Origin of the sequence: Pseudomonas sp. MWU16-30316 (genome assembly GCF_020515645.1) — a bacterium.
GTDB lineage: Bacteria > Pseudomonadota > Gammaproteobacteria > Pseudomonadales > Pseudomonadaceae > Aquipseudomonas > Aquipseudomonas cerasi.
Genome location: NZ_JAIZAZ010000003.1, coordinates 173,015 through 634,387, shown reverse-complemented (window position 1 = coordinate 634,387; position 461,373 = coordinate 173,015). Strand labels below are relative to the sequence as shown.

416 protein-coding genes, 3 tRNA genes and 5 pseudogenes (2 of these 424 only partly in view) are annotated in these 461,373 nt (G+C 59.1%); 194 read left to right on the top strand and 230 right to left on the bottom strand.

Features of this window, described 5'->3' with window-relative positions; genetic code table 11:
- Together LCH65_RS13945 and LCH65_RS13940 are read right to left on the bottom strand one after the other, a co-directional pair.
- Positions 1-705, bottom strand: the start of a protein-coding gene (locus tag LCH65_RS13945; RefSeq protein ID WP_003369431.1) for an autotransporter assembly complex family protein. Its footprint begins 1,020 nt before the window's first position; 705 of the gene's 1,725 nt are visible here — the first part of the coding sequence; its start codon is at positions 703-705; the stop codon falls past the left edge of the window.
- A 59-nt stretch (positions 706-764) separates the two neighbouring features.
- The gene (locus LCH65_RS13940; RefSeq protein ID WP_003345438.1) at positions 765-1,436 is read right to left on the bottom strand and encodes a GNAT family N-acetyltransferase; all 672 of its coding nucleotides are present in this window, start codon (positions 1,434-1,436) and stop codon (positions 765-767) included.
- Between the two features lie 190 nt (positions 1,437-1,626).
- Between LCH65_RS13940 and xthA the strand changes: the two genes are divergently transcribed.
- Together xthA and LCH65_RS13930 are read left to right on the top strand one after the other, a co-directional pair.
- Positions 1,627-2,439, top strand: coding sequence for an exodeoxyribonuclease III (gene xthA / locus LCH65_RS13935; RefSeq protein WP_003369429.1), 813 nt, complete (start codon positions 1,627-1,629; stop codon positions 2,437-2,439).
- 154 nt (positions 2,440-2,593) lie between these two features.
- Complete coding sequence (locus LCH65_RS13930) at positions 2,594-3,937, top strand: phosphate ABC transporter substrate-binding/OmpA family protein (protein WP_226439553.1); 1,344 nt, start codon at positions 2,594-2,596, stop codon at positions 3,935-3,937.
- Positions 3,938-3,948: 11 nt separating this feature from the next.
- On the opposite strand, the gene LCH65_RS13925 is transcribed toward LCH65_RS13930, so the two are convergent.
- Positions 3,949-5,178 carry an acyl-CoA dehydrogenase gene (locus LCH65_RS13925; RefSeq protein ID WP_058396970.1) on the bottom strand — a complete coding sequence of 410 codons (1,230 nt, stop codon included), beginning with the start codon at positions 5,176-5,178 and terminating at the stop codon, positions 3,949-3,951.
- Positions 5,179-5,362: 184 nt separating this feature from the next.
- On the opposite strand from LCH65_RS13925, the gene LCH65_RS13920 reads away from it, so the two are divergent.
- The 3 genes from LCH65_RS13920 to LCH65_RS13910 all read left to right on the top strand — a co-directional run bounded on the left by LCH65_RS13920 (position 5,363) and on the right by LCH65_RS13910 (position 7,778).
- The gene (locus tag LCH65_RS13920) at positions 5,363-6,292 is read left to right on the top strand and encodes a LysR family transcriptional regulator (protein ID WP_099266675.1); all 930 of its coding nucleotides are present in this window, start codon (positions 5,363-5,365) and stop codon (positions 6,290-6,292) included.
- Positions 6,293-6,456: 164 nt separating this feature from the next.
- Positions 6,457-6,849, top strand: coding sequence for a MerR family DNA-binding transcriptional regulator (locus LCH65_RS13915; protein WP_042930746.1), 393 nt, complete (start codon positions 6,457-6,459; stop codon positions 6,847-6,849).
- Positions 6,850-6,878: 29 nt separating this feature from the next.
- Positions 6,879-7,778 carry a hydroxymethylglutaryl-CoA lyase gene (locus LCH65_RS13910; protein ID WP_003369418.1) on the top strand — a complete coding sequence of 300 codons (900 nt, stop codon included), beginning with the start codon at positions 6,879-6,881 and terminating at the stop codon, positions 7,776-7,778.
- A gap of 285 nt (positions 7,779-8,063) precedes the next feature.
- On the opposite strand, the gene LCH65_RS13905 is transcribed toward LCH65_RS13910, so the two are convergent.
- Positions 8,064-8,321, bottom strand: coding sequence for a hypothetical protein (locus tag LCH65_RS13905; protein ID WP_003434120.1), 258 nt, complete (start codon positions 8,319-8,321; stop codon positions 8,064-8,066).
- A 216-nt stretch (positions 8,322-8,537) separates the two neighbouring features.
- Here LCH65_RS13905 and LCH65_RS13900 point away from each other — a divergent pair, with 216 nt between their 5' ends.
- From LCH65_RS13900 to LCH65_RS13885, 4 genes are read left to right on the top strand one after another with little or no spacing between them, the layout of a single operon-like run.
- On the top strand, positions 8,538-9,701 hold the full coding sequence (locus LCH65_RS13900) for an isovaleryl-CoA dehydrogenase (protein WP_003434122.1): 1,164 nt from the start codon (positions 8,538-8,540) through the stop codon (positions 9,699-9,701).
- Between the two features lie 13 nt (positions 9,702-9,714).
- Positions 9,715-11,322: a carboxyl transferase domain-containing protein gene (locus LCH65_RS13895; protein ID WP_003434124.1), complete on the top strand. Its 1,608-nt coding sequence runs from the start codon at positions 9,715-9,717 to the stop codon at positions 11,320-11,322.
- Positions 11,323-11,336: 14 nt separating this feature from the next.
- On the top strand, positions 11,337-12,212 hold the full coding sequence (locus LCH65_RS13890) for a gamma-carboxygeranoyl-CoA hydratase (RefSeq protein ID WP_003369405.1): 876 nt from the start codon (positions 11,337-11,339) through the stop codon (positions 12,210-12,212).
- Entirely contained in the window at positions 12,209-14,158 is a 1,950-nt protein-coding gene (locus LCH65_RS13885) for an acetyl/propionyl/methylcrotonyl-CoA carboxylase subunit alpha (protein ID WP_226439552.1), read from the top strand. Before LCH65_RS13890 ends, LCH65_RS13885 begins: the two co-directional genes overlap by 4 nt.
- A gap of 82 nt (positions 14,159-14,240) precedes the next feature.
- Here LCH65_RS13885 and nfuA read toward each other — a convergent pair whose 3' ends face one another.
- The 3 genes from nfuA to LCH65_RS13870 all read right to left on the bottom strand — a co-directional run bounded on the left by nfuA (position 14,241) and on the right by LCH65_RS13870 (position 18,420).
- Complete coding sequence (nfuA, locus tag LCH65_RS13880) at positions 14,241-14,834, bottom strand: Fe-S biogenesis protein NfuA (RefSeq protein WP_002553665.1); 594 nt, start codon at positions 14,832-14,834, stop codon at positions 14,241-14,243.
- Positions 14,835-14,904: 70 nt separating this feature from the next.
- Positions 14,905-15,927, bottom strand: a complete 1,023-nt coding sequence (locus LCH65_RS13875) for an acyltransferase (protein WP_003369396.1) — start codon at positions 15,925-15,927, stop codon at positions 14,905-14,907.
- Positions 15,928-16,107: 180 nt separating this feature from the next.
- Positions 16,108-18,420, bottom strand: coding sequence for a fatty acid cis/trans isomerase (locus LCH65_RS13870; protein ID WP_065349905.1), 2,313 nt, complete (start codon positions 18,418-18,420; stop codon positions 16,108-16,110).
- A 157-nt stretch (positions 18,421-18,577) separates the two neighbouring features.
- On the opposite strand from LCH65_RS13870, the gene metH reads away from it, so the two are divergent.
- Positions 18,578-22,297 (top strand): methionine synthase, encoded by a 3,720-nt coding sequence (gene metH, locus LCH65_RS13865; protein WP_058396974.1) that lies wholly within the window; start codon positions 18,578-18,580, stop codon positions 22,295-22,297.
- 11 nt (positions 22,298-22,308) lie between these two features.
- Here the strand turns inward: metH and LCH65_RS13860 are convergent, their stop codons facing one another.
- Entirely contained in the window at positions 22,309-23,409 is a 1,101-nt protein-coding gene (locus tag LCH65_RS13860) for an ABC transporter substrate-binding protein (RefSeq protein WP_003369392.1), read from the bottom strand.
- 553 nt (positions 23,410-23,962) lie between these two features.
- On the opposite strand from LCH65_RS13860, the gene LCH65_RS13855 reads away from it, so the two are divergent.
- Together LCH65_RS13855 and LCH65_RS13850 are read left to right on the top strand one after the other, a co-directional pair.
- Complete coding sequence (locus tag LCH65_RS13855; RefSeq protein WP_226439551.1) at positions 23,963-25,621, top strand: nitrite/sulfite reductase; 1,659 nt, start codon at positions 23,963-23,965, stop codon at positions 25,619-25,621.
- A complete protein-coding gene (locus tag LCH65_RS13850) occupies positions 25,605-26,099 on the top strand; it encodes a DUF934 domain-containing protein (protein WP_003369387.1) in 495 nt (164 codons plus the stop codon). Before LCH65_RS13855 ends, LCH65_RS13850 begins: the two co-directional genes overlap by 17 nt.
- A gap of 463 nt (positions 26,100-26,562) precedes the next feature.
- Here LCH65_RS13850 and sohB read toward each other — a convergent pair whose 3' ends face one another.
- Positions 26,563-27,585, bottom strand: coding sequence for a protease SohB (gene sohB, locus LCH65_RS13845; RefSeq protein ID WP_003369385.1), 1,023 nt, complete (start codon positions 27,583-27,585; stop codon positions 26,563-26,565).
- A 205-nt stretch (positions 27,586-27,790) separates the two neighbouring features.
- On the opposite strand from sohB, the gene LCH65_RS13840 reads away from it, so the two are divergent.
- The 6 genes from LCH65_RS13840 to LCH65_RS13815 all read left to right on the top strand — a co-directional run bounded on the left by LCH65_RS13840 (position 27,791) and on the right by LCH65_RS13815 (position 33,078).
- Positions 27,791-28,501: a histidine phosphatase family protein gene (locus LCH65_RS13840; protein ID WP_003369383.1), complete on the top strand. Its 711-nt coding sequence runs from the start codon at positions 27,791-27,793 to the stop codon at positions 28,499-28,501.
- Positions 28,502-28,556: 55 nt separating this feature from the next.
- Positions 28,557-28,874 (top strand): SCP2 sterol-binding domain-containing protein, encoded by a 318-nt coding sequence (locus tag LCH65_RS13835; RefSeq protein ID WP_003369381.1) that lies wholly within the window; start codon positions 28,557-28,559, stop codon positions 28,872-28,874.
- A 214-nt stretch (positions 28,875-29,088) separates the two neighbouring features.
- On the top strand, positions 29,089-30,156 hold the full coding sequence (locus LCH65_RS13830) for a phosphotransferase family protein (protein ID WP_044308207.1): 1,068 nt from the start codon (positions 29,089-29,091) through the stop codon (positions 30,154-30,156).
- Positions 30,157-30,183: 27 nt separating this feature from the next.
- Entirely contained in the window at positions 30,184-30,951 is a 768-nt protein-coding gene (locus LCH65_RS13825; RefSeq protein ID WP_003434139.1) for an SDR family oxidoreductase, read from the top strand.
- Between the two features lie 103 nt (positions 30,952-31,054).
- Positions 31,055-32,206 (top strand): Gfo/Idh/MocA family oxidoreductase, encoded by a 1,152-nt coding sequence (locus tag LCH65_RS13820; RefSeq protein WP_099266680.1) that lies wholly within the window; start codon positions 31,055-31,057, stop codon positions 32,204-32,206.
- A gap of 92 nt (positions 32,207-32,298) precedes the next feature.
- Positions 32,299-33,078 (top strand): TSUP family transporter, encoded by a 780-nt coding sequence (locus LCH65_RS13815; protein WP_054081479.1) that lies wholly within the window; start codon positions 32,299-32,301, stop codon positions 33,076-33,078.
- Here LCH65_RS13815 and nudC read toward each other — a convergent pair.
- Together nudC and LCH65_RS13805 are read right to left on the bottom strand one after the other, a co-directional pair.
- The gene (gene nudC / locus LCH65_RS13810) at positions 33,046-33,882 is read right to left on the bottom strand and encodes an NAD(+) diphosphatase (protein ID WP_003369368.1); all 837 of its coding nucleotides are present in this window, start codon (positions 33,880-33,882) and stop codon (positions 33,046-33,048) included. The two genes, LCH65_RS13815 and nudC, sit on opposite strands and share 33 nt — an antisense overlap.
- A 38-nt stretch (positions 33,883-33,920) precedes the next feature.
- The gene (locus LCH65_RS13805; RefSeq protein WP_003369367.1) at positions 33,921-34,733 is read right to left on the bottom strand and encodes a crotonase/enoyl-CoA hydratase family protein; all 813 of its coding nucleotides are present in this window, start codon (positions 34,731-34,733) and stop codon (positions 33,921-33,923) included.
- A gap of 220 nt (positions 34,734-34,953) precedes the next feature.
- Here LCH65_RS13805 and LCH65_RS13800 point away from each other — a divergent pair, with 220 nt between their 5' ends.
- The gene (locus LCH65_RS13800) at positions 34,954-36,438 is read left to right on the top strand and encodes an ATPase domain-containing protein (RefSeq protein ID WP_032609592.1); all 1,485 of its coding nucleotides are present in this window, start codon (positions 34,954-34,956) and stop codon (positions 36,436-36,438) included.
- On the top strand, positions 36,435-38,459 hold the full coding sequence (locus LCH65_RS13795) for a response regulator (protein ID WP_003369363.1): 2,025 nt from the start codon (positions 36,435-36,437) through the stop codon (positions 38,457-38,459). Before LCH65_RS13800 ends, LCH65_RS13795 begins: the two co-directional genes overlap by 4 nt.
- A 69-nt stretch (positions 38,460-38,528) precedes the next feature.
- Here the strand turns inward: LCH65_RS13795 and LCH65_RS13790 are convergent, their stop codons facing one another.
- The 5 genes from LCH65_RS13790 to LCH65_RS13770 all read right to left on the bottom strand — a co-directional run bounded on the left by LCH65_RS13790 (position 38,529) and on the right by LCH65_RS13770 (position 45,183).
- Positions 38,529-38,906, bottom strand: a complete 378-nt coding sequence (locus LCH65_RS13790) for a response regulator (RefSeq protein WP_003318062.1) — start codon at positions 38,904-38,906, stop codon at positions 38,529-38,531.
- A 101-nt stretch (positions 38,907-39,007) separates the two neighbouring features.
- A complete protein-coding gene (locus tag LCH65_RS13785; protein WP_003434146.1) occupies positions 39,008-40,189 on the bottom strand; it encodes a hybrid sensor histidine kinase/response regulator in 1,182 nt (393 codons plus the stop codon).
- Positions 40,183-40,797, bottom strand: a complete 615-nt coding sequence (locus LCH65_RS13780; RefSeq protein WP_003369357.1) for a chemotaxis protein CheB — start codon at positions 40,795-40,797, stop codon at positions 40,183-40,185. Before LCH65_RS13780 ends, LCH65_RS13785 begins: the two co-directional genes overlap by 7 nt.
- Positions 40,794-41,615 (bottom strand): CheR family methyltransferase, encoded by an 822-nt coding sequence (locus tag LCH65_RS13775; RefSeq protein WP_180336191.1) that lies wholly within the window; start codon positions 41,613-41,615, stop codon positions 40,794-40,796. Before LCH65_RS13775 ends, LCH65_RS13780 begins: the two co-directional genes overlap by 4 nt.
- Before the next feature lie 49 nt (positions 41,616-41,664).
- Positions 41,665-45,183 carry a response regulator gene (locus LCH65_RS13770; RefSeq protein ID WP_096128049.1) on the bottom strand — a complete coding sequence of 1,173 codons (3,519 nt, stop codon included), beginning with the start codon at positions 45,181-45,183 and terminating at the stop codon, positions 41,665-41,667.
- A 332-nt stretch (positions 45,184-45,515) separates the two neighbouring features.
- Here LCH65_RS13770 and LCH65_RS13765 point away from each other — a divergent pair, with 332 nt between their 5' ends.
- Positions 45,516-45,887: a response regulator gene (locus LCH65_RS13765; RefSeq protein WP_003369350.1), complete on the top strand. Its 372-nt coding sequence runs from the start codon at positions 45,516-45,518 to the stop codon at positions 45,885-45,887.
- A complete protein-coding gene (locus LCH65_RS13760) occupies positions 45,880-47,214 on the top strand; it encodes a glycosyltransferase family 4 protein (protein ID WP_003369348.1) in 1,335 nt (444 codons plus the stop codon). The genes LCH65_RS13765 and LCH65_RS13760 overlap by 8 nt, the downstream gene beginning before the upstream one ends.
- Here LCH65_RS13760 and cobF read toward each other — a convergent pair.
- On the bottom strand, positions 47,211-47,969 hold the full coding sequence (cobF, locus tag LCH65_RS13755; protein WP_151342292.1) for a precorrin-6A synthase (deacetylating): 759 nt from the start codon (positions 47,967-47,969) through the stop codon (positions 47,211-47,213). The two genes, LCH65_RS13760 and cobF, sit on opposite strands and share 4 nt — an antisense overlap.
- A 119-nt stretch (positions 47,970-48,088) precedes the next feature.
- Between cobF and LCH65_RS13750 the strand changes: the two genes are divergently transcribed.
- From LCH65_RS13750 to LCH65_RS13715, 8 genes are all read left to right on the top strand, one after another.
- The gene (locus tag LCH65_RS13750; protein ID WP_003434154.1) at positions 48,089-48,994 is read left to right on the top strand and encodes an AraC family transcriptional regulator; all 906 of its coding nucleotides are present in this window, start codon (positions 48,089-48,091) and stop codon (positions 48,992-48,994) included.
- Between the two features lie 240 nt (positions 48,995-49,234).
- Entirely contained in the window at positions 49,235-50,557 is a 1,323-nt protein-coding gene (locus LCH65_RS13745; protein WP_003369339.1) for a sugar ABC transporter substrate-binding protein, read from the top strand.
- Between the two features lie 87 nt (positions 50,558-50,644).
- Positions 50,645-51,577, top strand: a complete 933-nt coding sequence (locus LCH65_RS13740; RefSeq protein ID WP_003369337.1) for a sugar ABC transporter permease — start codon at positions 50,645-50,647, stop codon at positions 51,575-51,577.
- Between the two features lie 10 nt (positions 51,578-51,587).
- A complete protein-coding gene (locus LCH65_RS13735; protein WP_003369336.1) occupies positions 51,588-52,421 on the top strand; it encodes a carbohydrate ABC transporter permease in 834 nt (277 codons plus the stop codon).
- Between the two features lie 30 nt (positions 52,422-52,451).
- Complete coding sequence (ugpC, locus tag LCH65_RS13730; protein WP_003434157.1) at positions 52,452-53,558, top strand: sn-glycerol-3-phosphate ABC transporter ATP-binding protein UgpC; 1,107 nt, start codon at positions 52,452-52,454, stop codon at positions 53,556-53,558.
- Positions 53,559-53,575: 17 nt separating this feature from the next.
- Positions 53,576-55,057, top strand: a complete 1,482-nt coding sequence (locus LCH65_RS13725; RefSeq protein WP_044308216.1) for a mannitol dehydrogenase family protein — start codon at positions 53,576-53,578, stop codon at positions 55,055-55,057.
- A 10-nt stretch (positions 55,058-55,067) separates the two neighbouring features.
- Positions 55,068-56,549, top strand: a complete 1,482-nt coding sequence (gene xylB, locus LCH65_RS13720) for a xylulokinase (protein ID WP_226439550.1) — start codon at positions 55,068-55,070, stop codon at positions 56,547-56,549.
- A gap of 22 nt (positions 56,550-56,571) precedes the next feature.
- On the top strand, positions 56,572-57,510 hold the full coding sequence (locus tag LCH65_RS13715; RefSeq protein WP_003369326.1) for a carbohydrate kinase: 939 nt from the start codon (positions 56,572-56,574) through the stop codon (positions 57,508-57,510).
- 226 nt (positions 57,511-57,736) lie between these two features.
- Here the strand turns inward: LCH65_RS13715 and LCH65_RS13710 are convergent, their stop codons facing one another.
- Positions 57,737-58,291 (bottom strand): hypothetical protein, encoded by a 555-nt coding sequence (locus LCH65_RS13710; protein WP_003369324.1) that lies wholly within the window; start codon positions 58,289-58,291, stop codon positions 57,737-57,739.
- 167 nt (positions 58,292-58,458) lie between these two features.
- Positions 58,459-61,368 carry an EAL domain-containing protein gene (locus tag LCH65_RS13705; RefSeq protein ID WP_226439549.1) on the bottom strand — a complete coding sequence of 970 codons (2,910 nt, stop codon included), beginning with the start codon at positions 61,366-61,368 and terminating at the stop codon, positions 58,459-58,461.
- 272 nt (positions 61,369-61,640) lie between these two features.
- Here LCH65_RS13705 and LCH65_RS13700 point away from each other — a divergent pair, with 272 nt between their 5' ends.
- The 3 genes from LCH65_RS13700 to LCH65_RS13690 all read left to right on the top strand — a co-directional run bounded on the left by LCH65_RS13700 (position 61,641) and on the right by LCH65_RS13690 (position 64,529).
- The gene (locus LCH65_RS13700) at positions 61,641-62,675 is read left to right on the top strand and encodes an NAD(P)-dependent alcohol dehydrogenase (protein WP_226439581.1); all 1,035 of its coding nucleotides are present in this window, start codon (positions 61,641-61,643) and stop codon (positions 62,673-62,675) included.
- A gap of 304 nt (positions 62,676-62,979) precedes the next feature.
- Positions 62,980-63,378, top strand: coding sequence for an NUDIX hydrolase (locus LCH65_RS13695; RefSeq protein ID WP_003369317.1), 399 nt, complete (start codon positions 62,980-62,982; stop codon positions 63,376-63,378).
- Between the two features lie 89 nt (positions 63,379-63,467).
- A complete protein-coding gene (locus LCH65_RS13690) occupies positions 63,468-64,529 on the top strand; it encodes an SDR family oxidoreductase (protein WP_003434169.1) in 1,062 nt (353 codons plus the stop codon).
- A gap of 135 nt (positions 64,530-64,664) precedes the next feature.
- Here LCH65_RS13690 and LCH65_RS13685 read toward each other — a convergent pair.
- Positions 64,665-64,741 (bottom strand) — tRNA-Val (locus LCH65_RS13685).
- 660 nt (positions 64,742-65,401) lie between these two features.
- Positions 65,402-65,478: transfer RNA gene (locus LCH65_RS13680), tRNA-Val, on the bottom strand.
- 182 nt (positions 65,479-65,660) lie between these two features.
- On the opposite strand from LCH65_RS13680, the gene LCH65_RS13675 reads away from it, so the two are divergent.
- Entirely contained in the window at positions 65,661-66,944 is a 1,284-nt protein-coding gene (locus LCH65_RS13675) for an FAD-binding oxidoreductase (protein ID WP_003369311.1), read from the top strand.
- 59 nt (positions 66,945-67,003) lie between these two features.
- On the opposite strand, the gene LCH65_RS13670 is transcribed toward LCH65_RS13675, so the two are convergent.
- Entirely contained in the window at positions 67,004-67,699 is a 696-nt protein-coding gene (locus tag LCH65_RS13670; RefSeq protein WP_003434171.1) for a hypothetical protein, read from the bottom strand.
- 220 nt (positions 67,700-67,919) lie between these two features.
- Here LCH65_RS13670 and LCH65_RS13665 point away from each other — a divergent pair, with 220 nt between their 5' ends.
- A complete protein-coding gene (locus tag LCH65_RS13665) occupies positions 67,920-68,102 on the top strand; it encodes a hypothetical protein (RefSeq protein WP_044309624.1) in 183 nt (60 codons plus the stop codon).
- A 120-nt stretch (positions 68,103-68,222) separates the two neighbouring features.
- On the opposite strand, the gene LCH65_RS13660 is transcribed toward LCH65_RS13665, so the two are convergent.
- A complete protein-coding gene (locus LCH65_RS13660; RefSeq protein ID WP_003369306.1) occupies positions 68,223-68,981 on the bottom strand; it encodes a TerC family protein in 759 nt (252 codons plus the stop codon).
- Positions 68,982-69,015: 34 nt separating this feature from the next.
- Entirely contained in the window at positions 69,016-69,258 is a 243-nt protein-coding gene (locus LCH65_RS13655; RefSeq protein ID WP_003369303.1) for a hypothetical protein, read from the bottom strand.
- Positions 69,259-69,389: 131 nt separating this feature from the next.
- Here LCH65_RS13655 and nhaR point away from each other — a divergent pair, with 131 nt between their 5' ends.
- Complete coding sequence (gene nhaR / locus LCH65_RS13650) at positions 69,390-70,292, top strand: transcriptional activator NhaR (protein ID WP_003369301.1); 903 nt, start codon at positions 69,390-69,392, stop codon at positions 70,290-70,292.
- On the opposite strand, the gene LCH65_RS13645 is transcribed toward nhaR, so the two are convergent.
- Positions 70,289-71,443, bottom strand: a complete 1,155-nt coding sequence (locus LCH65_RS13645) for an MFS transporter (protein WP_003434173.1) — start codon at positions 71,441-71,443, stop codon at positions 70,289-70,291. The genes nhaR and LCH65_RS13645 overlap by 4 nt on opposite strands.
- A 431-nt stretch (positions 71,444-71,874) precedes the next feature.
- Positions 71,875-72,384, bottom strand: coding sequence for a DUF1993 domain-containing protein (locus tag LCH65_RS13640; RefSeq protein ID WP_003369297.1), 510 nt, complete (start codon positions 72,382-72,384; stop codon positions 71,875-71,877).
- Positions 72,385-72,538: 154 nt separating this feature from the next.
- Here LCH65_RS13640 and LCH65_RS13635 point away from each other — a divergent pair, with 154 nt between their 5' ends.
- A complete protein-coding gene (locus tag LCH65_RS13635; RefSeq protein ID WP_054081493.1) occupies positions 72,539-73,213 on the top strand; it encodes a DUF480 domain-containing protein in 675 nt (224 codons plus the stop codon).
- 22 nt (positions 73,214-73,235) lie between these two features.
- On the opposite strand, the gene LCH65_RS13630 is transcribed toward LCH65_RS13635, so the two are convergent.
- Positions 73,236-74,051: a shikimate 5-dehydrogenase gene (locus LCH65_RS13630; RefSeq protein WP_054081494.1), complete on the bottom strand. Its 816-nt coding sequence runs from the start codon at positions 74,049-74,051 to the stop codon at positions 73,236-73,238.
- 211 nt (positions 74,052-74,262) lie between these two features.
- Between LCH65_RS13630 and LCH65_RS13625 the strand changes: the two genes are divergently transcribed.
- Both LCH65_RS13625 and LCH65_RS13620 read left to right on the top strand, forming a co-directional pair.
- Positions 74,263-74,619: a hypothetical protein gene (locus LCH65_RS13625; RefSeq protein ID WP_003410180.1), complete on the top strand. Its 357-nt coding sequence runs from the start codon at positions 74,263-74,265 to the stop codon at positions 74,617-74,619.
- A 172-nt stretch (positions 74,620-74,791) separates the two neighbouring features.
- Positions 74,792-74,974, top strand: a complete 183-nt coding sequence (locus tag LCH65_RS13620; protein WP_003434175.1) for a hypothetical protein — start codon at positions 74,792-74,794, stop codon at positions 74,972-74,974.
- A gap of 96 nt (positions 74,975-75,070) precedes the next feature.
- On the opposite strand, the gene LCH65_RS13615 is transcribed toward LCH65_RS13620, so the two are convergent.
- A complete protein-coding gene (locus LCH65_RS13615) occupies positions 75,071-75,631 on the bottom strand; it encodes a hypothetical protein (protein WP_003369287.1) in 561 nt (186 codons plus the stop codon).
- 262 nt (positions 75,632-75,893) lie between these two features.
- On the opposite strand from LCH65_RS13615, the gene pbpG reads away from it, so the two are divergent.
- Positions 75,894-76,835 (top strand): D-alanyl-D-alanine endopeptidase, encoded by a 942-nt coding sequence (pbpG, locus tag LCH65_RS13610; RefSeq protein ID WP_072366525.1) that lies wholly within the window; start codon positions 75,894-75,896, stop codon positions 76,833-76,835.
- A gap of 71 nt (positions 76,836-76,906) precedes the next feature.
- On the opposite strand, the gene LCH65_RS13605 is transcribed toward pbpG, so the two are convergent.
- Positions 76,907-78,337: an NAD-dependent succinate-semialdehyde dehydrogenase gene (locus tag LCH65_RS13605; protein WP_054081495.1), complete on the bottom strand. Its 1,431-nt coding sequence runs from the start codon at positions 78,335-78,337 to the stop codon at positions 76,907-76,909.
- A gap of 250 nt (positions 78,338-78,587) precedes the next feature.
- Between LCH65_RS13605 and LCH65_RS13600 the strand changes: the two genes are divergently transcribed.
- Entirely contained in the window at positions 78,588-81,359 is a 2,772-nt protein-coding gene (locus LCH65_RS13600; protein WP_103736333.1) for an RHS repeat-associated core domain-containing protein, read from the top strand.
- A 107-nt stretch (positions 81,360-81,466) separates the two neighbouring features.
- Here LCH65_RS13600 and LCH65_RS13595 read toward each other — a convergent pair whose 3' ends face one another.
- Positions 81,467-82,327 (bottom strand): glucose 1-dehydrogenase, encoded by an 861-nt coding sequence (locus LCH65_RS13595; RefSeq protein WP_003369279.1) that lies wholly within the window; start codon positions 82,325-82,327, stop codon positions 81,467-81,469.
- A gap of 112 nt (positions 82,328-82,439) precedes the next feature.
- Positions 82,440-83,579: a glutathione-independent formaldehyde dehydrogenase gene (locus LCH65_RS13590; protein ID WP_003318011.1), complete on the bottom strand. Its 1,140-nt coding sequence runs from the start codon at positions 83,577-83,579 to the stop codon at positions 82,440-82,442.
- A gap of 271 nt (positions 83,580-83,850) precedes the next feature.
- Between LCH65_RS13590 and LCH65_RS13585 the strand changes: the two genes are divergently transcribed.
- The 6 genes from LCH65_RS13585 to LCH65_RS13560 all read left to right on the top strand — a co-directional run bounded on the left by LCH65_RS13585 (position 83,851) and on the right by LCH65_RS13560 (position 88,813).
- The gene (locus LCH65_RS13585) at positions 83,851-84,441 is read left to right on the top strand and encodes an amino acid synthesis family protein (RefSeq protein ID WP_005757904.1); all 591 of its coding nucleotides are present in this window, start codon (positions 83,851-83,853) and stop codon (positions 84,439-84,441) included.
- Positions 84,442-84,494: 53 nt separating this feature from the next.
- Positions 84,495-85,343 carry an alpha/beta fold hydrolase gene (locus LCH65_RS13580; protein WP_044309619.1) on the top strand — a complete coding sequence of 283 codons (849 nt, stop codon included), beginning with the start codon at positions 84,495-84,497 and terminating at the stop codon, positions 85,341-85,343.
- Positions 85,340-86,821 carry an aldehyde dehydrogenase gene (locus LCH65_RS13575; RefSeq protein WP_003369271.1) on the top strand — a complete coding sequence of 494 codons (1,482 nt, stop codon included), beginning with the start codon at positions 85,340-85,342 and terminating at the stop codon, positions 86,819-86,821. Before LCH65_RS13580 ends, LCH65_RS13575 begins: the two co-directional genes overlap by 4 nt.
- A gap of 13 nt (positions 86,822-86,834) precedes the next feature.
- The gene (locus LCH65_RS13570; RefSeq protein WP_003434184.1) at positions 86,835-87,320 is read left to right on the top strand and encodes a flavin reductase family protein; all 486 of its coding nucleotides are present in this window, start codon (positions 86,835-86,837) and stop codon (positions 87,318-87,320) included.
- A gap of 175 nt (positions 87,321-87,495) precedes the next feature.
- The gene (locus tag LCH65_RS13565) at positions 87,496-88,248 is read left to right on the top strand and encodes a GntR family transcriptional regulator (protein WP_003369267.1); all 753 of its coding nucleotides are present in this window, start codon (positions 87,496-87,498) and stop codon (positions 88,246-88,248) included.
- A 1-nt stretch (position 88,249) separates the two neighbouring features.
- Positions 88,250-88,813 (top strand): NUDIX hydrolase, encoded by a 564-nt coding sequence (locus tag LCH65_RS13560; protein ID WP_003369265.1) that lies wholly within the window; start codon positions 88,250-88,252, stop codon positions 88,811-88,813.
- A gap of 32 nt (positions 88,814-88,845) precedes the next feature.
- Here LCH65_RS13560 and LCH65_RS13555 read toward each other — a convergent pair whose 3' ends face one another.
- Complete coding sequence (locus tag LCH65_RS13555; RefSeq protein ID WP_003434186.1) at positions 88,846-89,136, bottom strand: DUF1330 domain-containing protein; 291 nt, start codon at positions 89,134-89,136, stop codon at positions 88,846-88,848.
- A 94-nt stretch (positions 89,137-89,230) separates the two neighbouring features.
- Between LCH65_RS13555 and ribBA the strand changes: the two genes are divergently transcribed.
- From ribBA to LCH65_RS13530, 5 genes are all read left to right on the top strand, one after another.
- The gene (ribBA, locus tag LCH65_RS13550; protein ID WP_058416163.1) at positions 89,231-90,340 is read left to right on the top strand and encodes a bifunctional 3,4-dihydroxy-2-butanone-4-phosphate synthase/GTP cyclohydrolase II; all 1,110 of its coding nucleotides are present in this window, start codon (positions 89,231-89,233) and stop codon (positions 90,338-90,340) included.
- Between the two features lie 290 nt (positions 90,341-90,630).
- Positions 90,631-91,656 carry an ABC transporter substrate-binding protein gene (locus LCH65_RS13545; protein WP_003369260.1) on the top strand — a complete coding sequence of 342 codons (1,026 nt, stop codon included), beginning with the start codon at positions 90,631-90,633 and terminating at the stop codon, positions 91,654-91,656.
- Positions 91,641-92,597: an ABC transporter permease gene (locus LCH65_RS13540; protein WP_226439548.1), complete on the top strand. Its 957-nt coding sequence runs from the start codon at positions 91,641-91,643 to the stop codon at positions 92,595-92,597. Before LCH65_RS13545 ends, LCH65_RS13540 begins: the two co-directional genes overlap by 16 nt.
- A 6-nt stretch (positions 92,598-92,603) precedes the next feature.
- Positions 92,604-93,419, top strand: a complete 816-nt coding sequence (locus LCH65_RS13535) for an ABC transporter permease (RefSeq protein ID WP_003410149.1) — start codon at positions 92,604-92,606, stop codon at positions 93,417-93,419.
- The gene (locus LCH65_RS13530; protein ID WP_226439547.1) at positions 93,416-94,570 is read left to right on the top strand and encodes an ABC transporter ATP-binding protein; all 1,155 of its coding nucleotides are present in this window, start codon (positions 93,416-93,418) and stop codon (positions 94,568-94,570) included. Before LCH65_RS13535 ends, LCH65_RS13530 begins: the two co-directional genes overlap by 4 nt.
- Before the next feature lie 16 nt (positions 94,571-94,586).
- Here the strand turns inward: LCH65_RS13530 and LCH65_RS13525 are convergent, their stop codons facing one another.
- On the bottom strand, positions 94,587-95,501 hold the full coding sequence (locus LCH65_RS13525; RefSeq protein WP_226439546.1) for a LysR substrate-binding domain-containing protein: 915 nt from the start codon (positions 95,499-95,501) through the stop codon (positions 94,587-94,589).
- A gap of 124 nt (positions 95,502-95,625) precedes the next feature.
- On the opposite strand from LCH65_RS13525, the gene LCH65_RS13520 reads away from it, so the two are divergent.
- Entirely contained in the window at positions 95,626-96,720 is a 1,095-nt protein-coding gene (locus LCH65_RS13520) for a tartrate dehydrogenase (protein WP_003434192.1), read from the top strand.
- Here the strand turns inward: LCH65_RS13520 and LCH65_RS13515 are convergent.
- Positions 96,717-97,592: a LysR family transcriptional regulator gene (locus tag LCH65_RS13515; RefSeq protein WP_058416160.1), complete on the bottom strand. Its 876-nt coding sequence runs from the start codon at positions 97,590-97,592 to the stop codon at positions 96,717-96,719. The two genes, LCH65_RS13520 and LCH65_RS13515, sit on opposite strands and share 4 nt — an antisense overlap.
- A 101-nt stretch (positions 97,593-97,693) precedes the next feature.
- Between LCH65_RS13515 and LCH65_RS13510 the strand changes: the two genes are divergently transcribed.
- Positions 97,694-99,085 carry an aldehyde dehydrogenase family protein gene (locus LCH65_RS13510; RefSeq protein WP_226439545.1) on the top strand — a complete coding sequence of 464 codons (1,392 nt, stop codon included), beginning with the start codon at positions 97,694-97,696 and terminating at the stop codon, positions 99,083-99,085.
- 303 nt (positions 99,086-99,388) lie between these two features.
- Here the strand turns inward: LCH65_RS13510 and LCH65_RS13505 are convergent.
- Positions 99,389-99,973: pseudogene (locus LCH65_RS13505) on the bottom strand (flavin reductase family protein).
- A gap of 140 nt (positions 99,974-100,113) precedes the next feature.
- On the opposite strand from LCH65_RS13505, the gene LCH65_RS13500 reads away from it, so the two are divergent.
- Positions 100,114-100,737, top strand: coding sequence for a nucleotidyltransferase family protein (locus tag LCH65_RS13500; RefSeq protein WP_072366511.1), 624 nt, complete (start codon positions 100,114-100,116; stop codon positions 100,735-100,737).
- Here LCH65_RS13500 and LCH65_RS13495 read toward each other — a convergent pair.
- Genes LCH65_RS13495 through LCH65_RS13480 form a run of 4 tightly spaced genes read right to left on the bottom strand, consistent with a single transcriptional unit; the run spans position 100,718 to position 105,578 of the window.
- Entirely contained in the window at positions 100,718-101,686 is a 969-nt protein-coding gene (locus LCH65_RS13495; protein ID WP_003434200.1) for an XdhC family protein, read from the bottom strand. The genes LCH65_RS13500 and LCH65_RS13495 overlap by 20 nt on opposite strands.
- Positions 101,687-101,688: 2 nt before the next feature.
- Positions 101,689-103,905: a xanthine dehydrogenase family protein molybdopterin-binding subunit gene (locus LCH65_RS13490; RefSeq protein WP_226439544.1), complete on the bottom strand. Its 2,217-nt coding sequence runs from the start codon at positions 103,903-103,905 to the stop codon at positions 101,689-101,691.
- A gap of 9 nt (positions 103,906-103,914) precedes the next feature.
- Positions 103,915-104,898: a xanthine dehydrogenase family protein subunit M gene (locus tag LCH65_RS13485; protein WP_003369235.1), complete on the bottom strand. Its 984-nt coding sequence runs from the start codon at positions 104,896-104,898 to the stop codon at positions 103,915-103,917.
- Entirely contained in the window at positions 104,898-105,578 is a 681-nt protein-coding gene (locus LCH65_RS13480) for a (2Fe-2S)-binding protein (protein WP_003369233.1), read from the bottom strand. Before LCH65_RS13480 ends, LCH65_RS13485 begins: the two co-directional genes overlap by 1 nt.
- An 888-nt stretch (positions 105,579-106,466) precedes the next feature.
- Between LCH65_RS13480 and mqo the strand changes: the two genes are divergently transcribed.
- The 3 genes from mqo to LCH65_RS13465 all read left to right on the top strand — a co-directional run bounded on the left by mqo (position 106,467) and on the right by LCH65_RS13465 (position 109,417).
- Positions 106,467-108,110, top strand: a complete 1,644-nt coding sequence (mqo, locus tag LCH65_RS13475; RefSeq protein WP_226439543.1) for a malate dehydrogenase (quinone) — start codon at positions 106,467-106,469, stop codon at positions 108,108-108,110.
- A 156-nt stretch (positions 108,111-108,266) separates the two neighbouring features.
- Positions 108,267-108,503 (top strand): hypothetical protein, encoded by a 237-nt coding sequence (locus LCH65_RS13470; RefSeq protein ID WP_226439542.1) that lies wholly within the window; start codon positions 108,267-108,269, stop codon positions 108,501-108,503.
- Between the two features lie 536 nt (positions 108,504-109,039).
- Positions 109,040-109,417 (top strand): response regulator, encoded by a 378-nt coding sequence (locus tag LCH65_RS13465; RefSeq protein ID WP_003434210.1) that lies wholly within the window; start codon positions 109,040-109,042, stop codon positions 109,415-109,417.
- Between the two features lie 59 nt (positions 109,418-109,476).
- On the opposite strand, the gene LCH65_RS13460 is transcribed toward LCH65_RS13465, so the two are convergent.
- From LCH65_RS13460 to LCH65_RS13450, 3 genes are all read right to left on the bottom strand, one after another.
- Entirely contained in the window at positions 109,477-112,797 is a 3,321-nt protein-coding gene (locus tag LCH65_RS13460; RefSeq protein ID WP_226439541.1) for a type III effector HrpK domain-containing protein, read from the bottom strand.
- A gap of 248 nt (positions 112,798-113,045) precedes the next feature.
- Positions 113,046-113,780: a DUF72 domain-containing protein gene (locus LCH65_RS13455; protein WP_058416156.1), complete on the bottom strand. Its 735-nt coding sequence runs from the start codon at positions 113,778-113,780 to the stop codon at positions 113,046-113,048.
- Complete coding sequence (locus LCH65_RS13450; RefSeq protein WP_003369221.1) at positions 113,777-114,208, bottom strand: hypothetical protein; 432 nt, start codon at positions 114,206-114,208, stop codon at positions 113,777-113,779. Before LCH65_RS13450 ends, LCH65_RS13455 begins: the two co-directional genes overlap by 4 nt.
- Before the next feature lie 419 nt (positions 114,209-114,627).
- Between LCH65_RS13450 and LCH65_RS13445 the strand changes: the two genes are divergently transcribed.
- Positions 114,628-117,447 (top strand): winged helix-turn-helix domain-containing protein, encoded by a 2,820-nt coding sequence (locus LCH65_RS13445; RefSeq protein WP_226439540.1) that lies wholly within the window; start codon positions 114,628-114,630, stop codon positions 117,445-117,447.
- 142 nt (positions 117,448-117,589) lie between these two features.
- Here the strand turns inward: LCH65_RS13445 and LCH65_RS13440 are convergent, their stop codons facing one another.
- From LCH65_RS13440 to LCH65_RS13380, 13 genes are all read right to left on the bottom strand, one after another.
- On the bottom strand, positions 117,590-118,636 hold the full coding sequence (locus LCH65_RS13440; protein ID WP_003434215.1) for an EscU/YscU/HrcU family type III secretion system export apparatus switch protein: 1,047 nt from the start codon (positions 118,634-118,636) through the stop codon (positions 117,590-117,592).
- Positions 118,636-119,451 (bottom strand): type III secretion system export apparatus subunit SctT, encoded by an 816-nt coding sequence (gene sctT / locus LCH65_RS13435; RefSeq protein WP_003369214.1) that lies wholly within the window; start codon positions 119,449-119,451, stop codon positions 118,636-118,638. The genes LCH65_RS13440 and sctT overlap by 1 nt, the downstream gene beginning before the upstream one ends.
- A gap of 6 nt (positions 119,452-119,457) precedes the next feature.
- Positions 119,458-119,727, bottom strand: a complete 270-nt coding sequence (locus LCH65_RS13430; RefSeq protein WP_003369212.1) for a flagellar biosynthetic protein FliQ — start codon at positions 119,725-119,727, stop codon at positions 119,458-119,460.
- Between the two features lie 4 nt (positions 119,728-119,731).
- On the bottom strand, positions 119,732-120,388 hold the full coding sequence (gene sctR / locus LCH65_RS13425) for a type III secretion system export apparatus subunit SctR (RefSeq protein ID WP_003369210.1): 657 nt from the start codon (positions 120,386-120,388) through the stop codon (positions 119,732-119,734).
- Positions 120,385-121,443, bottom strand: coding sequence for a type III secretion system cytoplasmic ring protein SctQ (gene sctQ, locus LCH65_RS13420; protein WP_060707695.1), 1,059 nt, complete (start codon positions 121,441-121,443; stop codon positions 120,385-120,387). The genes sctR and sctQ overlap by 4 nt, the downstream gene beginning before the upstream one ends.
- Positions 121,440-121,949, bottom strand: coding sequence for a hypothetical protein (locus tag LCH65_RS13415; protein ID WP_226439539.1), 510 nt, complete (start codon positions 121,947-121,949; stop codon positions 121,440-121,442). The genes sctQ and LCH65_RS13415 overlap by 4 nt, the downstream gene beginning before the upstream one ends.
- A gap of 102 nt (positions 121,950-122,051) precedes the next feature.
- Positions 122,052-123,380 carry a FliI/YscN family ATPase gene (locus LCH65_RS13410; protein ID WP_044309599.1) on the bottom strand — a complete coding sequence of 443 codons (1,329 nt, stop codon included), beginning with the start codon at positions 123,378-123,380 and terminating at the stop codon, positions 122,052-122,054.
- Positions 123,377-123,973, bottom strand: coding sequence for a FliH/SctL family protein (locus tag LCH65_RS13405; protein ID WP_003369199.1), 597 nt, complete (start codon positions 123,971-123,973; stop codon positions 123,377-123,379). Before LCH65_RS13405 ends, LCH65_RS13410 begins: the two co-directional genes overlap by 4 nt.
- Entirely contained in the window at positions 123,966-124,589 is a 624-nt protein-coding gene (locus LCH65_RS13400) for a hypothetical protein (RefSeq protein WP_003369197.1), read from the bottom strand. Before LCH65_RS13400 ends, LCH65_RS13405 begins: the two co-directional genes overlap by 8 nt.
- Positions 124,586-125,365 carry a type III secretion inner membrane ring lipoprotein SctJ gene (sctJ, locus tag LCH65_RS13395; RefSeq protein WP_003434222.1) on the bottom strand — a complete coding sequence of 260 codons (780 nt, stop codon included), beginning with the start codon at positions 125,363-125,365 and terminating at the stop codon, positions 124,586-124,588. Before sctJ ends, LCH65_RS13400 begins: the two co-directional genes overlap by 4 nt.
- A gap of 3 nt (positions 125,366-125,368) precedes the next feature.
- Positions 125,369-125,800, bottom strand: coding sequence for a hypothetical protein (locus LCH65_RS13390; RefSeq protein ID WP_032609606.1), 432 nt, complete (start codon positions 125,798-125,800; stop codon positions 125,369-125,371).
- 9 nt (positions 125,801-125,809) lie between these two features.
- Entirely contained in the window at positions 125,810-126,028 is a 219-nt protein-coding gene (locus LCH65_RS13385) for a hypothetical protein (RefSeq protein ID WP_003369190.1), read from the bottom strand.
- A gap of 20 nt (positions 126,029-126,048) precedes the next feature.
- The gene (locus tag LCH65_RS13380; protein WP_096104874.1) at positions 126,049-126,660 is read right to left on the bottom strand and encodes a type III secretion protein; all 612 of its coding nucleotides are present in this window, start codon (positions 126,658-126,660) and stop codon (positions 126,049-126,051) included.
- A gap of 175 nt (positions 126,661-126,835) precedes the next feature.
- Between LCH65_RS13380 and LCH65_RS13375 the strand changes: the two genes are divergently transcribed.
- Positions 126,836-127,618, top strand: a complete 783-nt coding sequence (locus LCH65_RS13375; protein WP_096106819.1) for a tetratricopeptide repeat protein — start codon at positions 126,836-126,838, stop codon at positions 127,616-127,618.
- A 2-nt stretch (positions 127,619-127,620) separates the two neighbouring features.
- On the opposite strand, the gene LCH65_RS13370 is transcribed toward LCH65_RS13375, so the two are convergent.
- From LCH65_RS13370 to LCH65_RS13340, 7 genes are all read right to left on the bottom strand, one after another.
- On the bottom strand, positions 127,621-128,037 hold the full coding sequence (locus tag LCH65_RS13370) for a hypothetical protein (RefSeq protein ID WP_054081509.1): 417 nt from the start codon (positions 128,035-128,037) through the stop codon (positions 127,621-127,623).
- Between the two features lie 12 nt (positions 128,038-128,049).
- A complete protein-coding gene (locus LCH65_RS13365) occupies positions 128,050-129,366 on the bottom strand; it encodes a type II and III secretion system protein family protein (protein WP_003369185.1) in 1,317 nt (438 codons plus the stop codon).
- Positions 129,363-131,510 carry a type III secretion system export apparatus subunit SctV gene (gene sctV, locus LCH65_RS13360; protein ID WP_226439538.1) on the bottom strand — a complete coding sequence of 716 codons (2,148 nt, stop codon included), beginning with the start codon at positions 131,508-131,510 and terminating at the stop codon, positions 129,363-129,365. The genes LCH65_RS13365 and sctV overlap by 4 nt, the downstream gene beginning before the upstream one ends.
- Positions 131,507-131,845 carry a tetratricopeptide repeat protein gene (locus tag LCH65_RS13355; protein ID WP_003369180.1) on the bottom strand — a complete coding sequence of 113 codons (339 nt, stop codon included), beginning with the start codon at positions 131,843-131,845 and terminating at the stop codon, positions 131,507-131,509. The genes sctV and LCH65_RS13355 overlap by 4 nt, the downstream gene beginning before the upstream one ends.
- Positions 131,842-132,201 (bottom strand): hypothetical protein, encoded by a 360-nt coding sequence (locus tag LCH65_RS13350; protein ID WP_003434228.1) that lies wholly within the window; start codon positions 132,199-132,201, stop codon positions 131,842-131,844. The genes LCH65_RS13355 and LCH65_RS13350 overlap by 4 nt, the downstream gene beginning before the upstream one ends.
- Positions 132,198-133,133 carry an FHA domain-containing protein gene (locus tag LCH65_RS13345; protein ID WP_226439537.1) on the bottom strand — a complete coding sequence of 312 codons (936 nt, stop codon included), beginning with the start codon at positions 133,131-133,133 and terminating at the stop codon, positions 132,198-132,200. Before LCH65_RS13345 ends, LCH65_RS13350 begins: the two co-directional genes overlap by 4 nt.
- 131 nt (positions 133,134-133,264) lie before the next feature.
- Positions 133,265-133,426 (bottom strand): hypothetical protein, encoded by a 162-nt coding sequence (locus LCH65_RS13340; RefSeq protein ID WP_003369172.1) that lies wholly within the window; start codon positions 133,424-133,426, stop codon positions 133,265-133,267.
- 656 nt (positions 133,427-134,082) lie between these two features.
- Between LCH65_RS13340 and LCH65_RS13335 the strand changes: the two genes are divergently transcribed.
- On the top strand, positions 134,083-137,553 hold the full coding sequence (locus LCH65_RS13335; protein WP_058416147.1) for a hypothetical protein: 3,471 nt from the start codon (positions 134,083-134,085) through the stop codon (positions 137,551-137,553).
- A gap of 69 nt (positions 137,554-137,622) precedes the next feature.
- Here the strand turns inward: LCH65_RS13335 and LCH65_RS13330 are convergent, their stop codons facing one another.
- On the bottom strand, positions 137,623-137,865 hold the full coding sequence (locus LCH65_RS13330) for a hypothetical protein (RefSeq protein ID WP_226439536.1): 243 nt from the start codon (positions 137,863-137,865) through the stop codon (positions 137,623-137,625).
- Between the two features lie 324 nt (positions 137,866-138,189).
- On the opposite strand from LCH65_RS13330, the gene LCH65_RS13325 reads away from it, so the two are divergent.
- The gene (locus LCH65_RS13325; protein WP_003369165.1) at positions 138,190-139,503 is read left to right on the top strand and encodes an APC family permease; all 1,314 of its coding nucleotides are present in this window, start codon (positions 138,190-138,192) and stop codon (positions 139,501-139,503) included.
- 153 nt (positions 139,504-139,656) lie between these two features.
- On the opposite strand, the gene araH is transcribed toward LCH65_RS13325, so the two are convergent.
- The 4 genes from araH to LCH65_RS13305 form a co-directional block, all read right to left on the bottom strand.
- Positions 139,657-140,622, bottom strand: coding sequence for an L-arabinose ABC transporter permease AraH (araH, locus tag LCH65_RS13320; RefSeq protein ID WP_003369163.1), 966 nt, complete (start codon positions 140,620-140,622; stop codon positions 139,657-139,659).
- A 40-nt stretch (positions 140,623-140,662) separates the two neighbouring features.
- Positions 140,663-142,186 carry an L-arabinose ABC transporter ATP-binding protein AraG gene (gene araG / locus LCH65_RS13315; protein ID WP_099266584.1) on the bottom strand — a complete coding sequence of 508 codons (1,524 nt, stop codon included), beginning with the start codon at positions 142,184-142,186 and terminating at the stop codon, positions 140,663-140,665.
- Positions 142,187-142,240: 54 nt separating this feature from the next.
- Positions 142,241-143,254, bottom strand: coding sequence for a substrate-binding domain-containing protein (locus tag LCH65_RS13310; RefSeq protein ID WP_226439535.1), 1,014 nt, complete (start codon positions 143,252-143,254; stop codon positions 142,241-142,243).
- A gap of 183 nt (positions 143,255-143,437) precedes the next feature.
- A complete protein-coding gene (locus LCH65_RS13305) occupies positions 143,438-144,310 on the bottom strand; it encodes an SMP-30/gluconolactonase/LRE family protein (protein ID WP_003434238.1) in 873 nt (290 codons plus the stop codon).
- Positions 144,311-144,591: 281 nt separating this feature from the next.
- On the opposite strand from LCH65_RS13305, the gene LCH65_RS13300 reads away from it, so the two are divergent.
- The gene (locus LCH65_RS13300; protein ID WP_072366494.1) at positions 144,592-145,740 is read left to right on the top strand and encodes an aldose epimerase family protein; all 1,149 of its coding nucleotides are present in this window, start codon (positions 144,592-144,594) and stop codon (positions 145,738-145,740) included.
- Between the two features lie 49 nt (positions 145,741-145,789).
- Here LCH65_RS13300 and LCH65_RS13295 read toward each other — a convergent pair whose 3' ends face one another.
- From LCH65_RS13295 to aztA, 3 genes are read right to left on the bottom strand one after another with little or no spacing between them, the layout of a single operon-like run.
- Entirely contained in the window at positions 145,790-146,686 is an 897-nt protein-coding gene (locus LCH65_RS13295) for a metal ABC transporter substrate-binding protein (protein WP_054081516.1), read from the bottom strand.
- Between the two features lie 12 nt (positions 146,687-146,698).
- On the bottom strand, positions 146,699-147,568 hold the full coding sequence (locus tag LCH65_RS13290) for a metal ABC transporter permease (RefSeq protein WP_003410031.1): 870 nt from the start codon (positions 147,566-147,568) through the stop codon (positions 146,699-146,701).
- The gene (aztA, locus tag LCH65_RS13285) at positions 147,565-148,314 is read right to left on the bottom strand and encodes a zinc ABC transporter ATP-binding protein AztA (protein ID WP_003369147.1); all 750 of its coding nucleotides are present in this window, start codon (positions 148,312-148,314) and stop codon (positions 147,565-147,567) included. Before aztA ends, LCH65_RS13290 begins: the two co-directional genes overlap by 4 nt.
- A 356-nt stretch (positions 148,315-148,670) precedes the next feature.
- Between aztA and LCH65_RS13280 the strand changes: the two genes are divergently transcribed.
- The 3 genes from LCH65_RS13280 to LCH65_RS13270 all read left to right on the top strand — a co-directional run bounded on the left by LCH65_RS13280 (position 148,671) and on the right by LCH65_RS13270 (position 151,797).
- Positions 148,671-149,891, top strand: a complete 1,221-nt coding sequence (locus LCH65_RS13280; protein ID WP_003434243.1) for a putative DNA modification/repair radical SAM protein — start codon at positions 148,671-148,673, stop codon at positions 149,889-149,891.
- Positions 149,888-150,727, top strand: a complete 840-nt coding sequence (locus LCH65_RS13275) for a TIGR03915 family putative DNA repair protein (protein WP_003369140.1) — start codon at positions 149,888-149,890, stop codon at positions 150,725-150,727. The genes LCH65_RS13280 and LCH65_RS13275 overlap by 4 nt, the downstream gene beginning before the upstream one ends.
- Positions 150,728-150,951: 224 nt before the next feature.
- Complete coding sequence (locus tag LCH65_RS13270; RefSeq protein ID WP_003434245.1) at positions 150,952-151,797, top strand: NAD-dependent protein deacetylase; 846 nt, start codon at positions 150,952-150,954, stop codon at positions 151,795-151,797.
- Here LCH65_RS13270 and LCH65_RS13265 read toward each other — a convergent pair.
- A complete protein-coding gene (locus LCH65_RS13265; RefSeq protein WP_226439534.1) occupies positions 151,794-154,157 on the bottom strand; it encodes a DNA polymerase II in 2,364 nt (787 codons plus the stop codon). The genes LCH65_RS13270 and LCH65_RS13265 overlap by 4 nt on opposite strands.
- A 223-nt stretch (positions 154,158-154,380) precedes the next feature.
- On the opposite strand from LCH65_RS13265, the gene LCH65_RS13260 reads away from it, so the two are divergent.
- Positions 154,381-154,821: a CBS domain-containing protein gene (locus LCH65_RS13260; protein WP_003434249.1), complete on the top strand. Its 441-nt coding sequence runs from the start codon at positions 154,381-154,383 to the stop codon at positions 154,819-154,821.
- A 53-nt stretch (positions 154,822-154,874) separates the two neighbouring features.
- Here LCH65_RS13260 and LCH65_RS13255 read toward each other — a convergent pair whose 3' ends face one another.
- Both LCH65_RS13255 and LCH65_RS13250 read right to left on the bottom strand, forming a co-directional pair.
- Positions 154,875-155,420: a DUF4174 domain-containing protein gene (locus LCH65_RS13255; RefSeq protein WP_003434251.1), complete on the bottom strand. Its 546-nt coding sequence runs from the start codon at positions 155,418-155,420 to the stop codon at positions 154,875-154,877.
- Positions 155,421-155,544: 124 nt separating this feature from the next.
- Positions 155,545-156,747: an aspartate aminotransferase family protein gene (locus LCH65_RS13250; protein ID WP_096104881.1), complete on the bottom strand. Its 1,203-nt coding sequence runs from the start codon at positions 156,745-156,747 to the stop codon at positions 155,545-155,547.
- 103 nt (positions 156,748-156,850) lie between these two features.
- On the opposite strand from LCH65_RS13250, the gene LCH65_RS13245 reads away from it, so the two are divergent.
- Positions 156,851-157,756, top strand: a complete 906-nt coding sequence (locus tag LCH65_RS13245; RefSeq protein ID WP_003369133.1) for a LysR family transcriptional regulator — start codon at positions 156,851-156,853, stop codon at positions 157,754-157,756.
- An 81-nt stretch (positions 157,757-157,837) separates the two neighbouring features.
- Here the strand turns inward: LCH65_RS13245 and LCH65_RS13240 are convergent, their stop codons facing one another.
- The gene (locus LCH65_RS13240; RefSeq protein ID WP_044309585.1) at positions 157,838-159,739 is read right to left on the bottom strand and encodes a methyl-accepting chemotaxis protein; all 1,902 of its coding nucleotides are present in this window, start codon (positions 159,737-159,739) and stop codon (positions 157,838-157,840) included.
- Positions 159,740-159,963: 224 nt separating this feature from the next.
- On the opposite strand from LCH65_RS13240, the gene LCH65_RS13235 reads away from it, so the two are divergent.
- Entirely contained in the window at positions 159,964-160,470 is a 507-nt protein-coding gene (locus tag LCH65_RS13235) for a GAF domain-containing protein (RefSeq protein ID WP_003434258.1), read from the top strand.
- 33 nt (positions 160,471-160,503) lie between these two features.
- Here LCH65_RS13235 and LCH65_RS13230 read toward each other — a convergent pair whose 3' ends face one another.
- The 4 genes from LCH65_RS13230 to LCH65_RS13215 all read right to left on the bottom strand — a co-directional run bounded on the left by LCH65_RS13230 (position 160,504) and on the right by LCH65_RS13215 (position 162,254).
- Positions 160,504-160,755: a hypothetical protein gene (locus LCH65_RS13230; protein WP_003434260.1), complete on the bottom strand. Its 252-nt coding sequence runs from the start codon at positions 160,753-160,755 to the stop codon at positions 160,504-160,506.
- A 93-nt stretch (positions 160,756-160,848) separates the two neighbouring features.
- Positions 160,849-161,688: a TauD/TfdA family dioxygenase gene (locus LCH65_RS13225; protein ID WP_054081535.1), complete on the bottom strand. Its 840-nt coding sequence runs from the start codon at positions 161,686-161,688 to the stop codon at positions 160,849-160,851.
- Positions 161,682-161,963, bottom strand: coding sequence for a hypothetical protein (locus LCH65_RS13220; protein ID WP_226439533.1), 282 nt, complete (start codon positions 161,961-161,963; stop codon positions 161,682-161,684). The genes LCH65_RS13225 and LCH65_RS13220 overlap by 7 nt, the downstream gene beginning before the upstream one ends.
- On the bottom strand, positions 161,964-162,254 hold the full coding sequence (locus tag LCH65_RS13215) for a hypothetical protein (RefSeq protein ID WP_226439532.1): 291 nt from the start codon (positions 162,252-162,254) through the stop codon (positions 161,964-161,966).
- Between LCH65_RS13215 and LCH65_RS13210 the strand changes: the two genes are divergently transcribed.
- From LCH65_RS13210 to LCH65_RS13200, 3 genes are all read left to right on the top strand, one after another.
- Positions 162,249-162,752, top strand: a complete 504-nt coding sequence (locus tag LCH65_RS13210; protein WP_025990900.1) for a GNAT family N-acetyltransferase — start codon at positions 162,249-162,251, stop codon at positions 162,750-162,752. The two genes, LCH65_RS13215 and LCH65_RS13210, sit on opposite strands and share 6 nt — an antisense overlap.
- 289 nt (positions 162,753-163,041) lie before the next feature.
- Entirely contained in the window at positions 163,042-163,623 is a 582-nt protein-coding gene (locus LCH65_RS13205; RefSeq protein WP_042930697.1) for an ATP phosphoribosyltransferase regulatory subunit, read from the top strand.
- A 78-nt stretch (positions 163,624-163,701) separates the two neighbouring features.
- Positions 163,702-164,160, top strand: coding sequence for a metallophosphoesterase family protein (locus LCH65_RS13200; RefSeq protein WP_003434265.1), 459 nt, complete (start codon positions 163,702-163,704; stop codon positions 164,158-164,160).
- A gap of 172 nt (positions 164,161-164,332) precedes the next feature.
- Here the strand turns inward: LCH65_RS13200 and LCH65_RS13195 are convergent, their stop codons facing one another.
- From LCH65_RS13195 to tssA, 14 genes are all read right to left on the bottom strand, one after another.
- The gene (locus LCH65_RS13195; protein WP_122241048.1) at positions 164,333-164,791 is read right to left on the bottom strand and encodes a GNAT family N-acetyltransferase; all 459 of its coding nucleotides are present in this window, start codon (positions 164,789-164,791) and stop codon (positions 164,333-164,335) included.
- 45 nt (positions 164,792-164,836) lie between these two features.
- Entirely contained in the window at positions 164,837-168,340 is a 3,504-nt protein-coding gene (gene tssM / locus LCH65_RS13190; protein WP_226439531.1) for a type VI secretion system membrane subunit TssM, read from the bottom strand.
- Between the two features lie 13 nt (positions 168,341-168,353).
- The gene (gene icmH, locus LCH65_RS13185) at positions 168,354-169,208 is read right to left on the bottom strand and encodes a type IVB secretion system protein IcmH/DotU (RefSeq protein ID WP_003434267.1); all 855 of its coding nucleotides are present in this window, start codon (positions 169,206-169,208) and stop codon (positions 168,354-168,356) included.
- Positions 169,209-169,222: 14 nt separating this feature from the next.
- Complete coding sequence (gene tssK / locus LCH65_RS13180; RefSeq protein WP_058416138.1) at positions 169,223-170,554, bottom strand: type VI secretion system baseplate subunit TssK; 1,332 nt, start codon at positions 170,552-170,554, stop codon at positions 169,223-169,225.
- Positions 170,551-171,060 (bottom strand): type VI secretion system lipoprotein TssJ, encoded by a 510-nt coding sequence (tssJ, locus tag LCH65_RS13175; RefSeq protein ID WP_054081526.1) that lies wholly within the window; start codon positions 171,058-171,060, stop codon positions 170,551-170,553. The genes tssK and tssJ overlap by 4 nt, the downstream gene beginning before the upstream one ends.
- Positions 171,057-171,284, bottom strand: coding sequence for a hypothetical protein (locus LCH65_RS13170; protein WP_003434268.1), 228 nt, complete (start codon positions 171,282-171,284; stop codon positions 171,057-171,059). The genes tssJ and LCH65_RS13170 overlap by 4 nt, the downstream gene beginning before the upstream one ends.
- Before the next feature lie 47 nt (positions 171,285-171,331).
- Positions 171,332-172,876: a sigma 54-interacting transcriptional regulator gene (locus LCH65_RS13165; RefSeq protein ID WP_128775281.1), complete on the bottom strand. Its 1,545-nt coding sequence runs from the start codon at positions 172,874-172,876 to the stop codon at positions 171,332-171,334.
- Entirely contained in the window at positions 172,863-175,454 is a 2,592-nt protein-coding gene (gene tssH, locus LCH65_RS13160) for a type VI secretion system ATPase TssH (protein ID WP_103736352.1), read from the bottom strand. Before tssH ends, LCH65_RS13165 begins: the two co-directional genes overlap by 14 nt.
- A 9-nt stretch (positions 175,455-175,463) precedes the next feature.
- Entirely contained in the window at positions 175,464-176,471 is a 1,008-nt protein-coding gene (gene tssG / locus LCH65_RS13155; protein ID WP_054081530.1) for a type VI secretion system baseplate subunit TssG, read from the bottom strand.
- Positions 176,435-178,222: a type VI secretion system baseplate subunit TssF gene (tssF, locus tag LCH65_RS13150; RefSeq protein ID WP_054081536.1), complete on the bottom strand. Its 1,788-nt coding sequence runs from the start codon at positions 178,220-178,222 to the stop codon at positions 176,435-176,437. Before tssF ends, tssG begins: the two co-directional genes overlap by 37 nt.
- A 98-nt stretch (positions 178,223-178,320) precedes the next feature.
- Complete coding sequence (gene tssE, locus LCH65_RS13145) at positions 178,321-178,731, bottom strand: type VI secretion system baseplate subunit TssE (RefSeq protein WP_080377370.1); 411 nt, start codon at positions 178,729-178,731, stop codon at positions 178,321-178,323.
- An 11-nt stretch (positions 178,732-178,742) separates the two neighbouring features.
- Positions 178,743-180,218, bottom strand: coding sequence for a type VI secretion system contractile sheath large subunit (gene tssC / locus LCH65_RS13140; RefSeq protein WP_003434275.1), 1,476 nt, complete (start codon positions 180,216-180,218; stop codon positions 178,743-178,745).
- A gap of 28 nt (positions 180,219-180,246) precedes the next feature.
- Positions 180,247-180,747 carry a type VI secretion system contractile sheath small subunit gene (gene tssB / locus LCH65_RS13135; RefSeq protein WP_003434277.1) on the bottom strand — a complete coding sequence of 167 codons (501 nt, stop codon included), beginning with the start codon at positions 180,745-180,747 and terminating at the stop codon, positions 180,247-180,249.
- A 31-nt stretch (positions 180,748-180,778) separates the two neighbouring features.
- A complete protein-coding gene (tssA, locus tag LCH65_RS13130) occupies positions 180,779-182,329 on the bottom strand; it encodes a type VI secretion system protein TssA (RefSeq protein ID WP_054081538.1) in 1,551 nt (516 codons plus the stop codon).
- A gap of 600 nt (positions 182,330-182,929) precedes the next feature.
- On the opposite strand from tssA, the gene LCH65_RS13125 reads away from it, so the two are divergent.
- The 6 genes from LCH65_RS13125 (at position 182,930) to LCH65_RS13100 (ending at position 191,185) form a co-directional block, all read left to right on the top strand.
- Positions 182,930-183,448 carry an Hcp family type VI secretion system effector gene (locus LCH65_RS13125; protein WP_003434281.1) on the top strand — a complete coding sequence of 173 codons (519 nt, stop codon included), beginning with the start codon at positions 182,930-182,932 and terminating at the stop codon, positions 183,446-183,448.
- 68 nt (positions 183,449-183,516) lie between these two features.
- Entirely contained in the window at positions 183,517-185,550 is a 2,034-nt protein-coding gene (gene tssI / locus LCH65_RS13120; protein ID WP_003369085.1) for a type VI secretion system tip protein TssI/VgrG, read from the top strand.
- Positions 185,547-186,428 (top strand): DUF4123 domain-containing protein, encoded by an 882-nt coding sequence (locus LCH65_RS13115; RefSeq protein ID WP_058397030.1) that lies wholly within the window; start codon positions 185,547-185,549, stop codon positions 186,426-186,428. The genes tssI and LCH65_RS13115 overlap by 4 nt, the downstream gene beginning before the upstream one ends.
- Positions 186,418-189,804: a toxin VasX gene (locus LCH65_RS13110; RefSeq protein WP_226439530.1), complete on the top strand. Its 3,387-nt coding sequence runs from the start codon at positions 186,418-186,420 to the stop codon at positions 189,802-189,804. The genes LCH65_RS13115 and LCH65_RS13110 overlap by 11 nt, the downstream gene beginning before the upstream one ends.
- A 4-nt stretch (positions 189,805-189,808) precedes the next feature.
- Complete coding sequence (locus LCH65_RS13105; protein WP_080376664.1) at positions 189,809-190,552, top strand: permease; 744 nt, start codon at positions 189,809-189,811, stop codon at positions 190,550-190,552.
- Between the two features lie 57 nt (positions 190,553-190,609).
- A complete protein-coding gene (locus LCH65_RS13100) occupies positions 190,610-191,185 on the top strand; it encodes an N-acetyltransferase (protein ID WP_003367325.1) in 576 nt (191 codons plus the stop codon).
- A 70-nt stretch (positions 191,186-191,255) separates the two neighbouring features.
- Here LCH65_RS13100 and LCH65_RS13095 read toward each other — a convergent pair whose 3' ends face one another.
- Positions 191,256-192,824, bottom strand: a complete 1,569-nt coding sequence (locus tag LCH65_RS13095; RefSeq protein ID WP_003367323.1) for a TerC family protein — start codon at positions 192,822-192,824, stop codon at positions 191,256-191,258.
- Positions 192,825-193,472: 648 nt separating this feature from the next.
- Here LCH65_RS13095 and LCH65_RS13090 point away from each other — a divergent pair.
- From LCH65_RS13090 to LCH65_RS13070, 5 genes are all read left to right on the top strand, one after another.
- On the top strand, positions 193,473-193,754 hold the full coding sequence (locus LCH65_RS13090; RefSeq protein WP_002553776.1) for a hypothetical protein: 282 nt from the start codon (positions 193,473-193,475) through the stop codon (positions 193,752-193,754).
- A gap of 137 nt (positions 193,755-193,891) precedes the next feature.
- Positions 193,892-194,233: an FKBP-type peptidyl-prolyl cis-trans isomerase gene (locus LCH65_RS13085; RefSeq protein ID WP_003367319.1), complete on the top strand. Its 342-nt coding sequence runs from the start codon at positions 193,892-193,894 to the stop codon at positions 194,231-194,233.
- A 128-nt stretch (positions 194,234-194,361) separates the two neighbouring features.
- Positions 194,362-194,589, top strand: a complete 228-nt coding sequence (locus tag LCH65_RS13080; protein ID WP_003317903.1) for a hypothetical protein — start codon at positions 194,362-194,364, stop codon at positions 194,587-194,589.
- Between the two features lie 50 nt (positions 194,590-194,639).
- On the top strand, positions 194,640-195,344 hold the full coding sequence (locus LCH65_RS13075; RefSeq protein ID WP_032609373.1) for a YoaK family protein: 705 nt from the start codon (positions 194,640-194,642) through the stop codon (positions 195,342-195,344).
- A 65-nt stretch (positions 195,345-195,409) separates the two neighbouring features.
- Positions 195,410-196,372 (top strand): class I SAM-dependent methyltransferase, encoded by a 963-nt coding sequence (locus LCH65_RS13070; protein ID WP_226439529.1) that lies wholly within the window; start codon positions 195,410-195,412, stop codon positions 196,370-196,372.
- 45 nt (positions 196,373-196,417) lie between these two features.
- Here LCH65_RS13070 and LCH65_RS13065 read toward each other — a convergent pair whose 3' ends face one another.
- On the bottom strand, positions 196,418-197,257 hold the full coding sequence (locus tag LCH65_RS13065; RefSeq protein ID WP_060707679.1) for an IclR family transcriptional regulator: 840 nt from the start codon (positions 197,255-197,257) through the stop codon (positions 196,418-196,420).
- Positions 197,258-197,498: 241 nt separating this feature from the next.
- On the opposite strand from LCH65_RS13065, the gene LCH65_RS13060 reads away from it, so the two are divergent.
- The 9 genes from LCH65_RS13060 to moaA all read left to right on the top strand — a co-directional run bounded on the left by LCH65_RS13060 (position 197,499) and on the right by moaA (position 206,880).
- Positions 197,499-198,527, top strand: a complete 1,029-nt coding sequence (locus LCH65_RS13060; protein ID WP_226439528.1) for an ABC transporter ATP-binding protein — start codon at positions 197,499-197,501, stop codon at positions 198,525-198,527.
- Positions 198,524-199,396 carry an ABC transporter permease gene (locus LCH65_RS13055; RefSeq protein WP_058416663.1) on the top strand — a complete coding sequence of 291 codons (873 nt, stop codon included), beginning with the start codon at positions 198,524-198,526 and terminating at the stop codon, positions 199,394-199,396. Before LCH65_RS13060 ends, LCH65_RS13055 begins: the two co-directional genes overlap by 4 nt.
- A gap of 3 nt (positions 199,397-199,399) precedes the next feature.
- A complete protein-coding gene (locus tag LCH65_RS13050) occupies positions 199,400-200,194 on the top strand; it encodes an ABC transporter permease (RefSeq protein WP_058416662.1) in 795 nt (264 codons plus the stop codon).
- 17 nt (positions 200,195-200,211) lie between these two features.
- Positions 200,212-200,502, top strand: coding sequence for a (2Fe-2S)-binding protein (locus LCH65_RS13045; RefSeq protein ID WP_226439527.1), 291 nt, complete (start codon positions 200,212-200,214; stop codon positions 200,500-200,502).
- On the top strand, positions 200,499-201,890 hold the full coding sequence (locus tag LCH65_RS13040) for an FAD/NAD(P)-binding oxidoreductase (protein ID WP_058416660.1): 1,392 nt from the start codon (positions 200,499-200,501) through the stop codon (positions 201,888-201,890). Before LCH65_RS13045 ends, LCH65_RS13040 begins: the two co-directional genes overlap by 4 nt.
- On the top strand, positions 201,887-203,071 hold the full coding sequence (locus LCH65_RS13035; RefSeq protein WP_058416659.1) for an FAD-dependent oxidoreductase: 1,185 nt from the start codon (positions 201,887-201,889) through the stop codon (positions 203,069-203,071). Before LCH65_RS13040 ends, LCH65_RS13035 begins: the two co-directional genes overlap by 4 nt.
- Complete coding sequence (locus tag LCH65_RS13030) at positions 203,068-204,120, top strand: ABC transporter substrate-binding protein (protein WP_003367301.1); 1,053 nt, start codon at positions 203,068-203,070, stop codon at positions 204,118-204,120. Before LCH65_RS13035 ends, LCH65_RS13030 begins: the two co-directional genes overlap by 4 nt.
- A gap of 149 nt (positions 204,121-204,269) precedes the next feature.
- Positions 204,270-205,616: a sodium:proton antiporter gene (locus LCH65_RS13025; RefSeq protein ID WP_122266701.1), complete on the top strand. Its 1,347-nt coding sequence runs from the start codon at positions 204,270-204,272 to the stop codon at positions 205,614-205,616.
- 265 nt (positions 205,617-205,881) lie between these two features.
- On the top strand, positions 205,882-206,880 hold the full coding sequence (moaA, locus tag LCH65_RS13020) for a GTP 3',8-cyclase MoaA (protein WP_226439526.1): 999 nt from the start codon (positions 205,882-205,884) through the stop codon (positions 206,878-206,880).
- A gap of 39 nt (positions 206,881-206,919) precedes the next feature.
- Here moaA and LCH65_RS13015 read toward each other — a convergent pair whose 3' ends face one another.
- From LCH65_RS13015 to LCH65_RS12985, 7 genes are all read right to left on the bottom strand, one after another.
- On the bottom strand, positions 206,920-207,453 hold the full coding sequence (locus LCH65_RS13015) for a DUF3833 domain-containing protein (RefSeq protein ID WP_003367296.1): 534 nt from the start codon (positions 207,451-207,453) through the stop codon (positions 206,920-206,922).
- 17 nt (positions 207,454-207,470) lie between these two features.
- Positions 207,471-207,989 carry a chalcone isomerase family protein gene (locus tag LCH65_RS13010; protein WP_226439525.1) on the bottom strand — a complete coding sequence of 173 codons (519 nt, stop codon included), beginning with the start codon at positions 207,987-207,989 and terminating at the stop codon, positions 207,471-207,473.
- Positions 207,990-208,203: 214 nt separating this feature from the next.
- Positions 208,204-208,521: a hypothetical protein gene (locus tag LCH65_RS13005; protein WP_003367294.1), complete on the bottom strand. Its 318-nt coding sequence runs from the start codon at positions 208,519-208,521 to the stop codon at positions 208,204-208,206.
- 618 nt (positions 208,522-209,139) lie between these two features.
- Positions 209,140-211,101: a methyl-accepting chemotaxis protein gene (locus LCH65_RS13000; RefSeq protein WP_054081799.1), complete on the bottom strand. Its 1,962-nt coding sequence runs from the start codon at positions 211,099-211,101 to the stop codon at positions 209,140-209,142.
- A gap of 372 nt (positions 211,102-211,473) precedes the next feature.
- Positions 211,474-213,192, bottom strand: coding sequence for a ubiquinone-dependent pyruvate dehydrogenase (poxB, locus tag LCH65_RS12995; protein WP_054081800.1), 1,719 nt, complete (start codon positions 213,190-213,192; stop codon positions 211,474-211,476).
- Between the two features lie 156 nt (positions 213,193-213,348).
- The gene (mrdA, locus tag LCH65_RS12990) at positions 213,349-215,238 is read right to left on the bottom strand and encodes a penicillin-binding protein 2 (RefSeq protein WP_044308376.1); all 1,890 of its coding nucleotides are present in this window, start codon (positions 215,236-215,238) and stop codon (positions 213,349-213,351) included.
- Between the two features lie 138 nt (positions 215,239-215,376).
- Entirely contained in the window at positions 215,377-215,796 is a 420-nt protein-coding gene (locus LCH65_RS12985) for a helix-turn-helix domain-containing protein (RefSeq protein WP_054081801.1), read from the bottom strand.
- Between the two features lie 133 nt (positions 215,797-215,929).
- On the opposite strand from LCH65_RS12985, the gene LCH65_RS12980 reads away from it, so the two are divergent.
- The 3 genes from LCH65_RS12980 to LCH65_RS12970 all read left to right on the top strand — a co-directional run bounded on the left by LCH65_RS12980 (position 215,930) and on the right by LCH65_RS12970 (position 218,195).
- Entirely contained in the window at positions 215,930-216,787 is an 858-nt protein-coding gene (locus LCH65_RS12980; protein ID WP_054081802.1) for an SDR family oxidoreductase, read from the top strand.
- A gap of 97 nt (positions 216,788-216,884) precedes the next feature.
- Entirely contained in the window at positions 216,885-217,193 is a 309-nt protein-coding gene (locus LCH65_RS12975; RefSeq protein WP_003367279.1) for an RcnB family protein, read from the top strand.
- A gap of 168 nt (positions 217,194-217,361) precedes the next feature.
- The gene (locus LCH65_RS12970) at positions 217,362-218,195 is read left to right on the top strand and encodes an AraC family transcriptional regulator (protein WP_003367277.1); all 834 of its coding nucleotides are present in this window, start codon (positions 217,362-217,364) and stop codon (positions 218,193-218,195) included.
- A 9-nt stretch (positions 218,196-218,204) separates the two neighbouring features.
- On the opposite strand, the gene LCH65_RS12965 is transcribed toward LCH65_RS12970, so the two are convergent.
- Complete coding sequence (locus LCH65_RS12965) at positions 218,205-218,789, bottom strand: LysE family translocator (RefSeq protein ID WP_226439524.1); 585 nt, start codon at positions 218,787-218,789, stop codon at positions 218,205-218,207.
- 210 nt (positions 218,790-218,999) lie between these two features.
- Between LCH65_RS12965 and LCH65_RS12960 the strand changes: the two genes are divergently transcribed.
- The 3 genes from LCH65_RS12960 to LCH65_RS12950 all read left to right on the top strand — a co-directional run bounded on the left by LCH65_RS12960 (position 219,000) and on the right by LCH65_RS12950 (position 220,107).
- A complete protein-coding gene (locus tag LCH65_RS12960) occupies positions 219,000-219,488 on the top strand; it encodes a DUF3828 domain-containing protein (protein WP_003317876.1) in 489 nt (162 codons plus the stop codon).
- Positions 219,489-219,551: 63 nt separating this feature from the next.
- Complete coding sequence (locus LCH65_RS12955) at positions 219,552-219,755, top strand: hypothetical protein (RefSeq protein WP_003367271.1); 204 nt, start codon at positions 219,552-219,554, stop codon at positions 219,753-219,755.
- Between the two features lie 154 nt (positions 219,756-219,909).
- Positions 219,910-220,107: a hypothetical protein gene (locus tag LCH65_RS12950; RefSeq protein WP_003367267.1), complete on the top strand. Its 198-nt coding sequence runs from the start codon at positions 219,910-219,912 to the stop codon at positions 220,105-220,107.
- A gap of 6 nt (positions 220,108-220,113) precedes the next feature.
- Here the strand turns inward: LCH65_RS12950 and LCH65_RS12945 are convergent, their stop codons facing one another.
- Both LCH65_RS12945 and LCH65_RS12940 read right to left on the bottom strand, forming a co-directional pair.
- Positions 220,114-221,565 (bottom strand): MFS transporter, encoded by a 1,452-nt coding sequence (locus LCH65_RS12945; protein WP_103735531.1) that lies wholly within the window; start codon positions 221,563-221,565, stop codon positions 220,114-220,116.
- A gap of 61 nt (positions 221,566-221,626) precedes the next feature.
- Positions 221,627-222,934, bottom strand: coding sequence for an Nramp family divalent metal transporter (locus tag LCH65_RS12940; protein WP_161429332.1), 1,308 nt, complete (start codon positions 222,932-222,934; stop codon positions 221,627-221,629).
- A 315-nt stretch (positions 222,935-223,249) separates the two neighbouring features.
- Here LCH65_RS12940 and LCH65_RS12935 point away from each other — a divergent pair, with 315 nt between their 5' ends.
- Complete coding sequence (locus tag LCH65_RS12935; RefSeq protein ID WP_044308370.1) at positions 223,250-224,668, top strand: MFS transporter; 1,419 nt, start codon at positions 223,250-223,252, stop codon at positions 224,666-224,668.
- Between the two features lie 22 nt (positions 224,669-224,690).
- Here LCH65_RS12935 and LCH65_RS12930 read toward each other — a convergent pair whose 3' ends face one another.
- The 5 genes from LCH65_RS12930 to LCH65_RS12910 form a co-directional block, all read right to left on the bottom strand.
- Complete coding sequence (locus tag LCH65_RS12930; RefSeq protein ID WP_054081804.1) at positions 224,691-224,915, bottom strand: DUF6555 family protein; 225 nt, start codon at positions 224,913-224,915, stop codon at positions 224,691-224,693.
- A gap of 737 nt (positions 224,916-225,652) precedes the next feature.
- Positions 225,653-227,479, bottom strand: coding sequence for a glycoside hydrolase family 15 protein (locus tag LCH65_RS12925; RefSeq protein ID WP_226439523.1), 1,827 nt, complete (start codon positions 227,477-227,479; stop codon positions 225,653-225,655).
- On the bottom strand, positions 227,472-228,272 hold the full coding sequence (locus tag LCH65_RS12920) for an SDR family oxidoreductase (protein WP_058397301.1): 801 nt from the start codon (positions 228,270-228,272) through the stop codon (positions 227,472-227,474). The genes LCH65_RS12925 and LCH65_RS12920 overlap by 8 nt, the downstream gene beginning before the upstream one ends.
- A 66-nt stretch (positions 228,273-228,338) precedes the next feature.
- Entirely contained in the window at positions 228,339-229,376 is a 1,038-nt protein-coding gene (locus tag LCH65_RS12915) for an NADP(H)-dependent aldo-keto reductase (protein ID WP_003367259.1), read from the bottom strand.
- A 97-nt stretch (positions 229,377-229,473) separates the two neighbouring features.
- Positions 229,474-231,285, bottom strand: a complete 1,812-nt coding sequence (locus tag LCH65_RS12910; RefSeq protein ID WP_003367258.1) for an ABC transporter ATP-binding protein — start codon at positions 231,283-231,285, stop codon at positions 229,474-229,476.
- Positions 231,286-231,373: 88 nt separating this feature from the next.
- Between LCH65_RS12910 and LCH65_RS12905 the strand changes: the two genes are divergently transcribed.
- Complete coding sequence (locus LCH65_RS12905; RefSeq protein WP_060707668.1) at positions 231,374-231,799, top strand: DUF1810 domain-containing protein; 426 nt, start codon at positions 231,374-231,376, stop codon at positions 231,797-231,799.
- Between the two features lie 7 nt (positions 231,800-231,806).
- Here the strand turns inward: LCH65_RS12905 and LCH65_RS12900 are convergent, their stop codons facing one another.
- The 9 genes from LCH65_RS12900 to LCH65_RS12860 all read right to left on the bottom strand — a co-directional run bounded on the left by LCH65_RS12900 (position 231,807) and on the right by LCH65_RS12860 (position 241,619).
- The gene (locus LCH65_RS12900; protein ID WP_032609421.1) at positions 231,807-232,877 is read right to left on the bottom strand and encodes a DUF1615 domain-containing protein; all 1,071 of its coding nucleotides are present in this window, start codon (positions 232,875-232,877) and stop codon (positions 231,807-231,809) included.
- 87 nt (positions 232,878-232,964) lie between these two features.
- A complete protein-coding gene (gene glsB / locus LCH65_RS12895; RefSeq protein WP_003367254.1) occupies positions 232,965-233,873 on the bottom strand; it encodes a glutaminase B in 909 nt (302 codons plus the stop codon).
- A gap of 70 nt (positions 233,874-233,943) precedes the next feature.
- On the bottom strand, positions 233,944-234,759 hold the full coding sequence (locus LCH65_RS12890) for a class II aldolase/adducin family protein (RefSeq protein ID WP_024662723.1): 816 nt from the start codon (positions 234,757-234,759) through the stop codon (positions 233,944-233,946).
- A gap of 593 nt (positions 234,760-235,352) precedes the next feature.
- Complete coding sequence (locus tag LCH65_RS12885) at positions 235,353-237,755, bottom strand: TonB-dependent receptor (RefSeq protein ID WP_187809694.1); 2,403 nt, start codon at positions 237,753-237,755, stop codon at positions 235,353-235,355.
- Between the two features lie 281 nt (positions 237,756-238,036).
- Positions 238,037-238,438 (bottom strand): biopolymer transporter ExbD, encoded by a 402-nt coding sequence (locus tag LCH65_RS12880; RefSeq protein ID WP_044308364.1) that lies wholly within the window; start codon positions 238,436-238,438, stop codon positions 238,037-238,039.
- 1 nt (position 238,439) lies between these two features.
- Entirely contained in the window at positions 238,440-239,168 is a 729-nt protein-coding gene (locus LCH65_RS12875; protein ID WP_054081809.1) for a MotA/TolQ/ExbB proton channel family protein, read from the bottom strand.
- 130 nt (positions 239,169-239,298) lie between these two features.
- Positions 239,299-240,132, bottom strand: coding sequence for an energy transducer TonB (locus LCH65_RS12870; protein ID WP_226439522.1), 834 nt, complete (start codon positions 240,130-240,132; stop codon positions 239,299-239,301).
- A gap of 393 nt (positions 240,133-240,525) precedes the next feature.
- On the bottom strand, positions 240,526-241,020 hold the full coding sequence (locus LCH65_RS12865; RefSeq protein WP_074808144.1) for a copper chaperone PCu(A)C: 495 nt from the start codon (positions 241,018-241,020) through the stop codon (positions 240,526-240,528).
- Positions 241,014-241,619 carry an SCO family protein gene (locus LCH65_RS12860; RefSeq protein WP_003367246.1) on the bottom strand — a complete coding sequence of 202 codons (606 nt, stop codon included), beginning with the start codon at positions 241,617-241,619 and terminating at the stop codon, positions 241,014-241,016. The genes LCH65_RS12865 and LCH65_RS12860 overlap by 7 nt, the downstream gene beginning before the upstream one ends.
- A gap of 390 nt (positions 241,620-242,009) precedes the next feature.
- Here LCH65_RS12860 and LCH65_RS12855 point away from each other — a divergent pair, with 390 nt between their 5' ends.
- Positions 242,010-244,508, top strand: a complete 2,499-nt coding sequence (locus LCH65_RS12855) for a TonB-dependent receptor (protein ID WP_187809693.1) — start codon at positions 242,010-242,012, stop codon at positions 244,506-244,508.
- A gap of 17 nt (positions 244,509-244,525) precedes the next feature.
- Here the strand turns inward: LCH65_RS12855 and LCH65_RS12850 are convergent, their stop codons facing one another.
- Positions 244,526-245,080 (bottom strand): LacI family DNA-binding transcriptional regulator, encoded by a 555-nt coding sequence (locus LCH65_RS12850; protein ID WP_003367243.1) that lies wholly within the window; start codon positions 245,078-245,080, stop codon positions 244,526-244,528.
- Between the two features lie 179 nt (positions 245,081-245,259).
- Between LCH65_RS12850 and LCH65_RS12845 the strand changes: the two genes are divergently transcribed.
- Both LCH65_RS12845 and LCH65_RS12840 read left to right on the top strand, forming a co-directional pair.
- Positions 245,260-246,420 carry an efflux RND transporter periplasmic adaptor subunit gene (locus tag LCH65_RS12845; protein ID WP_003367240.1) on the top strand — a complete coding sequence of 387 codons (1,161 nt, stop codon included), beginning with the start codon at positions 245,260-245,262 and terminating at the stop codon, positions 246,418-246,420.
- Positions 246,421-246,453: 33 nt separating this feature from the next.
- Complete coding sequence (locus tag LCH65_RS12840) at positions 246,454-249,597, top strand: efflux RND transporter permease subunit (RefSeq protein WP_058397308.1); 3,144 nt, start codon at positions 246,454-246,456, stop codon at positions 249,595-249,597.
- Positions 249,598-249,618: 21 nt separating this feature from the next.
- Here LCH65_RS12840 and LCH65_RS12835 read toward each other — a convergent pair whose 3' ends face one another.
- Together LCH65_RS12835 and sfnG are read right to left on the bottom strand one after the other, a co-directional pair.
- Entirely contained in the window at positions 249,619-251,211 is a 1,593-nt protein-coding gene (locus LCH65_RS12835; protein ID WP_003367236.1) for a sensor domain-containing diguanylate cyclase, read from the bottom strand.
- Between the two features lie 321 nt (positions 251,212-251,532).
- On the bottom strand, positions 251,533-252,633 hold the full coding sequence (sfnG, locus tag LCH65_RS12830; RefSeq protein ID WP_003432900.1) for a dimethylsulfone monooxygenase SfnG: 1,101 nt from the start codon (positions 252,631-252,633) through the stop codon (positions 251,533-251,535).
- Positions 252,634-252,956: 323 nt separating this feature from the next.
- Here sfnG and LCH65_RS12825 point away from each other — a divergent pair, with 323 nt between their 5' ends.
- Both LCH65_RS12825 and LCH65_RS12820 read left to right on the top strand, forming a co-directional pair.
- Entirely contained in the window at positions 252,957-253,292 is a 336-nt protein-coding gene (locus LCH65_RS12825) for a hypothetical protein (protein WP_003432901.1), read from the top strand.
- Between the two features lie 207 nt (positions 253,293-253,499).
- Positions 253,500-254,537 (top strand): LLM class flavin-dependent oxidoreductase, encoded by a 1,038-nt coding sequence (locus LCH65_RS12820; protein WP_072364772.1) that lies wholly within the window; start codon positions 253,500-253,502, stop codon positions 254,535-254,537.
- A gap of 291 nt (positions 254,538-254,828) precedes the next feature.
- Here the strand turns inward: LCH65_RS12820 and LCH65_RS12815 are convergent, their stop codons facing one another.
- The 5 genes from LCH65_RS12815 to glnT all read right to left on the bottom strand — a co-directional run bounded on the left by LCH65_RS12815 (position 254,829) and on the right by glnT (position 261,264).
- A complete protein-coding gene (locus LCH65_RS12815) occupies positions 254,829-256,154 on the bottom strand; it encodes an ammonium transporter (RefSeq protein WP_003432903.1) in 1,326 nt (441 codons plus the stop codon).
- A 701-nt stretch (positions 256,155-256,855) separates the two neighbouring features.
- A complete protein-coding gene (locus tag LCH65_RS12810) occupies positions 256,856-258,196 on the bottom strand; it encodes an FMN-binding glutamate synthase family protein (protein ID WP_003367224.1) in 1,341 nt (446 codons plus the stop codon).
- Between the two features lie 15 nt (positions 258,197-258,211).
- Positions 258,212-258,895, bottom strand: coding sequence for a protein glxC (locus LCH65_RS12805; protein WP_003367221.1), 684 nt, complete (start codon positions 258,893-258,895; stop codon positions 258,212-258,214).
- Complete coding sequence (locus LCH65_RS12800; RefSeq protein WP_226439521.1) at positions 258,892-259,812, bottom strand: glutamine amidotransferase family protein; 921 nt, start codon at positions 259,810-259,812, stop codon at positions 258,892-258,894. The genes LCH65_RS12805 and LCH65_RS12800 overlap by 4 nt, the downstream gene beginning before the upstream one ends.
- Positions 259,813-259,929: 117 nt before the next feature.
- Entirely contained in the window at positions 259,930-261,264 is a 1,335-nt protein-coding gene (gene glnT, locus LCH65_RS12795; protein WP_003367219.1) for a type III glutamate--ammonia ligase, read from the bottom strand.
- A gap of 289 nt (positions 261,265-261,553) precedes the next feature.
- Here glnT and LCH65_RS12790 point away from each other — a divergent pair, with 289 nt between their 5' ends.
- Positions 261,554-262,159 (top strand): helix-turn-helix domain-containing protein, encoded by a 606-nt coding sequence (locus LCH65_RS12790; protein WP_003423969.1) that lies wholly within the window; start codon positions 261,554-261,556, stop codon positions 262,157-262,159.
- A 48-nt stretch (positions 262,160-262,207) separates the two neighbouring features.
- Here the strand turns inward: LCH65_RS12790 and LCH65_RS12785 are convergent, their stop codons facing one another.
- The 4 genes from LCH65_RS12785 to LCH65_RS12770 all read right to left on the bottom strand — a co-directional run bounded on the left by LCH65_RS12785 (position 262,208) and on the right by LCH65_RS12770 (position 265,986).
- Positions 262,208-263,374 carry a DUF1624 domain-containing protein gene (locus LCH65_RS12785; RefSeq protein WP_003432906.1) on the bottom strand — a complete coding sequence of 389 codons (1,167 nt, stop codon included), beginning with the start codon at positions 263,372-263,374 and terminating at the stop codon, positions 262,208-262,210.
- A 51-nt stretch (positions 263,375-263,425) separates the two neighbouring features.
- Complete coding sequence (locus tag LCH65_RS12780) at positions 263,426-263,986, bottom strand: carbonate dehydratase (RefSeq protein ID WP_003367212.1); 561 nt, start codon at positions 263,984-263,986, stop codon at positions 263,426-263,428.
- An 11-nt stretch (positions 263,987-263,997) separates the two neighbouring features.
- Positions 263,998-264,903, bottom strand: a complete 906-nt coding sequence (folE2, locus tag LCH65_RS12775; protein ID WP_054081820.1) for a GTP cyclohydrolase FolE2 — start codon at positions 264,901-264,903, stop codon at positions 263,998-264,000.
- Positions 264,904-265,077: 174 nt separating this feature from the next.
- Positions 265,078-265,986 (bottom strand): LysR substrate-binding domain-containing protein, encoded by a 909-nt coding sequence (locus LCH65_RS12770; RefSeq protein WP_226439520.1) that lies wholly within the window; start codon positions 265,984-265,986, stop codon positions 265,078-265,080.
- A 209-nt stretch (positions 265,987-266,195) separates the two neighbouring features.
- Here LCH65_RS12770 and LCH65_RS12765 point away from each other — a divergent pair, with 209 nt between their 5' ends.
- From LCH65_RS12765 to LCH65_RS12730, 8 genes are all read left to right on the top strand, one after another.
- The gene (locus LCH65_RS12765; protein WP_003367204.1) at positions 266,196-267,716 is read left to right on the top strand and encodes an ABC transporter substrate-binding protein; all 1,521 of its coding nucleotides are present in this window, start codon (positions 266,196-266,198) and stop codon (positions 267,714-267,716) included.
- Positions 267,717-267,818: 102 nt separating this feature from the next.
- Positions 267,819-268,736: an ABC transporter permease gene (locus LCH65_RS12760; RefSeq protein WP_002553855.1), complete on the top strand. Its 918-nt coding sequence runs from the start codon at positions 267,819-267,821 to the stop codon at positions 268,734-268,736.
- Positions 268,737-268,744: 8 nt separating this feature from the next.
- Positions 268,745-269,653, top strand: coding sequence for an ABC transporter permease (locus tag LCH65_RS12755; protein WP_003367201.1), 909 nt, complete (start codon positions 268,745-268,747; stop codon positions 269,651-269,653).
- Between the two features lie 16 nt (positions 269,654-269,669).
- Positions 269,670-270,671 carry an ABC transporter ATP-binding protein gene (locus tag LCH65_RS12750; RefSeq protein ID WP_004418028.1) on the top strand — a complete coding sequence of 334 codons (1,002 nt, stop codon included), beginning with the start codon at positions 269,670-269,672 and terminating at the stop codon, positions 270,669-270,671.
- Positions 270,668-271,690: an oligopeptide/dipeptide ABC transporter ATP-binding protein gene (locus LCH65_RS12745; protein ID WP_003432910.1), complete on the top strand. Its 1,023-nt coding sequence runs from the start codon at positions 270,668-270,670 to the stop codon at positions 271,688-271,690. The genes LCH65_RS12750 and LCH65_RS12745 overlap by 4 nt, the downstream gene beginning before the upstream one ends.
- Positions 271,687-273,114, top strand: a complete 1,428-nt coding sequence (locus tag LCH65_RS12740) for a M20 family metallopeptidase (protein ID WP_003367195.1) — start codon at positions 271,687-271,689, stop codon at positions 273,112-273,114. The genes LCH65_RS12745 and LCH65_RS12740 overlap by 4 nt, the downstream gene beginning before the upstream one ends.
- Positions 273,111-274,262, top strand: a complete 1,152-nt coding sequence (locus tag LCH65_RS12735) for a M20 family metallopeptidase (RefSeq protein ID WP_226439519.1) — start codon at positions 273,111-273,113, stop codon at positions 274,260-274,262. The genes LCH65_RS12740 and LCH65_RS12735 overlap by 4 nt, the downstream gene beginning before the upstream one ends.
- A 122-nt stretch (positions 274,263-274,384) precedes the next feature.
- Positions 274,385-275,908, top strand: a complete 1,524-nt coding sequence (locus LCH65_RS12730) for an amidase (protein ID WP_054081824.1) — start codon at positions 274,385-274,387, stop codon at positions 275,906-275,908.
- 62 nt (positions 275,909-275,970) lie between these two features.
- Here LCH65_RS12730 and LCH65_RS12725 read toward each other — a convergent pair whose 3' ends face one another.
- From LCH65_RS12725 to LCH65_RS12655, 15 genes are all read right to left on the bottom strand, one after another.
- Positions 275,971-278,352 carry a glucose/quinate/shikimate family membrane-bound PQQ-dependent dehydrogenase gene (locus LCH65_RS12725; protein ID WP_060707657.1) on the bottom strand — a complete coding sequence of 794 codons (2,382 nt, stop codon included), beginning with the start codon at positions 278,350-278,352 and terminating at the stop codon, positions 275,971-275,973.
- 207 nt (positions 278,353-278,559) lie between these two features.
- Positions 278,560-279,309: a phosphonate metabolism protein PhnP gene (phnP, locus tag LCH65_RS12720; RefSeq protein ID WP_226439518.1), complete on the bottom strand. Its 750-nt coding sequence runs from the start codon at positions 279,307-279,309 to the stop codon at positions 278,560-278,562.
- Positions 279,300-279,866 carry a phosphonate metabolism protein/1,5-bisphosphokinase (PRPP-forming) PhnN gene (gene phnN, locus LCH65_RS12715; protein ID WP_024663751.1) on the bottom strand — a complete coding sequence of 189 codons (567 nt, stop codon included), beginning with the start codon at positions 279,864-279,866 and terminating at the stop codon, positions 279,300-279,302. Before phnN ends, phnP begins: the two co-directional genes overlap by 10 nt.
- Positions 279,866-281,011, bottom strand: a complete 1,146-nt coding sequence (locus LCH65_RS12710; protein WP_003432916.1) for an alpha-D-ribose 1-methylphosphonate 5-triphosphate diphosphatase — start codon at positions 281,009-281,011, stop codon at positions 279,866-279,868. Before LCH65_RS12710 ends, phnN begins: the two co-directional genes overlap by 1 nt.
- Positions 281,005-281,721 carry a phosphonate C-P lyase system protein PhnL gene (gene phnL / locus LCH65_RS12705; RefSeq protein WP_003367180.1) on the bottom strand — a complete coding sequence of 239 codons (717 nt, stop codon included), beginning with the start codon at positions 281,719-281,721 and terminating at the stop codon, positions 281,005-281,007. Before phnL ends, LCH65_RS12710 begins: the two co-directional genes overlap by 7 nt.
- 41 nt (positions 281,722-281,762) lie before the next feature.
- The gene (gene phnK, locus LCH65_RS12700; RefSeq protein ID WP_122266691.1) at positions 281,763-282,584 is read right to left on the bottom strand and encodes a phosphonate C-P lyase system protein PhnK; all 822 of its coding nucleotides are present in this window, start codon (positions 282,582-282,584) and stop codon (positions 281,763-281,765) included.
- Positions 282,581-283,468, bottom strand: a complete 888-nt coding sequence (locus LCH65_RS12695; protein WP_003367174.1) for an alpha-D-ribose 1-methylphosphonate 5-phosphate C-P-lyase PhnJ — start codon at positions 283,466-283,468, stop codon at positions 282,581-282,583. Before LCH65_RS12695 ends, phnK begins: the two co-directional genes overlap by 4 nt.
- Positions 283,465-284,544 carry a carbon-phosphorus lyase complex subunit PhnI gene (locus LCH65_RS12690; protein WP_003432923.1) on the bottom strand — a complete coding sequence of 360 codons (1,080 nt, stop codon included), beginning with the start codon at positions 284,542-284,544 and terminating at the stop codon, positions 283,465-283,467. Before LCH65_RS12690 ends, LCH65_RS12695 begins: the two co-directional genes overlap by 4 nt.
- Positions 284,544-285,140: a phosphonate C-P lyase system protein PhnH gene (gene phnH, locus LCH65_RS12685; protein ID WP_060707655.1), complete on the bottom strand. Its 597-nt coding sequence runs from the start codon at positions 285,138-285,140 to the stop codon at positions 284,544-284,546. Before phnH ends, LCH65_RS12690 begins: the two co-directional genes overlap by 1 nt.
- Positions 285,140-285,604, bottom strand: a complete 465-nt coding sequence (phnG, locus tag LCH65_RS12680; RefSeq protein ID WP_003367168.1) for a phosphonate C-P lyase system protein PhnG — start codon at positions 285,602-285,604, stop codon at positions 285,140-285,142. The genes phnH and phnG overlap by 1 nt, the downstream gene beginning before the upstream one ends.
- A gap of 14 nt (positions 285,605-285,618) precedes the next feature.
- Positions 285,619-286,368, bottom strand: a complete 750-nt coding sequence (phnF, locus tag LCH65_RS12675) for a phosphonate metabolism transcriptional regulator PhnF (RefSeq protein ID WP_042930461.1) — start codon at positions 286,366-286,368, stop codon at positions 285,619-285,621.
- Between the two features lie 36 nt (positions 286,369-286,404).
- Positions 286,405-287,193, bottom strand: a complete 789-nt coding sequence (gene phnE / locus LCH65_RS12670) for a phosphonate ABC transporter, permease protein PhnE (RefSeq protein ID WP_226439517.1) — start codon at positions 287,191-287,193, stop codon at positions 286,405-286,407.
- A gap of 28 nt (positions 287,194-287,221) precedes the next feature.
- Positions 287,222-288,232: a phosphonate ABC transporter substrate-binding protein gene (gene phnD, locus LCH65_RS12665; protein WP_226439516.1), complete on the bottom strand. Its 1,011-nt coding sequence runs from the start codon at positions 288,230-288,232 to the stop codon at positions 287,222-287,224.
- A 44-nt stretch (positions 288,233-288,276) separates the two neighbouring features.
- A complete protein-coding gene (phnC, locus tag LCH65_RS12660; protein WP_054081829.1) occupies positions 288,277-289,110 on the bottom strand; it encodes a phosphonate ABC transporter ATP-binding protein in 834 nt (277 codons plus the stop codon).
- 241 nt (positions 289,111-289,351) lie between these two features.
- On the bottom strand, positions 289,352-291,241 hold the full coding sequence (locus tag LCH65_RS12655) for a methyl-accepting chemotaxis protein (RefSeq protein WP_003432931.1): 1,890 nt from the start codon (positions 291,239-291,241) through the stop codon (positions 289,352-289,354).
- A gap of 333 nt (positions 291,242-291,574) precedes the next feature.
- On the opposite strand from LCH65_RS12655, the gene LCH65_RS12650 reads away from it, so the two are divergent.
- The 3 genes from LCH65_RS12650 to LCH65_RS12640 all read left to right on the top strand — a co-directional run bounded on the left by LCH65_RS12650 (position 291,575) and on the right by LCH65_RS12640 (position 295,014).
- Positions 291,575-292,402: an HDOD domain-containing protein gene (locus tag LCH65_RS12650; protein WP_032609424.1), complete on the top strand. Its 828-nt coding sequence runs from the start codon at positions 291,575-291,577 to the stop codon at positions 292,400-292,402.
- A 170-nt stretch (positions 292,403-292,572) separates the two neighbouring features.
- Positions 292,573-294,549, top strand: coding sequence for a DNA topoisomerase III (locus tag LCH65_RS12645; RefSeq protein ID WP_054081830.1), 1,977 nt, complete (start codon positions 292,573-292,575; stop codon positions 294,547-294,549).
- Between the two features lie 63 nt (positions 294,550-294,612).
- Positions 294,613-295,014: a RidA family protein gene (locus LCH65_RS12640; protein WP_099266427.1), complete on the top strand. Its 402-nt coding sequence runs from the start codon at positions 294,613-294,615 to the stop codon at positions 295,012-295,014.
- A 6-nt stretch (positions 295,015-295,020) separates the two neighbouring features.
- Here the strand turns inward: LCH65_RS12640 and LCH65_RS12635 are convergent, their stop codons facing one another.
- A complete protein-coding gene (locus LCH65_RS12635; RefSeq protein WP_032609388.1) occupies positions 295,021-295,332 on the bottom strand; it encodes a DUF6482 family protein in 312 nt (103 codons plus the stop codon).
- 205 nt (positions 295,333-295,537) lie between these two features.
- Between LCH65_RS12635 and LCH65_RS12630 the strand changes: the two genes are divergently transcribed.
- Positions 295,538-295,909: a PH domain-containing protein gene (locus LCH65_RS12630; RefSeq protein WP_003367147.1), complete on the top strand. Its 372-nt coding sequence runs from the start codon at positions 295,538-295,540 to the stop codon at positions 295,907-295,909.
- Positions 295,910-295,954: 45 nt separating this feature from the next.
- Here the strand turns inward: LCH65_RS12630 and LCH65_RS12625 are convergent, their stop codons facing one another.
- Both LCH65_RS12625 and LCH65_RS12620 read right to left on the bottom strand, forming a co-directional pair.
- Positions 295,955-297,751: a methyl-accepting chemotaxis protein gene (locus tag LCH65_RS12625; protein ID WP_003432933.1), complete on the bottom strand. Its 1,797-nt coding sequence runs from the start codon at positions 297,749-297,751 to the stop codon at positions 295,955-295,957.
- A 162-nt stretch (positions 297,752-297,913) separates the two neighbouring features.
- Positions 297,914-299,527 carry a HAMP domain-containing methyl-accepting chemotaxis protein gene (locus LCH65_RS12620; RefSeq protein ID WP_058416758.1) on the bottom strand — a complete coding sequence of 538 codons (1,614 nt, stop codon included), beginning with the start codon at positions 299,525-299,527 and terminating at the stop codon, positions 297,914-297,916.
- A gap of 208 nt (positions 299,528-299,735) precedes the next feature.
- Between LCH65_RS12620 and LCH65_RS12615 the strand changes: the two genes are divergently transcribed.
- Positions 299,736-300,680, top strand: a complete 945-nt coding sequence (locus LCH65_RS12615; RefSeq protein ID WP_003432935.1) for a DNA/RNA non-specific endonuclease — start codon at positions 299,736-299,738, stop codon at positions 300,678-300,680.
- A gap of 124 nt (positions 300,681-300,804) precedes the next feature.
- Here LCH65_RS12615 and LCH65_RS12610 read toward each other — a convergent pair whose 3' ends face one another.
- The 5 genes from LCH65_RS12610 to LCH65_RS12590 form a co-directional block, all read right to left on the bottom strand.
- The gene (locus LCH65_RS12610) at positions 300,805-301,641 is read right to left on the bottom strand and encodes a DUF1206 domain-containing protein (protein ID WP_096106952.1); all 837 of its coding nucleotides are present in this window, start codon (positions 301,639-301,641) and stop codon (positions 300,805-300,807) included.
- 108 nt (positions 301,642-301,749) lie between these two features.
- The gene (locus LCH65_RS12605) at positions 301,750-302,841 is read right to left on the bottom strand and encodes an SMP-30/gluconolactonase/LRE family protein (protein WP_003367125.1); all 1,092 of its coding nucleotides are present in this window, start codon (positions 302,839-302,841) and stop codon (positions 301,750-301,752) included.
- A 115-nt stretch (positions 302,842-302,956) separates the two neighbouring features.
- Complete coding sequence (locus tag LCH65_RS12600; RefSeq protein WP_096106950.1) at positions 302,957-303,268, bottom strand: hypothetical protein; 312 nt, start codon at positions 303,266-303,268, stop codon at positions 302,957-302,959.
- Complete coding sequence (locus LCH65_RS12595) at positions 303,265-303,795, bottom strand: DUF2778 domain-containing protein (RefSeq protein ID WP_080266443.1); 531 nt, start codon at positions 303,793-303,795, stop codon at positions 303,265-303,267. Before LCH65_RS12595 ends, LCH65_RS12600 begins: the two co-directional genes overlap by 4 nt.
- Before the next feature lie 22 nt (positions 303,796-303,817).
- Positions 303,818-304,318 (bottom strand): type VI secretion system tube protein Hcp, encoded by a 501-nt coding sequence (locus tag LCH65_RS12590; protein ID WP_003432945.1) that lies wholly within the window; start codon positions 304,316-304,318, stop codon positions 303,818-303,820.
- Positions 304,319-304,820: 502 nt separating this feature from the next.
- Here LCH65_RS12590 and LCH65_RS12585 point away from each other — a divergent pair.
- From LCH65_RS12585 to LCH65_RS12575, 3 genes are all read left to right on the top strand, one after another.
- Positions 304,821-305,192 carry a hypothetical protein gene (locus LCH65_RS12585; RefSeq protein WP_096106949.1) on the top strand — a complete coding sequence of 124 codons (372 nt, stop codon included), beginning with the start codon at positions 304,821-304,823 and terminating at the stop codon, positions 305,190-305,192.
- A gap of 2 nt (positions 305,193-305,194) precedes the next feature.
- The gene (locus LCH65_RS12580) at positions 305,195-305,377 is read left to right on the top strand and encodes a DUF1289 domain-containing protein (RefSeq protein ID WP_003315517.1); all 183 of its coding nucleotides are present in this window, start codon (positions 305,195-305,197) and stop codon (positions 305,375-305,377) included.
- A gap of 105 nt (positions 305,378-305,482) precedes the next feature.
- Complete coding sequence (locus tag LCH65_RS12575; RefSeq protein ID WP_003432948.1) at positions 305,483-306,736, top strand: MFS transporter; 1,254 nt, start codon at positions 305,483-305,485, stop codon at positions 306,734-306,736.
- 6 nt (positions 306,737-306,742) lie between these two features.
- Here LCH65_RS12575 and LCH65_RS12570 read toward each other — a convergent pair whose 3' ends face one another.
- Positions 306,743-307,492: a carbon-nitrogen hydrolase family protein gene (locus LCH65_RS12570; RefSeq protein ID WP_122266688.1), complete on the bottom strand. Its 750-nt coding sequence runs from the start codon at positions 307,490-307,492 to the stop codon at positions 306,743-306,745.
- A 239-nt stretch (positions 307,493-307,731) separates the two neighbouring features.
- Between LCH65_RS12570 and LCH65_RS12565 the strand changes: the two genes are divergently transcribed.
- From LCH65_RS12565 to LCH65_RS12520, 10 genes are all read left to right on the top strand, one after another.
- Entirely contained in the window at positions 307,732-309,843 is a 2,112-nt protein-coding gene (locus tag LCH65_RS12565; RefSeq protein WP_226439515.1) for a TonB-dependent siderophore receptor, read from the top strand.
- Between the two features lie 53 nt (positions 309,844-309,896).
- The gene (locus tag LCH65_RS12560) at positions 309,897-310,625 is read left to right on the top strand and encodes a DUF4198 domain-containing protein (protein ID WP_003367111.1); all 729 of its coding nucleotides are present in this window, start codon (positions 309,897-309,899) and stop codon (positions 310,623-310,625) included.
- A gap of 361 nt (positions 310,626-310,986) precedes the next feature.
- A complete protein-coding gene (locus LCH65_RS12555) occupies positions 310,987-311,442 on the top strand; it encodes a hypothetical protein (protein WP_024663487.1) in 456 nt (151 codons plus the stop codon).
- A 294-nt stretch (positions 311,443-311,736) separates the two neighbouring features.
- Positions 311,737-312,603, top strand: coding sequence for a formyltetrahydrofolate deformylase (purU, locus tag LCH65_RS12550; RefSeq protein ID WP_003346974.1), 867 nt, complete (start codon positions 311,737-311,739; stop codon positions 312,601-312,603).
- Entirely contained in the window at positions 312,600-313,502 is a 903-nt protein-coding gene (gene folD / locus LCH65_RS12545) for a bifunctional methylenetetrahydrofolate dehydrogenase/methenyltetrahydrofolate cyclohydrolase FolD (protein ID WP_058396788.1), read from the top strand. Before purU ends, folD begins: the two co-directional genes overlap by 4 nt.
- Positions 313,484-314,725, top strand: a complete 1,242-nt coding sequence (locus LCH65_RS12540) for an FAD-dependent oxidoreductase (protein ID WP_054081840.1) — start codon at positions 313,484-313,486, stop codon at positions 314,723-314,725. Before folD ends, LCH65_RS12540 begins: the two co-directional genes overlap by 19 nt.
- A gap of 13 nt (positions 314,726-314,738) precedes the next feature.
- On the top strand, positions 314,739-315,044 hold the full coding sequence (locus tag LCH65_RS12535; protein WP_003367099.1) for a sarcosine oxidase subunit delta: 306 nt from the start codon (positions 314,739-314,741) through the stop codon (positions 315,042-315,044).
- The gene (locus LCH65_RS12530; RefSeq protein WP_226439514.1) at positions 315,041-317,947 is read left to right on the top strand and encodes a 2Fe-2S iron-sulfur cluster-binding protein; all 2,907 of its coding nucleotides are present in this window, start codon (positions 315,041-315,043) and stop codon (positions 317,945-317,947) included. The genes LCH65_RS12535 and LCH65_RS12530 overlap by 4 nt, the downstream gene beginning before the upstream one ends.
- 3 nt (positions 317,948-317,950) lie before the next feature.
- Complete coding sequence (locus LCH65_RS12525) at positions 317,951-318,523, top strand: sarcosine oxidase (protein WP_058416754.1); 573 nt, start codon at positions 317,951-317,953, stop codon at positions 318,521-318,523.
- 214 nt (positions 318,524-318,737) lie between these two features.
- Positions 318,738-320,678 carry a methyl-accepting chemotaxis protein gene (locus LCH65_RS12520; protein WP_046719555.1) on the top strand — a complete coding sequence of 647 codons (1,941 nt, stop codon included), beginning with the start codon at positions 318,738-318,740 and terminating at the stop codon, positions 320,676-320,678.
- A 104-nt stretch (positions 320,679-320,782) separates the two neighbouring features.
- On the opposite strand, the gene LCH65_RS12515 is transcribed toward LCH65_RS12520, so the two are convergent.
- Positions 320,783-321,673 (bottom strand): LysR family transcriptional regulator, encoded by an 891-nt coding sequence (locus LCH65_RS12515; protein WP_241689259.1) that lies wholly within the window; start codon positions 321,671-321,673, stop codon positions 320,783-320,785.
- A gap of 108 nt (positions 321,674-321,781) precedes the next feature.
- Between LCH65_RS12515 and LCH65_RS12510 the strand changes: the two genes are divergently transcribed.
- The 3 genes from LCH65_RS12510 to LCH65_RS12500 all read left to right on the top strand — a co-directional run bounded on the left by LCH65_RS12510 (position 321,782) and on the right by LCH65_RS12500 (position 323,724).
- Positions 321,782-322,657, top strand: a complete 876-nt coding sequence (locus LCH65_RS12510; protein ID WP_074808233.1) for an MBL fold metallo-hydrolase — start codon at positions 321,782-321,784, stop codon at positions 322,655-322,657.
- Between the two features lie 121 nt (positions 322,658-322,778).
- Positions 322,779-323,177, top strand: a complete 399-nt coding sequence (locus LCH65_RS12505) for a hypothetical protein (RefSeq protein ID WP_003367095.1) — start codon at positions 322,779-322,781, stop codon at positions 323,175-323,177.
- A 61-nt stretch (positions 323,178-323,238) separates the two neighbouring features.
- On the top strand, positions 323,239-323,724 hold the full coding sequence (locus tag LCH65_RS12500; protein ID WP_003367094.1) for a GNAT family N-acetyltransferase: 486 nt from the start codon (positions 323,239-323,241) through the stop codon (positions 323,722-323,724).
- A 71-nt stretch (positions 323,725-323,795) separates the two neighbouring features.
- Here the strand turns inward: LCH65_RS12500 and LCH65_RS26250 are convergent, their stop codons facing one another.
- From LCH65_RS26250 to LCH65_RS12490, 3 genes are read right to left on the bottom strand one after another with little or no spacing between them, the layout of a single operon-like run.
- Positions 323,796-323,921 (bottom strand): hypothetical protein, encoded by a 126-nt coding sequence (locus LCH65_RS26250; protein WP_003315538.1) that lies wholly within the window; start codon positions 323,919-323,921, stop codon positions 323,796-323,798.
- A gap of 55 nt (positions 323,922-323,976) precedes the next feature.
- Positions 323,977-325,464 (bottom strand): chemotaxis protein CheW, encoded by a 1,488-nt coding sequence (locus LCH65_RS12495; protein ID WP_054081842.1) that lies wholly within the window; start codon positions 325,462-325,464, stop codon positions 323,977-323,979.
- Positions 325,461-327,593, bottom strand: coding sequence for a PAS domain S-box protein (locus LCH65_RS12490; protein WP_099266432.1), 2,133 nt, complete (start codon positions 327,591-327,593; stop codon positions 325,461-325,463). The genes LCH65_RS12495 and LCH65_RS12490 overlap by 4 nt, the downstream gene beginning before the upstream one ends.
- 632 nt (positions 327,594-328,225) lie before the next feature.
- Here LCH65_RS12490 and LCH65_RS12485 point away from each other — a divergent pair.
- The 6 genes from LCH65_RS12485 to rmuC all read left to right on the top strand — a co-directional run bounded on the left by LCH65_RS12485 (position 328,226) and on the right by rmuC (position 335,593).
- Positions 328,226-329,155, top strand: a complete 930-nt coding sequence (locus LCH65_RS12485; RefSeq protein ID WP_003432964.1) for a helix-turn-helix domain-containing protein — start codon at positions 328,226-328,228, stop codon at positions 329,153-329,155.
- 109 nt (positions 329,156-329,264) lie between these two features.
- Positions 329,265-330,167: an arginase family protein gene (locus LCH65_RS12480; RefSeq protein ID WP_003367089.1), complete on the top strand. Its 903-nt coding sequence runs from the start codon at positions 329,265-329,267 to the stop codon at positions 330,165-330,167.
- A 180-nt stretch (positions 330,168-330,347) separates the two neighbouring features.
- A complete protein-coding gene (locus LCH65_RS12475) occupies positions 330,348-331,694 on the top strand; it encodes an LLM class flavin-dependent oxidoreductase (protein ID WP_042930459.1) in 1,347 nt (448 codons plus the stop codon).
- Positions 331,691-332,650 carry a D-isomer specific 2-hydroxyacid dehydrogenase family protein gene (locus LCH65_RS12470; RefSeq protein ID WP_003367086.1) on the top strand — a complete coding sequence of 320 codons (960 nt, stop codon included), beginning with the start codon at positions 331,691-331,693 and terminating at the stop codon, positions 332,648-332,650. Before LCH65_RS12475 ends, LCH65_RS12470 begins: the two co-directional genes overlap by 4 nt.
- Positions 332,651-332,683: 33 nt before the next feature.
- Positions 332,684-333,658 carry an aliphatic sulfonate ABC transporter substrate-binding protein gene (locus tag LCH65_RS12465; protein WP_003367084.1) on the top strand — a complete coding sequence of 325 codons (975 nt, stop codon included), beginning with the start codon at positions 332,684-332,686 and terminating at the stop codon, positions 333,656-333,658.
- Between the two features lie 42 nt (positions 333,659-333,700).
- Positions 333,701-335,593, top strand: a complete 1,893-nt coding sequence (gene rmuC / locus LCH65_RS12460; RefSeq protein ID WP_226439513.1) for a DNA recombination protein RmuC — start codon at positions 333,701-333,703, stop codon at positions 335,591-335,593.
- Between the two features lie 93 nt (positions 335,594-335,686).
- On the opposite strand, the gene LCH65_RS12455 is transcribed toward rmuC, so the two are convergent.
- From LCH65_RS12455 to LCH65_RS12445, 3 genes are all read right to left on the bottom strand, one after another.
- Complete coding sequence (locus LCH65_RS12455) at positions 335,687-337,222, bottom strand: amidase (RefSeq protein ID WP_003367078.1); 1,536 nt, start codon at positions 337,220-337,222, stop codon at positions 335,687-335,689.
- Between the two features lie 222 nt (positions 337,223-337,444).
- Positions 337,445-338,077, bottom strand: a complete 633-nt coding sequence (locus LCH65_RS12450; protein WP_003367076.1) for an ANTAR domain-containing protein — start codon at positions 338,075-338,077, stop codon at positions 337,445-337,447.
- Positions 338,074-339,222: a transporter substrate-binding domain-containing protein gene (locus tag LCH65_RS12445; protein WP_074808250.1), complete on the bottom strand. Its 1,149-nt coding sequence runs from the start codon at positions 339,220-339,222 to the stop codon at positions 338,074-338,076. The genes LCH65_RS12450 and LCH65_RS12445 overlap by 4 nt, the downstream gene beginning before the upstream one ends.
- 728 nt (positions 339,223-339,950) lie before the next feature.
- Here LCH65_RS12445 and urtA point away from each other — a divergent pair.
- From urtA to LCH65_RS12390, 11 genes are all read left to right on the top strand, one after another.
- Positions 339,951-341,132: an urea ABC transporter substrate-binding protein gene (gene urtA, locus LCH65_RS12440; protein WP_016567925.1), complete on the top strand. Its 1,182-nt coding sequence runs from the start codon at positions 339,951-339,953 to the stop codon at positions 341,130-341,132.
- Positions 341,133-341,198: 66 nt separating this feature from the next.
- Entirely contained in the window at positions 341,199-342,101 is a 903-nt protein-coding gene (gene urtB / locus LCH65_RS12435; RefSeq protein ID WP_003432973.1) for an urea ABC transporter permease subunit UrtB, read from the top strand.
- Between the two features lies 1 nt (position 342,102).
- Positions 342,103-343,245: an urea ABC transporter permease subunit UrtC gene (gene urtC / locus LCH65_RS12430; protein ID WP_058416625.1), complete on the top strand. Its 1,143-nt coding sequence runs from the start codon at positions 342,103-342,105 to the stop codon at positions 343,243-343,245.
- Positions 343,242-343,979, top strand: coding sequence for an urea ABC transporter ATP-binding protein UrtD (gene urtD, locus LCH65_RS12425; RefSeq protein WP_003367067.1), 738 nt, complete (start codon positions 343,242-343,244; stop codon positions 343,977-343,979). Before urtC ends, urtD begins: the two co-directional genes overlap by 4 nt.
- Before the next feature lie 2 nt (positions 343,980-343,981).
- A complete protein-coding gene (urtE, locus tag LCH65_RS12420) occupies positions 343,982-344,671 on the top strand; it encodes an urea ABC transporter ATP-binding subunit UrtE (protein WP_122240697.1) in 690 nt (229 codons plus the stop codon).
- A gap of 22 nt (positions 344,672-344,693) precedes the next feature.
- Entirely contained in the window at positions 344,694-345,134 is a 441-nt protein-coding gene (ureE, locus tag LCH65_RS12415) for an urease accessory protein UreE (protein WP_003432977.1), read from the top strand.
- Positions 345,131-345,862: an urease accessory UreF family protein gene (locus tag LCH65_RS12410; protein WP_003367062.1), complete on the top strand. Its 732-nt coding sequence runs from the start codon at positions 345,131-345,133 to the stop codon at positions 345,860-345,862. The genes ureE and LCH65_RS12410 overlap by 4 nt, the downstream gene beginning before the upstream one ends.
- Before the next feature lie 27 nt (positions 345,863-345,889).
- Entirely contained in the window at positions 345,890-346,585 is a 696-nt protein-coding gene (locus LCH65_RS12405) for an urease subunit beta (protein WP_058416623.1), read from the top strand.
- Between the two features lie 3 nt (positions 346,586-346,588).
- A complete protein-coding gene (ureC, locus tag LCH65_RS12400; RefSeq protein ID WP_003367057.1) occupies positions 346,589-348,301 on the top strand; it encodes an urease subunit alpha in 1,713 nt (570 codons plus the stop codon).
- A 25-nt stretch (positions 348,302-348,326) separates the two neighbouring features.
- Positions 348,327-348,989: an urease accessory protein UreG gene (ureG, locus tag LCH65_RS12395; RefSeq protein WP_003367054.1), complete on the top strand. Its 663-nt coding sequence runs from the start codon at positions 348,327-348,329 to the stop codon at positions 348,987-348,989.
- Entirely contained in the window at positions 348,986-349,843 is an 858-nt protein-coding gene (locus LCH65_RS12390) for an urease accessory protein UreD (protein ID WP_003432985.1), read from the top strand. Before ureG ends, LCH65_RS12390 begins: the two co-directional genes overlap by 4 nt.
- A 41-nt stretch (positions 349,844-349,884) precedes the next feature.
- Here LCH65_RS12390 and fabF read toward each other — a convergent pair whose 3' ends face one another.
- The 4 genes from fabF to LCH65_RS12370 all read right to left on the bottom strand — a co-directional run bounded on the left by fabF (position 349,885) and on the right by LCH65_RS12370 (position 356,088).
- Positions 349,885-351,174, bottom strand: a complete 1,290-nt coding sequence (gene fabF / locus LCH65_RS12385; RefSeq protein ID WP_122266681.1) for a beta-ketoacyl-ACP synthase II — start codon at positions 351,172-351,174, stop codon at positions 349,885-349,887.
- A gap of 2 nt (positions 351,175-351,176) precedes the next feature.
- Entirely contained in the window at positions 351,177-354,296 is a 3,120-nt protein-coding gene (locus LCH65_RS12380; RefSeq protein WP_226439512.1) for an efflux RND transporter permease subunit, read from the bottom strand.
- On the bottom strand, positions 354,293-355,396 hold the full coding sequence (locus tag LCH65_RS12375; protein WP_003432989.1) for an efflux RND transporter periplasmic adaptor subunit: 1,104 nt from the start codon (positions 355,394-355,396) through the stop codon (positions 354,293-354,295). The genes LCH65_RS12380 and LCH65_RS12375 overlap by 4 nt, the downstream gene beginning before the upstream one ends.
- A 77-nt stretch (positions 355,397-355,473) precedes the next feature.
- On the bottom strand, positions 355,474-356,088 hold the full coding sequence (locus LCH65_RS12370) for a TetR/AcrR family transcriptional regulator (protein WP_032609397.1): 615 nt from the start codon (positions 356,086-356,088) through the stop codon (positions 355,474-355,476).
- An 87-nt stretch (positions 356,089-356,175) separates the two neighbouring features.
- On the opposite strand from LCH65_RS12370, the gene LCH65_RS12365 reads away from it, so the two are divergent.
- The gene (locus tag LCH65_RS12365) at positions 356,176-357,648 is read left to right on the top strand and encodes a TolC family protein (RefSeq protein WP_226439511.1); all 1,473 of its coding nucleotides are present in this window, start codon (positions 356,176-356,178) and stop codon (positions 357,646-357,648) included.
- 38 nt (positions 357,649-357,686) lie between these two features.
- Here the strand turns inward: LCH65_RS12365 and LCH65_RS12360 are convergent, their stop codons facing one another.
- Positions 357,687-358,778, bottom strand: a complete 1,092-nt coding sequence (locus tag LCH65_RS12360) for an NADH:flavin oxidoreductase/NADH oxidase (protein WP_003367039.1) — start codon at positions 358,776-358,778, stop codon at positions 357,687-357,689.
- Positions 358,779-358,837: 59 nt separating this feature from the next.
- On the opposite strand from LCH65_RS12360, the gene LCH65_RS12355 reads away from it, so the two are divergent.
- A complete protein-coding gene (locus LCH65_RS12355; RefSeq protein WP_003367037.1) occupies positions 358,838-359,173 on the top strand; it encodes a helix-turn-helix domain-containing protein in 336 nt (111 codons plus the stop codon).
- Positions 359,174-359,185: 12 nt separating this feature from the next.
- On the opposite strand, the gene LCH65_RS26245 is transcribed toward LCH65_RS12355, so the two are convergent.
- The 18 genes and pseudogenes from LCH65_RS26245 to thrS all read right to left on the bottom strand — a co-directional run bounded on the left by LCH65_RS26245 (position 359,186) and on the right by thrS (position 375,270).
- The gene (locus LCH65_RS26245; protein WP_260523839.1) at positions 359,186-359,314 is read right to left on the bottom strand and encodes a hypothetical protein; all 129 of its coding nucleotides are present in this window, start codon (positions 359,312-359,314) and stop codon (positions 359,186-359,188) included.
- A 56-nt stretch (positions 359,315-359,370) separates the two neighbouring features.
- Complete coding sequence (locus LCH65_RS12350) at positions 359,371-360,993, bottom strand: methyl-accepting chemotaxis protein (RefSeq protein WP_032609426.1); 1,623 nt, start codon at positions 360,991-360,993, stop codon at positions 359,371-359,373.
- Between the two features lie 580 nt (positions 360,994-361,573).
- Entirely contained in the window at positions 361,574-362,896 is a 1,323-nt protein-coding gene (locus LCH65_RS12345; RefSeq protein ID WP_096120996.1) for an MFS transporter, read from the bottom strand.
- An 83-nt stretch (positions 362,897-362,979) separates the two neighbouring features.
- On the bottom strand, positions 362,980-363,858 hold the full coding sequence (locus tag LCH65_RS12340; RefSeq protein WP_003367029.1) for an SMP-30/gluconolactonase/LRE family protein: 879 nt from the start codon (positions 363,856-363,858) through the stop codon (positions 362,980-362,982).
- Between the two features lie 47 nt (positions 363,859-363,905).
- Positions 363,906-364,838, bottom strand: coding sequence for a 3-keto-5-aminohexanoate cleavage protein (locus LCH65_RS12335; RefSeq protein ID WP_003432995.1), 933 nt, complete (start codon positions 364,836-364,838; stop codon positions 363,906-363,908).
- A gap of 90 nt (positions 364,839-364,928) precedes the next feature.
- A complete protein-coding gene (locus LCH65_RS12330) occupies positions 364,929-365,717 on the bottom strand; it encodes an SDR family oxidoreductase (RefSeq protein WP_058416615.1) in 789 nt (262 codons plus the stop codon).
- Complete coding sequence (locus LCH65_RS12325; protein ID WP_058416614.1) at positions 365,714-366,436, bottom strand: GntR family transcriptional regulator; 723 nt, start codon at positions 366,434-366,436, stop codon at positions 365,714-365,716. Before LCH65_RS12325 ends, LCH65_RS12330 begins: the two co-directional genes overlap by 4 nt.
- Before the next feature lie 309 nt (positions 366,437-366,745).
- Positions 366,746-367,024 carry a hypothetical protein gene (locus tag LCH65_RS12320; protein WP_046265756.1) on the bottom strand — a complete coding sequence of 93 codons (279 nt, stop codon included), beginning with the start codon at positions 367,022-367,024 and terminating at the stop codon, positions 366,746-366,748.
- Positions 367,025-367,337: 313 nt separating this feature from the next.
- Positions 367,338-367,673, bottom strand: a pseudogene (locus tag LCH65_RS12315) (type I restriction enzyme HsdR N-terminal domain-containing protein); the annotation flags it as partial.
- 147 nt (positions 367,674-367,820) lie between these two features.
- Positions 367,821-367,897 (bottom strand) — tRNA-Pro (locus tag LCH65_RS12310).
- Between the two features lie 88 nt (positions 367,898-367,985).
- Complete coding sequence (locus LCH65_RS12305; protein WP_003315559.1) at positions 367,986-368,342, bottom strand: MerR family transcriptional regulator; 357 nt, start codon at positions 368,340-368,342, stop codon at positions 367,986-367,988.
- Entirely contained in the window at positions 368,323-368,625 is a 303-nt protein-coding gene (gene ihfA / locus LCH65_RS12300) for an integration host factor subunit alpha (RefSeq protein WP_002553164.1), read from the bottom strand. Before ihfA ends, LCH65_RS12305 begins: the two co-directional genes overlap by 20 nt.
- Before the next feature lie 3 nt (positions 368,626-368,628).
- A complete protein-coding gene (gene pheT / locus LCH65_RS12295) occupies positions 368,629-371,007 on the bottom strand; it encodes a phenylalanine--tRNA ligase subunit beta (protein ID WP_058416613.1) in 2,379 nt (792 codons plus the stop codon).
- Between the two features lie 27 nt (positions 371,008-371,034).
- The gene (pheS, locus tag LCH65_RS12290; protein WP_003367019.1) at positions 371,035-372,051 is read right to left on the bottom strand and encodes a phenylalanine--tRNA ligase subunit alpha; all 1,017 of its coding nucleotides are present in this window, start codon (positions 372,049-372,051) and stop codon (positions 371,035-371,037) included.
- A gap of 104 nt (positions 372,052-372,155) precedes the next feature.
- Entirely contained in the window at positions 372,156-372,512 is a 357-nt protein-coding gene (gene rplT, locus LCH65_RS12285) for a 50S ribosomal protein L20 (RefSeq protein WP_002553161.1), read from the bottom strand.
- A 29-nt stretch (positions 372,513-372,541) separates the two neighbouring features.
- A complete protein-coding gene (gene rpmI / locus LCH65_RS12280) occupies positions 372,542-372,736 on the bottom strand; it encodes a 50S ribosomal protein L35 (RefSeq protein WP_002553160.1) in 195 nt (64 codons plus the stop codon).
- Positions 372,737-372,796: 60 nt separating this feature from the next.
- Positions 372,797-373,348, bottom strand: coding sequence for a translation initiation factor IF-3 (gene infC, locus LCH65_RS12275; RefSeq protein ID WP_170846037.1), 552 nt, complete (start codon positions 373,346-373,348; stop codon positions 372,797-372,799).
- Positions 373,348-375,270 carry a threonine--tRNA ligase gene (gene thrS / locus LCH65_RS12270; protein ID WP_003315564.1) on the bottom strand — a complete coding sequence of 641 codons (1,923 nt, stop codon included), beginning with the start codon at positions 375,268-375,270 and terminating at the stop codon, positions 373,348-373,350. Before thrS ends, infC begins: the two co-directional genes overlap by 1 nt.
- A 349-nt stretch (positions 375,271-375,619) precedes the next feature.
- Between thrS and LCH65_RS12265 the strand changes: the two genes are divergently transcribed.
- Both LCH65_RS12265 and LCH65_RS12260 read left to right on the top strand, forming a co-directional pair.
- A complete protein-coding gene (locus LCH65_RS12265; protein WP_003367013.1) occupies positions 375,620-375,925 on the top strand; it encodes a hypothetical protein in 306 nt (101 codons plus the stop codon).
- 295 nt (positions 375,926-376,220) lie between these two features.
- Positions 376,221-376,433, top strand: a complete 213-nt coding sequence (locus LCH65_RS12260) for a cold-shock protein (protein WP_003315566.1) — start codon at positions 376,221-376,223, stop codon at positions 376,431-376,433.
- 65 nt (positions 376,434-376,498) lie between these two features.
- On the opposite strand, the gene LCH65_RS12255 is transcribed toward LCH65_RS12260, so the two are convergent.
- Entirely contained in the window at positions 376,499-376,840 is a 342-nt protein-coding gene (locus LCH65_RS12255; RefSeq protein WP_003367010.1) for an I78 family peptidase inhibitor, read from the bottom strand.
- Between the two features lie 309 nt (positions 376,841-377,149).
- On the opposite strand from LCH65_RS12255, the gene LCH65_RS12250 reads away from it, so the two are divergent.
- Positions 377,150-377,344: a hypothetical protein gene (locus LCH65_RS12250; RefSeq protein ID WP_003367008.1), complete on the top strand. Its 195-nt coding sequence runs from the start codon at positions 377,150-377,152 to the stop codon at positions 377,342-377,344.
- A gap of 22 nt (positions 377,345-377,366) precedes the next feature.
- Here LCH65_RS12250 and LCH65_RS12245 read toward each other — a convergent pair whose 3' ends face one another.
- The 8 genes from LCH65_RS12245 to LCH65_RS12210 form a co-directional block, all read right to left on the bottom strand.
- Entirely contained in the window at positions 377,367-378,392 is a 1,026-nt protein-coding gene (locus tag LCH65_RS12245; protein WP_003319093.1) for a nucleoside hydrolase, read from the bottom strand.
- Positions 378,393-378,558: 166 nt separating this feature from the next.
- Complete coding sequence (gene rbsD / locus LCH65_RS12240) at positions 378,559-378,963, bottom strand: D-ribose pyranase (RefSeq protein WP_003350274.1); 405 nt, start codon at positions 378,961-378,963, stop codon at positions 378,559-378,561.
- Positions 378,960-379,880 carry a ribokinase gene (rbsK, locus tag LCH65_RS12235; protein WP_058416612.1) on the bottom strand — a complete coding sequence of 307 codons (921 nt, stop codon included), beginning with the start codon at positions 379,878-379,880 and terminating at the stop codon, positions 378,960-378,962. The genes rbsD and rbsK overlap by 4 nt, the downstream gene beginning before the upstream one ends.
- A gap of 30 nt (positions 379,881-379,910) precedes the next feature.
- Positions 379,911-380,927 carry a substrate-binding domain-containing protein gene (locus LCH65_RS12230; protein ID WP_003367000.1) on the bottom strand — a complete coding sequence of 339 codons (1,017 nt, stop codon included), beginning with the start codon at positions 380,925-380,927 and terminating at the stop codon, positions 379,911-379,913.
- A gap of 1 nt (position 380,928) precedes the next feature.
- A complete protein-coding gene (locus LCH65_RS12225; protein WP_003366998.1) occupies positions 380,929-381,921 on the bottom strand; it encodes an ABC transporter permease in 993 nt (330 codons plus the stop codon).
- Complete coding sequence (locus LCH65_RS12220) at positions 381,918-383,471, bottom strand: sugar ABC transporter ATP-binding protein (protein WP_003366996.1); 1,554 nt, start codon at positions 383,469-383,471, stop codon at positions 381,918-381,920. Before LCH65_RS12220 ends, LCH65_RS12225 begins: the two co-directional genes overlap by 4 nt.
- A gap of 53 nt (positions 383,472-383,524) precedes the next feature.
- Positions 383,525-384,484, bottom strand: coding sequence for a sugar ABC transporter substrate-binding protein (locus LCH65_RS12215; protein WP_003366993.1), 960 nt, complete (start codon positions 384,482-384,484; stop codon positions 383,525-383,527).
- 193 nt (positions 384,485-384,677) lie between these two features.
- Positions 384,678-384,902, bottom strand: a complete 225-nt coding sequence (locus LCH65_RS12210) for a YgdI/YgdR family lipoprotein (RefSeq protein ID WP_003433005.1) — start codon at positions 384,900-384,902, stop codon at positions 384,678-384,680.
- 139 nt (positions 384,903-385,041) lie between these two features.
- On the opposite strand from LCH65_RS12210, the gene LCH65_RS12205 reads away from it, so the two are divergent.
- The 3 genes from LCH65_RS12205 (at position 385,042) to LCH65_RS12195 (ending at position 386,458) form a co-directional block, all read left to right on the top strand.
- On the top strand, positions 385,042-385,293 hold the full coding sequence (locus LCH65_RS12205) for a DUF1654 domain-containing protein (protein WP_003366989.1): 252 nt from the start codon (positions 385,042-385,044) through the stop codon (positions 385,291-385,293).
- Between the two features lie 4 nt (positions 385,294-385,297).
- Positions 385,298-385,999: an endonuclease I family protein gene (locus LCH65_RS12200; RefSeq protein ID WP_054081857.1), complete on the top strand. Its 702-nt coding sequence runs from the start codon at positions 385,298-385,300 to the stop codon at positions 385,997-385,999.
- A gap of 222 nt (positions 386,000-386,221) precedes the next feature.
- Positions 386,222-386,458: a DUF6555 family protein gene (locus LCH65_RS12195; protein WP_003366986.1), complete on the top strand. Its 237-nt coding sequence runs from the start codon at positions 386,222-386,224 to the stop codon at positions 386,456-386,458.
- A 74-nt stretch (positions 386,459-386,532) separates the two neighbouring features.
- Here the strand turns inward: LCH65_RS12195 and map are convergent, their stop codons facing one another.
- The 4 genes from map to LCH65_RS12175 form a co-directional block, all read right to left on the bottom strand.
- On the bottom strand, positions 386,533-387,324 hold the full coding sequence (map, locus tag LCH65_RS12190) for a type I methionyl aminopeptidase (RefSeq protein ID WP_003433008.1): 792 nt from the start codon (positions 387,322-387,324) through the stop codon (positions 386,533-386,535).
- On the bottom strand, positions 387,321-387,578 hold the full coding sequence (locus tag LCH65_RS12185) for a ParD-like family protein (protein ID WP_003366981.1): 258 nt from the start codon (positions 387,576-387,578) through the stop codon (positions 387,321-387,323). The genes map and LCH65_RS12185 overlap by 4 nt, the downstream gene beginning before the upstream one ends.
- Positions 387,579-387,665: 87 nt before the next feature.
- Positions 387,666-387,863 (bottom strand): hypothetical protein, encoded by a 198-nt coding sequence (locus LCH65_RS12180; RefSeq protein ID WP_003366979.1) that lies wholly within the window; start codon positions 387,861-387,863, stop codon positions 387,666-387,668.
- Positions 387,864-387,965: 102 nt separating this feature from the next.
- Positions 387,966-388,997: an Ldh family oxidoreductase gene (locus tag LCH65_RS12175; RefSeq protein WP_226439510.1), complete on the bottom strand. Its 1,032-nt coding sequence runs from the start codon at positions 388,995-388,997 to the stop codon at positions 387,966-387,968.
- Between the two features lie 270 nt (positions 388,998-389,267).
- Here LCH65_RS12175 and LCH65_RS12170 point away from each other — a divergent pair, with 270 nt between their 5' ends.
- Positions 389,268-390,296 (top strand): FecR family protein, encoded by a 1,029-nt coding sequence (locus LCH65_RS12170; RefSeq protein ID WP_003366973.1) that lies wholly within the window; start codon positions 389,268-389,270, stop codon positions 390,294-390,296.
- A 227-nt stretch (positions 390,297-390,523) separates the two neighbouring features.
- Positions 390,524-390,916 (top strand): Fe2+/Zn2+ uptake regulation protein, encoded by a 393-nt coding sequence (locus LCH65_RS12165; RefSeq protein ID WP_024663342.1) that lies wholly within the window; start codon positions 390,524-390,526, stop codon positions 390,914-390,916.
- Between the two features lie 33 nt (positions 390,917-390,949).
- Here the strand turns inward: LCH65_RS12165 and LCH65_RS12160 are convergent, their stop codons facing one another.
- Entirely contained in the window at positions 390,950-391,138 is a 189-nt protein-coding gene (locus LCH65_RS12160; RefSeq protein WP_003366968.1) for a hypothetical protein, read from the bottom strand.
- A 249-nt stretch (positions 391,139-391,387) separates the two neighbouring features.
- Between LCH65_RS12160 and LCH65_RS12155 the strand changes: the two genes are divergently transcribed.
- On the top strand, positions 391,388-393,196 hold the full coding sequence (locus LCH65_RS12155; protein ID WP_226439509.1) for a monovalent cation:proton antiporter-2 (CPA2) family protein: 1,809 nt from the start codon (positions 391,388-391,390) through the stop codon (positions 393,194-393,196).
- A gap of 37 nt (positions 393,197-393,233) precedes the next feature.
- On the opposite strand, the gene LCH65_RS12150 is transcribed toward LCH65_RS12155, so the two are convergent.
- The 3 genes from LCH65_RS12150 to moaB all read right to left on the bottom strand — a co-directional run bounded on the left by LCH65_RS12150 (position 393,234) and on the right by moaB (position 396,007).
- A complete protein-coding gene (locus LCH65_RS12150) occupies positions 393,234-394,160 on the bottom strand; it encodes a glycosyltransferase (RefSeq protein ID WP_044308295.1) in 927 nt (308 codons plus the stop codon).
- Positions 394,161-394,249: 89 nt separating this feature from the next.
- Positions 394,250-395,461 (bottom strand): gephyrin-like molybdotransferase Glp, encoded by a 1,212-nt coding sequence (gene glp / locus LCH65_RS12145; protein ID WP_054081861.1) that lies wholly within the window; start codon positions 395,459-395,461, stop codon positions 394,250-394,252.
- A gap of 6 nt (positions 395,462-395,467) precedes the next feature.
- On the bottom strand, positions 395,468-396,007 hold the full coding sequence (moaB, locus tag LCH65_RS12140; RefSeq protein WP_002553131.1) for a molybdenum cofactor biosynthesis protein B: 540 nt from the start codon (positions 396,005-396,007) through the stop codon (positions 395,468-395,470).
- 75 nt (positions 396,008-396,082) lie between these two features.
- Here moaB and mobA point away from each other — a divergent pair, with 75 nt between their 5' ends.
- Both mobA and LCH65_RS12130 read left to right on the top strand, forming a co-directional pair.
- Entirely contained in the window at positions 396,083-396,688 is a 606-nt protein-coding gene (gene mobA, locus LCH65_RS12135) for a molybdenum cofactor guanylyltransferase MobA (protein WP_024663339.1), read from the top strand.
- Between the two features lie 96 nt (positions 396,689-396,784).
- Positions 396,785-397,009, top strand: coding sequence for a YgdI/YgdR family lipoprotein (locus tag LCH65_RS12130; protein WP_002553129.1), 225 nt, complete (start codon positions 396,785-396,787; stop codon positions 397,007-397,009).
- A 77-nt stretch (positions 397,010-397,086) separates the two neighbouring features.
- Here the strand turns inward: LCH65_RS12130 and LCH65_RS12125 are convergent, their stop codons facing one another.
- Positions 397,087-397,977 (bottom strand): pseudouridine synthase, encoded by an 891-nt coding sequence (locus LCH65_RS12125; RefSeq protein ID WP_054081862.1) that lies wholly within the window; start codon positions 397,975-397,977, stop codon positions 397,087-397,089.
- 185 nt (positions 397,978-398,162) lie between these two features.
- On the opposite strand from LCH65_RS12125, the gene LCH65_RS12120 reads away from it, so the two are divergent.
- A complete protein-coding gene (locus LCH65_RS12120) occupies positions 398,163-399,017 on the top strand; it encodes a shikimate dehydrogenase (RefSeq protein ID WP_226439508.1) in 855 nt (284 codons plus the stop codon).
- Between the two features lie 3 nt (positions 399,018-399,020).
- On the opposite strand, the gene LCH65_RS12115 is transcribed toward LCH65_RS12120, so the two are convergent.
- Both LCH65_RS12115 and quiC read right to left on the bottom strand, forming a co-directional pair.
- Positions 399,021-399,677: a TetR/AcrR family transcriptional regulator gene (locus LCH65_RS12115; protein WP_003416207.1), complete on the bottom strand. Its 657-nt coding sequence runs from the start codon at positions 399,675-399,677 to the stop codon at positions 399,021-399,023.
- A gap of 107 nt (positions 399,678-399,784) precedes the next feature.
- The gene (quiC, locus tag LCH65_RS12110; protein ID WP_003433018.1) at positions 399,785-401,692 is read right to left on the bottom strand and encodes a 3-dehydroshikimate dehydratase QuiC; all 1,908 of its coding nucleotides are present in this window, start codon (positions 401,690-401,692) and stop codon (positions 399,785-399,787) included.
- Positions 401,693-402,309: 617 nt separating this feature from the next.
- Here quiC and LCH65_RS12105 point away from each other — a divergent pair.
- A complete protein-coding gene (locus tag LCH65_RS12105) occupies positions 402,310-403,638 on the top strand; it encodes an MFS transporter (protein ID WP_003366954.1) in 1,329 nt (442 codons plus the stop codon).
- 493 nt (positions 403,639-404,131) lie between these two features.
- Here LCH65_RS12105 and LCH65_RS12100 read toward each other — a convergent pair whose 3' ends face one another.
- Positions 404,132-405,019: a DMT family transporter gene (locus LCH65_RS12100; RefSeq protein ID WP_054081863.1), complete on the bottom strand. Its 888-nt coding sequence runs from the start codon at positions 405,017-405,019 to the stop codon at positions 404,132-404,134.
- A 246-nt stretch (positions 405,020-405,265) separates the two neighbouring features.
- Here LCH65_RS12100 and LCH65_RS12095 point away from each other — a divergent pair, with 246 nt between their 5' ends.
- Complete coding sequence (locus LCH65_RS12095) at positions 405,266-406,522, top strand: OprD family porin (RefSeq protein ID WP_003433021.1); 1,257 nt, start codon at positions 405,266-405,268, stop codon at positions 406,520-406,522.
- Positions 406,523-406,576: 54 nt separating this feature from the next.
- On the opposite strand, the gene pcaC is transcribed toward LCH65_RS12095, so the two are convergent.
- From pcaC to LCH65_RS12055, 8 genes are all read right to left on the bottom strand, one after another.
- Positions 406,577-406,975, bottom strand: coding sequence for a 4-carboxymuconolactone decarboxylase (pcaC, locus tag LCH65_RS12090; protein WP_003366946.1), 399 nt, complete (start codon positions 406,973-406,975; stop codon positions 406,577-406,579).
- Positions 406,972-408,333: a 3-carboxy-cis,cis-muconate cycloisomerase gene (locus LCH65_RS12085; protein ID WP_226439507.1), complete on the bottom strand. Its 1,362-nt coding sequence runs from the start codon at positions 408,331-408,333 to the stop codon at positions 406,972-406,974. Before LCH65_RS12085 ends, pcaC begins: the two co-directional genes overlap by 4 nt.
- Before the next feature lie 24 nt (positions 408,334-408,357).
- On the bottom strand, positions 408,358-409,707 hold the full coding sequence (locus tag LCH65_RS12080) for an MFS transporter (RefSeq protein ID WP_044308284.1): 1,350 nt from the start codon (positions 409,705-409,707) through the stop codon (positions 408,358-408,360).
- Positions 409,708-409,794: 87 nt separating this feature from the next.
- Positions 409,795-410,397 carry a protocatechuate 3,4-dioxygenase subunit alpha gene (pcaG, locus tag LCH65_RS12075; protein ID WP_003366941.1) on the bottom strand — a complete coding sequence of 201 codons (603 nt, stop codon included), beginning with the start codon at positions 410,395-410,397 and terminating at the stop codon, positions 409,795-409,797.
- Positions 410,398-410,408: 11 nt separating this feature from the next.
- A complete protein-coding gene (gene pcaH, locus LCH65_RS12070) occupies positions 410,409-411,128 on the bottom strand; it encodes a protocatechuate 3,4-dioxygenase subunit beta (protein ID WP_003366939.1) in 720 nt (239 codons plus the stop codon).
- Between the two features lie 137 nt (positions 411,129-411,265).
- Positions 411,266-412,186, bottom strand: coding sequence for a pca operon transcription factor PcaQ (gene pcaQ, locus LCH65_RS12065; protein ID WP_003366937.1), 921 nt, complete (start codon positions 412,184-412,186; stop codon positions 411,266-411,268).
- 52 nt (positions 412,187-412,238) lie between these two features.
- Positions 412,239-412,481, bottom strand: a complete 243-nt coding sequence (locus LCH65_RS12060; protein ID WP_003433025.1) for a glutaredoxin family protein — start codon at positions 412,479-412,481, stop codon at positions 412,239-412,241.
- A 57-nt stretch (positions 412,482-412,538) separates the two neighbouring features.
- Positions 412,539-413,609, bottom strand: coding sequence for an acyltransferase (locus LCH65_RS12055; RefSeq protein WP_044308281.1), 1,071 nt, complete (start codon positions 413,607-413,609; stop codon positions 412,539-412,541).
- Between the two features lie 247 nt (positions 413,610-413,856).
- Here LCH65_RS12055 and LCH65_RS12050 point away from each other — a divergent pair, with 247 nt between their 5' ends.
- From LCH65_RS12050 to LCH65_RS11990, 13 genes and pseudogenes are all read left to right on the top strand, one after another.
- Positions 413,857-414,171: a YqjD family protein gene (locus LCH65_RS12050; RefSeq protein WP_002553118.1), complete on the top strand. Its 315-nt coding sequence runs from the start codon at positions 413,857-413,859 to the stop codon at positions 414,169-414,171.
- Positions 414,172-414,175: 4 nt separating this feature from the next.
- The gene (locus LCH65_RS12045; protein WP_002553117.1) at positions 414,176-414,568 is read left to right on the top strand and encodes a phage holin family protein; all 393 of its coding nucleotides are present in this window, start codon (positions 414,176-414,178) and stop codon (positions 414,566-414,568) included.
- Positions 414,565-414,921, top strand: a complete 357-nt coding sequence (locus LCH65_RS12040) for a hypothetical protein (RefSeq protein WP_003366928.1) — start codon at positions 414,565-414,567, stop codon at positions 414,919-414,921. The genes LCH65_RS12045 and LCH65_RS12040 overlap by 4 nt, the downstream gene beginning before the upstream one ends.
- Positions 414,922-415,099: 178 nt before the next feature.
- Complete coding sequence (locus LCH65_RS12035) at positions 415,100-416,431, top strand: deoxyguanosinetriphosphate triphosphohydrolase (RefSeq protein ID WP_003433027.1); 1,332 nt, start codon at positions 415,100-415,102, stop codon at positions 416,429-416,431.
- Between the two features lie 249 nt (positions 416,432-416,680).
- Complete coding sequence (locus LCH65_RS12030) at positions 416,681-417,073, top strand: response regulator (protein WP_003366924.1); 393 nt, start codon at positions 416,681-416,683, stop codon at positions 417,071-417,073.
- 358 nt (positions 417,074-417,431) lie between these two features.
- A complete protein-coding gene (locus tag LCH65_RS12025; RefSeq protein ID WP_003366922.1) occupies positions 417,432-418,058 on the top strand; it encodes a response regulator transcription factor in 627 nt (208 codons plus the stop codon).
- Between the two features lie 8 nt (positions 418,059-418,066).
- Positions 418,067-420,265 (top strand): annotated as a pseudogene (locus tag LCH65_RS12020) (transporter substrate-binding domain-containing protein); the annotation flags it as partial.
- A 51-nt stretch (positions 420,266-420,316) separates the two neighbouring features.
- Complete coding sequence (locus tag LCH65_RS12015) at positions 420,317-421,960, top strand: recombinase family protein (RefSeq protein WP_226439506.1); 1,644 nt, start codon at positions 420,317-420,319, stop codon at positions 421,958-421,960.
- A gap of 514 nt (positions 421,961-422,474) precedes the next feature.
- Positions 422,475-422,831, top strand: coding sequence for a hypothetical protein (locus LCH65_RS12010; protein ID WP_226439505.1), 357 nt, complete (start codon positions 422,475-422,477; stop codon positions 422,829-422,831).
- Positions 422,828-423,346: a hypothetical protein gene (locus LCH65_RS12005; RefSeq protein ID WP_226439504.1), complete on the top strand. Its 519-nt coding sequence runs from the start codon at positions 422,828-422,830 to the stop codon at positions 423,344-423,346. Before LCH65_RS12010 ends, LCH65_RS12005 begins: the two co-directional genes overlap by 4 nt.
- Entirely contained in the window at positions 423,343-423,726 is a 384-nt protein-coding gene (locus LCH65_RS12000; protein ID WP_226439503.1) for a hypothetical protein, read from the top strand. The genes LCH65_RS12005 and LCH65_RS12000 overlap by 4 nt, the downstream gene beginning before the upstream one ends.
- On the top strand, positions 423,726-423,989 hold the full coding sequence (locus LCH65_RS11995) for a hypothetical protein (RefSeq protein WP_226439502.1): 264 nt from the start codon (positions 423,726-423,728) through the stop codon (positions 423,987-423,989). Before LCH65_RS12000 ends, LCH65_RS11995 begins: the two co-directional genes overlap by 1 nt.
- A gap of 485 nt (positions 423,990-424,474) precedes the next feature.
- Positions 424,475-425,659, top strand: a complete 1,185-nt coding sequence (locus tag LCH65_RS11990; RefSeq protein ID WP_226439501.1) for a hypothetical protein — start codon at positions 424,475-424,477, stop codon at positions 425,657-425,659.
- A gap of 8 nt (positions 425,660-425,667) precedes the next feature.
- Here LCH65_RS11990 and LCH65_RS11985 read toward each other — a convergent pair whose 3' ends face one another.
- On the bottom strand, positions 425,668-426,060 hold the full coding sequence (locus LCH65_RS11985) for a hypothetical protein (protein ID WP_226439500.1): 393 nt from the start codon (positions 426,058-426,060) through the stop codon (positions 425,668-425,670).
- 169 nt (positions 426,061-426,229) lie between these two features.
- Here LCH65_RS11985 and LCH65_RS11980 point away from each other — a divergent pair, with 169 nt between their 5' ends.
- Positions 426,230-427,051, top strand: coding sequence for a hypothetical protein (locus LCH65_RS11980; protein ID WP_226439499.1), 822 nt, complete (start codon positions 426,230-426,232; stop codon positions 427,049-427,051).
- A gap of 300 nt (positions 427,052-427,351) precedes the next feature.
- Here LCH65_RS11980 and LCH65_RS11975 read toward each other — a convergent pair whose 3' ends face one another.
- Positions 427,352-428,320: a hypothetical protein gene (locus LCH65_RS11975; RefSeq protein WP_226439498.1), complete on the bottom strand. Its 969-nt coding sequence runs from the start codon at positions 428,318-428,320 to the stop codon at positions 427,352-427,354.
- 159 nt (positions 428,321-428,479) lie between these two features.
- Between LCH65_RS11975 and LCH65_RS11970 the strand changes: the two genes are divergently transcribed.
- Positions 428,480-428,671 (top strand): hypothetical protein, encoded by a 192-nt coding sequence (locus LCH65_RS11970; RefSeq protein ID WP_080272483.1) that lies wholly within the window; start codon positions 428,480-428,482, stop codon positions 428,669-428,671.
- A gap of 141 nt (positions 428,672-428,812) precedes the next feature.
- A complete protein-coding gene (locus LCH65_RS11965; RefSeq protein ID WP_226439497.1) occupies positions 428,813-429,574 on the top strand; it encodes a recombinase family protein in 762 nt (253 codons plus the stop codon).
- 312 nt (positions 429,575-429,886) lie between these two features.
- On the opposite strand, the gene LCH65_RS11960 is transcribed toward LCH65_RS11965, so the two are convergent.
- Together LCH65_RS11960 and LCH65_RS11955 are read right to left on the bottom strand one after the other, a co-directional pair.
- Positions 429,887-430,438: a hypothetical protein gene (locus LCH65_RS11960; protein WP_226439496.1), complete on the bottom strand. Its 552-nt coding sequence runs from the start codon at positions 430,436-430,438 to the stop codon at positions 429,887-429,889.
- A gap of 86 nt (positions 430,439-430,524) precedes the next feature.
- Positions 430,525-430,803, bottom strand: a complete 279-nt coding sequence (locus tag LCH65_RS11955; protein WP_024663898.1) for a hypothetical protein — start codon at positions 430,801-430,803, stop codon at positions 430,525-430,527.
- Positions 430,804-431,453: 650 nt separating this feature from the next.
- On the opposite strand from LCH65_RS11955, the pseudogene LCH65_RS11950 reads away from it, so the two are divergent.
- A pseudogene (locus LCH65_RS11950) lies at positions 431,454-432,881 on the top strand (ATP-binding protein); the annotation flags it as partial.
- A 91-nt stretch (positions 432,882-432,972) separates the two neighbouring features.
- Here the strand turns inward: LCH65_RS11950 and LCH65_RS11945 are convergent.
- A complete protein-coding gene (locus LCH65_RS11945) occupies positions 432,973-433,317 on the bottom strand; it encodes a 50S ribosome-binding protein YggL (protein WP_003346101.1) in 345 nt (114 codons plus the stop codon).
- Positions 433,318-433,655: 338 nt separating this feature from the next.
- On the opposite strand from LCH65_RS11945, the gene dacB reads away from it, so the two are divergent.
- Positions 433,656-435,122 (top strand): D-alanyl-D-alanine carboxypeptidase/D-alanyl-D-alanine-endopeptidase, encoded by a 1,467-nt coding sequence (gene dacB, locus LCH65_RS11940; RefSeq protein ID WP_003366890.1) that lies wholly within the window; start codon positions 433,656-433,658, stop codon positions 435,120-435,122.
- Positions 435,123-435,177: 55 nt separating this feature from the next.
- Here dacB and LCH65_RS11935 read toward each other — a convergent pair whose 3' ends face one another.
- The gene (locus LCH65_RS11935; protein ID WP_054081867.1) at positions 435,178-437,568 is read right to left on the bottom strand and encodes a GGDEF domain-containing protein; all 2,391 of its coding nucleotides are present in this window, start codon (positions 437,566-437,568) and stop codon (positions 435,178-435,180) included.
- A 202-nt stretch (positions 437,569-437,770) separates the two neighbouring features.
- Positions 437,771-440,023 (bottom strand): bifunctional 23S rRNA (guanine(2069)-N(7))-methyltransferase RlmK/23S rRNA (guanine(2445)-N(2))-methyltransferase RlmL, encoded by a 2,253-nt coding sequence (gene rlmKL, locus LCH65_RS11930; RefSeq protein ID WP_004410502.1) that lies wholly within the window; start codon positions 440,021-440,023, stop codon positions 437,771-437,773.
- Positions 440,024-440,611: 588 nt separating this feature from the next.
- Here rlmKL and LCH65_RS11925 point away from each other — a divergent pair.
- Entirely contained in the window at positions 440,612-440,827 is a 216-nt protein-coding gene (locus LCH65_RS11925; protein ID WP_002553055.1) for a ribosome modulation factor, read from the top strand.
- 142 nt (positions 440,828-440,969) lie between these two features.
- Here LCH65_RS11925 and LCH65_RS11920 read toward each other — a convergent pair whose 3' ends face one another.
- Positions 440,970-442,001, bottom strand: coding sequence for a quinone-dependent dihydroorotate dehydrogenase (locus LCH65_RS11920; protein WP_003346110.1), 1,032 nt, complete (start codon positions 441,999-442,001; stop codon positions 440,970-440,972).
- 251 nt (positions 442,002-442,252) lie between these two features.
- Between LCH65_RS11920 and LCH65_RS11915 the strand changes: the two genes are divergently transcribed.
- The gene (locus LCH65_RS11915) at positions 442,253-443,464 is read left to right on the top strand and encodes a CmpA/NrtA family ABC transporter substrate-binding protein (protein ID WP_226439494.1); all 1,212 of its coding nucleotides are present in this window, start codon (positions 442,253-442,255) and stop codon (positions 443,462-443,464) included.
- A gap of 14 nt (positions 443,465-443,478) precedes the next feature.
- A complete protein-coding gene (locus LCH65_RS11910; RefSeq protein ID WP_003366877.1) occupies positions 443,479-444,054 on the top strand; it encodes an ANTAR domain-containing protein in 576 nt (191 codons plus the stop codon).
- Positions 444,055-444,113: 59 nt separating this feature from the next.
- Here LCH65_RS11910 and LCH65_RS11905 read toward each other — a convergent pair whose 3' ends face one another.
- Positions 444,114-445,361: a glycoside hydrolase family 68 protein gene (locus tag LCH65_RS11905; protein ID WP_003433034.1), complete on the bottom strand. Its 1,248-nt coding sequence runs from the start codon at positions 445,359-445,361 to the stop codon at positions 444,114-444,116.
- A gap of 902 nt (positions 445,362-446,263) precedes the next feature.
- On the opposite strand from LCH65_RS11905, the gene LCH65_RS11900 reads away from it, so the two are divergent.
- The 5 genes and pseudogenes from LCH65_RS11900 (at position 446,264) to cobA (ending at position 454,139) form a co-directional block, all read left to right on the top strand.
- Positions 446,264-447,475 (top strand): nitrate/nitrite transporter, encoded by a 1,212-nt coding sequence (locus tag LCH65_RS11900; protein ID WP_003433035.1) that lies wholly within the window; start codon positions 446,264-446,266, stop codon positions 447,473-447,475.
- A 7-nt stretch (positions 447,476-447,482) separates the two neighbouring features.
- On the top strand, positions 447,483-449,144 hold the full coding sequence (locus LCH65_RS11895; protein ID WP_226439493.1) for a bifunctional protein-serine/threonine kinase/phosphatase: 1,662 nt from the start codon (positions 447,483-447,485) through the stop codon (positions 449,142-449,144).
- Positions 449,145-449,420: 276 nt separating this feature from the next.
- A pseudogene (locus LCH65_RS11890) lies at positions 449,421-450,620 on the top strand (FAD-dependent oxidoreductase); the annotation flags it as partial.
- A gap of 26 nt (positions 450,621-450,646) precedes the next feature.
- Positions 450,647-453,367 carry a nitrate reductase gene (locus tag LCH65_RS11885; protein WP_226439492.1) on the top strand — a complete coding sequence of 907 codons (2,721 nt, stop codon included), beginning with the start codon at positions 450,647-450,649 and terminating at the stop codon, positions 453,365-453,367.
- A gap of 10 nt (positions 453,368-453,377) precedes the next feature.
- Positions 453,378-454,139, top strand: a complete 762-nt coding sequence (gene cobA / locus LCH65_RS11880) for a uroporphyrinogen-III C-methyltransferase (RefSeq protein WP_060707578.1) — start codon at positions 453,378-453,380, stop codon at positions 454,137-454,139.
- An 87-nt stretch (positions 454,140-454,226) separates the two neighbouring features.
- On the opposite strand, the gene LCH65_RS11875 is transcribed toward cobA, so the two are convergent.
- From LCH65_RS11875 to ppsA, 8 genes are all read right to left on the bottom strand, one after another.
- Entirely contained in the window at positions 454,227-455,261 is a 1,035-nt protein-coding gene (locus LCH65_RS11875) for an OmpA family protein (protein ID WP_003366856.1), read from the bottom strand.
- A gap of 105 nt (positions 455,262-455,366) precedes the next feature.
- Positions 455,367-455,957, bottom strand: coding sequence for an RNA polymerase sigma factor SigX (gene sigX, locus LCH65_RS11870; protein ID WP_003315686.1), 591 nt, complete (start codon positions 455,955-455,957; stop codon positions 455,367-455,369).
- An 82-nt stretch (positions 455,958-456,039) separates the two neighbouring features.
- Positions 456,040-456,864 carry a mechanosensitive ion channel domain-containing protein gene (locus LCH65_RS11865; RefSeq protein WP_003315687.1) on the bottom strand — a complete coding sequence of 275 codons (825 nt, stop codon included), beginning with the start codon at positions 456,862-456,864 and terminating at the stop codon, positions 456,040-456,042.
- Between the two features lie 2 nt (positions 456,865-456,866).
- Positions 456,867-457,115, bottom strand: a complete 249-nt coding sequence (locus tag LCH65_RS11860; RefSeq protein WP_003433041.1) for a hypothetical protein — start codon at positions 457,113-457,115, stop codon at positions 456,867-456,869.
- Positions 457,116-457,201: 86 nt separating this feature from the next.
- A complete protein-coding gene (locus LCH65_RS11855) occupies positions 457,202-458,197 on the bottom strand; it encodes a zinc transporter ZntB (protein ID WP_003366851.1) in 996 nt (331 codons plus the stop codon).
- A gap of 11 nt (positions 458,198-458,208) precedes the next feature.
- Positions 458,209-458,697: a ribonuclease E activity regulator RraA gene (gene rraA / locus LCH65_RS11850; RefSeq protein ID WP_092194434.1), complete on the bottom strand. Its 489-nt coding sequence runs from the start codon at positions 458,695-458,697 to the stop codon at positions 458,209-458,211.
- A gap of 98 nt (positions 458,698-458,795) precedes the next feature.
- Positions 458,796-459,785: an alpha/beta fold hydrolase gene (locus tag LCH65_RS11845; protein WP_003433044.1), complete on the bottom strand. Its 990-nt coding sequence runs from the start codon at positions 459,783-459,785 to the stop codon at positions 458,796-458,798.
- A 189-nt stretch (positions 459,786-459,974) separates the two neighbouring features.
- Positions 459,975-461,373: the 3' portion of a phosphoenolpyruvate synthase gene (gene ppsA, locus LCH65_RS11840; RefSeq protein ID WP_054081871.1), read on the bottom strand. The gene runs 977 nt beyond the window's last position; 1,399 of the gene's 2,376 nt are visible here — the last part of the coding sequence; its start codon lies beyond the right edge, outside the window; the stop codon is at positions 459,975-459,977.

The window sequence follows — 461,373 nt, the reverse complement described above, 5'->3', positions numbered from 1 at the left end:
GAAATAGCCGCTGCCCTGCATCGCCTGGGTCAGTTCGGCAATCAGTTGGGAGTCGTAGGGCGTGTTCTCCTTGAACGGCACCATGCGCTTGAGCAGATCGTCATCAAATGGCGCGTCGCCGCTGAACATGACCTTGCCGAGCGTGTAGCGCGGTCCGCTTTCATAAACCAGTTCGATATCGGCCACACCGGCCCGCGGATCGATGGCCAGACGCTGACTGGTGAAATGGCCACTGAAAAATCCGTAGCGCGAGGCCTGATTCTGGATCAGGCGCTTGGCGTCTTCATAGTTGCCGTGGTTCAACACCGCGCCGCTTTTCAGCGCGTCGCTGCTCGGCACACGAAAGGCCTTCATTGCTGCCGCCGGCCCTTCGACCCGGATCACCACGTTACGCAGGTGAATGGGCTCGCCCGGCTGGATGTTGATCACCAGGCTGGGTTGATCTCCGTCCTTGATCTCACTGTCGATCTGCGCCTGGTAATAACCCAGCGCCTGAGCGGCTTTTTCCGCCTGTTGCTCAGCGCCGAGGCTGAAATTACGCAGCGCCTGGACGTCACGCTCGCCCAAATCACCGACATACCCTTCGACGTTGGCCTTGAGTTGCGGATTGGCAGGCTTGATCCTGACGTCGAGGCGGGCCTGGGCAAGCGCTGCCGCACTCATGGTCATCAGGAACACGCTGCTGAATAGTCTGAAAAGCTTCATGGGCGTAGATGCTACCACGATCGACAGGCTGCACTGGAAGCCCACGAATTGTCGGATATTCAGGCCATTACGTCAGGGACCGGCAGTGAAACCTGAGGGTTCGGATGAAAAAACACATGCTCTCGGACAGGGCCTACAGCAATTTCACCGATCTCTTCGTAGCCCTGTCGCTTATAGAATTCCAGATAACGCGGATTGCCGGTATCGACCACGATGCCCTGAGAATGCTCATCCACTGCGCACCAGTCATGCAACGCTGCCAGCAGTTGCTCGCTCAGGTCCTGGCCGAGCTTCTGCCCCTGGAACTCCGGATCAAGGCCTATCAACGGCAGCACATGCACGGTTTCCGAAGGCACACAGGCGAGCACAGCGTTGTAATAGGCCAGATAGCGTTGAGTGCAGCCCAGACCGGTGTCCATCACCATGCGCAGACGCCAAGCCCAGCTTTCGGTGACACCCAGACGACGCTGCGGCGGTGCGATCAGCGCTACGCCGACCAAACGGTCCTGCAGGAACAAGCCCAGCGCAGGCTGGTTTTGTAGAAAGTGTTGTTTGACCAGCTGGCGAATGGTCGCCAACACACGTTGCTCATATCCCTCACGCTCGGCGTTGAACAGATAGGCAAATGTCGGATCGTGCCGGTAGGCCCTGAACAGCAAGGAGCGGGTTTCACGGGAATAACCACTGTCGAGTTGGCGAATTTCACCCGTGATGGCAGCAGGTAGGGACATAAAGGGCCTCGTGTTAACGGAACTGCGTCTGGCGCAGCGGTTTTGGCAAGCAGGCTTTCGAGTGATGGCCATTGATAACAGTTCCAACGAATTATCCAGCCCCCCTGGCCTGCGCTTCCGACACGGCACTGGTCCTGAAACCACAGGTCGGCTAGCATCGCTGTTTGTTTTTGCTCAGGACCGCTGCTTTATGAAAATCGTCTCGTTCAACATCAATGGTCTGCGCGCTCGACCGCATCAGCTGGCGGCGCTGATCGACAAACATCAACCTGACGTGATCGGTCTTCAGGAAACCAAGGTTTCGGACGAGCAATTCCCCCAGGCGGAAGTCGAAGCGCTGGGCTATCACGTTCACTTCCACGGCCAGAAAGGCCATTACGGTGTCGCTCTGCTGTCTCGCAACGCACCACTGGCCCTGCACAAGGGTTTCGAAGGCGACGACGAGGAATCCCAGAAGCGTTTCATCTGGGGGACTTACGCCGACAGCAACGGCCAGCCGGTAACCATCATGAATGGCTACTTTCCACAGGGCGAGAGCCGCGACCACCCGACCAAATTCCCCGCCAAACAGCGCTTTTACGAGAACCTGCAAACACTGCTCGAGGGCCACTTCAGTAACGATCAGCCGCTGATCGTCATGGGCGACGTGAATATCTCTCCGCAGGACTGCGATATCGGCATTGGCGCCGACAACGCCAAACGCTGGCTGAAAACCGGCAAGTGCAGCTTTCTACCTGAAGAGCGGGAATGGATGGAGCGCCTGAAAAACTGGGGGTTGGTGGACAGCTTTCGGCACCTGTATCCGGAAGTCGTCGACCGCTTCAGCTGGTTCGACTATCGCAGCCGTGGCTTTGAAGACGAGCCCAAACGCGGCCTGCGCATCGATCTGATCATGACCTCTACCGGTCTGCAGCCACGCATCAAGGAAGCGGGTGTGGATTACGATTTGCGCGGAATGGAAAAACCGTCCGATCACGCGCCCATCTGGCTGGAACTCAGCTGACTGATCCCCTCCCGGGCTCCTCCTGCGCGATCCTTCCTTATAAGGGGTGGGTCGCGCTGAAAGCTGAAACACGCACAGACCCTGAAATTGTCATATTCCGGCAATCTCTCTGACTTATTCTCCCGGCACCCTCCCGTGATTCATGGTGACGCCGATGCTGCGCGCTTTGCTTACGGCGCTCATTCTGTCGAGCGCCACCCTGCCCGCTTTCGCGCAAGCCGCACTGCCGCTGCCTGCTGGCGATATACCGGCGTTGCGCATTCAAGGCTCCAACACCATCAATGCCCAACTCGGACCTGCGCTGGTCGAAGGATTGATGCGCCAGCAAGGTCTGCAATCGGTACAGACCCTTCCCGGCAACACCCTCAATGAACAGCGCGTCATCGGAACCACGGCCGCCGGTCAACCCGTCAGTGTCGAAGTCGCCGCCCATGGCTCAGGCACCGGTTTCACTGCGCTGAAAGCCGGCAGTGCGGATGTCGCGGCCTCCTCTCGACCGATCAAGGATCAGGAGGCCAAAGATCTGGCCAGCCTCGGTGACCTGAAAAGCGCAGCCAGCGAGCAAACCATTGCCATCGACGGCGTTGCAGTGATCCTGCATCCCGCCAATCCGCTGAGACAACTGGATACCCTTCAACTGGCGCGCATTTTCAGTGGCGAAGTCAGAAACTGGAGTGAAATCGGTGGCAATCCAGGCGCCATCCATCTCTATGTTCGCGATGAAAAGTCCGGCACCTACGAGACGTTCAAGGACCTTGTACTGAGCAAATACGGTAAGACCCTGCTCGGCAGCGCCGCGCGATTCGAATCCAGCGAACAGCTCTCCAACGAAGTCAGCAAGGACATCAATGGCATCGGCTTCATCGGCCTGCCTTCCATCCGCCGCGCCAAGGCGGTGGCCATAGCCGACGGCGATTCCAGGCCCATGCTGCCGACCGTCAGCCTGATTGCCACCGAAGACTATCCGTTGTCGCGACGACTGTACTTTTATGTGCCCACCTCGGCCCATCAGCGCTGGGCGCAGGCGCTGGTCCGTTTCGCGCAGAGCGCCGAAGGCCAGGCCATCGTCGCGCAGAGCGGTTTTGTCGCGCAGACCGTGCAGGTGCTCAAGGTGCAGCCTACCGCGCAGATGCCCGCCGATTACCAAGCGCTGGCACGCAAGGCCGAACGCCTGTCCGTCAACTTCCGCTTTGCCCAAGGCAGCGCACGCCTGGACAACAAGGCGCAGCAGGACCTCAAGCGGGTCGCGGATTACCTGAAATCCAGCGACAAACTGGACCGGCATGTGACGCTGGTCGGCTTCGGCGACGCCAAGAGCGACCCGGAGCGTGCCGCCCTGCTTTCCAGGCTGCGTGCCATGGCCGTGCGCCGGGAACTGCTGAAAAGTGGCGTGACGTTCCGCGATATAGTTGGCCTGGGTGACGAGATGCCGGTGGCCACCAATGATATCGACGACGGCCGGATCAAGAACCGTCGCGTCGAAGTCTGGGTGCAGTAATTGGCTGACAGCTAGAGTCGGCTGCGCGCCAGATCTGCCGGCATATATTTGCCCAGTTCATACTTGCCGACGGCAGCGCGATGCACTTCATCCGGGCCGTCAGCCAGACGCAGGGTACGCTGCATGGCGTACATGTAGGCCAGCGGGAAATCATTGGAAACCCCGGCGCCACCGTGCATCTGAATCGCTCGGTCTATGACCTTCAGCGCCACGTTGGGGGCAACCACCTTGATCTGCGCGATTTCGCTTCTGGCAACCTTGTTGCCGACGGTGTCCATCATGTACGCCGCTTTCAGGGTCAGCAGGCGTGCCATGTCAATCTCCATGCGCGAGTCGGCGATCAGGTCGATATTGCCGCCCAGCCTGGCCAACGGTTTGCCGAACGCAACGCGGTCAATGGAACGCCTGCACATCAGCTCCAGCGCCCGCTCCGCCATGCCGATCGAGCGCATGCAGTGGTGAATGCGCCCTGGTCCTAGCCTTCCCTGAGCGATTTCAAACCCTCGCCCTTCACCAAGCAGCACGTTTTCGAACGGGACCTTGACGTTTTCGAACAGCACTTCGGCATGGCCATGGGGCGCATCGTCATAGCCGAACACCGGCAGTGGCCTCACGATCTTTACGCCGGGCGTATCGACCGGCACCAGAATCATCGAATGCTGCTGATGGCGCGGCCCCTCAGGAGTGCTCAGGCCCATGAATATCAGGATTTTGCAGCGCGGGTCGCAGGCACCGGAGGTCCACCACTTGCGTCCGTTGATGACCCATTGGTCACCGTCACGCTCAGCGCGCGCGGCCATATTGGTGGCGTCCGATGAGGCCACGTCGGGCTCGGTCATGGCAAAGGCAGAGCGAATTTCACCGCGCAGCAGCGGTTCGAGCCAGCGGGTTTTCTGGTCCTCACTGGCATAGCGGACCAGTACCTCCATGTTGCCGGTGTCGGGCGCCGAGCAATTGAAGGGCTCGGGACCGAGCAGTGAGCGACCCATGATTTCCGCCAGCGGCGCGTACTCCAGATTACTCAGGCCGGCGCCAAACCCGGAGTCTGGCAGGAACAGATTCCATAAGCCTTCCGACTTGGCACGGGCCTTGAGCTCTTCCATGATTGCCGTGGGCTGCCAGCGATCCCCTTCGGCCACTTGCCGCTCGAAAACCGGCTCGGCCGGATAGACGTATGCATCCATGAACGCCGTGACGCGCTCACGCAGGGCCTGCACCTTCGGGGAATACGCAAAATCCATGGGGTCGCCACCGTGTCGATCGGGTTGTCGAAGTCATGAACGCGATGCTAGAGAACCGCTGCACATTTATCTAATCTATTCTCAGCGTGTATAAACATTCATAACCGATATATGATCCATCACCATTGCGGCATTACGCCCCTCTAAACAGTCAATCACAATAACGGCACGAGGCGCCCCATCAATGAACCTGAACAAGGTCGATCTCAACCTCTTCATTGTCTTCGACGCCATTTATACCGAAGCCAATCTGACCCGCGCCGGACAGATTGTCGGCATCACCCAGCCTGCGGTCTCCAACGCACTGGCGCGGTTGCGCGAGACCTTCAATGACCCGCTGTTCGTGCGCACGGCACAAGGCATGGTGCCGACACCGATGGCGCAGAACATCATTGGCCCGGTGCGCAATGCGCTTTCGTTGCTCAGGGTATCGGTGCAGGAAAGCCGCATCTTCAACCCGTTACAGGCCAACAAGAACTACCGCATCAGCATGACCGACCTGACCGAAGCGGTGATCCTGCCCGCGCTGTTCCAGCGCCTGCGACGCCTGGCACCTGCGGTGACCATCGAAAGCTTTCTGTCCAAGCGCCGGGAAACCACCAAGGAGCTGGCTGCCGGGCGCCTCGACTTCGCCGTGGACGCGCCGCTCAACACTGACCCGCAAGTGCGGCATGTGAAGCTGATGGAGGACCGTTATGTGTGTGGCATGCGCAAGGGCCATCCATTGGCGAACAAGGCCATTCTGACCCTCGACGATTACCTGAGCCAGGCGCATATCCATATTTCCAGCCGCCGCAGCGGGCTGGGTCATGTGGATCTGGCGCTCGGCAAGATGGGCATCCAGCGCAGGATCGCTTTGCGCTCGCAGCATTACATGATGGCAACTCAGGTGCTGCAGCAGACCGACATGGTCATGACCGTACCCGAGCGCTTCGCCCGTCGTAACGACTTGCACTATGTCTACTTGCCAGTCGCCGATGTTCCCTCGGTCGAAACCCACCTGTACTGGCATGAAAGCACCGATCAGGACCCGGCCAATCGCTGGATGCGAGAACAGATCATCGAGCTTTCGCAGCGGGTCGTGGCGCGGGAGCAGAGCCTCGAAAACACATGAAATAGAAAATACAAGCCAATGATTTATAAGCATTTAAATCGATTATTTAATGTGATTTCTAAGTGCCGGAGTGTGACCTCTCGACCTTTGGCACCGCCACACAGCTTGACGTATACGTAAAGCAACCCTTAGCTTTGCGGCTGTATACCTTTCCGAGCCACGCCATGAGCAGTCAGACCTACAGTATTTCCGAGCTCGCCCGCGAGCTGGACATCACCACCCGCGCCATACGCTTTTACGAAGAGCAAGGCATGCTCAGCCCTGAACGCAAGGGCCTGGAGCGTATCTATACGGCGCGTGACAAGGTCACCCTGAAACTGATCCTGCGTGGCAAACGCATCGGTTTTTCCCTGGCCGAGTGCAAGGAACTGATCTCGTTATACGACCCTGCCGGCGGTAACCAGAAGCAGTTGCAGACCATGCTGGACAAGATCGCCGAACGCCGTGATCAGCTGGAACAGCAGTTGCTGGACATCCACCAGATGCAGCTGGAGCTGGACACCGCCGAAGAGCGCTGCCGAGCCGCACTCGATAAAACCGCTGCCGCCCCACTCTGACCATTCGCACTGACTACAAAGGCGCTGCCATGTCCCTTCCGCAAAAGGTGAATCTCGTTGAAGTCGGCCCGCGTGACGGCCTGCAGAATGAAGCACAACCCATCAGTGTCGACGACAAGGTGCGCCTGGTGGATGACCTGACGGCAGCCGGGCTGGGCCATATCGAGGTCGGCAGTTTTGTCTCGGCCAAATGGGTCCCGCAGATGGCGGGCTCTGCACAGGTGTTCGAACGCATCCAGCGTCGTGAGGGCGTCATCTACTCGGCGCTGGCGCCAAATCTGCGTGGCTTTGAAGATGCCTTGGCGGCCGGCGTCAGGGAGGTCGCGGTGTTCGCGGCGGCGACCGAAGGGTTCTCGCAACGCAACCTCAACTGCTCGATCAGCGAAAGCCTGGAGCGCTTCGCGCCTGTCATGGAAGCAGCACGCATGCATGGTGTGCAGGTTCGAGGGTATGTGTCATGCGTGCTGGGCTGCCCTTACGAGGGCAGTGTTTCGCCCGAACAGGTCGCGACGGTCGCCAACGAACTGCACGCGATGGGCTGCTATGAAATTTCCTTGGGCGACACCATCGGAACCGGCACGCCGGGCGCTACACGGGCATTGTTCAACGCCGTGGCTGCGCAGATACCGCGCGGCAAGCTGGCTGGCCACTTCCATGACACCTATGGCCAGGCATTGGTGAATATCTACGCAAGCCTGGAGGAAGGCATCCAGGTGTTCGACAGCTCCGTGGCCGGCCTCGGTGGCTGCCCTTACGCCAAGGGCGCCAGCGGCAATGTGGCCACTGAAGACGTGCTGTATATGTTGCAGGGGCTGGGTATCGAAACCGGCGTCGATCTGGACCAGGTCATCGCGGCGGGCCAGCGCATCTGCGACGTGCTGCACCGTAGCAATGGCTCTCGTGTAGCAAAGGCCAGATTGTCTGCGTAACGCTGTCGTCGTCTGTCGGTAACAGGGTGCGACAACTTGCCACAGAGTGTTACTCTGCCCCGCGTCGAGTCGAGACAAACGGGTAACACGGAAACACTCGGCCGCAGAATCAAACGGTCCGATGCCGGAAAAACAAGGTCATCCCCCGGTATTACAGGGGTTTTGAAAAACTGGCACGGGTCCTGCTATATCCTTCGTACAACAAAAATAAAAACACGCAGTAACCCAATAAAAACAACACGTACCGGCTCTGACATAACAAGAACAACACGGACAGAGACGTAGCTAACAGATTTTTTTGAAGTGGATAGCTTTTCTGAACCGCTTGCCTCGCAAGTCGTTCGCAGCCAGACAGAGAACAATAAAACTGCCCCAAGGCAGCTGCCGAACTGGTTGGATCACTACGATGAAAGTGTCATCAGCGCTCAAAAAAATACGTTTGCTCTTGGTCCCGCATGCGGATCGCTCAAAAAAGATGTGAAGGGCCAGGTCGCCAAAAACAACAACAGGCCTCCCGAAAAACAAAAAAGAGCATAGCAACATACCTTGAAGGGGAGCCCAGGCTCCCCTTCGTGCTTTCCGGCGTTCCGCCCTCTTCTCTCATGATTGAACACTACAGTCCGATCACGCTTTGTTCACATCGGCATCGGCGTTGACAGCACAATCCTACAGGTTTACGTTAACGTAAAGGTCATAGCTGGCACACGCCACAACCGACCCACGAACAAAGCGTCATTCAAGAACAAAAAGGAACGCCCCATGAGTTACCCCAGCCTGAATTTCGCCCTGGGCGAAACCATCGACATGCTGCGTGATCAGCTGCAGTCTTTCGTCGCCGCAGAGCTTGCCCCGCGCGCCGCGCAGATCGACAAGGACAACCTGTTCCCCGCCGACATGTGGCGCAAGTTCGGTGAAATGGGCGTACTGGGGATTACTGTCAGTGAAGAATATGGTGGCGCGGGCCTGGGTTATCTGGCGCACGTCGTGGCGATGGAAGAAATAAGCCGTGGCTCGGCATCCGTGGCGCTGTCCTATGGCGCCCATTCCAACCTGTGCGTTAACCAGATCAATCGCAATGGCAGCCCAGCGCAAAAGGCCCGTTACCTGCCCAAGCTGATCAGCGGCGAACACGTTGGCGCACTGGCCATGAGCGAACCCAATGCCGGCTCGGACGTGGTGTCGATGAAACTGCGCGCCGACAAGCGCGGTGATCGCTATGTGCTCAACGGCAGCAAGACCTGGATCACCAACGGGCCGGATGCCAACACCTACGTGATCTACGCCAAGACCGACCTGGAAAAGGCAGCCCATGGCATCAGTGCGTTTATCGTCGAACGCGACTGGAAAGGCTTCTCGCGCGGCAGCAAGTTCGACAAGCTGGGCATGCGCGGCTCCAACACCTGCGAACTGTTTTTCGATGATGTCGAGGTGCCCGAAGAGAACCTGCTGGGCGTGCTTGATGGTGGCGTCAGGGTGCTGATGAGCGGCCTCGATTATGAGCGCGTCGTGCTCTCCGGCGGTCCCACCGGGATCATGCAGGCGTGCATGGACGTGGTGGTGCCCTACATTCACGACCGCAAGCAGTTCGGCCAGAGTATCGGCGAGTTTCAGCTGATTCAGGGCAAGGTCGCAGACATGTACACCCAGCTCAATGCCAGCCGGGCCTACCTGTACGCGGTGGCCCAGGCCTGCGACCGCGGCGAGACCACTCGCAAGGACGCTGCCGGGGTGATCCTGTACAGCGCCGAGCGCGCCACGCAGATGGCGCTGGAAGCCATCCAGATTCTGGGCGGCAATGGCTACATCAACGAGTTCCCGGCGGGCCGACTGTTGCGCGACGCCAAACTCTACGAGATCGGCGCAGGCACCAGTGAAATCCGGCGCATGCTCATCGGTCGCGAACTGTTCAACGAAACCCGTTGATTGCGGAGCCACCATGACCATCCTGCAGACCCGAATCAACACCCGCTCGCCGGAATTCATCCTCAATCGCGACGCCCTGCTCAAGCAGGTCGAAGCACTGCGCTCGCTGTTGAGCAACGTCCAGCAAGGGGGCGGCCGTAAAGCCCAGGAGCGTCACACTTCACGCGGCAAGTTGCTGCCGCGCGAGCGTATCAACCGCTTGCTGGACATCGGCTCGCCGTTTCTGGAAATCGGCCAACTGGCTGCGCATGAGGTGTACGGCGAAGAGGTGCCGGCCGCTGGCGTGATCGCCGGAATCGGCCGGGTCGAGGGCGTCGAATGTATGATCATCGCCAACGATGCCACGGTCAAAGGCGGCTCCTATTACCCGCTGACCGTCAAAAAGCATTTGCGCGCGCAAACGATCGCCCAGCAGAACCGCCTGCCATGCATCTATCTGGTGGACTCAGGCGGCGCCAACCTGCCACGTCAGGATGAGGTGTTTCCGGATCGCGAACATTTCGGACGGATATTCTTCAATCAAGCCAACATGAGTGCACAAGGAATTGCCCAGATCGCGGTGGTCATGGGCTCCTGCACCGCCGGTGGCGCATACGTACCGGCTATGGCCGACGAGGCGATCATGGTCCGCCAGCAGGCCACGATCTTCCTGGCCGGCCCGCCACTGGTCAAGGCAGCGACCGGCGAAGTGGTGAGCGCCGAAGAGCTGGGTGGTGCCGATGTGCACTGCCGCACGTCCGGTGTGGCCGACCACTACGCGGACAACGACGATCACGCACTTGCATTGGCGCGACGCAGCATCGCCAATCTGAACTGGCGCAAGCAGGGTCAACTGAACACGGTCGCGCCCATTGCACCGCTGTACCCCGGCAATGACCTGTACGGCATCATCCCCGTCGACACAAAACAGCCCTTCGATGTACGGGAAGTCATCGCACGCTTGGTGGACGGCTCGGTACTCGACGAATTCAAGGCCCTGTTCGGCACCACGCTGGTGTGTGGCTTCGCGCGTCTGCACGGCTACCCGATCGCGATTCTCGCCAACAATGGCATCCTGTTCGCAGAAGCAGCCCAGAAAGGCGCGCACTTCATCGAGCTCGCTTGCCAGAGAGGCATCCCCCTGCTGTTCCTGCAGAACATCACCGGCTTCATGGTCGGCCAGAAGTATGAAGCCGGCGGCATCGCCAAGCATGGCGCCAAGCTGGTGACCGCCGTGGCCTGCGCCAGGGTGCCGAAATTCACAGTGATCATTGGCGGCAGTTTCGGCGCAGGAAACTACGGCATGTGTGGCCGCGCTTACGACCCGCGCTTTCTATGGATGTGGCCCAACGCGCGGATCGGCGTGATGGGCGGCGAACAGGCTGCCGGCGTGCTGGTGCAGGTCAAGTGCGAACAGGCCGAACGGGCTGGCCAGGCGTTCAGCGCCGAACAGCAGGCCGAACTGAAGCAGCCGATTCTCGATCAGTACGAACATCAGGGTCATCCTTACCATTCCAGCGCCCGTCTGTGGGACGACGGGGTCATCGACCCGGCACAAACCCGCGACATTCTCGCGCTTGCCCTTTCCGCCTCGCTCAACGCGCCCATCGAACCTACCACTTTCGGCCTGTTCCGAATGTGAGCCGGGAAATGACCATGACTTCGACCTCCTTCGCAACCATAGAGCTGATCAACGACCCACGTGGCTTCGCCACGCTGTGGCTGAATCGACCAGACAAGAACAACGCCTTCAACGCGCAGATGATCCGCGAGCTGATTATCGCGCTGGAGCAGGTGCAAGGCGATGCCAGCCTGCGTTTCCTGCTGTTGCGCGGCCGTGGCCGGCATTTCAGTGCCGGTGCCGACCTGGCGTGGATGCAGCAGGCAGCAGACCTGGACTACAACACCAACCTGGATGACGCCCGCGAACTGGCAGAGCTGATGTACGGCCTCGCCAAGCTGAAAATCCCGACGCTCGCCGTGGTACAGGGCGCAGCATTCGGCGGTGCGCTGGGCCTGATCGGTTGCTGTGACATGGCCATTGCAGCGGTGGATGCGCAGTTCTGCCTGTCCGAAGTGCGCATCGGCCTGGCGCCAGCGGTCATCAGTCCTTTCGTGGTACAGGCCATCGGCGAACGCGCCACGCGACGCTACACCCTCACGGCCGAGCGCTTCGACGGCCAGCGGGCGCAGCAGATCGGCCTGGTCGCCGAGTGCTACCCGGCTGCAGAGCTGCAAGACCAAACGCAGCAATGGGTCGACAATCTGTTGCTCAACAGCCCGCAGGCCATGCGCGTCAGCAAGGAGCTGCTGCGCGAAGTCGGCAACGGTGAGCTGACCCCCGCGCTGCGTCGCTACTGTGAAAGCGCCATCGCGCGCATCCGTACCAGTGCCGAAGGACAGGAAGGTCTGCGCGCCTTCCTGCAAAAACGTACGCCCGGCTGGCAGCCAGTCAACCATCAGCCACCTGGCGATCCCGTTGCCGTAGCCTCGGCAGCCCGGCACGATCCACACAAGGACTCGCAGTCATGAGCACGCCCGAGCTGACCACGCTGCTGATTGCCAACCGCGGCGAGATTGCCTGCCGCATCATGCGCACGGCGAAAAACATGGGCCTCACCACGGTCGCCGTGCACAGCGCCATTGACCGTAACGCACGGCATAGCCGCGAGTCCGATATCTGCGTGGACCTTGGCGGCAGCAAGGCCGCAGAGAGTTATCTGGCGATAGACAAGCTTGTCGAAGCCGCCAGGGCGAGTGGCGCGCACGCGATCCATCCCGGCTACGGTTTTCTGTCTGAAAATGCCGATTTTGCGCGCGCCATCGAAAACGCCGGGCTGATTTTCCTCGGTCCACCCGCCTCGGCCATCGATGCCATGGGCAGCAAATCCGCCGCCAAGGCATTGATGGAACAGGCAGGCGTGCCTCTGGTGCCTGGCTACCACGGTGAAGCACAGGACATCGAAACATTCCGCGCTGCGGCCGAGCGCATCGGCTATCCGGTGCTGTTGAAAGCCACCGCAGGTGGCGGCGGCAAAGGCATGAAAGTGGTCGAGCACATTGGCGAACTGGCCGAAGCGCTGGCTTCCGCGCAACGCGAGGCGCTGTCCTCGTTCGGTGACGCGAGAATGCTGGTGGAGAAATACGTGCTCACCCCGCGCCACGTCGAGATACAGGTATTTGCCGACCGGCATGGCCACTGCCTGTACCTCAATGAGCGCGATTGCTCCATTCAACGCCGACACCAGAAGGTCGTCGAGGAAGCACCAGCGCCCGGCCTGACAGCTACATTGCGCAAAGCCATGGGCGAAGCCGCAGTGAAAGCCGCGCAAGCCATCGGCTACGTGGGTGCAGGTACAGTCGAGTTCCTTCTGGACGCACGCGGCGAGTTTTTCTTCATGGAAATGAATACCCGCCTGCAGGTGGAACACCCGGTCACCGAGTACATCACGGGGCTGGACCTGGTGGAATGGCAGATCCGCGTCGCCAGAGGCGAATCGCTGCCCATCACCCAGGAGCAGGTGCCCCTGACCGGCCACGCCATCGAAGTCCGTCTATACGCCGAAGACCCGGCCAACGACTTTCTCCCGGCAACCGGCACCCTGGAGCTCTACAGAGAGCCTGCCCCCGGCCCCGGCAGGCGGGTGGACAGCGGCGTTGCCGAGGGCGACAACATTTCGCCCTTCTACGACCCGATGCTCGGCAAGCTGATTGCCTGGGGTGAAGACCGCGAGCAAGCCCGTCTGCGCCTGCTGGCCATGCTCGATGAGTTTGCCGTGGGCGGAGTTCGGACCAACCTGGCGTTTCTGCGCAGAATCATCGCGCATCCAGCGTTCGCCGCCGCGCAGCTTGATACCGGCTTTATTCCCCGCTATCAGACGCAACTGCTGCCGCAAATCGATGAGCCGGACGAGACATTCTGGCAGGCCGCCGCCGAGGCCTTCAGCCAGAGCGAACCGGCACGCATCGATCGAGCCGATCCGTATTCGCCCTGGGCAGTCGGCAGCGGCTTTCGCGCCGGCCTGCCCGCGCAGACGGATCTGCGACTGAGCTGCAACGGTCAGACCCGCAACACCAGCCTGCACAACAGCAGTCCGTCGTTATTCACTCTGAGTGGCGAGCATCTGCAGGTCGAGCACAACGGTATGCGCCAACGACACCTGGCGATACGGCGCGGCAATACGCTGTACCTCGAATGGCAAGACGAGCTGCACAGCGTCATCCGGCTGGACGCCATCGCTCAGGCAGACGTCGGTGACGGTCAGCATGCAGGCCTGACGGCACCGATGAATGGCAGCATCGTGCGGGTATTGGTTGAAGTGGGTCAGGCTGTCGAATCTGGTGCGCAACTGGTGGTGCTGGAAGCCATGAAGATGGAACACAGCATCCGCGCCGCCAGCGCCGGGGTGATTACCGCGCTTTACTGTCATGAGGGCGAGATGGTCAACGAAGGCGCGATACTGGTGGAGCTGGACTGACGCTCGTCAACCGCCGCACATGAAAACGCCCTGAACAGTCAGGGCGTTTTCGTGCAGCAACTTCCTTGCCAAAAAGAGCCGCTTAGTAGTAGGCGTTTTCTTTCTGCGTATGGTCGGTAACATCGCGAACGCCCGACAGCTCGGGAATACGCTCAAGCAGTGTGCGCTCGATACCTTCCTTCAGCGTGACATCGGCCTGACCACAGCCCTGGCAACCGCCACCGAACTGCAGCACGGCGATATTCTTCGCCTCTTCCTCGACCACGTCGATCAGCGTGACCTGACCGCCATGGCTGGCGAGGCCCGGATTGATCTCGGTTTGCAGGTAGTAATTGATACGCTCGTTGATCGGGCTGTCGGCATTGACCATCGGCACTTTGGCGTTCGGCGCCTTGATGGTCAGCTGGCCGCCCATCCGGTCGGTGGCGTAGTCGACCACTGCATCGTCCAGAAAGGCCTCGCTGAAGCCGTCGATCCAGGCCGTGAAGCTCTTCAGGCCGATGGCCTTGTCTTCCGGTTTTTCTTCACCCGGCTTGCAGTAGGCAATGCAGGTTTCGGCGTACTGAGTGCCGGGCTGGGTGATAAATACGCGGATGCCAATGCCCGGGGTATTCTGCTTTTCCAGCAGATCGGCCAGATAATCGTGGGCGGCATCGGTAATAGTGATAGCGGTCATGAAAATTCCTCGCAGACGTGCGTGCAGTTTACGCCAATCGGCCGCTTCACACAAAGTCCTAGTATTTTTGTCAGGTTAATGCCTGCGCCTGACCGAGCGCCCGGCGTCCATCCAGCCAGGCTTTCATCCGGCGGTAGAGGCCCTTCTCGATCCACTCATAACTGACCCAGGCACCGATGGCGATGATCGGCACGCAGAACGCGAAAACCACATAGGGGCTGAGGCCAAAGCGCTGCGCCATCAGCAAGCCGCCGTACAGCACCAGAACGTGCAGCAGGTACACCGAATACGAGCAGTCACCCAGCACCTTGAGCAGGCGATTGCCCTGGAAATACGGTTCCAGCGAGATGCACGACAGCACGATCAAGGCACTCGGCAGGCCCCAATTGAGCAGGCGCTGCTCGTTGGTCAGGTTATTGATCGCATACAGCCCGACCGCAATGCCTGCCATCGGCAGCCACAGCGCCGGTTTGATCCAGCCACGGCGATAGAGGATGCCGATGCCGATACCCAGCAGGAATTCGTAAATGATGTCGTTGCCGTAGAAGCGGCTGATCAGCCCGGCGCGAGCCAGAACCTCACTGACCGCAAACAGCGCTGCGGCAATGATCAGCGGCCGGTGACGCTGTTGGAAGAGGAACACCATCGAGAACAGCAGGTAGAAAAACATCTCATAGTTGAGCGTCCAGCCAACGTTGAGCGTCGGGTAGAGACCGTAACCACCGGGGTTTTCGGAAGGAATGAAGACCAGTGACAAGAGGAAGTTCTGCCACCCGATGACCTGATGCGGGAGCATCGGCGCTGCAATCAGCAGCAGCAACGCCATGGCGGCGGTGTACAGCCAATAGGCCGGAACGATGCGAATCAGACGATGCAGAATAAAGCGCCGTGCTGGCATGTCGCTGTTCTGCGTCGACAAGAAGATGACCAGACCACTGATGACGAAGAAGATATCGACGCCGACCGCACCCTTTGACACAAAGAACTGCCCTACCGGACCACTGGCCTTGAAATCGAAAAAAATCTGCATGAAGTGATGACACACCACGACCCACGCTGCGAACGCCCGTAGGGCCTGAACTGAAATCAACATCACTAAAAACCTCTACTTCCTGACTTTCAATCATGAGCCGCTGAATAAACCGGCCTATGACGCGCACCATTTCGGACCACCTTTTTGAAAAAAAGGTCGCGCAAGATACATTTCGTTCAGGAAGTAAAGATGGCCGCAGGCCATGTTGCACAAGGGCCTGCGGCGTGAAGCCACGGTTTTTCAGAGGTTCTCGTAGCGATTCATGTCCAGCACGCCCGCTTCGCGTGGTTCAGTTTCCTGAACGTAGCGATTCAGATCGTGGAAGTAACTCCAGAACAGTGGATGAGTACGACGGATGCCCCAACGCTGGACGATTTGTTCGAAACTCGCCTGATCCTTGCTCTGCTGCATGGCATCGACAAAGGCCGGCACCTGTGCGACCGGAATATTGAAGATGAAATTCGGATAACTGCTGAGCACGCCCGGGTAGACAGTCAGTGTGTCCAGGCCCGGAATATAGCGGTACGACTCGCCCAGCAGAAACGCGACATTACTGTGCGCGCGGTTGCGCAACATACTGTAGATCACGCGCTTGCCATTGCCGCCCTCGATGCGCAGCATGCTCGCTTCCGGCAACTGATCGATGACCTTCAGACCCGCAGCAGGACGCGACGTCAATCGGCTCAGCGCCTGTTCTGCCTGGGCAAAGCTGCTGTCGAGGCCAGGCCGCGAGCAATACGCCCCGATGCAGCGGTTGATCGGGTCAGGTGCGGCATTCAAAGTGCCGAAGCGCTCGATCAGCCTGGACGCAAAGTCACGCTTTGCGGCCTTTTCATCGAGCTTGATGCCAGTCGGCGTATCGTCGTCGATCTTCTGGTAATCCAGCCACATCTTGATTTTGCCGCCCTCCTGATAAAGATCACTGAGCATGTCTTCACGCAGGTCGGCAGGCATCAGGCGCAGGAAATTGATCTCGGCACCGTTGCGGATCAAATCGAAATACAGCCGCGTCTGGGCTTGATGTGAAACATTGCCATAGACATCGAAGTTCACCGCCAACTGATAATAGGTGCGCTCCAGCAGCGGGTAGTCGAACAGCCACATGGAGTGCGGCACGTCGCCAATCAGCCCTTTATTGACCGACGCACTGTCGAAATGGCGGAAAACGGTCAGCAAGGCATTGTCATTGCCTGCCCACAGCGTGCTCCAGCCCGGCGCTGGCATTTTCGCGTAACTGTCGCGGCGCAGGTTTTCATACTCATTGCGCCGGTCGCGGTAGGACAGCCACAGGCTCAGCACGCTGCCCACGTCATCGTTCTGCCCCGGCATGGCCAGCAATGGCGTGGCCTCCCCGCGATACGTCGCATCGGTGATGTAGCGATCGTGCGACGGGTCCTGGAACAGCACCCAGAACTGATCGCGAATCACGTCTGTGGCGATCTGCCCGCGACAGACCGGCCCGCGAATGAACGTGCGAACGAAATACTCGGCGTTGTCGAGCATGAACTGATAACGCGCCACCGCAGGGATGGCTTCGAAGGTCAGAAACGGATTGGCACGATGGCCAGGGCCGTAACCCGGCAATGCGCTGACTTTCCAGTCGGCCCCATAGAACAACTGCCTGACCCGCGCCAGTTTCTGCGGGCTCATGGCGTAGGTAATGTGGGTCTTGTGAACGATCACACCTTGCACGGGGATCAACCGGTAATAGAAGTCGCTGCCCGGATCGTCGTCGGGACGACGGGTAGCGATCAGGTCCACAGGTTTGCCGCTCGGAGTTCGCGAGCGCACCCACTGGAAGAAGTGCCCCGCCTCACCGCCTTCGAAATAGATGTGCGCCAGGAACAGATGCTCGAACAGCCAGCGACCGACCAGCGCCTGATTCGCGCCAGGTTCGTTGAGCTGCGCCTCCCAGGCATTGATCTGCGCGGCCTCGGTGACACTCGGGGTAATGGTCTGCTGCTCGACCGGCGCACCGGCGGCCAGCCAGCGCTGCAGGGTCTGGTATTCGGCATCGGTCAGTCCGGCGACCGCCAGCGGCATGCCCTGTTGCGCGTGGGCAGCCGCATAGGCATTGAATTCGCCGGGCAGCGGGCAGACGTTTTCCCGATTGATCCCCAGGGCGATGTCATCCGGAATCCTGCTGTTGGCTGGCAAAGGTGCGCTGCGGCCCAGATCAAGCATGCGCGTCATCAATGCCGCCTGACTGCCCTGGGCTTCCAGTACTGAATAGAAGCCCTTGCCGCGCCACGCGTCGGTATCACGTGCATCATAAAAGAGACGCGTCGGCGCAACCGCCTCGCTGCGTTCGCCCTGATAGACAGGGACTTTGCTGGCGCCACGGCTCACACCTTCGCCACTGCCCAGATTCAACTGGCAGGGAGCGTCATTGCAGGCGTGGCAGGCCACGCACTTCTCGGTGAGGATCGGCTGGATGTCCTTCACATAGGAAATCGCCGGGGATGCCGGTATGACGGGGGGTGCAGGAGTCTGAGCCTTGGCAGCACAGCAGATAAAAAGCAAGGCGACGCTTGCCAACAAACGGTGCGGCATATCCCGTGGGCTCTGATATTAAAATGGCATAATTCTACAAGGGCATCACTCGCTCCAACATGAATGATTTTCATGCAAAAGGCGCAACAACACCAAAACCGTTCCGGTTTGCTATCATCCCGTTCTTTAAAGAATCGACCTTCTCAAGGTAGCCCCCATGTCTGACCGCAGCGCCCGCCATCAAGCCTTTCTCACTGCTCTGAAACAGCGGATCCTGATCCTCGATGGCGGCATGGGCACCATGATCCAGAGCTACAGGCTCGAAGAACAGGATTACCGCGGCAAGCGTTTCGCCGACTGGCCCAGCGATGTCAAAGGCAACAACGACCTGTTGATCCTGACCCGCCCTGACGTGATCGGCGCCATTGAGAAGGCTTATCTGGATGCCGGTGCCGACATCCTCGAAACCAACACATTCAACGCCACCCAGGTGTCTCAGGCCGATTACGGCATGGAATCGATCGTCTACGAGCTGAACGTCGAAGGCGCACGCCTGGCGCGCAAGGTCGCAGACGCCAAGACACTGGAAACCCCGGACAAGCCGCGTTTCGTGGCGGGCGTGCTGGGCCCTACCAGCCGCACCTGTTCGCTGTCGCCGGACGTCAACAACCCCGGCTATCGCAATGTGACCTTCGACGAACTGGTCGAGAACTACACCGAAGCGACCAAGGGGCTGATCGAGGGCGGTGCCGACCTGATCCTGATCGAGACCATTTTCGACACACTCAACGCCAAGGCGGCGATCTTTGCCGTACAGGGTGTATTCGAAGAAGTGGGCTTTGAACTGCCAATCATGATCTCCGGAACCATCACCGATGCCTCGGGGCGCACCCTGTCCGGCCAGACCACCGAAGCGTTCTGGAACTCGATCAGTCATGCCAAACCGATCTCGGTCGGCCTGAACTGCGCACTGGGTGCGAGCGAACTGCGCCCCTACCTGCAAGAGCTGGCCAATAAAGCCAACACCCATGTGTCCGCGCACCCCAACGCCGGCTTGCCGAATGCATTTGGCGAATACGACGAACTGCCGAGCCAGACGGCGAAGATCATCGAAGAGTTCGCCCAGAGCGGCTTCCTGAACATCGTCGGCGGCTGCTGCGGTACCACCCCGGCGCACATCAAGGCGATTGCCGAGGCGGTTTCGGGTTACTCGCCGCGGGAAATTCCGGACATCCCCAAGGCCTGCCGCCTGTCGGGCCTCGAACCGTTCACCATCGATCGCCAGTCGCTGTTCGTCAACGTCGGCGAGCGTACCAACATCACCGGCTCTGCCCGCTTCGCCCGCCTGATCCGTGAAGACAACTACACCGAAGCCCTGGAAGTCGCCCTGCAGCAGGTCGAAGCCGGCGCCCAGGTGATCGATATCAACATGGACGAAGGGATGCTCGACTCGAAGAAGGCCATGGTGACCTTCCTCAACCTCATCGCAGGTGAGCCGGACATCTCCCGCGTACCGATCATGATCGACTCCTCGAAGTGGGAAGTGATCGAGGCCGGCCTCAAGTGCATCCAGGGCAAGGGCATCGTCAACTCCATCAGCATGAAGGAAGGCGTCGAGCAGTTCATTCATCACGCGCGGCTGTGCAAGCGATACGGCGCGGCCGTGGTGGTCATGGCCTTCGACGAACAGGGTCAGGCCGATACCGAGGCGCGCAAGAAGGAAATCTGCAAACGCTCCTACGACATTCTGGTCAACGAAGTGGGTTTCCCGCCGGAAGACATCATCTTCGACCCGAACATCTTCGCCATCGCCACCGGTATCGAAGAACACAACAACTACGCCGTGGACTTCATCAACGCCTGCGCCTACATCCGTGACGAGTTGCCGTATGCGCTGACCTCGGGTGGCGTGTCCAACGTATCGTTCTCGTTCCGTGGCAACAATCCGGTGCGTGAAGCGATCCACTCGGTGTTCCTGCTGCATGCAATCCGCAATGGCCTGAGCATGGGCATCGTCAACGCCGGGCAGCTGGAAATCTACGACCAGATTCCCGCTGAACTGCGTGACTGCGTCGAAGACGTAGTGCTCAACCGCAATCCCGAGGGCACGGATGCGTTGCTGGCAATTGCCGACAAGTTCAAGGGTGATGGCAGCGCCAAGGAGGCCGAAACCGAGGAATGGCGCAGCTGGCCGGTCAATCAGCGTCTGGAACACGCGCTGGTCAAGGGCATCACCACGCACATCGTCCAGGACACCGAAGAGTCGCGCCTGGCATTCACCCGCCCTATCGAAGTGATCGAGGGCCCGCTGATGGCGGGCATGAACGTGGTCGGTGACCTGTTTGGCGCAGGCAAGATGTTCCTGCCTCAGGTGGTCAAGTCAGCGCGCGTGATGAAGCAGGCAGTGGCGCACCTGATTCCGTTCATCGAGCTGGAAAAGGGCGACAAGCCCGAAGCCAAGGGCAAAATCCTGATGGCCACCGTCAAGGGCGACGTACATGACATCGGCAAGAACATCGTCGGCGTAGTACTGGGCTGTAACGGCTACGACATTGTCGACCTGGGCGTGATGGTGCCTGCAGAGAAAATCCTGCAAGTGGCCCGCGACGAGAAATGCGACATTATCGGCCTGTCCGGCCTGATCACGCCGTCACTGGACGAAATGGTCCATGTCGCCAGAGAGATGCAGCGCCAGGACTTCCACCTGCCATTGATGATCGGCGGCGCGACCACGTCCAAGGCGCACACGGCGGTGAAGATCGAGCCTAAATACAGCAATGACGCAGTAATCTACGTCACCGATGCTTCCCGAGCGGTCGGCGTCGCGACCCAGTTGCTGTCGAAAGAGCTGAAGCCGGCCTTTATTGAAAAGACCCGACTCGAATACGTCGAAGTGCGTGAGCGCACCTCGGCACGCAGCGCGCGCACCGAACGCCTGAGCTACGGTGCTGCGGTGGCCAAAAAGCCGCAGTTCGACTGGGAAAACTACACCCCTGCCCAACCGACGTTCACCGGCACCCGGGTGCTGCAGGATATCGATCTGAACGTGCTGGCCGAGTACATCGACTGGACGCCGTTCTTCATTTCCTGGGATCTGGCTGGCAAGTTCCCGCGCATCCTCACCGACGAAGTGGTCGGTGAAGCGGCCACTGCGCTGTATGCTGACGCCACGCAGATGCTGCGCAAGCTGATCGACGAGAATCTGATCAGCGCCCGCGCGGTATTCGGCTTCTGGCCAGCCAATCAGGTCAATGACGATGATCTGGAAGTCTATGGCGACGACGGCAAGCCGCTGGCCAGGCTGCATCACCTGCGCCAGCAGACCATCAAGCCCGACGGCAAGCCGAACTTCTCGCTGGCCGACTTCGTTGCACCAAAGGACAGCGGCCTGACCGACTACATCGGCGGGTTCATCGCCACTGCCGGCATCGGCGCCGAGGAAGTCGCCAAGGCTTATCAGGACAAGGGCGACGATTACAACTCGATCATGGTCAAGGCGCTTGCCGATCGTCTCGCCGAAGCCTGCGCCGAGTGGCTGCACCAGCAGGTGCGTAAGGAATACTGGGGTTATGCGCAGGACGAAGCGCTGGACAACGAAGCGCTGATCAAGGAGCAATACATGGGCATCCGCCCGGCGCCGGGCTACCCGGCCTGCCCCGATCACACGGAAAAGGGCACCCTGTTCGCCCTGCTCGATCCACTGCCGGAAGGCAGCGCCGAACATACCGCAGGCAAGAGCGGCGTGTTCCTGACCGAGCACTATGCGATGTTCCCGGCTGCAGCGGTCAGCGGCTGGTATTTCGCCCACCCCCAGGCGCAGTATTTTGCAGTGGGCAAGGTCGACAAGGATCAGGTCGAAAGCTACACCGCCCGCAAGGGTCAGGACCTGAGTGTCACCGAACGCTGGCTGGCACCCAACTTGGGCTACGACGAGTAACGCCTGACCGGTTATCTGCCGCCTGAGTGGTCAGGCGGCAACATGCCTTTCAGCGAAAATGGCGACGCTTCGCCAGAAGCTTCCATATTGAATGCCTGGATATCGAGCCGGTAATGCTCGTCCCGGGCGGCATCCAGAAAGCGCTGCGCATCCTGTGGCTCGACCACGTGAATCACATCAATGATTCGTGTACCGATCTGTTGCCGGGCCTGCCATTGAGCAGTGTCATAGTGGTGCAAGAGAATGATGGCCCACCCGCCCAGGGTGAAATGCCCTGAAGCCACGACACTCAGGCTGCCATTGAGCTGAGCCCGCAGTGAAAGCGACGTGCCGTTGATCGCACTGAACAGCACGTCCTGCCCCGGCTTGCCGCCGCTCTCGCGCAATGCATCCATCGCACCGAACGCCATTTGCTCGTTGGCAGCCCACACCAGGCGTGTCTGCGGATAGCGCTTGAACAGCACGCGCGCCTGCTCGAGCGCGCGATCACGGCGCCAGCCACCCAGCGCAATCTGCCGTAGATGCACCTCTGGGTGCTCTGACAAGGCACGCAGCATGCCTTTTTCACGCAGCAGGGAAACGGGCGTGGTGTTGGTCCCGGAAAACGCGAGCATGTCGATGACCTGACCGTCTGCGCCAGGCGCCGCGAGACTGATAAGCCGCTTTGCCGTCAGATAGCCGCCCTGTTCATCGTTGCCCACCAGGCTGCCGATGAAGTCCGGATAACGCGATGGCAGATCACCGAGAATCCGAATCTGGTCCTCGGTCAGCGTATTGTTGACGGCAAACAGCTTGACCCCGCTGCCCACGGACATACGCAGGACTTCAGGGGCGATATTCAACTCATTGGAAAACAACAGGTAATCCGGGCGCTCATCCCCTTGCAGCGCCGCTCGCGCCAGATCGAGCAACTTGCGGGTGTCGCGCTCGGTATAGAGTATTTTCAGTGACATGCCGGTGGTGTCGGCAGCCGTCTGCATGACCCGGGAGTAACTCTGCCAATAACCATCGGATGGTGCGCCGGGGTTCAGAAATACCACCGAGGCGGCATGTGTCGCCCCGCCCCAGAGACAACTGCACAGTAACAGCCAGCCAGCATGTAACGCCTTCATATCAACGAACCTTGAAGCAGCAGGGATTTAGCACTACGAGCGTGTTATCGGCTGCGGCAGCAAGGTTCTGGAGACTCCGGCAGATTCTTTATCAGCCCTTCACTGGCTGCTGGCCCAGAACATCGCTGCGCCTACCGCCAGAATGACAATGAATAAAATGGCCCAGGTGTCCACGGATCTGCCTGGCTTGGCTACTTTCGGGTGCTTGCTCATCGCATCGCCTCTTGTCGGTCTTGTGGGTGATTGCACATGAATAGGAGTGTTCCGACACCTGCTCGGCATCGGTCAACGTTCAGTTAAGTCGAGTCTTGCCCACACGGCAAGCAGGGATATGCAAGGACGCGGTTTTGCTTATCGCTTTTAGTGATTTGCATATATATAAACATCACTTTTATCGATAACTGCAAACTGCTATCGTCGCCTTCGCTCCCCAGGGAGTGCGCGGCCGTGCGCGCAGAATTGACCAGATGAAGCAGGAAACAACGAGCAGCGGGCTTTTTCCAGACTGACGCCACTGCCCTGCTTCATGACGAAGCCTGAGAACAGGACCTATATGTACGTATACGACGATTACGATCAGAAGATCATCGAGGACCGCGTCAAGCAGTTCCGGGATCAGACCCGACGCTACCTGGCCGGGGAACTGAGCGAAGAAGAGTTTCGACCGTTGCGCCTGCAAAACGGTCTTTATGTTCAGCGCTTCGCGCCCATGTTGCGCGTGGCCGTTCCATACGGTCAGCTGACCTCGCGCCAGGCGCGCATGATGGCGAAAATCGCGCGCGACTATGATAAAGGCTACGCGCACATCAGTACCCGCCAGAACGTACAGTTCAACTGGCCTGCGCTTGAAGATGTTCCCGATATTCTCGCTGAACTGGCGACCGTGCAGATGCACGCTATCCAGACCAGTGGCAACTGCCTGCGCAACGTCACCACCGACCAGTTTGCCGGTGTGGCGGCAGACGAACTGGTAGACCCGCGCCCATGGTGCGAGATCGTCCGTCAGTGGACCACTTTCCACCCCGAATTCGCTTACCTGCCGCGCAAGTTCAAGATCGCGATCAACGGCTCGACCAGTGACCGTGCAGCCATCGAAGTGCATGACATAGGCCTCGAGCCATTGCGCAACAAAGCGGGCGAACTGGGCTTCCGTGTTCTGGTGGGTGGCGGCCTTGGCCGTACTCCTGTCGTCGGTGCCTTCATCAATGAGTTCCTGCCGTGGCAGGACCTGCTGAGCTACCTCGACGCCATCCTGCGGGTTTACAACCGCTATGGCCGTCGCGACAACAAGTACAAGGCGCGAATCAAGATTCTGGTCAAGGCGCTGACCCCTGAAGTGTTCGCCGCCAAGGTCGACGCTGAAATGGCGCACCTGCGTGGCGGTCAGACCACCCTGACCGAAGCCGAAGTGCAGCGCGTTTCCCGCCACTTCGTCGACCCGCAATACAAGACCCTCAGCGATCAGCACGCCGAACTGGCAGCGCTGGACGCTCAGCACCCCGGCTTCGCTCGCTGGCGTCAACGCAATGTGCTGGCGCACAAGAAGCCCGGCTACATTGCCGTGACCCTGTCGCTCAAGCCAACCGGCGTCGCCCCGGGCGATGTGACCGACAAGCAACTGGACGCCATTGCCGACCTGGCCGATCGCTACAGCTTCGGTCAACTGCGCACTTCTCACGAGCAGAACATCATTCTTGCCGATGTCGAGCAGAGTGAGCTGTTCACGCTGTGGAACGAGCTGCGCGACAATGGTTTCGCCACGCCGAACATTGGCCTTCTGACCGACATCATCTGCTGCCCGGGCGGTGATTTCTGCTCGCTGGCCAATGCCAAGTCGATCCCGATCGCCGAATCCATCCAGCGTCGTTTCGACGATCTGGACTACCTGTTCGATATCGGCGAGCTGGACCTGAATATCTCCGGCTGCATGAACGCCTGCGGCCACCACCATGTCGGCCATATCGGCGTGCTGGGCGTGGATAAGAAAGGTGAAGAGTTTTATCAGGTCTCGCTCGGCGGCAGTGCCAGCCGTGATGCGAGCCTGGGCAAGATTCTCGGCCCTTCCTTTGCCCAGGAGGCGATGCCGGACGTGATCGAGAAGCTGATCGACGTCTACGTTGAAAAACGGACTGAAGACGAGCGTTTCATCGACACCTACCAACGTATTGGCATTGACCCTTTCAAGGAGCGCGTCTATGCAGCGAATCATTAAGAACAACGAAGTCATCGATGAAACCTGGCATCTGCTGCCCAAGGATACTGCCTTTGACAGCCTGTCGAACTGCGACGACCTGATCGTGCCGCTGGCGCTGTGGCGCGAACACGCGCATTCGCTGAAGGCACGTGACGGCGGTCTGGGTGTGTGGCTGGACAGCGATGAGGAAGCCGAGGAGATCGGCGAGGACGTCGACCAGTTTCAGGTCATCGCCTTGAATTTCCCGGCGTTCACTGACGGCCGCAGCTTTTCGAATGCGCGCCTGCTGCGTGATCGTTTTGGCTACAAGGGTGAATTGCGCGCCATCGGCGACGTGTTGCGTGATCAGTTGTTTTACATGCGCCGCTGTGGCTTCGATGCGTTTGCGGTGCGTGCCGACAAGGATCCATACGAGGCGCTGGAAGGCCTGAAGGACTTCTCGGTCACCTATCAGGCCGCGACCGACGAGCCGCTGCCGCTGTTCCGCCGCCGCTGATTCAGGCGACGTTGAGTCATCGCCCCGGTGCTCACCTAAGATGACTATCGTTCCCACGCTCCAGCGTGGGAGCGCAGTTCTGGACGCTTTGCATCCTCGTTTGTGGCGCTGCGCGTCACAAAAGGGTTCTTCGATGCCAGGTAGATTCAGATAAGACTCAAGCCCCCTTTTCGCCTCTCGGCGCCCTACTTTGAGGGACCAAAGCAGGCAAAGTCCTCGCTCCTGTTTCCGGCCCGACTTCGTCGGGTTCCTTCGCCCCGTCACTAACGTCGCACTCTGCGTCGTCAGTGCCATCGTGGTTGAAAAGCACTTTAAAGCAAGTGGCTAAAGCACGGCTTAGATACTAATGACGATCGTGCCGACGCTCCGCGTCGGCATGCAGTTCGTGACGCTCTGCGTCACACAGCGGCTCTGTGATATCGGGTAACTTGAGGCTCGACTCAGGCCACCTTGCCATCCACACCTACCAGAACCGCTGCTGAGTCAAACGTCCCCACCACTTGGTAGCCAGTTGATCCGCTGAGGTGGCTGCCGCCATCCCCATGCGCTCTTGCAGGCTCTTGCGTTGCACGTAGTGCAGGTGGAACACGTCGGCATCCTTGGCGCGCTCGGCCAGGTACTCGTCGCTGGTCTTGAGTTCATCGACCAGCAGCTTGTCGACCGCCGCCATGCCCAGCCATACCTCGCCAGTCGCCACTTCGTCGATGGACAGTTGCGGGCGGTAGCTGGCAACGAAGTTCTTGAACAGGTCGTGGGTGATGTCCAGGTCCTGCTGGAATTTCTCGCGGCCCTTCTCGGTGTTTTCGCCAAACACGGTCAGGGTGCGCTTGTATTCACCCGCGGTCAGCACTTCGAAATCGATGTCGTGCTTCTTCAACAGGCGATTGACGTTGGGCAGTTGTGCCACCACACCAATGGACCCGAGGATGGCGAACGGTGCGCTGATGATCTTGTTGCCTATGCACGCCATCATGTAGCCGCCGCTGGCCGCGACCTTGTCGATGCACACGGTCAGCGGGATGCCCGCCTGACGAATGCGTGCCAGTTGCGAGGACGCCAGGCCGTAGCTGTGGACCATGCCGCCGCCGCTTTCCAGGCGCAGGACCACTTCATCCTTGTCGGTGGCCAGGGTCAGCAACGCGGTGATTTCATGACGCATGCTTTCAGTGGCCGATGCCTTGATGTCACCGTCGAAATCCAGCACGTAGACGCGGGCCTTGGGCTCGGCCTGCTTTTTCTCTTTCTTCAGCGCCTTGCCCTGTTCCTTGCGCAGCGTCTTGAGGCGCTCCTTGTCGAGCAATGATTGCTCAAGCCGTTCGCGCAGGCCCTTGTAGAAATCATTGAGCCGGGTGACCTGCAATTGACCGGAAGACTTGCGACGGCCTTTGCCACGCATGGACGCAATGGCAACCAGTACCACAACGATGGCGATCACCAGCGTCACGGTCTTGGCCAGAAAACTTGCGTAATCGACAACGAAATCCACGAATATCCCTCATTAGTGTCAGGCCCTTACCAACCAAGGGCTGTGATGAATGCAGCATACCGACGCCCTGTGCAGTGCACCAGCCAATGACCCGTTACAAACCATTAAAACGATGATTTCAAACGAGCGTATGTTTTTTCATTGACAGTCCCCCGGCATCCCTCATAACCTCGGCGAACCTTCAACGTACCGAGAAGAAACGGACGTGGGCAGCATCTACCTGATACGACATGGCCAGGCCTCATTTGGTGCAGACAATTACGACGTGCTGTCGCCCGTGGGTATTCGTCAGTCTCAGGTATTGGGTGCCTACCTTGCCGAGCAGGGCCTGAGCTTCGATCGCTGCGTGTCCGGTGAACTCATGCGCCAGAAAGACACCGCCCAGCATGTGCTGGGCCAATACACCGAAGCAGGCCTCGATACGCCTGCCGTGCAGCTGGACAGCGCGTTCGATGAATTCGATGCCGAAGGCGTGATCAAGGCGTTGATACCGGCGATGCTCGAAGACGAACCACAGGCGCTGGATATTCTGCGCGACGTTGCCGCAAACCCTGCAGGGTTCCAGCGCCTGTTCAACCTGATTACCGGGCGCTGGCTGAGTGGCAATCACGACACACCGGGCCTGCAAAGCTGGCAGGCGTTCGTGGCCCGCGTCGAAGCAGGCCTGAAGCGGATTCTCCAGGCTGCCGGCCCGCATGAGCGTATCGCGGTATTCACCTCCGGAGGCACCATTACTGCCCTGCTGCATCTTATTACCGGAATGCCTGCATTGAAGGCACTGGAGCTTCACTGGCACATCGTCAATACGTCGTTGCATCAGCTTAAATTCAAAGGCAACGACGTGACCCTGGCTTCCTTCAACGGTTACACACATTTGCAACTGCTGAAGGCGCCGGAGCTCATCACCTATCGCTGAGCCCGGCCAATCGCGTCCTGTCGGACGCTGGCACTCACTCTAAAAGGATCACCTCATGACCTCAGTAGCAGACGCCGTACAGACAATGAAAGACAAGTTCAACCCAGCTGCTGCTGCCGGTCTGGACCTGGTCTTCGGCTTCAACATCACCGACGAAGATAAACACTACGCGCTGATCGTCAAGGACAGCACCTGCCAACTGGAGGAAGGCGAAAACCCTGACGCCAACGTGACCCTGGTCATGGACAGCCAGACCCTCAAGGGCATCGTCAGCGGCGAGACCGATGGCATGCAGGCGTTCATGGGTGGCAAGCTGCGTGCCGAAGGCGACATGATGCTGGCCATGAAGCTCAGCGAACTGTTCCCGGTATAAACCTGCCGCACACGGCAGACTGGACTACCTGAGACCGAAGCCCCGCCGGCTTCGGTTTTTTTATGCACGCACCTTTCTGTAAAACAGCGATCAGAGCTACTGATTGCCCGGCAACACGCTAGCCTATAAAGCGCCCATGCGCTTGATCGCGGATTGGACGATCATTAGATTAGTCAATAGTTTGCGCTGACCATAATAAACACAAGGGATACGTATGGCACTGACTGACCAGTCCACCGAGGTTCGCAGCGGCGAAGAACTGGACGCCTTCCGAATCGACGCGTATTTGAAGGCGCACATGGCGGATCTTCACGGCACGCCGGCGATCAGTCAGTTTCCGGGCGGTGCATCGAACCTGACCTATCTGCTTCAGTACCCTGAGCGGGAACTGGTACTGCGTCGTCCACCCTTCGGACACAAGGCGCGTTCGGCCCATGACATGGGCCGCGAGTACCGTATTCTCAATCAGCTCAAGGAAGCCTTTCCCTACTGTCCCGAGGCTTATCTGCACTGTACGGACGAGTCACTGATCGGCTCGGAGTTCTACGTCATGCAGCGCGTCAAAGGGGTTATCCTGCGCTCCGACCTGCCGCCGGAACTGGCGCTGGATGCCCGACAGACCGAACAGCTGTGCAAAAACTTCATCGACAAACTGGTAGACCTGCATCGCGTCGATTATCAGGCCTGTGGCCTGGGTGACCTCGGCAAGCCGCAAGGCTATGTGCAACGGCAGATTTCTGGCTGGTGCGAGCGCTATGAGAAAGCACTGACCCCGGACGCTCCGGCGTGGGAGCAGGTCAAACGCTGGCTGGTCGCCAAAATGCCTGCCGACTCCCCCACCTCAAGCATCGTGCACAACGACTACCGTTTCGACAATGTGATCCTCGACCCCGCCAACCCGATGCACATCATCGGCGTGCTGGACTGGGAGCTGACCACGCTCGGCGATCCGCTCATGGACCTGGGCAACACCCTCGCCTACTGGATACAGGCTGACGATCCGGCTCCGGTGCAACTGATGCGCCGCCAGCCGAGCAATGCGCCGGGGATGCTGACCCGCCAGGCTTTTGTCGACTATTACGCCGAGCGCGCCGGCGTGCGCATCGACAATTTCGATTTCTACTACACCTACGGCCTGTTCCGTCTGGCCGGTATCGTGCAACAGATCTATTACCGCTTTTTCCATGGCCAGACCCAGGACAAGCGCTTTGCCCAATTCATTCACATGAACAGGCTGCTGGAGCAGATGAGCCTGAGCGTAATCGAAAAATCCAGCCTCTGACCGCCAGCGCCAAGATAAGGAAATGACATGTCCAGAACCCAGCTCTTCGACCTTGATGGCAAGGTTGCCTTCGTTTCAGGTGCCAGCCGAGGAATCGGTGAAGCCATTGCCCGGCTACTGGCCCAGCAAGGCGCGCACGTTATCGTCTCGAGTCGCCGACTCGAGGGTTGCCAGGCGGTAGCGGACGCCATCGTCAGCGAGGGTGGCAAGGCAACAGCCATTGCCTGCCACATCGGTGAGCTGGAACAGATAACCCATGCATTTACGCAGATTCGTCAGCAGTTCGGGCGCTTGGATGTATTGGTCAACAACGCCGCCACCAATCCGCAGTTTTGCAACGTGCTGGATACGGATCCCGGGGCCTTCCAGAAGACCGTCGACGTCAATATTCGCGGTTACTTTTTCATGTCCGTGGAAGCTGGCAAGCTGATGCGCGAAAACGGCGGCGGCAGCATCATCAACGTGGCGTCCATCAACGCGGTATCGCCGGGCGCCTATCAAGGCGTCTATTCGATGACCAAGGCAGCCGTGGTCAACATGACCAAGGTGTTTGCCAAGGAGTGCGCTGAGTTCGGCATCCGTTGCAACGCCCTGCTTCCCGGTTTGACCGACACCAAGTTCGCATCGGCACTGGTCAAGAATGACGCGATCCTCAACATGGCGCTGTCGCAGATCCCGCTGAAACGCGTTGCCGCTCCCAGCGAGATGGCCGGCGCGGTGCTTTACCTTGCCAGCGAGGCCTCCAGCTATACCACTGGCGTCGCACTGAACGTCGACGGCGGCTTTTTATCCTGAAGCCCACTTGGCCCGCAGAAAAAAAGAAAATGAATTAATTTTCCAAAATTAAAATAATTGGAATATATTTTCCGCATAACAACAATCCTTTTTGGAGAATGTCATGCGGGAATCCCTTTCCACATCGCCTGCGCAACTGGGTATCGGACTGATCGGCACCGGCTTCATGGGCCGCGCTCATGCGCTGGCGTTTGGCAACGCCAACGCTGCGCTTGACCTGCCTGCACGTATACGACTCTCCGCGCTGGCGGACGCCGACAGTGCACGCGCCGAGCGATGCGCAAGCGCCTGGGGCTTCGACCGCAGCCACGCTGACTGGCAGCAATTGATCAATGATCCGCACGTACAGATCGTGGCGATTACTACCCCCAATCACCTGCACTTCCCCATGGCCATGGCCGCCATCGCCGCAGGCAAGGCGGTGTATTGCGAAAAACCGCTGGCCGTGAATCTCGCCCAGGCCGATGAAATGCGCCGCAGTGCCAAGGCTGCGGGTGTCGTCACCCAGGTTGGCTACAACTACCAGCACAACCCGATGATCGGACTCGCCAGGGAAATGATCGAAGCCGGCGAACTGGGCGAGATCGTCAGCTTTCAGGGTGAGTTCAGTGAGGATTTCATGGGCGATCCGGCGTCCCCCTGGTCGTGGCGCTGTGAAGCGGCGCACGCGGGCGGTGCGCTGGCAGATCTGGGCAGCCACTTGCTGGCGATGGCGCGTCATTTGCTGGGCGACGTCGAATCAGTCTGCGCCGACTCCAGCACCGTGCACCGTGAACGCCCGGCGAACAGCGGCAGCCAACAGATGCGCGCCATTGCAGTGGACGATCAGACCCACGCGCTACTGCGCTTTGCCAGTGGTGCGCGCGGGACGTTCAGCAGCAGCTGGCTCAAACACGGCTACAAAAACCGCCTGAGTTTCGAGATCAGCGGCACCAAGGGCACGCTGGCGTTCGATCAAGAGCGGCTCAACGAGCTGCACCTCTACCGCACAGGCACAGCCGCCGGACGCGATGGTTTTCAGCGACTGCTGGCCGGCCCTGCACAACCGGGTTACGCCGCGTTCTGCCCGGCCCCTGGTCACCAGTTGGGTTACAACGAGCTCAAGGCGCTCGAAGTACAAGCGCTCATCCAGGCCGTATGCGGTCAGCGCAGGCGTGGCCCGGACTTCGAGGAAGCGTGGCAGATCGAGCGCCTGGCGACGGCCATTCGCGTGGCCGCTGCCGAGCAGCGCTGGGTCGCGCTCGCCGACATCTGACTTCCTGCAAGCGTTGCACAAGGGGTAGAATGCGCCACGTTCGGGCAGCCATTCTGCCCCCTTGCCGTCCTCGCCATAAGCCCCCTGCCACCATGTCCTTTGAACTCAGCGTCGACCTGACCACCCTCGCCATTCTTGCCGTGGTTGCTTTCATAGCGGGATTCATAGACGCCATCGCCGGTGGCGGCGGACTACTGACCACCCCGGCGCTGATGACCGCCGGCCTGCCGCCGCATCTGGTGCTGGGCACCAACAAGCTCAGTTCGACCTTTGGTTCAGCGACGGCCAGCTTCACCTTCTACCGTCGCAAACTGTTCGATCCGCGCCAATGGCTGCATGCCGTGGTCGGCACTGCGATCGGTGCCGCGCTAGGCGCTGTGATTGCCCATTACCTGCCAGCCGAATGGCTGAACCAGATGTTGCCGGTGATCGTGTTCGGTTGCGGACTGTATTTGTTGTTTGGCGGCACGCCCAAGGCCCCTCTGGACAGCAACGCACCGATCAAAAGGAAATGGCAGCTTCCCCAGGGAGTGAGCCTGGGTTTCTACGACGGTGTTGCCGGACCGGGTACCGGCGCGTTCTGGACAGTCAGCACCCTGCTGCTCTACCCGGTTGATCTGGTCAAGGCCAGCGGCGTGGCGCGCAGCATGAACTTCGTCAGCAATGCCGTGGCGCTCTCGGTATTCATGTTTTCCGGCCAGGTGGATTACATCATCGGCCTGAGCATGGGCCTTGCGGTGATGCTCGGTGCCTACTTCGGTGCAGGCACCGCGATCAAGGGCGGTGCCAAATTCATCCGCCCGGTGTTCATCACCGTGGTTCTGGGCCTGACCGTGCGCCTAGCCTGGCAACACTGGTTCGGGGGCGCCTGAGCGCTCGGCCAGATACGCCTCGATCAGGTAGCGGGCAATCGACCGATTGGCCGGCAACGGCGGCAGGTCATCGACATGAAACCAGCGTGCGTCTTCAATCTCTTCTGCCTGGGGCACGATTTCACCGCTTTCGTATTCGGCATGGAACCCGAGCATCATCGAGTGCGGGAACGGCCAGCACTGGCTGCCGCGGTACTTCAGGTTCTTGATACGCACCTGCACCTCTTCCATCACCTCGCGATGCACGCAGTCTTCGGCAGATTCACCCGGCTCCACGAACCCGGCCAGTGCGCTGTACATACCGGTGACGAACCGCGGTGAGCGCGCCAGCAGGATTTCATCGCCACGGGTGACCAGCACAATCATGCTGGGCGAAATACGCGGGTACAGCCGCAGGTTGTCATGCTCGCAGAACATCGCACGTTCGCCGCGAATCTGCACCGTCGCACGACCGCAGGCACCGCAGAAACGGTGTTCCCTGGCCCATGTGCTGACTTGCGCGGCGTAGCCGAGCATCTGGAAAACAGCGAAGTCGCCTTCCAGCATGAATTGACGCAAGCCTTGCCAGGCGCAGCCCTCGACGGCAACCGAGCGTTCGAGCACCAGAAGGTAGACAGGCTCACCCTCGAAATAGCCTATGCCGTGCTCGCTCTGCACCGGCAGGTCCAGCCCGTTCAGCCAGCCTCTGGGGAACATCACCCCATTGGCATCCAGCAAAAAACCCTGATCACCCTGAACCACAGCCAAACCGCCAGGGGCCTCGACATCCAGAACTGCAGTTGTCCAACGCTCCGGGCGCGACATTAGAAACTCCTTCGCTCAGACTCGAGCCTTGTCATGTATCAATTATCGAAGACCGGCTTCTGCTTGCTCATCTGCGCAGCCATCGCCAGCTTCAGGTCAGGTGATTGCAGCATGGCTGCGTTCCAGATGGCAACGTGTTCGAGGCCGTCTTCCACTCTGTGATCGCGCATGTAGCTGATCATTTGCTTGGTGCCTTCGATAGCGATGGGCGATTTGCCGGCTATTTCCCGAGCCACCGCCAGAACACCCTGCAACAGACCTTCAGTGTCCTCGAAGGTGCGATTGACCAACCCGATCCGTTGCGCCTCTTCAGCGCCGACGCTACGCCCGGTGTAGGCCAGTTCGCGCAGCACACCATCACCGATGATCCTCGGCAGGCGTTGCAGCGTGCCGACATCGGCGGCCATGCCCATGTCGATCTCGCGAATGGCGAACTGCGCGTCAGCCGCCGCATATCGCATGTCACACGCAGAAATCAGGTCGATGGCACCGCCCAGGCAGTAGCCTTGAATGGCGGCAAGAACCGGTTTGCGGCAATTGTCCACGGCCGTGAACGAGGCTTGCATGTCGCGGATCTTGCGCCGCAACAGACGTGCATTGCGCCCTGCGTCCTTACCCAACTGGCTGGCGACCGAAGCCAGCAATGCCAGATCGATGCCGGACGAAAAGTGCTTGCCTGCACCGCTGAGCACCACAACGCGCACCTCGTCGGTACGCTCTATCCAGTCGAAGATGTCGATTATCTCCGTCCAGAACGACTCGTTCATCGCGTTGAGTTTTTCAGGCCGGTTGATTTGTACGTGAGCAACGCTGTCGCCCAGCTCGACCCGGAAACTTTGATAATCGGTCACGACGTGATCCCTCAAGCAGGTGGGTGTTCAGGCGCAGGACTATAACAACTGCAACAGACACATCGTAACCGGACTGAAGTGACATTTGCAGGACCCGAAAACTACCCGCCCGGCTATATTGGATATGGATGTTCCCCTCAAATAGGGGGAACGGTCGCAGTACCTGACGGTCCAGTAATGAGGCATTAACAAAACCTGTACGGTTATCAGAGGGCGATACTTGAATACGTCAAAAGCGGCAACCGGCATTGAAGGCCTGGATGACATCCTTGCAGGAGGTCTTTCACGCAGTCATGTGTTTCTTCTTGAGGGAGAACCCGGAACCGGCAAGACAACCGTGGCGCTGCATTTTCTGCAGGCCGGGGCGGCAGCGGGCGAAATCTCGTTGTATATCACTCTGTCCGAGACTGAAAGCGAGTTGCGCTCGGGTGCAGCCTCGCACGGATGGCAGCTCGACGAACATATCAATATCTTTGAACTGACACCGCCTGAAAGCCTGCTCGATGCGGATCATCATCAAAGCCTGCTCTACTCCTCTGACCTGGAGCTGGGTGAGGCGACGCGGCAGATATTCGAGGTGGTCGAGCGTGTCAAACCTACTCGCGTCGTCATCGACAGCCTCTCGGAAATCCGTCTTCTGGCGCAGAGTTCGTTGCGCTACAGGCGCCAGATTCTGGCCATCAAGCATTATTTCACCCGCTACAACGCGACAGTGCTGCTGCTCGATGACCTGACCACCGAGGCACTCGACAAGACCGTGCACAGCGTTGCCCACGGGGTGATTCGCCTTGAGGCACTGACACCTACTTACGGTGCCGAGCGCAGGCGTCTCAAAATCGTCAAGTACCGCGGTCAGAAGTATCGCGGTGGTTTTCACGACTTCACCATTGCCGAGAATGGCATACACGTCTTTCCTCGCCTGGTAGCCGCCGAACACCGTTCCAACTACTCGCGCACTCAATTGAGCAGCGGAATCCAGGAGCTGGATAACCTGCTCGGAGGCGGCATCGAAGGTGGCTCCAGCACCCTGATTCTTGGCCCGGCCGGGACCGGGAAATCGCTCATCTCGCTGGTTTTCGCCGTGCAGGCGGTCGCACGCGGCGAGCGCGTCGGTCTGTTCATATTCGATGAGGAAATGGGCCTGCTGTTCGAGCGCATGCTCAAGCTGGGGATCGACCTGCGTGCACTGCAGGAAACCGGCAATCTGGTGGTCGAGCAGATCGACGCCGCAGAGCTGTCCCCTGGCGAGTTCGCACACCGTGTGCGGCGTGCAGTCGATAAAAAGCAGATAAAGACCGTTGTCATCGACAGTATCAACGGTTACCAGGCTGCAATGCCTGAAGAAAGCGCGCTGGTTCTGCACATGCACGAGCTGCTGCTCTACCTCAATCGCCAGGGCGCCTCGACCTTCATGACCGTTGCGCAGCACGGACTGGTCGGCGATATGCGCTCGCCAGTAGACATCACCTACCTTGCCGACAGTGTGATTCTGTTGCGTTACTTTGAAGCATTGGGTCAGGTACGCCGTGCGATATCGGTCATCAAGAAACGCACCGGCACTCACGAATCCACAATCCGTGAGTACCGCATCAGTTCCAGCGGATTGAAAATAGGCGAACCGCTGGAGGCCTTTCAGGGTGTACTGCGCGGTGTGCCGTCGTACATGGGCGACAAGAAACCGCTGCTTGAGGATGACGACCTGTGAGTACCCCAGGTCTGTTATCAGAGCGCGCGATCATTCTCGCCCCACGCGGGCGGGACAGTCAGATCGCCATGCGTATTCTCGACGAAGCAGGTTACCCCGCGACGGTCGCCCGTGACGTGCCCGAACTGGTCAGAGAGCTGGGGGCCGGTGCCGGTCTGGCGATCATCGCCGACGAGGCACTGCGCAACACTGATATGACCCCATTGCTGGAGCTGCTTGGCCGTCAGCCGCCCTGGTCGGACTTGCCTATCGTCTTGCTGACCCACGGACCTGATCACAACCCCTCTGCGCGCATGGGTAATCTATTGGGCAACGTGACCTTTCTCGAGCGCCCTTTCCATCCGGTGACGTTGGTGAGTCTGGTGATGACAGCGGTGCGCGGCCGTAGACGCCAGTATGAAGCTCGCGCGCGCATGGAGGATCTGCACGAAAGTGAAGGCCGCCTGCAGAATGCCCTGAAGGCCGGCAGGCTGGGCTCATGGGTTCTGGAGGCCGAATATCTCAAACTGACCTGTTCGGACATCACCAAAAGTCACTACGGCCGCGACGAGCAGAACACCTTCGGTTACGACGACTGGCTGGCCGCCGTTTATTTCGAAGACCAGCCCCGAATGCAATCGGCGTTGCAGCGCAGCCTGGACACCGGTGTCGATCTGATCATCGAATACCGGAATATCTGGCCGGACGGCTCACTCAACTGGGTGGATGTGCGCGCCCGTGCCACGCGCGGCAAGAACGGCCTGGTCGGCTCACTGGCGGGGGTGACATCCGACATCACCGAGCGCAAGCAGGCCGAGTCGCAGTTGCGCCGCCTCAATGAAACGCTCGAGCAACAGGTTGAAGAGCGAACCTCGCAGCTACGTCACAAAGAGGAAATTCTGCGCCAGTCACAGAAAATGGAGGCAGTCGGCCAGTTGACCGGCGGGATTGCCCATGACTTCAACAACATGCTGACAGGGATCATCGGCAGCCTCGAGTTGATAAGACGCCGGCTGGCGCGCGGGCGTGTCGAGGACCTGAACGGCCTGATCGATCTGGGGGTCACCTCAGCAAACCGCGCCGCCGCCCTGACCCATCGTCTGCTGGCCTTCTCACGGCGTCAGTCGCTGGACTCCAAGCCGGTCGAAATGAATCATCTGGTCAACGCCATGGATGAACTGCTACAGCGCAGCGTTAACGAGAGCATTCATTTGCAGCTGCGCCTGGCACACGATCTGTGGACCGCAGAAGCCGACCCCAATCAGTTGGAGAGCGCCCTGCTCAATCTGGTACTCAACGCCCGCGACGCCATGCCTGACGGCGGCACGCTGGTGGTCGAGACCTTCAACCAGCAACTGGACAGATCCTTCACCAATGCCCATGAGAACCTGCTGCCGGGTGACTATGTCGTACTGAGCGTCAGCGACAATGGCTGTGGCATGCCTGAAACCGTCATCAGTCGAGCGTTCGACCCGTTCTTCACCACCAAACCCATCGGCCAGGGCACGGGTCTGGGTCTTTCGATGATCTACGGCTTCAGCAAGCAATCGCATGGCCACGTCCTGATCAAGAGCGAAGTCGGCGTCGGCACTACCGTACAACTGTTTCTGCCGCGCTTTCAGGGGCTGGCGGATGAGGCAGAGCAAAGCTTCCAGAGCAATGCCGTTTACGCCGAGAACGGCGAGACGGTACTGATCGTTGAGGACGACCCTGCCGTGCGCGCGCTGGTCAGTGAAGTGCTTGGCGAGCTGGGCTACACCTTTATCGAGGCTGGCGAGGCAGCGGACGCAGTACCCATACTGGAATCCGGACGGCGTATCGATCTATTGATCAGCGATGTAGGCCTGCCAGGCATGAACGGCAGGCAACTGGCGGACATCGCGAGGCAACTGCGACCGGAACTCAAGGTGTTGTTCATCACCGGTTATGCAGAACATGCGGCGGTGCGCGGGGGCTTTCTGGACACAGGAATGCAATTGATCACCAAACCCTTTGCGTTCGATCACCTGACGTCAAAAGTACGGGAAATGATAGAAGCCTGAGCAAGACTCAGGCTTCAGGCAGCGCAGATTTATCAGATTGCCCGCTCACTCGTCGGGCAGGCAGGCCGCTCAAGCCAGTAGTTTCTGGATCTGGGTGTGCAGGGTGTCCATGGTGAAGGGCTTGGCGAGAATAGGCGCCTTCAGCGCGATGGGGCTGCCCGAATCGAGTATCTCTGCCGGGTAGCCGCTGATGAAAATCACCTTCAACTCGGGCCGCAGCATGATCGCGGGCTCGGCAATCTGTACGCCCGAGACGCCGCCCGGCAGCCGATAATCGGTGATCATCAGGTCGAGATGGGGTTTGGTCGCCAGAATCTCGAAAGCCTGCTCGCCGTTCTCGGCTTTCAGGACACGATAACCCTCACCCGACAGATAATCGGCCAGAAGCATCAGGATCAGGGGCTCGTCTTCGACGATTAGTACGACGTTTTCTGCATCAGCGCTCATTGAACTGCCTTTGATCTTATAAATAGCTGCCATTACGACCACGGCACGCGTGGGAGGTTGCGCCAACGTGTGATTAAACTTGATCGCCGGAGGCGGCGACCTTACAGAGGCAGACAGATACGAAACACCGAACCCTTGCCCTCTTCACTCTCCACTTCGATGCGACCGCCGTGAGCCATGACGATCTGATCGGAAATGAACAGCCCAAGACCCAGCCCGGCAACAGCGTGATTAGTCGACACCCGCTCGAACTGCTGAAAGATGCGCTTCTGGTTTTCGGCCGTAATGCCAATACCTTGATCCCTCACTTCAATGAAGGCCTCGCTGTCCTTGCTGTACACATGCACTTCAATCGGCTTTCGCGCGCCGTAGCGCAGTGCGTTGGTCAACAGGTTGGCAACCACCTGCTCAATGCGGAACTCATCCCAGACGCCTATTACCGGCTGCTCGGCGAACCGGGTGATCGTGGAATTGGCGGCGGCGATCTGCGCGGCAAAACTTTCCAGCAGTTGAGTGACCAGCTCGCTCAGGTCGAACGGACTCGGCCTGATCGACAGCTTGCCGGTACGAATCCTCGATACATCGAGCATGTCTTCGATCAGGCGGATAAGGCTCTGAATCTGCCGCTCATCGCGATCGACCATGGCACGTAACTTTTCCATGGTAAACGCCGCTGCGTTGTCCTTGGCCAGGTGCAGCTTGCGCAGCTGGGTCTCCAGAATCAGGCCGTTGAGCGGCGTGCGTACCTCGTGAGAGACGATGGACATGAAGTCATCACGCATACGAATCGCATGCTCCAGCTCGCTCTGGGTCGACTGCAGACGCTTGAGCAAGGCCTCCTGCTCCTGGCGACTGCGCTCAAGTTCCTCGACTTGTATCTTCATGGCCTTGCGCTGCCGGTAAAGATCGACGAACACATTGACCTTGCTCTTCACCGCGTGAATATCCAGCGGCTTGTGCAGGAAGTCCACGGCACCGCTTTCATAACCCTTGAAGGCGTAATTCAGCTCACGTCCGGCGGCACTGACGAAGACGATTGGAATGCTTTTGGTCTTTTCCGTGCTGCGCATCATCTCGGCCAGCTCGAAGCCGTTCATCCCGGGCATCTGCACGTCGAGGATGGCCATGGCGAATTCGTGCTGCAGCAGCAGTGACAGCGCCTCATCGGCAGACAGCGCCTTGTAGACGATTCGATCACCGCGCTTGATCAACGCTTCGAGCGCCAGCAGGTTTTCCGGCAAATCATCGACGATAAGCAGTTTTGCCTGAATTTCACTTAACATGCGGTTCGTTCCAGCTCGACCAGCAAGCGGCCAATATCGTTCAGGGAAAGGAGGTAATCGGGCGAGTGCAGCGCCAGGCCAGCTTCAGGCATGGTAGAAGCCTGGGCCTGCGAGGGGTCCTGAATCACCGTGAAACCACCGTACGTCTTGATCTGCAGCAACCCGTTCGCACCGTCATTATTGGCACCGGTCAACAGCACCCCGGCCAGTCGCGACCCATAGGCATCAGCAGCCGAACCGAACAGAATGTCGATACTGGGCCTTGAATAAAACACTTTGTCCTCCTGACTCAACGACAGGGAAAAGTCGGACTCCACCGAGACGTGATAGCCCGCTGGCGCAACATACAAAGTGCCGGGCACTATGCTCTCCTTGTCGTCGGCTTCCTTGACCGGAATCGCCAGACGGTTCTGAAACACATTGGCCAACTGGCTATGCCGGTCATCAGGCAAATGCAGAACCATCAGGATAGGCAACGCAAAACCCTTGCGCAGGCCGCTGAATATTTTCAGCAAGGCTTCCACGCCGCCGGCCGATGCGCCGACCACAATGGCATCGACCACGGGCAACGAGTGACTCAAGGCGTCATCGCCAAACGTGGTTTTCATGATTTCCGGTAAATCCGCTCGGGTTTCACCAGCGCCTCGAAAGCGCCCCCGTACGCTGAGAATTCCAGCGTCTCCTTGCTGCCCAACGCCAGAAAACCACGATGACACAGCGAGTCATGAAACAGCCCGAACGCTCGATCCTGGAGCTTTTTGTTGAAATAAATCAGTACGTTACGACACGAAATAAATTGCGTTTCGGAGAATACACTATCTGTGGCCAGACTGTGATCGGCAAACGTGACGTTCTCGCACAGCGTCTTGTCGAAGATCGCGTAGTCATAGGCGGACGTGTAGTACTCGGCAAAATCGCGCTGCCCTCCCGCCTTTCGATAGTTCTCGGCGTAGGCCCGCACACTGTCCATGGAAAAGATGCCCTGCTTGGCCTTCTCCAGCGAGCTGGGATTGATATCGGTCGCGTAAATGATGGTTCGCTCCAGCAGCCCCTCTTCACGCAACAGAATAGCCGTGGAATAGACCTCCTCGCCCGTGCTGCAGCCGGCAATCCATACCTTGATTGACGGGTAGGTACGTAGCACCGGTACTACCTCATTACGGATTGCCAGGAAGTGCGAGGGATCACGGAACATCTCACTGACCGGGATAGTGAGAATCTGCAGCAATTGCATGAACGCCGCAGGGTCGTGGATCACACGTTCCTGCAGCGCGGAGATGGTTGCACAATCGAACTGGCGCAACGCATGGATCACGCGGCGCTTGACCGAAGCGCCGGAGTAGTCACGAAAGTCGTAGCTGTACTGAAGGTAAATCGCCTCGATCAGCAGGCGCAACTCGATGTCCATGCTTCGATCAAGCTGCATGGTGCCGCCCGGGCTTGCCATTGCAGACGCCCCTCCACTGAAGCCTCATTCAGATACGCTCCATCTTCGGCAGCCAGACGCGAATCAGCGAAAACAGACGATCCAGATCAATGGGTTTGGCCAGGTAATCGTTGGAACCCGCCTGCAGACAACGCTCCTGATCATCCTTCATGGCCTTGGCCGTGACGGCGATGATCGGCAGCTTGCGCCAGCGCGGGTCCTTGCGGATCTCGATGGTCGCTTCAAAACCATCCATTTCAGGCATCATCACGTCCATCAGGACCAGATCGATGTCTTCCACCTCATTGAGCCTGGCAATTGCCTCCAGACCATTGCGGGCGATTTCCACGACCGCACCCTTATGTTCAAGGGCGCTGGTCAGCGCAAAGATATTGCGCACATCGTCGTCGACCACGAGGATCTTGCGCGCCTCGAAGACCTTGTCACGGCTACGTGCGGTCTTGAGCATCTTTTGCCGTTCGTTGGACAGTTGCGACTCGACCTTGTGCAGGAACAGCGTGACCTCATCGAGCAGCCTTTCAGGCGAGCGCGCACCCTTGATAATGATCGAGCGCGAATACTTCATCAGCTCGGCTTCTTCATCGCGGGTCATGTTGCGGCCGGTATACACAATCACCGGCGGGAAGGCGCAGATGTCCTCCATCGACATGCGCTTGAGCAATTCATTGCCGAGCATGTCCGGAAGCTTGAGATCGATGATCATGCAGTCATAGACATGATCGCGCAACAGGTCCAGCGCCTCCTGGGCAAAGCCTACCGCAGTGATTTCAATATCGTCATCACCGATCAGGCGCGCGATGCTGTCACGCTGCAACGCATCGTCTTCGACCAGAAGGATACGTTTGACCTTCTGCGTCAGCTTGGCTTCCAGCTTGGCGAACACGTCCTTGAGCTCTTCACGCGTGGTCGGCTTGACCGCGTAGCCAATCGCGCCCATGTGCAAGGCGGCTTCCTGGCGATCCTCGACCGAGATCACGTGTACGGGAATGTGCCGGGTGGGCGCCAGCTCCTTGAGACGCTGCAGCACGGTCAGGCCCGAATGATCCGGCAGGCGCATGTCCAGCAGAATGGCATCGGGCGTGTAGCGGGACGCCAGGTTGAAGCCATCGTCAGCAGCATGCGCGACCAGACAGTCGTAGCCCAGCTCGTGGGCCAGGTCGTAGAGAATCTGGGCGAATCGCACTTCGTCTTCGATCACCAGGATGCAACGACGCTCGAAGGGCGCCTTGTCCCGGTCGTCGGCAAATACCGGCACCGGCGTATCCATCGGCACGGGTGCCGGTACCGGCTGCGGGATGACCGGAAGCGCAGCCACAGACAGCGGCAGCGCAGCAGGCGCTGGTGAGATGAGCAGATCGCTGTCCGGCTCGCGGCCGTCCTGTTCGACGTATTGCTCCGGCAGCACGAGGCTGAAAATACTGCCCTGCCCCGGTGCGCTGGTCACACTGATCGATCCGCCCAGCAATGCCGCCAGATCACGCGAAATCGACAAACCCAATCCGGTGCCACCATAACGCCGGTTGGTGGTGCCGTCTGCCTGACGGAACGCTTCAAAAATGCCCTGCTGGTGCTCCTCGGCGATGCCGATGCCCGAATCACGCACGATGAACGCGATACCCGCGCCCGGATGACGCGAAACCACCATGCTGACCGAGCCTGCTTCAGTGAACTTGATCGCGTTGGACAGCAGGTTCTTGAGGATCTGCTCAAGACGCTGGCGATCCGTGAACAGCATGGTAGGCGCACCGGCCTGGATGTCGACGGTAAACGCGAGCTTCTTCTCGGCGGCCAGCGGCTGGAAGAGCGTCCGCAGACCTTCGACCAGTCGGGGAACGCTGCTGTTTTCCGGGCGCACTTCCAGCTTGCCGGCCTCGACCTTGGAAATATCCAGAATGTCGTTGATCAGATTCAGCAGGTCATTGCCCGCCGAATAGATCGACTCGGCAAACTTGACCTGTTCGGCGGTCAGGTTCTCGCCCGGGTTCTCGGCCAGCAGTTTGGCGAGGATCAGTGAGCTGTTGAGCGGCGTGCGCAGCTCGTGGGACATATTGGCGAGGAACTCGGACTTGTACTTGCTGGCGCGCTGCAGTTCGTCTGCCCGCGCCTGCAACTCGGCCTGAGCAATATTCAGTTCTTCATTGTTGCGATCCAGCGCATCGCGCTGCTCGGCCAGTGCCTGACTCTGGTCGGCGAGTTGCTCGTTGGTCTGCTCCAGCTCAGCCTGCTGGGTCTCCAGATGGACCTGGGACTCCTTGAGGATGCGCGATTGCTCCTCCAGCTCTTCGTTGGCCGTACGCAGTTCTTCCTGCTGCACCTGCAGTTCTTCGTTGAGCTGCTGGGTCTCGGCCAGCACCTCCTGCAGACGCTGGCGATAACGGGCGGCTTCGATGGACGTACCGATGTTGTCCGCCACCAGCTCAAGAAACTCGATATCGCGCTCGGTCAGGGTGCGCAGAAAGCCCAGTTCGATCACGCCGTTGACCTGATCGTCATTGCTGGTCGGCACCACCACCACGCTGCGCGGCGAGCCATCGCCCAGGCCGGAGGCGACCTTGAAGTAGTTATCCGGCAGTTCATCCAGCGTAATGATGCGGTCCTGCTGGGCTGCCTGCCCCACAATGCCTTCGTCACTGTGAATGGTCTGATCCTGCTGCTCCTGTTCGCGGGAGAAACCATACGAGGCAACTCGCGTGAGGCCGCCGTGGTCCTGGCGGATGTAGACAGCGGCCACCGACGCGCCCAGGTATTGGGTCAGAAACTGGAGGATATTCCGGCCCAGCATGTTCAGCGTCAATTGCCCCAGGACCTGCTCGGCCAGCTCGCTCTGACCATTGCGCAGCCAGGCCACCTTCTGCAGTCGCTCGGCATTGACTTCCTGCAGTCTGAGGTTTTCGCTGTAAGTGTTCGACAGCGAGATCAGATCCCGGCGACCGATATAGGCCAGAATTGCGCTGACAATCACCACGAATATCAGATAAAGGGTGACGGAAAGAATGGTACTGCGCGTGACTTCCGCATTGCGGGTCAGGCGCAGTTGCTGCTCCATTTCCACGGCCTGATCGTATTCGGTGCGGATCTGATCGGTAATTCGCTTGCCACGTCCGGCCAGCACCGGCGTCTGATAATCGGCGTTGGTGCGCCGCAACGTAATCATCTCCTGGGCGAACGCATTCCACTCCTGTTGCAGCGTGGCCAGACGCCTGAACCGATCCAGTTGCGTGGGGTTGTCTTCTACCAGTTCCTCCAGCCCCTGCAACTCGGCGAGCAACAGCGGCTTGGCGACTTCATAGGGATCGAGAAAATGCTGATCACCGGTGAGCAGGAAACCGCGCATGCCGGTTTCCATGTCTATCGACAGTTTCATTGAGCGGTTGGTGTTGTTGATCACCCGGTCAGTGTGCTCGACCCACTGTATTGCAGTGAGCAGATAACTGATCAGCAGAATGAAGAAAACTGCGCTCAATACACCGACGCCCAGGGGCAAGCCAACGTTACGCCCCAGCAATTTTCGAAAGCGTTGTTCATCGACAACAGACGTCCGATTCATGAAATATCCCTGACGAGTGGATCAAAACCGTAGAGTTTGCCGTAAACCTACGAAAAACACTCTTATTTCTGACATAGAGGATTGAAATTTCACACATAAATGCGCGATAAGCTCACGCCTGTATTCATTAATGACGCCAACCCGTGAGCCGCCCTGTCGATTTACGGTATTTGTGCCTCGATTGAACTTCCACCCGGTTTTTATTTACTGATACAGGGACTGTATCAACCGCGGACAGGCCCTCGCTCGGTTACCCTGAGTTGACGGGAAAGGATGCGTAAAATTCCACACTGTCTGCACCATCGCCATTATTCAGGTTTAAGGAGTCAACCATGCCCGACACAGCCCGCACCATTCTCGTGGTCGAAGACGACGCCATTGTGCGCATGCTGATTGTCGACGTGCTCGAGGAGCTGGAATACAAGGTACTGGAAGCCGAGGACGCTACGTCGGCACTGACCTTTGTTGCAGACGATTCCAATCACATCGACTTGTTGATGACTGACCAGGGGCTGCCTGACATGAAGGGCACCGCACTGGCCAAAAAGGTCATCGAACTTCGCCCGCAATTGCCGGTGCTGTTCGCCAGCGGTTACTCCGAAAATATCGACGTGCCGCCAGGCATGCACTCGATCGGCAAGCCGTTCTCCATCGACCAGTTGCGTGACAAGGTAAAAAGCATTCTCGGGAACAGCCTTGACTGACATCGACGCAGTCTTCAACCGTACCGACAAGCCTGTCAGCACCCGCCTATTGATCATCGGCTACGTGTGGCCAGAACCGCGCTCCTCGGCCGCGAGCGGGCACATGATGCAATTGATTCAATGCTTTCTGGAGCAGGATTGGCAGATCACCTTTGCCAGCCCTGCCACTGAAGGCGAGCACCGCGCCGATCTGCTCGGCCTGGGCATCCACGAAGTGCACATTGCGCTCAACGACAGCAGTTTTGACGTGTTTGTCAGCGAATTGCAGCCTGACGTGGTGCTCTTCGATCAGTTCATGATCGAAGAGCAGTTCGGCTGGCGTGTCGAGCAGCAGTGTCCTGACGCGCTGCGAATTCTGGAGACCTCGGATTTCCAGAGCCTGCGCCACGCCCGCCATCAGTTGTTGAAGGACGCGCTGAACAGCGATTGCCCCGAGGCTGCGCCGGGCAGTGTGGACATTTCAGCGCCGCAGCTTTTCCGGCAGATAGCGTCCAGTGATCTGGCGCAACGCGAAATCGCTTCGTTGTATCGCTGCGATCTCAACCTGATGACGTCCGATGTCGAAATTGCACTGCTGAGCGGCCCTTTCGGCCTGCCCGAGACGCTGCTGCACTGGTGTCCGCTGATGATCGACGGGGCGCCCGACAGCTTCCGGCCTTTTGCACAGCGTGCACACTTCCTCAGTATCGGCAACTTCCGTCATGCGCCCAACTGGGATGCGGTGCTGTGGATGAAAACCACTATCTGGCCGCTGATCCGTCAACAACTGCCCGAAGCCCAGTTGCACATCTACGGTGCCTATACGCCACCCAAGGCCGCGGCGCTGCACAACGCCGCTCAGGGCTTTCATGTGAAGCACTGGGCCGAGGATGCGCTGGAGGTCATGTCCAATGCGCGAGTGTGCCTCGCGCCATTGCGTTTCGGGGCTGGCATCAAAGGCAAGCTGATGGACGCGATGCTCTGCGGAACGCCATCAGTCACCACCCCGATGGGTGCGGAAGCCATGAGCGGCGGGCTGCCGTGGCCCGGCATCATTGCCGATAAGCCAGCCGACATCGCTGACGCTGCGGTCAGGCTGTATCAGGAGCAGAACCTCTGGCTTGAAGCGCAACATGCGGGTCAGGCGTTACTGCAAGCGCGCTTCCAGCATCGGCAACACTGTGCGACCCTGATCGAGCGCATCGAGACCCTTCGCAACGGACTCGCGGAGCATCGCCTGGCGAACTTCACCGGCGCCATGCTGCGGCATCACCACCACAAGAGCACCAAATACATGGCGCAGTGGATCGAAGCGAAGAATCGCAACAAGGATGAAAAACCGGCTTAGGCCGGTTTGCGTAGCAAATAGGTATCCATGATCCACCCCTTGCGCTCGCGTGCCTCGCTGCGCAGCCGCCTGATTTGCTCGCAGACCTCATCGAGCCGGCCCGACACCAGTATCTCGTCCGGCGTGCCCAGATACGCGCCCCAATAGATGTCCAGCCCCTGCCCCACATAACGCTCGAATGTGCAGTGCGCGTCGAGCATCACCACGACGTTGCCGAGGTGCTCCAGCGGAGCTGTCGCCAGGCGTCGGCCGGTGGTGATAAGAATCGACTCGCCGATGCGATTGAGCGGGATCCGGTGCCGCGCGACCAGGCTCTGGACGCTGGTGATACCGGGAATCACCTGATACTCGAATACCCCGTTGCGCCGCGCCAGGACCTGATCAAGGATGCGCATTGTGCTGTCGTAGAGCGACGGGTCGCCCCAGACCAGAAAAGCGCCGACCTGATCCACACCAAGCTCATCGGCCAACAACCGCTCGAAGAGTATTGCGCGCTGTTCGTGCCACCCCTCGATGCCGCGCTCGTAGGCCTGCGGATCATCTTCACGTCGAGGATCCTGAACTTGCACCAGACGGTAGCGTTCATGAGTGATGTAGCGCTGACAGAGCTCTTTGCGCAGCCTCAGCAACTGATCGTCGACGTACCCCTTGTCGAGGATAAAGATCACCTCTGCACGGTTCAGTGCCGCGACAGCCTGCAGGGTGATCTGCTCGGGATCACCGGCCCCCATACCGATCAGCAGGATCTGTTTCATCGGGCAACGCCTCCACTGTGCAGGGGCCTGATCGTAGGTGATTTTTGCCAACGACCGGGCATTGAACTGAAAAATCAGGCACATTACTCTTTTGGCAACGGATGAACATGACATCGCCAATGAATAAAACAACAAGAATCGCCGACCCTTCCTACGAATTGATGGACGACCACAACGGTCTGTCGATCATCTACCGCGAGCATGGTTTCCCCTGCCCGCTGGTGCGCTGGCACTTCCACAAGGAATATGAGCTGCACCTGATTGTCGCCAGCTCTGGAAAGGTGTTTGTCGGCGACTACATCGGCAATTTCAATCCTGCCAGCCTGTTTCTCACCGGCCCCAACCTGCCGCATAACTGGATCAGCCAGATCGACGATGGCGAGGTGGTGCCCAAGCGCGACATGCTGGTCAACTTTACCGACGAGCTGCTGGAAAGCGGCAATCAGGTGTTTGCCGAACTCAAGACCCTGACGCCCTTACTGGAGCGCGCCCGCTACGGCATCGAATTTCGCTGCAAACGCACGATTCGTCAGGCCATGAAGCAAATGCAGAAGATCGCCGACTCACGAGGCATCACTCGCCTGGGCCACTTCTTCATCCTGCTCGAGCTGCTGGCCGCCAGCGACGACTACCAGCTGCTGTCAGGCACGGCGGTGGCCCACACGGCGGACGAGCACAGTGTGGATCGCACCAACCGGGCGGTGGATTATATCTTCACCCACTATGGCCGCGAGCTGCCGCTGGAGGAAGTCGCCGAGTATCTGGGCATGAAGCCGACCTATTTTTCCCGGGTGTTCAAACAGGCTACCGGGCGCTGCTTCGTGGAGTTCGTCAATCGGCTGCGCATCAGCAAATCGTGTGAACTGCTTGCCGACGGCGACAAACCGGTCACCGATGTGTGCTTCGAGTCCGGATTCAACAATATTTCCAATTTCAATCGGCGCTTTCAGCAACTCAAGGGCATGACCCCGTCGCACTACCGCCGCCTCGCCGTTCAGCGTCTGACCGAACAAAACCTGTACTGATTCGCCCCGCTCTCGCCCTCATCGTCTACGCTGAAGATGCGTCGAAGCCGTCCTATGGGCGATTCGGCGCTGTTGGCTTTTCGCACCCGAGTGCAAAAAAGTATCAGTCAGAGTGCGGCGCAGGATTTGTCTTTCAGACCGAACGCCGGTGTAATCAGTGCACATCTTCCTCACCTCCGGAAGAGAAAAAAACAATAACCATCCTTCTACAGTCCTTTGGGCGTGGAAGAGGAGTGATCAATGAAGAACTCAGCAAAACTTCTGCTCGCCAGTTCCGTCCTCAGTACCTGTTTCGTGTTCAGTGGCAGTGCCACAGCGGGGACCGTGACCATCGCCACGGTCAACAACAGTGACATGATTCGCATGCAGCGCCTCTCCAAGACCTTCGAAGAACAGCACCCCGACATCAAGCTCAACTGGGTCGTGCTGGAAGAGAACGTCCTGCGCCAGCGACTGACCACCGACATCGCCACCAAGGGCGGCCAGTTCGACGTGCTGACCATCGGCATGTACGAAGCCTCACTCTGGGGTCAGAAAGGCTGGTTGCAGGAAATGAAAGACCTGCCTGCCAGTTACGAGCTGGACGATGTGTTCCCTTCCGTGCGTGACGGCCTGTCGGTGGACGGCAAACTGTTCGCCCTGCCGTTCTATGCTGAAGCTTCGATCACTTACTACCGCACCGACCTGTTCAAGGCGGCCGGCCTGACCATGCCAGAGCGCCCTACCTGGACGCAGATCGCCGAGTTCGCCGGCAAACTGACCGACAAATCCAAGGAACAGTACGGTCTCTGCCTGCGCGGCAAGGCTGGCTGGGGCGAGAACATGGCGCTGATCACCACGCTGGCCAACGCCTTTGGCGGACGCTGGTTCGATGAGAAGTGGACGCCACAGTTCGATCAGCCAGAGTGGAAGAATGCGCTGAACTTCTACGTCAACACCATGAAGCAGTCCGGGCCGCCGGGCGCCTCCAGCAACGGTTTCAACGAGAACCTTGCGCTGTTCAACAGCGGCAAGTGCGCCATCTGGGTCGACGCCAGCGTTGCCGGTTCATTCGTGACCGACAAGAAGCAGAGCAAAGTGGCCGACAGCGTCGGCTTCACCTACGCCCCGCATGAGGTGACCGACAAGGGCTCGTCGTGGCTGTACTCGTGGTCGCTGGCGATCCCGACCAGCGCCAAGAACACCAAGGACGCTGCCGAGTTCACCCAGTGGGCCACCTCGAAAGAGTACGCCAAACTGGTTGCCGATACCGACGGCGTGTCCAACGTACCGCCGGGCACCCGCGCCTCGACCTACACCGACGAGTACAAAAAGGCAGCACCGTTTGCCAACATCACGCTTGAGTCGTTGAAGAAGGTCGATCCCAAGTCGCCAACCCTCAAGCCCGTGCCTTACGTCGGCATTCAACTGGTCACCATTCCCGAGTTCCAGGCCATCGGCACCAGCGTCGGTCAGCAGTTCTCCGCAGCACTCATAGGTCAGTCCACTGTGGATCAAGCCTTGCAGAATGCGCAAACCGCTACCGCGCGCGACATGAAACGAGCGGGTTACCCGAAAAAGTAACCGTCACGCACCAGGGCGAAAGCCGATGCTTTCGCCCTGCCGCTCAACTGCGCAACAACTCTGGTGCAATCCGGTTCGGAGCTCCCCATGAATACCTCAGCCTCCCCTGAACGCACGGACTTGTCCGGCGAACAGCAACCGCTCAAAAGCCGTCGATTCAAGCCGGGCTGGTTTCTGGTCAGTCCTTCGGTGGCGCTTCTGTTGGTGTGGATGATCGTGCCGCTGGGCATGACCATTTATTTCTCGCTGATCCGCTACAACCTGCTCTCCCCTGGCGAAAACGAATTCGTCGGCCTGGAAAACTTCCAGTACTTCGTGACCGACAGCGGCTTTTTGCCGGGTGCCGGCAATACCTTACTGCTGGTCGGCAGTGTGCTGGCGATCAGCGTGATCTTCGGCGTGCTGATTTCGGCGCTGCTGGAAGCCAGTGAGTTTTTCGGTCGTGGCATCGTCCGTGTGCTGTTGATCTCGCCGTTCTTCATCATGCCCACGGTCAGTGCGCTGATCTGGAAAAACCTGATTTTCCACCCGGTGTCCGGCGTACTCGCGGCGGTCTGGAAGTTCTTCGGCGCGCAACCCATCGACTGGTTCGCCCATTACCCGATGCTGTCGATCATTATCATCGTCTCCTGGCAATGGCTGCCGTTCGCGATCCTGATCCTGATGACCGCCATGCAGTCGCTCGATCAAGAGCAGAAAGAAGCGGCGCGGCTGGACGGCGCAGGTCCCCTGGCAATCTTCTGGCACCTGACCCTGCCGCACCTGGCACGTCCGATTGCCGTGGTGGTAATGATAGAAACGATCTTCCTGCTTTCGGTATTCGCTGAAATCTTCACCACGACCAATGGCGGGCCGGGCTTTGCCTCGACCAACCTGGCTTACCTGATCTACATCCAGGCGCTGCTGCAGTTCGACGTCGGCATGGCCTCGGCGGGCGGCCTGATTGCAGTGGTCATAGCCAACATCGCGGCGATCATCCTGATCCGGATGATCGGCAAAAACCTCACCGACAAGTCATGAGGACCTTGCCATGATGACCCTCAAACAATCACGCCGTCTGCAAAGCCTGCTGCTCGGGGCCCTGTCCTGGATCATCGCTGCGCTGGTGTTCTTTCCGATCTTCTGGATGGTCCTGACCAGCTTCAAGACCGAGATCGATGCGTTCGCGACACCGCCACAGCTGTTCTTCACCCCGACGCTGGAAAACTACCTGCATATTCAGGAGCGCAGCGATTACTTCCATTTTGCCTGGAACTCGGTGCTGATTTCCTTCAGCGCGACGGTACTGGCGATGCTGATCGCGATTCCTGCGGCATATTCCATGGCGTTTTTCGAGACCAAGCGCACCAAAGGCACGCTACTGTGGATGCTGTCTACCAAGATGCTGCCGCCGGTGGGCGTGCTGATGCCGATCTATCTGCTGGCCAAGACCTTTGGCCTGCTGGATTCGCGTCTGGCACTGATCATCATCTATACGCTGATCAACCTGCCGATCGTGGTCTGGATGATTTACACCTACTTCAAGGATATCCCCGGCGAGATCCTCGAGGCCTCGCGGCTGGACGGGGCCAGCACCCGCCAGGAAATCTTTCGCGTGCTGATGCCGATCTGCAAGGGCGGCCTGGCGTCCACCGCGTTGCTGTCGCTGATCCTGTGCTGGAACGAAGCGTTCTGGTCGCTGAACCTCACCTCGTCCGCCGCGGCCCCGTTGACTGCCTTGATCGCTTCCTACTCCAGCCCCGAAGGGTTGTTCTGGGCCAAGCTGTCAGCGGTCTCGACCCTGGCCTGTGCGCCCATTCTGATTTTCGGCTGGATCAGTCAAAAACAACTGGTTCGCGGCCTGTCGTTCGGCGCTGTCAAATAGCCCGGCCCAAAGAACAAGAAGGAGTCCAACATGGCTAATCTGAGCATCCGCAATCTGCAAAAAGGCTTTGACGGTCACCAGATCATCAAGGGCATCGACCTGGACGTGAAAGACCGCGAGTTCGTGGTCTTCGTCGGGCCTTCGGGCTGCGGCAAATCCACCCTGCTGCGGCTGATCGCCGGGCTTGAGGAAGTGACATCGGGAACCATCGAGCTCGATGGCAGGGACATCACTCAGGTGACCCCGGCCAAGCGTGACCTGGCCATGGTGTTCCAGACCTATGCGCTGTATCCGCACATGACCGTCGGCAAGAACCTGTCGTTTGCGCTGGACCTGGCGGGCGGTGACAAGGCCGAGATCAAGAAGAAGGTCGATGAAGCCGCACGTATTCTGGAGCTCGGACCACTGCTGGAGCGCAAGCCCAAGCAGTTGTCCGGCGGACAACGTCAGCGTGTCGCGATTGGCCGGGCCATTGTGCGCAACCCGAAGATTTTCCTGTTCGACGAGCCGCTGTCCAACCTCGACGCCGCGCTGCGCGTGCAGACCCGCCTGGAGTTGTCGCGCCTGCATAAAGAGTTGCAGGCCACCATGATCTACGTGACGCATGATCAGGTGGAAGCCATGACCCTGGCCGACAAGGTTGTCGTCCTCAATGGCGGCAAGGTCGAGCAGGTCGGCTCGCCGCTCGAGTTGTATCACCACCCGGCCAACCTGTTCGTTGCCGGCTTCCTCGGCACGCCGAAAATGGGCTTCCTCAAGGGCAGGATCAGCCGGGCGGACAGCAGCAGTTGCGAAGTCGAGCTGGATGCCGGAACGCGTATCAGCCTGCCGGTCAATGGCGCAGGACAAAGCGTTGGCGCCGCTGTGACGCTGGGCATCCGCCCGGAACACCTGAACCTTGCCCAGAGTGAGGATTGCCAGTTGCAGGTGATTGCCGATGTCAGCGAACGTCTTGGCAGCGACACGTACTGTCACGTGCGCACCCGTTCGGGCGAGGCGCTGACCATGCGTATTCGTGGTGATCTGGCCAGCCAGTACGGCGAAACGCTGAACCTGCATCTCGACAGTGCCCACTGCCACCTGTTCGACGCTCAAGGTCTGGTGATTGCCAAAGCCTTGCAGACTGCCGCCGCCTGAGTTCCGGAGAGCCCTTCATGAAACTGAACAAAAACAATCTGTCCCGACTGGACGCCGACATTGCCCTGCCCGCCTACACCGTCGACAGCACTCGCCAGGGCATTGCCCATATCGGCGTCGGCGGCTTCCATCGTGCGCATCAGGCGTTTTACACCGATGCGCTGATGAACAGCGGCGAAGGCTTCGAGTGGAGCATCTGCGGCGTGGGCCTGCGTCCTGAAGACAAGGCCGTGCGCGACGCTCTGGCACAACAGGACTACCTGTACACGCTCTATGAACTGGGTGACACACCCGATACCCAAACCCGCATCATTGCCTCGATCAGCGGCATGCTGCTGGCCGATGACAGTCCGCAGGCGCTGATCGACAAGCTTGCCAGCCCGGACATCCGCATTGTCTCGCTGACCATCACCGAAGGCGGTTACTGCATCGACGACAGCAACGGTCAGTTCATGGCCCATCTGCCGCAGATCCAGCACGACCTGGCGAATCCGGATCAGCCAAAGACGGTATTCGGCTTCCTCTGCGCCGCGCTGGCGCGGCGCCGGGCGCAAGGCACGCCGGCCTTTACCCTGATGTCCTGCGATAACCTGCCACACAACGGCGCAGTGACACGCAAGGCATTGCTGGCATTTGCCACGTTGCGCGATGCAGAGCTGCACGACTGGATCAAGGCAAACGTCAGCTTTCCCAACGCGATGGTCGACCGTATCACACCGATGACCAGCGCAGCCCACCGTCTGCAACTGGCAGACGATAAACACATCGACGACGCCTGGCCGGTGGTCTGCGAACCGTTCGTGCAGTGGGTGCTGGAAGACAAGTTCGTCAATGGTCGCCCGGCATGGGAGAAAGTCGGCGTGCAATTCACCGATGACGTGACGCCCTATGAAGAGATGAAAATCAAACTGCTCAACGGCAGTCATCTGGCACTGACCTACCTGGGCTTCCTCAAAGGTTATCGTTTTGTACACGAAACCATGAATGACCCGCTGTTCGTGAGCTATATCCGCGCCTACATGGACCTTGACGTCACCCCGCAACTGGCGTCGGTGCCAGGCATCGACCTGGAAGGTTACAAAGACACCCTGATCGAGCGCTTTTCCAACCAGGCGATTGCCGACCAGCTGGAACGGGTCTGCTCGGACGGTTCGTCGAAATTTCCCAAGTTCACCATTCCGACGATCAATCGTCTGATCGTCGATCAGGGCAATCTCGAACGTGCCTCACTGGTAGTCGCCGCATGGGCGCTGTACCTGAAGGGTGTTGACGAGAACGGCACGACCTACAGGATTCCTGACCCGCGTGCCGAGTTCTGCCAGGCGCTGGTGGCTGATGACGCGCTCATTGCCGAGCGCTTGTTGGCGGTGGAAGAAATATTTGGCTCGGCCATTCCGAAATCCGCAGCCTTCGTGGCGGCTTTCGAGCAGAACCTCAACGATCTGCGCACGCTGGGTGTGAGTGGCACACTGGAAAAACTTTTGACCGCCAGGGCCTGAGGGACTTCCCATGTTTCTTGGAATCGATTGCGGGACCCAGGGCACCAAGGTGTTGGTGCTCGATACCGAAAGCGGCAACGTGCTGGGTGAAGGCTCGGCGCCGCACAGCCTGATCAGCGACCATAACGGCCGCCGTGAACAGGACGTGCAGCAATGGCTGGACGCACTGCAACAGGCGACCCGCGAGGCATTGGCAGCGTCGGGCGTTTCCGGACAGCAGATCCAGGGCATCGGTGTGTCAGGCCAGCAACACGGCCTGGTGCTGCTCGATGCCCACGGCGAGGTACTGCGCCCGGCCAAGCTGTGGTGTGACACCGAGTCGGCACCGGAAAACCAGCGCCTGCTGGACGATCTGGGAGGCGCGCAGGGGTCGCTGCAACGCCTTGGCCTGGTCATCGCCCCAGGCTATACCGTGTCCAAACTGTTGTGGACCAAGGAGCAGTTCCCGCAGCTGTTCGAGCGGATCGACAAAGTGTTGCTGCCCCACGACTACCTCAACTATTGGCTGACCGGTCGCTACTGCACCGAATTTGGCGACGCGTCGGGCACCGGCTACTTCAACGTGCGCACTCGCGAGTGGGACCTGCCGTTGCTTGCGCACATCGACCCGAGCGGCCGGTTGGGCAAGGCACTTCCGCAGCTGTTGCAAGCCCACGAACCGGTCGGCGTGCTGCGTCCTGAAGTTGCCCGATTGCTGAGCCTGAACCCTGACGCTCTGGTGTCCAGTGGTGGCGGCGACAACATGATGGGCGCGATTGGCACGGGCAATATCCAGCCGGGGCTGATCACCATGAGCCTCGGCTCTTCCGGTACGGTGTATGCCTATGCCGATGAGGCACGGGTCAGCGAGCATGAATCGGTCGCGACCTTCTGCTCATCCTCCGGCGGCTGGTTGCCGCTGATCTGCACGATGAACCTGACCAACGCGACGACCGCCATTCGCGAGCTGTTCGCCCTCGACATCGCCGGCTTCAACCAAGCGGTCGCCCAGGCGCCGATCGGTGCCGAAGGCGTACTGATGCTGCCCTTTCTGAATGGCGAACGCGTGCCCGCCCTGCCCGACGCTACCGGCAGCATCGTCGGGCTGGACAGCACCAATCTGAACCAGGCCAACCTGTCCCGCGCGGTGGTCGAAGGCGCCACCTTCGGCCTTCGCTACGGTCTTGATCTGCTGCGCGACAGCGGTATCAAAAGCGAGAAGATCCGCCTGATCGGCGGAGGCTCGAAAAGTGCCGTGTGGCGGCAGATCGTAGCCGACATCATGAACACCCCGGTGATCTGCACCGACCACTCGGAAGCCGCTGCGCTGGGCGCTGCCATTCAGGCGGCCTGGTGCTGGTCGCACGCCAACGGCAAGGTTCAGGACCTGCAGCAACTGTGCGAACGCTGCGTAAGTCTCGATCAAAGCAGTGAGACGCACCCCGTGGTGCATAATGTGGCCGCCTATCAGCAGGTCTATCAGCGTTATCAGGCGCAACTGCGCAAGGTTTGAACCGTTTTTTCATGGAGCACTTATGTTTCTGGTTTGTGGCGAAGCACTGTTCGACATTTTCACCCGCGCTGATGACAGCGGTTCCCTGAACAGATTGGGGTTTGATGCGATTGCCGGTGGCTCTCCGTTCAACGTTGCGATCGGCCTGCGCCGCCTGGGTGTGGAAGCGAGCTTCCTGGCCGGGCTGTCCACCGATTACCTGGGCCGTCGGCTGCGTGCCGTGCTGGAAAAGGAAACCGTGAATACCGATCACCTGATCGAATTCGACGCACCCACTACACTGGCCATGGTCGCCGTGGGCAGCGATGGATCGCCAACTTACAGCTTTCGAGGCGATGGCTGCGCGGACCGCCAGTTGCGCCTGGAACACCTGCCGCAACTCGACGGGCAGGTACGCGGCATTCACGTCGGCTCGTTTTCACTGGTGGTGCAGCCGATTGCCGACACGCTGCTGGCGCTGGTAGCCCGTGAAAGCAGCACCCGCCTGATCTCGCTGGACCCCAATGTGCGCCTCAACCCGGCACCGGACATTCAGCGCTGGCGCAGCCAGGTCGCAGCATTCGCCGAGCATGCGCACCTGATCAAGGTCAGCGACGAAGACCTGCACCTGTTGTACCCGGACAGCGACCCACAAAAGATTGCCGAAGGCTGGCTCGGCAAGCGTACACAACTGGTCATCGTCACCCGCGGCACGCAAGGCGCCAGCGTCTTCACCCGTCAGCACGGCACCTGGTCGGTGCCGGCAAAAACCGTGGCCACCGCCGATACCGTCGGGGCCGGGGATACTTTTCAGGCCGCGCTGCTGACCTTCCTCAGTGAACGCCAGCTCGATACGCCGCAAGGCTTGTCAACGCTGTCACGGGAAACACTGGACGAGATGCTGAATTTTGCCGTCGGCGCGGCCGCGCTGACCTGCACAAAGGTCGGGCCGGATTTGCCGTACAGGCATCAATTGGGGTGAGAGGGCTTGAATACTACCTCCATACACCCGCATCAACTGCGGTGTATGGACGGTAGTCTTCGTGAGCAAGCGAAGCGTCGCCCGGCTCACTCCCACCCATTAAATGCATGTCTGAAGGGAGAAAGTATCGATACTTAACTCCATCGGAAAGCATTCCCTAGGTGAGAGTGAGCCGGGCGACGCTTCGCTTGTTCACGAAAAGGTCATCAAAGTCGCCGAACAAACATCAGGCCACCATACCGGCCTTGATACCTCTGATGCGGGTGTTGATGTCATCCGCAACGTCGTTCTGCTTGTCCTTGAGCGCGTCCTGAACCTTCTGGTCAATGGCCAGTTGGTCCTGAGGTGCCATGGCGTCATAGTCTTTCTGGGTGATGCCCGTCAGCTTTTCGCGCACTTTCTCTTCGGCTGTCTGCTTCAGAGAGTCCATGAATTTCTGTTGTACCGAATCCGTCGATGCCGTGTCAGTGGTGCTGGTGGTACCAGCCACTGAACCGATGACACCATTGTCACGGTCAGCCGTCTTTTCCGACAGTGACGTATCACCGGCGGATTTCAGGTTGATCATCATCCGTGCAAAGGATTCGTTGTAACCACTGTTGTCCTGCTTGCTGTCCTGCGATGTCGAACTGCTGGTCTGCGCGGTAACCGGTGCCGAACCTGATGTCAGGCCAGCGGCAGCGACCGAGCTGAAGGCGTCCTGGGACACCTCGTCTACGGTCTTGCGCCCGACGACAGCTCGGGAAACAAGCTGCTCAAGCGCACTCGTGCCAATAATCATCTCTCACCTCCTGATGAACCTGTTGCGCAGGTTCAACAGCAAGTCCAGTGCCAACTGCCCTACAAATAATTAACCTGTTGATTTTAAAGATTAAATAAAAACAGGGCATACAGATCGCGTCAAAAAACGGATGCATCCGGCCGCCTGCGGCAAGCATTGGCCGAGCTTCAGCCTGCCGCACGGCCGGTGTTGATATTCAATAGCTCAATCGGCAGCGGCTCGGAAAAGTAGTAGCCCTGCGCCTGTGTGGCGCCAATCTCACGCAGCAGCTCAAGGGTTTCACGGTCCTCGACCCCTTCGGCAACCACGGTCAGATCAAGGGATTCGGCCATGCGCACGATGGCACGCACAATCGCGCGGCTGCGTACACTGGAAGCCAGGCCGAAGATAAACGACTTGTCGATTTTCAATCCGCTGAAATGGTACTGGTGCACGTAGCTGAGCGAAGAGAAGCCCGCGCCGAAATCGTCGAGCATGACCGACATGCCGTGCTCGGCCAGAAGCTTCATTGACAGGCGTGCCTGCTCGGGATCGGCCACCAGTGCGCCTTCGGTGAGCTCCAGGCACAGACGCTCGGGCGCAACATTGTGTTCGGCAAGCATCGCCAGCACTTCCGCCGCGAATGCCGGACGGGTGATGCTGTAACTCGAACAGTTCACATGCACGGGTGGCCAATGACCGTTTTCGGGTTGCGCCAGAATGGCAACCACACGCTTGAGCATGTAAAAGTCCAGACGGCCAATCAGACGCAGCCCCTCTAGCGCAGGTAGAAAGCTCTCTGGCCCGACGACTCGCCCATCCGGCATGCACCAGCGGATCAGCGCCTCGAACGCCAGCAACTTTCCGCTATTGACGCAAATCACCGGCTGAAAATAGGGAATCAACTGATCCGTACGTTTCAGCGCCGTGCGCAAGGCGCCCTCCTGCTCGACCTGATCCGATACCTCGCGACGCAACGCCTGATTGAACACCGCGAAGCTGTCCCGGCCGCCATTCTTGACCCGGTACATGGCGGTATCGGCATCGCGCAGCAGGTCAGCCGGCTCCTGATGGAAGCGGCTGTCGGCGCCCACCACACCGATACTGCAGGAAGAAAAAACCGTGTGATCATCGATCACGAACGGCTGCTCGAACGCCGTCAGTATTCGCTGGGCAATCTCCGTGCCGGTCTGCAACGGCGTGTCGATGCTCAACACGGCGAACTCGTCACCGCCCAGCCGCGCCAACAGGTCCTTTTCGCGCATGCAACTGCGCAAACGCTCGGCGGCCTGCACCAGAAGGATGTCGCCGCAGTGATGGCCAAGGCTGTCATTGATCATCTTGAAGCGATCCAGATCGATGAACATGACGATCAGTTGCTGGCCATCGCGGCAGAAGTCCTGCCAGGCATGCCTCAGGCGATATTGCAAATGGCTGCGATTGGGCAGCCCGGTCAGCGAGTCGTGGGAGTTTTCGTGCTGCAGTCTGGCGTTGGCCCGATCCAGCTCACGGGTCCTGTCTCGAACCCTGGCTTCAAGCAAAACATTGGCGGTATGGATCGCGTCTGCCGCGCTGCGCCGGGACAGTGCCGTATCGATGTGACGAGAAACAAAGGTGAGCAGTTCCTGATCGCGCAAGGTATAGCTGACGTCCTTGGAATAACTCTGCACCACCAGCACGCCGCGAACCTGTCCGCCGTCGAACAGCGGAATGCCCAGCCATGAAGAACAACGACCGGATTGTCGCTGGACCTCGATCTCGCCAAGGCTTTCCAGCCTGCGGGCTTCATCGTAATCGATCAGGCACGGTCGCCGCTGGCCTATCACATACTCGGTAAACCCTCGCTGCCCGCGTCGTGAACGCGGCGGCGTGGGCTTGAACTCGTCAATGTAATACGGAAAGGTCACTTCGCCCGTCGTGCTGTCGTAAAGCGCGATATAGAAATTGAGCGCCACCAGCAGCTCGCCGACGATCATGTGCAGGCTGCGGAAAAGCTCGTTCATGTCGCCGGGCTGACTGGAAAGCTCAGCAATCTGGAACAGGGCACTCTGCAGATGCTCGGCACGCTCGCGATCCCTGACTTCCTGACGCAACGCGTCATTGGCTGCAGAAAGTTGTTGCGTGCGCAGGGCTACCACCTGTTCCAGGTCAGTTCGGCGCAACTGCCGGTCCAGTGCCATCGCCACATGGCGCGACACGACGGCGAACAATGCACGATCCTGGGCACTGTAGACACGAGACACATCGTAAACCTGCATCGCGACCATGCCGAACACTTCATCCGATGCATTTTTCAAGGGCGCGCCCATCCAGAACTCGGGCAGACGTCCGACGCAGTAAAAGCGGTTTTCGGCTTTGGCCAGTTCGATGCAGGCGGCATCGAGAAACAAAGGCTGCCCGCTGCTCAAGACATACCCGGTCAGCGACATCCGGTCAGCGTCGATAAACTCGAACGTCTCGTGAGCCATCGCTTCGTCATCGAAACGGTCAATGTAATAAGGGTAAGTGATCTTGCCGCTTTGCCGGTCATACAGCGCAACGTAGAAGTTCTCGGCATCGATCAGCGCCCCCAATTGCTCATGAATGCCTTGCAGAAAAGCGCCGCGGTCCAGCGTGGAGCTCGCCAGCAGGCTGATTTCATACAGAACCCGCTGAGTGTTCTGCGCGCGGATCAACGCGGCGGTCTGCAACAGCGAGCCCAGTCTGGCGGCCAGATCCACCAGCAGGGGGTGGTCTTTGTCGGCCATCGGTGCCAACACCCAGCCCAGCACGCCTTCGCCCTGCCCTGCGACCCGGCAATGCAGCTGCAATTGAGCGCAATACGCTTCGAAGTCTTCAGCCGCGATGTGTGCTGGCCAGACAACGGTGTTGTCGCCCTGTCCGAGCAGGCATTTCAGTTCGCCAGCGGCGTAGGCAGCCCAGGCAATATCCGCTATCTGCTCGCGTGCGGCGCTGATGAGTGCTTCGATAGACGCGTGACAGGAGAATCGGTCGCGGTTGGCTGCCAAGGCGCTGCCGGGAGTACGTGAGGTGCACGCTACGCTTGGGCAAAGGCCCGTGGCCAGAAGTGAGACTGTCATGGAAACACCCAGATGCATGAGCCGACGGCGGTCATCCTTAAAATAATGACCAGAGATTACAAGCGTGTCAGGCATTGTTGCAAAGTTCATACCTTTTTGGCAGACCCTTGTATTCCCCTATGACGCTTGTGTGACGCAGGGCACTACACGGCTCCCTCATGTGTCAGATTCAGGTGCATTGCCGCGCAGCGAGGCTCGGCTATGCTGTCGTACGGCGTTACATTTATTCAATTGAACAGGTGACAGTAATGGTCAAGACGTACAGCTAAGCAGCGCAATCTGCCCAAGACATACTCAAACCCCATCAATTCGAACGTCGCTCGCCCGGCGCTGACGATGTTCAGATCGACATCCTTTACTGCGGCGTGTGCCACTCGGACCTGCACACTGCGCGCAATGAGTGGCACAACACACTCTATCCTTCTGTTCCGGGTCACGAAATCGTCGGCCGGGTCACGGCGGTCGGCTCCGACGTCAAGCAATTCAAGGTCGGCGACCTGGCTGGCGTCGGCTGCATGGTCGACAGCTGCCAGCAATGTACATCGTGCGCCGAGGGTGACGAGCAATATTGCGAGAGCGGCTTCACCGGCACCTACAATGGCCCGGTATTTGGCGGCGAGAACACATTCGGCGGCTACTCCGACAAGATCGTGGTCAAGGAAAAGTTCGTCTTGCGCATCTCTCATGATGCCAACCTGGCCGCCGTAGCGCCGCTGTTGTGCGCGGGTATCACCACCTATTCCCCCTTGCGCCACTGGAAGGTCGGCCCGGGCAAGAAAGTCGGCATTGTCGGGCTTGGCGGTCTCGGCCACATGGGCGTCAAGATTGCCCACGCCATGGGCGCACATGTTGTGCTGTTCACGACCTCCCCCAACAAGCGAGAAGATGGCTTGCGCCTGGGCGCCGACGAAGTAGTCGTATCCAAAGACGCGGCACAGATGGCCGCTCAGGCCAACAGCCTGGACTTTATCCTCAACACGGTCGCAGCGCCGCATGATCTGGACGCCTTTCTGTCTCTTCTCAAGCGCGACGGCACCATGACACTGGTCGGCGCGCCGGCAGAACCGCATCCCTCACCAGCGGTGTTCAACCTGATCTTCAAACGTCGCAGCCTGGCTGGCTCGTTGATCGGAGGCATTCAGGAAACCCAGGAAATGCTGGATTTCTGCGCCGAGCACGGCATCGTTTCCGACATCGAAATGATCAACATGCAGGACATCAACGAGGCTTATGAGCGGATGCTCAAGGGCGACGTCAAGTATCGCTTTGTCATCGACATGGACAGCCTCAAGCAGGAAGCGGCTGCCGACTCGAACGCTGCCTGACGTGCAGCCAACAGCCAGGGAAGGCTGAGCGCACGGACATGCCGTACGTCGCCCCCGGTGAACCGAACGCGGCTAACCGCCCACTGATGTCCATACTCTAATGCAGCAAACGGGTTGCAGACCTCGGCAACCCGCCTGCTGTGCGTCTCGCTCTGGCTGTTTCACGCTAAGACCTGAGCGGCGCACCCGCCAAAATGAACTATTTATTACATTTTGGTGACTACCACTGACTGTCTTTGAGTCTCAAGTTCACGCAGTCCTTGCAGATACTCATGTCAACGGACGTTTAACAGGTGAACGGATTATGAAACAACGCGCGACAGTCATCTGCAAACGTGACGGCCAGGTCCTTTACGTGCGCAAACCGAAATCCCGCTGGGCATTGCCCGGCGGCAGGATTGAAGCGGGTGAAACGCCCTTCCAGGCCGCAGTGCGTGAACTGTGCGAGGAAACCGGGCTTGCCGACCTTGATCTTCTGTACCTCGATGTGTACGAGAAGGATCAAGTGGCCCACTACGTTTTTACCGCTCAGGTTCCAGCCTCCAGCGAGCCATCGCCGCAGAACGAAATTGCCGCCTGCAAATGGCTTGCGCCGCAGAAACTTGACGACCTGAAAGCCAGCAGTGCGACCAAAACCATCGTCAAGTCATATGCCAACGAGTCCGAAGACGTTTCCGGTGCACGGAGCCACGTGACGGGGTAATCGGGACAATCGGGTTGAACGGTATGGCCTGATTCTGTTCTGAGACAGCAGACGGTTCATTACTTTCTTCCCCGTCTCAGGAGACCCCTATGACTCAGACCGCCCTGGTTGTTGGCGCAAGTGGCATTGTCGGCAGCGCAATCACGCAGTTGTTACTGGAAAACGATTGGCAGGTTGCCGCCCTCTCCCGTAGCCCGTCAGCGCGGCCCGGCGTGATCCCGGTTGCTGCAGACCTGCAGAACCCGGAGTCCGTACGTGTGGCTCTGGCTGATTTAAAGCCCACCCACGTTTTCATCACGACATGGTCGCGTCAGGCCACTGAAGCAGAAAACATCCGAGTCAATGCCGCGATGGTGCGTAACGTGCTGGACGCTGTGCGGCCCGCAGGCAGTGTCAAGCATGTCGCGCTGGTGACCGGCCTCAAGCATTACCTCGGCCCGTTTGAAGCGTATGGCAAAGGCACCCTGCCGCAAACGCCGTTCAGGGAATCGCAGGCGCGCCTCGATATCGAGAACTTTTACTACGCTCAGGAAGACGAAGTCTTCGCTGCCGCAGAGAAGGATGGCTTTACCTGGAGCGTCCATCGTCCGCACACCGTGACCGGTGTCGCCGTCGGCAACGCGATGAACATGGCGACGACTCTGGCCGTTTACGCCTCGATCTGTAAAGCCACGGGCCGACCTTTCGTGTTCCCGGGCTCCCGTGTGCAGTGGGACAGCCTGACCGACATGACCGATGCGCGGCAGCTGGCCCGCCAGCAACTGTGGGCCGCGACCACACCTGCAGCGGCCAATCAGGCGTTCAACATCACCAACGGCGATGTGTTCCGCTGGAGCTGGATGTGGGGACAGATCGCCGAATACTTCGGCTTGCAGCCAGCCGATTTCCCGAGCGAGCCAGCCCCGCTGGAAACGCAGATGGCCAACGATCAAGCAATCTGGGATGACATTGTTCGCGAGCATCAGCTCAAGGAAAGTGACATCAACCGCCTGATTTCGCCATGGCACAGCGATGCCGATCTCGGCCGTCCGATTGAAGTAGTCACTGACATGTCGAAGAGCCGCAAACTGGGCTTCACGGCATTTCAGGCCAGTGACGATGCGTTCTTCGACGTGTTTGAAAAGCTGCGTCGTGACCGCCTGATTCCCTGAAGCTGCTCACGCTCTCGTGCCAATGCTCGCATTGGCACGAGAGCTGGCACTTTCTACGGGTAACGCAAGCACAACAAAAAAGGGCCAACCTTTCGGTTGACCCTTTTTTTACCGCCCAGCAGAGCGGATTTTGTTTGGTAGGCGCGATTGGACTCGAACCAACGACCCCCACCATGTCAAGGTGGTGCTCTAACCAACTGAGCTACGTGCCTGCTGTGGGTCGGCATTCTACGGATATTCGATTGCCTGTCAAACGCTTTTTTGCAGTAACTCTCTGAATACGTGAATTTTTTAAGGCTCCTGCCAGTGATCACGCGACATCGGATTCCTTTCGCCTTACCGGCACGCTGATCGTGCGGCCTTCTTGTGTTCACCCACCTTTTGAAACCTTACCTAGCATATTTACCAGTATCACTCATCATCCAGCCCCAATAACGCTTGCTAGTGTCATAGGCGTCGACCTATGCATCACTCAGGAGAAAAAATCATGGACGATGACGTGGCCGCACTGGTGGTTGATAACGGATCAGGCCCGGTTCAGAGCGACAATGAAAGCAACGCTGCCTCCGAAGACGGGCCCGCTATCACGAATCGCTATGCAAGGCTGAGAAGTGACGGGATCGTCATTATGATTCAAGACATCCTGGGCCCGCCCCCGACGCCGGACTGGAAACTATGCAAGGTAGATACAAAGCCAGCCAGAGACTCGCCGAGCGGGTCGGATTTGAGTACGAAGGCACGCTTAGACAGGATCGCATGAGCATTCAGGGAGGACTGCGCAACACGCGCGTTTACTCGATCATTGGCAACACAAAAAAGGGCCAGCCTCTCGGCTGACCCTTTTGACACCGCCCAGCAGAGCGGATTTTGTCTGGTAGGCGCGATTGGACTCGAACCAACGACCCCCACCATGTCAAGGTGGTGCTCTAACCAACTGAGCTACGTGCCTGCTGTGGGTCGGCATTCTACGGATATGCGAATACCTGTCAATCTGTTTTTTTGCTAACCCTATGAAATACAGCGTTTTTTGCCAAACTACAGGCAACGACTCTTTTCGCCTGCTGCTGGCAGAGCTTTTATATCTCGGGTACGATTGCCGCCATCGTCAAGAATATTAAACGGAGTCTCAGGATGGCAAACACGCCCTACCCGCAGTCCTTCTATGCGGCTTCAGCCAATGCTGCCCCGGAACGTCCCGCGCTGCAGGGCGAAGTCGAAACTGACGTGTGTGTCATCGGAGCCGGTTACACAGGCTTGTCCAGCGCGCTGTTCCTGCTGGAAAACGGATTTCGGGTCACGGTGCTGGAAGCGGCCAAGGTCGGCTTCGGCGCATCAGGGCGTAATGGCGGGCAGATCGTCAACAGCTACAGCCGCGACATCGATGTCATCGAGCGAACCGTGGGGCCACGCCAGGCGCAGTTGCTCGGGCAGATGGCCTTCGAAGGCGCATCCATCATTCGCGATAGGGTTTCCCGTTACGGCATTCAGTGCGACCTGAAAGATGGTGGTGTATTCGCAGCGCTGACCAGCAAGCAACTGGCGCATCTCGAAGCCCAGCAGCGGCTCTGGGAGCGGTATGGGCACACCGGCCTCGAGTTGATGGACAAGCGCCGGATCAATGAAGTCGTGGCTTGTGATCAGTACATCGGCGGGTTGCTGGATATGACCGGTGGACATATTCATCCCCTCAACCTGGCGCTGGGTGAAGCGGCGGCCGTTGAAACACTGGGTGGCACGATCTACGAGCAATCAGCGGCCATTCGTATCGAGCGCGGGGCAAACCCTGTGGTGCATACGGCGCAAGGCAGGGTCCGGGCCAAGTTCATTATCGTGGCCGGCAATGCCTACCTGGGCAATCTGGTCCCGGAGCTGGCGGCCAAGTCGATGCCGTGCGGCACTCAGGTCATCACCACCGAGCCGTTGAGCGATGAACTGGCCAAGACACTTCTGCCGCAGGATTACTGCGTCGAAGACTGTAATTACCTGCTGGATTACTACCGCCTCAGCGCCGACAAGCGCCTGATCTTTGGCGGCGGCGTGGTGTACGGTGCCAGAGATCCTGCCAATATCGAAGCCATCATCCGGCCGAAAATGCTCAAGGCGTTCCCGCAGCTCAAGAACGTGAAGATCGACTACGCGTGGACCGGCAACTTCCTGCTGACCCTGTCTCGTCTGCCCCAGGTCGGACGACTGGGCGACAACATCTATTACTCGCAGGGCTGCAGCGGACACGGTGTGACCTACACCCACCTGGCCGGCAAGGTACTGGCCGAGGCGCTACGCGGTCAGGCAGAGCGCTTCGATGCGTTCGCCGACCTGCCCCACTACCCGTTCCCCGGCGGACAGCTGCTGCGCACCCCGCTGACCGCGCTGGGCGCATGGTATTACAGCCTGCGTGACCGACTCGGTTTCTAGATTTGCTGAACGTAAAACGGCACCTTCTCGGTGCCGTTTTTGTTCCTGCCGCGTTGATTTCATTTAACGCCGCGTGCCAGCGTTCTTTTCGCCTCGCCCGCCGCCTGCTCCTGTCCTGATGTCGATAACGCTTCGGCCGCCTGCAGCCAGCGCTGCGCATCGACATTGGCCGGCAACTGCCGGGGCGACTGAATCAGTACCGCCCAACTGCCCGCGTCCTTCCAGGCCGACGCGAAGCTGCTGAAACTCATTGAATAGCGACGATCCATGCCTGCGTTGAGCAGCACGGTCTCCTTGATGCGGTTATAGCCGATCAACACCGCATAACGCGGCCCTTTCCACAGCGCAGAGCCCTGGGCAAAACGCAGCATGACCGGATAACCCGCCGAGACCTGAGTCAGCAGGTCCTGTAATTGGCCATCAAGCGGGTAAACCATGAACCCGTATTCACGCGCGACTTTCTGCATGTTCTGTTCGAGCCGGTCCTCGGCACCCGGCAGTTGCAGCGGCTTGTCGAGCAAACCGGGCGTTGTCTGCACCTGCTGGTTGGCCAGCATGCTAGCCAGCACCATCGGGCCGCTTTGATAGGCATTACCCCGAAAGAACGGAATCGACGTCAGCTCGACCCGGTCCGGAAGGCGTTTCATCTCCGGCGTAACCATCGACGAACAACCAGCAAGGCCCGTCAGCAAGGCCGCAATCAACCATGAACGCAGTGCACCGGCAGTACCGGTATTGAAAGAAACCGACAGCATGTTCACCCACTTCAACTGTTATCGGGCAACCCGCGACCCGACCTGAGCACCGATGATAGAGCCGACCGGGTTCCGGGTATAGCCGCGCGCAGCACCCCGGTCAGCGGAATGGCGAAAATAATTCATAGCCCGATGCCACTGGTCAATTAACCGAAACATGCCCCGTACTAGACTGTCAGTTATCAAGACCGCAACAAAAAGCAGGAATGTGGAGGCACTTATGAGCCTGGAATTGACAATCGTGATGCTGATCGCCTCGTGGCTTGCCGTTGCCAGTGCGATGCTGTGGGGGGTGATGCGCGTATCCCGTCGCCATCACCAGCCACGCAGCGTCGAGTCGCGCGTGGCAAAGCGGCCAGTCCTTGCAAAACATCTCAAGGCTCCCGCTGTAGCAGCCAACTGACTTACAAGGGCGTGAGCAGCGTTTAGCTGATCTGCCCTCATCAGCGTATTTGCCAGCACCTTGAACGCGAAAGGTCGACCCTGTTACCAGGGCCGACCTTTTTTACAGTTTCGCCAGCTATCAGTGCGTGGACACCTGAGTAGCGGCTTTCTTGCGTCTTGCCCTGCGTACCAGCATGTTCAAGGCTTCAACGGCTGCCGAGAAGGCCATGGCCGCATAGATATAACCCTTGGGCACATGGGCGCCGAAACCTTCGGCGATCAGCGTCATACCGATCATGATCAGGAAGCCCAGGGCCAGCATGACCACCGTCGGGTTGTCGTTGATGAACTTGGCCAGCGGGTTGGCGGCGACAAGCATCACCACGACAGCAGAGATGACCGCGATGACCATGATCGGCAGGTGCTCGGTCATACCCACGGCAGTGATGATACTGTCGATGGAGAACACCAGGTCCAGCATCAGGATCTGCACGATAGCCGCGCTCATGCTCAGCGCCACCACCGAACCCAGGGCTTTCTCTTCCTCGGTCTTGACGTCCATGCTGTGGTGAATTTCCGTCGTTGCCTTCCAGACCAGGAACAGGCCACCGGCAATCAGGATCATGTCTTTCCATGAGAACGCCTGACCAAATACCTCGAAGACCGGCTCTGTCAGCTGCACGATGTACGCAACGGTACTGAGCAGGCCCAGACGCATCACCAGCGCCATGCCGATACCCAGCTTGCGAGCCTTCTCGCGCTGATGTTCAGGCAGCTTGTTGGTGAGAATCGAGATGAAAATCAGGTTATCGATGCCCAGTACAACTTCCATCACCACCAGTGTCGCCAGCGCGATCCAGGCTGCCGGACTTGTTGCGAGTTCCAATAGGTATTCCATAGATCACTGCCCTGCCTGCGCCAATAGTTATAAGTCAGATTTCTTTATCAGACGTGTTTTCGGTTTCAGCCGAGTTTGGTGGTGGCTCCTGCAACGAAAGTTCCTGCCTGGCCTCGTCCAGTGCCTGGGTCGCGGCTTTATGGGTGTCATCGACCACCTGTTTTGCACTGTCGGCGGCGGCGTTCACCACCTGCTTGGTGGAAGACTCTAGCTGATCGCATCCCGCCACTACCAGCAGCGAACCGCTCAGTAATACAGCGTAAAGGGCTTTGTTCATGGGCTCCTCGGTCGGTGAAGCCGGGCGGCCTGTTCAGCCCGGCATTGGAGCGAATTCTAGACATCTTGAAACATAAGGAAAATTCGATTTTATAAGGCATATACTTCGGTTTTACCGAATCGGCAGAAAATATGCTCAATTACCGCCAGCTTCACTACTTCTGGGTCGTGGCCAAGACCGGCAGCATCGTGCGCGCCTGTGAACAGTTGAATCTGACCGCGCAGACCGTCAGCGGGCAGATCAGTCTGCTGGAGGCGTCACTGGGGGTCGATCTGTTTCAGCGCGTCGGTCGGCAACTGGAAATGACCGAAGCAGGTCGCCTCGCCCTGCCCTACGCCGAACAAATGTTTCAGTTGGGCAATGACCTGGAAAACCTGCTGCGTTCGCAACCGGATGAACAGCAATTGCTGTTGCGCATTGGGGTGGCCGACGTCGTGCCCAAGTCCATTGTCTACCGCCTGATCGCACCGACCATGACGCTGGAAGAGTCAATCCGCATCACCTGTCGCGAGGACAAGCTGGAACGACTGCTGGCAGACCTGGCCATTCAGCGTCTCGACCTGGTGATTTCCGATAGCCCCATGCCGCCGCATCTGGACATCAAGGGGTATAGCCAGAAGCTGGGCGAATGCGGGGTCAGTTTTTTCGCCACGCGTGAAATGGCGGAGCGTATCGGGACGGATTTTCCACAGTGCATGCATGGCGCACCGCTGCTGATTCCAGGCCAGGAAACCGTGGTTCGAGGCCGACTGATGCGCTGGTTTGCCGAACAGAGCATTCAGCCGCGCATCATTGGCGAATTCGATGACAGCGCGCTGATGAAGGCGTTCGGCAAATCCGGCAGCGGCGTGTTCGTGGCGCCCAGCGTGATCGCCGACGAAGTGCAGAACCAGTATGGCGTACAAGTGGTTGGCCACACTGACGCGGTGACCGAATCGTTCTACGCCATTACCGTGGAGCGCAAGGTCAGGCACCCCGGCGTTGTCGCCATCGCCGAAAGTGCTCGGAACCAGCTGTTTACCGATGCAGGCTAAGCCGGGAGCGGCCCTGGATCACGCTTGATCAACAACAGCGCCAGCACAATCGCCAGCACAATGATGCCCGCAGCGGCAAAACCGACGTTGCCCAGCCCCAGGTGATCAATGACCCTGCCGCCGATCAACGCGCCGATACCAATGCCAAGGTTGGCGCCGGCGATGTTCAGTGATGCCGCGAATGCAGGTGCTTGTGGCGCGGCCTTGATCAGCCGCACATGACTGACCAGAAACAAGGCCGCCTGGGTAATGCCCCAAACGGCAAGCGCGAGTGGCAAGGCCACCACCGAATGAATGCTCGGCACCACCGCGACCATGCCGACGACCATGAAAGCGCAGAACACCAGGCTGGCAATCAACGGATGGCGGTCGACCATGCGCCCGCCCAGCGAGTTGCCCAGCAAGCCGACAGCACCAAAGCCCATCAGACACCAGCCCACCAGAGCGCCGTCGAAACCGGCAAGACGCTCGAGCATGTCCGCCAGGTAGGTATAGGCCGTGAACATGCCGCTGAACACCAGCACCGAGAGCAGCACGTGCCCCTGCATCATCCGGCTGCGCAAGATGCCGAACTGTTCAAGGATCGAGACCGGGTTCGGCCGGGCAACCGTTTTCGGCAGATAGACCGTCAACAACAGTGCCTTGGCGAACGCCAGACCGGCCAGCACCAGAAAGGCCGTGCGCCAGCCGAACGCGTCGGAGATCAGGGTACCGATGGGGATGCCGAACACCGTGGCGCAAACGATGCCGAAACCGATCCTGGCAATCGCCCGCCCAGCAAACTGCGGACCGACAATGTCCACGGCGGTCTCGCTGGCCAGCGCCCAGAACACCGGCAAGCCCAACGCGGGAATCAGCCGGGCGATACCCATCACGGCGATATTGGGCGCCAGCGCCGCCAGCACATTTGCAAAGCCGAACAGTACCAGGATGCTGACAAACAGGCGCTTGCGCTCGAAGCGCGAAAAGTAGGCGGTCAGAAAGGGACCAAAGGCGGCGACGGTGAACGCGAACAACGTCACCAGCAGCCCGGCCTGCGAGACCGTGACATTCAGGTCGCGGGCAACGGCTGGCAAAAGGCCAACGATAACGAATTCTGTAGTCAGCACGGTGAACCCGGCGGCTGACAACAGAAGGATGGGCAACAACATGAATACTCCAGAACAACATCAATACAGCCCGCTGCAACAGAGCGGCCTGCGGGAGGACAATTAAAGCGGCTTGAAGATGAGTGTCACGCCAATGCTGCGCATTGGCGTGCATTTCGTGAGGCTCTGCGTCGAAACTTCTCAATCCGGCAAGGCAGTGACTAAACAGTGCATCCTGTAAGAGCCGAAGCTCACGCCAAAGCTCCGTGAAAGCGTAACGAACTGCACCCATACGCTGAGCACGCGTCGGTGTAAACCAGCCCGTTTTTGATTCTGGCCGAGGGCCGTGGGAGCGGGCCTGCTCGCGAAGAGGCCGGTACAGCCCTCAGGAAAGAGGGCGCTCGATGCATCGACTTCGTGAGCAATACGGACGCCGCCCCGGTCACTCCCACACCCTTCGGGCAGAAGCCTGTAAGCCCTTTATTTCGGGCGTTTTAGAACTTGCCCATGAAATCACGCTTGCCGATTTCAACGCCGTTGTGGCGCAGCAGATCGTAGGCAGTCGTGACGTGAAAGAAAAACTGCGGCAAGGCGTAGCTGAGCAGATAGGCCTGACCGTTCAGGCGCTTTTCCTTTTCAGTGCCGGGACGCAGGACGATTTCGATGCCTTCCTTGCCGTCGACCTGATCAGGGGTGATGCTGCCGATGAACGCGAGTGTCTTGGCAAGCAGAGCCTGCAACTCGGCAAAGGTGGTTTCGGTGTCATCGTATTGCGGGATCTCGACGCCTGCCAGGCGCGCGGAAGCACCCTTGGCAAAATCGACGGCGATCTGCACCTGACGGGTGAACGGCAGCATATCCGGGAACAGACGTGCCTGTAGCAGGGCTGGCGGCTGAATTTTCTTCTCGGTCGCGTAGGCTTCAGCTTTGGTCAGAACGTCGCTCAGCGCGTTGAGCATTTGCTGAAAGACAGGAATGGAAGCGGCGTACAGGGAAATAGACATGACATATCCTGATTGAGAAAGGCGCAATTATAGACCCACATGACGCCAAACGCCGTGACACTTTTCAGCGCCCCTGCAGATCCGTGCAGCAGACACTGGCAATAATGTCCGCCACGCCCTACGCTGATCCACCGCCATCACTCAGGGAAGCGCCATGTCCATCGAATCGTCCTCCACCGAATCCTCCCCGAATGCCGAGGCGTTACAACTCAACGGCGTTGAAGTGCGCATTCTGGGCTGCCTGATCGAGAAACAGGCGACCAACCCGGAAACCTATCCGCTGACCCTCAATGCACTGGTGATTGCCTGCAACCAGAAGACCAGTCGTGACCCGGTCATGAACCTCACCCAGGGTCAGGTCGGCCAGAGCCTGCGAGCCCTGGAAGGCCGCGGTCTGACGCGGCTGGTCATGGGCAGTCGCGCCGATCGCTGGGAACACAGGGTCGACAAGGGGCTCGAGCTGGTCCCGGCGCAGGTGATACTCACTGGCCTGTTGCTGCTGCGCGGGCCACAGACCGTCAACGAGCTGCTGACCCGCAGTAACCGCATGCACGACTTCGAGGACAGCGAGCAGGTCGTGCACCAGCTGGAACGTCTGATCGCCAGAGGTCTGGCGATGCTCGTGCCGCGCCAGTCGGGCCAGCGCGAAGACCGTTACATGCACCTGCTGGGCGACCCGGAATCCCTGCAGGAGCTGCTTGCCGCCCGCCAGCACACACCGGAGCGACCTTCGGCAAGTCCGGCGGCCAACTCGCGTATCGATGAGCTGGAGGCACGGGTCGCGGCCCTTGAAGAACGACTGGCCAGACTGGAGCACGCCGAGGAGTAACGCGCCCCGCCCGACCTGCCGGCTAGCCGGCTCTGGCGAAGGCTGCCGCCTGCTGATACTGCTCGTCGGTCGGGCGCACCCCGGTATAGAGCACAAACTGCTCCAGTGCCTGGATAGCCGCCACTTCATCACCACTCACCACACGCTTGCCCAAGCGACGTGCAGCCTGGATAAGCGGCGTGTCGGCCGGGGTAGCCACCACATCGAAAACCGTTTCAGCGGCGTCGATGGCTTGCAGGTCAAACGACAGCTCGTCAGCTTGCGCGCCCTGCATCCCTAATGGAGTGACATTGACCAGCAAGGGTGGCCGCGCGCTACCCAGCTCCGCTTGCCAGCGAAAGCCGCACGCCTCTGCGAGACGCCGGCCGGCCTGCTCGTTACGGGCCACGATCAGCCCCTCGGTGAAACCCGCATCACGCAGCGCGAACGCGACTGCCTTGGCCATTCCCCCGCTTCCACGCAGGGCAAACGCGCTGCGCGGCACCGCATGGCTCTCCATCAGTTGAGCGACAGCGATGTAATCGGTGTTGAACGCCTTCAGATGCCCGTCGGTGTTGACGATGGTATTGATCGACTGGATAGCGGCAGCCGAGGCGTCCAGTTCGTCAACCAGCTCGATGCAGGCCTCCTTGAAGGGCATCGAAACTGCGCTGCCACGAATCCCCAGCGAGCGTATGCCGGCCACGGCGGCGGCGAGGTCTTTGGGGGCGAAAGTCTTGTAATAGAAGTTCAAGCCCAACTGCTGATAAAGATGATTATGGAAACGCACACCAAAGTTGCCGGGGCGGGCGGCCATGGACATGCACAATAATGTCTCCCTGTTAGCAGTGACGGACATCGGGTGTTTCCTCCAGACGGTAATGGCTTGAATCTTCGATAGAAGCGTATGCTACGCACCAGCGAGCGCGAGGACATACGCGGCACACCTTACATAAAATTTACTCAGCACTTTCGCAGATTCTTACAATTTCGGTGTCATAGTGTTATCCCGTGGCAGTGCTTGAGAGTGATGCAGGCGCGCGACAACGGGTTGAGAGCGAGGAACAGTCATGATTCGTCAAATCCCCAAGATCGCCTTGTTTGTAGGTGCCTTGGCCCTTGCTGGCCAGGCGAATGCTGACCGTGGCTGGGGTGGCCCTGCCGTGGTAGGTGCTATCGTTGGCGCTGCCGTTGTCGGGGCGGCGGTATCTTCAGGTCGCGACAGAACGGTGTACGTCGAGCGCGAGCCGGTATACGTGCAACAGCAGCCGGTCTACTACGCGCCGCCACCGGTCTATTACCAGCCGGCCCCGGTCTATCAGGTTGTGGAGCGCTACCCACCGCCTCCACCGCCAGGCTACTACCACCGTTACGGGCCACCGCCAGGCCCCGGCTATTACTACGGTCCGCCACGCGGCCGTTGGTAACAGAACAAAAAACCCGCCTTTTAAGGCGGGTTTTTCGTTGCTGTGCTCACATAATTGGCTGCCAATGCAATGCGCCAAACCCTCGTTGTTATCAATGACCACTATTGAGAGCGTCGATTTCTGACTTGCCCGCCTGCCCTCTACAGTAGCGCCATGGATTGAGGAGGCACTTATGGCCAAGGTACACATCATGTCCGTCGTCGGTAGCGCAGTTCCAGCCCCGCTCAGAGAGCGCGGCCTGTTGGCCTGCTGGTACCTGATTCAGGATGGCGAACCCGTCAGCGGCCCGCTCGCGTCATTGCCTGTTGCAGAGGCCCTGTCGCGGCAACTGCAGTGTCAACCCCTCAACAGCTGACTTCTTCTGCAAACCTCGTGCGTTGCTCCGCACATCCCTTGCCCGCCTCTTCGATGGCGGGCTTTTTTTTGCCATGGAAAAAGCCGGTGACCAGACTCAGCCGCGCTCGGCCATGGCCGCGTTGACCTGACAGCGATGGGCCAGTTTCTGCAGGCGTTTCTCCAGCGCCATGAACACCACACGATCGGTACGGCCACTGTCGAGCTCATCGATCAGGTCATTGGCGACCTGACGCAATTCGTAAGCCAGCACCACGCGGTCATCGTTGAGGTCCTGTTTATGCGACTCGAACAGGCGATGCAGGTAATCCTGCAAGGTGTATTTCAGGCTATGCCGGTCACTGGCGCGCAGATGGGTCAGGTTGAGGCTGATACGGCCCTGCAGTTCGCTCAGCTCGCCGCACAGGTACTGCATGCGCCGCGCGTAACCCACTTCCCGGTCACGTATCTGCCTGTGCGCCAGTTCCGCTTCCTGCTTGCGCTGGATGGCCGGTACTGCCACAGCGGCCATCAGCCCGACGATCAGACCGATCGCCTGCATCCAGCCGGCCCAGTCACTCGGACGTGAGGTAAAGCCGACACCCAGCAGCAGAATGACGATCAATGAAGCGATGATCACCAGTACTGCGTAATCCTTGCTGACAAACCCCTTGAGCATTGCATGACTCCTGAATCGGTGACCTGAATGGCATGGAATGCTAATCGGTGCGGGCCTTGCGCACCACGAATATTCAATTCAGATGTGGTTTTTGGCAGGTTCCAGAGCAGAAAGCGACTTAACAGCAACTTAATGAATGACCGATTGCGTCATTTATTGCGCAAACGCCCACCCCAGCCCATCGACATACAGCAAAGTCTGCTCATAAAATGCAGCGTTTTGACGCGATCCCTTCCATTTACCACCTTTTATCGAGTGAGCCTTGCTCTTGAAAATCCGTCTGTCTTTTTTGGGCCTATTATTTGTACTTACCGGCCCGGTGCTTTCTACCCCTACGCTGGCAAATGAACCCGCTGTTCTGAACCGTGATCCTTCCAACCTGCACCTTGCCTCGGGCAGCGCAATGGTCATCGACCTGCAGACCGACAAGGTGCTGTATTCCAGCAACCCGGATGTGATCGTGCCGATTGCCTCGGTCACCAAGCTGATGACCGCGATGGTCGTGCTGGATGCCAAGCAGCCGATGGACGAAGTCATTCCGGTGAACATTTCCCAGACACCGGAAATGAAAGGCGTCTTCTCCCGAGTCAAGCTCGGCAGTGAAATGAACCGTCGGGACATGTTGCTGATCACCCTGATGTCCTCGGAAAACCGCGCGGCGGCCAGCCTGGCGCACAGCTATCCGGGCGGCTATCCGGCGTTCATTCTGGCGATGAACGCCAAGGCCAAGGCGCTGGGCATGAAGCACACGGCCTACGTCGAACCCACCGGCCTGTCGGTGTACAACGTGTCGACCGCGCGCGACCTCACCAAGCTGGTGATGGCGGCGCGCAAATACCCGCTGCTCAGTGAACTGAGCACCACCGAGCAGAAGACCGTGACCTTCCGCAAACCGACCTACACCCTCGGTTTCAGCAACACAGATCATCTGGTGCGCAAGGATAACTGGGACATCAAGCTGACCAAGACCGGCTTTACCAACCAGGCCGGTCACTGCCTGGTGCTGCTGACCAGCATGGCCAACCGCCCGGTTTCAGTGGTGATTCTCGATGCGTTCGGCAAGTACACGCACTTTGCCGACGCCAGCCGCATACGCAAGTGGATGGAGACCGGTCAGAGCGGCCCAGCGCCCGAAGTGGCCCTGCAGTACAAGAAGGAAAAGAATCTGGTCATGAGACAGACCGGTATTCAAGCCAGAGACTGAGTCACGCTGGCAACGAAAAACGGTCGCGATGCTTGCACATCGCGACCGTTTTTTATTTCCCCGAGCGACACTCAGTTGTATTGAGTGACCAGCTTGGTATTCAGGTAGGCCTCAATGGCCTCGGTGCCGCCTTCGGAACCGTAACCGGAATCCTTGATCCCGCCGAACGGTACTTCCGGCAAGCCGATGCCCTGATGATTGATCGACAGCATCCCCGCTTCGATAAAGGTACTCAGCGCTTGCGCAGTCTTCATCGACGTGGTGAAGGCATAGGATGCCAGCCCGAACGGCACGCGGTTTGACTCGGCAATCGCCTCCTCTAGCGTGTCGAAAGGCACCAGCAACGCGACAGGGCCGAAAGGCTCCTCATTCATGATGCGCATCTGCGGCTTCAGGCCACTCAACACGGTCGGCTCGAAGAAATAGCCCGCCCCCTCGACAGCCTTGCCACCGGCAGACAGCGTCGCGCCACCACGCACCGCGTCATCGATCAGATCGACCAGCGCAGGAATACGTCGATCATTGGCCACAGGGCCCATGGTGGTGCCCGCTTCCAGACCGTTACCCACCTTGATTTCGCGAGTCAGGCCAACGAATTTCTCGGTGAACGCGTCGAGTACCTTGCGCTGCACCAGAATCCTGGTCGGCGACACGCAGACCTGCCCGGCGTTACGGAACTTGGCGGTGGCCAGCACGCGAGCGGCGAGGTCGATATCCGCATCATCGAACACCAGCGCCGGTGCATGACCACCCAGTTCCATGGTTGCCCGCTTCATGTGCTTGCCAGCCAATGCGGCCAGTTGCTTGCCGACCGGCGTAGAGCCAGTGAACGTGACCTTGCGAATGACCGGATGCGGGATCAGGTAGCCGGAAATTTCTGCCGGATCACCGTAGACCAGACCGATGACGCCAGCCGGCACACCGGCATCGGCGAAAGCGCGAATCAGCTCGGCAGGCGACGCTGGCGTTTCTTCCGGGGCCTTGACGATGATCGAGCAGCCCGCAGCCAGTGCCGAGGACAACTTGCGCACCACCTGGTTGATCGGGAAATTCCAGGGAGTGAACGCAGCGACCGGGCCGACCGGCTCCTTGATGACTTTCTGTTCGATGGACACGCCCCGCGACGGCACGAGACGACCGTAACTGCGACGCCCTTCTTCGGCCAGCCAGTCGATGATGTCAGCCGCCGACAGGGTTTCCATGCGCGCTTCGGCCAAGGGCTTGCCCTGCTCCTGCGTCATGATTCGGGCGATGCTGTCTGCACGCTCGCGAATCAGGTTCGCCGCTTTCTGCATCAGCTTGTAGCGATCATAAGCCGAGGTGGCACGCCAGGTGGCAAAGCCACGCTCGGCCGCCGCCAGAGCTTCGTCAAGGTCGGCGATACCGGCATGCGCCACAGTGCCCAGCGCCTCGCCCGTCGCCGGGTTGATGACTGACAACGTGCGATTGTCGCGGCTTGCGCGCCATTGACCATCGATATAAAGCTGTACGTCTGGATACATGAACAATTTCTCCATAAGTCGCTGAAAGGAACGGTGTGACCGACGGATCAGACTCGCTGATCGGCACCGGCCATCGGCAAAAATGCCAAGCGCTACGGCTCGTCGATTTTGCGACGCGTCATGACGCGCGTCGACAGGCTCACAACACGTTTGAAGCCGGTGGTCTCATAGGCCTGCGCTATGCTGCACTTACGACGATACTTTACTTACATAGCCTGGACTCAAGTCACCAGTCAGGGATGACGTGATCATGAACGTACAGTCTGCCGCATTGCATCATCATACGCCCCGCCTGAGTGTCATTGAGCCACGCGGCCTGGAGATTCGCGCGATTGATTTTTGGCGCAACCAGGCCACGGACACGCCGGCAGTTCTTATAAACCGCGTGGCTCATGATGCTGCCGGGCATCCGGTCAACTGCTGGGATGCAAGGCTCTGGGAAAGCCAGGCTGCCGTCAATCTTGCCACTGTGTTTTCCCTGAGTGGTCAGGCGCTTCTCAGCGACAGTGTCGATGCCGGTTGGCGGCTGATGTTGGCCGGTGACAGCGGCGCGGTCGTGGCTGGATGGGATGGCCGTGGGACTGAGCGGAGCGTGCAGTATGACGCCCTACTCAGACCCGTTGCCATCATTGAAAACGGACGCTGCGTCGAGCGGCGGCAATACGGCGGGCCGGATACCAAGGGCCATAATCAGTGCGGCCAATGTATACGCCATGATGACCCGGCTGGTTCGCGAATGGATAACGAGTTCGCCTTGGCGGGTGGCGTGCTTGAACAGACGCGGCATTTTCTCTTCAATCCCGAAAATGTCGACTGGCCAGAACCGCTGGCAGAACGTGACGCCCTGCTCGAATCTGGTCCAGGCGCGACTACGCGCTGGGCACACAGTCCACTTGGCGATGTCATCTCGCAAACGGACGCCCAGCGTAACGTCCAGACCTTTGCTCATACTGTGGCAGGTCATATTGAGGCCATTTCACTTAGCCTCCCCGGACAGACAGAGCGAGTTCTGGTTCACAGTATCGATTACGACGCTCAAGGCCACGTAACCTCGGAAACGGCTGGCAACGGCGTTGTGACCAAGGCGGTGCACGACGCCGCAGATGGCCGTCTGATTGAACTCAAAGGCACACGGGCAGATGGTCAACTGCTGCAACATCTGCTCTATGACTACGACCCGATGGGCAATGTCCTGCGTATCGAGGATCGCACCCAGCCGACACGGTGTTATGCCGGTCAGCGCATCGAGCCGGTGTCGACGTATCAATACGACACGCTGTATCAGTTGATCCAGGCTACGGGCACGGAGTCTACGAAACTCAATCAAGGCCCTGTTTTTCCATCCTTCCAGTGTCCGCTCGACCTGACGCAGCTGGCCAATTACACGCAAACCTACCGCTATGATGCGAGCGGCAATCTGTTGCAACTGACCCACACGGGCACCCAGTCCCACTCGCGCACCCTGATCACTTCGCAAACCAGCAATCGCAGCCTGCCGGTTATCAACGATCGACCGCCGGATGAAGCGGCCATCGCTGCCGCGTTCGACGCCAATGGCAATCTGAATGAGTTGCAAGCCGGGCAAGCGATGAGCTGGGACTGGCGTAATCAGTTGCAGCAAGTGCGGCCGGTGGTTCGGGCAGCGGGTGACGACGACAAAGAGCGCTACATCTACGACGCCAGTGGGCAACGCCTGCGCAAAATCCATACGACCAAGGCGAAAGCCGTTGTCCACAGTGCCGAAGTGCGCTACTTACCAGGCCTGGAGGTGCACAGCAACAGCGCCACAGCCGAGACTTTGCACGTTATCGTCACCCAGGCCGGGCGCAACGAGGCTCGGGTATTGCACTGGCAGGCGGGTCAACCCGAAGGACTTGAAAACGATCAGGTTCGCTACAGCTTCGCCGATCATCTGGGGTCCGGCACCCTGGAGCTGGATAACAACGCGCGCATCATCAGCCAGGAAAGTTACTACCCGTTTGGTGGTACCTCGTGGTGGGCAGGGCGCAGTACGGTTGAAGCCAGCTATAAAACCATTCGTTATTCCGGCAAGGAACGCGACGCGACGGGGCTGTACTACTACGGCCTGCGCTATTACGCGCCATGGTTGCAGCGATGGATCAATCCGGACCCGGCGGGCACAGTGGACGGGATGAATCTGTATCGTTTTGTCAGGAATTCGCCTTTGCGGTTTGCTGATCAACAGGGGGCTGCTCCCTACGACGTGCCCATTACCGTTGTCGTTGCAAAGGACCTTTCCGAGTTCGCGCCTGAGCAGCTATCCAAAATGTATGACGTTAGGGATGTTGCCGTTTCGTTATTGGAGTTCACGCGTTCCGAGCTGCTAAAAGCATCACCGAGGCGAGACGTAAACAAGGCTTTCGACGCAACCTTTGGCGCGCTGGATCCGAGCGCTCGCGCCGCTACGAGCATCGACGTGGAAGATTCGTTACGGCAGATGCAGGAGCTCATTGAGTCCATCGGCAGTCCAGACTCTGATCTAACGCTGTTTCTTTTTAACGGACCCGAGGACATTCTCGCATCGACTGATTTTCAAGGCGAGTTTCAGGAATCGGTCGAACGGATTGGGGTGTCAACCTCTCTTCTTGCCAACTACGATGTGCTGGAAGTTGCACGATCCCTTATTCACGAGACCTCCCATGTCCGCCTGAATACAGTGGATGCGTTTTATTATCTGACGGATGCCAGTAAGCGCCTTGTTAATGGAGCGGATGCCACACAGGTTAAGACGTGGTCAGGCGAGTTCCGAAAGTCGTTAAGAAAAATCTCGACGCATGGCCCCAGGGAAAACCGATTCGATCCAGCCAACTATATATTCGCCATGCAGGCGTTGACCGAGAATGCGCACACCCGAGCAGAGCGAAAACAAGAATTCTTGAGCAACACAACGACCCGAACTTCATTATTGCTGATGAATGCCGACACGCTTTCGTCGCTTGTCATGGCGACCGGACAGCCTGCCCGATATGCGCAGACACGGATGAATCAGTCTGGAAATTAGACAATCAATGGCAGTACCCGCTTGAGCAAATACAGAGTGTCATTGACGCCTGAAAAAACGGTGCCTGTTTGAGCACCGTTTCAACAAAAAAGGCGTTGTCGGGGTAATTACAGAACCGGCTTGCCGCCCGTCACTGCATAGCGCGAGCCGGAAATGTAACTGGCTTCGTCAGAGGCCAGCAGCACATAGATCGGCGAAACTTCCACCGGCTGCCCCGGGCGCCCCAGCGGTGTCTCGCTACCGAAGCTTTTCACATCTTCGTCGGTCATGGTCGCCGGGATCAACGGGGTCCAGATCGGACCTGGAGCAACGCTGTTCACGCGGATGCCCTTCTCGCCCAGCAACTGCGCCAGACCACCGGTGAAGTTGGCGATTGCGCCCTTGGTGGTTGCGTAGGCCAGCAACGTCGGCTTGGGCATGTCCGAATTGACCGAACTGGTATTGATGATCGAACCACCCCGCGGCATATGCGGAACCGCAGCCTTGCAGATGCGAAACATCGCCGTGATGTTGATATCGAAGGTTTTGACCCATTCTTCGTCGGAGATTTCGTCCAGCGTTTCATGCGTCATCTGGAACGCAGCGTTGTTGACCAGCACATCGATGCGACCAAACTCTGCAACGGTCTTGCTCACGATGTCTTCGCATTGCTGCTTCTGTGCCAGGTCGCCCGGCAACACCAGGCATTTACGGCCCGCCTCTTCGACCCAGCGCTTGGTTTCTTGCGCGTCTTCATGCTCGTTCAAGTAGGAGATCGCGACCTGTGCGCCTTCACGTGCGAAGGCGATCGCGACTGCGCGGCCGATGCCGCTGTCAGCGCCGGTGATCAGCGCGATCTTGCCCTGCAGACGTCCGGAGCCCTTGTAGCTTTTTTCACCGCAATCGGGATAGGGGTCCATCTTGCCCTGCATGCCTGGAACATCTTGTGGCTGGCTGGCAAATGGCGGCTTTGGGTATTCTTCGTTCATCTGAATAAATCTCGTTGAATAAAATGTTCTGACTGAAGTGCTGACGCCCTTGTCGATCGCCTGTGGCAGATACGACAAGGGCTCTCAGGCAAGGCCTGGTCAACTGCGCTTATCACGCACCTGGCTTGAGCACGACCTTGGTCCAGCCTTCATCACGCGCATCGAAGTGCTTGTAGGCGTCAGGGCCTTCTTCAAGTTTCAGGCGATGGGAAATGATCTGCGACGGCTTGGCGCGACCGTGGTGTATCAGCTCGGCAAGGCGACGGTTATAAGCCTTGACGTTGGCCTGGCCGGTGCGGATCTGCTGGCCCTTGAACCAGAACGAACCGAAGTCGAAGGCCATCTTGCCTTCCTTCGCGAGGTCGCTTTTGGCGCCCGGATCCTGCGGCACGAAAACGCCCACGACACCGATTCCACCTGTCGCCTTGGTCGAGGCAACGAGATTGTTCATGGTGACGTGGTTGGCCTCGTGACCATGACGGTCGCAGCACTGATAACCGACGCACTCACAGCCACGGTCGGTGCCTTTGCCATCGGTCAGATTGAGGATCTGATCCACTGCGCCCTGCTCCAGCGAGTTGATCGGCGTCGCGCCCATCTTCGCCGCGAGTGCCAGACGATCTGGATGGTTGTCGACCACGAACACCTGCGACGCGCCCTTGATCATCGCCGAGTGGGCAGCCATCAGGCCGACCGGACCGGCACCATAGATGGCAACGCTTTCGCCAGGCAGCAGCCCGGCCAGTTCGGTGGCATGCCAACCGGTAGGAAAGATGTCCGAGAGCATAACGTAATCCTCTTCACGCTCGGCGGCATCTTCGGGCAACAGCAGGCAGTTGAAGTCGGCATACGGCACACGCAACAGCTCGGCCTGGCCACCTTCATGATCGCCCATGTCGGCAAAGCCGTAAGCCGCACCCGCGCTGCCCGGGTTGGCGGTCAGGCAATAACCGGTCAGGCCCTTCTCACAGTTTTCGCAAAAGCCGCAGCCGATATTGAACGGCAGGCACACCCAGTCGCCCACTTTGATGCGGTCGACGCCGGCGCCGACTTCGATCACCTGGCCGAGGTTCTCATGGCCGAAAATGCGCCCGGTCTCGAAAGACGTGCGGCCTTCGTACATGTGCAGGTCCGAGCCACAGATATTGGTGGAGGTCACTCGGACAAGAGCATCTGTTGGCTTCTGGATCTTCGCATCCGGTACGTTTTTGACACTGACGTCACGCGGACCGCCATAGACGATAGCTTTCATGTTCTGAGTCTCCTTGGGTGAAAAATTCGACAGGGCCTTTTATGGCTCACCGAATATCTGTCACGACCAGAAGACGCCTGTTCAAAGCGATTGCCTTCGTACCTGACGAATGGTCATTGATGAACGCGTGCCAGCGCTGCGCGCTCGCAGTGATTCGGGCAAATGAGGCGAGTCCCGACCCCTGTATTCACTGCAAAGAAAGCATTTGCACGCACGATCTTATGGTATACCATCAGACGAAATACAAAAGCACTCGCTCCGGGAGTCGTTCATGAGTTTTGAAATTCGCAAGATCGTCACGTACACCGAAGAAACCTTTATCGAGGGCGGCAAGGCCGCCGACAAGCCGGTCACCATGATCGGGCTGGCGGCCGTGATCAAGAACCCTTGGCTGGGCCGTGGTTTCGTCGAAGACCTGAAACCGGAGATTCGCGCCAACTGCTCCGCACTGGGCGAGTTGATGGTCAAGCGCCTCACCGATGCGATTGGCGGCGCACAGAACATCGAGGCCTACGGCAAGGCTGCAGTGGTCGGGGCGGAAGGCGAAATCGAACACGCTTCGGCCGTGATCCATACCCTGCGCTTTGGCAATCATTACCGTGAGGCCGTCAAGGCCAAGAGCTACCTGAGCTTCACCAACAAACGCGGCGGCCCAGGTACGTCGATCCAGATTCCGATGATGCACAAGGACGATGAAGGGCTGCGCTCGCACTACATCACCCTGGAAATGCACATCGAAGATTCGCCGCGTGCCGACGAAATCATCGTAGTCCTTGGTGCCGCCAACGGTGGACGCCTGCACCCACGAATCGGCAATCGCTATATAGACCTGGAAGAGCTGGCGGCCGAAAAAGCCCAGTAACTCATGAAGGGCTCGTCGCCCGATCACCTTTGTCATCTGCGCAGGAGCGATCCATGATTCAGCTCACCGCTGAACACACCCCGGCGGGTACCAGCTATCTGGCTACCGGCCAAGGTCACCCCGTGGTGTTGATTCACGGGGTGGGCCTTAACAAGGAAATGTGGGGCGGCCAGATCGTCGGGCTGGCCACGCAATATCAGGTCATCGCCTACGACATGCTGGGCCACGGTGCCAGCCCTCGCCCCCACCCGGATACGGGTCTGCCAGGCTATGCCGAACAACTGCACGAGCTGCTGACGCACTTGCAACTGCCGCAGGCGGCGGTCGTCGGTTTCTCGATGGGCGGACTGGTGGCGCGTGCGTTTGCGCTGGAGTTTCCCCAGCACCTGTCGGGGCTGGTGGTGCTCAACAGCGTCTTCAATCGCAGCGCGGAACAGCGTGCCAGCGTCATTGCGCGCACCAGTCAGGCTGCCGAGCATGGCCCGGACGCCAATGCGGGCGAAGCGCTGTCACGCTGGTTCAGCCGCGAGTATCAGGCGGCCAGCCCGGCCCAGATTGCGGCCATTCGGCACAACCTGGCCAGCAACGATCCGCAGGGTTACCTGACCACGTACAAGCTGTTCGCCACTCAGGATATGTACCGCGCCGAGGATCTGGGCGATATTCGCGCACCGACGTTGATCGCCACGGGCGAACTTGACCCGGGATCGACGCCCGAAATGGCCCGCGAACTGGCCGCGCGTATCCCTGGTGCCGATGTCGCGATATTGCCCGATCAGCGTCATATGATGCCGGTTGAATCGCCACGCCTGGTCAACCAGGTATTGCTCGGTTTCTTCGAAAAGATCGGCCTCGACAAACCGGCGTCCGCTCACCATTCGATCAAGGGGATTGTTGCATGAGCCTTACCCGCTTTCAGATGTGCATCGACGGTCAATGGGTCGATGCGTTGTCCGGCAAGACCTTCGACAGCCTCGATCCGGCGCGGGCCGAACCCTGGGCGCAACTGCCGGATGCTGACGAAGCTGACGTCGAGCGGGCCGTTCAGGCCGCCCAGAAAGCCTTCGAGAGTCAGGCCTGGCGCGGCCTGACGGCCACGGCACGCGGCAAGCTGCTGCGTAAGCTGGGCGACCTGATTGCCGAAAACAAGGAGCAACTGGCACAGCTGGAAAGCCGCGACAACGGCAAACTGATTCGCGAAACCCGCGGGCAGGTCGGCTATCTGCCCGAATTCTTTCATTACACCGCAGGGCTGGCTGACAAACTCGAAGGCGGCACTTTGCCCCTCGACAAGCCCGACCTGTTCGCCTACACCGTGCACGAACCGATGGGCGTAGTGGCCGGGATCATACCTTGGAACAGCCCGCTGTACCTGACCGCCATCAAGCTGGCCCCGGCACTGGCGGCAGGCAACACCATTGTCCTCAAACCCTCGGAACACGCCTCGGCCACCGTGCTCGAGCTGGCGCGTCTGGCACTTGAAGCCGGCATTCCACCGGGCGTGGTCAACGTCATCACCGGTTACGGCCCGACCACTGGCGCGGCCCTCACCCGGCACCCGCTGGTGCGCAAGATAGCCTTCACCGGTGGCGCGGCTACGGCGCGTCATGTGGTGCGCAGCAGCGCGGAGAACTTCGCCAAACTGTCGCTGGAACTGGGCGGAAAATCACCCAACATCATCTTCGCCGACGCCGATCTGGACAGCGCCATCAATGGCGCCGTCGCCGGCATCTATGCGGCGTCCGGGCAAAGCTGTGTTTCCGGCTCGCGATTGCTGGTGCAGGACGAAATCTACGACGAGTTCGTCGAACGCCTGGCAGAGCGCGCCAGTCGTATCCGCATCGGCAATCCGCAGGATGAAGGCACCGAAATGGGTCCGATGGCCACCGCTCAGCAACTGGCCGTGGTAGAAGGCCTGGTGGCCGACGCGCTGGCCGAAGGTGCACGCCTGCGTCTGGGCGGCAAGCGACCGACGCTGGACAGCAAAGGCTGGTTCTATGAACCTACGCTGTTCGAGTGCGATCACAATTCGATGAAGATCATGCAGGAAGAAGTATTCGGCCCGGTGGCATCGGTGATTCGTTTCAAGGACGAAGCCGAAGCGCTGGCCATCGCCAACGACTCCCAGTTTGGTCTCGCCGCCGGAATATGGACCCGCGACCTTGGCCGGGCACACCGTCTGGCGCGGGATATTCGCTCAGGTATCATCTGGGTCAATACGTATCGAGCCGTGTCGGCCATGGCGCCCATCGGCGGTTTCAAAAATAGCGGCTACGGTCGTGAGAGCGGGATAGACTCCGTGCTGGCCTACACCGAACTGAAAACGGTGTGGATCAACCTTTCGCAGGCGCCCATGCCTGATCCATTTGTCATGCGTTAACGAGGCCGCTGCGATGATAGAACCCGGTATTTACAAAGAAGTCATGGCGTCATTCCCTTCGGGCGTGACCATCGTCACCACCCTCGACCCTGAGGGCAACCTGTTCGGTATTACTGCCAGCGCATTCAGTGCGCTGTCCATCGACCCGGCCCTGGTGCTGTTCTGCCCTAACTATGAGTCGGACACTTACCCGGTGTTGCGTGACAGCAAAAAATTCGCGATTCACCTGCTGTCTGCCGACCAGCAGATAGAAGCCTATGCCTTCGCCAGTAAGGGCAAGGACAAGACCAAGGGCATCGAGTGGCAGTTGAGCGAGCTGGGCAATCCGCTGCTGAGCAAGGCCACGGCGATCATCGAGTGTGAGCTGTGGCGGGAATACGACGGCGGCGATCACGCGATCATTGTCGGCGAGGTGAAAAACCTGATCCTGCCCGCGACACCGGTCACACCGATGGTCTATCACCGGGGCAAGATGGGTGCACTGCCAGCCATCGTCTGAGGTAGCTCAGGGCAGTCTTGGTGGTTGCAGGCACGGGCGTGATAAACTCGGCCGCGACCCGGGTTCATCCATCCGGGCCATGCAGCAGCCCGCGCGGTTTGCGGGTTGCCGACATGAGCGAGACGTTATTTCCAGTCACGTTTTTACTTTGACAGCCCCATTCCGAGCACACCCGATGAAACGCCTGCCTCTCGACGACACCTTCAAGGTCAACCGCAACCCCGTCACACTGCGCGAGATCGTGCTGGACAAGCTGCGCAGCGCAATCATGAACTTTCAACTGCTGCCGGGCGATCGTCTGGTCGAGCGTGATCTGTGTGACCGCCTCGGGGTAAGCCGCACGTCGGTTCGCGAAGCACTGCGCCACCTGGAATCCGAAGGCCTGGTGGAGTTCGCCGATGCCAAGGGCCCGCGTGTTGCAATCATCACGCTGGCTGATGCCTGCGATATCTACGAACTACGCTGCGTGCTGGAAGGCCTGATCGTTCAGCTGTTTACCCTGCGGGCCAAGCCCAAGGACATTCGCGCTCTGGAAAAAGCCCTGGAGGAAAATCGTCAGGCGCTCAAGGAAGGCGAACTGCAGCAGGTGATCGACTCGGTCCAGGGTTTCTACGATGTATTGCTGGAAGGCTCGGGCAACCATGTCGCCGCGACCCAGCTACGCCAGTTGCAGGCGCGCATCAGCTACCTGCGCGCCACCTCGGTATCCCAGGAAAATCGCCGCGGTGCCAGCAACAAGGAAATGGAGCTCATGGTCGAAGCGATCAAGAGCGGCGACCCGCTGGCCGCGCACCAGGCGTCGGTCGATCACGTACGCAACGCCGCACGTGTGGCGCTGGAATACCTCAAATCCAAGCAGGACGAAGACAGCAAAGTCCGTGACATCATCGCCCCCGTTGCGCTGAAAGAACCTCGCATAGGTCGCTGAAATGGCCACACCGCGCTTCTGTCCTCAATGCGGTAGCGCTGATCTGGCTCAGCGTGTCCCGTCTGGCGATACGCACGTGCGGCTGGTCTGTGGCGGCTGTCAGTATATTCACTACATCAACCCGAAGATCATCGCGGGTTGCATCATCGAGCAGGAAGGCAAGTACCTGCTTTGCCAGCGCGCCATCCCGCCGCGCCCGGGCACCTGGACACTGCCTGCCGGTTTCATGGAAAGCGGCGAAACCACCGAGCAGGCGGCGCTGCGTGAAGTCTGGGAAGAAACCGGTGTGCGCGCCGAGATCCTTTCGCCCTACTCTATCTTCAGCGTGCCGCGCATCAGCGAAGTCTACATTGTGTTCCGCGCCATCGCGCTGGAGGTGACCGGCCAGTTCGGCCCGGAAACCCTGGATTACAGATTCTTCGCCCCCGAAGACATCCCATGGGACAGCATCTATTACCCCGCCATCCGCCAGATACTGGAACGCTATATCGAAGAACGTCAGGCGGGTGTCTACGGTATTTATATCGGTAACGACGACACCGGCAAGGTGCACTTTATCCGGTGAATGCCTGAAGCTTTCAGCTCGCAACTGAACGCTTAAAACTGCCCCTCGACGATCACGATCTCGGCCTTCGAAGCACCCTGCCTGTGGCTCATCGCATGCTGGTACTCGGGCGACCGATAACAGGCCAGCGCCTTCTCGTAGGATTCAAATTCGATAATCACCGTGCGCTGCGGCGTATCACGCCCTTCGAGCGCCTCGGAACGTCCGCCGCGCGCGAGGAACCTGCCACCAAACAGCTCGAAAGCCGCGGGGGCGCGCTGGGTGTATTCGCTGTACTGCTGAGGGTCGGTCACATCAACGTGTGCAATCCAATAGGCTTTCATCGCGGTCTCACTGTTTCATTGATAGGCAATCTGTGAAATATTCTGTCTTATGGTATACCACGATTCATCCACCCATAAAACCGGGAAACTGACTATGGCGTTCGATCGCATCGAAGACATCATCGAAGACTACCGCCAAGGCAAGATGGTGTTGCTGGTCGACGACGAAGACCGGGAAAACGAAGGCGATCTGCTATTGGCTGCCGATTGCTGTTCGCCACAGGCCATCAGCTTCATGGCCCGCGAAGCGCGCGGTCTGATCTGCCTGACGCTGACCGACGAACACTGCCAGCGTCTGGGCCTGGAACAGATGGTACCCAGCAACGGCAGCGTATTCGCCACCGCGTTCACGGTGTCCATCGAAGCGACCACAGGTGTGACCACCGGCATCAGCGCGGCAGATCGTGCGCGTACCGTTCAGGCTGCCGTCAACCCGCACGCAGTACCGGAAGACCTGGTGCAGCCGGGCCATATCTTTCCATTGCGCGCGCGTGACGGCGGCGTCCTGACCCGTGCCGGGCATACCGAAGCGGGCTGCGACCTGGCCCGGCTGGCCGGTTTCACGCCAGCGTCGGTCATCGTTGAAGTCATGAATGATGACGGCAGCATGGCCAGAAGACCTGACCTGGAAGTGTTTGCCAAAAAGCACGGCATCCGCATCGGCACCATCGCCGACCTGATCCATTACCGCCTGAGCACCGAACACACCATCGTCAGGATTGGCGAGCGCGAACTGCCGACCGTGCACGGCACCTTCCGTCTGTTCAGCTACGAAGACCGCATCGAAGGTGGCGTGCACATGGCCATGGTGATGGGCGACATCCGCCGTGACGCCGCTACGCTGGTGCGCGTGCATGTTGTCGACCCGCTGCGCGACCTGGTCGGTGCCGAATACAACGGCCCCGCCAACTGGACGCTTTGGGCCGCCCTGCAACGTATCGCTGAAGAAGGTCACGGCGTGGTGGTGGTGCTCGCCAACCACGAATCTTCCCAAGCGCTGCTGGAGCGCATTCCACAGCTCACCCAGCCGCCACGCCAATACACGCGTTCGCAATCACGTATTTATTCCGAGGTCGGTACGGGCGCACAGATCTTGCAGGATCTGGGCGTCGGCAAGCTGCGCCACCTCGGGCCGCCACTGAAATACGCAGGGTTGACTGGCTACGATCTGGAAGTGATTGAAAATATTCCGTTTCCCGGCTGACCAGGCAAACGCTTGGCGCGCGAGCCTGATAATCCACTGCCTTTAACCGAAGGCGCTGACCAAAAAAGCCACCGTGAAGGCGTTTTGACAGGGCAAAACGCTTGCAGAAAGTTTGGAATACCATAATATGACATTCCATAAATACAAGATCTGGTCAGACGCGCCCGGCGAGGGACAGCACTAATAACAGCACCTGACCTGTACAAGGTTTCAAGGCCCATTGGACCTACTGCTCCCGATTACGCGGGCAAGAAAAGCCCGCTCAAAACACAACAAATGAGGGCGTAAAAATGGTGTTGAACAAACGTGCAACAGCAGTCCTGGCCGCAGGCGTGCTGGCTTTCTCGAGTGTCGCCGCTATTGCCGCCGAGAGCGTCAACTTCGTGAGTTGGGGCGGCTCCACGCAGGACTTTCAGAAGGAGGCCTGGGCGGCGCCGTTCAGCAAGGCCAGCGGCATCACCGTCGTGCAGGACGGTCCTACCGACTACGGCAAACTCAAGGCCATGGTCGAAAGCGGTAACGTGCAGTGGGACGTTGTCGATGTCGAAGCCGACTTCGCCCTGCGCGCCGCCAGTGAAGGCCTGCTGGAGCCTCTGGACTTCACCGCCATCAAACGCGACGAGATCGACAAACGCTTCGTGACTGACCACGGCGCCGGTTCGTTCTTCTTCTCCTTCGTGCTCGGCTACAACGAAAGCAAAGTCGGCGGTAAGGCACCGGGTGACTGGGCCGCGATGTTCGACACCAAGACCTACCCTGGCAAGCGCGCGCTGTACAAGTGGCCAAGCCCCGGCGTGCTGGAACTGGCTCTGCTGGCCGATGGTGTAGCGCCTGACAAGCTTTACCCGCTGGACCTCGACCGCGCCTTCAAGAAACTCGACACCATCAAGAAGGACATCGTCTGGTGGGGCGGCGGTGCGCAGTCCCAGCAACTGCTGGCTTCCGGCGAAGTGTCGATGGGGCAGATGTGGAACGGCCGGGTCTACGCCCTGCAGCAGGATGGCGCGCCGGTGGGTGTGAGCTGGAAACAGAATCTGGTCATGGCTGACTTTCTGGTCGTACCCAAGGGTGCAAAGAACAAGGACGCTGCGATGAAATTCATCGCCAATGCAACCAGTGCCAAAGGCCAGGCGGACTTCTCCAATCTCAGTGCCTATGCCCCGGTCAATACCCAGAGCGTTGCGCGCCTGGACTCTACGCTGGCACCTAACCTGCCGACCGCGCACGTTGCCGATCAAATCACTCTCGACTTCGCATACTGGGCCAAGAACGGCGCTGATATTGCGACACGGTGGAACGAATGGCTGGTCAAGTAAAAATGACAGCGGTTGCTCCTCGTCAATCCATGCCGGCCGGGGGTGCTTCCAGCACCGCTGGCACGGCCAGCCAGAAGGCGCCGGGCATGCAGGCATCCACTTCCCTCGCACAGCGCTGGCGTGGCAGCCGCAATCTGCTTCCGGCGCTGATCTTCCTCGGACTGTTTTTCTTCGCGCCGCTGATTGCCCTGCTGCTGCGGGGCGTGCTGGAACCGGTGCCGGGCCTTGGCAACTATGAGCAACTGTTTGCCAACTCGGCCTACTCGCGGGTGCTGCTCAATACCTTTTCCGTAGCCGGTCTGGTGACGCTGTTCAGCCTGCTGCTGGGCTTCCCGCTCGCCTGGGTGATCACCCTGGTGCCGCGCGGCTGGGGACGCTGGATTCTGAATATCGTGCTGTTGTCGATGTGGACCAGCCTGCTGGCCCGTACCTATTCGTGGCTGGTGCTGTTGCAGGCCTCAGGGGTCGTCAACAAGGCCTTGATGGCCATGGGCATCATCGATCAACCGCTGGAAATGGTGCACAACCTGACCGGTGTGGTGATCGGCATGAGCTACATCATGATTCCGTTCATCGTCCTGCCGCTGCAGGCGACCATGCAAGCCATCGATCCCATGGTGCTGCAGGCGGGTTCGATCTGCGGCGCCAGCCCGTGGAGCAATTTCTTCAGAGTGTTCCTGCCACTGTGCCGTCCGGGGCTGTTTTCCGGAGGCCTGATGGTGTTTGTCATGTCGCTCGGTTATTACGTCACCCCGGCGCTGCTCGGCGGCGCGCAGAACATGATGCTGCCCGAATTCATCGTCCAGCAGGTGCAGTCGTTCCTCAACTGGGGGCTGGCCAGTGCCGCCGCTGCGTTGCTGGTGCTGATCACGCTGGTGCTGTTCTACTTCTACCTGAAGCTCCAGCCGGAATCACCGGTCGGCGCCAGCAATGCGAGGTAAACCGCCATGCTCCTGACACCCAATGCCATGAGCCCCGGCTTGCGTACGGGCCTGTACCTGACCACCGCCCTGATCGCGCTGTTCCTGTTGCTGCCGATCCTGTTCATCGTCCTGCTGTCGTTCGGTTCGTCGCAGTGGCTGGTGTTTCCGCCGCCCGGCTGGACGCTGAAGTGGTATCAGCAGTTTTTTTCCAACCCGGACTGGATGGCCGCGGCCATGTCCAGCTTCAAGGTCGCGATCCTGACCACCCTCGCCTCGGTGGCACTGGGCCTGCCCACCGCATTCGCACTGGTGCGTGGCCGGTTTCCGGGGCGTGACCTGCTGTACGGCGTCTTCACACTGCCGATGATCGTGCCGCTGGTGATCATCGCCGTCGCGGTCTACGCGCTGTTTCTCAAGCTCGGCTACACCGGCACGCTGTTTTCCTTCGTCGTCAGCCATGTGATCGTTGCCTTGCCGTTCACCATCATCTCGATCATCAATTCGTTGAAGCTGTTCGACCAGTCCATCGAGGATGCCGCAGTCATCTGCGGTGCCTCACGCTTGCAGGCCATCTACAAGGTGACCTTTCCCGGCATCCGGCCGGGCATGATGGCCGGTGCGCTGTTCGCGTTCCTGGTGTCGTGGGACGAGGTGGTCTTGAGCGTGATGATGGCCAGCCCTACCCTGCAAACCCTTCCCGTAAAAATGTGGACCACCCTGCGTCAGGACCTGACGCCAGTCATCGCCGTCGCCTCAACGCTGCTGATCGCCCTGTCGGTGCTGATCATGTTCATCGCCGCGACCCTGCGTCGCCGCAACGAAGCCAGGAGTACTTCATGAGTGCCTTGATCAAAGACCCCGCCCATCAGCGACAGAACACACTCGTCAGCCTGTGTAATCTGAACAAGCACTACGGAAGTTTCGCCGCCGTCGACGACATTTCCCTGGACATCCAGGACGGCGAATTCCTGACCTTCCTGGGCTCCAGCGGCTCGGGAAAAAGCACCACGCTGTCGATGCTCGCCGGCTTCGAAACGCCCAGCTCGGGCGAGATTCTGGTGGGCGGCAAATCGCTGGTGAATGTGCCGCCGCACAAGCGTGACATCGGCATGGTGTTCCAGCGCTACTCGCTGTTCCCGCACCTGTCGGTCCGCGACAACATTGCCTTCCCGCTGGCGATCCGCAAGATGCCTGCGGCCGAACGCGAGAAGAAAGTCGATGCGATGCTCAAGCTGGTTCAGCTGGAAGCCTTCGCTCATCGTCGCCCGTCGCAACTGTCAGGCGGCCAGCAGCAACGGGTCGCCATCGCCAGGGCGCTGGTTTACGAGCCGCGCATCCTGCTGATGGACGAGCCTCTGGGCGCACTGGACAAGAAGCTGCGTGAAGACTTGCAGGACGAACTGCGTCAGTTGCATCGCCGGCTGGGCATCACCATCGTTTACGTGACCCATGACCAGGAAGAAGCCATGCGCCTGTCACAGCGCATCGCCATTTTCAGCCATGGCAAGATCGTCGGTCTGGGCTCGGGCTATGACCTGTACCAGGATCCACCGAATGCCTTCGTCGCCTCGTTTCTCGGCAACTCGAACTTCCTCAGGCTCAAGGCTCAGGGCAATGCCGTGGCGACGTTCGAGGGCAGCACACTGGCGATTCGCCTCACCGCAGGGCTGAAGACCGATCAGGACGTGCTGCTGATGGTGCGCCCGGAGAAAGCCCAGGCGCTGAGCGTGTCCCAGGCTGCGGCCATGCCACTCGAAGCAGGCTGGAACGAGGTGAGCGCCACGGTCCATGAAGTGCTGTTCCTTGGCGAGAGCCAGACGTGCTCGGTAGTCACTGCCGGAGGCACTGCCATGACGGTCAAGGTGCTTTCCGCGAACGGCATGCCGCTCAAGGCCGGCGACCCGGTGCGCGTGCGCTGGGCCGCCGCAGACGCATGCATCTACACCGAATGGACAGACAGCGACCTGAACAAGGCGGCCGGCACCCACTGACAGTGTGTGCTGTGCCTCAGTGGTTGACCGGCGAAGGATGCAGGGCAAGGTAGTCGCGCAGAAACTCCACCGCGACGCGGACCTTGGCCGAACTCATCAGCGGCGAGGTATGCACCGCCCAGATGTCTGCATCCTGACGGTAATCCGGCAACACCTGAACCAGCCGGCCCTCGGCCAGATCAGTGCGCACATCCCACAGCGAACGCAGCAATACCCCGCGTCCGTCCAGGCACCACTGGCGGGCGATTTCGCCGTGGTTGGTGGACAGGCTGCCGGTCACCTTGACGGTTTCGGCACCCTGCGGCCCGTTGAGGTGCCAGATGCCGAACGGCCGGTCACGCTCCTTGATCACCAGGCAATCGTGATTGGCCAGTTCGCCAAGATTGAGCGGCGTGCCATGAAGGTTGAGGTAGCCGGGGCTCGCGCACAGAACCCGCCAGTTGCTGGCCAGATGCCTGGCGCGCAAGTGCGGAGCGATTTCGTTGCCGACGCGGATATCCAGATCGACGCCCTCCTCGATCAGATCGACCAGCCGGTCCTGAATGTCCAGACGGATATCCAGCTTCGGATAACGCGCGGCCAGTTCCGACAACGCCGGCGCGACGAAACGACGGCCAAAGCCCTGGCTGCTGACCACGCGCAACAAGCCACTCGGTTCGCCATGCAGTGCCGCCACTTGGTCGCCCATCTGCTGCACTGAGTCGAGCATACCCCTGGCCCACTCGTAGACGCGCTCGCCATCTTCGGTAATCGACACCTGCCGGGTCGAGCGGTGCAGCAACACCACGCCCATGCCCTGCTCCAGCAAACGAATGCGCTTGCTGACGTAGGCAGCGGACATGCCCAGCTCATCCGCAGCCCCGACGAAGCTTGAGCGCCGGGCCACATGAACGAACACATTCAAATCATCGAGACTGGGGTATTTATTCACGATTCGTGTTTTCTCAGTCCATTAATCGGCTGATTATCTTTGTATCGTGCGCTTATAGCATGAATGGCCTGTGCAACTCATTCATCGCACACCCGTAATGGATCGATTCAGAGAGAGCGCCACCATGAACAACAAGAAACTGCGTATCGCTGCCCTCGCCGGTGACGGCATCGGCCTGGAAGTGCTGCCCGAAGGAGTACGTGTGGTGCAGGCCGCTGCCGCACGGCACGGGCTGGACCTGGAGTTCGAATACTTCGAATGGGCCAGCTGCGATTACTACCTGAAGCACGGCAAGATGATGCCGGACGACTGGTTCGAACAGCTCAAAGGCTTTGACTCGATCTTCTTCGGCGCCGTCGGCTGGCCGGAAAAGGTGCCGGATCACATCTCACTGTGGGGCTCGCTGCTCAAGTTTCGTCGCGAATTCGATCAGTACGCGAATATCCGTCCGGTGCGGCTGTTTCCCGGCGTCCCCTGCCCGCTGGCCCATCGTAAACCGGGCGACATCGACTTTGTCGTGGTCCGGGAAAACACCGAAGGTGAATACTCGTCGCTGGGCGGGATCATGTTCGAAAATACCGACAACGAATTCGTGTTGCAGGAATCGGTGTTCACCCGTCGCGGCGTCGACCGCATTCTCAAATTCGCCTTCGAGATGGCCAGCAAACGCGAGCGCAAGCACGTTACCTCGGCGACCAAATCCAACGGCATGGCCATCAGCATGCCGTATTGGGACAAGCGCACCGAAACGATGGCCAGCCAGTACCCCGGCATCAGTTGGGACAAGCAACACATCGACATTCTCTGCGCACGTTTCGTGCTGCAACCCGAGCGCTTCGACGTGGTAGTGGCGTCCAATCTGTTCGGCGACATCCTCAGCGACCTCGGCCCGGCCTGCGCAGGCACCATCGGCATCGCGCCTTCAGCCAATCTCAACCCCGAGCGTCACTTCCCGTCGCTGTTCGAACCGGTTCACGGCTCGGCCCCGGATATCTTCGGCCAGAACATCGCCAACCCGATCGCCATGATCTGGTCGGGTGCGCTCATGCTCGAATTCCTCGGCCAGGGCGATCAGCGCTTCACCGCGGCCCATGACGAAATCATCACCGCCATCGAGCAAGTGATCGCCAACGGCGACGTCACGCCGGATCTGGGCGGCACGCTTTCGACTCAACAAGTCGGTGCGGCGATTGCCGAGCGGGTTTGTGCAGGCCGTTAAACGCTCGCTGGCTCGTTGCGCTGTTCCAGTAACTCGACGAAGCGAGTCAGGCTGCGTGACACCGTGCCGCGGCGCCAGATCAGCCAGGTCTGCAGGTAGCGAAACTTCTCGGACAGCGGCCAGATACTGACCGTGGCGCAGCCGGGCATGCTTTCCAGCATGCTGCGCGGCATCAGCGCCAGCCCGGCACCGGCGCTGACGCAGGCGAGCATGCCGTGGTAGGACTCCATTTCATGGATCTTGCCCGGCACTGCCGCGTCATCGGTAAACCAGCGTTCAAAGTGATGGCGGTACGAGCAGTTGGCACGAAACGCATAGATACTCTCTCCGCTGACATCCCGCCCGCGCTTGACCGGCGCATGATTGAGCGGCGCAATGATGACCATTTCCTCTTCGAAGACCGGCACGCCGTCAAGCGATGGATGCTGCACTGGCCCGTCAACGAACGCAGCGACCAGTCGACCGGCCAGCACGCCGTCGATCATGGTTCCGGACGGGCCTGTGGACAGGTCCAGCTCGACCTTGGCGTTCTGCTGGTTGTAGGCGGCCAGCAGCGCAGGAATCCTGACCGCAGCCGTGCTTTCCAGCGAGCCCAGTGCAAAAGGCCCCTGTGGCTCCTCACCGGAAACGGCGGAACGCGCTTCCTGCACCAGATCCAGGATGCGTCGCGTGTAGTCGAGAAAATTCCAGCCTGCGGGAGACAGGCGCAAGCGGTGCTTCTCGCGAATGAACAGGTCGACGCCCAGATCCTGCTCCAGTTGCTTGATGCGCGTGGTCAGGTTCGAGGGCACCCGGTGGATGTGCTGCGCGGCGGCGCTGATGCTGCCGTGTTCAGCCACCGCCTTGAAGATCTCCAGCTGAACCAGATCCATATCATTCTCCAAAAATGAACGTTAAGCTCATTATTATTCAGTTTTAGAAAGCATTGCACACCTATATTCTGGTCCCACTTCCACCTCAACAGGATGGCGCAATGACTACTGTCACCAGCAACACCCATGCAATCTCGATCAACCCTGCCACCGGCGAGCAGATCGGCCACTATGCCTTCGAATCCGCCGCTGCGCTGGATCAAAGCCTGTCGCGCGCGGCGGCCGGTTTTGCCGGCTGGAAGCGCACGCCGGTTCAGCAACGTGCGCAACTGATCATCGCCATGGGTCAGGCCCTGCGTGATGACGTCGACAACATTGCACGCATGATCAGTCAGGAAATGGGCAAGCCCGTCGCTCAGGCCCGAGGCGAGGTCGAAAAATGCGCGCAGCTGTGCGACTGGTACGCGGCACAAGGCCCGGCGATGCTGGTGGCCGAAGCAACTCAGGTCGAGAATGACAAGGCGCGGATCGAGTACCGTCCGCTGGGCCCGATTCTCGCAGTGATGCCATGGAATTTCCCGATCTGGCAAGTGCTGCGCGGCGCGATTCCGACCCTGCTGGCCGGTAATACTTACGTGCTCAAGCACGCGCCCAACGTAATGGGCTGCGCTTACCTGATGCTCGACGCGTTCAAGCGTGCCGGTTTTCCGGAGGGTGTGTTCGAGGTCATCAACGTGACCCCGGAAGGCGTTTCAAGCGCCATTGCCGACTCGCGCATCGCAGCCGTCACCCTGACCGGCAGCGTGCGTGCTGGCCAGGCCATCGGTGCCCAGGCCGGTGCGGCACTGAAGAAGTGCGTGCTGGAACTGGGCGGTTCCGACCCGTTCATCGTGCTCAATGACGCGGACCTGGATCAGGCTGTGAAGGCCGCGGTGATTGGCCGCTTCCAGAATACCGGGCAGGTCTGTGCAGCGGCCAAGCGCCTGATCATCGAGCAAGGCGTGGTCGAGGAGTTCACCCGCAGATTCGTCGAGCAAACGCGTCAACTGGTGACAGGCGATCCTCTTTCCAGCGAAACCTACATTGGCCCCATGGCGCGCTTCGATCTGCGCGACGAGCTGGATGCCCAGGTGCAGGACACGCTCGCCGAAGGCGCCACGCTGTTGCTGGGCGGCAAAAAGGCTGAAGGCCAGGGCAATTATTATCAGCCGACCGTGCTCGGTAACGTCACCGATAAGATGACTTCGTTCCGGCAGGAGCTGTTCGGCCCGGTAGCGTCGATCATCACCGCCAGAGACGCGCAGCACGCCCTGGAGCTGGCCAATGACAGCGACTTCGGCCTGACCGCGACGGTTTATACCCGCGACCTGCAGCTGGCCGAGCGCATGACCGAGGAACTGGAAACCGGCGGTGTGTTCATCAACGGCTACAGCGCTTCAGACCCGCGCGTGACCTTCGGCGGCGTGAAGAAAAGCGGTTTTGGCCGTGAGCTGTCGCACTTCGGTGTACGCGAATTCTGCAATGCGCAGACCGTGTGGCGGGATCGTCACTGAGGGTTCAGCAGGTACACAGCTGTTACCGGAGTGACCGGGGCGGCGATCCGCGTTGCTCGCGAAGGCCGCTGAATGTCTGCTGATCAGTCAGTCCGCCTTCGCGAGCAAGCTCGCTCCCACGGAGGCAGTGTGTGCTTGCTCATGAAAAGGCTGGTGCAGCCGCTGACTACTTGCGGAGCAGTCAGTCCGCTTTCGCGAGCAAGCTTGCTCCCACGGGAACGATAAGTGTGATTGTGTGGGAGTGAGCTTGCTCACGAAGAGGCCTTTACGGCCAGTGGAGATCGTCAGGGCCAGACATCGCGATCATTCCTCGCCCGTTTCCACCACCGCAGGCTCACCAATCGTATAGAAATGCCCGCCCGCGACGTAATGCAGGCTGCGCCATTTCGGATCGGCCTTTTCGAATTCCCAGTGTCCGTCGTTGAACACACGGGTATCGGCTCAGGCACCCACCACTTCACCAATGAACAGGTCATAGGTCTGCTGATTGTGCGGCTCGGGAATGACCTTGCAGATCAGCCACGCCGAGCAGCCTGCGACCAGCGGCGAGTCGTGGCCGTCGATGCGGAACAGGTCCACATTGGCCTTGTCCAGCTTGTCCGGGGTAAAGACCTTGCTCTGGGTGCCGACGTCGAAGGTCATCTGCAATTGATCCAGATTGGGCACCTGCAGGGCAAAGTAGCCACTCTTCTCAACCAGCTCGCGGGTCTTGGTCATCTTGTCGATGACCAGCGTCACTTTCGGCGGCGAAAAGTCCAGTGCACAGGCCCAGGCCGCAGCCATGACGTTATGCGTGCCCTCGTGGCTGGATGAGACCAGCACGGTCGGGCCGTGGTTGAGCAAACGGTAGGCTTTTTCCAGATCGACAGGACGAATATGATTGTCCACTTGAAACCCTCGAAAACATGATTCGTGCCGCTACCGGCAAGGCAGCGAAATAAGGCATTGTGCGTGCATCAGCAGAACTGCAGGGTGCGACGGGCAAGCCGCGTGCGCCCTCTCCTTTCACCCACTCATAAGGTTTCGGATTGAGCAGCATAGACAGCCAGATCCCAGAAGTGTTCGCCCTGGTCCTAGCAGCGGGGCGCAGCAGACGCTTTGCCGGTGACAAACGGCAGGCGCTTCTACCTTGCGGGCGGACCCTACTCACGGCAAGCCTGGAAAACGCGCAAAACGCATTCGGCAAAACGGCGGTGGTAGTGCGCCCTGATGACCAGGCGGATGCGCTGGGGATTGCCTCGAACGTCACGATCATCCGCAGCGAACAGGCCGAACTGGGGATGGGCCACAGCCTGGCGAGCGCCGTTGCGGCAGTGATGGACTCCTTTGCCGATGCGGTTGCCATTGTTCTCGCGGACATGCCCTGGGTACAGCCGCAGACCCTGCATGACCTGGCCAGAATGGCCGATTCCCAGCGCATCGTCCTGCCCATGCACAAGGGCCAGCGCGGCCACCCGGTGATTATTGGCCGCCGGTTCTGGCCAGCGCTGCTCAAGCTGGAAGGCGATCAGGGCGCGAAAGCACTGATCATCGATAACCCCGAGGCATGTGACGTACTGCACTGCGATGACCCTGGCATCCTGCATGACGCCGACACCCCGTCAGCGCTGGCAGAAGCCTGCCGGCAACACCTTACACCTCGGCACGACTGACACCGTTGGCCACCCGCAGGATATCGGCCATTACCGCAATGGCGATCTCGGAAGGGGTCTTGCTGCCCAGGTTCAGGCCGATGGGCGCGTGAATCCGGTCCAGGACCTGAGCGTCCAGCCCGCCAATCCGCCCCAGACGCTCCAGACGTTTGCTGCTGGTGCGCATCGAACCCATCGCGCCTATGTAAAACGCCTCGGTACGGACCGCCTCGAGCATGCTCAGATCGTCCAGCTTCGGATCATGCGTCAGAGCAAGAACGGCCGTCGAACTGTGGCAGCCGCCCTCGGCAATGAACACCGCAGGCAGCACGCCACGCACCTCGACACCCGGCATCGAGAACCCGGAAGTGACCTCGACACGAGGGTCACAAACGATCACCTCATACCCCATCGCAACGGCAAAACTGGCGCAGAACTCGGCCACCGGCGACAGTCCGGCGAGCAGCACGCGGTACACCGCACCCATGCGGATGCTGATCCGCTCACCGTCGACCTGTACGCGTGACTCGCCCATCGTCGCAGGCCCGATCTCCCTCTGCACGCCGCCCAGTTGCACCTGCCTGCTGACCAGCTCGCGACCGGCCAGCGCCTGCTCGATGGCCGCCAGATGAGCATCGGCTTCAGGGCCTGGGGCAATGAACTCGATCAACACATCCAGCACACCACCGCACGGCAAGGCCCGCGTCGGCGCGAAGCCGCCGTCGCCGTAACGAACCACCTGATTGACCGGCTCGAACTGGCTGGCAGCAACGCGCTCGAGAAAATCCTCTTCCACGCAGCCACCTGACAGAGAGCCGCGATGCTCGCCGCTGCCCAGCGCCACCAGCATCGCCCCCGGCCCGCGCGGGGCCGAGCCGAATGTGGAAAGAACCGTACACAGCCAGACGGCCTTGCCGCCGGCCAGCCAGTCACGCGCCTGTTGTACAACCTGCAAATCAAGCTGTTTCATGACTACAACCCTGCCATCAGTTTTTCCTTGCTGATCGGCAGGCTGCGTACCCGTTTGCCCGTCGCGTGATACACCGCATTGGCCACTGCCGCCGCCAGCCCGGTCACACCAATCTCGCCGATACCACGTGCGCCGAATTCACCCAGGTTGTAATCCGGATAATCGAGCAGCAGGACGTCGATGTCCGGCTGATCCGCATGCACCGGCACCACGTACTCGGCATAGTTGTTATTGACCGGCATGCCGCTACGCGGATCGTATTCACCGGCCTCGAACAAGGCCATACCGATGCCCATCACAATTGCGCCTTCCACCTGATTGCGTGCTGCCAGCGGGTTGACCACTTTGCCCACGTCAATGGCACTGACCACCCGCGAGACGCGCAGGCTGGAAATGCCCGGATCCCAGCGCACCTCGACAAAATGCACACCGAACGAGCGGAACGAGTACTTGCCCGCTTCAGGCATGCCGCTCTGGAAGGTGCCCTCGGCACGCGACAGGCGCTGACCGTTCAGCACATCGACGAAGCTCGCACGCTGCTCACCCATGACCAGTTGACCGTTCTCGACCTTGATCGATTCGGCGTCCTGTCCGGCGAACACTGCATCCTTGCTGACGGCGTACTGGCGCAGCTTCTGCAACGCTTCGCGGGTGGCACCGGCGATCGCCGGCATGACGCTGGCGGTGACCCAAGAGCCGCCGGATACCGGGCCTGCCGGGAACGACGAGCTGCCCAGTTCCACCTCGACGCGCTCCATGGGAATGCCGGTCAACTGGCTGACGGTCTGCGCGACGATGGTGTAAGTGCCGGTACCGATGTCCTGCAAGCCGCACTGAGCCAGGGCCGTGCCATCGGAACGCAGAATGACCCGCGCATCGGTAGGCACCTGATAGGCTTCCCAATTGCAGGCGCCCATGCCGTAACCAATGATTTCATCGCCTTCGCGCATCGAACCGACTTCAGCCTTGCGCGCGTGCCAGCCAAACCGTTCGGCGGCCTTGTCAATGGCTTCAGGCAAGTGATTACTGGACCACGGCAGGCCCGCGCTCTGATCCTTGTCAGAGAGGTTCAGCTTGCGGAATGCCAGAGGGTCCATGCCACTGGCCAGGGCCATTTCATCAATGGCCGACTCCAGTGCAAACAGGCCCGGGGCCGCGCCCGGCGCGCGCATGGAGGTAGGCGTGCCGCGGTTGATGGGGCTGATCTTGTGGCTGACCAGCACGTTATCGCAGGCATACAGGCTTTTGGTCACGCCACCGCAGTTTTCGGTGTAGTCATCGAGCATCGAGGTGTTGTTGAACGACTCGTGACGAATCGATACCAGCTTGCCGCTCGCATCGGTGGCCAGACGCAGGCGCTGGCGAGTTTCCGGACGGTGCCCCACCGTGGTGAACATCTGCGCACGCGGCAGCACTAGCTGCACCGGTCGCCCGGTGACTTTCGCAGCGGCGCACGCTGCGACCGAATGCGGCCACGGCCACAGCTTGCCGCCAAAGCCCGAGCCTATGAAGGGCGCGCGTACTTCCACCCGGTCGGGGGAAAGGTCAAAGACGTTGGCCAGCAGGTTGCGGTGGTTGACCACGCCCTGGGTGCTTTCATAGACAAACAGCTTGCCGTCCTGCCACCACGCGGTGCTGCCGTGCATTTCCATCGGGTTGTGCACTTCGACCGGCGTGGTGTAGGTCTGATCGACTTTCACTTTTGCACCGTCGAAGGCGCTGTCCGGGTTGCCCCGATTGTGCCCTGCGCCACCATCGCGGGCGCCGTTGACGCGCATACCTTCGTCAAGGTCCTTGACCGCTGGACGCTCGTCATAATCAACCGTCACGCGATAGGCCGCCGCCCTCGCCTGCTCGAAGCTTTCGGCCACCACCAGAGCGACAAACTGGCCAGGGTAATAGACCCGGTCATCCTCGAACGGCAGGCGATGCTCGTCGGCCTTGCTGGCCGAAAGCATCTTGGCGAAGCTCAGCTTGGTGTTCGGAGTACGGTGCAACGAGGGGAAGTTGTCGTGGTGAAAGATATCGACCACGCCAGGCATCGCCTTGGCCTGCTGATCCTTTATCGCCACCACGCGCCCGTTGGCGATGGTGCTGTAGACGCCATAGGCGTAAAGCATCTTGCCCATCGGATGGTCCGCGGCATAGCGCGCCTGACCACTGACTTTCTTGCCGCCGTCGATACGACGCTGCGGCACACCAATGATGTTTTCACTCATGAGAAATTCCTAGGCCGTGAGGTCACGAAGGTTGCGGACGATGACCTGCTGTCCCAGCGGGATCTTGAAGGCGTTGTGTTCATAGCCCCGCGAGCCCTTCATCGCTACCGCTGCGACCTGCGCAAAGGTATCCAGGTCGGCACGCTGACCGATCAGCGCACGTTCGGCGTCCAGGGCACGCCACGGCTTGGTGCCCACGCCGCCCAGTGCAATGCGCGCATCGGTAATGCGCTTGCCGTCCATCACTAGAATCACGGCGCTGGACGCCAGGGCGAACTGGTACGAAGTACGGTCGCGCAGCTTCAGATAAGACGAGCGGCTGCCTGACAGCGGGGCGTCGAGGGTCACATGGGTGATGAGCTCATGGGGCGCCAGCGCGTGTTCGCGCTCTGGCGTATCACCAGGCAGCAAATGAAAGTCAGCGAACGGGATATCCCGCGAGCCATTGGCGCCCTGAACGGTAATCTGCCCGCCGATGGCCGCCATGCCGACACACATGTCTGACGGATGCGTGGCAATGCAGTGCTCGCTGGTGCCCAGCACTGCGTGCACACTTCGGTTCATCCCGCCGATGGCTGCACACCCGGAGCCCGGCTGGCGCTTGTTACAGGCTGAAATACCATCGCGAAAATACGGGCAGCGCACACGCTGCATGAGATTGCCGGCGGTGGTCGCCTTGTTGCGCAATTGAGTCGACGCACCGGCAAGGATCGCTTCGGACAGAACCGGGTAGCGCTGCTGCACCAGCGGGTGGCTCGCCAGGTCGGTATTGCTGACCAGCGCACCGATGCGCAGACGGCCATCCGGCAGCGACTCGACCTGCTTCAACGCCAGATGATTGATGTCCACCAGCTGCTGCGGTTGCATCACGTCGAGCTTGACCAGATCCAGCAGCGTGGTGCCACCAGCCAGATAGAAGCGTTGCCCCTCACCGGACGCTGTGCTGAAAGCCTGCGCGGGCGAAGCGGCACGAGCGTAGTCGAAAGTTCGCATCAGGCAGCACCTCCCATTTTCGAGCGCGCAGATTGCACGGCAGACAGAATGTTCTTGTAGGCACCGCAACGGCAGATATTGCCGCTCATGGCTTCTCTGACGCTGGCGTCGTCGGACGGAATGTTCGGGTCCTTGAGAATCGCGACCGCGCTCATGATCTGTCCGGAGGTGCAATAACCACACTGGTAGGCGTCGTGTTCCCAGAACGCTTCCTGTACCGGGTGCAGCTTGCCGTCCTCTGCCAGCCCTTCGATGGTGGTAATGCTGTCGCCCTGATGCTGAACGGCGATGGACAGACAGGAGTTGATCGCCAGCCCGTTGACCAGCAGCGTGCAGGCGCCGCACTGGCCGTGGTCACAGCCCTTCTTGGTGCCGGTCAGTTGCAGGCGGTCACGCAGCACATCGAGCAGAACGGCATTGGCCGGCACGTTCAGGGTATGAACCTGGCCATTGACCTTCAACTGGATGCGCTGCTCACCCGCTGCGGGCGCGTCACTGTCTTCGACCACGGGGGCCGCAGGTGCCAAAGGCGCCGCCTGCAGCAGGCCGTCGGAGGGGATCCAGGTAGACAGCGTGGCCGCAGCAATGCCGGAGGCACCGAACTTCAGAAAGTTTCGGCGTGAGGGCTGCACGGCGCTGCTGTCGACAGCAGTTTCCTTGTGCTTCTTGGGTTCGGTCATCAGGATCACTCGGTAATAGCCGGCGCTGCTGTAAAGCGCCGGGCGTTATGGTGTGGTCAGCGGCCCGGGCGTACTCCTGCTCACTGACGTGCTGCCTTTATTTTCAGGGGGTAATCAAAGCCAAAACGCTATCACCCGTTATAAGTGTTTAACTGGTCTGCGCTTCTAAAGTTCCAACTGTTTGACGGACGTCTGTATCCGAACATTGCGACCACAGGCATGGCAGCCGTATACGGACCCTAACAGGAGGTCGAAGCGCTGATTAGTCAGGCAGATCCACACGCTGTTATGAGCCTGGCTCATGAATGCCAACGGCCGCATGAGCGCACTTTTCGGGGAGAGTTTCAGATCGAGTGAGGGCCATGTCCGCCTGACGGCTAAAGACCCGGGCGAAAAAGCCGATACAGATAGGCAGTGGAAGGCTGTGAAGTGTCTAAATCAAGGCATTCGTGGCTAATTTGATGATGGCATCTCGCAACGGGGGGGCACATTATGCGAAAATACCGCGTCTTTGCCGGTATGCCACCGAGAGTGTGTCGCAGTACGCGTACATAAAATTGCGCGTCGAGTGTGCCTCTATGCTCCGATGCGGCGTCTCAGACTCCGTGAACAGGCTGACCAGGTGTGTCTTCGCAAGTCGCTCAGGGGCAAGACCCTCGGGCATCGCAGCGCACCAACAGAGCAAATGTCACTCATGACGCTGAATCCAATGATGATAAGAAGTCAGCGCAGCAGGACATAAATTGAGGTCTCGAGCGGTATTATATTGGCCTTGTATGTCCACCTCTAGTCCCTGTGGGTGCGAGTGTTTGTCGCAGGCTTCAATGCATGTGACGAGCCGTTTCCCAGGAGTAGTCGGCGGATGGCGTTTATCAGATGGATGACAGAATGTTTAAAAAAGTGAACACGGCCCTCCTGGGTCTGGCCATTTCCATGGGCCTGATGCCCGTGCAGGCGGCTGAAACCAAGAAAGTCGACGTACTGCTCGTCGGCGGCGGCATCATGAGTGCCACCCTCGCCGTCTGGCTCAACGAGCTGGAGCCGAGCTGGTCGATGGAAATGGTCGAGCGTCTCGACGGCGTCGCCGAAGAAAGCTCCAACGGCTGGAACAACGCCGGTACAGGTCACTCGGCCCTCGCCGAACTGAACTACACCCCTGAAGACAAGAACGGCAACGTCGACATCTCCAAGGCCATCGAGATCAACGAAGCGTTCCAGATCTCCCGTCAGTTCTGGTCCTGGCAGGTCAAGACCGGCGTCCTGAAAGACCCGCGCTCGTTCATCAACTCCACGCCGCACATGAGCTTCGTGTGGGGCGACAACAATATCCAGTTCCTGCGCAAGCGTTACGCAGCATTGCAAGCCAGCCCGTTGTTCAGCGGCATGCAGTACTCCGAAGACCACGAGCAGATCAAGAAGTGGGTCCCGTTGATGATGGAAGGTCGTGACCCGGCGCAGAAGCTGGCCGTGACCTGGAGCCCGATCGGCACCGACGTCAACTTCGGCGAGATCACCCGCCAGTTCGTCGCCAATCTGAAAGCCAAGCAGAATTTCAATCTGCAGTTGTCGAGCGAAGTCGAAGACATCAATCACAACGACGACGGCACCTGGCGCGTCAAGTACAAGAACCTGAAAGACGGTACTGTCACCGAGACCGACACCAAGTTCCTGTTCATCGGTGCCGGCGGTGCAGCCCTGCATCTGCTGCAGGAGTCCGGTATTCCTGAAGCCAAGGAATACGGCGGCTTCCCGGTCGGCGGTTCGTGGCTTGTCACTGACAACCAGACCCTGGCCATGCAGCATATGGGCAAGGCCTACGGTATCGCGTCGACTGGCGCGCCACCCATGTCGGTTCCGCACCTGGACACCCGTGTTCTGGATGGCAAGCGCGTGATCCTGTTTGGCCCATTCGCAACCTTCTCGACCAAGTTCCTGAAAAACGGTTCCTATTTCGACCTGCTGACCAGCACCACCACGCATAACGTGTGGCCAATGACTCGCGTCGGTATCGAACAGTACCCGCTGATCGAATACCTCGCCGGTCAGGTGATGATGTCTGACGACGATCGCTTCGCTGCCCTGCAGCAGTACTTCCCGAACGCCAAGAAAGAAGACTGGCGCCTGATGCAAGCCGGTCAGCGCGTACAGATCATCAAGCGTGACGAAGAGAAAGGCGGCGTCCTGAAGCTGGGTACCGAAATCGTTGCTTCCAAGGACGGCAGCATTGCCGGCCTGCTGGGTGCTTCGCCAGGTGCCTCGACTGCAGCGCCGATCATGCTGGGCGTGCTTGAGAAAGTCTTCAAGGACAAGGTAGCGACTCCGGAATGGCAGGCAAAACTGCACCAGATCGTGCCTAGCTACGGCACCAAGCTGAACAACAATCCGGACCGTGTTGCCGAGGAATGGGCTTACACATCCGAAGTTCTGCAGCTGACACCGCCACCACCGGTGAACAAGACAGGTAATGCTCCAACACCTGCACCTGCTGCCCAGCCAGCGAAAAGCAATCCAACCAGTGACATGGCGCTCTAAGGCTTTCACAGCTTGAGCAAAGCCCCGCCAGACCTTGTCTGGCGGGGCTTTTTTTTGCACGCCGTTGCGCGGGCAATCCCTGCCCACACGAAAACAGGTCGAACTCTTCGCGTCGTTCGTTCCTCCAACCAGAACGACATACACCGAGGAGCTGCAATGAGCACGCTTACCGACAAGCCTTCCAGCCACACGCCTGAACAGTCCGCGCCGACGACAGACCAGTCCGGCAAGCCGGTCGATGTGGTGCACAAGGACATTGCACACGAGAACCCCGCCACCGAAGGCGTGGACAAGGTCATTACCCCGACTTCCATCAAGGAAAAAGAGCAGGATGCCGAAACGCTTCGTGCTAAAAACCGTGAGCTTGAGCGCAAGCTGAATGGCCAGGGCTGATTGCCCAAGCGGGCCTATAGCAACCCAGTATTTGCCGATAACTCGCTAAAAAACGGCAGGCAGGGCCTTAAAGGCCCACACCTGCCAACTTGCAGGCATTTCCCCGCCATCGTCAGTTAAAGCTACGCGTCCAACGGGCACCTGTTATGGTGACCCACTTCCTTCCATCTCTGGCTTGTATCAGCAGAGCGCGTCATCCAGGTCTCCACGCCGCACTTTCGCGGCAACCCCGCATTTTCTTGCGCTGTCCATCCGGGCCGCTGGCCGCCCAAATTCCCGCTGCGGCCGACAGAAAACATCTGAATCGCGTTCAGCCTCGAACGACTGCACTTCGTATCAAGCAGCGGCTGGCTGTTCCCGGTTGAAAAACCCTATGGAAGGAAACAGGCGGTTGCAACCACCGTAAAAGTTGGCCTGCGCTTGATACGCCGCAACATCGAGCGAGAACTCAAAGGCCAGGCCGACATTCAGCTCGCCCTCACAGGGATCATCTGGTCAATGCTGATTCCCTGGCCAGACAAACCGGAAAGCCACTTATGAGCTCAGAATCGGAAGACCAGACCTCGCTCCCCAAAGTACTGTTGGTAGAAGACGAGACCATGCTCGCCACGTTGATGGAGATGATGCTCGATGACCTGGGTTTCGCGACCGCCTACCACGCCAGCACGCTGAACGAAGGCATTGAATATGCGCGTAACGGCGAGTACGACCTGGCCATCCTGGATATCAACATTATCGGCGGAGACTCGTTCCCGATAGCCGCAGCCATTGCCGATCGCGGCATACCCTTCATGTTTTGCTCGGGGTACGGGCGGCTGGGGATACCTGACGCGTGGCTCGACCGGCGATGCGTCGCCAAACCGTTCAGTGCCGAGCAACTGAGCCAGGCTTTGAGTGAGCTGCTTGAGACCTGACTCGCTACGTCGATCGGCGTCAGAAAGCAGGCCGGGGCGCTCCGGCCTGACCACTCCGATTATGAAGCGATGGTGGTTTCTTCCGGCCCCGGCCACTCGCTGTCCGGCACGTCCATGAGGGTGCCGTTCTTGACTCCATCGATCTCGTACTGGGTCAGGTAGTCCCTGAGGTGATCGGAAAACCGGTCGACACGGGTCTTCTGTTTGCCCTCCTCGATCATGCCGGGAATCAGCAGCGCCACAGCGCCCACCCCGGCGGCGGCCAGTCCCAGAGTGCCGGCCAGCAACGGCAAGGCGCGCACCACACTGCCCGTCAACTGCAGGACGCCTGCTGCGCCCTCTGCCGCTGATGCCAGACCGGCCATCGCGCCCAGGGACCCGGCCGTGATGCTCATACCGCCGGCGACCAGCTCGCCTCTCCTGATCGATTTCACACCGTCAAAGATGCCATAGGCCCCTGCGGCCACTCCGGCCAGGCCACCCAGCCCTTTGGCAGCGTTTTCCAGTTTCGACAGGTTGGTGGTTATTTCCTTGTAGATGTCCGGCTCGAGCATATCCTTGATGTCCTTGAACATCGTGGTGACATTCTTGACGCCGCCCTCGGTCAGCAAGGTAGCGCTTTGCACCGAACCTGTGGTGATGTCGACGATCTGCCGATCAGTCAGCGCCCCCGCGCCATTTGCCCCCTTGGCGATGGTGATGCCGGCCATGAACAGACCGCTGACACCATGCAGGACTCCGGCACCGGAAGCAGCCTTGATCGAAGAGTTGTCACTGAACAGGCCCAGTTCGGAAATGGACTTGGTGCCCTGACGCAACAGATCCCAATTCCCTCGGAATACGCCCAGAATCTGGTCGGACGTGGCCGGCTTGCCGTCGGCATTGGTCAGCAACTCGGGGTTGCTTTCACTGATCTGGTCGATCAGCGACCTGACTTTCGCTTCGTCCAGTGTATCGCCGCCATCCTTGCCAAAAGCCTTCTTCAGATCCTCGAAACTGGCGTCCTTGAAGACGTTGTTCTGGGCAATGGCGGTGTAGTTTTCAGTCAGCTTGTCGTCGTATTTCCCTGTGAACTCCGGGTTCAGCGCAGCGTTATACATCGCCACTTCCATGCTGAACTGGCTGGTTGCCACTTCGAAGCTTTCAGTCTTCAACAACTCGTTGAGTCGCTCGCCCGAGACCAGCGTTTTCTCGTAGAACGATTCGAAATCCTTATTGTGCGCCGACTTTTGCACGGCCTTTTGAATTTCACCCGGATCACTCAAACCCAGAGACTCCTGAACGCTTTGAGCCGAGCTGTAGAACCGGGCCAGAGCCGTCTGCTGATCGGTCTTGCCGTCCTTGGTGTTGGCGTCCCACAGCTTGTCGAGGGCTTTGCCGGTCTTGATGTCATTGTCGTAAGTGCCTTGCAAGGCGCTTTTCAGCGCGTCGCTGCCCTCCAGCACTTTGCTCAATTCGCTGGTCGCGTTGTCGTTGTAGAACGTGACCACCTCGGGGTCCTTTTCGAGCAACGAGATATGCTCGTTGACGTCATCGAGCAGCTTTTGCGGGTCGGGATGACTGCCTACGTTGTTGGCAATCTGCACCTGAGACTTGTCGTCCTTCCACATGCCCGCACCGCTGCCCTCGACAATCAGGCTCTGGGCCGCCTTGAGTTCCTGCAGGACTGCGGCCTTCTGCTCTGCGGTGTAGTTCTGCGGATGCTCGAACACATCCTTGTCGAGCGCGTCGGTGTTGACCTTGTTGAGCAGATTGCCCTCTGCAACGGCTTCCAGCAGCGTGCCCACGGCACCGACGTCTTTTGGCGCGCTATTCTTGAGGAAAGCCTGAATGTCACCGCGGCTGGCCTTGCCATCGGTGCCTTGCTCGAGCGGGCTTTTAGCATTATCGAGCAGCGCAAAGGCGCCGGGTTGCGACCAGAAGTCCAGCGCCTCCCTGACTTCCTTGCCGAGCTGCGGATGCGTGTCCCGGTAGGTCGCCAGCGCCTCGGCGGTCAGGTCCGCAGAACCGGTCTTGCCCTTGATCGCGTCATGGTTCTCGTCGAGGATTGCCGCGTAGCGGGCGATTTGCTTCGAGGCCTCATCAGCATCGGGACTGGCTTTCAGAAAGTCCTTGTAACTGCTGATGTCTTCGGTCTTTTTCAGCGCCGGCAGTGCATCGAAGCCCAGTTTGCCGAAGTCCTGCAAGCGTCCAGCCTCGGTGCCATGTTTCGCTTCGGCGCCTTTGGTGAAGCCGTCGACTCGACTGTTGAACACATCGCCCCCAGACTGAATCTCACCCTTCTCGTTGTACATCGTCACCCGGTCGAGCACTTGGACAGCGCGAAAGGCAGCATTGGCGTCCTTTTCGAAATCTCCGACGCGTTCCTTGAGCATGTCCTTGACGCCGCTCTGATTGCCGAGATCCCTGAGCAACGGATTGGCGTCGATGATCTCTTGTGCCGAGCGCGTGTCGTCCTTGGGCAGCTCCCACAGAAAGCCCAGTTTTTTGGCCTGTTCGCGGGCCTGGGTGTTGTCGCCAGCCGCCGAAATATTGCTCAATTGACCCGAGAGGCTGGAGAAACCGTGCTTGCCAAAATCCTGCAGACGACCGGCTTCGGTGCCGTTACGGGCTTCGCCGCTTTTGGTGAAACCATTGATCCTGCCGTTGGCCACGTCACTGCCGACAATTCGTCCTCCACTGCTATCGAACTGTTCGATATGGGCCAGCACCTGAGTGGCTCGATAGGCTGCATCTGCGTCGGTATCGAAGTCGCCGACCTGCTCTTTGAGCATGTCCCTGACGTCACTCTGATTGCCCAGGTTTTTGAGCAAAGGGTCACCGTCGACGATACTTCTGGCATCCCTTTCATCGCCCTTCGGCCGCTCCCACTGAATCCCGAGCTGCTCGGCCTTTTCGCGAACCGCAGGGTCATCGGCTGGCGATCTGATTTCGTGCAGTTTGCCCTTGAGGCTCGAGAAACCGTCCTTGCCGAAATCCTTCAGACGGCCGGCCTCCGTGCCGTGCCGGGCATCGCTGCTGCTGGTGTAGCCGTCGATACGATTGTTACCGATGTCCTTGCCGGCCAGACGGTCACCGTTGGCGTCGAAGGTTTCAATGTGTTCGAGCAATTGCACGGCTCGAAACGCGGCACTTGAGTCCTTGGTGTAGTCACCGACCTGAGCAATCAGGTTTTCCCTGGCTTCCCCCCGGTCACCTCGCCCGCCGAGGTTTTTCAGCAGCGGGCTATCGTCGATGATCTGCTGAGCGGAGCGTTTGTCATCGGCAGGCAGTTGCCACTCGATACCCACCTCACGTGATTGCTGTACCGCCTGTTCCCAGGCTTTGGCATCGGTAGGATCGGTGGGTTTTTCAGTGCTGATCTTGCTAACAGTCGTCATTGTTATTTCCTTCCATTGGCCACCCGACATTCCATGGCGTTACAACGCCGCTCGTGCAGGCAGCGCGCGCCGCTACGGATTGGTCTGGTGAGAGACGGGCCTTTGCAGGCAGAGGCACGGAGCCTGGATAACTGTCAGGCGTCCGCTATCAATTACGATTAGAAAGACTTTGCATTAAGAAGGGATGACATCGCTGCGCAACTTGCCGTACACCAGACGACCGGATACGGCGCAGGAAAGAGGCGAACTTATCGTGCGCGGCTCAGCGTCTGAAGTAACAGGGCATCTTCGATTGCCGCACCGCTGGCCGTGTTATCGAATATGCACCATGTTTCGACGCCCTCTTCCACCGACGCCAGCGCCTGCCGGCCCAGAAACTCCAGCCGTTGAGGGCCGTAGGCACTGTGGTAAATCTTCGGTGAGCCGTGCAGCCGCCAGTAGCGGGCGCCTGGCCATCCGCCAGGAACATGGCCCGCGCTGATCGGCGAAGGATCGGCTGCGACTCGTGCAATACGCTGATCGACCAGAAGTGCCTCGGCCTGGCACCAGGATTCATGACGCGGCTCAAGAACAAGTGTGCCGCTGTAACGACTGCGCAGCGCTTTAAAAAAGCGTTCTGCGACATCCGGAATATAGTCAAGAGAAGGCGGTAGTTGAATAAGCAGGCAACCCAGTTTTTCACCCAGCTCACTGCACTGGGAAAGAAACACATCCAGTAACACTTCAGTATCCTGCAACCGTTGATCATGAGTAATCAGTTTGGGGATCTTTACCGAAAAGCGAAAATCGTCAGGCACCGACTGTGCCCAGCGCCTGTAAGTCTGCGGACGGTGTGTCCTGTAGAACGAACTATTGATTTCAACGGTGTTGAAGCGTGACGAATAACGTTGCAAATGAGTTCCGGCAGCGGAAAATTCAGCACAGTGCTCGCGCCCCAGACTCCAGCCCGCACAGCCTGTACGCAATGATAACGGGGTGTTCAATACAGCACCTTGCCGGCTTCACGCATGAATATCTCCACAGTCTTGGGGCCAATGCCGTTGAAGGCTGCCAGACGTTTCTCGAAGTCTGCGCGGTCTTCGCTCGCCTCGTGGAGATTGCCGATCGTGCCCGCGTAGTCAGCGTTGAGCCCGGCACACAGCGCCAGCAGTCTATCGGCCGTGGACTCGTCATAGCGCACGTAATGCGCTTCGCCGAGCATGCTGACCACCTCGCGATGGGTGCATTGGCCCAGTTTGCGTGGCGTGTCGCGGTCATGCTTTTCGATGATGACCCGGTACGCCTCACAGGCGATGGCCGACTGAATTCGCTTGCCCATCAGAAAACTTGCAATGAGCCACTTGAACAAGGCTTTTTCCCGGTCCTTGTCAAAGTCGATATGCAACTCTGCAGCATTGACGGTTCGATTCATGAGGTTCTCTGCAAGTGGACATACCGGTCGCATTAGTTCTGCAACCGTCATCTAAACGACCGTTCGGGCAAATGGCGTGTTGACAAAAAATCGTTACAAGTCGACCAACGGTAAACGGAGTGGCGGCTAACTGATGTCAATTAACGTGGGCGCGATTTGTGCATCGATCTCATAACAGTCATCTCATGTCACTAGACTTTCCGCTTTCCGGGCAGTCAACGCGTTAAATCAGGCATGCGGTCAGGCATCGGTGCACACCCGGTAACACGGAGTGTCCGCTCAGTTACAACTGATCTGCCGCAGGTCAACGGAGGCTGGCAGATAAACGGAACACTCATCACCACACGGACACAGATCGGGACCTTCATGCTCCTGCACGGTGCGGCGGCGCAGTTATTACTTCTGACACAGGTCTAAGCATGGATTTCGAAGCAAGCGGCCAGAATGAAATGGCCATTCAGGAAACAGGTGAGGCGTCGCGCAGCAACGAGGCCATTCACTTTGGCCCGTTCACCCTGCTTCCACGCGAATATTTGCTGCTCAAGGATTCACAGCCGGTGCCACTGGGCAGCCGCGCAATGGCATTGCTGGTCGCTTTTGCCACTCGGCCAGGCGAACTGCTGGAGAAAGCCGAACTGCTGGCACTGGCATGGCCCAGAGCGGTGGTCGAAGAATGCAACCTGCGTGCGCAAATCGTTGCCCTGCGCAGGGCACTGGATGCCGACGAGAATTACATTGTCACTGTGCCGGGCCGTGGCTACCGATTCGTCGCGCCGGTCAGTGTGCAGCAGGCGGTCCGCCACGAACCTGCGCCAGCGGACACACTCGCCAGCGTAAGCGTGCCGGCAATCAACCGTCAGGTGCTTGGGCGTGACGAACTGATAGAGCAACTGTCGGAACTGACACTCTCCCGGCGTCTGTTGACCCTGAGCGGTCCGGGCGGCGTCGGCAAAACGACCGTTGCGCAGGCACTGGCTGACAGTCTGGCCGCGCAATCGGGCCTCAGCACCGCGTTCGTCGACCTGACGCCGGTCAACGGCACGCAACCAATATTGGGCAGAATCGCCTCCGCACTGGGGCTTAGCGCCGAAAACGAACAACCGCTGCACGACATACCGCCATCGCTGGTCGGTCGTCCGCAAATGCTGGTGCTCGATAACTGCGAGCATGTGCTCGACGAAACCGCCGCTGCCGTCGAAGCGTTGCTGGCCAATGCACCGCTATGCTGCATCGTGGTGACCAGTCGCGAACCGCTGCGTGCGCAGGGCGAATGGGTGCATGAACTCGGCCCGCTGCAAGTGCCTGATGAGCACGAAGTGCTCACTGCCGCGCAGGCCATGGGCTATTCCGGGGTGGCGCTCTTCGTGACCCGTGCCAGAGAGCAGGACCCCGAGTTTGCCTTCAATGACGGTGACGCCGGAACGGTCGCCGCCATCTGCCGCAAACTCGACGGTAATCCACTGGCCATCGAACTGGCTGCTGCACGCGCCAGGACCTTCGGTATTCATGACCTGGTCGGCCTGCTGGACGGCAGTTTTCGACTGCAGATGACCGGCCTTCGCACCGCCTTGCCACGCCAGCGCTCGCTGAGTGCCACGCTGGACTGGACCTACGGAATGCTCACCGGGCACGAGCAGGCGTTGCTGCGCCAGCTGTCGATATTCAACGGTTCATTCACCATTGACGGGGTCATGGCGATCGTCAACATCGGTTTGCCGGACGTGCGGATGACATTGCCGATGCTCGAAAGCCTGCTGGAAAAATCGCTGCTCGGCACCTTCGATCACAGCCAGGGCAAGCGCTTCAGGCTGCTGGAAACGACACGTCTCTACGCCCACGAAAAACTGGTGCAGTTCGATGATGTACCACGCCTGTGCCGCGCTCACGCTCAATGGGCACTGACCCTTCTGGAACAAGGCAAACAGGATCTCGAACAAATGCCCCAGGAGCTCTGGACCCAGCGTTACGGTATAGAGATCGACACCATTCGAGCGGCCCTCACCTGGGCGTTCTCGGCCGAGGGCGACCGCCAGCTGGGGGTCGAACTCACGCTGTGCAGTTCGCCATTGTGGCTGCGGCTGTCGCTGGTGCGCGAATATCAGGACTGGGTAAACCACGGCCTGCCCCGGCAGGTGGAAGAGGCACACATGGATCGTCGGCAGCGCATGCGTCTGCTGACCATGTCCGGCAGCATTCTGATGCTGACCTACGGTGCGGGACAGAAAATGCGCGAAGTCTGGCAGCAGGTCAGTGAAGATGCCGAAGCGCTGGACGACTCCGAATACCGCCTGCGGGCGCTGTGGGGCAAGTGGAACGACCACACCTGCAGCAACAAGCATCTGCAGGGTACGCAGGTCGCCTCGCAATTTCTGGCACTGGGCAAGGATTACCGCATTGCTGACTGCCAGTTGCTGGGCAGACGCATGCGCGCCACCAGCGCGTTCTATATGGGCGATATGAAGACGGCGCGTCAGGCCATCGAAGAAGCACTTGGCGCCCCGCGCTCGCCGTCCTCGCACATTATCGACATGCACTTCGACCAGCGTATTGCAGCGCAGTCGCTGCGGGCCCAGGTTCAGTTGCTGATCGGCAATACCGGCCAGGCGATGGTCGCCCTGGAAACCAATGTGCAACAGGCTATTGCACTGAGTCATCCTGCAACCTTGTGGTACACCCTGGCGATCAGTGCGATCCCGGCGACGCTGATTGCCGGTACGCTGCACAAGACGCGGCATTTCCTCAAGCTGCTCAAACAGAGCAGCGAACGTCAGCCCCTGCATGTCTGGCGCCAGCTGACCAGTTGCTATGAAAGCATTCTGGCGATTCGCGAAGGCGATGCCGCAACGGGTGTGCCGCTATTGGGAGAAGCCCTGCAGCAGTTGCGCAACCATGTGGAAACGCCGCTGCATGCGATGCTGCACACCGAGTACGCATCAGGTCTGGCGGCACTCAGACTCGAACCTCTGGCACTGGAAATTCTCGATGAGCTTCATATCGGCGCGGTAGAAAATCATGACCGCTGGTATTTGCCGGAGATCATGCGGGTCAAGGCCCAACTGATGCTCGACCAGCCGCATGACTACTCGCTTGAGGATGTACGCATGATGCTTGCTCAGGCACTGGACACGGCACGTGAGGACGGTACGCATTTCTGGGCATGGCGCATCAACACCGACCTCAACCGTCTGAAGGTGGTGCGCGGCACACCGGCAACCCGCTACAGTCCGATGGTGCACTGAATACACGAGGCTTGCCCCGGTGGTCAGCGTTGGCCTGTAGTTTCAAGCCGGGCACAGAATGTCCAGAACATGTTCACCGAGGCGTGAGGAGCGACAGCGCTGTCACCGTGCAGCGCGCCAGACACGTGCGAGGTGGCTGACATCAGATCAGCCGCTGGGCCACCAATGCATCGGCTACCGCCTGGAAGGTGTTTTCCGGCACCGGGTCGCCCGCCACGCTTCGCTTTGCAATCGACTCGGCAAGACTTGCGTCGGGCCACAGAGCAATGCCCAGTGGCGCGGCGTCGGCCAGCAATGCGGCGGACTCGTGCTGTGCGGCGCGACAGACCACTATCGGCACTGGCGTTTCGCCGCGAACATAACGCACGCCCACCACCCAGCCGCCAGCATCGCCAATCATCAATGAAGCCCGCGCCAACCCGAGCTTGGTCGCCAGGGCCTGCATTTCGCGCCGTTGGCGCTGACGTTCGCGTTTGATCATCGGGTCGCCGTCGACGTCCTTGCGTTCGCGTTTCTGCTCGCTGTGGCTCATTTTCATTTCTCGACCAAACAGCCAGCGCTGCATCAGCACATCCACTGCACCAACCAGCAGAAACGCCGCCAGCACGGTGAACACCAGCGGTTTGAGGACCAGATAAAACGTCGATTCAATGCAGCCCTCACCACAGCGCGACGACTCCATCAGCGCTTGCAGGGCCTGACGACCGACCACATAGAACGCCAGCCCCAGCAGTACCACCTTGACCAGCCCCTTGAGAAACTCAATCAGGTTGCGCATCGCAAAAATGCGTTTGAATCCCTCGGCAGGGTTGATGCGTTTGATGTCCGGCTGAATGGGCTCCACCGAAAACACCACCCCACGCATCGTCACGATGTTGGTCAGAATCACCGCCGCGACCGTTACCGCCACCACTGGCAAGGTAATGCCGATGACGATCTGCTCGGCATGATCGAGCAGCCGCGGCCAGACATCGTTGAAGGGCTCGATGTAAATCAATGCCGCGAGATCAATCAAGGCCTCGACCTGCGCACGCGCCTTGGGCAGCAGCACCGAAATACACAACGTACACAACAGAATGACCATGCCGGAGACCAGGTCCTGGCTTTTTGCGACCTGACCCTTCTTGCGCGCATCGCGCAGCTTCTTGTCCGTGGCCGGCTGGCTTTTCTCCTCGCTGGATTCGCCCATCAGCCGCCCTCGACCGCGAGCGCCTTGAGCACCTCGATGGTGCCTCGGAACTGTGCCAGTTGATCGATCATCACCGGGATCAGAAAGCCGATGTAGACCACCATCAACACCGAGAAAAACAGATTCTTGACCGGTAATGACAGGTCAAAAATATGCAGACTGGGGGCCATGCGTGACAGGTAGGCCAGCATCAGATCCGTGATCAGCATGGCGATCAGCAGCGGCGCGACCATCAACACACCGATGCGCATCACCTGATCGAGAATCGCCAGAATCGACGTCAACGCCGCGCTGCTGAACAGCGGTGTAAATTCGGTCACCGGCCAGAGTTGATAGCTGTGGTAATAGCCGTCCACCATCAGAATGAAGCCGCCGGACATGAAAAACAGCGTGATCAGCATAACGGTGAGCAAGGTCGCCATCACGCTCGCCTCCCCCTGTCCAAGCGGGTCGACCAGTTGTTCCATGGTCGACCCACGCTGCAGGTCGATCAGCTCGCCTGCCACTTCGGCGGCCCAGAACGGGATGCCGAACAACAGCCCGATCAGCAACCCGATCAGCAACTCCTTGATCATCAACCCAGCCAGAAAGAATCCGCTGTGCTCGGGCATGGAGGTGAACGCGGAGAAAACGGGAAGGATCATCGGCACCGAGATGGCGACCGCCACGCAACCCCGAATCATGCCGGTCAGGCCCAAACGGTTGAATGCCGGCGTGATGATCACCACACCCATGGCCCGCGACGCAGCCAGTGATGTCGAACTGATCACCGGGTAGGCAACTTCGATGAACGCGTTGGTCAGATCAGCGCCCATGGCTGTTCAACGCGTCCACAGCGGAAAATTGTCCAGCACCTGATTACCCAGCTCGGCCACCTGCCCCGCCAGCAACGGCCCGACGAATACGATGACCAGCAGCACGCCTACCAGTTTGACCACTTGCGGCAAGGTCTGGTCCTGAATCTGGGTCAGCGCCTGCAGCAGTCCCACGCCCAACCCCACCACAATCGCCACGATCAGCGCAGGTGCGGACAGCAGCAGCACAGTCATCAGCGCCTGATTCATCAGCGACAGAAATACGTCCTGACCCATGACTTCAGCCCCCGTAGCTTAAAATCAGCCCGTGCATCAGGCGTGACCAGCCACTGAGGGCCACGAACAGGAATATCTTCAGCGGAATTGAAATCAACGTGGGCGAAACCATCGACATACCCATGGCCATCAAGACGTTGGACACCAGCAGATCAACGACCAGAAACGGGATGTACAGTAAAAAGCCGATCTCGAAGGCCCGAGTCAGTTCGGAGCTGACGAATGCCGGGATCAGCACCACCAGATCATCATCGCGCAGGTCGGCACGTGCCTCGGGTGACCAGATGGTTTCGGTCGCCTGCACGAAAAACCCGCGCTCGCTTTCGTTGGCGAACTTCGACAGATGTGCCTGCAAGGGCGGCCGCAAGGCGCTGCCCAATTCCTCGAGCTGCTGAACGTTCTGCAGACTGAGATCGCGGCCCTGCACCTGCCGATACATGTCGCCGATCAGCGGCGTGGTGACGTAGACCGACAGGATCAGCGCGATGCCGTAAAGCACCAGGTTCGGTGGTGTCTGCTGTACGCCCAGTGCGTTGCGGATCAGGAACAGCACCACGGATATTTTCATGAAACCGGTCAGGGTCACCACGGCCAGGGGAATCAGTCCGATGGTGGCAACGACCAGAATGATCTCGATCAAATTCGGCTGGTAACCGTTCATGAGCCGCTGAAGCCAAGCAGGCGCACGCCCAGACCGTCGCCGATTGTCACCAGTTCACCACGACCGATACGGCGACCGTTGACCATCAGGTCCACTTCGTCATGCGCCTGGCTGGTAAAGGGCAGAACGCTGCCAGGGGCCATTTCGCGCAGCTGCGCAAGGGTCAGCTCCATGCTGCCCAACTGGCAGATCAGGGTCAGCGGCAAATCGTCCAGCGAGGCATCCAGATCGGCATCGTTGCTCATTTCACTCATCGGGTCATTCCTGTCAAAGGGATACGGAGAAAATGCAGGGCTGCCGGGACGTAACGCGCCTTGCCAGACCAGCGTGTCGCCCTGGCGTCTGACGACGGTCTGGCAGTGACGCCCCAGCCGCAGCAGCACCTGCGCATCGGCCAGGGTGTCGAGCATCACTACATCGCCCGGTAACAGGCTGCGCAGTTCGGCGTGAGTCAATGGCGCCTGCCCGGCTTCGATGCTCAACGCCAGACGCAAGCCTTGCAGCGGGTCACGCGTGACCGCGCAGTGCTGCTCAAGCAGCGCGCTCACCCGCTGGGCGCTGGCGGCGTCGAAATGGATTTTCAACGCCTGAGCCGGCTGATCGCCGGCGCGCACCTCGACGGCGACCTGCAGGCCCTTATGCGGTTGGTCGGCCGTGCATGGCACTACGCGCAGAGGTTCGCCCAACAGACCTTCCAGCGGCTCGATCAAGCTCAACCAGGCCTGTTCCAGCAGCAATGCGTCAGCGTCGGTTTCGATTGCTGCACCGGGCTGCCAGCCCAACCCCGAGAGTTCAAGCAGCCGCAGCGGGATATTCAGTTCGATCCGATGCCCGCCGAGCGCGATGGCCACACGCACCGGCTGCCGGCACTCGCCACTCGCGCTGGCCCAAAGCACCTGCACCGCTTGCCCGCCCAGCAGCACCGGCCAAGGCTTCAGGGCGCGGTGCAGCCGGTTGTGCAGGTCCAGTGCCTCACTGTCGAACTGCACCAATCGCGCCTTGAGCACCTCGCGGCACGACGGATCGGCAGCAATCGGGCCGGCATACATCGTCATGGCTCGGTTCCTGATATCTGGGCAGATGTCACAGCAGTTGCAGCGGCACTGCCAGGCGCTGCTGGCTGATCGGCTTCGTCACGCTGTTCGGCCAGACGTGCATCACTTCGCACGCGCTGCTCCACCAGGCTTTGCCAGGCTTTGGTTTTCTGTTGCTGCTCCCTGTGAACGTGCCTGAGGCGCTCGCGGGCCTGCTCTTCGGTCTCAAGCGTCAGGGCCACGGCATCAGCATCGGCCTGCAACGCCACACGTTCATCATCCAGTTGCTGCAAGCGCTCCTGGGTCGCTCGCCAGGCGCTGACCGAAAGCCCCTCACTGAACCGGCCATATGCCTGCTCGGCTTCCCGAACGAGCTTTTCCCGGTGCAGACGCAAGGCTTCACGGGCCTGATCGAGCTCGCTGTTGACCTCACGGCAGCGTTCACGTTGTGCAGCAAGACGCGCTGTGGCGCGCTGCTCACGCAGCACGCGCAGGGCCTGCAAGCTGTGCAAGTCAGCCGTTTTCATAAATCTTTCCCATGGCAAATGCCGTTCGGCATCGAAAGAGAACATGCATGCGATCAGTCATCACAGCGAGATGTGCAAGGGGTGAGCAACCAACGTTCCAATTCATGCCAGCACCTTGCGCATCTGCATCAAGGTCAGTTCCAGACTGTCATGCTCGGTGGCGGGCTGACGCAGAAAGGCCTCAATGTCTGCGTGCCGGGCAATCGCCTCATCGGCCAGCGGGTCGCTGCCGGCCGCGTATTCACCCACCTGAATCAACAGCTCGATCTCTTGGCGCCGGGCGATGAGCTCGCGCATCCGCGATGCCAGTTGCCGGTGTTCTGTTGTCGCGATGTGGTCCATCAGGCGGCTTCGACTGCGCAGTACGTCGATTGCCGGAAAATGATCACGCTGTGCCAGATCGGCGCTCAGCACGATGTGGCCGTCGAGAATGGAACGGGTTTCCTCAGCCACCGGGTCCATGCTCGCATCACCTTCGGTCAGCACGGTATACAGCGCCGTAATGCTGCCTGATGGTCCAGGCCCGGCGCGCTCCAGCAGACGCGGCAACGCCGAGAAAAACGACGGCGGATAACCGCGCCGGGTCGGCGGCTCACCCACCGCCAGACCGAGCTCACGCTGAGCACGGGCAAATCGGGTCAGGCTGTCCATCAGCAGCAGCACGCTGCGGCCCTGGTCACGATGATATTCAGCCTGGGTGGTCGCCACGTAGGCCGCCCTGACCCGCTCGGCGGCAGGCCGATCCGAGGTGGCAACCACGGCAACCGTGCGCGCCCGCGCCGTGGCATCCAGCTGCCCCTCCAACAGTTCACGCACTTCACGCCCGCGCTCGCCGATCAGGCCGATGACAATCACATCGACATTGCTGTTACGCACGATACTGGCCAGCAGTGAGGACTTGCCCACCCCTGGCTCGCCAAAAATACCCATGCGTTGTCCCTGCGCCAGGGTCAACAGGCTGTCGATGGCACGTACCCCAAGCGAAAGTGGCTTGACGATGCGCTGACGACTGAACGGCGCGGGCGGCTCGGCATGCAAGGGGTAACGCTGCAAACCGCTGGCAACCACCGGTGCAGGACCGTCGAGAAACTCGCCCATCGGGCTGATGACCCGGCCCAGCAAGGCGTCGCCGACCTGCACGCCCAGCGCCTGGCCGGTAGCGATGATCTGGGTACGGGTCGACAACCCTTCCATGGAGCCGATCGGCGACAGAATCGCGTCATCCTCATCGAACCCGATCACTTCGGCCGACAGCTCTCGTCCGTTTCCAGGGTCGCGCAACATGCACAGCTCGCCAATCCGTACCCCGGCCACACTGGCGCGCAACAACACGCCGCGAATGCTGCGCAAGGTGCCGCGCATCGGTCTGGGCTGGGCGAGCTGCAAGCGCCGCTGAAGACCGGGCAGCAGCCTGATCAGGGCCTCATTCAAGAAGCATCCCCTTCTGCCAACGGCAACAGCGCACGTCGCAGGTTGTCCAGTTGCGCGTCCAGCCCGAGTTCAACGGAGCCCGCCGGGCTACCCAGCCGCGCTTGACCGGCTGCCAGCTGATCGTCACCGACGACACTCAGCGACTTCAGTGCCGGCGGCGCCTCGTGGGCCAGCCGTCGACGCAACGCTTCGACGTCGGCACGCGGCACATACAGCGTCAGCGCCTGATCCTGACGAAACGCCGACAGTGCCTCTGCGGTGCAGCGCAGCAGGCGTTCGTGGTCATCCAGTTCGCCCAGCACCTGGCGGGCAATCCCCAGCGCCAGTTCAGCCAGCGAGCTTTCCAGCCCCGCCAGGTAACGCTCGACCTCGGCGCTGGTCTTTGCCAGCAACGCCGCGACCTGCTCGGCGCCGTCCTGACGGGCGCGCTCGAAACCTTCAGCGCGGGCCTGCTCCAGCCATTGCGCACTGTTTTCGCGAACCGACCGCGCCTCCTGATGAGCGGCCTCGACGAACGCGTAGCCGTCGATCCAGCGGGCCGCTTCGGCAGCGCGCACGATCCGTGAAGCGGGTCGGGTCGGCAGATCACTCATGGTCGTCGCTCCCGGTCAGCAGGCGGGCAACGGTTCGCACCACGGCCACCTGTCGTTCATCGCCTGGCTGAGGCTGATTTTGCGCAATGTCCAGACGCAGGCGCAGCCAGGCTTGCAGTTCGATGGGTTGGGCCTCGAGCCAGGCGGCCACGCAGCGCGCACCATCGCGATCGATGGCCTGGACGAGTTCGACCGGTGTACGCAGCAGGTTGGCGGCCCCGGCCAGTTGGCGCTGAGCGAGTGCCAGTGAAAAAGCATCGTCACCCAGCAATTGACGGTACTCGCTGACCACGTCACCACGAATTTCCCGACTCAGCGTGGCGGCATGCCAGACCGCGCCACACAAGCGCGGCAAACGTGCAAAATCTTCGTCGGTCAACAACAGAACAGCCAGGTCACTCTGCGCTGGCTGTTCCAGTTGCGGCAGTGGTTGCAGCTTGAAATGCGCATTCAACAGCTGCTCGAAGCGTGTAGCAAAGCGCGACGAATCGCGCAGTGAAGCCAGCGTGGCAGGATCGACATCGCGTTGCAGGCATTCGGCCAGCCAGCGTTCGCGGACAAACGTCAAAGGCCGCTCGACGAGTGCCTGCCACTGCTCGGTCAGCGCAGCATTCATGGTGCATCGCTCAAGACATAGGTGCCCTCGACCCGGCGACGTTGCCAGAACTGACGACTCAGCAATCCGGCAAGCACCAGCGCAATCAGCAACAGGCTGCCGAACAGCCAGCGCGCCGCCGGAACATCATCCTCCAGCATCCACAGCCCGAAAAAGCTCGCCAGTTGCGGCTGCGCGCCGGCCTTGTCGGGGAGCGCTGCCTTGATGGCCGTCACCGACACACCGTCGTAGCCCAGCCCGGAAATACCATTGGCGACCAGGGTCTTGATCTGCGGTATCAGCACGTTGATGTCGGTGCGCGGGTCGTAGCGCACCAGCACCGAGGCCGAGGACGGTGAAATCACCCGCTTGAGCAGGTCATTGTCCGGCAGCACCACATGCACCCGCGCGGACAGAATGCCGTCGATCTGCGAAACCGTGTGTGACAACTCTTCACTGAGCGCATAGACCATCTGGGCGCGCTCCTGTACTGGCGAGGACACCAGGCCATTGCCCTTGAACACCTCGCCCATGTTGGAGAAGCTCTGCCCCGGCAAGCCTGCATCGTCCAGTGCTGCCATGGCCTCGGCGAAGCGCTTTTCGTCGACCATGACCTTGAGCTGGCCGTTGTCCTGCACCTTGCGCGACGCCGGTATGCCGTCGCGCAGCAACACAGCCAGCATGGCATTGGCTTCTCGCTCGCCAAGGTTGGTGTAGAGATCGATGTCGCAGGCCTGCAACAGGCTGGCAAGCGTGGCCACGATCAGCAGGCGCAGGACACGGCAGCGTTTGGACATGATTCATTGACCTTTGAGAAGGGTGTTGGCGGAGCCGGATATCTGGGTCGCCCCGCGCACCACCATCTGGGTTTCGATGGAGTAGTCGAACATCCGCCCCAACGACTGCACGATCTGATCGACCTGCGGCCCACCGACTTTGCCGGTCGTCTGAGCAGCGCTCGCGGCAGTTGTTGGCGGCTGACTGGCCGCCTGCGGCGCGCTGCCCTGGGTCAAGGCGTCGGCACGCTGGGAGAACTGCCGAGAGCGGTCGATAAAGCCGTCCAGCCGCTCCATCAGGTTGGTGCCGATCTGATGCGGGCTGGCGCCCTGCGGCATCCCTTTGGACGTCTCGGCCATGTGTTCGAAGAGGTTCTGCGAAGCCTGCGGCCCCGCGCCTCCTCCCGGCGACGGCAAGGCAGCCGCCGCCGGTGACGCAGCTAGATTCACAGACATGGTCGTACCCTATTCGGAGTCGTCATCGGACTGGGCTTCGTTCAGCATTTCCTGAGCTCGCGGCATGATGATGAACTGCCCACCGATGGTGACGGCCTGAGTGATCAGCGCGTCGTTGAACTCACTGTCGCTGGAGGCCTGTTCGGCGTTCTCGACGGCGGCGTTGAAACGCGATTCCTGACTGGAAACATTGACGTCGACATTGCTATCTACGGAGTTGACGGACATGGGTAGTGCTCCTTTTGGGGTTACTGACGGTCGGTGGCGACTTGAGTGACGACACCGCCTCGAAACACCCGCACACCGCGTTCGCGCACCACGGGTGCGGCCTCGGCGACAGGTTGACGATCCACATGCTGCTGAATCTGCGCCAGATAAGCTGGCGGTCCGGACACGAACAGACTGTCGTTATCCGGGCTGACGCGACTGGACATCGGCTGGCCGGAGACCTGCAAGCGGGCCAGATAGTCCTGCAACTCTTGCAGCCGGGTGCCCTGCAGGTCGAAAACCCGCGTACCGACCTCATCAGCACCCGCGATGTGCAGAACGTTACCGTCGAAGTACCAGCTCAACTGATTGGCATCGCACAGGCGGCCAAGAAACTCTCCAGCCGTTTCGCCGCGTACCGTACCGCGGGCGTTGCCGCGCACCTTGTCGGAGAACACCACGATCAGGTCGAGGTTCTGCGCGAACTCGGTGAGTGCACCGCGAATATCCTGGTCGACCAACACATAGGCATAAGGCTCGGCGAACCACTCGGGTTCGCGCTCCGACGCCGCGTTCAACGCACCGGGCAGTGAGCACAGCAGAATCACCAACAGCCGTAGCGCGATGCGCCACTCAGCCTTGAAAAACGGCATGGCGCCCTCCCTGCCGGTTGCGGCGCTGCCTCGAACGCTGGCCCGCAGCGACGCGAAAAACCATGCTCAAAAAACGGTCGCAATTCAGCGCCGGGGCTATAAACTGGCGCTCGCCCGCGAAGGCCGTCGACGGCTGAATTGCCTCGCCCCGTCCCCTTTCACAAGAGCCCTGTCCATGCCACCTCGTTCCATCTCCACGTTGTTGTTGCTCGGCTGCCTGACCCTGACGGCGTGCACGACCCAGCCCAAGACCGATGCCAGTTACGAGCGCTTCATGCAACTGGCCGCCGACCTGGAAAAACGCGGCGACTCGACGACGGCTGCGTCGTTCTACCAGCGCGCCACGCAACAGCCTGAAGCCGGCGTCGAATCGTGGCGTAAACTCGGTGCCGCACTGCTTGCCAGCAACGACACGCGCGGCGCGGAGCGCGCCTATCAACGTGCGCTGGAGCTCAAGGCCGATGACCCTGAAGCCTTGTTGGGCCTGGGCACCGCGCAGTTGCGTCAGGGCAAGCTGCAACGCGCCGTCACCGTACTCAATCAGGCCGCGACTGCCCTGCAGCAGCCGCAGGCGTGGAACCGACTGGGCATCGCCTACATTCTCAGCGGTGAGGCCGACAAGTCCCAGAACGCCTTCAATACCAGCCTTCGTCTGGCACCGAACGATCTGGACACCCGCTGCAACCTGGCCCTTGCCTATGTGCTGGGTGACGACAATAAAAAGGCCCTGGAAACCATTGACCGCGTTAGCCAGTCGCCGCTGGCGCAACCCCGCCACCAGCGCAATCAATTGCTGGTGATGGTGCTCGCCGGTAAAGAGAAAGACCTCAAAAGCATGACCTTCGACGACATTCCCAAGGCCGAACGCAGCAAACTGATCGCCGAGGCTCGACGTATCAAGGCAATACCCGACCGTGCCGAACAGGCACGCGAATTGGGTCTGGTCGACGCTCGCTGAAATCATCGCGCCTCCCGAGTGTCGGTGTTGGCCTGCTGCTCCACCTGACGGCGGCGCAGTTCTTCGCGGTCATAGCCATCGATGTACACCTGCGCGGCCCGCCCCACCGGGGCTGCCATCACCGGGCCAGTGCTACGGCCCTGCACCACGTCCGAGCGCTGCTCGACCATCTGCAACAGAATCAGATTGCTGGCGCAGCCCGGCGGCAGCAGCGGCTGAAAATCTTCCCCTACGCCAATGTCGTCCTGCGCAGCGGGCTGCATGCAGGCATCCGGCACCAGTTCCACGCGACCATCGGCGCGGGTCACCGCCGTGTAACCCGGCGAATAGCTGACCGGGTCAAGGTGAGTCTTGCAGCCTGCCAGCAGGCATAGCGTCATCAGAATCGGCAGGCGTGGCATGCTTGAAATGAGGTTCATGGCCGGTTCCTGTCAGTTCATGTAAAAGCCGAACGCGCCGCCACTGCGCGGTCCGGCCGCTGCGGTGCTGGCTGCGCGCTGCTTGTCCAACGGGGTGGCGGCCACACGCTCCTTGACCGGTTCGACCAGATAAGGGGTGATCAGAATCACCAGTTCGGTCTCGTTGCGCTGAAAGCGTTTGGAGCGAAACAGACTGCCAAGAATCGGCATGTCGCCAAGCATCGGTACCTTATCCATGTCCTGACTGCTCTCGCGCTGGAACAGCCCGGCAATGGCGAATGTCTGGCCGCTGCCGACTTCCACGCGGGTGTCGGCACGTCGCACACGGAACGAAGGCACCTGGTAGCCATTGACGTCCAGCGTGGTGGTGCTCATCAGGCTGCTGACTTCAGGACGTACTTGCAGGGCAATACGGCCGTTGGGCAGCAGCGTTGGGCTGAACAACAGCGAGACGCCGTAAGGCTTGTATTCGATACCGACCACCTCACGGTTGACGGGCACCGGTACAGCCACTTCACCCCCCGCCAGAAAGCTCGCCGTCTGCCCGGTCATCGCCGTGATGTTCGGCTCTGCCAGCACCTCAAGCACGCCATTGTTTTGCAACGCCTCAAGCATCGCATCGATGTTGACGTTACCCGAGGTGAGCCCGGCGCTGATGACGTTTGACGCGCCGCTTGCGGCATCGGCAGCCAGGCTGCCACCGGTCAGCAGGCCAAACGAAAAGGTGCCGTTATTGAACAGCGCATTCCAGTTCACCCCATAGCGCAGCAGTTCGGAGCGTGAAACTTCAGCGAAACGTACACGGATGTTGACCTGTGCCGAGCCTGCGTAAGTGGCGCTGTTGACCGTCGACTGAAAGTTCTGGCCCTCGGTGCTCAGCAAGGCATTCAGGTCGGTCGCTTCACCGACATCCTGGACGGCGCCGCTGGCGATCACACGGCTGCCGCTGGCATTGATGCGCGCCTGACTCTGCGGGTGCAGCGCCTTGAGCGGGCGGCTCACCGCTGCCGTGCCGCTGCTCACGGCGAGGCTCAGGGTCGCGGTTTCCCGACCCTCGCTGTCCAGCGCGATCAGGCTGGTCTGCCCGGCTGTTTTGCCGAACACGTAAATCACACCGGGCGATACCACCTGCAGGTCGGCAATGCCTGGCTCTGCGACCATGACCGAGTCCACCGGTGCCGAGAAATGCAGAACCCGGCCTTCGCCAATCGCCAGATCAACGGTGCCCTTGGCGCCTTTGGCGATGGTTTCGGCATTCGCACCGCCAGCGATGAGCAAGGCACTGAGCGCCAGAAACAACAGACGAATTACAGAAGCGGAACGGATCATGAGGCAGTCGCCAGAGAGGTGGCCGCGTCAGCCTTGGGGGCCGGGCGCGCAGTGATATCGGTCAGGCTGACAGTGCCGACCGCTTGAAGGTTGTATTCGCTGGCCAGCTCGCGATACGACAGCACAGGCAACTGCAGCTCGCCACGCAGGATGATGCGGCGCAGGCCGCGACGCAGCTCGGGGTGTACCAGCAATACCGTCGACTCATCTTCGGGCAGCACAGCGCACAGGCGCCGCAATTGTCCAAGTACGGTCCGTCCAATGTCATCGGGCAGCGCGTCACGATTTCTGTCCTGGCGGCCCAACGCGGTACGCAATTTTTCTTCGAGGGCAGGGGCCAGCACAAATGCGCTGATCACCCGGTTGCGATCGGCATACTGGTGGCTGACCTGACGCGCCAGCGCTGCGCGCAGATGTTCAGTCAGACGCCCGGCATCGGCTTCGCGACCGCCCCACTCCACCATCGCCTCCAGCAATCCACGGCGGTTGCGTATTGACACACCTTCGGCAACCAGCAACCGCAATACTTCGGCAATACGTTGCAGCGGCAGGATGCGTAACGCCTCCTTGACCAGTTCTGCGTACTTGCCTTCAAGCTGCTCCAGCATCACGCGGGTTTCCTGAATACCCAGGAAATCTGCAGCATAGCGACGCAAGGTGCGCTCCAGCGTGGCGCGCAGGATTTCGTCGGCGAACAGAAAGCCGATGCCCGCCTCCTGCAACTGATCGGCATGCTCGCGATCTACCCAACGACCGGGACGCGAACTGATCGGCGAAGGGGCTTCGAAGGGCTCCACGGAGATAAGTTGTGCATGCAGCGGATCATCCAGTAGCAGCAGCGACGTGGCACTGAATTCACCTTCGCAGACCGGTACGCCCTCCAGCTCGACCTGAAAGCGATCTGCCGCCATTGAGCGATCCAGATAGACGTCCGGCACCGGCACCTCGACTCCCAGATCCGTGCGAATGTCGTGACACATGGCTTCGATACGCTGGCGCAGCGGCTGCAGGGGTGCCGCCTCGGCCAACCCTGCCCCGATACTCAACAGTACCTGGGTGTCGCGGGGACGCTCGGCATCCTCCTGCACGACGACCGGCTCGGGTTCAGTCGCCGACAGTTGGTCAGGTTGCTCGAGCTGTGCAGTGGGAAGGCTGGCCCGATGCTGACGACGCCAGAGGAAAAATGCGCTGCCGCCAAGCAATGCCGCCAGCACTATGAATACCGGCATGGGAAATCCGGGCAGCAGCCCGACGCCAAGCAGAATCAATGCGGTCAGCCCCAGCGCCCGATGGCTGGCCCCCAATTGCCTGACGATTTCGGTGCCCAGGTCGCGCTCTTCGCCATCGCTGTTGACCCGCGTGACCACGGTGCCTGCAGCCACCGAAATCAACAACGCCGGGATCTGCGCGATCAGACCATCGCCGACGGTCAGCAGCGAATAAGTATGCGCCGCCTCGGCGAATGGCATACCCCGCTGAACCATGCCGATCATCATGCCGCCCAGCAGATTGACGAACAGGATCACCAGCCCGGCAATGGCATCGCCCTTGACGAATTTCATGGCACCGTCCATGGCCCCGAACATCTGGCTTTCCCGCTCCAGGCGCGAACGACGGCGCCTGGCTTCGGCCTGATCGATGTCACCGTTGCGCAGATCGTTGTCGATGCTCATCTGCTTTCCCGGCATTGCATCGAGGGTAAACCGTGCAGCGACTTCGGCGACCCGCTCGGCGCCTTTGGTGATGACCACGAATTGCGCCACGGTAATGATCAGAAACACCACCAGCCCGACCACGACCTGACCTGCGATCACAAAGTCGCCGAACGCCTTGACGATATGACCGGCATTGCCATCCAGCAGGATCAGACGTGTCGTGGTGATCGACAGCGAAAGACGAAACAGGGTGCTGAGCAGGATCAGCGGTGGCAATGCCGAAAACTCCACCGAATGATTGATGTAAAACGCGACGATCAGAATCAGCAGGCTGAGCGCAATGTTCAGAGCAATCAGCGCGTCCACCAGGTAGGTGGGCAGCGGTATGATCATCATTGCGATGGCCATGAGCATGAACGCTACGATGATCACATCGGTGCGTTTCGAGGCAATTTCGGCCAGTCGGTTGAGGCGGTTCATGAGGGTCATTGCGCGGCCCTCCGGGCATCCAGATAACGTCTGAAACACTGACGTGCTTCGTCCCTGCGACCGGCCTTCCATAGTGCCCGGCTACGCAACAAAAGCAGGGACGGACTTTCGCCCTGCTGCTCGACCAGACGGTCCAGTGCAGCGAGGGCCCTGTCAGCATCTCCACTGTCAGTGAATGCCAGAGCCAGACCGTGCAATAGCGCGGTGTCGGTCGGCGCCAGCTGGATGGCAATCAGCAACATCACCAGTGCCCGCTGCGGTTGACCGCTGCGGCGGTACAGATTACCGAGCCCGGTCAACAACTCGACACATTCGCGGTCCTGGGCTGCACTCATGGCTGCACCTCGGCGCGCTGCTGTTCAAGCAAGAGACGCAATTCGATTTCCTCTCGAATCACCTCTTCAGCCAACTCGCGGATTTCAGGTTCTGCATCCAGCGCGGGCAGCACTTCATCAAGCACGTAGTGCAATACTTGCAGCGAGCGCGCCGGGCCAAACAATGGCGCGGCGACACCAGCGGCCTGCTCGGTCTGTTCAAGCTCGCCACGCAGTGAGCGACGGACCTTGCGCTCGCGTTGATCCAGCAGCGCTTCGAATCGCGTGCCTTGTCTGGGCTGCGTCGGCGCGACACGCTCGACAGCTGGCAAGGACTCCGGAGAAGTCGGGGTGATGGGTCGCAGGTCGACTTTCATAATGTGAAGGCAAACCGTTCCTGACCACGCACCAGACGTACCTGATCACCTTCGATACTTTCCAGCGTCCAGTCGTCCGCCAGTATCGCGCCGGGGTAGACGCGCTTGCCATGCTCGTCGATGACATATGGATTGCGTCCGAACCAGACGGCTTGCAGGCGCACACGTGGTGTCGCAACCGCCGCGCTCACCTGAACATGGGGGGTCAGGACGATGCGCTGACCAAAGCGGCTGTCGAAATCGCGCTGAACCTTTAACCAGTTGCTTTTAAGATCGGCGGGATAGCTGCCTGCCACACTCAGCTGACCATCCTGCTCGTGGACGCGCAATTGACCAAGCCTGGCGTCGCGCAGTGCTTGATCCAGCCAGGTCCGGGCTTCGGCCAGCGTCGGCGCAGACACATTGGCAGGCGCTGCAGGCATACCGACGGCACCGCGATGCGACACAGCCTCTGGCGGCGCACGAAACGCAAATGCAGTGGCGCATGTCACCAGCAGCAACAGCGCGCCCAACACCGGCACCTTGAATGCGTGCAGTTTACGCGGCTCAACGGACGAGGCTTTTGCAGGTCGAGTACTGCGCAAGCGCAGACGGCTTTGTCCAAGCGTCAGTTCGACGGGCAACCCGAGTCGCTGCCCATGCCCCTCGGGGATAAGCAGACTTTTGCCAAGCGCATCCATTGCGGTTACGTCGCCGCCTATCGCTTCAATGGCAACGAGTTCTTCGGAAAACCGCAGGCGCGCATGCTGCGCAGCGATACCGGCATCGCCCAGCACAAGGTCGGCCGTGGCGGCACTGCCGATTGTATAGAGCGGCTTGTCGAGCGCCAGAGCAACGCCCTGGTGCAAGCCGTGGAGAATTTCGAGCAATGCCACGCCATTATCCTGTTCGGCAGCGTCTGGCGTTGCGCTCAATGAAATCAGGGCTGTCATGATCGAGTTACCACCGTGTGATCTACCGGAAACGGCACGTCAGAGCCGGGTAAAGCTGTCGATCGAAAGACGTGGTGCAAATCGTGCAGGAAGCGAGTGCGGGCGGCAGCGCCGCCGCCCACACCACGACATCAGTTCTGAGGACGTTGCTTGGTAGCGTCCAGCTCTGCCTTCTTGGCAGTGGAGATTTCAGTGATCTTGGCTGATTTCTCGATAGCCATGTCAAAGGTAGCGGACATCTTTTCGATTGCCGCGTCCGAATTGCCGGAGCTTACTGGTGCAGTCTCACTCATGTTGTTTCTCCTTGCTTCGAGGGGGAAGTTTCAACTGCCGAGAGGCAGAGCAATATGCCATCACCGAACAGTGAACCCGGGATTGTTACTTGATGCTCCCAGCAAGCAATGCGTTCACTGTTCCGCCAGATCAATACTACGCAAGGCGAATTATCAGATGCTGTGAAAAGTTGTGAAATTGCGTTTTCACAACCCGTTAAAACAATTAACCAACAATGATATCAAAATGATATTTATTACTGTCTTATTTCTGGAGAGATTAAGTTTTCAGGTATCAGCCACGCCACAGATACTGTGCTGCTTGGCCTCCAGACGTACGAGCTGATACTCGGCAGGCGTGTGAAACGTTGTGAAAACGCAGGCATTGATCTTCCTTATCGCCCGCCAAGTGTTAGTGTCTGCTCAGTAAGTTCACTGACCGGACATTCGTAAAACGAGAACCCGTTCAAACTATAGAAGTGTGCACTCGTTTTAACCATGCCCTGTGCAATGTGTTTGAAACTTCAGGGTCGCCAATGTGTATTGCCTGACTGTCAAGGCTGCTGCGCAACACATGCAAGGCTGCTGCGCAACACATGGCGATTTTAGCGAGCGGCTGAAGTACATCTTGTTCAACGGCCAATCGCATCTACTGTCCACACCAGGAGTTACCCGCCATGTCGACGTCAACGGTCAGCCCGACACCCGCCCCCAGCCCTGCCCCCAGCGGTAACGCGAACATCCGCTTCAATCAGGTGCTGCAATCGAGCAACCGCAGCAGCACCTATCGTCCGGCAAGCGCGACCGAGAAAGCGCCTGCGCTGGGCGATTATGCGTCCATAGAAAAGCCGGGCACTGTCGCCGCCGATACGATTCGCTATGTGACAGAGAAAGGTGATCACGTACTGGTCTACCGGTCCACCAGCCCGGCGCTCTACCAGCAAGTGGTAGCGGATCAGCCCAGGCTCGCCGGCTTCAAGACCAGCGTGACGCAGGGCTACAAGCCGGCTGCGGCGGGTGCCGAGGCGCCATCGAACCTGGGTGGCTACCTGCGCATCGGGGCACCGGATGAAATGGGGCCGGGCCTGATTCGCTATGAGGCCGCCGACGGCAGCAAGATCATGGTGTCGCAACAGGACAACCCGGAACTGTTCAAGCAGGTTGCATCGGACTTCAAATCCCTTTCCGGCATAAACAGCAGCCAGCAGGAGGGCTATCGGGCGGCCGGCGCGGATGAAAAAATCCCCGCAAAACTGGGCGATTTCGCAGAAGTCGGTCCGGTCGACGAGGTCGGACCGGGGGTGATGCGCTATGTTGACCGCGATGGCAACAAAGTTGTGGTGTCCGAGCGCGATAACCCCGATCTGTATGCTGCCGCCAAGGATGCCTACAACTCGCTGACGGGGCTGAGCAAAAGCGAGTCGGAAGGTTATCGCCGCGCGGGCGACAATGAAGTCTGGCCGCCCGTGTTCGGCACCACCGTCGGCCCGCTGAACGAGGCCGGCCCTGGCACCATTCGCTATGAACACAACGGCGAAAAAGTGGTGGTCGCCCGTGATGACAATCCCGGCCTGTTCAAGTTTTTGACGGGACTGCAAAGCGTCGTTTCAGACCCCGAAAAACGCGCAGCGCTGGAAAAGGCGGTCAATGAAGGACAACTCCTCGCCGACGGCAACACGTCTTTACCGGGCCTTAACGACATCACCGAATTCAACTGGATACCCGGCCAGGAAGGCAGCCAGATCAGCTACAAGAATCAGAGCGGCGAAGTGATTGTCGTGACCCAGGCATTGACACCCGATCTGTTCGACAAGGTCACCACGCTCAAGGACGCTTGGGACAAGATCAACAGCAGCCGCGAAGAAGGCTACACGTTGGCAGGCCCCAACGATTTTCTGAAAAACCAGGACATCACCATCGGTTCGCCAGACGAGCTGGGTTCGGGGCTGATCCGCTTCGAGAACGACGACGGCAAGTTCATCGTCTCCAAGGACGCCAGCCCCCAGCTGTATGACGACGTGGTGCAGAAATGGAATGAGCTGGGCACCGGCAATATCAGTGAAACCCGCAGTCGGCATAACCTGCCCGGTGCGTCCGAAGTTGACCTCATGGGTCAGAAAACCGGTGTGAAGGCTGACAAGGATGACGAAAAATCCGAAGAACTGAATGTGGGTGAGCTGGCGACCAAGGAGCTCCTCGACCAATACCGCGAAGGCGTAAAAAACGGTGATATCCCCAAGGACGATCCGCGCGCCAAGCTGGTCCGGGCCATCGAAGCGCAGGCCGCCTACGACAATGGCCGCGGCCTGACCGGCTACGAGGAGGCACAAGGTGCATTCGGCGGCACATGGCGAGAGTTCGACAGCAAGCAGACTCAGCTGAGCTCGGCGGACATGCACGACATCATTGACGGTGGCAAGCTGCAGGAGCAACTGACTACGCTGTTCTCCGACCCTACGGTGCAGCAGGACTACCAGAGCAAGCTGACCGATGCCGTGAACAAGGTGCCCAACAAGGACGAGATCAAGCAAAAACTGCTGGACCTCACCGCGAGCCCCGACTACGTACTTTACCTCAAGGACTTGCAGAAACAGGGGCTCGGCCAGGAAGCGCAAAAGGACCTGAGCGACACGTTGTCCTCACTGGCACTGGTCGATCCCGAAGCCGCCAGCAAGGCAGCGCAGTCCATCCAGGCCGACGGATTGACCAGCGACCTCAATGACCTGGTGGCCGACCCTTCGAAAATCAGTGACGAAAACAACGCCCTCGCCACCAAGGATCTGTTCGGCCTGCTCAAGGCAGAACTCAAGGGCTTTTTGGTGGACATGCCGCGCTTCCTGCAGCCGACGTTCGAGAAATTCATCGAGGAAGGCGTCGTGGGCAACGCCAAACCTGCTGATATCGCCAAGGCGCTGAAGGAAGTGGGCGATGCTTATCAGAAAAATGGCAAAGTCAGTGAGGCCGACATAAAGACTGCCCTGTCCAAGCCTTATATTCCGGTCGCCGATCGCGGCAAGCTGGGCGAGATTTTCAACACGCTGAACAGCAAGGGTGTCATGGGCTCCGTCGCGGCTGGCGTGTCTTTGTTCTCGGCCATTTATCAAATGGTCGGGAATGGCGGCAAGCTCGGCGAGACACCGCTCCAGCGCCTGGCCATCGCCAAGGACTTCCTCAGCTTTGCCGGTGGCGCCAGCCATTTTGTGCGCCTGGCCGACAAGGTGGGTGACCTGATGGGCAAAGGCGGCCTGGTTGATTTACTCGGGCTGGACAAGACCGTGCCGGAAATCTGGGGCAAGCAGGACATGAAACCGCCGAAGGTTGAAGTCAGCCCCAGCGGTCTTTCTGCGGCACGGCTCGACGAGATCCGCAACGCACTGGACATCCCTGATGACACGCGGATGGCCGTTATCGGTGACCTGACCGGTAGCGCTGAAAGCGAACGCACCGCAATGCAAGGCATCTCTCAGCGACTGGACAGCGAGACCAAGTTGAAGCCGGGGATGGCCAGCAAGATTGCCGGTTCGGTGGTCAAGGTTCTCGGCCCGGCGACAGACCTGGCCGGCGGTTTCGCCGACATCGTGCTGGGAGCTTTTACCATCAGGGACGGTGTCAAATCCGGTGACAAACTGGCTCAGGCCGCAGGCGGTCTGCAAATTGCGGGCGGCGCGTTCGGCGCTTCAGCCGGCGTGCTGGGCACCGCCGCACTGGTGGGTGCAGGAGGCGCAGCGGCCACAGCCCTGGCCGGACCTTTCTTTCTGGTCGGGGTGGTGGTTGCGGTGGTAGGCGGAGTCATCGGCTACTTCGTGGACCACAACAAAAAGCAGAAAGCCTCCGAAAAGGAAAATGACTGGTATCGCGACCTGGCGGCTGACGGCCTGTTGCAGGCTGACTGGGGTGACAAGGTCGAGTACGCCCACTATTCGATCCATCACTACAGGGAGCGCGAAGCACCGGAAGACGACAGCCTGTTTCGTTTCCAAAGTGCCGAATGGAAGCATTTCGACGAGACGCCACAAGAGGACGGTTCATCGAGCAACCGCCTGGATGGCGAGTTGCATGTGGAATACGGCGAGACGCATAAATCACCGGATCAACAGCAGCGTGAAGATTTGAGAAACGCGCCCCGCTGGACTGGCCCGAAAATCTGAGTTTCCTCTGCGCAAACGACTCTAGGGCCGCCATCAGACGGCTCTGGAGTCAGGCGCTCTGCGGGACGATCAAAGCTTGCCGATCTCTCCGGTCGCCTCGCCAATGGTCGCCAGCGTGGCCTCGATATCATCGATTGCCTGTTCAAGCCCGACGAACGATTGCTGGATAGCTTCGCGGGTGTCTACCGTCTGCTGACCCCTTAAACGCTGAACACGCTCCAGTTCACTGAGCTGCAGGTTACGCACCTCCGCCCTTAACGTTTGCAGTGTCTTCCAGACCAAACGGAACTGTTGCTGGCTGTCATGTCCCACCTTCGTATCCTCTGTCGATCGGCGCAAGTGCAAGGTTTAGACAGCCTGCAAACCGAATGCTCCACTTTATTGCGCGCTGTGGAACTGAAACCGCCGCCGGTCAGGCTTGATGTCCATCGGTTTGAATTTACCTCCGTTATCAGGATCACTTTTTCATGCCTGTACCGACTGCTGTCGCTGCCAGATCCTGAATGATGCTTGCTTGCGTACTGTAGAAAGCAGCGTCGCTGACGGTCTACGCTCGAACGAGCCAATGAACAGACCAACGCTTACCCTCTTTGGCCTTTAGCCTTGTGTAGCGTCAATGAAAAGGAATTTTCCACCATGGCCACTCCCGACACCTCATCACTGCGCCGGGCGATCACCGCTCCCATGTTGACCCTGTTCATCCTCGGCGACGTGCTGGGTGCTGGCGTCTATGCATTGGCAGGCACGATAGCCGGACGCGTCGGCGGAGCCATCTGGGCGCCCTTGCTGATTGCCCTGTGCTTTGCCTTGCTGACCGCAGCATCCTACGCCGAACTGGTGACCAAATACCCGCGTGCAGGCGGTGCCGCGGTGTACGCCGAAAAAGCCTTCGGCAAGCCGCTGCTCTCGTTTCTGGTCGGCTTCTCCATGGTCGCGGCTGGCGTTACCAGCGCTGCCGGACTGGCCGTGGCGTTCGCCGGCGACTACTTTCAGGCGCTGCTCGACTGGCCTGCGCAGTGGGTCTGTGTAGCATTTCTGGTCATCGTCGGCCTGCTCAACGCACGCGGTATCAAGGAATCGCTTTCAGCCAATCTGGTCATGACGGTCATCGAGCTGAGCGGCTTGCTGATGGTCATCGCTGCGGCAGTGTGGTTCGTCAGTCAAGGGCAAGGCGTGCCGCAACGCGTGTTTGAACTGGACAGCGCATCCCCCGCCACAGCGATTCTCGGTGCCTCATTGCTGGCGTTCTATTCGTTCGTGGGGTTTGAAACTTCGGCCAATCTTGCCGAAGAGATCAAGGATGTGCGCAAGGTCTATCCACGCGCCCTGTTCGGTGCACTGCTGGCTGCCGGCGCGGTGTACATGCTGGTTGGCGTGGGCGCAGCGATGGTCCTGCCGGTCGAGCAACTCAAGGATTCCCAAGCACCGCTGATGGACGTAGTGAGTGCCTCTGGGCTCGGCATACCTGCGCCCTGGTTTGCGGTCATTGCGCTGATTGCGGTGGCCAACGGCGCGCTGCTGACCATGATCATGGCCAGCCGACTGACCTTCGGCATGGCCCGCGAAGGACTGTTACCTGCCGTGATGGGTTCGGTGCTGCCCAAGCGCCGCACGCCGGGGCTGGCAATTCTGGCGACCACGCTGGTGGCCATTGCCCTGTCCTTCACCAGCACCCTGACCATCCTCGCCGAAACAGTCGTGCTGTTACTGCTCTTCGTATTTCTCAGCGTGAACATCGCCGTGCTGGTACTCAAGCGCGACAAGGTCGAAGCCGGGCACTTTCAGGTCCACTGGGTTATTCCGCTGCTGGGCATTCTTTCGTGCCTGTTGCTGCTCACTCAGCAAGGTCCGGAAACCTGGCTGCGAGCAGGCATCATGCTGGCGGTCGGTGCAGCGCTTTACGGACTGACCCGGCTGGGCAGCTCGGCGCTGGCGCCGCATTCTCGCTGAAACGCGGAAAGAATGGATTCAGACCGCACGCACGGGTGGTTTGCTATTTCAACTACCGCGGTAGTTACACTTTGGGCGGTTGATGAAACGCAGTACGGGACTGAATCCGGCATGAAAGGGACGCTGATTCATCAGAACCAGCGCCCGGGCAATTTAGCGACGCTTCATCCGGTCGATGATCACCGCCAGCAACAGGATCGTGCCGCGAATCACGTACTGGTAGAAGGTGTCGATGTTCTTGAGGTTCATCGCATTTTCGATAATCGCCAGAATCAGCACCCCGGCGATCACATGCCGGATCATGCCGATGCCGCCGCTCAGCGAAACCCCGCCCAGTACGCAGGCAGAAATGATCGTCAGCTCGAAGCCCTGTCCGATCATCGGCTGACCCGAGGTCATGCGCGAGGCCAGCACCACGCCTGCCAGTGCCCCCACCAGACCGTGGACGGCGAAGATGATGATCTTGGTACGGTCTACGTGTACACCCGCCAGCAGCGCAGCTTCCTGATTGCCGCCGATGGCCATGGTGTTGCGCCCGTAAGTGGTGTAATTGAGCAGCCAGCCGAAGAATATGAAGCAGGCGATGGTGATCAGAATCGGTACCGGCACGCCGTACACCTGGCCATTACCAAAGATGAAGAAATCCTCGTTGGAAACGCCGACAGCCTTGCCGTTGGAGAAAATGTACGCCAGGCCGCGCACGATCTGCATCGTTGCCAGGGTCGTGATCAGGGCGTTGATGCGCAGCTTGGCAATCACGATGCCGTTGATCAGGCCCACCACCAGTCCGAGCGCCAGAGCTGCCGAGACGCCCAGAAACACACTGTCGGTGTCGCGGATGACGATACTGGCGATCACCCCGGAACAGGCCAGCACCGAGCCGACCGAAAGGTCGAAGTGCCCGGACGCCAGGCAGAAGAGCATGGTGCAGGCAGCGATGCCCACTGTGGAAATCGCCAGGCCCAGACCCCGCATGTTGAGCGGCGACATGAAGTTGTCGATGAACACGGCACACAAAATGAAGATTCCCACGGCAGCCAGGAGCATCACCCAGTCATCGGCGAAACGACGCAGGTTCATGCCCTGACGGGGAGCCTGCAGGCTGGATTCGGTAGACATACGCACCTCTTTTTTATTGTTCATGGTCAGGGACCGATTGTCAGCCGCGCGTGCGAGGCAGAGCCAATTGCAGAAGTCGCGACTCGTCAGCCTCGTCGCGATTGAGTTCACCGGTGATTGCGCCTTCGCTCATCACCAGAATGCGGTCTGAAATGCCCATCACTTCCATCAGATCGCTGGAGACCACAATCACCGCGATACCGTCTGCGGCCAGGTTGTGGATGATCTCGTAAATCTCGGACTTGGCCCCGACGTCGATCCCGCGAGTCGGCTCGTCCAGCAGCAGGACTTTCATGGGCATCGACAGCCAGCGACCAAGAATCGCTTTCTGTTGATTGCCGCCAGAGAGGTACATGATCTGCTGCTCGGGCGATGGCGTCTTGACGTTCATCGACTTGATCTGGCTGCGTGCGTTGTCACGCTCCCAACTGCCCTGAATCAGGCAACCGAGGTTCACGTGCCGGGGGCGCGCACCGATGTTGATGTTCTCCGCGACGCTGGACAGCGGCACGATGCCTTCTTTCTTGCGGTCCTCCGGGCAGAGCAGAATTCCGGCCTCGATGGCATCACGCGGTGACTTGAGTGTCAGCGGTTTGCCGTCCAGTTGCAGGCTGCCTGCAGAGCTGCGGGTAAGCCCCGAGAGCAGCCGGAACAGCTCGGTACGCCCGGCGCCGACCAGGCCGAAAAAGCCCAATACTTCGCCCTTCTGCACGGCAAAGGTGACCGGCTCATGCAGGCCCGGCCCCAGCAGGCCGGTGACGCGCAGACTTGGCCCCTGATGCTGACGCGGACGGTAGTTGTAGATGTTCTGGATATCGCGCCCGACCATACAGGTCACCAGTCGGTCGTGATCAAGATCAGCCATCTGTTCGAAGGTTTTTACAAAACGGCCGTCCTTGAACACCGTCACCGCATCACAGACACGGAAGATTTCTTCCATGCGATGCGACACGTAAAGAATCACTCGGCCCTCGTCGCGCAGGCGCACGATGATCGCCATCAGTCGGTCGATCTCGCGCGCCGACAGGCTGCTGGTGGGCTCGTCGAAGGCAATGACGTGGGCATTGCGCGACATGGCCTTGGCGATCTCGACCAATTGCCGCTGCCCCAGCGAAAGATCGCCCAGACGTGTGCGTGGGTCTATCTCGTCAGCCAGGCCCTTGAGCAGCTCGCTGGCCCGGCGGTACATCGCACCGCGATTGATCAGACCGAAGCGATTGGGCATGTGCCCGAGCAGCAGGTTCTCGGCAACGGTCATTTCCGGCACCAGATGCAGCTCCTGGTGAATCACCGCCACGCCAGCCGCGATGCTCTCGGCGGTGGACTTGAACTGATAGCTCTGCTCGCCGATCTGCAAGGCGCCGCTGTTGGGCTGATAAGAGCCGCCGAGAATTTTCAGCAGCGTGGATTTACCGGCACCGTTTTCACCCATCAATGCATGGACGCTGCCGGGGCGCGCTTCGAAACTGATGTCCGAAAGCGCCTTGACGCCGGGGAAGACCTTGCCGATGCCGTTGAAGCGCAAGGCACCGCCTGTGGCGTATTGTTCGATAGCCTGTTGCATGAACCAATCTCCTCGCACGTGTGAGGGGCCTGAACATCAGGCCCCTCGTTCAGCTCACTTCCACAGACCACGCTCGGTCAGTATTTCCTGGAAGTTGGTGCGCTTGATCAGTGTCACGTCGTCCAGAGCGGTGTACTTGGGTGGTTCTGTGCCCTTGGTGGTCCACTCGTAAACATGCAACGCGGTGTCGTAACCCTCTTTGCCAGGGTTCGGCAACATAGAGCCAAAGAAGCCGCTTTTTTTCTTCTTGAGTTCGTCGATCGCATCGGTGCCGTTGATACCGATCCCGATCACGTTATCCGCTTCAAAGCCATTGGTAGAAGTCGCACGTACCCCACCCAATACGGTGTTGTCGTTCATACCGCCGATGATCAGCCTTTTGGCATCGCCTGGAACTTTTGGCAGCGCCGAGTTGGTGGCGTCCATGCTGCCTGGCACATCGAGGGTTTTCTGTGCGGTGAAGACAATATGGTCCTTCGGCAGGCCGGCTTCCTCAAGTGACTTCACCGAACCATCCGTGCGTTTCTTGCCGGTATCCAGCTCGTTATAAGTGTTGATGATCGCGTAGGTGCCTTTCCAGCCATCCTCGTCCCACTTGCGATTTTTCGCTTCCTTGGCCATTTCGACGCCCTGCTTCTGGCCTACTTCAAAGGCAGCCATGCCCAGGTAAGGCACGTCCTCCATGAAGTTACCCTTGGCGTCGACAAAGCGATCATCCACGGCCATGACTTTCAATCCCAGCGCTTTGGCCTTGGCCACAATCGCAGGGCCGAGCGACACGTCAGGCGGGCAGATCACGAAGCCCTTGGCACCGTTGGCGGCGAGGTTATCGATAGCGGTCAGGGTCTTTTCACCATCTGGCACGGCAATTTTGATGACGGTAAAGCCATGCTCCTTGCCGGCTTTTTCGGCACCCGCCCATTCGGCCTGGAACCACGGTTCTTCAGCCTGCTTGACCAGAAAGCCGATTTTGACTTCTTCGGCAGCGGAGGTGATGCCACTCATGCCCAGAATGGCGGTAGTGACGGCGACACAGCACAGGGAACGAATCCCGTGACGACTCAACATAGCTAGCTCCTTATTTTTATTGAATAGCTACAACGTTCAGCGAGGTGGCGGTCGAGAACGCGAATGCGTCCGAAACCGGTCAAATAGTCATACCATATAACGGGTGACCGCTATGTAACCGAATGTCACCCTTGCATCTACCATCACGCTGCCGTCAAAAAAGACGGCGGCGCGATACGCTTATCAACCGGCGAAACGCTGACACGGCGTGCCTTTGACGCCGACCTGCGCCATCAGCAGCGCGCCATCGAAACGACCCTGTGCATCGGCAGGTGCGGCACTGGTGACGTACAACGTTTCCAGGTCAGGACCGCCGAATACACAACTGGTGGGATGGCTGACCGGCAGCTCCACAACCCGGTCAACACTGCCATCCGGGGCAAAACGGATCAGGCAATTGCCACCCCAGCGCGCATTCCAGACATACCCTTCGGCATCCATCGCCGAGCCGTCGGGTGAGCCTCGATCGTGTTTTGCAGCCCATACCTTGCGTGGCCCCAAAGCACCGTCTGCGAGCACCGGATAGTGATAAATGACGTCGTCCAGCGTATCGGCGCTGTACAGCACGCTACCCTCGTCATTCCACAACAGGGTGTTGACGATGCCCTGCCCGTCCAGCAAACGGGTCACGCGAGCATCAGGTTCAACGCGGAACAACCCGCCTGAACGACGCACCAGAGGCACGTCGCCGCCCTCGGCATCGATGTTGTTCTGCATGCTGCCAAGCCAAAGGTGGCCGCGCGCATCGCACCGCGCTTCGTTGGCGCGATTGCCAGGTGTGGGGTCTGCCACGCAGAACGGCACTAAAGAAGTCTTGTCGGAGTCCAGGTCCAGGCGATAAACGCCGCTGGCCAGTGTCACCAGGGCATCACCCTGCTCGGTCGGAATAAATGCAGAAACCGGCTCCGGCATGCGCCATTGGCGGATCTGCCCGGCGACCAGCCGACACGCCAGGAACCCGGAAATGTCGACCCAGTACAAAGCCTGCTCCTCGGCATCCCAGAAGGAGCCTTCGGCCAGCTTGAAACGGTGCTCGGAAACGGGCAGCCAGTTCATGAAAAATGTCCTTTGTTATTGTTGTAAAGGCACTTTTGGATGTTTGTGTCGCTGTCTTGTCCAACCTCTGCCTGCGCTGACCCGTTGCACGGATTTCAGGCTGCATGGCAAAAAAAACCGGCAGATCGGCTAAGGTGAGTCACAAGCCTTCAGCGACGATGGCACTACTAAATAGTATTACAATTTATTTTTCAAGCTCCATTTTATACGCTATACATCCATGCATCGGCTTGAATCCGATCAAATAGTCTTACCAATAACAATAAAAGCAGGCAGATCAGATGAAAAAACATGCGCTCCTCAGCACCCTTGGACTGTCCTTGATGATCAGCACCCTGACCGCACAGGCCGCCGCACTCTCCAGCGAACACAGTGCGTTCGGCCAACTGCCCGACGGCTCTGCCGTCGAAAAATACACCCTGCGCAACAGTCACGGCGTGCAGGCCAGCATCATCACCTACGGCGCGACGCTGCAATCGCTGCTGGTACCTGACAAGGCCGGAAAGGTCGAAGACATCGTCCTGGGTTTCGACGATGTTCAGGGCTATCAGAACAACGGTACGGTTTATTTCGGCGCGACCATCGGCCGCTTCGGCAACCGCCTGGCAGGCGGTAAATTCAGTCTGGATGGCAAAACCTATCAGGTCCCGCTCAACGACAAGACCAACGCGCTGCACGGCGGCACGCAGGGTTTTGACAAGCGCTTGTGGAAGGCAGAAGAAACCAGGACCGGTGATTCGGTTGGCGTGAAGCTGACCTACCTGTCGCCGGACGGCGAGATGGGTTTTCCAGGAGCCCTGCTGACTGAAGTGACCTACAGCCTGAATGAAAAAAACGAGCTGAAGATCGACTACCGCGCTACCACCGACAAACCGACGGTGCTGAACCTGACCAACCATAGTTATTTCAATCTGGCCGGCGCGGGCAGTGGTGATGTGCTCAAACAGGTCGCCACCCTCCACGCCTCGCACTACACCCCGGTCAACGACAAGCTGATCCCGACCGGAGAACTGCCTGCTGTCGCCGGCACGCCCATGGACTTCCTCAAGCCCACCGCGTTCGGCAAACACATCAAGGATGATCATCAACAGTTGAAATACGCCGAACCCAAGCAAGGCGGGTTTGATTTCAACTGGGTGCTCGACACCAAGGGGGACGTGAAGAAACTGGCCGCCGAGGTCAGCGACCCGCAATCAGGCCGCCGACTGCAGCTGTTCACCACAGAGCCTGGCGTGCAGCTGTACACCGGTAACTTCCTGGATGGCAGCATTCACGGCAAGGCTGGCAAGGTCTACCCGCACTGGGGCGCCTTTACTCTGGAAACGCAGCATTACCCCGATGCGCCCAACCAGCCGCAATTCCCCAGCACCCGACTGGATCCTGGCAAGGCGTACACCCAGACCACTGTGTTCAAATTCCTCAACGACTGAAGCGTTGAGCTGCCCGGCGCCTGCAATCAGGGCGCCGGGCAGTTCAGGCTCACTGATTGCGCTTCATTGCCGCAGTCAGGGTATCGACGTTGTAACGGAACATCTTCGCGTAGGTTGACGCCGGGCCGTCGGCTGGCGACAGGGATTCCACGTACAGTTCACCCCCTGGTTGAGCGCCACTGGCTTCGGCTATCTGCTTGACCAGACGCGGGTCGCTGGAGTTTTCGAAGAAGTAGGCACTGACATGTTCGGTCTTGATCTGACGGATCAGTTTCGAAACATCGGCGGCCGACGCCTCAGATTCGGTAGACAAGCCCAGCGGCGACAGGAAGTTCACCCCGTAGGCATCGCCGAAGTAGCCGAACGCGTCATGAGAGGTGAGGATCTTGCGTCTGGCAGCCGGAATCGAACGGATCTGATCACGTGCATAGCTATCCAGCTGCTGCAACTCAACGATGTAGCGATCACCATTGGCCTGATACACGCTGGCCCCTTCCGGATCGGCTTTCTTCAGCGCTGCGATGATGTTGCGCACATAAATCACGCCATTGGCCGCGCTGTTCCAGGCATGCGGGTCGACAATGCGCTTGCCGTCCTCATCCATGCTGCGGGTCTTGATGCCCTCCGACAGTACCACCGGCTGCCCCTTGTAACCTGAAGCCTTGATGAGACGATCCATCCAGCCCTCAAGATGCAGGCCGCTGACAAATACAAGATCGGCATTTTTCAGCGCCTGGGCGTCACTCGGTGTGGGCTCGTAAACGTGTGGATCGCCGTTCGGACCGATCAGCGATTTGACGTGCACACGGTCACCGCCGACCGTACTGACCATGTCGGCAATGACTGTGAACGAGGCAACGGCTTCCAGCGGTTTGGCCTGGGCCAGGCTGGCGAATGCCGACAGCGCCAGTGCAGCCAGGGAACTCAACATCATCAATCGTTTCATGACGTACCTTTTTCAGTGAGCCAGGTGAGGTTTGGGGAACAGCCGACGCACGATGCCCGTGCGCCCGAACAACAGGGAGATGCCGTAGAACGCACTGGCCGTCAGCACGATGGCCGGCCCCGAGGCGACGCCAAGGTGGTAGGAAACGATCAGCCCGATCAGCCCGGACAAGGTCGCCAGCAGCGTCGAAATCACCATCAGGCCACTCAGCGAGTGGGTCCAGAAACGTGCCGCGGTTGCCGGCAGCATCATCATGCCCACGGCCATCAAGGTACCCAGCGCCTGAAAGCCTGCGACCAGGTTGAGCACCACCAGCAGCAGAAACAGAACGTGGTACAGCGAGCCGCGCCCGCCGACCGCACGCAGAAAGCCCGGATCGAAGCACTCCAGTACCAGTGGGCGATAGATGATCGCCAGCAGAATCAGGGTGAAGGAGGCAATGCTGCCGACCATGTAAATAGCGGTGTCATCGATGGCCAGAATGGTGCCGAACAGCACATGCAGCAGATCGACGCTGGAACCGTGCAGCGAGACAATCAGCACCCCGGCGGCCAGCGAGGTCAGATAGAAGCTGGCAAAGCTGGCGTCTTCGCGTAGCGAGGTCAGTCGACTCACCAGACCGGACAGCAAAGCCACCGCCAGCCCGGCGATCAGGCCGCCGAAGCCCATTGCCGGCAACGACAGCCCGGCGACCATAAAGCCCACCGCTGCGCCCGGCAGCACCGCATGGCTCATCGCATCGCCCACCAGGCTCATGCGCCGCAACATCAACAGCACGCCGACCGGCCCCGAGCCGATGCCCAGTGCCAGACACGCCACCAGTGCACGGCGCATGAAACCGAATTCGATAAAAGGCTCGACCACCAGGCTATAAAGCATCATGCGTCGTCGTCCTCGGCATCACACAGCAAGGCATCCGGGCTCCAGTACTCGGCCATGTTGCGCGCCTTGCGCAGGTTGGCAACGCTGAGCACCTGGGCTGTCTCGCCCCAGGCGATGGCTTCGCGAGCCATCAGCAAGGTTTGCGGAAAGTGCTGACGAACCTGTTCGATATCGTGCAGTACGGCAATCACCGTACGCCCCTGACCGTGCCAGGCGCGAACCAGCTGTAATAGATCACGCGTGGTGCGCGCGTCGATGGCGGTGAACGGTTCATCCAGGAGGATCACCGAGGCGTCCTGCAACAAAAGTCGGGCGAACAGCACCCGCTGAAACTGACCCGACGACAGCGAGCCCACGCTACGCCCTTCAAACCCCTCGAGGCCGACGGTCATCAGCGCCTCGCCGGTCAGGCGCGCATGATTGCGAGTCAGACTGCGAAACGGGCCGATGCTGTGCCAGGCGCCCATCGACACCGTATCGGCGACGCTCAACGGAAAGCTGCGATCGATTTCCGCAGCCTGCGGCAGATAGCCAATCGTGCGGGTTGCCAGACGCCCCCGATCGACGCGTCCCTGAGCAGGCTTCATGGTGCCGGCGATGGCTTTGATCAGCGTCGATTTACCCGCGCCGTTGGGCCCGACAATAGCCGTCAGACTACCGGCTTCGAAGCGCCCGCTGATGTGGTGCACTGCAGGGCGGCGCTCGTACGCCACCGTGAGGTTTTCCAGAGCGATGGCCGCACTCATGGAACTGCCACCGACCAGCCAATCGCCAGCCAGAGCAATATCAGTATCGCCAGGGAAAACAGGACCCGCTTCCAGGCCGACTGGGCCATCACGGAGCCTGCTATCGAAGCGCTTGCTGTCGAAGCGTCAGAAGAATTTTTCAAGTAAAAGTAACCTGCAACTATTTGTTACAGTATTACATACCAAACACGTATGTGTTATTAAATAACATTCATGCTGGCACCTTGCTTTCCACTCATGCAGATCAAAGCCTGCGTGAATCCGATCCGGCATCGCCTCGCAGAACTCCGCCGTGCGGTACTTGTGACACTGCTCGCGCCCCTATACTGTATATACAAACAGTCAAGGGGCACTTCATGCAGCTTATCGACAAGCTCAGCATTCTGGCAGACGCCGCCAAGTACGATGCGTCGTGCGCCAGCAGTGGAGCACCCAAGCGCAGCTCGCAGGACAAGTCCGGGCTCGGCTCTACCAATGGCATGGGCATCTGCCACAGCTACACGCCAGATGGGCGTTGCGTGTCGCTGCTGAAAATCCTGCTGACCAACTTCTGTCTTTACGACTGCCAGTACTGCGTCAACCGCCGCTCCAGCGATGTGCCACGTGCGCGCTTCAGTCCCGAAGAAGTGGTCACCCTGACGCTGGACTTCTATCGCCGCAATTGCGTGAGCGGGCTGTTTTTGAGTTCCGGGATCATTCGCTCTGCGGACTACACCATGGAGCAACTGGTCGAAGTTGCCCGGCTGTTGCGCGAGGTACATGAGTTTCGCGGCTACATCCACCTCAAAACCATCCCTGACGCCGATCCGGCGCTGATCGAAAAGGCCGGCCGCTATGCCGACCGCCTCAGCGTCAACATCGAACTGCCGACCGACCTGAGCCTGCAGACCCTCGCCCCGGAAAAAGACGTCGCCTCGATCAAGCAAGCCATGCAGACGATCTACACCGGCGAGCAGACGGTGCGCAACGAGCCTCGCTCGCCGCGCTTTGCGCCTGCCGGGCAGAGCACGCAGATGATTGTCGGTGCCGATGCCACCGACGACAGCACCATCCTGCACAGCGCGCAGTCGTTGTACAGCAACTTCAAGCTGCGCCGGGTCTACTACTCTGCGTTCAGCCCGATACCCAACAGCCCCAACAGCGTTCCCCTGGCGGCACCGCCGCTGATGCGCGAGCATCGCCTGTATCAGGCTGATTTTCTGCTGCGCGGATATGGCTTCACTGCCGGTGAGCTGCTCGACGGTCCCGGTGATCTGGCGCTGGACATTGACCCCAAACTGGCCTGGGCGCTGGGCAACCGGCAGGTTTTCCCGTTGGACCTGAACCAGGCCGACCCGGCACTGATCGCCAGGGTGCCGGGTATTGGCATTCGCACTACGCAGCGGCTGGTCGAGCTGCGCAGACAGCGTCGCATCCGCTATGAAGACCTCACCCGCATGCGCTGCATACTGGCCAAGGCCAAGCCGTTCATCATTACCAGTGATTACCATCCGCCGCATGCGGAAACCACCAGCGAGTTCCTGCATCACCAGTTGCGCGACCGGCCTCAGCCTCAGCAAATGGGGCTGTGGGGATGATCTGCCTCGACTGCGACGACCTGTTCGATACCTGGCGGCAACAGGCTCGCTGGCTGTTGAGCCATGAAATCGATCCCAGCCAGGTCAGCTGGAAGTCGCCGGATGCCGCCGACCTGTTCGGCAGCGAAGAAGAGTATCCCAGGGAGGCCGGGCCTTTTCAGGCAAGGGTTCCTCTGGAGCTGGTGCAGTTGCTGGAAAGCGCGTCGCGTTACCGGGGCGATCAGCGCTGGAGCCTGCTGTACGAAGTGCTGTGGCGCGTGACTCACGGCGACCGCACAGCGATGATGGCCGGCGACAAGCTCGGCAGTGAATTGCATCGTCGCCTGAAATCGGTAAGGCGCGAGGCCCATCATCTGCATGCGTTCCTGCGATTTGTCGCGCTGCCGTCCGTGGCTGACGACGAAGCCCTGATGCGCCCGCAGTACGTGGCCTGGCACGAACCGGCCCACGATATTCTGCTCAGTGCCAGCGAGCATTTCATCGGCCGCATGGGTCAGCACCGCTGGATGATCGCCACGCCTCAGGACGGCGTGTATTACGACGGCCAGCAATTGATTCATGAACGACGCTGCCCGCCTGCCTGGCAGACCATGGCCCGGCAGGTGGAAGACCCGCATGGTGAACTGTGGCTGACCTACTACAGCCACATCTTCAACCCTGCGCGCCTGAACCCCAAGGTCATGGAAGGCCACTTCCCTTCGCGCTTCTGGAAAAACCTGCCGGAAGGCCCGCTGATTCCGGCCCTCATCACCCAGGCTCGCACCGGCAAGCAGCGTGACGGCCAGGCCAGCGACATCGCCGCCAGACGCGGCAAGAAAATTGCGCTGAAGGATTGAGAGCGAGAGGCAAAGGCATCCTCAGGATCGAACGCAGAGCGTCCGGAAAGCCATGCCCACGCGGAGCACTCGGCGTAGCGGTCCGCTGCCGGGCCTTCTTCCAGAAACCAGCGATTGAACCAACCTCTGCGTCGGCGGCTCACAGCTGTGGCAGCCGCGACGTGGCCTGCACCCCAGATGATAAGGTGACCAGTCGCAAGAAACCGGCCACCCGAGGTTCAAACATGCTCGACAGCCCAACCCGACATCTGCTCGACACGCTATGCCAGGCAATGGCCGACAAACCGTTTCTGGTGGTGACCGGCGCAGGCATCAGCACCGCATCCGGCATTCCCGACTACCGCGACAAGGACGGCGTGCGGCGCGGCAAGCAGCCGATGATGTATCAGGAATTTCTCGGCAACCCCGCAGCGCGCCAGCGCTACTGGGCACGTGCGATGCTCGGCTGGCCGCGGATCCGCGCGGCACAGGCCAATGCCGCGCATCGAGGTCTGGCTGCTCTGCAGGCTGAAAACGCTATCACAGGACTGATCACCCAGAATGTCGATGCACTGCACACGCAGGCCGGAAGCCGGGACGTCATCGAACTGCACGGCAGCCTGCACCGGGTGCTGTGCCTGGATTGCCAGCAGCGCAGCGACCGGGCAACCATTCAAGAGCAGATGCTGGAGCAAAACCCTTATCTGATCGGCGTCCACGCGACACAGGCGCCGGACGGCGACACCCTGCTCGACCCGGCTTTCGAGTCCAGCTTCAAGGTGCCTCTCTGCCCGCACTGTGAAGGCGACAGGCTCAAGCCGGACGTCGTGTTCTTCGGTGAAAACGTCGCCGCGCAGACCGCTGCCAAAGCAATGCAGAGTGTCGAAGAGGCTGAAGGTCTGCTGGTGGTCGGCACGTCACTGATGGCCTGGTCGGCATTCCGCCTGTGCAAGGCGATGGCCGAACAGGGCAAGCCGGTCATCGCCATCAACCATGGCAAGACCCGGGCCGATGAATTGCTTGAAATGAAAATCCAGGCGTCCTGCGAGCAGGTATTGCCGTGGCTCGCCGAGCAGCTGGTTTCGCGTTAAAACAGCCCCAACTGCCCACCGATCAGGGTGCTGAAATCGTCGTCAACGAACGGCAGGATGGCATCTGCCAGCGGTTGCAACTGACGAGTCACGTAGTGATCGTAGTCGATCGGGGCGTGGCGAATTTCCAGCGGCTCCGGCCCGGCGGTGGTCATTACGTAGCTGATCCAGCCGCCACTTTGATACTGACGCGGTCGCCCCTGCTGGTCGTTGTATTCGTCGGCCAGCCGCGCGGCGCGTACATGGGGCGGCACATTACGCTGGTAGTCATCGAGCTTGCGACGCAGGCGCTTGCGGTAGATCAACAGGTCATCCAGCTCGCCTGACAGGGTGCGCTGCACATAGTCACGCACGTAATCCTGATACGGCTGACGCTTGAAGATCCGCAGGTACAGTTCCTGCTGAAACTGCTGAGCCAGTGGCGACCAGTCGGTGCGTACGGTTTCGAGGCCCTTGTAGACCATCTCTTCGGACCCGTCAGCGCGGGTCACCAGACCGGCATAGCGCTTCTTGCTGCCCTCCTCCGCACCGCGCACGGTGGGCATCAGGAAGCGCCGAAAATGCGTTTCGTATTGCAGCTCAAGGGCGCTGTGCAAACCGTACTCGGCGTGCAAGTGCTCGCGCCACCACTGGTTGACCTGCTGCACCAGCGCCTTGCCGATGCTTGCCGCCTCTTCCTGTCCGTGAGGGCGGCCCAGCCAGACAAAGGTCGAGTCAGTATCGCCATAGATCACGGTGTAGCCCTGCGCCTGAATGAGGTCGCGGGTCTTGAGCATGATTTCATGCCCGCGCAGGGTGATCGATGAAGCCAGGCGCGGATCGAAAAAGCGGCAGCAGCTCGAACCCAACACACCGTAGAAGGCATTCATGATGATTTTCAGCGCCTGGGACAAGGGCGCGTTCTGCTCGCGCTTGGCGGCTTCCCGCCCCTGCCACACTCGCTCGACGATGGCTGGCAGGCTGTGACGTGTGCGTGAAAAGCGCGCACCGCGAAAGCCTGGCACCGACTCGCTGTCCGCCGGATGCCGCAGGCCTTCGATCAAGCCCACCGGATCAATCAGAAAGGTACGAATGATCGACGGGTAAAGGCTTTTGTAGTCCAGCACCAGCACCGACTCGTACAGCCCTGGCTGGGAATCCATGACAAAACCGCCAGGGCTGGCCTCCGGCAGGCGCTCGCCCAAGTTGGGCGCAACGAAACCCTGACGATGCATCAGCGGGATATACAAATGGCAGAAAGCGGCAACCGAACCGCCGCTGCGGTCGGCAGGCAGACCGGTGACCGTGGCGCGCTCAAGCAGAAAGGTCAGCAGTTGCGTCTTGGCAAAGATGCGCGTGACCAGTTCGCAGTCCTTGATGTTGTAACGCGCCAGCGCCGGCTTGTCCTCGGCGAACATGCGGTTGATTTCGTCCATGCGCTGATAAGGCGTGTCGATGGCCTTGCCTTCGCCCAGCAGGGTCTGCGCGACGTATTCAAGGCTGAATGACGGAAAACTCCAGGTCGCCGAGCGCAATGCCTCGATGCCGTCGATAATCAGCCGCCCGCTCACCTCGGCAAAAAAATGGTTGTTGCGACTGCCATGCTCACGCCAGCCCATCGCTTCACCGCCACGTCCGAGCCTTAACGGCACTTGCAGGCGCTGGGCATGCTCATGCAGCACGCGCAAATCGAACTGGATGACGTTCCAGCCGATAATCGCGTCAGGGTCGTGCAGCGCCAGCCAGTCGTTGAGACGTTCCAGCAACTGCGCGCGGGTATCGCAATAGGCGAGCTGAAAATCCAGCGGCTCGTCGCCACCATTGGCCGGCCCCAGCATGTAGACCTGGCGTTGCCCACAGCCCTCCAGTGCAATCGAATACAGCTCGCCGCGTGCCGTGGTTTCGATATCCAGTGATACCAGTTTCAGGTTGGGACGGTAATCGGGCGATGGCCTGATCTGCGCGTCACAAAGCACGCCATCGGCATCCAGCGTGCCGCCAAACTGCACAGGCGCAGTGATAAAGCGCTCCATCAGGTAGCGCTCGGGCGGGCGAATGTCCGCTTCGTAGACGTCCACGTTGCCTCTGCGCAGCAGCTTTTCGATGTTCATCAACTGGCGGTGCTGCTGACAATACACACCCAGCACCGGGCGATGACGGAAATCACAGAGTTCCAGCGGGCGCAGCTCTACGCCACGTTCGGTGCGCAATAACGATCGGGCGCGCTCACCCTGCTCGGCAGGAATAAAGGCGACAGAAGGCTGGCAAGGCAGACGGATATGGCGCGGCCCCTGATCGGTGGCCAACCAGAAGTCGACCTCGGTCCCGGCGGGCGTGTCTTGCCAGTGCCGACTCAGGATAAAGCCCTGCTGTACATCCAACGCTGTTACCTCGACCGCCCGGTGAAACAATTGATTCTACTTGGCTATGAAGCTAAAGGCGCGTCTGGCAGGCGAATTAGCGGCACATTGAGGGCGTGGATAATTGATTCCTCCTATTCCCGTGATCTTTATTTACTGCTTGCTCGATGCTGCGCGCTGGATGATTCTGTAGTGGTTCCGGCAATGCACTACAGCCAGCCAGGTCCCGATCGCGGAGAGCCCCATGAAAACTGTCGCCCAGCTACTGAAATTGAAAGACCTGCAGAACCAGCAAGTGCATACCATTGGCCCGGATCAGATGGTGCTCGACGCACTCAGGTTAATGGCTGAAAAGAACATCGGTGCGCTGCCGGTGGTCGAGGGCAACGAAGTGGTGGGCGTCATCAGTGAGCGCGACTACGCGCGCAAGGTGGTCCTCAAGGGGCGCTCGTCGGTGGGTACACCAGTGAGGGACATCATGAGCAGCAAAGTGATTACTGTCGACTCGCAGCGCAGCGTCGAGGCGTGCATGAGCATCATGACCGACAGCCATCTGCGCCACCTGCCAGTCGTTGAAGGCGGGCAGTTGCTGGGCCTGCTGTCCATCGGTGACCTGGTGAAGGAAGCCATTGCAGAACAGGCGAGTCTTATCAAGCAGCTCGAGCAGTACATTCGCGGCGAATGACCTGAGCAGCGCGTCAGGCGCAGCGCGCGATTGCCGCGCGCTACGCCGTTCACTCAGTCGTCCAGCGTCTTGCCGGGCGCCCCGCCCTTGACCGGTTTGCCCGGTTTTTCGACAGGCGCGGGCTTGGCTGGCGGCTCTGGAGCAGGCGCCACGGCTTCCTGCTCGCGCATCGGCATCTGGTCGATGGTGGCAAAGATCTCTTTGAGGTCTATGGATTCTGACTTCCCGATAGTTTTATCGATCTTTTTCTCGCCGTCCTTGCCCACCAGAATGACCTTGGTACCGACGCCTGCGCCCAGCTTCAATTCACGAATCAAGGCCATGGTCGACTGCGGGTCCATGCTTTTGCCGTCACGTTCGCCGATAGTATTCACCACCGTGAACAGCACCATATTGCGCTCCGTGAAATCTTTATGATTGGCAGGTTCCTTCAGCGCGTCCTTGAGGTGACCCAGCGCCGGATCAGCCTGGCTGGGTGCGATGATGATCAAGGGACGCGACTTGCCGCGCTCCTGTGCCAAAGGGCCGTCGCTGTCGGCAGCAAGCGCTGTACCGGCAGCGACAAGCAGGGTGGCGAGGGTCAGGGACCGGATTAACATGGTGGGCTCCTTTCAAATCCATTGGGTAGCCATCGCGTACAGACCGACACGATGCTGGTCTGTTCTACCGCATATGGGTCATCCTGGTACAGCCCGATGTAATCCTTTTCCTTAATCCGTTGCGTCAGGCAGAGCGTGCAAACGACCGATCACAGGCGCGGTCCAGGCTTGCCGTCAGGCGTTGGACGATCTGCGCCACTTCAGCGGCGTCCAGCACCAAGGGCGGCAACAGGCGAACGATTTTGCCCCGAGTGACATTGATCAGCAGGCCATGTTCCTCGGCTGCGATGCGTGTCAGTTCAGGTATGGCCTGGCGCAATTCGATACCGATCATCAAACCCTGGCCACGAACGTCCAGCACGTTCGAGTGAGCTCCTAGCGCATTGCGCAGCCCGTCCAGCAACTGCCGGCCTTGCAGTGCGGCGTTTTCCACCAGCGCCTGTTGTTCGATGATATCGATCACCGTGCAGCCGACCCGGCAGGCCAGCGGATTGCCGCCGAAGGTACTGCCGTGGCTGCCGGGCGTGAACAGTTGCGCCGCCCTGCCCCGCGCCAGGCAGGCACCGATCGGTATGCCGTTGCCGAGCCCCTTGGCAAGGGTCATGACGTCTGGAACGATGCCCTCATGCTGAAAGGCAAACCACTTGCCGGTCCGGCCCATACCGGTCTGGATTTCGTCGAGCATCAACAGCCAGTCACGCCGCGTGCACCGCTCTCTCAAGGCCTTGAGATACCCGGCCGGGGCCATCTGCGCGCCGCCCTCGCCTTGAATCGGCTCGACCAGCACGGCGCAGATCCGATGCCCATAGGTCGCACAAATCTTGTCGAACGCCACCAGATCGCCAAATGGCACTTTGATGTAATCGCCCGGCAAGGTGCTGAAACCCAGACGCACAGCCGGCCCGTCACTGGCCGACAATGTACCCAGGGTGCGGCCGTGAAAGGCGTTTTCCATGACCACGACCAGAGGCCGTTCGATGTACTTGTGCCAGCCATGCAGGCGCGCCAGCTTGAGCGCAGTCTCGTTGGCCTCGGCACCGGAATTGTTGAAAAACACTGCGTCCAGCCCCGACAGGGCCGTCAGTTTCTGCGCCAGGCGCTGCTGCCAGTCGACGGTGTACAGATTGGACGTGTGCAACAGCAGCCCCGCCTGATCACGAATCGCCTCGACCAGCAGCGGATGCGAGTGCCCCACATTGGTCACTGCCACGCCCGCCACGGCGTCGAGGTATTCGCGCCCGCTCCGGTCCCACAGACGTGTGCCCAGACCATGGGTGAAACTCAGGGCCAGAGGTTGGTAAGTGCTCATCAGGCAGGTGGCGGTCATGAGGTGAAGCTCCTTGGGTATGTTTCGGTTTTTGCAGTATCGTTAACCACCTCAAATGGATAAACAGCGAAATACTTCAATCATTTTAAAGCTGAGATTGATAATGGATTTGTTTCTGGCAATGCGCGTGTACGTGAAAGTGGTCGAGGCAGGCAGCCTGACGGCGGCTGCGCAAGCGTGTTCGATTTCCACCACCATGGTGGGCAATCACCTGCGCGCACTGGAGGAGCGCCTGGGCGTCAGCCTGCTACAGCGCACCACACGTCGCCAGCGTCTGACAGAATTCGGTACCGCGTATTACGAACGTTGTCTGGAAGTACTGGGGTTGGTGGCCCAGTCCGAGCAACTGGCCGAGCAGGCCCAGGGTGATCCCACGGGTACACTGCGCATCACCGCGCCGCTGACATTCGGCTCGGAGGTGCTGGCACCTGCGCTCGTCGAATTCTCGCGGCGCTTTCCTGAGGTCAAGCTCGATCTGGTGCTGACCAATCAGCGTCTGGACATGATCGACAATGGATTTGACGTCGCCATTCGCCTGGGCAACATTCCAGAATCATCGCCACTGATCGCGCGCGCCTTGCAGGACTACACCTTGACCATCTGCGCCGCGCCGGACTATCTGGCCCGCAACGGCACGCCGATCCATCCAGCGGAACTTCGCGGGCATAACTGCCTGGCGTTCGCCTATCCGGCGGGAGACGAATGGCGCACGGCCGGTACGCAGTGGCGTATGACCGGCGCCGAAGGCGAAGTGCTGGTGGACGTGAGCGGTTCGATGGTTGCCAACACTTCCGCCGCTCTTTATCAGGCGGCTCGGGCAGGCCTGGGGGTAGTGATGCTTCCGGATGCGCTGGTGCAGCGAGACCTGCAGGAGGGCCGGCTGATTGCACTGTTCCCCGACTATCATTTGCCCAGACGACCGACGACCCTGCTGTATGTGCAGGACCGTTATCGATTGCCCAAGCTGAGAAGCTTTGTGGAGTATGCGACGGGGCTCTGGGGACGGTAAGAAGTTACCGCCGGAGGGTCACCGGGTCGACTCCGGCGCGCAGCCTTTATGGTGCGCGCCGGGGTTTACCGGGAATGAACGTCAGACCCGGAATCGACTGACCAGGCTTTGCAGATGCACGCCCAGGCGAGCGAGCTCTACGCTCGATGCAGCGGTCTCTTCACTCGCAGAAGCCGTCTGCTCGGAGATGTCTCGCACATTCAGAACACTGCGATTGATCTCTTCGGCAACGGCGCTCTGCTCTTCGGCGGCTGCGGCGATCTGATGGTTCATCGTCTCGATCGTCGAGATCGCCTGAGTCATGTTATTGATGGAAACACCCGCGTTGCGCGTCAGCTCGACACTGTTTGCAGTCAGCGCCTGGCTGTTGTCGAGGATGGTTGCTACCTGCGCCGTGCGGGTATGCAGGCCGCTGATCAATGCCGCGATCTCTTCGGTCGACGTCTGCGTGCGCTGGGCCAGACTTCTCACTTCGTCAGCCACCACCGCGAAACCCCGGCCTGCTTCGCCCGCACGCGCCGCTTCGATGGCAGCGTTGAGGGCCAGCAGATTGGTCTGCTCGGCAACGGCCTTGATGACATCGAGTACGCCACCAATCTTGTTGCTTTCGTTCTTGAGCTCGTCCATCGCGGACTTGGAGTGAGTAACTTCGGTCGCGAGCTTCTCGATCTGCGCTACAGCCTTGGAAACCACGCCGTCGCCTTCGCGAGCTTCTTTGGAGGCGTTGACCGCAGCATGTGACGCCTGCTCTGCGTTGCGTGCGACTTCCTGAACGGTCGCAGACATTTCGTGCATAGCAGTGGCGACCTGATCGGTTTCGTTCTTCTGACTGTTGACGCCGGCGCTGGTCTGCTCGGTGACAGCCGACAACTGCTCGGCGGCACTGGCGATTTGTGTCACGCCATCGCGCAGGCCACCAATCAGCTCGCGCAGGTTGCCGGTCATGCGCATCATACTGCCCTGCAACTGACCCAATTCATCCTTGCGGGTGACCAGTTGGTTGTTCGTCAGATCACCGTCAGCAACACGTTCGGCCAGTTTCAGTGTTTCACGCAGCGGGCCTACGATAAGGTTGGTAATAACCCATGCTGCCAGGGCGCTCATGATCAACGCTGCAATCAGCCAGACAGAGAGCAGCATCTTGGCCTGGCTCACATCTTCCACTCTCAGGTTGACCTGATTCTCGGACAGTTTGTCAGCGCATTCAAACAGGATGCCGATGTCTTTAGTGATACCTGCCTGAGCCTGCTCAATCCTGGCCTGCGCCGCGGTGAACTGATTCAAGGTGTTCTGGTAGCTCAGCATAGAGTCCACAAGGTGCTTGATGGTCGCCGACTGACCCTCGAAACCTTGCAGATTTCTGACAAACTCGATAACCGTGTTCATCGATGTTTCCGCTGGAGCACGGTTTTCCGATTTCAGCGAATAGGTGTAGCCACGCAAGTCGAAGCGCATTTTCTGGAACAGCGTCATCGCCTGCACGATGGCATCGCGCTGCGCGGGAGTACCATCATCGGATCGGGCAATAGCGTTCAGTTTTTGCAAATCGTCAGCGCCTGCATCGGCGTACTGGCCAAATACCGAACGGGTCGCCTCACGGGCAGCGGTTGCCTGCATGAGGTTGTCGTAGTGGATGCGGTAATCCTTCAAGGCATCTGCGGCAGTATTGACCAGCGGTGTATTCAACGGCGAGTCGAACACCTGCTGCGCGTACTTCACATGATTTTCGAGACTTTCGAGTGCTTTCAGCCAGTTGCTGGCGCGCTCGGCGTCATAATTGACCGAATAGGCCAATCGGGCTATGCGGACATCTCGCGTGAGCGCCCCCAGCTTGCCGATATCGGAAATCCGCTCGCTTCGTTCACTCAGTGAAGTAATGCCTGTCCAGCCTGTCAGCGCAATCAGCACCGTCAGTACGATGACCAAAGCAAACCCGAGCACGAGCTTGGACCTTACCGAAATATTGCTCAGAGTATTTATCACAGGGAGTCGCTCTTTTGTTGGTCATCAGTGGAATGCAAGAGGCCTGTCCTTGCCATCTATCTATACAATTCACAAATGTCGGCAGCGCGGATTAAAACTTTAAAACTGGCGTCAATATTTCGCTTGAAAATAAATCCCTTGGGGCGTGGTTCACCCCGATGGCATTTCCATCCGAGTCAGTTAGCATGGGCCTTTACGCACATTTGGGTATTCTGGAGAAGTGCATGAGTCTGGAATTGATCGCCTCAAAAAGCAGCTTATTGACCATCGAGGAGCGCTCTGCAATTGCCGAGATCGAGGCCACGACCAATGTACTGCGACTTGTTACCCGCCTGACAGGCATGCGCTTCGCCGGTATTGCCAAGTTTACCGATGCCGACTGGATCGCCTGCTCTGTCTATGACCCGACAGACCTGGGTATCGACGACGGCGACGTGTTCAAACTCGAAACCACGCTCTGCAACGAGTTTTGCGTCAACCCCGAAGCGCTGTTCGTGCCACAGATAAGCACGAACGGCCGGTACGCGAACCTGCCGGTGGTGAAACGCTACGCCATCGAGAGCTATGCCGGAGTGCCAATCTACCTTCCCGACGGACAACTGTATGGCGCGTTGTGCGCGCTGGACTCCAGCCCGACGCTGTTTGACGACCCCGATCTGTCGGAAACCCTGACCCTGTTCGCCCGCTTGATCGGGTGCATTTTCTTCGCCAACATCAACGAAGGCAGTTGACCCGGGCCTGCGCACTGAAGCAGCACTGTCGACTCACGGGCTGACAGGCTGCTCTGCCAGCGCATACAGGGGCACGGACTCTAACAAGGCGCTGCTGAACTGGCCTTCGTCGAGTTGCAGGCGATATCGGGGCGGCACAGGTGTGACCGGGTGATCGCCGTCCAGCAAGGCTTCAGCAGGCAGATCAATCCCGAAATGAGGAAACGGCTCCTGAGCCACCCAACCACCTGCGGCCAGGACCAACAACAGAAAAATACCCGCAATGGGTTCTTTAGGTCTGCACATTCTCGTTTCTCCAATTCCGGCAAAACGATGTGGCTCACAATGAGCTACTCAGTATAAAAGCCAGGGCGGCGCCCTGCTCTCGCGGTCGGCGCATCAGGCGAAGGGCTCTTCGCCCTGCAACTTGGTACGGTGCATCATTCGCCCGCACTCAGGGTCATAGGCTTCCGCCCGATGCATGGTGCCGGTGTTGTCCCATATCACCAGGTCACCGACCTGCCATACATGGCTGTAACTGAACGCCTCGGACGTGGCCCATTCGCGAAGGCCGACCAGAATCCGCGCACTTTGCGCCAGGCCGACGCCAACGACCTGCTGCGCAGTGCAGCCCAGAATCAGCGACTTGCGCCCGGATCGGTGCTTCCAGACCAGCGGCAACTCCTTCTCGCCGATGGCCTGCATGGCCTCGAGCATCGCAAGGCCAGGCTCCGGATTGTAATAGAGTAACGATGCCCATGGCGCGTGAATTACTCGTAAGCTTTCGTAACGATGTTTATCAGCGCTGGATAACCCCTCGTACGCCGCGTAAGTGTTACAGAACCCCGTGTTGCCTCCCCACGTGGCGGGCACCTTGCAAGACAGCAACGATGCCAGAATGGGTGAATCACTGCTCGTACCGTCGATGTGCCAGTAGAGCGAGCCCTTTAGAAACTCCGCGCCTGCCGGGTTCTCTTTCACATCCAGGCTGATCCGGGTGATGTTCTGCCCATCGCCGGGTTCAGGACAGAACGTACCCAGCGTGCGGGTAAAGGCAATTTGCTCTGCATCGGAGAAATGAATCTGCGGGAACACCAACACCCCTCGCTGCTCCAGCAGCTCCCGGATCTCCCCAGCGAATCGACCCGACAGCAGTTCCTGCTTGCCGTTGAAAATACGCGCGCCGATACCTGGCTTGATGGGCTCCTGTGACAGCTGAACGAGCGAAGTGGCTAACATGGTGCGACCCTCTTCATAAGTGAACACAACGGTACACTTATGAAGAAATGGAAGCAATAGCCTGTTTTGGCGCGGGACGTTTTAAAGGGGATGCAGGTAATTGCCCAAGTGATCGTGCAGGAAGAAAGCGAGCAATACTCGCGCTCCGCACTGGCAACCGCGACACGAAAGTCCTCGCTTTCGCCTTCAACGCCGTAAATTTTTTGCTCCGTCATTGGCAGGGTCATTCCTTGTTTGATGAGTGCGAACAGAATGGCGGTGTCGCTGGCACTCATTCAATTCGGCTGTTTTGAATGCATTACTTTTTGAGTCGCGGTGGCGCCGATCTCAATTTTACCCGTTGCGGCCAGCATGATCCGCTGCCAAAGTGCTTCTACAGCGTTGAAGACACCTGGGCCAACTACGACAAACTGTCCCCAGTCATAGATGCCCGTTTTGCAGAATGGCAAGCGATGGGCAAACCCGAATATATTGTCTGACCGGTATGACACGGCGACAGCTACGCCGTAAGAACGCTCTTTTAGCCTCACCACCAAACGCAATTCAAGGAACGAATCAACGTGCACGCCCCTGCCCCGCAAATCCTCATCCAGCGCATGGCCGACATTCACCTCGAAGGTGTCACTGCACTTTATAACGAGCCTGCGGTGTGCCGTCAGGTGCTGCAAATGCCTTATCAGTCCATTGAAGTCTGGCGCAAACGCCTGGCTGCCAGTACCGAGCGACACGTGAAGCTGGTCGCGCTCCATGGCAACGAGGTGATTGGCAGCATTGGCCTGGAGCAGTATTCGCGCAGTCGGCAAAGCCATGTCGGCGCTATCGGCATGGGCGTCGCATCGGCCTGGCAGAGCAAAGGCGTCGGCTCGAAGTTGCTGGCAACCGCACTGGACATCGCAGACAACTGGATGAACCTGCACCGGGTGGAGCTTACCGTGTATGTCGACAACGAAGCGGCCCAGGGTCTGTATCGCAAATTCGGTTTCGAAACAGAGGGCCGGCTGCGCAACTACGCGGTGCGCGATGGCCTGTTCGTCGATGCCTTGAGCATGGCGCGGCTCAGATAAACCGTGTCCGTCAACACCGCGACTTGAGCGATGCGTTAAAGCATGCAAGGATCAGCCATGAATCAATTTCCCCAAAGCAACCGACATCACCACCACAGCCCGCTTCAAGGTGCTGCGGTTGCTTGTGCTCATCGATTGGCCAGATATAGATCCACATTCTGACTCATCAGTGAAACCGACCAAGGCGCCCAAGGCGCCTTTTTTATTGCCTGAAAAAACTGGAGATCATCCCTCATGACCATGCTACGCGGAACCCGCATCGTGACCGGAACAGAAGCCTCAACCCTGCGTGACACAGAAAACCGTTTCCGGAGCTATCTTCATCGAAGCCGGAGCTGAGGAAGCGATAGTGCCGGCCTTATGGGGCCAGGACACCTTTATCGAAAAAGCCGGCGGCAGCGAAATTATCGGCCAGATGTGGGCCTTCGAGGACAAGGCCGGACGCGCCTGTTGCCTGATACCCGAAGCCACAGCGCTGTTTCAGGAACGCAGCGAAGCGCTGCTTGAGGGGCGACGTGAAGCAATGTTTTTCTACGTGGCACGCTGTTATCGCTACGAGCGGCCACAAGCCGGACGCTATCGCGAATTCACCCAGCTGGGGCTGGAAATCCTCAGCCCTTCACCGCAGCAGGCATTGCTGCGCAGCCAGGCCATCTGCACCGGTTTTCTGGATTCGCTGGGCCTGGACTATGAACTCAATACCGCCGTGAAACGGGGCCTGAGCTACTACCTGGAAGGCAACGGCTTCGAGGTACGGTGTTCACGCCTGGGCGCGCAGCAGCAAGTAGTTGGCGGCGGCGCCTATCGAGAGGGTGCCGGGTTTGGCATCGGGCTGGAGCGGCTGGTATTGGCGCTTGGGTGCGGCCAATAACGCGCATCCTGTAACTGGCCGTAGAAGCGCAACGCGTTACACTGCGCTTCTACCCTGCCCCAGACCCGAGGCCCCCGTATGAAAGTTGGTGTGATTTCCGACACCCACGGACTGCTCCGTCCTGAAGCCATCGCTGCGCTACAGGGCTGCGCACAGATCATCCATGCCGGTGACATCGGCAGCCAGGACATCGTCGAGCAACTGACCGCCATCGCCCCACTACACATTGTGCGCGGCAACAACGACATGGATGCAGACTGGGCAACCCCCATTGCCGATCACTTGCGCTTCGACATCGACGGCTGGCAAGTCCTGCTGGTACACGACATCGCCGACGTTCCAGCGTTATTGGATGACAGCGTGAAACTGGTCGTGACCGGCCATTCACACAAACCCCTCATAGACTGGCGCGGCGACACGCTGTATCTGAACCCTGGCAGCGCCGGACGGCGGCGTTTCAAACTGCCGGTGACGCTGGCAATACTTGAAATGAATTCAGATGGGATGGAGCCGAGTCTGGTGCAGTTGGTTGACTGACAAACAGGGCTAACGCTGAGTATTTCTTCGGCAAGAAAACGGAGTTTCGAGCAATGATTATCGTCCCCACGCTCCGCGTGGGAATGCAGTTCGTGACGCTCCGCGTCACCCTGAACGCAAGACTCATCCCCGTGCCGATAAGCGCTCCAAATACCGATACAACACAGGATCTCTAGAGATCCCGCGACATCAGATAGTGCTCCTTGCCCCACGCCTCAATACGCTCCAACATCCGCCAACCGCGCTTGCCGTAGAACCTGTGCTGATCATGGGTATGCAGATACAACGTGGTGATACCGACAGACCTTGCATGACTGCAAATACCGTCGATCAACTGTCCTGCAACGCCCCTGCCTCGCACTTCCGGTTTTACCAGAACACACGCCAGCCAAGGCCCAAGATCCGGACGCTCGGCCAGATCGTCGCTGGCCAGCGATGCACCGCCCAGCAACTCACCATCCTCCATGGCAATCAGGCACTTCCAATGACCATTTGCCTGTCCTTGAGAAAAGTCCAGTTGCCAGTCAGCGAGTGATTGCGATGCAAACTCGTAATCGAACTGCCGATGTAGCCACAGCGCCATCGTGTCGCTGTGGTGCATGTGGTTGCTAAGCCAGTCCAGGTTGAGCATGCGAGGTCCTTTCAATTAATCAGCGTTCCAGTCCATTCAATGGCATCACAGCTGCGCAGGCATACGAAAATGGCGCAGCGCACTCATATCAAACGGATTGGGTGCCCGCTGGCTCGACAACAGATAGTCGGCGCGCATCCCGCCCACGTCGGCCTTGAGCAGCAGAACATCGCGCCCTTTCAAAGGCTCGGTCTGCATCAGATCCAGAAGGCGGAACAGCGACCAGGGACCGTTGCTCTTCTCAATCCCCAGTGGCCTTCCAACCATCCCTTCCATCACCAGACTCGTACGTCCTTCTTCAGCATCAGCAGGCCATTTGAACAAGGTCGGCACGATGGGACCATGTCGATACTCCAGTGACTGCTCGCCCAGCCGGAACTCTGCGCGGCGAACACCTGGATCGAGCGTATAGGGTTCGAGGGTAAACTGCACCTGCGGTTCTTGGGTGCGATGGGCGAAGAAACTTTTGCGGATTCGATGCACACCCGCCATCTGATCCAGATAGGCACGGCTCATGGGCAGGCTGTAGCCGTCAATGCTGCGCAGTTTGTATCTCCCCGGATCGCCATTGACGAAGGGCTTCAGATAATTATCAAAGAAGCGATCAGCCATCCCCTGCGAGCCGAAGAATTCGCGAAAATCATTAAGCGCCACATCACTGCTGCTGTGTGCATAAAACGGATAGCGCTTGTCGAGAGACTGCTCGTAGAAACTGTAAAGCTCGGCCTTGTAGCGCTGGTTGAGGTATTGATGAGACTGATACAGCACGAAGCTCCAGGTATCCTCCGCGAGCGTATGGAACAACCCGCCCAGAGGCTGCGCCAGGCCGGTCGCCGCGTTGCGCAGGTTGCTCAGTGCATCCCGCTGTCCGGACATTCGTCCCTTTGCCATCTCGTAGGCAGCAAGATCGGGCTGACCGGAGCGTCCCAAAGCAGCCATTTGCATCTGCAATTCATTGATCGCGCTCAATGCGGCAATCAGTTCGGGAGTCGGACCATTATCGCCGTCCAGTAAACGGTGTAAGGGATCAAAGCGGCGCTGCAACGATTTCTTTGCCGTCCCGGGCAGACTGACGGTCACCGTCTGCTGAATCTTATCGCCAATCGCGGCCACCTGAGTGAGTGGCGATGGTCGCGATACAGCCATATCAGCTTCAGCCTTCATCGCGTCAAGACTGTCTGCAAGGACGGGAAAAAGCGTGTTTTCACGTACTTCGATCAGTAATTGCAACAACGGCGAATGGGCTGCCGTCAGCCCGGCCATCTGCACCGCAGCCGCACCTGGCCCCTCGAAGGGTTGCAGCGAAACCCGTCCGATTGCCTCGGCCCAATAATCGGCATAATCCCGGAAATACAGCTTTTCCAGTTCGACCATCAGCACCCGCAGCTGTTGTGCATTGAGCTGCGCACCCTCACCCAGAACCCAATTGTCATGCATGAGTTCGGTCACCAGACCCGTGCCACGAGTGACGAAATATTGCTCATAACCGTGGCGGGTGTAGAGTCCGGGGATTCGGTACTCAGTACCCGCCAACAAACCTGCCTGAGGGCCGACATGGTGAGCCAGACTGTAGTCCTGGAGTGTGCGTGCCCTTTCACGCAGCACTCGATAAACAATGCTGGCAAAGGACTCGTTGCGAAGTACCTGTCGGGCCTGTGCCACCAGCGCGTCGTTTACCGGATAGGCGAAGGTTTGTGCAAGCAAACGCTCGAAATGCTGAGCCAGTTCGTTCTGAGCCTGCTCATGACCAACATAACGGACTGACCAGTCGGTCGCTACCCACGTTTTCAGTGCAGAGGGTTCCCGGTGCTCGTCCTTGACCAGCATCAGGTAAGCACGCAAGCTGTCCAGCAACTGCTCGCGATCCCCCAGGCTAGCCATTATGCGCGCCTCGATCATGTGGGCCACGCGTGGCAGCAACTGCCTCTGCAATTCGGCATGATAGGTGTGCATCAGAACGTCGTTGGCAGGTTTGCCCTGATAAAGGCCACTGCGTTCATACAAAACGACCTCATCGCCATCCGGAAATACTCGGGCTGCCAGATAAAGCGTGTTCAAGCTATCAAGGACCGTCAGCAGATCGTCCTCGGCGCCTAGCGATGATCGTTGTTGCGCCCACTGCTCGCCCAGAACCCGCAGCCTTTCCAGCCTGTCGTGATTGGCATTGAAACCGGTCGCCCACAGCACGCCGAACACAGACAGGCACAACAGCGCCGCGCAACACATACCCCGCTGGCGCCACTGAATCTTTCGGCGTGCTGTTTTATCGAGAACCGCAAGATCAGCCTCAGGGAAAATCACATGTCTTAACAGATCATGAATAAATCGCGCCTTTCCGCTATAGCAGGTCGGTGAGCCGGTATCGCTTTCCCCATCGGATGGCTGATCGTTCTGAACAACTTGCGGCGCTCGGGTCAGATAAAATCCACGAAACTGGCTGGCCCGCTGATAGCGATTCCCGGAAAATGCCAGCTCGACAAAGACGCTCAGTCGATATGCGATGCCTCCAAGCTGGTTGGGAAACTCAAGCATCTCTCCTCGGCGTCGGCTGTCCCGCTCCTGATGAATGCGGGTAATAACCTGACTGCCAAGGCGCTGCAGCAAGGCATCGAACGCCTTGCCGAGGACATCGATATTACTGCCTTGCTCGCCCTGCCGAAACGTAGTGCCCAGGACCTGTTCACTTTCTTCCCGGGAGAGTTGATCGAAAAAGGCGTCGAAGCCCGCTATCGAGTCAGCCTTGGTGAGTACCAGATAAACCGGCACATCGACATGCAACTGATGAAATACGTCGTCCAGGCGGGCACGCACGTCTTCGGCGATTTTTTCCAGGCGCTTGTCTTGCTCGTCAAACAAAGTGTCGACCGGCAGTGTCACCAGCACCCCGCTGAGTGGATGCGCGCGGTGGCGGTTTCGCAACAACTCCAATAACGTGCTCCATGCGCTGCCGTCGACCTCGGGCAGGGGCTGTTGGAGATAGCGCCCGGAAGTGTCCAGCAGAACTGCCTGCTCAGTGAAATACCAGCCACAACTGCTGGTGCTGCGCATATCGTGCGTCAGCCTGCGCCCGCGCCTGTCCAAGGGAAAATCGAGCCCGGAAAAATCCAGCAGACTGGTCTTGCCACTACCCTGCGGGCCGATCACCGCATACCACGGCAGCTCATTTCGGCCCCGAGCGCCTAATACCCCATACAGGTCCGAATCCTTGAGCACGCGCAAGGCATGCTTGAACCGGCCCACAAGCTCCAGGCGCTCTTTCTCCACAGCAACAGCCTTACGCAGAAGCTCTTGACCTTCGTGGCTGTCCTGCGCATGCCTTTTTTGCCAGCCGCTGCGCCAGTTGGAAAATACAACCCCGAGGCCCCAGATCAGCAATAACACGCTGATAGTTGCCAGACGCACAACAGGACTCTCCCAGAACCTGTTATCGGCCATCGCCAGCAGGGGACCGAACATCCAGATACAGGCGGCCAGCGTCAGTATCAACAGCAGCGACCAGAACCAGGTGCTGCCCAATAGCGTCATGAGTTTTTTAAACAAGGTTTTCACTGCATCTCTCATTTCAAGACCGCCGCTCGATGACTACCGCATCCGCTGACTGATAAGGCTTGAGTACCGCCTCACGCTGCTCGCCGAGGACCCAGGCAAATCCGCAATACAGCGCGGTCAGGCTTATAGCGGTGAACAACACAATCAGCCACGCAGGCATAATGCGCAGCCGGTCAGCAGCGTCGGAGCGTGCGCCCTGCCAGTGAGGTGAAAGCGTTCGCGAAACATCGCCTCTTACGTGTTTTATCTGCAGATAAAGGTTATGCCGGATATCTTCCAGCTCGTTGCCGTTGCGACGATGAGAGCGGTATTTCCCCTCAAAACCGAGTGCGAGGCACAGGTACATCAACTCGAGCATCGAGAGATGCCTGAAAGCGTTTGCGGAGAGTTTTTCAAGCAGTTGAAAGAATTTTTCGCCGCCGAAGGTTTCCCTATGAAAACGGCTGAGCAGACTGATCTTCGACCAGTCACTCTGGCTACCCCAAACCGTGTTCAGCACAGCCTCATCCACTACCGTACACAGCACATAGCGGGCAGCCAGCAGGTGCTCGTTTGCTATCGCGTTCCGCCGTGCCCTGGCTTCGAACAGTTTCACCTGGTCGGAAAGCTGTACGTTCAGAAGATGGATATCCCCAACGTCTTTTGCTGTACCCAGCTTCGCCACCTGAGCCAGCAATTCACCTGCTGCAGAAACCAGTGGATTGACGTGGCTACGGACCTGTCTTTCAGATACTCGCCGAGTGCTGTACAGCAACTGCTCCTGCAGACCTTCGAAAAGATCCGAATTGTGGGTGTCGGTGAAATAGCCATTCCCTGACCCGGTATTGTCCCGTTCTAAGGCAAAATGATCTTCGAGGCCGCTTTGCATATCCGCCACCCTGTTCAATTTCTGATCGCCCAGAACTGCAGTTCAAGCCCGGGAAACTCACCTGATACATGGAAAGCGAATCCTCCTGACTGATCGATCCCGGTCTGTTCCCGGTCATCGACATCGAGAATGAAATAGCTCTTGGCAGCATGAAAAGGTATTTGCCGAGGCGCCACAGGCAGTGGTCTTATGCGTAAACCTGGCAAATGCAGGCTCACCAGCTCGCGAATACGTTCTACCGAGCCGACTTTAAGATGCGAAGGCAGTCGCAGACGCAGTTCTTCGGCATCGCAATCTGCGCGGGCAGCAATGATGAATGACGCGTCCCCCAGTAGCTCACGATCCACCCGAGGCGAAACCAGAACACCATACTGCCGGGGCTGTAACTCGAGCTCCTGGGCCTGCTGCTCGAGAACCATCGACAGCATCTGTCGAATCGCAGACATTACGCCTCTGAATGTGCCGCCCTGGTCACTGTGCTGATAAGTACCTTCCAGTCCAGGACGTCTGCTCTCATCGCCAAATGTCGATAACTCACCCAACAGCGATAGCAGTGCACGGTATAGCTCCTCAGGATGGACGCTTCGAATATTGAGATAGTGTTGAAAAACCAATGCATTTCGATTGACCAGTTGCAACATCATCAAATCGCTCGCCTCTGCGCCACGGGTCTGACCGCAAACACCGATACGCTCGGCAATCACGTCCCCACGGTGATTCAGCAGACCCGCCACTTCCCTCAGGCACGACATCACATAGCGGGAGCCACTGGCGCTGATGAAGGCAGGTGAAAATTCGAGGTCCAGCGAAAGCGACTTGTCAGGACTGCAGATCAGAACGTGGCAGACCTTGAGCATGCTGTAGGTATGCTCTCCCTGGGGCTCGCCCATTAACAATCGGAACTCTGGACGCGCGCACAACACAGGCGTGAAACGGTCTTCACCCGCGTTTGAATCGCGGATGCTCGCTGAATAGCTTGTAAACCGTGCTACCACATCCGGCTGTTCGTGACTGCGAGACTCAATGCAGTTGCCCGCCACGATCGGCAGTGCCAGATACACCGAGACGTTTGAAGTAGTGGGAGGAATGTCCAGCGCCAAAGGAGTTTCATGGCCCCGTATATCAAAGACACTGCCATCCGGCAGAATGCCCGAGGCCTGGGCAATGACGATTTGCCCCGCCCCCAGAAATTGCGGATCGATTTCCAAGGCTGTAAAGCCCCAGTTGTAAGCGCCTGCCAACTGAGTACGAAGCCGCAACTGGTGGTCGTAGTAACGATCATGATGCTGAAAGTGCTGCGGGCGAAGCAGCATGCCTTCCTGCCAGATAACCTTGTGCTGATTCATAACGGACTTCCTGTGTCAGTTGGGCTGTCTTCCAGTTGAATACCGGAATCACTCAACATGAAAACGGCACTGTTCTGCTGGTTAGGGGCGATCTGAATCACCTGACGCCAGCGGGCTTCGGACAAGTGCCGATAAGCCGCGAGCACAGCGATATAACGACTGCTGTCATCCAGCTTCAGCTTCAACTCAATACTGTCGCCGGGACGAAGCTCAAACTCTTCGCTGGCCACCAGATCATTTCCCAACGCCTGCCCGGTACGTTTATAAAGCGAGAGAAAATCCATACTCTCAAACGTGACGGGACGTCGAAGTTCAAGCAACTTGAAAACAACCGGAGACGGTCTGCCATTCACATCGGGATTCAGTCGGTCATCGGCACTCAGTCTGATATCCAGACGTGTTTGCGTTGAGTACGGCGATAGTGCGGAGCAACCTGAGATCAAAACCAGGAGTACTATCAGTACCTTTTGGAAGCCTCGGGCAACGCAAGCGCTCACGGAGATCATTCCTGAAAATCCTGACGCAGGGCAGCAATCGAAAAGGCATGCGGCGTTGACATCTGTTTTTGAGAAATCGAATCCTGCCGTAATACATCCAGGCGGCCGGTGGGTTCTGGACTGCCCAACGCGCGGTATTGATCATCACTGAACTTGAAATGACCTTTGCACCCCCCGAGGCAAATCAGCGCAACGAATGTGATAGGCACAATGCGCCAACAATGAAAGTTCATTGGAACGTCTCCAGACAGGAAATTAACTAAATGTGATTATTGAATGGCTAGGTACGCCGTCCATGAGCAGCGCCGATCTTCAGATGTGCCAGCCGATAAAGCAGTGTGCGCCGCGACACCCCTAACGTACGCGCTGCAAGGCTCCGGTTACCGCCGGTGTCGCGCAGACTCTCAAGCAGAACGCCACGCTCGAACTGTTCGATGCGTTCACGCAGTGAAAAACCAACCGGATGGCTTGTCGAATCGGCGGCCATGGGAAAGTGTTCCGGTCGCAACTCCCCGTCTTCGCATAACAACACTGCTCGCTCGACGAACCCCTTCAGCTCTCGAACGTTTCCAGGAAAGGCATATCCCGATAACGCACTCAATGCGGTTTCCGACCACTGCACAGACTCTCGTTGTGAGTTCTGGCAAGCCTTGTCGGAGAAATGCCGGGCCAGTATTTCGATGTCTTCCACGCGATGACGTAGCGGAGGAAGTTCTATGGGGAACTGCGCCAAACGGTAATAGAGGTCTTCTCGAAAGCGCCCTTCGGCGACCAGTGTTGGTAGATGACGATGAGTAGCAGCGATGATTCGCACATCCACGTTGCGAACTTCATTGCCGCCCAGCGGGCGAATCTCGCCCTCCTGCAACACCCGCAAAAGCTTTGCTTGTAATTGCAGCGGCATATCGCCAATTTCGTCTAGTACCAGCGTACCGCCATCAGCTTCGTCAAACAGGCCACGCCGATCACGGTCAGCGCCGGTAAACGCGCCTTTGCGATAACCAAAGAGTTCGCTTTCCAAAAGAGCTTCTGGAAAGGCAGCGCAATTCTGTACAACGAGCGCCTTGGAGCGACGAGGTCCGTGCTCGTGAATGGCACGAGACACTATCTCCTTGCCTGTCCCGGTCTCACCCGTCAGCAACACTGTGCAGGTGCTGTCGAGAATCTTGCTCAGAAGATGGGTGGTTCTTTCCAGGGCTGCGCTACGCCCTATGAGTCCAAAACGACCTTCCGGTGAGATGCACCTGCGCGGATTAAGCTTCGCGCACACAGACCTGGGTGATGACTGCAGAACAGATAATCGGGAAATCACGAACGTTCCCAGCGCGCCTAGCGATTCTGCGTAGCATTCCAATTCTTCGGAGCGCCTGCTCGCACATATCAAGACCCCGACGGCTATCCGCTCATGATTGTGCAGCGGGACGCACAGCAGTGACGTCCACTCTTGCGCCCCTACCGGTAGGAAGCTGGTCCCGTGAAGACTGCTGCTGATTTCCGGCACGCTGACAACCCGGTTCTGAAGCAGAGAGAACTGCAGTAAAGGCTCGTCCCGGTAGTCTTTAAATGAAGTCGTTTTCTGATCAGGCTGAATGACACTGTCAACGACTTCAGTAACAAGGCAGAGGTGTTTGTGACGCGCATCGAGTAGAAACAACTGGCTTGCCTGACAGTCGCTGAGCTCCGCAGCAGAGAGTGCAAAATCATGCTGCAGCGACTGGCTATCGGCTGACCGGGAGAGAGCCGAGTACTGCGAAACCAATGTTTGGGCATAGCCTGATGGGTCGTGTAGCAAATGAAAGGACGAGGCCACCTTATTCGAACTCACAGACAACACCACCTGAGCTGTCGAGTGTTGCGTGAACCCTGACGACCCTGTCACCACGGCTCATGGCGTCGAGTAAACGGTCTGCTATCAAGGGGGTCAGACTGGACTCCAGTAACTGATCGATCAGCCGGGCGCCGCTGCCGTCTTGCGTACACTGTTCAAGCAGATGACAAACCAGATCATGCGAATAACTGAAGGTCAGACCACGGGATTCAAGTCTCTCGCCAAGACGAATCAGCTTTAGCTCGACCAGTTCACGCAGCGCAGCCCCCATGATCGGGTAATAAGGCACAACCCGCATTCTGGCCAGCAATGCCGGTTTGAAATGCGCGCTCAGTATCGGTTTCAGCCGGGGTTTCAGCTCTGTGACATCAGGTCGTCTGCCTTCGTGGCAACTTGCGTGGATCAGATCGGCACCCAGGTTGGAGGTCATCAGAATGAGTGTGTTACGGAAATCGATTTCCCGGCCCTCTCCATCGTTGGCCGTGCCTTTATCGAAAATCTGATAGAACAGATTAAGTACATCCGGATCAGCCTTCTCCACCTCATCAAGGAGAATGATCGAATAGGGTTTGCATCGAACGGCATCGGTCAACATACCCCCTTCGCCATAACCGATGTAGCCCGGAGGGGCACCGATCAATCGGGAAACGGTATGCTTCTCCTGAAATTCGGACATGTTGATAGTCGTGAGAAAACGTTCGCCGCCATACAACAGATCAGCCAGAGCAATGGCTGTTTCCGTCTTGCCCACTCCGCTGGGTCCAACCAGAAGAAATACACCTGTCGGGGCGCCGGGTGCATTCAACCCCGCAGCCGATGCACGGACAGCCTTTTCAATGGTCAGCATCGCCTGCTCCTGACCACGGATGCGCATGCGCAGTTCTGAGGAAAAGCTGTTGATTGCCGGGCTGTGCTCCTGAGCAAGGCGCGATACGGGAATACCGGTCCAGCCACCCACTACTTCAGCTATCAGCCTGGGGCATACCTCAAAGCTCACGAGACGGTCGCTCATCTGAATATCGATCAGGGTCCGTCGAACCTGGGTCAACTCGGACTCAAGCGAACGTGTGGACTCACTCTCACCCGCATCAGCCGACAGTGCTGTTCGTTCAGCCAGTTGCTTGCGCAGTTCCAGCAGACGCTCGACGGCTGCCCGTTGATCAGTCCATCTGAACTCCAGTGCTGCAGCCTCGCTCCGCATCAATGACAGATCGGAAGTCAGCGTATTCACTGCCTTGTCATCAACCGACATCCCGGCATTGGCATCACGCCGTATTGCCTCGAAATGCCTCTGCTGACGTGCCATCTCGCTTCGTAGATGTTCTAGACGCTCAGGTACGGCGACCAGACCGATTCGTGCGCGAGCGCAAGCTGTATCGAGCAGATCGATTGCTTTGTCCGGCAGCTGGCGCCCGGTAAGATAGCGCGCCGAAAGCCTGGCGGCCGCAACTACGGCATCATCGCGCAGATGCACACCGTGAGTACGTTCATATAGCGGAGCAAGCCCGCGCAGAATGGTGATGGCCTGCTCGACTGTCGGCTCCAGCACCCGGACCGGTTGAAAGCGACGTGCGAGCGCCGGATCCTTTTCAAAATATTGTCTGTACTCGGCCCACGTCGTCGCTGCAATGGTCCGCAATTCTCCGCGTGCCAACGCCGGCTTCAACAGATTGGCCGCGTCCGAACCACGCGCCTGCGCACCGTCGCCGATGAGTGTGTGGGCTTCATCGATGAAGAGAATAACTGGCCTGGACGAGGATTTGACCTCGTCAATCACGCCCTTCAAGCGACGCTCAAACTCGCCCTTGATACTGGCACCCGCCTGGAGCAGCCCCATATCCAGAGACAGTAATTCAACGTTTTCCAATAGATCGGGGACTTCCCCGTGAACGATCTTAAGCGCCAGCCCTTCGACAACCGCAGTCTTGCCGACACCCGCCTCGCCCACCACTATGGGGTTGTTCTTGCGTCGACGAGACAGGATATCGATCATCTGACGCAGACAGTCATCACGGCACAGCACGGGATCAAGCAACCCATCCCTGGCCTGCTGCGTCAGATTATGAGTGAAGCGTTCGAGCAGCGAGTCACATTGCCTCACTGACGGTTTTGTTACGTCCGGCACTTGTTCGGCAAGGGCGTAATCACGAAAGCGCTCAATGTTGATCTTCGCCAATAATGGCTGGTATGGTCGTTCGGCATAGCGCAAAGGGTTACGCAACAAGGCAAGAATCAACGCAGCCTGATCAATCAGGCTTTGGCCCAGATCCAGATTGGCAATCAACAGCGCGTCCTGAAGCCATTGAACAAGTTCGGCAGAAAATGCCGGGCTCCGGGTAGCACTGTGTTCGATTGGCGGATGAAGAAAGCCTCCAAGTTCGTCGGCCCCAACCTCAGCGTCTACGAGCGCACGGGATAGCATTCCCTCAGGTCGTTCCAGCAGGGCAAGCAACAGGTCTTCGACCAGGATTTTACTACTGCCTCTCGAAACGCAGCGTTCGGCGCTTGCCTCCAGTTCTCCGCGTGTAGGCGCATCGAGGGCATTGACGAGTTGCTGCAAATCTACATCGATCATGAGTCGTCCTTAATGTATCGGTCTGTTGAGCGTGACCAGACCCTGCGCACGCTCGCGCCCGAGCCAGGTGGTCCAGCCCAGGTGACAGGTGTTCGACTGGCCAATGCGCAGTTCTCTGATGTCTTCATGGCACAGCTCAAGACAGACGTCGTAGTCCAGCGGGTCGCGCAACGTGAATCGCACAAGGGCGCCCAACGGACGGTAGCCAGAACCGACGGGTAAAAATTCGTGGAAACGTTCCCAGTCGAGCTGTTTCACATGGACGCGGAACTTGCCACTCCGGTCAGGCACCCGGCTACCCAGCACCGCAGTGCGCCCCAATCGGTGGTTGGTTTTTCCAAGGCAATTAAGCTGAGAGCAGCTGATCTCGACGGTTCGCTCAACACACTGCTCGATAAACAACTGTGCGTGCTTGAAGTAATAACGAAGCACAGACTCGATCAAGGCGGCCGAATGAGCGCGCAGGCTCAAAAGTCCTAGGTAGGGCAATAGCCGTTTCCAGTTCAATTCGGGAGTTTCGCGAATGCGCTGCCCGTGCAGGCCGATCAGTGCGAACAGCTGTTCGGAAAACGAATCTGTCGCGCCACGGGTAAACATGGCGTGATAGCGATACTTGCGCCATACGGGGAGCATTAACATCTGCAATCGACGATTAAAGATATCCAGAAAATCGCGAGTCACATTAGGCTTATCCCGCTCACCCAAGGCTTGTTCAGCATAAAAAGCGGGTAACGGTGAGCCGGAGCCGACCAGGCTCATCACATTTAGATCAAGTCGTACGTGCAACTGACCCTGCTCGTAAAAAAGCTCCATGCATTCAATATCACTGCCAGGAAATCCAAGACCCGGATTTGCCCGCAACTCGAGAAAATCATGAACGCGGCGCTCATCCGTACCTGGATGAATTTCAAGTAAAGTATTGAGAATCAGCGGTATCGCCTGATAAACAGAGTACCGCCGTATGTCCTGACTCAGATTGGCTAAAGCAGCGGTTGCATGCCCATGCGCGGTGCCCATTCGTATCCTCCACCTTGTGTGCTCTTTACATGCAGTTCGTGAAAGGAATTCAGGCTCGCATAGAGCGCAAAGAATTCGTTTAGGACGGAGGCGAACAAGAACAAACTGCCCTCTCCTGCAAAGCCGTCAGGTTCGACGGTCAACTCCGTCCTGACTCCCCTTACAGGCAGCCCGTCATGCAGGCAGTCGATATGTTGGTGACGAATGGACTTCAACCCGCCCAAGAGATGCTTGCTGACTTTCTCTGCCTGCGAATCGTAATACCGAGGCAAATCGTACGTTTCGAGAATCACTTTCAGTGCTTCGATATTTTCGAGCGACAAGTAGTTGAGCGACATGTTGCTGATCACACGCCAGAAAAAATCCCCGTCCATGGGTGGCGCAAATGTTTTTGTGGCAGGCGATATATTTCTGAAGCGCAAAAAGTCAGGGGTGCCTTCACATGGTTTACAGAGGCCTCCTGCCTTGATTTGCGACGGGAGGTCACCGTTAGTGCATGTCATCTCAATGGACATTGTCTCGTCAGTTCGCCCAGCTCGAAGACCGAAGCTTAAAAATGTATCGAGCCCTTTGTGCTGTATGGAAGTACGATGCCTCACGCTGTAGTAAGGCGAGTTACTATCCACATCGACCGCAGCGTCGTGTTCAAACGATTCAAAGGGTACGTAATTCTGATAGCCCAGCCCTCCAGGCTGCCAGCCAACAACCTTATCGACCGAGTACACACCACAACCGCCGTGTGCGTAATGCGCAGGAATGAGCAGATATTCGTCCTGCCGGGCATCCGCAAGAATGGGCAAGGCATCCTGTTTGAACAGGTTCACGACCGGCGTGCAGTAAAGCTTGATGTTTTCGAGGGTAGGGCGAAGGGGTTGCATGTCCTTCCCTTGCACATCAAAAACAAGCTGTAGCCCGCACGCGCGCTTCAGCAAATCGTCAGTCAATGAGTGAATGACATCTAAACCGAGAACATCGACAAAAAGAAACTTCTCAGGAAAAAAGAAATACTCTTGCAGGTAGCGATAGCCCCGAAAGGTATTTAGTGGGTAGGGAATCAACGACTCCTCTTCAGCGAAGCCTACAGGTTTCACGTGTTCCACAGGAATGATCAGTTCGATCGCTTTGCCTGAGGAGGTCAGTAACGGGTCGCCCGTCGCATCAAGAGGCAATAATGTGATGCCCTTGAGCTTCTGCATCATCGCGAAGTAAATGGCTTGGCTGATGCGACGCTCACCCGCCAGATGCAAACGCAACTGACTGAACTTTACCTCGCCTAAATGGCTGTCTCCATTCATCGCCAGACACAGCTTCAGCGTTGTCCCGCCCCCGCTTGACGAACAATAGAGGTGAGTCAGTTTCAACGGCAATACCTGAGTGGCAAAGCAGGTACGGAAATGGCACACCTGGTCATTCACTGGTTCGCTTTCTACAGGTGTTGCTCGCTCCACCACGAAACCCGGGCCGGAGCCGTCCAGAGCGTCAAACTGAAGCATGCTCACCGAGGGCAGAGGTCGAAGGTAATTGGGCCATAACAACTGCATGAGGGAGTGGGTCAGCTCAGGTAAGTCTTCATCCAGTTTTTGACGCAAACGGCCCGTCAGGAAAGCAACTCCCTCGAGTAAACGTTCTACGTCCGGGTCCTGGCCCGCCTGCCCTAAAAAAGGAGCCAACGCCGGATTACGCTCGGAAAACCGACGTCCAGACTCTCGAAGAGCCGTCAATTCTTCTTGATAATAGTGGTTAAATGACACCGTTCTTTCTACCTGGCCGGTCGTAAATCGATAATGAAAAATCTGGGTGTAAAACCGATAGATAATCGGCGCACCGCTTCGCGAGGGGAAAAACTTACTCAAACAATGCTTATTTTACCGTCGCCACCGAGCAGTGCAGAAAATCGAACAGACTTCTTTACACCAGCAATGTCCAGAGCCGCACCGATCGAGAATGTTCGCCTCAGCAGACAACTCTCGTGTTTTTCCACCGTTACGTGAACATCGAATAATCGTGGTTCATATGTACGAATCATCTTTTCGATGATCATGCGAGAGTACCTCAGCGTATCGTCAAGGCTGAGACCTCTATTGTTCAAGTCAGGCAAACCATAATCAGGCAACATCTTTACGCTACCGGCTCGCGTACCCAGCATCTTGGTCAGATGAGCCGATATCAACATCATTAACTGCTCTTCCCTGTCAAAAGACTGTTGTTTCAAGGTGTCACCTGCCAGGCGTTGAAAGAGGCTACCTTTTGGATTCATCATCAATCGATGATCTACTCTTTATCCATTTTGCCGACCAGCGACAGCGTAAAGTCAGCACCCATGTATTTAAAATGAGGACGAACATTTAGACTGACCCGGTACCAGCCGGGATCACCTTCAACATCACTGACAATGACCTGTGCCGCGCGCAGCGGTCGTCTGCCACGCACCTCTGAACTCGGATTCTCCTGATCGGCAACGTACTGACGTATCCATTTGTTAAGCTGACTCTCCAGGTCCGCTCGTTCTTTCCAGGAACCTATCTGCTCTCTCTGCAGCACCTTGAGGTAGTGCGCGAGGCGATTGACGATCATCATGTAGGGCAGTTGAGTGCCTAGCTTGTAATTAAGCTCGGCTATTTTCCCCTCTGGATTGTTGCCAAAAAACTTGGGCTTCTGTACTGAGCTGGCAGAAAAGAACGCCGCATTGTCACTGCCCTTGCGCATGGTCAATGCGATAAAGCCCTCTTCCGCCAGCTCGTATTCACGGCGGTCAGACACCAGTACCTCAGTCGGAATCTTGGTCTCGATTTCACCCATGCTGTGGAAGTGGTGCAAAGGCAGGTCATCAACAGCACCGCCGCTCAAAGGACCAATGATGTTGGGGCACCACCGAAATCTGGCGAAGCTGTCTGTCAGCTTGGTAGCAAATGCATAGGCCGTATTGCCCCACAGATAGTGCTCGTGGTCGTTCGAGACGTTTTCCTCATAGGCAAACGTCTTCACCGGATTTTCCTTAGGCTCGTAGGGGCTGCGTAAAAGAAAACGCGGTACTGTCAGTGCGAAATAACGGGCGTCTTCCCGCTGCCGAAAGCTTTGCCATTTGGCGAACTGCGGCCCTTCGAAGTGATCTTTCAGATCCTTTAGATCGGGCAGACCGGTGAACTGCTCAAGCCCGAAGAAATTCGGGCCTGCAGCCGCAATAAAAGGTGCATGCGCCATGCAGGCAACGCTTGAAACGTACTGCATGGTCTTCACATCGGGAGCGCTTGGCGAGAAGAAATAATTGGCAATGATCGCGCCCACGGGATTACCGCCGAACTGACCATATTCAGCGGTATACACATGTTTGTAGAGTCCCGACTGCACCACTTCAGGTGAGTCTTCAAAATCGTCCAGAAGATCTTGCTTGGAAATACTTAACAACTCGATTTTTATATTTTCGCGAAAATCGGTTCTATCAATCAGTAACTGTAGCCCGCGCCATGATGCTTCCAACGCCTGAAACTCTGCATGATGGATGATCTCGTCCATCTGGCGACTCAGCTTGACGTCAATCTCGGTAATCATTCGATCAACCAGCGCTTTCTTGACCGGCTCGTTGTTATTACGCGGTTTCAGCAGTTCTTCAATAAATGCAGCCACCCCTCGTTTGGCAATACCATAGGCGTCGTCACAAGGCTCTAATCGGGTATGCGCAATAATCTGGTCGAGAATTCCAAGGTGAAGTTCACTTGCATCGCGCTGCGGTATGGCTTTTGTGTTCATATCTTAATTCCTGACAATGGGTCCGATGTTACTGTTGCGCGGCGACATCCAGGCCAAGCTCATCCAGCACGGTCTTACGCGATGTTTCATCCGTAATGACCTGCTCGATGGCCTTACGAAAAGAAGGCATGTTCCCCAACGGCCCCTTGAGCGCCATGAGGGCGTTGCGCAGCTCCATCAACTTTTTAAGCTCAGGAATCTGTTCGACGAGACTGGCAGGGTTGAAGTCTTTCATTGAAGAGACCTTGATGCTGACAGTCAGCTCGTCAGCCCCGCTGTCAGCCTGCAAGCGGTCAGGTACATTCAGTACCAGCTCAAGCTCCTGCTTCGCCAACACATCATCGAAATTGTTCTTGTCGATACTGATTGATTTACGGTCCTCAAGCTTTCGCTCGTCCGCGCGCTGTATGAAATCGCCAAGAACCAGCAACTTAAGTGGCAGTTCTATTTCTTCCTGCGCACCACCAACAGCAGGCTTGAACGTCACGTTGATCCGCTCTTTGGGCGCTACAGAGCCTTCTCTGGCCATTCCATTTCCCCTCAATTTATTAAACTGTACGTTAGCCATCAATAAATCTTTCAAGGTCGTGATGACATAACCTCTGGTAAATCACTTCTTTGCGCGCCGCGGCCTTGTCGTTCAGCGCCATTCGCTCATAACAGCTATATAACAACCGAGACACCTCGAGGAATATCGTGGGTTCCCATGCCGGGAGGCTTGCCGATTGAAGCTCCTGATCAAGATACTCAAGTTGAACCTTCGCCAACTCGTATTTTTTTGCATCGATACAGAGACGTGCGATGTACAGCTTGCAGAAAAATCGCTCTCGCCCGCCTTCCATACCGTTCAAGTGATCATTCACTAATTGCACAGCGGCTTTAAGCCCTTTTGTCTGCAAAACCGGCAGTGCGTCGTGGTACAGCGAATTTCGTTCTGAAGTGTCATGCTGACTTTCGCTGCCAGATGCATTTCCGACATGGACCTCGGTAGGCAGGATATAAGCGGCGATCCACTGTAATGTCTCCGTGTCTGCAAACGGCACACCGTCGTGAAAGCGAAGTTCAATAAGGTCTGGAATGCGCTTTAAAAGCAGAGCAAACTGAGCTTCTACTTCGCGCATTGCCGCTTCGCCCCCCAGGGCTTTCAGACAGTTCCAGACCATTCGCTGACCATCAAACCAAAAAGGCGACCCTGCAAGACTTGCCTCAACATCTACAATAAGGTCTGCGTAAAGACCCTGTTCGAATCGCTCTTGGTAATTGCTCAATTTGTCAACGGGCAACCTCCTTAACGGGGTTATTTTTTCACTGTTTCTTTCAGGAAGACTGTCCACTGCATACCAGGTCTGCGAGCGACCCAGGCGGAACGCTCGCGGGTCTGTAGTTTTTTGCTTAAGCCACCATCTACAAAGGCTGCGTACCGAGTGCTCTTGCACACTTAACGTCCGCTGGGCGTCTTTCTCGTTGTCGATGTAAGAGTCACTTGAAAATAACTGGACCGCAGCCTGCTTGACACGCTCCACCACCTTGACAGGCTCTTTCTCAACTTGCTCAGCGCGCTGAATCATACAGGCGAGCCGTCTTCTCAACGGCAGCAGCAACGGAGCATCACTTCCCAGATACAGATTAAATATCTCATCCAGGCCATCAAGCTGTCTGAGCAGTTGCTGGAATTCAAGAAGCTGGTGAGTAATGGAAATATCTTCTCCCAGCGCATTGTCGAGTTTTAGCAAGAGCCATTGCATGGCCGCTGAACGTGTTCGTAATTTTTGGGGATGAAATAGCAGCCAATGCTCTTTGCACAAATAATGAATCAATCCCAGCCCCGCAGATAATCCGCTAACAGACTCGCATTCATATAGAGCCCACGCCAGCCAGCTGGCGACGCGCAAGTCTTTAGACTGGTTTGAAAGAATATGTTCGCAGCCCTCTCTGATCCGCAGCCAGTCTACATTCACTTCCCCGAAAATGGCCTGTGCACCGCCCAACTCACGCTCCAAGGCTTCAAACGCCGTAGAAAAACGGATGTCTTCGCCTGCATAATCACCCATTGCGACAGGATGCCGGCCCAGATCCAGATATCGAATAGAGAGTTTGTCTTTATTGGCCACTGCCCATATTCCCACACGGCGCGCATTTCATTGTTGACGATTTTTCCAACCACTCATAAAGCCAGACAGACCTTATCGCCATGAAAACCAGCAAGCAAGGCGACACTTGGAAAATATTAAACTTTCGGAAAATTCTTACAAACAAACGAAGAAAATATGTAGGAAAGCATATAATTTATGTACCAAAATATTTAACAACCTAACTATCTATTGACCAAATACGCTGTTGCGTGCCCATCAGAACCCACAGATGTATTTTGCTTAAAACTTAACCACGAGAGGCCACTAAACGGCCAGCCATCTTGCCAACAGCACTGAAAAAATCCATGACCTCCCATACAACAAGGCCAAATATAAAATATGTATATTTTTGGATAGAGTCCTGGAAAGCTGCGCAAAAAAATGAAAATAGCGCGCAAAAACTTGCACAAATTACTCGAAAAAACTCACAACGAGCAGCACCCTCATATCCGTTCAAACGGCCAAACCAGCTGACAATACTGACTTAAGAGATACCTGGCACGTAACTTGTTATAGCGATGCTTCGACCTCCAAGCCGATTTGCTTGTGAGGCGCCACCGACTGTAAGGAAGGACGTTAATGCCTACACCCGCCTATATGACTGTCATAGACGCCAATCAGAAAATATTGACAGCAGGAGCTTTCACAACAGACTCTGTCGGCAACGTCTATCAGGAAGGCCATGAAGATGAAGCAATAATCCAGGCATTCAGCCATAACATTATTACACCCTGTGATCCTCAGTCAGGGCAGCCTACTGGCCAACGCATTCATGGTCCTGCGTGTGTCACGAAAATTTTCGACAAGACCTCGCCATTGCTTCTGGAGGCTCTTTGCTCAGGCTCAACACTAAGCAAAGTCGAAATCAAGTGGTACCGGACGTCTATCGATGGCAAGCAGGAACACTATTACACCACCACCCTGGAGGATGCGGTCATCGTCAACATCAGGTCCTACATGCACAACTGCCAGGATCCGAAGAACTCGCACTTTGGACACCTGGAGGACGTTCAATTCAGCTATCGCAAAATAACCTGGGACCACGTAAAGGCCACTACTACCGGGTCTGATGACTGGAGAAGTCCTAAGTCGGCATAACTACGCGGCCCCGGCGGTTCGACAGGATCGTCGGGGTTTTCATAAACCGGCTAGGCACGGTGGTCCATATGACGCTTAACCCCACTGATCGACCTTATTTCAGCCTGATCATCGACGGCCCTGAGCATGATTTTCAAATCCTTTCATTTACCGGCCATGAAGCTATCAATCAGCCCTTCTGTTTCAAGCTTGAGCTGGTCAGCGAGCGCGCATCGCTGAATCTCGAAAGCCTGCTGAATTGCCCCGCATTTCTGCAGTACACATCAAGGGGCAACGGCATTCATGGAGTGATCGATCAGGTTTCCCAAGGCGATTCCGGCAGGCGTCTTACGCACTACTCAGTCACCTTGCGACCGAATCTGGCAAGGCTCAGGCATCGTACCAATCAGCGTATTTTTCAGAATCGAACAGTAAAGGAGATTATTGAGCAGGTATTGAAAGAACATCACCTGATGGGCGATGCCTACAGCTTCCAGCTCGGTACGACTTACCCGGAGCGCGAATACTGTGTGCAGTATGGCGAGTCCGACCTGCACTTCATCCAGCGGCTTTGTGAAGAGGAAGGCCTGCACTATCACTTCAAACACAGCCACACAGCACATCAACTGGTATTTGGTGATGACCAGACCGTATTTCCGAAACTAAACCCGGTTATCTATAAGCCGGACAGCGGCCTGGTACCGGTTAAGTCGGTCATCAAGCGCTTCAGGTTGCGCCTGGAAATACGCACAAACAGCGTTACTCATCGCGATTATCACTTTGAAAAACCACTTCTGAAAATGGAAGGCACGGCATATGACGACGCCCGGCCGGAGCTGGAGCACTACGAATACCCGGGCGGCTTCACTCATCGGGATCGAGGAGCGCATCTGGCGAGCCGCGCACTTGAGCGCCATCGCCAGGATTACCGACTGGGCGATGGCCAAAGTGATCAACCCACCTTGGTCAGCGGCCATTTTCTACCTTTGCGCGAGCACCCCAACGAGGAATGGAACGACCTCTGGCTGTTGACCGAAGTCCGTCATGAGGGCCGCCAGCCGCAGGGGCTTGAGGAGTCTGCCCATGCATTACAGAACAAGGGGGACTTTCATCAGGGATATCGCAATACCTTTCTCGCTACACCGTGGCAAGCCTCGTATCGCCCTCCCCGGCATCATCCCAAGCCAAGAATATTCGGCAGCCAGACCGCTGTGGTCACCGGCCCGAAAGATCAGGAAATACACTGCGACCGGCACGGTCGGGTCAAAGTGCAGTTTCATTGGGATCGCGAGGGCCAGGCCAATGATCACAGCAGCTGCTGGATACGGGTTTCGTCCGGTTGGGCCGGTCATCACTACGGCAGCATGGTTATCCCGCGGATCGGTATGGAAGTACTGGTGACGTTCCTTGACGGCGACCCTGACCGTCCATTGGTCAGCGGCTGCCTGTACCACGCAGAGCACGTCCCGCCCTACGACCTGCCAGCACATCAGACGCGCAGTGTATTCAAGACCCTGAGCAGCCCCGGAGGCAATGGTTCCAACGAACTGCGTATTGAAGACCGTGCAGGCCAGGAGCAGATCTACATTCATGCCCAGCGCGACTGGGAGCAGAACATTGAGCATGAGCAGAAAATCCGGGTCGGTCATCATCGGCATGAGCGGATCGAAGGCAACAGCTACAGCGAGCTCAAGGCCGAGGAACATCAGACTGTGGATGGCGACCGGCTGACCGAGGTAAAAGCGAGCGATCACGTCACGGTGGGCGGAACCCGGCACATCAGAGTGGGTGATGGATTACTGGCCCACGCCGGACAGGAAATCCATCTCAAAGCCGGTAACAAACTGATCATCGAAGCGGGGCTGGAAATCACGCTCAATGCAGGCGGCTCCTTTATCAAGATCGATGCCAGTGGTGTGACCGCGACCGGGCCTCAGATAAAGCTCAATTCGGGGGGCAGCCCCGGAAACGGCTCTGGAGCCACCCCTCTACTTCCAGGTAATGCAGAGCGACCAGAAGCTGGCGAATCAGGTGACATGCTGATCTCCGCACAGCGACAGGCAATGATACGCAGCCCACTTTGTAGCCAATGCTCGCAAGCAACCGAAGAAACGAAAAAATGAATCAAGCCAATTATCTGTTGATTGACGGATTGCTGAGACCTGACGCCGTAAAGCAGCTATACCAGTGCGACGAGCCTATCGAGATCGCTCCGCTTTATCTCGGCACACGGTGGGCGGAGATCATGGATTTAGGCCCGGTACTTGTGCGCACGGCTCATCCCTCCGAACTCATTGCGCAGTGGCATCGACATCCTGAACAGCGTATCGACGCCTGCATTTTTTTCAGCAATGCGCCCTTGAAAATCGTCTCTGAACATTTGCAGCGTTTCCTGAATCCCTTTGATTATCTCGGTCATTCAAGCCTGCTGCGCTTCGCAGATCCGCTGGTGATGCACTACTGGCTATCGAGCTATGACCCTGAACATTTGAACTCGACGCTAGGCCCCATCGATCAACTCTGGGTTCAGTCACCCCTGCGCAGCTGGCAACAAAACCTCGATCCAGCGATCACGACATTTGTTAACGAACGTGCGCAAAAAGTCTCTCGGGCGCCTTTTTCTCTGGTAAGCGAACGTCAGTTGCAAGCCTTCGAAAGCTGCTATCGATGGCTCTTCGAGGAGCGCCTTTATGAATGGGTCAAAAAGCAGGATTCGCTGGCCTTTCTGGACCAGAGCGACGATCAAATCGAAATATGGCTGAAGCGTGCTGTGGACAGCGCAATTGAATGGGGGCTGGTTAGCGAGTACGCACTGGCGACATGGGCCGACATCTGCCACGACTGGGGTCTTGGCTTTACGAGCTCGCCACAGGGCCACTACCAATCCTGGTGTGCTCAATACACCGAGCAACAGCGCTTGCCCCCGGAGCTCCGCGTAACCGTACTCGATGAATACCGTCAGAAAGTTCGTATAGACAGGGATGCAACGCATGACCGATAAATCCGGCACCCATACTCAACGACGTGCTGCAACGTTCGCCAAAACTCCCGCCACGGCCACCAGCCTGTGTCCCTTCCGCGGACCTGACGTCGCCATCGTGCCCGTGCGCTATGCGCTGGATCGCTCCCGCTACGATACCGCGCCCCAGAAGCTGAAACCGCTACTCAAGGGCAGCCGCTGGGCAGCGATGCCGAAACTGAAAACACGCAGCTATACCCTTCGCCAGCTGTATGACGGCTACGTGTATGTCTATGACGAGACTGCCGAAACGTTGCATGAGTACGTGGTGTCAGCCGCCACTGGCAACCTGAGCCGTATTGTCTGGACCGATGCGCAGCTTGGCAGTGACCGGCGAAGCGGTGCCGACGATGGCAAACCCTTCCTGCTCTATCCGCGAAACAACCTGCTGCGCATCGCCTTTTCTCCGCTGCAATGGACGTGGCGAACATGCGAACACCTGCGTTCGAATCCGGCAAGCCGCTCTGCATGGATGAAAGCGCTGGATCTGAAACGCTACTGCATGACCATGGCCGAGCCGGATACCTTGCCATTGAACCGTATCGCCGAGGCGGTGGCGGACATCGATAAGGAGCATGTGGTTGACGATGGCCGCTTTGCAGACTCGGCGATTCCTGCTGCCCGCCCGCCTTCGGATAGCGATGAAGGTAAGGCACTGTTTTCGCCAATCGGCGCTGACGTTTTCTGGCAGGGCAGCGTTGAAGACCAGCACAGCTCACTGCTCATCGCCCTTGATGACCCGCTGGCCATTTTCAACGATCTGGGCATGCAACTGGCCGCCGATCAGGCCGCTTACCGCAATTGGCAAGCCGAGCACGAACACAAGATCCAGATCGCCCAGACGGTCACCGCACTGTGTGGCGCTGAGGGCGAACCGGAGAAACTGCCGGCATCGGTGCGCGACAATGCCGCGCTCACTCACCAGTATCTGGGCGAGCTCGAAGCTTACTTCGAGCAGTGCATCCTTGAGGAAGCGCAGATCAGCAGCAGTAACGTTCCCGGCGATTTTCTGCTGATGCCGGACATGTTCAAGAGCCTGGACATGCGCAAATCGCTTGAAATGCGTTACGGCAGCGCGCCCGCCGACGAGGCCCTGCAAGCCTGGAAAGATCGCCACAAATGGCGGCGCGAGGTCGATCTGAGCGGTGCGCGTCAGTACCTTCAGCAGCACCTGCCAACCGGCGACACACTGCTGCAACAGGTGCGTGACACGCAAAGCGACTTTCGGAAATGGTCGGCCCATCTGGGCACCGAACCGCTCAAGCTGTTTGTCGACACCACCCACCCTGAAAGCCTGCTTTATCTGCAAACGCTCATGCTTAACCTGCAGATCATCTACGCTCAGGACAACGCCGCCAGCACCTGGCTTGCCGAGCAGGAAGCCAACGACAGCAGCCTGTTTGGCACCTTGCGCTACGGCTTCTCGCCGGCGCTCAAACACGCGCTGCATCAGGAGGCCAACGCGCTGCTGAACGGCCTTGGCGACGTGACCAACCTGGCCACCCGCATCGGCGAACTCAACGGCACGCTCAATCACCAGGGCTTTGCCGACAAGCCGTGGATGAAGGCGCTGAAACAACCCGTTCAGGACACCTTCAAAGCTCTCGGCCAACTGGCCAGCAGCGCAGGCAAGGCGACGTTCGAAAGCATCCTGCTGGCCTGGGTGCCCATCGACAGCCGCCTGGCGGTGGGCAAGCAGCAGAACATCGTTGCACTGATACGCACGCTGTTGATCGGCCAGATCCTGCTCGATTCGAAGGCGCGTATTGCGATCGATCACAAGATGCTCGCGAAGCTGAAAACCTGGATCAGTGAGTGGCAGGTGCTCAACAAACAGATCAGCGACACCCGTCGCAGCTGGCTCTACCCAACCGCTTACAACCCCCGCAAAAGCATCGCCAGCCACCTGCGCACGCTCGAGCAAAAGCTTCGCCTGCACGAACTGAGCATGCCCGCCCTGCTCGACTTTCAGAACAACGAGTACGCCAGGCAGTTGCAGGATGAGATTCGCCTGCACTTCCAGTCCGGCAAAGCCATCGCCAAAGACTGGCTGGCGACCGCCAAACGCTGGCTCGATGGGCTGGGAGGGATTGCCGGCTCGATCACCTGGAGCGTGATCATGCTCAACTTCATCAACACCGCTCTCACCTATCGGGACCTGACGAAGGACGGGGATTTCAGTATGAAGGACATTGGCAAGGTCACTTATGGGTTAGGGTATAGCTTTAACCTGTTGATGGCGGTGTTTGTTGAAGCGCCGTGGCGCGTGATCAAGGAGGCGACGCCGACGTTGATCGATGGCAGAAATGTCGGGGTTCTGGAGAAATCTGCGGGGTACTGGAAGGCAAGGGGTAATGTCGCGTGGGGGGAAGCGATAAATGGGTTCCGGGTTTCGATGGTGGCGATGGGAGCGTTTGGGATAGCGGCGGCTACGTTGGAGTTGATAGACATCTACGATGACCTGACTAAAACAAAAACAACTGAAGAGGCAACTGCCACACGTATAAAATTTGGTTCAGTAGGCATTATGGCGATAGGCAGCACATTCCAGCTCGCTGCAGGAATTCTTCCAACCAGCTCTTATACATTGATTGCAATGAACCCGTGGTTTAGCGTAGCAATTCTGCTAACAGGTGTGATTTATCTATTAACTAATATAACGTTAAATTACTTCAAGCAAGATAGCGTTGGATGGTGGCTGCGAAAATGCAGCTGGTCCAAATCAATCAATTACCTTTATTCAACAGATACAGGTGGTCAACTTGAAGAAAAACTTGCTCTGCTCACGATACAGCTGAGCCCTCAGGTTCATGTTAAAAGCACCACACGCGACGAAGACCATTATTTTGGTAGAGATACCCCCTATAGCGCTCCGGTACAATACGGTGCTGGTGTGCAAATTCTTCTGCCAAGCGCAGTGCGCGGACAATCAGTACATTTCAATATCATCAGTAGCAAACGTCCACTGGGCGTGCTGCCTGTAGCAAAAATTGATGACCCGATACTCGACCCCTTTCTCGACAGAGGACAGTTCAAGAAGGTTGATCAATTTAAAAAGCTTGTCAATCAGCCCGCTCGCAAAGCCCAAGAAGATTTCACATTTCCGCTTATGCCCCCTGAAAGTGAAGATGTTGTTTGGGAAACCTGGGTGCCGCTTGAGAAAGACGCAACGTATTTGGAACTACAAATATGGTATCCCGACAGTCTGATAAGACCTGATCAACAGGACGTAGGCTACCTGTTTCAACTGAAACTTGATAGTCAGGGAGATACAGCAGTCGACGGGCTGGCACATGCCGAACTGGAAATAAAAGCATTTAGTCGAATCAGCACGTTGACACTTGAAATAGCGGAATAACATCATGACTGATAAAACGAAAGCCCCTATCTTGCAAAAAACAAAAAACAATATCGCTGATGATTCAGGTAATGCTGAAACAATCAGTCCGAGCCTAGCGAGCAACGATATTTTTAACTGGTCCATAAAAACCATGGCAAGATCCCCCAATGAAATATTTTGGACCCAGCTAGGTACGATATTTATATGCGCGCTGCCCATGAGCTTCTGTATATGGCTTGGCAGGGATGTCTATCTAGAGAAGCCCTCTGAGGCACTTTTTCTGGTGTATACATTTGCGGGCGCCGCCATCTACATCATAGCGTTAGGCGTCCGCCAAAAAACCATCTACAACTACACCATAAATACCAACCATGCCCTCGTAGAGTACTACCTCCACTACCCCGTCTTCGCCTCCTCCTTTTTCAAAGGCATCGCCATAGCCGTCATCCTGTTGTTCGTCATGGTAGCCATCCTAACCGGCTCACTGCTCTTCCTGATCGGCCCCGTGGCCATGGCATTCATCGCAGCCATCAAGCTACTCAACTGGGAAAACCCCATCCACCACGAAAAAAGCCTGCCATGGGGCGAGTACAACTTCGTCACTGTCGACCGCAAACGCTTGATGATCATCACGCACCGCACTGACATCACACTCGGCTTCGAAGCCCGATTCCAGCACGAGCTACTGTTCAACAAGTACCTGAATTTTCTGCACACCGTGCTCCCGTCCACGGCCGAGTTCACCGAAAAAGCCTGGAAGTGGTAGCACACCCACGCTAACGTACACGCCGGAATTTCAAGCCCTACCCACCAAGGCCTCACCATGATCCAGATCCGCCCCATGACACCGGAAGATTTCGAGCGCTTCTGGCCCACTTTTCAGGCTGTCGTCATCGCTCAGGAAACCTACGCCTACGACCCTGCCCTCACTCAGGAGCAGGCCCGCGATCTGTGGATGAAGGCGCCCTTGCACACGTTGATTGCCGAGGAAGATGGCCAACTGTTGGGCAGCTACTACCTGAAGGCTAACGCGGCAGGTCCGGGCAATCATGTCTGCAACTGTGGCTATATGGTGACGGACGCGGCGCGGGGTCGTGGTGTGGCGCGGTTGATGTGCGAGCATTCGCAGCAACTGGCGCGCGACAGCGGGTTCCTGGCGATGCAGTTCAATTCGGTGGTCGCCAGCAATGAGGTGGCGGTCGGGTTGTGGAGCAAGCTGGGTTTCGAGACGGTCGGGCGGTTGCCCAAGGCTTATCGTCATGCCCGATTGGGCCTGGTGGATTGTCTGGTGATGTTCAAGTGGCTGGCTGATGAGCCGGTGGCTAAAGAGCCTGCGCAGCCCAAGTTGATTGGCCGCAAGAATATCGAATCCGTGGTGTCGCGTCCGCGTCGAAAATAAGCGCGACGCACACATGAAAACGGGGCCTGCTCAGCATGAGCAGGCCCCGTCTTGTATTACAGCTCGGTGCTTATTTGCCAGAACCCATATCGGGCTGTTTCTGCAGCAACACCCGAGTCACTCGACGCTCTTCCACGCCGACGACGTGCAGGTTCCAGCCCTGCCAGCTGAGGCTGTCGCCGGTAGACGGCAGGCGATCCAGCAGGCTCATGACCAGTCCGGCCAGGGTCTGATAATCCTCGGTCGCCTTGGCCTGGAAGCCAGTGCGCTCGCGAATCAGGCTCAGGTTCAAGGCTCCCGATACCACGAAGTCCTCGCCCTGCTCGACGATGTCCGGACCTTCCACTTCGCTGGCGTCGGGCAACTGACCAGCGATGGACTCGAGAATGTCGGTCATGCTCAACACGCCGATGAAGTCACCAAACTCGTTGACCACAAAGGCGATGTGCGTCGATTCCTTGCGCATCTGCTCCAGGGCATTGAGGATGGTGAAGCTTTCCAGCAGGTTGATTGCCTTGCGCGACATCAGTTTCAAGTCGGGCTCATTGCCGGACAACAGCTCCTTGAACAGCTCTTTCTTGTGCACGAAGCCCAGCGGCTCATCGATACCGCGCTCGCCAATCAGCGGCAGACGCGAGTAGGACGAGTGCATCAGTTTCAGACGAATCTTCTCGGCGCTGTCGTTCAGGTCGATACAGTCGACTTCCGCCCTCGGCGTCATCACCGTGCGAATCGGCCGCTCTGCCAGCTGCAGCACGCCGCTGATCATCACGCGCTCACGACGGTCGAACACCGGCTCGCTGCTTTCACCATCCAGCATGTCGGTGATTTCCTCATCGACGTCACCAGACTCCAGCTTGCGACCGCCCAACAGGCGCATCACCGCATGAGCCGCACGCTCGCGGCGCGGCAGGTGACCATGGGCCGACTTCTTGCTGCGCTTGCGGGCGATCTGGTTGAACACCTCGATGAGGATCGAGAAGCCGATGGCCGCATACAGATAGCCCTTGGGAATATGGAAACCCAGGCCTTCGGCGGTCAGGCTGAAACCGATCATCATCAGGAAGCCCAGACACAGCATGATCACCGTCGGGCGGCTGTTGACGAATTTGGTCAGCGGCTTGCTGGCAATCATCATCAGGCCGATGGAGAAGATCACCGCGATCATCATCACCGACAGGTGTTCGACCATGCCGACGGCGGTAATCACCGCATCCAGCGAGAACACGGCGTCCAGTACGACGATCTGCGCAACGATAGGCCAGAACAACGCATAGCCCGCATTACCGGCGCGCTGGGCGACATGCCCTTCCAGGCGCTCGTGCAGTTCCATGGTGGCCTTGAACAGCAGGAATACACCACCAAACAGCATGATCAGGTCGCGACCGGAGAACGTCTTGCCGAACACCTCGAATAACGGCTCGGTCAGCGTCACCATCCACGAGATGCTCGCCAGCAGGCCAAGGCGCATGATCAACGCCAGCGACAGGCCAATGACGCGCGCCTTGTCGCGTTGTTCAGGGGGCAGTTTGTCGGCCAAGATGGCGATGAACACCAGGTTATCGATGCCCAGCACCAGTTCCAGCACGATAAGGGTCAGCAGGCCAAGCCATGCCGTGGGATCAGCGATCCATTCCATGGTTTATGCAGCCTCACGATAAAAATGGCAGGGGTGGGTATGGGTCACTGTAGACCAGACGCCATCGCTGAACGTCAGGCATGGCGTTGCAGCGTCAGAACGCGAAGGTCTGCCGGAATCCATGCAGTGCAAGAGGTTAAGTGGAGAGACGTTCGAATGAAGCGGCCTGCTCGGTAACAGTGAGATCACCGGCCAGCCATACGCGATGGAAGGAGGACAACTCGGAGGCTCCTGGAGGGTATTCATACAGTCCTGAAAATCAATACGGGCGCTGATCGTACAATACCCATAGATGTTTCGTACGTTGGGAAAGTATTACAAGACTTGACCAACGAGCATGCTGCTTGCCGAGCAGTAAATGAGCATGGGGCGACGTTTTGTCACACCTCAAGGCACTACCAGTTGTCTGACAACAGAATGGCGCGGGTAGATGCGCCAATCCATTTGTTTTAAAATGTTTCCATAACGTCAGGCATACGCAGTGCTTCCCGCGATCCTTATTCAACGTCGCCCTTCACTGCTCGCCTGAACAGAATCATAAAAAGAAAGCCCGTCATAGACGGGCTTTTTTCGTTTTCAGCTTTTGCATTCGATGCCCTCGACGGCATCCCGGCAACCCGTTTTCTTAACCTTTGAGGTGATTTACCCATGCTGCGCATCGTTGTTGTTCATTTGTTTCAGTGGCTCAAGCGTCTGTCGTCCGCGCTGTTCTTCCGCAGCGCAGAGGACAACTATTCGCGCAGCTTCACACGCGAAAACGATGACGAAGGCCGCTGGACGTTTGTTTCGATCGTCATCGTTCTGACCCTCAGCCTTTATTGCCTGGCTGGCCTGGGTTACTACGCCAAGACCAATATCTGGGACGGCTTCACTCAAGAGCAGAAAGAGAACATCGCGCAGGCCATGGTGGTCAGCTCGCAGAATCTCTGACAGTTACTGGGTTCGACCAAACGGGGGAAGCAAAAGCTTCCCCCGTTTTTGTTTGACCGGCTTGTCAGGAAGCGGCTTTTCTGCGAGAAAGCCCGCTCGCGCCAATCACAGAGCGCGCTGCAACCGGAAGCATGGCAATGAGCAAAGAATTACAGATTACCGATCTGCACCCCGGCGAGGGCAAGGCAGCGGTAAAGGGTGCGCTGATCACCACGCATTACACCGGAACCCTGGAAGATGGCACGGTGTTCGATTCCTCCCACGAGCGTGGCAAGCCGTTCCAATGCGTGATCGGTACCGGGCGCGTCATCAAGGGCTGGGACCAGGGCCTGATGGGCATGAAGGTCGGCGGCAAGCGTAGATTATTCGTCCCCGCCCACCTGGCCTACGGCGACAGAAGCATGGGCGCATACATCAAGCCCGGTGCCGACCTGACATTCGAAATAGAACTGCTGGAAGTGCTGACCCGCGACGATTGAGCAGCCTGCTTGCAGATCAGCCTGCATCGGCCGATACCCTGACGCACGGGCACACGCCTGATTGCTTGTTATCGCAGAAAAAGCCATGCTCCGGGTATGGAATTCAAGGTCTTGGCACAGGAACACGTATGGCGCTCAATAAGTCGACTCAGGAGCTGAAGCGACACCTGAAAGGGACAGCAACCAATCTGGAAAACACGGCGGAAGAAATTCTCAAACTCGCCTCACAAATGAACGATGTGGATGTCACCGCAGTGCTGCAGATGGTCAACCGTCTTTACAGCGATGCCGATCAGCTCAAAGCGTATGCTGATGAGGTCAAGGCCAAGCGGATCGTGCGCGCCAAGCCGCTGTAAATCGCTGCACCCGAGTTCAGACGCGCTTTCTTCGCTCCAGAGGGCCTTCGATGCTGCCACAGCCCGCCACTTCCAGCGTCAGCCCCAGGCACCTGAACATGCAGAAATGGCGTGGCCGGGTCGGCATGGGCCTGGTCGCTAGCCTGTCGGTTCTGGCCGGCATGACCGATGCCATCGGCTTCATGGCCACCGGCGATTTCGTTTCGTTCATGAGCGGCAACACCACCCGGCTTGCAGTCGCAATCAGTGATGGCGACCTGAGCGTGACGGTGCGTCTGACCCTCGCAATCCTTGCCTTCATTGCCGGCAACGCGCTGGGCGTGGTGGTTGCGCGCCTTGGCGGGCGACGTGCCCTGCCCTTGCTGCTGGGCATCGCTACGCTGCTGTGTGCGGCTGCCGCATGGCCGCTGGAAAGCAACATGCTCGCACTGATCTGGGCGATTCTGGCAATGGGCATGCTCAACGCCGCCGTCGAGCAGGTCAACGGGCTGCCGGTCGGCCTGACTTACGTGACCGGCGCGCTGTCGCGCTTCGGTCGTGGCCTGGGTCGCTGGATGCTGGGGGAACGCCGGGACGGCTGGCGCGTGCAACTGGTCCCCTGGGTCGGCATGTTCATCGGGGCCGTGATAGGCGCGCTACTCGAGCATCGTCTGGGGCTCAACGCTCTGTTGATCAGCGGCAGCCTGTCGGCGTTGCTGGGGCTGGTTTCGCTGAAAATCCCGCACCGCTGGCAACGTCAATACATGCCACGCTGAACCCTGCGATGCCCATCTGCTGAAATACGTTTACCATACGCCGCTTTTCCTGACCGATCTGCGCCATGACCCCTGAAGCACTCGCGATTCTGCAACAGCACCTGATCGACGCGTTGAACAACGTCCCGAATGAAACCCGCCGCCTGTTTCATGGCCGGGGCCGTGTGTGGCCGGGGCTGGAGCACATCACCGTCGACTGGATGCAGGGCGTGGTGCTGGTCTCGGTGTTCAAGGAGCCTCTTGAATCCGAGCTGGCAGCATTGATGCAGCTGTTGCACGCGTTGATCGACACGCCCCAGTGGCAGCAGAGTCAGGCTCACACCTTGCTGCTGCAACACCGCTATCTGCCACAGAGCACCACGCAATGGCTGACCGGCGAGGTCGTGGATGAATGGGTGATCACCGAAAACGGCCTGCGCTACAAAGTCGATTTCGGCAAAAAGCAGAACAGCGGCCTGTTTCTGGACATGCGCTACGGCCGTGAATGGGTGCAGGCTCAGGCCAAGGGCAAGCGCATCCTCAATCTGTTCGCTTACACCTGCGGCTTCTCGGTCGCCGCCCTGGCCGGGGGTGCCGACCACGTCGTGAATCTGGACATGGCCCGCGCTGCACTGAATCGCGGCCGCGAGAATCATCGCCTCAATGATCAGGACCTCAGCCGCGTGACCTTTCTGGGCCATGACCTGTTCAAGTCCTGGGCCAAGGTCATCCGTTGCGGCCCTTATGACCTGATCATCATTGACCCGCCGTCCTTCCAGAAAGGCAGTTTCATGCTCGACAAGGACTACCAGCGTGTCCTGCGTCGATTGCCGGAGTTGCTGGACGAGAACGGTTCGGTGCTGGCGTGCATGAACGATCCCGCACTGGGACCGGACTTTCTGATTCAGCACACCGCAATCGAAGCGCCCTGCCTGCGCTTCGAACAGCGCCTGGAAAACCCGCCGGAGTTCCCCGACGCTCGCGTTGAGGGCGGCTTGAAGGCGCTGGTGTTCAAGGCAGAAGGCCTGAGCCGCAGCGGATGGGCATAACGAACGACGACCGACAGCCGCTTCGGAGCTGAACAGGCATGCAGCCTATTCAACCTGCCCAAACACCTGGCTGGGCCGCCGCAGCGACGGGTCGAACGGGTTGATTCTGGCGCTGATGGCCGTGGCTTCACGCTTGAGCAATTCAACTACGGTCATCAGGCGATCGGGCCCCAGCCGGTCGGAGATGGTCGCCACACTGAGCGCAGCCACTGCACGACCGTTGCGGTCCAGGATCGGCACTGCCAGCCCGGCCATGCCCGGTAACGCCCCGGTGTTTCGCCCGGCGTAGCCCAGACGCCGCACGTTTTCCACCTCCGAACGCAGAAACACCTCGTCGTACAGGTGAAAATCCTTGAGCCGTGGCAGGTTGTAGGCAATGACCGTTTCCCGCTCGTCCTCGGGCAGAAACGCGAGAATCGCCAGACTGCCCTGCCCCACGCCCAAGGCAACACGACCGCCGATGTCGCCGGTGAACGTGCGGATCGGGTACGGGCCTTCGCTGCGGTCCAGGCAGATCGCATCGAAACCGCTGCGTGCCAGCAGAAACAGCGAGTCACCCAGTGACGCAGACAGGCGCAACAGGCTGGGGCGCACCACGTCACGCAGGTTGCCGGTATTACCCGCCTTGGCGGCCAAGGCGAAGAACTCAATGCTCAACCGGTAACGTTTGCTGAGCAAATCCTGCTCGACCATGCCCTCATCCATCAGGCTGCGCAGCAAGCGGTGCGTGGTGGGTTGCGACAGCCCGACACGCTGGGCGAGTTGCGTGACCCGCTCGCCGCCTTCATCACACTCGCCCAGGCAGCGCAGTACCGCGAACAGACGGGAAACGGCTCCCACACCGACTTCAGCTTTCGTGACATTCCGATCAGTGGAATTACCCATGACAATATCTCTTTATATTTCCACCAAAAGAATTAATTCAAAGAAAGATGTTATTCAGTGAAATTCCTTGTTGAGCCCATCCTAGCCTTCGCCCTACTCTCAGTCCACCGGGGCGATTTGAACAATCATCGGTAGCCGACTCAGAGCGAGCACCAACGTCCACAGAACTGCATGACTTCATTTCGCATCTGCCCATGACAAACGCGTGCTTCGGCGCGCATGCACAAAGGTGGAAGCAGGCATGGCATTTCTGCAGCTCGAAGGTCTCTCCAAACGCTACGGCTCCATTGACGCGGTCGTTGCCACCAACCTGGCCGTCGACAAGGGCGAATTCGTTTCTCTGCTCGGCCCTTCCGGCTGCGGCAAAACCACCACCCTGCAAATGATCGCCGGCTTCGTCGAAGTCAGTGACGGACGCATTGTGCTCGACGGGCGCGACATCACTCACGCCAAACCCAGCAGCCGGGGCCTCGGCGTAGTGTTCCAAAGCTATGCGCTGTTTCCGCACATGACCGTGGCTGACAACGTTGCGTTTGGCCTGCGTATGCGCAAGGTGCCTGCCGCCGAGTTGCACCCGCGTGTCAAACGGGTGCTGGATCTGGTGCGCCTCGGTCAGCATGCCGAGCGCTATCCGCGCGAGTTGTCCGGTGGGCAGCGCCAGCGGGTCGCATTGGCCCGCGCACTGGTCATCGAGCCGCCAGTACTGCTGCTCGACGAGCCGCTGTCCAACCTGGATGCCAACCTGCGCGAAGAGATGCAGTTCGAAATCCGCCGCATTCAGAACGAAGTCGGCATTACCACGCTGATGGTCACCCATGATCAGGCCGAAGCCCTGTCGATCAGCGATCGGGTGGTGGTGATGCAGGCCGGTCGTATCACCCAGATCGACGAGCCTTACAAGCTCTACGAACACCCGCGTACACGCTTCATCTCGGGTTTCGTCGGCAAGGCCAACATGTTGCAGGGAGATCTGGACAGCAGCGGCATCCCGCAGATTCGCCAGGTGCCCGGCGATGGCAGCCTGACCCTCAGCCTGCGTCCCGAGAAGATCGATCTGGTGTCACCTGGCTGCGGACGACTGTCCGGGCGCATCGTCACCCGTTACTTTCTTGGCAGCCAGTGGCTGTATCGCATCCAGACCGGCATTGGCGAAGTGACGGTTGTACGCCGTAACGATGGCCAAGCGCCGCTGGAACAAGGCGCAGCGGTCGACATGGACTGGCCCACCGAGTTGCTGCGCGTGCTGGATGCCGACGAGGTGCGCGCATGAGCCTGCTGAGCGAAATGCGTCAGGGCGGTCGCGGCTATTGGCTGTCGGCTCCGGCACTGGCGCTGTATATCGGCTTGCTGGTGTTGCCGCTGGGGCTGACTCTGGTGCTGTCGTTCAACGTGTTCGACTATCAGGTCGGGGTGAAAAGCGACAGCTACACGCTGGCCAACTATATGGCCGTGGTCACCGACTCGTATTTCTATGAAATCTTCCTGCGCACCTTCTGGATCAGCGCGCTGGTCACCCTGCTGTGCGTGCTGATCGGCGTCCCCGAAGCCTACATTCTCAGCCGCATGGGTACGCCGTGGCGCTCGATCTTCCTGATCCTGATTCTCACGCCGCTGCTGATCTCGGTGGTGGTCCGGGCGTTCGGCTGGAGCCTGCTGCTGGGCGCGGACGGCCTGATCAATCAGGTCATCCAGTTCATGGGCGGTCGCCCGGTGAAACTGCTGTACACCCCGTTTGCCGTGGTCATTGCGCTGGTCCACGTCATGTTGCCGTTCATGATCATTCCGGTCTGGACCTCGCTGCAGAAGCTCGACCCCACCGCCGAGCAGGCCGCGCTGTCGCTGGGCGCCAGCCAGACGAAAGTCATGCGCCTGATCGTGCTGCCGCAGGTCATGCCCGGCGTGCTGTCCGGCTCGCTGATCGTGTTCGGCCTGGCCGCCAGTTCGTTCGCCATTCCCGGCCTGCTCGGCGGACGACGTCTGAAGATGGTCGCCACGGTGATCTACGACCAGTACCTCTCGGAGTTGAACTGGCCGATGGGCGCGACCCTTGCCGTGGCGCTGCTGTTGGTCAACCTGCTGGTCATGCTGTCCTGGAACCGCATGATCGAAGGCCGTTACAAAAAAACTCTGGGGGAATGATCCATGTCCAAGAACGGTCCGTTGGCCCTCTCGTTTCATGCGCTGGTGGTGATCTTCATGATGGCCCCGCTGGTGGTGGTGTGCCTGGTGGCGTTCACCCCGGAAAACACCCTGAGCCTGCCCACCACCCATTTCTCGCTGCGCTGGTTCAAGGCCGTCTTCGAGCGCGCCGACTTTATCGATTCGTTCTACAACAGCCTGACCCTGGCGTTCGTATCAGCGACGCTGGCCACGCTGATCGCGGTACCTGCCGCACTGGCAATCACGCGTCATACATTTCCCGGTCGCAATTTTTTCAACGCCCTGTTTCTCTCGCCGATCATCATTCCTCATTTGGTACTGGGGGTGGCGATGCTGCGCCTGTTTGCGCTGATGGGTGTGAACGGCAGCTTCACCTGGCTGATCTTCGCCCATGTGCTGGTCATCACGCCTTACGTACTGCGCCTGGTACTGGCGGCGGCAATCGGCATCGACCGCAGCGCCGAGCACGCCGCCGAGTCCCTGGGGGCCGACCGTTTCACGCTGTTTCGGAAGATCACCCTGCCAATGATTCTGCCCGGCGTGGCAGGCGGCTGGTTACTGGCGTTCATCAACAGTTTCGATGAAGTCACGCTGTCGATCTTTGTTACATCGCCCGCGACGCAGACCCTGCCGGTGCGCATGTATGTCTACGCCACCGAATCCATCGACCCGATGATGGCCGCCGTATCGGCACTGGTCATCGCCCTCACCGCCGCCACCATGATCCTGCTCGACCGGGTCTACGGGCTGGATCGCGTGCTGGTCGGCAAACACTAATCCGGAGCTTTCACGTTATGGCATTGCTGAAACGACTGACCGAACATGATCGCCCGGTTCTGCCCTTCACCCTTGACGGCCAGCCGGCCAGCGGTCTGTTGGGCGATACCTTGCTGACCGCGGTACTGACCGCCAGCGAACACTTGCGCGGCAGTGACTTCAGCGCCAAACCTCGCGCCGGTTTCTGCATGATGGGCGCCTGTCAGGACTGCTGGGTGAGGCTGGGTGACGGTCAGCGCGTGCGTGCCTGTTCGACGCTGCTGAAGGCCGGTCAGGCGGTGATTCGTGAACCGGGGCGCTGCGTATGAGCGATCAGACAATTGCCATTGTCGGCGCAGGACCGGCCGGCATTCGCGCCGCCCAGACGCTACTGGCCCACGGCATCAAGGCCTGCCTGATCGATGAAGGGCTGCGCGGCGGCGGCCAGATCTACCGTCGCCAGCCGGACAACTTCCAGCGCTCGGCCAAGGCGCTCTACGGCTTTGAAAGCGCCAAGGCGGTCGCGGTGCACGACGCGCTCGACACGCTGGCCGCACAGATCGACTATCGGCCGCAGACGCTGGTCTGGAACGCCGAAAATCACCAACTCGATACCCTGCAAAACGGTACCGCCGCCACTGTTGATTTCAGCCACCTGATCGTCGCCACCGGTGCCACCGACCGAATTCTGCCGGTGCCCGGCTGGACCCTGCCCGGCGTGTACAGCCTCGGCGCAGCGCAGATCGCGCTCAAATATCAGGGCTGTGCGATTGGCCAGCGCGTGGTGTTTTGTGGCAGCGGCCCGTTGCTGTATCTGGTCGCTTACCAGTACGCCAAGGCTGGCGCGAAGGTGCTGGCGGTGCTCGACAGCGCGCCGTTTTCGGCGCAATGCAAAGCATTGCCGGCGCTGCTGGGCCAACCGGCAACGCTGGCCAAAGGCATGTATTACCGCGCATGGCTGAGTGCAAACGGCATTCCCGTGCATCAAGGTGCGCAGCTCACACGCATCGACGGGGAAAAACGTGTAGACGGTATTCAATGGCAACGTAACGGCAAATCGGGCCACCTGGCCTGTGACGCGGTCGCTTTTGCCCATGCACTGCGCAGCGAGACGCAACTGGCTGACCTGCTGGGCTGTGAATTCGCCTGGAGCGCGCTCAACCGGGCGTGGCTGCCGACCCGCGACGACTGTGGACGCAGCAGCGTGTCAGGCATCTATCTGGCGGGCGACGGTGCGGGAATCATGGGCGCAGACGCTGCGGAAATGGCCGGAGAACTGGCCGCGCTCGGGCTGCTGCAAGACATCGGTGTGGTGGCAGACACCGCCCGTATCGACACGCTTAAAACTGCCTTGCGACGCATCGAACGCTTCCGCCACGGGCTGGAAACCGCGTTTCCGTTCCCTGAGGACTGGGCCGCCAACGTGGTGGATGACACGCTGGTGTGCCGCTGCGAAGAAGTCTCTGCAGGCGAGATTCGCAGTGCCGTGCAGGATGGCCATTGGGAGATCAACCGGGTCAAGGCCATGTGCCGGGTCGGTATGGGGCGCTGTCAGGGCCGGATGTGTGGCCTGGCCGCGGCCGAGATCATCGCCCGCGAGAGCGGCCGGTCCGTCGAGCACGTCGGCCGCCTGCGCGGTCAGGCACCGATCAAGCCGCTGCCCTTCGGTCTGGGGATGCAGCCCATGGAGAAGCAATCGGTGGAGACGCAACCATGAGCACACTGATTGAAACCGATGCGATTGTCATCGGCGGCGGCATTGTCGGCGCCTCGTCAGCCTTGACGCTGGCCCTGAAGGGCAAGCGGGTCGCCTTGCTGGAACGCGATTTTTGCGGATCGCACTCCAGCGGTGTCAATTACGGCGGCGTGCGGCGTCAGGGCCGTCCGTTGTCGCAGTTGCCCTTGTCGCAACGGGCGCATCAGATATGGGGCAACCTGCGTGAGCTGATCGGCATCGACGGCGAGTACCAGCGCTCGGGCCACCTCAAACTGGCGCGCAGCGAACAGGACATGAATGCCTTGCGCGCCTACGCCGAAGCCAGCCAGGGATTCGGCCTGGATTTGCAACTGCTTGATCGCGATCAGCTGCGCGCGCGTTATCCCTGGGCCGGCGATGTCGCTGTCGGTGCATCGCTGTGCGCCGACGACGGACACGCTAATCCACGTCTGGTATCGCCGGCCTTCGCCCGCGCTGCTCGTCGGGCAGGCGCACAGGTGTTCGAGCAGGCGCCGGTCAGTGAAGTCAGCCACGACAGCAACGTGTTCGTCGTCACCACCGCCAGCGGTCTGACACTGCGCGCCACCTGGCTGCTCAACTGCGCCGGGGCGTGGGCCGCAGCGCTGGCAGCACAATTCAACGAACCGGTGCCGATGTATTCAGGGCACCCGGCAATGCTGGTGACAGAACCGCTGCCGATGTTTATGGACGTCAGCACCGGTGTCGAAGGCGGCGGCATTTATGCCCGGCAAGTGGCTCGCGGCAATTGCGTTCTGGGCGGCGGACAAGGCTTTGCCCTCGACCCGGCACGCACCAGACCGGGACAGGCGGCGGTGCTGGATATCCTGCGCAACGCCGTCGAACTCTACCCGCCACTCGCCGGCGCTCAGGCCATTCGCACCTGGAGCGGAACCGAAGGCTATCTGCCGGACCGTGAACCGGTGCTGGGCCCAAGCCTGACCCGTCCAGGTCTGCTGCACGGCTTCGGCTTTGCAGGGGCGGGCTTTCAGATCGGTCCGGCAGCGGGTGAAGCGCTGGCCGAATGGGTCTGCGAAGGCGCCTCACGGATTTCGCTCGATGCCTTTTCCATCGGCCGCTTTCAGCAAATCGCCCTGCAAACCCCTGCCATCGAACTTGTTACGAACGTCATCCCATTGCACAGAGGAAGGTCGTCCCTATGAAAAGTACCAAACGTCTCGCCCTCACCGGGCTGTCCTGCCTGCCGCTGGCCGCCGCACTTCTGTCCACGCCTGTCATGGCCGAAACCACGCTGTACCTGGGCATGAACGGTGGGACCATGGAGCGCCTTTATGCCGATCAGGTGCTGCCGGCTTTCGAGAAGGCCAACAACGTCAAGGTGGTGATCGTGCCTGGCACATCGGCCGACATCCTCGCCAAGGTTCAGGCGAGTAAGGACAACCCGCAGATGCACGTCATCTTTCTCGACGACGGCATCATGTATCGGGCTATTTCCATGGGCCTGTGCGACACGCTGCAGCCCAGCGCCAGTCTGGCCGACCTGCCTGCCAAGGCCAAAATCAAGGAACAGGCAGCAGCCGTCAGCCTGGGCGTGACCGGCCTGGCCTACAACACACGGATGTTCAAGGAGCAGGGCTGGAGCGCGCCCACCTCGTGGATGGACCTGGCCGATAAACGTTTCAAGGACAAGGTGGTGTTCCAGTCACTGGCCTCCTCGACCTTCGGCCTGCATGGCTTTCTGATGTTCAACCGTATCCAGGGCGGCAGCGAGAAAGACGTCGAACCCGGCTTCAAGGCCTGGCCGAAGACCATCGGCCCGAACGTACTGGAATACATCGCCAGCTCGGCCAAGATCTCGGAAATGGTGCAGACCGACGAAGCCGCCCTGTTCCCGCTGACACCCACCCAGGTCACCGCGCTGAAGATCAAGGGTGTACCGGTGGAATATGCATCGCCCAAGGAAGGCGGCGTGGTGTTGAACGTGGCTGAATGTGCGATAGCCAATAACAACCAGCCGGAGCTGGCCCAGAAGCTGGCGGCCTACCTGCTGACACCAGAAGCACAGGCGCCTGCGCTGGAGTTCGGTGACCAGATCCCGTCGAACCCGAAAACCCCGACCACTGACAAGACACGCAGTCAGGTCGAGGCCATGGAGAAGTACCTGGAAACGGCGGTGACCATCGACTGGGATCAGGTCAATCAGATCCGTCCCGAGTGGAACGCACGCTGGAGCCGCAGCATCGAGCGCTAGAGGTCCACGGCGACGCCGAAAGGCATCGCCGTGCGTAAAAGACGCATGCTGATTGCCATCCGGCAAATTATTTCAACTTATTACCGTGCACGGGAGTCCCACCGTTACGCCCTCTGCTTCGGGCGCATTTTGACGGTGGTTCTTTCTCTATGAGTTTTATTGTCTGCATGGGCGTGCTTGGCGTGCTGTTGATGCTATTGGCGCTCACTTCCTCTTACCTGCGCTGGATGCCAGTGACCACATCGGCCGTGTGCCTGGGATTCGGCTTCGGCATCGGCCCGATGGGCCTGGATATCGTCGATCTGGATTTCGAGAAATCCTACGAGTGGCTGGAACGCCTGACCGAAGTGGCGGTGCTGTTTTCGCTGTTCGGTACGGGCATCAAGTTGCGCCTGCCCTTGCGCGGCAAAGCCTGGCATTCAGCCTATTGGCTGGCCGGGCCGGTGATGCTGGCGACCATCGCTGGCGTGACGGTCGCGGGGCACTACATCATTGGCCTGGACTGGGGCGTGTCTTTGTTGCTCGGCGCGATGCTGTCGCCGACGGACCCGGTACTGGCCGGGATGGTCCAGGTCAACAATGCCCGGGATCAGGACCGCCTGCGCTTCGGCTTGTCCGGCGAAGCGGGCCTCAACGACGGGACCGCGTTTCCATTCGTGATTTTTGCCTTGCTGTACCTGAGTTCCGGGGGCGCGATGGGCGACTGGGTCCAGGGATGGCTGATCAAGGATTTGATCTGGGCGGTGCCGGCCGGTCTGTTGATTGGTTACGGGATGGGCCGCGGGGTCGGCCATCTGATGATCTTTCTGCGCATCAAGAACGCCGACAGCACCACCTCGCCCAATGACTTTCTGGCGCTGGCACTGATCGCCCTGGCTTATGTCGTTGCGCAAAGCGTGGGTGCCTTTGGCTTTCTTTCGGTATTTGCCGCCGGATTCGGGCTGCGTCAGGCTGAGGTACGTGTCACGCGGTCAGAGCTGCCGTCCGAGCACGTCGCGCAGCCGGTCCTCGGGCATATGACGTCCTCCCTCGAGCAGGGCACGGTCGCGCAGGTCGACGACATGAGCGACTCGCAACTGGCTGCCGGCGTGATGATGGGCGATATGCTGGCGTTCGGTAGTCTGGTGGAGCGCGCCATGGAAGTCCTGCTGATCACCCTGCTGGGCGCGGCGCTGGCGATGTACTGGGACTGGCGAGCCATTGGCCTGGGTATCGCGCTGTTCTGCGTGATTCGTCCTGCCAGCGTCTGGTTGCTGGTGAGTCGTCGCCTGCTCAATGTCCGACAAAAAGCACTGGTTGGCTGGTTCGGTATTCGTGGGATCGGCAGTCTTTATTACCTGTGTTTTGCCTTGTCGCATGGTCTGGCACACGATGTCGGCCACGTCCTCGTTGGCATGACCCTCTCGGTCGTCGCCCTGAGCATTCTGGTACACGGCATCAGTATCCAGCCTTTGCTGGAGCGTTACGAGCGCAGTTCCGCCGCCAGGCCTGATTGATCAGTCATCAAGGCAAAGCGCCATAGAGCGTGTCGATGAGCGTATTGGAACAAGCAATTGGACTGCGGCATTTCGACTCGGTTAGCGTGGCGTCATCCGGCCAGTGCAAACCGCAATGCGTGCGGCTACTATGTTTATACGCACAAGGCACTTTGCCAGCCTGCGATCAGGTGTGAAATTGGCGCATTACAAATTGGCTGAACCCTTGTCACGCACTGGCCTCCAAACCCGGTAATACAGCCCACTCGATTATTTAGAAGGTGAAATGTCAGAACCCGTCCTGATGGACCGCTTTGCACGTAAGGTCGATTATCTGCGCATGTCGGTCACCGACCGCTGCGATTTTCGCTGCGTGTACTGCATGGCCGAAGAGATGACGTTTCTGCCTCGGCAACAGATTCTGTCGCTGGAGGAGATCCTCCAGGTGGCCGAGCGCTTCGTGGCACTGGGCACGCGCAAGATTCGTCTGACCGGTGGTGAACCGCTGGTACGCGCAGGTGTGGTCGGGCTTTGCGAGAAGATCGCCGCCCTGCCCGGCCTGCGTGAATTGTGCATGACCACCAACGGTTCGCAGCTGGACAAACTGGCTGCCCCGCTGTTCAAGGCCGGCGTCACGCGCCTGAACATCAGCCTGGACAGCCTCGATCCACAGCGTTTCCGCGAGCTGACCCGCACAGGCGATCTGCACAAGGTGATTGCCGGCATCGATGCCGCCAACGCCGCCGGTTTTGTGCACACCAAGCTCAACTGCGTGGTGATGCATGGTCGCAACGATGATGAGATCAACGACCTGCTGGCGTTCGCCATCGATCGCAACCTGGACGTTTCGTTTATCGAAGAGATGCCGCTGGGCATCATCAGCGAACACAGCCGCGTCGAATCCTTCTACTCCAGCGATCAGGTGCGCGAACGCATTGCCGAACGTTACACGCTGGTGCCTTCCACTGACTCGACTCAAGGGCCATCGCGCTACTGGCGCCTGGCCGAGGCACCGGGCATTCGCATCGGCTTCATCTCGCCGCACAGCCACAACTTCTGCGGCACCTGCAATCGCGTGCGCATGACCGTCGAAGGTCGCTTGCTGCTGTGCCTGGGCAACGAGCATTCCGTGGATTTGAAGGCGGTATTGCGCGCCAATCCCGGCCAGCCGGAAAAGCTGGAAAAAGCCATCATCGACGCCATGCAGCTCAAGCCGTGGAGCCACCACTTCACCCACGACGATGGTGTGCAGGTGGTGCGCTTCATGAATATGACGGGCGGCTGACAGCCGCCCTGAAGGATGACGCCTCATATGAGGCGTTATTTATTTACCGGCCTTGCGAAAGAACAAGGTGATCTGCCCGACTTCGACACCCAGCTTGGTCATTGACGAACGATTGGCCATGGTCTGCTTGTCGATCAGGTACATCCAGTCATCCAGGCTCACGTCATACTCGGTGCCATCCACCGGCAACCTGAGCACATAGTTCCAGTGGAAGCTGTTGCCTGACACTTCGCCATAGGCCTCGCCAACCACGTCACCTGCCGTGCCCTTCCAGCGCCCCGGACCATCGGGACGCAAGCGCCACTCCCGGACCTGTTTAGTGCCATCGCTGTAGCTGAAGGCCTCGTGCATGACCAGCACTTCGCCTTCACTGTGCCCGTCGATCACCACGGTAAAGCGCTTGGTGACTTCACCGGAGCGCTTTTGAAACATTCCCCAGGCCTCGACACGCCCGGTGAAGTACTGTCGCAGATCGAGCTTGGGCTCTTCCTGACTGTAACGGGTTACCGGCACACCGCCGCAGCCGCTCAATACAAGCCCCGCACACAACATCAACATCCACTTTCTCAGCATGCGCCCTCCTTGATGGGTCATGAGCCGGTACTGCCGAGCAACTGCTCGCGAAGCTCCGGGTTACGGGTTTTCGGGTCAAGCCAGATGGAAAAGAAAGCCTTGGCGAACTGGCTGTCGGGCACCACATGCTGGAGCTTGTCGCCAACATAAAACCGCGCTTCGCGGCCAGGCAGGTACACACCGGTAATCTTCATGCCCGGCTGGACGTCGACAAATGACTGGTTCATCTGCTGGCGCCATTCAGTCAGTTGCTGTTCGGTCACCTTCGAACCGGAAATACGCTTGATCTCATCGATACTGGCATCGACGAGGTCTTCACGATCAATGGCGCGGTGGTAAGTCAGCTCAAGGGCCAGCGGTGCATCCGCGACGAAAGGCTTGGCGGGGCTTAGCAACCTGGCCTTATAGATGCGAAAACCGAACAGACTGAGGTCACCGCCACCGACGACCTGAGCATTGGGCAATGCCTCACGCCAATCCGCCGAAGCGCCAGCGCTGAGCAACATCATCAACCATAACCATCGTGGCGCACGCATCGGCAACCTCTGTTTATGTCATGTGCAGGCACTGCCGTGACAGTCACCACAGTCAGCGAGTGAGAAGAGTCAGAATCGCTGACTCATGGCCGGAATCTATACCACCAAAAACGCTTTGTACAACCTGTAGGCCCTCGCCGTCCCGGTGACGAAAACCAAAAAGCCTGTTCCCGATCAGTATCGGGAACAGGCTTCAGGACCTGCGATGCCCTACTCAGGCAACCTGCGAGTGCGCCTGCCGACGGGTCTTCTGCCACTCACCTTTCAACGCCTGCAGCGTGTTCTCCATGTAGGCACGATCGGCAGCGGCTTTCTTGCCGACATAACCCTGGCCACGACGGAACATCTTCAGGGATGCGCGCAGTTGCGGGTGCGCATCACGAAACTCGTGCTCTTGCGTGAACGGCGACATGGCGTCGACGCGAACTTCACCCGACTCGGCCACCCAGGCGATATGATTATCCAGCGTGTCTTTGCACGCCGCAAACAGACGAGCCAGTTCATCAATAGTCGGTTGTGTGTTGATATTCATGTTGATGCCCCTTCGCTCGTAGACTGTTCAATAATTGATACATCAAGTTCATGCGCCAGAACTTCAGCAATGCACACGATTGAGTGTGCGTCGAATACCGTTCCAGCCCTCAAGGACATGCAGGTAGCCTTGATGAAGAGCCGCTACACAGCGGCATCAGCGTAGAGAGAAGAAGTCACGAAACCCAAAGACCCGGCCCAGGATCGGCAATCGATCCGTTACAAGCATCATGAGGACATTTCGCCAGCTTCTCGCCCTTATCGACGACAAATGCCAGTTCAGCTCCATCAATCTGCCTTGTGGGCAGCCTACATCCGGGAACATCTCGACGGCTTGCCGAGCCTGTTCATCACACCTTTTGCAGCGCTCCCGATCGGGGAGACAGCTGCATAATGCAAAAGGAAAATGGGCACGTCAACGATTATGTAGTGATTATTTTTTATCACTACATAATCGTATGAGGGACGTGGGGTTACGTAAAAAGGTGACTGAATGGTCATGGGGGTACAGGTTATCAAGGGTGGTCAGGGACATCGGCACGACGGCCTCTGAAGACCAGCAAAAAGGCCTGAAAGCGTTCGCTTCCAGGCCTTTTCACAACACACAAACAGCTGACTGTCAGCTCACCTTGAAGCGACCCACCAGCCCCTGCTGCTGCTCCGCCAGACGCGCAAGTTCGCGACTGGTGACGGCGGTCTGCTCGGCACCGGCACTGACCTGGATGACCAGCGAGTTGATGTCGTCGACGTTGCGGTGGATCTCTTCGGCCACCAAGCTTTGCTCTTCAGCGGCCGAAGCGACCTGAATGTTGCGGTCGCTGATGGTCGCGATGCCTTCGGCGATCTCTTCCAGCAGTTCACCAGCGCGCACGACGTTGCTGGCACCCTCCTGCGCCTTGCCCAGGGTTTCCTGCATCGACGCGGCAGCGCGTTCCGAGCCGGACTGCAGGTTGGCGATCATTTTCTGGATGCTGACGGTAGAGTCCTGAGTCTTCTTGGCCAGATTGCGCACTTCGTCGGCAACCACCGCGAAACCACGCCCCTGCTCGCCGGCACGTGCAGCCTCAATGGCTGCGTTGAGCGCCAGCAGGTTGGTCTGGTCAGCGACGCCACGAATGACATCGAGCACCGAGGAGATCGAGTTGCTCTCGCCCTTGAGCTCGTCAATGATCCGTGAAGTCTCTTCTGCCTGCACCGAGAGCCCCTGAATCAGGCCGATGGTGTTGTCGATTTCGGTCTTGCCCTGCAGGGTGCTGTTGTTGACGCGCTGCGACATCTCGGCCGCGTCAGTGGTGCTGCGTGCTACATCCTTCACAGTGGCACTCATCTCGCTGATGGCAGTGGCGACCTGATCAGTGCCCTGGCGTTGTTGCGCCACGTTCTGATTGGTTTGCAACGCCACTGCGGAAGACTGCTCGGCGGCGGTGGCAACCTGTGCCGTGGCGCTGCCGATGTCGCGGATGACCTCACTGATCTGTTGCGCCATGTTGTCCAGATTGCGCGAGATCTCGCCGAACTCGTCCTTGCCGACATAACGGGTCCGGGCGGTCAGATCACGTGTGGAAAGTGCCATCAGCGTGCGGTTCACATCGACCACCGCAACCTTGATGTTACGGATGATCACCGACGCCAGCCACAGCACGACGATCAGCATCAGGACGACAATGGCAACCGCCACGTACAGGCTGCTTTGAGCGGAGCTGCGCGCATCCATTGCCAGGCCGACGACGTTCTGGCCAAGCTCTGCCTCCACCTGCGCCATCATGTCGATACGCACGGTCGCAAGGTTGAACCAGTCTTCCGGCTTGACGTTGAGCGGGTCACCCAGCGGAGTATCGAAGCCCAGGCGTTGCAAGCGGGCCACTTCGAGCGATCCTGGTTGCTGCAAAACGGCATTGAGTTTGGTTTTGAAGGCTTCAGGTGACCAGCGCTGGAACGCTTCGAAATACCCCGAGAACTCGCCCAGGTTGCGACTGAAGCGCGATAACAGTGCGGCGTCAAACCGGTTCTGGTTGAATGCCAGACCAAGCAATACACGCTCGCGACCGGCACGTTCCTTCATATCCACGAACTGATTGAGCGAGCTCAGGCCGCGCAATATTTCCGGATCCTCGATACTCGATTCCATTGAGTAAGAGAAGCCGATGAGTGTCTTGATGATGTCGGTGAAGCGCGTACCGGATTCTGTATTGTTGATCCCGAGTGAGTCCACCTTGAGGCGCAGAGCGATCAGCTCCTCGAATGCGCGGTTGACCTTATCAGGTCCGGGAATACCGTCGGTGGACTGGGCGCGCATCTCACTTATAGCCTTGTCGGTTTCCTGACGAAACGTCTTCAGCTTGTCCTGCATGGACTTGCCGCCGCTACCCAGAAATACGCCGCTGGCGCCACGTTCGCGCTGGAGAGTGGTGACTACGTCACTCACTTTCTGTGCGGCGCTGGTGGCTGTCACTGCGCGCCTCATATCACCGAGGTTTTCACTTTTGTCAGCGACGAACAAACCTGCAAAGGCAAGGAAGCCCAATAGGGGGAATATTAAAATAAGCAGCAGTTTCATACTCAAAGGAGCATTTCTAAGCATTGCAGACCTCATGACGTGCAGACTTTTCTATAAAGAATATCCAGGGCGTAACGTTCTGTAGCGTCGACGTTTTTTTTCGCCAGGGACTGTTCGGTAATCAGCCTGCCGTAGCCGATCTTGCTTCCGTATCACTGTCTCGGCTGTCTTCCGGGAAGCTTTACCCACTATTTGAATTTGTTAGTTCAAACAGCGAACTCAATAAAGCACCGGGTGCGAGAAGTTTGGATCCACAAAGAAATGACCGCCTTGGGCGGTTATGATGAGAAGAGAAATATAAATCCACCGAGAGTGTCACCTGTAACGGCGAAGACAATCTCGATGGATAGAAGTTGCAACTTTTTTCTATTCAACCCATACGTTTTTTATAACTGATTAACGCAGGTTGGTTTTCGCCAGCTCCAGCACTTCACTGCCGCGCCCGCTCATGATCGCGCGCATCATGTACAGGCTGAAGCCCTTGGCCTGGGCCAGCTTGATTTTCGGTGGGATGCCCAACTCCTGCTTGGCAGTGACAACGTCGATCAGCACCGGACCGGGATGATCGAACGCCTTGCGCAAGGCGGCAGGCAACTCTTCGGCGTTCTCGACACGCAGGCCCAGAATGCCTGCGCCCAGGGCAATCCCGGCGAAGTTGGTTTCATGCAGGTCAGTGCCATGCGGCACGTAGCCGCTGGCTTTCATTTCCATGTCGACGAAGCCCAGCGAGCTGTTGTTGAACACCACCATCTTGATAGGCAGGTTCAACTGACGAATGCTGAGCAAGTCGCCCAGCAACATGGACAGACCGCCGTCGCCACACAAGGCTACGACCTGACGATCCGGATGTTCAGCCTTGGCCCCCAGAGCTTGTGGCAAAGCGTTGGCCATCGAGCCGTGGTTGAACGAGCCGAGCAGACTGCGCCTGCCATTCATGTGCAGATAGCGTGCAGCCCACAGCGTCGGCGTACCGACGTCGACGGTAAAGATCGCATCGGCATCCGCCTGCTCGTCGACCAGTCGAGTGAGGTACTGCGGATGAATCGGCGTACCATCTGGCGTCGGGGTGGCCAGTTCGTCCAGTTCCTCACGGGCCTTGGCGTAGTGCTTCAGGGCCTTGTCGAGGAAACGGCGATCGGTGTGCGGCCTGAGCTTTGGCTGAAGCGCCTCCAGGGTTTCCCGCACCCCGCCCACCAGACCCAGCGCCACCGGCGTGCGACGCCCTAGCTGGGTCGGATCGAGATCGATCTGGATGATGTCGGCTTTTTCGGGGTAGAAATTCCGATAGGGGAAGCTGCTGCCGAGAATCACCAGCGTGTCGCAGGACAGCATGGCGTGGTAGCCGGAGCTGAAGCCGATCAGGCCGGTCATGCCGACGTCGAAGGGATTGTCGTATTCGACATGCTGCTTGCCGCGCAATGCGTGAACGATCGGCGCGCCCAGCGTATCCGCCAACGCCAGAACCTGCTCGTGGGCACCCTCGCAACCCGCACCGCACAGGAGTGTGACGGCTTTGGAATCGTTGAGCATGTCGGCCATCGACTGCAGATCGTTTTCGGCAGGCACCACGTTGGGCGCTGTAGCCTCGATCCATTTTGCCGCGACATCCGGCGCAGCGCTGAGCGCCACGTCGCCCGGCAAGACGATTACCGCCACACCTTTCTGACTGATCGCAGCACGCATGGCACGTTCCAGCACACGCGGGAACTGCTCGGGGTTGCTGACCAGTTCGACGAAGTGGCTGCACTCCTTGAACAGCTCCTGCGGATGGGTTTCCTGAAAATAATCCAGACCGATTTCCGAAGACGGAATATGCGCAGCAATTGCCAGAACCGGCACCCGGTTGCGATGGCAGTCGTACAGGCCATTGATCAGGTGCAGGTTGCCCGGTCCGCAGCTGCCGGCGCAGACCGCCAGCTTGCCGCTGGACGCCGCCTGCGCACCGGCAGCAAAGGCTGCGACTTCTTCATGACGGGTGTGCATCCAGCGAATCGAATCGGTGCGTTCCAAGCTGTCGGTCAGGCCGTTGAGGCTGTCTCCGGACACCCCCCAGATGTGCGAAACACCCGCCGCTGCGAGGGTTTGCGCGAGATGGTCGGCAATGGTCTTGGACATTCCGGGTTCCTTGTCGAGGCAATGATAATGAGTTCGGTAAAACGCGCGCAGCGCTCTGCCACGCCTGTTGTGGTCGACCCGATGCATTCTCGACAGTTCAGAAAACCTGAGCCCTGTTCAGGGCTCGGTCGTTCGGCAAGCGTTTTAAAACGCTGATCAGGCGTGCGGGTTGCCCGGCGCCTTGGTGGGTGTGGCGTACTCAGGCTTGAGCTTGCCCTCGCTGTCCAGCAGCCAGGCATCGAGAATCTCCCGCACCACGGGGCCTGCTACCCGGCCACCCGCCTCGCCGTTCTCGATGGTCACCGACACGACGATTTTCGGATGGTCGGCCGGCGCGAAACCGACGAACAAGGCGTTGTCGCGGTTACGCTCAAGGGTCTTCAGACGGTTATAGCGCTCACCCTGCTTGATCGCCACCACCTGCGCCGTACCACTTTTGCCGGCGATGCGGTACTGAGCGCCCTTGGCCGCATCCCGCGCAATGCCGCGGGGATCGTGCATGACCATCTGCATGCCGGTATTGACCTGATTCCATTCATTGGGATCGCGCAACACGATATTTGGCATCGGATGCTCGTCGACAGGTGCCTTATCACCGACTTCCATCGCCAGATGCGGTCGATGCCAGACACCCTTGCTGGCAATCAGTGAAGTGGCCTGAGCCAGTTGCAACGGCGTGACCTGCATGTAGCCCTGGCCAATGCCGAGAATCACCGTTTCGCCGGGGAACCATGCCTGGCGACGCGTGGCCCGCTTCCATTCGCGGGACGGCATAAGCCCTGCAGACTCCTCGAACATGTCCAGCGACACCTTCTGGCCGATACCGAACATGGTCATGTAGTCGTGCAGGCGGTCGATGCCGAGCTTGTGCGCCACCGTGTAGAAATAGGTGTCATTGGAACGCATGATCGCCGTGTCCATGTCCACCCAGCCATCGCCACTGTGATTCCAGTTACGGTATTTGTGGTCGAAGTCCGGCAACTGGAAGTAGCCGGGATCGAAGACCTTTGTCGAGGCGGTCATCACACCGCTGTCGAGACCGGCAATCGCCACTTCCGGCTTGACTGTCGAGCCCGGTGCGTACAGGCCACGCAGCACTCGGTTGAACAGTGGCCGGTCAATGGAATCGCGCAGCGCCGCATACTGTTTGAAGCTGATGCCGGTGACGAACAGGTTGGGGTCGAAGCTTGGCTTGCTGACCATCGCCAGCACGTCACCGGTTTCCGGGTCCAGTGCAACCACGGAGCCGCGTCGATCACCCAGCGCGTTTTCCGCCGCGGCCTGCAAATGCGCGTCCAGCGTGAGGGTAATGTTCTTGCCCGGCACCGGGTCAGTGTGTTTCAGCACGCGCAGCACGCGGCCCTGGGCGTTGGTTTCGACCTCTTCATAGCCTACGTGGCCGTGCAGCTCAGACTCGTAGAAGCGCTCGACGCCGGTCTTGCCGATGGACTGCGTGCCGCGATACTCGTTATCGAGATGGGCCGCTTCCTTTTCGTTGATGCGGCCGACGTAGCCGATCGAATGCGCGAAATGGGCGCCCAACGGGTAATGGCGAACGAACTGCGCCGCCACGTCCACGCCCGGCAGCAGGTACTGATTGACCGCCAGAATAGCGATCTGCTCTTCGGTGAGTTCATAGAGCAATGTTGCCGGTTCGAACGGATGACGGACCTGCTTCAGTTCTTTGTCGAACAGAATCCGGTCTTCGTCGGGCAATTCCAGCAGGGTCATCAGTTCGTCGATCACCTTGTGCCAGTCGCCGGCGCGTTCACGGGTCAGGGTCAGGTTGAAACTGGGGCGATTGTCGGCAAGCACTTCGCCATTGCGGTCAAAGATCAAACCGCGCTCGGGCGGGATCGGCAGCACGTGAACACGGTTGTTTTCGGAAATGGTCGAGTGATAGTCGAACTCGGTGACTTGCAGGAAATACATGCGCGCGACCAGACAGGCAGCCAGCAGGCCGACCAGCACCGCGCAGGCAATCAGGCGCTGATTGACCAGCCGCGTCTCTTTTTCGTGGTCTTTCAGGGGAATTGGATTGGGCATTTCTACAGCTTCTCGGTGAAGGGCAAACGGCGCAACTAAACGTGTATATAAAGATTTCGGCGCGCACCATACCAAGAAGCGGCTGATTACAGGCGATCAAGCCGACAATCACAGGATGAAAAATCTGTCAGAAAAGACTCATTCGGGCGTGATCTGCAGCGTATTCGACGCTTCGCGGGCCTGCATGATGCGCGGCAGATTGGTCTCGATCCAGGTGACGAGGGTTTCAACCTGCAAGGCGACCTCTTCGCCCATTGGGGTCAAGCGGTACTGAACATGCGGAGGCACTATCGGCAACGACTTGCGGCTGACGAAACCATCATGCTCCAGATGTTGAAGCGTTTGCGCGAGCATTTTCTCGCTTACCCCGCCGATCTTGCGGCGTACTTCGCTGAAGCGATGCATGCCACCCCGCAACACCACCAGCACCAGCACGCCCCAACGGCTGCAGACATGATTGAGCACCACCCGCGAAGGACAGTCAGTGGCCAGCACCTGGCCCTGACGGACCAGCGCCAATAGCGTCTCGGCCGCTTCCGGCGGGAAGCCTTGCTGCATAACACCTGATTGCCGGGTACTTGATTGCGAAGCGGATTCGCTCATGACACTTACCTTTTTGTACGTACTTACTAAAGGTAAGCATCATGACTATGCTGGCGCTTCCTTTCAACCTGATTCAAGGAATCATTCCATGATCGTTGTCACCGGTGCCACAGGCCAGCTTGGCCGCCTCGTCATTGAACAGTTGCTCAGCCGCGTACCCGCTTCGCAAATCATCGCCGCCGTGCGCAGTCCGGAAAAGGCCGCCGATCTGTCCAGGCAGGGTACTCAGGTTCGTCAGGCCGACTATTCACAGCCTGCGACACTCGACAGTGCATTTGCCGGTGCCGACAAAGTGCTGCTGATTTCCTCCAGCGAAGTGGGTCAGCGCCTGCCGCAGCACAAGGCGGTGATTGATGCGGCCAAGCGCGCCGGGGTCAAGCTGCTGGCCTACACCAGCGTTCTGCGTGCCAAGACCTCGGCATTGAGCCTGGCCAGGGAGCACAGCGAAACCGAAGAGTACCTGAGCGCCAGCGGCCTGCCGTTCGTGTTGCTGCGCAATGGCTGGTACACCGAAAACTACACCGCAGGCATTCCGGGCGCACTGACCCATGGCGCGGTCATGGGCAGTGCCGACGAGGGTCGTATCAGCTCTGCTTCGCGTCTGGATTACGCCGAGGCGGCCGCAGTGCTGCTGACATCGGAAACGACACAGGCTGGTAAGGTGTATGAGCTGGCAGGCGACGAGTCCTACACGCTGTCCGAATTTGCAGCGCAGTTGTCGACGCAGAGCGGCAAGTCCCTGCCTTACGTCAACCTGCCACAGGCCGAATTCGAAGCCGCGCTTATCCAGGCAGGCCTGCCTGACTTCGTGGCCCGGTTGCTGGCAGATTCCGATGCCGCTGCTGCCAAGGGCGCCCTGTTCGATGACAGTCGCCAGTTGAGCGCGCTGATCGGCCGCCCGACCACCCCGCTTTCGGCAACCATCGCCGAGGCACTGAAAGGCTGAGCACAGCAAACCCGATCGAATGATTTGCCACGGTGAAGGTCCGAGTTATTACGAGGCATTAAGCCATCGCCTGATACCAAAGACTGGGAGTCTTCACATGAACAGCAAATCGTTGATCGCCTGCATGACCTTGCTCGGCTGCTTTTCCGCCGTCACCCTGCCCGTTCACGCGGCAGAGACGGCGGACCCGAAAGTCACCGAATCCAAGGACAACGTCCATGAGCTGGAAGTAGGCTCCCGCGTTCCGGAAAAATATCGTCGCAGCGACCTGGAAGTGAAGGACTGGAAAAGCAAAGGCCTGGAAACACCCGCCAAGGAAAGCGAATGGGTAAAGATTAACGACAAGTACGTGCGTTTCCAGAAGGTCAATGGCCAGATCATGGACATCGTGCCGGTCAAGAAGTAAGGCGCAGCCTGCTTCGCCAGCGCTCTGCGTGAACATGTCCGAGCGCCGCAGGGCGCCATTCAGTGCATGTCAGCGCAGAGCTCGTCTCGACAGGCCAACATCGCATGAGCGATGGCCAATATCGCTCAGCATCCGGTACTCTCGTCGCTCTGCCGACGGGATATCAGCATGAACCGCAACGAACCCAGCAAATCGACCGCAACCCCTTTTTTCTGGCGCGATGAGCACCTTTCGTTCATCGAAGCCCGTTCTGTAGAGGATGGGCGACGGGTCTGTTACGCGCCTCACTCGCATGAGATCTTTTCCGTCGGCGCGATCACTGCCGGACAGAGCACCTATGTGCATGAAAAGACCTCACAGTGCGTCACGTCAGGCACTGTTGTGTTGATGAATCCGGGCGACGTGCATGCCTGTAACCCGATCAATGACCAGGCCTGGTCGTATCTGATGCTCTATGTGGACAGCGGCTGGCTGGGCGACATTCAGGGCGAAACGGGGTTGAATGCCGGGCACGGTTTTCAACCATTGCCCCATACGCACAGCGATGATTCGATCCTGTTCGCTGCATTGACTGCGCTGTTCCAGACGCTGACTGATACGAGAATCGATACGCTGCAAAAACACTGCTCAGCCGTGGCCTTCTTTACCCTGATGCTGGAGTCACTCGGCACGGCACCGGCACGGCCCCGCCCACCATCACCTCGCGTTGCCCGAGCCGCCGAATACATCAACGACAATTTCACCCGGCCCATCAGGCTTTCCGACATTTGTGCCGCAGCCAATCTCTCGGCGTCCTACCTGATTCGCTCGTTCGAACAGCGCTATCATCTGACTCCGCATGCCTACCTGCTCAATCGGCGGATCCAGCATGCCCGCAGACAGCTGAAAAGCGGCAAGATGATCGCCGATGTTGCTCAGGAGGCAGGCTTTGCCGATCAGGCGCACTTTCAACGTGAGTTCAAAAAGCATCTGGCAGCAACGCCAGGGCAGTATCGGCTGTGATGACACGGGTCAGATCAGCAGATATACCGCGCAGCCAGCCAGTAGTAGCGCCATGATGCGGTTGAAGACGCGCACACTTGCCGCGCTGCGCAAGCAATGCCCAAGAAAGCTTCCGGCAAAGACCCAGCAGCCCAGCGACAGATAGCACACCACGCAGTAGATTCCTGCGAATTGCCAGATCAAGGCAGCCTCGCCGTTGGCGACAAAAACTCCCATGCCGGCTATCGAAGCCAGCGAGGCTTTGGGGTTGAGCCACTGCATGATTGCTCCGTGCACCAGCGAAGGACCAGCGCCCTGCTCGCTCATGTTCAGTTGTCCACTGTCGATGGCTAGTCGAAACGCCATGTACAGCAGAAATATCACGCCGGACCACTGAATGATTCGGGTCAGAAAGGGCCATTGCTGCAAGGTTTCATGCAGGCCAAAACCGATGAGCAGCAACAAAAGGGTAAAGCCCAGCGTGGCACCCAACACATGGCGCATGGCTGGTCTGACGCCATAGCGTGCACCGGCACTCAGCGCCACGATGTTGACCGGCCCGGGAGTGATGGAAGAAGCCAGTGCAAACGCGGCCATGGAAATCAGCAGACTCATGGAAAACCCCCTTGAATACGATCGGAAATGACCGGATCAAGGTAGTGACGGCAGCGAACCGCGTATTGAATGAAATTACCCTCAATTCGGTTCAGCCTGCCCGACCCTCTGATGCGTGACCAAAACCATTGCTTTTTTGTCCACTTGGCTTACAAATGCACTGTCATGTGCCTGTCACTCTCACTGCCACCTTTTCTGCGAGCCCGCTCCATGTCCAGAACCGTCGCCATTGCCTTCGCTTGCCTGCTTTCAACCACTGCCCATGCGGCCTGCCCGGCTGCGACCCCGGTCGACACGGCGCGCTGGATCTACGAGAAGCACCAGGATTTTTATCTGAACGGCAAAGGCAGCGCTGATTATTTGTCCAAACCTCTGCTGAGCCTGCTCAAGAAGGACTGGGCGTGCCAGAACGGCGATCAATGCGCCGTCAGTGCCAACCCGTGGACCGATGCGCAGGACGGTGATGTGCAAAAGCCGATCGACTGGAAGCTGGTGTCCAACTCGGACAAGCAGGCGGTGGTCGAAATGACCTATAACCTGGGTTACAAGGATGCCCCTCAACAGCCGGTCGCCAGCCAGACGACACGCCTGCTGCTGGCAAAAAATGCCAACAGTTGCTGGGTGCTGGAGAACCTTCAGGGGCCACAGGGCGTTGCCTTGATGCAGAGCCTAGAGGAATTTCCCTACGAAGGTGATTGATCGGCCTTGAAACAATCCGCCATTCTCGGTATCACAGGCACTTGAATTTCACGAGCGAGCACCATGAATACCTTTGAGCAATCGATTATTGAGGCTGCGCAGGCCGCCACGCCCAATAACACCGATGCCGAACGCGAAGCCGCCAGAGTCGCCGCCACGCAGGCGGTAGCCGAAATCATGTCCACGCGCAGTGGACTGGACCGCACGCTGGCACTGGCCGAGTTGCTGGATTCCTATTCGGAACACGATGATCAGGAAGATGATTAGGCTGATCGGCCCGATGCGAAAAAATGATTGGCCTGTTTATTTATCTGCGGCGTTAAAGAAAGCCGACCTTGCCGCCGACAACTCGGTTGGGTGGATTGATGATAGCCACCCGTTCATTTAGTGCGCTCGGATGCGACCTATAAGGGCACCATCCGTGCAGATCGAACAAATGCAAGACATCCAGGCCTACGTCAGGCGCACCGCCGACGAGCTAGAGCGAGTTTCGGCCAACCTCGCCGGGCATCTCCTCTACCTCGAGCGAACCTCCCGTGCACACGAAGCGCAAGAAGTCAGTGAGCGGATCATCGGCCTGCGTGCATCCGTAGATGGCCTTCGCGGTGTATTCCGTTAACCGCCACTAGTTGTCCCCGGCCTGCGACAGCGGTCTCGCTACGTCTTCCAGAGACTTGCGCTCGGCAGCCGCACCCCATATCGCCTGCACCAGCGCCGCCAGCAACATCAGCCCGGCGCCGATCAGATAACCGATCAACATATTGCTGCGCTCACCTGTTTCAATCAACTCCCCAAACAGGGTCGGGCCAATCATACCGCCCAGCCCCGTACCGAACGCGTAGAACACTGCGATTGCCAACGCACGGATTTCCAGTGGAAAGGTTTCCGCCACTGTCAGGTAGGCCGAGCTGGCCGCTGCCGACGCAAAGAAGAAAATCACCATCCACGCAATGGCCTGCTGGGTCACGTCCAGCACACCTTGCTGGAACAGGTAGCCACTGATTGCCAGCAGTACGCCCGACAGGCCATACGTGAGGCTGATCATCACCCGCCGGCCAATCACGTCAAACAGTCTGCCCAGCAGCAGCGGACCGCAGAAATTACCCAGCGCCAGCGGCAGCACGTACCAGCCGACGCGCTCGGCCGGCACGCTATAGAAGTCGGTCAGCACCAGGGCGTAGGTGAAAAAGATCGCGTTGTAGAAAAACGCCTGGGCGGTGAGCAGCGTCAGGCCTACCAGCGAACGCTGACGAAACGTCACCAGCAACGTCCTGGCGACCTCGCCCAGCGGCGTGTGGTCTCGTGCGTGCAGGCGCAGGGGCTTGCCTGCTACGGCGGGCAATACGTGGCCCTGGCGCTGTAAGTCGGTTTCTATCTGCTCGACGATCTGCTTCGCCTGTTCAGCCTGGCCGTGTATCAACAGCCAGCGCGGGCTTTCCGGCAGCCACAGTCGCATCAGCAGAACCAGCAGACCCAATACCGCACCAATGCCGAAACACAGGCGCCAGCCCAGCTCGGCCCCGATCCACAGGGGGTCGAGCAAGACAATCGAGCCAATCGCACCGAGCGCGGCACCCAGCCAGAACGTGCCGTTGATGGTCAGGTCGACCCAGCCCCGGTAGCGGGCCGGGGTAAATTCCTGAATGGTCGAGTTGATTGCCGTGTACTCGCCACCGATGCCCATACCGGTCAGAAAGCGGAACAGCATGAAGCTCCATACGCTGAAGGAGAACGCCGTAGCGGCCGTCGCACCGACATACAGCAGCAAGGTGATGAAGAACAGCTTGCGGCGCCCAAGACGGTCCGCCAGCCAGCCAAAGAACAACGCGCCCAACACGGCACCGGCAATGTACGCGGCGCCCGCCAGGCCAATGTCGCTATTGGTGAGATTGAGCGCCGGGCTGGCTTTCAAGGCGCCGGCTACCGACCCTGCAAGGGTGACTTCCAGGCCGTCAAGCAGCCAGGTGATGCCCAGCGCCACGACCAGCAAGGTGTGAAACCGCCCCCAGGGCAGTCGGTCCAGTCGGGCGGGCAAATCGGTTTCGAAGACGCTGCCCTTGTCGCTCGGTGTGCTCATGTCCGGCTACCTGACGGCTGACATTGGTGTCAGGCTTGAGAGTCGCTGCCGCCGCCCAAGTTCAGCTGATCCAGAACCACAGCAATGTAAGATTGGCCGCCGAGATCAGCCCGAACAGACCCCAGGCAGCCGTTTTCACCAGCCGGCTGTTGACGAACGGCCCCATCAGTTGTGGGTCGCTGGTAAAGCGAATCAGCGGCCAGAGCGCGAATGGCAGCTGCAGGCTCAGCACAACCTGGCTGAGCACCAGCATCTGCCCCACCGAGCTGTCACCCAGCCAGATCACACCGATCAGCGCCGGAATCAGTGCCAGCGCCCGCGTGATCAAGCGCCGCTGCCAGCACGGAATCTTTGCCTGCAGAAAACCTTCGAGCACCACTTGCCCGGCAATCGTGCCGGTAAATGTCGAGCTTTGCCCTGCCGCCAGCAGCGCGATACCGAACAGCACGCTGGCGATCGCGCCACCTACCAGCGGATCGAGCAGGTGATAGGCGTCCTGAATCTCGACCACCTCGGTATGCCCGGTCTTGTGAAAAGCGGCAGCAGCGAGGATCAGAATCGCCGCATTGATCAGCAGTGCCAGGCTCAGCGAACCGATGGTGTCGAGGCGCGCATAGCGAATGGCGCTGGCCTTGCTGGCCTGGTCCGAACCGTTGACCCGCGTCTGCACCACAGACGAATGCAGGTAAAGGTTATGCGGCATGACGGTGGCGCCCAGAATGCCGATGGCGATGTACAGCGGCTCCTGGCTGCTCAATACATCCCAACTCGGCTTCAGACCCGCGACGACGTCTGGCCAGAACGGCTTGATCAGAAACAGCTCGACGGCGAAGCAACTGGCGATGGTTGCAATCAGCCCCAGCACGATGGCCTCCAGACGGCGAAAATTGGCGCCCTGCAAGGCCAACACGATCAGCGTATCGAAGGCGGTCAGTGCCACACCGGTGGTGATGGAGACGCCGAGCAACAGATGAAACGCCAACGCTGCCCCCAGCACTTCCGCCAGATCGGTGGCGATGATCGACAACTCCGCCAGCAGCCACTGGCCCTTGGCGACCTTACGGCTGTAGCGGGCGGCCGACAGCTGCGCCAGATCACGGCCGGTAGCGATGCCCAACCGCGAACATAGGTTTTGCAAGACCATTCCCGAGAGGCTGGCCAGCACCACCACGAACAGCAGTGAGTAGCCGAAGCGCGACCCGGCCTCGATGGCCGTCGCCCAGTTGCCAGGGTCCATGTAGCCGATGGAAACCAGCAGGCCAGGCCCGACGAACAGCATCATCTTGTGCAGCAAGGACGCGTTCGGCGGAATGGCCACACTGTCGGTAGTCGCCGAGGGGCAGAAAGGAGCGGTGGCAGTAGTGGGCAGTTTGTACGTCACGGGAACCCGGAATGCAGAAAGTTAAGGCATCATCCTAAGGTTTTACGACACATGTTGATACATCATTGCTGGCGTCATGCCTGCTGTTTTTCGCCTGCCTCTCTGCCTGACTAGGTCATCACTGCGCCGTTCTCATTTCCACGTAATTCCAGCGCTTTAATGGATCCGATATAAAAAATCGAAAAATTGATCCGATAAACAATTTTTCATCTTTTAAACCTTAATAACCGCATTAAAAGACCAATGATTACAAATTGTAAGGAGTAGTATTCAGGCCTTAACAAGAACTCAGGATGGCCATCCATGACCTCATTACCTCATGCCGAGGCAGCCGCGAACGAGCCGTTGCGGGCAGCGTATATCTCGGCGCGCATTGACCGACTGCCTGCGGTCGCGACTATCTGGCGACTGGTCGCCCTGCTGTCTCTCGCCGGTTTTTTCGAGCTTTACGACCTGTTCCAGACCGCGTACATCAGTCCCGGCCTGATCCGCGACGGGATCTTCGCCACAGGAAGCCAGGGTCTGTTTGGTTTCTCCGATCAGGCGGCCTTCGCCTCGGCGACCTTTCTGGGGCTGTTCTTCGGTGCCAGCCTTGTCAGCCCGATTGCCGATCGTTACGGACGCCGTGCGATCTTTACCTTCGCGCTGATCTGGTACACCGTGGCCACCGTAATCATGGGCCTGCAAACCTCTGCACTGGGCGTGATAGGCATGCGCTTCGTCGTGGGTATCGGCCTGGGGGTCGAGCTGGTCACCATCGACACTTACCTGTCGGAACTGGTGCCCAAGCGCATTCGCAGTTCGGCATTCGCCTTTGCCTTCTTCATTCAGTTTTTGTCAGTCCCCAGCGTCGCGCTGATGTCGTGGTGGCTGGTGCCCCAGGACCCTTTCGGTTTTTCCGGCTGGCGTTGGGTAGTGATCAGCAGTGCAGTCTTCGCCCTGTTTGTCTGGTGGCTGCGCTCGGCGCTGCCGGAATCGCCGCGCTGGCTGGCGCAGAAGGGACGCTTCGATGAAGCCGAGCGAATCATGGACGGCATTGAGGCACGCTGCATCAAGGACCACGGCAAACCACTGGATGAGCCTGAACCGGAAAACGTAGCGCTGTCAGGCAACGGCCGATTTGCTGACATGTGGCAGCCACCCTATCGGCGCCGCGCGCTGATGCTGATTGTGTTTCATGTGTTCCAGGCCATCGGCTTCTTTGGCTTCGGCAACTGGCTGCCTGCCCTGCTCTCGGGTCAGGGCCTGAGCGTTACTCACAGCCTGGGGTATGCGTTCGTGATCACGCTGGCTTATCCGCTGGGGCCGCTGCTGTTCGTGAAATTTGCCAACCGCTTCGAAAACAAATGGCAAATCGTCGGTTCGGCGTTGGGGGCGATGATTTTTGGCAGCCTGTTCGCCTTTCAGACCAGCGCGGCAGGACTGATTTTCTGCGGGATCATGATCACGTTCTGCAACGCATGGCTGAGCTTCAGCTACCACTCGTATCAGGGTGAGCTGTTCCCGACCAACATCCGCGCCCGCGCGGTAGGCTTCTGCTACTCGTTCAGCCGACTGTCAACGGTGTTCAGCAGCCTGCTGATCGGGATATTTCTAGACCACTTCGGCACGCCGGGCGTGCTGGCCTTCATCGTCGGCAGCATGTTGATCGTGATCGTCACCATCGGCCGATTCGGGCCACGCACACGCAATCTTGCGCTGGAGCAGATCGCTCACCGATGACAGGGTGCAGGGTTGAGTGGGTTCAGGCCTGAGCCCACTCAACATTGGTGACACCAAAGTGCTCGGCATAGGGTTTCGATACCCGAGCGACCTTCTCCAGTCGATATTTCGGTATGCGTGCGAGACCTGCATCGACACTTGCGTAGTGCCATGCTTCAGCGTTATCCATATTCTCGGTTCGTATATAAAAGCTCTTGAACGAACCATTCAGCAGATAATCAATGCGGTAATGCTTTGGAAGTGCCATTGAAAGTCTGATCCTTTTTCAGCAGTGGCTTGAAGTATAGGTGACTCTATTCGTGGCGAAGAAATTCATTATTTTTTTGATGTCTGCGACCAATGAACTCTTCTTTTGGCTATATCTGTGGATCCCCAACCGCCTGGCAAGTCGTTTGGGATTGGCCCTGTCGGCACATAACTCGCGCGTGACTTCCACACACCGGCGCTTCCAGGATCCCCTGAAGCACGGACGTTGCAGTGGGTAGCGGCGCGCCGGCCAGTTGTCGACCAGTACGATCTCCTGCCGCACACGCTGGTGAGCTGCACGCTGGCAGATGAGTTCACGGGGCGCCAACCCGCCATCACCGTCGCCGCCGCGAAGTTGGCGAAGGCCTGCAGAGTATCCAGATAACGCTGCCGAAGCTCGCGGGGGCCCAACGAATCCAGGAGCGGCCTTCGGCAGACAGAATCACTGCTTAACTACCGGCCCTTCGCGCCGCGCATGGCTGATAACGTTGAAGTTGTACCGCGCGATCCGGTTATTTGATTGAACCATGAATCAATACTTGTCGCAGCGTAGAAAGTGTCAGACAACCGAATGGTATAACGCCCTCGGCGCGGCTGATGGGTTGATAGCGTTTAGCTCATGATTCAAGTAGTCAATATCGGCCATCGTTTCAAAACCACCGGCCGAAAGAACAGCCGGTGGCATTATTCATTGCGACAACGTGGAGCCGCTTGTGATTGATGCGTTTCTGTACCTTTTCAGGGCTGCCAAAGCGCCTGCCCGCCGCCCAGTTTGCGGTCCAGAAAACTGGCCGCACTGATCAACGCCAGATGGCTCAAGGCCTGTGGCGTATTGCCCAGATGATGAGCATGCGCGTCGAACTCTTCGGCGTACAAGCCTAACGGATTGGCGTAACGCAGCAACTGCTCGAACTCCAAGTGCGCCTGTTCGACCCGACCGGCGCGAGCCAGACATTCGACGTACCAGAACGAGCAAGCCACGAAGGCGCCCTCCTCACCTGCCAGGCCATCATCATGATCGTCGTCGTTGCGGTAACGGAACACCATTCCGTCACGCACCAGCGCGGCCTCGATGGCATCCAGCGTCGCAAGCCATTTGGGATCATTGGCACCAACGAAGCGCACCAACGGCATCAGCAACATCGAGGCGTCCAGATTGCGACTGCCCTTGTGCTGCACGAAGTGCCCCAGGTCGTCGTTCCAGAAGTTCTCCCAGATATCGTTGTGGATCTCCTCGCGCACCTTGGTCCAACGCTCGAACGGCCCCGACAGTGAACGCTTGAAGGCCAGACGCAGTGCCCGGTCCAGCGCTACCCAGCACATAAGCCGGGAGTGCAGGAAGTGCTGATCGCCGCCGCGCATTTCCCAGATGCCCACGTCCCTGTCGTTCCAGTGCTCGCACACATAGTCGACCTGACGCACCACATGCTGCCAACCGTCGTGCGAGATGGCGTCGCCGTACTTGTTGGCCAGGTACACGGCATCCATCAGCTCACCGTAGATGTCCAGCTGAACCTGCTTGTACGCTTCGTTGCCGATGCGTGCCGGCTGCGCACCGCCGTAGCCGGACAAGTGATCGAGATTATCTTCCGGCAGCTCGGCGTGGCCATCCAGCGCATAGAGAATGCCGAGTTTCTCGGTCTGTTCGCAGCAGTCATCCAGTCGCCCACGCACCCAGCTCATGAAGGCGTTGGCTTCATCGGTGTACCCCAGGCGCATGAACGCATACACGGTGAACGACGCGTCACGTATCCAGGTGTAACGGTAATCCCAGTTACGTTCGCCGCCCTCGGTTTCCGGCAGCCCGAACGTCGCGGCCGCGACAATACCGCCGTGCTTGCGAGAGGTCAGCAGCTTGAGCGCCAACGCCGAACGAGTGACCATTTCACGCCAGCGCCCGGTGTATTGCGATTGCCCTGACCAGCGCCGCCAGAACTTCAAGGTGTCATCGAAATAGCGCGAGCATTTGCCCGCAGCAACGTTCGGATCGTCAATTCCGCCAAGGATGAACTCGATGGTCTGGCCCTTGTGCATATGAAATTCGGCCACGGCGTCGTGCTGCTCGAGACGCAACGGCGTCGCCGCCGACAGGCGCATGCCCGGTTGCCCGGCGGCTTCGAAACAGATGTCCTCACCCTCGACCCGCGCGGTGGTATCGGCGCGGCTGTAATCCATGCGCACTCGGCAGCGCATGCGCAGCGTGGCCTCGCCAAAGCGCACCTGAACGCGGCGCACGATGCGCGGCAGATCGTCCTTGTCCTCGCCGATCGGCATCAGGTCGGTGACTTCCACCACCGCGTCCTCGGAAATCCAGCGGGTTTGCAGGACGTTGGTGTCCGGCAGGTAGATTTGCAGCCGCCTGGCGTCAGGCAGATCGGGCGCCAGCTGAAAGATCCCGGCGTCGGGCGTGTCCAGCAGCGCGGTGAAAATCGACGGGCTGTCGAAGTCCGGCCAGCAACAGAAATCGATACTGCCGGTGTCGGCGATCAGGGCAGCACTGCGCATGTCGCCGATGATGCCGTGATCCTCGATACGGTTTTGCGCCTCTGCGGAAAAATCAGCCATTGCCTCGGAACTCCGGATAGAGGGTCATGCCCCCGTCGATGAACAGGGTGGTGCCATGCACATAATCCGAGGCATCGGAAGCCAGCCAGAGCACAGCATTGGCGACATCTTCCGGCTCGCCTATACGACCATAAGGGATCAGCTTGAGCATTTCCTTCTCGGCGTCGCCCTTGCGTGCATCGGCATTGATCGGCGTACGGATGGCACCTGGGGCAACACTGTTGACGCGAATTTTAAGCTCGCCGACTTCCTGAGCGATGCTGCGCATCAACAGGTCGACGCCGCCCTTGGACGCTGCGTAATTGACGTGCCCGGCCCATGGAATCAACTGGTGCACTGAACTCATGTGAATGATCTTGCCCATTGCCCGCGACACACCGGGGCGCATGCCCTGCTTGATGAACTGGCGCAATGCAGCGCGGGCGCAGAGAAACTGCCCGGTCAGGTTGACGTTAATGACGGTATTCCAGTCTTCCAGCGTCATGTCGACGATCGACGCGTCCTTCTGCAAGCCGGAATTGGCGACCAGAATATCCACGGCGCCGAAATGTTCGATGGTCTGTGCAAACAGCCGCTCGACGTCTTCTTCTTTCGAAACGTCGGCACCCACAGCCAGCGCCTTGCCCCCGGCCGCGCGAATCTCTTCGGCCAGCTTCTCGGCAGGTTCAGGCTTGGAGTTGTAGTTGATCACGACGGCGGCACCGGCCTCTGCCAGCGCGCGCGCGGCACCTGCGCCCAGACCGGAACTGGCGCCGGTAACGATTGCGACTTGTTGCTTGAGTGAGATGTGCATCAATTTCAGCCTCGGAGTAAGCGTATTAGTGCTGACTGGCGAGGCTGAAATTAAGTTCAGTGCAGGTTATGGCGCGGGGTTTGGCTGCGAGGTGTGAATGGCCTCGATACCGGCGATGACTTCATCGGACAGCGTGACGTCGATGCTCTCCAGATTGATCTTCAGTTGATCGAGTTTCGTGGCGCCAATGATGTTACTGGTCACGAACGGCCGACTGGTCACGTAGGCCAGCGCCATCTGCGAAGGATCCAGACCATGCTCGCGGGCCAGCGCGACGTACCTGGCTGTAGCCGTGACGGCCTGCGGATTGTTGTAGCGCTGAAAACGCTCGAACAGGGTCAGACGGCCATCGGCCGGACGTGCGCCATCCAGGTACTTGCCCGCCAGCACACCGAACGCCAGTGGCGAGTACGCCAGCAGGCCGATCTGTTCGCGAATGGCGATTTCCGCCAGACCGACTTCAAACGTGCGGTTAAGCAGGTTGTAGGGGTTCTGGATCGAGACGGCACGTGGCAGATCGAGGGTTTCGGCAAGGTGCAGAAAACGCTGAGTGCCCCATGGCGTTTCGTTGGAGAGGCCGAAGTGACGAATCTTGCCCGCCTTGACCAGATCGCCCAGTACCGACAGAGTCTCTTCGATTTCGACGGCCTGATCATCCGGGTCGTGGGTGTAACCGAGTACGCCGAAGAAGTTGGTCTTGCGATCCGGCCAGTGCAACTGGTACAGGTCCAGGTAATCGGTATTAAGGCGCTTGAGGCTGGCTTCCAGCGCCGCAGTGATGTTCTTGCGGTCAAGGCGCGGATTGCCATCGCGGATATGATCCATACGACCTGGACCGGCGACCTTGCTGGCCAGTACCCAGTCGTTGCGGTCGCCGTACTTCTTGAAGTACTCGCCGATGATGCTTTCGGTCTTGGTATAGGTCTCGCCACGCGGCGGCACCGGGTACATTTCTGCGGTGTCGAGGAAATTGACCTTGGCATCCTTGGCCATACGAATCTGTTCGAATGCTTCATCCTGGGTGTTCTGCTCGCCCCAGGTCATGGTGCCCAGACAGATCGCGCTGACCGACAGATCGGTTTTGCCCAATTTACGAAATTGCATCGATGTCTCCGTTTGATTCAAAAAGATACAGCCTGAAACAGGGCTCCCATAAAACGCCGACTGGTCATTCACTGCAACACTTTTTATCCGGTTTCACCTAGCGATAACCCTGCGCCTGCAGATCGAACAGCGCGGCGTAGCGCCCTGCGGTGGCGATCAGGCTGTCATGATCACCGCGTTCCAGCACTCGCCCGTGCTCCAGCACCACAATGTGTTCGGCGTTGCGCACGCTGGAAAACCGATGCGATATGAGTAGCGTCATGCGCCCTTTGGCGTACTCGCGAAAATGCTCGAATACTGCCGCTTCTGCGCCTGCGTCCAGCGCGGCAGTCGGCTCGTCGAGAATCAGGATATCGGCGTCGCGGCGCATGTAAGCGCGTGACAACGCGATTTTCTGCCATTGCCCGCCGGACAGCTCCTGGCCTCCCGCAAACCAGCGACCCAATTGTGTGGCGTAGCCTTTGTCGAGCTGCTCGATGAACTGCGCGGCCATGCCCTGCGCCGCCGCTTCGCGCCAACGGCCTTCATCATGGAAGGCCTGAGTGTCGCCAACGCCGAGGTTCTCGCCGACCAGAAACTGATAGCGAATGAAGTCCTGAAAAATCACGCCGATGCGCGAGCGCAAGGCGTCTTCATCCCACTCCTGCAGGTCGCTGCCGTCCAGCAGAATGCGGCCTTGATCAGGTTGGTAAAGACGCGTCAGCAGCTTGATCAAGGTGGTTTTTCCCGAGCCGTTCTCGCCCACCAGGGCGACGCTGCGCCCCGGCGCCAAGTGCAGATCGATGTTTTCCAGTGCCGGACGGCTGGTCCCCGGATAAGTGAAACTGACGTTCTCGAAGCGCATACCATCACCGGGCTGCGCGCCCACGGTCAGGCTGCCGGCAGACGGCGTAACCGGCTGACCGAGGTAGACATACAGGTCGGCCAGATACAGCCCGTCCTCGTATAAACCACTGATGGCGCTGAGACTGCTGCTTACTGCGGCCTGCCCCTGCTTGAACAGCACCAGGTACATGGTCATCTGCCCCAGGGTGATCCGCCCGTGCACCGCATCGACCACCACCCAGGCGTAGGCCAGGTAAAACGCAGCCGTGCCGAGCAGGCCGAGCAGGAAGCCCCAACCATCACGGCGCACCGTCAGGCGCCGGTCTTCGGCATACAGACGCTCGAAGGTGTCGCGGTAACGCTTGAGCAGCAGCGGCGCGAAGCCGAACAGCTTGACCTCTTTGATGTAGCCCTCGTGGGAGAGCAGTGTTTCGATGTAGTTCTGCCGACGGGTTTCCGGAGCACGCCGGGTAAACAGGCGGAACGCGTCGCCGGAAAAATGCGCCTCGGCAAAGAACACCGGCAATGCGCCGAGCACCAGAATCAGCAACGCCCAGGGCGAGAAATGCACCAGCAGTACGGCAAAGCTGATCAGCGAAATGAGGTTTTGCAGCAATCCCAGGGATTTGGTCACCAGTGCCAGCGGCCGTGTCGAGGCTTCACGCCGGACGCGCACGAGCTTGTCGTAAAACTCCGAGTCTTCGAACTGCGACAGCGACAGGGTCTGGGCCTTCTCCAGAATCAGGGTATTGACCTTCTGCCCCAGCAGCACGCGCAGCAACGCCTGCTGCACGGAAAGCCCGCGCTGTGCTGCCGCGAGCAGAGCCAGCACACCGGCTTCGAACAACACATAGCGCAACACCGGCCATAACGGTGCTTCGCCTGCGCTGGCGTGCAACTGCATCGCAGCGACCACCGCATCGACGATGCGCTGGCCTAACCAGGCGGCCAGCGCCGGCAGCAAGCCGGCGATCAGCGTGGCGACGATCAGGCCGATGGACAGCGCTCGGGAAGTAGTCCAGACCAGATGCATCGCGCGCAAGGCCTGGTGCATGAACGAAATGAAACGCTTGAAAACCGGCATACGCTTAAAAACTCTTCAGACAGGTCGAACCCCCATCTCGGGCGGCCATCATACGACCACAGGTTCGTTGAAAAACAGGAAACTCATCATGAAAGATGCTTACAACCTGCAACGCTTTGTCGATGCCCAGCAACCGCTGTTCCAGCAGGTATTGACAGAACTCGAAGCCGGGCAGAAACGCTCCCACTGGATGTGGTTCGTGTTCCCGCAGATCCAAGGGCTGGGGCGCAGCGACACGGCGCGACACTACGCAATCACCGATCTCGACGAGGCCCGGGCTTACCTGCAACATCCTGTATTGGGCCCGCGTCTGGAACAGTGCGCCGGCATCATTGCTCCTCAGGTAGAACGTTCGGCACGACAGATCTTCAGTTCGCCTGATGACATGAAACTGCATTCGAGCATGACCCTGTTCAGCATCGCAGCGCCTGAGCGACCTGTGTTTCAGAAGGTGCTGGATACGTTTTTCGAGGGCAAGCGCGATGCGATGACGATGAAACTCCTGTCACGTTGATTCAAACTCACTTCGGTGCGCGCTGTACGCAACGCTCACGTCGGTCGTCGACGCGCTCGGCAAACCAGGCGGTAGTGAGGTTACGGGTGATTTTCGGGCTTTTCAGGGTGATGCCGGGCAGGATCGCTCTGGGCAACGGTTTGCCAGCTGCCCTGTCCGCCAGTGCAAAGACCTTGCTGTACAGGTCGGTCTCCTCGAATTCCAGCGTGTCGCCCTGCTTGAGCTGGCTCCATATCTGCGACTTGTTCATGCCCAGTCGATCGCCAAGGGTGCGCACCGCAAGCTCGGTGGAGCCCGGCGAGGTGGAGTCAAAGCGGATCAGATCGCCATCCAGCGCCAGCTCGATGCCGGTCGCCCGACTCACGGCATTCTGGAAGGCAGCATTGCGGCTTGCGTACCAGCCGGCATTGAAGTCGGCAAAACGGTACAGCGACTGGGTGTAGTTGACCGGATAGCCCAGCAGGTGGGCGATACCGAAGTACATGCCGCCACGGCGGGTGAAGACTTCGCGACGAATCGAACCATCGACCGTGTAGGGGTAATCCTCGGCGTGTTTCTCGGCAAAGGCGATGCTGACCTGCATCGGCCCGCCGGTCTTGACCGGATTGAAGTTGCCGAACAACGTCTGCCCCAGCGGCACCATGCCGATGAAATCATCGAAGATCGCGCTGAGGTCTTTCTCGGTGCGCGCAGAATCGAGGCGTTTGCCGTAAGTCTTGCCGTCCGGCGAGCGCACGCGCAATGCAGTGGCGATCAGCGCATTGGGAATGTGCAGCCGCGCCGCGCGGCGGTTGATTTCGGCGCGGGCGATGCGGCCCATGTCCGGCACCGCAGGATCGACCTGAAAGGTCGACTCCTGCTCGGTAACGGCCATCACCGAACACAGGTTTTCGGTGGTCAGCGGAATCTTCTGCGCAGCAAACGCGGCATGAATATCCGTAGCCCACGCCTGGCGATCCGTCACATTGGCAGGCATCAGACGCACGATCTGCGCACGCGCCTGTTCAGGCGTCAGTTCGGGTTCCTGGACGCGCTGCGTGCCACAGCCTGCCAACACCAGCAGCCCGACGCTTAGCAGGAGCGATTTGCATAGCCTTCGATTCAATCCATGACTCCTGTCTGGTTCGCGCTTCGACGCGCTGTTCACTTCAGAAGGCTTTTTATCTCAAAAGACCGACCAGTCGACCCGCGCGCTGAGTTTCTCCAGCGCAGCCATACCGACAAGGGAATTGCCCGCTGCGTTCAACTCCGGGGACCATACACAGACCGAAGCACGTTCGGGCACGATCGCAACGATACCACCGCCTACCCCGCTCTTGCCCGGCAGGCCTACGCGATAGGCGAAATTGCCGGCTTCGTCGTACAGGCCGCTGGTGGCCATGATCGAGTTGACCTGGGTGGCCTGTCGCGCCGTAAGGACCTGCTCGCCGCTGTGGGCGCAAAAGCCCTGATGGGCCAGAAACCCGAACGCCTTGGCCAGGTCGATGCAGTTCATGCTCAGCGCACAATGATGAAAGTAGCTGCGCAGCACGTCTTCCACATCGCCGTGAAAATTATCGAAGGATTTCATCAGATAGGCCGCCGCAGCATTGCGCGAACGGTGCTGGTATTCGGAGTCAGCGACTTTGGAGTCGGAGGTGATCGCCCGATTGCCGCACAGGCGTCGAACGAAGTCGCGCATTGACAGTGACGGTGCTGCAAACCGCGCCTGGTTGATGTCGCAAATCACCAGCGCACCGGCATTGATGAACGGGTTGCGCGGCCTGCCCTGCTCGAATTCCAGTTGCACCAGCGAGTTGAACGGCTGGCCGGAAGGCTCGTGTCCGAGGCGCTGCCAGATCTCCTCGCCCGAGTGGCCGATGGCTTGTACCAGGCTGAACACCTTGGAAATGCTCTGTATCGAAAACGCTGTTTCGGCGTCACCGGCGCTGAACACCTGACCATCGTTGCCGTACACCGCGATGCCCAGCTGATCTGGCCGGACCTCGCCCAGTGCCGGGATGTAATCGGCTACCTTGCCCTGGCCAAGCAAAGGTCTTACTTCATCGAGGATTTCGTTCAGCAGGTCTTGCATGTGTGCGCCCCTTGTTTTGGCTGCGCACACTACACCAACCTCAAGCGCCTCGCATCATTGCGTTGCAGGCTCAGGTCTTGTAGTCGGTGTCGTTACGCTCCAGCTCGCGAATCAGGGCATTCCAGTGCCGTGCGACACCCGGCGCATGCCCGTCCTTGATGGCCTTTGCCTGCTGCTCCACCCTGGCAATGACCTCGCGCGGCGGGAACACCAGTTCGGCGTTACCCGCCGACTGCGCTGCAATCTGAATATTGCAGGCGTACTCAAGGGCATGAAGCTGCTGGAACGCATGCTCGACACTCACCCCGCCGGTCAGCAACCCATGGTTGCGCAGGATCATCACGCTTTTGTCACCCAGGTCGGCGACCAGCCGTTCGCGTTCACTCAAGTCCAGCGCAATGCCTTCATAGCCGTGGTAAGCCACCCGGCCGGAGAAGGCAATCGAGTGCTGAGAGATAGGCAGCAGCCCGTCCTTTTGGGCCGACACGGCGATACCGTCACGGGTGTGGGTGTGCAGCACCGCTTGCAGGTCGTGGCGCGCAGCATGAATGGCGCTGTGGATCACGTAACCGGCGTAGTTGATACCCAGCCCGGTGGGGTCATCGACAATCGTCCCGTCAATATCGACCTTGACCAGGTTGGACGCGGTGATTTCATCGAACAGCAGCCCGAACGCGTTTATCAGAAAGTGCTCGTCGGGGCCCGGCACGCGTGCCGAGAAATGCGTATAGATATGATCGGTCCAGCGCTTGAGCGCCGCCAGCCGATAGGCCGCCGCCAGCTTGACCCGGACTTCCCATTCCTCCGGCGACACTCTGTCGCGCACGCTGCCGCTACCCGACGGCGTCGTAGCTGAGTGGGCTGGCAAAGCGCTGACGTTGCTCATGGTATTGCTCCTGGATGACTGCTGACTGATCAGCAAGACTAGGCGTATGGGGATTCAATTAAAAATCACATTTACTTCTAAGCTAATTATAAAAAATGAGAATATTAAAGTCTGTCCTGCTACCGGGTTTTCATGTGTCCACGAGGGTCTATTAATGTTCCTAAAGGGTATTTAAATAAATTTTTATATAGCGATATGCTCCAATATTGGCACCCCCCATGGAGCATCGCATGTCCAATACCGCAAGATTTCTGCTCCTTATCAGCGCGTCACAGCGGCCGACGCTCCGCGTCACACAGCGGTTTTTTGATGTCAGGTAGATTGGGGTTCGACTCAGGTCACCTTTTCGCCACTCGGCGAGTCACTTTGATGGGGCCAAAGTGACCAAAGCCCCTGGCTCCGTTTCCGGCCCGACTTCGTAGGGTTCCTTCGCCCTGTCACTTACGTCGCAATTTGCGTCGTCAGTGCCATCGCGCCAAAAAAGCGCTTTCGTTTATGTGCAGTGCCCAGGAGCAAGGCATAGCGTCGTATTGCAGCATCACGAGCTTTATGCAAACGCAACGTATTGGAACGACAGTCAGCGGCAAATCGCGCTACCAGTTATACGTCACCTTGCCGTAGTAATAAGCGCCGCTGTACCCGTAGGGAGAGAATGTGCTGTAGGCCAGGTTGCCGCCGCTGGAGGAGAAGTCGTTGAGCTTTTCCGGGTATTTGTCGGTGACGTTGTCGCCGCCCAGAGTGAAGACCCAGCTCTTGAGTTTGTAGTCGACCGCCAGGTCCAGCAGCCAGGCGGCGCTGAAGGTCTGGTCGTTGACCTTGTCGGCCTGATAGCTGGTGAACTCGCCGTAGCGGACCAGGTTGGAGTGCAGCGCCCAATTGCCGAACGTCAGGTCATTGCCCAGTGTCAGTTTGTGTTGTGGCGTGGTGTCACCCAGCAAACCGATGCGCTCCCTGCGATCTACCCGCACCAGATTCACTCCCAACTGATCGAGAATCGCCGGGTTGGCCTTCACGTCGGTGACTTTGGTGTGGTTGTAGTTGTAACCCACCGTGCTGTTCCAGCGCACACCGTTGTCGAACTGGTAGCGGTAATTGGCGACCAGATCGACGCCATCGGTGCTGGTGTCCGTGGCGTTGGTGAAATAGCGGGCACTGGTGTAGTTGATATCGCCTACGCCATTACTGCGCAGGTAATTGATGGCGGTGTTATTGAGCACCAGATTGGAGGACAGCGAGATACGGTCCTGAATGTCGATGCGGTAGACGTCGGCAGTCACGGTCAGGCTGTCCAGCGGCTGGAGTACCAGGCCCAGGCTGTAGTTGCGGGACTTTTCCGGCTTGAGGTCTTCGGCACCCAACAGTTGTGCAACGTTACTGCCGGCCGGAAACGTGCCCGCTTCCTGGATGGTGTTGCCAATCAGTTGCGACGACGTGAAGGTAAAGTTCTGTTGCGCCAGCGAAGGCGCGCGGAAGCCTGTCGATACGCTGCCTCGCAAGGCCACCTGCGGAGTGAAATCGTAGCGCGCTGAAAGCGAACCGCTGACATTGGACCCGAAATCGCTGTAGTCCTCGTGGCGGACGGCAGCCGACACACCGAGCTTTTCGGTCAGATTGGTTTCCAGGTCCAGGTACTGTGCGAAGTTATGCCGCGAGTAACTGCCTGCATCCGCCGCGCGGAAACCGCCCAGCCCGGAACTGCCGGTCTGGAAATACGACTCCGCCTGCCCTGCCTCGATCTGATAGCCCTGACGCAGGTATTCCGCGCCAAACGCAACCGATACCGGATAAGGCAACCACGCTGCATTGAATTCTCTGGAAAGGTCGAGGCTCAGTTGCTTCTGATCATTGGTCAGCGTGCCGTTGTAGAAGGAACGCGGCGTGTTCAGTCCCAATGAGGTGTTGATGGTTTTGGTGCGCAGCTCATAAGCGTTTTTGCCATAGTTGGCGGACACGTCGTAGTGCCAGTCATACGCCAGCTCTCCCCGCAGGCCAGCGACCAGCGAGGTGTCTTCGAGCGTGCCGTTGATCAGCGGCAGATAGCCGTTGGGATAAATCGCCGCAATGTTATTTGAAGCATTGCTCGGCCGATAGAACGCGGCGGTTTCGCCACGCCGCTTGCTGTAGCCCCCGAAACTGTAGAACTCCGCCGCGTCATTGAAGCTGTATTCAGCGTTGTACTGCAGCTTGCCCTCATGCGTCTGCGGCTCACCCTGGCGGAACACCTGCTGACCGTAAGTGGTGGACCCGATACTGGACGCTCGAAAGTCGTCACCGGCGCGGTTGGTGTAGTCGTTGTTGACCCCTTCACCGGAAAGGTTGAACGCGCCATTGTCGCCCAAGGCAAAACCGGTATTGCCCGACACCTGACGCTGGATACCGTCGCCCTTCTTGTGTTGGCCGTACTGGCTGGAAATCGACCCGCCATGGTCCGCGCTCTTGAGAATGATGTTGATCACCCCGGCGATGGCGTCGGACCCGTAACGTGCCGACGCACCGTCGCGCAGGACTTCGATATGGTCGATGGCCGACAGCGGAATGGCATTCAGGTCGGCAGGTGCCGAACCACGTCCGACCGCCCCGCCCAGATTGACGAAAGCAGATGTGTGGCGGCGCTTGCCATTGACCAGCACCAGCACTTGATCCGGCGACAGGCCGCGCAGTTGCGCCGGACGCGTCAGCTCCGCACCGTCCACCAGGCTCGGCCGGGGGAAATTGATCGAAGGGATCAAACGTGCCAGCACGGTACCCAGTTCGCTGGAGCCGGAACTGCGCAGGCTGTCACCGGATATCACATCGATGGGCGAAAGAGAGGCGCTGGCGGTACGCTCCTGCGCACGGGTGCCGGTGACGATCACTGTACCCAGGGTGGACGCGCCCTGAGTGTTTTGCTCATCTGTCGCTTCTGCGCCGAATGCACTTGCACTGATGCCCGTGACGCTCAGCAAATTGGCTGAAAAAATCGCCGAGGCCACTACACTGCGTTTGAAATACCCCATACCACTACCCCTTGAAAATCCCTGATCCAGAAACTCTGCTCTGGTTACAACGAGCGATCCGTGCGGCGGACGGTGGCGATCATTACGGTGTCTGATTGATGTTCCGGTGGCCCGATGCGTTATAGCTTAATGAAATTGATTTAAATATTTAAATATCAATAACGAATAAGAATCTGCATTTGTGTCAGTACTGAAAAATGCCTGCGATGCAGACAAAAAAAGGCCGCACCTGCCTGAGGATGCGGCCCAAAACCGTTGAAGCTGTAGGTGGTATAAATCTGTTACCTGGCAGTGATCACCGACAATTTGGTAATCCCGGCACGCTCGATGGAGGCCATGGCGCGCGCGACTTCCCCGTAGTTCACGCCATTGTCCGCCTGCAATTGCACGCGTACGTCAGGCGCCTTTTCCTTGGCCGCCTTCAGGTTGGTTTCCAGCAAGTCCGGCTGGATTTCGTCCTTGTTGATGAACAGCTTGCCCTGCCCGTCGATACTCACCACCAATGGGTCTTTCTGCTCCACCGGAGCGACCGAGTCGGTCTTGGGCAGGTTGATCGGGATTGAGTTGGTCAATAGCGGCGCGGTGACGATGAACACCACCAGCAGCACCAGCATCACGTCTACCAGCGGCGTGACATTGATCTCGCTCAGCACTTCATCGGTGTCTTGTGTGGAAAAAGCCATCTCAGGAGGCCTCCTTCACGTTCTGCCCGACGTGCGCGCCCGCAGTGCCCGACTTCAATACCGGATGCAGCAGCACACGGAAGGCGCTCTTCTGCGCCAGGCTGTAGAAGTCATGGGCGAAGTCATCCAGATCGGCAGCGGTCAGTTTCAGGCGTCGCAGAAAGTAGTTGTAGACCAGCACTGCAGGCACTGCGACGGCAATGCCGACGCCGGTTGCCACCAGCGCCGCGCCGATCGGCCCGGCTACCGTTTCCAGGCTTGCCGAACCGGCCGCACTGATGCCCTTGAGGGCTGACATGATGCCCCAGACCGTACCGAACAAACCGATGAAAGGCGAAGTGCTGCCGATGCTGGCGAGGATGGCCAGACCGGTTTCCAGCGAGCGCCGCTCGCGGACGATCTGCTGACGCAAGGCGCGCTCAAGGCGGTCCTGATGGTTGATGGACTGACTGAGGTCATTGGCCTGCGCGCCATCCGGCACCTGAATGGCGGCGTAACCGGCCAGGGCGACCCGAGCGGCAGCGCCCGGTTGCTCCTGGGCCAGCTGAGCGGCGGAATCCAGGCTCGATGCGGCCCAGAACTGTTTGTGGAACTTGCGATCCTGAGACTTAAGGCGCGAAAACTGCACGCCCTTGAGCAGGGCCAGGCCCCAGGTAGCGACGGAAAAAATGACCAGCAGCCAGATGACCGCGTGTTCGATGGATTCAAAAGGCGAAGCAATCAGGTTCATGGCGCAGCTCTCTCTGAACAAAGTCTGAACAAGGCATGGGGTGTGTCGCGATGCGCCTTTGGTTCAGGTAGCTCGCCAGGTCAATCGAATAGCCGGGTTTGGTCTTGAAACGTTATTTGATCTTGAATCCTTATTTGATCCTGAAATCAATGGGCACGCTGACCCAGCCATCCTGGGCTACATCGCCCTGCCTGGCCGGAACGAAACTCCAGCGTTTCACCGCCGCCAGCGCGGCATCGTCAAGCTGGTCGCGACCACTGCTCTTCTGTATCTGAATCTCGCCGGGCTTGCCGCTGGCCAATACATGTACGCGCAACAGCACAGTGCCTTCCCAACCGCGACGCATGGCCAGCGATGGGTATTCCGGGGCCGGGTTGCGCAGGTAGCCCGCGCTGGCCGAGGCCGGGGTTACCGGCTTTGGTGCCGGCGGAGCGGGTGGCGCAGGCGCAGCGACAGGGGCTGCAGGCGCCGGAGGCGAGGGTGGCTGCTCAACCGGCTTGGCTACTGGTTTCACGACCGGCTTGACCACCGGTTTGGGCGGTTGTGGCTTGGGCTTGAGAATCGGTTTTGGCGGTGGTGGCTTGACGGCCAGTTCGTCCTCGATCGGAGGCGGCGGTTCGACCACCGGCTGCACGACAGGCTCGGGCGGTGGCGGCGGTGTTTCCACAACCGGTGGCGCAGGCTGGGAAAACTCGATGGTCATCGGCGGAATTTCAGGTGGCACCACTGGCAGTGTCGGCGTCGGGTTCTGGCTAAGCCAGTAGATGACTGCGCCATGAAATACCAGCGCCAGCGCACCGAGCAAAATGGCTTCGCGCCGCCCGAGAATGGGCTTGGGGGTGCGTTGCAGCCGCGATAACGCCAGTGGCGCACGGAAAGGACGCCCCAGATCGACCAGGTCGCCACTCGGCGTCTGGCGCCAAGGCACATCATGTGCACTGGCTGCGGTCTGGACATTGCCCATTGATACACTCCTGCATTTTCATGATAAAAATCCAGGTTCTGTTGGTATCAGTCACCTTCCTCAGGCCGATATGGCGAGGCAATCATCGCCGAAAAAAGCTTGTTCCTGAAAAGAATATTTGGTTCGCCGGTTAGATCCTAAATGCATATAGGAGGCGGACGTTCCGGGTTCGCTTTTGAACGTGCAGTGAGGCACAGAGTTGTGACGCGTAGCGTCACGAAAGGCATTCCCACGCTGGAGCGTGAGGAACGATAGGCGTCATGTAGATCACTCTCTTGCCGATGCATCGAGCACCCTGGTTGCTGGGGGGCTGTGCCGGCCTCTTCGCGAGCAAGCTCGCTCCCACAAGACCGGTTTATAACGATGAGTGCCCAGCGTCCGATGCTGCAAGCCTCAATGGCCGCTGTGATCGCCGTGGCTGCTGTGCTCGTCGCTGGTCAGTGACTTGGCGACTGCAGTGACCTGGATCGATTGCTTCGCGCCCTTGGCATCTTCCACGGTCAGGGTCAGAGGCACCTGATCGCCTTCTTTGACCTGGGCAGCCAGGCCCATGAACATCACGTGGTAGCCGTCGGAATCGAGCATCACCGGTTTGCCGGCCGGCAGGTCGACCGAGTTGACGCGCTGCATGCTCATCACGTCGCCTTTCATGTTCATCTCATGGATCTGCACGGTTTTCGCAACAGGTGAAGCAACGTCGACCAGCTTGCTGTCCGTGTCCGAGGTGATACGCATGAACGCACCCGTAGCGGACTGGCCCGGCACGGTGGCGCGAACCCAGGCATCATCGACGTGTGTTTCGGCCAGGGCCTGAGCGCTCAGGCCCAACAGCGAAAGGCTCAGCAGCAGCGGCTTTGCAACGTTACGAATCAAAACGGTCATCAGCATACTTCCATCAAAGTGAGCAGATCTTCAGTGCATTGTTGAGCGGACAGCCGGTGCGACAACCCCAGGCGCAATACACCGCGGGTGTCGTAGACGTAACTGGTCGCGGTGTGCGAGATCGTGTAGGTGTCACCCAGTGGGACCTTCTCGAAGAATACACCGAACTCCTTCGCCGTTGCCGCCGTTTCTTCAAGCGTGCCGGACAGTGCGACGAACGTCGGATCGAAGGCCTTCACATAGGCGTCAATCACTTCGGGCGTGTCGCGCTCCGGGTCCAGGGTAATGAACACCACCTGCAGCGTCTTGCCCTCCTCGCCCATCAGCTTCCTGATTTGAGCAGCCCGCGCCAGCGCCGTGGGGCAGATGGCCGGGCACTGGGTGAAACCGAAGAAGATCATCGGCATCAGGCCGCGAAAGCTGGACAAGGTCTTGACGTTGCCTTGCGAATCCTTGAGCCGGAAGTTGCGGCCGACAATCTCGTTGCTCATGTCCTTGCCATGCTTGAACGGCAACGCATTGGAGCTGCCGCAGCCGGTCAACAGGCCAAGGCTCAGCAATGAGAGGCCAGTGACCACCTCGCGGCGTGTCAGATGTTGCGTCATGTCTTGCGTCCCCTGAGGATAAGGCGCGTGGGTTCAGACAAATTCAAAGGCGGCGAATTTACCACTCAAGGACAATGGGGAATACCGCCAATCCTGTATCAAGCCATGAGCAGACGCGCAAACGTCGCGCTCATGGGCTGCCATACGTCGTGCGACAAAACAGCACAGGCGTTGCAACCTCTCCAACAGCCTCCCTTGCAGCGGTCGACACGCAAAGCATTAAATGCAAATAACGCATCAACATTTAAAATATAATTCCATAAATTAATAATTAGCATATAGCCAAAAGGCCTTTCACAGGTCCGTTTCATAACTCTATATTCGCCAGCAAACCGACCCTTGCCGTGTGGAGGTGCCCAGGATTTTTCAGCATCCAAGGATCACTTCGCTATGGCCTTATTCGCTAACGCCCCTCGTCTTGCCCTGCACAACCCGTTGATCAAAAGCATCGCGCTTGTCGGCCTCGGTCTGATGAATCCGGCTCAGGCTGCCGATGAAGCGACCGACGAGGAGGCACGTCTGGAAAAGGTTACGGTAATTTCCACCGGCATTCGCGGCGCTCAGCGCACGGTGACTGAAAGCCCGGCCCCGATTGATATCGTGACCAGCGATCAGTTACTGAAAACCGGTCGCGCCGACCTGACCGAAGCCATCGCCAAACTGCTGCCATCGTTCAACTACGGCACCAACGTCGCAGGCTATAACTCGACCATCCGCCCCCTGTCCAACCGCAGTCTGGCACCGGCTTACACGCTGGTGCTGGTCAACGGCAAACGCCGTCACAACAGTGCTCTGCCTGCCAACGGCTCGACCGACAGCAGCGGCGCAAACTCGGTGGACATTGACATGATCCCCATCAGTGCGGTGGAGCGTATCGAGGTCCTCAAGGACAGCGCCGCCGCGCAATACGGCTCGGACGCGATTGCCGGGGTGATCAATGTGATTCTGAAGTCCGGCGCCGAGGGCGGTCATCTGGGGGTGACTTACGGCAAGCTGTACAGCGGCGAAGGCGAAGTGACCAAATTCGAAGGGGACACCGGCTTCGAACTGGGTGACGGCGGCTTTCTGCACCTCTCGGCGGACGCCCGCAAACGTGGCGATGCCAGCTGGAACGAGAAAGCCACCAATAACGCCTATTTTCCCGGCGACCCTCGGGAGGCGAGCTGGGACCGGGTCGGGGTTAAGAACGGGGATCCGCAGATCAAGGCGTTCAACCTGGCCTACAACGCCGAACTGCCGCTGGATGATCAGACCACACTGTACTCCTACGGCACCTATGGGCAGCGTGACGCCATCATCTACAACTACTTCCGCTACCCCAACGGCAACGCCAACATTCCCGAGTTGTTTGCCGATGGCTATTACCCGTTGAACAATCTGGACGACACCGACTACCAGTATCTGATTGGCGGCAAGGGTCAAGCACTGGGCTGGAACTGGGACCTGAGCACCACGTACGGGCGCAATAACAATCATCAGTACAGCGATAGGACCATCAACCCGTCGCTGGGCCCGGCCTCCCCGACTTCATTCGATGATCTGGCGACCTATCGATTCGAACAGTGGGTCAATAATATCGACATTACCCGCGCATTCGACGGACTGTTTGGCGTACCGCTGCAAGTTTCTGCAGGCCTTGAACATCGCTGGGAGCGTTTCCAGACTTTTTCCGGTGACGCGCAGGCCTATCAGGTCGGCGGCTATCGTTTTCCGGCCACCCTGCCCAACGGTCAGGCCAACCCGCTGGCCGGGCAACTGGCGTCGATTGCCGCCCAGGCCGCAGCGGTCATCTCGCCGCAGGATACGACCAGCCTGCAACGCAACAACTACGCAGCCTACGTCGATTTCGGTATCACCCCGATAGAACCGCTGTTCGTCGATCTGGCCCTGCGCGCCGAGCACTTCGATGATGACTCGGGCAACACGGTCAGCGCCAAGCTCAACTCGCGCTACGAATTCACTGACACCTTCGCCGTGCGCGGCACCGTCGGCACCGGCTTTCGTGCACCTTCACTGACCCAGATCGGCTACAGCATCTCCGACAACAGGGTCGGTGCTGCGCCAGACGGCACCATTATTCCCGCCGTGACGCGCATTGCGCCGGTCAACTCGGAGCTGGCCCAGGCGCTTGGCGCAACCAGCCTGGACCCGGAAAAATCGCGCAACCTGGGGTTTGGCGTGACCTGGCAACCGGCACCTCGCACCAGCCTGACAGCGGACGCCTACTGGATCGAGATTGCCGATCGCATCGCCCGAACCGAAAGCCTGTACGGGCCGGCACTTGCACCGATTCTTGCCGCACAGGGCGTGGACACCAGCACCTGGACCTCGTATTACGCCAATGCCTTCGACACGCGCACGCGCGGCCTGGATATCGTTATCGACCACTCCAGTCAGTACGGCGCATGGGGTGATGTGCGCTGGAGCGCCGGGTTCAATTACAACAAGACCGTCATCACCGACGTCAAGGATGCACCGGCAGCCCTGCAGGAGCTGGGCAGTAACCCCGGTGGCAGCCTGACCTGGGTCGGCCGGGCCCGCGAAGGCGATCTGACTGATGCGCAACCGAAAACCAAATGGGTGCTGGGAGGCAAATGGACGCTGGGGGATTTGGGCGTGAACCTGCAAACCACTCGTTATGGCAAGGTCAAGACGCTCCAGCAACTGGAAAGCGGCGACCGCAGTTTCGGTGCCAAGTGGATCACTGACCTGGATGTGTCCTACACCCTCTACGACAACATCACCCTCAGTGTTGGCGGCACCAATATCTTCGATGTGCGCCCGGACAAAAACGCGATCCCCTCCGCCGTTGGACTCAACCTGTACGGCAACTCACCGTTCTATCCGGGCGGTGGCTTCTGGTACAGCAAGATTGCCTACGATTTCTGACGTCTGCACAGACCTGCCTATCGTGCCGCCGCTCCGTGCAGGAAGAACTGGGTCACCAACGCGCCCATACCGGCGCGTGCCACACGGCCACGGCGTTCGGCGTCGACCATCCCGGAGAGCAGCGCAGCGAACATTTCGGTCAGGACGGCGGCACCGACGTCGATCCGGAACAGGCCTTCACGCTGACCACGCAGGAAAAATGCGTCAAGGGCGTCGGAGTAAGGCAACCAGCGGCGCCCTCCGCTGCTTTCGTCGAGCGAATCCGGACGCCACTGAAACACCAGAAAAACCAGCATTTCGCGGTGCATGAGGTGGTTGTCGACCAGCCGCTGAAGCGCTTCCAGCGGCGGAGCAGTCTGCAGATCCGCGTCGGCGACCATCTGATTCATCAGGTCCGAGGCATGATTGAGCAGCAATTCCACGAGGTTGGCGCGAGTGCCGCAAAAGCGGTTGAGCGTCGCCTTGCTGACGCCGGCCGCCTGAGCAATATCCTTGAGCGTACCGTTGGAGTGGTCGACCAGCGCAACGGCCAGGGCCTTCAGAAATTTGTCGTCAGCAGCAGGTAATTCCATTGGGTACGTATTCAACTCGTATAAGTGGCAGGCGGCGCATTGTGCAGAAACCTTACCGGGTTCTCAAAGCACATACACAATTAGTCACTAAAGGCTCATGTGAGTCAATATTGACTCACCGGCTTTCAGAGTGGATCATTCGCGGCTTTAGCATCTGATGGGCTGCGGCCGGGTGAACGATGAGTAGTTTCAGCGATTGGCGTGTGATGCCTGCAGTAGCCCTGCTGGCAGCGTTGGGTCTGGCCGGGTGCGAGCAGAAACAGCAGCAGGATCACGCGGCATCGAAAGCGCCCAAAGAGGTGGAAGCCATTACGGTCAACGCCGAATCGTTCACGGTCGTTGACGAACTGCCCGGCCGTATCGAACCGGTGCGTGTGGCGCAGGTTCGCGCGCGGGTGGCCGGCATCGTGCTGAGCCGCAACTTCGAGGAAGGCGCCGATGTGAAAGCCGGCGCAGTGCTGTTCCAGATCGATCCGGCGCCGTTCAAGGCTGCGCTGTCCAAGGCGCAGGGAGATCTGGCCCGCACTGAAGCCACGCTGTTCGAGACTCAGGCCACGGTCAAACGTTACGAGTCGCTGGTGGAAATTGAAGCGGTCAGCCGCCAGACTTTCGACACCGCCCGCTCTGCACTGCAAAACGCAATCGCCGCTAAAAAGTCGGCTCAGGCTGATGTCGAAACGGCCAGGCTGAACCTGGGCTATGCCACCGTCAAGGCGCCGATTTCAGGCCGCATCGGCCGCGCGATGGTGACCGAGGGCGCGCTGGTCGGTCAGGGCGAAACCACGCTGCTGGCAACCATTCAACAACTCGACCCGGTCTACGCCGACTTTACCCAGCCGGCTGCCGAGGCCTTGCAGATGCGCGCCGCGATACAGGAAGGCCGCTTGCCCAAGGGCGGCGAAGACGCGTTATCACTGAGTGTCGACGGCACCGATTACACGAGCACCGGCACCCTGCTGTTTACCGATGTCGCAGTAGACCGGACCACCGGCCAAGTGTCGTTGCGCGCCCGCTTTGCCAATCCCAAGGGCGTGCTACTGCCCGGTATGTATGTGCGGGTGCGCACACCGCAGCGCGTCGACAGCAACGCTATTCTTGTCCCGCAGCGCGCCGTTCAGCGCTCCGGCGACGGTGCGGCACGCGTGCTGGTGATTACCCAGGACGGCACGGTCGAAGCGCGTCCGGTCAAAACCGGGGCGATGCAGGATTCGCGCTGGCAGATCACCGAAGGCCTGAAGGCAGACGAACAGGTCATTGTCGGCAATATGACCGGGCTCAGCGCCGGCGACAAGGTCGCGCGCAAATCGCCATCCGCCCAACCGCAGGCCAAGGCGCAATAAAGCCGCCTTCAGCGCGACCGAGGATCACTGTCAATGTCTCTCTTCTTTATCAAGCGCCCCAACTTCGCCTGGGTACTTGCCCTGTTCATCCTGCTCGCCGGGTTGATGGCTCTGCCGTCCCTGCCTGTGGCGCAGTACCCGGACGTGGCGCCACCGCAGATCACCATCACCGCCACCTACCCCGGCGCATCCGCGAAGGTGCTGGTCGATTCGGTGACCAGCGTTATCGAGGACGAACTGAACGGCGCCAAAGGGATGCTGTATTACGAGTCGACCAGCAACTCGACCGGCAGCGCGGAAATCAACGTGACGTTCGTGCCAGGCACCAACCCGGACCTGGCTCAGGTCGAAGTCCAGAACCGTATCAAGAAAGCCGAAGCACGCTTGCCGCAGACGGTCCTCAGCCAGGGCCTGCAGGTCGAACAGGCCAGCTCCGGTTTTCTGTTGATCTACACCCTGAACTACAAGGACGGCGCGACCAACAAGGATACCGTCGCGCTGGCCGACTACGCGGCACGCAACGTCAATAACGAAATCAGCCGGGTGAACGGTGTCGGCAGGCTGCAATTCTTCGCTGCCGAAGCCGCGATGCGGGTATGGATCGATCCGCAGAAGCTGGTGGGCTTCGGGTTGTCCATCGACGACGTGAATGCCGCGATTCGGGCGCAGAACGTGCAGGTTCCGGCAGGCAGCTTCGGCAGCAGCCCGGCCTCGTCACTGCAGGAATTGACGGCCACCCTGGCGGTAAAGGGCACTTTGGACAACCCGGAAGAGTTCGGGCGCATCGTTCTGCGTGCCAACGAAGACGGCTCTGCGGTGCACCTGTCCGATGTGGCGCGTGTAGCGGTCGGCAGCCAGGATTACAGCTTCGAATCACGTCTGAACGGGCAACGTGCCGTCGCCGGTGCCGTACAGCTGTCGCCGGGCGCCAACGCGATCCAGACGGCCAGAGCCGTCGAGCAGCGGCTCACTGAGCTGTCGGTCAATTTCCCGGAAGGCGTCGGGTTTTCGATACCGTACGACACCTCGCGCTTCGTCGACGTAGCCATCGACAAGGTGATCTACACCCTCATCGAAGCCATGATCCTGGTGTTTCTGGTGATGTTCCTGTTTCTGCAGAACATCCGTTACACGCTGATACCGACCATCGTGGTCCCGGTGTGTCTGGCGGGAACGCTGGCGATCATGTACCTGATGGGCTTCTCGGTGAACATGATGACCATGTTCGGCATGGTGCTGGCCATCGGTATTCTGGTCGACGACGCCATTGTGGTCGTGGAAAACGTCGAGCGGATCATGGCTGAAGAAGGCCTCTCTCCCGCCGCCGCAACGGTCAAGGCGATGCAGCAGGTTTCCGGAGCGATTTTCGGCATCACGCTGGTCCTGGCCGCTGTGTTTCTGCCACTGGCGTTCATGGGCGGCTCGGTCGGGGTCATCTACCAGCAGTTCTCGCTGTCGCTGGCCGTGTCGATTCTGTTTTCAGGTTTCCTGGCCCTGACGTTCACCCCGGCGCTGTGTGCCACGCTGCTCAAGCCGATCCCGGCCGGGCATCATGAAAAGCGTGGTTTCTTCGGTGGTTTCAATCGTCTGTTTGGCACGTTCACCGACCGTTACGAGCGCGTCAGCTCGAGCATGATCAAGCGCGCCGGCCGCTACATGCTGCTGTACCTCGGTATCGTCGGTCTGCTGGGCTTTTTCTACCTGCGCCTGCCGGAGTCCTTTGTGCCCGTTGAAGATCAGGGCTATCTGATCATCGATGTGCAACTGCCTCCCGGCGCCACCCGGTCGCGTACCGACCTCACCGCGCAATTGCTCGAGAACTACATGCTGTCCCGCGAAGCCACGGGTGCGGTGACCATGCTGCTGGGGTTCAGCTTCTCGGGCATGGGTGAAAACGCCGGTCTTGCGTTCCCGACCCTGAAGGACTGGTCGGAGCGCGGCAAGGGCCAGTCAGCGGCTGAGGAAGCGGCGGCATTCAACCGGCATTTTGCAGGGCTCGGCGACGGCACGGTGATGGCGGTGACGCCACCGCCTATCGACGGCCTGGGCACCTCGGGCGGCTTCTCGCTGCGCCTGCAGGACCGTGCAAGCCTGGGCCGCGAAGCCCTGCTGGCGGCACGCGACAAGCTGCTCGGCGAGGCCAACGGCAACCCGAAGATTCTCTACGCGATGATGGAAGGTCTGGCCGAAGCGCCGCAATTGCGCCTGAACATCGACCGCGAAAAGGCCCGGGCGCTGGGCGTGAGTTTCGAATCGATCAGCAATGCGCTGTCCACCGCTTTCGGTTCCTCGGTGATCAGCGACTTCGCCAATGCCGGACGTCAACAGCGCGTGGTCGTGCAGGCCGAACAAAGTTCGCGAATGACCCCGGAAAGCGTGCTCAAGCTCTACGTACCCAATAGCAGCGGCACGCTGGTGCCGCTGGGCGCCTTCGTTTCGACGCACTGGGAACAAGGCCCGGTGCAGATCGCCCGCTACAACGGCTACCCCGCATTCAGGATTTCCGGTGATGCAGCACCGGGCGTCAGTACCGGTGAGGCCATGGCGGAAATCGAACGGATCGTTTCCGGGCTACCGCAAGGCATCGGTTACGAATGGACTGGCCTCTCCTATCAGGAAAGAGTCGCCAGCGGCCAGGCGGTCGGACTGTTCGGCCTGGCGCTGCTGGTGGTGTTCCTGCTGCTGGTCGCGTTGTATGAGAGCTGGGCAATCCCGCTGGTGGTGATGCTGATCGTTCCCGTCGGCGCGCTGGGCTCCGTGCTGGCCGTGACGGCCGTCGGCATGCCCAATGATGTGTATTTCAAAGTAGGCCTGATCACCATCATCGGGCTGGCCGCGAAAAACGCGATTCTCATCGTCGAGTTCGCCAAGGAACTCTGGGATCAGGGCCATTCCCTGCGCGACGCGGCACTTCAGGCTGCACGGCTGCGCTTTCGGCCGATTGTCATGACTTCGCTGGCCTTCATCCTTGGCGTGGTGCCGCTGACCCTGGCCACCGGCGCAGGCGCTGCAAGCCAGCGCGCCATCGGCACTGGCGTCATCGGCGGCATGCTCAGCGCGACGCTGCTGGGCGTGGTTCTGGTGCCTATATTCTTTTTCTGGGTGTTGACCGTGCTGCGCCGCAAACCGCATGCGCAACAGATTACCGACGATCAGCAACTGACGGAGAAGCGATAGGCAGCAAGCGGCCAGCGGGTATCAATCCCGCTGGCCCGACCTTGGCTCCGTGTCGGCTTGCGCGTCCGTAGAGGACTTGACGCGGGTCCAGGCCGGTAATGTGCCGGTCGCGATTTCCGACGCGACATTCACCCGGTTGCGACCCTGCGACTTGGCGGCATACAACGCGCGGTCGGCAAGCTCAATCAGGCCACGCTGATCGAGTTGGCGATCGGTGCCGACGAATGTCGCGACACCGAGGCTGATCGTCACGATGCCAAACGGGCTGGCGGGATGCTCGATCTGCTCGTCACGGATGGCCTGCAGGATGTTCTCGGCCACCTGGCGAGCGTTCGACTCGTCAGTACCTGGCAACACCACGGCGATCTCTTCACCGCCATAACGGGCGGCGACGTCGCTGGGACGACGAATGAACTGCTCAACCACTCGGGCCAGCGCAATCAGGCATTCGTCACCGGCCAGGTGGCCGTAATGATCGTTGTAGCGTTTGAAATGATCGGCATCGATCAAAATCAGCGACAGCAGGCTGCGCTCGCGTCTGGCGCGCTTGAATTCGACTTCCAGAAACTGATCGAAACGTCTGCGATTGGCCAGCCCGGTCAGCTTGTCTTCGGAGGCAATCAACTCCAGGTGCTGGTTGAGCTGGATCAGGGCTGCCTGTGAATCGAGCAACTGGTCTTCTGCGCGTATGCGGCTGTGAATGTGCCCAATCAGACGAACGCCGAGTCCGATCACCAGTCCGAGCAGCACCAGCATGACCAGAATGGACTGTTTGGTCTGGCCCAGCCAGTCGAGCATGGCTTCTTTCTGACCCAGCGCAACCACGGTGACGATCGGGTAGACATCACTGCGTTTGAACGCATAAAAACGCGCAACACCGTCAATCCTGGAAACGAACTGGGCGGTACCTGACACTCGGCCGCGTTCCGACCTGAAAATGGGCGTCGATGACAGATCGCGACCGATCTCCTGCTCCAGATGGGGATAGCGCACCCGCAACTGCCCGGCGGTCGACGTCAGACTGATAATACCGGTTTGCCCGACCTTGATGTCCGAATAGAACTTCAACAGGTGGTCGACACCGATGGTGGCGACCATCAGCCCGGCAAAACTCGCGTCGGTATTATTGATGCGTCTGCTGACCGATATGACCCATTCGCCGGAGGCACGGCTGCGAATCGTCGGACCGATGTAAGGGGCTTTGTCAGGCATCTTCAGGTGGTGCTGAAAGAACTCGCGCTGCGCGCTGTTGATGCCGATAACCCTGGGATTGCTCGAGAAGATGCAAATCCCGTCGGCGTTGTACAGCGACACGGTATCGATCTGCGGCAGCGCGCCCATTTCACGCGCAATGACCCACCTGAGACGCTCGATCTGTTCAGGCCCGACGCCGTCCTTTTCGACACGCTCCGTCAGGCCGATCAGCATCAGCTCGCTTTGCTTGAAAATGCCATCCGTATAGGTGCTTAGCGCTCCAGCCAGATTGATCGTGCTGGTCTGGATGTTTTCCAGGGTGTTGCGGCGTGCGGTCCATGCTTGCCAGGCCATCAACATCACCACGCAGGCGCACACTACGAAGATCAGCCATGACGCAAGCCGAAGGTCGCGTTTCAAAACTTGCCTCCACAACAGGTGAGAACCAGTGCATCTGGTTTTTCTGAAAACCGGACCTGATTGCTCAGGGGCCATCGACAATCCTTTCGCTACTAACTGCCATTGTCGGCAAGTGCTCGGCCATACCTGGAAGGCCTGGCATCGATAAAAGCATGCCAGTGAGTGGCATCATAATGCCACGTACAGCTGTCTATGGGTTGATCGGGGATGAACATACGAAAGCAGGCGCACACTGGATCACAGTGGCGCCTGATTTTATGGAGGGCTGTAAGCGCGGCCGGCTTACAAGGGCATGGCGGGTTGTCGTTATTGGCGGGGGGGTCAAGCCGTCTCGGCGACAGGCTTGCGTTGTGCAGCGGCTTCCAGTTCGCGTACCAGAGGCAATACGTGCTGGCCGAAATAGGCGACTTCTTCCTGGAAATGCAGGAACGCTGAAAGCACCAGGTCTACGCCAACGGACTTGAGTTCGACGATGCGCTCGGCAATCTGCCGCGGCGTGCCAATCAGGTTGGTCTTGAAGCCATCGTTGTACTGCACCAGATCCTGAAAGGTGGATTTGGCCCAGTTGCCCTCGCCTTCCGGACTGGCCTTGCCCGCCTGCTTCGCGGCATCACCAAAGGCGTTGACGGCTTCCGGATCTGCTTTTTCGACGATTTCGGCCAGCACGGCACGCGCCTCTTCTTCGGTATCCCTGGCAATGATGAAAGCATTCACACCGATCTTCACCGAATGCCCGTTCGCGGCAGCCTTGGCTCGGATGTCATCGACCTGGGCCTTGATGCCTTCGACGGTATTGCCGTTGGTGAAATACCAGTCCGACACCCGCGCCGCCATATCACGTGCGGCCCGCGAGCTGCCGCCCTGAAAGATTTCCGGGTGAGGACGCTGGATCGGCTTGGGCTTGAGGGTGTAATCATGGAAGCGATAGAAATCCCCCTTGAAAGTGAAGTTGTCGGTGGTCCAGATCCCCTTGAGGGCGCGGATGAACTCCTCGGAGCGGCGATAACGTTCATCATGCTCCAGCCAGGGCTCTCCGATAGCCTGAAACTCGCCCTTGAACCAGCCGCTGACAATATTGACCGCCACGCGCCCGGCGGTGAGCTGATCGATGGTCGCCAGTTGCTTGGCGGCCACCGACGGGGTCCATGGCCCGGGCAATATCGCGGCAATGACCTTGAGCTTCTCGGTGGCCGCGAGTAGCGCATGGCTGAAGGCTACGGATTCATGCTGGAATTCGGCGCCATAACCGGCGGTAAAGCGAATTTGCGTCAGCGCGTAGTCGAAACCGGACTGCTCGGCGATCTGCGCCAGCTTGCGGTTGTAGTCGATGGTCCAGCTGGTGCGCTGTTCGATCTTGCTGACTACCAGCCCACCGCTGACGTTGGGTACCCAGTACGCAAATTTTATGGACGATTGGCTCATATCGGTACTCCTCTGGCTGCAAGCTTCCCGAGCGCATTAAGCACAAGGGACTGCACATCCACAGAGCAGCAACCGTGCCATTCAATAAAACACTGGCATATCAAAGCGTTGCGACAGCTGACTTGCAGCGCCAACTGTCCGTGTCAAGCCAGGGTGTGGAACTGCTGTTGGCGGAGCAACAGCTTTGCGGATTTCCTGACCATGCGCAGGACGTGATTCGCTGAAAACAAGCCGACGAGAGGCAGCTCGCCCTGCTATCCAGAATCGCATGGCTGAGGTAAATTTTGGATCCAATGAAACCGCATTCATCTGCAGGAGCACCGATGAAATTGCATGCCTGTTTTCTGGCCCTGATGATCCCTGCCCTTTCGGCGCATGCCGAAGGCAAAAGCATATCCATACCTCATGATCCAACCGGCCAGCACGCACTGGTAGAGAAAAGCGGCAGCGCAAAGGAACGCGTGGTGATCACCCGGCGTGAAGGCATGCTCGGGGTGATCTACTTCAAGCGGGTCTATAACTGCGCCAACCACACGGTGAACCTGGTCGGCACCGGTTCCACGCTGGAAATCATGGAACAGGCAAAGGCCGTGAGTGGCATGGGACCGGTGATTCGCGACTCCACGGCCGACTACATCGAATCCGAGGCCTGCAGTTGATTCTGACCTGATCAATCCTGCCCCGGCTGAATATGCGACATCCGAAAGCGCCTCCCATGAGGCGCTTTTTTCGTTCCTGCCGTTGGGTTTTACAGCAGGGAGCAGCAGCGCAAAAAACACTTGCACCGAAAGTATTACGGTATACCATCAGACAACAATAACTCATCACGCCGGTGCAGGCGCCAGGATTTAAGCGAGGTAAGTGTCATGAAGTTTTCGTTGTTCGTGCACATGGAGCGCTGGGATGAAAGTGTCAGTCATCGCCAGCTGTTCGAGGACCTGACCGAGCTGACGCTGATGGCCGAGCAAGGCGGCTTCAGCACAGTCTGGATAGGCGAACACCACGCGATGGAATACACCATCTCGCCAAGCCCGATGCCGTTGCTGGCGTATCTGGCGGCCAGGACCACACAGATTCATCTGGGCGCCGGCACCATCATTGCGCCGTTCTGGCACCCATTGCGGGTCGCGGGTGAATGCGCGCTGCTGGACGTGATCAGTAACGGGCGTATGGAAGTCGGCCTGGCACGCGGCGCCTATCAAGTGGAGTTCGACCGCATGGCCGGTGGCATGCCGGCCTCCGAAGGCGGCAAGGCGTTGCGTGAAATGGTCCCGGTGGTACGTGCGCTGTGGCAGGGTGACTACGCCCACGACGGCGATATCTGGAAATTCCCGACCTCGACTTCCGTGCCCAAGCCGATCAACACGCCGCCGATGTGGATCGCTGCGCGCGACCCTGACTCGCACAATTTCGCCGTGCAGAACGGCTGTAACGTGATGGTCACCCCGTTGATGAAGGGTGACGAAGAAGTTGTCGACCTGAAGAACAAGTTCGCAGCCGCGCTGGCCAACAATCCCGACGTGCCCCGCCCGCAATTGATGGTACTGCGCCACACGCATGTGCATGCCGCAGACGATCCTGAAGGCTGGAAAGTGGGCGCCACTGCCATCGCGAAGTTCTACCGCACTTTCGACGCATGGTTCGGCAATAAACAGACGCCGGTCAACGGTTTTCTGGCCCCCAGCCCGGAAGAGAAGTTCAAGGAACGTCCGGAGTTCGAGCTGGAGAATATCCGCAAGAACACCATGATCGGTACTCCTGAGGAGATCATTCCGCGCATTCGTCATTATCAAGAGTTAGGTGTCGACGAGTTCAGCTTCTGGTGCGACAACAGCCTGCCGCACGCCGAGAAGAAAAAGTCGCTTGAGCTGTTCATCAAGCACGTGGTGCCGGTGTTTCGTTGAGCTGAGCGCGCGGTCTCCAGGCTGTATTGATTATCGTCCCCACGCTCTGCGCTCAACGTTATGCGCAAATCCAACTGCTTATCGTGCCAATGCTCCGCGTTGGCATGCAGTTCGTGACGCTCTGCGTCACACAGCGATCTTTCTTTGTCAGGTGGATTGGCGGTCGACTCAGGTCACCTTTTCTCCCCTCGGCGACCTGCTTTGATGGACCAAAGCAGGCAAAACACGCAGCTCCGTTTCCGGCCCGACTTCGTCGGGTTCCCTCGCCCTGACACTGATCCGACAGCCTTCTCAATGGTTGTAGGCCCGCTCGTTATGCTCGGCCAGGTCCAGACCCATTTCTTCCACTGACTCATGCGCGCGCAGGCCGATCAGTGCCTGCACAGCCTTGAGGATGACCCAGCTGACCGCGAAGCAGTAGACCGTGGTGAACAGCACGCCTTTGATCTGGGCAATTACTTGGGCGCCCATGCTGACATCGGGCACCAGACCGCCCAGTGAGGGTACGCAGAACACGCCGGTCAGTACTGCTCCGATCATGCCGCCGATGCCGTGCAGGCCGAAGACGTCGAGGCTGTCGTCATAGCCCAGGCGTTTCTTCAGCACAGTCACGCTCAGGTAGCAGAACACTCCGCACAGCACGCCGATGGCCAGCGCTCCGCCGACTCCGACGTAGGCACACGCCGGGGTGATGCCGACCAGGCCCGCCAATGCGCCGCTTGCCAGACCCAGGGCGCTGGGCTTGCCGACCTTGAACCACTCGGTGAACATCCAGCCGAGTATCCCGGCGCACGCCCCCACTTGCGTGTTGAGCATGACGATGCCGGAGGTGCCGTTCAGGCCGCCACCGGAACCGATGTTGAAACCGAACCAGCCGACCCAGAGCATCGCCGCGCCGGCCATGGTCAGGCTAAGGTTGTGCGCCGGCATCGGGGCGTTCTGATAACCCTTGCGCTTGCCCAGTACCAGGCATGCCGCCAGTGCGGCGACACCGGCGTTGATGTGCACTGCTGTGCCGCCGGCGAAGTCCAGCACGCCCCAGTTGTGCATCAAGGCGCCTGCGCCACCCCAGACCATATGCGCGACAGGCGCATACACCAGGGTGAACCACAGAGCCATGAACAGCAACGCCGCAGAGAACTTCATGCGTTCGGCGAAGGCCCCGGCAATCAGCGCCGGAGTGATGATCGCAAAGGTCATCTGAAAGGTCACGAATACCCCTTCAGGGATGTCGCCGACCAGGCTGTCGGGCGTCATGCCGGCCAGAAACGCACGACTCAGACCGCCCACGAAACTATTGAAACTCACTTGCCCTTCGACCATGTTGCTGGTGTCCACCACCATGCTGTAGCCATAGATGACCCACAGCACGCCTACCACTCCGGCAATGCCGAAACACTGGGTGAACAGCGAGAGCATGTTCTTGGCCCGTACCAGCCCACCGTAAAACAGTGCCAGCCCCGGAAGGCACATGAACAGCACCAGCACGGCTGCGGTGACCATCCAGGCCGTGCTGCCGGTGTTCAGTACGGGGGCGTCAGCTGCCTGCGCAATCGGAGCAAAGGCGCCGAGCGCGAGTAAAGCTGTAAGGGATTTGCCGTGTAGACGATTGACCATGTTCAAAGCTCCCGCAAATGAATGGAAAGTGTCTGGCAGCAAAGAGGTTCATTGGGACAGGCGAGGCTCTTCGGCCTCTTGTGGGTCAAGTTCTCGTTGCGCGAATGGCGTTATATATAAGTCCGATGAGCCCGAAAGCGGGGCTTAACCACCAAGGTTCTCGTTGCCACGCTCCGCGTGGTAATGCATTTCGTGACGCTCCGCGTCACACAGTTCTGCGACTCAGTGAGATTCAGGCTCGACTTGAGTCACCTTTTCGCCCCTCGGCGACCTACTTTGATGGGGCCGAAGTAGGCAAATCCCTTCGCTCCTGTTTCCGGCCCGGCTTCGTCGGGTTCCTTCCCTGTCACTGATCCGGGGGGCGCCGCAACGGGCCATCCATGGCCCAAGGTGTGTAAAAACGTCACGAGCGAAGGCAAGACAAGGCAAAAACAGGCGAAAACGGCCGGGGTCGCGACCGACTCTGGGTGTTCTAAATGAGCATTTTTCGCCTGTTTTTAACGCAGTATTGCCAAGCGCAGTAGTTTTTACACAGCCTGGGCCCGGTGCGGCTAGCCCGGTGTCATGCCAGGCTACCCCCGGATCAGCGCCAGGACTCAGCCGTCACTTACGTCGCACTCTGCGTCGTCTGTGCCATCGTGATCGAAAAGCACGTTATGGCGTCAGTCGGTGCCATCGCGGTCGAAAAGCCCGTTATGGCGTCAGTACCCAGAGCCAGACCCCGGAATCCACGATGTCCCGGCCAGGGGCACTCGGGCCATGGCGGCTGATTCGACGGTCAGTGCCACCAGATCTTCCGGGTCGAGGTTGTGCAGGTGTGATTTACCGCACGCGCGGGCCATGGTCTGGGCTTCGAGGACGAGTACGCGCAGGTAGTTGGCCAGACGCCGACCGCCTTCGACCGGGTCGAGACGTTTGGACAGTTCCGGGTCCTGGGTGGTGATGCCCGCCGGGTCACGGCCGTTCTGCCAGTCGTCGTAGTAACCCGCTGCCGAGCCGATCTTTCTCAGTTCTTCGTCGAGCCGCGGATGGTTGTCGCCCAGCGCTATCAGCGCCGCCGTGCCGATCGCCACTGCGTCGGCACCCAGCGCCATGGCCTTGGCCACGTCGGCGCCGTTGCGGATGCCGCCGGAGACGATCAACTGCACCTTGCGATGCATGCCCATCTCCTGCAGCGCCTGCACGGCTTGCGGGATGGCAGGCAGAATCGGGATGCCGACGTGTTCGATGAACACTTCCTGAGTCGCCGCCGTACCGCCCTGCATGCCGTCGAGTACGATCACGTCGGCGCCGGCTTTCACGGCCAGTTTCACGTCATAGTAAGGACGGCTGGCACCGATCTTGACGTAGATCGGTTTTTCCCAGTCGGTGATCTCGCGAATCTCGGCAATCTTGATCGCCAGATCGTCAGGGCCTGTCCAGTCCGGGTGACGGCATGCCGAGCGCTGATCGACGCCGACCGGCAAGGTACGCATGCCAGCCACACGCTCGGTGACTTTCATGCCCAGCAACATGCCACCGCCGCCCGGTTTGGCGCCCTGCCCCAGGACGATCTCGATGGCGTCGGCCTTGCGCAGATCGTCCGGGTTCATGCCATAACGCGATGGCAGGTACTGATAGACCAGATGCTGCGACTGGCCACGCTCTTCCGGGGTCATGCCGCCGTCGCCGGTGGTGGTGCTGGTTCCCGCGATGGTTGCGCCACGGCCCAGTGCTTCCTTGGCGTTGGCCGACAACGCGCCGAAACTCATGCCTGCAATGGTTACCGGAATTTTCAGGTACAACGGCTTCTTGGCAAAACGATTGCCGAGCACCACGTCGGTCCCGCACTTCTCGCGGTAGCCTTCCAGCGGGTAGCGCGACACGCTGGCGCCGAGCAGCAACAGGTCGTCGAAGTGCGGCAGCTTGCGCTTGGTGCCGCCACCGCGAATGTCGTAGATGCCGGTTTCCGCAGCGCGCTGGATTTCCTGAATGGTCAGGCGATCGAAGGTGGCCGATTCGCGCAGGACTGGAGCAGGTTTGTGGCTGATGGGGTCGCTCATGGTAATGCTCCTGAATCAGTACGCGGAGGCGTTATCGACTTTGAAGTTGTAAAGCTGACGGGCCGAGCCGTAGCGTTTGAAATCCGCTGCCTTCTCGTTGAAGCCAGCGCGATTGAGCAACTCCTGCAGCTCCTGCAGATGCTCTTCACGCATCTCCTTGGCGATGCAGTCAGAGCCCAGTGACTCGACCTTGCCTTTGACGTAGATCCGCGTTTCATACAACGAGTCGCCCAGCGCATCACCGGCGTCGCCACAGACCACCAGCCGACCGGCCTGGCCCATGAAGCAGCTCATGTGGCCGATGCTGCCGCCGACCACAATGTCGATACCTTTCATGGAAATACCGCAACGCGCTCCGGCATCGCCTTCAATCACCAGCAAGCCGCCATGTGCCGTCGCACCGGCCGCCTGCGAGGCGCTGCCCTTGACCCGCACAGCGCCGGACATCATGTTTTCCGCGCAGCCGACGCCGACGTTGCCGTGCACAGTGATCGACGCTTTCTGGTTCATCCCCGCGCAGTAGTAACCCGCGTGGCCCTGGATATCGATGGAGATGGCTTCGTTGACGCCGACCGCCAGGTTGTGTGCGCCATCGGGATGCGTGACCAGCCATTCGCGGTCCTGCAATTCCTTGACCTGGTCGTGCAGGGCCTGATTGAGATCACGCACGGTGGCGCTGGAAAGATCGACGGTTTTCATGGACGTGCTCCCTCGGCTGGCTCGCGTTCCCAGATGTACATGGTGGCCGGGACCGGTTCCCAGACCCTGGCGTTTTCGATCCCCGGCAGGCTGGACAGCGCCTGATATTCCGAAGCCATGGCGACGTAGTCATCGGTTTCGGCAAGGATCGCCGGTTTGCAGGCGATCGGGTCGCGAATCACCGCAAAGCCATTGCGTGTGCCGATGGCGAAGGTAAAGAAGCCATCAAGGTCTTCGAGCGACTTGTCGAGCGCCTGTTTCAGGCTGTCGCCCTGTTGCAGACGCCAGGCCAGATACCCCGCCGCCACTTCGGTGTCGTTGTCGGTCTCGAAGTGAATGCCTTCGCGGCGCAGGTTCTGGCGCAGACGAAAGTGATTGGACAACGAGCCGTTGTGCACCAGGCACAGGTCGGAGCCCGTGGAAAATGGATGACTGCCCTCCATGGTCACGGCGCTTTCGGTGGCCATGCGCGTGTGGCCGATGATGTGACTGCCTTTCATGGACGCCAGACCGAAGCGTTCGGAAATCTCCCGCGGCAGGCCCATGCCCTTGAGGATCTCGATGCTCTGCCCGGCACTCATGATGCGCACGCTCGGTGCCAGTTCCGCCAGCGCGGCACGCACCGGGGCTTCTTCGGCCTGAATCTTCAAGACCACGGCGCTGGCGTTCTGAAACCAGTCCAGAGGCGCGCTCAACCTGTCTTGCAGCGCCGCGATCAACGCCGTGAAATCATACTGTTCGTTAGTGGCCTGCAAGGTCAGCTTGACCCAGCCCTGCGCCACTTCATCGCCATAGATGGCGAACCCGGCACTGTCCGGTCCGCGGTCGGTCATGGCTTCGAGCATCGGCTCGAACAACTTGCCGAGTTGCGACTCCAGCGCCGGGTTTTTCAGATACAAACCAACGATTCCGCACATAAGCCTCACCTTGTTCGGGAGCGGCAAGCTTCACGCTGCAAGCCAACCGCATAGACAGAAAAATCAAATTCGCCGCAATCCAGCTTCTTCTTGCAGCCTGAAGCCTGAAACGTGCAGCTAGAAAAACTCGATATAGCGCTTCACTTCCCAATCGCTCACGTGGCGGCTGTATTCCACCCACTCCATGCGCTTGAGGCGGATGAATTCATCGACAATCTCGCTGCCCAGCACTTCGCCAAACAACGGATCGGCCTGCAATGCATCGCAGGCTTCGTTGAGCGACTGCGGCAGGGTCTTGATGCCCCGTGCGGCAATCTCTTCGAGGCTCAGTGTGTAGAGGTTCTCGTTGCAGACGTGATCGATCTCCAGTTGCCGGTCGATGCCGTCCAGCCCTGCGGCAATGATTGCGGCACTGACGAGATACGGATTGCACCCGGCGTCGGGCAGACGAAACTCCAGGCGGCCATAGGGCACGCGTACCATCGCCGAGCGGTTGTTGGCACCAAAGGCAATGAAAGCCGGGGCCCAGGTGGCGCCCGAAAGTGAATTGCCGACCACCAGGCGTTTGTAGGAGTTGACCGTGGGCGCGGCAAAGGCACACAGCGCAGGCCCATGAGCCAGCAGGCCCGCAGCGAAGTGATAGGCCAGCTTCGACAACCCCATCCCACTCGGGTCACTGGCATCGTGGAACAGGTTCTTGTTGCTGGCACTGGCGATCGACAGGTGAAAGTGCATGCCGTTGCCGGCACGCTTGGGGTCGGGCTTGGGCATGAACGAGCAGATCATGCCCATGTCATTGGCGATCTCTCCGGCGGCCATGCGGAAGAAGGTGAAACGGTCAGCCGACTCCATGGCCTCGCTGTAGGTGTAATTGATCTCGAACTGGCCGTTGGCATCTTCATGATCGATCTGATAGATGTCGAAACCCACCGGCTGCAATGCCTCGGTCAAGCGCTCGAGAAACTCGCGAGAGCGCGACAGCCCCTTGTAGTCGTAGCAGGGCTTGTCGAGGTTATCGCTGGCATCGACCATCTGCAGGCTGCCGGTGACATCGCGCTTGAACAGGCTGAACTCGGGCTCCAGACCGGTATTGAGGGTCCAGCCACGCTGACTGAGGCGTTCGACCTGCTGCTGCAGCACGTAGCGGCTGTCATAGGGCCAGGGCTTGCCATCCACATGGCCGATGCACACCACACGTCCATAGCCCGGCTGCCACGGCACGGGTGTCAGCGACGACAGATCGCCCTTGGCCATGAAGTCTGGCCCGTGAGGCTCCATGCCCATGCCGCAGATCGCGAAACCGGCAAAACCGGCGCCGTCCTCTGCAACCATTTCCAGACCTGTCACAGGAACGGATTTGGTCTTGGCCGAACCATGAATGTCGACGAACTGAGCCAGTACGTACTTGATGCCGTGCTGTTCGATCAGACGCTGTGTTTCGGGTGGCAACATGGGACGTGTCTCCTGGCAAAAGCAAAACGTTTCAGGGAAGGACCGCTGTTCACTGCCTCTCGGGATATATTCCGAACAGGAAAGTTACTTTCCCTTTAGGAATGCAAGGCGCTTGCCAGTTTGGTATGCCATTTAAACGAAGTGACTCGGGAGGGGTAATTCGGCTGTTTATATGGGAAACTCGTTTTCCCTCTGGGAATAATCTGCGACTCGGCCAGACCAAGGCTGCTTCAAAACGCACATTCCCAGTGCGAAATAAAAATTATTGAACGGAAACTGTGCAAAGCCGATGAATATGCCGACCGACCCTCATCCGAAATTGAAGCTCGAGCAGTACCTGGGCATTCAGATCAAGCGTCAGCGCCAGGCTCAGGAACTGAAGCTCGCCGACGTGGCGCGCATCGCCGGCATCAGCCAGGGCATGCTGAGCAAGATCGAGAACGCGCAGGTCTCGACCAGCCTCGACAACCTCAGCCGCCTGTGCGACGTGCTGGGCATGCCCATGTCCAAACTGTTCAGCCAGTACGACCAGCAAGGCAGCAGTGCCTTGCTGGTGAAGGCCGATGAAGGACTCGAAGTGGTGAGGCGCGGCACCGAGAAAGGCCACACCTATCACCTGCTCAACCATACCCGTGGACCGAAGAAGAGTTTCGAGGCGTACATGGTGACGATGGACGATGCCAGCGAAGAGTTTCCGACCTTTTCACACCCAGGTACGGAGTTTCTGCACCTGCTGGAAGGCGAGCTGATCTACCGCCACGGCAACCAGTTGTATCCGATGCAGGCCGGTGACAGTCTGACCTTCGACGGCGACATCCCCCATGGCCCCGAGCAACTGGTGCAGGTGCCGATCAAACTGCTGTCGATCATGAATTATGGGGCGCACGGAGATTGACGCCAGGCGAGACGCGGTACGCCAGCAGGCGTACCGCTGTTGCGGGGACTAGAAGTATTTCAGCCAGCTGATATCCCGACGACGTGCCTTGAGCGCGGCGAACCAGCGCACCGCCGGGAACAGCAGAACGGCCAGTACCACCGAGGTCAGCCAGACTCCCCACATGTGGTCGAAACCGAAGTACGTGCCCTGATTGGTGCCCCAGATCGCCAAGGCAATCAGGTACAGGACTTTCAGCACGTAAAGGTGCAGCAGGTAGAAAAACATCGGCGCCGAACCGAGCACCACCAGCGGCCTTAACCCGCTTTTCTCCTGACTGCGTTCGAAGGCGATGAGGATCAGCAGACCAATCCCCAGCGTCAGGCAGATGAACAGCAGCGAGGGCGGGTATTTGGTGATGTTGAAGAAGCTCATGACCGTCTGTATGCCGCTGTCGCCGACGCTCCACGGTTTTTCACCGTAGCCGTTGATCAGGCGCAGGACCACGAAGCCAAGCAGTGCCCCTGCCCCACACTTCCACAGATTCGCACGGCGTTTCGCCGCGTCGTAGCTGCTTGAGAACCAGGGGCCTGCGGCGTAGCCCAGTGCGATGATGCCGATCCACGGCAACAACGGATACGACGTGCGCAAGCGCAGGTTATCGGAAGCCTCGATCCAGCCACGGTCGTGCAGGACCGCCCACGGCACGTGCATGGCCGACTCGACACCGAAATGCACCGTGTCCAGCAGGTTATGCCCGGCAATGATCACCACACCGATGACCACCAGCGCCCAGCGCGGCAGAAACACCATCAACGACAGCGCCACCATGCTCAGGCCGATGGCCCAGATCACTTGCAGGTAGATGATGGTTGGCGGGAACTGGAAGGTCCAGGCAAAGCTCACCAGCGTGAATTCCAGCGCAATCAGAAACAGTCCGCGCTTGAGCAGGAACGCCGAAACGTCGCTTTTGCCCTGATGTTTCTCGCCGTAGAGAAACGCCGAAAGCCCGGTCAGCAGGACGAACAGTGGCGCACACAAATGCGCCAGCGTCCGGCTGAAAAACAGCTCCGGCGCGGTGGTCGTGACGTCCATCGGGTCGATGACCTGGTGGTGCATGAAGAACGTTTCGCGGACATGGTCCAGCAACATGAAAAGAATGATCAGCCCGCGCAGAGCATCGATCGAGCGCAGCCGTGATGCGGGTGCCCGGGTTGAGTGAACAGCTGTTGTCATGAAAGATCCAGATCCGTGGGCGGAAGTGCAATGAGTCAAGGGTGTCCTGGGTCAGAACTCGTTCTGAAGCGCCTTGTAGCCGCGCACCAGATCAATGTTGGTGTGCGCCACATCTTCGGAAAATTCCGAAGCCGAAATGCTCACCGGTGGAAATTGCGAAAGGTCAGTGCCCGGCCCGATCCGGGTGGTGGACGGCACGTAAAAGTGCTCCGGCAAATCGCGACCATCGACCACCGAGTTGTGCCTGACCACGCTGCCGTTGCCGACCTGGCAATTGAACAACACGCTATTGAAACCGATGAACACGCGATCTCCGACCATGCAAGGTCCGTGCACGATGGAGCGGTGGGCAATCGAGGTGAACTCGCCGATGGTGACAGCAGCACCTGATTTCGAATGGATCACCACGCCGTCCTGAATGTTGGAATTGGCCCCGATGACGATCGGCTCCATGTCCCCGGTGGCATCGACTTCGTCGGCGCGGATCACGGCGTAGGGGCCGACAAATACGTTGTCCTTGATGATCACCTTGCCGCAGATGATCGCGGTTTTATCGATGTAGGCGGACTCGGCAATGACCGGCAGATGGCCGGAAGGATTTTTACGGATCACGGAATGAAACCTCAGGACAGGTAGTTGGAAGTCTGGGCAGCGGCATCGTGCGGATGCAGGCTTTCGAAGTGGCGGACACTGACGCTGGAAGCTGCATAGCGGCCTTCAAGTGCTTGCTGGACCTTGCGCGCAGCGTCTTCGACGTACATCAGGTTCTGGCCGTTGAGCCGCGCGAAGGCCTGCTCGTCGGCACGCTTGACCGCGGTTTGCACCGGGGTGCCCAACGCCTGTTCGACAAGATCGATCAGCGTCATCAGGCCCAGCTCGGTCGCCTGGTCCGCCACCCGCACCTGCACCGTCGCAACGCTGCGCTGGCTGTGCGGCGTGGCAAACGATGCGTTCTCGCGCAGCCAGCTCGCGACCTGCATCGGATCGACAAACGACTGCCTGCCGAAGCGCGCTGCGAATGCCTCTTCCAGCAATTGGCGAGACAATGCAGCCGAGCACGGGCAGGTGGAGGAGTAGGTGATATCCACCGAACTGTCGAGGCACAGCCGACCGGCATGCCAGGTGGCATCGAGCTTCACGGGGTAGGATTTCCAGCCGCTGAGCCCTTCGGTAATCAACGCCGGGCGGCGGCACAGCAGATTGAAGCTCAGCATCAGTCGGGCATGACTGGAGTGGCAGTCGAGGTGGCTCTCGACCATGGCTTCCAGCAAGGCCGACAACGTATAGGGGCTGACGATCTGATGCTCGGCGTAGCCGTCGAGCAGCCGATAGAGTCGCGACATGTGGATACCCTTGACGCTCGGGTCAGCCAGATCGACCTGCAGATCGACATGCGCGTGAACAGGATGACGGATGCCCGCTTCAGCCAGTCTGATCGGCACTTCCACACCTTGCATGCCGACCCAGTCGAGTGAAACCAGCGCCGGGGAAATTTCCGTCAGGGCAACATCCGGGAGAGGTTTGTTCATGTGCGTCGTTCGTCTCTTTGGCGAACTTCACCACGCGGGCGAAGCCTGATGTTGGCGGTTCACAGCCGTACAGTGCACGGCCATAAATTCGTTACACTATAACATCATGATTGTTAACTTCATCAACCAAACGTTACTCACCCCGCACGGCGCCCACGTAACACCGCCAGCGGCTCAGGTCTTTGCCAGCTCCTCAATCAGAAAATCCCGGAAGGCAGTGACTGCTGCGGGCAGGTTGCGCCCGGCCATGCTTTGCAACTCGATACGCCGTGCCTTCATGCCATCGTCGCTGATCGGCAGCGATTTGAGCTGTTTCTCATGGGCGCGTTTATCCAGGGTCATTTCGCTGGACAGGCTGATTCCGCCCTCCTCCCGAACAAACCGCAGCAAGGCGCCGATGTAGTTGCTGGTCAGCACCGGGTCGAACAGCAGGCCCTGCACGCCGCAGCAGATATCAAACAACTGGCGCAAGGTCGTGTCGGTATTGGTCAGGGCGATGGCGTAAGGCTGCAACTCAGCCAGCGTAACCTCCTTGCGTGCGGCCAGCGGATGGTTATGACTGACCACCGCGCAGATCGCGCCGCTGTGGATGTGCTCGACCTTGATCTCGTTCTGCGGCGTCAGGCTGAAGGTCAGGCACAGGTCAGCGTCGCCCGAGCGCACCCGCTCGGTGGCCTGCGCCGGAGCACAGACCTCCATCGAGAAATGGATACCCTGATACTGCCGCCGAAAACGCGCAATGCACTGCGGCAGAAAATCCAGGGCAAAGCCCTCCGAGCATGCGATGCGCACATGCCCACGCTGCAAGCCTTGCAGCTCGGTGATTTCCAGCACCACCTGCTCGGCCTCAAGCTGTGATTTGCGCGCGTAGGCCGCCAGGCGAACGCCCGCCTCGCTGAGCATCATGCCGCGCGCCTGGCGCTCAAAGAGCACTGCGTCCAGCTCCCGCTCCAGTTTGCTGATCTGTCGACTGACCGCCGAAGACGCGACATTGAGGCGGATCGAGGCTTCGCTGATCGATCCACACCGCGCCACTTCGAGGAAGTAGCGCAAGGCCGTGGACTGTACGCCGTAGAGATGCATGACTGCTCCTGCGTTGCCTTTTCAGCAATGAAAGGTTCGAAATATTGTGCTTGTGGCATTGATACGCTTTGCCTAGAGTCATGTCGAGGCGCAACTCACCAAAAGAACCCAATCAAAAGAACACTGCGGCCTCGTTGTTTCCCCCCTCTTCTCGCATTTGCGACCCACTGCCCTTTGATACATCCACTTTGCCTTTTGGAGACGACGGCATGGGAATCAAGGGTTTCGCTCGCAGCATCGCGCTATTGAGCCTGTTCAGCAGTTTCTCCGTCCTGGCCGGCAAGGCCGACGACACACTGGTCTACGCCTCCGACAGCGAACCGGAAAACATCAGCCCCTATCACAACGATTTGCGCGAAGGCGTGATCCTCGGTCGCCTGATTTGGGACAACCTGGTCTACCGCAACCCGGACAATGGCGAGTACCAGCCGATGCTCGCCACCAGCTGGAAACAGGTCGACGATACGACCATCGATTTCCAGCTGCGCCAGGGCGTGAAGTTTCACAACGGCGACCCGTTCACCGCAGATGACGTGGTGTTCACCCTCAATTATGTGGTGTCTCCAGAGTCCAAGGTGGTCACGGTACAAAATGTCGACTGGATCAAGAGCGCCGAAAAGCTGGGCGACTACAGCGTTCGTCTGCACCTGAAAAAGCCTTTCCCGCCTGCGCTGGAATACCTCTCCAACGCCGTACCGATGTTCCCGAAAAAATACTTCGAAGAAGTCGGGCTGGCAGGCTTCAGCCGTAAACCGATCGGCACCGGGCCTTACAAGGTGACGGCCATCGCCACCGGCGAAGGCGTGAAAATGGACAAGAACCCGGACTACTTCAAGGACAGCCCACAGGGTCAACCGAAGATCGGTCACATCAACTTCCGGGTGATCGCCGATGCCGAAACGCGTCTGGCCGAGCTGATGACCGGCGGCGTCGACTGGACCTGGCGGGTTGCACCGGATCAGGCGGAAAACCTCAAGGCCATGCCCAATCTGGTGGTCACCAGCGGCGCGACCATGCGTATAGGTTTTCTGATTCTGGATGCGCGCGGCACCTCCAGCGCCGATTCGCCGATGAAACACCTGAAGGTGCGCCAGGCGATCAACCACGCGATCAACCGTGACGGTCTGGCCTCGCAACTGGTCGGCGGCGAGAGCAAGCCGTTGCAGGTCGCCTGCTACCCTGGCCAGTTCGGTTGCGACACCAGCGCAGCCACGGTCTACAACTACGACCCGGCAAAGGCCAAGGCGCTGCTCGCCGAAGCCGGCTACCCGAACGGCTTTGAAACCGAAATCTTCGCCTACCGTGACCGCGATTACGTGGAGGCCATCATCGGCAACCTGCGCGCCGTGGGCATCAACGCCAAGCTGCGCTACCTGAAGTACGCTGCTCTGCGTGATCAGCAGCGTGGCGGCAAGGTACCGATGTCGTTCCAGGCGTGGGGCTCGTTCTCGATCCTCGATACCTCGGCGTCGGCCGGCACCTGGTTCAAGGGCAATCCCGACGACAACATCAAGGACCCGCAAGTCCAGGGCTGGCTGCAGACCGCCGACAACGCGCTGGACCCGCAGGTGCGCAAGGACAACTACCGCAAGGCGTTGCAACGCATCAGCGAGCAGGCTTACTGGGCGCCGTTGTTCAACTACTCGATGAACTACGCCTATGTCTCGGACCTGAACTTCAAGCCTTACCCGGACGAGTTGCCGCGCTTCGTGCTGTCGAGCTGGAAATAAGCGCCTGACCAAGACCGTCGGCAAACCTGGCTGTGAAGCGCATGACGCGCCTTGCAGTTGGGTCAGCCACCCCGTCACTCCCTGAACACAAGGTCACTTGCCATGTTCGGATTTCTCTTGCGCCGCCTGGGCATTGCCCTGTGCGTAGCGATTACCGTGTCGGTGATCAGCTTTTCCCTGCTGCACCTGTCCGGCGATCTGGCCACTGCCATCGGCGGGCCGGAAGCCACCAGCGAGCAGATCGAACAGATCCGGGTGCAGTACGGCCTCAACAAGCCGTTGGTTACGCAGTATTTCGAATGGCTGGCCGACGTGGTGCGTCTTGATCTGGGCGACTCGTTCTTCTTCCAGGAGTCGGTTTACAACCTGATCGCCTCGCGCCTGTCGATCACCCTCGGGCTGGGCGCAATGGCCCTGAGTATTGCGCTGCTGATCGCCATCCCGCTGGGTGTGCTGGCCGCCGTGAAACGCGACACGTGGATCGATCGCCTGGCACTGAGCATCGCGGTACTGGGTCAGGCCATGCCCAGTTTCTGGTTCGCGCTGATGTTGATCGTGGTGTTTTCGGTCACCCTGAAATGGCTGCCGGTGTCGGGCAATTCGACCTGGGCGCACTTCGTGATGCCGGCCATCGCCCTCGGTTACTACGCCACGCCCGCGATTATGCGCCTGACCCGTGCGGGCATGCTCGACGTGCTCAACTCCGATTACATCCGCACCGCGCGGGCCAAGGGCCTGCGCCCCGCCACCGTCCTGTTCAAGCATGCGCTGCGCAACGCGCTGATTCCGGTGGTGGCCCTCGCCGCGGTGGAGTTTGGTTTCATGCTCGGCGGCTCGGTGGTCATCGAGACGGTTTTCTCGCTACAGGGCATTGGCCAGCTGGCCTGGGACGCGATTGCCCGTGACGACTTTCCGGTGGTGCAGGCGGTCGTGCTGTTGATCGCGGTGATCTACATCGTCCTCACCCTGCTGGCCGACGTGCTCAACGCACTGCTCGACCCGCGCATCCGCGTGAAATAGGAGGCCCCATGAGCACAACCACCTCATCGCCGCTGCTGATCAACGATTACCAGCCTCCGGCGCGCAGCGTCTGGCGCACATTACGCAGCAGCTTCGCGCATCGCGGCTTCGCCATCGGCGCGGTATTGCTGCTGATTATCCTGCTCGGCGCCCTGTTCGCGCCCTGGCTCGCCCCCTACGACCCTTATGCGCAGGACGTGATGCTGCGCATGAAACCGCCTGTCTGGATGGCCAACGGCACCTGGGACTACGTGCTGGGCACCGACAAACTGGGCCGCGATTACCTGTCGCGACTGCTCTACGGCGCACGCATCTCACTGTTCATCGGCTTCTCGGCGGCGCTGATTTCCGGCGTTATCGGCACCATCATGGGCCTGCTGGCCGGCTACTTCGGCGGCAAGACCGACGCGGTGATCAGCTATCTGATCACCACCCGCCTGGCGATGCCGGTGGTGATGATCGCGCTGGCCTCCGCGTCGCTGATCGGTGGTTCGCTGAAAGTGGTGATCGTGCTGCTTGGCTGCCTGCTCTGGGACCGCTTTGCCGTGGTGGTGCGCGCTGCCGTGCAGCAGATTCGCGACGCTGAATACGTCGCCTCGGCCCAGGCCCTGGGCTGCTCGACGCTGCGCATTCTGGCCAGCGAAATCCTGCCCAATCTGGTCGGCGCGCTGATCGTTGTCGCTACCCTGGAAATGGCTCACGCGATCCTCCTCGAGTCGGCACTGTCGTTTCTCGGGGTCGGCGTGCAGCCGCCCATTCCTTCATGGGGGCTGATGATCGCCGAGGGCAAACCGTACATGTTCTTTTCCCCTTGGGTCATCGCCATTCCCGGCGTCGCCCTGATGGTGCTGGTGCTGGGCATCAATCTGGTCGGTGACGGCCTGCGCGACCTGATCCTGCCCGACGGGCGCAACTGACAGAGGAGATACGCACATGGCGCTGTTGCATGTTGAAAACCTGCGTGTCGAGATTCCTCTCGGCCAAGACACGCTCCACGCAGTGCGCGGCCTGGACTTTCAGGTCGAGCGCGGCGAAATGCTGTGCATCGTCGGCGAGTCCGGCTGCGGCAAATCCCTGACTTCGCTGGCACTCATGGACCTGCTGCCGCGCAAGGCCCGGCGTACCGCAACGACACTGAGCCTGGACGGCATCGACATGCTGACCCAGAGCGAGCGGCAGATGTGCGACCTGCGCGGCAACCGCCTGGCGATGATCTTTCAGGAGCCGATGACCTCGCTGAACCCGGCCTACAGCATCGGCGATCAGCTCAGCGAAGTGCTTACCCGACACCGCAAGGTGTCCCGCAAGGAGGCCCTGCAGCGCGCCGCGCAGATGCTTGAGAAAGTCGGGATCAGCAATGCGGGCGAGCGCCTGCGTCAGTACCCGCATCAACTGTCGGGCGGCCTGCGCCAGCGGGTAATCATCGCCATGGCCCTGATGTGCGAACCGGACGTGATCATCGCCGACGAACCGACCACTGCGCTGGACGTGACCATTCAGGCACAGATCCTGCGCCTGATCCGCGACATTCAGAAGGAGCTGGGTCTGGCCGTGATCTTCATCACCCACGACCTGGGGCTGGTGGCACGTATCGCCGACCGGGTTGCGGTGATGTACGCCGGGCAGATCGTCGAAACCGCCCCGGCCATCGAGTTGTTCGAGAACCCGCAACACCCCTATACCCGCGGCTTGCTGGCGAGCATACCGATCCCCGGACGCACTCAACCGGGTCAGCCGCTGGGGTCGATTCCGGGGCTGGTGCCCAGCCTGGTCGGCGAACAACACGGCTGCGCATTTCGCAATCGCTGCCCGCAAGCGATCCCCGCCTGTGCCGACGACGTCCCGCCGATCAATAGCCACAACCATATGACTCGCTGCCTGTTTGCCGCAGCGGGTGCCGAACCTGTGTTTCACCGTGAGGGCGTACCGTCATGAATACCGCCGTGAAACAGGTCCCGGCTGCCAGCGTCAAGAAAGACATCGCGCTGGAGCTGTGCGATATACGCCGCGAATTCAGCATCAGCCGTGGCTTTTTCAAACCCAATGCCACGCTCAAAGCCGTCGATGGCGTGTCGCTGCGTCTGATGCGTGGCGAAACACTCGGGCTGGTCGGCGAATCGGGCTGCGGTAAAAGTACCCTGGCGAAGATGCTGCTGGGGCTGCTTGCGCCCAGCAGTGGCGACGTACTGGTCAACGGCAAGCACCTCGCCGGTACCGACCGCAAGGAGATGGCGCGGCGCATTCAGCCGATCTTTCAGGACCCCTACTCGTCACTCAACCCGCGCAAGACCCTGCGCGAGATCGTCACGCTGCCGCTGATCGTGCATGGCATCGGCACCCCGGCCGAACGTCGCCAGCGCGCCGAAGCGATGATGGACGTGGTCGGCTTGCCCAAGCGCGTGATCGACAGTTACCCGAGCCAGCTTTCCGGTGGCCAGCGCCAGCGCGTGGCGATTGCCCGGGCGCTGGTGATGCGCCCGGATGTATTGATCTGCGACGAGCCGACTTCGGCGCTGGACGTTTCAGTGCAGGCACAGATTCTCAATCTGTTGCAGGACCTCAAACAGGAATTCGGCCTGACTTACCTGCTGATCAGCCATAACCTGGCCGTCATCGAACATCTGGCCGACCGCGTGGCGGTCATGTACCTGGGGCGGATCGTCGAAGAGCGCAGCCGCGAATCATTGTTCGCCCGGCCTGGCCATCCCTACACCCAGGCGTTGCTGGACTCGGTGCTGACCCCGGACCCGCACTTGGGCATTCCCGATCTGGGTTTGCACGGGGCCTTTCCCAATCCCATGTCGCCGCCGTCCGGCTGCGCCTTTCATCCGCGCTGCCCGGCCTGCATGCCCCAGTGCAAGGAAAAAGCCCCGGCCATTGGCCGCATCGAAGGCGGAACCGTTCGCTGCCACCTGCACGACACCTCAAAACCTCTGGAGCAGATGCCCTCATGAGTAGCCGTTCGCACGCCATCGAAAACGTCACTGAACAGTTCGACAACGGCGCGTTTTTCGCCCTGCTCGGCAAAAGCGTTGCCTACCCGACCCAGAGCCAAGAGGCCGAAAGCCTGCCCGAGCTGTATCGTTATCTTCATGAGTTCATCACCCCGCATGTCGAGCGTCTGGGTTTCAGCGTTACCGTGCATGACAACCCGGTCGCCGGACGCGGCCCGCTGATGATCGCCACGCGCATCGAAGCCCCTGAACTGCCAACGCTGCTCAGTTACGGCCACGGTGACGTGGTTCGCGGCTATGACGCGCAATGGCAGACAGGCCTGTCGCCGTGGCAGGTGATCGAACGTGGCGAGCGCTGGTACGGACGTGGCACCGCCGACAACAAGGGCCAGCACCTGATCAACCTGACGGCACTGGAGCAGACCCTCAAGGCGCGCGACGGCAAGCTGGGTTTCAACGTCAAACTGCTTCTGGAAATGGGCGAGGAAGATGGCTCCCCCGGCCTGAGCGCGTTCTGCCAGGCGCACGCAGAAGAACTCGCCGCCGACATCTTCATCGCCTCCGATGGCCCGCGCCTCGCAGCGGCACGCCCTACCCTGTTTCTCGGCTCGCGCGGGGTGTTCAACTTCGAGCTGACGGTGAACCTGCGCGAAGGCGCGCACCATTCCGGCAATTGGGGCGGTCTGCTGGCCAACCCGGGGATCATTCTGGCCAATGCCATCGCGAGCATGGTCGATGAGCATGGCCGGGTGAAAGTCGCGGGGCTCATGCCCAAGGCCATCCCCGACGCGGTGAAGGCCGCATTGGCGGATATCGAGGTCGGCGGCGGCCCTGGCGATCCGGACATCGACGCCGACTGGGGCAACCCGGCGCTGTCGCTCAGCGAAAAGGTCTTCGGCTGGAACACCCTCGACGTGCTCGCCTTCAAGACCGGCAACCCGGACGCCCCGGTACACGCCATTCCCGGCAAGGCTCACGCGTTGTGTCACATTCGCTTTGTGGTCGACAGTGATTACAACGCGTTCATCCCCGCGGTGCGCGCGCACCTGGATGCCCATGGCTTTGATCGTGTCGAGGTCAGACAGACGCGCATGGACGTGATGCACGCCACGCGCCTGTCACCGGACAGCCCGTGGGTCGGCTGGGCGCTGGATTCGCTGGCCACCACCACGGGCAAGAAACCCGCGCTGCTGCCCAATCTGGGCGGTTCGCTGCCCAATGACGTATTCGCTGAAGTGCTGGGCCTGCCGACGGTCTGGGTGCCACACTCATACCCGGCGTGCTCGCAGCATGCACCTGACGAGCACTTGCTGGCTCCGGTGGTCAAGGAGAGCCTGCAAATCATGGCCGGACTGTTCTGGGACCTGGGCACGGACGGCGCACGACTGACCCGGGAGCAGCGGGCACAGGAGCTGAGTGAATGAATGAGGCACAACTGCACGCCACCGCGTGGCTGGCCGAGCAATATGAGGCGATGGAAGCGCTGCTGCAGCGCCTGGTCGATACCGATTCCAACAGTTACGACAAGGCCGGAGTGGATGCGGTCGGCGAACTGCTCGCCGCGCAATTGCAGGCCGACGGGATCAGCGTCGAACGTATCCCGGTTGAGGGTTTCGGCGATGTGCTGCTGGCTGAATTGCCCGGTGGCCCCGGCAAACCAGTGTTGTTGCTGGGTCATCGCGACACGGTATTTCCCAAGGGCACAACCACAACACGCGGCTACACAAAAGACAGTGAGTTGGCCTACGGCCCTGGCGTGGCAGATATGAAAGGCGGACTAGTGCTCAACTGCTTTGCGCTGAAGGCCTTGAAGCGCGCAGGCCCGCTGCCGTTCCCGGTGCAGATTCTGTATACCGGCGACGAGGAAATCGGCTCCGCCAGCGCTCGCACTCACATCGAACACTACGCCCGCCAGGCGCGCGCGGTGCTTAACCCCGAACCGGGACGCGCCAGTGGCAATGTGGTCAGCGCGCGCAAAGGCGGTGCCACGCTGATTATCGAAGTCAGCGGCCGCGCGGCGCATTCGGGAGTCAATCATGCCGACGGCGCCAGTGCCATTCAGGCGCTGGCGCACAAGGTAATCAAGTTGCATGCGTTGACTGATTATGCAGCGGGCATCACCACCAATGTCGGGCTGATCTCTGGCGGTACCTCCAGCAACACGGTAGCGCCCAGCGCCACGGCGAAGCTCGATGTGCGTTTTGTCGAGCTTCGGCAATGGGAGGAAATACTTGCAGCCGTGCAAGCGATCGTCGCCGAAGAGGAACTGCCCGGCACGTCAGCCAGACTGCTGGAAGCCACGACCTTCCTGCCGATGGAAGCCCGGCACAGCACTGAACTGCTGGGTATTTATCAAGGTCTTGCGCAGGAACTGGGGTTCAACGTGGAGGGCGAATTCACCGGGGGCTGCGCCGACTCGGGTTTTACCGCCAGCCTGGGGATCCCGACCCTGTGCGGCCTCGGCCCGGTGGGCGGCAAGGTTCACACCGACCGCGAGTACCTGGAACTGAACACCCTGGTGCCCAGAGGCCAGGCGCTGGTCGGGACGATACTGGCGTTGGGGGATGTTTGAAGAGACTGCCCACGTGCGCCCAATCTGGAAAAAGAGGCGCGACGCAAATGTGTGATGCAGAGCGTCACGAAATGCATTCCCACGCGGAGCGTGCGGAACGATGACATTCGGGAGAACACTCCATGCAAAATTCGTCCGAGCTGCTCGGTAAATCCGCCACCGAACTGCGTGCGCTGATCGGCAATAAACAGCTCTCTCCGGTGGAATTGCTGGACGCCTGTATCGAGCGGATTGAAAGTCTGAACCCGAAGCTCAATGCCTTCGCCGCGACCTGTTTCGAGCGCGCCCGCGACGAGGCACTGCTGGCCGAACATGCCGTCCTGCAGGGCAAGCCACTGGGGCTGCTGCATGGCCTGCCAATCGGCATCAAGGACCTGGAAGAAACCGCCGGGGTACTCACCACCTACGGCTCGCAACTGTTTCGCGACAACATTCCCGCGCAGGACAACCTGTTCGTCGCACGCCTGCGTGCTGCCGGGGCAATCGTGGTCGGCAAGACCAATGTTCCGGAACTGGGCGCAGGTGCCAATACCCGCAATGTGGTGTGGGGCGCGACCGGTAACCCGTTCAATCCTGAACTGAACGCCGGCGGCTCCTCGGGTGGATCCGCCGCCGCACTGGCCGTCGACATGGTGCCGTTGTGCAGCGGCTCGGACACCGGCGGTTCGCTGCGCATTCCCGCCGCGCTGTGCGGTATCGTCGGCCTGCGTCCCTCACCAGGGCTGGTACCGAGCGAACGCAAGAAGCTTGGCTGGACACCGATTTCAGTGGTAGGCCCGATGGGTCGCAACGTTGCCGATACCCTGCTGCAACTGCGCGCCAGCGCCGGGTTGGGGCAGTCCGATCCGTTGAGTTATGCCATCGCCGCCGACGAGTTCGCACCGCGCCCGATCGACCTCAGCCAGCTGCGCGTTGGCTACAGCGAAGACTTCGGCACGTGTGCTGTGGATGACAAAATCCGTGCCGTCTTTCGGGAAAAGATCAGCGCCCTGAAATCTCTGTTCAAGTCCTGCGAAGCCATCGACCTGAACCTGACCAGCGCCCATCGCACCTTCGACGTACTGCGCGCCGAAGCGTTCGTCGCCGGGCTGCAGGACGCTCACGACCGCGATCCTGATGCACTGGGGCCCAACACCCGCGCCAATTTCGACATGGGTGCCGCGATGTCACTGCAGGACTGCGTCAAGGCGCATGGCGAGCAAAGCCGGATCTTTCGCGGCTTCCAGAAACAATTCGAGCACTACGACCTGATCCTCGCGCCCACCACGCCAGTCTCGCCCTTCCCCTGGAGCGAGCTGTACCTGCGCGAAGTCAACGGCGTGCCTCTGGACAATTACTATCGCTGGCTGGCGCTGTGCTACACCATCACCCTGACCACCAACCCCGCGCTGTCCCTGCCCTGCGGCACCGACCACAACGGCATGCCGTTCGGGCTGCAGGTGATCGGCGGGTTCCGCGGCGACGCAAAACTGCTCGCCTGCGCCGAAGCGCTTGAACAGGCGACGGCGAATGACCCACGCTTGTCTCGCCCACGCCCGGACCTACAGAAACTGCTGGCCTCGGCGGTCGACCTGACGCACATCGTCACGCATCCGCCGGTTTACGGCGGATCGAGAACGGGCAAGCCGGAGATTGGTGCGATGTGAAAGCGGCGCAGCAAGATAAACAAGGCTGAGGGGCAGCATCTGCCCCTCAGAGGTGACATGCGTTACTTGGGTAACGCGTAGGCAATCACGTAATCGCCACGATCCGGCGATTGGCGGGCGCCGCCTGCGGTGAGCAGTATGTACTGCCTGCCGGTCTTGGGCGACACGTAGGTCATCGGGCCTGACTGGCTGCCGACTGGCAGACGGGCCTTCCAGATTTCATTGCCGTTGCCGCTGTCGAAGGCACGCAGGTAGAAGTCCTGAGTACCGGCGAAGAACAGCAAGCCCGACTGGGTGGACAACGAAGCGCCCAGCGTCGGCATGCCGATCGGAATCGGCAGGCCCATGCGGATGCCCATCGGGCCTGTGTCTTTCACGGTGCCGACCGGAACCTGCCACATCAATTTTTTGGTTTTCAGGTCAATTGCCGACATGGTGCCGAACGGCGGTGCCTGGCAGGGGATGCCGACGGCAGACAGGAAACGCTGACGCATGGCCCCGAAAGGAGTGCCGGTCTGTGGCACGACGCCCATTTCGATACCGCTGGCACCGGCGGCGATCTTGTCGCGCGGGATCATGTAGTTGGCCAGGCCCAGGCGCATGTCATTGACGAACATGTAGCTGTTGGTCGGGTCAACCGAGACACTCCCCCAGTTCATGCCGCCCAGCGAACCGGGGAACTGCAACGCCGGGTCGAGCCCCGGTGGCGTGTAGACACCCTCGTGACGCATGCCTTTGAAGGCGATCCGGCACATCAACTGGTCGAATGCCGTGGCGCCCCACATGTCCGACTCTTTCAAGGTCTGGTTGCCGATCGACGGCATGTCCACCGAGAAAGGCTGGGTAGGCGAATAGCGTTCGCCCGGCACGTTACCTTGCGGCACAGCGCGTTCCTCGACCCGCGAGATCGGCACGCCGGTTTCGCGGTTGAGCAGGAAGATCTCGCCCTGCTTGGTGACTTGTGCCAGTGCCGGCTGGGTACCGCCCTTGCCGTCCGGGATGTCATACAGCAACGGCTGCGCCGGAATGTCGAAGTCCCACAGATCGTGGTGAGTCATCTGGAAGCTCCAGCGCACCTGACCGGTCTTGACGTCCACCGCCACGACTGACGAGGACCACTTGTCATCCTGCTCGGTACGCGTCCCGCCGAAGAAGTCGGGTGTTGCGTTACCGGTCGGCAGGTAGATCAGGCCAAGCTTGTCATCGTAGGACATGGCCGACCAGACGTTAGGCGTGCCACGGGTATAGGTTTCGCCTGCGGGCGGACGTTTGGTGGTATTCGGATTACCCGGATCCCACGCCCAGACCAACTCACCCGTGTGCACGTCGTAGGCGCGTACTACGCCCGGTGGCTCACCGGTAGAGAAGTTGTCGGCAACACGACCACCGACAACCACTACATTGCCCGCCACCAATGGCGTCGAGGTTTGCTGGTAGTAGCCCTCCTTGACTTCGCCCATGTCGGTTTTCAGATCAACCACGCCTTGACTGCCGAAGTCCTTGCAGGTCTCGCCCGTCTTGGCGTCGAGTGCGATCAGACGCGCGTCGCCAGTCGGCAGGAACACGCGCGCGACGCATGCGCCTGAGACTGATGGTGCTGGCGCATTGGCTGTCGCTGCTTCGGCTACAGGTGCCGCGAAGTAGCCCAAGCCTCGGCAACGTTGCCAGTTGGGCGCACTGCCCTGAGGATCGAACTTCCAGCGCTGTGTGCCGGTATCTGCATCGAGTGCGAAGACCTTGCCGTAAGCGGTACAGGTGTAAACCGTGTCGCCGATTTGCAGCGGGGTGTTCTGGTCCTCTGCGCCGGCCCCGGTACTTTGCGGGATGTCGCCGGTATGAAAGGTCCAGGCAACCTGCAGCTTGTCGACGTTGCTTTTGTTGATCTGATCCAAAGCGGCAAAGCGATTGCCTGCCGGGGTATTGCCCCAGTGCGCCCAGTTCTTCTGCTCGGAGCCCGGAGCCACCGGAATCACATCAGGCATGCTGGCGGCGCTGACCACATGGCTCGGGACGAACATATAACCGATGGTCGCTACAACACCAATGGCCAACAGACCGGCCAGGCCATAGGCACCGCGGCCTGCCTGAGCACCCGAGGCGCGAACCAGTGTCGGATAGATCAGTGCCACCACCAGGCCGATAACGGCGAAGGTCAATACTCGGGAAACCAGCGGCCAGTAATGCAGGCCTGCATCCCAGACAGCCCAGATGGCGGTCAGTATCAGGGCAATGCCATACAGTAACGCACCTTTGGGCTTGCGGGCGGCGATCAGTGCACCACTGACCAGCATCGCCAGGCCCATCAGCAGGAAGAACCAACTGCCGCCAAGCGCTACCAGATAGCCACCGCCACCTGCCAGCCCGAGTCCGATCAAGGCGATCAACCCACCCAGTCCAGGCAGCAGAAACCTGCCGGCTGCCCCTGTATTTTGCGCATTTGTCATTTTTCAAACCTGTCGGATTTTCACAGGCGCGCAGAATGTACTAAACGGTTCATTAAGACAAATTGTCGCAGCCTGCCAGGCATGGATAAAGTCATGGCCGAGCGACATCAGGCAGACTCAGGTTACTGACAGGACCGGGCAAAGCCGCGGGGCGTCTGGCGCGATGGATTGCGGGCGATCAGCGAACAGAATTTTCGCGCCAGCGTCTTACAGGATCATCCTGTCCTGACCGACGAACACTTGATCAGGCAGTTGCCCCGCTCGCCCCATCAACCACGCATCCAGCGTATGGCCGACATGCGTCAGCACCGCTCTGCCCGGTCGCAGACACTCGATGGTTTGCAGCGCCAACGTCAAGTCGTTGTGATTACGTGGCGGCTGAGGCTGTGGAGGCATCGAGCAGTCGAGCACCAGCAGGTCCAGCGGTCCACGTTGCAGGTACTCGCGGGTGTCGTCGGGCAGGCCGACGGTGTCGGTCAGGTAGGCAAAACATTGCCCGTCGCCTTCGAACAGGTAACCGAACGTAGGTTTTGAGTGCGCCAGTGGCAGCGCTGTGACCTGCAACGCACCCAGTGCACGGCGTTCGAAGGCCGTGAATGGCTGGCTGAAATCCAGAATACCGGGGTGTTTGTAGAGGTCGGCCAAGCCTTCCGGATCCGCCGGGCCGTGGACCGGAATCACCAGCCCCTGGCCCCAGCGCAGGTGCAACAGCCCCTGCGCATGGTCGGCGTGATAGTGCGTCTGCAGAATCCCGCTCAGGCTGCGCGGTGGAAAACGCTCGGTGAGGTCGGTCAGGCCGCTGTCGATCAACCAGCGTTGGTCGGCGCACTCGATCAGCGCGCTGCACGGCAAGCGGCGCAGATCATGGTCGGCCCGCGCGGCAGCACACGCCACGCACTGACAACCGTAGACCGGCACCTGTCGGGCGTCACCGGTGCCCAACAGGGTCAGGCGCATGCGTGACGCTTGTCGAGCAAGCCAAGCAGCGTGGCAACGGTGTGTTGCAGATCAGCGGAATTATCCAGCGGGAAAACCTGCGGATTGCTCGCCAGCAAATCTCCGGCAAAGCGCGAGTTGCGCGCAAGGCGCTCCTCGATTTCCGCGAGGCTTTCCCGGTTGCGCGCCAGCAGGCGCTTGCGTAACACCTCCTGATTGACGGTCAGCAACACCGCCAGCAGCGTGGGATAGCGCGCCTGCGCCTTTTGCAGATGCGCCCTGGAGCCGTTGATAAGGACGTCATGGCCTTCCAGCAGCCACTGATCGATCTCGACGGGAATGCCGTAGTGAAGACCATTGGCCTGCCAGCTCAAGGCGAACGCGCCTCGCTCGCGCATCTGCTCGAACTGCTCGACGGTCACCGCCTGGGCTGCCTCGCCCACCGCTTCGGCGGAACGGGTGATCACCCGCCGAACGACCCGGCAATCACGTTGCGCCAAGGTATCCCGGGCCGCGTCCAGCAGGCTGTCCTTGCCTGATCCGGACGGCCCGATGAGATAGATCAACCTGCCAACCATCAAAACACCCTCTTGCCTTGTCGCCAGACCCTGTCGATAACCGGCAGGCCGGCATGATCACGCGCCTGGATCAGATCAGCGCGCAGCCCCACACGTATTTCACCACGATCCGCCAACCCGGCAGCCACGGCCGGCGTACGGCTGACCATGTTGATCGCCTGCGGCAGGTCACATGCGTTGTCCTGAGCGGCGAGCATGAATGCAGACTGCAACAGGCTGGCCGGGTAGTAATCGCTGGACAGAATATCCAGCAACCCGTCACGGGCCAGCGATGCTGCCGCCACGTTACCGGAGTGCGAGCCGCCGCGCACGATGTTCGGTGCGCCCATCAACACGCTCATGCCCAGTTGCCGACAGCCACGGGCCGCTTCGAGCGTGGTCGGGAACTCGGCGATGTTCATGCCGAAACCTGCCGACTCCTCGACATGCGCCATGGTTGCATCGTCGTGACTGGCAATCGACAGGCCGCGCGCCAGGCACAGTTCGACAATCGCACGCCGGTAACGGTCGGCGTACTCGTTGGAGTTGGCCACCTGTTCAACGATGAAACGGTCCATTTCCTCATTGTTCATGTGGTACTTGCCCATGTAGTACTCACGGTACTTGGACTCCAGGGCAAACTGACGCTGGCCGGGCGCGTGGTCCATCACCGAGACCAGTTGCACCAGTGGCTGGTCCACCAGATCGCGAAACACGCTCAAGGTGTCCGGGTGACTGACCTCGCAGCGCAGGTGCAACACGTGCTCGGCGCGAGTCAGGCCTGCCGCATTGGCGTCGGCAATCGCCTGTAGCATGGCGGGCAATTGCTGCATGCGCTTGCCTTTGGGGTTGATGTCGCCGATCGACAGCGCGTCGAACACCGTGGTGATGCCCGCCGCGACGATTTGCGCATCATGGCTGATCACCGCCGACATCGACGGCCAGTCGACACCCGGACGCGGCGACAGGTGCTTTTCCAGGTTGTCGGTGTGCAATTCCACCAGCCCCGGCAGCAGGTAATCGCCCTGCATGTCCTGGGCCTGACTCAACTGACTGCATCCACTCTCGACCTCGGCAATCAGGCCGTCACGGACCACCACAGTGCCGGTGAATACCTGCTCGGCCGTCACCACGCGGGCGTTACTGAAAACCTGTTCATTCAGCATTGCAGCAACTCCTTGGCGGTAAGGTCCACCGGGGTCATGTCGAGTTGACGATTGGCGACAGCGTCACGGGCGTCGCGGTCATGGAAGATACCGATCAGGGCGGCACCGGCCTGTTTGGCCTCGTCGACCAGTTCCAGCACCACCCGGCGATTGGCGTCGTCCAATGACGCAGTCGGTTCGTCGAGGAGCAGCACCGGCCACGGCACCATGAACGCGCGCGCAATGTTGATGCGCTGCTGTTCGCCACCGGAAAACGTGCTGGGCGCCAACGGCCACAGGCGCTGCGGAATATTCAGCCGCCCCAGCAGCAGTTGCGCGCGCTCCTGCGCCTGCTCACGGGACCAGCCGCGCGCCAGAGCCGGTTCCATGACCACGTCCAGGCTGGACACACGCGGAATCACGCGCAGGAACTGGCTAACGTAGCCGAGCGTTTTGCGCCGCACCTCAAGCACCTGGCGCGGGGTTGCGCCGACCAGCTCGGTCCACTCGCCTTCATGCTGCACGCGAATGCTGCCGGCGGCAGGCAGGTAGTTGCCATACAGGGTGCGCAGCAGCGTGCTCTTGCCCGCGCCGGATTGCCCGCTGAGCACCAGGCATTCGCCGGCGCGCACCGAGAAATTCAGGCCGCGCAGCACATTGAGGACCACGCCGTTGTGCTGATGCAGGGTGAAGGTTTTCGACAGGTCACGGACCTCGATCAAGGTTGTCATCGGGCTCACCTCATCTGTACAGGCTGTTCGGACAGTGCGACTCATGGCTGCAATACCGAGGACACCAACAGTTGCGAATACGGGTGTTGCGGGTCATCGAGAATCTGGTCAGTCAGGCCGCTTTCGACCACTTCCGAGCGACGCATGACCATCAACCGGTCGGCGAGCAGCCGCGCGACCGCCAGATCGTGGGTAACGATGACCACGGCCAGATCCAGCTCGCGCACCAGGCCGCGCAACAAATCGAGCAAGCGGGCCTGCACCGACACGTCGAGCCCGCCGGTGGGTTCGTCCATGAACACCAGTCTGGGGCTGGAGACCAGATTGCGGGCGATTTGCAGGCGCTGCTGCATGCCGCCGGAAAAGGTCCGCGGCAGGTCGTCGATGCGCTGCGGATCGATCTCCACCTGGCTCAGCCAGTCCAGCGCGGCACCCCGCAACTGCTGATAATTACGTACCCCCTGCGCCATCAGACGCTCGCCGATATTGGCGCCGGCCGACACGCCCATGCGCAGGCCATCGCGCGGGTTCTGTTCGACAAAACCCCACTCGGTGCGCAGCAAGGTGCGCCGCTGCGCCTCACTGGCGCTGTACAGGTCGAACCAGTCGCCCGCCTTGCTGCGATAGTCGATGCTGCCGCGGTCCGGCGGGCAACGTCCGCTCAACAGCGAGAGCAGCGTGGATTTCCCCGAGCCGGACTCGCCAACGATGCCCAGCACTTCGCCGGGGTACAGATCGAAACTGACGTCCTGACAGCCCTTCTGCACACCGTACAGGCGAGTCAGGCCGCGCACCTTGAGCAGCGGCTGCACCGCGTCAGGAAGGCGCCCGCCCGCCGCGTCCAACGAACGTGCACTGATCATCGGTCGTTCTCCTGCTGTTTGACGCGCTGGGCGCAGTAATCGGTGTCGGAGCAGACAAAGCTCTGCGTCCCGGCATCGTCGAGAATCAGCTCGTCGAGAAAGGAATCATGACTGCCGCAGATCGCACAGCACTGCTCCCAGCGCTGCACCTCGAACGGGTGATCTTCAAAGTCCAGGCTTACTACCTGCGTATACGGCGGCACGGCGTACAGACGCTTTTCGCGCCCCGCACCGAAGAGCATCAATGCCGGGCTCATGTGCAGCTTGGGGTTATCGAATTTGGGAATCGGCGACGGGTCCATCACGTAGCGTTCATCGACCATCACCGGGTAGGCGTAACTGGTGGCGATATGGCCGAAGGTGGCGATGTCCTCGTAGAGTTTGACGTGCATAACGCCATAATCATCCAGCGCGTGCATGGTCCGGGTCTCGGTTTCCGAGGGCTCGATGAAACGCAGCGGCTCGGGAATCGGCACCTGATAGACCATGATCTGATCGGCCTGCAGCGGCGTTTCCGGGATCCGGTGACGGGTCTGGATGACGGTCGCCTCAGGCGTGCGCTCGGTGGTAGCGATGCCGGCCGTGCGGGCAAAGAAACGCCTGATCGAGACAGCGTTGGTGGTGTCGTCAGCGCCCTGATCGATGACCTTGAGCACATCATCAGCGCCCAGGATCGCAGCGGTCAGCTGCATCCCGCCAGTGCCCCAGCCATACGGCAGCGGCATTTCGCGCCCGCCAAACGGCACCTGATAACCGGGGATCGCCACCGCCTTGAGCAAGGCGCGACGAATCATGCGTTTGGTCTGCTCGTCCAGATAAGCGAAGTTGTAGGCCTCATCCCGTGCAGGCCTTTGCTGTGCGGTGTTCATCGGTGCATTACTCATTGGTCGCTCCCCGGTTTCGGTGCAGACTTGCGCAGCTTGCGGATCAACTCCAGTTCGGACTGGAAATCGACGTAATGCGGCAGCTTGAGGTGCGAGACGAAACCCGCCGCTTCGACGTTGTCGCAATGCGCCAGGACGAACTCTTCCTGCTGGGCCGGTGAGCGGACTTCTTCGTTGAATTCCTCGGCGCGCAGCGAGCGGTCCACCAGCGCCATGCCCATCGCCTTGCGCTCCGCGTTGCCGAAGGCAAGGCCGTAACCCCGGGTAAACTGCGCGGGTTCGCTGGCCGAGCCGACGAACTGATTGACCATCTCGCATTCGGTGACTTCGATGTCGCCAATCGCAATCGGGAAGCCCAGTTCTTCAGGTTCGATCCAGACTTCCACCTCGCCGATGCGGATTTCCCCGGCGAACGGGTGATTGCGGCCATAACCGCGCTGGGTCGAATAACCCAGCGCCAGCAGGAACCCCTCATCGCCACGCGCCAGCGCCTGCAGGCGCTGGGCACGATTGGACGGATACTCCAGCGGTTCGCGGGTGATGTCCGCCACGCGCTCACCGTCGTCGACTTCGGGCTTCATAAGCCCCTCCTTGGCCAGCAACCCGAGCACTCGCGGACAGGGCTCAAGGGTGGCGTGCGGGGTAACTTCCGGGCCCGGGTGCTCGCCTTCGGCCAGCAAGGTGAAATCCAGCAGGCGGTGGGTGTAGTCGAAGGTCGGCCCCAGCAATTGACCGCCGGGGACGTCCTTGAACGTGGCCGACAGGCGACGGTTGAGCTGCATGTTCGAGGTGTCGATGGGCAGGCTGGCGCAGAAGCGCGTCAGCGTGGTGCGATAGGCGCGCAGCAGGAAGATCGCTTCGATCAGATCGCCCGCCGATTGCTTGATCGCCAGCGCAGCCAGTTGCGGGTCGTACAGCGAACCCTCGCTCATGACCCGCGCGACCGCCAGCGGCAGTTGCTGGCGGACCTGCTCGACGTCGAGTTCGGCAATGCCGGTGTCGCCACGACGCCTGCTGGCCAGCAGACGGTGAGCGTTATCGATGGCCTGTTCGCCACCCTTGACCGCGACGTACATCAGGCACACTCCTGCACGCGGGTGCTGCGTGGCAAGCCGAGCAGTCGATTGCCCGAGACAAAGAACACATCCAGCCCGCAAGGGAAGACATTACGTGCTTCACGTGCGGCCCAGAAACCTTCATCCAGCGGCAGCGCCACCGAATGGTGTCGCTCGATGCCGGGACCGCTCCAGGCAAGCATCCGCCCGCCTTCCAGGTCAGGCAGCTGGATCAGCAAGGTGCAGGATTGATCCGGGTAGCGATCATTGCCGGTATCGAAATCGTGCAGTTGCAGAGCAGTCGATGCATCAAGCAACGCGAAGCGGGCCGCGTGCCGGTCAGTGACAATCGGGCTGCCGCAATGAAAGGCAATGTTTGCGCGAATCGCCGGGGTATCAAATGCCGGTGCCAGCCACACTGGCGTGTCCAGGTCCAGCAACGCCAGGCACAGGGCATGGGTTGCACTGTCCAGGCCCTGCAAGGCCGGCGGTTGGTGCGCGGTGGGCAGCGTCTGAATCACGCCCGGCCCGGACAACGCCTTGAGGGCGACGCGAAAACTGCGCTGGGCGTCCAGTACCGGATCGGTGAAGGCAGGTTGCAAAAGGACGGCATTCATCAGTCTTCTCCTCGGACCAGGGTAAAGAATTCGACTTTGGTGGCAGCGGCCTCCGCGTCCTTGCGCGCCCGACGCTCGGCTTGCGCACGCGCCAGCGGCTCGATCAGTTCGGACAGCCACCAGGCCTGCTGCGCGCCCTGCAAATGCGCGTCGGCCAGAGCCGCCAGTTCGGCGTGGCGCTTGTCGCGTCCGGCCAGATAGCTGTAGCCGGTGCGACCATCGGCCAGACGCACCACACAGCGCGTCACACTCATTTCGCCGAGGTTGAAAGCTGAACCGGTGCCGCCCATACGGCCCCGCACCAGGGTCATGCCGATTTCCGGAGCGCGGATCATCTGGTAATCGGTGTCGCGCAACGCCGCTTCGTGACGCTGCAATCGCTCGCGACTCGGCTCATCGACATGGGCACGTGCCAAGACGCCCATCCAGTGTTGACGTGCGGCTGTTTCAGGGGATGCTTGCATGGAACACCTCGGGGTCAGTCCGTCGTTGGGTGGCCAGCCATCTGGCTGTCGGCAATCGGGTTGAATGCCACTTGGTACTGGAAGCGGTCTGAACGGCTGACCGAGCGTGAAAGCTCTACGGGCCGCCCCGACCGGTCACACGAAACCGTCAACACCGTCAGCGCAGGCATGTGTCGGGGCATCAGCAGCAACCCGGCCTCTCCGCGGGACGGCAAGCGTGCACCGATCAGGCTCTGTGCACGGCTCAACGGCAACTCGCGCTCGGCCAGGTACTGGCGCACCGAGCCGCCCTGATACTCAGCCAGCAACTCGCTGTAACGGGCGCTGTAGCGATGGCAGATCAGACTCACGGCCTGCCCGTCCAGCTTGCGCAAGGTCTGCAGTTCAATCAGTGGCGCATGCTCGGCCAGCCCCAGATGCAGCGCATCTTCCTGGCTGGCGATGCATTCGCGGCGCACCAGCAGCACGGCCTCGACCCCGATGCCCTGCGCCGACAGCGACTTGCTATAGGCGCTTTCGGCCTGCATCGGGTAGATCAATGGGCGTTCCAGTACCTGAGTGCCCTTGCCCTGCCGGCGCAGCACACTGCCCTCGCGGACCAGTTCGTCGACAGCACGGCGAATGGTGTGGCGGTTGACGCTGAAGCGTTCGGCCAGCTGAAACTCGGCGGGCAGGTAATCGCCAGGCAGGTACGTAGCCAGCTCGTCACGCAGCGTCTCGGCCAGTTCCAGGTACATCGGCTCAGCTTGTCTAGACAACTGCATGGTTAAAAAAAGTGTTCATTGAACACCCCTCTTCTGTCAGATGAATTGCTTGCGCAGGCGCTGCGACATGATGTCGATGACGCTTACCACAACGATGATCACCAGCAGCACGGCGCTGGTCTGGACGAACGCAAAGGCGCGAATGTTTTCCCAGAGGATAACCCCGATGCCCCCTGCGCCGACCATCCCGACCACGGTTGCCGAGCGCACATTGGATTCGAACCGGTATAGAGCATAGGAGATCCACAGCGGCATGACCTGCGGAATGACCCCGTAGATGACTTCCTGCAAGGCGCTGGCACCGGTGGCGCGCACCCCTTCAACCGGTCCGGGCTCTATGGCTTCGACAGCTTCGGCGAACAGTTTGGCGAGGACCCCGGTGGTGCTGATCCACAGTGCCAGCACCCCGGCGAACGGCCCCAGCCCGACGGCGACCACAAACAGCATCGCGAACACCATCTCGTTGATCGAACGAAAAGCGTCCATGCAGCGTCGCAGCGGCAGATGAATCCACCACGGCGTGATGTTCTCGGCGCACAGGATGCCCAACGGTATCGAGCAGACAATCGCCAGCGTCGTACCCCAAAGGGCGATCTGGATAGTCACCAGCATTTCCTTGAGGTAACTGCGCCACTCACGGAAGTCCGGAGGGAAGAAATCGGCGGCGAATGTGGCCATGTTCGACGAGTCGCGAACCAGTGCCATCGGGTTCATTTCTGCGCCCTGCCAGGCCCAGGCCAGTGCAGCGAGCAACAGGCCCCAGCCCAGATAACGGGACCAGTTGGCTTTGTCTGCAACCTGGGCGTAGGCAACGTGAGTGGTCATGACGAACTCCTGATCGTGAACGGCTGGCTCAACCTGCGGAGCTGCCTGCGGTTTTCTGGTTCAGCTCAGTGATACGCTCCTGCAACTTGCTCAGGCTGGCATCGATATCCTTGAGACGGGCAGTTTTCTCCTGGGCGTCCAGCGTGGTGCTGGCAGCCACTTCGGTGCGCTGCTTGAACAGTTCGAGCTGGCGGATGGGCAGCAATTGGTCATCGCTGGACTTGAGAAACTTGCCCATCTGCATGTTCTTCAGGACGGTTTTCTCTTCATCGGTATTGCCATAACTGGTGAAGAACTCACGAATCTTTGCCTTGTCCTTGTCCGACAGCGCCTTGCTCCAGACAATCGGGTCGGCCGGGATCAGCGGCGATTTCCAGATCACCTTGAGTTGCTCGACCTTGTCGGGTTGGGTCACAGCCAGGCGATCCCAGCTTTCGGTATTGAAGGTCGCAACGTCCAGCTGCCCCTTGGCAACACTCAGGGCGTTGACTTCATCACTGGAGTTCAAGGTGCGCTTGAAGGCAGTGGACGCATCGACGTGGTTTTTCGCAAACACGTAATAACCTGGCACCAGATAGCCCGAGGTGGAGTTCGGGTCGCCGTTGCCGAAGGTCAGGCTCTTGGCATTCTTGAGCATGTCTTCGACGCTATTGATCGGGCTGTCCTTGCGCACGATCAGCAGGCTCCAGTAACCCGCGTCACCGTTGGCGGCGGAGGTCTGGGCAAAGATCTCGCCGTTGGAGCGGTCCACCGCTTCCATCGCCGCCTTGTTGCCCAGCCAGGCCACGTCCACCTTGTTGAAGCGCATGCCCTGAATAAGGCCGGCGTAGTCCGAAGCGAAGGTGGCATTGACCTTGAGACCGGTCTTGCGGCTCATGTCATCGAGAAACGGCTGCCAGATACTTTTCAGGTTTTGCGAAGACTCGGTGGACATGATGCCGAAATTGATGGCTTTTTCTTCTGCGGCCTGGACGGTGCCCAACGCGCAGGCAGTCAGCAAGGCGGCAGAGGCGAGAAGACGACCGATACGCTTGAACATGCAGGCTCTCCGGAAAATGTCAGGTGGGGTATGTTGAAAGGACGTCAGACCTTGGCCAGCGTCAGGCTGGCTTTTTGCCGCACGCGCCGGCTTCGTTCGGTGATCATCAGACTCGCGTCCGCGTCTGCACCGTAGAGGTCGTTGAGGAACTGTTTGCTGAGCTCCTGCGCCGGGCCATCAAAATGAATACGCCCGGATTTGAGCGCCACCGCACGCGGGCAATAGCGCACGGCATAATCGACCTGATGCAGGGTCACCACGACCGTCTTGCCGTCGCGGCGGTTGATGTCGGCGAGGATTTCCATGACGCGGCGGGCCGATTCCGGGTCCAGTGAGGCAATCGGTTCATCGGCGAGGATCACTTCGGCGCGCTGGGTCAAGGCGCGGGCAATCGCTACCCGCTGCTGCTGCCCGCCGGACAGGGTCGAAGCCCGTTGCGCGGCAAGGTCCGCCAGCCCGACCCTTTCCAGCGCGGCCATTGCACGCTGTTTTTCCTCGTTGTTGAACAGCGCCAGACTGCCGCGCCAGCGTGGCATGCGCCCCAGACAACCGAGCAGGACGTTGTCCAGCACGCTGAGGCGATTGACCAGATTGAATTGCTGGAAGATATAACCGATATCGGCGCGCAGACGTCGCACCTGGCTGTTGAGGCGGCCGGAGGACTGAACCTCGCGGCCCAATACCTGAACCTGACCGCCATTGCTGCGATCACAGCACGCCAGACCGGCGAGATGCCGAAGCAGCGTTGACTTGCCCGAACCGGAAGCGCCAATCAGCGCGACCATCTCACCAGGTTGTATAGACAACGCGAGATCAATGAGAGCGCTTTTGTGGGAAAAGGTCTTGTTCAGGCCTTGTACATGAATGGCTTCGTTCATGAGGCTTCTCGGTCTGTGCACGACCCGGGACAGGTCGCATTTGGTTGTCAACCAAACTGAACCTGTGTTGTTGCAGCGTCATGAACCGCGAGTGACCAAGTGATAACAGTTTGTCACCCATCGTGTGGCAACGGACAGCGGTGGGACCCTCATCCGCTGCATTGCCACGCTGAAGCATTGGGACTGAAAGAAGCCCAGGCAGCCGCTCCCGGTACTGCGGAGCGGCGCAAACGCAGCCGGATCAGATCCTGAAGCTGCCCACCAGCTGCTGCAGACGCGCAGCCTGCTCTTCCAGCGAGTTGCAGGCATCCAGGGTCTGGCGCAGGTTGTCGACGCCCAGCTGGTTGAGGGTGTTGATGTGAGTGATGTCGACATTGATCGACTCGACCACCGAGGTCTGCTCTTCAGTTGCCGCCGCGACCGACTGGTTCATGCCGTTGATCTCTTCGATGCGGCGGGTCACGCTGCTCAGACGCTCGCCGGCCAGATTGGCGATGCCGACGCTGTCCTCGCTCTGACGCTGGCTCTCGGTCATGTTGGTCACTGCTTCGCGAGCGCCGACCTGCAGCTCTTCGATCATGGTCTGTACTTGCTGGGCAGAATCCTGAGTGCGGTGCGCCAGGTTGCGCACCTCGTCGGCCACTACCGCAAACCCGCGCCCTGCTTCACCGGCACGCGCCGCTTCGATGGCGGCGTTGAGCGCCAGCAGGTTGGTCTGCTGGGAAATGCTGGTGATCACTTCAAGAATCTGCCCGATGTTGGCGGTCTTGCCATTCAGGCTTTCGATGTTCACGCACGACTCGCTGATCTTGCCGGACAGCTCGTTCATCGCCTTGATAGTCTGCTGCACAACGTTCTGACCGTCGCTGGCCAGGCCGCTCGCATCGCTCGACTGCTGCGAGGTGCGCGCCGCATTCTGGGCGATTTCCTGGGCAGCGGCACCCAATTCGTTGATCGCCGCTGCCACGCTTTCAGTGCGATTGGCCTGCTGGTCGGAGTTGCCCATCGACGCGTTGGAGACCTTGACCACCCGGGTGGCAACCTCGCCCAATTGCGCGGCAGTCGAAGCCACTTCGCGGATCGAGGTATGGATACGTTCGACAAAATGGTTGAACGACTCGGCCAGTGCGCCGAATTCATCCTGCGAAGTGATGGCCAGACGCTTGGTCAGATCGCCCTCGCCATCGGCGATATCACGCATCGCGCGGCCCATTTGATGCAGGGGTTGCATCAACACCCGGATCAACAGGCCCAGCAACAGGATGATCACCATCACCACAACCACCATCGCAGTGATGGCCGAGGTACGGAACTCGGTCAACATGGCGTAGGCGGAATCCTGCTCCAGTACCAGTGCCACGTACCAGTTGGCCGTCGAGACACCTTGAACGGGCGTGAAGGAAATGATCTCGGGCTTTTTACCGGAGTCGATTTCACTCACCCCGGCAGCAATTTTCGGCGTATTGGTCGGGTAGGCTTCACTGATGTTCTTGAGCACCAGCTTGCTGTCCGGGTGCACCAGAATCTTGCCGTCGGCGCTGACCAGAAACGCATAACCATGGCCATCGAAGTTCAGCGAGTTGATGATCTTGGTGACGTTGTCCAGAGCGATATCGGCACCGGCCACGCCCACGAACTGATTCTGGAACTTGACCGGTGTGGCCATGGTCATGACCAGCTTGCCGGAAGATGCCGCGATGTAGGGTTCGGTCACAATGGTGCCGGGGGCATTCTGTGCCGCCTTGTACCAGCCACGTGCACGCGGATCGTAGTCAGATGGGCGATTGGCCGACGGCACCGAGAACATCACGCCATCGGTGCTGCCAAAGTAGCTCAGCTGAAAACTGTCACTGTAGGCAGGCAGGCCGATGGCGCGTTGCAACTGGGGCAGTTCCTTGCCATCCGCGGCGATTTGCTGCGACATCGATTGCAGCAATTGCATGCGGCTTTCCAGCCAGGTTTGAATGTTCTGCGTGGTGAGCGTACCCAGTTGTTGCAACTCGGACTTGACGCTGGATTTGAGCGACTGACGCTGTCGATAGTCATTGACGACAATGAATACACTGAACGCCACGACCACAATCAATGCAGCGGCGAGAAGAATCTTTTTGCTGAAACCCAGACTTTTCATAGCGGTTACTTCCACGGCAAAAAACCAATAAGGACGATCTCTGGATCGCCAATCAAACTTCACAACAGTGCCGTCTATTTCACATTACAACCCACAGGCCGTTCAGCAACCGGAGCCGATACGTCTGCCACGGCGTCAATCACCAGGCAGGTCCGAGTATCGAAACCTTACAGAGACGCTTGTATCGCCATATCGGCGCGATCCACGAGTCCTTGATTATTTTTTTCGTCGCAGGTCGAGACGCCCTTCCCACAATCGACACTCAAGCGTGCAGAACAGGAAAAACTGGCTATGGTTGAAATCATCCCCCGCCCTGCACAGGATGGTCTCGCCATGCCAAGTATCGAGCAACTTTTTGACGGTTTGCATAGCCTCCCGAGTATTCCCAAAGTGGCTCAGGATCTGATGCTGCAATTTGACAATCCCTCTTCGAACCTGGAAAGCATTGCGCGCAATATAGAGAAAGATCCGGTGATTGCGGCCAAGGTATTGCGTCTGGCCAACTCGGCGCGCTTTCGCGGCTCAAGGGAATCCTCGAGTATCGAAGACGCGGCCATGCGCCTGGGTTTCAATACGCTGCGTACGCTGGTGATGGCCTCGGCAGTGACCGGTGCATTCAAGGCCGGGCCGAGTTTTGATCTCAAGGGGTTCTGGCTGAAAAGCTTTCAGGTAGCAGGAATCTGCCGGATGCTGGCGAAACAGACGGGCGCCGATCCTGAAATCGCCTTTACCTGCGGGGTGATGCATAACATCGGTGAGTTGCTGATCCAGACCGGCGCGCCCGATGTTGCCGAACGCCTGAACAACGCCGCCAAAGCCGGGACGCCAGGACGTGCGGCCAGCGAAACCCTGCAACTGGGTTTCAGCTACCCGGAAGTCGGTGCAGAGCTGGCCAGTCGCTGGCATTTACCCAAGGTTATTCAACAGGCTATCGCCTATCAGGCAACGCCGATGAGGGCTCCGGCTGACGCATCGCTGCCGAGGATCGTCGCCCAGGCCATTACCATTTCGGATGCGCTGGAGGCCCACGGCGGCGCGACACCTCAGGCGCAGCAGGCGTCAGGCGGTCCGCTGATGGAAGGCATCGATCTGGACGCGCTGTTTGCCGGGTTGCCGGCGGTGCTGGAAGCAGACAAGGCGTTCTCCGAATTACTGAACTGAACCAAAAGCAATTCTCCAGGCTGACCAGCGTATGCGGGCATGGCGTCAGGCGGTCCATTTTTGAGGCCGTATAGCGCTTTTATCTGTATATCCATACAGATAAACCTTGCCCGCTACGCATTCAACGTTCATCCTTGCAGCCCTTGCACCGGTAATCGACGACGGTAGTCATGCGGCTGTTTCTCTGCGAAAAACCTTCCCAGGCCAAAGACATTGCGGCTGCGCTCGGCGCAACCCGGCGTGGCGACGGCTGCTGGGTGGGTGCCAATGCGACGGTCACCTGGTGCATCGGCCACCTGCTGGAAACCGCCCCGCCCGACGCCTACGATGCACGTTACAAACGCTGGGTACTGGAAGACCTGCCCATCGTGCCGGAAAAATGGAAAATGCTGGTCAAGCCCAGAACCGCCAGCCAGTTCAAGGCAGTCAAGCGGCTGCTGGGTGAAGCCCGGGAACTGGTAATAGCCACCGACGCCGACCGTGAGGGCGAAATGATCGCCCGCGAACTGATCGAGCACTGTCGCTATCGCGGGCCGATTCAGCGTTTGTGGCTGTCGGCACTGGATGACGCCTCGATCCGCAAGGCGCTGGCGGCGCTCAAGCCCGGTGCCGATACGTTCAGCCTGTATCACTCGGCGCTGGGTCGATCACGCGCCGACTGGCTGATCGGCATGAACATGAGTCGCCTGTTTACACTGCTGGGTCGACAATCCGGTTATCAGGGCGTGTTGCCAGTAGGTCGGGTACAAACCCCGACCCTGCGACTGGTGGTAGACCGTGATCGCAGCATCGCCAACTTCGTCCCGGCGCCCTACTGGGCTATCGACGTCAGGCTGCTGCATGACAATCAGGCGTTCATCGCCCAGTGGCGCGCACCATCGGATGCCTGCGACGACCAGGACCGTTGCCTGAACCAGGCGCTTGCGCAACAGGCTGCGCACGACATGCGCGGCGCGGCCAGCGCACGACTGGTCAAGCTGCGCACCGAGCGCATTCGCGAAGCGGCGCCTTTGCCGTTCGACCTGGGCACCCTGCAGGAAATCTGTTCGAAGAAGCTCGGGCTCGGCGCGCAGGAAACCCTCGACATCGCCCAGTCCCTGTATGAAACCCACAAGGTCATCACCTATCCGCGCAGCGATTGCGGGTACCTGCCGAACAGTCAGCATGGTGAGGCCGCAGGCATTATCGCGGCGCTGTGCAAGGCCGACCCTGCGCTGGCAGGCCTGTCGCCGCATCTCGACCCACAACGTCGATCACGGGCCTGGAATGACAGCAAAGTGACAGCCCACCACGGCATCATTCCCACCGCGGCGGTGCGCGGCGTAGAACGTCTGACCGGCAAACCGCGAGCGGTGTATACCCTGATCAGGGCGCGTTACCTCGCGCAGTTTCTGCCCAACCACGAATTCGATCGCACCCAGGCTGACTTCGACTGTGCAGGCCACGCGCTGCGTGCGGTGGGCAAGCAGATTGTCGAGCCAGGCTGGAAGCGTGCGATGCCCGAAGCGCTGGCCCCGGCCAAGGGTCGCGAAGCGCCTGCCCCGCAGCCGTTGCCGGCATTATTTCAGGGCTGCGAGTGTGCGGTCGCCGAGGTCATCCTCAAGGACCTCTGGACCCAGCCGCCCAAGCCGTTCACCGAGGGAGACCTGATCAAGGCAATGAAGAACGTCGCCAGACTGGTGGAAGACCCGCTGCTCAAACAGAAGCTCAAGGACACCACCGGCATTGGCACCGAAGCCACCCGCGCCGGGATCATTCAAGGCCTGCTGGACCGTGGCTACCTGACCAAGCAAGGCAAGTCGCTGTGCGCAGCACCGGCAGCCTTCAGCCTGATCGACGCCGTGCCCCGTGCCATCGCCGATCCGGGCACCACCGCCATCTGGGAACAGGCGCTGGACATGGTCCAGAGCGGCGAAATGAGCCTTGAAGAGTTCGTCGCCAAACAGGCGGCGTGGATGAGCAAACAGGTCAGCCGTTGCGTCGGCATGCGTATGAGTATCAGCGGACCAGCCAGCCCGGCAGGCGTTAAACCGCCCTGGAAGAAAAAGCGCAAGACCACTAAACGCGCCGCCAAGACCTCCACCGCCACGACGGATACTGCGGCGAAAAAGCCGCGGCGCGCTGCCAGACCGGCCGCCAAGGCGTAGGCCGGAACAGCGATAACCAGATCAGCCATTGCACATTCAAGCGTTACGAACAGGTGTTACAACATGTCAGACCGAGAGCTCATCATTCCGTCCACCATGCAGTCGATCATGGACCGTGCAGGCTATGCACCTGCGGTCAGGGTTGGGAATACCCTGTACTGCGCGGGCCAGGTGGGGCGTACGCGGGATATGGAAGTCATCCTCAACCCGGAGGCGCAATTCATCGCCTGCTGGGAGAATCTGCGCACGGTGCTCGCCGAGGGCGGTTGCACCTTCGAGGATATAGTCGACATGACGACTTACCATGTCGCCATGAGCGAACACATGGCGGTCTTTCGTGAAGTAAAAAACCGCATATTCCCGCGTGGCCAGTGCGCCTGGACCTGCATCGGCGTTGCCGAACTGGCGCACCCCGGGTTGCTGCTCGAAATCAAGTGCGTTGCGATCAGGCGCAACAACGCCTGATCGACATCACAGACTTGAGCGCAGGGGTATCTCGTGCCGCGAAGTTTGTGCCTGAACATCGTCCAGACCGACCATTTCGTCATGCGCCACGGCCTGGGTCATGAACAGTTTTACGTCAGAGACCGAAGACAGCACCTTGCGCGCCTCTTCCACCGAAGCAACGTGCAGGGTTTTTCCGCTCGAATCTTCCACTGGCACAGACTTGCCCTCGAGCTTTGCGTGCAGCACGTAGGAACCGCCTTCCATGGAGATCAGATCGAGTTCACGAACCGTTTGATCCTTTACATGTTTGGTCAGGTCTTGAATGTTCAAAGTCACACCTCCGGTGGCGTTCTGGAAATCAGCGCCGCTTGAAAATGGAGCTTTTATTGGCGCAAACGTTCAGTCGTTTGGGGGACGGCCAGCCTGAATATCCATGTCGCAAATACATGAGACAGGTTGAGCGATGTTATTCTGCGGCGGCTTCGGACACCCGGCTGCGCACGTCGCGTACCCCCCCGAACAGATATTCAAGGATAGACAGATGATCGACTTCAACAACAAGGGCTTCTTCAAACTCAAACAGAATGACGAATACGCGGACCGGGTCAAGGACCTGCTGCTCGACGGCGAAGAGGTTATCGATGCCTACAAGTCCATGCGTGATGGCGTAGTGTTCACGAGCAAACGCATCATTGCGGTCAACGTCCAGGGGCTGACAGGCAGCAAGAAGGACTTCACCTCCTTGCCGTACAAGAACATCGTGGCGTGGTCGGTCGAGACGTCGGGTACGTTCGACCTGGACTCTGAACTGGAAATCTACTTCTCGGCGGTAGGCAAGGTAAAATTCGAATTCACCGGCAAGACCTCAATCGTTCAGATATCCAGGTACATCTCCCAACACCTTCTGGGCTGAAAAACGCCATCAGCCTGCGCATGGCGCAGGCCCTGGCATCTTAGGTCACTTGCCCAACAGCAGCGCTGCGTCGAAGCCCATCCGCAAGTTGCCCCAGTGGCGCCCCTCGAAAAAGAACGGCACATCGATTTCGGTCATGATCTCTCCGGTATCGCGCAAATAAGTCTGCAACAGAAAACGCTGCTTGTTGCCTGCGGCGCGCAGACCAATCGGGTCGGAGAACATGCGTTTGTTGCGGCACACCGGCAGATCGACTTCGCGGTTGCCGGTAGGCTTTTGCGATACCCAACTGTTGTTGACCGGGCAATAGCCTTTGCTGTCGACGATGAAGGTGACCTTGCCGCCGCGTGTGCCCTTGGTCAGCTTGTCGCATTCTTCCTGGCAGACTTGCGCAAAACGCTCGGTGTAACCGGTGGTGTATTGTTTGGGGTCTGTGCCCGGAATCAGCTTGTAACTCTGATCGAACAGATTGACGCCCTGTTTGTGCAGCTCGGCCAGGCGTACTTGCAGAATGTCACGGCACTGACTGGCGCGAGTGATCGCCGCATCCAGTTCGCCATGCCCAAGCACGAAACGCCCCAGCAGCGCCTGCACTTGCTCAGCCACACTGGACAGATCCCGAGTAGCCGTTGCGGAGTGCTGCATGCGCTGATCGATGGCCTGGCTATCGGAATAGATCCGCGTTACCCGTTCATTGATCCCCGTGTTGGTAGAGGCGAACTGCTGAATGTGTGCAGCGATGTCGGCGAGCTTGTCGTTGGTCGACTCGAAATCGCCGATCATGCTCTCGAAATGGCCGGATGCGCGCTCCACCACCAGTTGGGTTTCACGGGCGCTGTGGCTGATCTGGATGGTCTGTTCGTGTGTGGAACTGACTTCCTGAAGCATCGCGTCGATGTTGCGCGAGATGTCGTCAGTGGCTTTGCTGACGTTTTGCGCCAGCGTGCGCACCTCGTCGGCCACCACCGCAAAACCTCGACCACTCTCCCCCGCCCGCGCCGCTTCGATGGCCGCATTGAGCGCCAGCAGGTTGGTTTGCGAGGAAATCTGCTGAATCAGCCCGACAATCGACTTGATGCTTGATGAACGCTCATTCAGGCCGGAGACCAGCCCACCGAACTCGTTGAGACTGGTGGATATCTGGCTGATATTGCCGGTCACCTCAAGCAGTTCGGCGTAAGAGTCGCGTGCCATGCTCAGATTCTGCGCAGTGGTGCTGGAAATACCCTGGGTCTGCTGCGAAACATCCTCGATGCTGCCCACTGCCATATTGCTCTGGTCCATCACTTCTCTGGCGAAGCGTGCCTGATCGGTCGCGCTGTCGCTGGAGTCACTGATGTTCTTCAGCGAACGCGCCGACTCGACGGCGATCTGCACAGTCAGCCCCTGAATGCTACTGATGATCTCGCGCTGTTTGGCCAGAAAGAGATTGCAGGTACTGGCCAGCCCGCGAATTTCATCATGGGTGAGCAGCGGCAGATCCCTTGATAGATCACCTTCGCCACTGGCGACCTCTTCGAGCGCGCGAGTCATGGACATCACCGGACGCACGATCAGGTGGCGGAAATACCACACCATGAAGCTGACCATGACCAGCGTGAACAGGGTGCTCAGCAGAATTGCGTTGCTCAGCAGATCGAGCTGACTCTGGATCACGCCCAGCGCGGCAGGGTCCGTTTGCGTGCCGCGCAATTGCAGCATGATGTCGGAACGAATGTTCAGCGCCACCCAATACAGCAAGGCGCTGACCAGGACCAGCAGGAAAAGGCTTGATAGCTTCTTGGTCAGCGTGTTGAAAAACTGCTTTTCAACTGACTCGTACAAAGCCTTTAACGTCTGCATTTTCCTGCTCCTGGGTACAAGGATGATTCTCGTGCGATGGTTAACGTCTGTCGCGACCAAAGCTTTAATGCGTTCGCCTTCAGCGGAGGCGGAAAAACTTCGACCACACAGCTCGCGGCGCTTTTCGCGCCGCAGAGTACTGCAGAGCTGGGCAATTTGATATCACAGTTGAAAGCGATCAACCGATTGTGAAAGCTGCCCGGCCATCAACGACAGTTCATCAGTGGTACTGGCTGTCTGGCCGATGACACGGCTATTGCCCTCGGACATGCTGGCAATCATTTCTACCTGATGGGCGATTTCGTTGCTGGCCAGGCTCTGCTCGCCAATGGTACGGGTGATGTCATTGACCAACTGCGTGGTGCTCAATGTAGCATCCAGGATATCGCTGATCGCACGCTCCACTTCAGCGGTGACCGCCATGCCCTTGTCGACCTGGGCCACGCCGGCTTCCATGCTGGTAACCGCCTCGCGGGTGCTCTGCTGAATGCGCGCAACCATGGTGGTTATTTCCTGAGTGGAAGCACTGGTGCGCCCTGCCAGGCTGCGCACCTCGTCGGCCACCACGGCAAAACCACGGCCCTGCTCGCCAGCGCGGGCGGCTTCGATGGCCGCGTTGAGCGCCAACAGGTTGGTCTGGTCGGCAATGCCCTTGATGACCTGAATAATATTGAAGATGCCTTCCGAATCCTTGTCCAGCGTGCGGATCACCTGAGCCGACTGCTGTGCCGAACGGGCAATGCTGTCCATGTCACTGACCACCTGATGGATCACCTTACCGCCGTTCTTGGCCAGGGATTCTGCCTGACTGGCCATATCCAGCGCCTGCCCCGCATGTCGGGTGATTTCTTCAATGCTTGCGGTCATCTCGCTGGTCGCCGCCGACATGGTGCCAGCTGCTGAACTCTGTTGCCGGCTGCTGTCGGCCACCTCATGGCAACCACTGCTGAGCTGACGGCTCATGCCACTGACGTCATTGGCATTGCTGCGCACCACTTCGATCATGCTGCGCAGGTCACGCTGCATGATCGCCAGGCTGCGAATCAGCATGCTGGCTTCGTCACGGCCACTTGACTCGGCGATGGGTTCGCGCAGGTTGCCATGGGCAATACTGTCGGCAATACGGCTGGCGGACGCGAGCGGGATCATGATGCTGCGCGTCACCCAATGCCCCTGCACCAGCAGCAGCAAAATACTGATCGAAAGCACGACTAACAAGGTGACATTGGCACTAAGAGTGGTCTGACGGGTGCGTTCGCCGCTGGCTTTGGCGTTGTCCTCGATCAGGTCACTCAAGCTCGACATCTGCCCCTCCAACTGCGTGAAGGCACTGGAAAAAGTACCCAGCTCTTGCTGCGCGCGGTCCGGGCTGTCGATGGCCAGCCCGACAATTCGCTCGCCTGCGCTGATATAAGCGTCGAGGCTTGGCTTTATCCTGCTCAGCTCTGCCTTGATGGCATCAGTGAGCGGCAATTGCAGGTTATCGCCCACGACCTTGCGAAACAGCGCGGCATGCTCTTTGAGGGATGCCTGCACTTCGTCGCGCGTACTGTTGCTCTTGCCCAGGCCGAACAGCATCGCTGACAGCACATCGGCGCGCAGCGCATCGTGCATCATGTCGGCTTCGAGGTGATTGCCCAGTGCAGCCATGCTGACTTCACTGTCGAGCATCGCCGCCTCCATGCGCGTATTACCCAGGTAGTTGACCAGGCTGATGATCATGACGGTCAGCACACTGGTGCCTATCAGCAAGAACAGACGTAGTTTTATCGACATCCTGTAGCCCCTCCGGTCAATGAAATAACGCGAGCTGCGGATTGCTCTTATTCAAGAGCTTATCGACGCACGTTGCCAGATACTTAAGCTTATTTAACGGATATTGCCGAATCCGCAGACGATCACGTTGAACGTCAGGCCTGACGCCGCTCTGTAACGCGTCTATGGTGAACTGAGGACATTCAATCCACACACAGGAGCCAGCACCGTGCCTGACAAGAAGTTCGCCATCGATCTCGCCTACCGGCCCCGCCTTGCCGACCTCAAACCGCTGACGTCGACTACCACGCTGCTGGAACCTCAGGCGTTGGCCGCACCACGCACTACACCGGCAAGCGACTTGAAAAAACGCACCGGCTACGCCGAGAACTTCCTTGGTGATTTCATCGTGCCCTGGCCGACCACCGACGAAGAACTTGCGCCTGATGTCTACCCGTTAAAGAACACCGGTAATCGCCTCGATTACACGCACTTTTCCATCACCATGTCGCGCAGTCGGCGTCTGGCGCTGTATGTCGGCGTCAACATTGATGGTGCCAACAGCGTAGAGGTCAAACGCAGCAAGGATTCCTGGGCATTTGACGGTCGCCTGCCCGCCGAGGCGCAGATTGGCGAAAGTGTGTACGCCGACAACCTGCTGGATCGCGGCCATCTGGTTCGGCGTCAGGACCCTAACTGGGGCAAGGAAGCCGAAGTTGCCAACAGCGATACCTTCCACTTCACCAACTGCTCGCCGCAGATGGGTGCGTTCAATCAGAAGACCTGGCTGGAGCTGGAGGACTACATTCTCGACAACACACGACGCTGGAAGTCACGGGTAACGGTGTTTACCGGCCCCGTGCTGCGCGACGACGACCGCAGCTACCGCAATGTCAAAATCCCTTCGGCATTCTGGAAAGTCGTGGCGTTTCTCGGCGATGACGGCAAGCCTTCGGCCAGCGCCTATATGATCGACCAGACCCGCGAGCTGGGTAAGCTGGACATCATGTTCGGCCCGCTCAAAACCTGGCAACGCAGCGTGGCGCAGATCGAGCAACTCACCGGTATCCGTTTTGGCGATCTGTCCAGCTACGACGGCTTCTCCAACGAAGAGCGCCTGACCGGCACACGCATCGAAGCCCAGATCCGCGGACCACAGGATATTCGGGTCTGACTTGCCGGTAAGCGTATCAACACATCGAGGCTGACAATTACACGCAAATCCACCTGACTGCGTGCCAATGCTGTGCATTGACACGCAGCGGTTGGTTTTCCGCGTCCCTGACGGGGTGGTAGAGTCAGCGGAAATGACGCGCCACGGCTTCCGGCGCATCAGGCACATCCATATTGATCCGGCGCCAGGCCGCCTGCGCGAAGCTGTACACCGAAAACGCAATCAGCCCGAGCGCCACAATCAGCAATACCAAGCAACCTGCGGGCAAATCCTGCAAACCGTTGAGCGCGTCCTTCATGCCCGGCGGGTGCATGGCCTGATAACTGGAACCGCTTACCGCCAGTAACACGGCAATTTCGATGAATGCCACGCCCCGGGCGATCAAGCCGAAGCGCGATACCGGACGCACGTACTTCATGACGTCCTCGTCGGCCTCGAAATACTTCTCGAAGGAAGCCTTGTAGCCCTTGATGATGTGCACAATGCCCAACCCCAGGGGCACCAGGGCGACCACGTAAACCAGCAGATTGGAGTGATCCCAGGACAGAATGGCTGCCAGCAGGTCCTTGGCCTGACCACCGTCCGATGAGCCACCGGAGCTCTTCAGCCCACTGACCAGCAGGCCAAGGGCGAAGAACGCCAGTGCGCCGTACGTAAAGCCGCCCACCAACAGACCACCGCGAATCACCAGCCCTTTGAATTCGCGGCCATGATGATCAACGTCCCGGGTAGCCTGCAAGACACGCCATGCCGCAAACGCCAGCAGGCCGACGATCACTACCCCGACCAGAACACCGCCGAATGGCTGGCTCAACAGCGCTTCAAGACTGCTGTGGCTGTCGGCAGGCTGCGAGGAGCCTTGCGCCGCCAGTGCCGCGAACAGACCGATAATCAGATAAACAACACCACGGGCGGCATAACCGCCTCGTGCAAGTAGAACAAGGCCGCGTTGCGCCGACATAATTAACTATCCCTGAAAGTGATTACAGGAACAGACCGGGCATAGCCCGAGGGGTTCGACCCGATTGACGACGCGTCATGCCATGCGCCGTCATCGGGTCACACGCCGTCAGGCAAACGTGGCACCGCGCGCGTTGACGAACACCGAATAAAGCGAATGGCTGCTGGCCATGAACAACCGATTACCCTCTCGCCCGCCGAAGCAGATGTTGGCGCAGCGTTCGGGCAGGCTGATGTGGCCGATGGCCTTGCCTTGAGGGTTGAACACGCGCACGCCGTCGAGTTTCTCCATGTCCGCCTTGGGGTCACCATTGCCGCCCCAGCCGCACCACAGATTGCCGCTTTCGTCGCACTTGATGCCGTCGATGGCCGCGTAGTCCAGACCTTCGATGTGCTTGCGCCGTTCGCCCAGCGTGCCATCTTCCTTGACCGCTATAGCCCAGATAAGGCCATTGGGTTTGGCCCGCCCTTCGACCACATACAAGGTTTTCTCGTCCGGCGAAAAGCACAGACCATTCGGACCGGCCAGATCATCGATAACCCTGGAGACCTTGCCGTTCGAGGGGTCTATGCGATAGACGCCGAAGGGTTGCTCCTGCTTGACCTTTTGACCTTCATAATTGCTTTCGGCCTGAAAGGTAGGGTCGGTGAACCAGATAGAACCATCACGTTTGCAGGCGATGTCGTTGGGCGAATTGAAAGGTTTGCCCTCGAAGCTGTCGGCCAGCACGGTGATACGCCCGTTGTACTCGGTACGCGTCACCCGCCGCCCTTCGGTGGTGGTGCTCGACCCCTCACAAACCAGCAACCGGCCCTGACGGTCGCGGCACATGCCATTGGAAAAGTTCGAGTGCTCGCGGTACACCGACAGCTCACCCGTTACCTCGTCCCAGCGCATGATGCGATTGTTGGCGATATCGCTGACCAGCAAGTAGCGACCGTCTCCGATCCACACCGGCCCTTCGGCCCAGCGCATGCCGCTGGCCAGCTTCTCGACGCTGGCATTGAATATTCGGATGTCAGTAAAGCTGTCATCCAGCACACGGACCAACGGGTCGGGATAGCGTTGGGTCAGCGGCTGAGCGCTGGAAAGACGCGGCAATGCGCCGATGGCGGCAACGGTTGCTGAAACGGCCAGCGATTTTTTCAGAAAGCTCCGACGGCTTGGCTCCAGAGCGGGGCTTGAGGTTGAGAAATCCATCATGCGTCTCCTTGTTATTTTTGGAATGGCGCCGGCCTTGCGGCCGAACGTCATCCTACAAGATAACGCTGCATGGCTTGAATGATGGCCGTGTGAGATCAGGCAGCACTGCGTATTATCTGCCAGCTCTCTTATTAGCTGCTGACTGCCGTTCTGCTCTGAACGTATGAAGCCTTTTAGCTGCAGCGCATACAAGAAACGCCGATGGAACCAGCATTACGAATACCATTAAGGCAAGAATCAGGAACTCTCCATCCTCGCCACCGATTATGCCTAGCGCACTCACTGCTGAAGCATACATATCGAGGCCTGTTTCAGTTCCAAGAAGCCAGCCAATAAAGCCTAAAGCGACAACCCACTTAGTGAGCAGCGTAGCCAGTAGCAAAACCAAAATACCCATTACGATGAGTTTTATTATCTTCTTCATTTGGAATTCTTATCGCCAGCATCGACCACATCTATTATCCCATAGTACTTGAGATTCGTTCCGTCAATAACCGCCCCCCTCTGGCTGCGAAGATACTTCTTAAGCTCATCGAAACCAATCTGAGAGTTAAGAGTAACGCAGCCTTCGCTTACACCACGCGGCCCGACGGGGTGGAGCCTAAACGCGCCACGCCGTATATTATCAACAGTTGTCTGATCATCAACTTCCCCGTCATCTCTGTAGAGACCAAACCACTCTCCTCTGTCTGTGCCAGCCAAAAAGTCTTGTAACGGCTCTCTAACCCAACCGAACCTGCCCCCACTTTGCCGATCAACAATAAAATATCGCCCAGTTGGAATTGCACCTTTCCCCTGAACAGACTGATATTGAGGATTGTTAACAAATGGAGCCCCCATACCCGAGAACGCTTCATCGCTAGCTTGGCCACAACGTAAGGTGCTCACGGATTCACTATTTAATGAAAAGCTGCAATATGCAACATTAGGATTATTGGTATTTTCCGACATGCAACACCCTTCTTTGGCAAAACTAGGCGTAGACTCTACTTTTTATACCATCCCAACCACCCGCTACTTGTCCGCCGCCTTGACCATCGGATCGCTTCTGCTGGGTATAGAGCATTTTTATGCGCCCATAATTAAGACGCACTGTTTCAGTTGGAAAACCACTTTCAATCGAGCCATTACCATTCAGAGATACCGAAGAAATTATTACCTCTTCAAGCTTTATCTCTAGATATTTTATTTTTTCCGTACCTGCACGATTTACAGCGATAGTGACCTCTTTGAAATGCTTACCACTGCAGCAAGCCTCATGGAGCTTGGGGGTAGATTTATCAACAGCTTTACGGAAAAAGAAATCGCTCATACTGGCTCGCCCGCTGCTTGCCCCGCCAGCGCTTGTTGTCGTCGCCGACGCTGACTGGCTTGCACCAACATCAAAATCCGAAAGCTCTATCCAATCTTTAAATACAGCGTCAAGAGATTCGCCAGGAATACCTTCGATCTGCATATAAGTATCAAACGCCATAGCACCACTCCCTGTATACATTTAACAAAAGACTTATAGTAACTGATTTTTTAGACTGAAAACTTTTTTCCTATAACTCACCCAAGAGAATTCAAGAGAAATTCTCGCAGAGCTTGCAACTCAACACTGAATCATTAACAGCGCCATTAGCATATCAAGTGTTGACACCTACAAATAATGCGCCAAACACACCTTTATGAAAAACCATCACTGAATACTCCTTAGCCGATATTAAAACGTCGCCAGCTCGACAAGCAATAAGTCAAGGCACACAAGGATGCCCGAACGGCACATGTTAACGCTATCGTCTTTATCTGAAGACCATGAAGGATAAGTCATACTGAAACATTTAAAAATAAACAAGACCTTATAATTATGTGCTTAACCTGATTTGCAGGCCAACTCGAAGCACAGCTTTCACGTTCTTGATTGCCTCAAACTGTAAGCAAAACCAGCAATCAGGTATCGTGACCATCTTTCTCTCTACACTCCAAGGTCCCCCATGCCATCCAGCAAACGCGAACAGGCCCAGACAGATCGGCGTCTGGTGAGCGCACTAACGCACGCCTGCGAGACCGCCAAGGCCGAAATGCCCGGTTTTTGCTGGCTGACTCATGAAGTCGATTACGCGGCGTTCCCGGCCAGCCTGCAGGTGGTATGGGTGTTTGACACGCTGGCTGACAAGAACGCTGCACTGGAGCGCGGGTTGGGCGAGCGGATGATCGGTCTTACGGTAGGGGCACTTGACGATGCACAGGTCAGCCTGTCGAATCCAGCGGCTCATGTGCATGTCGACTGCGAAGAGCAGTGCCTGCGCGAGAACGCGGGCGACTGGCAGCAGCGCATCAAACGCAAATACGCCAGACGAGGTTGAGCATGGCCAAGGACATCGAAAACCCGTGCATTTCCGTATGCCAGCTCAGCGGTGATCTGTGTGTGAGCTGCGGGCGTACCAAGGACGATATCCGCAAGTGGAAGCGCATGAAGCGGCCAGAAAAAATGGCTGCCGTGCAACGCGCGACCCAGCGACTGAAAAGCCTGCAGAAAAAGAGCATTTGAAGCCTAAATTTCATCTTCGGTGCGGAAACTTCTTTAAAACGGCCCGGGTCAGTATTACCCGTGACTCGGTTGCCTGGAGTCGGACGAATTACAGGAACTTCACTCTTGGTCAGTCATGCAGATCGCCGCAACACCCTTTCACTGGACAGCCTGAATTTCTTCCTTGCCGATGTGCGCGATGGCCTGGGCCCGTATCTGGCGATCTACCTGCTGGCGGTGCATAAATGGGACCCGGCCAGCATCGGTGTGGTGATGACCATCGCCGGCATTGCCGGGCTGCTGACCCAGACACCTGCCGGGGCGCTGATCGACCGTACGCCCTACAAGCGCGCCATGATTGGTGTGGCGGCCTTGTTGGTGACGCTGAGTTGCGTGATTCTGCCGTTTACCTCGTCCTTTTCCATTGTCGCCCTGACCCAGGCGTTGAGCAGCATTGCGGCCTCGGTATTTGCACCGGCCATCGCGGCCATTTCGCTGGGCATCACCGGGCCAAAAGCGTTTACCCGCCGTACCGGACGCAACGAAACGTTCAACCACGCTGGTAACGCCTGCGCAGCCCTTCTGGCTGGCGGCTTCGCCTATCTATTCGGCCCTATTGCGGTGTTTTACCTGATGGCCGCGATGGCGCTGGCGAGTATTGTCGCGGTCAGCTTCGTTTCCGCAGACGCCATCGATCACGACGTGGCTCGGGGCTTCGACGCCAGTCACGATGTCAGTGGTCATCAGCCGTCGGGGCTTTCTGCACTGTTGAGCAACAAGCCGCTGCTGATGTTTGGTATCTGCTGCGCCCTGTTTCATCTGGCCAACGCAGCGATGCTGCCGCTGGTGAGTCAGAAGCTGTCACAGATCAACATGCAAATGGCGACACCGCTCACTTCAGCGTGCATCGTCGCCGCGCAACTGGTGATGGTGCCAGCCGCGCTGCTGGTAGGCATGAAAGCGGATGTCTGGGGGCGCAAGCCGCTGCTGCTGGCCGGTTTTCTGTTCTTGCCGATTCGCGGTGTGCTTTACACCCTCTCCGATGATCCCTATTGGCTGGTAGCGGTGCAGATGCTCGACGGCATCGGTGCGGGCCTGTTCGGTGCCCTGTTCCCATTGATGGTCAAGGACCTCACTCAAGGCAGCGGGCGTTTCAACGTGAGTCTGGGTGCGCTGTCCACGCTGTTCGGGCTGGGTGCAGCGCTGAGCAATAGCCTGGCGGGTTTTGTCGTGCATGCGGCAGGTTACAGCGCGGCATTTCTGACCCTTGCCGGTGTGGCAGCGGTAGCGTTCTGCCTGTTGTGGCTGGCCGTGCCAGAGACCCTTTCGCGCTCGCATAACGAACCCGGGCTCAAGCCAGACACTGCCGTGGGCGCGTGAAACGTCTTACTCCAGCGTAACCGCCCTGACCTGCCAGCCCTCGCGCTGGCGGGTCGCGACTACCAGACCACCTCCTTCACCTTCCATCCCGCCGACCCAACGCCCTTCCTCGTCCCACAGACCACTGCGCCCCGCCGACTGCCAGCCGCCAGTCGGCCCTCCATGATTGGCCATCAACACCGGCAGTGAGTGGCGGCGGGCATGCCCCGAAAGCAGTCCGGCGTCGTATTCATAGCCTCCCGGCGAGATCAGCACACTGGCTGCGTACACCCAGGCTCCCCCTTGCGCCAGGCGGCGCGCATGCTCGGCGTGGGCAAAGTCTGCACACACGCACAGACCGATCCGCTGCTGACCAAGTGGCAGATAGCAGTCCGCATTGCCTGCGCTAAACACCGCGTCTTCACCGGGATGCAGGTATTGCTTGGCATAGGCGATGACATCGCCCGCAGCGGTGAAGGTAATTGCGCCAATCAGGACGCTATCGTCCGGCCCCTTGAGCGGCACGCCAAGGGTGGTCGTCAATCGCAACTTCACCGCCAGTGCCGCGAGCGGCGCCAGACGCACATCGTCGGCAAGCAGGGCGAGTTCGCGAGCCAGATCCGGTTCGTAGCCTGTGAGTGACAACTCTGGAAACAGCAGGTAAGTGGCGCCCTGTTCAGCTGCCCGTTGCATGAACGCCAGGTGCCCGGAGAGGTTGTGCTCGATAGCTCCCCGTGCAGAGCAGAATTGGGCAGCGGCGAGTATTGGAAACGTCATTGGCTCTCCAGAGCACACAGGAATCACAGGCGAGAGGTTCGCCGACCTCAATAGCCGGGTTGACGCATATTACATTTTCAAGGCCCAGCGAAGTTGTACGACGTAGTCCCCCACCTGAGCGCTGAGTTGCAAGGATCGCCCCCCCTACTGATCAGCCCGATGTTACATGCCCAGCAACAAACAACAATAACTCTCAACGGAGATGTTATATTGTATCTATTATCATCAGGAAGTCTCACATGTCGTCTCGTAGAATCGCGTCTCTGGCAGGCTTGGCAATCGGCGTTTTGGGCAATACGGGTTACGCGGAGGAAAGCCCGCAGACCATAGAACTGGAAAGCGTCAACGTCACGTCCGACTATCAGTACGAGACGGCGACCAGCCCGGTCCAGGGCTATCGCGCTACCCGCTCGGCCACGGCCACCAAAACCGATACCGCCATCGCGGATATCCCGCAGTCGATCAGCGTGGTGCCTGCCTCGGTGCTCAAGGACCTTGGCAGCAACAGCGTCGAGCGTGCGCTGGATTTCGCCGGCGGCGTGTCGAAGCAGAACAACTTCGGCGGTCTGACGCTTTACGAGTACAGCATCAGGGGCTTTACCACTTCCGAATTTTACAAGGACGGCTTCAGCGCCAACCGCGGCTACCCTGCCACGCCGGATGCCGCAAATATCGAGCGTATCGAAGTGCTGAAAGGCCCCGCCGCCAGCCTGTACGGGCGTGGCGATCCGGGCGGCACGGTCAATATCGTCACCAAGAAACCCCAGCGTGAAGCCTTTACCACCTTGCAGACCAGCGCAGGCAGTTGGGATCGCTATCGCACCGCGCTGGACGTCAACACCCCGCTGGATGAAGAAGGCAATCTGCTCTCGCGGGTCAATCTGGCCGTCGAAGACAACAACAGCTTTCGTGACCATGTAGAAAGCAAACGGGTGTTTGTCGCCCCGTCCTTCAGTTGGCAACTGAACCCAGACACCCGTCTGCTGGTGGAAACCGAATTCGTGCGCCACACATCGACTTTCGACCGGGGCGTGGTCGCCCCCAACAACACCTGGAGCGGCGTGTCTCGCTCGACCTTCCTCGGTGAGCCGGACGATGACATCGATAACGACAACAACATGGTCCAGTTCGCGTTGGACCACCAGCTCAACGATATCTGGTCACTGCGTCTGGCCAGCCATTACAAACAGGGCGAGATGTCGGGTTTTGCCAGCGAGGCGCGCCCGTTGAATGCCGACGGGCACACGGTCAATCGGCGTTATCGGGAGCGCGACAACAACTGGCATGACAGCATCACTCAGTTGGAATTACGCGGTCGTTTCGATGGTATGGGAGTCGAGCACGAAGTGCTGATCGGCACCGAGTACGAGAACTATCGCAAGAACGAGCGCGTCACGACCATCGCCGGCAGCCCCTACGCCATCGACATCTACAACCCGGTCTACGGCCAACCGAAACCCGCCGGCGCACGCTCCGGTACTGATTTTTACGAGCATGTCGAAAGCCGCGCGCTGAACCTGCAGGACCAGATTGTCTTTACCGACAAGCTGCGCGGCATGATCGGGGCACGCTACGAGCACTTCGATCAGCAGGTCGATGACTTCACCACCAACGCCACCTCCGGGCAGCGCCAGGACGCTTTCACTCACCGCGCCGGGTTGCTTTATCAACTCACACCGCAAGTCGGTCTGTTCGCCAACGCGTCCACCTCGTTCAAGCCCAACAATGGCCTGGATGCCGCCGGCAAAACCTTCGACCCGGAAGAAGGCGTCGGCTATGAAGTCGGGATCAAGAGCGAACTGTTCGACGATCGCCTGAGCACGACCCTCGCCGCCTTTCATATCGAAAAAGAAAACGTTCTCGCGCTGGATCCGGGCACCGACACCAATCGTGCGGTGGGCAAGGCTCGCAGCCAGGGCTTGGATCTGCAATTGACCGGGCAGGTCAGTGAGGCCATTCGGGTCATCGGTGCCTTCGCCTACATTGACGCCGAAGTGACCAAGGGCGACCAGACCATCCCCTCCGGCAGTCGGATCCTCGGTGTCGCCAAACACAGCGGCAGCCTGCTGGGCGTCTATGAGTTCCAGGAAGGCGCGTTGCGCGGCTCGGACGTGGGCGCGGCGTATACCTACGTCGGCGACCGCTCGGGGCAGTCGGGCGCTGACTTCGAGTTGCCGGCCTACCAGACCGTAGACCTGCTGGCGCATTACAAAGCCAGCGAGAACGTCACGGTGGGTCTGAACCTGAACAACATTTTCGATGAAAAATACTACGAGCGCTCCTACAGCAACTACTGGGTCGCGCCTGGCGAACCGCGCAACGTTACGGTGAGCCTGACCCTCAGCCTCTGACGCCCATGACAACCCGACTCAATACACCCCGCTCCCAACAACAAGGACGCATCATGCTTTCAAACAAACCTTTCCTGGCCCTGGGCCTGCTCGGCGCTTTGTTCGCCAGCCACGTCAATGCGCACGGTCTGTGGACCGAACAGCGTCGCGGCAATATCGAAGTGGTCTACGGTCATGGCGCCGAAGACAACGCTTTCAAGGCGCAGAAAGTCAGCGGCGCGTGGGCCTACGACCTGCAGGGCAAAATGATCCCGGTGACGGTACAACGCCTTGAAGACCACGCGCGTCTGGTGCCGCTCAAGCCGCCTGCGGTCATGAGCGTTGCGCTGGATAACGGCATGTGGACGCGCGACGCCGAGAAGCGATGGGTCAATGAAGGTCGCAGCAAAGTACCCAATGGCACCGACTCCATCCACACCTTCAAATACAGCGTGGCCATTTACGCCGAAGGCGCGCACCTGCCAGCGTTCAACAAGTTGAATTTCGTGATCGTGCCGCAGACCGACCCTTTGAAAGTCGGCGCAGGCAAACCACTGCCGGTGCGCGTACTGATCGACGGCAAACCCGCCGCCGGCATCAAACTGATCGGCGATTACCGCAGTGCACCGGATGTCGTCAGCGCCGAAACCGATGCACAAGGTCTGGCCAGCGTCATCGTGCGTAACGAGGGGCTGAATATCATCGCCGCCGAAGTCACGCTGCCGGTCAAGGACAACGCCGACATCGCTGAACGCGGCTTGTTTACCTCGCTGACGTTTGTTGGTGAAGCGCATCACGACTGATGACGCGCAGTAGCAAATAACTTCTACTCAGCCACGCAAGGTATCTTCGGCCGACGTTGCCGGAGAACCTTGCTGATCGCACTTTGCGCGTGCTTGCTCGATTGCCTGCCTGTTAATGCTTGCCCATGCGGACAGCATTTCCAGCTGCGGCGTCAATGAGTGGCCGAGTTCGGTCAAGTCACAGCAAACATCGTCGAAGCCTTGGTCAGGCAGTCAGGTTCAACCCAAGAGCCTGACCATGGAATGCGTGCGCGAATATACAATTTTGTACAAAATAGATACATCAATCTAAAGGCCCGCTGTTGCGGGCCGATAGGCGTACTAAACAAGACTCCACAAATCCTCCGGGACCGGAACCTCAATGAAAATCGCACCTTTCGACACCCCTCCGATCATGAATATTCAAGTCGTGAGCTCAACGCCAGCTTCGGTGACAGAAAGCTCCGCAGTATCCAGTGTTACACCTGCCGCTGTTAAGGTTCAGATCTCGAAGGAAGGTCAGGAAAAACTCGAAAGTGAAAGGAACGCGGACATCGATCGGTCCGGCCTGCCTGAGGACGTCAAGGAAGTCTTGAAAAACATCCGCAAGCTTCAGGATAAGATCGCTGAAAAGAACCAGGAATTGATGGAACTGCTGAACGACAAGACCCTGTCGGAAGATGAGAAGAAACGGCAGAGAGAGCTTTTGACGTCCACCATCAGGAGCATGCAATCAGCGTTGTCCCAAGCCATGAGCGCGCTGAATAACGCGATGTCGTCCAATAATATGGACTCCGATAGCCGTAGCCAGGCCAAGGGCCTGATCGGGATGAAATAGGCGTCACGCATTGACCGGGCCGTGAATATTTCCAGCGGGCGCAACGCTCCGCCGGAATAGCAGCTTGCCACTACAGTGAAATCCGGCGACCCCGCCCCCCACAAGAAACCTGCAATATTCCCTTTAGTAAATAAAGTTTCCAGAAACCTCTGGACGCTGGATTTCCTTTCGCCTATAAAACAGCCTTCAAGAATATTAAATTCCTGTAGAGAATTTTATTCATCGACGAAAAACCTCTGCACCTGACCTTTTTCGCCCTGCGCCAAACTGCCGCTACCCTTCAGAGGACACGCCATGCAACACGAGAAGAACCATTTCATCCTGAAGATCAGCTGCCCGGCGACCTCCGGGATTGTCGCGGCGGTGACTTCCTACCTGGCTGGCAACAGCTGCTACATCGGTGAAATGGCCCAGTTCGACGATGAGTACAGCGGCACTTTTTTCATGCGTGCAGTGTTTCGCTTCAACGATGGTCATGAGGGCGACATCCAGCAGTTGAAAGCCGGCTTCGACGCCGTTGCCAACGACTTTGCCATGCAGTGGGAGCTACACGACACGCGCCGGCCGATGCGTGTGCTGCTGATGGTCAGCAAGTTCGATCACTGCCTGACCGACCTGCTGTACCGCTACCACAAGGGCGAAATGGACATGACCATCACGGCCATCGTGTCCAATCATCTTGACCTGCGACCGATGGCCGAACGTGAGGGGATTCGCTTCATCTACCTGCCCGTGACCCGAGAAACCAAGGCCGCGCAGGAAGCCGCACTGATGAAGGTGGTCGATGAAACCGGCACCGAGCTAGTAGTACTGGCGCGCTACATGCAGATTCTCTCCGACGACCTGTGCCAGCAACTGGCTGGCCGGGCGATCAATATCCATCACTCGTTTCTGCCGGGTTTCAAAGGCGCCAAGCCCTACCATCAGGCTTACGAGCGCGGTGTGAAGCTGATCGGTGCCACCGCGCACTACGTCACCAGTGACCTGGACGAAGGTCCGATCATCGAGCAGGAAGTGCAGCGCGTCGATCACGTCTACCTGCCTGCCGACCTGGTCGCGGCGGGACGCAATAACGAAACCATCGCGCTGTCGCGGGCCGTCAAATATCACCTGGAGCACCGCGTGTTTCTCAACACGGATCGAACGGTGGTGTTCCGATGAGCGCACACATCATCGACGGCAAGGCCGCCGCCGCTCGCGTTCTGCAACAGGTCAGACACGATGTGAACACCTTGAAGGTCGAAGGCATCGAACCGGCACTGGCGGTCATTCTGGTCGGTAATGACGCGGCCAGTGAGGTTTACGTACGCAACAAGATCCTGCGTGCCGAGGAAGCCGGCATTCGCTCGCTGGAACACCGCCTGCCGGCCGACAGCAGCCAGGCCCGCTTACTGGCGCTGATTGCCGAATTGAATGCCGACAACACGGTACACGGCATTCTCCTGCAACTGCCCTTACCCGCTCACATAGAAGAAAACCGCGTCCTGCAGGCTATCGATCCGGGCAAGGACGTAGACGGCTTTCACAGTGAAAACGTCGGTGGTCTGAGCCAGGGGCGCAACGTATTGACGCCCTGCACCCCCAGCGGCTGCCTGCACTTGCTCGAAGAAACCTGCGGCGATCTGAGCGGCAAGCATGCGGTGGTAATCGGTCGTTCCAACATCGTCGGCAAACCCATGGCCGCCCTGCTGCTGCAAGCGCACTGCTCGGTGACGGTGGTGCATTCGCGCAGTAATGATGCCAGGGCCTTGTGTCAGTTGGCCGACATCGTCGTGGCAGCGGTTGGCCGCCCGCGCCTGATAGATGCCAGCTGGCTCAAGCGCGGCGCGGTGGTGATCGATGTCGGTATCAACCGCATCGACGACCACGGCCGTAGCCGCCTGGTGGGCGATGTGGACTTCGACAGCGCCATCGAAGTCGCCTCTGCGATCACGCCCGTTCCCGGCGGGGTCGGACCGATGACCATCGCTTTTCTGATGAAAAACACCGTGACTGCTGCCCGGCAGCAGGCCCACGCGCAACGCAGCCAATCGGAGGCCGTATGCCTTTCAACCTGTTGAAATACGGGCTCAGTTCGGAGTACCCGGTCGAGGTAGATCTGCCTGCGCCGAAGGAACTGAAGTCCTCCTACGACGTGGTGATCATCGGCGGCGGCGGGCATGGCCTGGCCACCGCCTACTACCTGTCGAAATACCATGGCATCACCAATATCGCCGTGCTGGAAAAAGGTTACCTGGGCGGCGGCAACACGGCGCGCAACACGGCGGTGATCCGCTCCAATTACCTGACCAGCGAAGGTGTGAAGTTCTATGCCGAGTCGGTGAAGATGTTTCAGGGCCTGTCCAACGAGTTCGACTTCAACATTATGTACTCCGAGCGCGGCCAACTGACCCTCGCGCATACCGATGCCACGGTCCGTTCGTTCCGCCAGCGCGCCGAGGTCAACAAGCATTTCGGCGGCCGCACCGAGATGATCGACCGCCAGCAGATCCGCGAACTGGTGCCGAGCCTCAATCTGGACCCCGGTCATCTGCCGGTGCTCGCCGGCCTGTGGCACATCGACGGCGGCACCGCCCGGCATGACGCGGTTGCCTGGGGCTACGCCAAGCAGGCGGCCAAGCGCGGTGTGGAGATTCATCAACTGACCGAAGTGCAGGAACTGGTGATCGAGAACGGCACCATCACTGCGGTGAAGACCAATCGCGGCACCATCCAGTGCGGCTGCGCCGTACAGGCGGTGGCGGGCATGAGTTCGCAGATGATGAAGAAGGCCGGGATTCGCTCGCCGATCCAGACCTTCCCGCTGCAGGCGATGGTCACTCAACCTTTCAAACCCTTTCTCGATCCGCTGGTGAGTTCGTCCGCCCTGCACTGCTATGTGCAGCAGACCAGCCGTGGCGAAGTGGTGTTTGGCGGCGGTTCTGATCCGTACCCGTTGTTCAACAGCCGCTCGACGCTGGACCTCAAGGAAAGCCTGCTGGCCCACGCCATCGAGATGTTTCCGTTTCTGGCCAACGCCAAACTGATGCGCCAATGGGCCGGGATCACCGACATGACCCCGGACTACAGCCCGATCATGGGCCTTTCCCCCGTCAGGAACTACTACCTCGATGCGGGCTGGGGCACGTGGGGCTTCAAGGCCACGCCGATCTGCGGCAAGACCATGGCAGAACTGGTTGCCAGCGGCGGCAAGGTGCCCGAGTTGATCAGGCCATTCGCGCTCGAACGCTTCTCAACCTTCCAGCAAGTCAACGAAATGGGCGCAACAGCGGCCAGCCACTGACGGAGAGCGACACATGAAAATCATGACCTGCCCGCTCAACGGGCCGCGCAACATCAGCGAGTTCACCTACGGCGGGGAATTCAAACATATGCCCGACCCGCAAACCTGCAGCGACAGCGAGTGGGCCGATTACGTGTTCAACAGTGAAGACACACTGGGCGTGGTGTGCGAGTGGTGGATGCACAACCCCTCCAGCTACTGGTTCCTGGCCGAGCGCCACACCGGCAGCGACGAGATCATCCGCACCTTCGACCCACGCGACCTGTTTACCGCACGTATCGACTTCGCCCCCCTCGCCTCCAAGGAGATCGCAGGATGACCACCCCCGCCCGCCTGCCCGCGCCCATGGGCCTGCTGATCGATCGCACCCGGCCGCTCACGTTCAGCTTCGATGGCAAAACCTATCAGGGCCTGCAGGGCGACAGTATCGCCAGTGCTCTGCTGGCCAACGGTCGCTTCCTGCTTTCGCGGTCGTTCAAGTACCATCGCCCGCGCGGCCCCCTGACCATGGCCGGGCAGGACGCCAACAGCCTGATCCAGTTGCCTCACGAGCCCAACGTGATGGCCGACACCGTTGCCCTGCAGGAAGGCTTGCAGGCCACCGGCCAGAACTTCAACGGCTCGCTGGACAACGACCGGGACGCGTACCTGGGCAAGTTCTCGAAGTTCATGCCGGTGGGTTTCTATTACCGCTCGTTCTACAAGCCCAAGGGCATGTGGAAAGTCTGGGAGCCAATCATTCGCAAGAAGGCCGGCCTTGGCGTGCTGGACCTGGCGTTTCAGCCCGAGTACTACGACAAGGCCTACCTGTTCACGGATCTGGCGGTGATCGGCGCGGGACCTGCCGGCTTGCAGGCAGCACTGAGCGCCGCCAATGCAGGCGCCAAGGTGTTGCTGATCGAACAGCAGCCCATTCTCGGCGGTTCGCTGGCCTATGCCCGCTTCGATGTCGACGGCCTGCGTGCCGAACAGCTGCGGCGTGAACTGGTCGCTGCGGTAGAAGCACATGACAGTATCCAGGTGCTCAAGCAAGCGACCTGCAACGCATGGTTCACCGACAATTACCTGCCGGTGATTCAGGGCAAGCGTTTGTACAAGGTGCGCGCCACACACTGTCTGGTATGCAGCGGCTCGTTCGATCAGCCGGTGATTTTCCGTAACAACGACCTCCCCGGCGTCATGCTGACCAGCGCCGTACAGCGCCTGATCAAGTTGTACGCCGTCAAGCCCGGCAAACGCGCGGTGGTGCTGACCGGCAACGATGACGGTTACCTCGCCGCACTGGACTTGCACGATCAGGGCGTCGATGTGGTCGCAGTGGCCGACATGCGCAGCAGCCCGTCGGACCGGACGCTGCGGCTTGCGCTGGAGAAGCGCGGCATCGTCTGCCACGTGAACACAACGGTCTATGAAGCGCTGCATGAGAAAGGCATGCGCCATGTGAGCGGTGCCGAGCTGCGCAAAATCACTGGCCAGGGTCAGGTGGCGAACAGCGGCTCGCGCGTCGACTGCGACCTGCTGTGCATGTCCGGCGGCTACATGCCGGTCTACCAGTTGTTGTGTCAGGCCGGCGGCAAGCTGGCCTATGACGATCAGCAGGCCGAATTCGCCATCAGCAGCCTGCCGAAGAATCTTGGCATTGCAGGCTCGGTCAACGGTTACCACGCGCTGGACAACGTGCTGGCCGATGCGGCGCATGCTGCCGCCGGCGTGGTCACGGCACTGGGCCTGACATCGGCTGAAAGCCCTGCTCCGCTGCGCAGCGAAGCGCAGGTCAACTTCGCCTGGCCGATCTTCCCGCACCCTGACGGCAAGGATTTTGTCGATTTCGACGAAGACCTTCAGGTACGCGATATCGTCAATGCCACGCGCATCGGCTATCGCGACATCCAGTTGGTAAAACGCTATTCCACGGTAGGCATGGGCCCGTCACAGGGTCGTCATTCGGCACTGCCGACCGCGCGACTGGTGGCCGCTTCGACACAGCGCAGTATCAGTGAAACCGGCGTAACCACAGCCCGACCGCCCTTCGAGGCAGAGAAACTGGCACACGTTGCGGGCCGTGCCTTCGATCCGTATCGGCAGACGCCCATGCACCAGCGTCATGTGCAGGCCGGTGCGAAGATGATGCCGGCCGGGATCTGGCAGCGTCCGGCGTTCTATGGCAAAGCCTCGCAACGCGATGCCTGCATGCAGCAGGAAGCGCTGCACGTGCGTAACAAGGTCGGCATCATCGACGTGTCGACACTCGGCGGCCTGGACGTGCGCGGCCCCGATGCCGCCGAGCTGCTCAACCGCATGTATACCTTCGCCTTTCTGAAACAGCCGGTCGGGCGTTCGCTTTATGCGCTGATGACCAACGAACAAGGTGTGGTCATCGACGACGGCGTTTGCGCGCGCTTTGCCGAACAGCATTTCTACGTTACCGCCACCACCAGCGGCGTGGATCGCATTTATCAGCAGATGCTCAAGTGGAATGCCCAGTGGCGTCTGAACGTGGACATCACCAACGTCACGGTGGCCATTGCCGCGGTCAACGTGGCGGGTCCGGATTCACGCAAGGTGCTGGAGCAGGTCTGTACCGACCTTGATCTGTCTGCCGAAGGTTTCCCTTATCTTGGCGTGCGCCTGGGCACTGTTGCCGGTATCAAGGCGCGGCTGCTACGGGTCGGTTTCGTCGGCGAACTGGGCTACGAGATCCACGTCCCCGCTCGTCACGCGCTCAGGCTCTGGGATGCACTTGTCGAGGCTGGCAAGGTCTTCGACATGCGTCCGTTCGGCGTCGAGACGCAACGTCTGTTACGTCTGGAAAAAGGCCACGTCATCATCAGCCAGGACACCGACGGCATGACCCATCCGGCCGAAATCGACATGGGTTGGGCGGTCAGCCGGAGCAAACCTTTCTTCGTCGGCCGCCGCTCGGTGGACATCCTCGAAGCCCAGCCGCCAAAGCGCAAACTGGTTGGCTTCACCCTGCCCAAGGCCAGCCCGCTGCCGCTCGAGGGGCATCTGGTGCTCAAGGGCCCGGACATCAGTGGCAACGTGACGTCCTGCGAGTACTCCTCGACCCTGGGCATGATCATCGGCATGGCCTATGCCGCGTTCGACCAGAGCACACCCGGCCAGCAGATTCCGATCCGCGTCGAAGATGGCGTGGTGGTTCAGGCAACCGTCGTGAAACTGCCCTTCTTCGACCCTGAAAACCAGCGCCAGGAGCTCTGACCCATGACCAGCCTTCTCCAGAACAGTCCTCTCGGCGCCAACGCGCGCGCCTTGTGCACGCTGCAAGACCTGACCGATCGGCCACGCGTGGGATTTCGCGGTACGCAAAGCGCTGACTACCTGACGGCAAGCGGCTTCAACCTGCCCGAGGCACCGAACCGCGCCGTCACACAGGCGGACGGCAGCCACGTCGCGCGCCTTTCACAGACCGAATACCTGCTGCTGGGCAGCCCGCACGATGACGGGCAGCGCATCGCCGATGAAGAAGCTCGCTGGGAGCTCGACCACAGCGCCAATTACCTGCTGCCTCGCGAAGACAGCCATGCCTGGCTGCAACTGAGTGGCGCGTGCATCGCCGAGGTGATGGCCAAACTGTGTGGGGTGGATCTGCGCCCCGAAGCGTTTGCGACAGGTTCGGTGGCGCAGACCTCGGCAGCGCGCATCAATGTGATCGTCATCAACCTCGGCGCGCAGGCTGAACCCTGTTTCCAGATCCTCTTCGATCGGGCTTCACTGGCTTACTTCAAGGACGCGATGCTGGATGCCATGACCGAGTTTGGGGGGCGCCTCTCATGAACAACGGGTTACTGCTTCGGTGAATAAAGGCCGTTTCGTACTCATGAACGACAACAAGTGTTTGTTACCGCCAAGCCGCCTAAAGAATACTGGCAAAAAGTCGTTGACCTCTTGGTAGACCATAAGAGCGACCCTCAGCTCAATGCCTCGGGTCGCAGACTGCATCCATGCAGCACCCGACACTTGCGGCAGTAACACGCCCCCCGGAGCTCAAATGAATATCAAACAGAAATTGACGTGGGCGTTCGCAGTCATTGCGTGCTTGCCCATATTAGTCGTCGCCGCCATCGTGGTCGTGAACCTGCGCGACAAGGCGACCAGTGATTTCGTGGACGGTAGCGCACGTGAGATTCGCCAGGTCGACAATGCCATGCAGCTGTTTTTCGACGGCATTACGCAGAACGTCAATTACATCGCGGCGCACCCGCTGATCGCCGGGGCGAGCGATGATTTCCGCAACTACATGGGCGCCACGCCTCCCCCGCAGTCCGAGAATGACAGGCAGGCGACCGAGCTGTTCGCCAATATCGCCAAGGCTCACCCGGCCTACTCCTACGTTTCTTATGGTCTGATCAACGGCAGCTACATCATGACGCCGGAAGACCCGAAAATGAGCAACTACGACCCGCGTGTGCGGCCGTGGTACAAGACGGCGATGGCCAATGCCGGCAAAACCGTGCGCAGCGACGCCTATTACTGGGCCAACGACGACGCGGTACTGGTCAGTACCATCCGGGCGATTCCCAATAAACTGGGCAACCCTGGTGGCGTGGTCAATATCGACGTATCGCTCAAGCAACTGACGAACATCGTCAAGCAGATCAAGCTCGGCGAAAGCGGCTATCTGATGCTGATGGAAAAGAACGGCACCGTGCTGGTCGATCCCAAACAGCCCGAGCATAACTTCAAGAAACTGGGAGAACTGGGCGACGGCTTCAGCGATTTGGCGAAAACCGCCAGTGGTCTGGTCGAGGTGACACTCAACGGCGAGCGTTACATGGCCAATGTGTACTCGTCCGAGCAACTGGGCTGGAACTTCATCGGCCTGATCAAACAGGACGAAGTGATGGCCTCGGCCACCCGCCTGACCTGGTTGATCGGCATCATCGCGGTGGTGCTGGCGGTGGTCTTTGCGATTGTCGGGGCCAGTTTTGCCCGGGTCATCGTGCGCCCGATTCACAGCGTGTCCAGCGGCCTGGAAGGTATTGCAGGCGGTGAAGGCGACCTGACCCAGAACCTCGCCGTGCGCGGCAAGGATGAAACTGCGCAGTTGGCGGGCTGGTTCAACAAGTTCCTGACCGCGATCCGCAGCCTGATTCAGCACATCGGTCAGGCGGCCGGGAAGATTCTCGAAGCCTCACACAGCTCGACGCGTGTCTCCAACGACATGGCCGAAGCTGCTGGCCGGCAGCGCGAAGCGGTGGATATGGTCTCCACGGCGTTTCATGAAATGGTCGCCACCTCCAATGAAGTCGCCCGTTCCTGCAGCCAGGCCGCAGACTCGGCCGACAGCGGCCAGCAACAGGCGCGTGAAGGTCAGCGGCAGATCGATGATGCGGTGCGCAGCGTCGACCAGCTCAGCGAAGAACTCACCCGCTCGGCCAAGGACATGACGCAACTGGAAAAGGACAGCGCAGGCATTCAGTCGATCCTCAATACCATCCGTTCGATTGCCGAGCAGACCAACCTGCTGGCCCTCAACGCGGCCATCGAAGCAGCACGTGCAGGCGAACAGGGGCGCGGCTTCGCCGTCGTAGCCGACGAAGTCCGCGCACTGGCCAAACGCACCTCGGACTCGACCGCAGAAATCGACAGCCTGCTGGGCAACCTGGCCAAACGCACTGCCTCGGTGGCGCAACAGATGCATGCCAGCCTCGACGTATCGCAGCAATCGGTGACCAAGATCGGGCAGGCACGCAGCAGCTTCGGGCAGATTCGTGAGTCAGTGGATGTGATTCGCGACATGAACACCCAGATCGCAACCGCTGCCGAGGAGCAGCATCAGGTGGCCGAAGACATCAACCGGCACATCAGCCAGATCCATGGCGACGCCCAGTTGATCGCCGAACTCTCGGACTCGGCCCGCGCGGATTCCAGAAGCCTGGAGATCCTGTCAAGCGAGCTGGACGGCCTGGTGCGCAAGTTCAAGACCTGATCCTGCCTATGCGGAGCGTGAGGAACGATGGGCGTCTGTGTCTCCCTATCGTGCCCATGCTCCGCGTGTTCTGGACGCTCTGAGTCCTGTCCACAGCAGGAGATCTAATCTCCACCCCTCTCAAACCATTCAGTCAGAAAATCCAGAAAAGTGCGCAGCGTTGCCGACTGATGGTGCCTTGAGGTGTAGATCGCGTGTATCCCCAAAGCCCGTGGCTGGTACTCCGGCATCAGGGCGATCAGCTTGCCGCTCGCCATCAGCGGCGCCGCCGAATGCACCGGTTGCAGGCTGACACCGGCGCCAGCCACTGCGGCCTCCAGCAGCACCACTGAATCGTTGGCACTGAGGTTGCCGCCGACCGGCACACTGAGCGGCATCTGCTGGCGGGTAAACTCCCACAGGCTTTTACCGAAGTACGAATAGGTCAGGCAGTTGTGAGCAGACAATTCCTGCGGCCTGGACGGTGTGCCGTGCACGGCGAGATAGGCTGGAGAAGCACACACCACCGAAGCGCACTGCCCCAGCGGACGGGCAATGACATTGGGGTCCAACTGATTGGTGATGCGGATCGCCAGATCGATTCGCTCGCTGACCAGATCCACGGCCTCGTTACCGATAAGCAGGTCTGCCGAGGTGTCGGGATAGCGTTGCAGGTAAGCCGTCACCGCGGGTGCCAGAACGGCCTGGGCCAGTGACTGCGAACAGGCGATACGCAGCATGCCGCGTGGCTCGTCGACTTGCGTATCGGCTGCCAGTGGCACCGCGTCGGCCAGCTCGACCAGTTGCTGACACCGCAACAAGGTCACTTGCCCTGGGGCGGTCAAGCCGAGCTTGCGCGTGGTCCGGTGCAGCAGTCGCGCTCCGGCCCAGCGCTCCATCTGCGCCAGATAACGCGTGACCATGGCCCTAGACATATCCAGCGCCTCGGCGGCGGCGATGAGGCTGCCCCTCTCGTTGATGGCGATGAATACCCGTGCAGCTATGATCCGATCCACAATTCGTCCGATATAAGCAATCAATAGTTGCCAATACTGAGGCTTTTGTTTCACTTGAGGCAACCTAAGATAACGACCTCTGCCCTGTCCAAACAAAGGTCGTATCCCATGCCGCGCAAATCCCTGCTTGCCCTGTCCTTCGCCGCTCTGTTCCCTCTCGCAGCCCAGGCCGCCGCTCCCTTGGCGATCGAGGTATACAACCCGGCTGAAAAAGCCGTCTTCCCGGTTTCATCCGAACTGATCACCGGCAAGCATGACGCGGTGCTCATCGATGCGCAGTTCCAGCGCAACGACGCCGAGGCACTGGTGCAAAAGATCAAGGACAGCGGCAAGCAACTCACCACCGTCTACATCAGCCACAGCGATCCGGACTACTACTTCGGTCTGGACGTCATCAAAGCCGCGTTCCCCGAAGCGAAGATCGTCGCCAGCGCGCCTACCGTGAAGGCGATCAAGGCTTCGATGCAGGGCAAACTCGCCTATTGGGGCCCGATTCTCAAGGACAATGCGCCAACCAGCCTGGTTGTGCCGGAAGAGCTCAAGGACGACCACCTGACGCTTGAAGGCCAACCATTGCAGATCAAAGGCCTTAACGGCCCGGCACCCGAGCGCAGTTACGTATGGATTCCCTCCCTCAAGGCAGTGGTTGGCGGTGTCGTGGTCTCCAGCGGCATCCATGTCTGGGTCGCTGACACGCAAAGCCCGAAATCGCGTCAGGACTGGCTCGCGACACTCAAAGGCATCGAGGCGCTGAAACCGGCCACCGTAATTCCGGGTCATTACCTGGGCAAGATTCCGTCAGGCACCCAGGCTGTGACATTCACCGCCGACTACCTGAAGTCCTTCGAAGAACAGGCCGCCAAAGCCAAGGATTCCACCCCCCTGATCGACGCCATGCACAAAGCCTGGCCGCAACTGGCCGAACCGGCTTCGCTGGAGATGAGTGCAAAAGTCATCAAGGGCGAGATGAAATGGCCGAATTGATCCGGCACCTGTAAGGCCTCGGCGAGGCGGCGCGAATATCGCAGTGGACGGACTTTTACGTGCGCTGCGGACACGCACGGAGGTATGGTCAGACGCCCTTGTCAGTCGTTATGCTGAGCCCATGAACGCCCCTCTGAAAATCCGTAACCCCTGTCCGCCCGGCGCTTGCGACTGCAAGCGCGAGCTGCTGGATGCGGAAGGTGCAGATCTGCGGATTCTGCTGCTGTCCCGCGACGCAGAAAAAACCCTGCTGGATCGCCTGGAGCGTATCGAAAGTCTGGAAGATCTGGAGCACATGCAGCGCAAGATTTTCCAGCAACTGGGCGTGCGTGTCGACGTCGCTCCGGGCTTCAATGAAGTGCGCACCATGCGCGGCATCAGCATTGTCGTCGAGGAAAAGGTCGGGCTGTGTCGCAAGACGCGTCAATCGATACCTGCCGCCATCCGCCGCGCCCTGGAAGCACGTCCACAGATCGCCTATCAGTTGCTCAACGCCAACGACCTGCTGCGTGACGCCTGACTATCGAGCGCCTGGCGAGTGCGGCTATCATGCTGCGCCCATTAGCCAAGGATTGCCCTCCGTGTCCCTCGAAATCCGTCCAGCCACTGCCTCTGATGCCAGTCAGATTCTGACGTTCATTACCGAACTTGCCATCTATGAACGCGCAGGGCATGAGGTCAAGGCCAGTACCAACGACATTCAACGCAGCCTGTTCGCCGACAACGCACCGGCCAGGGCGCTGATGTGCCTGCATGACGGCCAGCCCATTGGCTATGCCGTTTATTTCTACAGTTACTCGACCTGGCTGGGACGCAACGGCGTGTATCTGGAAGACCTGTACATCACTCCTGAGAAGCGCAGCATCGGCGCCGGACGCGCACTGCTTCGACATATCGCTCGCGAAGCGGTAGCCAACGATTGTGGTCGCCTGGAGTGGAGCGTGCTGGACTGGAACGAGCCAGCCATCAAGTTCTACGAAGCGATCGGCGCTGCGCCGCAAAGTGAATGGGTTCGCTACCGAATGGAGGGTGCCGGGCTGCTGGACTTCGCCAAAGGCGGCGATTGAAGCACAAAGGCCTGACACGAAAACGCCCGGCCTGTGTGGGCCGGGCGTTTAAGAAAAGCATTCAACAGCGGTCAGCAAACCCCAGGCGGGATACCGTCCTTGTTGAAGTCTTTCAGGCGTTCCTTTTCTTCGGGCGTCGAGTGCGCGGGCACGTCGCTTTGCGGTTCCGGTTTTTTCTCGTCTTTCTTGTCAGTCATGGTCGTTGACTCCGCTGGTGAACACTCAAATAAGGCCACGCGCGGAGCATTCGGTTCAGACTGATTGCACAGTGCGGCGCTGATCAACGTTGCATTCCAGCTGTCGGGCCAGGCCCTGCAGATCAAGCAGGGTCGCACGCCAACTGCGCTCCTGACTGCCGACGCTGACCAGCGAGCGGACCCGGTCATTGACCGAAATGCCCTTGCCAGTACTGGCTTGCCAGCCTTGTTCCAGCATGGCCGGATCGAACTGATTGAACGCGTCGATCGCATCGACGCGGTTCACTGCAAAACCGAAGCACAGCCGCTCGCCACGCACGATCAATACACGCGACGCTTCGCCCTGGACCTGTGCGCCTTCGCCCAGCAGACTGCTCAGGCAGATCAGCGGCACCTGTTCGCCGCGCAGATTGAACTGTCCCAGCAAATGCGTTTCCGGCTGCGACAGGCCGATCAATTGCTGCGGCATGCTCATGATCTCCACGATCTGGCTCAACGGTGCCACGAAGCGGGTCGGCGCATCGAACAGCAGGCAGGCGTGGCGCAGCATGGCCTTGGTCACATCGTGCGAGGCCTGGGCAGGTTTGACGTCGTGCTGGTAAACCTGGGTGTAGCTTTTGACTTCCGGGCGCTGCAACAGCATCGGATGATCGAGCAACAAGGCCTGCTGCCCCTCTTCCAGGTTCATGACCCCGGCCAGCAGCTCTGGGTGCGGCAGGCCATAATGCGGTGCCGCCAACAGGCTGTCCGGATCCTGACGCTGAATGGCGACCATGCGGTCGTAGCCAAACCCGCACACCCGCCCGTCCGGCGCAGTCAACAGCAGCAACTGCGGCTTGGACGTCTGACGCTGGTGGTCCAGGCCAAGCACTTCGGACAGGTTGAGCGCCGGGACCTTGGTGCCACGCACCGAGGTGACGCCGAAGCAGCAGTCACTGGCAAAATCCGACGCCGTGATCTCGGGATCGTCCACCAACTCGGTCACAACGCTCGCATCGATACAGAAGTTGCGGCCGTCGCACTCAAACACCAGGTAATGCAGCAAGCGGCCCTTGGCGGCCAGTGCCTCGTCCTTGAGCACTTGCGCGCTCGGATCGGCAGCGAACATCACGCCTGGCAAACCACTCATGAAGTCGAGGTCAAGCTTGTAGATCATCCGCGACTCTTCGGCGCCGAGCAGCAGAGAGGGCAGCAAGCCGACACCGCTGCCCGCTGGCCCCAGTGGACTGAACTGAGAATCACGGGCCTTGAGAATGTCGCACACAGCGTCAATCGCCAGCCCGAGGTAGCCACCGCCGTACTTGAGAATCGCCACCAGTGGCGTCGGCGAAGACATATCGCCGCCCTCCGCCAATTGAGCCCGCAGGTCGACCAATGGCACCGGTTTGCCACGCAAGGTAAACACCCCACGCAGCGCTCCCCGTGTCAATGGATGGGGATGCAGATCAGCGGGCCAGTGCACGGCCTCCATCAACGCATCGGCAACCACCGCCAGATACACACCGTTGATCTGCACGACGCCATAGGCATTCAGGCTGCTCATGCAGGTTGTCCGATGGATACCTTGTCCAGAGTCTGGGTGTAGCCGGTCAGGTTGGCTTTGTGCAGCTCGACGATCAGTGCCTCGACTTCCTGCGCCGACAGACGTTGCTTCTCTGTCGCCGTGTTGATCCCGTCAATCGCCTGAGTGGTCTGCATCACGCCTTCCACGATGTGTTCGAAAGCTTCGCCGGCACTGCGCGAAATCTCGTTGCCCGACTCGATCCGGCTGACCGTTTCCAGAATCAGCTTGTTGATTTCCTTGGTCGCACGCGAAGACTTCTCGGCCAGCTTGCGCACCTCGTCGGCGACTACCGAAAAGCCCAGGCCATGTTCACCGGCCCTGGCCGCTTCGATAGCCGCGTTGAAGGCCAGCATGTTGGTCTGACTGGCGATCTCGCTGATCACCTGAATAATGTCCTGAATACCCTCGGCGGACTTGGCAATCATGTCCATCGCGTCGGAGGCCTTGACCAGCGTCTGCGAACCGGTGCTGGCCTGCTCACGCGTCATTCTGGCCAGATCGGTGGCCGTCTCGGTACTCTGTGCCACATAGGAAATGGCATTCATCAGTGCTTTCACCGACTCGCCCATGGCGCGGGTCTTGGCCTCTATCGCCTGTTCCATCTCGACCTGAAGGGTAATGTCAGTGGCGAATTTCACCACTTTGAACGGCAAGCCGTCGTGGTCGAAAATCGGGCTGTACGTCGCCTGAATCCAGATTTTCTGCCCATATTTGCTGACGCGCATGAAGCGCCCGGAGTAGAACTCGCCCTGCCCCAGCCCGTGCCAGAATTCACGGTACTCGGTGCCGCGCACGTATTCTTCCTCACAGAAGATACGGTGGTGCTTGCCTTTGATTTCCTGAAGGCCATAACCCAGCGCTTTGAGGAAGTTGGCATTGGCGGTGATGATGTTGCCGGCCATGTCGAATTCGATGACGGCCTGGGCGCGGTCGATGGCATTCACCTTGCCCTGGTCCTCGACGCTGGTTTCCTTGGCCACAGTCACGTCGAGCGCGAATTTGACGATCTTGTAGGGTTTGCCCTGCGCATCGAAAATCGGGTTGTAGGTGGCCTGAATCCAGATCTCCTTACCGTCCTTGCGCTTGCGCTTGTATTCGTTGGCGTCGTACTCGCCGCGCCCCAGCTTCTCCCAGAGCTCACGATACTGCAGGCTGCTGACAAATTCCTCGGAGCAGAACATGCGGTGGTGCTCGCCGACGATTTCATCGAGCTCGTAGCCAAATACCGCCAGAAAATTGCGGTTGGCATGCAGCACCTTGCCCGTCAGATCGAATTCGATCACCGCCTGAGAACGTTCGATGGCTGTCACCTTGCCCGCGGACTCAGCCTGACGAATGCGGCTCTCGGTCACATCGTTGGCGAACTTCACGACCTTGTAAGGACGACCATCCGGGTCGAATATCGGGTTGTAAGTGGCGCTGATCCACAACTCGCGACCGTTCTTGCCGATGCGCTTGTATTCGCCGGAGTCATACTCGCCACGTTCGAGCTTGGCCCAGAAGGCACGATAGGCCGGACTGTTCAGGTAGTCGTCTTCGCAGAACATGCGATGGTGCTGACCCTGAATCTCGTCCAGACGATAACCCAGGACCTTGAGAAAGTTTTCGTTGGCGGTGAGCACGCGACCGTTAAGGTCGAATTCGATGACACCCTGCGAGCGATCGATGGCCGCAACCTTGCCTTCGTACTCGGAATTGGACTTGCGCTGCGCAGTCACGTCCGTGGCGAACTTCACCACCTTGAACGGATTGCCTTGCTCGTCAAACACCGGGTTATAAGTGGCCTGCAACCAGATCTCGCGCCCGTTCTTGCCCAGGCGCTTGTACTGCCCTTCGTCGAAAGCGCCCTTGCCCAGTTTTTCCCAAAACGTCGCGTATTCGACGCTGGACGCATATTCCGGCGTGCAGAACATACGGTGATGCCGACCCTGGACCTCATCCAGCCGATAACCGACGCAATCCAGAAAATTGGTATTGGCCCGCAGGATATTGCCTTCAAGATCGAACTCGATCATCGCCTGGGAACGGTCAATGGCCGTCAACAGCGAGTGAAGATCAAGTTCCAGCCCGGCCCGTTCCCTGTAGGTGCTTTCAATTGTGGTCGACATGTGGAAGTACTCTGCGAGTAAGCATCTGTGGAAGTATTGTTATAAAGCCCCGGTCTCTGCGAGCCCTGTCAGACACACCGATGTGCGGACTATGGAGGCTGCCGGTCAAGCCGGTTAATCGTCTTTTTCAATGCCTTCCATAGCGCAAACTTCAAGGCCGTCAAAGCCAGGTAGAACTATCGAAGTCATTCGGCAAGGGGCCGTTACATAAACATCGGCTTCAGTCAGATTAGCTTTAGCGCTGCCAGACCACTATTTAGCCACTATCAACGCACACACTTCCTGGCCCTACCGATCACCGGCAAGGACCGCTTCGTAAACCACTTCCGTCTCCTGCTGAAAACCGTTGCGTCATCAGGCGTAAAACCAGATGACGAGAATCACGGCCCCCGTCCATCCCAGGGTGAGCAAGAAAGAAAGCCCAGCAAGGCGCGGGTCCATGGAACTCCTGTTCTAGAAGGCTTGGGTAAGCAGAGCGCTGCATACGTAGGGATATATCGGCTGGATCACAGGTCTATAAACTATTTTCACCACCTTGAAACACTGCCGGCACAGGGGTCTTGCTCTGGATCAACGTCTGATAACCTTGCCGCCGATCACTTCGTAAAAAGACGCTCGTCGCAGAGGCAGCCATGGCCATGATTTTCCCAGCCGAACCACTACGGCCCGAGGATCGTTTCGACGCCTGGCAGGAGGTTGTGAGCTCGACGTATGGCTTGGTCACCAGCCAGCCGCTGACCGAAGCGCCGTTTGACGGCGGGCTGAATGTCAGGGATCAGAGTAGCGTTACCTTCACCCGTATCCAGTCTTCCCCCCTCCATTACCGGCGGTTGCAGCAAGACAGGGAGAGCGATCACTTCCTCCTCACGCTCTCTTTGTGTTCCGTCGCTATCGTCGTGCAGAACGACAGAGAGTCCCGGCAAGGCGCTGGCGATATCGTCCTTTACGATAGCGCACAGCCTTACGCATGCAGTTACCCCGAAGGTGACGATCAGATTGTGCTGGCGGTGCCCCGCAAATTGTTGCTGCAACACATGCCCGCTGCCGAACGACTGGTGTGCCGCACGCTCGATGGCCGTTCGACGCTGGGCCGTGTTGCCGCAACCTTGTTGAATGAAGCCTGGAACACAGAAGGCTTATCGGACCCGCTGAGCGAGCGACTCAATGCATCACTGCTGGACGTACTGTCTACAGCCTTCGACTCGGTGTTCGGCGACACCGATATCCGGCAGCAGTCTCGTCAAATGCAACAACTGCAGCGCATCAAGCAGTTCCTGTTGAATAATCTACCCGACACAGGGCTGACGGCCGAAAGCATTGCTTTGGCGACTCATGTTTCGCCACGCACGCTCAATCGCCTGTTCGCACAGGAAGGCACCACGGCCATTCGCTGGCTCTGGCAGCAAAGGCTCTCGGCGTGCCATGACGCATTGCGCAAAGGCCACGTTCGCCGCGTCAGTGACGCTGCGCTGAATTTCGGCTTCAGCAACCTCTCGCATTTCAGTCGAGCCTTCAAAAACGCTTATGGCATCTCTCCTCAGCAGTTGCTGGGGCCACGATAAGACGATTGGCACCTTCGGCACAGCGATTGACCGTTCAGGCAAAGCACGCCACATCCGGGTCGAGCAGTATCACCGCCATGCCAATGAACGGTGACGAAGGAAAACCTCGATGACTACCCAACCCGATAAAACCCTGCGCCTGATCTTTCCCCAGTGGCAAGGTGGCAACAACGCGCCTTATCATTTTGGCGCACAGCTGCTGGCGTGGCTGGCACCGGACGCGTCAGGGCCCGTCGAGCACGTGGCCGTAACCGAACCGGATGACCAACCACTTGAACTTGAAAACGGCATCATTGCCCGCCATGCGCTGCTGGCCCAGCTTGGCATTGCACGGCAGCTGATCGACCGGCATCAGCCGGATCGTCTGGTGGTTCTGGGTGGCGACTGCCTGGTCGACCTCGCGCCATTCGCCTACCTGAACGAACGTTATGACGGTGACCTTGCCGTGCTGTGGGTCGACGCTCACCCGGACGTCATGACACCCAGAGACTTCCAGCATGCGCACGCGATGGTCATGGGCAATCTGCTGGGCGAAGGTGACAAGGATTTCGTCGATGCCGTGAAACGCCCGATCAAGCCGGCCAATGTGATGTACGCGGGCCTGCAGGAAATGCTTGAGGTCGAAAGCGCATTCATCAAGCGTCTCGGGCTGCGCAGCGCCGATGCACAGGCGCTGGCGCACTCCAGCGAACCGGTGCTGCAGTGGCTTGAGGAAACCGGTGCAAGACACCTGGCGATCCATCTGGACCTGGACGTGCTGGACCCGGCACTGTTTCGTTCTGTGCTGTTTGCCCAACCCGGTGTCCCTGCCAGTAAATTTGAAGGCGTTGCTCAGGGCAAGATGACTATCGAGCAGGTCGTTCGCTTGCTGACAGACATTGCCAGCGCCGTGGACGTGGTCGGCCTTGGCATCGCCGAGCACCTGCCGTGGGATGCTCTGGCGCTGCAGAACATGCTGACGAAACTGCCGCTGCTCGGCGACCGGCTGCCAAGCCACGGGAATGACTCCTGAACCAGCGATTAAAATTCAATTTATGCATATTTAAATACTTGATGATTATTTAATTTAATAATTAACATATAACAAAATAGAACTTCACTGTGGGTTTTTATAGGCATATCGTCATCCTATACCGACCCCTTTCTCCAGGCGGAGGTGCATCCACCTTTCTGAACCGTCCGGAGCAAAAACATGAGCAGACAACGACACCTTAAACTTGGCGCAATGGTCCACGGAGTCGGCCATGGCTGGGGCGAATGGCGCCATCCGCACGCACTGGCCAACGCCAGTGTGAATTTCGGCTTTTATCAGCAGCAGACCCAGTTGGCCGAAGCGGCGCGCTTCGATTTTGTGTTCATCGCCGACAGCCTGCACATTCACGAAAAATCCAGTCCGCATTACCTGAATCGTTTCGAACCGTTGACCATTCTCTCCGCACTCGCAGCCACCACCCGGCATATCGGTCTGGTGGCAACGGTGACGGTCAGCTACACCGAACCCTTTCAGGTAGCTCGCCAGTTTGCTTCGCTGGACCACATCAGTGGCGGTCGGGCTGGCTGGAATGTGGTGACTTCCTGGCTCAGTGGCACCGCTGACAACTTCAGCAAGGGCGAACACCCACCGCACGCCGTACGCTACCGTATCGCCAAAGAGCATATCGAGGTGGTCAAAGGTCTATGGGATTCCTGGGAAGACGACGCCTTCGCCTACGATAAGCAGAAAGGCGAATTTTTCACGCCTGGCAAACTGCACGCGCTGAACCACAAGGGCGAATTCTTCTCGGTGAAAGGCCCGCTCAACATCGCCCGGTCGAAGCAGGGTCAGCCGGTGATTTTTCAGGCAGGCACCTCCGAGGCCGGGCGTAACTTTGCCGCTCAGAACTCCGATGCAATTTTTGTCCACGCCGAGAGTTTCGATGAAGCGCGCGCCTATTATCAGGACCTGAAACAAAGGGCTGGCGGCTTTGGTCGCGACCCTCACGCGCTGTCGATTCTTCCGGGCATTCGCCCGATTGTCGGGCGCGATGAGGCTGAGGTGGAGAGCCGCTATCGCCAGGCCGTGGAGTTGGTGACGATCGAAGACGCCATTGTCGCCCTTGGCCGACCGTTCAATGATCACGATTTCAGCCAGTACCCACTGGACGAACCCTTCCCGGAACTGGGCGATCTGGGCTCCAACAGCCAGAAAGGCGGTTCGGACCGGATCAAGCAACTGGCCAAAGACGAAGGCCTGAGCCTGCGTGAAGTCGCCCTGCGCTTCTCCCTGCCCCGCCGTGACTTTGTCGGCACACCGGAACAGGTCGCCGACGCGATACAAACGTGGTTCGAAGCAGGCGCAGCCGACGGTTTCATCATCAATAGCGTCCTGCCGGACGGCCTGCAGTACTTCACCGAATGGGTGGTGCCGGTGCTGCAACGACGCGGACTGTTTCGCACCGAATACAGCGGCAATACGCTACGTGAAAACCTCGGCCTTGAGGTGCCGGTCAATCGTCATGCGAAGGCTGTCGCCCATCAATCTGACGAGGCGGTGGCATGACTCGACTCGTGATTGCCAGCCAGCTGGATGATGATTTCAATCAGGTGATTCGCGAGCGGCTTGCAGTGACCCACCCTGAAGCCAGGGTCATCGGCGTACCTGCCGGAGTGCCGAGCGATTTGCCCGGCGAGGTCAGCATTCTGCTGGCGCGCCCTATCAACGTGCGTGGTTATGAAGCCCCGGCCTTGCCGCCTCCGGGCTGGCCCTATGGCCTGAAATGGATTCAGGTGGTGTCTTCGGGTATCGACTTCTACCCAGGCTGGCTGTTCAACGGGCCGCCGGTGAGCACCTCGCGGGGCAGCGCGGCAGAAAACATCGCCGAGTTCTCGCTGGCCGCCATTTTCGCCGCAGCCAAGCATCTGCCGGATATCTGGGCGCATGACTCGCAATGGAACTTCACCGCCCTGACGCCGCTCAAGGGCACCACGCTCGGGATTCTCGGCTTTGGTGCCATCGGTCGCAGCCTGGCCAGCAAGGCCCAGGCGCTGGGTATCAACGTGATCGCATTGCGGCAAAGTTCGGCTCCGTTCGAGGTTGACGGTGTCGAGGCTGCACGCGACATTCATGACCTGTTCGTGCGCGCAGACCATCTGGTACTGGCCGCGCCGTTGACACCGGCGACGCGGCACATCGTTAACGCCGAGGTGCTGAACAGTGCCAAACCCGGCCTGCACTTGATCAACATCGCCCGTGGCGGCCTGCTTGACCATGAAGCGCTGCTCAATGCGCTGGATAATGGAAACATCGGCCTGGCCTCGCTGGACGTCACCGAACCCGAGCCCCTGCCGGACGGGCATCCACTGTACTCACACCCTCGCGTGCGCCTGTCACCGCACACCTCGGCGATCTCCAGCAACAGCCGTAACGAAATAGCCGACAGCTTTCTGGCCAACCTTGAGCGTTTTCTCAACGGGCAGGCCTTGCAGAATCAGGCTGATCGCCAGCGCGGCTACTGACACTCAGCGTCACCTTTAAATACCGAGCGTGCCATGCCCAACCCGATAAAACACACACAACCTGGCTACCGCCGTCCGCTGCTGGCAGGCCTGCTCGCGGCGTTGGCGCTATGTATCGCCCTCCCCGTCGAAGCACAGCAAACGTTGCGGATCGGTTACCAGAAGTCCTCCACGCTGATCACCCTGCTGAAAACACGCGGCACGCTGGAAAAAGCCCTTGCGCCACAGGACGTCACCGTCACCTGGCATGAGTTTCCGAGTGGCCTGCCGCTGCTGGAGGCGTTGAACGTCGGCAACGTCGATATCAGCGCGGATGTGGCGGACACCGTACCGATCTTCGCTCAGGCAGCACAGGCCAAGCTGACCTACTTTGCCCAGGAAGCGGCCTCGCCTTCCGCGCAGGCAATCATCGTCCACAAAAACTCGCCCGTGCAGCAGTTATCGGATCTGAAAGGCAAAAAAGTCGCTGTCACCAAGGCAGCGGGCTCTCACTACCTGCTGATTGCTGCGTTGAAAAAGGCCGGTCTGGCATTTTCGGATATTCAGCCCGCCTATCTGTCGCCCGCCGACGGCCGCGCGGCCTTCGAAAACAACAAGGTGGACGCCTGGGTCACCTGGGAACCCTTCCTGACCAGCGCCCAACGGCAATTGCCGACTCGCACCCTGGCTGACGGCAAGGAGCTGTCCAGCTACAAGCGCTATTACCTGACCGGCACCAACTACGCCAAGGACCATCCGCAAGTGCTCAGCGTGGTTTACGAGCAGTTGCACAGCGCTGGCATCTGGCTCAAAGCCAACCCGCGCGAAGCCGCCCAGGTGCTGAGCCCTTTATGGGGCAATCTGGATATCGAAACGGTCGAAATCGCCAACAGCCACCGCACCTATCAGATACAGCCGGTCACGCATGAGCAACTGGACGAGCAGCAGCATATCGCCGATGCCTTCTTCGCAGCGGGCCTGCTGCCCAAGGCGGTGGATGCGCAGGATGTGGAGGTATGGAAGCGTTAAAGCAGATTCGGCTAACGTGGTCATCCTAAAAACAGGGAGGCAGTGATTGAAAACTATTTTGGACAGTATTCAGTAAACGAACAACGTGCCATCATTTTGGATCCTAACCCAACGAAAACGGATTTATCGATGGCCCAGCAATATTTGACCACAGCTCTGATCGGGCTTTTCAGCTTGCTGTTCTTGGCAATAGGTTTCTGGATCAGCAGCCTTGTTGCATCCAGCAAGCTGGCGCGACAAGTTTCAGAACTGCAAGCGGCTCACCAGGCAGAACATCAGCAACTACTTAACGATGCGTCTTTGGCACGGCAGCGAGAGGATCAGATGCTCCGTGAGCAGGATGAGCACCAGCACGCGTTGACGCAGGCTCAGGAGGAAATTGCCCGCCATCGGGATACCGAGAAACAACTGAGTGTTCAGTTGGGTGAGCTCAAGACTTCACTGGAAGCAGAAAAACAAAGGATGTCCGATAAGATTCAGCAACTTTCCGAGGCGACTACGCTTGCTGAAAATCGCAGTGTTGAATCGAACAAATTGAGGATGCAGCTAGGCGAACTCAAAATGGAGGTCGGCCAAGGTCAGGAGCAGGCAAATCAACTACAGGAGTTGAAGAACGCTTATACCATCTCACAGGCGCGCATAGAAAAAGCCGAGGAAGAATTCAGAAAACAGCGTGAACAACTGGGCCACGCTGCGGAGCAGAAAGAACAACTGGACGGATTACGCACCGCGTTGGTACAGCGTGAAAAAGAACTGAACATCACGCGAGATGAGCTAAGCCTTGTCAAACAGAGTCTTGCCGAAGTTAACATGCGCCACCAACGGGATCAGCACTCCGCTGCCGAGAAACTGCAGTTACTGGAAGACAACAAGGTTCAATTGAAGCAAGAGTTTCAAAATCTTGCTAATCAGATTTTTGACAGCAAGCAACAAAGCTTTTCCGAGCAGAGCCGTCAAGGACTGGACACCCTGCTTAAACCGTTCAAGGACCAACTCGACTCATTTCGCCAACGAGTAGATCAGGTTCACTCCGATACCGTTCAAGGACAAAGCTCGATGAAAAGCGAGCTGGTCAAACTGATGGAATTGAACGCGCAGATCACCACCGAAGCATCAAACCTTACCAAGGCACTCAAAGGCGACAAAAAGCTGCAGGGCACCTGGGGCGAGCAAAAGGTAGAGATGCTGCTTGAGCAGGCGGGTTTGCGTAAGGGCTTTGAATATCACCGAGAAGCCAACTTCAAGGATGACGAGGCAGGAAACAATCGGCCTGACTTCGTCGTCAATCTTCCCGAGGGCAAGCACATCATCATCGACAGCAAAATGTCGTTGGTTGCCTACACTGATTATGTCTCTGCCGAAAACGACGAAGACCGTACCAAGGCTTTATCTGCCCACGTTCTGGCTTTGAAAAATCATATCAACGGGCTATCTGACAAGAGGTACACCGATCTGAACGGTGTCAATTCGCCGGACTTCGTATTTTTGTTCATGCCGGTCGAACCTGCCTATTTGGTCGCCGCCGAGCACAGCCCAGGCGTTTTTCAGGCTGCCTATGAAAAACGTATCGCAATCATCACGGCCACAACGTTGCTGCCGGTGCTTCGCGTTGTTTCAAACCTGTGGAGTATCCAGCGACAGAACAGCAGCACTCTACAGCTCGCTAGCATGGCGACCAAGGTCTATGACAAGTTGCGCGTCTTTGTAGAGAAAATGGATAAGCTCGGAAATCAGATTGCCACGGTTCAGAAAAGTTATAACGAAAGCATCACGACGCTTAAAGGTGATCACGGCAGTCTGACAAAGACCGTCGACAAGTTCGTGAACCTGGGTGTTACGGTGTCAAAGCGTCTACCAGCGTCTGCCATCGGGGAAGATGAAGAGCTGGAAAGCGAATTGGCGATACTACCGGTAGAAGGTGCGGCCAACACCTGAATGTTGGTTTAACCTGAGAGCGGCGTCACTGACTCCTCAGGAAGCACACCCGCTCGCATGGAGTGAGCATGCCCCCTCGGTCAGCGTGCGAATTCAAGCACGCGGCGGCCTGGGAAACGCTCCGCGAGCGGTTTCATAAGCCTGCGCGACACGCAACGCCAGGGCATCCTTGAAGCGCGGCGCGACGATCATCATGGCGACCGGCAGTCCGTCGGCCAGACCGGCCGGTATCGACGTGGCCGGGTGGCCGGTCAGGTCGAACGGTGCGGTGTTGGCCAGCATGTTCAACGCGCTGTGCACGTACTCTTCGATTGGCGCGTCGGCGGCGGTCAGCGTGGTGGCCACGAACGGCATGGTCGGCATGACCAGCACGTCGAACTGCTTGAAGGCTTCATCGTATTGACGGGTCAGCTCTGGCACCAGCATCCGCGCCTTGGCGTAGTACGCACCGTGCAGGTTTTTCAGGCTGTAATGCCCGGTCAGCGCCACGGCACGCACGCTGCTGGATAACGCATTGGCGTGTTCGCGACGCTTGGCGCCGAAGTAACTCATGATCTCGGGGTCGTAATAGCCGTCGACATTCATGCCATAACCGTTGCCTTGCAGCATCTGGTACGCCGCGCCATCGGTGGCGATGACATTCCACATGTCCAGCGCCACCCCGCGGTGCCACGGCGCACTGGCGTCACCGACCGTCGCACCGAGACTTTCCAGCTGAGCCACGGCGGCGCGAACCAGTGCGTCAACCTGCGGCTCGGACATGCCGGGAATCGCGAAGCCTTCACTCAGCAGGCCTATTTTCAGGCCCGCAACGCCTTGATCGAGGGTCGCGACGCAACTGACGACTGGCGGGTTTTTCTGCCTTGAGTCGAGCCCGTCGGCGCCGGCGATCACATCGAGCATGATTGCGCAGTCGCGCACGTTATTGGCCATCGGGCCGACATGGTCGATGGTCCGTTCAATCGGGAAGGCGCCGGTGTAAGGCACCAGGCTATAGGTGGGCTTGTGTCCGACGATGCCGCTCCACGCCGACGGCATGCGGATCGATCCACCCTGATCGCCACCGATGGCCATGTCCACTTCCTGCAGAGCGACCAGCACGGCACTGCCGCTGGATGAACCGCCGGCGTTGCGGGTCAGGTCCCAGGGGTTTTTCACCGCGCCGGTGGCCGAGGTAAAACTGGCGCCGGAGAAACACAGGTCTTCGCACACCGACTTGCCAATGACCGTCGCTCCGGCGGCCAGCAGACGCTTGACCACCGTGGCGTCTTCGGACGGCACGTAACCGTCAAGGCTCAGTGAGCCGTTGGCCATCGGTACGCCGGCCACTGAGACGTTGTCCTTGATGACCACCGTTCTGCCCGCCAACGGGCCACTGGCAGCACCGGTGATGTGAGTCTTGACGTACCAGGCACCGTACGGGTTCTCGGCGGCAGCCGGTTTGCTGTGTTCGCGCAACGGCGCAGGCTGGGCGACATGGGCAGCGTACAGGGCATCAATGGCTTCGTAGGAACCCAGGGTTTCGTCTGCAAGACTGAGGAACGACTCCATCTGGCTGTCTGACAGGTCGTAGCCATGGTCCTGGGCGGCAATCAGAAAGTCGGCTTTGCTGGGGCGTTTTACGGACATGGTGTTCTCCAGATAACGGTAAGGACAGCCCGGGTTCAGGCCGTCATTGACTGGAGCCGCCTGCGCAGGGGCGCACAGGCCTGGGCTCGATCCGGAGGACGTCGTTGTCCATGCCGGTCGCCACGCGGTGTTCCATACCTGCCGGTTCAGGGCGTATGGCAACCGTCCACGCAGAAGAGGATCAGGCGTGGCGCCCGATACTCGAAGCTTGTCTGCAACCTGTCAGGAACAGGCTTGTTGAAACAGTTCATGGGCCTTGACCAGCGCCTCGGCGATTTTTTCCACCGGCTCGCGCTTGGCCATCGCCTGATCACGCAACGCGTTATAGGCGTCCGTTTCAGACAGGCCCTTGGTTTCCATCAGAATGATCTTGGCCTGCTGCACGGTACGCATAACCGCCATGCGCCCTTCCAGGCGCTTGACATGCTTTTCCCTTTCCCGCGTCTTGCGGGCCTGACTGAGGGTGATGGCCAGCGCGGTCAGCAGGCCGAAGGACCGGACCGGCGAAGGAATCACCGAGCAGGCGTTGAGCTGCACCAGCGCCTCGACAATGATCGGGTTTTCATAGGCGATCACCGGAATGATCGGTGGTGTCGAGCTGTGCAGCAGCCAGGGTGTGTTGGTCGACAGGCTTTCCGGCGATACCGCCAGTACGATTACGTCAGCCTCGCTGTGCAGACGTTCGGGAATCGGCCATTGCACCCGCACCTGACAACCAATGCGCTGCAACTGAGCGATCAGGTTGCGACCGTCTTCGTCATCGGGATGCATCACCAGCACGCTGATATCGCGCAGGTCCTTGATGCCGCCTGCGCTGTCGTTGCGCAAACGTTTCTTGGCGGCACGCAGGGTCATGGACGCCTCCCGGTCAGGCTGGACCAGCCATTGAAGTCAGGCGCAACCGCATACGGATCGGGCTTCAGCGCTTTCTGACTTTCGTAAAGGATGTCGAACTGCCCGTCGGCATTGGCACGGCCGATCCGCGAGTACAGGTAGGTATGGTGATTGTGTTCATCGATACGCACCCGTCCCTGAGGCGCGTCGTATTCCAGACCCCGCATGGTCTGCAACACACTCTCCACTTCGGTACTGCCTGCACGGGCGATCGCCTTGGCCAGCAGATGGACCTGAAAGTAAGCGGCCTCCCAACAGCGGTCGGTCACCTGATGCTGGCCAAACATTTCCCGATACTGGGCAATGCACTGGCGATTGAGCGGCGTGTCGATCGACTGGAAATAGGTCGCTGCCGAAATGTGCCCGGTGCCCAGATGGACGCCCATCTGCTGAATGTCGGTTTCGCTGGTAGTGACACTGGCAATCGGCATGACCGCAGGATCGAAACCGGCATCAGCGTAGGCCTGATACAAGTGGGCCATGGTGTCGCCGACCACTGTCGAAAAAATGAACGAGGGTTTCAGTTCCCGAGCTTTGACCATGAGCCTGGCGAAGTCCTCTGCCCTGGCGTTTTTCAGTGGCAAGTAGTACTCACCCAGCTTGCTGCCGCCCCGCTCGTAAAGCAGGTCGCTCATCAACCGGTTGGTTTCGTAGGGGTAGACGTACTCGGAGCCGATCATCAGCACGCGACTGCCGAAGTGATCGAACATGTAGCTGCCCAGTGGCACCGCATTGTGATTCGGCGTAGCGCCGGTGTAGATGATGTTGCGCGAATACTCGAAGCCCTCGTAGTACACCGGATAAAGCAGCAATGCGTTGTAGCGTTCGACGACAGGCAATACCGCCTTGCGCGCCGCCGAGGTGTAGCAACCGAAGAAAAACCGCAGATTCTCTTCGCGAATCAGCGATTCAACATGCATGGCAAACAGCGCAGGCGTGGAATCCGGGTTGCGGGTGATCAGTTCCAGAGGACGGCCATTCACGCCCCCGACGGCGTTGATCTGATGAATTGCAAACTGTGCGCCGCGCATTGTTGAACACTCACCGGCAGCGGTGACGCCGGTATTGGAAAACAGACCTCCTATGCGGATCGACGGGTCAGTCATGCCTATAAACCTTTCACGTGAGATGAGACGCCCGCAGGTGGCCGGGAGCCTGAAAAGAAGACTGAGCGAATAACCGTGGATTCAACGGTGGCTCTCAGGCGGTTGTGCCTGGGGCTGGCGTGACGGCAGTGTCAGGACCAGTCGTGCGAGGGGCCTTCCACACCTGCCGAGAATGGGCGTGTGGCAAGAGACCCTGCGAGGGTGTCGGGCAGGCTCATGCAGGGAGCGGGCCATACGTGACGCGGCGCGTCGGGGAGAAGCGAATTCGATGGCGAAGACGGCCATGCATTCATGGGGTTTATGTTGCCTCGAACATTGCTTTCGCGAACTAGTTCGCTCCTGCAAAGCAAAATATCTCAGCCTATGCATGAGTACATATCGCGAAAAAAAAAGCGTCTTCCGCCTCACGCTTTTGGTGCGCTAGAGCCCTGTTCGCGCCAAAGCGGCGCATGTCGGTGTGTGCGTGCAATTAATGCAGGGATGCTCTGCCTCAGGGTTTCGAAACGCGCGCCAACAGCCGTTTCGCCAGTTGGCATTGCCCTTGCTAAGTTCCTCCTGAGACATCGCGCCAGCTGTTTGCCCTACGCCCCTCTCGGCAAGTAGGGAGACACCTCGCGTACGACTGGATCGGACGCAGTTGTCCCGCCAGATTCGGCACAAAAGCCTGACCTCCCGCCCATTGATTTGGCCGGGACGTCGGGCTTTTTTCATTCCTGGGAGATAAGTGAATGCACAACGACAAACGCCGTTTGATCAAGCATGCTCTGTTGCTGGGTGCGATCAGCCTGCTGCCGTTTTCCCTGATCGGTCAGGCGCAGGCGGACGAGACTGTGAAAGTCGGCATCATCCACTCGCTGACCGGCACCATGGCCATCAGTGAAGCCTCGGTGGTCGACGCAGAAAAACTGGCCATCGAAGAGATCAACGCCAGTGGCGGCGTGATGGGCAAAACCATCGAGCCGATCGTCGAGGACGGCGCCAGCGACTGGCCGACCTTCGCCGAGAAGGCGCGCAAGCTGCTGGAAAACGACCACGTCGCAGTCACCTTTGGCGCGTTCACCTCGGCCTCGCGCAAAGCGGTGCTGCCAGTCTTCGAGCGCAACAAGGGCCTGCTCTACTACCCGACCTTCTATGAAGGGCTGGAGAAATCCCCGGCCATTATCTACACCGGTGCCGAAGCCTCGCAGCAGACCCTTGCCGCCGTCACCTGGCTGATGGCCAACAAGGGCAAAAGCGTCTATCTGGTCGGTTCCGACTACATCTGGCCACGCACCACCAACAAACTGGCACGGGCATCGGTGACCAAACAGGGCGGCTCCATCGTCGGCGAAGACTATCTGCCGCTGGGGGCCATCGAGTTTTCCTCGGTGATCAACAAGATCAAGGCGGCCAAGCCGGACATCGTGCTGTCGACCATCGTCGGCGGCTCCAACGTGGCGTTTTACAAACAGCTCAAGGCCGCGGGTATCGACAGCAGTAACCAGACGCTGATGGGGCTGGCGATCACCGAAGAGGAAGTCACCGGCATCGGTGCGGAGAACCTCGTTGGCTTCCTGACCTGCATGAGCTATTTCCAGAGCCTGAAAAACCCGGTCAACGAGAAGTTCGTCCAGGCCTTCAAAACACGCTACGGGCAGCAGCGCGTCGTCGGTGACCCGATGGCTGCGGCGTATACCGCGGTATACCTGTGGAAAAAGGCCGTCGAGAAAGCAGGCAGTTTCGACGTGCCGAAAGTAATCGCCGCGTCCTCGGAGCTGACCCTCGATGCGCCCGAAGGCGAGATCAAGGTGCACAAGGACAACCACCACCTGTGGAAGCGTGCGCGCATCGGCACCCTCAATGCGCAGGGCCAGGTCGACGTGATCTACGAGTCGGCACCGATCGAGCCCAACCCCTTTCCGAAACTCTGATCCCGGCACGGGCGCGATCCGCTTCGCGCCCGCTTTCGTCAATGTGCAGCAACAGGTAGCGACGGCATGACTCTCGATACGCTGGTAATGCAAGTCTTCAGCGGGTTCTCGCTGTTTTCCGTGCTGGTGCTGATGGCACTCGGGCTGACCATCGTGTTCGGCCTGATGGGCGTGATCAACATGGCGCACGGCGAACTGATGGCGATGGGCTCATACATGACCTACGTCACCTCCGTGGTGTTTCAGCGCTACTTTCCGGAGCTCATGGGCTGGTATTTCATCATCGGCATCGGGATGGCCTTTGTGGTGACCTTTGCCTTCGGTCTACTGCTGGAACGCTGCTTCATTCGCTTCATGTACAACCGACCGCTCGACACCCTGCTGGCGACCTGGGGGCTGTCTCTGGTCCTTCAGCAGCTGTTTCGCCAGGTCTTCGGCCCCAAGGAAGTCAGCGTGCCCACCGTGCAGTGGTTGCAGGGCGCATGGAAAATCAGCGACGGGCTGGAGCTGCCCCTCAACCGGATTTTCATCATTGGTCTGACCTTCGTGATTGCCGCTGCGGTGTTCCTGTTCCTCTACCGCAGTCGCTGGGGCCTGCGCATTCGCGCCGTGACCCAGAACCGCGCCATGGCCGGTGCAGCCGGGATCAACACCGCGCGGGTCGACTCGGTGACCTTCGCGCTGGGCTGCGGACTGGCAGGCATTGCCGGCAGTTCATTCACCATGCTCGCCTCCACAGGCCCGGTCAGCGGTCAGCAATACCTGGTGGACACCTTTATCGTCGTCGTGTTCGGCGGCGTGGAAAGCCTGCTGGGCACCTTCCTTTCGGCGTTCGCCATCGGCCAGACCCAGGTTTCGCTGGAATACCTCACCACCGGCTCCATGGCCAAGGCGATCACCCTGCTGGTGGTCATCGTGCTGCTGTTCTTCCGCCCCAACGGCCTGTTCGCCACGAAAGTGAGACGTTGAGATGAATGACATGACTGAAAAGCCGACGCTGCGGCCGCAGGCCACAGTGCCGGGCGCAGGCAAGCCAGCGGGTGGCTGGTTGACGCTGATCGAGCGCTACAGCCTGATCTGGCTGTCGCTGCTGTTGCTGGTGGCGTTGCCACTGATACTGGGGGATTTTCGCCTCGGGCTGGCCGGCAAATACCTGAGCCTGGCGTTCTGCGCAGTGGGCATGGTGATGATCTGGGGCTACGGCGGCATCCTCAGCCTCGGTCAGGGGATTTTCTTCGGCCTGGGCAGCTACATGATGGCGATGTACCTCAAACTCGAAGCCACCGCCACGGATGAAGCGGCCAGCGCCCTCGCCGCGTTCTACGGTTCGGCACTGCCGGACTTCATGATCTGGAACAGCGTCGAAGCCCTGCCCTGGTGGTGGAAACCGTTCGAGTCGGCGACCTTTACCCTGGCCGCGATCCTGATCCTGCCTGCACTGCTGGCGTTTCTGTTCAGTTATGCCTACTTCAAAAAACGCGTGGGCGGCGTGTACTTCTCGATCATTACCCTGTCACTGGCCTCGATCATGTCGATCATGATCATCGGCCAACAGGGCTACACCGGCGGCGTCAACGGCCTGACCGATTTCAAGACCGCCTTCGGCCTGAGCCTGCAGACGCCCCAGACGCCCTGGATTCTCTACCTGATCACCACACTGTTGCTGCTGGCCAGCGTCGCGATGTGCGGGTTCATTCTGCGCAGCCGCCTGGGCAAGGTGATCGTGGCAATCCGTGATCGCGAAGACCGGGTGCGTTTCTCCGGTTACAACACTGCGCTGTTCAAGGCCTTCATTTTTGCCGTGGCCGCACTGATTTCCGCGCTGGGCGGGGTGATGTTCACCTTGCAGGTCGGCCTGGCGTCGCCCTCGCTGGTGGGCATCATTCCGTCCACCGAGATCGTCATCTACGCCGCGCTGGGTGGACGCCTCTCGCTGGTGGGTGCGGTGTACGGCACGCTGTTGATCGGCACGGCCAAAACCTGGCTGTCGGAAAACTTCGTCAGTTTCTGGCAGTACTTCATCGGTTTCCTGTTCATGGCCGTCGTGCTGTTCCTGCCCACCGGGCTGGCCGGACTGCTGCAGCGCCTGAGCAACAAGGGGGCGCAGTCATGAGCGCGATGTTACTGAGTGTCGAAGACCTGACCGTGTCATTCGACGGTTTCAAGGCGGTCGACAACCTCAATTTCTATGTCGAGGAAAACCAGGTGCATGTGGTGATCGGGCCCAATGGCGCGGGCAAGACCACCCTGCTCGACATGATCTGCGGCAAGACCCGCCCGAGTGCCGGCAGCATCCGCTTCAAGGACCTGCAACTGGCCAACATGATCGAGTACCAGATAACCCGCGCTGGCGTGGGCCGCAAGTTTCAGAACCCGTCGGTCTACGAAGACCTCACCGTGCGTGAAAACCTCGACATTTCCTCGCCGGACAAGCGCGGCATCTTCAACTGCCTGTTCGCCGGGAAGAACGCAGCGCTGAATGCCGAAATCGATCAGACCGCCGAAATGATCTTTCTCAAGGACCAGCTGGGACGCAAGGCCGGGCTGTTGTCCCACGGCCAGAAACAGTGGCTGGAGATCGGCATGCTGTTGATGCAGCGCCCGGAACTGCTGCTGCTCGACGAGCCCGTCGCCGGCATGAGCGCAGGCGAGCGGGAGAAAACCGCTGGCCTGCTCAAGCTCATCGCCAAGGGTCGCGCGATGGTGATCATCGAGCACGACATGGAGTTCGTGAAATCGGTGGCTGACAAGGTCACCGTCCTGCATCAGGGCAAGACCCTGGCCTACGGCTCGATGGATCAGGTGCAGAACGATCCTCGCGTCATCGACGTCTACCTGGGGCACTGAACATGCTGAATGTCTCTCACCTCAACGTGTATTACGGCGACAGTCACGTGTTGCGTGACCTCAGCCTGGAGCTGGCGGTAGGCGAGTCACTCGCGGTCATGGGCCGCAACGGCATGGGCAAGACCACACTGCTCAGAAGCCTGGTCGGCATGTTGCCGACGCGCAGCGGCAGCATCACCCTCGCCGGGCAGGAACTGACCGGCAGCAAGAGTTATGAGCGGGTCGCCGCCGGGGTCGGTTTCGTGCCTCAGGGGCGGATGATCTTCCCCTACCTGAGTGTCGAGGAAAACATCCTCACCGGCATGCAGGGTGCGCCTGCCGCGCCGATTCCCGACTACATCTTCGAATACTTCCCGGTGCTGTTCGAGATGCGCCGACGCAAGGGCGGCAACCTGTCCGGCGGTCAGCAGCAACAGCTGGCCATCGCCCGGGCGCTGGTCTCCAACCCCAAGGTGTTGATCCTCGATGAGCCCACCGAAGGCATCCAGCCGTCGATCATCAAGGACATCGCCAAAGCCCTCAACCTGCTGAAAAAGGAACGCGGGTTTTCGCTGATTGTTTCCGAGCAGGTGCTGTCGTTCGCCATGGCGGTGGCAGACCGTTACCTGATCATCGAAAAAGGCGAATTCGTGCACAGCGAAGTCCGCGAAACCGTCGACCGCGAGCGCATCCTGCGCTACCTGACAATCTGAACAACGTACGGGAGCCATCGCCATGCTGATACTCGACCGCATTCTGGGCCAGGCCAGCGACCCTGCCCTCGCCGACCGCCTGCATGACCTGAGCCATGCCGGTCAGGTCGAAACCCTGAGCCTGTCCGGCAGTGACATTCAGCGCCATCGCCTGCGCCTGGCCAGTGATCGGGGCACCGACTGCGCGATTCGTCTGGAACGTCACCAACACCTGCGCAACGGCTCGGTGCTGATGCTCGACAGTCAACGCGCCATCGTCGTGCAAATGCAGGACCAGCAATACCTCGACCTGCAACCACGCGATGCGGCGGCCGCGCTGGAACTGGGTTATTTCGCCGGTAACATGCACTGGGCAGTGCGCTTTGCCGGAGACACCTTGCAGATCCCGCTCAACGGCCCGGAAGCTGACTACCTCGAGCGTCTGGCGCCCATGCTCGCGGACGGCCGGGTGCAGCGCGCATGAACGCCTCGAGCAGCCTGTTGCTGGCCCTGCAGCAGGCCGACAGTTTCTTTCCCGGCGGTGCGGTGGCGTGGTCATGGGGTCTGGAAACGCTGGTCGCTGACGGACACCTCGGTCACGGCGAAATCGTCGCGCCACGACGCCGGCAACGAACGGTTCGCCATAGCCGCAGTGCCGAGGTACATGGCTTCGTCGAGGGCCAATTGCGCCATCGCTGGAACAGTTTTGATCGAGTGTTTCTGCTCGCCGCCTGGCACGCGGCCGATGACCAGCCGGCGTTGATGGCTCTGGACACTCAGATCGAAGCACTGACCCTGGCCGAGGAACTGCGCCAGGGCTCACGACGTGTCGGCCAGGCATTGCTGGGCGTGCATGTCGCGCTGGGCACATCGGGCGCGGCGTCCTATCAACAGCAGATTTTGGCAGGCCACACACCGGGCCATCTGCCCGTGGTGCAGGGCCTGCTCTGGAATCACCTGGGCATGCACCGCGATCACTGCCAACTGGCTGCCGCACACGCCTTGTGCACCGGGCTGGTCAGCGCCGCCGTACGCCTCGGGGTCATGGGCCACATCGATGCGCAACGGGTGCTGACCGATATTCAACCGCTGATCACCGAACTGCTGGCGCAGGAACCGCCTGAGCCAGACGACGCGTGCGGCTTCACACCCATGGCCGAAATCGCCGTGATGCGTCACGAAACCCAGGACCTGCGCCTGTTTGCCAATTGAGCCAGCCACCCTACCGGGAGCCCTGTCATGCTGCTGACCCCCACCGAGCTTGAACGACTCACGCTGTACACCGCCGCCGAGCTGTCACGCAAACGCCGCAGCAAGGGCCTGCGCCTGAACTTCCCGGAAGCCTCGGCCCTGATTGCCGACGAGATCCTCGAAGGCGCACGTGAGGGGCGCAGCGTCGCCGAGCTGATCGGTTTCGGCTCGACGATCCTCAACACCGATGACGTGATGCCTGGGGTCGCCGACCTGCTGCCGGTGCTGCAGGTCGAGGGCACGTTTCCGGATGGCACCAAACTGGTCACCGTGCATCAACCGATCCGGCCGGGCCGACTGCCGCTGGCGGTCATGCCGATACCGGGAGAGATTCTTTCACCTGACGGCGATATCCACCTGAATGGCGAGCGGCCGACCGCCACCCTGCGCGCGATCAATACCGGCGACCGACCGGTGCAGATCGGCAGTCACTATCACTTTTTCGAAGTCAACAAGGCGCTGGATTTCCCGCGTGAACGTGCCTTCGGCATGCACCTGGATATTCCCGCAGGCACGGCGGTGCGCTTCGAACCCGGCGAGCTGCGCGAAGTGCAACTGGTGCAGTTTGGCGGAACTGGCGACATCCACGGCTTCAGTGGCCTGACCAATGGCAACCTGCACGATCCGGCCTGCAAGCTCGCAGCGCTGGAGCGTGCCCGCGCCCAACTCTTCAAAGGAGCCTGAGGCATGGCAACGATGACCCGCAAGGAATACGCCGCCATGTACGGCCCCACGACCGGCGATGCCGTGCGCCTGGGTGACACCTCGCTGCTGGCCGAAGTCGAGTTCGACCACTCGGTGCCTGGCGATGAGTGTCTGCACGGTGGTGGCAAGACGCTGCGTGACGGCATGGGCCTGATGCCCGGGCACGACAGCGCTGACGGGGCCCTGGACATGCTGATCTGCAACGCGCTGATCATTGACCCGGTGATCGGCATCGTCAAAGGCGACATCGGCATCAAGGACGGCAAGATCGTCGCCATTGGCAAGGCCGGCAACCCGCAGATCATGGACGGCGTACACCCGCAACTGATTTGCGGCGTCGCCACGACCGTACGCGATGCCGAGGGCTTGATCGTCACCCCCGGCGGTATTGACGTGCATGTACATTTCGACTCGGCGCAACTCTGCGATCACGCGCTGGCGGCAGGTCTGACCACACTGATCGGCGGCTCGCTGGGGCCGATCACAGTAGGCATCGACTGTGGCGGGGAATGGAACGTCGGCAAAATGTTGCAGGCCGCCGAAGCCTGGCCGATCAACTTCGGTTTTCTGGGGCGCGGCAATTCCAGCAAGCCTGAATCGCTGCTCGGGCAACTGCGTGGCGGTTGCCTGGGGCTGAAGATCCACGAGGACTGGGGCGCCATGCCGGCGGTGATCGACACCTGCCTGAAAGTCGCCGACGAATACGATTTTCAGGTTCAGTTGCACACCGACACGCTCAACGAATCCGGGTTTCTTGAAGACACGCTGGCGGCCATTGGCGACCGCACCATTCACATGTACCACACCGAAGGCGCAGGCGGCGGGCATGCGCCGGACATCATCAGCGTCGCTGGCAAAAGCAACTGCATCCCCTCCTCGACCAACCCGACCAACCCCTACACCGTGAACACGTTCGACGAGCATCTGGACATGATCATGGTCTGCCACCACCTTAATCCGGACGTGCCGGAAGACGTGGCGTTCGCCGAATCGCGGGTGCGCCCGCAGACCATCGCTGCCGAGGACATCCTGCACGACACCGGCGCCATTTCGATCCTGGGCTCCGACAGCCAGGGCATGGGCCGTATCAACGAGGTGATCTGCCGGACCTGGCAACTGGCGTCGAAAATGAAAGACCAGCGCGGTCGCCTGCCGGAAGAAACCACGGCACTGGGCGACAACGAACGGATCAAGCGTTACATCGCCAAATACACCATCAACGCCGCGCGGGTATTCGGCATCGACAGCTACATCGGCTCTCTGGAGCCCGGCAAGCTGGCCGACCTGGTGCTCTGGCGGCCGGCCTTCTTCGGTATCAAGCCGGAGCTGGTGGTCAAGGGCGGCTTCATCGTGCACGCCGTGATGGGTGATTCCGCCGCCTCGCTGTATACCTGCGAGCCCTTGGTGATGCGTCCGCAATGGGGCGCATTTGGCGAGGCCAAACAGGCGCTGTCAGTCAACTTCGTCAACCGTCTTGCCGTCGAGGCTGACACCGCCACACGCCTGGGGCTCAAGAAGCAACTGCTGCCCGCGTTCGGCACTCGCACCCTGCGCAAGTCCGACATGCTGCACAACGATGCCTGCCCGGACATCCGCGTCGACCCGCAGACCTTCGATGTGTATGCCGACGGCGAGCGCCTGCACTGCGAGCCGGTCAGCGAAGTGCCACTTGCGCAACGCTACATGCTGCGTTGAAACCCTCCCGCACAGGAACCCCGACATGAGCCTGCCTCTGAATGCATCCGCCCCGCACACCGACGCCCAACCTCATCCCGGCGCAGCGCGCGTCGGTATCGGCGGGCCGGTCGGCTCGGGCAAGACACGTCTTCTGGAACAACTGATCCCGCGCTTCATTGCGCGCGGCACCGAGCTGGCGATCATCACCAATGACCTTGCGACCCGCGAGGATGCCGAGCGTGTGCAGCGCAGCGGCCTGATCGATCCTCAGCGGGTTCGTGCGGTGGAAACCGGTGCCTGCCCGCACACGGCCATTCGTGAAGACCCGACCCTCAACCTGCAAATGGCCGATGAGCTGGAGGCGCGCTTCGGCAATCTCGATCTGGTGCTGATCGAATCCGGCGGCGACAACCTGGCCTCGACCTTTTCGCTGGATCTGGTGGACTACTGGATTTTCGTCATCGATGTCGCAGGCGGTGACGATATCCCGCGCAAACGCGGACCCGGCGTGCTGAGCTGCGACCTGCTGGTGGTCAATAAATACGACCTGGCACCCTATGTGGGGGTCGACCTGCCGCGTATGCGGCGCGAGTCGGCGCAGGCGCGCAACGGCCAGCCGGTGCTGTTTACCAACTGCAATACCGGCGAAGGCGTCGACGCGGTGGTTGAAGCGATAAGCCGTGCCGTGTTGTTCGACCGCACATGAACGCCCATCAATCGTCACTGCCCGCACAGGCAAAAAGCACGGCGCATATTGCTTTCAGCAAGGCGCCTTCCGGGGCCAGTTATGTGTCTCGTCAGGAAGTCGGCTACCCCTTCCATCTGGGCCGTAACCTGACTCTGCCACAAGACCCGCCCGGCATGGCGGCGGTCTACCTGCAGTCGTGCTCGGGAGGCCTGTTCGCCGGGGAACAACTGCACCTGCATCTGCACGCAGGGCCAGGCACACAAGTGCACGTCAGTACCGGCGCTGCGACGGTCGCGCACAGCATGCTTGAGCAGTCGGCGCAGCAGACCGTGACGCTGGTCGCCGAAGCCGATGCACTGCTGGAGTACCTGCCGATGGCCACCATTCTGTTTCCACAGACGCGGCTGCATAGCCAGGTAAACGTAACGCTGCACCCCGGCGCAAGAGTGTTGCTGTGCGACGCATTCTGCCTGCACACACCTCCAGGCAGCGAAGGGTTGCCCGACTTTTACCGCGCCGATCTGCAGGTCTACAGCCCGGCCGGAAAACTGCTGGCCGGTGACCGACTGGCAATGACCGGTGCAGACCTGCAACGCCGACTGCCTGGTGTGAGCGGTCAACGGCAAGCCTTGGCGACGTTCATGCTGGTGGGCCAGGGTTTGCCGATAGAGGATTTGAAACGGACGTTGCGCGAAGCGTTACACGACGTTGCCGATAGCTACCAAGGCGTCAGCGCATTGCCGAACGATTGCGGCGTGTCCGTACGCATGATGAGCGCCGATGCAGTGGCGTTGCGTAATGCGCTGCACCTGGCCTGGGCATGCGTTCGTCAGCAATTGACAGGACTTGCGCCACGGGTGCGGCGCAAGTGAGCAGTCAGGCCACTGCAGAGCACTTTCCAGGCTGAAACGACTTACGGCATGCCTTCCCAGCGCCGAAAAAGAACGCTGGCATTGACCCCGCCGAATCCGAACCCGTTTGAAAGGGCGTGGGCGATTGGGGTCTCTCGGGCGACCATGGCCACGAGGTCAAGCCCTTCGGCAGCCTCGTCCGGGTGAGTGAGGTTCAATGTGGGTGGCACGATTTGGTCTCTCAGTGCCAGCACTGTGAAAACTGCCTCGATTCCGCCGGCCGCACCCAACAAATGTCCGGTGGCCGATTTTGTAGAGCTGATGGCGACGCCTGATCGAGCGCCGAACAATGAACGAATGGCAGCCAGCTCACCCTTGTCACCGACAGGCGTCGAGGTGGCGTGGGCATTGATATGCTGCACCTCATCAACCCCTGCGCCACCTTGATGCAGTGCTTGCTCCATCGCCCTGCGGGCACCGCGACCGTCGTCCGGCCCGGCCGTCAGGTGATAGGCGTCCGCACTGGTGCCGTAGCCTGTCAGTTCCGCAAGCGGCGTCGCGCCCCGCGCCAGGGCATGCTCCAGTGATTCGATGACCAGCAGGCCCGCCCCTTCAGCCATGACGAAACCGTCACGGTCCCGGTCAAACGGGCGTGAGGCCTCTTGCGGCCGACCCGTAAAGCTCGTGGAAAGCGCACGAGCCGCAGCAAAGCACCCCAGCGTGACGCGATCGATGGCGGCCTCGGCACCACCGCAGATTGCAATGTCGGCCTCACCGCTTCTGATCAACCGCGCTGCGTCGCCAATGGCTTGCACGCCGGCTGCGCAGGCAGTCACGGGGGCGCCCAACGGACCTTTAAAGCCATAACGGATGGAAATCTGGCCAGCCGCCATGTTCGCCAGAAAAGATGGCGCAGTGAATGGCGACAGTCTGCGAGGTCCACGTGTATCCGTGACACGCACAGCGTCGGCAATAGCGCCAAAACCGCCTACCCCCGACGCAATGACGGTCGCTGTTCGCTGCTGTTCCACCTCGGAGTCAGGATGCCAACCAGCCTGCGCGAGCGCTTCATGAGCAGCGACGAGCGCGAACTCGATGAAGCGGTCCATCTTCTTGCGCTCTTTCATCGGGATCACGCTATCCGGGGCATACCCGGCAACCGGGTCTTCTCCGAGGGTCGGCACCTGGCCTGCGACTGAAACACCGGTGCCATCACTGACACTGCCCGGCAGCAAGCCAATGCCCGAGCGGCCACCCAACAATCTGTGCCATACCTTCTCGACTCCGCACCCCAAGGGACTGACTATGCCGCAACCGGTTACGACGATCCGCTTTTGGACATATTGATTCATGATCAGATCCTCTTCATCTCTGTGCCCGTTGAGGCGTGACTGCTGGAGTTTGGGGGTAGCGATCCTCTATCCGGACGGATTTTGAACCAGATCGAATACATGGCTGGCAGGAACACCAGCGTCATCACAGTCCCGCCGAGGGTGCCTCCGATCAGCGTGTAGGCAAGCGTCCCCCAGAACACCGAATGGGTCAGAGGGATGAACGCCAGGATCGCCGCCAGTGCCGTGAGCAGCACCGGGCGTGCCCGCTGTACGGTTGCTTCGACCACCGCCTGAAACGGGTCTAGCCCTTGCTTTTCGTTGTGGTCGATTTGCCCGATCAGGATCAAGGTATTGCGCATCAGAATGCCGGACAGCGCGATCAGCCCGACGAGAGCGTTGATACCGAACGGCTGATTGAACAAAAGCAGTGTCGGCACAACACCGATCAACCCAAGTGGAGCGGTGAAAAACACCATCATCATCGCCGACATCGAACGCACTTGAAGGATGATGATCAGCAAGGTGACGGCAATCATGATCGGAAACAGCGGGGCCAATGCCGCAGTAGCCTTTGCCGATTCCTCTACTGATCCGGCCTGCTCGATCCGATAGCCCTCCGGGAGGCTGTCGATGATCGGCTGCAGTGCTTTCATGATCACGGCGGAGACATCCGGCGGTTGCAGATCTTCCGCGATATCACCGCGCACGGTGATGGTCGGCACACGATCTCTACGGCGCAGAATCGGGTCTTCCATACGCACTTCAACCACTCCGGCCTGCGAAAGAGGAATGCGCTGACCGGCAGCCCCCACCAGCGTGAAGCCCTCGATCTTCGCGGGGTCCAGGCGGATGTCACCCGCCGCCCTGCCCATCACTTCCACCGAGCGGATATCTTCGCGTACAGACGTGACAGGGATGCCCGAGAGCAGGAACTGTAATTGCCGGGCTGCTGCGCTTGAGGTCAGCCCGACGGCCTGCAAGCGATCCTGATTCAGAGAGAAGTGCAGCGTAGGCACTCGCGTTCCCCAATCGCTGTTGACAGTGCGCATCATCGGACTCGCCGCCATGATGGTTTCGACCCGACTGGCGATCTCGCGCAATGTGTCAGGGTCTGGCCCGCGCACGCGATACGCCACAGGAAACGGCGAATAAGGACCGAACACGAGCTGTGTGACCCGGACCCGGGCCTCAGGTGCAAGCCCGTTAGCAACGGCCTCACGAATCTGCAGCTTGAGCGCTTCTCGTGCGTCCTGGCTTTCAGTCAGTACAACGATTTTTGCAAACGACGGATCCGGCAGCTCCGGCGCCATTGCCAGATAAAACCGTGGCGAGCCCTGTCCGATGTAGGACGTGACGATCTTCGCGGCATCCTGCTGTTGCAGCCACGCCTCTACCTTGGCGGTGGTTGCGCTGGTCTGCTCGATGGATGTGCCATAGGGCATCTGCACTTCGATCAGTACTTCCGGACGATCGGAGGTCGGGAAGAATTGTTTCTTGACCGCCCCCATCCCGAGAACTGCCACGACAAATGCAGCGATCACCGCACCCGCCACCCACCACTTCCTGGCAATGACATGGGCCAGAACCCGTCTGAAACGATTGTAATGCGCAGTGTCGTAGATGGCGGCGTGTCCGCCTTCAACCGGCTTGATTTCCGGCAGCATCTTCACCCCCAGATAAGGTGTGAAGACCACTGCAACTATCCAGGAGGCAATCAAGGCGATGCCGACAATCCAGAACATGTTGCTGGTGTACTCACCGGCAGTCGACTGCGCAAAGCCGTTCGGCATGAAGCCGATAGCGGTCACCAGGGTACCGGCAAGCATGGGCGCTGCGGTGTGGCTCCAGGCATAGGCTGACGCCTTGATCCGGTCGTAGCCCTCCTCCATCTTCACCACCATCATTTCGATGGCAATGATTGCGTCGTCCACCAACAGGCCCAGTGCCAGGATCAATGATCCCAGGGTAATCCGGTCAAAGTTCTTGCCCGTCGCTTCCATCACCACGAAGACAATGGCCAGCGTGAGCGGTACGGCTGCAGCGACCACCACACCGACTCGCCAGCCCATGCTGAGAAAGCACACCAGCATCACCACAAGCAGGGCGACGAAGAACTTGATCATGAACTCGTCAACCGCCGAACTGATGTTCACCGACTGGTCAGTGACCTTCGAAAGCGTCATTCCCAATGGCATGCCTTGATTGATTCTGGCTGTTTCCGCGTCCAGCGCCTTACCCAGGTCCAGACCATTCCAGCCGTCGCGCATCACGATGCCCAGCAACAGGGTCGGCTCGCCCTGATTGCGGACCAGAAAGGTCGCGGGGTCTTCGTAGCCGCGTTCCACTGTCGCCACGTCCTGCAGCTTCAGCGTTTTACCCCGCGCCACAATCGGCGTGTTGCGGATTTTCTCAAGGGTGTCGAAGGCACCGTCCAGACGTATAAACACCTGCGGCCCGCTGGTTTCAATCGAACCGGCGGGGGTCAGGACGTTCTGGTCGTTGAGCGCCGAAAAAATGTCCTGGGGAGCGATACCCAATGTTGCCAGCCGCTCGTGGGAGAACGACACGAAAATTCGTTCGGCTTGCTCGCCGATGATATTGATCTTCTTCACGCCCGGCACATGCAGCAGACGCTGGCGCAGTGACTCGGCATCGCGTACCAGCAGCCGCTGCGGCTCAGCTTTTGCTTTCAACGCAAACAGCGCAAAGGTCACATCCGAAAATTCATCATTAACCAGCGGACCAATAACCCCCGCAGGTAACGACTTCGCGGCATCACTGAGTTTCTTGCGCGCTTGATAAAACTCTTCCTGCACCTGAGAAGGTGGGGTCTTGTCCTGGAATGAAACCATAGTGAATGCCAGACCCGGCCGGGTGTAGGTCTCGCTACGGTCGTACCACTTCAATTCCTGCATGCGTTTTTCAAGCGGCTCGGCGATCTGATCCTGCATCTCCTGAGCGGTTGCGCCAGGCCACGCAGAAATAACGGTCATTTGCTTGACGGTGAAAGGCGGATCTTCCGCACGCCCCAGTTTGAAAAATGAAAGCGTACCGGCCACGCCGATCAAAACAATCAGAAACAGCGTAATGGAGCGTTCGCGAACCGCCAGTGCAGAAAGGTTGAAACGTCCCGGATTCATGGTCGCGCCTCAGCGGTGATACTACCCTGCTGCACACGCACTTCTTCACCGTCATGAAGTAAATGCGTGCCCAATGCCACGACCTGCTCACCGGCCTCTAGACCACCACTCACGTTTGCCGAATCGTCACTCACACCCAGCAGTTGCACAGCGCGCCAGGTGACTTTTGCAGGCGTACCTGCGATGACCCAGACACCAGGGCCTCGACCCGGATCATGCAGAGCGGCAATGGGTATCGCCAGCGACTGCCGGGCAGGCTTGCCAACAGCGATATCGAGGGACACCGTTGAACCCAGAGGCGCACTGACGGTTGAACCCTCAAGCACATACCTGGCTTCAAAGGTACGCGTCAGCGGATCTGCTGCGTCAGAGAGCAGCCGCAGCCTTGCCGGTATGACGCTCGCACTGTTTCCATACAGTCTGGCCTCAGCCCGATCACCCATCGCCGGCCGCAAGGTTTCAGGCAGATGGACAATGGCTTCGCGTGGCCCGGCCTTTGCCAGCCTGACCACGGGCTGGCCTGCGCTGACGACCTGCCCAGGCTCGACCAGGGTGTCGACCACCACGCCGTCGGCGTCCGCCAGTAAAACGGCGTACCCGGTTGCGTTACGTGCCACGCTGGCCTGCGCTTGAGCCGCATTCAGTTCTGCCTTGGCGGTGTCGGCCAGGGATTTGATCCGGTCGTAGGCGGAAGCGGATATCGCACCAGCGACGACCAGGTCACGGTTGCGCGCTTCGTCATCTGCAGTCTGCCTGGCTCGCGCCACAGCGGCGGCAACCGCCTGCTGTTGGGCCTGAGCCTGAAGCCCAAGGTCAACGGGGTCCAGGCGCATCAGTGGCTCACCGCGCTTGACGGTCTGGCCGGTATCAACCAGGCGCTCGAGCACCTTCCCGGAAACCCGAAACCCCAGGTCGCTCTGAACCCGAGCGACCACGACACCTGTGAAAGAACGGAAGGCTTGATCAGCATTTGCAACAGTGGCCGCCCTTACCAGCGGCGGCTGGGTACGTGGATCGCGCACCCCGGACGACTCGCTGCACGCAGTCAGAAAGAGAGGCAATAACAGCAAGGCAGTGGTTTTGGGTCTGGACAGGAGCATGGGATCCCTTACTTGAAATCAAGTGAGCAGGGAAACGATTCTCCGTAAAGTGACCAAATTAGTCAATGGTCACAACTTCATGGTGCCAGACTTCGCAGTATCAACGCCGATAGCTGGACCGGAGCCGTCGACACAATGTCGAGGTTGTATTGCAATTGCACCGGGTTGATGTACGGGCGCATGACCAGGTGAATGGCTTGAACGGCCTCGTCCAGAGGTGTCTTGCGCTCGAACTCTCCCGACTCCCTGCCTTCAAGAACGATTTGCTGGATGAGCTGGCGAATACGCTCGTCGTGCGCGGCAGCAGAAGGCCACTGATCGCGGCCTGCGACAGCGGCTATGTCATACAGCTTCCGGTCGTGAAAAAACAGATCGCTACCGGCTTCCACAAGCGAGCGGAACAGGCGGCGCAGCCTTTCGGAGGCCGTTGGCGCCTCGCTGATTGCCGAGTTCACCAGCGCCATGATCATGGCCAGCCGGTTCGAGCAAATCACTTCGCCAATGGCTTGCTTGGAGTCGAAGAACTTGTAGATGTAGGCCTTGGAAAAACCAATGGCTTTGGCCAGATCGGAGACCGTGGTTTTCTCATAGCCGTAGTGGCCGAAATGCTGTGTTGCCGCTTCGACAACCTGATCGCGAACGCTGTGGTCGGAGGGACCGCGCATTGGCGATGTTTTGATTTGATTAGTCATGTTTCCAGCTTAGCTATGTGAACACTCGTTGACAACAAGTGACCAAATCGTAATATAGTCACAACCTGATCATCTCAAGGAATTTCCATGCGCCCGATTTGTACTTATGTACTGGTCATGAGCACCGGCCTGCTGTCGGGCTGCGCCGTGGGCCCGGATTACCAGCGCCCGGATGCGCCCCTGCCTGACCGTTATCTGACTCAACCACGTGGCGCTGCGAATATTACCGCGCATCCGCCTGTCAGTGCCGCGTGGTGGGACGGTTTTGATGATCCGTTACTGAGCAGCTTCGTGTCACGCGCACTGGCGCAGAACCTCGATCTCGCTCAAGCCCGTGCGCGGCTTGCTCAGGCACGCGCCGGAGCAGATGCGGCAACCGCCGCCCTGCTCCCATCGGGTAACATCGATGCACAGACGGCTCGCGCGCAGCAATCGGTAGAGACTCCACTCGGTCAGGTCCTGAACTCGACACCTGGCTATGATCGCTATGGCAATTCCTATGAAGCCAATCTGACGGCAAGCTGGGAGCTGGACGTTTTTGGCGGTTTGAGACGCAGCCGACAGGCTGCACTGGCTGAATATCAAGCTTCGCAGGCAGGTGTTGCGGCTGCCAGGCTGGCTGTGGCAGCCCGGACCGCTGATACCTACATCACCGTCCGTGGTCTGCAAGCCAGACTGGCAATCGCGAACCGACAGGTTAAAACCCGGCAGGACCTGCTGGAAAAAGTCCAGCTCCTTCATGAGCGTGGTCTGTCCCCGGAATATGAAGCTCGTCAGATCGAAGCGGAGCTTTTACAGGTGCAGGCAACAGTGCCTATTCTGCAAACAGGTCTCGACGCGGCGATGAACGCGCTAGATGTGATGTTGGGCGTGCCGCCTGGCACTCACCGGAGCTCTCTGGCTGAAACAGGTCGAATCCCACACGCACCCGAGCTCACGTCGACAGGAACGCCAGCCGATCTTCTCCGTCGCAGACCTGATCTGATCGTGGCCGAGCGGCGCCTCGCCGCTTCGAACGCACGTATCGGCGTGGCGATCAGCGAGTATTACCCCAAACTCTCACTCAGCGCACTGCTGGGCAGCGCCACAGCCGTGTCGAGCAGCAACCTGTTTACCGATGGTGCCAGTCAGTCAGCAGGTATTTTGGGGCTTCGCTGGAGGCTTTTTGATTTCGGCCGGGTGAACGCCCGGATCAGACAAGCCAAAGGACAAGAGGCAGAAGCTCTGGCGGCTTATCGACAGTCAGTTTTGCGCGCCACTGAGGACGTTGAAAACGCTTTTTCTTCGTTGACCAGCCGCGAAACTCAAGCTGCAATGCTGGGTAAAGGAGAAACTGCACTTGCTTCAGCCCGGCAATCCTCATTCGCAAGCTACAGCAAAGGTGCTGCCAGTTTGATCGAGGTTCTGCGCGCTGACGAGAAAATGCTGCAGGTCGCTGACGCCAAGGCGCAGGCACAGGTCGAATCCGCACAGGCGGCGGTCGCCGTCTTCAAAGCGCTGGGTGGTGGTTGGCAAATGCCTTCCACCACTTCACCTGAAGAGAAGATGCCTACGCTGTAGGTTTCACCAACGAACGCATCCTTTCAGATCAGACGTACTCAGCGATAACGTTCAAGCCAGTGAGCGTAAGGCGCCGGCAAGGTCCAGGCCGACTTTTCAACGCCCAGTTCTTTCGCCGCGAAATAGGCCCAATGAGGATCGGCCAGATGCGCACGGCCAATCGAGACCAGATCGAGCTGGCCTGACTTGACCGCCTCTTCAGCCAGCTTCGGCTCGCCGAAGCCCCAGGCGCTGGTCACTGCAATATCCGCTTCACGACGCACACGCTCGGCGATCGGTCCCATGAACGCAGGCCCCCACGGAATGTTGGCGTCCGGCGTGCTGAAACCGACGCTGACGCTCAACAGATCCAGCCCGCCAGCCTTGAAGCGGCGCGCCAGTTCGATTGACTCGGCAAGCGTCTGCTCGTCGCGACCGTCGTATTCGATCACGCCAAAACGTGCGGTGAGCGGCAGGTTCTCAGGCCAGACTTCACGTACTGCGGCCAGGGTTTCCAGCAGGAAACGGCTGCGGTTATCGAAGCTGCCGCCGTACGCATCGGTGCGTTGGTTGGAGTGCTCGGAGAAGAAGCTCTGCCCCAGGTAGCCGTGGGCAAAATGCAGCTCGATCCATTCAAAGCCGGCATCGCGGGCGCGACGCGCAGCATCGACGAAGTTCTGGCGAACACGCGCGATGTCGTCCAGGGTCATGGCGCGCGGGACTTTCGGCAGGTTGGCACCGAACGCAATGGCGGACGGAGCGATAGTGTCCCAGCCACGCGAATCGGAAGCAGCGATATGGTCATCACCTTCCCATGGACGATTGGCACTGGCCTTGCGACCCGCGTGGGCAATCTGAATACCCGGCACGCAACCTGCGGCCTTGATGGCTTTGACGACAGGTACGAATGCCTGTGCCTGTTCATCGTTCCAGATACCGGTGCAACCGGGAGTGATACGTCCTTCCGGCGCAACGGCGGTAGCTTCGACCACCAACAGACCAGCACCGCCACGTGCCATGCTGGCCAGGTGCACGTGGTGCCAGTCGTTGATGACACCTTCGGTTGCCGAGTACTGGCACATCGGAGGAATGGCAATTCGGTTGCGCAGCGTAACGTCTTTCAGTTTGAAGGGTTCGAACAATGCAGACATTGGAAAGCTCCCGTAGGCCAGATGACTTTTGATTTCAGTTGTTCGATGGTAATCGAACTATGGCAATAAACGGAAGCCTTGATATCATCCCCTCCATGCGAACCTTCCAACACCCCGATCCTGAAGACCTCACACTCGAACGCTTACTCTATGCCTTGAGTGATCCCGTTCGCATGGGAATCGTGCGCTGCCTGGCCGGCGTCGCAGAAGCCACCTGCGGCGAACTGGACGGCGGACGTCCTAAATCGAGCATGTCCCATCATTTCCGCGTGCTGCGCGATGCCGGGCTTGTACAGACGCGCAACGTGGGCACCACGCACATGAACTCGCTACGTAAACAGGTGCTTGAGAGCCGTTTCCCGGGTCTGCTGGACAGTATTCTGGCTCAGCATTGATGTGACAAGGCATCAGCCCTGAGACAGCCTGCGCTGCCATATCATTGCATGAATTTCGATGCGCTGGACGGGATCGTCATCCAGCGCACCAAAGGTTAGGCGCGTTTTTTGAATATGCAAAAAAAACCCGGCATTAGCCATCGACTAATCCCGGGGTTTTCAGCGGCGCTAACGTATTGACGATTCGCGTTCAGACCTTAAAGCCGAAACTTGCCCACTTCCGTCTGCAGGCTGGTGGCGAGGGTCTTCAGGCCGCCGCTGGTCTTGAGCAGTTCCTGAACCGACATGTTGTTCTGTTCAGCCATTTGCGCGGAGCGCTCGACGTTACGTGCGACATCCTGGCTGGCTGCGGTTTGCTCACGCAGCGCGAAGGATATCTGGTCGACCACCTGCAGAACCTTGCCCGAACTGTCGCGAATCTCGATGATCGCTTGACCGGCGGTGCCAGCCATTTCGACGCCTTCGTTCACTTCCTGAACGCCGCTGCGCATGCTCTCGACGGTCTCCCGTACGCCCGCCTGAATTTTCTCGATCATCCCGGCGATTTCCTTGGTGGATTTGCCAGTGTTCTGCGCCAGCAGGCGTACCTCGTCAGCAACCACTGCGAAGCCACGGCCTTGCTCACCGGCCCGAGCAGCCTCGATGGCCGCGTTGAGTGCCAACAGGTTGGTCTGGTCGGCAATGCCCTGAATCACGCTGACGATCGATGAAATGTGCTCGGAGTGCTGACCCAGGCCTGCGACCTGAGTAGAAGACAGCTGCACGGTCCGGGCGATGCCATTCATGCTGGACAGGGTGTTTTCGATGACCTGCGCACCATCTTTCGACTGCTGCCCCGAACGGCTGGCGAGTTCATGCGCCTCGTCGGCGTTTTCGGAAACGTGATGGATGCTGACGGTCAGCTCTTCGATCGTGGCCGCCATCGCCGAGGCGGACGTCGACTGCTCCTGGATCGCACCGGACAGTTGCTCGGACGCACCGGAAATCTGTTGTACGGCAACGACCAGTTGATTGGCGGCCTGGCTGATCTGTTGAATCATCTCGCGCAGACGATTCTGCATACGATCAAAAGCTTTCGGCAGTTCATCGTGACTGCTGGTGTCGATCACGGTATCCAGCTTGCCATTGGCAATTGCTGTTGCGGCATCAATGGCCAGTTGCAGGCGCGCCGTGGTGCTGCGTCCCAGTGCCGCGGCCAGTATCATCGCCAGAACGGCAGCTGCCAGGCCACCGCACATCAGGATCATGATCGCGAGCCGCTTGGCATCCGCCATTTCCTGGCTGCGTTGAAGCAGCAACTTCTGCTCGGTGCCGCTGATCTCAGCCAGCAGAGCGCGCATGCTGTCCATTTTGGCTTTGTCAGCCCCCGAGGTGATGCGTGCATCCAGTTCATCATCAGCCGCATTGCGTGCTGTCAGATCGCGGCGCAGGGCGATGATCGGATTGATATCCTCGTCAAGCCAGCGCTTCTGGGTTTCACCCAGTGCAGCCAGGCGGCGCTGCTGCTCCGCATTGTCGGCTGTCAGGCGCTTGAGCGAATCGAGCTCTTCGGTGAAGCGCTTTTCCCCCGCCACCAATGGCTCCAGAAACGCATCCTTCGAGGCAATGACAAAGCCGCGCATGCCAGTTTCGATATTGATCAGCTGTTCAAGGGCAAGTTGAGCTTCGCTCAGCACCTGGTACGTATGGACATTGCTGTTGGTGGCTTCCTCGACCTGCTCGAAGCCTCTGTAAGCACTCGCGACAAGGACGGCGATAAATACGATGATCGCGGCAAAGCTGAAGTAAAGCTTTTGCGAGATGCTGAGTTTGCTGAACATGATGTCGATCCTGAACATAGCCGTTCCGTGGCTTGCATGGTGGGCGTTATCGCTCGTAAAAATAGGCTGAACCAACTTTTATGATTGATGTCATTGAGATATTACTCATGTCGCCCGCCAGCTCAGTAACTTTAGAGACCGTCATTTCATCGAACCTGAATAAAGGCTCTAATCCCACCCAACCTGTTGATATTAAAGGTTAAAAAATTTTTATTAGACTTGGCATTTCATTCGCTGTACGACTCAAAAAACTTGACGATCCAGTTTTTATGACGTCAATTTTTTGCCTCTGATAGTCAAGGCATGTTCTGATCGCGACAGCTGAGATGTCGCTGCACAACAAGTAATGCCAGTAAAAAGTAATACTTTATTCTTCCACTCCCATTGGCCGTATGGTCCGGCAAACGCATGCTGACGCTCTTGAAAGTGGCACTTTTTGGCTGATACGGGGACAGATGTTGAGAACTGACGTTCTCTTTCTGGTCCCCGTAAGCCGACGCATCTGTCCAGATACAGCGCGTCATTACAGAGTGACTTCCCGTTCTGGAAGATCAAAACCAAGTGACCTTCCTTTTCACCCTTACACGCTCCGCTGCGCTGTCAGCAATTCCGGATGGTGTGAAAACAGTTGCAAAAACGCCCCGCCCAACGCGCAACCGGCCATCACGAAAAAGCACACGGTATAACCGCTGAGGCTGGTCCAGCCGCCGCCCATGGAAATCAGCGTCCCCATCAGCACCGGGGCAATACCGCCGCCGATGAACATCGCCGTGGTGATGATCCCGTTGGCTGTAGAGGTTGCCGAAGGTTGTGCAGAGTCGGAAGCGACTGCGTAGTAGATGGGCCAGACGGCATTGGCGACCAGACCGAAAAGCAACTGTACGGCGATAACGATCAGGATGGTGTTGGCGAAGTAAAAGGCCCCGACACTGAGCGCCATCCATATGCCACAGATGATCAAGGTGATGCGCCGGCCGATGATGTCCGACAGCGAAGGCCAGATCAGTTGCCCGAGAATGCCGGTCAACGTGAACACCACGCTCATCCCCGCCGACTCGGCCAGCGACAGGTTGAGGATGTTGTACAGGTAGGCCGGCAGAACAATATTGACGCCCATGTACACCACCTGCGTGAGCAGGGTGTTGCCGGCAGTCAGGGCGATATTGCGGTTACTCAGCGTCGCTTTTACCGACTTCCAGACCTGGCCTTTTACATTGGTCGACGGCGTGCTGTCCGGCGGGGTCATGCCTTTGGCAGCGATGTCCACGTACAGTTGAGTAATGCGCTCGGCCGTGGAGTAGCGTGCCCAGAAGATCATCAGTGGCAACGCAACCACGAGGGCGAAGAAGAACACATAACGCCAGTTTTCCTCACCGTAGGTGCTGATCACGAAACTGGCGACAATGCCGCTGAGCATGGCGCCGATGGGGTAACCGGTATGGTGCGCGCCCAAGGCAAAACCACGGCGTTCAACAGGCCACCACTCGGCAGTGTTGCTGACGCCGACCGGTTCGCCCCAGCCAGCGCCCAGGTTCACCCCGACCCGCAAGGCAATGAAACTGGCCAGGCTGCCACTCAATGCCTTGAAGCCCGACAAAAACGACAGCGCGGTGTAACCCAGTACCAACGGCACCTGAAAGCGCGCCCGTTTCCAGCCCCCGCCGTAACGATCACTCCAGATGGAGCCGGGTATATCGAGAACGGCCAGCGCCAGCATGACCACCGTAGCTACCGTCCCCCACTGGTCCGCAGACAGGTCGAAATGCTTGGAAATCGTTGGGCCCAGACGCAAGACGATCTCGCGATCGTAGGCATTCAGAATCCAGATCATCCAGCAGACCAGCAACGACACCCACGAAAAACGATGAATCTTGCCCAGCGATGCGTTCTTGTTATTTGGCATGGGAAATCTCCAGGCGTGCCGCACACGCCCCTGCGAGAAAGGGTCCAGTCGTCCTTAACGTTCAGGTTCAGTCTGTCGACGGGTTAACTGGCAAAGCGCCGCTCGGCGATGCCTTTCACACCCAGTCCGGTGATGGCGAACAGGGCACCGCGCTGCTGGCCATCTTCCGGAAAGCGCGGCAATGGCGGCTTGGCCATGGAGGTGACAAACAATGTGTCCAGATTCGGGCCGCCGAAGGTCAGACTGGTCACTTTTTTCACCGGCATGTCGATGATGCGATCCACCTGCCCGTCGGGGGTGTAACGCACCAGTTTTCCGGCATACACCAGCGCTTGCCACAGACAGCCTTCGGCATCCACGGTGCAGCCATCCGCCGCCCCTCCGCCTGAGGTGTCGACCTTTGCAAACGTACGTCTGTCGGCGACTGCGCCGCTGGCGTTGTCGTAATCGTAGGTCCAGATCTCCCCTGACCAGGTGTCGGCGAAATAAAAGGTTTCCCCGCCCGGACTCCAGCAAGGACCGTTCGACACGATGATGCCTTCATCCAGAGTGTGCAGGCTCAGGTCCGGATCGAGGCGATACAGCTTGGCGCTGGCCTGATCCTCCTGCGTGTCCATCGAGCCCACGATGAACCGGCCCTGCCGATCGACCTTGCCATCATTGAGTCGATTGTTCGGCAGCCCCGGTTCGGGGTCGACGATCAGCTCGAGATCACCGCTCGGCAAGTCAAGGTTGTAGATACCCGTCTGCAACGCCACGAGCGCCGCATCGCCGTGCTTGCGCAAGGCCATGGAGCCGATTTTCTGACCGACATCCCAGGCGCGCAGTTCGCGCCCGTCGTTGGTGCAGCGCAGAACGCGGCCGTCGAAGCTGTCGATCCAGTACAGGCGCTGTTGCTCGACATCCCAGACCGGGCCTTCGCCCAGCGTGGTCTTAACGTCGACAACGATTTCGATACGCATTTTTCACCTCTGTCTTGTTGTTATTGAGATGACACATTTTGCGACGACTAGAAATTAACCTTGTCCTGTCCCTTCAGATCTAGCATTTCACGGGCTTGGTCCGGCGTTGCCACCTGCCCGCCCAGCGCTTCGATCACCGTGCGGATACGCTTGACCTGATCGGCATTGGACGCCGCCAGTTTGCCCGGTCCATCCCACAACGAATCCTCCAGACCGACCCGCACATGGCTGCCCATCGACAGGCCCATGGTGCCCAGCGGAATCTGATTGCGACCGGCCCCCAGGATCGACCACTGATAGGCATCGCCAAACAGGCGATCAGCCGTACGGCGCATATGCGCCAGGTCTTCAGGATGCCCGCCGATACCGCCACGCAAACCGAATACCGACTGTATGAAAATCGGTGCCTTGAGCAACCCGCGCTGCAGGAAGTGCGCTGCGGTATACAGATGACCGATGTCGTAGCATTCAATTTCAAAGCGTGTGCGGTTTTCGGCGCAGGTATTGAGGATGTGCGCGATATCGCGGAAGGTGTTGCGGAAAATCCGGTCGTCGCTGTCGGCCAGATAAGGACGCTCCCAGTCGTGCTTGAATTCGCTGTAGCGATCCAGCATTTCGTACAGCCCGAAGTTCATTGACCCCATGTTCAACGAGGCCAGTTCCGGTTTGAGCTGCGCCACCGGCTGCAGGCGCTCTTCCACGCCCATGGTCGGCGCGCCGCCGGTGGTGATATTGATCACCACGTCGCTCTTGGCCTTGATCTGCGGCAGGAACTGCCGAAACAGATCGACATCCTGACTGGGCCTTCCGTCATGTGGGTCGCGGGCGTGCAAATGAACGATCGAGGCTCCGGCCTCGGCGGCACCGATGGCTGCATCGGCTATTTCCTGCGGCGTGATCGGCAAATGAGGCGACATCGACGGCGTGTGGATCGCACCCGTCACTGCGCAGGTGATGATGACCGGACGTTTCTTGGGCATGAGCATTCTCCATTCTTGTTGTTGGCGAGAAGTCTGATGTGGAACATGACTCGGACGATATCCGGTCATCGTTGCCATCGGGCCGAATCCTCAGAGGTACTCGACGTTGCCATCCACACTGATGGCCTGACCCGTGACGTTGCGGGCGGCGGGCGAACACAGAAAGAGCGCCATCGCAGCAACATCCTCGGCGGTGACCATGCGCTTGAGCGAAATCTTTTTCAGGTACTCCTCGCGCATCTCCTCCTCCGGCACGTTCATCTGCTGTGCACGGGCCCGAATCACCCCGTCCATGCGCGGACCTTCGACGATACCCGGCAGCAAGGCATTGACGCGGATATCACTTTCACCCAATTCGGACGCCAGCGACTTCATCAGCCCGACAATCGCCCACTTGGTCGCGGCATACGGGGTGCGCCAGGCATAGCCCAGGCGACCAGCGACCGAGGCGATATGGATCAGGTGAGCGTTGGGTGAGTCCTTGAGCAACGGCACCGCGTGATGAGCGAAGCGGTACTGCCCAGTGAGATTGATATCAATGGTGCGCTGCCACTCTTCTTCGCTGATAGCATCGATACCTGCCGTAGGGCCAGCGATTCCGGCGTTATTGATCAGCACATCAAGACCGCCGAACTGTTCACGCTGCACCCTGAACACCGCTTCGATCTGCACCGGATCAGCAACGTCTGCGCGCGTGGCAACGCTGCCTGGATGGCGATCAAGGAATACCGCAATGGCCGCCTCGCTGACATCACACACATGTACCTTTGCCCCGGCTTCCATATAAGCCGCCGCCAACACCTCACCGATCCCGGCGGCACCACCGGAAATCAGGACGCGCAGCCCTGTGTAGGGAACCAGCCGATTGAGAACACTCATGCTTTTTTCACTCCCGAGACCCGCGACCTGGAGCGGTCGCTCTTTGCGATCAGGCGTGTCAGAGAGTCGGCAGCCTGCATGATGTCGTCGGTGACCGCTGCACGAGCGGCCGCCCCATCACGCGCCGCCAACGCCTCGACGATACGGTTGTGTGCTTCCATCGAACGCTGAAGATGCGCCTTGTCAGGCGCAACCAGCGCGAAACACGGACCGATGTGCAGCCAGAAATTCTCCACTGCTGCAACGATCAACTCAGCCTTGGCGACCGCATAAATGCGCCGGTGAAAGGCAAAGTTGGTCCACAGATAGAGCGCGACATCAACGCTGTCAGCAGCCGTCTGCATCTGCCCGCAGAGCTGGCTGATGTCGGCAAGATCGGCGTCGTTGATCAGAACCGCGGCTTTCTCGGCCAACAGCCCCTCCAGCGCGACCCTGGCATCACGAATTTCACGCAGCCGCTCCGGGGTCATCATGGGTACGCGAAGACGAGCGGTTTCGGTGACTTCGAAGGCGTTCTCGGCACTGAGGCGATTCAACGCCTCGCGCACCGGCATCGGACTGGAACCCAGCGCCTCGGCAAGACCACGGATCGTCAGCTTTTGACCCGGCTGAAAGCGCCCGCTCATCAGTGCTTCACGGATCTGCCGGTAGACTTGGTCCTGGAGGGTATCGCGAGAGACCTGCCGCATGGCGGGCAGGAGGATCGGAAGGTCTGTCATGGGAGTGACTCATATTGGCTTTCTTATGGAGCATAATATGTGATCACAAATAACATATGTCAAATTGTTTTTTTGGAGGTGGTGTGCACCTTAGTCGGAGCTCGCGTCGCAGGCACACGCGCAAAGCGTTGGTGCAGGGGAACGTCGCCACGGCTTTTAGGTAACAGCTATTGGCTATTCCGAGTGGCTGGATGAGGACGCTGGCACGGGGCTGTGCCTCTTATAAAAAGCGACAGGCCTTTTATGTGCAAGCAAGCAGCGCGAGAAGGTTTCAGCCCCCAATACCGCGTTTTACATAGGTCTTAAGGTTCAAAGCCAAGCGAATAAAAACTTGATATTGATGCCGATGATAATCAATGCCGTCAGCAGACCGGGTAAACGCCAAAGGCCAAGCAGCAGAAACAGGAAAGGATTTAAAAGGCCTATCAGAATCAGGACAACCGTGTGGATCCCCGAGCCTTCCGAACCAAGCAGGTCCCAAATCAGCACCCCCACCCATATCGCCCAACACGCATACATGGTTATACCGTCGACCCGGTAAAAGGCACGCTTGAAAGCACTTCCCAAGGTATCGGAATCATTGAGCATCAGTGCATCCATACATAAATTGATCTGCTCGATAGTAGCCGAACCGAATCGCGAAGCTCCAATAGGCCTCTCAAACTGAGCCTCAGCGGCGGGAACAAGTCATGCCAATTCAAGAAAAGTGGGGGCGTCAGATTAGCAGAAAAATATGATTGACTAGGGCCTGACAGCCTCACCTATTGATCCATGAGATAGTTTTGAAACGGGACTAGTGCTCGGATCCTTGATATCTGATGGAGGCTGCGTTTAGTAATCTTGTCAGTTCCGCATAGACCTCATCGCTCGCCACTGAGAATCTCCGATTTTACTGCCCTGAATCGCCATTACTGCTAATAGCAAAAGGAGCGTCCAGCATTTCTGAATACGACAATGCCTGCTGCATGCCATGCCCAACGGAAAACTTAGCCTGTTTGGCCTCAAGTACAGCGATCGGCACATCTGGACGGGCATATAGCACGAAGTCGGCGCGCTTCGGACCACCTTTAGCTTCGGGATTCTTGATGCGCACAGCAAGCTTTCCACGCACCATAACTCGGCCGTCAGTGAGATTAACCTCTTCACGAAACTGATGCTGCTGCCAACCTGCCTGCTGGATGGCTGGGGTTATGAACTTGGTGCAAATATCCCGCTCAGACAGGTGCCTCTTATCCATGATGCGCCACCCTAGATGCTATGCCCGCCAGTCCTGAACTATTGTGCAGTCAATCTCAATTGGCAACTAATTGGCAACCAAAAACGGTAAATCGCATAAATGACAAAGCCCGGCCGCTTCCGAACCGAGCTAAGTCATTGAAAAATATGGTCGGGACGGAGTGATTCGAACACTCGACCCCTAGCACCCCATGCTAGTGCGCTACCGGACTGCGCTACGCCCCGACTAGGCGTGTATCTGTTTTGCAACGTGCGAAAACGTTGAGGAATATACCCTAAGCATTTGAATTTTGGAAGTATCCTGACTGCTCAATTACGCCTTGAGCATGACGAGTACGTCTTCCAGCTCGGCAATCATCTCCCGAATCATCTGCTTGTACTGCTGAGTATCATCCTTCGGTTCACCGCTGGTGAGACGAAGTCGGGCGCCACCGATGGTGAAGCCCTGATCGTAGAGCAGGCCGCGGATCTGGCGGATCATCAGCACGTCCTGGCGCTGATAATACCGACGGTTTCCGCGCCGCTTGACGGGGTTGAGTTGAGGAAACTCCTGCTCCCAATAACGCAGAACGTGCGGTTTTACCGCGCAGAGCTCGCTGACCTCACCGATGGTGAAGTAGCGTTTGCCGGGGATCGGCGGCAGCTCGTCGTTATGACTTGGTTCCAGCATATGCCTCAACTCGGGCCTTCAGCTTCTGCCCTGGACGAAAGGTGACCACACGGCGCGCCGTAATCGGAATCTCTTCACCGGTCTTGGGATTTCTCCCAGGCCGCTGGCGCTTGTCTCGAAGGTCGAAGTTGCCGAAACCTGACAACTTCACCTGCTCGTTATCTTCCAGAGCGTGCCTGATTTCTTCAAAAAACAGTTCGACCAGTTCCTTGGCTTCCCGTTTATTCAGGCCCAGCTCTTCGTACAGACGTTCGGCCATCTCAGCTTTCGTCAGAGCCCCCATACGCTACTTCCTTAACGTGGCGTTTAACCTCTCCTCAAGCGAGGTGAGGATAGCAAGTGTCGTTGCGTTTACCTCATCGTCATTAAGAGTGCGTGATGGATGCTGCCAGGTCAAGCCGACTGCAAGGCTTTTTCTATGCGGATCAATGCCTTTACCCTGGTAAACATCAAATAACCTGAGGTCTGTGAGCCACTCGCCTGCATTTTCACGAATAACGTCCAGAACCGCACTGGCCGAAACATCCCGATCAGCCAGCAGTGCCAGGTCGCGGCGCACTTCAGGGAAGCGCGACAGCTCGTGGAATTTCGGCAGACGGCCGGTGGACACTTCCGCCAGAACCAGCTCGAAAACAAACACGGGACGATCAAGCCCCAGGGTTTTCGACAATTCCGGGTGAATGGCGCCCAGGAAACCGACTTCACGGCCATCACGCTCGATGCGAGCCGTCTGACCTGGGTGCAAGGCAGGATGCTGCCCCGGCGTAAAGGTGAACTCGCCCAACGCACCGGCAAAGCCCAGCACGGCTTCAACGTCAGCCTTGACGTCGAAGAAATCGACTGCATCGCGACCTTGCGCCCAGCCTTCAGGCAGGCGGCTGCCGCAGACAACGCCGGCCAGCATCGGCTCTTGCTTCAAGCCGTCGAGCTGACCGACGAAGCGCAGGCCGCTTTCGAACATCCGCACACGATCCTGCTGACGGTTGAGGTTGTGCTGCAGCGCCTTGACCAGACCAGGCCACAGCGAGGCACGCATGGCTGCCATGTCATTAGAGATCGGGTTGGCCAGCAGCAAGGGCTTGGCGCCCGGCGTGAACAGCTCGAACCATTTCGGGTCGATGAAGCTGTAGGTGATCGCTTCCTGATAACCGCGGGCAACCAGCAGGCGGCGCAGCTCAGGCAGATCGCCCTTGGCTTCGGCCTTGGCCTGGGGAGCCAGGCGGGCTTGCGGATAGCGGACCGGCAGGCGATTGTAGCCGTACAGACGCGCCAGCTCTTCGATCAGGTCGACTTCAAGGCTGATGTCGAAACGATGACTTGGCACTTCGACACGCCATTTTCCGTCGGCTTCGGCAGTCACAGCCAGGCCGAGACCTGTCAGCAGACGCTCGATTTCGGCGTTTTCGATCACCAGACCGAGCATCTGCTCGACTCGGCTGGCGCGCAACGTAACCGGAGCAATCGATGGCAAATGCTGTTTGCTGACCACTTCTGTTATCGGACCTGCCTCACCACCGGTGATTTCCAGCAGCAGGCCAGTCGCCCGCTCCATGGCCTCACGGGCCAGCTGCCAGTCCACACCACGCTCGTAGCGGTGCGAAGCGTCGGTATGCAAGCCATAGGAACGCGCCTTGCCCGCCACAGAAATGGTGTCGAAGAACGCACTTTCCAGGAAAATATCGCGAGTGCCGGCAGTCACACCGCTGTGCTCGCCGCCCATGACGCCGGCGATTGCCAGCGCGCGCTGGTGATCGGCAATGACCAGCGTGTCGGCACGCAGGCTGACTTCCTGGCCGTCGAGCAGAACGAGCTTCTCGCCCTCTTCGGCCATGCGCACGCGAATCCCGCCGTTGATTTCGGCCAGATCGAACGCGTGCAGAGGCTGACCCAGCTCCAGCATCACGTAGTTGGTGATGTCGACAGCCGCATCGATGCTGCGCACGTCAGAACGACGCAGACGCTCGACCATCCACAGCGGAGTCGGACGCGACAGATCGACGTTGCGGATGACGCGGCCCAGGTAACGCGGGCATGCAGCCGGAGCCAATACTTCGACCGGGCGCACTTCATCGTTCACAGCGCTGACAGCAGCGATCTGCGGACGGATGACGTCAGTGGCGTACAGCGCACCGACTTCACGCGCCAGACCGGCCACCGACAGGCAGTCGCCACGGTTAGGGGTCAGGTCGACCTCAATGCTGGCATCGTCCAGGCTCAGATAGACACGAATGTCCTGACCGACTGGCGCATCGGCTGCCAGCTCCATCAGGCCATCATTGCCCTCGCCGGCCTGCAACTCGGCAGCCGAACACAACATACCGTTGGACTCGACGCCGCGCAGCTTGGCTTTCTTGATCTTGAAATCGCCCGGAAGCTCGGCGCCAATCATGGCAAATGGAATTTTCAGGCCCGGACGCACGTTTGGCGCACCACAGACAACCTGAAAGGTTTCGCTGCCATTGCTGACCTGACACACACGCAACTTGTCGGCATCGGGATGTTGCTCGGTGCTCAGCACCTCACCCACCACCACGCCGCTGAAAACGCCGGCGGCCAGCGTCACGCTGTCAACCTCAAGACCGGCCATCGACAGACGAGCAACCAGCTCGTCGCGGGAAACCTGCGGGCTTACCCAGCCGCGCAGCCATTGTTCACTGAATTTCATCCTGCTCTCCTGAAAGGTTCGTACGACTTAGCGAAATTGCGCGAGGAACCGCAAATCGTTGTCGAAGAACAGGCGCAAATCATTGACGCCGTAACGCAGCATGGCCAGACGCTCTACGCCCATGCCGAACGCGAAGCCCTGAAACTCTTCAGGGTCGATGCCCGACATACGCAGCACGTTCGGGTGGACCATGCCGCAACCCATGACTTCAAGCCAGCCGGTCTGCTTGCAGACGCGGCAGCCCTTGCCACTGCACATGACGCATTCCATATCCACTTCCGCCGAGGGCTCGGTGAACGGGAAATACGAAGGACGGAAGCGCACGGCCAGCTCTTTCTCGAAGAACACCCGCAGGAATTCTTCGATGGTGCCTTTCAGATCGGCAAAATTGATGTCGCGATCGACCAGCAGACCTTCGATCTGGTGGAACATCGGCGAGTGGGTAATATCGGAGTCGCTGCGGTACACACGGCCTGGGCAGACAATGCGGATCGGCGGCTGTTGCGATTCCATGGTGCGGACCTGTACCGGTGAGGTATGGGTGCGCAGCAGCATGTTCGCATTGAAATAGAAGGTGTCATGCATCGACCGGGCCGGGTGATGGCCTGGGATGTTGAGTGCCTCGAAGTTGTGGTAATCGTCTTCGACTTCAGGGCCTTCGGCGATGCCGTAGCCAATGTGCGTGAAGAATTGTTCGATACGTTCCAGAGTACGGGTAATCGGGTGCAGACCACCGGAGGTCTGGCCGCGGCCCGGCAGGGTCACATCGATGCATTCGGCTGCGAGCCTGGCAGTCAGTTCTGCCTGCTCAAACGATGCCTTGCGCGCATTGAGAACCTCTGTGACACGTTCCTTGGCAACGTTGATCAGCGCACCGACTTGCGGACGCTCTTCAGCTGGCAGGTTCCCCAGGGTCTTCATCACCTGAGTCAACTCGCCTTTTTTGCCGAGGTAGTGAACCCGGATTTGCTCCAGGGCATTGATATCTTCGGCGCTTTGCACAGCCTCAAGAGCTTGAGAGACCAGCGCGTCCAGGTTTTCCATGTACAGACTCCAGATACAAAATAGGGGAAGAGCTGAAGGCTCTTCCCCTATTTATGACGTTTAACACCGACCCCGGAGAACCGGGGCAAGTGATTGTCGGGGACTTAGGCCAAGGTGGCTTTAGCTTTCTCGACAATCGCAGCAAACGCCGCTTTTTCGTTCACTGCCAGATCAGCCAGAACCTTACGGTCGATCTCGATGGACGCTTTTTTCAGGCCGGCAATGAAACGGCTGTAGGACAGACCGTTAACACGAGCACCAGCGTTGATACGAGCGATCCACAGAGCGCGGAACTGACGTTTTTTCTGACGACGGTCACGGTAGGCGTATTGGCCTGCCTTGATTACCGCTTGCTTGGCAACACGGAATACGCGTGAACGCGCGCCGTAGTAGCCTTTTGCAAGTTTCAGAATTTTTTTGTGACGCTTACGGGCAATGACGCCACGCTTTACACGAGCCATGAGTTACTTCCTCTATATCTTGATCAAAATTAACGAAGGCGCAGCATGCGCTCGACTTTTGCCACGTCAGACGGATGCAGCAAGCTGCTACCGCGCAATTGACGCTTACGCTTTGTCGACATTTTGGTCAGGATGTGGCTCTTGAAAGCGTGCTTGTGCTTGATGCCGTTGGCGGTTTTCAAAAACCGCTTAGCTGCACCACTTTTAGTCTTCATCTTTGGCATGTTCGGATACTCCGCATTCAGTTGATAAATATAACCGCAAGGCCTGCCGTGCCCTGGTGGTTATTTCTTCTTTTTCGGGGCGATGACCATGATCAGCTGGCGTCCTTCCATCTTAGGATGCTGTTCGACGGAACCGTATTCGAGCAGGTCACCTTCAACCCGCTTCAACAATTCCATACCCAGCTCCTGGTGGGCCATCTCACGACCGCGGAATCTCAACGATACCTTGGCCCTGTCCCCGTCACTCAGGAAACGTACCAGGTTGCGTAGTTTTACCTGGTAATCCCCTTCCTCCGTCCCTGGACGAAACTTGATTTCTTTAACCTGGATCTGCTTCTGGTTCTTCTTCGCTGCAGCAACCTGCTTCTTCTTCTCGAAGATCGATTTGCCGTAATCCATCACACGGCAGACCGGAGGGACTGCGTCGGCAGAAATCTCTACCAGATCCAGCTTCGCCTCTTCGGCAATACGAAGCGCTTCATCAATCGAGACGATGCCAATCTGCTCGCCGTCAGCGCCAATTAAACGAACCTCGCGGGCCGAGATATTTTCATTGATCGGGGCCTTGGGTGCAGCTCGTTTATCTTGTCTCATTTCACGCTTAATAATAATTACTCCGTATCTTGGCGACCACGCCGGGAAACCGCTTGTGCGAGGAATTCAGCGAATTGGGCGACCGGCATCGAGCCAAGGTCAGCGCCTTCACGTGTACGCACAGCGACAGTTTGCATTTCAACCTCCCGATCTCCAATCACGAGGAGATAAGGAACCTTGAGCAAAGTATGCTCACGGATTTTAAAGCCGATCTTTTCATTTCTCAAGTCAGACTTGGCACGAAACCCGCTTTCAGCCAGAGTTTTTTCCACTTCGAGGGCAAAATCGGCCTGTTTGTCAGTGATATTCATGATCACTGCCTGGGTGGGTGCCAGCCAGGCCGGAAACGCGCCTTCGTAATGCTCGATCAGAATTCCGATGAAACGCTCGAAAGACCCGAGAATTGCGCGGTGCAGCATGACCGGATTCTTACGGCTGTTGTCTTCCGACACGTACTCGGCACTCAAGCGGATCGGCAGATTGAAGTCCAGCTGCAAGGTGCCGCACTGCCATACCCGACCGAGACAATCCTTGAGGGAGAACTCGATTTTAGGACCGTAGAACGCGCCCTCGCCAGGCTGCAGGTCATAAGGCAGACCTGCGCTGTCGAGTGCGGAAGCCAGCGCCGATTCGGCACGGTCCCAAAGCTCGTCGGAGCCTACACGCTTTTCAGGGCGAGTGGACAATTTGAGTTCGATATCCTTGAAGCCGAAATCGGCATAGACATCCAGCGTGAGCTTGATGAACGCGGCGGACTCAGCCTGCATCTGGTCTTCGGTACAGAAGATGTGTGCATCGTCCTGAGTGAAGCCACGCACGCGCATGATGCCGTGCAGGGCACCCGACGGCTCGTTACGGTGACAGGCACCGAACTCGGCCAGACGCATCGGCAGCTCGCGGTAGCTCTTCAGGCCCTGATTGAACACCTGCACGTGGCAAGGGCAGTTCATCGGCTTGATCGCGTAGTCGCGGCTTTCGGACTCGGTGGTGAACATGTTGTCGGCGTAGTTGGCCCAATGCCCGGATTTTTCCCAGAGCGAGCGATCGACCACTTGCGGGGTCTTGATCTCGAGGTAGCCGTTTTCACGCTGCACTTTGCGCATGTACTGCTCGAGCACCTGATACAGGGTCCAGCCCTGTGGGTGCCAGAAGACCATGCCCGGCGCTTCTTCCTGGGTATGGAACAGGCCAAGACGCTTGCCGATCTTGCGATGGTCGCGTTTTTCGGCTTCTTCGATGCGCAGAATGTAGGCCGCCAGCTGCTTCTTGTCAGCCCAGGCAGTGCCGTAGACACGCTGCAGCTGCTCGTTTTTGGCATCGCCACGCCAGTAGGCGCCAGACAGCTTGGTCAGCTTGAATGACTTCAGGAAACGCGTGTTCGGCACGTGCGGACCGCGGCACATGTCGACGTATTCTTCGTGGTAATACAGGCCCATGGCCTGCTCGTTCGGCATGTCTTCGACCAGACGCAGCTTGTAATCTTCGTGACGGGCGGTGAACACCTCGATCACTTCAGCGCGCGGGGTGACTTTCTTGATGACGTCGTAATCTTTTTCGATCAACTGCTGCATGCGCTGCTCGATCGCCGCCATATCGTCAGGCGTGAACGGGCGCTCGTAGGCGATATCGTAATAGAAGCCGTCGTCGATCACCGGGCCGATGACCATTTTTGCAGTCGGATACAACTGCTTGACCGCGTGCCCTACCAGGTGCGCGCAGGAGTGACGGATGATTTCCAGTCCTTCCTGATCCTTGGGGGTGATGATCTGCAGGCTGGCATCGTTTTCGATCAGGTCGCAGGCGTCGACGAGCTTGCCGTCGACCTTGCCGGCGACGGTGGCCTTGGCCAGACCGGCACCGATTGAAAGCGCAACATCGGCTACGGAAACCGCATGATCGAATGAACGTTGACTGCCGTCGGGAAGAGTAATAGTTGGCATGGCGCCTCCTCTCCTAGTGGTGACCCCTACCAAAGGTCACGTGGGTTGGGATGAGCCAGTACGTGATCCGGTGGTATGCCTGCCTCACAGTGGCAGGAGCCTTGGGGCCAACCTTGAACCGGACCAGATGACTGGAATGTACGAAAAACCTGCCTGCGCGGCACCGAAAGCCATTGGCCATGGGGCGCTTGAAAATAACAGGACGCGCATCCTAACACAGCCAGACCGGCCGGGATGCACATCCACGCAAATGAAATGGAATTGGCACACCACCTGAACTGGCAGGCTTCATGGGCGTCAGAAACCATCGAGACCCCGAACGTTTTTTCCAGCAATCAAGGAGAACACCATGAAGTTTTCACGCCTGACCAGCCTCCTCCTCTGCAGCGCCGCCCTTATCCCTCTGGGTGCTCACGCCGCAATGGACGGAACGACACGCGCTACCTTCACTCAGGAATGCGTGGCTGCGGCCAAGAAACAGGGGCTGGATGACAAGACCGCAACGACTCACTGCGAATGCGGTGCAAAACAGGTGGACAGTCATTTCACCGACAAGGAAATAGCCTCACTCAAGGACACCAAGACAGCGCCACCGGCTGCATTGACGGCAAAACTGCAAAAACTGGTCGCAGAGAACTGCACGGCGACAAAATAATCATTTTTTTCAGCCGGGGTAAAACGCGCACACCGGGCGCTGATAGCAGTTGGCCCAGCCCCTTCTGAAAGCCATTGAAATCATGGCGTTAAGCGCTATTGCCACAGCCCGTTCAGTACCGCGTCTGACACGCCGGAGGGCGCTTTGCGGAGTATGGAGAACTGCATATACGGGACCTTTACGCAAAGCGCCCACCTTAATAGCTGTTTTTTTGCCCATTTCGACTATGATAGCCCGGTGTGCCCAGTTGGCCTGAGCAGCACGTTACTGAAAATTATGTTTCTGGAGATACACCATGTCTAATCGCCAAACCGGCACCGTAAAATGGTTCAACGATGAAAAAGGCTTCGGCTTTATCACTCCACAAGGTGGCGGTGACGACCTGTTCGTACACTTCAAAGCAATCCAGAGCGACGGTTTCAAAAGCCTGAAAGAAGGCCAGACCGTTACTTTTGTTGCTGCTAAAGGCCAGAAAGGCATGCAAGCAGAAGAAGTTCAGGTGGCCTGATTCACCTGACACAAAAAAACCCCGTCACTGACGGGGTTTTTTTATGCGCGGAAGAAAGTATCGGCTCAACCGCAATTGATACGGGTCACCTTCCCCGACGCATCGGTGTTGACGTTTACCCGCTCGGACCGGTATTCCAGCGTGACCATGTCGTCAGGACCGAGAATGCGCGCATCCTGCGAACCGGAACGGGTGCGGACTTGAGAAAGGAGGTCTATGGAAGCCTGCTTGCCGACAGCGAACTGGGCAAGCCCTGCATCACAACGGCCAGGTATCGCGTTGCTGGCGGGCGCGTCGGCCTTGACGGGCGCCTCAGCACTGGCACTGCTATCCGAAGCCGTACTGCTGCAGCCTGCCACCAATGAAGCCACGACCACAAAACCCAATGTTGCGAATTTCCGGGGCATACACCCTCCTCTGCCAATGAACATTTCCAGACCTGTCCGACCGCGCTAAGGCGCGTTGGTTGCACGGTCCGGCCGACATGCCTTGTGTAACCTGTTGATCTGCCTGGACCGGGAGTCTGCCTTGGCATGACACAGGGCGCGCGAAGAAATCGTCACAAAACGTTTATCGCCGATGCGCATTGAAGCGGGCTATCAGGATCATATGTAAGTAGGAGTGTCAAAATGCGCACGGGATGGTTTACTGCCAGAGACACAAGCGCCGGGAAGCGAGCAGCGTGTGCGTGACCCTTCACTGGAGATCAGACAGACATGACAGCCATAACCCTAGACGCAGACATCAAGGCCAGATGGCCTCAGGGCCACTGCTCGCACAGCCCCGGGAATCCGGAAGAACTGATGATCATCGCAGTTGACCTGCTGATCAAGGAACTGGGCACCGAGGGTGCCCGTGCCTTCATCAGCCAGGTGCTGAGCCGCTACGCCACGGCAGGATTGCCCGCCTGATACGCGGCTTCAGAATGCGTGATTATTTGAGGCGCGCCAGACGCTCGGTCAGCAGATCGAAGAACCCCTGAGCGTCGCCGTTCTCGACCCAGAATACGTTCTGCGGCTGCTTGAGTGTGCCGTACCAGTCGGCCACTGTCTGACCGAAACCGATACCCTCACGGGTGTCCACTGCGACGTTGATCTGCCGTCCGGAAAACAACTCAGGCTTGAGCAGCCAGGCAATCACGCTGGCATCGTGTACCGGTCCGCCGGGCAAACCGTAATGCTCCATATCCAGCTTGACGTATTCATTGAGAATGCCGTCCACCAGCTTGCCCGCATTATTGCCCAGTGCGGCGATCTGCTTGAGGCGCTGTTCACTGGTGAGAATCTTGTGGGTCACGTCCAGCGGCACGTACGTCAGCTTCACACCGCTGGCCAGAACGATCTGCGCGGCGTGCGGGTCGGCGAACAAGTTGAATTCGGCAACCGGAGTGATATTACCGCCGTTGAAATGCGCGCCACCCATGACCACCACTTCCTTGATGCCCTGGGTGATTTCCGGAGCCTGCACCAGCGCCAGCGCCAGGTTGGTCTGCGGGCCGAGCATGGCGATGGTGATGCTGTGCGGCTTGGCCTTGCTCAGGGTGCGAATCAGGTAATCGACGGCATTGCCTTCGGCCAGCCCCTTGGCGGGCTCATGCACGGGTACACCCGGCAGGCCTTCCTGACCGTGAACGTTCTCGGCATAGATTGGTGTACGCACCAACGGCTTGGGCGCACCGGCATACACAGGCACCTCTTCGCGCCCGGCCCATTCCCGCGCCAGCCTGGCGTTACGCGAGGTCTTGTCGAGGCGCACATTACCAGCCACCGTGGTGATAGCCATCACGTTCAGCTCTTCAGGTGACGCCAGCGCCAACAATAGCGCGACGACATCATCCGCACCTGGATCGGTATCGATGATCAGATCGCGCTTTTCAGCCGCCTGGACAGCGGCAGTACCGAGGATGGACAAGAGCAACGCTCCACGAATGAACTGTCTGGAAAACTGTATCAATGTCATATGAAACTCCCTTTCTTGAATAACTAGGCTTTTTGCGAAAAGTCGGCGAGCGAAGGTCAGGCAAGGCAAAAACAGGCGAGGAAGCGGAGTCTACGTGTTGTAAATGAGCATTCCGAGCCTGTTTTTAACGCAGCATCACCGAGCGCAGCCACTTTTTGCACATAGCCTAGAAGACGACTCCGGACACCAGCGCCACATTACTGTACGGCTGACATTCTCCGGTACGGATGATTGCCTTGGCCTTGCGACTCAAGACCTTGAGGTCTTCATGGCTTATCCAGCGTTGTTGCCCCAATTGGTCGTCCAGATTCAGGCTTTCGATCACCTGCAACGCAGGCGGCTTGATCTCGGCCATCTCGTTGGCCAATACGTGGCTTTCAACCTGCATTTCACTCAGCACGACATCCAGCACACTGATGAAATCCGGCACACCGCGGGTCAGCGCGAGGTCGATCAATTCGACGCCCGCCGGTACTGGCATGCCGGCGTCGACGATCATCAGGATGTCACCGTGACCCAGCGATGCAATCACGCGGGACAGGGCAATATTGAGTAGCGGGGTCTTTTTCATAGCGAATTGAATTCCTGTACTTCCTCGAACGTCGGGATGGACGGCTGGGCACCCGCTCGGGTGACGGAGATGGCCGCCGCAGCCTGACCGAAACGAATTGCCTGCAATTCGCCATGGCCTGCGGACAATGCCGCCGCAAAACCGCCGACAAAGGTATCACCTGCAGCGGTGGTGTCCACGGCCTGCACACGACGTGCGGGAATATGCTCAACGCCAGACGCATTGGCGAACAGGGTTCCGCGTTCGCCAAGGGTAATGATCACGTTGCGCGCGCCGGCCGCCAGCATTGCCGAAGCCGCGTTTTCAGCGGCCGCCGGTGAGTCAACGCTGACACCGGTCAGGGTCTGCGCTTCGCTTTCGTTGGGGATCAGGTAGTCGATCAGGGCATACCAGCTTGCCGGCAGCGGCTCGCTGGCCGGCGCAGGATTGAGAATGACGGTCTTGCCCAGCGCACGTGCGCGGGCCAGGGTATGAAAAACGGTCTCGGTCGGCACTTCGAGCTGGCAGATGACGATTTGCGAATCCGCCAGCAGCGCATCGAAGCGCTCGATCAATGCCGGACTGAGCCGACCATTGCCACCGGCCACGATGACAATAGCGTTCTGGCTGTTGGCGTCGACCACGATCGAGGCGATCCCGGTGGACACACCCTCAACGACGGTCACCGCCTGGCAATCGATATGCTCGGCCAGCAGCGCCGCACGCAGTTGCTCACCGTAGGCATCAGCCCCGACACAACCGATCATCGCTACGCTGGCACCCAGACGTGCCGCAGCAACCGCCTGATTCGCCCCCTTGCCGCCCGGCACCGTATCAAATGTTTCCCCGCTCAAGGTCTCGCCGGGACGCGGCAGACGCTGGGCGCGGATGACCAGATCCATGTTCAGACTGCCCACTATCACTATTTTTGCTTGCATGGCTCATTAATCCGTTGCTGCGCGTGCGCGTCATTCGTTGGACAAAGTAGTGGGCGCTGCCGTGGACTCGCGCACCACGACGCTGGGCGTCACGAGTCTTTTTTCGGCAGGAAGCCCATGGGGTGTGGCGATTCTGCTCAGCAGCATTTCTGCGGCGGTTTCGCCCAGTTGCATGATCGACTGCCCCACGGTGGTCAGCGCCGGATAAACATAGCGACTCATCTGGATATCATCGAAACCGATCACCGACAGGTCCTGAGGCACGCGAATCAAGCGCTCGGCGGCGGCGCGCAATACGCCGATGGCAATGACGTCGTTGCCGGCAAAAATCGCCGTTGGCGGATGCGCTGCCAGAAGCTGACACGCTGCCTCATGACCGGCAGAGCTGGTGAACTCACTGTGCGCCGACCATTCGGCCCGGGCCTGAACGGACGCCTGCTGCAGGGCGCGCCGGTACCCCGCCAGACGCATCTCGGCCACAGTGCTGTGTAATGGCCCGCCGATGCAGGCAATGGCGCGATGCCCGAGGTCCAGCAAGTGCCGAGTCGCCAGATAAGCGCCCTGCTCATGATCGATACGGATCATGTCGGCATCGATACCGTCCAGTTCCCGGTCAACGATCACCAACGGCGTACGAACCTCGGCAAGGCCACCTGCAATACCGGCATCGCCGCCCACCGAAGAAACAATCAGACCGTCGACACGCTTTTCCAGCAGCACGCGCAGATAGCCACGCTGTTTCTCCGGATTATCATCGGAGTTGCAAAGGATCACGCAAAAACCGTTGCGCTCGCAGTAATCCTCGATGCCCCGCGCCAATTCGGCGAAATACGGGTTCATGCCGTTGGGAATCAACAGGCCGATGGTCGAGGTGGTCTTGGCCTTCAGCGAACGTGCCACTGCACTGGGCACATAATCGAGCTGTGCAATGGCGGCTTCGACCTTGAGCCTGACCGGCTCGCTCACCGGCCGGGTCTTGTTCAACACGTGGGAAACCGTGGTGTACGAGATCCCCGCCAGGGCCGCGACATCCTTGATGGTTGCCATATCAGCCCTGGCGCCGAGCCCGATGGCTGCGATAGGTGTCCAGTACCACAGCGATCACAATCACCGCACCGGTGATGATCCGCTTGGTCGGCTCGGTCGCACCGATCTGCGCCAGGCCTGCGGCCAGCACGGAAATGATCAGCACACCGAAAAAGGTGCTGATGATCGAACCGCGTCCGCCCATCAGGCTAGTGCCGCCGATTACCACGGCTGCAATGACCTGCAGTTCAAGCCCGGCGCCGGCATTCGGATCGGCGGCTTCCAGCCTGGATATCTGGAACAATGCCGCGACACCGGCCAGCAGCCCCATCAGCGAGAACACCAGAATCTTGTAAGGCTTGGGATTGATACCCGCCAGACGCACGGCCTCTTCGTTGGTGCCGATGCCGATCAGGTAGCGACCGAAAACGGTCCGGGTCAGTACTGCCTGAGCGACGAAGATGATCAGCAACGCGATGATGAAGGACGGCGCAATGCCGAAGGCAATCGGATCGGACAGCCAGGCGAACGAATCACCGATGTAGGCGGTACGCGAATTGGTCATCTGGTAGGCCGCGCCACGGGCCATTTCCAGCACGCCCAGAGACACGATGAACGACGGGATGCGCCAGGCGACCGTGATCGAACCGGTGACCGTACCCGCCAGCGTCGCACAGGCAATGCCCAGCAGCGCCGCCGGAAACACGCTCCAGCCCCAGCCGAGGATTGCCACACTGACCGCCGAAGCGGCCAGGGCAAGCACCGAGCCGACCGACAGGTCGATGCCGCCGATGATGAGGATCAGCGTCATGCCGACCGACAGCACCATCAGGTCCGGGATCTGGTTGGCGAGCATGCTGAAGGTCTGGTAGGACAGGAAGTGATCGCTGAGCAGCGAGAACAGCACAATCATCACCAGCAACGCACCGGCCAACCCGATGTAGGTACCCAGACCAAAGTAGTTGCCGCCGCGACGGACTGGCACAGTCAACGTCGGAGAAGGAGTATTTTTCATGAGTCGTTCCTGGGCGCCGCATCATTGAGCAGCGCGTCACGTTTCTGATAACCGGCGAAGGCAGCGGCCAGCAATTGGTCCTGGGTCCAGCTGTCGCGTTCGAACGTGTCGATCAGGCGACCGGCAGACAGCACGCCGATACGATCACAGATCAGCATCAGCTCGCGCAGATCACTGGAAACCACCACCAGCGCCCTGCCCTGACGGGTCAATTCGGCCAGCAGCGCGTAGATATCGAACTTGGCACCGATGTCGATGCCCCGTGTTGGCTCGTCGAACAGCATCACCGTGCAGTCACGTTCCAGCCAGCGACCGATCACCACCTTCTGCTGATTGCCACCCGACAGCTCGGAGACCAATTGGCCCGGACTGGAGCTGCGAATGCGCATGGCCGCTACCTGGCGCTGCGCCAGCTTCAGCTCGTCGTCGCTGTTGACCATGCCCGCACTGGAAATCGAATGCATGTTGCCCAGCGCAATGTTGGCGCTGATCGATTGCGACATCAGCAGGCCTTCGCTCTTTCGGTCTTCCGTGATCAGCGCGATACCCTGCTCTACCGCGTCGGCTGGCGAGCGAATGCTGACTTTCCGCAGCGGCTTTCCGACTTCGATGTCACCGCTGTCGGCAACGTCTGCACCGTAGATCAGACGTAACAACTCGGTACGCCCGGCACCGATCAGCCCGGAAATACCGAAGATTTCACCTCGACGCACGTCGAAGGACACATCCTGAACCTTGCCGGCGCGATTGAGCCCCTTGACCGACAGCGCCACCTCGCCAATCTGCCGGGCGCCCATGTCGATATGCTCGCCGAGCTCACGGCCGACCATCAGGGTCACCAGTTGCTCACTGTTGTATCGGGCAATCGGCTCGACACACACCAGCTTGCCGTCGCGCAGCACAGCGATGCGCTGGGACACCCTGGCCAGCTCTTCAAGCCGATGGGAGATGTAGATGATCGAGACGCCACGTGCCTGCAGCCGTGTGATCTGCTCGAAGAGCATTTCCACTTCGCGCGAGGTGAGCATGGCAGTGGGTTCGTCGAGAATCAGCACGTGACAGTCGCCGATCAGGTTGCGGGCGATCTCGACCATCTGTTGGTGGCCGATCCCCAATTCGCCGACCAGCGTGTCGGGATCAATGGCGTCCAGCCCCACTTGGGCCATGGCCTCGATCGCGTTTTCGCGCAAGCGCTTGCGGTCGATCCAGCCGGCTCTGCGGGGCAGGTCATGAAGAAACAGATTTTCGGCCACGGTCAGGGTCGGCAGCAGGTTGAGCTCCTGCATGACCATGCGAATGCCGAGTTTTTCGGCCTGGGTACGACTTGCAGGCTGATAAGGCTGGCCCTGGAACTCCATGTTTCCGGTGGTAGGGGTTACCAGCCCGCCGATGATTTTCGACAAGGTGCTTTTACCGGCACCGTTTTCCCCGGTCAGGGCGAGCACTTCGCCACGCATCAACGTCAGGTCGACGTCACCAAGTACGGGCTGTGCGTAGGTTTTGCCGATGCCACTGACCGAAAGAACAGCTGTCTGAGCAGACGCTGACATACATTTCTCCCAGCGCCCGTCCTCTGCGGACGGGCACCTTTACACGGCGTGGATCAAGGTTGAGTAACGAGTTGCACCGGCGTTTCGATCACGCCCTTGTCGTTAGTGTCGACCTTCTCGCCTTTGACGAGCTTGAGGGCAGCTTCGATGCCGAAGACCGCCTGCCTGGCTGCGTACTGATCGGCCGTGGCCAGAACCCGGCCATCCTTGAGCATCGGCTTGATCGCATTGATGTTGTCGTAGCCCACGACCATGACCTTGCCAGCCTTGCCTGCCGCACGCACTGCAGAGACGGCGCCCAGCGCCATGCTGTCATTACCGGCCAGCAAGGCTTTCAGGTTCGGGTATTCGTTGAGCATCGCCGAGGCCACAGCATTGCCCTTGTCGATTTCCCAGTTACCGGACTGCGTGGACACCACTTTCATTTTCGCTTCGTCCATGGCGTCCTTGAAACCGGCGGTGCGTTGCTGAGCATTATTGGTGGTCGACACACCTTCAATGATGCCCACCTCGTCGCCAGCGGTCAGTTTCTTGGCCAGATAGTCGCCCACCAGCTTGGCACCCTTGCGGTTGTCAGGCCCTACGAACGGGATTTGCAGGTTCTTGCTTTTGAGCACGTCGACATCGAGTTGGTTGTCAATGTTGACGACCTTGATTCCGGCATCGGTGGCTTTCTTGAGCACCGGTACCAGCGCCTTGGAGTCGGCTGGTGCGATCACCAGCGCATTCACGTTGGAGGCGATCATCTGTTCGACAATGCGGATTTGCGCGGACGTGTCGGACTCATCCTTGATCCCGTTGGAGATCAGGTCGAATTCGGTGGCATGTTCTTTCTGGTAGGCCTTGGCACCGTCTTCCATGGTCAGGAAGAACTCGTTGGCCAGCGATTTCATGACCAGTGCGACCTTGGGTTTTTCAGGCGTCTGGGCATAGACGGTAGAGAGGGGCATGACTGCCGTGACGGCAGCAAACATGGCGACAGCGAGAAGGCGTCCAGCGAATGGCAGCTTCATGAGTTCATCTCCGATCTTGTGATTATTGTTCGGGCGAACGGCGCAGAATCGATGCCGGGCATCGACGCGCAAACGTTTGCGAGGAGCGAACTATGGAAAAAGCTGCAACCTTTGTCAATCCACCTGAAATTAAATCTTACCGAGCTGCCCGCCCCCGCTAGCGCGGGGAACGGGCGTCACGATCAGTCGGGTCTCACTCTTCAGGTTTGACCGTCGCTACATCATCAGCCTTGATCCGGACGGTCTTGCCGGAGATATCCTCGAACTCGTAGAAACCGTCGCGAGTCTTGGTCTTGGGCATGTCTTTGGTCACGTACTGAGTACCGTTTTGCAGCGTGACGACCGAGGGCGTGGAACAGCCTGCCAGCAGCACAACTGCCGAGGCCAGTAACGGAAATGCCAGTGACTTGATATTCATGCGTGACTCCGGAAACGTCAGGGTGTTTTTTCAAGGCAATAGTGTGCCACTTCGAGCGCTTTATCTTACATAGATGTTGCGAAAGATCCGACACTGAAATACTGTATGCCCGTACAGCAATATTCAGGGACCTTTTTCCGTGGCAAAACAAAGCGCAGCGACCCCTTCCATTCCCGGCCCTTACGAGCGCATGGGCATGCGGGTACAGAAGATCATCAACTCGCCCACCGCACAGAAATCCAGGGCTGCCCTGCTCTTTCGTCAGCCAGACGAGGCAGAGGACGACTGGGCGCAACTCCTTGAAGAAATAGCCGAGAACGACAATGTCACCCTCGCCTGGCGCGACGACGGTGGCGTGCAAATATTCTGGACGTTGCCGAAGGAAGACTGACGGCATGACGTTTCGATTTCCCACACTGCTTTGCACCACCCTGCTCATCACCGCCTCATTCGCCGCCCAGGCACAAGCCCCGCGCACCTTCAGCGAAGCCAAGAAAGTTGCCTGGGGCTTGTATGCACCGCAGTCGACCGAGTTTTACTGCGGCTGCAAATACACCGGCAATCGGGTCGACCTCGCGGGCTGCGGCTATGTCCCGCGCAAGAGCGCCAAACGGGCCAGTCGTATCGAATGGGAGCACATTGTGCCTGCCTGGCAGATCGGTCATTTGCGCCAATGCTGGCAGAACGGCGGGCGCAAGAACTGCACACGAACTGACCCGATTTACAAACGCGCCGAGGCAGACCTGCACAATCTGGTACCGAGCATCGGCGAGGTCAACGGTGACCGCAGCAACTTCAGTTTTGGCTGGATACCCGAGCAAAAGGGCCAGTACGGTTCATGCCTGACACAGGTGGATTTCAAGGCCAAAAAGGTCATGCCTCGCCCCTCGATACGCGGCATGATCGCGCGCACCTACTTCTACATGAGCAAACAGTACAATCTGCGCCTCTCGCGCCAGGACCAGCAGCTCTATAAGGCCTGGGATAAAACCTATCCGCCCGAGGCATGGGAGCGCCAGCGTAACCAGCAGGTCGCCTGTGTCATGGGACGTGGTAATGATTTTGTAGGCCCGGTAGACCTGAAGTCGTGTAAATAACGAAGCTTGATCAAAGGCCGAGCCCTCAAACGGATGAGTGCTCGGCCATTGATTAACGCGCTTGAGTGAATCCAAAACCACTTATCGGACATCTCTTAACTCAATCCATGAACGCTACGATTTTCGGTCTACTCTCTGGAATCAAAGGCGTGATCGGGAGGCCCCCTTTCGTGTATATGCCCAAAACAGTCAGGCTGATTATCACGTTAGCAGGCAGGGAAGATGAATCATCAAACGGAATTTGAAATTCACTATCAATTCAATGGCCAACCTCACTGCTTTCTGCATCAGGCAACGCAACTGTGCCAGAGCGACGCCTTGCACTGTGCGACCCTGCATGCAGGTGTCGGGACCGTGAGCGGCAATATATCCGCAGGCCCGATAGGCGTCGCAACCTTGCAGGCAAAGCGTTTTGGCGTGACGCAGGTGCATTGGAGAAGGGCTTCGCTGCAAGCCTGAAACATCGTCCTGTTCAACACAACAATGGCCTTCGAGAAGGCCGTTGTTCCTATGCATTGCCAGACACTTGCGGATCAAATGGCAGGGTAAGCGCCTGTGCCATCAGGCCACGGCGTCAGCAGCTCGAAACCGGTCGAGGTGACGGCAACCATATGCTCCCACTGCGCAGACAGTGAAAGGTCGCTGGTCAGAACCGTCCAGCCATCCGGCAGCGTCCGGGTGCCCGCCCTGCCCGCATTGATCATCGGTTCAATGGTGAACACCATGCCCGGCTTGAGCCTGAGGCCTTTGCCCTGCGCACCGTAGTGCAAAACCTGCGGCTCTTCATGGTACTTGCGCCCAATGCCGTGTCCGCAATATTCACGCACTACGCTGAAACCTTCGCGGTGAGCGACGCTCTGGATGGCGTAACCGATATCACCCAAGGTTGCACCCGGACGCACAGCATGAATACCGGCGCGAGTTGCCTCATAGGTCGTCTCGACCAGACGCCTGGCCAGGGGGCTGACCTCACCCACCAGGTACATACGGCTGGTATCGCCATACCAGCCGTCCTTGATGACCGCGACATCGATATTGACGATATCGCCTTCCTTGAGGATATCGGTGGCAGAAGGTATGCCATGGCACACCACGGCGTTCGGAGAGATACAGGTGGTCTTGGTAAAACCGTGATAGCCCACATTCGCAGGAATCACTTTCAGCTCTTTGACGATGTATTCGTTGCAGATGTCGTCAAGCGCTTCGGTGCTGACGCCCGCCTTGACGTAAGGCGTGATCATCGCAAGTACATCGGCAGCCAGTCTGCCGGCTATGCGCAGTTGCACGAGGTCCTGTTCGGTCTTGAGACCGATAGCGCTGCTCATGAGACCGCCTTGGAAAGGCTGGAAGCTGAAAGCTCCGAGACGTTGAAGTTCGAAGCGGTCAGCACGGTCTCACCGGCATTTTCGAGACGGATCAGCATCTGGCAGATCTCGCTGTAATCCAGCGTCGGGTGCAGTTCAGCGAGCATACCGACACGCATCCAGTGCTCGGCCTGCGCATTGATCGAGCGGCTGAGCGCAACGCTGGCAGAGCGCAGATTGGCGTGCATGTTTTCGGAAATTTTTACCAGACCCATGATTCACCTCAAGTTGAATATATGAAGCATATACGCTGCGTATACTCACAATCAACCCGAGACGTGCCGTGGCTGTGATCAGCCACCTTATTCCATCGAGCCAGCCTGGCGGTATTCGCCGCCCGCGCGGGCAGCCGCGATGACTATCGACACCTCTGGCTCGTAGGCATTGAACTGGCGCAGTGCGGCCGCCAACTGGAGAAAATCCTCACGCTGCATTTCGTTGGCTGCAGAGAGCATGCGATGTTGTTGAGCAACCGGGCTTTGCGCTGACTTAAGGGACATGACAGACCTCATTCGTTCTTTACTGTTCATGCATACAGTATTTTGAACTGCGCGCCGATACAAGACCGGTCGCGACGAATGGTCGGTGAATGTGTAAATGGCTCAATGCCCCGCCAGGGTCTGCAGGCGATCCAGATCAGCCTGGGCGATGCTGATACCGTGCGCCATTGATCGAGCGCGCTCGCTGTAGCGTCGATCCCCCGGCAGACGCTCCTGCCCGGACCCATGCAGTTGCCGCACCAGTTCCTCACTGCGCTGTGCAAACGACTGACCGCTGCCCTTGTCAGGATCGATGACGATCAGCAACTGGCCGGTCCAGGGCGTCTGCGCACCGGGATGCTTCGACCAGTCGAATTCGAACGAGAAATTGCCCCCTGTCAGCCCTGCGGCCAGCAGCTCGACCATCATCGACAATGCCGAACCCTTGTGCCCGCCGAACGGCAACAACGCACCACCCTCGAGAATGGCGCGCGGCTCTTCAGTGGGCTGGCCGTCGCGATCGACACCCATGCCCGCTGGTAACAGCCGACCTTCACGTGCGGCGATCTGTACATCACCGTGGGCGATGGCGCTGGTCGCCAGGTCGAAAACAATAGGCTCGCCGCCTGCACGGGGCGCGGCGAAAGCAATCGGGTTGGTGCCGAACAGAGGCTGACGCGCACCATGCGGCACAACGCAGGTCATGCTGTTGACCATGCTCAGGGCAACCAGCCCCTGTTCGGCGAAAGGCTCGACATCCGGCCATAACGCAGCGAAGTGATGAGAGTTGCGGATGGCCAGAACCGCAATTCCGGCACTGCGTGCCTTGTCGATCAACAAGGCTCTGGCCGCCGCCAGTGCAGGCTGGGCAAAGCCGCCCCCGGCGTCGACCCGGACAAACGCAGCGCCGACATCCTCGACCACCGGCACAGCCTTGCCGTTCACCCACCCGCTGGCCAGCGATGAGAGATAGCCGGGAATGCGAAAGATGCCATGGCTATGCGAGCCGTCGCGCTGGGCGCTGGCGCAGTTCTCGGCCAGCACGTCGGCAACCTCCGTGCAGGTGCCGTGGGCAAGGAAGATCCGGCGCAACAGATCTGTCAGTTGCTCAAAGGAAACGGTCCGGGTCGACTGATCGGCAGGGTTGGCGCGCATCTGAAACTCCTGTTCATGGCGGTAGATCGAGAACGCTAGCGAGAACGACAAGGCGAAGACAGGTTCCGAGAGTAGCGCCGAGGACTCTGCAAAGACACTCCCCGGGCACTGACTTCATTGCGGCGGGCAGACTGCGACGGATAGTTTTCAATGAGAGCAGCTTGCATTCACCAGAAAATACGCAGCACCTTGATAGGCAATAGCCGGCAAATGTTCTCTCTCCCTGAAATCAAAGGGTAGAATGCGCCGAAGGTATAGGCCGGAGCGCCCATGAGCGACCCTCTTTTCAGCAACGCAGAACACGACGCGATCACCGATGCCGCTGCGCATTGGTGCATGCGCCTGCATGCAGAAGACTGTACCGCTGCCGAACGAAAAGCATTCGAGCAATGGCTGAAGGCCCACCCCCTGCATGCGGTCGAATACAACGCCATGCTGGAAGTCTGGGATATCACCGGGCAAATCGAACCGCTTAACCCGGCACCTGTGCGCCAAGCCCAGGCTGACCGGCCCGGTCAGGTTCGGCCTCGTCGCGGTCGCCGCTGGGCAAAACTGGCCGCAGCCGCAGCGGTCGTTGCCCTGGCGCTACCGATTGCCGGGTACGTCGGCTGGCACCAGGGCTGGCTGCCTGATACCTACGAGACTTACAACGCCGATACCACCACACGCCTGGTCATGCTGGAAGACGGCAGCCGCGCCGAGCTGAACCTGGGTACCGAGTTGACCTATGCCAATTACCGGGATCGACGCAGCGTCACGCTGAAAAAGGGCGAGGCGTTCTTTGAGGTCAGCCACGACAACACCCACCCCTTTGTTGTCGACGCCGGCTCAGGCAGCATCACGGTCACCGGCACACGTTTCAATGTATGGATGTACCAGGATCAGGTACGCGTGACGCTGGTCGAGGGGTCGGTTCAGGTCACCAGTGATCGTGCACATCCTTCCTCGAACCACCCTCTCGCCCCCGGCATGCAGGCCAGCTACAAGGCGGGCGACGATGCTCCACTGATCAGTCAGACCGAAGCACGCGATACCAGCCTGGCGTGGCGCAATGGCAAGCTGATCTTCAATGATCTGCCGCTCAGCCAGGCACTGCCGCTGATCAATCGCTACCTGCAAACACCTATCCTGCTGGCGGACAGCGCAACCGGTGCCATGCGTCTGGGCGGCAGTTACAACACCCATGACCTGTCGAGCCTGCTGACTTCTCTGCCCAAGGTGCTGCCGGTTTACGTGACGCAGAATCAGAACGGCAATCCGGTGCTCAATCGCCGCACCTCCGACACACCGAAAGGCTGATCGCACTCGCAGTCTTGCCGATGCGCAGCGACTTCGACTGCGCCCACCGTCGGAACAATCTCCTCTCGCGACCGACGATTGTTCATCTAACCTCAAGCGCACAACGCTGCAGCGAGCCTGTACACGTTGAGCCGCATATTTTTTTCCGCTGATAACTGAGGTTTTGCCGAGCTCGTTCGTCTTAGTAATCGAGAGTGTTTAAAAAAAGCCTGAAAAGGAGTTTACGGATGTTCAATCGCCAAGGAATCACGACTCGCACCCTGCTGCGGCAAACCGCACTGGCTGCGCAGGCACAGTCGCCCGCTCTGGAGGCCGAGCGCCCCGGAAACGAGCACATCCGGATGCTCCTGAAAAGCTTTGGCCTGCGCACCAGCCTGGTCAGGCTCAAGGTGCTCGATGCGCTGCTGGTCTCGAGCGAGGAAGGCCATCCCCTGGGAGTGCGCGGCGTACACAGCCAGTTGCTCAGGCTCGATGTGCCGCTATCGTTTCTGAGCGTGCGCGAGGTGCTCAAGCGTCTGTGCGACGAGGGCGTGATCCACCTCAACGACGACAAGACCTACAGTCTGCACCCTCGCGCCCGGGAATGGCTGGGAGACGTCGGCAAGGACAGCGCCCAGTAAGCACAGCCCCCTTGCCGCATCGACCATCAGCGCTTAGCGCTTGACCTTGCGACGCATGATGCCGTTGAGGATCACTACCAGCACCGCCACGCTGATCGCGATGTACTGAAAGGTCTTTTCGGTGATGGCACCGGTGTTTTGCAGATGCGACAAGCCCAGCATGATCGCCAGAACGCCGAGGGCGATCAGAATCGAGTAAATCAAACGCTGCTTGTTGGTCATAACGGCTTCCTGAATGCTCATGAGCGGGCAACTGACGCTGCCTGTTTGCGCGCTTATCTTACGCCGATGAGCGACGGATGGCATCGTCACCCTCTGTCTCGCCTCACTCTCCCGCGCGCCCTCTCCTGCACGTTCTATTAACGACGTTGATTATCGTCATGCCGCGATGCGCGTTGCCGTGTAAAACTCCCATGCTTTAATACCGCCCCTGCTTCAACAGTGTGTTCAATCATTACCAAGGAGTTTCACATGCCCCATGAAGGCAGCCTGCTGCAGGTCGCAGTAGTGTTTCTACTCGCCGCCGTGCTGACTGTGCCGTTGGCCAAGCGGCTGAAGCTGGGCGCGGTGATCGGCTATCTGTTCGCCGGCGTGATCATTGGCCCTTCGGTATTGGGTCTGATCGGCGATACCGAGAGCGTCAGCCATATTTCCGAACTTGGCGTAGTACTGCTGCTGTTCATCATTGGCCTGGAGCTTTCGCCCAAACGTTTATGGGTGATGCGCAAATCCGTGTTTGGCGTCGGCATGGCGCAGGTGCTACTCACCGGCCTGATCATCGGCGGGGTCGCCTTCGCTGCCTTCGGCCAGTCGCTGAACACTGGGGTCATTCTGGGCCTCGGCCTTGCCCTGTCGTCCACGGCCTTTGGCCTGCAGAGCCTGGCGGAGCGCAAACAACTGAACAGCCCGCACGGCAGGATGGCGTTCGCCATTCTGCTGTTTCAGGACATCGCGGCGATCCCGCTGATTGCGATGGTGCCATTCCTGGCCGGGGCCGATCACGCGATGGACACCGGCGAAAGCATCAACCACGGCCTGCGCGTGCTGGGCAGCATTGCCATTGTGGTGATTGGCGGACGCTATTTGCTGCGTCCGGTGTTTCGTATCGTCGCCAAGACCAAAATCCAGGAAGTCTCGACCGCCACGGCCTTGCTGGTGGTGATAGGCACGGCGTGGCTGATGGAACTGGTGGGGGTGTCCATGGCGCTGGGCGCGTTTCTCGCTGGCCTGTTGCTGGCCGACTCCGAGTACCGTCACGAACTGGAAGCACAGATTGAACCGTTCAAGGGATTGCTGCTGGGGCTGTTCTTTATCAGCGTCGGCATGGGCGCCAACGTCGGCCTGTTGCTCAGCTCGCCGCTGATCGTGCTGGGCCTGACGCTGCTGCTGATCGCAATCAAGCTGCCGATGCTGTTCCTGATCGGTCGCACCCTTGGCGAACTCAACAACCGCAGCGCGTTGCAGTTGGGCCTGGTACTGGCCGCAGGCGGCGAGTTTGCCTTCGTGGTGTTCAAGATCGGCAGCGCTCAGGGGCTGTTCAAGGCCGGGCTGTACGACATGCTGGTGTTGACCATCACCTTGTCGATGGCGATCACACCGTTGCTGTTCATTGCCCTGGCGCGCTGGATCAAACCCAGGATCAAGCCTGTCGAGGTGCCGGACGAGTACCGCGATATCCAGACCGACAAACCACGGGTGGTCATTGCCGGCATGGGCCGTATGGGGCAGATCGTCGCGCGTATCCTGCGCGCGCAGAAGATTCCTTTCATCGCTTTGGACACCGCCGTAGAGTCCATCGAGTTCTCACGCAGCTTCGGCAATGTCCCGGTCTTCTATGGCGACCCGCTGCGCCCGGAAATATTGCGTGCCGCCAAGGTCGATGAGGCCGAATTCTTTGTCATCGCGACCGATGATCCGGACACCAACATCAAGACTGCCGAGCTGATTCGCAAACTGTATTCGCACATGAAGATCATTGCTCGCGCACGTAACCGCCAGCATGTTCATCGGTTGATGGACCTAGGGGCTCACGCGGTTCGCGAAACGTTCTACTCAAGCCTGGAAATGAGTCGCCAGACCCTCATGGGCCTGGGCCTCAGCGAAACACAGGCCGACGCACGCATCAGTCGCTTCAAGCGTCACGACGAACAGGTGCTGGCCGCTCAGCATGAGGTGTATGACGACGACGCCAAGGTGCTGCAGACCGCCCGCGAAGCCAGGGCCGACCTCGCGCAACTGTTCGAGGCAGACCGTCTGGACGAAGAAGCCGCAAAAAGCTGACCTGCCCATACGCCGCAGGCGTGGTCTGCGGCGCAACTCAGGCGTAAGGGCTGTCCCAGTAGCGCGCGTACATGCCGAGCTTCTTCTTCACGCCGCGCGGCAAGCGCTTTTCCTGTCGGCTCAGCTTGTAGGCCAGCAGCTTCAGCGCATTGCGCACGAACGACACAGGCCACCAGAGGATTCGCCGGGGACCGAGGAATTTCAGCTCGGACTTGACGTAACGCATGCCCTCGCCGCCAATGCCGCCAAAGGTTTCGTAGATCCACGCTTCGCGGGCCTGGAACACGCCGATATCAAAGTAACGGCGAAACTCTTCGCGCAGGCTGTAATTATGGGAATGACGGCATACAGCCGAGCCTTCGTAAGCCGCTTTCCAGCCATCGATAAGCATTTTCGCGGTGACGTACATGTCCTCCGAAAGGATCACATGCCGCGGAAAACCGCCAATGGCCCGCAACGCTTCGCCTCGATAGGCCGCAAACGAGTTGGACATGAATGGCGTCTTGATACCCAGCGTACCGGCGTCGGCGAGCGTCTTGATCTGCGAGGTCGGCGGGTAATTGAACAGCCGCGCATGCTGGGCCAGCAGGTTGGCGTCCTTGTGCGGCAACTGTCGCCCGCATACCGCACCGACCTTCGAGTCGGCGAACGGCAGCAGAATGTTGGCGATGGCATTGATGTCTTCAACGTACGCATCCTGGGTCATGAAGACATACACATCATAGTCAGGATGCAGATCGACCATCATCTGCCGGGTACCGCCGTGGTTGAAATCCTTGCTGTCGATGCGCAGCACATTGGCACATCGGGCTTGCGCCAGCTCCAGCGTGCCATCCGAGGAACTGGAGTCCACGATCAGCGTATCGAAGCTGGCAGTCTGCGCAGCCAGTGAATCCAGCAGACGTTCCAGATCCTTGCGTCCGTTGTAGGTCGGGATCACACAAGCCACTCTCAATGGCGCCATAACAATACTCCAGGGCGAAGTCCGGTTGCCCACTGTGTCAGCGTTGTTGAGCGTAGCTCATGCGTACCCGCCCCACCATTCGAATGCACTCAGCCCAGCACTTCACTCAACGGGATGAAGTTGACCCAGTCGCCTTCGGCAACGGTCGAGCCTTCGCGCACTTCAATCAGACCATCGGCCCACGCAGCGCTGCGCAGGACTCCCGAACTCTGATTGCGATACGCCACCGCCCGGCCCTGCTCCAGACGGCCGCGCAGGTACTCGCGACGATTGCCAGGACGCGTCCAGACAAACCCGGCCGGCACCGGAAACTGCAAGGGAGCGACGTCGATCACGCCCTGGCGACGCAGCAGGTAAGCCCTGGCCAGCAAGGCGAAGGTAACCAGCGTAGAGGCTGGATTGCCAGGCAGACCGATCACTGGCACACCCCGAAAATGCCCGAAGGTCAGCGGCTTTCCAGGCTTGATGGCCAGCTTCCAGAGCGTCAGCTCGCCCTCCTCACGCAATGCGTGGCCGAGGAAATCAGCTTCGCCCACGGACACTCCGCCCGTGGAGAGAATCAGATCGACACCCTGCAGATTCGCCAGCGCAGCACGCGTCTTTTCCAGATCGTCCGGCAGGATGCCGGCATCCACGACCTCGCATTGAAGCCGCTTCAGCCAGCTGCACAGCAACACCCGGTTGCTGTTATAGATCTGCCCCGGCCCCAACGACTGACCGGGCTCAATCAACTCATCGCCCGTAGACAGCACCGCGACCCGCACGCGGCGAATGACCTCCAGCTCGGCGAGGCCCAGCGAGGCCGCCAGACCCAATTCGATCGGACCCAGACGCGTGCCGGCGGCCAGCACAGTATCGCCGACCCGGGTTTCCTGGCCTTGCGGACGAATATTCTGCCCGGCGCCCAGCGGTTCGTTGAACCGCACACGCTGATCCGCCAGCACCTCAGCGTTTTCCTGCATCTCGACGCAGTCAGCGCCTTCGGGCATCGGCGCGCCAGTGAAGATACGCGCGCAGGTGCCAGGGGCCAGAGGCTCGGGGGCCTGACCGGCGAAGATACGCTGACTGACCGTCAACGGCTCGCCGTGCCAGTCCGCCGCGCGCAAGGCATAACCGTCCATGGCGCTGTTCGGCCAGGGCGGCAGATCCAGCGTGGAGACCAGATCCACTGCCAGTACGCGGCCTTCGGCATCGGCCAGCGAGACGCATTGGCGCTCGGTGATCGGCGTGGCTTCGGCCATTTTCAACAGACGCGCAATGGCGTCTTCAACAGGCAGCAGGGTTTTCGGCTCGTTGCTCATGAGCACTCAACCACGAGTCGCACAGGGCTCGGCCTGCTTGAGGTGAGGCACAAAGTTGCAGGGACGGAAACGCGAGTCCAGCTGCTGGGCAAGAATGCCGTCCCATGCCGTGCGCACCGCATTGGTGGACCCTGGCAGGCAGCAGACCAGCGTGCCATTGGACAGGCCGGCCAGCGCGCGGGACTGAATGGTGGACGTGCCGATATCCGGCACCGAGATCTGCCGGAACAGCTCGCCAAAACCATCGACTTGCTTGTCCAGCAGGCAGGCTACGGCTTCAGGTGTGCTGTCGCGGCCGGTAAAGCCGGTGCCACCGGTGATCAGCACGACCTGCACCTGATCGTCGGCAATCCAGGTCGCTACCTGAGCGCGGATCTTGTACAGGTCATCCTTGAGCAGCACGCGCTCGATCAAACCATGGCCTGCGTCGGTCAGGCGGTCGACAAACATCTGCCCCGAGGTATCGGTTTCACGGGTGCGGGTATCGCTGACGGTCAGTACGGCGATATTAAGGGGTACGAAAGGTGTGTCAGCCTTGGCTTTCATGGCCTCATCCAGTTGTTAAGAAAACAGGCGGGTGTTATATCACAGCCCTCCTTTTGACTGCCCGACGAGTGTTCGATGAATGTTCCTGCCCCACTGCCGCCCTGCTCGATTCTGCTGCTGGCCGGAGGCCGGGGACAGCGCATGGGCGGGCGCGACAAGGGCCTGATCGAATGGCAGGGCACCCCGCTTATCGAACATCTGCATCGTCTGACCCGGCCGCTGACCGACGATCTGATCATTTCCTGCAATCGCAATATCGATCGCTATGCGCGTTACGCCGATAGACTGGTGCAGGACGACGATACCGATTTCAACGGCCCTCTGGCCGGAATTCGCGCCGCACTGCCCCTGGCGCGGCATCGATGGTTGCTGATCCTGCCCTGCGACGCACCTTTGGTCGATGAAGCGTTGCTGCACGCATTGCGTGAAAAAGCCTCTGAATACCCGGAGCGACCGATAATGGTGCGTGAAGGTCAGCATTGGCAGCCGCTTTTAGGTATGATCCCTGTCGCTCACGCCGCAACGCTGGAAGCCGCATGGCAGGCCGGCGAACGCAGTCCGAGACGGGCTCTGGAACCGCTGCAGCCAGTCGCTCTGCAACTGGAAGCCGGTGATCCACGCCTGGCCAACCTGAACACCCCCTGTCTGTTGACCGGGATCAGTGAAAACCGCAACAAGTGACTGGTCATTGAAGTTGCTGCGGGTGTATACGGAACTTGCTGACGGTGTATCCGTCTGAGAGTTCAGCAAATCAAGAATCCATCTGGAGACACAGTAATGAAACAACGGACCCTCCCCGCTGCCTTCCTGCTTGCACTGAGCATTGCCTCCCTCGCCGGCTGCGCATCGCCCACTGTGATCACCTTGAACGATGGTCGTGAAATTCAGGCTGTCGACACGCCGAAGTACGATGAAGAATCCGGCTTCTACGAGTTCAAGCAACTCGACGGCAAGCAGACCCGCATCAACAAGGATCAGGTACGTACCGTCAAGGATCTGTGATCCGGATGTCGCGTTACTGATTTGAAAAAACCCGCCGAGTGCGGGTTTTTTTTGCCTGTCATTTCACTGCCCGTGTACTACCAGTCGAGCTGCAACAGGCTCTCGAAGTGGCGCGGCTCGCCATTGATGGGATCGATGAAGCGCAAGCTGCTGGCCAGCAGCTTCAAGGGATGCCGATGGTCGTCCACCGGGTCTTTCACCACGTCCGGGTAAAAAGGGTCGTTGCAGATGGCAGCGCCCAGCGCAGCCATGTGCACGCGCAACTGATGCTTTTTGCCGGTCACCGGATAAAGTCCGTAACGCCACAATTTATCCTGCCGTTCGAGCACCTCGATCTGCGTACGGGTGTTGCTCGCGCCGACGCCTTCCTGCATGCGAAAGAACGGTTCACCCTCGACCAGACGACTCTCGTGCAGACGCGGAAATATCAGTTCCGGCAGCGCTGGTGCAATGGCCTGGTAAAACTTGTCGATGCGCCGGGTGGGAAACAATGCCTGATAAGCCGAGCGCGTCTGCCGGTTGGCGGAAAACAGCACCAGCCCTGCGGTGTGCCGGTCGATGCGGTGCAGCGGCACCAGATCAGGGTTGTCCAGGCGATGGATCAAGCGCCGCAGCAAGGTTTGCTCGACATACTCGCCTGCGGGTGTCACCGGTAGGAAGTGCGGCTTGTCAGCCACCACCAGATGCTCGTCGGCGTAGAGGATCGTTTCAACCACAGGGATCGGCGTTTCGTTGGCAACCTCACGAAAGTAGTGAACCCGCAGCCCTTCCCGATACGCCAGATCAGGCGCGATGGCCTTGCCGTTTTCGTCCAGCACCCGGCCGCGGGCAAACCGATCCAGCCATTGTTCGCGGCTGATGGCCGGAAATTTCGCGCACAGGCAATCGAGCACCGTGGCCCACGAGCCCGGTGGCAGATACAACGTACTGGCTTGCTGCTGTGCGGCGTTGAAGACGGACTCGGACATGCGGGAACTCGGACTCGTGTAAGCCTGAAGCGGCTGGCGGTGGATTATCACCGATTAGTGCGATCACCGCACAACATCGCTGCGTGGTAATCGACTCCTGCCTGCGGCACTATTAACCATCTGGTACATTCCGTTTAACACCTGCCGCCAATCGGGCAGTGACACAAAAACAAGAGACGTATTTTATGACTCATGCTGAAAAACCTTCCATCCTCGCCGGCCTCATCGGCTCGGGCATCCAGGCCTCGCGAACGCCCACCATGCATGAGCATGAAGGCGATGCGCAAGGCATGCGCTATCTGTATCGGCTGATCGACATCGATGCCCTGCAAGTGGACATCCACGCCCTGCCCCGGCTTCTGGAAGGCGCCCAACAGTGCGGCTTCACTGGCCTGAATATCACCTTCCCGTGCAAGCAGGCAGTCATCCCGTTACTGGATGAGCTGTCCGATGAAGCGCGCGGTATCGGCGCGGTGAATACGGTGGTGTTCAAGGACGGCAAGCGCATCGGTCACAATACCGACTGCCTGGGATTCGCCGAAGGTTTCCAGCGCGGCCTGGACAAGGCACCACGTCAACAGGTGGTGCAGATGGGTGCAGGCGGCGCGGGCGCTGCCGTGGCTCATGCGCTGCTGGGCGCGGGCGTCGAGCGCCTCAGCGTGTTCGAAGTCGAGCCGCAACGCGCCCAAGGGCTGGTGGACAACCTCAACCAGCACTTCGGTGCCGGGCGCGCTCAGGTGGGCATCGACCTGCCTGCGGCGATGGCCGAAGCCGACGGACTGGTCAATACCACGCCGGTCGGCATGACCAAACTGCCAGGCACGCCGTTGCCGGTCGGGTTGCTGCGGCCCGAGCTGTGGGTGGCGGAAATCATTTACTTTCCGCTGGAAACCGAGCTGCTCAAGCATGCCCGCGCATTGGGCTGCCGAACGCTGGATGGCAGTACCATGGCGGTGTTTCAGGCAGTCAAGGCCTTTGAACTGTTCAGTGGCCAGTCCGCCGATGCAGAGCGGATGATGGCGCACTTCCACACGTTGTAAACATCAGCGTTTGAGATAACGCAACACAGCGTCGCAGATCATTGCCTTGTGACGCTGTTTGACCTCCTCGCTCCACAACTCGATCTGAAAGATCTCGCTGAAGGTATGGCGATTGGAGATCCGGTAGAAGCAGAACGAGCTGATCATCAGGTGCAGGTCCACCGGATGAACACCGTCACGAAACAGGCCGCTGGCTTCGCCACGACGCAGGATGCCGTCGAGCGCCCTGATGATGTTCTGGCTCTTGGCCTGAATCGATTCGGACTGTTTGACGTTCTCGCCGTTATGGATGTTTTCGATACACACGATACGGACGAAATCGACATTGCTGTCGTGGTGATCGAAGGTGAACTCGACCACACGATGAATCGCTTCCACCGGCTCGAGTTCGGACAGATTGAGCTGGCTCTCGGTGTTGCGAATCGCGCCGTAGAGTTTTTCCAGCACTTCGACGTACAGTTGCTCTTTGCTGCCGAAGTAGTAATAGATCATCCGTTTCGAGGTTTTGGTGCGTTCGGCAATGGCATCGACGCGCGCTCCCGACAGGCCATGGGCGACAAACTCGGCAACGGCGGCCTGCAGTATGTCTTCGCGGGTCTTTTCCGGATTGTTCTTGCGCCCTTTCGACGCAACGGCAACGGAGTCGTCAGTTGTTTTCATTGTTGGCTCATGACCACGAGTGATGCGCGGAGTATGAAGCCGACCGGCAACCGAGGGAAGCTGCGAGGGCATCGAACCCTCGCAGCAGCCCTGCAATCGGATTCGCCTTACAGACGCGCCTGACGTGCTGCCACATTGCGCGCCTTGGCCATCGCAGCCAGACGCACCGGGACGTTGGCAGCGCCGTACCCTACGTAGCCGTTCTTGCGCTGCAGGATTTCGAAAAAGAAGCGCCCGTCGAACGCATCGGTGTAGACGTGGAACAACTCGCCACCCTGCGCATCGCGGTCATAGAGCACGTTGTAGTACGCCAGTTCGCTGAGAAATTCCTCGTCGAAATCGAAGCGCGCCGCCAGGTCATCGTAGTAATTGAGCGGGATGTCCAGCAAGGGTACGCCCGCTTCCTTGGCACGGCTTACCTCGGCGAAGATATCTTCGCAGGAAAATGCGATGTGGTGCACACCCGAGCCACGATAGCTCGACAGCGCATGGGAAATGGCCGTATTGCGATTCTCGGAAATATTCAGCGGCAGGCGCACGGTGCTGCAACGGCTGCGCAGTGCACGGCTCTTGACCAGACCGTAGGGGTCGGGCAAGACCACTTCGTCGTCAGCCTCGAAGTCCAGAATGCTTTTGTAGAACAGCACCCAGCTGTCCAGGCTGTCGGCCGGCAGCGCCATGGCCATGTGGTCGATACGCTGCAACCCGCCCTTGGCGACTGCTTGCGGATCGACGACAAAATCGCTGTCGTAAATCGATTCTCCCGGTGCGGCGTTGTCTACCAGATAAATCAGGCTGCCGTCGGGCGCACGGACCGAAGGAATCTCCCGTTCGTTGGGGCCGACCAGGCCACGATAGGGCTGGCCCTTGAAGGCACGCGCACGCTCCAGCGACTGATGACCGTCGTCGACACGCAAGGCGGTCGCGCACAACGAAGGGCCGTGCGCCTCGAAGAAGCTGTGGGCGAAGGAATAGGGTTCGGCATTGAGCACAATCCTGATATCGCCCTGCCCCAGCAGACTGACCGCCTTGGAGCGATGCTGACCCAGCTTGGCAAAGCCCAGCCGTTGCAGCCAGCCCGACAGGCGAGCGCCATGGCTCTCGTCAACGGCAAACTCGAGAAACTCGACGCCATTGTAGGTACTGGCAGCGGGTGGATTGAAGAGGATTTCGGGAGCGGCGGCCGGCTCGTCACGCGCCATCAGCTGGCGGGTTTTCTCTTCCAGATAGAGCAGCGAACGCAGACCGTCCGCGGCATTGGCGCGTGTCGGCGCTGCACGGAAGCCATCGTTGAACACTTCCAGCGACAACGGCCCGGTGTAGCCACTGCGCAGGATTGGCGCGAGGAAGCCGGCCAGATCGAATTCACCCTGGCCCGGGAAGCAGCGGAAATGACGGCTCCACTCCAGTACATCCATCGCCAGAAGCGGCGCGTCGGCCATCTGCACGAAGAAGATCTTGTCGCCCGGGATCTGCGCGATGGCGCTCGGATCGCCCTTCAGCGACAGGGTATGGAAACTGTCGAGCAGCACGCCAAGCGCCGGGTGGTCAACCTGACGCACCAGGTTCCAGACCTGTTGCCAGGTGTTCACGTGCTTGCCCCAGGCCAGCGCTTCATAACCGACGCGCAGGTTACGGGCGCCGGCGCGCTCGGCGAGCAGGCCCAGATCATCGAGCAGAATGTTTTCGTCGCCCACCGAATCGGCAGACGCATTGCTGCAGACCAGCACCAGATCGGTGCCCAGTTCCTGCATCAGATCGAATTTGCGTTCGGCACGGTCGATATTGCGCTGCAGACGGTCACGGCGGCAGCCTTCGAAATCGCGGAACGGCTGGAACAGGGTGATGGCGATGCCCAGGTCGGCACACATCTGCCTGATATTGCGTGGGCTGCCGTCGTAGTACAACAAGTCGTTTTCGAAAATCTCGACGCCGTCAAAGCCGGCTGCGGCGATGGCTTCGAGCTTTTCGGGCAGAGTACCGCTCAAGGATACGGTAGCAATTGAACGCTGCATGCTTTTCAGCTCCTGGATGAACGCGACCTGCTTGGGTCGCGACTGGACAGCACCGCATTCCTGGCCTTTCCCGGCCTTATTCAGAGGTGCGAGTAAAGTATTTGCCTGTGAAAATACTACAGCAACATAAAGTGTACGAACCGGTTAGTTTTACGTTCGATTATCGAACAAAAGCCGTTTTACTCAATTGACGCTGTATCTCGCAATGCTCAACATCAGCATCACATTGCAGGATAGACCCGCAGTCCAACATTTTTGATCGTCGCTTCATCAGCAGCAACCCATAACAATTCAAAAAACAGGAACATTGCTCATGTGCACCCTTCTCGCTTTGCTCGCCCGCTCGCCCATCCGTCTTACCAGACGTCCTGTTCGACGAACCCGCCCGGCCAAAAGCCCGGCCTGGGTACACGTCGCCTGAAACATTCCAACACACTTACGCGGCCCAACCTGTAAATTGTCGGCCCGACGGATCGTTTCGAGGACAGCCTGAGTCTACAGGCCAGTCGAATCACGGTTCTACGACTTCACTTTACCTGCACAACGCCTGCATCGAGTGGACTTCTCAGTCCGACTGTTGCCAGCAGCACAGTCCTGGAACGGATGGTTAGAACATCATGCTTAACACCCAGACCACCCCTGTCGCCCAGGCCGCCCGTGCCGGGATGGGCGAAAAGATCCGCGGCGCACTCGCCGTGGGCAAGACTCGCTGGGGCATGCTCGCCCTGGTGTTCTTCGCCACTACGCTGAACTACATCGACCGGGCCGCGCTCGGCGTCATGCAGCCCATCCTCGCCAAGGAAATGAGCTGGACGGCGATGGACTACGCCAACATCAACTTCTGGTTTCAGGTCGGCTACGCGGTCGGCTTCGTGCTGCAGGGTCGCTTCATCGACAAGGTCGGCGTCAAGCGCGCGTTCTTCCTCGCGGTGCTGCTGTGGAGCCTGGCGACTGGCGCGCACGGCCTTGCCACTTCCGCCGTCGGCTTCATGGTCTGCCGCTTCATTCTGGGCCTGACCGAAGCCGCCAACTACCCGGCCTGTGTGAAGACCACGCGGCTGTGGTTCCCTGCCGGTGAGCGTGCGGTGGCCACCGGTATCTTCAACGCCGGCACCAATGTCGGCGCCATGCTGACCCCTGCCCTGTTGCCGGTGATCCTGACTGTCTGGGGCTGGCAGGCCGCCTTCGTGGCAATGGGTTCGCTGGGGCTGCTCTGGGTCATCACCTGGCGCTTGAAATACTACAACCCTGAAGATCACCCGACCGTCAGCAAGACCGAACTGGATTACATCAATCAGGAAGTAGAACCGGCGCCGGTCAAGGTGCCGTTCACCGGCATTCTGAAGATGCGTGGCACATGGGCGTTCGCGCTGGCGTATGCGATTACAGCTCCGGTTTTCTGGTTCTACCTGTACTGGCTGCCGCCGTTCCTCAATCAGCAATACAACCTGGGGATCAGCGTGACGCAGATGGGCATCCCGCTGATTCTGATCTGGCTGACGGCTGACTTCGGCAGTGTGGGTGGCGGCATTCTGTCGTCCTGGCTGATTGGTCGTGGCATGCGTGCGACGACTGCGCGCCTGTTGTCGATGCTGATCTTTGCCATCACGATCTGCAGCGTGGTGTTCGCTGCCAATGCCAGCGGGCTATGGGTGGCGGTACTGGCCATCTCGCTTGCCGTAGGTGCGCATCAGGCCTGGACCGCGAATATCTGGAGCCTGGTGATGGACTACACGCCCAAGCACATGATGAGTACCGTGTTCGGCTTCGGCGGCATGTGTGCGGCCATTGGTGGTATGTTCATGACCCAGATTGTCGGTGCCGTGTTGACCGCCACCAACAACAATTACAACGTGCTGTTCACCATGATCCCGGCGATGTACTTCATCGCGTTGATCTGGCTGTACTTCATGGCACCTCGCAAGGTTCCGACGCTCAGCGAGTGATCGTCTGACACCATCAAAAAGGTCCGGCTCACTCAGTGACCGGGCCTTTTTACTATTGTGCCCACGCTTTGCGCAGAGTGACGAAAAGTGCTCTCCCGGACGCCGCTCGTTCCTCACGCTCCGCGTGGGAATGCAGTTCTTGACGCTCCGCGTCACAAAGCGGTTCTGTGGTTTCAGGTAGATTAGGGTTCGACTCAGGTCACCTTTTCGCCCCTCGGCGACCTATTTGATGGGGCCAAAGTAGGCAAATCCCCTCGCGCCTGTTTCCGGCCCGACTTCGTCGGGTTCCTTCGCCCTGTCACTAAGGTCGCACTCTGCGTCGTCAGTGCCACCGCGATAAAAAAGCGCTTTATCTATGTAAAGTGATTGCGCGCAAGACACTACGTTGTGCTGCGGTACAGATGTGACGCAGAGCGTCACGAACTGCATGCCAACGCAGAGCATTGGCACGATAGTCAGTTAGATTTGTGTATTCGTGCGAGGGAACAGCTGATCACCCACCCTTGCGCCGCTGTTGCCAAGCCGCCGCCAGGCCGCTGAGGCAGATGATGGCGATGCCTGCCTGTGCGGTCGGTGATGGCATGTGGTCGAACACCACGAAACCCAGCAGCCCGGCAAACACGATCTGGCAATAGCTGAACGGTGCGAGCATGGCCGGGGCGGCGAAGCGGAAGGCCTGGGTCAGCAGCAAATGCGCCGACATCCCGCACGCGCCGAGCGCCAGCAGAAACGGCAAGTGCTTGAGCGCCGGCACTTCCCAGAAGAACGGCACCAGTGCACTCATCAACAGGGTATTGAACAACCCCGCGAAAAAGTTGCTGGTGGTCGGACTGTCAAACGGGCTGACCAGCCGCGTCAGGAGTTGATACAGCGCAAAGCACAAGGCTGACGACAGGGGCAACAGAATCGCCGGGGTAAACAGCTCGCCCCCCGGATGAATGATGATCATCACCCCGACAAACCCGACGACCACTGCTATCCACTGCCCACGCGTGACACGCTCATGCAACAGCGGCACCGATAACGCGGTAACGAGCAACGGCGCAAGAAAGTTGACCGCCGTCGCCTCTGCCTGCGGGATGAACATCAGGCTGCTGGTAAACAGCAGACTGGTGCCCAGCAAGGCCAGGGCGCGCAAGACCTGCAGGCCAGGACGCTTGGTGCGCAACACCCGCAACCCCGCTGACGGCATGAAGATGCAGGCCATCAACAGCGTATGCACCAGATAGCGTGCCCAGACCACCAGAATGATCGGATAGAAGCCGGACAGGTATTTGGACAGCGTGTCATGACTGGCAAACAGAAAGGTCGCCAGAAGAATGAAGCCAATACCTTTGAGAGGTTGATTGACGCCGGACAACGGCGTGCTGGCAGTGCTCATTGCGCTTCCTTGTTCAAGTTTCAGCAGCCTGACAGCGTGGCCGAAAGCGCCAGCGCCCGCTGCTCATATCGACAGACACGTGAGCATCGCACACCCGTTTGCAGCGCTTCGCAGAAAATGTTCGAACCGGTTCATTAACGTTCGATAATCGCCCAGAACAGCTGTTTCACAATTGCACAGCGCTTTCCGGCATTTCACTATCGCAGCCAGCTACACGACTCAATAACTACAAAAAAGGTCTGCTCCATGCGCGTGAATTCCCCCTGCAAACTCCTTTGCGGCCTGTCAGCGGCCGTCGCTGCAAGCCTGACGCCCATCAGCGGCAACAGCGCCGGATTCGTCGAAGACGCCAAGGTCAATCTGAACCTACGCAACTTCTACATCAACCGCAACTTCGTCGACCCGGCCAATGCACAGAACTACGCCGAGGAGTGGACGCAGAACTTCATCCTCGACGCACGCTCCGGCTTCACCCAGGGCACCGTCGGCTTCGGTGTCGACGCGCTGGGCCTCTACTCGCTCAAGCTCGACGGCGGCAAGGGTACCGGCGGCACACAATTGCTGCCCATCCATAGCGATGGGCGCCCGGCCGACGACTTCGGGCGACTGGCCGTGGCCGGCAAGGCGCGCTTCTCGAAGACCGAATTGAAGGTCGGCGAGTGGATGCCGGTGCTGCCGATCCTGCGCTCGGATGACGGCCGCTCGCTGCCACAAACCTTTCAGGGCGGGCAGATCACCTCCAAGGAGATCGACGGCCTGACCCTCTACGGTGGTCAGTTCCGTGGCAACAGCCCGCGCAACGACGCGAGCATGGAAGACATGTCCCTGAATGGCCGTACCGCGTTCACTTCCGACCGCTTCAACTTTGGCGGCGGCGAGTACGTGTTCAACGAAAAGCGCACCCAGGTCGGCGTGTGGTACGCCGAGCTTGAAGACATCTACCACCAGCAATATTTCAACCTGCTGCACAGTCAGCCGTTGGGCAGCTGGACGCTGGGGGCCAATCTTGGCTACTTCCAGGGCAAGGACGACGGTCAGTCGCTGGCCGGCGAGCTGGACAACAAGACCTGGTCAGCGCTGCTTTCGGCACGGCACGGTGGCAACACCTTTTATGTGGGCCTGCAGAAAGTCAGCGGCGACAGCGCCTGGATGCGCGTCAACGGTACCAGTGGCGGGACGTTGGCCAACGACAGTTACAACTCCAGCTTCGACAACGCCAGGGAGAAATCCTGGCAGTTGCGCCACGACTATGACTTCGCAGCCTTGGGCGTGCCCGGCCTGACCCTCATGAACCGCTACATCAGCGGCGACAACGTGCATACCGGCGCCATCACCGACGGCGAAGAGTGGGCACGGGAAACCGAGCTGGCCTACGTGTTCCAGAGCGGCGCGTTCAAAAGCCTGTCAGTCAAATGGCGCAACTCCACTATGCGCCGCGACTACAACACCAACCAGTTTGACGAAAACCGCCTGATCGTCAGCTACCCGTTGTCGCTGCTCTGATCCAGACAGAACGCCGCCGTGGCCGATGGCGCGGCGGCGTTCTCGATCACACCCTCAATTGTCCTGCAACGACTCCACGCCCATTTCATCCCACACCGCTTCAGCGAGGTGGAACGTTGCATTGGCCGCCGGAATGCCGCAGTAGATCGCGCTCTGCATCAGCACTTCCTTGATCTCTTCACGGGTCACGCCGTTGTTTTTTGCGGCCTTCAGGTGCAGGCGCAATTCACCCTCGCGATTCATGCCGATCAACATCGCAATGGTAATCAGGCTGCGGGTATGGCGTGGCAGCCCCGGACGGGTCCAGATATCACCCCAGGCGTGACGGGTAATCATCTCCTGGAATTCTTCATTGAACGGCGTCAGTTTGCTCAGGCTGTTATCGACATGCGCATCGCCCAGCACAGCGCGGCGTACGTGCATGCCGGCTTGGTAACGTTCGTCTTCGGTCATCGGGAAATCCTTGTGTGTTCGGCCACGGCGCGCTCGACCCAATGGCGAGCCTGGCCAAGGTAATGGGCCGGATCGAGCAGTCGATCCAGCTCGTCGGAAGAAAACTGCTCGCTGATCTGCGGGGTCTCGCCGAGCACCTGACGCAAATGGGCGCCCTGCTCCACCGCACGCCGGCAGCACTGTTCAACCAGATGGTGGGCAGCATCGCGGCCGATGCGCTGAGCCAGGGCAATGCTCACTGCCTCGGCGAGAACCAGGCCTTTGGTGGATTGCAGATTGATCGCCATACGCTCGGCATCGACCTGCAGGCCGGGTATCACCTGCAACGCCTGCTGCAGCGAACCGGAAACCAGGCAGCACAGCTCCGGCAAGGTCTCCCACTCGGCATGCCACAGGCCCAGACTGCGCTCGTGCTCCTGCGGCATGGCGGCCAGCATCGTGGCGACCAGCCCCGGTGCGCGGGTGGCGGCGCTGATCATGACCGCAGCACCGACCGGGTTGCGTTTGTGCGGCATGGTCGAAGATCCGCCCTTACCCGGTGCCGAAGGCTCGAAGACCTCGCCCACTTCGGTCTGCATCAGCAGGCTCACGTCGCGCCCCAGTTTGCCGAGGCTGCCGGCGATCAGGCCCAGCAGACCGGCAAACTCTACCAGTCGGTCACGCTGGGTGTGCCAGGACTGCTCGGGCAACGCCAGTTGCAATTCACCGGCCAGCGCTTCGGCCACCGAAAACGCCTGATCGCCCAGCGCCGCGAGGCTGCCGGAAGCACCGCCGAACTGCAGGCACAGCAGGCGTGGTTTGATCTCGTTCAAGCGCTGTCGATGACGAGTGACCGCGCCCAGCCAGCCGGCGATTTTCATCCCCAGGGTGACCGGCGTGGCCTGTTGCAGCCAGGTGCGTCCAGCCAGCGGCGTGCCAGCATGACGCTGTGCCTGCTCAGCCATCGCATCGGCCAGTCGAGCAAGATCATGCTCAAGCAGTACGATGGCTCGACGCAGTTGCAGGATCAGACCGCTGTCCATCACATCCTGACTGGTCGCGCCCATGTGCACGTAGCGCTCGGCTTCAGCACTGCGTGCGGCAATCTGTTTGCCCAGCGCCTTGACCAGCGGAATCGCCGAATTGCCGGCGCTGCCGATGGCGATTGCCAGCGCGTCGAAATCGAACAGCCGTGCGTCGCAGCTCAGCTCGATGTCAGCGACCACCTCGGGCGGGATCAGGCCTACTCGTGCCTGTGCCCGAGCCAGTGCAGCCTCGAAATCGAGCATGCCCTGCACCCGGCCTTCATCCGAAAAGATCTCGCGCATTTCGGGTTGCATGAAGTAGGCATCGAAAAGTTGATTGCTCGCTCTGTTCACATCACCACTCCAGATTGAAAGGTTTCAGGTAGCGTCCGAATGACTGACCCAGCCCTTGATCAGCACCGCTATCGCGGCAAGCGCCGCCGGAACCACCAGCGCGGTCAGCACCTGCTCGAACGTCCAGCCCAGGCCCAGCAGCGTGGCACCGGCCCAGGCGCCGAGAATCGCGCCGAAGCGGCCGATCCCGAGCATCCACGACACGCCCGTGGCACGCCCCTGGGTGGGATAGAAACGCGCTGCCAGTGACGGCATTGCCGACTGTGCGCCGTTGATGCACATACCGGCCAGCAGCACCAATGTCGCCAACAGTGCGACGTTACCCAGACTCTGCCCGACCAGCCAGGCAAATACCCCGGCCAGCGCGTAGGCACAACCAATGACCTTGTGCGGGTTGTAACGATCCATCGCCCAGCCCACGCCTACAGCGCTCAACACCCCGCCGAACTGAAACAGCGCGCCGATGAAGGCCGACTGTTCCATGCTCGCGCCGCTGTCGCGCATCAGCGTCGGCAGCCAGCTGGTCAGCAGGTAAACGATGACCAGGCCCATGAAATAGGTCAGCCACAGCAACAGGGTGCCTGCGCTGTACGTGCCGGAAAAAATCACTTTCAGCACATTGCGGCTGCTCACCGTTTTCTGCTCGGGAACGCTGAAGTCAGTGATGCCAGCCAGCGCCTTCGGCGCAATCGGTGCCAGCACTTTGCGAATCCGCTCCGCACCGCGATTGCGTACCACCAGAAACCGCGCCGACTCCGGCAGCCAGACCATCAGCACCGCCGCCAGCAGGATGGGCAGGATACCGCCCAGCATCAACAGGCTGTGCCAGCCCATGCTGGGGATCAGCTTGGCTGAGACAAAACCGCCGCAGGCCATGCCCAGATTGAAACCGCAGAACATGCTCGTCACCAACAACGACTTGAGCCGCTCCGGGGTGTATTCCGACAGCAACGTAGTGGCATTGGGCATCGCTGCGCCAAGCCCCAGCCCGGTCAACAGGCGCAGCACCAGCAATTGATCGATGTTGCTGCTATAGGCTGAGGCCAGGCTGAAAAGACCGAACAGCAGCACCGCGACCACCAGCACCACCTTGCGCCCGAAACGGTCGGCCAGCGGGCCGGAGCCCAGCGCGCCGAACACCATGCCGATCAGCGCGGCACTCATCACCGGCCCCAGACTGGCCCGATCGATTCCCCAATCCTGGCTGAGCGCGGGTGCAATGAAGCCCATTGCGGCAGTATCGAGGCCGTCGAGAAACACGATCAGAAAACACAGCGCAACCACTCGCCACTGATAGCCGGACAGCGGTTGCGCATTGATGAAAGCCTGAACGTCGAGCGTACTCGACGCAGGGCTGCTGGCGGAAAGCGTCATGAAGGTGTCCTTTTATTTTTATAGGGTCGCCTGCCGATGCAGGCGCCTTGAAACGCACGCACATTGATTTCTGAATCGACAAGCGATTCAGAAATCGAAAAACACTGTCTCGCCTTCACCCTGCACACGGATATCAAAACGATAGGCCGTCTGCCCCTCGTGCGTGCAACGGCGCGCCACCAGGGTTTCGCGACGCGGGGGCTGCTCGATCAGATTGAGCACCGGGTCCTGCGCATTCGCCTGGGCTTCGTCGTCGAAATACAGCCGCGTCTGCAGATGAATATTGATGCCACGGGCAAACAGCGAGACATTGATGTGCGCCGCCATCGGCACACCCGCCGCATTGCGCGCCGAGCCTGGCTTGATGGTCTTGAGGATCCATTGACCATCGTCCGCGGTAGCCGTGCGACCAAAGCCGTTGAACGGCCTGTCCGGGTCGAATTCGCTGTGATACGCGCCCTGATGATCCGCCTGCCAGAATTCCAGGTAGGCATCACGGATCAGATGACCGTTGCCGTCGAAGACGTTGCCCAGCAACACGATATGCTCGCCGGGCGCCTCGGGCCTGGCCATCTCGTTCCAGATTTCCAGTTCGCGGGTCGGGTTGCCGGCCACCTGTGGTGCAAGACCGATGTGGACGTAAGGGCCAGCGGTTTGCGAAGGGGTTTCCTGCAGCAATTGAACGGGCATGTCGGGCCTCCTCAGCAATTTTCGAAGTGAGTCTTGCGCTGACCGCGCAACACGATATCAAAGCGGTACGCCAGGCAATCCATCGGATTGCCCATGCCCAGGTCGAGTCTGGCAATCAGGCTCTGCACGGCGTCCGGATTGGCGATGGCCTTGACGATCGGGCAGATCGGAATAAGCGGATCGCCTTCGAAATACAACTGGGTAATCAGGCGTGTGGCAATCGACGGCCCGCTGATCGACACGTGAATGTGCGCCGGGCGCCAGTCGTTGGGACCGTTGCGCCACGGGTAAGGCCCTGGCTTTACGGTACGGAAGCTGTAATTGCCTTCGCTGTCGGTCAGTGCACGTCCGACGCCGCCGAAATTGGGATCGATGGGCGCCAGATAGGCATCGCGCTTGTGGCGATAACGCCCACCGGCGTTGGCCTGCCAGATCTCCACCAACGTGTGCGGAATCGGCTTTCCGTACTGATCGCAGACCCGCCCGGCCAGCAGGATACGCTCGCCGATGGGCAGACCGCCGTTGTTGAAATTGAGCAGCAGATCGTTATCGTGCTGACCGAATTTCAAATGCGAGAAATCCGGGCCGGTGGTTTCGGAAATGGACTGCGGGATACTGACCAGCGCCTGACGCGGCGAGCGCAGGATTGAGGTCTTGTAATCAGGGGTGAGAGCTTTTGGATGCCAGTTTCGGTCACGAATGACGAAGCGGCTGTTGTCCGCGGCAGACATGGCGTTCTCCTCGTTTTTCTTATGGGGCGCGCAGGCGTGGGTCACATGCGCTACAGGCTGCGGCGAAGTGTCGCGCGATCCATGCTTATAGAGAACTGAAATAAACCCCATGATCCATAACCAATTGGTTATGGATGCTAGACGTTGCGATAGGCCTCTCCAAGGCTCCGCAGTTCGTCCACGCACCACTGCGCTGCGCGCGTGAGTGGCAAGGCCGGGTTGCTGCACAAACCGACCGAGCCGCCCGGTTCACGAATACCCATGTCCAGCTCCACCAGCGTGCCGCCTTTCAACTCCAGCGACACGGCATCCAGTGGCGCGATCCACACCGCATCGCTGCATTGCACATAGCGGCGGCTGAGGGTGAGCGAGAGGGTTTCAAGGCGTTGACGCGGCATGCGGATACCGCACTGCACGAACAGGCTGTCGGCAAACTTGCGGATGGTGGTGCCTGCCAGCGGCAATACCAGCGGGAATTGCTCCAGACTTTCGGGCTTGAGCGGCGCAGCCAGCAACGGGTGATCGCTGCGCACCACCAGCGTCATCGACTCGTTGTACAGGTGCTCGAACGTCAGGCCCTGAATCTGCGGGCTGTCTGTCATGCGCCCGACCACCAGATCCAGCTCCCCTACCCTCAATTGCGACAGCAGATACGCGCTGGGCCCGGTCATCACGCTGACGATCAGCGCCGGGTGCCGCTGGTGCAGGCGATGAACGACCTCAGGCACCAGCAGGCTTTCGGCCGTCGACAGTACACCCAGTCGTGCAGTGACGGTGTCATGCTCACCCGAGCGCAGGCTGCTGACGCCCTCGCGCAGGGCCTGCACGCTGGGCCCGGCAAACCGCATGAACGCCACGCCGGCTTCGGTGAGTGCCGCGCCGCTCTTGCTGCGCACGAATAACGTGGTGTCGAGCAGGGTTTCCAGCTCTTTGAGACTTTTCGACAGCGCAGGCTGACTGATCGCCAGAACGTCGGAAGCACGCGCCAGACTGCCCTGCCGGGCCACTTCGAGAAAGCAGACCAGATGGCGAAATTTGATGCGTGTATCGATATTCACTGCGCGTCGTGTCCGGTAAATGAAAGGGAATGCAGCTCAACGACAAGGCAGCTCAGCGACTCAGAAACGACGCCACTTGAGGCGCGTCAAATGGCCAGTCCAGCTCGTCGCCGGTGTCGATCCGACGCAACACAGGAACGCGCAACTCATAGCGTTCATGCAGTTGCTCATCCTCGCAGATGTCGACCAACTCAACCAGCAGGCCGTGCTCAATGGCAAACGGCAGTAAAACTGCTTCGGCAACCTCGCACAGCGGGCATCCCAGGGTGCTGAACAGCTGGCATTCGGGGGTCATGAGTCGATCCTCGGCGAATCCTCGGTAAGCGGAAATTATTCTAGGCGCGCACCGGGATCACGTCGACACCCGGAAATGCGCCTTGCTGAACGCATTGGCGCGGTCCAGCACCGGTTTCTCGAAACAGCGGTAACCGACCCAGCCATAGCACAGCGCCGCAGCCATCATCAGCAGCGCGAAAAACAGGTTGTCCAGGTAGCTTTCGGGCCAGGCCCCCACCAGACTCCAGACCCTGCCGATCACCCCCAGCACCAGCAGATGAGACAGATAGATCGTGTAGGACATATCGCCCACGGCAACCAGAAACACCGGCACCACCAGCTGTCGGCGCCGTTCGAGCAAGGCCAGCGTCACCACCAGTACGCCGAACGTGCCGCCGACCATGAGCATGCGCAGCAGCCCCTGACTTTCGTACAACCGGTAATAGCCGATCAGGGGCACCGCCGCCAACAACGCGACACCGAGCAGCAACCAGACCGCAGCCGTCGGCACGCGGGCACTGTGGCGACCGTAAAAGAACAAGGCCAGCGCGGCACCCAGCATGAATTCGAGGGCATAGGGATGCAGGACGATCTTCACTGCCGAGGAATAGTCCTGCCAGTCTGCCAGCGTATTGAACACCACGATGATCATGCCCCAAACACCGAGCAGAAACGGCAGACTGCGCTCGCGAAACAGCAGGAAGCCCGAGAACACCACGTAGAACCACAGCTCGAACAGCAGCGACCAGGCCACCATCACCAGCAGCACCTTGTCGTTGGGCAACAGCAGGAACGACATGATCAGATTGGACGAGCCATGCCCGCTGTTGACCATGCCCGGCTGCACCAGATAAACCGCCAGGGTGATGAAAAAGTACAACCAGTAGGTGGGATAGATCCGCGAGACCCGATTGAACAGAAAGCGCTGAGCCTCGACTCCGCTCTGAAAACGGCCACGGCTGACAATCACCATGACGAATCCGCTGATGACGAAAAACAGATCGACGCCCAACTGAAAAAAATCGAGCCAGGGCGGCAAAAGGATATCGCCACCGGAAAACTTGCTCTCCACCGACATCATGTGAAACAACACAACGCCAAGGACCGCTACGCCCCTGAGCCCCTGCAGGGAATACAGCCGCTCCATGCCTCTCTCCATTCAACGGATGTCGCGCGCGCCAGGCCATCCCGTGGTCACGCGTGTGGAGCATAGCCAATGGCCAGAAATACGGAACCCCAATCTTCCAGTGCTTGCGGTTTTTCCTGGCAGATAGTTTTGGAGTAAGGTGCAGCGGCTGCGTAAAGCCTGATCGAACACGATACGCCAATCGAAGTGAACCTTCAGGAATCACCTGTACTCGAAACATTCATACGCCCACCAAACGGAGAACATCATGGCCCGCCAAACTGCACAGAATGCTCAGGAAATCCTGAGAGCCGACTTCCAGGTACTGGTTGCCGACACTGAGAAATTGCTGGCGCATACCGCCTCTCTCGCTGGTGATCAGGCCGATGAACTGCGCGCCCAGATCCGCGAAAGCCTGCTGCGTGCCAAGGAAACCCTGAAGACCACCGAAGATTCGTTGCGCGAGCGCGGCGAAGCTGCAGTGATCGCCACCGAAGATTACGTTCAGAACAACCCCTGGCAGTCCGTCGGTATCGCCGCAGGTGTCGGCTTTCTGATCGGTCTGCTGGCTACAAGGCGCTAACATCATGACTCTGGGAACGGAATCAGCACCGCCCGAGGGAACTCCGGGCTCTTCACCGCGGCGCCTGGGCGCTGCCTTCCTTGGCCTGTTGCACACTCACGTCGAGCTGTTCGGCATCGAATTGCAGGAACAGAAAGCGCGAACCGTCAGCCTGCTGCTGTTCGCCGGTCTGGCACTGGTTTTCGGCCTGCTGCTGCTCACTGGGCTCTCGGCCTTGCTGCTGATCGTTCTGTGGGACAGCTATCGCCTGGCCGGCATCGTCGGCCTGTGTACGTTTTACCTGCTGGCCGCGATTTTCTGTGGATTGCGCCTCAAGGCAGCGATCTTCGACGAGTCTTCGCCCTTCCATGCGACCCTCGAAGAACTGGCCAATGACCGCGAGCGATTGATGCCATGAGTGAACCCAAGTCGCACCAGAGCAATACCCGTCGAGAACTGCGCAAGGCATTGATTCGCTTGCGCATGGAAATGCACCGCCAGGAAATTCGCCACGAATCTGCGCAACTGATGCAACCGTTGCAACGCTTTCGCGGCATCCGTCACGACTGGAAAAGCGCGCTGGGCTTTCGCCACGCGCCGCTCTGGGGCGTGGGCTCGGTTGCCCTGCTGGGTTTTCTGAGCGGCAAACGCGCCAAGACCGGACGTACCAGCCTGCTGGGTCGCCTGTTGAAGCTGGGCATCACGTTGACGCCAGTGGTCAAGGTCGCCATGCAAACGCGCGCCCTGCAGAATCGCAATCGCAAAGTCTGATTGCGCCATGCGTCCAGCGTGACCCAGGCCTGACTGTATCGGCCTGAATATAAATGCCCGCTCCGGTATTCCGGAGCGGGCATTTGTTTTTCTACGGGCCTGTTTTCATCAATGCAGCCCTTGCGGCAGGCGTGTCGAACCGGGAAGCTACGCCCCTATTACTGACGGAGTGAACGCATTGGATTGGCAAACGCTGCTTAACCGCGAACGACTGGGCAAGACCCTGCACAGCCCCGAGGAACTGGGGCGCAGTCCGTTTCACAAGGACCATGACCGGATCATCTTTTCCGGGGCCTTTCGCCGCCTGGGGCGCAAGACCCAGGTGCATCCGGTGTCCAGCAACGATCATATTCATACGCGCCTGACCCACTCGTTGGAAGTCAGTTGTGTCGGCCGTTCGCTGGGGATGCGCGTCGGCGAAACGCTGCGCTCTGCCCTGCCCGACTGGTGCGATCCGAGCGACCTGGGCATGGTCGTGCAATCGGCCTGCCTGGCGCACGACATCGGCAATCCGCCGTTCGGTCACTCGGGCGAAGATGCGATTCGCAACTGGTTCAATCAGGCGGCCGGGCGCGGCTGGCTTGATGCGATGAGCGACACCGAGCGCAATGATTTTCTCAATTTCGAAGGCAATGCCCAGGGCTTTCGGGTGCTGACGCAGCTGGAATACCACCAGTTCGACGGCGGCACCCGCCTGACCTACGCCACGCTGGGCACTTACCTCAAATACCCGTGGACCGCGCGCCACGCAGATTCGCTGGGCTACAAGAAGCACAAGTTCGGCTGCTATCAGAGCGAACTGCCGATTCTTGAGCAGATTGCCGGCAAGCTGGGTTTGCCGCAGCTCGAAGATCAACGTTGGGCGCGCCATCCGCTGGTGTATCTGATGGAGGCTGCCGACGACATCTGTTACGCCCTGATCGACCTGGAAGACGGTCTGGAGATGGACCTGCTCAACTACGCAGAAGTGGAATCACTTTTGCTCGGGCTGGTCGGTGATGATCTTCCGGAAACCTACCGGCAACTGGGTCCGGGCGACTCACGGCGGCGCAAACTGGCAATCCTGCGCGGCAAGGCCATCGAACACTTGACCAACGCGGCCGCCAGAGCCTTCGTCGAGCAGCAGGATGCCTTGCTGGCCGGCACCCTGCCTGGCGACCTGGTCGAGCACATGCACGGTCCGGCCAAACGCTGTGTGCTGAATGCCAAGGACATGGCGCGCAAGAAAATCTTCCAGGACAAGCGCAAGACCCTGCATGAAATCGGTGCCTACACCACGCTGGAGATCCTCCTCAATGCGTTCTGCGGCGCGGCCGTCGAACAGTTCGGCGGCAGGACGCCATCGTTCAAGCATCGGCGCATCCTCGACTTGCTGGGTAACAGTGCGCCCGATCCCAAGGCACCGCTGCATACCTCGTTCCTGCGCATGATCGACTTCATCGCGGGCATGACCGACAGCTACGCCAGCGAAATGGCCCGGGAAATGACCGGCCGCTCCGGACAGATATAGCCTCCCTCGACCCGCCCGCTGCCTGAACGGATGCAGGCAAAAGGCTGGTCAGACTGATTGCCTCGCAAAACTCAGACAGGCCCTACAAGCATGTCGGACGGGTCCTATCGCAGGTTTTCTTGCATCCCTCAATAATTCCAGCCACTTCAACTGCCATCCGGCACGTCATCCATCCGCCTGCGATACTCACGGGTCCGCACGCCGCCTGCCGATGCCTGAACGCTTCGCCAGGGCCTTTCCGGAACGCTCATGTCCACACATAGCCTGCGCATCCTTCTGGTGGAAGATCACCCGTTTCAACTGATTGCCACCCAAGTGCTGCTCAACAATCATGGCTACTTCCTGCTGACTCCCGTGCTTACGGCTGCCGAGGCGATGGCCGCCATGCAACGCAGTGCCGAACCCTACGGGCTTGTGTTGTGCGATCAGTGCCTGCCGGACATGTCGGGCCTCGACCTGATCGACGAGGCATCCCGACACGGCTGGCTGCGCCAGGCCATTCTGCTCAGCGGCTTGCCGGATACACAGCTTGAAAACCTGCAGCAACTCGCCCTGCAGCGCGATCTCCCTCTGCTCGGTTGCCTGAGCAAACCCCTGCACGGACCCGACCTCAGCCGCCTGCTGGGGCACCTCGTTGACTGACATCGGCAACCCGGCTTTATGCGCTTTTGGATATCCCGGGTAAAAACCGGTACATACCTTAAACCGGCAAACCGTACCGATTACATTCGACGTTCAGACGCGTAGGAAATCATCAGTCAACATGAATGATGATTCCAGAAAGTAATAAACATTGGGTGCATCGCTCGCCAAACACACAATGAAATAAGCGTTAACGTTTAAACACACTTGTGTTCTACGTAGGCTTTTACGTACTCCGATACGCTAATTTTTGTAGGACTTTTCCTATATATGCCTGCCGAGCAAGTCTCTTTATGTGCCTGCCCGAACATCTGAGCTAAGGTGCGCGCTTTCTTCACTGCTTGTTATGGAATGGAATATGAACTCAGTTTTTATCATCGACGATCACCCGGTCATCCGGATGGCGGTAAGAATGCTTCTGGAGAACGAAAACTATGAGGTGGTCGGCGAAACCGATAACGGTGTCGACGCCATGCAAATGGTTCGTGAATGCATGCCCGACCTGATCATCCTCGATATCAGCATTCCCAAGCTCGACGGCCTTGAGGTGCTGGCTCGCTTCAATACGATGGGGCTGTCCTCCAAGATTCTGGTGCTGACGTCGCAAACTCCCAACCTGTTTGCCATTCGCTGCATGCAATCGGGTGCCTCGGGTTATGTGTGCAAGCAGGAAGACCTTAGCGAACTGCTCAGTTCGGTGAAAGCGGTATTATCCGGCTACAATTACTTTCCCAGTCAGGCGTTGACGTGCGCAGTTCGTGAAGATGGACAGACCCACGAGCTGGAGCTGTTCAAGTTGGTCAATGACCGCGAACTGATGGTATTGCAGTTATTTGCCCAAGGCCGTTCCAACAAGGAAATAGCCAAGGGTATGTTTCTCAGTAACAAAACCGTCAGTACTTACAAAACGCGACTGATGCAAAAACTAAAAACAAGAACCTTGGTAGAACTTATCGAGATGGCAAAACGCAACGCGCTAGTGTGAGAAAACGGATGCCCAAGCGCTTCAGACAATTATTAATACTGGCTACAAGCCTGTGCATAGGCTGGGGTGCTGAGGCCGGTCCTCATGCGGCCGATCACTATACCCTGCTCGGTCGCTCGAGCCCGGCGCACATGGATGTGAAGCTGGACAGTCACCAGTGGCAGTGGGTGCGCGGTCAACGCGAACTGATTCTCGGCACCTCGAACCCCGATTACCCGCCCTTTGATATCACGATGTCGGGTAACGATTACGAAGGCATCACTGCCGATTATGCAGGGATCATTTCGGATGCGCTGGACCTGCCCGTCAGGGTTCAGCGTTTCGAAACCCGTGATGCGGCGATCAAGGCCCTTGCCGCAGGCCAGATCGATCTGCTGGGTACCGCAAACGGTTTTGAAGCCATCGATCGAAACATCAGGCTTTCGCAGCCCTACTCGGTGGATCAACCCGTTCTGGTCACCCGGGTCGGAGACACCCGCCCCCTGAACGAGGGCCTGAAAGGCATGCGGCTGAGCATGGTCTATCACTACCTGCCGCCTGCCGAGGTCGAAGCGTCCTATCCAGGCGCAACGCTGAAAACCTATCCCTCTTTTCAGAACGCCATCAACGCAGTCGCTTTCAATCAGGCGGACGTGTTTCTGGGCGATACGATTTCCACCCAATACATCATCAACAAGGGTTATCTGAACAACGTGCAGATGTCGAATTTCGGCCAGCACGAGCCCAACGGTTTCAGCTTCGCGGTCAGCAACGAAAACACGCAACTGCTGGGCATCATCAATCAGACGCTGAAAGCCATCCCCGTCGATGAACGCATCAATATTTCCAGACGCTGGAGCACGGGCAGCGACCTGATGCTCACCGACCAGAAGCTGCAACTGACGCAACGCGAGGAACGCTGGATCGCGCAGCACCCGACCGTACGCGTGGTCGTCAACGAAGCGTATGCGCCGCTGACATTCTTCGATGCCAAGGGTAACTTTCGCGGCATCACCGCAGACTTGCTCGAACTGGTGCGTCTGCGTACCGGGCTTAGGTTCGACGTCAAACGCTCGCCCAGCCTGACCGACATGCTCAATCAGGTCAGCGAAGGCCAGGCCGACATGATCGGCGCGCTGGTGTCCAGTGATGCGCGTGAGGACCGCTTGAGCTTCACCCGCCCCTACATCGACAACTCGTTCGTGCTGGTCACCCACAAGGGCCAGGGTGCCCCCAGCTATCTGGAGCAGATGGACGGCAAGCGTCTGGCGATCACTCAGGGCAGCCCGGTGCTGGACTGGCTAAGCCGCAAATACCCCAGGGTCGTGCCGCTGGAGATCGACAATCCATTCCAGGCGCTGGACATGTTGTCGCTGGGCAGAGCGGAAGGTGCGGTCATCTCGCTGCTCAGCGCGGACTATTTCCTGTCTTCCGGCATCTTCGAGGAGCGTTTGCAGATGACCGCCACCGTCGGCGAGGATCCGGCGCTGATTTCGATGGCGACCTCACGCAATGCCATCGAGCTGAGTTCGATTCTCGACAAGGCGCTGGCGAGTATCGCGCCGCAGGATCTGGCAGCGATCAACAACCGATGGCGCGTCTACACCCCCTCACGCGCCAACTGGCATGACTATGAGCGGCTGATCTATCAGATTGTGGTGGGTGCAGGCCTGTTGCTGCTGGGCCTGCTGGCCTGGAATGCCTGGATGCGCCGGCAGATACGTCAGCGCGAGGCTGCGGAACGAGCGCTGGGCGATCAATTCGAATTCATGCGCGCGCTGGTCGAGGGTACACCGCATCCAATCTACGTACGGGATCGCGAAGGTATGCTGCGCATGTGCAATGACAGCTACCTCAGGGTTTTCTCCGCGCAACGGGAAGACATCATCGGCAAGAGCGCCACCGAAGGGGTGCTGGGCAATGCCTTCGAAGCCCGGGAATATGCTGCCGACTATCAGCGGGTCATGGCCAGCAATACCGCACTGATCCTCGACCGCCCTCTGCGCATTGGCGATCGACAGTTGACCATCTACCACTGGATCCTGCCGTTTCGTGACTCTCTGGGCGAAGTGCAGGGCATCATCGGTGGCTGGATCGACATCAGCGAGCGTCGCCAGCTCATCGAGGACTTGCAGGCTGCCAAGGAGCAGGCCGACGCCGCCAGCCGGGCCAAGAGCACCTTCCTTGCCACCATGAGCCATGAAATCCGCACGCCCATGAATGCGCTATAGGTTGCAATGCTATGATTTCGTTTTACACCTCGTCAGGAAGTCTATGAGATGCCTGTTGCGTTCAGTTACGTGCGCTATTCCAGCCTTCGCCAAGCACACGGCGACAGCCTCCGCCGCCAAACAGCCATGGTCGCAGAATGGTTGAAGCACCATCCAGAGTACGTGCTCAGTGCAGATGATGCATATCAAGACCTTGGCAGATCTGGCTTTAGCGGAGCGCATCTTGATAACGCATTTGGACGACTGAGGGCAGCGGTTAGCACAGGCATCATCAAACCGGGCGACTGCATCCTGATCGAAGCCATAGACCGTGCTGGACGCCTTGCCCCTTCGATCATGCTCAACCTACTGACAGAAATCGTAAACGCTGGTGTTTCGTTGATCAGCTTGGATGACGGAATCACATACGACAGTGACCCGTACAAATCGAACAACCTGTTTTTGCTGGTTGCTAAGGTCCAGCAGGCTTACCAATATTCTGACGCACTGAGTAGGCGAGTGAAATCCGCGTATGAGCGGAAACGAGAGGCGGCCCGTGCAGGTGGAGCCACAGGACGCAGGGCACCCATTTGGATTAAGACAGAGTACCCGAATGGCAAGAAGGCTCAGCCAGTTGTGAGCCTTAGAGAAGACCTGGCACCGCTAGTGGCTCAGGCGTTCCAAGACTACGCGGATGGTCTAGGCGAGCGGCGAATTCATCACCGCTTACGCGATCAGCACCCCGAGCTGGCAAAGCTCAGCACCACGAGCCTAAAGCGTTGGATGCGTAACCCCACCGCGATAGGCCATTGGAACGATATACCAGATGTGTATCCGGCAGTTGTAAGCAAAGAGCTGTGGTATAGGGTTCAGAAACGCCTGAACCAGAAGAGCAAACCCAAGTCTGCCGCGTCAAATCACCTGCTTGTCGGTCTAGTGAAGTGTGCGAAATGCCGTGCGAATTTCCATATACACATCACGCCCGACAACGCTGCAATGAAGTGCGGACAGCGTCACCGTCTTGGCGATCAAGGGTGCAGCAATAAAAAAAGCTTACCCATGGCCGTACTCGACTTCATCCGTAGTCAGACCACATTCAAGGCGCTTCAGCGTGCATCTCTCTCACGCAACCTGACTGCGTCTGAGAAGCGTGCTCTTGAAATCGAGGGAGAGTTAGCAGAACTGAACCGGCAGGCTGCTACAGCTGCTGAGGGAGCCGTGAAGTACGGCATGAGTGCGTTTGGCCCTGCACTCGACAGGATCACGGCTCAGATTGGAGTTCTGGAGGACGAGAAGCTCACACTTGTATCGAAAGCAGCGCCGTCTACAGAGGGAGAGATGATCGAATTACAGGAAGAACTGCTAGATGTAGACGAAATGCGTCTGAACGCATTATTGCAAGAAGCCGAGTACGTTATGTGGTGTGATGACCGTACGATCACTGTTGATGAGCCATCTATAGAGTTTTCAGCTGATCGTCAGGTGATTACCTACCTTGGTAAAGATCGGGTTAAAGGTGTATTCCGCATCACATGGAACGGTGCAAGGATCGACCTACCAGACTTACTTTCCGCACCACAGCGTGCTGAACTCGAACAACACATGGTCCAAGAGGCCCGCTACAAATCTGGCGAGCTTGAAAGGACTGTGATGCGATTTAACTCCGATACAGGTGATATGGATCACGTCTCCGGCCCGCCCCTAAAAAGTTGATCGTCTGACCATCTTGAGCGGTTTCGGTGCATATAACCCAGCGCGTAAACGAACGCGAACGGCTTCATCGGAAAAGGAGAGGATAAGGAACTATTTTCTCCAAACGAGAATGATAACTATTGACAGATTGCACTTATTGTGTTAAAATTAGTACAAGAAAGAAAGAAATTCTATTTCTTCAGCCTCTTCCAGTTTCCCCAATTCTTACCTAAGTAACCGACCTCGTTCTCCTTCGGGTAATGGTGTTCGGATATAAGTTAGATCAAGGTGTCCAAGCGCCTCCTCGTGGTTTAGCTGTTACCATTGATCGATAACGGCGAGAGAGTCGAAAGCTCTCGATAGTGTGACCCGCGCTACAAGCTTTGTTGAGCAGGGTATAAATTTTAATGGTGCCTCCCCATAATATTTGCCGAACTTCTATCGGGGTTCGGCTTTTTATTGGGCATCATTTACACTGTAACGTCGTAACAAACCTACTCAACCCAGCCATCCAACTCAAGGAGACGGATCATCTATGCCTCTGATTTATAAATTCTGCGAAACCTGTCGGTCAAGATACGGCACTTTCCGCAGTCAACGAAAATACTGCTCGAATGCTTGCCGACAACGCGCTTACCGCAATGGTCAGGCCGTTAATAAAGGCTCGCAGTCGCAGTGCAGCACTCCGGATAATATTGAAGAACAACTGCGGAGTCTACTTCAAGCACTTGACATGGTGCACTCCACACTGACTACAGACAATGTTTTGACTTCAGCTGTCACTCCCTTAATTGGCGAAGCCAAAAGTAAAGTCATCGATGAAATACTGCAAGAGCTTCGCCGCTATTACCAAACTATGCAAAACACCATCCCATCAGGAGAGAGAAAATGACAAAGCAAACACCACGATTCACCATCGACAAAGACCAGCTCCAACAGCGCCAAGACTTGGCAGCGAAGACTTACCGTACCTCTATCGTGCAGAGTCATCTCGATAACGGTCAAACTGCCACATTAACATTTGAGTTCGACAAGCCCACAGAAGCATTTTTTCACTTCCACGAGCGTTTGGCCGAAGGCTGGAGCGCACCTGTGGGGATGGAAGTAGATTTTGTCAACGTGCTACCCGGAATTGTAAGCGTAAGTCTGGGCGGCTTCACCATTATGCATCTCACAAAGCCAATTGATCTTCAAGAAAAAGAGCTGAAGGAAATTTTGCAAAAAATTGGTACCGCTTACCAAGTTGAACTTGATATAGAACGTGAAGCTGAAGTTGACCGGGTTACCGAGCAACAACTCGCTGCAAAAATTCGTCAGCGTAACCTAGAACAGCAGAAAGCCGAGCAAGCTGAAAGAGAAGCTATTCGTTTGGAAGTATCAGCCGCCATCGCTGGAGGTAAAGCATGATAGAGAAATACCTACCGCGACTCCTTAACGCAGGCCCGTATTTCCAAATAGTGCTGCTAATGGGTGACGCCAGCGCAAGGACCCTTCTCGGAGCATTCCGTACAAGGCTAAAAGCTCTCGATATAGCAGGATTCGGTTTCAAGGAATACTGGTTCAAAACTGATACTGGAATCGTTTTGTCAATCAGCGGCTCTAAGCTGATCATTCAGTTGTTTACGATGTTCCTAGCCGAGTTTGATGGTCATTACTTCCAAGGATTCGAAACGATTCACTCAAGTCATGGCCCTGTTAAGTTTGAGAAAGCCTTGCGTGAGTCGTTTCAAAATTACACGCCATCAGCTGGCAGCCGAACTCGCTTTCATGGAGGGTCATACGCCTAATGGACAATCTCGAACTCATTTTGCGTCAACGCTGGGCACCGGAAACGATTCCAGATGAAGCACTTATACAAAAAGCACATGTAACGTGGACGTTAGTAATGAAAGCTTCCGATTACGGCGAAGACTACGTGTTCGACGCTTGCAACCAGCACAACAAGGCAAATGGTCGTCAGCCGTATCAGTCGTTCATCCTTCCGGCGGACCTGCCGGGAGTTGGTTATAAAGGTGACTGGGTAATCAAGCGCTTCGGCGGGGCCAATTGATGTTCATAGGTGATAGCACAAAGGCTGTGCCGTATGGCCAAATAGCTACGCATCCAGAGCTTGAGCAGGCTTGTGCAAATTACGTTGCAGCCGTCTATGGCGATAACGTTGCTAAAGCAATACCAATTGCCCAACGAGAGGTTCACGTGGGCATATTATATGGATATACAGAGTTGCAAGTTCAAGAAATGATTCTTGGGATGTATGGTCTCCAGCCACTTTGAGAGAAGTGGCAGTGCTCTAGTAATAGAATCTAATGATTCGATACGCCGCACCCCTTGTTCTATAAGGGCTGTAGCCAATTTTCGTGTGCACGAGCACACACTTTTCACTTAATAAAGGTGATCAACTTATGAAGCAATGCAACTGCCGTAACTGTGGTCGAGCTTTCACAGTGACCAAACCTATGCCGTTCTGCTGCGGCTCATGCCGCCAGACATACCAATACAACCAATCCCAACCGACGATCCATGTAGGAGTCATCAATGACAAAAGAAGCACCGAGCAGCACCAATAAGCAACGCCAGCCGACATGCCCACATTGCAAAAAACGCTTTCGCACCAAGACCACAAAAAAAGTCTATTGCGGTTCTGATTGTCAGAAAGCAGCGAACAAACAAAATCGCCGTATAGACCAGATGGACCGTGCAACCAACTCAGCATTTATGTACGTCCTCGCTGCTGAGGTTGAACGTGCTGGAACACTCCAAGTGCTTCAGGGCCACGACGTGACCTCGCTCACAGAGCTATACGCCTTGTACAAGCGCTACCTTCGTGCAAACGAGTACGGTGACAATCGTGACTACGCCATGAGCCACATAGCTCCTGCACGTGGTCAATCAGCCGTAGGCCTATATCACGCTGACAATCTGGTGATCGCTCCATCAGGCATGAACCGATCTCACGGAGTGAAACACTTTGGCCATGGTCTGAGCATTCACCGTGCAAAGCTTCAGTCCCGGCACGAGGTACATAAGGGCGACAGTCGAGCCGCTACGATCAAGCGAATCGTTCAGTTCCTGGGCGAAGATGTGATCACCGAGTTTGCTAAGGCCGTAAAGCTCCAGCCCTCGACACGACACAAAACTTTGTCATGGCTCCACGACCATCTTCGCCCAGATGTGCCAGAGCATGCTGAATACCTTTCCAAGCTAGACGGCATGTCTAGCAAAGCGCTCACCACGTTGAAAGCTAAGCTTCAGGACAGAGATGGAAAGGGTTTCAAGCTCATGACACAGGACGTGCACCCGCTGGACATCTTCGCAGCTGAGCTACAGCGTCACGCAGTGATTCGCCCAGACCTTCAGCACTTGGCGGCATTCATCACTCAGTGCACGCAACGGGTGAATCACCGAGAGCCTTTCATCCTTGAATCGAGCTTGCTGCCTGACCTGTTTGCCGTATTGCACGGCAAGGAGCTGTCAGATGTAGCCGTTACATTGATGCCAGCGCTTCAGCAAATGGCTGCTTTGGGCAATCTAGCGCTAGACGTGCCAGCGTTCGCACCTGTCGAAGTTGTTGTAGCAGCTTTGCCAATGACCACGGTACGAGTATTGAAGACGTTCAGGAGCTTCGCGGATGACCTTGGTGAGTATTTGCCAGAAATGCCCCCGATACTAAAACAGGGGCACACAGCGGCGAATGCGACGAATTCATTGCCTTGGGAGTGATAGCCGCCTTACGCGGCCCTCTCTTTTTCAGCAGCCGCGTCGAGATCTTCTTGCTCCAGCAACTCTTCCTCGCCGTCTGGCCCCTCTGCCGCTGGACGATCAGCGATCAAGCCCGTGACATCGCTCCATTCATCCATACGGAAGACGTGTACGCGTCGCACAAATTTGCAGAACAGCGGGGCTTGCCCTTTCAAAGATGATTGAAGCTGCATGATGGCGGTAATAGGGTTCTGCTCAGCTTCAGTATGGTAGAGAGAGCCTTGTGGGTGTGCTGTGAATCCACATGACGCCAAAGCTTTAGGAATCTCGTTCTGGTAGACCTTGGTGCGCTGAGCGTCTGTCATCCCTTGTGCTTTCATGGCCTTCGTATCGAGGTCGAAAGCAATTGCGTAGTGCGCCATTTTGTTTCTCCATGATTATGTGGACATCTGTGGCCACCTTACATCTATTTATGGTCTAAGCATATGCTGTGCTGAGCTTCCCAAAGCGAGGCTATGAGGCTAAATCCCCCCTCTGGCGGAACCTCCTATTAAGCGTGGTACAACTTCACGACCAGCAAGGAGAGGCACCATGGCTAAGAAGCACAAGAAGAGTGCTAAAGGCAAGCAAGAATTACCCCGTCACGAATGGGTTTACGGCCATGGTACGGAGAAGGTTTCCAGCCTCACGGTAACCATGCACCCTTCCGGTGAGGTGGTCATCCATGAAGTTGACCCCGCGACCATTCGCCGCCAAATGACCACGACCAGACCAAATGGCAAAGACGATAAAGTACGGTTCTCTGCCCCTGCTGATCACTTTGGGCTTGAACTAGATTATATCGAGCACCTGAAGACAAAATTCGATTACATGTTGGCATCAGACACGAACACAATCAGCGATGCTAACGGGCCTACCCGCTTCGAAGGCTACATGGTCAGCGCATGCACCATCGTCATTATTGCCGAGCATCTGCAAGCATGGGGCAGAGAAGTGTTCATTCAACCGCTTACCTCCTACCTGATCCTTGATTCTGGGCCAGACACAAATGCCGAATTGCTAGGTTGGCATCTGGCCCTAACCAGACACACGAACACCCCGTTCCTGCACACCCAACGCTTGGGCATGGTTGTAGACAGTGAACTGGGCAAGCACATCGATATCAACGCTCGAAGGGTGCCGTATTACGCCGACTACTTGTTGCCGTGCAACACAGCGTTGGTCTACGCCTCCAGTGATAGCAGCGATACCCTTGCCAATGCCATGTTGAAGTATTGCGACAATGTGTCAGGCCAACTGCTCGAACAGTTCAAGCACCATGGTGTGGCCCGAATGCTTGAGGACAACCATTTTCGGGTTGGCACGGCTCGCTGTTTTGCAATCAACCACCCACAGCAAAAGCGCCCGGCGTAACCCTGTTTAAACCCCCAGAAACCATGCGAAAACCTGCAGTATACAAACACCCAGACGGGCACGTCTGATGTGCTAACTACGCTACTGCCTAGTATTTCCGGGGCCTGTGCTCGAACATGGATAAGCCGGACTCTGTAATAGATAGTTTCCGAACGTTTCCAGACGGCAAACCCCTCCAACTGGTCCAGAGTCATGATTTTCTGCACGAGGGACGACATCAGGTCGGGAGATCGCAAGCGGCCTGTACACGGGTGAGTGACGACCCGGCACGTCGATCAACAAGCATTCACTGTTTCCTGTTCAAGGTGACGACTTGCGCCCCTTGACCGCCTTGCGGGGCGCTTCCGTGACATTCCTAAACACGACTGTCGAGCCGGGGATGTCAGGGGATTCATGGATTTCCATCTGTAGGTTCAGACCTAAAACCTCCAGCGGTTCAAACATCCGCAACCGAGAGATCGTTTCACCAGTGGGGCTGCGAGAGTACTCGCCGGAGAACACCAAGGGTTTATGTTCCTCAAGCCACTGAATGCTGCCTGTACACCTCAGCAGGACCACGGGCACCGGGCCCTCAGCTGTATCCAGAGCGTGAGGTTCATTCAATGTGACATTGAAATGCACCGGAACCGCTGGACCGTTTATCTTCAGGGCATTCAATAACTCGGGATGGTTGCCAAGCGTCTTGGTAAAGACTTCACGCGGAGTGATGCTCGTGCCGGTATTCAAATTGCGAAGCATCAAATTTGATTGATCCCCTTCTAAGGCCTCGTTCAAGCTCTCCAAACTGACTGTCGGCGGCAGAGATTCTATGCCAAATTCGACCCTATCAAGGTTGCGAATCTCAGTCCGGTGAGGCATGCCGACAAGCTCTGGCCAGCTCTCGAATTCAGACGGCGACAAGTTCTTAAACTCCCGCGTGTCGATTGCAAAACGCTCTGCTTCTTCGACTGCGGCAGCGCTGAAGCCGGTCGTAGACACAGCTGTAACGCGGGAAAGATTGAATCGTTGCCTTCTGCCAACCAGCTGTTCGATCCAAGCGACGTTGGCCGGTCCTTCTGATGGGCGGTCTCGACACTCAATGAGCCATTTGAAGTCGATAGTGCCGACTTTACCTTCGACCATTATGTCGAGTTCCGCTCCCGGCCTTCCATTGGCAGTAGTGCTGAGAACTCGCGGCGTGATCGTCCAATCCGGTGGGAGCTTCAAGCTTTCGATATACGTCACGACGTTTTCTAGCTGTTTGCCATCCTTTTTGTTCTTCTTTGCCATGGGCCATTTACCTACCGGTGACGTGATGTCTTTGAAGTGTACGTGCTGGGCTTCGGAGAGATCGAGCGTGATACCCCAGCGACCGCCTGTCGCTTCCTACTCAGCTTGCGTCAGAGGCAGCTACCTTGAGGATTCCACCCATTCGTAAGGAAGCGATAAATGAAGCTCAGAACCGCATCAGAGGCAAGACAATGGCTGAACCAGCAGGGCTTATCTGTTACTGATTTTTCAATAAAACATAACCTTGATAGGAATACTTGCTATCACATCCTAAGCGGTGTGAAGAAAGGCAAGCGTGGCCTGTCGCATGCCTGTGCGCTAGCACTGGGGATGACCACAAGCAACCGATAGTAGTAACAACTGATCCAGCAAGCTGCCGAGGTTGTGATTTCGATCCGTAGTACGGTAGCTCTTTCTGACTAGCTCGCCTGATCCAACGCTGCCCAATCAAAGCATAAGAAACATACATAACAAACCTAGAACGAACGTTCAATGAATGTTATGATGGGTCCATCAACTACTTTTGAGGGCCTAACCATGACAAATCTACAGATCACTCAGGTCGTGGCCTACTACCGGATTTCGACAGGTGCTCAGGAGAAAAGTGGCTTGGGTATAGAAGCACAGCAGGATTACGTGAAGGCTGCCGCAAGCTCACAAGGCTGGGAAATTGTCGCTGAGTACACAGAGACGGTAAGCGGTACGGTCGCCCCTTTGGATCGTCCAGAGTGCAAGAAGGCCCTTGCTCATGGCCTACCTATCTTGGTTGCAAAGGTTGATCGTATCAGTCGTGATGTTGAGCACATTGCAGGCCTAATGAAGCGTGCAGTCATCAAGATCGCAACAATGCCCCATGCAGATAACTTCCAAATTCATCTGTTTGCAGCGCTTGCTCAGCAGGAGCGTGAGTTCATCGCAGGCCGCACCAAAGATGCGTTAGCGGCTCTGAAGAGGAAGGCGAGTAAGGGCGACGTAGAGGCCACACAGAGCATCCAGAACAGGACTGAAGCCCTTGCAAGAGGTCGTACAGAGGTTAACCGGGCAAAGGCTACAGTCGCCATTCAAGAGCGCGTAGCGTCATGGTCTGAGACAGTGCGTGACCCTATAGACTTGTGCATTCGTAAGGGCGCTACGTCCCTGCAACAGGTTGCCGATTGCTTGAATAACAAGAAGATCTCAACGGCTCGTGGCGGTGTATGGTCTGCAATGCAGGTCAGTCGTGTGATGAAGACTCTTGAACTGAAGCTCCCCTGACTGACGCCTTTCAGCAGCGTGTGAACACTCTCATCATCACTCACTCCCCTCTAGCTAAGCCTTGGCAGTGAGCCCCCAAAGCAAGATCCAGCCTGATCTTGCTCAAGCTAGCTCAGGCTCTGTGTCGAAGTTTTTCAAATAAACATGATTCTTATTTTCAAAAACCTTGACGACCCGTCACGTCCCCTCGCGGCCTGTTAAGCAGGTCGGGCTCAAGTCCGTTCCTGGGCTACAGATTATTTTCTATACGGAAAGGGCAATCGATCTGCGCTATTAAGCTCTCTGTCGGCGGCGAGGTTGTTTTTGAGGAGATTAGACTGAATAGCTTGTACTTACTTTGAGAAGCTTACCAATCTTGGCGAGCGCCGCCCAATTGCCCGATGAAAGCTTGAAGATATTAGCAGGCATCTCATTAGGCTGCTGACGCTGTTTATAGGCGCTCATGAGCGAGTAGCCTATAAGGTTCAGCTCTTGTGCAGCGCTGCGTATATCAGCCTTCTTGGGCAGTCCAAATATTCTTTGGGCAACGCGGTAGCATGAAATGATTTCTGCTTTTGACATAAGATCGGCAGCGTGCCCCTTGACGGTTGCAGAAACCTCATCGTCATCGGCGGCGTTCGTGATCTTGGCTTGATAACGAAGTAGGGTGTTAGCGGTCTGCCCAATCGACCCTTTGAGCTGTTGTACTGGCTCAATGACAAGCTTCAGCACTATTTGACTGACGATGAAGACTAAGATAGCGCCCAAAATTGTGGCTATAGATGTCATCACCTGAAACCCTCCAGACTCGTTCCCACTCCCTGCAATGGCATTGCTCGCGAGAAGCGTGCATATGATGCCCGGCAAAATCATTATTGCTTTCATTTTATCCTCAATGAGCTATCACGGATTTGCTCTTAGTAACCGGTCGAATAACAGCTAAAAAGCCCCGTCTCCGGGGCTCCCTCTCACTAGTGCAACGTACGTCCGTTGAGATTCATCTCAAGCCAGCCGTTGACGTCGGAATCGCCATGACCAACCGTCGACTGAATCTCAGAGACGTACAAGCTCTCGTCATGCTCGATGAACGGTTTCAGCCGCTTAAAAATTTCTCTCACCGCGCAGTCCGTCTGAATTACGTAAACAGATGGCGTGAGTCGTGCTGCCGAAAATTTGTAGATTTCAGCGATCAACAGTTGGCGTTTGACGCCCAGTTTTCCTGCGTTGCAGGTGATCAACAGAGTCGGCATGGCCGGTTTCTCCGATGGAAAAGCATTGAGTTTGCTAGTCATCAGGGTGCGATCAAATGCGATTAGCGATTGCCAAACGCGTCAGCATTTGGCTCAATGATCGTCCCACCATAACTAACGATTGGTTCAGTCGAAGGTTTTGGATTGGTGCGGATGGACACGGTTAAGTTTGGCGACCGTCATCGTGTTCATTCCGCAAGCTTTATCCTCCGGCCCTTCCTAGGCCAGACCGTAACTGCGTACCCCCATATCTAGGGGCTTTCTCAGCGACTGAATACAAGATAATGCGTTTCGAACGTTAATTGCAATCCACTGCCTGTGGATAAAACTGTGTGTAATTTATGTTTTAAACACATATCTTGCGTGTAGGCCGCATAACTACTGGATCGTGACCGTTTGTCACCGATTTTGCAGCACCTTCAGTAAGTTGCGTGGGCTGCTTGCAAGCGCGAACCTCATCACAAGAATTTGACGCAAGTGCATTCTTTATTCACGAGCGATTGTGATCCGGTAACACTGAAAAAACGTGTTGATCCTCCTTGTTGTGGTTATCGCCAGCATTAATTCCCAGCATCACGAAAAACAGGACTCACAAGCTCGCAGAGCGATGTCACGATCAATGCCTAAAAACACGCAATGCAACTATTTGCGCAGTGATCGGCATGCTGGAACTGGCGCTCAAACGTGCCGATCACGGCGAACTGGATCGCTCGGCCATCGAAGTCGCCTACAGTTCGGCCAACGACCTGCTCGACCTGATCGGCGATATCCTTGACATCGCCCGCATCGAATCCGGGCGGCTGTCACTCAACCCCGAGCGGGCGAATCTGCGTCGTCTGGTGGAATCGGTGCTCAGGGTATTCGACGGTCTGGCGCGGCAGAAGGACCTCGAGCTGGTACTGGAACTGGACAGCAGGATCAATGCCGACGTATTGATCGACCCGCTGCGCTTCAAACAGATACTGTCCAACCTGGTCAGCAATGCCATCAAGTTCACCCCGATGGGGCGGATCAAGGTCGTACTGCAGGCAGCCGAAAGTCCGGACCCGCAACTGCTGCATCTGCACATCACCGTTCAGGACAGCGGCATCGGCATCAGTGTCGAAGACCAGCAACGCCTGTTTGAACCGTTCGCTCAGGCCGATAACACCGGACAAATGGCGCGTACCGGCGCCGGGCTCGGGCTGGTGATCTGCCGCAGCCTGTGCATGATGATGGGCGGCAATCTCTCGCTCGACAGCACACCGGGGCACGGTACCCGGATCAGCATGAACCTGGTGCTGACCACACTTGAAGCGCTGACCGGGCAGCCCGTCGTTGCGCAACCGGCAGCCGTCGTTCATCAGGCACTCAGAATCCTGATCGTCGACGATCATCCGGCCAATCGACTGCTGCTTTGCCAGCAGCTCGGCTTTCTAGGCCATCACTGCGAAATGGCCGAAAACGGCGCGCAAGGGCTCGAGCGCTGGAAGACCGATACCTTCGATCTGGTCGTCGCCGACTGCAACATGCCGATCATGAACGGCTACGACATGACCGCGGCTATCCGTGAACAGGAGCGCGCCTGCGAACGCCAACGCTGCCCGGTCTGGGGCTTCACGGCCAACGCGCAGCCCGACGAGATAGAACGCTGCCGGGCAGCAGGCATGGACGATTGCCTGTTCAAACCCATCAGCCTCTCGATGCTCAGCGAGCGGCTGGCAGCCATTGCCCCGCTGGCGCCCCCGCGGGCCCTGCCCTTCAGCCTCGACAGCGTCAGCAACCTGACCGGTGACCGTCCTGAAATGGTTGAGCGCCTGCTCACGCAACTGCTGCACAGTAACCACGAAGACCGGCTGTTGCTCGCCAGACTGATGCCGGAAAACAATCGTCAGAAAACCCGTGACCTGGCGCACAGGATCAAGGGCGCAGCACGGATCATCCAGGCTTCAAGGGTGGTCGACGCCTGTGATGCGCTCGAACTGGCCTGCGAACCGGACACGCCGGATGAACAGTTTCGCACCTGCCAGCAGGCGGTCGAACTGGCCATGATCGAGCTTGAGGACGCACTGATGCTGCAACAGGCGAAGCCTGACTGAGCGAGCGCTGAAGACGGTATGGCGAGGGTATGTACGAAAGGGTGCGCGGGAACAGGCAAGGGAAGCAGGCGCTGGCCTGCTTCCCGCTACATCAGGCGGCCGGATTGATTTCTTTTTCCGGGTACCAGACGTCGATCAGCGGGCTGACAGTGACTTCTGTCAGTTCGCTGCGGCCCTTGAGCCAGGCTTCGACAGCAGCACGCTGCTCTTCGCTGACCGAGCCACGCTTGCTCAGGCAAACCAGACCGAAGTCGTCGCCGCCCACATAGCCAAGACCGTTGGCTTCCATTGCTTCTTTCAGGAAAGCGTCAAGGAAAGCATCGATTGCCTTGTCGTCCAGCTCTTGCTTGAAGTCCAGGTTCAGTTCGAAACCCAATTCCTGGAACTCGTCCACACACAGTTTCTTGCGCAGACGGCGGGAGCGGTTAGTGGCCATGGGACAATCCTCATCAATAAATATCGGGCGGCACTTTACCAGCTTGGCAATTTAAAAGCCCGACAATTACAGCGGGTGATGGATATCCGGCCTTGCAGCAGCCGCCGATGCCGAATCAATAAAAAATAGCATTTACCGGCTTACCCCCCGGTCACAAGCCTGCCCCGCTTGGGGCATAATGCGACTCGTTTCATGCGTGGCATTGCGTGTTACAAAAAAAGCCCGCCGCGCATTCACTACTATAGTTATCGAAATCGAATCGCCATTTGCAATAGTTACCGAGGGAATTCATCCATGCCCTCTTTTTCGTTTCCCTCTTTGCAGTAGGGTTTTAGTCAATGATCAAGTCGCTACGTCCATTGTTGCTCGCGTCACTTTTTTTGCCCCTGGCTCTGCCCTCCTACGCCGCCGTCATCAACACCACGCTGCCCCCCAAGGTTCAACAGGCTATGAAAGCCAGCAAACTCAGCGATGACGCACTGTCGCTGGTGATGTTGCCGCTTAACGGCCCGGGCACGCCGACCGTATTCAACGCCGACGTATCGGTCAATCCGGCTTCTACCATGAAGCTGATCACCACTTATGCGGCCCTGGAAATGCTCGGCCCGACCCATCAGTGGAAAACCGAATTCTTCACCGACGGCACTCTGAGCAATGGCGTGCTTCGCGGTAACCTGTATCTCAAGGGCGGTGGCGATCCCAAGCTGAATATGGAAAAGCTCTGGCTGCTGATGCGTGACCTTCGCGCCAACGGTGTACAGCAGGTGACCGGCGACCTGGTACTGGACCGCAGTCATTTTGTGCAACCGCAATTGCCGGTGTTCAACGATGACGGCAATGACGACAACAAGCCGTTTCTGGTCAAACCCGACGCGCTTATGGTCAACCTCAAGGCGCTGCGATTCGTGACCCGTAATGACGATGGCAGGATTCTGGTCTCGGTCGAGCCGCCGATTGCCAGCATCCGCATTGATAATCAGGTCAAGGCAAGCGCCTCGAAGCAATGCACCGGGGATGTGCGCTACAACCCGGTCACCCAGGCCGATGGCAGCGTCAACGTGACGGTCACCGGCCAGCTGGGCAATGGCTGCAACTCACAGACCTACCTGTCACTGCTGGACCATCCGACCTACGCGGCCGGCGCAGTGCGAGCCATCTGGCAGGAACTGGGCGGCACCATTCAGGGCAAGGACCGCGTTGGCGTGCTGCCCGGCAATGCCAAGTTGCTGGCCAAGGCCTTTTCACCGGACCTGGTGGAAGTCATTCGTGACATCAACAAATTCAGCAACAACACCATGGCCCAGCAACTGTTCCTGAGCCTGGGCGAAGAGTTCCGCAACGAAGCGGACGGTGACGACGGCAAGGCCGCGCAACGTGTCATCCGTCAGTGGCTGGCGAAGAAAGGCATCACTGCGCCGCATCTGGTCATGGAGAACGGCTCCGGGCTTTCGCGGGCCGAGCGTGTCAGCGCGCGTGAAATGGCGGTGATCCTGCAAGCGGCCTGGCGCAGCCCCTATGCGGCCGAATTCATGAGCTCGATGCCGCTGGCCGGCCTCGACGGCACCATGCGCAAGCGACTCAAGCGCACCCCGCTGCTGGGCGAGGCGCACATCAAGACCGGCACCCTGAATACCGTACGCGCGATTGCCGGCTTCAGCCGCGACAGTAACGGCAACACCTGGGCAGTCGTGGCGATCCTCAACGACCCGCGTCCGTTCGGCGCATCCTCGATACTCGACGAGGTACTGATCGATCTGTATCGGCAGCCCAAGCTGACCAACACCACGGTCTCGATCCAGCAATAACCAACCGATACTGGCCATCAACAACAGACCCGCTGTCGCAGCGGGTCTGTCTTCATCAGCGTTGCTCGGGCTCGACCCGATCGCGACCGGCCTGTTTCGCCGCATAGACACCCGAGTCGGCGCGCAGCAACATCGCGTCGACACCCTCACCCTCGCGCCAGCTGGCGATCCCGAAGCTGCCCGTGACCACCTGATCGACGCCTTCGATAACCTGCTTGCGCAGTTCATCGCGCAGGCTCAGTGCCAGTTGATAGGCCTGGGCACCGCGCGTTCCCGGGCAGATCACCATGAACTCTTCGCCACCCAGGCGGCAGAACACATCATCGCTGCGCAGCCGCTGGCTGATCTTTTCCGAAATGGCCTTGAGCACCTGATCGCCTGCGGCATGCCCGAAGCGGTCATTGATCCGTTTGAAGTGATCGATATCGAGCATGATGACCGACAGGTTACCGCCGTGCCGGTCGATTCTTTTCAGCTCGGACTGCATCCGGTCCTGAAAGTAGCGCCGATTATAGGCACCGGTCAGCACGTCAGTGACCGACAGCGCACGCAACTCCTGCTCGACGCGCTTGAGGTCGGTGATATCGGACACAAAGCCATGCCACAGCACGCTGCCATCGGCCAGGCGCTCAGGCGTCGACGCCGAGCGTAGCCAGCGCAAACCCTTGCGTGGCAGATCGACGCGGTACTCCTGACCCCACGGTGTCAGGTGTTTGGCGCTGATCAGAATGGAGCTTTTGACCCGTGTCAGATCCACCGGCTGTATGCGTTGCAGGATAGTTTCAGAGTCGCCCAGCAACTGCTCTTCATCCACTTCGAACAGCTCGCACATGCCGGCGCTGGCGTACCTGAAACGCGCGCTGCCATCAACGGCCAAATGGTACTGGTAAATACCGCCTGGGACTTGCGAGCCGAGCTTTTTCAGCAACTGCCCCTGCTCGGCAAGGGCCTGATTGACACGCTTGTGCTCGGTAACGTCGATGCACACGGCCAGATACCCGGTCCAGAGCCCCTGATCGTCACGCACCGCGGTGACCAGCATATTCACCACCAGCGTGCTGCCATCGCTGCGCTGCAGGGTCCACTCCTGCGAAGGGTGGTTACCATCCTGCACGGCGTCGAGAAACATCAGTTGCGAGGCGCTGATCGGTTGCCCGCGGCTTTTGCTCAAGCGGCTCGCTCGGGCCTCCAGATCAGCAGACTGATAAAAGTCCATGAGGCGAAACCTGCCCAGCACATCCTCCTGTGCATAGCCGAGCATTTTCTGTGCCCCGACATTGAACGTCTTGATCAGCCCGTCCAGATCGGTCGCGATGATTGCCACTTCTGTCGCCGCATCCAGCACACTGCGCAGTTGACCGTGCGCAGCCCTCAATTGTTGCTCGCGCTGGCGCAGCTCGCGAGTACGCTGCGCCACCCGTTGCAAGGCGCGCTGACGCTGGCTGATCAGGCTGTAGAGCAAGGCACTGAGCATCAGGCTCAAAAGTCCTCCAAGCCACAGCACCCGACCGGGCATCATGATCTGGTTATTCAGACTGAAAATCTGCGTAGGGCGAACCTCGACCAGATAATCCCTGTCGCCCAGGCTCAGCAGGCTGCTGGCGTACAGCTGATTGCGTATTGCGGGGAGCGGAGACTGGTAGACCTGCTCGGGCGTTTCTGGCGAACTGAGGTCGAGCATGGTCACGGCAAGGTTGTCCTGCTCCGCCGTTCCAACGTTCATCAATTGCGTCAGGCTGATCACTGCGGTGACGTAGCCCCTCAATTGCGGAACCGGCTGGCCAATCGAGAACACCGGTGCGACCAGCAAAATGCCGTAGGTATCGGACGGCTCCAGGGACAGCAGGCGAATACGAGGCGTTGCGACCGTTCGTTTCAGCAAGCGCGCACGCTCCAGAGCGGCACGCCGCACCGGCTCGGAAGCAATATCAAACCCCGCTGGCGTTGGAATGTTGCTGAGGGTCTGGATGAATCGAACCGGGAAGTATTCATTTCGCACGGCGGCGATTTTCAAGGCGCCGTTTTCATCCATCTCGCGTATGGCATACCCGGACGATCCTTCCTCACGCGACTGTCGTTCAAAGGCTGCACGCTCGGCCTGCAGCACCCTCGGGTTCCAGGCATACGCCTGGGTGCCAATCAGCAATGGCGCGACAAACCCGTCGAATTCGGACAGTTCAACCTGATGGGAGTAGATAAAGAAGCGAGCCAACGTGTCGAGCCGGGTGACCTGCCGGTCCAGACGCTCCTGCAGGCGACTGAAGCGCTCCGCGGCAACCATGTCGAAACGCTGACGCAACTGGCGCTGATACAACTCGTTATCGGCCAGCGCCAGCATGATCGTAAGTGCGGTACCGACCAGCAATACCAGAACCGCGATAAGCCACGCTGATCGCTGACCATTGATGAAACTCAGAATTCTCAGCTTGAACCGTTTCACTGTCATACACACAAACTCATGACGCCAACATACGGAAGCGTCAGGCTGGCTATGACTTCTGTTATAGCTATTCGCCAGTAATTTTCATAGGCTTATGGCGGTTTCAGGACGATCCGTTGGTCTGTCTGCACGGGCATGCAAGCGAGTGAAGGAGGTATCGCGAGGCGCGATGAACGGACCATTACCGATCAGTTCATCGCGCACCGGATCAGCTACGCGCCATGATTTTCCAGGCGCGGTGGATCTTGCCGTTACGGGCGAAGTCCTGATCGATGGTTTGCGCGGTAATGTCCTCGACCGCGTAACGCTGACTCAGGTTTTCATCAAGCACAAACTTGCGGAAGTTGTTGGAGAAGTACAACACGCCTCCCGGTGCGAGACGCGCCATGGCCAGATCGATCAGCTCGACCTGATCACGCTGGACATCAAAAATGCCTTCCATGCGCTTGGAATTGGAGAACGTCGGCGGGTCGATGAAGATCAGGTCGTACTCGTCGCGATTGGCCTGCAGCCAGGCCATCACGTCGCCCTGCTCGAGACGATTCTTGTCGGAGAAACCGTTCAACGACAGGTTACGACGCGCCCAGTCCAGATAGGTCCGCGACAGGTCGACGCTGGTGGTGCTGCGCGCACCGCCCTTGGCAGCATGCACACTGGCCGTCGCCGTGTAGGCAAACAGGTTCAGGAAGCGCTTGCCGGCCGCCTCGCGCTGAATACGCATGCGCATCGGCCGGTGATCGAGAAACAGCCCGGTGTCCAGGTAGTCGGTCAGATTGACCAGCAGCTTGACGCCGCCTTCGCTGACTTCCAGAAACTGACCCTGGGCGCTCTGGCGCTCGTACTGCTTGGTGCCGCTCTGACGCTCGCGACGCTTGATCACTACGCGGTTCTTGTCGATGTTCAGGGCTTGCGGAATGGCCGCCAGCGCATCGAACAGCCGGGCTGACGCCTTTTCCGGATCGATGGACTTGGGTGCGGCGTATTCCTGAACATGCACCCAGTCGTGATACAGATCGATCGCCAGCGAGTATTCAGGCATATCGGCGTCATACACGCGGTAGCAATCGATCCCCTCGCGACGTACCCACTTGCCCATCAGCTTGAGGTTCTTTTGCAGGCGATTGGCAAACATCTGCCCGCCTTCACTCAGGCGCGCCTGTTCGACCACCACCGGTTCCGGCTTGATCGGGTTGCCGTTCTTGTTGAGTTTGCGCTCAACGACTTCAACCTCGACCGGGTTTTCGCGTTCGATCTGACGCTGCTCGGGGGTGCGTCGCTCGCCGGTCACGAACTGGTCAGGCGTGACCTTGATCAGCAGCAGCTTGCACGGCAAGGCGCCGTTCCAGAACGAATACTGTTTGTGGCTGCGAATGCCCATGCGCTTGCCGAGGTCCGGCGCGCCGGTGAACACCGCAGCTTCCCAGTTAAGGCAGGCCTGACGCAGGCGCTCGCCGAGGTTCTGGTAGAGATACAGCAGGCTGGCTTCGTCACCCAGGCGCTCGCCGTACGGAGGATTGCAGATCACCAGACCTTTCTGGTTCTGGTCGGGACGCGGCTCGAAGGTCGCGACTTCGCCCTGATAGACCTTGATCCAGTCACTCAGACCAGCACGTTCGATGTTGTTGCGTCCCGGCTGGATCAGTCGCGGATCAGCCTCGTAACCGCGAATCCACGAAGGTGTTTTGGCCAACCCGGCTTCTGCGCGGGCCAGCGCTTCGTCGTGCAGCTTGCGCCACAGCGCCGGGACGTGGCCCAGCCAGGCCGAGAAGCCCCAGCGTTCACGCTTGATGTTCGGGGCGATGTCGGCGGCGATCATCCCGGCCTCGACCAGAAACGTACCGACACCGCACATCGGGTCAGCCAGCGCGCCGCCCTCGGCAGCGATGCGCGGCCAGCCAGCACGAATCAGGATAGCGGCGGCGAGGTTTTCCTTCAGCGGTGCAGCGCCCTGCTGCAGACGGTAACCGCGCTGGTGCAGGCTATGCCCGGACAGGTCGAGGGACAGAATGGCTTCGCCGCGATCCAGGCGCAGGTGCACGCGCAGATCGGGGTTGATCTTGTCGACCGAAGGACGCTCGCCATCCGGAGTACGCAGCTTGTCGACGATCGCATCCTTGACCTTCAATGCACCGAAATGGGTGTTATCGATGCCCGAACCATGACCACTGAATTCCACCGCAATGGTGCCGTCGGATTCAAGATGATCCTGCCACTCGACATCCAGTACGCCGTGGTAGAGGTCTTCGGCATCCTTCATCGGGAAGCGCTTGAGCACCAGTAACACGCGGTTGGCCAGTCGCGACCAGAGACACAGCCGGTAAGCGGTCTCCATGTCGGCCGAGCCGCGAATGGCTGAAGTGTGCTCGCGGGTCTCTTGCAGGCCCAGCGCAGTAGCTTCCTCGGCAAGCAGGCCTTCGAGGCCCTTGGGGCAAGTGAGGAAAAGTTCGTAGCGATCCGACATGTGTATTCCAGGGCCTGAGCCGTCTGCGGCGGGCAACGCATTGCCCTGCCAGATTTGAACAGGCGTCTTTCATGGAGAACGCCTGCGTGGCACGTGATGTGTGCCGGTCCACCGCATGATCCTGTCATGTCATTGCGGCAGTTCTGGCGCGTATTAGAACAGATATCAGGCAAGTCGATGTCGGCAATAAGGCACGCAATCAAAAGTGGTGTTTTGAAAAGTCACATTTTTGCAGCGCCGATCATGACCCTTCGTCGCTTAAGCAACCAAGGCATTGAGCCAGTATATGAGCCTGATAAGCGATTTCAATTAGCCTGCAAACGCCCATGTTCAAGGGGCTGCAGAAAAAATCATGCTTGAAACAGATCATCGCTTATTGCTCGACAGACCTGAATGTGACGTGCTTATGACAAAACGATCATTCACACCGCCCTGCGCTTTGGTTAGAAATCGTCTCAGGTCATCGCCGCAATGGTGGTGGCATCAAGGCCCGCGACGCCGGCAGCGGGCCCCAACGGCAGAAGATTCTGCCCGACCTCATCACGGGGTCTCAGGGATATTACAGTCAACAGACGAGGGCATTACCCTATGAGAAGACTTAAGCGTGATCCGTTGGAAAGAGCATTTTTACGCGGATATCAATACGGCGTTCATGGTAAATCCCGTGAGCTTTGCCCTTTTACTCTACCGTCAGTACGCCAGGCATGGATCAATGGCTGGCGCGAAGGACGCGGCGACAACTGGGACGGTATGACCGGCACTGCGGGCATCCACAGACTCAACGAACTTCACGCGGTCGGATGAGGCGATTCACATCAAAGACTTTCGGCCTCTGTCGGGCCACACACATGATTGACTGATTCACACCTGCACCATGCACGCCCGACCCGGGCGGCGGGCCAACGCCCAGGGGCTCTCTTGCAGAGCCCCTTTTTTTACCCCGGGTTCAGCGTGCGGCGCGAGGCATCGCCGCAATGGCATCCACCGACTCGCGAATCAGCGCAGGGCCCTTGTAGATGAACCCCGAATAGATCTGCACCAGACTGGCCCCCGCAGCGATCTTCTCGGCGGCGTGTCGGCCTTCGGTGATCCCGCCTGCGGCGATGATCGGCAGACGCCCCGCGAGCTCACCGGCCAGGACCTTGACGATGTGCGTGCTTTTTTCCCGAACCGGCGCGCCCGACAAGCCGCCTGCCTGATCAGCATGCGGAAGGCCTTCGACGCCTTGGCGGCTAAGCGTGGTGTTGGTGGCGATGACTGCGTCCATACCGGACTCGATCAGGGCTGCGGCCACCAGCACGGTCTCTTCGTCGGTCATGTCCGGGGCAATCTTGATCGCCAGCGGCACACGCCTGCCATGCCGTTGCGTCAGCTCCTGCTGGCGCAGGCTCAGGGCCTGGAGCAGTTGCTTGAGCGAGTCGCCGAACTGCAGGCTGCGCAGCCCCGGCGTATTGGGCGAACTGACGTTGACCGTAACGTAGCTGGCATGGGCATAGACCTTGTCCAGACAGATCAGGTAATCGTCGACCGCACGCTCGACCGGCGTGTCGAAGTTCTTGCCGATATTGATGCCCAGAACGCCGCGATATTTTGCCGCTTCGACACGGGAAACCAGGTTGTCGACACCCAGATTGTTGAAGCCCATGCGATTGATGATCGCCTCGGCGTTGGGCAGGCGGAAAATACGCGGTTTGGGGTTGCCCGGCTGCGGACGTGGCGTCACTGTGCCGATCTCGACGAACCCGAAGCCCAGTTGCGCGAAGCCATCGATGGCTGCACCATTCTTGTCCAGGCCGGCTGCCAGCCCCACAGGGTTGGGAAATTCAAGGCCCATCACACTGACCGGCAACTTCGCCGGGGACTTGCTCAGCAGGCCATTGAGGCCCAGCCGTCCGCCTGCACCGATCAGGTCCAGCGACAGGTCATGAGAGGTTTCCGGGGAAAGTTTGAACAGTAACTGGCGGGCCAGGTTATACATGGCGGGATGGGCTCGTGAGCAGCTGAATTCAGGGTGGCGATTATAGACGTGTGCGGGCCTGTCAGGCGAGGCGCGCGACAAACTTGTTGCTCGCCCCTCCCCGGCGATGGCATATGCCTTGCTTGAAACCGCTATCGGCACTCACTCCAACGGCGGAGCGGTGCATGGACAACGGCGTCGCTTCGACACTTGCATTGCAATGGGTCGGACGACGCCTTTTTTCTGGACGGACCTTTGATGAAGCACGCGCGATGAACGAACGAACCGGTAATGCGCTGGACTGGGTGGCCGGTAGCGACGCCCCGGAAATGAACAGCCTGGACGTGGGCTTCATGGCATTGACCGACTGCGCCCCGCTGGTGGTCGCGGCCACTCAGGGTTTCGCCCAGCCTTACGGTCTGAGCCTGAACCTCGAGCGTCAGACCTCCTGGGCCGGGCTGCGCGACAGGCTGGTCAGCGGGCAGTTGCAGGCGGCACACAGCCTGTACGGTCTGATCTATGCGGTGGAACTGGGCATCAGCGGTGGCCCGGCGGCCGACATGGCCATCCTCATGGGGCTCAACCAGAACGGCCAGTGCATCAACCTGTCCCGCGAGTTGCAGCAGGCGGGCGTGATCACTCCTGAAGCACTGGACAAACGCGCGCACCAAAGCGGATCAAGGCTGACCTTCGCGCAGACCTTCCCCACCGGCAACCACGCCATGTGGCTCTACTACTGGCTGGCCAGTCAGGGCATTCATCCGCTCGATGATGTGACCAGTGTCGTGGTGCCGCCCACGCAAATGGCGCAACACCTGCAGGCTGGGCGCATCGACGGTTTCTGCGTCGGCGAACCCTGGGCCGCTAGCGCCGTTCAGCAGCAACTGGGCTTCACCATGGCGACCAGCCAGTCGATCTGGCCGGATCACCCGGGCAAGGTGCTGGGCTGTACCCGTGAATTCGTCGAGCAGAACCCCAACACCGCCAGAGCGCTGATCATGGCCGTACTGGAAGCGAGCCGCTTCATCGAGGAAAACGATCATAACCGGCGCAGCACCGCACAACTTCTCAGCGGTGCCGATTACCTGGACACCTCAGTGGACTGCATTGAGCCGCGCCTGCTCGGTCAGTACAGCGACGGTCTCGGCAATCGCTGGCAAGACCCTCACGCGGTCAGCTTCCATGCCCAAGGACAGGTCAACTACCCCTGGCTGTCCGACGGCATGTGGTTCATGACCCAGTTCCGACGCTGGGGCCTGTTGCGCGAAGACCCGGATTACCTGGCGGTCGCCAGTCGCGTCCAGCAACTCGACCTGTACCGTCAGGCGGCCAGCGCGCTGGGCATCGACGTACCCGCCGCAACCATGCGCAGCAGTCAGCTGATCGATGGCAGGATCTGGGACGGCAGCGATCCGGCGGGCTACGCGCGTAGCTTCAAGCTCCATTCGCTGGCCGACGACGCGCCCGCTGTGGCCAGTCGTTGACGGAGAACGTGACCATGCTGCGTATCCTGCTTATCAATGACACCGCCAAAAAGGTCGGTCGCCTCAAGTCAGCCTTGATAGAGGCCGGTTTCGAAGTGATCGACGAATCCGGCCTGATCATCGACCTGCCCGCACGCGTCGAAGCCGTGCGCCCGGACGTCATCCTCATCGACACTGAATCGCCAGGTCGCGACGTGATGGAGCAGGTGGTGCTGGTCAGCCGCGACCAGCCACGTCCCATCGTGATGTTCACCGACGAGCACGATCCAGGCGTGATGCGCCAGGCCATCAAGTCCGGGGTCAGCGCTTATATCGTCGAGGGGATTCAGGCACAACGGCTGCAACCCATTCTGGATGTGGCAATGGCCCGCTTTGAAAGCGATCAGGCGCTGCGTGCGCAATTGCATGCCCGCGATCAGCAACTGGCCGAGCGCAAGCGCATCGAGCTGGCCAAGGGGCTACTGATGAAGATGAAGGATTGCAACGAAGAAGAGGCTTATACGCTGATGCGACGTCAGGCAATGAGTCGTCAGCAGAAGCTGATTCAGGTGGCCGAGCAGATTATCGCAATGAGCGAACTGCTGGGCTGAAGCCAGGAAGAACGCCTGCCCGCACAGGCGTTCTTCACCGTTTACAGAGGCGCAGCCTGTCAGCTCAACTGCACATCCTTCATCGCCGGGACGTAGCCGTAGTCATACTCTTCCTGCACGAACGAGCGGTCGCCCTTCAACAGGATTCTGACCGTCGGCGCCTCGGTGCCGCCGATACGGTAGTCATCGCCGCTGGTGGGCACGCTGTCGATGAACGAAGTCACCAGGCCGTTGGGCATCACACAGTGGGAGTACGTCTGGAATGGCTGTGCAGGCGGATTGCCCAGCACCAGTCCGGAAGCGTTCATCGGCCGGTAAGGCCCGAACAAATGCTCGCCCACAAAACCGTAAACGCCATCCGGCCCGGTCACACCGTCAGCATACGTAAACTTGTGACTAATGGTGAACAAATAATACTTGCCGTCCTGAAAGACATAATGCGGACGTTCAGTCTGGTCATTGACGCCCACCGCAGTCACCAGTGGCGGTAGTATTTCCCACTCTTCTCCGCTGAGATCTTTCGCAACTGCCAGGCCGATACAGCCCACTTGAAAACGCGCACCCCCCACTTCTTCATGGCCGGGTGGCACCGGGCCAAGTTCTGCAGCGCCAACGGTATGCGTACCGCGTTCGCCGGCCACATTACCTTCAAAGACCATATACAACTTGCCATCATTGGGATCAATAAACGGACTCGGGTCGCGGAAGTTCCACGTCGAGTTCTGCGCTTCGGTTTGATAATAAGTGCCGTCGGCCTCGAACAGTTTTTTGACCTGAGTAAAGTCTTTCAACTCCACGCCCTGATCGGACGTCACAATACGGCCGCGCACTTTGGCAATGGTCGCCCCCGGTGTCACGCAGGTGTAGTAAAGATCGATATCACCCTTGTCATTCAATAATACCGGTGTGCCCGCCCACTCACGGGTGGTGGGCGACACGCCTTCGGCCATGACCCGGCCACCGAAGATCCAGTTCTTGCCGGTGCGCGAATACCAGTAGCACATGCGCGCCCGTCCATGACGATCCTCCCAGTCGCGCTTGATGTCGTAGCGGCCGTTGGCGCCGAGATACTGCGGGTCGTCGGGGTGGCGATCAGCCGTCAGTGTGACGATAACCGACCAGCCGTTGACTGAGACCACCGTGCCGTCAAGCTCTCGCAACGGCATGGTGTCCCAGATGAAGACCTTATCACTCATGACCGGAAAGTCCGCTTTTACCAATGGCTGCGTGGTGGTCGGGTCATTTTCATTGACCTTCAACGCATCGGCACGGGACCAGATGGTAGGTGCGTAATTGATGTTACTCATGATGATGATGTCCTTTGCTGGCGCCTGTACAAGCAGCGCGTATAGGAAGACAACACGGCAGGCATGCGTGCAATGCCGAGGTGCAGAGTGTGTCGGGCATTCAGGTGTCGAGGACAGCCGGACGCCGATAAAAGAGCGAGTAGCCGATGACTTCTTTCGAAGTAAGCATTTATCGAGATTGACTGGCAAACTGCAACTACAGATTACCGGATTGAAAAGTGAAACCACCTTTTTTAATAAGCGTCACACGTCGCAACAGAAGCGATGCTCTCAGAGATGCCACGCAAAGTAAATTAAATATTTACAGCGTTGCTATCGTACAACGGTGAGAGCTGCGCATTAAATTATATATATTAACGCCACCATAGCTGCGTATCGAAACAGCATCACAATGACAGTACTTACACGCAAAACTGATGGCACATTAAATAATATTAAATAGTTTGAACTTTAATAAAACATACTTAAATCCTGTTAACTGCCTGTTTCTGTTGACTGATACGGACTGTGCAAGCCGTTATCTGGCTTTTCGCCGCCACGCCCTTTTTTGCAGCGCGTCTGATGGCCCACGCCCGGTTCGAGGTCATACATCAGTCCGCTCGCAGTCTCTGAAAGCCATACAACCTGTCTGCAACGTATGGCTGACGCGCCTGCACGACCATTGGCCCGTCTATTGCTAATGCAATCGCACCGGTAGCCAACGGCGGCTATCACCTTTTACGACAAAGACGTCGCTCATCTCTTTCCGCCCCGTGGACAGAGAGGCGACGTTTTTTGCGTTTTGGCCCCGGCGAAGGGGCCGGTGGAGTCGCCGTCATTCGGAACACTCCACCACAGCGTCTGAACCACCCGTGTCGCGGTCATGGCCCGACTGACTAACTAGCAGATGATGAGGTGTGCACATGGATACAAGCTTCTGGAAGGCAGGCCACAAACCGACCCTGTTCGCGGCCTTTCTCTATTTTGACCTGAGTTTCATGGTCTGGTACCTGCTGGGCCCACTGGCGGTACAGATTGCCACTGACCTGCACCTGACCACTCAGCAACGTGGCCTGATGGTCGCCACGCCGATTCTGGCGGGCGCGGTGCTGCGCTTTTTCATGGGCCTGCTGGCCGACCAGCTGTCGCCCAAAACCGCCGGAATCATCGGCCAGGTGATCGTCATCGGCGCGCTGCTGGGTGCCTGGCAATTGGGCATTCACACCTACGGCCAGGTGCTGGTACTGGGCGTGTTCCTCGGCATGGCCGGTGCTTCGTTCGCCGTCGCGCTGCCCCTGGCGTCGCAATGGTATCCGGCGCAGCACCAGGGCAAGGCCATGGGCATCGCCGGTGCGGGCAACTCCGGCACTGTACTGGCCGCGTTGATCGCGCCGGTGCTGGCCGCCAGTTTCGGCTGGGGCAACGTCTTCGGCCTGGCGCTGATCCCGCTGGTTCTGACCCTGATCGCCTTCACCCTGATGGCCCGCAACGCCCCGCAACGCAGCAAACCCAAATCCATGGCGGACTACCTCAAGGCGCTGGGTGACCGTGACAGTTGGTGGTTCATGTTTTTCTACAGTGTGACGTTCGGTGGCTTCATTGGCCTGGCCAGCGCCCTGCCCGGCTATTTCAACGACCAATATGGCTTGAGCCCGATCACTGCCGGTTACTACACCGCTGCCTGTGTGTTCGGTGGCAGCCTGATGCGTCCGTTGGGTGGTGCGCTGGCCGACCGTTTCGGCGGGATTCGCACGCTGACCGTGATGTATGCGGTTGCCGCCATCGGCATTGCCGCCGTGGGCTTCAACCTGCCGAGTTCGTGGGCAGCACTGGCGCTGTTCGTGGCCGCGATGCTGGGCCTGGGGGCCGGCAACGGCGCGGTGTTCCAGTTGGTACCGCAGCGCTTCCGCAAGGAAATCGGGGTCATGACCGGCTTGATCGGCATGGCCGGTGGCATCGGTGGCTTCCTGCTGGCGGCGGGCCTGGGCAGCATCAAACAGAACACCGGCGACTACCAGTTGGGTCTGTGGCTGTTCGCCGGCCTGGCGATACTGGCCTGGTTCGGCCTGCTGAACGTCAAACGTCGCTGGAGAACCACCTGGGGTTCGGCCGCGGTCACGGCGGCCCGGGTCTGAAGCGCCGATGAGCCTGCAACTGCAGTTTGCACAATTCAGCGCCAGCGGACCGCGAGCGGAGAATCAGGACGCCGTACGCCTGGTCACGCCAGTCCCGGCGGTGGCGGCCAGCAAGGGCTATCTGTTCGCCCTTGCCGACGGCGTCAGCCAATGTGCCGACGGCGCACTGGCCGCGCAGTCGACCCTGCAGGCGCTGGCCCTCGACTACTACGCCACGCCGGAAACCTGGGGCGTGGCGCAGTCCCTTGATCGCCTGCTGCTGGCGCAGAATCGCTGGCTACTGGCCAACGGCCTGTTGACCACCCTCAGCGCTCTGGTGCTGCGTGGCAGGCGCTTCACCCTCGCCCATGTCGGCGACTGCCGGGCTTACCGCTGGCACACCGGAACGCTGAAACGCATCAGTGAAGATCACGTCTGGGAACAGGCCGACATGCAGCATGTGCTCAAACGTGCGCTGGGCCTGGATCAGTACGTGGTCATGGATTACCTGGACGGCGAGCTGTGTGAAGGCGAACGCCTGCTGCTGGTCAGCGACGGCGTATGGGCGGCACTGGGCGATGCAAGTATCCGCTCGATTCTGGGCGAACAGCACGACCTCGACGCGGCAGTGAAAACCCTGGTCAGCGCGGCGCACCTGGCCGGCAGTCAGGACAATGCCAGCGCCCTGCTGATTCAGGTCGACACGCTCGGCGAGGACGATCTAGGCGATACGCTACTGCAATTGCAGCAATGGCCGCTGCCACCCGCACTCAAGGCCGATCAGACATTCGAAGGCTGGAAAGTCGTCAGCATCGTGGCGCAATCACGCCAGTCCATCGTTTATCGAGTCACCGATATCAATGAGCAGCCCTGGCTGCTGAAGACCCTGCCAGCCAGTCGTCATGACGAGACCGGTGCCGGTCAGGGTTTACTGCTGGAGGAGTGGTTTCTGCGTCGGGTCGCCGGGCGTTTTTTTCCCGAGATACACCCGCTGCCAGACCGTCAGCATCTGTATTACGTCATGCGCGAGTATCGCGGGCACACACTGGCCGAGCGCTTCACCGACAAAGGGCCGTTGCCGCTGGCCCAGTGGCAGGACTTGGCCACCCGACTGTTACGGGCCACGGGCCTGCTGCATCGACGCAACATCATCCATCGCGATATCAAACCGGAAAACCTGCTGCTGGCCGACGACGGCGAGTTGCGCCTGCTGGATTTCGGCCTGGCGTTCTGCCCGGGCCTGTCGGCGGTCAACACCGAAGACCTGCCCGGCACACCCAGTTATATAGCACCGGAAGCCTTCAACGGCGCCGAACCGCATCCGCAACAGGACCTGTACGCAGCAGGCGTCACCTTGTACTACCTGCTGACAGGGCAATACCCTTACGGCGAGATCGAAGCCTTTCAGCACCGTCGCTTCGGCGCACCGATACCTGCCAGTCGTTATCGACCGGATCTGCCGCAGTGGCTGAGCCAAAGCCTGGACAAGGCACTGCACGCCGACCCGAGCCAGCGTTATGAAACCGCCGAACAGTGGTTGCTGGAGCTGGAGCAGGCCGAGCATCGTCCGCTGGTGGCAAAGCCGCGTCCGCTGCTGGAACGCGAACCGCTGAAAGTCTGGCGAACACTGGCGTTGCTCTCTCTGCTGTTCAACCTGATGCTGGTGATCTGGTTGATGGGCCGCCACTGAGCCCTTGCGCCCCGCTTCTGTGCAACGCGCCTCAACGCAGTGCAGAAAGCGCCAGGGTTATCGACTGCACACCGCGCAGGCTGGCAAATCCGAGTTGGCACAAGCGCTGCATGGTCACTGGCAGATAATTCATAACACGCCGCCCTCAACGATGAAGGCTGCGTCTCCCGAGCGAACGGGACCGGACAAAGGCGTCCTCGTCAGGCCACTGACGGGACGCCTTTTTTTGTTTGCGCGAAACGTATCGAGCACGCGCTGCAGTGACTCGGAGGCAAGATGACCAAACTCAAACTGGTGATGATCGGCAACGGCATGGCCGGCGTGCGCACACTCGAAGAGTTGCTGAAACTGAGCGAAGACCTTTACCACATCACGGTCTTCGGCGCCGAGCCACACCCCAATTACAATCGCATTCTGCTGTCGCCGGTACTGGCCGGCGAGCAGAATTTCGAAGACATCGTGCTCAACGACCTCGACTGGTACGAACGCAACGGTATCCAGTTGTTGCTCAACCGTCGCGTGGTGAAGATCGACCGCATCAGACGCCTGGTGATCGCCGATGACGGCACCCAGGCCCATTATGATCGGCTGCTGATTGCCACCGGTTCGCGGCCGTTCATACTGCCGATCCCCGGCAACACGCTGAACGGTGTGATCGGTTATCGCGACATCGGCCACACGCGGCAGATGATCGACACCTCCGTCACGCACAAGCGCGCAGTCGTCATCGGCGGCGGACTGCTCGGCCTGGAGGCGGCCAACGGCTTGAGCCTGCGCGGCATGCACGTGACGGTGGTGCATAACGGCCAGACGCTGCTGGAGCGCCAACTGGACAAGACCAGCGGGCGCATGCTGCAAGCGGCGCTGGAAAAGCGCGGCCTGAGCTTTCGCCTCGACGAACAGACCAACGCCTTGCTCGGCGATGATCAGGGCCGGGTAACCGCGGTGCAATTCAACAATGGCGACAGGATCGACGCCGATCTGGTGGTCATGGCAGCAGGCATACGGCCCAACACCGAATTGGCCGAGCAAGCCGGCCTGCCCTGCAACCGTGGCATTCTGGTCAATGACACCTTGCAGACCTACGACCCGCGCATCTACGCGATTGGCGAATGTGTCAGCCACCGTGGCATCGCCTATGGGCTGGTGGCGCCGCTGTTCGAGCAGGCGCGGGTCTGCGCCAACCACCTCGCGCAACTGGGCTTTGCGCGTTATCCGGGCTCGGTCACCTCGACCAAGCTGAAAGTCACCGGTATCGACCTGTTTTCCGCCGGGGATTTCCTCGGCGGTGAAGGCACTGAAAGCATCACCCTTTCCGACCCCATCGGCGGTATCTACAAGAAGCTGGTAATAAAGAACGATGTACTGGTCGGCGCCTGCCTGTACGGCGACACCGCCGACGGCAACTGGTACTTGCAGCAGATCCGTGATGGCCAGGGTATCGACGCCATTCGCGACCACCTGATGTTCGGCAAACCCGTTGCTCCAGAGGCTGCCTGCGCATGAACAGCCTTGCCCTCCACACCCCCCGGGTCACGGCGTCTACCTGCTGCTATTGCGGCGTAGGCTGCGGCGTACTGATCGAACATGACGGCGAGCATATTCTTGGTGTCAGCGGCGACCCGAAGCACCCGGCGAACTTCGGCAAGCTGTGCAGCAAAGGGTCGAGCCTGCACCTGACCGGCGACATTGAAGCCCGCGCGCTGTACCCGGAACTGCGCCTGAGCAAGGACCTGGCGCGCAGCGTCACCGATTGGGATACCGCGCTGGAGCATGCGGCCAATGTGTTCGCCGAGAGCATTCGCGAACATGGCCCCGACAGCGTTGCCTTCTACATTTCCGGCCAGTTGCTGACCGAAGACTACTACGCGTTCAACAAACTGGCGCGCGCACTGATCGGCACCAACAATATCGACAGTAATTCACGGCTGTGCATGTCATCAGCCGTGGCGGGCTACAAGCGCAGCCTGGGTGCCGATGCCCCACCGTGCAGCTATGAAGACATCGAACTGAGCGATTGTGTGATGATCGTCGGCAGCAACATGGCGTACGCACACCCGATTCTGTTTCGCCGTCTGGAAGAGGCAAAAAGCCGTCGTCCGCAGATGAAACTCATCGTCATCGATCCACGACGCACCGACACCTGCGAACTGGCCGACCTTCATCTGGCGATTCAGCCCGGCACGGACGTCGCGCTGTTCCACGGCATCCTTCATATACTGATGAACGAACGGCTGATCGACCCGGCGTTCATTGCCGCGCACACGCAGGGCTATGAGGAACTGGCCACGCTGGCCCGTGACTACCCACCTGAATACGTGGCCGCCCTCTGCGGTATTACTCTGAAACAGCTGCACACCTGCGCCCGATGGGTGGGCGAAGCGCCGGCTTTTCTGTCGCTGTGGTGCATGGGGCTGAATCAGTCCACGGCCGGCAGCGCGAAAAACAGTGCGCTGATCAACCTGCACCTGGCGACCGGACAGATTGGCAAACCCGGCGCAGGTCCCTTCTCGCTCACCGGCCAGCCCAACGCCATGGGCGGACGTGAAACCGGCAGTCTGTCCAACCTGTTGCCTGGCCATCGCGACGCGGCAAATCCTCAGCATCGTCAGGAGGTTGCAGACTACTGGGGCGTCGATAGCCTGCCTGCCAACCCCGGCCTTTCAGCCATTGAACTGTTCGAGCAATTGCAGAATGGAACGATCAAGGCCCTGTGGATTGCCTGCACCAACCCGGCACAGTCACTGCCCGACCAGAACCGCATCAGGCAAGCGCTGGAAACCTGCCCGTTCGTGGTACTCCAGGAGGCCTTCAAGACCACCGAAACCGCGCGTTATGCCGATCTGTTGCTGCCTGCTGCCAGCTGGGGTGAGAAAGAAGGCACGGTGACCAACTCCGAACGGCGCATCTCCAACGTGCGCAAAGCTATTCAGGCGCCCGGCGAAGCGCGCTCCGACTGGGCGATCACCGTGGATTTCGCCCAGCGCCTGCAAAAACGCCTGCAACCCGGCGCACCCGCGCTGTTCGACTTCGCTACACCCAAAGCCTTGTTCGATGAGTTCAAGGGCCTGACGGTCGGGCGCGATCTGGACATGTCCGGAATCGACCGCGAGCTCATCGATCAGCAGGGTCCGCAACAATGGCCCTTCCCGCGTGGCGCCAGCAGCGGCACGCCGCGCCTGTACAACAATGGCATCTTTCCCACCGATTCAGGCCGGGCGCAGTTTCTGTCCGAGCCTTACATCGCCGCCAGGGAAGTGCGCGATGCCGACTACCCGCTGACGCTCAATACCGGCAGACTGCGCGATCAGTGGCACGGCATGAGCCGCACCGGCACCGCTGCCCGCTTGTTCGGGCATGTCAGTGAAGCGGTGCTGAGCCTCAATCCGCAGGACATGCTCAGCCATGACCTGCAGCCCGGCGACCTGGTCAAGCTGATCAGTCGACGCGGCGAGCTGCTGTTGCCGGTCGGCAGTGAGGACAGCGTTGCAGTCGGCCAGGCTTTTGTGCCGATGCATTGGGGCGACAGGTTCCTCAAGGGGGGTGTCAACGTTCTCACCCAGCCAGCCTTCGACCCGGTTTCGAAGCAACCGGAACTCAAGCACGCCGGCGTCAGGATCGAAAAAGCCCGACTGCCCTGGCAGTTCTTTGCGCTGGTCGAGGGCAACGTGCAGCAACGGATGGAAAAGCTGCGCCCCTTGTGCGACACCTTCACCTATCTGAGCATGAGCCTTGCCGGACGCGAGCGACCGGCGCTGGTGATACGCGCGGCCAGCGCAGCAGCACCCGATTCAGCGCTGCTGCAGCAGATTGATCAAGTACTGGGCCTGGATGAAGGACCGGTCATGGCGTATGACGACCCCAAGCGCTCGATCGGCAAACGGGTACGGATCGACGGCGAACGTATTACTGCTGTTCGCCTGGCCGGTGAAACACTTGCCCGGTATTGGCTGCAGACGTTGTGGCTGGAAGAGCGCGTTGAGGCTTCGTTGCGGCGCTGGCTGTTGGCACCGTTGAGCAGCGAACCGGGCAAAGACTCGACACAGCCTCGCGACAAGACCTTGTGCAACTGCATGAACGTCAGCCAGAGCGCGGTAATGAGCGCTATCGAGCGTGGCCTGGACCTGAATCAACTCAAGACACAGTTGGGCTGCGGCACCCAGTGCGGCTCCTGCGTGCCGGAAATAAGACGACTGATCCATACCGTGGCGGTTACAGAATGAGGAATGCGGCATGAGCGCAAAAGTATGGCTGGTGGGCGCGGGCCCAGGCGACCCGGAACTGCTGACTCTCAAGGCAGTACGTGCCCTGGCTGAAGCCGACGTGGTGCTGATCGACGATCTGGTCAACCCCGCAGTGCTGGAACATTGTCCGGGAGCGCGGGTCATCGCGGTCGGCAAGCGCGGCGGTTGTCGTTCGACGCCGCAAGCGTTCATCCATCGCCTGATGCTGCGCTACGTACGTCAGGGCAAATGTGTCGTTCGCCTCAAAGGCGGCGATCCGTGCATCTTCGGACGTGGCGGTGAAGAGGCTCAATGGCTACAGGAGCGCGGTGTCGCCGTGGAGCTGGTCAACGGCATTACAGCGGGTCTTGCCGGCGCAACACAGTGCGGCATTTCGCTGACCCTGCGCGGTATAAGCCGTGGCGTAACACTGGTCACCGCCCACACTCAGGACGACAGCACCCTCAACTGGCAGGCACTTGCGCAAGGCGGAACCACCCTGGTGGTTTACATGGGCGTGGCGAAACTGGCGGAAATTCGCGAGAGTCTGCTGGCAGGCGGAATGAGTGGCGAGATGCCGGTGGCGATGATCGAGAACGCTTCGCTGCCGTGGCAGCGCGAATGCCGCAGCACCCTGAATGCCATGCAACAGGACGCAGCCGCTTTCCAGTTGAAGAGCCCCGCCATCCTGGTGATCGGTGCGGTTGCCGCGTACAACAATGAGCTGATCGATCAAACCCTGATGGACCTCGCGCAGTTGAATGCCGGCTGACCCTAGGCTCGTCTGAGCAGACGCCCCGCCAAATCGCAGGCAAAGAAAAGCCCGGCCTAAGCCGGGCTTTTCAGTACAAGCGGCTAATTACTTAGCTTGAGCTTCTACTTCTGCTTCTACGCGACGGTTAACTGCGCGGCCAGCTTCAGTTGCGTTGTCAGCAACTGGACGGGATTCGCCGTAACCAACCGAGTTTACGCGGTTAGCGCCAACACCGTACTGGTTAACCAGAACCTGTTTAACGGCGTTTGCACGACGCTCGGACAGTTTTTGGTTGTAAGCGTCAGGACCGACGGAGTCAGTGTGACCTTCAACAGTGGTGGTGGTCTGTGGGTACTGCTGCATGAAGTCAGCGAGGTTCTTGATGTCGCCGTAGCTGTTAGGCTTGACTACGGATTTGTCGAAATCGAACTTCACGTCCAGCTCAACACGAACCACTTCGGCAACTGCTGGGCAGCCATCAGCGTCAACGGTAACGTTGGCTGGGGTGTCCGGGCACTTGTCGACGTTGTCGCACACGCCGTCGTTGTCGCTGTCGGAGCACACTTCAGCTACTGGAGCTGGTGCTGCTTCAACTTTCTTGCTGCCGCCGCCGAAGTTTACACCGATACCGACGCTAGGCGCCCACTCGGTGTTGCCTTGGTCGATGTTGTACTGAGCTTCAACGCCTGCACGGGCATAGAAGTTGTCAGTGAAGTACAGCTTGGCGCCGCCGCCGATGTTGGCGAAGGTGGAACCGTCACGGCCACGGCGAGCGTCTTGACCGATGCTCTGGTCAGAGAAACCGGCAGATACGTATGGACGCAGCATGTCGCCTGGGTTGTTGAAGTGGTACAGAGCGTCCAGAGCAGTGTCTGCGCCCTTGATGTTCTTGCCGCTGTCGCTACGGACGTTGTGGACTTCGTCGTAGCCCAGACGCAGCTCAACATCGTCAGTCAGGAAGTAGCCAACGGAGCCGCCGAACAGGTTGCCGTCGTTTTTGAAGTTACGATCGCTGTCGTAGTACTCTTTCTTGGCGAAGCCTTCGATTTCGACCGCGCCTTGGCCTTGAGCCAGAGCGCCGAACGAAGTTGCGGCAACAATAGTACCAATGGCCAAGCCCAAGGTGTTTTTCAGTTTCATCCGTTAAATCCCCATCTGATGATTATTAAGCAGTCCCACACAGGGGGACAACTCAGCGGCAAGTCTACCAGACCTTGCCAGTTTGTTAGAGATATTTGCACCGTATTAAGTTTCGGCGATTCCCGCAAATTTCTCTCGTAATTTATCTAAAGCCCGCTTGTAACGCATTTTCGTTGCGCTCAAGCCCATGTGCATGATGTCAGCGATTTCCTGGAATTCAAGTTCTGCTACAAACCGCAGCACCAGAATCTCCCGATCGATCGGGTTCACATACACAAGCCAGCGATCAAGTCCGCCCCGTTCTTCAGGTTTGGGCGCCTTTTCTTCCGACGCTTCCTCAAGTGGATCCAGACTCAGCGCGTCCATCAAGCGACGCTTACGCCGTTCCTTCCTGTACTGCGTGATGCATTCATTGTAGGTGATGCTGTACAGCCAGGTTTTAAATTTAGATTTACCTTCAAAATTTTTCAACCCATACAACACTTTAAGCATCACCTCCTGACAGACATCGTCAGCATCGCGATCGTTCCCCAGATAACGTGCACAGACGTTAAAAAGTGTTCTCTGGTAACGGCGCATCAATTCTTCGTAGGCCCGCGTCACATTGAACAGCTCAACGTGGGCGCGCGCAACCAGCTCCTCATCTGAGAGCTCGCGTGGATCGTAGCGCGTCGAAAACGGTTGAGGTTTATTCAAAACAAATCTTGCCGACAGTCAGGTCAGTGTCCGCCATGGCCTGTATCGGCAACCTGGCGGCATACATTAGCAGGTTAACCGCTTAACGGCTGCTTACTCTCTGCTCGAGCAGGATGCGATTGGAAAACGACACCAGCTCCCCCTCGTCTGTCAGCAGCGTTGTCTTGACCGTACCGATTTCCTCGATCTGCCCTTCCGTATCGCCTATCTGTACCTGTTGGCCGACCTGAAACAATTCGCGGACGTAGATTCCGGCAATGATCTGCCCGGCAATTTCGCGACTTCCGAGGCCCAGGGCAAGCGCCACTGTCAGACCAACGGTAATCAACGCAATCACAATAACGTGGTTCAGCAGGTCGGTCTTGACCTCGAGCTGGCTGATGGCGACCGAAATACTGATGATAATGACCAGCCCCTGGGCAATTCGCCCCAGGCCGGCAGAGTAGTCGATCCCTACACCTTCGGCAGCACCGCGCACCAAACCATTGACCAGTTGCGCCAGCAGCACACCGACCAGCAGCACCAGCGCGGCACCAAATACCTTGGGCAAATACAGCGCCAGCATGTCCAGCGTCGCTGAGACCCGCTGCAGGCCCAAAGATTCAGCGGCCGATACGAGAAAGATAAGCAGAACGAACCAATAGACGACCTTGCCGATCAGCGTGGAGACCGGCACCTTGACGCCAGCGCGGCCGATGATCTTGGTCAGGCCGGTACCGCCGACCAGACGATCAAGGCCCAGCTTGGCCAGTAATTTGGAAAGCAGTGCGTCGAGCAGTTTGGCGACGACAAAACCGAGCAGCACCACAACCAGGGCGCCGAACAGGTTGGGAATGAAGTTTGCGACTTTGGTCCACAATGCAGTCATTGCAGCAAGAAGGCTCTGGGTCCAGAGATTCAATTCCATGCTCAATCAGCCTTATCGAGAGAACGCGCACCGTTCGAGGTGCGACGAGAAACGGGAGAGACGTGGGCCGAGCCGTTGTTCACGGCGATCATCAGCGCCTCTGACCAGCGGCCCAGCAACCCGAACAACACACCGGCGCCGACCTGGCGATTGGCGGTTTTCAGGACGCGTCCCAGACATGCGTCATCATCCCGGCTGGAGGATGAAGAATTGAGCATGTCGCGTAAAGATTCTTCAAACGGATCGTGCATCAGGCACCTCACGTAATGTCATTCAAAGACGCGACGCGAAAACAACAAGTCACACAGGCTCGCCAAATAACCATCACAGGCCCGCCCTATACCCAACGCAAACGGCGGAACAACCACCACTGCCCTGCGCCCAGCGCGACGATCAGCAGACAGGCCACCAGGAAGCCGTACGAACTGCTCGAACCCGGAATGCCGCCAACATTGATACCCAGCAGACCGGTGAGAAAACTCATCGGCAGAAAGATACAGGTAATGATCCCGAAGCGGTACATGGTGCGGTTCATGTGCTCGCGCAGGCGCCGGTCCTCGGACTCCAGCAGCAGCCCCACCCGCTCGCGGGTCAGCTCAAGCTCTTCCAGGTAACGGGTCAGGCTGTTGTTCAGCTCATTCCAGTAGTCAGCGTCGTCATGCGCAAACCAGGACAACTTGATGCGTGAAAGCTGGCCATAAATATCCCGCTGCGGCCCGAGGAACCGGCGCAGGCCGGCGGCGCGCCGACGAATATGCAGCAGCTTGCCGTGCTCGGGGCTGTACCATTCGTCGGCATCGTTCTTTTCTTCCTCTTCATCGACCGATTCGGTCAGCTCACCCACCAGATCCTGAACCTTGTCGGTGAGGTGCTGCGCCAGGTGCAGGATCAGCTCCGAGGCGCCCTTCGGGCCTTTGCCCTGCCCCAGCAGCTCAATCAGCTCCTCGGTGGCACGCAACGGACGCAGGCGCAGCGAGATGACTCGCTGCGCGGCGGCGAAGATACGCACCGAGACCATGTCTTCAGGTTCCGCACCGGGATTCAGATTCACGCCGCGCAGAAACAGCAGCAGTTCCTGCTCCGGCAACGGCAGCAAACGCGGCCGGGTGTTCTCTTCCAGCAACAGGTCGCAGGCAAACTCGCTCAGACCGCTGCCGGTGCGCAACCACGCATGTGTCTGCGGGTGACTACGATCCCAATGCAGCCACAGGCTTTCTTCTGGCTGCAATGCAAGGTCCTGCAACTCGGTTCGAGCGATGAAACGCGCCCCACCCTTACCGTCCAAAACGAGGGCATGAACCAGCCCCCACTGCGCGTTTGCTTCATCGAACATGGATACTTCGCTTATTCCGGCATGGTCAGGGGTGATGGGGAAATGACGACGCCATTGTTGTCGGCATACAGGTACTCACCCGGGCGGAACGTCACGCCGCCAAAGGTCACCGGCACATTCAGTTCGCCTATGCCGCGCTTCTCGGTTTTCTTCGGATGACTGGCGAGCGCCTGGACACCCAGGTCGGTCTGGGCGATGACATCCACGTCACGGATGCAGCCGTAGATCAACATGCCTTCCCAGCCGTTCTTGGCAGCCTTGTCTGCCAGCATGTCACCCAGCAACGCGCAACGCAGCGAACCACCGCCGTCGACGACGAGCACCTTGCCCTTGCCGTCGAGCTCGACCTGCTCCCTGACCTTGGAGTTGTCCTCGAAACATTTCAGCGTGACGATCTGGCCACCAAACGAATCGCGGCCGCCAAAATTGCTGAACATCGGCTCCACGACCTGGATCAGGTCCGGATAGGCGTCACACAGATCGGGGGTGAGGTAGTGCATGGGTCAACTCCTGTCATCGGCTATGGGGTCGCGATTGATACAGACGATTTATTGAAACAGACACGACCGGATGAGCATAACCATAGCGACTTTACCGGCTAACTGCCTACCGCGACCTGAAACTCTGCAACCTGTTCAGGAACGGAACGCTCACCCAGCCACTCGATCACTCGCGGCCAGACCTGCTGCTGCGCAGCCTTGCTGACCAGCATCTGCACATGGTCGAAATCCTCGCTGAAGCCGTATTCGCGGCCCAGGCAGAGGAATTGCCTGTGTGCGCTGCCGATCTGCTCGAACAGTTCACGGCAAGCCCACACCGGGTCCTGCTGGTCGCCGGCCGCAGCGACAGCCAGAAGCGGCACCTGAACCGCGCTCAACCCTGCCCACCAGTTGTTGTCACGCTCACCGAAACGTCCGAACAGCCCGTGCCAGCGCATGCTTTCCAGAACCAGACCGATCGGCTCGTCTTCCGGCCCGCGCTTGAAACGCGGGCCGGAAATATGCTCGAAGGACCTCAGCAGCAACTTCGCAGACCATTGCAGTGGCGGGACTTTCAGCGGCCAGTAGGTGCGGCTGACCTGGCTGCCGAACAGCGCCACGGACGCCGCAGTATCAGCACCCAGATACTGACCGCCCAAGGCTGCCGCCAGGCTGGTGCCGCCCAGCGAGTGGCCGATCCAGTGCGGTATCTGCCCGCTTTGCTCGACGACGAATGCGGCAATGGCTGGCAAATCGAAACGCGCGTAGTCCGCCACGCAATTGCTGCGATAACTCAGGTTGCGAGCCGACAAGCCATGGCCGCGCATTTCGGGAATCCACACGTCATAGCCGGCCCGCGCCAGATACGCACCCAGACCGATGCCCTTGGGCGAATACCAGAAACGCCGGTTGGAAAAGCTGCCATGCAGCAGTATGACTGGAGTACCACGCACATCGGGCTGATCGGCGCGCCCTAGCCGGGTCACCGCCAGTTCGACACTGGCGTCGGGACTGTTGGCAGGTTTGAGACGGTAGACGTCCTCGACCAGATCGCCACGACGCTCGGCGCTGATCAAGGCAACGGGAAAAAGCTGGCTGCTGCTCTGCATATCACTCTTTATCTGGCTTGACAGACGGGATGAAACCACGCGCTCCGGGATCTCGCGATGCGCCATAAAAAAGGCGGCTTCCGAAGAAACCGCCTCATTCAAACACCTGAACCACATGACGGCTCAGGCCGCGTTCGCGTCACACGGCAGCCCGCTCCTGCGAGGACCGCGCTTCAGGCGAGCCGCCTGTCAGACAGGCGACTGTGCTTCGGCGAGGAAGAACCAGGTTTCCAGTACCGAGTCGGGGTTGAGCGACACACTCTCGATACCCTGATCCATCAGCCAGCGCGCCAGATCCGGGTGATCGGAAGGCCCCTGCCCGCAGATGCCGATGTACTTGCCGGCCTTGTTGCACGCCTGAATGGCGTTGGACAGAAGCTTCTTGACCGCCGGGTTACGTTCGTCGAACAGGTGGGCGATCACGCCGGAGTCACGGTCGAGACCGAGTGTCAGCTGGGTCAGGTCGTTGGAGCCGATGGAGAAGCCGTCGAAATACTCAAGGAACTCTTCCGCCAGAATCGCGTTGGACGGCAGTTCGCACATCATGATGATGCGCAGGCCGTTTTCGCCACGCTTCAGACCGTTGGCGGCCAGCAGATCGATCACCTGACTCGCCTCGCCCAGGGTACGGACGAACGGCACCATGATCTCGACGTTGGTCAGGCCCATCTCTTCGCGTACACGCTTGAGCGCACGGCACTCCAGCTCGAAACAGTCACGGAAGTTCTCACTGATATAGCGCGACGCACCGCGAAAGCCCAGCATCGGGTTTTCTTCTTCGGGCTCGTAAAGCTTGCCGCCAATCAGGTTCGCATACTCGTTGGACTTGAAGTCCGAGAGGCGCACGATGACCTTTTTCGGCGTGAACGCGGCGGCCAAGGTGCTGATACCCTCGACCAGCTTGTCGACGTAGAAACCGACCGGATCATGGTAACCGGCGATGCGCTTGTCGACGCTTTCCTTGATTTCCGGTGGCAGCGCCGAGTAGTTGAGCAACGCCTTGGGGTGCACGCCGATCATGCGGTTGATGATGAACTCCAGACGCGCCAGACCCACCCCGGCATTGGGCAATTGGGCGAAATCGAAGGCACGGTCCGGATTGCCGACGTTCATCATGATCTTGAACGGCAGATCAGGCATTGCATCGACCGAATTGGTCTTGATGTCGAAGCCCAGCTCGCCTTCGAAGATGTAACCGGTGTCGCCCTCGGCGCAGGAAACCGTGACGCCCTGGCCATCCTGAAGGGTCTGCGTGGCATTGCCGCAGCCAACCACTGCCGGGATGCCCAGTTCACGGGCGATGATCGCCGCGTGGCAGGTACGACCGCCACGGTTGGTGACGATTGCACTGGCGCGCTTCATCACCGGCTCCCAGTCCGGGTCGGTCATGTCCGACACCAGCACGTCGCCGGGCTGGACCTTGTCCATCTCGGACACGTCCTTGATGATGCGTACCTTGCCCGCGCCGATGCGCTGACCGATGGCACGGCCTTCGACCAGCACCTTGCCGGTCTCCTTGAGCAGATAGCGTTCCATGACGTTGGCCGATGCACGGCTCTTCACCGTTTCCGGACGCGCCTGGACGATG

Excerpts from the sequence above, each read along its gene's own strand:
- LCH65_RS12525 (WP_058416754.1), top strand. The coding sequence starts at position 317,951 with ATGACCAGCCTTCTCCAGAACAGTCCTCTCGGCGCCAACGCGCGCGCC.
- cobA (WP_060707578.1), top strand. The coding sequence starts at position 453,378 with ATGAGCGCAAAAGTATGGCTGGTGGGCGCGGGCCCAGGCGACCCGGAA.
- LCH65_RS12875 (WP_054081809.1), bottom strand. The coding sequence starts at position 239,168 with ATGAACCTGATTGCTTCGCCTTTTGAATCCATCGAACACGCGGTCATC.
- ugpC (WP_003434157.1), top strand. The coding sequence starts at position 52,452 with ATGGCTAATCTGAGCATCCGCAATCTGCAAAAAGGCTTTGACGGTCAC.
- poxB (WP_054081800.1), bottom strand. The coding sequence starts at position 213,192 with ATGTCCAAGACCATTGCCGACCATCTCGCGCAAACCCTCGCAGCGGCG.
- LCH65_RS13890 (WP_003369405.1), top strand. The coding sequence starts at position 11,337 with ATGACTTCGACCTCCTTCGCAACCATAGAGCTGATCAACGACCCACGT.
- LCH65_RS12770 (WP_226439520.1), bottom strand. The coding sequence starts at position 265,986 with ATGCATCTCTACGGCGTACAGTCCACGGCCTTGCGCTACTTCCTCGAA.
- fabF (WP_122266681.1), bottom strand. The coding sequence starts at position 351,174 with ATGAATCAATATGTCCAAAAGCGGATCGTCGTAACCGGTTGCGGCATA.
- LCH65_RS12520 (WP_046719555.1), top strand. The coding sequence starts at position 318,738 with ATGAATATCAAACAGAAATTGACGTGGGCGTTCGCAGTCATTGCGTGC.
- LCH65_RS12380 (WP_226439512.1), bottom strand. The coding sequence starts at position 354,296 with ATGAATCCGGGACGTTTCAACCTTTCTGCACTGGCGGTTCGCGAACGC.
- LCH65_RS13820 (WP_099266680.1), top strand. The coding sequence starts at position 31,055 with ATGCGGGAATCCCTTTCCACATCGCCTGCGCAACTGGGTATCGGACTG.
- ribBA (WP_058416163.1), top strand. The coding sequence starts at position 89,231 with ATGGCGTTCGATCGCATCGAAGACATCATCGAAGACTACCGCCAAGGC.
- LCH65_RS13660 (WP_003369306.1), bottom strand. The coding sequence starts at position 68,981 with ATGGAATACCTATTGGAACTCGCAACAAGTCCGGCAGCCTGGATCGCG.
- phnH (WP_060707655.1), bottom strand. The coding sequence starts at position 285,140 with ATGAATGCCGTCCTTTTGCAACCTGCCTTCACCGATCCGGTACTGGAC.
- glsB (WP_003367254.1), bottom strand. The coding sequence starts at position 233,873 with ATGCAAGACCTGCTGAACGAAATCCTCGATGAAGTAAGACCTTTGCTT.
- rlmKL (WP_004410502.1), bottom strand. The coding sequence starts at position 440,023 with ATGTCGGATCGCTACGAACTTTTCCTCACTTGCCCCAAGGGCCTCGAA.
- LCH65_RS12970 (WP_003367277.1), top strand. The coding sequence starts at position 217,362 with ATGAACCGCAACGAACCCAGCAAATCGACCGCAACCCCTTTTTTCTGG.
- LCH65_RS13025 (WP_122266701.1), top strand. The coding sequence starts at position 204,270 with ATGAGTTTTATTGTCTGCATGGGCGTGCTTGGCGTGCTGTTGATGCTA.
- LCH65_RS11885 (WP_226439492.1), top strand. The coding sequence starts at position 450,647 with ATGAACAGCCTTGCCCTCCACACCCCCCGGGTCACGGCGTCTACCTGC.
- LCH65_RS12445 (WP_074808250.1), bottom strand. The coding sequence starts at position 339,222 with ATGACTGACCCGTCGATCCGCATAGGAGGTCTGTTTTCCAATACCGGC.
- LCH65_RS13780 (WP_003369357.1), bottom strand. The coding sequence starts at position 40,797 with ATGAAAACCACGTTTGGCGATGACGCCTTGAGTCACTCGTTGCCCGTG.
- LCH65_RS12255 (WP_003367010.1), bottom strand. The coding sequence starts at position 376,840 with ATGCCCCGGAAATTCGCAACATTGGGTTTTGTGGTCGTGGCTTCATTG.
- LCH65_RS13710 (WP_003369324.1), bottom strand. The coding sequence starts at position 58,291 with ATGATTATTGGCACGAGTGCGCTTGAGCAGCTTGTTTCCCGAGCTGTC.
- LCH65_RS12880 (WP_044308364.1), bottom strand. The coding sequence starts at position 238,438 with ATGGCTTTTTCCACACAAGACACCGATGAAGTGCTGAGCGAGATCAAT.
- LCH65_RS13065 (WP_060707679.1), bottom strand. The coding sequence starts at position 197,257 with ATGGGTAATTCCACTGATCGGAATGTCACGAAAGCTGAAGTCGGTGTG.
- LCH65_RS13390 (WP_032609606.1), bottom strand. The coding sequence starts at position 125,800 with ATGTCTGTGAATCTAGCTGCGTCACCGGCGGCGGCTGCCTTGCCGTCG.
- LCH65_RS11945 (WP_003346101.1), bottom strand. The coding sequence starts at position 433,317 with ATGGCCACTAACCGCTCCCGCCGTCTGCGCAAGAAACTGTGTGTGGAC.
- LCH65_RS12750 (WP_004418028.1), top strand. The coding sequence starts at position 269,670 with ATGGCGCTGTTGCATGTTGAAAACCTGCGTGTCGAGATTCCTCTCGGC.
- LCH65_RS12620 (WP_058416758.1), bottom strand. The coding sequence starts at position 299,527 with ATGTCGATAAAACTACGTCTGTTCTTGCTGATAGGCACCAGTGTGCTG.
- LCH65_RS13570 (WP_003434184.1), top strand. The coding sequence starts at position 86,835 with ATGATAGAACCCGGTATTTACAAAGAAGTCATGGCGTCATTCCCTTCG.
- LCH65_RS13080 (WP_003317903.1), top strand. The coding sequence starts at position 194,362 with ATGGCGCTCAATAAGTCGACTCAGGAGCTGAAGCGACACCTGAAAGGG.
- LCH65_RS12845 (WP_003367240.1), top strand. The coding sequence starts at position 245,260 with ATGAGTAGTTTCAGCGATTGGCGTGTGATGCCTGCAGTAGCCCTGCTG.
- LCH65_RS13460 (WP_226439541.1), bottom strand. The coding sequence starts at position 112,797 with ATGACGACTGTTAGCAAGATCAGCACTGAAAAACCCACCGATCCTACC.
- LCH65_RS12820 (WP_072364772.1), top strand. The coding sequence starts at position 253,500 with ATGAAGTTTTCGTTGTTCGTGCACATGGAGCGCTGGGATGAAAGTGTC.
- LCH65_RS26245 (WP_260523839.1), bottom strand. The coding sequence starts at position 359,314 with ATGGCTAATGCCGGGTTTTTTTTGCATATTCAAAAAACGCGCCTAACC.
- LCH65_RS12690 (WP_003432923.1), bottom strand. The coding sequence starts at position 284,544 with ATGTACGTCGCGGTCAAGGGTGGCGAACAGGCCATCGATAACGCTCAC.
- LCH65_RS12560 (WP_003367111.1), top strand. The coding sequence starts at position 309,897 with ATGCTTTCAAACAAACCTTTCCTGGCCCTGGGCCTGCTCGGCGCTTTG.
- LCH65_RS13325 (WP_003369165.1), top strand. The coding sequence starts at position 138,190 with ATGGCCACTCCCGACACCTCATCACTGCGCCGGGCGATCACCGCTCCC.
- phnK (WP_122266691.1), bottom strand. The coding sequence starts at position 282,584 with ATGATCAGTGCACGTTCGTTGGACGCGGCGGGCGGGCGCCTTCCTGAC.
- LCH65_RS13645 (WP_003434173.1), bottom strand. The coding sequence starts at position 71,443 with ATGTTGTTGCCCATCCTTCTGTTGTCAGCCGCCGGGTTCACCGTGCTG.
- tssB (WP_003434277.1), bottom strand. The coding sequence starts at position 180,747 with ATGGCCAGAGAAGGCTCTGTAGCGCCCAAAGAGCGGATCAACGTGACG.
- LCH65_RS12640 (WP_099266427.1), top strand. The coding sequence starts at position 294,613 with ATGTCAGACCGAGAGCTCATCATTCCGTCCACCATGCAGTCGATCATG.
- LCH65_RS12155 (WP_226439509.1), top strand. The coding sequence starts at position 391,388 with ATGCCCCATGAAGGCAGCCTGCTGCAGGTCGCAGTAGTGTTTCTACTC.
- nudC (WP_003369368.1), bottom strand. The coding sequence starts at position 33,882 with ATGTCGCGCCCGGAGCGTTGGACAACTGCAGTTCTGGATGTCGAGGCC.
- LCH65_RS13110 (WP_226439530.1), top strand. The coding sequence starts at position 186,418 with ATGACCGATAAATCCGGCACCCATACTCAACGACGTGCTGCAACGTTC.
- LCH65_RS12350 (WP_032609426.1), bottom strand. The coding sequence starts at position 360,993 with ATGTTCAGCAAACTCAGCATCTCGCAAAAGCTTTACTTCAGCTTTGCC.
- LCH65_RS12740 (WP_003367195.1), top strand. The coding sequence starts at position 271,687 with ATGAGTAGCCGTTCGCACGCCATCGAAAACGTCACTGAACAGTTCGAC.
- LCH65_RS12120 (WP_226439508.1), top strand. The coding sequence starts at position 398,163 with ATGACTCATGCTGAAAAACCTTCCATCCTCGCCGGCCTCATCGGCTCG.
- LCH65_RS13275 (WP_003369140.1), top strand. The coding sequence starts at position 149,888 with ATGATCTGCCTCGACTGCGACGACCTGTTCGATACCTGGCGGCAACAG.
- LCH65_RS11970 (WP_080272483.1), top strand. The coding sequence starts at position 428,480 with ATGAAGCTCAGAACCGCATCAGAGGCAAGACAATGGCTGAACCAGCAG.
- LCH65_RS13490 (WP_226439544.1), bottom strand. The coding sequence starts at position 103,905 with ATGAGTGAAAACATCATTGGTGTGCCGCAGCGTCGTATCGACGGCGGC.
- LCH65_RS12025 (WP_003366922.1), top strand. The coding sequence starts at position 417,432 with ATGAACTCAGTTTTTATCATCGACGATCACCCGGTCATCCGGATGGCG.
- LCH65_RS13400 (WP_003369197.1), bottom strand. The coding sequence starts at position 124,589 with ATGAATGCTGCGCTGACCGAGCAGTGGCAGGCACTCGTCGAGCGGCCT.
- LCH65_RS13000 (WP_054081799.1), bottom strand. The coding sequence starts at position 211,101 with ATGCTTAGAAATGCTCCTTTGAGTATGAAACTGCTGCTTATTTTAATA.
- LCH65_RS13915 (WP_042930746.1), top strand. The coding sequence starts at position 6,457 with ATGAGCAGTCAGACCTACAGTATTTCCGAGCTCGCCCGCGAGCTGGAC.
- LCH65_RS12195 (WP_003366986.1), top strand. The coding sequence starts at position 386,222 with ATGAATCATCAAACGGAATTTGAAATTCACTATCAATTCAATGGCCAA.
- sctQ (WP_060707695.1), bottom strand. The coding sequence starts at position 121,443 with ATGACGATGTATGCCGGCCCGATTGCTGCCGATCCGTCGTGCCGCGAG.
- pheS (WP_003367019.1), bottom strand. The coding sequence starts at position 372,051 with ATGGAAAACCTGGACGCGCTGGTCTCTCAAGCTCTTGAGGCTGTGCAA.
- LCH65_RS12230 (WP_003367000.1), bottom strand. The coding sequence starts at position 380,927 with ATGGCAACCATCAAGGATGTCGCGGCCCTGGCGGGGATCTCGTACACC.
- LCH65_RS13750 (WP_003434154.1), top strand. The coding sequence starts at position 48,089 with ATGAATAAAACAACAAGAATCGCCGACCCTTCCTACGAATTGATGGAC.
- LCH65_RS12490 (WP_099266432.1), bottom strand. The coding sequence starts at position 327,593 with ATGTCGACCACAATTGAAAGCACCTACAGGGAACGGGCCGGGCTGGAA.
- mobA (WP_024663339.1), top strand. The coding sequence starts at position 396,083 with ATGAATGTTCCTGCCCCACTGCCGCCCTGCTCGATTCTGCTGCTGGCC.
- LCH65_RS13655 (WP_003369303.1), bottom strand. The coding sequence starts at position 69,258 with ATGAACAAAGCCCTTTACGCTGTATTACTGAGCGGTTCGCTGCTGGTA.
- LCH65_RS13310 (WP_226439535.1), bottom strand. The coding sequence starts at position 143,254 with ATGTTGAGTCGTCACGGGATTCGTTCCCTGTGCTGTGTCGCCGTCACT.
- LCH65_RS12100 (WP_054081863.1), bottom strand. The coding sequence starts at position 405,019 with ATGAGCACTGCCAGCACGCCGTTGTCCGGCGTCAATCAACCTCTCAAA.
- LCH65_RS13665 (WP_044309624.1), top strand. The coding sequence starts at position 67,920 with ATGAGCCTGGAATTGACAATCGTGATGCTGATCGCCTCGTGGCTTGCC.
- LCH65_RS12260 (WP_003315566.1), top strand. The coding sequence starts at position 376,221 with ATGTCTAATCGCCAAACCGGCACCGTAAAATGGTTCAACGATGAAAAA.
- LCH65_RS13170 (WP_003434268.1), bottom strand. The coding sequence starts at position 171,284 with ATGAACTTTCATTGTTGGCGCATTGTGCCTATCACATTCGTTGCGCTG.
- LCH65_RS13930 (WP_226439553.1), top strand. The coding sequence starts at position 2,594 with ATGCTGCGCGCTTTGCTTACGGCGCTCATTCTGTCGAGCGCCACCCTG.
- LCH65_RS12095 (WP_003433021.1), top strand. The coding sequence starts at position 405,266 with ATGCGCGTGAATTCCCCCTGCAAACTCCTTTGCGGCCTGTCAGCGGCC.
- LCH65_RS13270 (WP_003434245.1), top strand. The coding sequence starts at position 150,952 with ATGCTCGACAGCCCAACCCGACATCTGCTCGACACGCTATGCCAGGCA.
- purU (WP_003346974.1), top strand. The coding sequence starts at position 311,737 with ATGCAACACGAGAAGAACCATTTCATCCTGAAGATCAGCTGCCCGGCG.
- LCH65_RS13445 (WP_226439540.1), top strand. The coding sequence starts at position 114,628 with ATGGATTTCGAAGCAAGCGGCCAGAATGAAATGGCCATTCAGGAAACA.
- LCH65_RS12865 (WP_074808144.1), bottom strand. The coding sequence starts at position 241,020 with ATGCTGATGACCGTTTTGATTCGTAACGTTGCAAAGCCGCTGCTGCTG.
- LCH65_RS13100 (WP_003367325.1), top strand. The coding sequence starts at position 190,610 with ATGATCCAGATCCGCCCCATGACACCGGAAGATTTCGAGCGCTTCTGG.
- urtA (WP_016567925.1), top strand. The coding sequence starts at position 339,951 with ATGCACAACGACAAACGCCGTTTGATCAAGCATGCTCTGTTGCTGGGT.
- tssE (WP_080377370.1), bottom strand. The coding sequence starts at position 178,731 with ATGATGAATCCAAAAGGTAGCCTCTTTCAACGCCTGGCAGGTGACACC.
- LCH65_RS13875 (WP_003369396.1), bottom strand. The coding sequence starts at position 15,927 with ATGTTGATTTCAGTTCAGGCCCTACGGGCGTTCGCAGCGTGGGTCGTG.
- LCH65_RS11865 (WP_003315687.1), bottom strand. The coding sequence starts at position 456,864 with ATGGAATTGAATCTCTGGACCCAGAGCCTTCTTGCTGCAATGACTGCA.
- LCH65_RS13670 (WP_003434171.1), bottom strand. The coding sequence starts at position 67,699 with ATGCTGTCGGTTTCTTTCAATACCGGTACTGCCGGTGCACTGCGTTCA.
- araH (WP_003369163.1), bottom strand. The coding sequence starts at position 140,622 with ATGTCTACCGAATCCAGCCTGCAGGCTCCCCGTCAGGGCATGAACCTG.
- LCH65_RS13355 (WP_003369180.1), bottom strand. The coding sequence starts at position 131,845 with ATGAGTGCAGCCCAGGACCGCGAATGTGTCGAGTTGTTGACCGGGCTC.
- phnD (WP_226439516.1), bottom strand. The coding sequence starts at position 288,232 with ATGTTCAAGCGTATCGGTCGTCTTCTCGCCTCTGCCGCCTTGCTGACT.
- LCH65_RS12410 (WP_003367062.1), top strand. The coding sequence starts at position 345,131 with ATGAACGCCTCGAGCAGCCTGTTGCTGGCCCTGCAGCAGGCCGACAGT.
- LCH65_RS13260 (WP_003434249.1), top strand. The coding sequence starts at position 154,381 with ATGAAAACTGTCGCCCAGCTACTGAAATTGAAAGACCTGCAGAACCAG.
- LCH65_RS12725 (WP_060707657.1), bottom strand. The coding sequence starts at position 278,352 with ATGACAAATGCGCAAAATACAGGGGCAGCCGGCAGGTTTCTGCTGCCT.
- LCH65_RS11960 (WP_226439496.1), bottom strand. The coding sequence starts at position 430,438 with ATGAAAGCAATAATGATTTTGCCGGGCATCATATGCACGCTTCTCGCG.
- LCH65_RS13230 (WP_003434260.1), bottom strand. The coding sequence starts at position 160,755 with ATGTGCAGACCTAAAGAACCCATTGCGGGTATTTTTCTGTTGTTGGTC.
- LCH65_RS12760 (WP_002553855.1), top strand. The coding sequence starts at position 267,819 with ATGTTCGGATTTCTCTTGCGCCGCCTGGGCATTGCCCTGTGCGTAGCG.
- LCH65_RS12200 (WP_054081857.1), top strand. The coding sequence starts at position 385,298 with ATGACGTTTCGATTTCCCACACTGCTTTGCACCACCCTGCTCATCACC.
- LCH65_RS11860 (WP_003433041.1), bottom strand. The coding sequence starts at position 457,115 with ATGCACGATCCGTTTGAAGAATCTTTACGCGACATGCTCAATTCTTCA.
- LCH65_RS13885 (WP_226439552.1), top strand. The coding sequence starts at position 12,209 with ATGAGCACGCCCGAGCTGACCACGCTGCTGATTGCCAACCGCGGCGAG.
- LCH65_RS11915 (WP_226439494.1), top strand. The coding sequence starts at position 442,253 with ATGAACGAACGAACCGGTAATGCGCTGGACTGGGTGGCCGGTAGCGAC.
- LCH65_RS13695 (WP_003369317.1), top strand. The coding sequence starts at position 62,980 with ATGAAACAACGCGCGACAGTCATCTGCAAACGTGACGGCCAGGTCCTT.
- nfuA (WP_002553665.1), bottom strand. The coding sequence starts at position 14,834 with ATGACCGCTATCACTATTACCGATGCCGCCCACGATTATCTGGCCGAT.
- LCH65_RS12480 (WP_003367089.1), top strand. The coding sequence starts at position 329,265 with ATGACTACCCAACCCGATAAAACCCTGCGCCTGATCTTTCCCCAGTGG.
- LCH65_RS12150 (WP_044308295.1), bottom strand. The coding sequence starts at position 394,160 with ATGGCGCCATTGAGAGTGGCTTGTGTGATCCCGACCTACAACGGACGC.
- phnL (WP_003367180.1), bottom strand. The coding sequence starts at position 281,721 with ATGACAACCTTGATCGAGGTCCGTGACCTGTCGAAAACCTTCACCCTG.
- LCH65_RS12180 (WP_003366979.1), bottom strand. The coding sequence starts at position 387,863 with ATGTCCCTTAAGTCAGCGCAAAGCCCGGTTGCTCAACAACATCGCATG.
- tssG (WP_054081530.1), bottom strand. The coding sequence starts at position 176,471 with ATGGGCACCGCGCATGGGCATGCAACCGCTGCTTTAGCCAATCTGAGT.
- LCH65_RS12475 (WP_042930459.1), top strand. The coding sequence starts at position 330,348 with ATGAGCAGACAACGACACCTTAAACTTGGCGCAATGGTCCACGGAGTC.
- LCH65_RS13850 (WP_003369387.1), top strand. The coding sequence starts at position 25,605 with ATGCAGCGAATCATTAAGAACAACGAAGTCATCGATGAAACCTGGCAT.
- LCH65_RS13440 (WP_003434215.1), bottom strand. The coding sequence starts at position 118,636 with ATGGGCGAATCCAGCGAGGAGAAAAGCCAGCCGGCCACGGACAAGAAG.
- LCH65_RS13715 (WP_003369326.1), top strand. The coding sequence starts at position 56,572 with ATGTTTCTGGTTTGTGGCGAAGCACTGTTCGACATTTTCACCCGCGCT.
- map (WP_003433008.1), bottom strand. The coding sequence starts at position 387,324 with ATGAGCAGCGCTATCGGTCTCAAGACCGAACAGGACCTCGTGCAACTG.
- pcaG (WP_003366941.1), bottom strand. The coding sequence starts at position 410,397 with ATGCCCGTTCAATTGCTGCAGGAAACCCCTTCGCAAACCGCTGGCCCT.
- LCH65_RS13790 (WP_003318062.1), bottom strand. The coding sequence starts at position 38,906 with ATGAGCGCTGATGCAGAAAACGTCGTACTAATCGTCGAAGACGAGCCC.
- LCH65_RS12390 (WP_003432985.1), top strand. The coding sequence starts at position 348,986 with ATGAACGCCCATCAATCGTCACTGCCCGCACAGGCAAAAAGCACGGCG.
- LCH65_RS13775 (WP_180336191.1), bottom strand. The coding sequence starts at position 41,615 with ATGCAGCTTGATCGAAGCATGGACATCGAGTTGCGCCTGCTGATCGAG.
- LCH65_RS13485 (WP_003369235.1), bottom strand. The coding sequence starts at position 104,898 with ATGCGAACTTTCGACTACGCTCGTGCCGCTTCGCCCGCGCAGGCTTTC.
- LCH65_RS13030 (WP_003367301.1), top strand. The coding sequence starts at position 203,068 with ATGAAAAGTACCAAACGTCTCGCCCTCACCGGGCTGTCCTGCCTGCCG.
- mqo (WP_226439543.1), top strand. The coding sequence starts at position 106,467 with ATGTTTAAAAAAGTGAACACGGCCCTCCTGGGTCTGGCCATTTCCATG.
- LCH65_RS12510 (WP_074808233.1), top strand. The coding sequence starts at position 321,782 with ATGCCGCGCAAATCCCTGCTTGCCCTGTCCTTCGCCGCTCTGTTCCCT.
- LCH65_RS13015 (WP_003367296.1), bottom strand. The coding sequence starts at position 207,453 with ATGCTGAGAAAGTGGATGTTGATGTTGTGTGCGGGGCTTGTATTGAGC.
- LCH65_RS12965 (WP_226439524.1), bottom strand. The coding sequence starts at position 218,789 with ATGAGTCTGCTGATTTCCATGGCCGCGTTTGCACTGGCTTCTTCCATC.
- thrS (WP_003315564.1), bottom strand. The coding sequence starts at position 375,270 with ATGCCAACTATTACTCTTCCCGACGGCAGTCAACGTTCATTCGATCAT.
- LCH65_RS12360 (WP_003367039.1), bottom strand. The coding sequence starts at position 358,778 with ATGTCTGCATTGTTCGAACCCTTCAAACTGAAAGACGTTACGCTGCGC.
- folD (WP_058396788.1), top strand. The coding sequence starts at position 312,600 with ATGAGCGCACACATCATCGACGGCAAGGCCGCCGCCGCTCGCGTTCTG.
- LCH65_RS13115 (WP_058397030.1), top strand. The coding sequence starts at position 185,547 with ATGAATCAAGCCAATTATCTGTTGATTGACGGATTGCTGAGACCTGAC.
- phnF (WP_042930461.1), bottom strand. The coding sequence starts at position 286,368 with ATGCAGTTGTCTAGACAAGCTGAGCCGATGTACCTGGAACTGGCCGAG.
- LCH65_RS13005 (WP_003367294.1), bottom strand. The coding sequence starts at position 208,521 with ATGAATATCAACACACAACCGACTATTGATGAACTGGCTCGTCTGTTT.
- LCH65_RS12015 (WP_226439506.1), top strand. The coding sequence starts at position 420,317 with ATGCCTGTTGCGTTCAGTTACGTGCGCTATTCCAGCCTTCGCCAAGCA.
- LCH65_RS13815 (WP_054081479.1), top strand. The coding sequence starts at position 32,299 with ATGTCCTTTGAACTCAGCGTCGACCTGACCACCCTCGCCATTCTTGCC.
- LCH65_RS13350 (WP_003434228.1), bottom strand. The coding sequence starts at position 132,201 with ATGAAAGTCGACCTGCGACCCATCACCCCGACTTCTCCGGAGTCCTTG.
- LCH65_RS12925 (WP_226439523.1), bottom strand. The coding sequence starts at position 227,479 with ATGGCTGATTTTTCCGCAGAGGCGCAAAACCGTATCGAGGATCACGGC.
- quiC (WP_003433018.1), bottom strand. The coding sequence starts at position 401,692 with ATGCAGCGTTCAATTGCTACCGTATCCTTGAGCGGTACTCTGCCCGAA.
- LCH65_RS12930 (WP_054081804.1), bottom strand. The coding sequence starts at position 224,915 with ATGGCACTTCCAAAGCATTACCGCATTGATTATCTGCTGAATGGTTCG.
- LCH65_RS11990 (WP_226439501.1), top strand. The coding sequence starts at position 424,475 with ATGACAAAAGAAGCACCGAGCAGCACCAATAAGCAACGCCAGCCGACA.
- pheT (WP_058416613.1), bottom strand. The coding sequence starts at position 371,007 with ATGAAATTCAGTGAACAATGGCTGCGCGGCTGGGTAAGCCCGCAGGTT.
- LCH65_RS13705 (WP_226439549.1), bottom strand. The coding sequence starts at position 61,368 with ATGCATCTGGGTGTTTCCATGACAGTCTCACTTCTGGCCACGGGCCTT.
- LCH65_RS12000 (WP_226439503.1), top strand. The coding sequence starts at position 423,343 with ATGATAGAGAAATACCTACCGCGACTCCTTAACGCAGGCCCGTATTTC.
- LCH65_RS12185 (WP_003366981.1), bottom strand. The coding sequence starts at position 387,578 with ATGGGTCTGGTAAAAATTTCCGAAAACATGCACGCCAATCTGCGCTCT.
- LCH65_RS11995 (WP_226439502.1), top strand. The coding sequence starts at position 423,726 with ATGGACAATCTCGAACTCATTTTGCGTCAACGCTGGGCACCGGAAACG.
- LCH65_RS13300 (WP_072366494.1), top strand. The coding sequence starts at position 144,592 with ATGAAAAAACATGCGCTCCTCAGCACCCTTGGACTGTCCTTGATGATC.
- LCH65_RS12625 (WP_003432933.1), bottom strand. The coding sequence starts at position 297,751 with ATGCAGACGTTAAAGGCTTTGTACGAGTCAGTTGAAAAGCAGTTTTTC.
- LCH65_RS13740 (WP_003369337.1), top strand. The coding sequence starts at position 50,645 with ATGAATACCTCAGCCTCCCCTGAACGCACGGACTTGTCCGGCGAACAG.
- LCH65_RS12375 (WP_003432989.1), bottom strand. The coding sequence starts at position 355,396 with ATGCTCCTGTCCAGACCCAAAACCACTGCCTTGCTGTTATTGCCTCTC.
- folE2 (WP_054081820.1), bottom strand. The coding sequence starts at position 264,903 with ATGAACAAACCTCTCCCGGATGTTGCCCTGACGGAAATTTCCCCGGCG.
- LCH65_RS12465 (WP_003367084.1), top strand. The coding sequence starts at position 332,684 with ATGCCCAACCCGATAAAACACACACAACCTGGCTACCGCCGTCCGCTG.
- LCH65_RS13590 (WP_003318011.1), bottom strand. The coding sequence starts at position 83,579 with ATGAAAGCTATCGTCTATGGCGGTCCGCGTGACGTCAGTGTCAAAAAC.
- LCH65_RS12370 (WP_032609397.1), bottom strand. The coding sequence starts at position 356,088 with ATGACTAATCAAATCAAAACATCGCCAATGCGCGGTCCCTCCGACCAC.
- urtB (WP_003432973.1), top strand. The coding sequence starts at position 341,199 with ATGACTCTCGATACGCTGGTAATGCAAGTCTTCAGCGGGTTCTCGCTG.
- LCH65_RS12340 (WP_003367029.1), bottom strand. The coding sequence starts at position 363,858 with ATGCGTATCGAAATCGTTGTCGACGTTAAGACCACGCTGGGCGAAGGC.
- LCH65_RS13835 (WP_003369381.1), top strand. The coding sequence starts at position 28,557 with ATGACCTCAGTAGCAGACGCCGTACAGACAATGAAAGACAAGTTCAAC.
- LCH65_RS13085 (WP_003367319.1), top strand. The coding sequence starts at position 193,892 with ATGAGCAAAGAATTACAGATTACCGATCTGCACCCCGGCGAGGGCAAG.
- LCH65_RS13545 (WP_003369260.1), top strand. The coding sequence starts at position 90,631 with ATGGTGTTGAACAAACGTGCAACAGCAGTCCTGGCCGCAGGCGTGCTG.
- LCH65_RS12125 (WP_054081862.1), bottom strand. The coding sequence starts at position 397,977 with ATGTCCGAGTCCGTCTTCAACGCCGCACAGCAGCAAGCCAGTACGTTG.
- phnE (WP_226439517.1), bottom strand. The coding sequence starts at position 287,193 with ATGACCACTCACGTTGCCTACGCCCAGGTTGCAGACAAAGCCAACTGG.
- LCH65_RS12210 (WP_003433005.1), bottom strand. The coding sequence starts at position 384,902 with ATGAATATCAAGTCACTGGCATTTCCGTTACTGGCCTCGGCAGTTGTG.
- LCH65_RS12910 (WP_003367258.1), bottom strand. The coding sequence starts at position 231,285 with ATGCCGGTTTTCAAGCGTTTCATTTCGTTCATGCACCAGGCCTTGCGC.
- LCH65_RS12245 (WP_003319093.1), bottom strand. The coding sequence starts at position 378,392 with ATGACATTGATACAGTTTTCCAGACAGTTCATTCGTGGAGCGTTGCTC.
- tssC (WP_003434275.1), bottom strand. The coding sequence starts at position 180,218 with ATGAACACAAAAGCCATACCGCAGCGCGATGCAAGTGAACTTCACCTT.
- LCH65_RS12765 (WP_003367204.1), top strand. The coding sequence starts at position 266,196 with ATGGGAATCAAGGGTTTCGCTCGCAGCATCGCGCTATTGAGCCTGTTC.
- nhaR (WP_003369301.1), top strand. The coding sequence starts at position 69,390 with ATGCTCAATTACCGCCAGCTTCACTACTTCTGGGTCGTGGCCAAGACC.
- LCH65_RS12485 (WP_003432964.1), top strand. The coding sequence starts at position 328,226 with ATGGCCATGATTTTCCCAGCCGAACCACTACGGCCCGAGGATCGTTTC.
- LCH65_RS13105 (WP_080376664.1), top strand. The coding sequence starts at position 189,809 with ATGACTGATAAAACGAAAGCCCCTATCTTGCAAAAAACAAAAAACAAT.
- LCH65_RS12580 (WP_003315517.1), top strand. The coding sequence starts at position 305,195 with ATGGCCAAGGACATCGAAAACCCGTGCATTTCCGTATGCCAGCTCAGC.
- LCH65_RS13040 (WP_058416660.1), top strand. The coding sequence starts at position 200,499 with ATGAGCGATCAGACAATTGCCATTGTCGGCGCAGGACCGGCCGGCATT.
- LCH65_RS12325 (WP_058416614.1), bottom strand. The coding sequence starts at position 366,436 with ATGACAGACCTTCCGATCCTCCTGCCCGCCATGCGGCAGGTCTCTCGC.
- LCH65_RS12825 (WP_003432901.1), top strand. The coding sequence starts at position 252,957 with ATGAAATTGCATGCCTGTTTTCTGGCCCTGATGATCCCTGCCCTTTCG.
- LCH65_RS12455 (WP_003367078.1), bottom strand. The coding sequence starts at position 337,222 with ATGTCCGTAAAACGCCCCAGCAAAGCCGACTTTCTGATTGCCGCCCAG.
- phnP (WP_226439518.1), bottom strand. The coding sequence starts at position 279,309 with ATGCGCCTGACCCTGTTGGGCACCGGTGACGCCCGACAGGTGCCGGTC.
- LCH65_RS11855 (WP_003366851.1), bottom strand. The coding sequence starts at position 458,197 with ATGTTCGATGAAGCAAACGCGCAGTGGGGGCTGGTTCATGCCCTCGTT.
- LCH65_RS13430 (WP_003369212.1), bottom strand. The coding sequence starts at position 119,727 with ATGGGTCAGGACGTATTTCTGTCGCTGATGAATCAGGCGCTGATGACT.
- moaA (WP_226439526.1), top strand. The coding sequence starts at position 205,882 with ATGTCAGAACCCGTCCTGATGGACCGCTTTGCACGTAAGGTCGATTAT.
- LCH65_RS13340 (WP_003369172.1), bottom strand. The coding sequence starts at position 133,426 with ATGAGTGAGACTGCACCAGTAAGCTCCGGCAATTCGGACGCGGCAATC.
- tssK (WP_058416138.1), bottom strand. The coding sequence starts at position 170,554 with ATGAATCAGCACAAGGTTATCTGGCAGGAAGGCATGCTGCTTCGCCCG.
- LCH65_RS13070 (WP_226439529.1), top strand. The coding sequence starts at position 195,410 with ATGACCCCTGAAGCACTCGCGATTCTGCAACAGCACCTGATCGACGCG.
- LCH65_RS13910 (WP_003369418.1), top strand. The coding sequence starts at position 6,879 with ATGTCCCTTCCGCAAAAGGTGAATCTCGTTGAAGTCGGCCCGCGTGAC.
- LCH65_RS12935 (WP_044308370.1), top strand. The coding sequence starts at position 223,250 with ATGACCTCATTACCTCATGCCGAGGCAGCCGCGAACGAGCCGTTGCGG.
- LCH65_RS12175 (WP_226439510.1), bottom strand. The coding sequence starts at position 388,997 with ATGCGCGCCAACCCTGCCGATCAGTCGACCCGGACCGTTTCCTTTGAG.
- LCH65_RS13895 (WP_003434124.1), top strand. The coding sequence starts at position 9,715 with ATGACCATCCTGCAGACCCGAATCAACACCCGCTCGCCGGAATTCATC.
- LCH65_RS13375 (WP_096106819.1), top strand. The coding sequence starts at position 126,836 with ATGCCACCTCGTTCCATCTCCACGTTGTTGTTGCTCGGCTGCCTGACC.
- LCH65_RS13925 (WP_058396970.1), bottom strand. The coding sequence starts at position 5,178 with ATGGATTTTGCGTATTCCCCGAAGGTGCAGGCCCTGCGTGAGCGCGTC.
- LCH65_RS12855 (WP_187809693.1), top strand. The coding sequence starts at position 242,010 with ATGGCCTTATTCGCTAACGCCCCTCGTCTTGCCCTGCACAACCCGTTG.
- LCH65_RS12040 (WP_003366928.1), top strand. The coding sequence starts at position 414,565 with ATGAGTGAACCCAAGTCGCACCAGAGCAATACCCGTCGAGAACTGCGC.
- rraA (WP_092194434.1), bottom strand. The coding sequence starts at position 458,697 with ATGCACTACCTCACCCCCGATCTGTGTGACGCCTATCCGGACCTGATC.
- LCH65_RS12810 (WP_003367224.1), bottom strand. The coding sequence starts at position 258,196 with ATGAGCGACCCCATCAGCCACAAACCTGCTCCAGTCCTGCGCGAATCG.
- LCH65_RS12320 (WP_046265756.1), bottom strand. The coding sequence starts at position 367,024 with ATGCTCAATGATTCCGATACCTTGGGAAGTGCTTTCAAGCGTGCCTTT.
- sctR (WP_003369210.1), bottom strand. The coding sequence starts at position 120,388 with ATGAACGGTTACCAGCCGAATTTGATCGAGATCATTCTGGTCGTTGCC.
- LCH65_RS12600 (WP_096106950.1), bottom strand. The coding sequence starts at position 303,268 with ATGAAGAAGATAATAAAACTCATCGTAATGGGTATTTTGGTTTTGCTA.
- LCH65_RS12790 (WP_003423969.1), top strand. The coding sequence starts at position 261,554 with ATGAATATGCCGACCGACCCTCATCCGAAATTGAAGCTCGAGCAGTAC.
- LCH65_RS13770 (WP_096128049.1), bottom strand. The coding sequence starts at position 45,183 with ATGAATCGGACGTCTGTTGTCGATGAACAACGCTTTCGAAAATTGCTG.
- LCH65_RS12645 (WP_054081830.1), top strand. The coding sequence starts at position 292,573 with ATGCGGCTGTTTCTCTGCGAAAAACCTTCCCAGGCCAAAGACATTGCG.
- LCH65_RS13235 (WP_003434258.1), top strand. The coding sequence starts at position 159,964 with ATGAGTCTGGAATTGATCGCCTCAAAAAGCAGCTTATTGACCATCGAG.
- LCH65_RS11845 (WP_003433044.1), bottom strand. The coding sequence starts at position 459,785 with ATGCAGAGCAGCAGCCAGCTTTTTCCCGTTGCCTTGATCAGCGCCGAG.
- LCH65_RS12005 (WP_226439504.1), top strand. The coding sequence starts at position 422,828 with ATGACAAAGCAAACACCACGATTCACCATCGACAAAGACCAGCTCCAA.
- LCH65_RS12735 (WP_226439519.1), top strand. The coding sequence starts at position 273,111 with ATGAATGAGGCACAACTGCACGCCACCGCGTGGCTGGCCGAGCAATAT.
- LCH65_RS12870 (WP_226439522.1), bottom strand. The coding sequence starts at position 240,132 with ATGGGCAATGTCCAGACCGCAGCCAGTGCACATGATGTGCCTTGGCGC.
- icmH (WP_003434267.1), bottom strand. The coding sequence starts at position 169,208 with ATGCAAAGCGGCCTCGAAGATCATTTTGCCTTAGAACGGGACAATACC.
- LCH65_RS11980 (WP_226439499.1), top strand. The coding sequence starts at position 426,230 with ATGGCTAAGAAGCACAAGAAGAGTGCTAAAGGCAAGCAAGAATTACCC.
- LCH65_RS12335 (WP_003432995.1), bottom strand. The coding sequence starts at position 364,838 with ATGCCCAAGAAACGTCCGGTCATCATCACCTGCGCAGTGACGGGTGCG.
- LCH65_RS11910 (WP_003366877.1), top strand. The coding sequence starts at position 443,479 with ATGCTGCGTATCCTGCTTATCAATGACACCGCCAAAAAGGTCGGTCGC.
- LCH65_RS12955 (WP_003367271.1), top strand. The coding sequence starts at position 219,552 with ATGAATACCTTTGAGCAATCGATTATTGAGGCTGCGCAGGCCGCCACG.
- LCH65_RS12755 (WP_003367201.1), top strand. The coding sequence starts at position 268,745 with ATGAGCACAACCACCTCATCGCCGCTGCTGATCAACGATTACCAGCCT.
- LCH65_RS13465 (WP_003434210.1), top strand. The coding sequence starts at position 109,040 with ATGAGCTCAGAATCGGAAGACCAGACCTCGCTCCCCAAAGTACTGTTG.
- LCH65_RS12365 (WP_226439511.1), top strand. The coding sequence starts at position 356,176 with ATGCGCCCGATTTGTACTTATGTACTGGTCATGAGCACCGGCCTGCTG.
- LCH65_RS12160 (WP_003366968.1), bottom strand. The coding sequence starts at position 391,138 with ATGACCAACAAGCAGCGTTTGATTTACTCGATTCTGATCGCCCTCGGC.
- LCH65_RS12220 (WP_003366996.1), bottom strand. The coding sequence starts at position 383,471 with ATGTCAGCGTCTGCTCAGACAGCTGTTCTTTCGGTCAGTGGCATCGGC.
- LCH65_RS11875 (WP_003366856.1), bottom strand. The coding sequence starts at position 455,261 with ATGAAACTGAAAAACACCTTGGGCTTGGCCATTGGTACTATTGTTGCC.
- rbsD (WP_003350274.1), bottom strand. The coding sequence starts at position 378,963 with ATGAAAAAGACCCCGCTACTCAATATTGCCCTGTCCCGCGTGATTGCA.
- LCH65_RS13470 (WP_226439542.1), top strand. The coding sequence starts at position 108,267 with ATGAGCACGCTTACCGACAAGCCTTCCAGCCACACGCCTGAACAGTCC.
- LCH65_RS12655 (WP_003432931.1), bottom strand. The coding sequence starts at position 291,241 with ATGAAAAGTCTGGGTTTCAGCAAAAAGATTCTTCTCGCCGCTGCATTG.
- LCH65_RS13735 (WP_003369336.1), top strand. The coding sequence starts at position 51,588 with ATGATGACCCTCAAACAATCACGCCGTCTGCAAAGCCTGCTGCTCGGG.
- LCH65_RS13560 (WP_003369265.1), top strand. The coding sequence starts at position 88,250 with ATGGCCACACCGCGCTTCTGTCCTCAATGCGGTAGCGCTGATCTGGCT.
- LCH65_RS13050 (WP_058416662.1), top strand. The coding sequence starts at position 199,400 with ATGTCCAAGAACGGTCCGTTGGCCCTCTCGTTTCATGCGCTGGTGGTG.
- LCH65_RS12905 (WP_060707668.1), top strand. The coding sequence starts at position 231,374 with ATGAAAGATGCTTACAACCTGCAACGCTTTGTCGATGCCCAGCAACCG.
- LCH65_RS13825 (WP_003434139.1), top strand. The coding sequence starts at position 30,184 with ATGTCCAGAACCCAGCTCTTCGACCTTGATGGCAAGGTTGCCTTCGTT.
- pcaH (WP_003366939.1), bottom strand. The coding sequence starts at position 411,128 with ATGTCTGCCGCGGACAACAGCCGCTTCGTCATTCGTGACCGAAACTGG.
- LCH65_RS13385 (WP_003369190.1), bottom strand. The coding sequence starts at position 126,028 with ATGTCCGTCAACTCCGTAGATAGCAATGTCGACGTCAATGTTTCCAGT.
- LCH65_RS12080 (WP_044308284.1), bottom strand. The coding sequence starts at position 409,707 with ATGACGCTTTCCGCCAGCAGCCCTGCGTCGAGTACGCTCGACGTTCAG.
- phnC (WP_054081829.1), bottom strand. The coding sequence starts at position 289,110 with ATGAACGAAGCCATTCATGTACAAGGCCTGAACAAGACCTTTTCCCAC.
- LCH65_RS11955 (WP_024663898.1), bottom strand. The coding sequence starts at position 430,803 with ATGCCGACTCTGTTGATCACCTGCAACGCAGGAAAACTGGGCGTCAAA.
- LCH65_RS12605 (WP_003367125.1), bottom strand. The coding sequence starts at position 302,841 with ATGGATTTCTCAACCTCAAGCCCCGCTCTGGAGCCAAGCCGTCGGAGC.
- LCH65_RS13765 (WP_003369350.1), top strand. The coding sequence starts at position 45,516 with ATGCCCGACACAGCCCGCACCATTCTCGTGGTCGAAGACGACGCCATT.
- LCH65_RS12505 (WP_003367095.1), top strand. The coding sequence starts at position 322,779 with ATGAACGCCCCTCTGAAAATCCGTAACCCCTGTCCGCCCGGCGCTTGC.
- ureG (WP_003367054.1), top strand. The coding sequence starts at position 348,327 with ATGAGCCTGCCTCTGAATGCATCCGCCCCGCACACCGACGCCCAACCT.
- LCH65_RS13035 (WP_058416659.1), top strand. The coding sequence starts at position 201,887 with ATGAGCACACTGATTGAAACCGATGCGATTGTCATCGGCGGCGGCATT.
- LCH65_RS12885 (WP_187809694.1), bottom strand. The coding sequence starts at position 237,755 with ATGGGGTATTTCAAACGCAGTGTAGTGGCCTCGGCGATTTTTTCAGCC.
- LCH65_RS12030 (WP_003366924.1), top strand. The coding sequence starts at position 416,681 with ATGTCCACACATAGCCTGCGCATCCTTCTGGTGGAAGATCACCCGTTT.
- LCH65_RS13515 (WP_058416160.1), bottom strand. The coding sequence starts at position 97,592 with ATGGATCTGGTTCAGCTGGAGATCTTCAAGGCGGTGGCTGAACACGGC.
- LCH65_RS13450 (WP_003369221.1), bottom strand. The coding sequence starts at position 114,208 with ATGAATCGAACCGTCAATGCTGCAGAGTTGCATATCGACTTTGACAAG.
- LCH65_RS12850 (WP_003367243.1), bottom strand. The coding sequence starts at position 245,080 with ATGGAATTACCTGCTGCTGACGACAAATTTCTGAAGGCCCTGGCCGTT.
- moaB (WP_002553131.1), bottom strand. The coding sequence starts at position 396,007 with ATGAAAGCCAAGGCTGACACACCTTTCGTACCCCTTAATATCGCCGTA.
- LCH65_RS13125 (WP_003434281.1), top strand. The coding sequence starts at position 182,930 with ATGCCTACACCCGCCTATATGACTGTCATAGACGCCAATCAGAAAATA.
- LCH65_RS13860 (WP_003369392.1), bottom strand. The coding sequence starts at position 23,409 with ATGAAGGCGTTACATGCTGGCTGGCTGTTACTGTGCAGTTGTCTCTGG.
- LCH65_RS13640 (WP_003369297.1), bottom strand. The coding sequence starts at position 72,384 with ATGTCTATTTCCCTGTACGCCGCTTCCATTCCTGTCTTTCAGCAAATG.
- LCH65_RS12130 (WP_002553129.1), top strand. The coding sequence starts at position 396,785 with ATGAAACAACGGACCCTCCCCGCTGCCTTCCTGCTTGCACTGAGCATT.
- LCH65_RS13010 (WP_226439525.1), bottom strand. The coding sequence starts at position 207,989 with ATGCGTGCGCCACGATGGTTATGGTTGATGATGTTGCTCAGCGCTGGC.
- LCH65_RS13620 (WP_003434175.1), top strand. The coding sequence starts at position 74,792 with ATGGCCAAGGTACACATCATGTCCGTCGTCGGTAGCGCAGTTCCAGCC.
- LCH65_RS13495 (WP_003434200.1), bottom strand. The coding sequence starts at position 101,686 with ATGAAACAGCTTGATTTGCAGGTTGTACAACAGGCGCGTGACTGGCTG.
- LCH65_RS12215 (WP_003366993.1), bottom strand. The coding sequence starts at position 384,484 with ATGAAGCTGCCATTCGCTGGACGCCTTCTCGCTGTCGCCATGTTTGCT.
- LCH65_RS11935 (WP_054081867.1), bottom strand. The coding sequence starts at position 437,568 with ATGACAGTGAAACGGTTCAAGCTGAGAATTCTGAGTTTCATCAATGGT.
- LCH65_RS12585 (WP_096106949.1), top strand. The coding sequence starts at position 304,821 with ATGCCATCCAGCAAACGCGAACAGGCCCAGACAGATCGGCGTCTGGTG.
- urtD (WP_003367067.1), top strand. The coding sequence starts at position 343,242 with ATGAGCGCGATGTTACTGAGTGTCGAAGACCTGACCGTGTCATTCGAC.
- LCH65_RS12890 (WP_024662723.1), bottom strand. The coding sequence starts at position 234,759 with ATGAGCAACGTCAGCGCTTTGCCAGCCCACTCAGCTACGACGCCGTCG.
- LCH65_RS12250 (WP_003367008.1), top strand. The coding sequence starts at position 377,150 with ATGACAGCCATAACCCTAGACGCAGACATCAAGGCCAGATGGCCTCAG.
- LCH65_RS12470 (WP_003367086.1), top strand. The coding sequence starts at position 331,691 with ATGACTCGACTCGTGATTGCCAGCCAGCTGGATGATGATTTCAATCAG.
- LCH65_RS13060 (WP_226439528.1), top strand. The coding sequence starts at position 197,499 with ATGGCATTTCTGCAGCTCGAAGGTCTCTCCAAACGCTACGGCTCCATT.
- LCH65_RS12590 (WP_003432945.1), bottom strand. The coding sequence starts at position 304,318 with ATGGCGTTTGATACTTATATGCAGATCGAAGGTATTCCTGGCGAATCT.
- LCH65_RS12840 (WP_058397308.1), top strand. The coding sequence starts at position 246,454 with ATGTCTCTCTTCTTTATCAAGCGCCCCAACTTCGCCTGGGTACTTGCC.
- LCH65_RS13045 (WP_226439527.1), top strand. The coding sequence starts at position 200,212 with ATGGCATTGCTGAAACGACTGACCGAACATGATCGCCCGGTTCTGCCC.
- LCH65_RS13580 (WP_044309619.1), top strand. The coding sequence starts at position 84,495 with ATGATTCAGCTCACCGCTGAACACACCCCGGCGGGTACCAGCTATCTG.
- LCH65_RS12800 (WP_226439521.1), bottom strand. The coding sequence starts at position 259,812 with ATGTGCGGAATCGTTGGTTTGTATCTGAAAAACCCGGCGCTGGAGTCG.
- LCH65_RS12055 (WP_044308281.1), bottom strand. The coding sequence starts at position 413,609 with ATGGAGCGGCTGTATTCCCTGCAGGGGCTCAGGGGCGTAGCGGTCCTT.
- pcaC (WP_003366946.1), bottom strand. The coding sequence starts at position 406,975 with ATGACCGAAGACGAACGTTACCAAGCCGGCATGCACGTACGCCGCGCT.
- sctT (WP_003369214.1), bottom strand. The coding sequence starts at position 119,451 with ATGGGCGCTGATCTGACCAACGCGTTCATCGAAGTTGCCTACCCGGTG.
- LCH65_RS12010 (WP_226439505.1), top strand. The coding sequence starts at position 422,475 with ATGCCTCTGATTTATAAATTCTGCGAAACCTGTCGGTCAAGATACGGC.
- LCH65_RS13585 (WP_005757904.1), top strand. The coding sequence starts at position 83,851 with ATGAGTTTTGAAATTCGCAAGATCGTCACGTACACCGAAGAAACCTTT.
- LCH65_RS12555 (WP_024663487.1), top strand. The coding sequence starts at position 310,987 with ATGAAAATCGCACCTTTCGACACCCCTCCGATCATGAATATTCAAGTC.
- urtC (WP_058416625.1), top strand. The coding sequence starts at position 342,103 with ATGAATGACATGACTGAAAAGCCGACGCTGCGGCCGCAGGCCACAGTG.
- LCH65_RS13195 (WP_122241048.1), bottom strand. The coding sequence starts at position 164,791 with ATGCTCAACCTGGACTGGCTTAGCAACCACATGCACCACAGCGACACG.
- LCH65_RS12985 (WP_054081801.1), bottom strand. The coding sequence starts at position 215,796 with ATGCAGCAAGGCTTCCCGCCGGAAGCGGCCGAGACGCTATTGGCGCTG.
- LCH65_RS13535 (WP_003410149.1), top strand. The coding sequence starts at position 92,604 with ATGCTCCTGACACCCAATGCCATGAGCCCCGGCTTGCGTACGGGCCTG.
- LCH65_RS11925 (WP_002553055.1), top strand. The coding sequence starts at position 440,612 with ATGAGAAGACTTAAGCGTGATCCGTTGGAAAGAGCATTTTTACGCGGA.
- ureE (WP_003432977.1), top strand. The coding sequence starts at position 344,694 with ATGCTGATACTCGACCGCATTCTGGGCCAGGCCAGCGACCCTGCCCTC.
- LCH65_RS12975 (WP_003367279.1), top strand. The coding sequence starts at position 216,885 with ATGAACAGCAAATCGTTGATCGCCTGCATGACCTTGCTCGGCTGCTTT.
- LCH65_RS12595 (WP_080266443.1), bottom strand. The coding sequence starts at position 303,795 with ATGTCGGAAAATACCAATAATCCTAATGTTGCATATTGCAGCTTTTCA.
- glp (WP_054081861.1), bottom strand. The coding sequence starts at position 395,461 with ATGAGCAACGAGCCGAAAACCCTGCTGCCTGTTGAAGACGCCATTGCG.
- LCH65_RS13380 (WP_096104874.1), bottom strand. The coding sequence starts at position 126,660 with ATGCCGTTTTTCAAGGCTGAGTGGCGCATCGCGCTACGGCTGTTGGTG.
- LCH65_RS13615 (WP_003369287.1), bottom strand. The coding sequence starts at position 75,631 with ATGCTCAAGGGGTTTGTCAGCAAGGATTACGCAGTACTGGTGATCATC.
- LCH65_RS13055 (WP_058416663.1), top strand. The coding sequence starts at position 198,524 with ATGAGCCTGCTGAGCGAAATGCGTCAGGGCGGTCGCGGCTATTGGCTG.
- LCH65_RS13630 (WP_054081494.1), bottom strand. The coding sequence starts at position 74,051 with ATGTCCGTCACTGCTAACAGGGAGACATTATTGTGCATGTCCATGGCC.
- LCH65_RS13785 (WP_003434146.1), bottom strand. The coding sequence starts at position 40,189 with ATGTTAAGTGAAATTCAGGCAAAACTGCTTATCGTCGATGATTTGCCG.
- LCH65_RS13675 (WP_003369311.1), top strand. The coding sequence starts at position 65,661 with ATGGCAAACACGCCCTACCCGCAGTCCTTCTATGCGGCTTCAGCCAAT.
- ureC (WP_003367057.1), top strand. The coding sequence starts at position 346,589 with ATGGCAACGATGACCCGCAAGGAATACGCCGCCATGTACGGCCCCACG.
- LCH65_RS13255 (WP_003434251.1), bottom strand. The coding sequence starts at position 155,420 with ATGTTAATCCGGTCCCTGACCCTCGCCACCCTGCTTGTCGCTGCCGGT.
- LCH65_RS11895 (WP_226439493.1), top strand. The coding sequence starts at position 447,483 with ATGAGCCTGCAACTGCAGTTTGCACAATTCAGCGCCAGCGGACCGCGA.
- LCH65_RS11975 (WP_226439498.1), bottom strand. The coding sequence starts at position 428,320 with ATGGCAAAGAAGAACAAAAAGGATGGCAAACAGCTAGAAAACGTCGTG.
- LCH65_RS11900 (WP_003433035.1), top strand. The coding sequence starts at position 446,264 with ATGGATACAAGCTTCTGGAAGGCAGGCCACAAACCGACCCTGTTCGCG.
- rpmI (WP_002553160.1), bottom strand. The coding sequence starts at position 372,736 with ATGCCAAAGATGAAGACTAAAAGTGGTGCAGCTAAGCGGTTTTTGAAA.
- urtE (WP_122240697.1), top strand. The coding sequence starts at position 343,982 with ATGCTGAATGTCTCTCACCTCAACGTGTATTACGGCGACAGTCACGTG.
- xylB (WP_226439550.1), top strand. The coding sequence starts at position 55,068 with ATGTTTCTTGGAATCGATTGCGGGACCCAGGGCACCAAGGTGTTGGTG.
- LCH65_RS13220 (WP_226439533.1), bottom strand. The coding sequence starts at position 161,963 with ATGAGTGCCAGCGACACCGCCATTCTGTTCGCACTCATCAAACAAGGA.
- LCH65_RS13900 (WP_003434122.1), top strand. The coding sequence starts at position 8,538 with ATGAGTTACCCCAGCCTGAATTTCGCCCTGGGCGAAACCATCGACATG.
- LCH65_RS12105 (WP_003366954.1), top strand. The coding sequence starts at position 402,310 with ATGCTTAACACCCAGACCACCCCTGTCGCCCAGGCCGCCCGTGCCGGG.
- LCH65_RS26250 (WP_003315538.1), bottom strand. The coding sequence starts at position 323,921 with ATGACTGACAAGAAAGACGAGAAAAAACCGGAACCGCAAAGCGACGTG.
- LCH65_RS13830 (WP_044308207.1), top strand. The coding sequence starts at position 29,089 with ATGGCACTGACTGACCAGTCCACCGAGGTTCGCAGCGGCGAAGAACTG.
- LCH65_RS12785 (WP_003432906.1), bottom strand. The coding sequence starts at position 263,374 with ATGACAACAGCTGTTCACTCAACCCGGGCACCCGCATCACGGCTGCGC.
- metH (WP_058396974.1), top strand. The coding sequence starts at position 18,578 with ATGTCTGACCGCAGCGCCCGCCATCAAGCCTTTCTCACTGCTCTGAAA.
- tssI (WP_003369085.1), top strand. The coding sequence starts at position 183,517 with ATGACGCTTAACCCCACTGATCGACCTTATTTCAGCCTGATCATCGAC.
- sfnG (WP_003432900.1), bottom strand. The coding sequence starts at position 252,633 with ATGAGCCAATCGTCCATAAAATTTGCGTACTGGGTACCCAACGTCAGC.
- LCH65_RS13095 (WP_003367323.1), bottom strand. The coding sequence starts at position 192,824 with ATGGAATGGATCGCTGATCCCACGGCATGGCTTGGCCTGCTGACCCTT.
- LCH65_RS13600 (WP_103736333.1), top strand. The coding sequence starts at position 78,588 with ATGAACGTACAGTCTGCCGCATTGCATCATCATACGCCCCGCCTGAGT.
- mrdA (WP_044308376.1), bottom strand. The coding sequence starts at position 215,238 with ATGCCCAATCCAATTCCCCTGAAAGACCACGAAAAAGAGACGCGGCTG.
- LCH65_RS13305 (WP_003434238.1), bottom strand. The coding sequence starts at position 144,310 with ATGAACTGGCTGCCCGTTTCCGAGCACCGTTTCAAGCTGGCCGAAGGC.
- LCH65_RS13725 (WP_044308216.1), top strand. The coding sequence starts at position 53,576 with ATGAAACTGAACAAAAACAATCTGTCCCGACTGGACGCCGACATTGCC.
- LCH65_RS13920 (WP_099266675.1), top strand. The coding sequence starts at position 5,363 with ATGAACCTGAACAAGGTCGATCTCAACCTCTTCATTGTCTTCGACGCC.
- LCH65_RS13345 (WP_226439537.1), bottom strand. The coding sequence starts at position 133,133 with ATGACAGCCCTGATTTCATTGAGCGCAACGCCAGACGCTGCCGAACAG.
- LCH65_RS13575 (WP_003369271.1), top strand. The coding sequence starts at position 85,340 with ATGAGCCTTACCCGCTTTCAGATGTGCATCGACGGTCAATGGGTCGAT.
- LCH65_RS13295 (WP_054081516.1), bottom strand. The coding sequence starts at position 146,686 with ATGAAACGATTGATGATGTTGAGTTCCCTGGCTGCACTGGCGCTGTCG.
- LCH65_RS12920 (WP_058397301.1), bottom strand. The coding sequence starts at position 228,272 with ATGCACATCTCACTCAAGCAACAAGTCGCAATCGTTACCGGCGCCAGT.
- LCH65_RS13225 (WP_054081535.1), bottom strand. The coding sequence starts at position 161,688 with ATGTTAGCCACTTCGCTCGTTCAGCTGTCACAGGAGCCCATCAAGCCA.
- aztA (WP_003369147.1), bottom strand. The coding sequence starts at position 148,314 with ATGAGTGCGGCCATCGCTCTGGAAAACCTCACGGTGGCGTACGAGCGC.
- tssJ (WP_054081526.1), bottom strand. The coding sequence starts at position 171,060 with ATGATCTCCGTGAGCGCTTGCGTTGCCCGAGGCTTCCAAAAGGTACTG.
- LCH65_RS12265 (WP_003367013.1), top strand. The coding sequence starts at position 375,620 with ATGAAGTTTTCACGCCTGACCAGCCTCCTCCTCTGCAGCGCCGCCCTT.
- LCH65_RS13855 (WP_226439551.1), top strand. The coding sequence starts at position 23,963 with ATGTACGTATACGACGATTACGATCAGAAGATCATCGAGGACCGCGTC.
- LCH65_RS13870 (WP_065349905.1), bottom strand. The coding sequence starts at position 18,420 with ATGCCGCACCGTTTGTTGGCAAGCGTCGCCTTGCTTTTTATCTGCTGT.
- LCH65_RS12530 (WP_226439514.1), top strand. The coding sequence starts at position 315,041 with ATGACCACCCCCGCCCGCCTGCCCGCGCCCATGGGCCTGCTGATCGAT.
- tssH (WP_103736352.1), bottom strand. The coding sequence starts at position 175,454 with ATGATCGATGTAGATTTGCAGCAACTCGTCAATGCCCTCGATGCGCCT.
- LCH65_RS13510 (WP_226439545.1), top strand. The coding sequence starts at position 97,694 with ATGACTACTGTCACCAGCAACACCCATGCAATCTCGATCAACCCTGCC.
- LCH65_RS13280 (WP_003434243.1), top strand. The coding sequence starts at position 148,671 with ATGCAGCTTATCGACAAGCTCAGCATTCTGGCAGACGCCGCCAAGTAC.
- LCH65_RS12730 (WP_054081824.1), top strand. The coding sequence starts at position 274,385 with ATGCAAAATTCGTCCGAGCTGCTCGGTAAATCCGCCACCGAACTGCGT.
- araG (WP_099266584.1), bottom strand. The coding sequence starts at position 142,186 with ATGCAACAGGCTATCGAACAATACGCCACAGGCGGTGCCTTGCGCTTC.
- LCH65_RS12815 (WP_003432903.1), bottom strand. The coding sequence starts at position 256,154 with ATGGTCAATCGTCTACACGGCAAATCCCTTACAGCTTTACTCGCGCTC.
- sctJ (WP_003434222.1), bottom strand. The coding sequence starts at position 125,365 with ATGTCCAAACGCTGCCGTGTCCTGCGCCTGCTGATCGTGGCCACGCTT.
- ihfA (WP_002553164.1), bottom strand. The coding sequence starts at position 368,625 with ATGGGGGCTCTGACGAAAGCTGAGATGGCCGAACGTCTGTACGAAGAG.
- dacB (WP_003366890.1), top strand. The coding sequence starts at position 433,656 with ATGATCAAGTCGCTACGTCCATTGTTGCTCGCGTCACTTTTTTTGCCC.
- LCH65_RS13625 (WP_003410180.1), top strand. The coding sequence starts at position 74,263 with ATGATTCGTCAAATCCCCAAGATCGCCTTGTTTGTAGGTGCCTTGGCC.
- LCH65_RS12710 (WP_003432916.1), bottom strand. The coding sequence starts at position 281,011 with ATGCTGAATGAACAGGTTTTCAGTAACGCCCGCGTGGTGACGGCCGAG.
- LCH65_RS11985 (WP_226439500.1), bottom strand. The coding sequence starts at position 426,060 with ATGGCGCACTACGCAATTGCTTTCGACCTCGATACGAAGGCCATGAAA.
- LCH65_RS12860 (WP_003367246.1), bottom strand. The coding sequence starts at position 241,619 with ATGACGCAACATCTGACACGCCGCGAGGTGGTCACTGGCCTCTCATTG.
- LCH65_RS12165 (WP_024663342.1), top strand. The coding sequence starts at position 390,524 with ATGTTCAATCGCCAAGGAATCACGACTCGCACCCTGCTGCGGCAAACC.
- glnT (WP_003367219.1), bottom strand. The coding sequence starts at position 261,264 with ATGTTGCCACCCGAAACACAGCGTCTGATCGAACAGCACGGCATCAAG.
- sctV (WP_226439538.1), bottom strand. The coding sequence starts at position 131,510 with ATGACCCTCATGAACCGCCTCAACCGACTGGCCGAAATTGCCTCGAAA.
- LCH65_RS13365 (WP_003369185.1), bottom strand. The coding sequence starts at position 129,366 with ATGATCCGTTCCGCTTCTGTAATTCGTCTGTTGTTTCTGGCGCTCAGT.
- LCH65_RS13480 (WP_003369233.1), bottom strand. The coding sequence starts at position 105,578 with ATGACCGAACCCAAGAAGCACAAGGAAACTGCTGTCGACAGCAGCGCC.
- LCH65_RS12945 (WP_103735531.1), bottom strand. The coding sequence starts at position 221,565 with ATGAGCACACCGAGCGACAAGGGCAGCGTCTTCGAAACCGATTTGCCC.
- LCH65_RS11965 (WP_226439497.1), top strand. The coding sequence starts at position 428,813 with ATGAATGTTATGATGGGTCCATCAACTACTTTTGAGGGCCTAACCATG.
- LCH65_RS13245 (WP_003369133.1), top strand. The coding sequence starts at position 156,851 with ATGGATTTGTTTCTGGCAATGCGCGTGTACGTGAAAGTGGTCGAGGCA.
- LCH65_RS11920 (WP_003346110.1), bottom strand. The coding sequence starts at position 442,001 with ATGTATAACCTGGCCCGCCAGTTACTGTTCAAACTTTCCCCGGAAACC.
- LCH65_RS12060 (WP_003433025.1), bottom strand. The coding sequence starts at position 412,481 with ATGACCCCCGAATGCCAGCTGTTCAGCACCCTGGGATGCCCGCTGTGC.
- LCH65_RS12405 (WP_058416623.1), top strand. The coding sequence starts at position 345,890 with ATGCTGCTGACCCCCACCGAGCTTGAACGACTCACGCTGTACACCGCC.
- LCH65_RS12305 (WP_003315559.1), bottom strand. The coding sequence starts at position 368,342 with ATGCTGGAACCAAGTCATAACGACGAGCTGCCGCCGATCCCCGGCAAA.
- LCH65_RS13520 (WP_003434192.1), top strand. The coding sequence starts at position 95,626 with ATGAACAACAAGAAACTGCGTATCGCTGCCCTCGCCGGTGACGGCATC.
- LCH65_RS13415 (WP_226439539.1), bottom strand. The coding sequence starts at position 121,949 with ATGAAAACGGCTGACTTGCACAGCTTGCAGGCCCTGCGCGTGCTGCGT.
- LCH65_RS13250 (WP_096104881.1), bottom strand. The coding sequence starts at position 156,747 with ATGACCGCCACCTGCCTGATGAGCACTTACCAACCTCTGGCCCTGAGT.
- rbsK (WP_058416612.1), bottom strand. The coding sequence starts at position 379,880 with ATGCAAGCAAAAATAGTGATAGTGGGCAGTCTGAACATGGATCTGGTC.
- LCH65_RS13290 (WP_003410031.1), bottom strand. The coding sequence starts at position 147,568 with ATGATGCTTTATAGCCTGGTGGTCGAGCCTTTTATCGAATTCGGTTTC.
- LCH65_RS13595 (WP_003369279.1), bottom strand. The coding sequence starts at position 82,327 with ATGAACGAAGAATACCCAAAGCCGCCATTTGCCAGCCAGCCACAAGAT.
- LCH65_RS12630 (WP_003367147.1), top strand. The coding sequence starts at position 295,538 with ATGATCGACTTCAACAACAAGGGCTTCTTCAAACTCAAACAGAATGAC.
- LCH65_RS12980 (WP_054081802.1), top strand. The coding sequence starts at position 215,930 with ATGATCGTTGTCACCGGTGCCACAGGCCAGCTTGGCCGCCTCGTCATT.
- LCH65_RS12495 (WP_054081842.1), bottom strand. The coding sequence starts at position 325,464 with ATGAGCAGCCTGAATGCCTATGGCGTCGTGCAGATCAACGGTGTGTAT.
- LCH65_RS13690 (WP_003434169.1), top strand. The coding sequence starts at position 63,468 with ATGACTCAGACCGCCCTGGTTGTTGGCGCAAGTGGCATTGTCGGCAGC.
- LCH65_RS13370 (WP_054081509.1), bottom strand. The coding sequence starts at position 128,037 with ATGAACCTCATTTCAAGCATGCCACGCCTGCCGATTCTGATGACGCTA.
- LCH65_RS12565 (WP_226439515.1), top strand. The coding sequence starts at position 307,732 with ATGTCGTCTCGTAGAATCGCGTCTCTGGCAGGCTTGGCAATCGGCGTT.
- phnG (WP_003367168.1), bottom strand. The coding sequence starts at position 285,604 with ATGCAAGCATCCCCTGAAACAGCCGCACGTCAACACTGGATGGGCGTC.
- LCH65_RS12050 (WP_002553118.1), top strand. The coding sequence starts at position 413,857 with ATGGCCCGCCAAACTGCACAGAATGCTCAGGAAATCCTGAGAGCCGAC.
- LCH65_RS13540 (WP_226439548.1), top strand. The coding sequence starts at position 91,641 with ATGGCTGGTCAAGTAAAAATGACAGCGGTTGCTCCTCGTCAATCCATG.
- LCH65_RS13530 (WP_226439547.1), top strand. The coding sequence starts at position 93,416 with ATGAGTGCCTTGATCAAAGACCCCGCCCATCAGCGACAGAACACACTC.
- LCH65_RS12610 (WP_096106952.1), bottom strand. The coding sequence starts at position 301,641 with ATGTCGGCGCAACGCGGCCTTGTTCTACTTGCACGAGGCGGTTATGCC.
- LCH65_RS13745 (WP_003369339.1), top strand. The coding sequence starts at position 49,235 with ATGAAGAACTCAGCAAAACTTCTGCTCGCCAGTTCCGTCCTCAGTACC.
- LCH65_RS12355 (WP_003367037.1), top strand. The coding sequence starts at position 358,838 with ATGGCAATAAACGGAAGCCTTGATATCATCCCCTCCATGCGAACCTTC.
- LCH65_RS12695 (WP_003367174.1), bottom strand. The coding sequence starts at position 283,468 with ATGAGTAATGCACCGATGAACACCGCACAGCAAAGGCCTGCACGGGAT.
- LCH65_RS13565 (WP_003369267.1), top strand. The coding sequence starts at position 87,496 with ATGAAACGCCTGCCTCTCGACGACACCTTCAAGGTCAACCGCAACCCC.
- xthA (WP_003369429.1), top strand. The coding sequence starts at position 1,627 with ATGAAAATCGTCTCGTTCAACATCAATGGTCTGCGCGCTCGACCGCAT.
- LCH65_RS13555 (WP_003434186.1), bottom strand. The coding sequence starts at position 89,136 with ATGAAAGCCTATTGGATTGCACACGTTGATGTGACCGACCCTCAGCAG.
- LCH65_RS12535 (WP_003367099.1), top strand. The coding sequence starts at position 314,739 with ATGAAAATCATGACCTGCCCGCTCAACGGGCCGCGCAACATCAGCGAG.
- LCH65_RS13075 (WP_032609373.1), top strand. The coding sequence starts at position 194,640 with ATGCTGCCACAGCCCGCCACTTCCAGCGTCAGCCCCAGGCACCTGAAC.
- LCH65_RS12345 (WP_096120996.1), bottom strand. The coding sequence starts at position 362,896 with ATGCCAAATAACAAGAACGCATCGCTGGGCAAGATTCATCGTTTTTCG.
- LCH65_RS13335 (WP_058416147.1), top strand. The coding sequence starts at position 134,083 with ATGTCGACGTCAACGGTCAGCCCGACACCCGCCCCCAGCCCTGCCCCC.
- LCH65_RS12805 (WP_003367221.1), bottom strand. The coding sequence starts at position 258,895 with ATGAAAACCGTCGATCTTTCCAGCGCCACCGTGCGTGATCTCAATCAG.
- LCH65_RS12115 (WP_003416207.1), bottom strand. The coding sequence starts at position 399,677 with ATGAAAACAACTGACGACTCCGTTGCCGTTGCGTCGAAAGGGCGCAAG.
- phnN (WP_024663751.1), bottom strand. The coding sequence starts at position 279,866 with ATGGTTGGCAGGTTGATCTATCTCATCGGGCCGTCCGGATCAGGCAAG.
- LCH65_RS12650 (WP_032609424.1), top strand. The coding sequence starts at position 291,575 with ATGCCAAGTATCGAGCAACTTTTTGACGGTTTGCATAGCCTCCCGAGT.
- LCH65_RS13405 (WP_003369199.1), bottom strand. The coding sequence starts at position 123,973 with ATGAGTGATCTGCCGACCCGACCCGCTTCACGGATCGTGCGCGCTGCC.
- LCH65_RS11905 (WP_003433034.1), bottom strand. The coding sequence starts at position 445,361 with ATGAGTAACATCAATTACGCACCTACCATCTGGTCCCGTGCCGATGCG.
- LCH65_RS12540 (WP_054081840.1), top strand. The coding sequence starts at position 313,484 with ATGCCTTTCAACCTGTTGAAATACGGGCTCAGTTCGGAGTACCCGGTC.
- cobF (WP_151342292.1), bottom strand. The coding sequence starts at position 47,969 with ATGAAACAGATCCTGCTGATCGGTATGGGGGCCGGTGATCCCGAGCAG.
- LCH65_RS13090 (WP_002553776.1), top strand. The coding sequence starts at position 193,473 with ATGCTGCGCATCGTTGTTGTTCATTTGTTTCAGTGGCTCAAGCGTCTG.
- LCH65_RS12960 (WP_003317876.1), top strand. The coding sequence starts at position 219,000 with ATGTCCAGAACCGTCGCCATTGCCTTCGCTTGCCTGCTTTCAACCACT.
- LCH65_RS13940 (WP_003345438.1), bottom strand. The coding sequence starts at position 1,436 with ATGTCCCTACCTGCTGCCATCACGGGTGAAATTCGCCAACTCGACAGT.
- LCH65_RS13635 (WP_054081493.1), top strand. The coding sequence starts at position 72,539 with ATGTCCATCGAATCGTCCTCCACCGAATCCTCCCCGAATGCCGAGGCG.
- rplT (WP_002553161.1), bottom strand. The coding sequence starts at position 372,512 with ATGGCTCGTGTAAAGCGTGGCGTCATTGCCCGTAAGCGTCACAAAAAA.
- LCH65_RS12170 (WP_003366973.1), top strand. The coding sequence starts at position 389,268 with ATGAGCGACCCTCTTTTCAGCAACGCAGAACACGACGCGATCACCGAT.
- LCH65_RS13605 (WP_054081495.1), bottom strand. The coding sequence starts at position 78,337 with ATGTATCCAGACGTACAGCTTTATATCGATGGTCAATGGCGCGCAAGC.
- LCH65_RS13200 (WP_003434265.1), top strand. The coding sequence starts at position 163,702 with ATGAAAGTTGGTGTGATTTCCGACACCCACGGACTGCTCCGTCCTGAA.
- LCH65_RS12915 (WP_003367259.1), bottom strand. The coding sequence starts at position 229,376 with ATGCAATTTCGTAAATTGGGCAAAACCGATCTGTCGGTCAGCGCGATC.
- LCH65_RS12330 (WP_058416615.1), bottom strand. The coding sequence starts at position 365,717 with ATGAGTGTTCTCAATCGGCTGGTTCCCTACACAGGGCTGCGCGTCCTG.
- LCH65_RS12570 (WP_122266688.1), bottom strand. The coding sequence starts at position 307,492 with ATGACGTTTCCAATACTCGCCGCTGCCCAATTCTGCTCTGCACGGGGA.
- LCH65_RS12450 (WP_003367076.1), bottom strand. The coding sequence starts at position 338,077 with ATGACCCTGCGTGCCGCCAAGAAACGTTTGCGCAACGACAGCGCAGGC.
- LCH65_RS12745 (WP_003432910.1), top strand. The coding sequence starts at position 270,668 with ATGAATACCGCCGTGAAACAGGTCCCGGCTGCCAGCGTCAAGAAAGAC.
- LCH65_RS13905 (WP_003434120.1), bottom strand. The coding sequence starts at position 8,321 with ATGTTGCTATGCTCTTTTTTGTTTTTCGGGAGGCCTGTTGTTGTTTTT.
- LCH65_RS12045 (WP_002553117.1), top strand. The coding sequence starts at position 414,176 with ATGACTCTGGGAACGGAATCAGCACCGCCCGAGGGAACTCCGGGCTCT.
- LCH65_RS12225 (WP_003366998.1), bottom strand. The coding sequence starts at position 381,921 with ATGAAAAATACTCCTTCTCCGACGTTGACTGTGCCAGTCCGTCGCGGC.